The sequence below is a fragment of the Gemmata palustris genome (genome assembly GCF_017939745.1).
GTDB classification, from domain to species: domain Bacteria; phylum Planctomycetota; class Planctomycetia; order Gemmatales; family Gemmataceae; genus Gemmata; species Gemmata palustris.
Genome location: NZ_JAGKQQ010000001.1, coordinates 6,321,005 through 6,782,377, shown reverse-complemented (window position 1 = coordinate 6,782,377; position 461,373 = coordinate 6,321,005). Strand labels below are relative to the sequence as shown.

Annotated in this window: 385 protein-coding genes, 5 tRNA genes, 1 other RNA gene and 2 pseudogenes (2 of these 393 only partly in view); 192 read left to right on the top strand and 201 right to left on the bottom strand. The window is 64.2% G+C overall.

What is annotated here, in order from left to right; genetic code table 11:
• Positions 1–60: the 3' portion of a TIGR03000 domain-containing protein gene (locus J8F10_RS28220; RefSeq protein ID WP_210659696.1), read on the top strand. 582 nt of this gene lie to the left of the window's left edge; the window shows 60 of its 642 coding nt (coding positions 583–642); the start codon falls outside the window, past its left edge; the stop codon is at positions 58–60.
• 114 nt (positions 61–174) lie between these two features.
• Here the strand turns inward: J8F10_RS28220 and J8F10_RS28215 are convergent, their stop codons facing one another.
• The 3 genes from J8F10_RS28215 to J8F10_RS28205 are packed head-to-tail and all read right to left on the bottom strand — an operon-like array spanning position 175 to position 4,412.
• Entirely contained in the window at positions 175–465 is a 291-nt protein-coding gene (locus tag J8F10_RS28215; RefSeq protein WP_210659695.1) for a hypothetical protein, read from the bottom strand.
• A gap of 3 nt (positions 466–468) precedes the next feature.
• Entirely contained in the window at positions 469–810 is a 342-nt protein-coding gene (locus J8F10_RS28210) for a hypothetical protein (protein WP_210659694.1), read from the bottom strand.
• A gap of 38 nt (positions 811–848) precedes the next feature.
• A complete protein-coding gene (locus J8F10_RS28205; protein WP_210659693.1) occupies positions 849–4,412 on the bottom strand; it encodes an isoleucine--tRNA ligase in 3,564 nt (1,187 codons plus the stop codon).
• A 356-nt stretch (positions 4,413–4,768) separates the two neighbouring features.
• Here J8F10_RS28205 and J8F10_RS28200 point away from each other — a divergent pair, with 356 nt between their 5' ends.
• The gene (locus J8F10_RS28200) at positions 4,769–7,381 is read left to right on the top strand and encodes a vWA domain-containing protein (protein ID WP_210659692.1); all 2,613 of its coding nucleotides are present in this window, start codon (positions 4,769–4,771) and stop codon (positions 7,379–7,381) included.
• A gap of 217 nt (positions 7,382–7,598) precedes the next feature.
• On the opposite strand, the gene J8F10_RS28195 is transcribed toward J8F10_RS28200, so the two are convergent.
• The 12 genes from J8F10_RS28195 to J8F10_RS28140 all read right to left on the bottom strand — a co-directional run bounded on the left by J8F10_RS28195 (position 7,599) and on the right by J8F10_RS28140 (position 23,763).
• Entirely contained in the window at positions 7,599–8,129 is a 531-nt protein-coding gene (locus tag J8F10_RS28195) for an ankyrin repeat domain-containing protein (RefSeq protein WP_210659691.1), read from the bottom strand.
• Positions 8,130–8,206: 77 nt separating this feature from the next.
• Positions 8,207–9,421: an NADP-dependent isocitrate dehydrogenase gene (locus tag J8F10_RS28190; RefSeq protein WP_210659689.1), complete on the bottom strand. Its 1,215-nt coding sequence runs from the start codon at positions 9,419–9,421 to the stop codon at positions 8,207–8,209.
• A gap of 408 nt (positions 9,422–9,829) precedes the next feature.
• Complete coding sequence (locus J8F10_RS28185; RefSeq protein WP_210659687.1) at positions 9,830–10,597, bottom strand: hypothetical protein; 768 nt, start codon at positions 10,595–10,597, stop codon at positions 9,830–9,832.
• Positions 10,598–10,642: 45 nt separating this feature from the next.
• Positions 10,643–11,347 (bottom strand): YdjY domain-containing protein, encoded by a 705-nt coding sequence (locus J8F10_RS28180; RefSeq protein ID WP_210659685.1) that lies wholly within the window; start codon positions 11,345–11,347, stop codon positions 10,643–10,645.
• Between the two features lie 110 nt (positions 11,348–11,457).
• A complete protein-coding gene (locus tag J8F10_RS28175; protein WP_210659683.1) occupies positions 11,458–12,879 on the bottom strand; it encodes an outer membrane protein assembly factor BamB family protein in 1,422 nt (473 codons plus the stop codon).
• Between the two features lie 53 nt (positions 12,880–12,932).
• Positions 12,933–15,401, bottom strand: a complete 2,469-nt coding sequence (locus J8F10_RS28170) for an FG-GAP repeat domain-containing protein (RefSeq protein ID WP_210659681.1) — start codon at positions 15,399–15,401, stop codon at positions 12,933–12,935.
• Between the two features lie 143 nt (positions 15,402–15,544).
• Positions 15,545–15,817: a hypothetical protein gene (locus J8F10_RS28165; protein ID WP_210659679.1), complete on the bottom strand. Its 273-nt coding sequence runs from the start codon at positions 15,815–15,817 to the stop codon at positions 15,545–15,547.
• Positions 15,818–15,847: 30 nt separating this feature from the next.
• Positions 15,848–16,252 carry a hypothetical protein gene (locus tag J8F10_RS28160; RefSeq protein WP_210659678.1) on the bottom strand — a complete coding sequence of 135 codons (405 nt, stop codon included), beginning with the start codon at positions 16,250–16,252 and terminating at the stop codon, positions 15,848–15,850.
• Between the two features lie 8 nt (positions 16,253–16,260).
• Positions 16,261–19,893, bottom strand: coding sequence for a tetratricopeptide repeat protein (locus J8F10_RS28155; RefSeq protein WP_210659676.1), 3,633 nt, complete (start codon positions 19,891–19,893; stop codon positions 16,261–16,263).
• Positions 19,894–20,127: 234 nt separating this feature from the next.
• Positions 20,128–20,910, bottom strand: coding sequence for a tyrosine-protein phosphatase (locus J8F10_RS28150; RefSeq protein ID WP_210659675.1), 783 nt, complete (start codon positions 20,908–20,910; stop codon positions 20,128–20,130).
• A gap of 425 nt (positions 20,911–21,335) precedes the next feature.
• Positions 21,336–22,874 (bottom strand): Gfo/Idh/MocA family protein, encoded by a 1,539-nt coding sequence (locus J8F10_RS28145; RefSeq protein WP_210659674.1) that lies wholly within the window; start codon positions 22,872–22,874, stop codon positions 21,336–21,338.
• Positions 22,875–23,019: 145 nt separating this feature from the next.
• Positions 23,020–23,763, bottom strand: coding sequence for a carboxylesterase family protein (locus tag J8F10_RS28140; RefSeq protein ID WP_210659673.1), 744 nt, complete (start codon positions 23,761–23,763; stop codon positions 23,020–23,022).
• Positions 23,764–24,452: 689 nt separating this feature from the next.
• Between J8F10_RS28140 and J8F10_RS28135 the strand changes: the two genes are divergently transcribed.
• Entirely contained in the window at positions 24,453–25,697 is a 1,245-nt protein-coding gene (locus J8F10_RS28135) for a patatin-like phospholipase family protein (RefSeq protein ID WP_210659672.1), read from the top strand.
• 129 nt (positions 25,698–25,826) lie between these two features.
• Positions 25,827–26,033 carry a hypothetical protein gene (locus J8F10_RS28130; protein ID WP_210659671.1) on the top strand — a complete coding sequence of 69 codons (207 nt, stop codon included), beginning with the start codon at positions 25,827–25,829 and terminating at the stop codon, positions 26,031–26,033.
• Positions 26,034–26,068: 35 nt separating this feature from the next.
• Here J8F10_RS28130 and J8F10_RS28125 read toward each other — a convergent pair whose 3' ends face one another.
• From J8F10_RS28125 to J8F10_RS28115, 3 genes are read right to left on the bottom strand one after another with little or no spacing between them, the layout of a single operon-like run.
• Positions 26,069–26,728 (bottom strand): DNA-3-methyladenine glycosylase family protein, encoded by a 660-nt coding sequence (locus J8F10_RS28125; RefSeq protein ID WP_210659670.1) that lies wholly within the window; start codon positions 26,726–26,728, stop codon positions 26,069–26,071.
• Between the two features lie 41 nt (positions 26,729–26,769).
• On the bottom strand, positions 26,770–27,384 hold the full coding sequence (locus J8F10_RS28120; RefSeq protein ID WP_210659669.1) for a macro domain-containing protein: 615 nt from the start codon (positions 27,382–27,384) through the stop codon (positions 26,770–26,772).
• Positions 27,385–27,408: 24 nt separating this feature from the next.
• Entirely contained in the window at positions 27,409–28,494 is a 1,086-nt protein-coding gene (locus J8F10_RS28115) for a tetratricopeptide repeat protein (RefSeq protein WP_210659667.1), read from the bottom strand.
• A 599-nt stretch (positions 28,495–29,093) separates the two neighbouring features.
• Between J8F10_RS28115 and J8F10_RS28110 the strand changes: the two genes are divergently transcribed.
• On the top strand, positions 29,094–29,300 hold the full coding sequence (locus tag J8F10_RS28110) for a hypothetical protein (protein WP_210659665.1): 207 nt from the start codon (positions 29,094–29,096) through the stop codon (positions 29,298–29,300).
• Positions 29,301–29,357: 57 nt separating this feature from the next.
• Here J8F10_RS28110 and queF read toward each other — a convergent pair whose 3' ends face one another.
• A complete protein-coding gene (gene queF / locus J8F10_RS28105) occupies positions 29,358–29,735 on the bottom strand; it encodes a preQ(1) synthase (RefSeq protein ID WP_210659664.1) in 378 nt (125 codons plus the stop codon).
• Positions 29,736–29,865: 130 nt separating this feature from the next.
• On the opposite strand from queF, the gene queC reads away from it, so the two are divergent.
• Complete coding sequence (gene queC / locus J8F10_RS28100) at positions 29,866–30,555, top strand: 7-cyano-7-deazaguanine synthase QueC (protein WP_390891120.1); 690 nt, start codon at positions 29,866–29,868, stop codon at positions 30,553–30,555.
• A 235-nt stretch (positions 30,556–30,790) separates the two neighbouring features.
• Here queC and J8F10_RS28095 read toward each other — a convergent pair whose 3' ends face one another.
• On the bottom strand, positions 30,791–31,156 hold the full coding sequence (locus tag J8F10_RS28095) for a hypothetical protein (RefSeq protein ID WP_210659662.1): 366 nt from the start codon (positions 31,154–31,156) through the stop codon (positions 30,791–30,793).
• 134 nt (positions 31,157–31,290) lie between these two features.
• Between J8F10_RS28095 and J8F10_RS28090 the strand changes: the two genes are divergently transcribed.
• Entirely contained in the window at positions 31,291–32,205 is a 915-nt protein-coding gene (locus tag J8F10_RS28090; protein WP_210659661.1) for a dihydroorotate dehydrogenase, read from the top strand.
• 159 nt (positions 32,206–32,364) lie between these two features.
• On the opposite strand, the gene J8F10_RS28085 is transcribed toward J8F10_RS28090, so the two are convergent.
• Positions 32,365–33,687: a hypothetical protein gene (locus J8F10_RS28085; protein WP_210659660.1), complete on the bottom strand. Its 1,323-nt coding sequence runs from the start codon at positions 33,685–33,687 to the stop codon at positions 32,365–32,367.
• Positions 33,688–33,863: 176 nt separating this feature from the next.
• Positions 33,864–34,193 carry a thioredoxin family protein gene (locus J8F10_RS28080; protein ID WP_052550918.1) on the bottom strand — a complete coding sequence of 110 codons (330 nt, stop codon included), beginning with the start codon at positions 34,191–34,193 and terminating at the stop codon, positions 33,864–33,866.
• A 273-nt stretch (positions 34,194–34,466) separates the two neighbouring features.
• Here J8F10_RS28080 and J8F10_RS28075 point away from each other — a divergent pair.
• The 3 genes from J8F10_RS28075 to J8F10_RS28065 all read left to right on the top strand — a co-directional run bounded on the left by J8F10_RS28075 (position 34,467) and on the right by J8F10_RS28065 (position 35,730).
• A tRNA-Glu gene (locus J8F10_RS28075) sits at positions 34,467–34,539 on the top strand.
• A gap of 103 nt (positions 34,540–34,642) precedes the next feature.
• The gene (locus J8F10_RS28070; protein WP_210659659.1) at positions 34,643–35,284 is read left to right on the top strand and encodes a hypothetical protein; all 642 of its coding nucleotides are present in this window, start codon (positions 34,643–34,645) and stop codon (positions 35,282–35,284) included.
• A complete protein-coding gene (locus tag J8F10_RS28065; RefSeq protein ID WP_210659657.1) occupies positions 35,281–35,730 on the top strand; it encodes a hypothetical protein in 450 nt (149 codons plus the stop codon). Before J8F10_RS28070 ends, J8F10_RS28065 begins: the two co-directional genes overlap by 4 nt.
• Before the next feature lie 224 nt (positions 35,731–35,954).
• On the opposite strand, the gene J8F10_RS28060 is transcribed toward J8F10_RS28065, so the two are convergent.
• From J8F10_RS28060 to J8F10_RS28040, 5 genes are all read right to left on the bottom strand, one after another.
• Positions 35,955–36,938, bottom strand: a complete 984-nt coding sequence (locus J8F10_RS28060; RefSeq protein WP_210659655.1) for a hypothetical protein — start codon at positions 36,936–36,938, stop codon at positions 35,955–35,957.
• Between the two features lie 178 nt (positions 36,939–37,116).
• Positions 37,117–40,407: a bifunctional [glutamate--ammonia ligase]-adenylyl-L-tyrosine phosphorylase/[glutamate--ammonia-ligase] adenylyltransferase gene (gene glnE, locus J8F10_RS28055; protein WP_210659653.1), complete on the bottom strand. Its 3,291-nt coding sequence runs from the start codon at positions 40,405–40,407 to the stop codon at positions 37,117–37,119.
• A gap of 221 nt (positions 40,408–40,628) precedes the next feature.
• The gene (miaB, locus tag J8F10_RS28050) at positions 40,629–42,140 is read right to left on the bottom strand and encodes a tRNA (N6-isopentenyl adenosine(37)-C2)-methylthiotransferase MiaB (RefSeq protein WP_210659651.1); all 1,512 of its coding nucleotides are present in this window, start codon (positions 42,138–42,140) and stop codon (positions 40,629–40,631) included.
• A 268-nt stretch (positions 42,141–42,408) separates the two neighbouring features.
• Positions 42,409–44,679, bottom strand: a complete 2,271-nt coding sequence (locus J8F10_RS28045) for a DUF4139 domain-containing protein (protein ID WP_210659649.1) — start codon at positions 44,677–44,679, stop codon at positions 42,409–42,411.
• Positions 44,680–44,946: 267 nt separating this feature from the next.
• Positions 44,947–46,005, bottom strand: coding sequence for a hypothetical protein (locus J8F10_RS28040; protein WP_210659647.1), 1,059 nt, complete (start codon positions 46,003–46,005; stop codon positions 44,947–44,949).
• 371 nt (positions 46,006–46,376) lie between these two features.
• Here J8F10_RS28040 and J8F10_RS28035 point away from each other — a divergent pair, with 371 nt between their 5' ends.
• Both J8F10_RS28035 and J8F10_RS28030 read left to right on the top strand, forming a co-directional pair.
• Positions 46,377–47,912, top strand: coding sequence for a DUF2271 domain-containing protein (locus J8F10_RS28035; protein ID WP_210659645.1), 1,536 nt, complete (start codon positions 46,377–46,379; stop codon positions 47,910–47,912).
• Positions 47,912–48,595 carry a PepSY-associated TM helix domain-containing protein gene (locus tag J8F10_RS28030; protein ID WP_210659644.1) on the top strand — a complete coding sequence of 228 codons (684 nt, stop codon included), beginning with the start codon at positions 47,912–47,914 and terminating at the stop codon, positions 48,593–48,595. Before J8F10_RS28035 ends, J8F10_RS28030 begins: the two co-directional genes overlap by 1 nt.
• Positions 48,596–48,599: 4 nt before the next feature.
• Here the strand turns inward: J8F10_RS28030 and J8F10_RS28025 are convergent, their stop codons facing one another.
• The 5 genes from J8F10_RS28025 to J8F10_RS28005 form a co-directional block, all read right to left on the bottom strand.
• Positions 48,600–49,226, bottom strand: coding sequence for a hypothetical protein (locus J8F10_RS28025; protein WP_210659643.1), 627 nt, complete (start codon positions 49,224–49,226; stop codon positions 48,600–48,602).
• A gap of 23 nt (positions 49,227–49,249) precedes the next feature.
• The gene (locus J8F10_RS28020; protein ID WP_210659641.1) at positions 49,250–49,909 is read right to left on the bottom strand and encodes a DUF4291 domain-containing protein; all 660 of its coding nucleotides are present in this window, start codon (positions 49,907–49,909) and stop codon (positions 49,250–49,252) included.
• 32 nt (positions 49,910–49,941) lie between these two features.
• Positions 49,942–50,220 (bottom strand): hypothetical protein, encoded by a 279-nt coding sequence (locus tag J8F10_RS28015; RefSeq protein WP_210659640.1) that lies wholly within the window; start codon positions 50,218–50,220, stop codon positions 49,942–49,944.
• The gene (locus tag J8F10_RS28010; RefSeq protein ID WP_210659639.1) at positions 50,217–50,468 is read right to left on the bottom strand and encodes a hypothetical protein; all 252 of its coding nucleotides are present in this window, start codon (positions 50,466–50,468) and stop codon (positions 50,217–50,219) included. The genes J8F10_RS28015 and J8F10_RS28010 overlap by 4 nt, the downstream gene beginning before the upstream one ends.
• 61 nt (positions 50,469–50,529) lie before the next feature.
• The gene (locus J8F10_RS28005) at positions 50,530–51,666 is read right to left on the bottom strand and encodes a pyridoxal-phosphate-dependent aminotransferase family protein (RefSeq protein ID WP_210659638.1); all 1,137 of its coding nucleotides are present in this window, start codon (positions 51,664–51,666) and stop codon (positions 50,530–50,532) included.
• Between the two features lie 436 nt (positions 51,667–52,102).
• Here J8F10_RS28005 and J8F10_RS28000 point away from each other — a divergent pair, with 436 nt between their 5' ends.
• Complete coding sequence (locus J8F10_RS28000; protein ID WP_210659637.1) at positions 52,103–53,032, top strand: hypothetical protein; 930 nt, start codon at positions 52,103–52,105, stop codon at positions 53,030–53,032.
• Between the two features lie 314 nt (positions 53,033–53,346).
• The gene (locus J8F10_RS27995; protein ID WP_210659636.1) at positions 53,347–53,748 is read left to right on the top strand and encodes a ribosome-binding factor A; all 402 of its coding nucleotides are present in this window, start codon (positions 53,347–53,349) and stop codon (positions 53,746–53,748) included.
• A gap of 48 nt (positions 53,749–53,796) precedes the next feature.
• On the opposite strand, the gene J8F10_RS27990 is transcribed toward J8F10_RS27995, so the two are convergent.
• Complete coding sequence (locus tag J8F10_RS27990; protein WP_210659635.1) at positions 53,797–55,065, bottom strand: FG-GAP repeat domain-containing protein; 1,269 nt, start codon at positions 55,063–55,065, stop codon at positions 53,797–53,799.
• Positions 55,066–55,378: 313 nt separating this feature from the next.
• Between J8F10_RS27990 and J8F10_RS27985 the strand changes: the two genes are divergently transcribed.
• From J8F10_RS27985 to J8F10_RS27950, 8 genes are all read left to right on the top strand, one after another.
• Complete coding sequence (locus J8F10_RS27985; protein WP_210659633.1) at positions 55,379–56,176, top strand: MotA/TolQ/ExbB proton channel family protein; 798 nt, start codon at positions 55,379–55,381, stop codon at positions 56,174–56,176.
• A gap of 59 nt (positions 56,177–56,235) precedes the next feature.
• Entirely contained in the window at positions 56,236–57,474 is a 1,239-nt protein-coding gene (locus J8F10_RS27980; RefSeq protein ID WP_210659631.1) for a hypothetical protein, read from the top strand.
• Between the two features lie 21 nt (positions 57,475–57,495).
• Positions 57,496–59,052: a VWA domain-containing protein gene (locus J8F10_RS27975; RefSeq protein WP_210659629.1), complete on the top strand. Its 1,557-nt coding sequence runs from the start codon at positions 57,496–57,498 to the stop codon at positions 59,050–59,052.
• 519 nt (positions 59,053–59,571) lie between these two features.
• The gene (locus J8F10_RS27970; protein WP_210659627.1) at positions 59,572–60,573 is read left to right on the top strand and encodes a hypothetical protein; all 1,002 of its coding nucleotides are present in this window, start codon (positions 59,572–59,574) and stop codon (positions 60,571–60,573) included.
• A gap of 540 nt (positions 60,574–61,113) precedes the next feature.
• The gene (locus J8F10_RS27965; protein WP_210659626.1) at positions 61,114–62,130 is read left to right on the top strand and encodes a DUF1559 family PulG-like putative transporter; all 1,017 of its coding nucleotides are present in this window, start codon (positions 61,114–61,116) and stop codon (positions 62,128–62,130) included.
• A 408-nt stretch (positions 62,131–62,538) separates the two neighbouring features.
• Positions 62,539–63,123, top strand: coding sequence for a CDP-alcohol phosphatidyltransferase family protein (locus J8F10_RS27960; protein WP_210659625.1), 585 nt, complete (start codon positions 62,539–62,541; stop codon positions 63,121–63,123).
• A 139-nt stretch (positions 63,124–63,262) separates the two neighbouring features.
• Positions 63,263–64,153: a hypothetical protein gene (locus J8F10_RS27955; protein WP_210659624.1), complete on the top strand. Its 891-nt coding sequence runs from the start codon at positions 63,263–63,265 to the stop codon at positions 64,151–64,153.
• A 238-nt stretch (positions 64,154–64,391) separates the two neighbouring features.
• A complete protein-coding gene (locus J8F10_RS27950; RefSeq protein ID WP_210659623.1) occupies positions 64,392–65,078 on the top strand; it encodes an FHA domain-containing protein in 687 nt (228 codons plus the stop codon).
• A gap of 11 nt (positions 65,079–65,089) precedes the next feature.
• Here J8F10_RS27950 and J8F10_RS27945 read toward each other — a convergent pair whose 3' ends face one another.
• The 9 genes from J8F10_RS27945 to J8F10_RS27905 all read right to left on the bottom strand — a co-directional run bounded on the left by J8F10_RS27945 (position 65,090) and on the right by J8F10_RS27905 (position 74,920).
• Positions 65,090–65,740, bottom strand: a complete 651-nt coding sequence (locus tag J8F10_RS27945) for a hypothetical protein (protein ID WP_210659622.1) — start codon at positions 65,738–65,740, stop codon at positions 65,090–65,092.
• A gap of 9 nt (positions 65,741–65,749) precedes the next feature.
• Positions 65,750–69,268 carry a DNA polymerase III subunit alpha gene (gene dnaE / locus J8F10_RS27940; RefSeq protein WP_210659621.1) on the bottom strand — a complete coding sequence of 1,173 codons (3,519 nt, stop codon included), beginning with the start codon at positions 69,266–69,268 and terminating at the stop codon, positions 65,750–65,752.
• 329 nt (positions 69,269–69,597) lie between these two features.
• On the bottom strand, positions 69,598–70,173 hold the full coding sequence (gene thpR, locus J8F10_RS27935; RefSeq protein WP_210659619.1) for an RNA 2',3'-cyclic phosphodiesterase: 576 nt from the start codon (positions 70,171–70,173) through the stop codon (positions 69,598–69,600).
• A gap of 86 nt (positions 70,174–70,259) precedes the next feature.
• Positions 70,260–71,246 carry an adenosine kinase gene (locus J8F10_RS27930; protein WP_210659617.1) on the bottom strand — a complete coding sequence of 329 codons (987 nt, stop codon included), beginning with the start codon at positions 71,244–71,246 and terminating at the stop codon, positions 70,260–70,262.
• A complete protein-coding gene (locus J8F10_RS27925; RefSeq protein WP_210659615.1) occupies positions 71,243–71,647 on the bottom strand; it encodes a type II toxin-antitoxin system PemK/MazF family toxin in 405 nt (134 codons plus the stop codon). The genes J8F10_RS27930 and J8F10_RS27925 overlap by 4 nt, the downstream gene beginning before the upstream one ends.
• 6 nt (positions 71,648–71,653) lie before the next feature.
• The gene (locus J8F10_RS27920) at positions 71,654–72,130 is read right to left on the bottom strand and encodes a hypothetical protein (protein WP_210659612.1); all 477 of its coding nucleotides are present in this window, start codon (positions 72,128–72,130) and stop codon (positions 71,654–71,656) included.
• A 21-nt stretch (positions 72,131–72,151) separates the two neighbouring features.
• Entirely contained in the window at positions 72,152–73,777 is a 1,626-nt protein-coding gene (locus J8F10_RS27915) for a glutamate--tRNA ligase (protein ID WP_210659610.1), read from the bottom strand.
• A gap of 118 nt (positions 73,778–73,895) precedes the next feature.
• Complete coding sequence (locus J8F10_RS27910; RefSeq protein ID WP_210659609.1) at positions 73,896–74,402, bottom strand: MaoC/PaaZ C-terminal domain-containing protein; 507 nt, start codon at positions 74,400–74,402, stop codon at positions 73,896–73,898.
• 110 nt (positions 74,403–74,512) lie between these two features.
• A complete protein-coding gene (locus J8F10_RS27905) occupies positions 74,513–74,920 on the bottom strand; it encodes an acyl-CoA thioesterase (RefSeq protein WP_210659607.1) in 408 nt (135 codons plus the stop codon).
• Between the two features lie 71 nt (positions 74,921–74,991).
• Here J8F10_RS27905 and J8F10_RS39325 point away from each other — a divergent pair, with 71 nt between their 5' ends.
• The gene (locus J8F10_RS39325; RefSeq protein ID WP_246523617.1) at positions 74,992–75,558 is read left to right on the top strand and encodes a hypothetical protein; all 567 of its coding nucleotides are present in this window, start codon (positions 74,992–74,994) and stop codon (positions 75,556–75,558) included.
• A gap of 8 nt (positions 75,559–75,566) precedes the next feature.
• Here the strand turns inward: J8F10_RS39325 and J8F10_RS27895 are convergent, their stop codons facing one another.
• From J8F10_RS27895 to J8F10_RS27865, 7 genes are all read right to left on the bottom strand, one after another.
• Entirely contained in the window at positions 75,567–77,951 is a 2,385-nt protein-coding gene (locus tag J8F10_RS27895; RefSeq protein ID WP_210659605.1) for an ATP-binding protein, read from the bottom strand.
• Between the two features lie 197 nt (positions 77,952–78,148).
• Complete coding sequence (locus J8F10_RS27890) at positions 78,149–78,865, bottom strand: 3-keto-disaccharide hydrolase (protein WP_210659603.1); 717 nt, start codon at positions 78,863–78,865, stop codon at positions 78,149–78,151.
• Positions 78,866–78,980: 115 nt separating this feature from the next.
• Positions 78,981–79,235 carry a hypothetical protein gene (locus J8F10_RS27885; RefSeq protein WP_210659602.1) on the bottom strand — a complete coding sequence of 85 codons (255 nt, stop codon included), beginning with the start codon at positions 79,233–79,235 and terminating at the stop codon, positions 78,981–78,983.
• A gap of 25 nt (positions 79,236–79,260) precedes the next feature.
• Positions 79,261–81,210, bottom strand: coding sequence for a hybrid sensor histidine kinase/response regulator (locus J8F10_RS40420; protein ID WP_210659599.1), 1,950 nt, complete (start codon positions 81,208–81,210; stop codon positions 79,261–79,263).
• 121 nt (positions 81,211–81,331) lie between these two features.
• Positions 81,332–82,810 (bottom strand): alpha/beta hydrolase-fold protein, encoded by a 1,479-nt coding sequence (locus J8F10_RS27875; protein WP_210659598.1) that lies wholly within the window; start codon positions 82,808–82,810, stop codon positions 81,332–81,334.
• A 39-nt stretch (positions 82,811–82,849) separates the two neighbouring features.
• Positions 82,850–83,512 (bottom strand): YegJ family protein, encoded by a 663-nt coding sequence (locus J8F10_RS27870; RefSeq protein ID WP_210659595.1) that lies wholly within the window; start codon positions 83,510–83,512, stop codon positions 82,850–82,852.
• Positions 83,513–83,605: 93 nt separating this feature from the next.
• Positions 83,606–86,134, bottom strand: a complete 2,529-nt coding sequence (locus J8F10_RS27865) for a DUF1549 and DUF1553 domain-containing protein (RefSeq protein ID WP_210659593.1) — start codon at positions 86,132–86,134, stop codon at positions 83,606–83,608.
• A gap of 415 nt (positions 86,135–86,549) precedes the next feature.
• Between J8F10_RS27865 and J8F10_RS27860 the strand changes: the two genes are divergently transcribed.
• Entirely contained in the window at positions 86,550–86,855 is a 306-nt protein-coding gene (locus J8F10_RS27860; protein ID WP_210659592.1) for a DUF167 domain-containing protein, read from the top strand.
• On the opposite strand, the gene J8F10_RS27855 is transcribed toward J8F10_RS27860, so the two are convergent.
• Together J8F10_RS27855 and recA are read right to left on the bottom strand one after the other, a co-directional pair.
• A complete protein-coding gene (locus tag J8F10_RS27855) occupies positions 86,803–88,287 on the bottom strand; it encodes a lipid II flippase MurJ (RefSeq protein WP_210659590.1) in 1,485 nt (494 codons plus the stop codon). The two genes, J8F10_RS27860 and J8F10_RS27855, sit on opposite strands and share 53 nt — an antisense overlap.
• A gap of 247 nt (positions 88,288–88,534) precedes the next feature.
• Positions 88,535–89,695, bottom strand: a complete 1,161-nt coding sequence (recA, locus tag J8F10_RS27850) for a recombinase RecA (RefSeq protein WP_246523613.1) — start codon at positions 89,693–89,695, stop codon at positions 88,535–88,537.
• A gap of 292 nt (positions 89,696–89,987) precedes the next feature.
• Here recA and J8F10_RS27845 point away from each other — a divergent pair, with 292 nt between their 5' ends.
• Positions 89,988–90,809: a hypothetical protein gene (locus tag J8F10_RS27845; RefSeq protein WP_210659587.1), complete on the top strand. Its 822-nt coding sequence runs from the start codon at positions 89,988–89,990 to the stop codon at positions 90,807–90,809.
• Between the two features lie 55 nt (positions 90,810–90,864).
• On the opposite strand, the gene J8F10_RS27840 is transcribed toward J8F10_RS27845, so the two are convergent.
• Together J8F10_RS27840 and J8F10_RS27835 are read right to left on the bottom strand one after the other, a co-directional pair.
• The gene (locus J8F10_RS27840) at positions 90,865–92,517 is read right to left on the bottom strand and encodes a hypothetical protein (RefSeq protein WP_210659585.1); all 1,653 of its coding nucleotides are present in this window, start codon (positions 92,515–92,517) and stop codon (positions 90,865–90,867) included.
• Positions 92,517–93,254, bottom strand: a complete 738-nt coding sequence (locus tag J8F10_RS27835; protein ID WP_210659583.1) for a glycosyltransferase family 2 protein — start codon at positions 93,252–93,254, stop codon at positions 92,517–92,519. The genes J8F10_RS27840 and J8F10_RS27835 overlap by 1 nt, the downstream gene beginning before the upstream one ends.
• 267 nt (positions 93,255–93,521) lie before the next feature.
• Here J8F10_RS27835 and J8F10_RS27830 point away from each other — a divergent pair, with 267 nt between their 5' ends.
• Entirely contained in the window at positions 93,522–94,403 is an 882-nt protein-coding gene (locus J8F10_RS27830; RefSeq protein ID WP_210659581.1) for a UbiA-like polyprenyltransferase, read from the top strand.
• A 104-nt stretch (positions 94,404–94,507) separates the two neighbouring features.
• On the opposite strand, the gene J8F10_RS27825 is transcribed toward J8F10_RS27830, so the two are convergent.
• The gene (locus tag J8F10_RS27825; protein WP_210659579.1) at positions 94,508–95,971 is read right to left on the bottom strand and encodes a serine/threonine-protein kinase; all 1,464 of its coding nucleotides are present in this window, start codon (positions 95,969–95,971) and stop codon (positions 94,508–94,510) included.
• A gap of 88 nt (positions 95,972–96,059) precedes the next feature.
• The gene (locus J8F10_RS27820) at positions 96,060–97,583 is read right to left on the bottom strand and encodes a serine/threonine-protein kinase (protein WP_210659578.1); all 1,524 of its coding nucleotides are present in this window, start codon (positions 97,581–97,583) and stop codon (positions 96,060–96,062) included.
• 215 nt (positions 97,584–97,798) lie between these two features.
• Between J8F10_RS27820 and J8F10_RS27815 the strand changes: the two genes are divergently transcribed.
• Both J8F10_RS27815 and J8F10_RS27810 read left to right on the top strand, forming a co-directional pair.
• Positions 97,799–98,377, top strand: a complete 579-nt coding sequence (locus J8F10_RS27815) for a TadE/TadG family type IV pilus assembly protein (RefSeq protein WP_210659577.1) — start codon at positions 97,799–97,801, stop codon at positions 98,375–98,377.
• A 43-nt stretch (positions 98,378–98,420) separates the two neighbouring features.
• A complete protein-coding gene (locus tag J8F10_RS27810) occupies positions 98,421–98,993 on the top strand; it encodes a TadE/TadG family type IV pilus assembly protein (protein ID WP_210659576.1) in 573 nt (190 codons plus the stop codon).
• A gap of 107 nt (positions 98,994–99,100) precedes the next feature.
• On the opposite strand, the gene J8F10_RS27805 is transcribed toward J8F10_RS27810, so the two are convergent.
• Positions 99,101–99,562, bottom strand: coding sequence for a hypothetical protein (locus J8F10_RS27805; protein ID WP_210659575.1), 462 nt, complete (start codon positions 99,560–99,562; stop codon positions 99,101–99,103).
• 71 nt (positions 99,563–99,633) lie between these two features.
• Here J8F10_RS27805 and J8F10_RS27800 point away from each other — a divergent pair, with 71 nt between their 5' ends.
• Both J8F10_RS27800 and J8F10_RS27795 read left to right on the top strand, forming a co-directional pair.
• A complete protein-coding gene (locus J8F10_RS27800; RefSeq protein ID WP_210659574.1) occupies positions 99,634–100,281 on the top strand; it encodes a hypothetical protein in 648 nt (215 codons plus the stop codon).
• Positions 100,282–100,340: 59 nt separating this feature from the next.
• Positions 100,341–101,456: a methyltransferase gene (locus J8F10_RS27795; RefSeq protein ID WP_210659573.1), complete on the top strand. Its 1,116-nt coding sequence runs from the start codon at positions 100,341–100,343 to the stop codon at positions 101,454–101,456.
• A gap of 76 nt (positions 101,457–101,532) precedes the next feature.
• On the opposite strand, the gene J8F10_RS39320 is transcribed toward J8F10_RS27795, so the two are convergent.
• The 3 genes from J8F10_RS39320 to J8F10_RS27780 form a co-directional block, all read right to left on the bottom strand.
• A complete protein-coding gene (locus tag J8F10_RS39320; protein ID WP_246523611.1) occupies positions 101,533–102,174 on the bottom strand; it encodes a hypothetical protein in 642 nt (213 codons plus the stop codon).
• A 12-nt stretch (positions 102,175–102,186) separates the two neighbouring features.
• Complete coding sequence (locus J8F10_RS27785) at positions 102,187–102,957, bottom strand: carboxylesterase family protein (RefSeq protein ID WP_210659572.1); 771 nt, start codon at positions 102,955–102,957, stop codon at positions 102,187–102,189.
• A gap of 244 nt (positions 102,958–103,201) precedes the next feature.
• A complete protein-coding gene (locus J8F10_RS27780) occupies positions 103,202–104,590 on the bottom strand; it encodes a hypothetical protein (protein ID WP_210659571.1) in 1,389 nt (462 codons plus the stop codon).
• Between the two features lie 480 nt (positions 104,591–105,070).
• On the opposite strand from J8F10_RS27780, the gene J8F10_RS27775 reads away from it, so the two are divergent.
• Both J8F10_RS27775 and J8F10_RS27770 read left to right on the top strand, forming a co-directional pair.
• Positions 105,071–105,793, top strand: a complete 723-nt coding sequence (locus J8F10_RS27775) for an RNA polymerase sigma factor (RefSeq protein ID WP_210659569.1) — start codon at positions 105,071–105,073, stop codon at positions 105,791–105,793.
• Between the two features lie 84 nt (positions 105,794–105,877).
• Positions 105,878–107,011 (top strand): NADH:flavin oxidoreductase/NADH oxidase, encoded by a 1,134-nt coding sequence (locus J8F10_RS27770; protein WP_210659567.1) that lies wholly within the window; start codon positions 105,878–105,880, stop codon positions 107,009–107,011.
• Positions 107,012–107,031: 20 nt separating this feature from the next.
• On the opposite strand, the gene J8F10_RS27765 is transcribed toward J8F10_RS27770, so the two are convergent.
• The 5 genes from J8F10_RS27765 to J8F10_RS27745 all read right to left on the bottom strand — a co-directional run bounded on the left by J8F10_RS27765 (position 107,032) and on the right by J8F10_RS27745 (position 111,375).
• Entirely contained in the window at positions 107,032–107,523 is a 492-nt protein-coding gene (locus J8F10_RS27765; protein WP_210659566.1) for a hypothetical protein, read from the bottom strand.
• A gap of 23 nt (positions 107,524–107,546) precedes the next feature.
• Entirely contained in the window at positions 107,547–108,587 is a 1,041-nt protein-coding gene (locus J8F10_RS27760) for a phenylalanine--tRNA ligase subunit alpha (protein WP_210659563.1), read from the bottom strand.
• A gap of 67 nt (positions 108,588–108,654) precedes the next feature.
• Positions 108,655–109,131: a 6-pyruvoyl trahydropterin synthase family protein gene (locus J8F10_RS27755; RefSeq protein WP_210659561.1), complete on the bottom strand. Its 477-nt coding sequence runs from the start codon at positions 109,129–109,131 to the stop codon at positions 108,655–108,657.
• Positions 109,132–109,177: 46 nt separating this feature from the next.
• Entirely contained in the window at positions 109,178–109,897 is a 720-nt protein-coding gene (locus J8F10_RS27750) for a 7-cyano-7-deazaguanine synthase (protein WP_315854173.1), read from the bottom strand.
• Complete coding sequence (locus tag J8F10_RS27745) at positions 109,882–111,375, bottom strand: hypothetical protein (RefSeq protein WP_210659559.1); 1,494 nt, start codon at positions 111,373–111,375, stop codon at positions 109,882–109,884. Before J8F10_RS27745 ends, J8F10_RS27750 begins: the two co-directional genes overlap by 16 nt.
• A 150-nt stretch (positions 111,376–111,525) precedes the next feature.
• Here J8F10_RS27745 and J8F10_RS27740 point away from each other — a divergent pair, with 150 nt between their 5' ends.
• From J8F10_RS27740 to J8F10_RS27730, 3 genes are read left to right on the top strand one after another with little or no spacing between them, the layout of a single operon-like run.
• Positions 111,526–112,089, top strand: a complete 564-nt coding sequence (locus tag J8F10_RS27740) for an HD domain-containing protein (protein WP_246523609.1) — start codon at positions 111,526–111,528, stop codon at positions 112,087–112,089.
• Positions 112,076–112,885, top strand: a complete 810-nt coding sequence (gene phnX / locus J8F10_RS27735) for a phosphonoacetaldehyde hydrolase (protein WP_315854172.1) — start codon at positions 112,076–112,078, stop codon at positions 112,883–112,885. The genes J8F10_RS27740 and phnX overlap by 14 nt, the downstream gene beginning before the upstream one ends.
• 60 nt (positions 112,886–112,945) lie before the next feature.
• Complete coding sequence (locus J8F10_RS27730; protein ID WP_210659558.1) at positions 112,946–113,737, top strand: sulfite exporter TauE/SafE family protein; 792 nt, start codon at positions 112,946–112,948, stop codon at positions 113,735–113,737.
• Here J8F10_RS27730 and J8F10_RS27725 read toward each other — a convergent pair.
• The 4 genes from J8F10_RS27725 to J8F10_RS27710 all read right to left on the bottom strand — a co-directional run bounded on the left by J8F10_RS27725 (position 113,721) and on the right by J8F10_RS27710 (position 122,510).
• Positions 113,721–116,702 carry a heavy metal translocating P-type ATPase gene (locus J8F10_RS27725; protein WP_210659556.1) on the bottom strand — a complete coding sequence of 994 codons (2,982 nt, stop codon included), beginning with the start codon at positions 116,700–116,702 and terminating at the stop codon, positions 113,721–113,723. The two genes, J8F10_RS27730 and J8F10_RS27725, sit on opposite strands and share 17 nt — an antisense overlap.
• Before the next feature lie 82 nt (positions 116,703–116,784).
• Complete coding sequence (locus J8F10_RS27720) at positions 116,785–118,086, bottom strand: lactate racemase domain-containing protein (protein ID WP_210659554.1); 1,302 nt, start codon at positions 118,084–118,086, stop codon at positions 116,785–116,787.
• Between the two features lie 244 nt (positions 118,087–118,330).
• A complete protein-coding gene (locus J8F10_RS27715) occupies positions 118,331–120,229 on the bottom strand; it encodes a M28 family peptidase (protein WP_210659552.1) in 1,899 nt (632 codons plus the stop codon).
• 160 nt (positions 120,230–120,389) lie between these two features.
• Positions 120,390–122,510 carry a dipeptidyl-peptidase 5 gene (locus J8F10_RS27710; RefSeq protein WP_210659549.1) on the bottom strand — a complete coding sequence of 707 codons (2,121 nt, stop codon included), beginning with the start codon at positions 122,508–122,510 and terminating at the stop codon, positions 120,390–120,392.
• A 214-nt stretch (positions 122,511–122,724) separates the two neighbouring features.
• Between J8F10_RS27710 and J8F10_RS27705 the strand changes: the two genes are divergently transcribed.
• Positions 122,725–124,089, top strand: a complete 1,365-nt coding sequence (locus tag J8F10_RS27705; RefSeq protein WP_210659547.1) for an ABC transporter permease subunit — start codon at positions 122,725–122,727, stop codon at positions 124,087–124,089.
• Positions 124,090–124,388: 299 nt separating this feature from the next.
• Here J8F10_RS27705 and J8F10_RS27700 read toward each other — a convergent pair whose 3' ends face one another.
• Together J8F10_RS27700 and J8F10_RS27695 are read right to left on the bottom strand one after the other, a co-directional pair.
• Complete coding sequence (locus tag J8F10_RS27700; RefSeq protein WP_210659545.1) at positions 124,389–129,659, bottom strand: tetratricopeptide repeat protein; 5,271 nt, start codon at positions 129,657–129,659, stop codon at positions 124,389–124,391.
• Positions 129,660–129,995: 336 nt separating this feature from the next.
• A complete protein-coding gene (locus J8F10_RS27695) occupies positions 129,996–130,940 on the bottom strand; it encodes a HEAT repeat domain-containing protein (protein ID WP_210659543.1) in 945 nt (314 codons plus the stop codon).
• A 347-nt stretch (positions 130,941–131,287) separates the two neighbouring features.
• Here J8F10_RS27695 and J8F10_RS27690 point away from each other — a divergent pair, with 347 nt between their 5' ends.
• Positions 131,288–132,787, top strand: coding sequence for a serine/threonine-protein kinase (locus tag J8F10_RS27690; protein WP_210659541.1), 1,500 nt, complete (start codon positions 131,288–131,290; stop codon positions 132,785–132,787).
• A gap of 97 nt (positions 132,788–132,884) precedes the next feature.
• Complete coding sequence (locus J8F10_RS27685) at positions 132,885–134,183, top strand: hypothetical protein (protein ID WP_210659539.1); 1,299 nt, start codon at positions 132,885–132,887, stop codon at positions 134,181–134,183.
• A 29-nt stretch (positions 134,184–134,212) separates the two neighbouring features.
• Here the strand turns inward: J8F10_RS27685 and J8F10_RS27680 are convergent, their stop codons facing one another.
• From J8F10_RS27680 to cobA, 7 genes are all read right to left on the bottom strand, one after another.
• Entirely contained in the window at positions 134,213–135,298 is a 1,086-nt protein-coding gene (locus J8F10_RS27680; RefSeq protein ID WP_210659537.1) for a tetratricopeptide repeat protein, read from the bottom strand.
• A gap of 184 nt (positions 135,299–135,482) precedes the next feature.
• A complete protein-coding gene (locus J8F10_RS27675) occupies positions 135,483–136,877 on the bottom strand; it encodes an MFS transporter (RefSeq protein WP_210659535.1) in 1,395 nt (464 codons plus the stop codon).
• Between the two features lie 295 nt (positions 136,878–137,172).
• Complete coding sequence (locus J8F10_RS27670; RefSeq protein ID WP_210659534.1) at positions 137,173–138,591, bottom strand: FAD-dependent oxidoreductase; 1,419 nt, start codon at positions 138,589–138,591, stop codon at positions 137,173–137,175.
• A complete protein-coding gene (locus tag J8F10_RS27665) occupies positions 138,588–140,711 on the bottom strand; it encodes a molybdopterin oxidoreductase family protein (protein WP_210659533.1) in 2,124 nt (707 codons plus the stop codon). The genes J8F10_RS27670 and J8F10_RS27665 overlap by 4 nt, the downstream gene beginning before the upstream one ends.
• Positions 140,708–141,034 (bottom strand): Rieske (2Fe-2S) protein, encoded by a 327-nt coding sequence (locus J8F10_RS27660; RefSeq protein WP_210659532.1) that lies wholly within the window; start codon positions 141,032–141,034, stop codon positions 140,708–140,710. The genes J8F10_RS27665 and J8F10_RS27660 overlap by 4 nt, the downstream gene beginning before the upstream one ends.
• A gap of 148 nt (positions 141,035–141,182) precedes the next feature.
• On the bottom strand, positions 141,183–143,618 hold the full coding sequence (gene nirB / locus J8F10_RS27655; protein ID WP_210659531.1) for a nitrite reductase large subunit NirB: 2,436 nt from the start codon (positions 143,616–143,618) through the stop codon (positions 141,183–141,185).
• A 76-nt stretch (positions 143,619–143,694) separates the two neighbouring features.
• Positions 143,695–144,510, bottom strand: coding sequence for a uroporphyrinogen-III C-methyltransferase (cobA, locus tag J8F10_RS27650; protein ID WP_210659530.1), 816 nt, complete (start codon positions 144,508–144,510; stop codon positions 143,695–143,697).
• Positions 144,511–144,821: 311 nt separating this feature from the next.
• On the opposite strand from cobA, the gene J8F10_RS27645 reads away from it, so the two are divergent.
• From J8F10_RS27645 to J8F10_RS27635, 3 genes are all read left to right on the top strand, one after another.
• Positions 144,822–145,868, top strand: a complete 1,047-nt coding sequence (locus tag J8F10_RS27645; RefSeq protein WP_210659529.1) for a sensor histidine kinase — start codon at positions 144,822–144,824, stop codon at positions 145,866–145,868.
• Entirely contained in the window at positions 145,865–146,473 is a 609-nt protein-coding gene (locus J8F10_RS27640; RefSeq protein WP_210659527.1) for a response regulator transcription factor, read from the top strand. The genes J8F10_RS27645 and J8F10_RS27640 overlap by 4 nt, the downstream gene beginning before the upstream one ends.
• A gap of 129 nt (positions 146,474–146,602) precedes the next feature.
• Complete coding sequence (locus J8F10_RS27635; protein ID WP_246524496.1) at positions 146,603–147,202, top strand: 2OG-Fe(II) oxygenase; 600 nt, start codon at positions 146,603–146,605, stop codon at positions 147,200–147,202.
• A 241-nt stretch (positions 147,203–147,443) separates the two neighbouring features.
• Here the strand turns inward: J8F10_RS27635 and J8F10_RS27630 are convergent, their stop codons facing one another.
• The 4 genes from J8F10_RS27630 to J8F10_RS27615 all read right to left on the bottom strand — a co-directional run bounded on the left by J8F10_RS27630 (position 147,444) and on the right by J8F10_RS27615 (position 152,040).
• Positions 147,444–148,295, bottom strand: a complete 852-nt coding sequence (locus tag J8F10_RS27630) for a hypothetical protein (protein WP_210659523.1) — start codon at positions 148,293–148,295, stop codon at positions 147,444–147,446.
• A 192-nt stretch (positions 148,296–148,487) separates the two neighbouring features.
• On the bottom strand, positions 148,488–149,321 hold the full coding sequence (locus J8F10_RS27625) for an ROK family protein (RefSeq protein ID WP_210659520.1): 834 nt from the start codon (positions 149,319–149,321) through the stop codon (positions 148,488–148,490).
• 7 nt (positions 149,322–149,328) lie between these two features.
• Complete coding sequence (locus tag J8F10_RS27620) at positions 149,329–151,068, bottom strand: HAD family hydrolase (protein WP_210659519.1); 1,740 nt, start codon at positions 151,066–151,068, stop codon at positions 149,329–149,331.
• Between the two features lie 57 nt (positions 151,069–151,125).
• Positions 151,126–152,040: an alpha/beta hydrolase gene (locus J8F10_RS27615; RefSeq protein WP_210659518.1), complete on the bottom strand. Its 915-nt coding sequence runs from the start codon at positions 152,038–152,040 to the stop codon at positions 151,126–151,128.
• 146 nt (positions 152,041–152,186) lie between these two features.
• Here J8F10_RS27615 and J8F10_RS27610 point away from each other — a divergent pair, with 146 nt between their 5' ends.
• The 3 genes from J8F10_RS27610 to J8F10_RS27600 all read left to right on the top strand — a co-directional run bounded on the left by J8F10_RS27610 (position 152,187) and on the right by J8F10_RS27600 (position 157,632).
• Positions 152,187–155,045: a DUF1549 and DUF1553 domain-containing protein gene (locus J8F10_RS27610; RefSeq protein WP_210659517.1), complete on the top strand. Its 2,859-nt coding sequence runs from the start codon at positions 152,187–152,189 to the stop codon at positions 155,043–155,045.
• 62 nt (positions 155,046–155,107) lie between these two features.
• Complete coding sequence (locus J8F10_RS27605) at positions 155,108–156,220, top strand: family 16 glycoside hydrolase (RefSeq protein WP_210659516.1); 1,113 nt, start codon at positions 155,108–155,110, stop codon at positions 156,218–156,220.
• Positions 156,220–157,632, top strand: a complete 1,413-nt coding sequence (locus J8F10_RS27600; RefSeq protein ID WP_210659515.1) for a DUF1501 domain-containing protein — start codon at positions 156,220–156,222, stop codon at positions 157,630–157,632. The genes J8F10_RS27605 and J8F10_RS27600 overlap by 1 nt, the downstream gene beginning before the upstream one ends.
• 210 nt (positions 157,633–157,842) lie before the next feature.
• Here J8F10_RS27600 and J8F10_RS27595 read toward each other — a convergent pair whose 3' ends face one another.
• Positions 157,843–158,625 (bottom strand): RNA ligase family protein, encoded by a 783-nt coding sequence (locus J8F10_RS27595; protein ID WP_210659514.1) that lies wholly within the window; start codon positions 158,623–158,625, stop codon positions 157,843–157,845.
• A 264-nt stretch (positions 158,626–158,889) separates the two neighbouring features.
• On the opposite strand from J8F10_RS27595, the gene J8F10_RS27590 reads away from it, so the two are divergent.
• Complete coding sequence (locus J8F10_RS27590) at positions 158,890–159,354, top strand: VOC family protein (protein WP_210659513.1); 465 nt, start codon at positions 158,890–158,892, stop codon at positions 159,352–159,354.
• 340 nt (positions 159,355–159,694) lie between these two features.
• Here the strand turns inward: J8F10_RS27590 and J8F10_RS27585 are convergent, their stop codons facing one another.
• Positions 159,695–160,852 (bottom strand): calcium-binding protein, encoded by a 1,158-nt coding sequence (locus J8F10_RS27585; RefSeq protein ID WP_210659511.1) that lies wholly within the window; start codon positions 160,850–160,852, stop codon positions 159,695–159,697.
• A 420-nt stretch (positions 160,853–161,272) separates the two neighbouring features.
• The gene (locus J8F10_RS27580) at positions 161,273–162,721 is read right to left on the bottom strand and encodes a DNA ligase (protein WP_210659509.1); all 1,449 of its coding nucleotides are present in this window, start codon (positions 162,719–162,721) and stop codon (positions 161,273–161,275) included.
• 229 nt (positions 162,722–162,950) lie between these two features.
• Between J8F10_RS27580 and J8F10_RS27575 the strand changes: the two genes are divergently transcribed.
• The 5 genes from J8F10_RS27575 to J8F10_RS27555 all read left to right on the top strand — a co-directional run bounded on the left by J8F10_RS27575 (position 162,951) and on the right by J8F10_RS27555 (position 167,655).
• Positions 162,951–163,709: a glucose 1-dehydrogenase gene (locus J8F10_RS27575; protein WP_210659507.1), complete on the top strand. Its 759-nt coding sequence runs from the start codon at positions 162,951–162,953 to the stop codon at positions 163,707–163,709.
• 44 nt (positions 163,710–163,753) lie between these two features.
• Positions 163,754–164,332: a flavodoxin family protein gene (locus tag J8F10_RS27570; protein ID WP_210659505.1), complete on the top strand. Its 579-nt coding sequence runs from the start codon at positions 163,754–163,756 to the stop codon at positions 164,330–164,332.
• A gap of 27 nt (positions 164,333–164,359) precedes the next feature.
• Positions 164,360–165,376 (top strand): NADPH-dependent aldehyde reductase Ahr, encoded by a 1,017-nt coding sequence (gene ahr / locus J8F10_RS27565; RefSeq protein ID WP_210659503.1) that lies wholly within the window; start codon positions 164,360–164,362, stop codon positions 165,374–165,376.
• A 159-nt stretch (positions 165,377–165,535) separates the two neighbouring features.
• Positions 165,536–166,180: an NAD(P)H-dependent oxidoreductase gene (locus tag J8F10_RS27560; protein ID WP_210659501.1), complete on the top strand. Its 645-nt coding sequence runs from the start codon at positions 165,536–165,538 to the stop codon at positions 166,178–166,180.
• A 71-nt stretch (positions 166,181–166,251) separates the two neighbouring features.
• Positions 166,252–167,655, top strand: a complete 1,404-nt coding sequence (locus tag J8F10_RS27555) for an outer membrane protein assembly factor BamB family protein (protein ID WP_210659499.1) — start codon at positions 166,252–166,254, stop codon at positions 167,653–167,655.
• A 79-nt stretch (positions 167,656–167,734) separates the two neighbouring features.
• Here J8F10_RS27555 and J8F10_RS27550 read toward each other — a convergent pair whose 3' ends face one another.
• Complete coding sequence (locus J8F10_RS27550; RefSeq protein WP_246523607.1) at positions 167,735–169,102, bottom strand: PQQ-binding-like beta-propeller repeat protein; 1,368 nt, start codon at positions 169,100–169,102, stop codon at positions 167,735–167,737.
• Between the two features lie 113 nt (positions 169,103–169,215).
• Between J8F10_RS27550 and J8F10_RS27545 the strand changes: the two genes are divergently transcribed.
• Together J8F10_RS27545 and J8F10_RS27540 are read left to right on the top strand one after the other, a co-directional pair.
• The gene (locus J8F10_RS27545; protein WP_210659497.1) at positions 169,216–172,146 is read left to right on the top strand and encodes a sulfatase-like hydrolase/transferase; all 2,931 of its coding nucleotides are present in this window, start codon (positions 169,216–169,218) and stop codon (positions 172,144–172,146) included.
• Positions 172,143–173,705: a glycerophosphodiester phosphodiesterase gene (locus tag J8F10_RS27540; protein ID WP_210659495.1), complete on the top strand. Its 1,563-nt coding sequence runs from the start codon at positions 172,143–172,145 to the stop codon at positions 173,703–173,705. Before J8F10_RS27545 ends, J8F10_RS27540 begins: the two co-directional genes overlap by 4 nt.
• A gap of 12 nt (positions 173,706–173,717) precedes the next feature.
• Here J8F10_RS27540 and J8F10_RS27535 read toward each other — a convergent pair whose 3' ends face one another.
• Positions 173,718–174,623, bottom strand: coding sequence for a hypothetical protein (locus J8F10_RS27535; protein ID WP_210659494.1), 906 nt, complete (start codon positions 174,621–174,623; stop codon positions 173,718–173,720).
• 3 nt (positions 174,624–174,626) lie between these two features.
• Entirely contained in the window at positions 174,627–176,765 is a 2,139-nt protein-coding gene (locus J8F10_RS27530) for a glycoside hydrolase family 32 protein (protein ID WP_210659493.1), read from the bottom strand.
• A gap of 247 nt (positions 176,766–177,012) precedes the next feature.
• On the opposite strand from J8F10_RS27530, the gene J8F10_RS27525 reads away from it, so the two are divergent.
• Positions 177,013–178,272 carry a Gfo/Idh/MocA family protein gene (locus J8F10_RS27525; RefSeq protein WP_210659492.1) on the top strand — a complete coding sequence of 420 codons (1,260 nt, stop codon included), beginning with the start codon at positions 177,013–177,015 and terminating at the stop codon, positions 178,270–178,272.
• A 57-nt stretch (positions 178,273–178,329) separates the two neighbouring features.
• Here the strand turns inward: J8F10_RS27525 and J8F10_RS27520 are convergent, their stop codons facing one another.
• Positions 178,330–180,147, bottom strand: a complete 1,818-nt coding sequence (locus J8F10_RS27520) for a hypothetical protein (RefSeq protein WP_210659491.1) — start codon at positions 180,145–180,147, stop codon at positions 178,330–178,332.
• Positions 180,148–180,371: 224 nt separating this feature from the next.
• Here J8F10_RS27520 and J8F10_RS27515 point away from each other — a divergent pair, with 224 nt between their 5' ends.
• Entirely contained in the window at positions 180,372–180,743 is a 372-nt protein-coding gene (locus J8F10_RS27515; protein WP_210659490.1) for a hypothetical protein, read from the top strand.
• A gap of 61 nt (positions 180,744–180,804) precedes the next feature.
• On the opposite strand, the gene J8F10_RS27510 is transcribed toward J8F10_RS27515, so the two are convergent.
• The 8 genes from J8F10_RS27510 to J8F10_RS27475 form a co-directional block, all read right to left on the bottom strand.
• The gene (locus tag J8F10_RS27510) at positions 180,805–181,701 is read right to left on the bottom strand and encodes a vWA domain-containing protein (protein WP_210659489.1); all 897 of its coding nucleotides are present in this window, start codon (positions 181,699–181,701) and stop codon (positions 180,805–180,807) included.
• A gap of 138 nt (positions 181,702–181,839) precedes the next feature.
• Positions 181,840–183,927, bottom strand: coding sequence for a hypothetical protein (locus J8F10_RS27505; protein ID WP_210659488.1), 2,088 nt, complete (start codon positions 183,925–183,927; stop codon positions 181,840–181,842).
• A 359-nt stretch (positions 183,928–184,286) separates the two neighbouring features.
• Positions 184,287–184,886 carry a precorrin-2 dehydrogenase/sirohydrochlorin ferrochelatase family protein gene (locus J8F10_RS27500; RefSeq protein ID WP_210659487.1) on the bottom strand — a complete coding sequence of 200 codons (600 nt, stop codon included), beginning with the start codon at positions 184,884–184,886 and terminating at the stop codon, positions 184,287–184,289.
• Positions 184,887–184,889: 3 nt separating this feature from the next.
• Positions 184,890–185,993, bottom strand: coding sequence for a sigma-54 interaction domain-containing protein (locus J8F10_RS27495; protein ID WP_210659486.1), 1,104 nt, complete (start codon positions 185,991–185,993; stop codon positions 184,890–184,892).
• Between the two features lie 269 nt (positions 185,994–186,262).
• Positions 186,263–187,165, bottom strand: coding sequence for a NotI family restriction endonuclease (locus J8F10_RS27490; RefSeq protein ID WP_210659485.1), 903 nt, complete (start codon positions 187,163–187,165; stop codon positions 186,263–186,265).
• The gene (locus J8F10_RS27485; RefSeq protein WP_210659484.1) at positions 187,162–188,253 is read right to left on the bottom strand and encodes a DNA-methyltransferase; all 1,092 of its coding nucleotides are present in this window, start codon (positions 188,251–188,253) and stop codon (positions 187,162–187,164) included. Before J8F10_RS27485 ends, J8F10_RS27490 begins: the two co-directional genes overlap by 4 nt.
• Before the next feature lie 302 nt (positions 188,254–188,555).
• On the bottom strand, positions 188,556–189,077 hold the full coding sequence (locus J8F10_RS27480; protein ID WP_210659483.1) for a DUF1579 domain-containing protein: 522 nt from the start codon (positions 189,075–189,077) through the stop codon (positions 188,556–188,558).
• A 132-nt stretch (positions 189,078–189,209) separates the two neighbouring features.
• Positions 189,210–190,253, bottom strand: coding sequence for a BBP7 family outer membrane beta-barrel protein (locus J8F10_RS27475; protein WP_210659482.1), 1,044 nt, complete (start codon positions 190,251–190,253; stop codon positions 189,210–189,212).
• 740 nt (positions 190,254–190,993) lie between these two features.
• Here J8F10_RS27475 and J8F10_RS27470 point away from each other — a divergent pair.
• On the top strand, positions 190,994–191,425 hold the full coding sequence (locus tag J8F10_RS27470) for a universal stress protein (protein WP_210659481.1): 432 nt from the start codon (positions 190,994–190,996) through the stop codon (positions 191,423–191,425).
• Between the two features lie 17 nt (positions 191,426–191,442).
• Positions 191,443–192,321, top strand: a complete 879-nt coding sequence (locus J8F10_RS27465; RefSeq protein ID WP_210659480.1) for a hypothetical protein — start codon at positions 191,443–191,445, stop codon at positions 192,319–192,321.
• A 159-nt stretch (positions 192,322–192,480) separates the two neighbouring features.
• Here J8F10_RS27465 and J8F10_RS27460 read toward each other — a convergent pair whose 3' ends face one another.
• Together J8F10_RS27460 and J8F10_RS27455 are read right to left on the bottom strand one after the other, a co-directional pair.
• Positions 192,481–193,710, bottom strand: coding sequence for a hypothetical protein (locus J8F10_RS27460; RefSeq protein WP_210659478.1), 1,230 nt, complete (start codon positions 193,708–193,710; stop codon positions 192,481–192,483).
• A 34-nt stretch (positions 193,711–193,744) separates the two neighbouring features.
• Entirely contained in the window at positions 193,745–194,686 is a 942-nt protein-coding gene (locus tag J8F10_RS27455) for a PLP-dependent cysteine synthase family protein (protein WP_210659476.1), read from the bottom strand.
• 88 nt (positions 194,687–194,774) lie between these two features.
• Between J8F10_RS27455 and mnmA the strand changes: the two genes are divergently transcribed.
• Positions 194,775–195,848: a tRNA 2-thiouridine(34) synthase MnmA gene (gene mnmA / locus J8F10_RS27450; protein ID WP_210659474.1), complete on the top strand. Its 1,074-nt coding sequence runs from the start codon at positions 194,775–194,777 to the stop codon at positions 195,846–195,848.
• A 20-nt stretch (positions 195,849–195,868) separates the two neighbouring features.
• Here mnmA and J8F10_RS27445 read toward each other — a convergent pair whose 3' ends face one another.
• Together J8F10_RS27445 and J8F10_RS27440 are read right to left on the bottom strand one after the other, a co-directional pair.
• Positions 195,869–196,852: a lysophospholipid acyltransferase family protein gene (locus tag J8F10_RS27445; protein WP_210659471.1), complete on the bottom strand. Its 984-nt coding sequence runs from the start codon at positions 196,850–196,852 to the stop codon at positions 195,869–195,871.
• A 289-nt stretch (positions 196,853–197,141) separates the two neighbouring features.
• The gene (locus J8F10_RS27440; RefSeq protein WP_210659469.1) at positions 197,142–197,990 is read right to left on the bottom strand and encodes a class I SAM-dependent methyltransferase; all 849 of its coding nucleotides are present in this window, start codon (positions 197,988–197,990) and stop codon (positions 197,142–197,144) included.
• Positions 197,991–198,138: 148 nt separating this feature from the next.
• On the opposite strand from J8F10_RS27440, the gene J8F10_RS27435 reads away from it, so the two are divergent.
• Together J8F10_RS27435 and J8F10_RS27430 are read left to right on the top strand one after the other, a co-directional pair.
• The gene (locus tag J8F10_RS27435; protein WP_210652645.1) at positions 198,139–198,408 is read left to right on the top strand and encodes a hypothetical protein; all 270 of its coding nucleotides are present in this window, start codon (positions 198,139–198,141) and stop codon (positions 198,406–198,408) included.
• Positions 198,357–199,442, top strand: a pseudogene (locus J8F10_RS27430) (hypothetical protein); the annotation flags it as partial. The gene J8F10_RS27435 and the pseudogene J8F10_RS27430, both read left to right, overlap by 52 nt.
• A gap of 34 nt (positions 199,443–199,476) precedes the next feature.
• Here the strand turns inward: J8F10_RS27430 and J8F10_RS27425 are convergent.
• The 4 genes from J8F10_RS27425 to ettA form a co-directional block, all read right to left on the bottom strand.
• On the bottom strand, positions 199,477–200,532 hold the full coding sequence (locus tag J8F10_RS27425) for a Gfo/Idh/MocA family protein (RefSeq protein WP_210659468.1): 1,056 nt from the start codon (positions 200,530–200,532) through the stop codon (positions 199,477–199,479).
• 76 nt (positions 200,533–200,608) lie between these two features.
• On the bottom strand, positions 200,609–203,332 hold the full coding sequence (locus J8F10_RS27420; protein WP_210659465.1) for an FtsX-like permease family protein: 2,724 nt from the start codon (positions 203,330–203,332) through the stop codon (positions 200,609–200,611).
• Positions 203,333–203,419: 87 nt separating this feature from the next.
• Positions 203,420–204,106, bottom strand: a complete 687-nt coding sequence (locus J8F10_RS27415; RefSeq protein ID WP_210659463.1) for an ABC transporter ATP-binding protein — start codon at positions 204,104–204,106, stop codon at positions 203,420–203,422.
• A 113-nt stretch (positions 204,107–204,219) separates the two neighbouring features.
• Positions 204,220–205,887: an energy-dependent translational throttle protein EttA gene (gene ettA / locus J8F10_RS27410; protein ID WP_210659461.1), complete on the bottom strand. Its 1,668-nt coding sequence runs from the start codon at positions 205,885–205,887 to the stop codon at positions 204,220–204,222.
• Positions 205,888–206,151: 264 nt separating this feature from the next.
• Between ettA and J8F10_RS27405 the strand changes: the two genes are divergently transcribed.
• Positions 206,152–207,159 carry a DUF1559 domain-containing protein gene (locus J8F10_RS27405; protein WP_210659459.1) on the top strand — a complete coding sequence of 336 codons (1,008 nt, stop codon included), beginning with the start codon at positions 206,152–206,154 and terminating at the stop codon, positions 207,157–207,159.
• A 537-nt stretch (positions 207,160–207,696) separates the two neighbouring features.
• Here J8F10_RS27405 and J8F10_RS27400 read toward each other — a convergent pair.
• Positions 207,697–208,566 carry an isochorismatase family protein gene (locus J8F10_RS27400; RefSeq protein WP_315854171.1) on the bottom strand — a complete coding sequence of 290 codons (870 nt, stop codon included), beginning with the start codon at positions 208,564–208,566 and terminating at the stop codon, positions 207,697–207,699.
• Between the two features lie 113 nt (positions 208,567–208,679).
• The gene (locus J8F10_RS27395; RefSeq protein WP_210659456.1) at positions 208,680–209,780 is read right to left on the bottom strand and encodes a hypothetical protein; all 1,101 of its coding nucleotides are present in this window, start codon (positions 209,778–209,780) and stop codon (positions 208,680–208,682) included.
• A 326-nt stretch (positions 209,781–210,106) separates the two neighbouring features.
• Here J8F10_RS27395 and J8F10_RS27390 point away from each other — a divergent pair, with 326 nt between their 5' ends.
• Positions 210,107–210,865: a 3-keto-disaccharide hydrolase gene (locus J8F10_RS27390; RefSeq protein ID WP_210659454.1), complete on the top strand. Its 759-nt coding sequence runs from the start codon at positions 210,107–210,109 to the stop codon at positions 210,863–210,865.
• Positions 210,866–211,099: 234 nt separating this feature from the next.
• On the opposite strand, the gene J8F10_RS27385 is transcribed toward J8F10_RS27390, so the two are convergent.
• Positions 211,100–212,095 carry a prenyltransferase/squalene oxidase repeat-containing protein gene (locus J8F10_RS27385; RefSeq protein WP_210659452.1) on the bottom strand — a complete coding sequence of 332 codons (996 nt, stop codon included), beginning with the start codon at positions 212,093–212,095 and terminating at the stop codon, positions 211,100–211,102.
• A 107-nt stretch (positions 212,096–212,202) separates the two neighbouring features.
• Here J8F10_RS27385 and J8F10_RS27380 point away from each other — a divergent pair, with 107 nt between their 5' ends.
• On the top strand, positions 212,203–212,562 hold the full coding sequence (locus J8F10_RS27380) for an STAS domain-containing protein (RefSeq protein ID WP_210659449.1): 360 nt from the start codon (positions 212,203–212,205) through the stop codon (positions 212,560–212,562).
• Positions 212,563–212,615: 53 nt separating this feature from the next.
• Here the strand turns inward: J8F10_RS27380 and J8F10_RS27375 are convergent, their stop codons facing one another.
• Positions 212,616–214,097 carry a serine hydrolase gene (locus J8F10_RS27375; RefSeq protein WP_210659447.1) on the bottom strand — a complete coding sequence of 494 codons (1,482 nt, stop codon included), beginning with the start codon at positions 214,095–214,097 and terminating at the stop codon, positions 212,616–212,618.
• Between the two features lie 85 nt (positions 214,098–214,182).
• Here J8F10_RS27375 and J8F10_RS27370 point away from each other — a divergent pair, with 85 nt between their 5' ends.
• Both J8F10_RS27370 and rsmH read left to right on the top strand, forming a co-directional pair.
• Complete coding sequence (locus J8F10_RS27370) at positions 214,183–215,010, top strand: DUF1559 family PulG-like putative transporter (RefSeq protein WP_210659446.1); 828 nt, start codon at positions 214,183–214,185, stop codon at positions 215,008–215,010.
• A 49-nt stretch (positions 215,011–215,059) separates the two neighbouring features.
• Positions 215,060–216,049, top strand: coding sequence for a 16S rRNA (cytosine(1402)-N(4))-methyltransferase RsmH (gene rsmH / locus J8F10_RS27365; protein ID WP_210659444.1), 990 nt, complete (start codon positions 215,060–215,062; stop codon positions 216,047–216,049).
• A gap of 340 nt (positions 216,050–216,389) precedes the next feature.
• Here the strand turns inward: rsmH and J8F10_RS27360 are convergent, their stop codons facing one another.
• The 5 genes from J8F10_RS27360 to J8F10_RS40415 form a co-directional block, all read right to left on the bottom strand.
• Positions 216,390–216,587: a hypothetical protein gene (locus J8F10_RS27360; protein ID WP_210659442.1), complete on the bottom strand. Its 198-nt coding sequence runs from the start codon at positions 216,585–216,587 to the stop codon at positions 216,390–216,392.
• On the bottom strand, positions 216,587–217,306 hold the full coding sequence (locus J8F10_RS27355) for a DUF6677 family protein (RefSeq protein ID WP_210659440.1): 720 nt from the start codon (positions 217,304–217,306) through the stop codon (positions 216,587–216,589). The genes J8F10_RS27360 and J8F10_RS27355 overlap by 1 nt, the downstream gene beginning before the upstream one ends.
• 140 nt (positions 217,307–217,446) lie before the next feature.
• A complete protein-coding gene (locus J8F10_RS27350) occupies positions 217,447–218,127 on the bottom strand; it encodes a hypothetical protein (protein ID WP_210659439.1) in 681 nt (226 codons plus the stop codon).
• A gap of 114 nt (positions 218,128–218,241) precedes the next feature.
• Positions 218,242–218,664: a 2Fe-2S iron-sulfur cluster-binding protein gene (locus tag J8F10_RS27345; RefSeq protein ID WP_210659437.1), complete on the bottom strand. Its 423-nt coding sequence runs from the start codon at positions 218,662–218,664 to the stop codon at positions 218,242–218,244.
• 115 nt (positions 218,665–218,779) lie between these two features.
• The gene (locus J8F10_RS40415) at positions 218,780–219,508 is read right to left on the bottom strand and encodes a BON domain-containing protein (RefSeq protein WP_210659435.1); all 729 of its coding nucleotides are present in this window, start codon (positions 219,506–219,508) and stop codon (positions 218,780–218,782) included.
• 202 nt (positions 219,509–219,710) lie between these two features.
• Between J8F10_RS40415 and J8F10_RS27335 the strand changes: the two genes are divergently transcribed.
• Both J8F10_RS27335 and J8F10_RS27330 read left to right on the top strand, forming a co-directional pair.
• Positions 219,711–220,619 carry a sugar phosphate isomerase/epimerase family protein gene (locus J8F10_RS27335; RefSeq protein WP_210659433.1) on the top strand — a complete coding sequence of 303 codons (909 nt, stop codon included), beginning with the start codon at positions 219,711–219,713 and terminating at the stop codon, positions 220,617–220,619.
• A gap of 151 nt (positions 220,620–220,770) precedes the next feature.
• Positions 220,771–221,934, top strand: coding sequence for an alpha/beta hydrolase (locus J8F10_RS27330; protein WP_210659431.1), 1,164 nt, complete (start codon positions 220,771–220,773; stop codon positions 221,932–221,934).
• Between the two features lie 471 nt (positions 221,935–222,405).
• Here the strand turns inward: J8F10_RS27330 and J8F10_RS27325 are convergent, their stop codons facing one another.
• Positions 222,406–224,397 carry a tetratricopeptide repeat protein gene (locus J8F10_RS27325; protein WP_210659428.1) on the bottom strand — a complete coding sequence of 664 codons (1,992 nt, stop codon included), beginning with the start codon at positions 224,395–224,397 and terminating at the stop codon, positions 222,406–222,408.
• A gap of 167 nt (positions 224,398–224,564) precedes the next feature.
• On the opposite strand from J8F10_RS27325, the gene J8F10_RS27320 reads away from it, so the two are divergent.
• Positions 224,565–226,352, top strand: a complete 1,788-nt coding sequence (locus tag J8F10_RS27320) for a hypothetical protein (protein WP_210659426.1) — start codon at positions 224,565–224,567, stop codon at positions 226,350–226,352.
• A gap of 231 nt (positions 226,353–226,583) precedes the next feature.
• On the opposite strand, the gene J8F10_RS27315 is transcribed toward J8F10_RS27320, so the two are convergent.
• Positions 226,584–227,777, bottom strand: coding sequence for a hypothetical protein (locus tag J8F10_RS27315; RefSeq protein WP_210659424.1), 1,194 nt, complete (start codon positions 227,775–227,777; stop codon positions 226,584–226,586).
• Between the two features lie 477 nt (positions 227,778–228,254).
• On the opposite strand from J8F10_RS27315, the gene J8F10_RS27310 reads away from it, so the two are divergent.
• On the top strand, positions 228,255–230,126 hold the full coding sequence (locus J8F10_RS27310; protein ID WP_210659422.1) for an L-lactate permease: 1,872 nt from the start codon (positions 228,255–228,257) through the stop codon (positions 230,124–230,126).
• 303 nt (positions 230,127–230,429) lie between these two features.
• Here the strand turns inward: J8F10_RS27310 and J8F10_RS27305 are convergent, their stop codons facing one another.
• The gene (locus tag J8F10_RS27305) at positions 230,430–231,452 is read right to left on the bottom strand and encodes a DUF6807 domain-containing protein (protein ID WP_210659420.1); all 1,023 of its coding nucleotides are present in this window, start codon (positions 231,450–231,452) and stop codon (positions 230,430–230,432) included.
• 110 nt (positions 231,453–231,562) lie between these two features.
• On the opposite strand from J8F10_RS27305, the gene rsgA reads away from it, so the two are divergent.
• The 4 genes from rsgA (at position 231,563) to J8F10_RS27285 (ending at position 234,706) form a co-directional block, all read left to right on the top strand.
• Positions 231,563–232,798 carry a ribosome small subunit-dependent GTPase A gene (gene rsgA / locus J8F10_RS27300; protein WP_210659418.1) on the top strand — a complete coding sequence of 412 codons (1,236 nt, stop codon included), beginning with the start codon at positions 231,563–231,565 and terminating at the stop codon, positions 232,796–232,798.
• Between the two features lie 205 nt (positions 232,799–233,003).
• The gene (locus tag J8F10_RS27295; protein WP_210659416.1) at positions 233,004–233,444 is read left to right on the top strand and encodes a hypothetical protein; all 441 of its coding nucleotides are present in this window, start codon (positions 233,004–233,006) and stop codon (positions 233,442–233,444) included.
• Positions 233,445–233,634: 190 nt separating this feature from the next.
• Positions 233,635–234,162 (top strand): helix-turn-helix domain-containing protein, encoded by a 528-nt coding sequence (locus tag J8F10_RS27290; RefSeq protein ID WP_210652504.1) that lies wholly within the window; start codon positions 233,635–233,637, stop codon positions 234,160–234,162.
• Between the two features lie 7 nt (positions 234,163–234,169).
• Positions 234,170–234,706 carry an IS630 family transposase gene (locus J8F10_RS27285; protein ID WP_210652505.1) on the top strand — a complete coding sequence of 179 codons (537 nt, stop codon included), beginning with the start codon at positions 234,170–234,172 and terminating at the stop codon, positions 234,704–234,706.
• A 15-nt stretch (positions 234,707–234,721) separates the two neighbouring features.
• On the opposite strand, the gene J8F10_RS27280 is transcribed toward J8F10_RS27285, so the two are convergent.
• Entirely contained in the window at positions 234,722–236,257 is a 1,536-nt protein-coding gene (locus tag J8F10_RS27280) for a Gfo/Idh/MocA family protein (protein WP_210659414.1), read from the bottom strand.
• 174 nt (positions 236,258–236,431) lie between these two features.
• Here J8F10_RS27280 and carA point away from each other — a divergent pair, with 174 nt between their 5' ends.
• Positions 236,432–237,538, top strand: a complete 1,107-nt coding sequence (gene carA / locus J8F10_RS27275; RefSeq protein ID WP_210659412.1) for a glutamine-hydrolyzing carbamoyl-phosphate synthase small subunit — start codon at positions 236,432–236,434, stop codon at positions 237,536–237,538.
• A gap of 160 nt (positions 237,539–237,698) precedes the next feature.
• On the opposite strand, the gene J8F10_RS27270 is transcribed toward carA, so the two are convergent.
• On the bottom strand, positions 237,699–239,015 hold the full coding sequence (locus J8F10_RS27270) for an acyltransferase family protein (RefSeq protein WP_210659409.1): 1,317 nt from the start codon (positions 239,013–239,015) through the stop codon (positions 237,699–237,701).
• Between the two features lie 168 nt (positions 239,016–239,183).
• Between J8F10_RS27270 and J8F10_RS27265 the strand changes: the two genes are divergently transcribed.
• From J8F10_RS27265 to J8F10_RS27255, 3 genes are all read left to right on the top strand, one after another.
• Positions 239,184–240,830 (top strand): TIGR02996 domain-containing protein, encoded by a 1,647-nt coding sequence (locus J8F10_RS27265; RefSeq protein WP_210659408.1) that lies wholly within the window; start codon positions 239,184–239,186, stop codon positions 240,828–240,830.
• 106 nt (positions 240,831–240,936) lie between these two features.
• A complete protein-coding gene (locus tag J8F10_RS27260) occupies positions 240,937–242,589 on the top strand; it encodes a TIGR02996 domain-containing protein (protein WP_210659406.1) in 1,653 nt (550 codons plus the stop codon).
• Positions 242,590–242,605: 16 nt separating this feature from the next.
• Positions 242,606–244,177 carry a cyanophycinase gene (locus J8F10_RS27255; protein WP_210659404.1) on the top strand — a complete coding sequence of 524 codons (1,572 nt, stop codon included), beginning with the start codon at positions 242,606–242,608 and terminating at the stop codon, positions 244,175–244,177.
• A gap of 81 nt (positions 244,178–244,258) precedes the next feature.
• On the opposite strand, the gene J8F10_RS27250 is transcribed toward J8F10_RS27255, so the two are convergent.
• The 3 genes from J8F10_RS27250 to J8F10_RS27240 all read right to left on the bottom strand — a co-directional run bounded on the left by J8F10_RS27250 (position 244,259) and on the right by J8F10_RS27240 (position 248,101).
• The gene (locus J8F10_RS27250) at positions 244,259–245,479 is read right to left on the bottom strand and encodes a peptidylprolyl isomerase (protein ID WP_210659401.1); all 1,221 of its coding nucleotides are present in this window, start codon (positions 245,477–245,479) and stop codon (positions 244,259–244,261) included.
• 208 nt (positions 245,480–245,687) lie between these two features.
• On the bottom strand, positions 245,688–247,679 hold the full coding sequence (locus J8F10_RS27245; protein WP_210659399.1) for an alpha/beta hydrolase family protein: 1,992 nt from the start codon (positions 247,677–247,679) through the stop codon (positions 245,688–245,690).
• Positions 247,680–247,723: 44 nt separating this feature from the next.
• Positions 247,724–248,101: a hypothetical protein gene (locus J8F10_RS27240; RefSeq protein ID WP_210659397.1), complete on the bottom strand. Its 378-nt coding sequence runs from the start codon at positions 248,099–248,101 to the stop codon at positions 247,724–247,726.
• 212 nt (positions 248,102–248,313) lie between these two features.
• Between J8F10_RS27240 and J8F10_RS27235 the strand changes: the two genes are divergently transcribed.
• The 4 genes from J8F10_RS27235 (at position 248,314) to J8F10_RS27220 (ending at position 255,274) form a co-directional block, all read left to right on the top strand.
• Positions 248,314–250,956 carry an AMP-binding protein gene (locus J8F10_RS27235; protein ID WP_210659395.1) on the top strand — a complete coding sequence of 881 codons (2,643 nt, stop codon included), beginning with the start codon at positions 248,314–248,316 and terminating at the stop codon, positions 250,954–250,956.
• 97 nt (positions 250,957–251,053) lie between these two features.
• Positions 251,054–251,818, top strand: a complete 765-nt coding sequence (locus J8F10_RS27230; RefSeq protein WP_210659393.1) for an OmpH family outer membrane protein — start codon at positions 251,054–251,056, stop codon at positions 251,816–251,818.
• A gap of 302 nt (positions 251,819–252,120) precedes the next feature.
• Positions 252,121–254,484 carry a DUF4139 domain-containing protein gene (locus tag J8F10_RS27225; RefSeq protein ID WP_210659391.1) on the top strand — a complete coding sequence of 788 codons (2,364 nt, stop codon included), beginning with the start codon at positions 252,121–252,123 and terminating at the stop codon, positions 254,482–254,484.
• A gap of 148 nt (positions 254,485–254,632) precedes the next feature.
• On the top strand, positions 254,633–255,274 hold the full coding sequence (locus tag J8F10_RS27220; protein WP_210659389.1) for an OmpH family outer membrane protein: 642 nt from the start codon (positions 254,633–254,635) through the stop codon (positions 255,272–255,274).
• A gap of 95 nt (positions 255,275–255,369) precedes the next feature.
• On the opposite strand, the gene J8F10_RS27215 is transcribed toward J8F10_RS27220, so the two are convergent.
• The 4 genes from J8F10_RS27215 to gnd all read right to left on the bottom strand — a co-directional run bounded on the left by J8F10_RS27215 (position 255,370) and on the right by gnd (position 258,131).
• Positions 255,370–255,726 carry a YidH family protein gene (locus J8F10_RS27215; protein ID WP_210659387.1) on the bottom strand — a complete coding sequence of 119 codons (357 nt, stop codon included), beginning with the start codon at positions 255,724–255,726 and terminating at the stop codon, positions 255,370–255,372.
• Positions 255,727–255,810: 84 nt separating this feature from the next.
• A complete protein-coding gene (locus J8F10_RS27210; protein ID WP_210659385.1) occupies positions 255,811–256,002 on the bottom strand; it encodes a hypothetical protein in 192 nt (63 codons plus the stop codon).
• Between the two features lie 17 nt (positions 256,003–256,019).
• Positions 256,020–256,655, bottom strand: a complete 636-nt coding sequence (locus tag J8F10_RS27205) for a DUF7002 family protein (protein WP_210659383.1) — start codon at positions 256,653–256,655, stop codon at positions 256,020–256,022.
• Positions 256,656–256,658: 3 nt separating this feature from the next.
• Positions 256,659–258,131: a decarboxylating NADP(+)-dependent phosphogluconate dehydrogenase gene (gene gnd / locus J8F10_RS27200; protein ID WP_210659381.1), complete on the bottom strand. Its 1,473-nt coding sequence runs from the start codon at positions 258,129–258,131 to the stop codon at positions 256,659–256,661.
• 433 nt (positions 258,132–258,564) lie between these two features.
• Between gnd and rnpB the strand changes: the two genes are divergently transcribed.
• Both rnpB and J8F10_RS27190 read left to right on the top strand, forming a co-directional pair.
• Positions 258,565–259,154, top strand: an RNA gene (gene rnpB, locus J8F10_RS27195) — RNase P RNA component class A.
• Between the two features lie 213 nt (positions 259,155–259,367).
• The gene (locus J8F10_RS27190; protein ID WP_210659379.1) at positions 259,368–259,667 is read left to right on the top strand and encodes an ATP-dependent Clp protease adaptor ClpS; all 300 of its coding nucleotides are present in this window, start codon (positions 259,368–259,370) and stop codon (positions 259,665–259,667) included.
• 80 nt (positions 259,668–259,747) lie between these two features.
• Here J8F10_RS27190 and J8F10_RS27185 read toward each other — a convergent pair whose 3' ends face one another.
• Positions 259,748–260,275, bottom strand: a complete 528-nt coding sequence (locus tag J8F10_RS27185) for a type 1 glutamine amidotransferase domain-containing protein (RefSeq protein WP_210659377.1) — start codon at positions 260,273–260,275, stop codon at positions 259,748–259,750.
• Between the two features lie 225 nt (positions 260,276–260,500).
• Between J8F10_RS27185 and J8F10_RS27180 the strand changes: the two genes are divergently transcribed.
• Both J8F10_RS27180 and J8F10_RS27175 read left to right on the top strand, forming a co-directional pair.
• Entirely contained in the window at positions 260,501–260,854 is a 354-nt protein-coding gene (locus J8F10_RS27180; RefSeq protein ID WP_210659374.1) for a hypothetical protein, read from the top strand.
• Between the two features lie 133 nt (positions 260,855–260,987).
• Positions 260,988–261,668 carry a hypothetical protein gene (locus tag J8F10_RS27175; RefSeq protein ID WP_210659372.1) on the top strand — a complete coding sequence of 227 codons (681 nt, stop codon included), beginning with the start codon at positions 260,988–260,990 and terminating at the stop codon, positions 261,666–261,668.
• 42 nt (positions 261,669–261,710) lie between these two features.
• Here the strand turns inward: J8F10_RS27175 and pyrF are convergent, their stop codons facing one another.
• The 5 genes from pyrF to J8F10_RS27150 form a co-directional block, all read right to left on the bottom strand.
• On the bottom strand, positions 261,711–262,607 hold the full coding sequence (gene pyrF, locus J8F10_RS27170; RefSeq protein ID WP_210659370.1) for an orotidine-5'-phosphate decarboxylase: 897 nt from the start codon (positions 262,605–262,607) through the stop codon (positions 261,711–261,713).
• A 65-nt stretch (positions 262,608–262,672) separates the two neighbouring features.
• A complete protein-coding gene (locus tag J8F10_RS27165; RefSeq protein WP_210659369.1) occupies positions 262,673–263,467 on the bottom strand; it encodes an alpha/beta fold hydrolase in 795 nt (264 codons plus the stop codon).
• A gap of 20 nt (positions 263,468–263,487) precedes the next feature.
• Positions 263,488–265,764, bottom strand: coding sequence for a ribonuclease R family protein (locus J8F10_RS27160; RefSeq protein ID WP_210659367.1), 2,277 nt, complete (start codon positions 265,762–265,764; stop codon positions 263,488–263,490).
• Between the two features lie 97 nt (positions 265,765–265,861).
• On the bottom strand, positions 265,862–266,866 hold the full coding sequence (locus tag J8F10_RS27155; protein ID WP_210659365.1) for a 3'-5' exoribonuclease YhaM family protein: 1,005 nt from the start codon (positions 266,864–266,866) through the stop codon (positions 265,862–265,864).
• Positions 266,867–266,946: 80 nt separating this feature from the next.
• Positions 266,947–267,429: a thiol-disulfide oxidoreductase DCC family protein gene (locus J8F10_RS27150; RefSeq protein ID WP_210659364.1), complete on the bottom strand. Its 483-nt coding sequence runs from the start codon at positions 267,427–267,429 to the stop codon at positions 266,947–266,949.
• A 211-nt stretch (positions 267,430–267,640) separates the two neighbouring features.
• On the opposite strand from J8F10_RS27150, the gene panB reads away from it, so the two are divergent.
• The 6 genes and pseudogenes from panB (at position 267,641) to J8F10_RS27125 (ending at position 272,796) form a co-directional block, all read left to right on the top strand.
• Positions 267,641–268,447 carry a 3-methyl-2-oxobutanoate hydroxymethyltransferase gene (panB, locus tag J8F10_RS27145; protein ID WP_210659362.1) on the top strand — a complete coding sequence of 269 codons (807 nt, stop codon included), beginning with the start codon at positions 267,641–267,643 and terminating at the stop codon, positions 268,445–268,447.
• A 7-nt stretch (positions 268,448–268,454) separates the two neighbouring features.
• Positions 268,455–268,559, top strand: a pseudogene (locus J8F10_RS40955) (hypothetical protein); the annotation flags it as partial.
• A gap of 459 nt (positions 268,560–269,018) precedes the next feature.
• Positions 269,019–269,399, top strand: coding sequence for a WD40 repeat domain-containing protein (locus tag J8F10_RS39310; protein WP_246523604.1), 381 nt, complete (start codon positions 269,019–269,021; stop codon positions 269,397–269,399).
• Positions 269,400–269,964: 565 nt separating this feature from the next.
• Positions 269,965–270,915 (top strand): WD40 repeat domain-containing protein, encoded by a 951-nt coding sequence (locus J8F10_RS27135; protein WP_210659358.1) that lies wholly within the window; start codon positions 269,965–269,967, stop codon positions 270,913–270,915.
• 475 nt (positions 270,916–271,390) lie between these two features.
• Complete coding sequence (locus J8F10_RS27130; protein WP_210659356.1) at positions 271,391–271,873, top strand: WD40 repeat domain-containing protein; 483 nt, start codon at positions 271,391–271,393, stop codon at positions 271,871–271,873.
• Between the two features lie 56 nt (positions 271,874–271,929).
• Positions 271,930–272,796, top strand: coding sequence for a WD40 repeat domain-containing protein (locus J8F10_RS27125; protein WP_210659354.1), 867 nt, complete (start codon positions 271,930–271,932; stop codon positions 272,794–272,796).
• Between the two features lie 34 nt (positions 272,797–272,830).
• On the opposite strand, the gene J8F10_RS27120 is transcribed toward J8F10_RS27125, so the two are convergent.
• From J8F10_RS27120 to J8F10_RS40410, 3 genes are all read right to left on the bottom strand, one after another.
• Complete coding sequence (locus tag J8F10_RS27120) at positions 272,831–273,565, bottom strand: hypothetical protein (protein ID WP_210659352.1); 735 nt, start codon at positions 273,563–273,565, stop codon at positions 272,831–272,833.
• 27 nt (positions 273,566–273,592) lie between these two features.
• Complete coding sequence (locus J8F10_RS27115; RefSeq protein ID WP_210659350.1) at positions 273,593–274,918, bottom strand: DUF1501 domain-containing protein; 1,326 nt, start codon at positions 274,916–274,918, stop codon at positions 273,593–273,595.
• 331 nt (positions 274,919–275,249) lie between these two features.
• Complete coding sequence (locus tag J8F10_RS40410) at positions 275,250–276,779, bottom strand: transporter (RefSeq protein WP_210659348.1); 1,530 nt, start codon at positions 276,777–276,779, stop codon at positions 275,250–275,252.
• Positions 276,780–277,161: 382 nt separating this feature from the next.
• On the opposite strand from J8F10_RS40410, the gene J8F10_RS27105 reads away from it, so the two are divergent.
• The 7 genes from J8F10_RS27105 to J8F10_RS27075 all read left to right on the top strand — a co-directional run bounded on the left by J8F10_RS27105 (position 277,162) and on the right by J8F10_RS27075 (position 284,842).
• A complete protein-coding gene (locus J8F10_RS27105; protein ID WP_210659347.1) occupies positions 277,162–278,421 on the top strand; it encodes a hypothetical protein in 1,260 nt (419 codons plus the stop codon).
• A 44-nt stretch (positions 278,422–278,465) separates the two neighbouring features.
• A complete protein-coding gene (locus J8F10_RS27100; RefSeq protein ID WP_210659346.1) occupies positions 278,466–279,686 on the top strand; it encodes a CaiB/BaiF CoA transferase family protein in 1,221 nt (406 codons plus the stop codon).
• A gap of 158 nt (positions 279,687–279,844) precedes the next feature.
• Positions 279,845–280,585: a Uma2 family endonuclease gene (locus tag J8F10_RS27095; RefSeq protein WP_210659345.1), complete on the top strand. Its 741-nt coding sequence runs from the start codon at positions 279,845–279,847 to the stop codon at positions 280,583–280,585.
• A gap of 10 nt (positions 280,586–280,595) precedes the next feature.
• Positions 280,596–280,925 carry a hypothetical protein gene (locus J8F10_RS27090; RefSeq protein WP_210659344.1) on the top strand — a complete coding sequence of 110 codons (330 nt, stop codon included), beginning with the start codon at positions 280,596–280,598 and terminating at the stop codon, positions 280,923–280,925.
• A 104-nt stretch (positions 280,926–281,029) separates the two neighbouring features.
• Positions 281,030–282,181: a Gfo/Idh/MocA family protein gene (locus J8F10_RS27085; protein WP_246524490.1), complete on the top strand. Its 1,152-nt coding sequence runs from the start codon at positions 281,030–281,032 to the stop codon at positions 282,179–282,181.
• A gap of 26 nt (positions 282,182–282,207) precedes the next feature.
• Positions 282,208–283,062 carry a DUF1559 family PulG-like putative transporter gene (locus J8F10_RS27080; protein ID WP_210659342.1) on the top strand — a complete coding sequence of 285 codons (855 nt, stop codon included), beginning with the start codon at positions 282,208–282,210 and terminating at the stop codon, positions 283,060–283,062.
• A 70-nt stretch (positions 283,063–283,132) separates the two neighbouring features.
• Complete coding sequence (locus J8F10_RS27075) at positions 283,133–284,842, top strand: sigma-70 family RNA polymerase sigma factor (protein WP_210659341.1); 1,710 nt, start codon at positions 283,133–283,135, stop codon at positions 284,840–284,842.
• Positions 284,843–285,001: 159 nt separating this feature from the next.
• Here J8F10_RS27075 and J8F10_RS27070 read toward each other — a convergent pair whose 3' ends face one another.
• From J8F10_RS27070 to J8F10_RS27040, 7 genes are all read right to left on the bottom strand, one after another.
• Positions 285,002–286,063 carry a hypothetical protein gene (locus J8F10_RS27070; protein ID WP_210659340.1) on the bottom strand — a complete coding sequence of 354 codons (1,062 nt, stop codon included), beginning with the start codon at positions 286,061–286,063 and terminating at the stop codon, positions 285,002–285,004.
• Positions 286,060–286,416, bottom strand: a complete 357-nt coding sequence (locus J8F10_RS27065; RefSeq protein ID WP_210659338.1) for a PadR family transcriptional regulator — start codon at positions 286,414–286,416, stop codon at positions 286,060–286,062. Before J8F10_RS27065 ends, J8F10_RS27070 begins: the two co-directional genes overlap by 4 nt.
• Before the next feature lie 377 nt (positions 286,417–286,793).
• Complete coding sequence (locus J8F10_RS27060) at positions 286,794–287,729, bottom strand: hypothetical protein (RefSeq protein WP_210659336.1); 936 nt, start codon at positions 287,727–287,729, stop codon at positions 286,794–286,796.
• 161 nt (positions 287,730–287,890) lie between these two features.
• A complete protein-coding gene (locus J8F10_RS27055) occupies positions 287,891–288,652 on the bottom strand; it encodes a DUF4058 family protein (protein ID WP_210659334.1) in 762 nt (253 codons plus the stop codon).
• Between the two features lie 64 nt (positions 288,653–288,716).
• On the bottom strand, positions 288,717–291,965 hold the full coding sequence (locus J8F10_RS27050) for an efflux RND transporter permease subunit (protein WP_210659332.1): 3,249 nt from the start codon (positions 291,963–291,965) through the stop codon (positions 288,717–288,719).
• 148 nt (positions 291,966–292,113) lie between these two features.
• Positions 292,114–293,349 (bottom strand): efflux RND transporter periplasmic adaptor subunit, encoded by a 1,236-nt coding sequence (locus J8F10_RS27045; protein WP_210659330.1) that lies wholly within the window; start codon positions 293,347–293,349, stop codon positions 292,114–292,116.
• 143 nt (positions 293,350–293,492) lie between these two features.
• Positions 293,493–294,146, bottom strand: coding sequence for a TetR/AcrR family transcriptional regulator (locus tag J8F10_RS27040; protein ID WP_210659328.1), 654 nt, complete (start codon positions 294,144–294,146; stop codon positions 293,493–293,495).
• Between the two features lie 341 nt (positions 294,147–294,487).
• Here J8F10_RS27040 and J8F10_RS27035 point away from each other — a divergent pair, with 341 nt between their 5' ends.
• From J8F10_RS27035 to J8F10_RS27020, 4 genes are all read left to right on the top strand, one after another.
• A complete protein-coding gene (locus tag J8F10_RS27035) occupies positions 294,488–295,462 on the top strand; it encodes a DHH family phosphoesterase (RefSeq protein WP_210659326.1) in 975 nt (324 codons plus the stop codon).
• A gap of 140 nt (positions 295,463–295,602) precedes the next feature.
• Positions 295,603–297,381 (top strand): hypothetical protein, encoded by a 1,779-nt coding sequence (locus J8F10_RS27030; protein WP_210659324.1) that lies wholly within the window; start codon positions 295,603–295,605, stop codon positions 297,379–297,381.
• A 99-nt stretch (positions 297,382–297,480) separates the two neighbouring features.
• Positions 297,481–297,564 (top strand) — tRNA-Ser (locus J8F10_RS27025).
• Between the two features lie 5 nt (positions 297,565–297,569).
• Positions 297,570–297,642 (top strand) — tRNA-Val (locus J8F10_RS27020).
• A 179-nt stretch (positions 297,643–297,821) separates the two neighbouring features.
• Here J8F10_RS27020 and J8F10_RS27015 read toward each other — a convergent pair.
• Positions 297,822–298,967: a hypothetical protein gene (locus J8F10_RS27015; RefSeq protein ID WP_210659322.1), complete on the bottom strand. Its 1,146-nt coding sequence runs from the start codon at positions 298,965–298,967 to the stop codon at positions 297,822–297,824.
• Positions 298,968–299,530: 563 nt separating this feature from the next.
• Here J8F10_RS27015 and J8F10_RS27010 point away from each other — a divergent pair.
• Entirely contained in the window at positions 299,531–301,654 is a 2,124-nt protein-coding gene (locus J8F10_RS27010; protein ID WP_210659320.1) for a S8 family serine peptidase, read from the top strand.
• Between the two features lie 591 nt (positions 301,655–302,245).
• On the opposite strand, the gene J8F10_RS27005 is transcribed toward J8F10_RS27010, so the two are convergent.
• The 3 genes from J8F10_RS27005 to J8F10_RS26995 all read right to left on the bottom strand — a co-directional run bounded on the left by J8F10_RS27005 (position 302,246) and on the right by J8F10_RS26995 (position 305,230).
• Positions 302,246–302,914, bottom strand: coding sequence for a DUF4198 domain-containing protein (locus J8F10_RS27005; RefSeq protein WP_210659318.1), 669 nt, complete (start codon positions 302,912–302,914; stop codon positions 302,246–302,248).
• A 106-nt stretch (positions 302,915–303,020) separates the two neighbouring features.
• Positions 303,021–304,175 carry a M24 family metallopeptidase gene (locus tag J8F10_RS27000; RefSeq protein ID WP_210659316.1) on the bottom strand — a complete coding sequence of 385 codons (1,155 nt, stop codon included), beginning with the start codon at positions 304,173–304,175 and terminating at the stop codon, positions 303,021–303,023.
• The gene (locus J8F10_RS26995; protein ID WP_210659314.1) at positions 304,172–305,230 is read right to left on the bottom strand and encodes a M28 family peptidase; all 1,059 of its coding nucleotides are present in this window, start codon (positions 305,228–305,230) and stop codon (positions 304,172–304,174) included. Before J8F10_RS26995 ends, J8F10_RS27000 begins: the two co-directional genes overlap by 4 nt.
• A 713-nt stretch (positions 305,231–305,943) precedes the next feature.
• Here J8F10_RS26995 and J8F10_RS26990 point away from each other — a divergent pair.
• The gene (locus tag J8F10_RS26990; RefSeq protein ID WP_210659313.1) at positions 305,944–306,726 is read left to right on the top strand and encodes a FliA/WhiG family RNA polymerase sigma factor; all 783 of its coding nucleotides are present in this window, start codon (positions 305,944–305,946) and stop codon (positions 306,724–306,726) included.
• A 62-nt stretch (positions 306,727–306,788) separates the two neighbouring features.
• Here J8F10_RS26990 and J8F10_RS26985 read toward each other — a convergent pair whose 3' ends face one another.
• Entirely contained in the window at positions 306,789–308,240 is a 1,452-nt protein-coding gene (locus J8F10_RS26985; protein ID WP_210659311.1) for a hypothetical protein, read from the bottom strand.
• An 86-nt stretch (positions 308,241–308,326) separates the two neighbouring features.
• Entirely contained in the window at positions 308,327–309,235 is a 909-nt protein-coding gene (locus tag J8F10_RS26980) for a WD40 repeat domain-containing protein (RefSeq protein ID WP_210659309.1), read from the bottom strand.
• A 597-nt stretch (positions 309,236–309,832) separates the two neighbouring features.
• Between J8F10_RS26980 and J8F10_RS26975 the strand changes: the two genes are divergently transcribed.
• The 5 genes from J8F10_RS26975 to J8F10_RS26955 all read left to right on the top strand — a co-directional run bounded on the left by J8F10_RS26975 (position 309,833) and on the right by J8F10_RS26955 (position 320,695).
• Complete coding sequence (locus tag J8F10_RS26975; protein WP_210659307.1) at positions 309,833–313,252, top strand: hypothetical protein; 3,420 nt, start codon at positions 309,833–309,835, stop codon at positions 313,250–313,252.
• Between the two features lie 175 nt (positions 313,253–313,427).
• Positions 313,428–315,734 carry a GMC family oxidoreductase gene (locus tag J8F10_RS26970; protein WP_210659305.1) on the top strand — a complete coding sequence of 769 codons (2,307 nt, stop codon included), beginning with the start codon at positions 313,428–313,430 and terminating at the stop codon, positions 315,732–315,734.
• On the top strand, positions 315,735–318,347 hold the full coding sequence (locus J8F10_RS26965) for a hypothetical protein (protein ID WP_210659303.1): 2,613 nt from the start codon (positions 315,735–315,737) through the stop codon (positions 318,345–318,347). It begins immediately after the preceding gene.
• A complete protein-coding gene (locus J8F10_RS26960; RefSeq protein ID WP_210659301.1) occupies positions 318,344–319,660 on the top strand; it encodes a DUF4331 family protein in 1,317 nt (438 codons plus the stop codon). Before J8F10_RS26965 ends, J8F10_RS26960 begins: the two co-directional genes overlap by 4 nt.
• Positions 319,661–319,780: 120 nt before the next feature.
• On the top strand, positions 319,781–320,695 hold the full coding sequence (locus J8F10_RS26955) for a glycerophosphodiester phosphodiesterase family protein (protein WP_210659300.1): 915 nt from the start codon (positions 319,781–319,783) through the stop codon (positions 320,693–320,695).
• A gap of 113 nt (positions 320,696–320,808) precedes the next feature.
• On the opposite strand, the gene J8F10_RS26950 is transcribed toward J8F10_RS26955, so the two are convergent.
• Entirely contained in the window at positions 320,809–323,115 is a 2,307-nt protein-coding gene (locus J8F10_RS26950; RefSeq protein WP_210659298.1) for a methyl-accepting chemotaxis protein, read from the bottom strand.
• Positions 323,116–323,501: 386 nt separating this feature from the next.
• Positions 323,502–323,690 (bottom strand): hypothetical protein, encoded by a 189-nt coding sequence (locus tag J8F10_RS26945; protein WP_210659296.1) that lies wholly within the window; start codon positions 323,688–323,690, stop codon positions 323,502–323,504.
• Positions 323,691–323,883: 193 nt separating this feature from the next.
• Here J8F10_RS26945 and J8F10_RS26940 point away from each other — a divergent pair, with 193 nt between their 5' ends.
• The 4 genes from J8F10_RS26940 (at position 323,884) to J8F10_RS26925 (ending at position 329,493) form a co-directional block, all read left to right on the top strand.
• Entirely contained in the window at positions 323,884–324,369 is a 486-nt protein-coding gene (locus J8F10_RS26940) for a chemotaxis protein CheW (RefSeq protein ID WP_210659294.1), read from the top strand.
• A 43-nt stretch (positions 324,370–324,412) separates the two neighbouring features.
• Positions 324,413–326,404 (top strand): methyl-accepting chemotaxis protein, encoded by a 1,992-nt coding sequence (locus J8F10_RS26935; RefSeq protein ID WP_210659292.1) that lies wholly within the window; start codon positions 324,413–324,415, stop codon positions 326,402–326,404.
• Positions 326,405–326,909: 505 nt separating this feature from the next.
• Positions 326,910–327,398, top strand: coding sequence for a chemotaxis protein CheW (locus J8F10_RS26930; RefSeq protein WP_210659290.1), 489 nt, complete (start codon positions 326,910–326,912; stop codon positions 327,396–327,398).
• Positions 327,399–327,477: 79 nt separating this feature from the next.
• Complete coding sequence (locus tag J8F10_RS26925) at positions 327,478–329,493, top strand: methyl-accepting chemotaxis protein (RefSeq protein ID WP_210659289.1); 2,016 nt, start codon at positions 327,478–327,480, stop codon at positions 329,491–329,493.
• Between the two features lie 730 nt (positions 329,494–330,223).
• Here the strand turns inward: J8F10_RS26925 and J8F10_RS26920 are convergent.
• The 4 genes from J8F10_RS26920 to J8F10_RS26905 form a co-directional block, all read right to left on the bottom strand.
• The gene (locus tag J8F10_RS26920) at positions 330,224–331,213 is read right to left on the bottom strand and encodes a DUF1559 domain-containing protein (protein ID WP_261363092.1); all 990 of its coding nucleotides are present in this window, start codon (positions 331,211–331,213) and stop codon (positions 330,224–330,226) included.
• 50 nt (positions 331,214–331,263) lie between these two features.
• Positions 331,264–331,932, bottom strand: a complete 669-nt coding sequence (locus J8F10_RS26915) for a hypothetical protein (protein ID WP_210659287.1) — start codon at positions 331,930–331,932, stop codon at positions 331,264–331,266.
• Positions 331,933–331,950: 18 nt separating this feature from the next.
• A complete protein-coding gene (locus tag J8F10_RS26910; RefSeq protein WP_210659285.1) occupies positions 331,951–332,982 on the bottom strand; it encodes a DUF1559 family PulG-like putative transporter in 1,032 nt (343 codons plus the stop codon).
• Between the two features lie 790 nt (positions 332,983–333,772).
• Positions 333,773–333,845, bottom strand: a tRNA-Ala gene (locus J8F10_RS26905).
• 121 nt (positions 333,846–333,966) lie between these two features.
• Here J8F10_RS26905 and J8F10_RS26900 point away from each other — a divergent pair.
• The 4 genes from J8F10_RS26900 to J8F10_RS26885 all read left to right on the top strand — a co-directional run bounded on the left by J8F10_RS26900 (position 333,967) and on the right by J8F10_RS26885 (position 337,663).
• The gene (locus J8F10_RS26900; protein WP_210659283.1) at positions 333,967–335,061 is read left to right on the top strand and encodes a lysylphosphatidylglycerol synthase transmembrane domain-containing protein; all 1,095 of its coding nucleotides are present in this window, start codon (positions 333,967–333,969) and stop codon (positions 335,059–335,061) included.
• 555 nt (positions 335,062–335,616) lie between these two features.
• The gene (gene epsC / locus J8F10_RS26895; RefSeq protein ID WP_210659281.1) at positions 335,617–336,621 is read left to right on the top strand and encodes a serine O-acetyltransferase EpsC; all 1,005 of its coding nucleotides are present in this window, start codon (positions 335,617–335,619) and stop codon (positions 336,619–336,621) included.
• Positions 336,622–336,701: 80 nt separating this feature from the next.
• Complete coding sequence (locus J8F10_RS26890) at positions 336,702–336,953, top strand: hypothetical protein (RefSeq protein WP_210659279.1); 252 nt, start codon at positions 336,702–336,704, stop codon at positions 336,951–336,953.
• A 29-nt stretch (positions 336,954–336,982) separates the two neighbouring features.
• Positions 336,983–337,663 (top strand): TIGR02996 domain-containing protein, encoded by a 681-nt coding sequence (locus J8F10_RS26885; protein ID WP_210659277.1) that lies wholly within the window; start codon positions 336,983–336,985, stop codon positions 337,661–337,663.
• A gap of 2 nt (positions 337,664–337,665) precedes the next feature.
• Here J8F10_RS26885 and J8F10_RS26880 read toward each other — a convergent pair whose 3' ends face one another.
• Complete coding sequence (locus J8F10_RS26880; protein ID WP_210659274.1) at positions 337,666–338,436, bottom strand: CoA-transferase subunit beta; 771 nt, start codon at positions 338,434–338,436, stop codon at positions 337,666–337,668.
• Between the two features lie 145 nt (positions 338,437–338,581).
• Here J8F10_RS26880 and J8F10_RS26875 point away from each other — a divergent pair, with 145 nt between their 5' ends.
• The 3 genes from J8F10_RS26875 (at position 338,582) to J8F10_RS26865 (ending at position 341,497) form a co-directional block, all read left to right on the top strand.
• Entirely contained in the window at positions 338,582–339,628 is a 1,047-nt protein-coding gene (locus tag J8F10_RS26875; protein ID WP_315854169.1) for an acyl-CoA desaturase, read from the top strand.
• 3 nt (positions 339,629–339,631) lie between these two features.
• Positions 339,632–340,099, top strand: a complete 468-nt coding sequence (locus J8F10_RS26870; RefSeq protein WP_210659272.1) for a nucleoside 2-deoxyribosyltransferase domain-containing protein — start codon at positions 339,632–339,634, stop codon at positions 340,097–340,099.
• Positions 340,100–340,402: 303 nt separating this feature from the next.
• Positions 340,403–341,497: a TIGR02996 domain-containing protein gene (locus J8F10_RS26865; protein WP_210659269.1), complete on the top strand. Its 1,095-nt coding sequence runs from the start codon at positions 340,403–340,405 to the stop codon at positions 341,495–341,497.
• A gap of 249 nt (positions 341,498–341,746) precedes the next feature.
• Here the strand turns inward: J8F10_RS26865 and J8F10_RS39295 are convergent, their stop codons facing one another.
• The 3 genes from J8F10_RS39295 to J8F10_RS26845 form a co-directional block, all read right to left on the bottom strand.
• Positions 341,747–342,916, bottom strand: a complete 1,170-nt coding sequence (locus J8F10_RS39295; RefSeq protein ID WP_246522717.1) for a transposase — start codon at positions 342,914–342,916, stop codon at positions 341,747–341,749.
• Between the two features lie 452 nt (positions 342,917–343,368).
• Complete coding sequence (locus tag J8F10_RS26850) at positions 343,369–346,770, bottom strand: serine/threonine-protein kinase (RefSeq protein ID WP_210659267.1); 3,402 nt, start codon at positions 346,768–346,770, stop codon at positions 343,369–343,371.
• 30 nt (positions 346,771–346,800) lie between these two features.
• The gene (locus J8F10_RS26845) at positions 346,801–347,253 is read right to left on the bottom strand and encodes a carboxypeptidase-like regulatory domain-containing protein (RefSeq protein WP_210659265.1); all 453 of its coding nucleotides are present in this window, start codon (positions 347,251–347,253) and stop codon (positions 346,801–346,803) included.
• A 49-nt stretch (positions 347,254–347,302) separates the two neighbouring features.
• On the opposite strand from J8F10_RS26845, the gene uppP reads away from it, so the two are divergent.
• The 7 genes from uppP to J8F10_RS26810 all read left to right on the top strand — a co-directional run bounded on the left by uppP (position 347,303) and on the right by J8F10_RS26810 (position 352,533).
• On the top strand, positions 347,303–348,145 hold the full coding sequence (gene uppP, locus J8F10_RS26840; protein WP_210659262.1) for an undecaprenyl-diphosphatase UppP: 843 nt from the start codon (positions 347,303–347,305) through the stop codon (positions 348,143–348,145).
• A 13-nt stretch (positions 348,146–348,158) separates the two neighbouring features.
• A complete protein-coding gene (locus J8F10_RS26835) occupies positions 348,159–348,854 on the top strand; it encodes a 5-oxoprolinase subunit PxpA (protein ID WP_210659260.1) in 696 nt (231 codons plus the stop codon).
• A gap of 79 nt (positions 348,855–348,933) precedes the next feature.
• The gene (locus tag J8F10_RS26830; protein ID WP_210659258.1) at positions 348,934–349,968 is read left to right on the top strand and encodes a 5-oxoprolinase subunit C family protein; all 1,035 of its coding nucleotides are present in this window, start codon (positions 348,934–348,936) and stop codon (positions 349,966–349,968) included.
• A 70-nt stretch (positions 349,969–350,038) separates the two neighbouring features.
• Positions 350,039–350,413 carry a hypothetical protein gene (locus J8F10_RS26825; protein WP_210659256.1) on the top strand — a complete coding sequence of 125 codons (375 nt, stop codon included), beginning with the start codon at positions 350,039–350,041 and terminating at the stop codon, positions 350,411–350,413.
• Between the two features lie 149 nt (positions 350,414–350,562).
• The gene (locus tag J8F10_RS26820; RefSeq protein WP_246523603.1) at positions 350,563–351,096 is read left to right on the top strand and encodes a hypothetical protein; all 534 of its coding nucleotides are present in this window, start codon (positions 350,563–350,565) and stop codon (positions 351,094–351,096) included.
• Positions 351,097–351,163: 67 nt separating this feature from the next.
• The gene (queA, locus tag J8F10_RS26815) at positions 351,164–352,192 is read left to right on the top strand and encodes a tRNA preQ1(34) S-adenosylmethionine ribosyltransferase-isomerase QueA (RefSeq protein WP_210659254.1); all 1,029 of its coding nucleotides are present in this window, start codon (positions 351,164–351,166) and stop codon (positions 352,190–352,192) included.
• Positions 352,192–352,533 (top strand): hypothetical protein, encoded by a 342-nt coding sequence (locus J8F10_RS26810; RefSeq protein WP_210659252.1) that lies wholly within the window; start codon positions 352,192–352,194, stop codon positions 352,531–352,533. The genes queA and J8F10_RS26810 overlap by 1 nt, the downstream gene beginning before the upstream one ends.
• Positions 352,534–352,596: 63 nt before the next feature.
• Here the strand turns inward: J8F10_RS26810 and J8F10_RS26805 are convergent, their stop codons facing one another.
• The 6 genes from J8F10_RS26805 to J8F10_RS26780 all read right to left on the bottom strand — a co-directional run bounded on the left by J8F10_RS26805 (position 352,597) and on the right by J8F10_RS26780 (position 358,137).
• Complete coding sequence (locus J8F10_RS26805; RefSeq protein WP_210659250.1) at positions 352,597–353,886, bottom strand: DUF1501 domain-containing protein; 1,290 nt, start codon at positions 353,884–353,886, stop codon at positions 352,597–352,599.
• A 196-nt stretch (positions 353,887–354,082) separates the two neighbouring features.
• Positions 354,083–354,604: a carboxypeptidase-like regulatory domain-containing protein gene (locus tag J8F10_RS26800; RefSeq protein WP_210659248.1), complete on the bottom strand. Its 522-nt coding sequence runs from the start codon at positions 354,602–354,604 to the stop codon at positions 354,083–354,085.
• Between the two features lie 8 nt (positions 354,605–354,612).
• Positions 354,613–355,032: a hypothetical protein gene (locus tag J8F10_RS26795; RefSeq protein ID WP_315854168.1), complete on the bottom strand. Its 420-nt coding sequence runs from the start codon at positions 355,030–355,032 to the stop codon at positions 354,613–354,615.
• Positions 355,022–356,131, bottom strand: a complete 1,110-nt coding sequence (locus J8F10_RS26790) for a DUF1559 domain-containing protein (protein WP_210659246.1) — start codon at positions 356,129–356,131, stop codon at positions 355,022–355,024. Before J8F10_RS26790 ends, J8F10_RS26795 begins: the two co-directional genes overlap by 11 nt.
• Positions 356,132–356,295: 164 nt before the next feature.
• Positions 356,296–357,456: a prenyltransferase/squalene oxidase repeat-containing protein gene (locus J8F10_RS26785; protein WP_210659244.1), complete on the bottom strand. Its 1,161-nt coding sequence runs from the start codon at positions 357,454–357,456 to the stop codon at positions 356,296–356,298.
• A 207-nt stretch (positions 357,457–357,663) separates the two neighbouring features.
• Complete coding sequence (locus J8F10_RS26780; RefSeq protein WP_210659242.1) at positions 357,664–358,137, bottom strand: hypothetical protein; 474 nt, start codon at positions 358,135–358,137, stop codon at positions 357,664–357,666.
• Between the two features lie 1,089 nt (positions 358,138–359,226).
• Between J8F10_RS26780 and J8F10_RS40015 the strand changes: the two genes are divergently transcribed.
• The 4 genes from J8F10_RS40015 to J8F10_RS26760 all read left to right on the top strand — a co-directional run bounded on the left by J8F10_RS40015 (position 359,227) and on the right by J8F10_RS26760 (position 363,191).
• Positions 359,227–359,355: a hypothetical protein gene (locus J8F10_RS40015; protein ID WP_261363090.1), complete on the top strand. Its 129-nt coding sequence runs from the start codon at positions 359,227–359,229 to the stop codon at positions 359,353–359,355.
• A gap of 198 nt (positions 359,356–359,553) precedes the next feature.
• Positions 359,554–360,489, top strand: a complete 936-nt coding sequence (locus J8F10_RS26770) for an MBL fold metallo-hydrolase (protein WP_210659240.1) — start codon at positions 359,554–359,556, stop codon at positions 360,487–360,489.
• Positions 360,490–360,682: 193 nt separating this feature from the next.
• A complete protein-coding gene (locus tag J8F10_RS26765) occupies positions 360,683–361,471 on the top strand; it encodes a hypothetical protein (RefSeq protein WP_210659238.1) in 789 nt (262 codons plus the stop codon).
• A gap of 136 nt (positions 361,472–361,607) precedes the next feature.
• Complete coding sequence (locus J8F10_RS26760; protein ID WP_210659236.1) at positions 361,608–363,191, top strand: spinster family MFS transporter; 1,584 nt, start codon at positions 361,608–361,610, stop codon at positions 363,189–363,191.
• On the opposite strand, the gene J8F10_RS26755 is transcribed toward J8F10_RS26760, so the two are convergent.
• Positions 363,178–364,122: a sodium:calcium antiporter gene (locus J8F10_RS26755; protein ID WP_210659234.1), complete on the bottom strand. Its 945-nt coding sequence runs from the start codon at positions 364,120–364,122 to the stop codon at positions 363,178–363,180. The two genes, J8F10_RS26760 and J8F10_RS26755, sit on opposite strands and share 14 nt — an antisense overlap.
• Positions 364,123–364,332: 210 nt before the next feature.
• Between J8F10_RS26755 and J8F10_RS26750 the strand changes: the two genes are divergently transcribed.
• Positions 364,333–365,790: a WD40 repeat domain-containing protein gene (locus tag J8F10_RS26750; RefSeq protein ID WP_210659232.1), complete on the top strand. Its 1,458-nt coding sequence runs from the start codon at positions 364,333–364,335 to the stop codon at positions 365,788–365,790.
• A gap of 94 nt (positions 365,791–365,884) precedes the next feature.
• On the opposite strand, the gene infC is transcribed toward J8F10_RS26750, so the two are convergent.
• Positions 365,885–366,535 (bottom strand): translation initiation factor IF-3, encoded by a 651-nt coding sequence (gene infC / locus J8F10_RS26745; protein ID WP_210659231.1) that lies wholly within the window; start codon positions 366,533–366,535, stop codon positions 365,885–365,887.
• A gap of 350 nt (positions 366,536–366,885) precedes the next feature.
• Between infC and J8F10_RS26740 the strand changes: the two genes are divergently transcribed.
• Positions 366,886–367,446 (top strand): peroxiredoxin, encoded by a 561-nt coding sequence (locus J8F10_RS26740; protein WP_210659230.1) that lies wholly within the window; start codon positions 366,886–366,888, stop codon positions 367,444–367,446.
• Positions 367,447–367,513: 67 nt separating this feature from the next.
• Here J8F10_RS26740 and J8F10_RS26735 read toward each other — a convergent pair whose 3' ends face one another.
• A complete protein-coding gene (locus tag J8F10_RS26735; protein ID WP_210659229.1) occupies positions 367,514–368,485 on the bottom strand; it encodes a hypothetical protein in 972 nt (323 codons plus the stop codon).
• 164 nt (positions 368,486–368,649) lie between these two features.
• Between J8F10_RS26735 and J8F10_RS26730 the strand changes: the two genes are divergently transcribed.
• From J8F10_RS26730 to J8F10_RS26710, 5 genes are all read left to right on the top strand, one after another.
• Positions 368,650–369,321, top strand: coding sequence for a tetratricopeptide repeat protein (locus tag J8F10_RS26730; protein ID WP_210659228.1), 672 nt, complete (start codon positions 368,650–368,652; stop codon positions 369,319–369,321).
• A gap of 231 nt (positions 369,322–369,552) precedes the next feature.
• Positions 369,553–369,969 carry a helix-turn-helix domain-containing protein gene (locus J8F10_RS26725; RefSeq protein WP_210659227.1) on the top strand — a complete coding sequence of 139 codons (417 nt, stop codon included), beginning with the start codon at positions 369,553–369,555 and terminating at the stop codon, positions 369,967–369,969.
• A gap of 170 nt (positions 369,970–370,139) precedes the next feature.
• Positions 370,140–370,568: a hypothetical protein gene (locus tag J8F10_RS26720; RefSeq protein ID WP_210659226.1), complete on the top strand. Its 429-nt coding sequence runs from the start codon at positions 370,140–370,142 to the stop codon at positions 370,566–370,568.
• A 185-nt stretch (positions 370,569–370,753) separates the two neighbouring features.
• Positions 370,754–370,996, top strand: coding sequence for a 30S ribosomal protein S18 (rpsR, locus tag J8F10_RS26715; protein ID WP_210659223.1), 243 nt, complete (start codon positions 370,754–370,756; stop codon positions 370,994–370,996).
• A 110-nt stretch (positions 370,997–371,106) separates the two neighbouring features.
• A complete protein-coding gene (locus J8F10_RS26710) occupies positions 371,107–373,140 on the top strand; it encodes an O-linked N-acetylglucosamine transferase, SPINDLY family protein (protein WP_210659221.1) in 2,034 nt (677 codons plus the stop codon).
• Between the two features lie 26 nt (positions 373,141–373,166).
• Here J8F10_RS26710 and J8F10_RS26705 read toward each other — a convergent pair whose 3' ends face one another.
• From J8F10_RS26705 to J8F10_RS26695, 3 genes are all read right to left on the bottom strand, one after another.
• Positions 373,167–374,318 (bottom strand): TIGR02996 domain-containing protein, encoded by a 1,152-nt coding sequence (locus J8F10_RS26705; RefSeq protein ID WP_210659219.1) that lies wholly within the window; start codon positions 374,316–374,318, stop codon positions 373,167–373,169.
• Positions 374,319–374,365: 47 nt separating this feature from the next.
• Positions 374,366–375,325 carry an alpha/beta hydrolase family protein gene (locus J8F10_RS26700; RefSeq protein ID WP_246523602.1) on the bottom strand — a complete coding sequence of 320 codons (960 nt, stop codon included), beginning with the start codon at positions 375,323–375,325 and terminating at the stop codon, positions 374,366–374,368.
• Positions 375,326–375,519: 194 nt separating this feature from the next.
• The gene (locus J8F10_RS26695; RefSeq protein ID WP_210659217.1) at positions 375,520–377,229 is read right to left on the bottom strand and encodes an SMP-30/gluconolactonase/LRE family protein; all 1,710 of its coding nucleotides are present in this window, start codon (positions 377,227–377,229) and stop codon (positions 375,520–375,522) included.
• A 270-nt stretch (positions 377,230–377,499) separates the two neighbouring features.
• Here J8F10_RS26695 and J8F10_RS26690 point away from each other — a divergent pair, with 270 nt between their 5' ends.
• The 3 genes from J8F10_RS26690 to J8F10_RS26680 all read left to right on the top strand — a co-directional run bounded on the left by J8F10_RS26690 (position 377,500) and on the right by J8F10_RS26680 (position 379,071).
• Positions 377,500–378,099, top strand: a complete 600-nt coding sequence (locus J8F10_RS26690) for a sigma-70 family RNA polymerase sigma factor (RefSeq protein WP_210659215.1) — start codon at positions 377,500–377,502, stop codon at positions 378,097–378,099.
• Between the two features lie 210 nt (positions 378,100–378,309).
• Positions 378,310–378,615 (top strand): hypothetical protein, encoded by a 306-nt coding sequence (locus J8F10_RS26685; protein ID WP_210659213.1) that lies wholly within the window; start codon positions 378,310–378,312, stop codon positions 378,613–378,615.
• A gap of 120 nt (positions 378,616–378,735) precedes the next feature.
• On the top strand, positions 378,736–379,071 hold the full coding sequence (locus J8F10_RS26680; RefSeq protein WP_210659211.1) for a hypothetical protein: 336 nt from the start codon (positions 378,736–378,738) through the stop codon (positions 379,069–379,071).
• A gap of 289 nt (positions 379,072–379,360) precedes the next feature.
• On the opposite strand, the gene J8F10_RS26675 is transcribed toward J8F10_RS26680, so the two are convergent.
• From J8F10_RS26675 to J8F10_RS26650, 6 genes are all read right to left on the bottom strand, one after another.
• Positions 379,361–380,257, bottom strand: a complete 897-nt coding sequence (locus J8F10_RS26675) for an EF-hand domain-containing protein (RefSeq protein ID WP_210662170.1) — start codon at positions 380,255–380,257, stop codon at positions 379,361–379,363.
• 260 nt (positions 380,258–380,517) lie between these two features.
• Entirely contained in the window at positions 380,518–382,953 is a 2,436-nt protein-coding gene (locus tag J8F10_RS26670) for an ABC transporter permease (protein WP_210659209.1), read from the bottom strand.
• Between the two features lie 39 nt (positions 382,954–382,992).
• The gene (locus J8F10_RS26665; RefSeq protein WP_210659207.1) at positions 382,993–384,492 is read right to left on the bottom strand and encodes an ABC transporter permease; all 1,500 of its coding nucleotides are present in this window, start codon (positions 384,490–384,492) and stop codon (positions 382,993–382,995) included.
• Positions 384,493–384,560: 68 nt separating this feature from the next.
• On the bottom strand, positions 384,561–385,253 hold the full coding sequence (locus J8F10_RS26660; protein ID WP_210659205.1) for an ABC transporter ATP-binding protein: 693 nt from the start codon (positions 385,251–385,253) through the stop codon (positions 384,561–384,563).
• A 136-nt stretch (positions 385,254–385,389) separates the two neighbouring features.
• On the bottom strand, positions 385,390–386,712 hold the full coding sequence (locus tag J8F10_RS26655; protein ID WP_210659203.1) for an HlyD family secretion protein: 1,323 nt from the start codon (positions 386,710–386,712) through the stop codon (positions 385,390–385,392).
• Between the two features lie 2 nt (positions 386,713–386,714).
• Positions 386,715–387,440 (bottom strand): TetR/AcrR family transcriptional regulator, encoded by a 726-nt coding sequence (locus J8F10_RS26650; protein WP_210659201.1) that lies wholly within the window; start codon positions 387,438–387,440, stop codon positions 386,715–386,717.
• A 294-nt stretch (positions 387,441–387,734) separates the two neighbouring features.
• Between J8F10_RS26650 and J8F10_RS26645 the strand changes: the two genes are divergently transcribed.
• Positions 387,735–388,982: a hypothetical protein gene (locus J8F10_RS26645; protein WP_210659199.1), complete on the top strand. Its 1,248-nt coding sequence runs from the start codon at positions 387,735–387,737 to the stop codon at positions 388,980–388,982.
• A 20-nt stretch (positions 388,983–389,002) separates the two neighbouring features.
• Here J8F10_RS26645 and J8F10_RS26640 read toward each other — a convergent pair whose 3' ends face one another.
• From J8F10_RS26640 to J8F10_RS26630, 3 genes are all read right to left on the bottom strand, one after another.
• A complete protein-coding gene (locus J8F10_RS26640; protein WP_210659197.1) occupies positions 389,003–389,683 on the bottom strand; it encodes a hypothetical protein in 681 nt (226 codons plus the stop codon).
• A 198-nt stretch (positions 389,684–389,881) separates the two neighbouring features.
• A complete protein-coding gene (locus J8F10_RS26635; protein WP_210659195.1) occupies positions 389,882–390,691 on the bottom strand; it encodes an RNA methyltransferase in 810 nt (269 codons plus the stop codon).
• A 17-nt stretch (positions 390,692–390,708) separates the two neighbouring features.
• A complete protein-coding gene (locus J8F10_RS26630; protein WP_210659192.1) occupies positions 390,709–391,551 on the bottom strand; it encodes a hypothetical protein in 843 nt (280 codons plus the stop codon).
• 202 nt (positions 391,552–391,753) lie between these two features.
• On the opposite strand from J8F10_RS26630, the gene J8F10_RS26625 reads away from it, so the two are divergent.
• The 3 genes from J8F10_RS26625 (at position 391,754) to J8F10_RS26615 (ending at position 394,815) form a co-directional block, all read left to right on the top strand.
• A complete protein-coding gene (locus J8F10_RS26625; RefSeq protein ID WP_210659190.1) occupies positions 391,754–393,313 on the top strand; it encodes a TlpA family protein disulfide reductase in 1,560 nt (519 codons plus the stop codon).
• A 54-nt stretch (positions 393,314–393,367) separates the two neighbouring features.
• Positions 393,368–393,859, top strand: coding sequence for a hypothetical protein (locus tag J8F10_RS26620; RefSeq protein WP_210659188.1), 492 nt, complete (start codon positions 393,368–393,370; stop codon positions 393,857–393,859).
• 170 nt (positions 393,860–394,029) lie between these two features.
• Positions 394,030–394,815, top strand: coding sequence for a hypothetical protein (locus tag J8F10_RS26615; RefSeq protein WP_210659186.1), 786 nt, complete (start codon positions 394,030–394,032; stop codon positions 394,813–394,815).
• Positions 394,816–394,880: 65 nt separating this feature from the next.
• On the opposite strand, the gene J8F10_RS26610 is transcribed toward J8F10_RS26615, so the two are convergent.
• The gene (locus tag J8F10_RS26610; RefSeq protein WP_210659184.1) at positions 394,881–395,450 is read right to left on the bottom strand and encodes a 3-isopropylmalate dehydratase; all 570 of its coding nucleotides are present in this window, start codon (positions 395,448–395,450) and stop codon (positions 394,881–394,883) included.
• 359 nt (positions 395,451–395,809) lie between these two features.
• Here J8F10_RS26610 and J8F10_RS26605 point away from each other — a divergent pair, with 359 nt between their 5' ends.
• A complete protein-coding gene (locus tag J8F10_RS26605; protein WP_210659182.1) occupies positions 395,810–397,774 on the top strand; it encodes a sigma 54-interacting transcriptional regulator in 1,965 nt (654 codons plus the stop codon).
• An 82-nt stretch (positions 397,775–397,856) separates the two neighbouring features.
• On the opposite strand, the gene J8F10_RS26600 is transcribed toward J8F10_RS26605, so the two are convergent.
• Together J8F10_RS26600 and J8F10_RS26595 are read right to left on the bottom strand one after the other, a co-directional pair.
• On the bottom strand, positions 397,857–399,422 hold the full coding sequence (locus tag J8F10_RS26600; protein WP_210659180.1) for a type II secretion system protein: 1,566 nt from the start codon (positions 399,420–399,422) through the stop codon (positions 397,857–397,859).
• Between the two features lie 44 nt (positions 399,423–399,466).
• A complete protein-coding gene (locus J8F10_RS26595) occupies positions 399,467–400,174 on the bottom strand; it encodes a hypothetical protein (protein WP_210659178.1) in 708 nt (235 codons plus the stop codon).
• Positions 400,175–400,617: 443 nt separating this feature from the next.
• On the opposite strand from J8F10_RS26595, the gene J8F10_RS26590 reads away from it, so the two are divergent.
• The gene (locus tag J8F10_RS26590) at positions 400,618–400,917 is read left to right on the top strand and encodes a hypothetical protein (protein ID WP_210659176.1); all 300 of its coding nucleotides are present in this window, start codon (positions 400,618–400,620) and stop codon (positions 400,915–400,917) included.
• Between the two features lie 38 nt (positions 400,918–400,955).
• Here the strand turns inward: J8F10_RS26590 and J8F10_RS26585 are convergent, their stop codons facing one another.
• Both J8F10_RS26585 and J8F10_RS26580 read right to left on the bottom strand, forming a co-directional pair.
• Positions 400,956–403,424: a PEP/pyruvate-binding domain-containing protein gene (locus J8F10_RS26585; protein ID WP_210659174.1), complete on the bottom strand. Its 2,469-nt coding sequence runs from the start codon at positions 403,422–403,424 to the stop codon at positions 400,956–400,958.
• 1 nt (position 403,425) lies between these two features.
• Positions 403,426–404,151 (bottom strand): ribonuclease HI family protein, encoded by a 726-nt coding sequence (locus J8F10_RS26580; RefSeq protein WP_210659172.1) that lies wholly within the window; start codon positions 404,149–404,151, stop codon positions 403,426–403,428.
• Between the two features lie 99 nt (positions 404,152–404,250).
• On the opposite strand from J8F10_RS26580, the gene tsaB reads away from it, so the two are divergent.
• Entirely contained in the window at positions 404,251–404,934 is a 684-nt protein-coding gene (tsaB, locus tag J8F10_RS26575) for a tRNA (adenosine(37)-N6)-threonylcarbamoyltransferase complex dimerization subunit type 1 TsaB (protein WP_210659170.1), read from the top strand.
• A gap of 39 nt (positions 404,935–404,973) precedes the next feature.
• On the opposite strand, the gene J8F10_RS26570 is transcribed toward tsaB, so the two are convergent.
• Entirely contained in the window at positions 404,974–405,375 is a 402-nt protein-coding gene (locus J8F10_RS26570; RefSeq protein WP_210659168.1) for a hypothetical protein, read from the bottom strand.
• A 262-nt stretch (positions 405,376–405,637) separates the two neighbouring features.
• Positions 405,638–405,808, bottom strand: coding sequence for a hypothetical protein (locus J8F10_RS26565; RefSeq protein ID WP_210659166.1), 171 nt, complete (start codon positions 405,806–405,808; stop codon positions 405,638–405,640).
• 272 nt (positions 405,809–406,080) lie between these two features.
• Here J8F10_RS26565 and J8F10_RS26560 point away from each other — a divergent pair, with 272 nt between their 5' ends.
• Positions 406,081–407,382, top strand: coding sequence for a molybdopterin molybdotransferase MoeA (locus J8F10_RS26560; RefSeq protein ID WP_210659164.1), 1,302 nt, complete (start codon positions 406,081–406,083; stop codon positions 407,380–407,382).
• A gap of 628 nt (positions 407,383–408,010) precedes the next feature.
• Positions 408,011–410,074, top strand: a complete 2,064-nt coding sequence (locus tag J8F10_RS26555) for an FG-GAP-like repeat-containing protein (protein ID WP_210659162.1) — start codon at positions 408,011–408,013, stop codon at positions 410,072–410,074.
• Positions 410,075–410,183: 109 nt separating this feature from the next.
• Here the strand turns inward: J8F10_RS26555 and J8F10_RS26550 are convergent, their stop codons facing one another.
• Both J8F10_RS26550 and J8F10_RS26545 read right to left on the bottom strand, forming a co-directional pair.
• Positions 410,184–410,348: a hypothetical protein gene (locus tag J8F10_RS26550; protein WP_210659160.1), complete on the bottom strand. Its 165-nt coding sequence runs from the start codon at positions 410,346–410,348 to the stop codon at positions 410,184–410,186.
• Positions 410,345–411,244 carry a hypothetical protein gene (locus J8F10_RS26545; RefSeq protein ID WP_210659158.1) on the bottom strand — a complete coding sequence of 300 codons (900 nt, stop codon included), beginning with the start codon at positions 411,242–411,244 and terminating at the stop codon, positions 410,345–410,347. Before J8F10_RS26545 ends, J8F10_RS26550 begins: the two co-directional genes overlap by 4 nt.
• Before the next feature lie 60 nt (positions 411,245–411,304).
• Here J8F10_RS26545 and J8F10_RS26540 point away from each other — a divergent pair, with 60 nt between their 5' ends.
• Positions 411,305–411,640: an IS1/IS1595 family N-terminal zinc-binding domain-containing protein gene (locus tag J8F10_RS26540; protein ID WP_246522721.1), complete on the top strand. Its 336-nt coding sequence runs from the start codon at positions 411,305–411,307 to the stop codon at positions 411,638–411,640.
• A gap of 14 nt (positions 411,641–411,654) precedes the next feature.
• Positions 411,655–412,044: an IS1 family transposase gene (locus tag J8F10_RS26535; protein ID WP_210651479.1), complete on the top strand. Its 390-nt coding sequence runs from the start codon at positions 411,655–411,657 to the stop codon at positions 412,042–412,044.
• On the opposite strand, the gene J8F10_RS26530 is transcribed toward J8F10_RS26535, so the two are convergent.
• The 3 genes from J8F10_RS26530 to J8F10_RS26520 form a co-directional block, all read right to left on the bottom strand.
• Positions 412,013–412,372 (bottom strand): hypothetical protein, encoded by a 360-nt coding sequence (locus tag J8F10_RS26530; protein WP_210659156.1) that lies wholly within the window; start codon positions 412,370–412,372, stop codon positions 412,013–412,015. The two genes, J8F10_RS26535 and J8F10_RS26530, sit on opposite strands and share 32 nt — an antisense overlap.
• Positions 412,373–412,692: 320 nt before the next feature.
• On the bottom strand, positions 412,693–413,037 hold the full coding sequence (locus J8F10_RS26525; protein WP_210659153.1) for a hypothetical protein: 345 nt from the start codon (positions 413,035–413,037) through the stop codon (positions 412,693–412,695).
• Positions 413,034–413,513: a GNAT family N-acetyltransferase gene (locus tag J8F10_RS26520; RefSeq protein ID WP_210659151.1), complete on the bottom strand. Its 480-nt coding sequence runs from the start codon at positions 413,511–413,513 to the stop codon at positions 413,034–413,036. Before J8F10_RS26520 ends, J8F10_RS26525 begins: the two co-directional genes overlap by 4 nt.
• A gap of 56 nt (positions 413,514–413,569) precedes the next feature.
• Between J8F10_RS26520 and J8F10_RS26515 the strand changes: the two genes are divergently transcribed.
• The 5 genes from J8F10_RS26515 to J8F10_RS26495 all read left to right on the top strand — a co-directional run bounded on the left by J8F10_RS26515 (position 413,570) and on the right by J8F10_RS26495 (position 417,259).
• Positions 413,570–414,118, top strand: a complete 549-nt coding sequence (locus tag J8F10_RS26515; RefSeq protein WP_246523601.1) for an adenine phosphoribosyltransferase — start codon at positions 413,570–413,572, stop codon at positions 414,116–414,118.
• A 23-nt stretch (positions 414,119–414,141) separates the two neighbouring features.
• On the top strand, positions 414,142–414,723 hold the full coding sequence (locus J8F10_RS26510) for a hypothetical protein (protein ID WP_210659148.1): 582 nt from the start codon (positions 414,142–414,144) through the stop codon (positions 414,721–414,723).
• A gap of 19 nt (positions 414,724–414,742) precedes the next feature.
• A complete protein-coding gene (locus J8F10_RS26505; protein WP_210659146.1) occupies positions 414,743–415,393 on the top strand; it encodes a hypothetical protein in 651 nt (216 codons plus the stop codon).
• A 123-nt stretch (positions 415,394–415,516) separates the two neighbouring features.
• The gene (gene hisI / locus J8F10_RS26500) at positions 415,517–415,897 is read left to right on the top strand and encodes a phosphoribosyl-AMP cyclohydrolase (RefSeq protein WP_210659144.1); all 381 of its coding nucleotides are present in this window, start codon (positions 415,517–415,519) and stop codon (positions 415,895–415,897) included.
• A gap of 252 nt (positions 415,898–416,149) precedes the next feature.
• Positions 416,150–417,259 (top strand): DUF1571 domain-containing protein, encoded by a 1,110-nt coding sequence (locus J8F10_RS26495; RefSeq protein ID WP_210659142.1) that lies wholly within the window; start codon positions 416,150–416,152, stop codon positions 417,257–417,259.
• Here J8F10_RS26495 and J8F10_RS26490 read toward each other — a convergent pair.
• Positions 417,231–417,815 (bottom strand): hypothetical protein, encoded by a 585-nt coding sequence (locus J8F10_RS26490; RefSeq protein WP_210659140.1) that lies wholly within the window; start codon positions 417,813–417,815, stop codon positions 417,231–417,233. The two genes, J8F10_RS26495 and J8F10_RS26490, sit on opposite strands and share 29 nt — an antisense overlap.
• 346 nt (positions 417,816–418,161) lie before the next feature.
• Between J8F10_RS26490 and J8F10_RS26485 the strand changes: the two genes are divergently transcribed.
• The 8 genes from J8F10_RS26485 (at position 418,162) to J8F10_RS26450 (ending at position 423,307) form a co-directional block, all read left to right on the top strand.
• Complete coding sequence (locus tag J8F10_RS26485; RefSeq protein ID WP_210659138.1) at positions 418,162–418,653, top strand: response regulator; 492 nt, start codon at positions 418,162–418,164, stop codon at positions 418,651–418,653.
• Positions 418,654–418,687: 34 nt separating this feature from the next.
• Entirely contained in the window at positions 418,688–418,984 is a 297-nt protein-coding gene (groES, locus tag J8F10_RS26480; RefSeq protein WP_210659136.1) for a co-chaperone GroES, read from the top strand.
• A 259-nt stretch (positions 418,985–419,243) separates the two neighbouring features.
• Positions 419,244–419,657 (top strand): RNA recognition motif domain-containing protein, encoded by a 414-nt coding sequence (locus J8F10_RS40010; RefSeq protein ID WP_210659134.1) that lies wholly within the window; start codon positions 419,244–419,246, stop codon positions 419,655–419,657.
• 167 nt (positions 419,658–419,824) lie between these two features.
• Entirely contained in the window at positions 419,825–420,046 is a 222-nt protein-coding gene (infA, locus tag J8F10_RS26470) for a translation initiation factor IF-1 (RefSeq protein ID WP_210659131.1), read from the top strand.
• 179 nt (positions 420,047–420,225) lie between these two features.
• On the top strand, positions 420,226–420,504 hold the full coding sequence (locus J8F10_RS26465; protein WP_210659129.1) for a hypothetical protein: 279 nt from the start codon (positions 420,226–420,228) through the stop codon (positions 420,502–420,504).
• A 510-nt stretch (positions 420,505–421,014) separates the two neighbouring features.
• Positions 421,015–421,761 carry a hypothetical protein gene (locus J8F10_RS26460; RefSeq protein WP_210659127.1) on the top strand — a complete coding sequence of 249 codons (747 nt, stop codon included), beginning with the start codon at positions 421,015–421,017 and terminating at the stop codon, positions 421,759–421,761.
• Positions 421,762–422,062: 301 nt separating this feature from the next.
• Positions 422,063–422,803, top strand: a complete 741-nt coding sequence (locus J8F10_RS26455; RefSeq protein ID WP_210659125.1) for a TIGR02996 domain-containing protein — start codon at positions 422,063–422,065, stop codon at positions 422,801–422,803.
• Between the two features lie 99 nt (positions 422,804–422,902).
• The gene (locus J8F10_RS26450) at positions 422,903–423,307 is read left to right on the top strand and encodes a Dabb family protein (RefSeq protein ID WP_210659123.1); all 405 of its coding nucleotides are present in this window, start codon (positions 422,903–422,905) and stop codon (positions 423,305–423,307) included.
• A 96-nt stretch (positions 423,308–423,403) separates the two neighbouring features.
• Here the strand turns inward: J8F10_RS26450 and J8F10_RS26445 are convergent, their stop codons facing one another.
• On the bottom strand, positions 423,404–423,841 hold the full coding sequence (locus J8F10_RS26445; protein WP_210659121.1) for a hypothetical protein: 438 nt from the start codon (positions 423,839–423,841) through the stop codon (positions 423,404–423,406).
• A gap of 227 nt (positions 423,842–424,068) precedes the next feature.
• On the opposite strand from J8F10_RS26445, the gene J8F10_RS26440 reads away from it, so the two are divergent.
• Positions 424,069–425,325 (top strand): pyridoxal phosphate-dependent aminotransferase, encoded by a 1,257-nt coding sequence (locus J8F10_RS26440; protein ID WP_210659119.1) that lies wholly within the window; start codon positions 424,069–424,071, stop codon positions 425,323–425,325.
• A gap of 2 nt (positions 425,326–425,327) precedes the next feature.
• On the opposite strand, the gene J8F10_RS26435 is transcribed toward J8F10_RS26440, so the two are convergent.
• A complete protein-coding gene (locus J8F10_RS26435; RefSeq protein WP_210659117.1) occupies positions 425,328–426,032 on the bottom strand; it encodes a DedA family protein in 705 nt (234 codons plus the stop codon).
• Positions 426,033–426,169: 137 nt separating this feature from the next.
• On the opposite strand from J8F10_RS26435, the gene J8F10_RS26430 reads away from it, so the two are divergent.
• Complete coding sequence (locus J8F10_RS26430) at positions 426,170–426,673, top strand: hypothetical protein (RefSeq protein ID WP_210659115.1); 504 nt, start codon at positions 426,170–426,172, stop codon at positions 426,671–426,673.
• 42 nt (positions 426,674–426,715) lie between these two features.
• Here J8F10_RS26430 and polX read toward each other — a convergent pair whose 3' ends face one another.
• The 3 genes from polX to J8F10_RS26415 all read right to left on the bottom strand — a co-directional run bounded on the left by polX (position 426,716) and on the right by J8F10_RS26415 (position 430,460).
• Positions 426,716–428,467 (bottom strand): DNA polymerase/3'-5' exonuclease PolX, encoded by a 1,752-nt coding sequence (polX, locus tag J8F10_RS26425; RefSeq protein ID WP_210659113.1) that lies wholly within the window; start codon positions 428,465–428,467, stop codon positions 426,716–426,718.
• Positions 428,468–428,686: 219 nt separating this feature from the next.
• Positions 428,687–429,226 carry a hypothetical protein gene (locus J8F10_RS26420; RefSeq protein ID WP_210659111.1) on the bottom strand — a complete coding sequence of 180 codons (540 nt, stop codon included), beginning with the start codon at positions 429,224–429,226 and terminating at the stop codon, positions 428,687–428,689.
• 130 nt (positions 429,227–429,356) lie between these two features.
• On the bottom strand, positions 429,357–430,460 hold the full coding sequence (locus J8F10_RS26415; protein WP_210659109.1) for a PseG/SpsG family protein: 1,104 nt from the start codon (positions 430,458–430,460) through the stop codon (positions 429,357–429,359).
• Between the two features lie 628 nt (positions 430,461–431,088).
• Between J8F10_RS26415 and J8F10_RS26410 the strand changes: the two genes are divergently transcribed.
• The 10 genes from J8F10_RS26410 to J8F10_RS26365 all read left to right on the top strand — a co-directional run bounded on the left by J8F10_RS26410 (position 431,089) and on the right by J8F10_RS26365 (position 438,325).
• Complete coding sequence (locus J8F10_RS26410; RefSeq protein ID WP_210659107.1) at positions 431,089–431,979, top strand: ParB/RepB/Spo0J family partition protein; 891 nt, start codon at positions 431,089–431,091, stop codon at positions 431,977–431,979.
• Positions 431,980–432,190: 211 nt separating this feature from the next.
• Positions 432,191–433,294 (top strand): WD40 repeat domain-containing protein, encoded by a 1,104-nt coding sequence (locus J8F10_RS26405; RefSeq protein WP_210659105.1) that lies wholly within the window; start codon positions 432,191–432,193, stop codon positions 433,292–433,294.
• A gap of 152 nt (positions 433,295–433,446) precedes the next feature.
• Positions 433,447–433,968, top strand: coding sequence for a hypothetical protein (locus J8F10_RS26400; RefSeq protein ID WP_210659103.1), 522 nt, complete (start codon positions 433,447–433,449; stop codon positions 433,966–433,968).
• 11 nt (positions 433,969–433,979) lie between these two features.
• Positions 433,980–434,504 (top strand): hypothetical protein, encoded by a 525-nt coding sequence (locus tag J8F10_RS26395; RefSeq protein ID WP_210659101.1) that lies wholly within the window; start codon positions 433,980–433,982, stop codon positions 434,502–434,504.
• A gap of 16 nt (positions 434,505–434,520) precedes the next feature.
• Positions 434,521–435,030 (top strand): hypothetical protein, encoded by a 510-nt coding sequence (locus J8F10_RS26390; RefSeq protein ID WP_210659099.1) that lies wholly within the window; start codon positions 434,521–434,523, stop codon positions 435,028–435,030.
• 67 nt (positions 435,031–435,097) lie between these two features.
• Positions 435,098–435,172 (top strand) — tRNA-Pro (locus J8F10_RS26385).
• Positions 435,173–435,466: 294 nt separating this feature from the next.
• Positions 435,467–436,396, top strand: coding sequence for a hypothetical protein (locus J8F10_RS26380; protein ID WP_210659098.1), 930 nt, complete (start codon positions 435,467–435,469; stop codon positions 436,394–436,396).
• Between the two features lie 168 nt (positions 436,397–436,564).
• A complete protein-coding gene (locus J8F10_RS26375) occupies positions 436,565–437,392 on the top strand; it encodes a metallophosphoesterase (protein ID WP_210659097.1) in 828 nt (275 codons plus the stop codon).
• An 11-nt stretch (positions 437,393–437,403) separates the two neighbouring features.
• Complete coding sequence (locus tag J8F10_RS26370) at positions 437,404–437,799, top strand: DUF6404 family protein (protein ID WP_210659096.1); 396 nt, start codon at positions 437,404–437,406, stop codon at positions 437,797–437,799.
• A gap of 94 nt (positions 437,800–437,893) precedes the next feature.
• Positions 437,894–438,325, top strand: a complete 432-nt coding sequence (locus tag J8F10_RS26365) for a TIGR03067 domain-containing protein (protein ID WP_210659095.1) — start codon at positions 437,894–437,896, stop codon at positions 438,323–438,325.
• 138 nt (positions 438,326–438,463) lie between these two features.
• On the opposite strand, the gene J8F10_RS26360 is transcribed toward J8F10_RS26365, so the two are convergent.
• The 4 genes from J8F10_RS26360 to J8F10_RS26345 form a co-directional block, all read right to left on the bottom strand.
• A complete protein-coding gene (locus J8F10_RS26360) occupies positions 438,464–441,985 on the bottom strand; it encodes a PVC-type heme-binding CxxCH protein (protein ID WP_210659094.1) in 3,522 nt (1,173 codons plus the stop codon).
• A 193-nt stretch (positions 441,986–442,178) separates the two neighbouring features.
• Positions 442,179–442,373: a hypothetical protein gene (locus tag J8F10_RS26355; RefSeq protein WP_210659093.1), complete on the bottom strand. Its 195-nt coding sequence runs from the start codon at positions 442,371–442,373 to the stop codon at positions 442,179–442,181.
• Positions 442,374–442,550: 177 nt separating this feature from the next.
• A complete protein-coding gene (locus tag J8F10_RS26350; RefSeq protein ID WP_210659091.1) occupies positions 442,551–443,537 on the bottom strand; it encodes a DUF1559 domain-containing protein in 987 nt (328 codons plus the stop codon).
• A gap of 284 nt (positions 443,538–443,821) precedes the next feature.
• The gene (locus J8F10_RS26345) at positions 443,822–445,621 is read right to left on the bottom strand and encodes an acyl-CoA dehydrogenase family protein (RefSeq protein WP_210659088.1); all 1,800 of its coding nucleotides are present in this window, start codon (positions 445,619–445,621) and stop codon (positions 443,822–443,824) included.
• A 237-nt stretch (positions 445,622–445,858) separates the two neighbouring features.
• On the opposite strand from J8F10_RS26345, the gene folE reads away from it, so the two are divergent.
• From folE to ruvB, 14 genes are all read left to right on the top strand, one after another.
• Positions 445,859–446,431 (top strand): GTP cyclohydrolase I FolE, encoded by a 573-nt coding sequence (gene folE, locus J8F10_RS26340; protein WP_390891154.1) that lies wholly within the window; start codon positions 445,859–445,861, stop codon positions 446,429–446,431.
• A 97-nt stretch (positions 446,432–446,528) separates the two neighbouring features.
• Positions 446,529–449,639, top strand: coding sequence for an FAD-binding and (Fe-S)-binding domain-containing protein (locus J8F10_RS26335; RefSeq protein ID WP_210659086.1), 3,111 nt, complete (start codon positions 446,529–446,531; stop codon positions 449,637–449,639).
• Position 449,640: 1 nt separating this feature from the next.
• Positions 449,641–449,886 carry a molybdopterin converting factor subunit 1 gene (gene moaD / locus J8F10_RS26330; protein WP_210659084.1) on the top strand — a complete coding sequence of 82 codons (246 nt, stop codon included), beginning with the start codon at positions 449,641–449,643 and terminating at the stop codon, positions 449,884–449,886.
• Between the two features lie 16 nt (positions 449,887–449,902).
• The gene (locus J8F10_RS26325) at positions 449,903–450,331 is read left to right on the top strand and encodes a molybdenum cofactor biosynthesis protein MoaE (protein ID WP_210659082.1); all 429 of its coding nucleotides are present in this window, start codon (positions 449,903–449,905) and stop codon (positions 450,329–450,331) included.
• Complete coding sequence (locus J8F10_RS26320; protein WP_210659080.1) at positions 450,328–450,900, top strand: histidine phosphatase family protein; 573 nt, start codon at positions 450,328–450,330, stop codon at positions 450,898–450,900. The genes J8F10_RS26325 and J8F10_RS26320 overlap by 4 nt, the downstream gene beginning before the upstream one ends.
• Before the next feature lie 78 nt (positions 450,901–450,978).
• Positions 450,979–451,977: a GTP 3',8-cyclase MoaA gene (gene moaA, locus J8F10_RS26315; protein ID WP_210662163.1), complete on the top strand. Its 999-nt coding sequence runs from the start codon at positions 450,979–450,981 to the stop codon at positions 451,975–451,977.
• 18 nt (positions 451,978–451,995) lie between these two features.
• Positions 451,996–452,304, top strand: a complete 309-nt coding sequence (locus J8F10_RS26310) for a hypothetical protein (protein ID WP_210659078.1) — start codon at positions 451,996–451,998, stop codon at positions 452,302–452,304.
• An 85-nt stretch (positions 452,305–452,389) separates the two neighbouring features.
• A complete protein-coding gene (gene ispF / locus J8F10_RS26305) occupies positions 452,390–452,884 on the top strand; it encodes a 2-C-methyl-D-erythritol 2,4-cyclodiphosphate synthase (RefSeq protein WP_210659076.1) in 495 nt (164 codons plus the stop codon).
• Between the two features lie 177 nt (positions 452,885–453,061).
• Positions 453,062–454,642, top strand: a complete 1,581-nt coding sequence (gene cysS, locus J8F10_RS26300; protein WP_210659074.1) for a cysteine--tRNA ligase — start codon at positions 453,062–453,064, stop codon at positions 454,640–454,642.
• 90 nt (positions 454,643–454,732) lie between these two features.
• Positions 454,733–455,392 carry a crossover junction endodeoxyribonuclease RuvC gene (ruvC, locus tag J8F10_RS26295; protein ID WP_210659071.1) on the top strand — a complete coding sequence of 220 codons (660 nt, stop codon included), beginning with the start codon at positions 454,733–454,735 and terminating at the stop codon, positions 455,390–455,392.
• Complete coding sequence (gene ruvA, locus J8F10_RS26290) at positions 455,389–456,102, top strand: Holliday junction branch migration protein RuvA (protein WP_210659069.1); 714 nt, start codon at positions 455,389–455,391, stop codon at positions 456,100–456,102. Before ruvC ends, ruvA begins: the two co-directional genes overlap by 4 nt.
• A gap of 1 nt (position 456,103) precedes the next feature.
• Positions 456,104–456,541: a hypothetical protein gene (locus J8F10_RS26285; RefSeq protein ID WP_210659067.1), complete on the top strand. Its 438-nt coding sequence runs from the start codon at positions 456,104–456,106 to the stop codon at positions 456,539–456,541.
• Between the two features lie 3 nt (positions 456,542–456,544).
• Positions 456,545–456,976 carry a TIGR03067 domain-containing protein gene (locus J8F10_RS26280; protein WP_210659064.1) on the top strand — a complete coding sequence of 144 codons (432 nt, stop codon included), beginning with the start codon at positions 456,545–456,547 and terminating at the stop codon, positions 456,974–456,976.
• 101 nt (positions 456,977–457,077) lie between these two features.
• Positions 457,078–458,118 carry a Holliday junction branch migration DNA helicase RuvB gene (gene ruvB / locus J8F10_RS26275; RefSeq protein ID WP_210659062.1) on the top strand — a complete coding sequence of 347 codons (1,041 nt, stop codon included), beginning with the start codon at positions 457,078–457,080 and terminating at the stop codon, positions 458,116–458,118.
• A 62-nt stretch (positions 458,119–458,180) separates the two neighbouring features.
• Here the strand turns inward: ruvB and J8F10_RS26270 are convergent, their stop codons facing one another.
• A complete protein-coding gene (locus J8F10_RS26270; RefSeq protein WP_210659060.1) occupies positions 458,181–458,690 on the bottom strand; it encodes a low affinity iron permease family protein in 510 nt (169 codons plus the stop codon).
• A 379-nt stretch (positions 458,691–459,069) separates the two neighbouring features.
• On the opposite strand from J8F10_RS26270, the gene J8F10_RS26265 reads away from it, so the two are divergent.
• Positions 459,070–460,101, top strand: a complete 1,032-nt coding sequence (locus J8F10_RS26265; protein ID WP_210662161.1) for a DUF1559 family PulG-like putative transporter — start codon at positions 459,070–459,072, stop codon at positions 460,099–460,101.
• Positions 460,102–460,395: 294 nt separating this feature from the next.
• A protein-coding gene (locus J8F10_RS26260) for an RNA polymerase sigma factor (RefSeq protein ID WP_210659057.1) crosses the window boundary here: on the top strand, positions 460,396–461,373 show its 5' portion. 888 nt of this gene lie beyond the right edge of the window; only the first 978 of its 1,866 coding nucleotides appear in the window; the start codon lies at positions 460,396–460,398; the stop codon falls past the right edge of the window.

Here is a 461,373-nt window from a genome sequence, read left to right as displayed (position 1 = left end):
GGCGAAACCGCAACGGTGACGCTCACCCCGACGGGCGTGGCGACGGCCGGGGCGAAGTAGCTAAATAGTCGAAAGTCGTAAAGTCGAAGGTCATAAAGTCGAAGACACCCATTTGGGAAGTCTTCGACTTTATGACCTTCGACTTTTTCGTGGCGCAGGTCGGGGTTCGCGGCTTCAGTCAGCGTCTTCGGCAACCTCTTCTTGGCGCTTCCGTGCCACTTCAGCCGCACCGGGTTGGTTCATCCACGCGAACACAGCATCGAAAACATCTTGGACCTCCGCGACCGCACCGAACGACCGGAGCTTGAGGCGCGTCCGGCAGACCGGGCACGTCGCGTAGATATCAAACGGCGAGGCCGTAAACGTAGTCCCACAATGCATCACATCGCGCGCAACGGGAAGGGAAGCGATCGCTTCAAGTAGCGCCTGGGGAACCTCTACCTCGGCCGCGAGTTGAATCGACATGGCTTACTCCAGGTTTCGTAACGCGACCTTGAACGCGGGGCGATCCATCCCGACTCCCGGTCCGATTTCGCGGTGGGCGGTTCGTAGCCGTTCCGGGAGCGATTCCGCGCCGGGCGTGTGCTCCAGTTGCAACCCGTGCTCCTCAATGACGGCCACGCTTCGATAAATCACGATGCTTCCGGGACGAAATGCAGCGAGAATCTCGTCTTCGGAAAGCAACGGATCGACCGCGGCCGGGTCGAAAACCGAGATCCCTTGTTCGCCTTTACGCAACTGGAACGCGGGCGACCCGGGGGACGCGACGCGGACGACCATTGCGACCATTCGTTCGGGCGAATCGCTCATGGCACTCCATTATCCGCGTCGCAGTGTAGTAAGGGAAGTCACACTTTCCGCAACGCGATCACGAGCGGTTGGCCGTCGATCTTCACGGTCGCGGTGTGGACATCCGCGCCGCTGAGCGGGGCGTCGCTCCACTGCGTCGCCTGTACCGCGGTCGCGATGGTTTGCCGGTGTTCGGCCAGCGCCTTCGCGAGATCCGGAGCGTCCGCCGACAGGTGAAGCGCAATCTTGTCGAGCAGGTCGAGCTTCGCGTCTTTGCGGGCGTTCTGGATCTGACGCACCACGTCGCGTGCTAGCCCTTCGAGCTTCAGTTCTTCCGTGATCGTCGTGCTGATCGCGACCTGCGTACCGCGGTCCGCAACGCCGGCCCAACCTGCCTCAGCCGCGAACGTGATGTTGAAGTCGGCCTTGTCCAGCGACACGCCAACCAACTCCACCGGACCGCGATCGAGGCGCGACGCGAATTCTGTCGGGTCTTGCTTCGCGAGCGTCTCTTCGGCCTCCTTGAGCTTGGGACCGAACTTACTCCCGGCCACCTTCTTGTTGAGTTGCACGCTCGCAGTGAGCAGCGAACCGGTAGCCGGGTCGTGCAGGCGGACGACCTTCACGTTCAGTTCGTCGAGGATCAGATCCCGGAAGCGCTCGACTGCCCGCCTGTCCGCGTCGCCCAACAGAGCACCGGTTTTGTCCTTCACCAGCGACGGCGCCACCACCAGTTTTGCGAGCGGTTGACGCACGTTAAGTTTGGCTTGCTGGCGCGCGGCGAGGCCGAGCGAGATCACCCGCTGAACGGCCCGCATGTCTTCCGAGAGGGCCACGTCACCGAGTGCGTCTTCCGCAACCGGGAAGTCGCTCAGGTGAACGCTCTCCGGATCAGTGGGCAAGCGCAGGTTCTTCCACATCACTTCTGTGATGAACGGCACGCACGGCGCCATCAGCTTGCACAGCGTTTTGAGCGTCGCGTAGAGCGTCTGGTACGCGGCGCTCTTGTCCTTGAGGCCGGCGGTATCGAGGTCGGCGTTCTTACTGTGCAGCCGGTCCTTATTGCGCCGAACGTACCAGTTCGAGAGATCGCCCTCAATGAACTCCTCGGCCTTCAGCGCGAACGTCATCACGTCATACGCGGAGTACGCGGCCCGCGCGTCCTTGACGAGCAACTGAAGGTTCGAGAGCAGCCAGCGGTCGATGTCCTGGCGCTCCGCGACCGGTACTTGCGGCGCGGCCGGGTCGAAGCCGTCGCCGATCGCGTAGTTGCAGAACATCGCGTAGGTGTTCCACAACTTGAAGAACACGCGCGAGCGCACGTCGTTCGCCGGTTCCGGGCCGAAGTTGAGGTTCGCGGCCGGGCTCTGCCGGGCGTACAGCCAGCGCATCACGTCCGCGCCGATCGCGTTAAAGGGCAATTTGTTACCCTTGGGGTCCGTGATATCTCCACCCCGATCGGCCGCCGCGATGAACTCAATGGAGTTCCCCGCGGTCTTGTGCATCTCGTGCCCGTACTGGTCGCGCACGTTGCCGTGCCCGAGCAGCGTTTTGAACGGCGGCTTGCCGTCGCTCATCATCGTGGACAGTGCCAGTAGCGCGTAGAACCAGTTCCGGAACTGGCCGGGGAAACTCTCCGTGATGAAGTCCGCGGGGTACCATTTGTCCCAGTACGCGCGGTCGGTGTTGTACTTCAGCGTGGAGAACCCCACGATGCCCGCGTCCAGCCACGGGTTCCCCACGTCCGGCACGCGGGACATCAAGCTCCCGGACTTGCTTCGGATCTTCACGCGGTCGATCCAGGGGCGGTGTGGGGTGTGCCCCTCGAACTCCGCCCAGCCCTCGACCGCGCGCTCTTTCAATTCCTGGTAACTGCCGATCACCTCGTACTGCGTCGGGTCGTTCTCGTCCACCCAGATCGGGAGCGCGAGCCCCCAATAGCGCTTCTTGGAGATCATCCAGTCGCCCATGTTCCCGAGCCAGTCGAGTTCGCGCTTCTGCCCGCTGATGGATTCGGGCAGGAACGTGACCTTGCGAACGACTTCGGCGATGTCGCCGCGAAACGATCCCTTGTCGTCGCGCGGGTAGGTCCACTCGTCGTTGACGCGCTCACCCTTCGGCCCCATGTGGATGAACCACTCATCGACGAGCCGGTAGAGCAACTCCGTCTTGCACCGCCAACAGTGCGGGTAGCGGTGGACGTAGCGCTCCGTCGCGAACAAGCGGTCGTTCGCCTTGAGTTGCTCGAATACAGCGTCGGCGGTACTGGGTTCGACCGCGTTCTTGCCAGTAAGAGAACCAAAGCCCGGAACGAACACACCGTCGTCCCCGATCGGTGCGACCGGCGGAAGGCCGTTTTCCTTGCCCCACTGGTAGTCGATCGCACCACACCCCGGCGCGGTGTGGACGATGCCGGTGCCCTCGGTTTCGGTCACGTCCTTACCGCCGTCGATGACGCGGTGCGCCTGCACTGCGGTCACTGGCTTCCACTCGCCGCTTTGCTTCGTGATCTTCGCGACTTCTTCCGGGTACCCGTACTCGTGGTTCTGTGCGGGAAGATCGTCGAACGGGCCGACGTACTCCCAACCGAGCAGGTCGCTCCCCTTCACTTCGCCGACGATCTCGTAGCTGTCGCCCTTACCGGCTTTCACCTTGAAGTGCTGCTCGATGGTGACGAGGTTCGGCACCTCCTTCAACCACGGGCGCGTCTTCTTGGAACCGCCTTCTTCCTCATCGTCCCCGCCCTCACCGCCGCTCCCCTCCATGCGGTTCAGCTTGAACGCACCTTTGGCGACGTAGTAGATCTCGCCCTTCAGTTTGACCTTGAGGTACGTGAGTTCGGGGTTGATCGCGGCGCCCACGTTGCTCGTGAGCGTCCACGGCGTGGTGGTCCATACGAGGAGGTTTTCCTTCTCGCGCCCCTTAAGCGGGAACTTCACGAAGCAGGCGCGGTGCTCGACGAGCTTGTACCCCTCTTTCATCTCCTGTTCGGAGATCCCGACGCCGCAGCGCCCGCACCACGGCATCACGTCGTACCCGCGGCCGATCAGCCCCTTGCAGAAGCACTTCTTGAGGAACGACCAGATCGTGTAGTTGTTCTCCTCGCTCATCGTGAAGTACGACTTGCGCTCGTCCGGGGTCTTGGCCCAGTCCGCGTCGGTGCGGTCCCAGTTCATCCAGTTGCCGAGCCGGATGGTCTGTTCCGTTTGCACGCGCGCGAACTGATTAACGCGGTCCTTGCACGCCTGCACGAACTTGTCAATGCTCGCTTCCGGGTCACCGGGGACGAGGTTCTCGATGTCGCGCTTGCTCTTCAGCCCGAGCGACTTTTCGACCTCGACCTCGACCCACAACCCCTGACAGTCGAACCCGTTCTGGTACCGGAGTTCGTGCCCGGCCATCGCGAAGTAGCGGTTGTACAAGTCCTTGTAGGTGCGCCCCCAAGCGTGGTGAACGCCCATCGGGTTGTTGGCCGTAATCGGGCCGTCGAGAAAGCTCCATGTCGGCTTGCCGGCGTTGAGGGCCTTCCGCTTCTCGAAGATCGCGTTGTCGTCCCAAAACTGCAGGATCATGCGCTCCAGGGATGGGAAATCGACCGATGATTCGACCTTCTCGAACGGCATGACAAACGCCCCTTTTGCTGTAATTCACGTGGGTTACTTTACCAGTTGACCCATCACAGGACAGCCGGGTTCACGGCGCGGCCGAGGCGCTCGCGTGCCACAGGAACGGGAAGGGGCCGCAACCGATTCAGAACCGGCGCGAGTGGGCGAGGTGCGCGTGCGTTCGTTATGTGGTATTCGGAACGTTCAAATGTGTGCCGCTGCCCCACGCGCCGGAAGCCAAAACTACCCACCTGTATACCCCGCGTTACACTCGGTACACTCCACCCCAACTTCACAAATAAACGCTCCCGATTCGGCTCCCAACAAGCTAAATTGGCGGCGTCGAACCTCTCACCTGCTTCAGCGAGGAACCAATGGCCAAAACCGCGGCCACCAAAAGCACCACCCCCAAAGCCGCTGCACCCAAAAAGCCGGCGGCCAAGCCGAAGACGACCAAAGCGAAAGTGACTCCCGGCACACCAGCACTGGCCCCGGCCACCGAACTCGCGCGCATCAACACGCGGAGCAAGTTCACGCTGTTCAACTTGCTCGGCCAACCGCGCGGCTACTACCTCGTGGAACCGGTCGAACTCGAACGCGACGAATCCGCGGGGAGCGCGAAATCGGTCGCGCACAGCGTCATCGTCGTGGACCGGTCCGGGTCGATGTACTCCGACCTCGCGGCGACCAAAGAGACGCTGCTGAAGATTCTGACGCTTGATGAGTACGCCCAGTACAACCTGCTCGTCACGCTCATTTCGTACTCCAGCGCGGGCGACGTGACATGCCACTTCGAGCGCGTGCCGATCCGCGAGATCATGAAGAAGGACTCGAAGTACCAGAAGGACATCAAGTCGATCCGCACCTCGTGCGCGACCTGCATTTCGCAGGGGCTGCGCATGGCGTCCGAGAAGGTGAAGGCCGGCGAGTTAACTGCGATCACGATCCACACCGACGGCTACGCCAACGACCCCTCGTCCAACTCCGAGGCGACCGCGCTCATCAAGTTGTGCGACGACATGAGCGGCAAGGACGTGTTCGTGAACACGCTCGCTTACGGCAATTACACCGACTTCCGGTTGCTCTCGCGGGTGGCGAACGCAGGGAGCGGGGCCTGCATCAAAGCGGGTGACATCGGCGCGGTGTACTCGTCGCTCTACAACTCCACGAAGACGCTCGGTAGCTCCGTGACGCCGCCCATCGAGGTGCCGCTCGGCGACTACGATTATCAGGTGTTTGTGTCGCGCGGCGCGGGCCGCGTGAACGGCACCACGAGCACGCTCTCCATTCGCGGGCTGAAGTCCGAAGACGACGCGATCGTTTACAAATACCGGAAACTCACGAAAGCCGAGTACGACAAGCTCGACGTGCCCGTGGAGCAGACGAGCGAGGCGGTGTTCGCGTTCGCGAAGGGCAATTTGGGCGAAGGCAACCTGAACACCGCGAAGTACGCGCTCGGCAGCACGTTCGACGCCACACTCGTCGGCGCGCACGCCCGGGCACTCACGAACAATCAAGTCGCGGCGATGGCGCAGGATCTCGATGCGCTCATGCTCTCCGATCCGGGCCAACTGAGCACGCACACCGTTCTCGATCAGGTTCCAGTCAACAAGAAGATCCCGTTCCTGGTGCTCATCAACCTGCTCGATGCGAACCGCGGGAACTTCGTCATCAACCGGCAGGCGCTGCAAGAGGTTTATGTCCGGCGCGGGCTGAAGCGCATCCCGGGCGTGCGCAACGACGACGGCACCGTGACCGAGCCGACGCTCAAGACCGAGTTCGTGAACGAGGACACGTATCTGCCGATCTCGTCGTTCGACGTGAACCGGAACACCGCGACGATGAACATGATGCTCACGCGCAAGGTGCGGCTCGTGCCCGCCGCGGGCGGCGCGCCGATCACCGAGGTCGCGGGGATCAAGCTCGACACTCTCAGCACGTTCAACAACTACACGCTCGTGGGTGACGGCGAACTCACGGTGCCGTTCCTCAAGGTCAAGATTTCGGACAAGTCACTGTTCGACAAACTGATGAACGAGGGCGTGATCGAACTCGACGGGACCCCTGCGACGAAGTACGACAAGGACCAGGAATACACGCTGCGGCTCGACCAGCTCCCGATCGTGCCGCCGTTCGAGGGCACGGTGGAACTCGGCGGCGTGTTCGACGAACTCGCCCGGCTCAAGGTGCTCTCCAGCCTGTGCGGGGCGCACCTCAAGGAAGAAGCGGCCGACCTCGCGCCGGAGCAGGTCGAGGAATTGAAGAAACACTATCTCTCGAAAAGCCTGTTCCTCAATTTCCCGACGACCAACCCCTATGCGAAGCTCGAAGACGCGCTCTCCGATGGCAGCGTGGACACCCGCACGAGCTACAAGATCGACGTCGGCAGCAAGCACATCCTGAACCTCTCGAAGCTGCACAGCGCGAACAAGTTCCTGGACCGCATGTACGAAGTGGTCGGCGCGGACGGCAAACCGATGGAGAAGCCGGCGTTCGAGGACGTGCTTGATGGGAACCTGACCTACAAGCACAAGACGCTCTCGGCGAAGACGAAGGTGACGAAGGTCGATGACTTCATGAAGGCGCTCTTCGATGATTTTCTCGGGCTGCGCCCGAACGGGGCTGTGGTGAAGATCCTCGAAGGCGCGGGGGCGGACAAGCTCGCCGCGATCGTGAAGGACCGCGCGAAGGGCAAACAGCCCGGGCGCAAGGAGTTCGTGGAGGCGCTCGCCGACGCCCGCAAGAAGCTCGACGCCCGGTCCGACGCGCTGTTCGCGGAGAAGCTCAGCGCGCTCGTCTTCTACGTGGGCGCAACCGGTCTGTTGCCCGACGAAGTGGAAGCGAAGGCACAATCGGCGGACGTGCTGGCCGGCAAGTACCCGGACCTCGCGTTCTCGAAGGACGAGAAGGAGGGCACCTTCTTCGAGGTCGGCGACACAATCCTCAGCGTGTACGCCAAAACCGAATACTTCTCGCGCGATAAGTGAGTGCTTTGACAAACGGCCGGCGTGAGCAAAAGAGCTTTTGACAGGATTTACAGGATCAACCGGATCAAGAGTTGACGTGCGCGGCTTTCCTCAATCCTGTCGAACGCTTCGCCATTGACAGGCGAACGGCCGGTGTGAGCCGGCCGGTGAGTGGCGAGCACAATGATGGCCCACTGCTTTCACCGGCCGGCTCACACCGGCCGTTCGCCTGTCGCTCTTAACCGCAAGCCGCTTCGAGCGCGGACACGATTTGTTCCACTTGGTCCGGGTCGTTGAACACGCGGTGGGCGGCGCGGAGCCGCTCTTGCCACCAGATGCGGAAGAACTCGGGGTCCGCGTCGGGCAGTTCTTGGCGCATTCGGTCCAGTTCGGCTTGCTCCCCAGTGCTCAGTTGAAGTTGGTTGTTTTCGTCGAGTGAGGGCGACTTGCGCGGTTTCCGCCGTTTGGCTCGCAGACGTATCAGCTTGCGCCGGGCGTAATCGAGTGCGGTCAGACCGGCGCCGTCGGTCGCGTTGGGATCAGCGCCGTGGGTTAGAAGTGCCCGTACCGTTGCGATACTGGGGCACGAACTGCGAATGTTGGCGATGAGCGGGGTGATGCCTTTGGCGGAGCGGCAGTTGGGGTCGATGCCCCACGACAGCCGCTCCGCGACGAGATCGGCGTCGCCGCGCAGGGCCGCGAGGTACAGTAGTTTCTCGAACTTGCGGCGGAACTCGGGGTTGCGGGCCATCGTGCGGAAATCGTCCACGCCGTTCCCCACATAAGGCCGTGCTGAAGTGGTTCCCGCGCCCGGCCCCTCGTGAGGACCGGGCGCGCCCGCTTCCGTTACCCCATCCGCTTCTTCAGCTCCGCGTCCACCGCGTCGAGGTACTGCTCGGTGGTCAGGTACGGCGTCTTGTCGCTGATGAGGATCGCGAGATCCTTCGTCATCTTGCCGCTCTCGACCATGTCGACGCAGACCTTCTCCACCGTCTCCGCGAACTTCACCACGTCCGGCGTGTCGTCCATCTTGCCGCGATAGATCAGCCCGCGGGTCCAGGCGTAGATCGACGCGATCGGGTTCGTGCTCGTCGGCTTGCCCTTCTGGTGCTCGCGGTAGTGCCGCGTCACGGTGCCGTGGGCGGCTTCCGCTTCGACCGTCTTGCCGTCCGGCGTCGTCAACACGCTGGTCATCAAGCCGAGCGAGCCGTACCCCTGGGCCACGGTGTCGCTCTGCACGTCGCCATCGTAGTTCTTGCACGCCCACAAGTAGCCGCCGTTCCACTTCATATTGGCGGCCACCATGTCGTCGATCAGCCGGTGCTCGTAGGTGAGCTTCTTGGCGTCGAACTGCGCCTTGAACTCGGTATCGAACACCTCCTGGAACAGGTTCTTGAACCGGCCGTCGTACACCTTCAGGATGGTGTTCTTGGTCGAGAGGTACACGGGATAGTCGCGGCCGAGCCCGTAGTTGAAGCACGCCCGCGCGAACCCGCGGATGCTGTCGTCGAGGTTGTACATCGCGAGCGTCACGCCACCGCCGGGCGCCTTGAACACTTCCTTCTCGATCGCCGGTCCGCCGTCGGCCGGGGTGTAGGTGAGCTTCACCGTGCCCGCGCCGGGGAACAGGATCTCGCTCGCCTTGTACTGGTCGCCGAACCCGTGGCGCGCGACCACGACGGGCTTGTCCCAGTGCTTCACGAGCCGCGGCACGTTCGCGCAGATGATCGGCTCGCGGAAGATGGTGCCGTTGAGGATGTTGCGGATGGTGCCGTTGGGCGACGGGTACATCCGCTTCAGGTTGAACTCCTTGACGCGGGCCTCGTCCGGGGTGATGGTCGCGCACTTCACCGCGACGCCGTACTTCTTCGTGGCCTCGGCGGAGTCGAACGTCACCTTGTCGTCGGTCGCGTCGCGGTGCTCCATCCCGAGGTCGTAGTATTTGAGGTCGATGTCGAGGTACGGCAGGATGAGTTTTTCGCGGATCTTCTGCCAGATGATGCGGGTCATCTCGTCGCCGTCCATCTCGACGACGGGGTTCTTCACCTTGATCTTGGCCATTGACAGAATCTCCGGGAGGGTACGTGTGCGGCGAGAAGCCGTTAGCTTATTTGCGGCGCGGAAGTGCGAACAGAAGGGAACCGGCGCGCGTGGCGCCGTAACACGCCAGAGGCGCTCGCATTCGCACGCGCGGGCCAGCGCCTGACAACGCAACCGGCCCGTTCAATCAACGAATTGCAAACGCAGGCGCCAGCGTTTTTGGTTGTGCCCTCTCCCCTTGCGGGAGAGGGTGGTGAGGCTTTGCGAACCGGGTGAGGGGTGGTTCCAGGGTGTGGGAGCAACCCCTCACCCCGCCGCGAAGCGCGGCGACCCTCTCCCGCAAGGGGAGAGGGCACAACCCAAAGCAGAATCGTTGCCCACGTTTGCAATCTGTTGAATGAGGCGGGCCGGTCGAACTTCGGCGGAATCTCACTTCACCCGCTGCGGGTTGATCGTGACGGGCGCGGCGCTCGGTTCGGCCGCGGGCGGGACGTTCGGCTTCACCTGGGCACCCAGCTCGAACGGGTCCGGCAGCGTGATTCTCAGGAACCCGCTGACCCCCAGCGGAACCTTTTCCCCGCCCGCAACGATGGTCGCGTTCCCGAGTTCGCTCGTGGGGTCGTCGAACGGAACGCGGTCACCGGGCGGGCGCCCGAGGAGCGGGGCCGGCGGGGGAACGTTCACGTCGCGTGCGCGTTCGGTGACCACGGCCGTCACCGGCAGCACCGGCTTCGGGGGCACGCTGGCACCCGCACCGAAGTTGACCGGCACCTTGTCCGGCGGCGCAGCGGGCTTCATCGCGGTGGACTTCGCGGGCAAAATCGGTGGGAGCGCGTACCGCAGACTCGAACGGATTTCGGGGTCGAGGATCTTGGCCGGGACCGGGCGCGGCTTCGGCTCGGTACCGAAGCTCGCTCCGGGTAGCTTCACCGGAATTTGCGGCGCAACGACTCGCGGGAGCGCTTGCCCCGTCAGGTCCGAGGGGAACACGAACGCCGGGATCGGCGCGGGGGGCTGCGCCGGCGTCGGCATCGATTCGGGGGCACTTGCGACGGCGCCAGGTGTTGGTGCGAGCACCACCGCCGGCGGGTCCGCGGGCACATCAACCGCTTGCGGGCGCGAGCAACTGGCGAGCAGCGGGAGTAGTGGCGCGTGGAAAGCGAGTAGCCGAATCGTGCGGCGGTTCCAGATTGTCACGGCAAACGCTCCGGGTAAGGGACCACGACCTCGCAACACCGCGCTCTACTTCCCGGGCACTTCGATCACGAGCTTCACCGCGGTGCCTTCTTTGGGCAGCACGTCCGGGCGCACGTCGAGTTTGAGGAACTTCTCTTCCTTCATCGTCCACCCGGTTTGCAGCACGGTCTCGTCGCTCACCGGGAACAGCACGATGAGCGAGCCGGTGAGGTCGGCGCCGTACTTCTTGTCGTCCGGTTTGTTCGGGTCGGGGGCGGTCAGCACCGACCCAGTGAACGCGAACGACATCTTGGGCGGCGCCTTTTTCGTCTTCGGGTCCATGAGCACCTTGTCGAGCGTGAGCCGCTTGGTGCCCCCAGCGCCGTCCGGTACCTCGATGAACACGTTCACGGCCGGCCCCTCGCCCTTCGGGTCCGGGTCGCCCTCCTTCATCGCGGCGCCCTTCGCCGGCTTGCCGGGCTTCAGTCCGAGCTTCTCCAAGCCCTTGTGAACCTCGGACGGATCGACCTCGATGGTCAGGATCGTTTCGTGCGCCTTCTTGCCCCTCGGGTGCGCCCACGACGCGATCAGTTCGATCGGGTACACCTCGCCCTTGAGGTGCTCGAGTTTCCGCGGCGCGACCTTCGCGTCCACGGTGACGAGCCGCCGGGCCATGTCGACGGTGACGCCGGCCTTTTTCTCCTCGGCCGACGACCGACCGACGAGCGCGAGAAGTGCGAGACACCCGAGCGCGATCGCGAGACGTTTCATGGTGAGTTCCTTAGACGCGCATAGGGCACAAGCGCGCAGACGTATTTGCCTTCGCCCCGGAGGGGCCGTCGTATTTAGCACAGGGCGGAAGCCCTGTGCTCTCGGCCCCGTTATTTCGTCCCGATACACACCAGCACGGTTTCCTTGTTCGCGAACGGGCCGTCGAGGTTGCACGTCGCGACGACGAGTTTGCCGCCGTGAACGGTCACGCCGCCGTACACCATCCCCGGCGCGCCCGTCTCTTTCGCGAGGGAGAGCGTCCACTTCGCGTTGCCGGTCTTCAGATCGATGGCGTGAACCGTTCCGCCCAAGTCGGCCGCGTACACCACGCCGCCGGCCACCGCGGGCGGTGCGAAGAACGGCATTTTTGCGTCGTAGAGCCAGGCGCGCTCGCCGTCGGCCACCTTGTACGCGCGAACCTTACCGTCGGTCGCGGTGCAGACCGCGAGGCCGTCGCTGACCGACGCGCACCCCAACACGCCGCCGGTCGGGATCTCCTTCCGCCACTTCTGGTCGCCCGTCTTCAGGTCGAGCGCGGTGAGCGCGCCCTTCGCGCCTTTTAGCTCCTTGTAGTAGTAGCCGACGGAGCTTTCCGGCACGATCACCAAGTCGCCCGCGACGGTCGCGCCGCCCCACGGGTTGTACTTCAGTTCCGTCCTCCACACGGTGTCACCGGTGGTCGCGTTGAGCGCGTATAGGGCGCGCTCGCCGACCTTCTCTTTGTCGAGGTACGCAGTGGGCACGAGTAACTTGTCGGATGCGAAGTTCACCGGGGCATCGACGTGCCACTTCTTCTCACCCTTCTGCCACACCTTTTTCGGCGCGAACTTGAGCAACTGACTGTCGTCCGGCGGGATCGCGAAGTCGTCCTTCTTTGCCTTCGCCTCTTCGTACTTCGCGGTGAGTTCCTTCCACTTCGCGTCCTGCATTTTCGCAACGGTCGCGAGGTCGTATTCCTTGCCGTCGAGCGTCGCCTTGTCCATCTCGACGCAGAGCGCGCCGGCAGCCCCGCCCCCGATGAACACCTTGCCCCCCGCCACGACCGGCGCGCCTTCCAGGTGAATCAGGTCGCCGGGGAGAACGAGTTGCCACAGCGGTTGGCTCGTGGTCGCGTTGACGCAGTGGAGCACGCCGCCCGAATCCTGGTGGATGCCGTCGCCGAAAAGGAGGTAATCCCCCGCGACCGCCGGTGAACTAACGGAGGCGAGCTTCAGGTACGGCGCGCTCTTGACCCACGTCGCGGCCGGTGGGTTCTTCCCGGCGAACGGAAACAGTGAGGCGGAGGGCCGGTTGAACGCGCCGATCCCCGCAATGTACACGGCGTCCTTCACCGGAACCGGCGACGCAATGAAGTGGTCCGTCGATTTCACGGACCAAAGAATCGCGGGCTTTTCCGGGCCGGCAGCGCCATCCGTGTTGCCCGTGCGCTGCGGGTTCCCGCGGTACGTCGCCCACGGACCGGGGTCGGCGGAAAACGATTCACCGCAGAGGGCACAGAGGGCACAGAGAGAGACAACCAAGCGGAGAGTCATGCGCGGCATCCCGGTATTCGGTGAACCCCGCCCACAAGGGCGGCGGGTGATTGCTAATTCGCCTTCACCTGCATGGGCGTGGCGGTCACGGTCACGTCCTTGGCGGTGGTCTTCCCGTCGCTGCCGGTCATCTCGAACTTGTACGCGCCGGGTGCGAGCGCGAAGCGCGGCGCGAGTCCGCACTGTCCGCCGCGCCCGTCGCCGCCGGACACCGCACAGCACGCGACGCGCTGGCCCGCCGCGTCCTTCACCACGACCTTCCCGCCGTTGAGCGCGGAGCAGCCGTTCAGGGCGACGACGACCGGTGTCTTGGCACCACCCGGCGTGAACGCGCCGAACAGGACATTCGACTCCTGGCCCTCGTTGTTCAGCACGAGGTCGAGTTGCCCGTCGCCGTTCAGATCGACGAAGGCGGCGGCCTGCGAGTTGAATACCTTCTGCGTCAACCCGATGTCCGCGGTCTTCTCGGTGAACTTACCCCCACCGTCGTTCTTGAAGTACCGGTTCGACCCGCGGAGGCAGCACACGAGGAGATCCGGCTTGCCGTCGTTGTCGAAGTCACCCCACGCCGCGGACACCGCGTTGGGGACGCCGCTCGCGAGCGCGCCCGTGTTCGCGGTCGCGTCGGTGAACTTGCCGGTACCGTCGTTGCGGAAGAGCTTGCACTTCCCGTCGAGTTGCGGAATGAACAGGTCGAGATAGCCGTCGCCATCGAAGTCGCAGATCGCGGGGCCAATTTTACCGGGTTTGTAGCTGATACCGCTGTCGGTCTTCGGCACGAACTTACCGTTCGTGTTTATGAAGAGAATGCCGGCGCCGGCGCCATACAGGATGTCAGGTTTCCCATCACCGTTGAAGTCCGCGACCGCGAGCGTATCGCCCTTTTCGTTGGCGGCGAGTCCGTCTGGGCCGAAGCCCCACGCGGCGGAAACGTCCTCGAACCACGGCCCCGGCGGGCCGCTGTCGCCGAGCCCGACCGCGATCGAGAACGCCTGCGGTTGGTCCACGTTGCACATCTTCACGACGAGTGTGTTTTTGCCCTGTTTGAGCTTGAGCGAAAGCGCGGTCGGTTCGGGCTTCGCTTTGTCGTCGCTGTGAACCTTCTCCCCGTTCACCCACACGGTGATCGTGTTCCCACCGGTTCCGATCGTGACCGGCACTTCGGCCGCGGCACTCATTTCGAGTTCGCCGTGAACGTAGGTCGCGCAGTTCGCGCCCATTTCGGGGAGCGGGGTCGGCTCGGCCTTGAACTCCTTTTTCGCCCACTTGGTCGGCATGTCGCGCTTGCCTTTGTACTCCTTTTCGGGCGTGAACTTCTCGGTCTCGACCGGGAACGCGGTCTTGAAGTTGTCGGCCGGGTTCGCCGCGCGGAAGATGCCGATCGCGTGCCAGGCGCCGAACTTCGGGAGCACGACTTTCGGCGCTACCGGCTTGGCGTTCGCGTACACTCGCAGGCCGTGGAAGCCATTAGCGAGCACGATGTCGGGCTTCCCGTCGCCGTTGAAATCGCCCCACGCGGCCGCGGTCAGGTTGTACGCGACCTCTTTCGGTAGGCGCTTCGTTTCGTCGCGAAACAGGCCTTTGCCGAGGTTGACGAAGAGGCGCGGACCGGTCGGGGTCGCGAGCAGCAAATCGGGCAGCCCGTCGCCGGTGCAGTCGGCCCACACCGCGGAGCGTGCCCCGCCCGTCAGACCCGGTAGCGCGACCTCGACGAAACTGTCGCCGCCGTTCTGGAGCAGCACGACCTTGTTCGCCCCGCACAGGCAGATGTCGGGCTTGCCGTCGTTGTCAAAATCCACCGCCGTGACGGACTGGGCTTCCGCGTCGAGTTTCGCGAGCGCCGCGTACCTGTCGAAACCGGGCATGCCCTGGAGCCGGCGAATGTCCTCGCCGCCCCATCCCACGAAGTCGCGCTTCGGGTTGTAGTCCATCAACTTGAGGCTGGCCTTCATGCGCTGCACGCGGGCGGTCTTCTTGTGAATGGCCTCTTTGTCGCCGTCCACCATACACGGGACGACGACCTCTTTGTTGTCGATGATCTCTGCCACGAAGCCGCCGAGCTTATCGACCTTCCCGGAGTAACTGCGGAGCAGGAACGGTTCGCCGTGCGACATGCCCCACCACTCGCCCTGCGGGTACGCCTGGTACCACGAGGTGCCGAAGTACGTTTCGCTGGCGCCGCCGTTGTGGAAAAAGACGGCCGTTTTGCCGACCTCCGCCCACTTCATGATCTCTTCCCACTCGCCCGGCCGGAGCCCGCCGCGCCCGATGTTGTGCTTGATCTCGGTCTGCGGGTGCTTCCCTTTGATGTCCTGCACTTTCGTGTAGATGATGAGATTCTTTTCGCGGTCCACCTTGCTGACCTGCATGGTGCAGACGTTGGTGGACTGGCGGATGATGTCGCCGAGCGTGATGGGCACCTCGACATAAGCCTGCGCGGGCTCGGGCACGGCCCACACCAGGGCGATCGCGCCGAACGCGACCGCGAGCCACGCGCGGCGAATCAGCGAATGGTCGGACATGGGAGGAGCCCTCTGGGGAACGCGGCGCGTCTTTGTCTTCACCCCCGGAGGGGCGGATGTTAGCTCCGGGTGGAGCGACTCTTCGAGCGCGACCCGGGGAACACGTCAGGAGATAAACCGGAAACCCCGGAAGCGATAGAGTGTCAGATCAGCCCGAACAAGATCGCACAGGCAAACACGATCACGATGCCGATGCACCCGTGACCCAGGAATAGCACACCCACGATGCCATCCGGATTATGCAGGTCTTTCATTTCGTCCGGCGGTTCAGGCTTCTTCGGAAACAGCCAACTCGTGAATGCCATGAGTACCAGAGTTACGGCAAGCACCGCGACCAACAGGATGACGGTTTTCATGTGTTCCGCGTTGCCCGCCCAGGGTTTGTTCGCTTCGCTCGCCGCACCCTGGGCTAACATCTGCCGCCCTCTCCGAGGGCTAAAACCACGTCACCCAGTCCCGCTGGTTAATTGTTCTTCCAATTGCCGCTCCAGTTCATCGAAACATCGCGCTTCACGGCGCTTCGCGGCCAATAATCGCTTTCGTGCCGCTTCGCCCCAACGTTCGGGTCGAAGCCCCGGCCAGTTCGAGGCTTCTCGGAGCACTTGCTCCCACACCGGCCAAACACCCGTCTCTTTGCCCAGCGTGATGGCCGCGCGGCTCGCAATCAAACAGCGATAAGCGGTGATCGTAGATGTAAACTCTCGCCCCGGCTCGTGCGCCTCAGGGCGCTCGTCCGGCCACATCAAACCGCCGGACAGATACTCATACGCTCCTTTCGCTCCCGGGTCGTATTGCTGAGCGTTGAGTACCGCCAACGTAGCAGTCGAGAACAAGAACTCGTTGGCATCCATTGCACGCCTCACTTCTTCTTGAGCTTGCCCAGCCGCTCTTGTGCGGCCTTTGCCCATTCGCTGTCCTTTGGGGCGTCCTTGATGACGCGCTCCAGAAGCTTCACCGCCTCGTCGGGCTTCTTCTCTTCCCCGAGCGTGCGGGCGTGTTCGAGCATCGCCGGGAACTTGAGGTCGGGCAAGTCGTACCCGAAGTAGACCGTGCTGAACGCTTTCCCCGCATCGGCCCACTTGCTCGCGGCCGCACGGCACAAGCCGATCTGCAAGTGCGAGCGGGCGGCGCGGTCGTCTTGCGTGGCCTGCGTCACGAGCGCGTAAGCGTTCACAGCGTCGTCGAAGCGGTTCTGGTTCTGGAACGCCCAGCCGATGCCGTAGCGTGCGTCCACCGCCCACGTGCCGTTGTTGCCGTACCGGGCGAGTACCGTCTCGAACGCTTGTCGTGCGGCGTCCCACTGCTTGAGTTGCGTGAGGGCGTGCCCCAAGCGGAGCAGCGCGCGGTCACTCACGCCTGCGATGTTGTGGAACGCGGCGTTGTCGCGGAAGATGACGAGCTTCTTTTGTGCTTCGTCGGGCTTGCCGAGGGCGAGGAAGCACTCCGCGGAGCGATACAGCCCGTGCGCCCGATGGGGGGATTTGTCATTGTTGCCCACCGCATCGAACTGCCCCTGCGCTGCGGGGTAATCTTTCTTCTCGAACAGCGCGGCCCCGAGTCGAATGCGGATGCGGTCGATCGTCTCGGGTGAAGTCGGCTTGTCGGTCGGTTCCTTGTCGATGGCTTCCTTCAGGAGCTTGATCGCGTCGTCGGGCTTCTTCTCGGAGACGAGTTCGGCCAGTTCGAGGCGTGCTTCTACCGCGAGCGAGAGGTCGCCGAACTGTTCGAGCAGCTTTGTGTAAGCCTGGGCCGGATCGGTGCCGGCGCCGCGATAGGCCCACGCCGCGTCGTAGAGCAAGCGGGCGCGAGCTTCGCTCTGCGGGTGCGCCTGACGGTACTGCTCGGCCCGCTGCTCGAAGAGTTTACCCACGTTCGCGAGGTCCGCTTTCACTCCCTTAATCTGATTGTCGATAGCGGCGATCTGATCGGGCTTCAGATTCGGGACTTTCTGTTTCTCAAGGGTGGCGATCTTGGCTTTCACTTCTTCCAGATGACGCTGCGTTGCCTTGAGGGTTGCTTCTACGGCGATGGGCAACGCGGGGGCGGCTTGGGCCGCTTGCTCGAACGCAGCGCGGGCTTCCCCGGGCTTGTTGCTCTCGGAGAGGGCAACGCCGTGGTGGAAGCGCAACAGCGCGACCCACTCGGCTTTTGCCCCGCCCGCTGCGTTTAGCCCGCCCTCGAACTTTTGGCGCGCCTCGGCGAGCGATTTCGCGGCTTCGGCCGCCTGGTTCTGTTCGCGCAGAAGTGTCCCGAGGTAGATCATCGCGAGCGGCGCGACCGGGGACTTTTGGAGCGGGTCCGCGTTGAACCCGCGGAGCGAGTTAATCGCGTTGCCCTTATCACCCTGGAGGGCGAGCACCTTCGCGCGCTCGAGGGTGGCCGTGCCGACGAGCGGCGACTGTTTGAACTCGTTCCCGAGCTTTTCAAACGCGACGCGGGCCTTCTGAAGCGCTTCGTTGCGCTCGTTGCCGGGTTGAAGCTGGATCGCCAGACGCTTGTTGCAGTAACCGAGTTTCAGGATCGCGTCGGGGGTCTGCTCGGCTTTCGGGTTCGCGGCGACGAACGCATCGAGTAGCCCGACCGCGGCGCCGAGCTTCTCGCGGAGCATGTTGTCCTGGAGCGCGTCTTCGGCCTTCGCGGGGGCGGTGCGAATCAGGCAGTCCGCGAGCACATACGCCGCCGGTGAAAGCTCGCCGGTCCGCTCCGCGGCGGGGATCGCTTCGAGTGCTTTCGCGGCCTTCTCCCAGTCCTCCACCGCGGTGAAGCAGAGCGCGAGGCCGTACTTCGCGCGATTTACACGCTCGAACTCCGGGAACTTCGCCACTACGTCGGAATACTTCGTCGCGGCGGCGGCGAACGCGGCCTTCGCTTCGGCGGGCTTGTTCTGTTTGACGAGGGCTTCGGCCTTCGTGTAAGCGTTCTCGGCCGCGCGGAACAGCACCAGCGACGTGAGTGGGCTGTTCGGGAACTGCTGCTTGAAGACCGCGATGCGCTCTTCCGACTTCGGGATGTCGCCCGCGAGGTGGTACGCGGTGATGAGCCGCTGGAGGATTTCTTCGGCGCGTGACGGCAGGAGCTTTTCGTTCCAGACCGTTTCGTAGGTGTTGGCGGCGTCCTTCGCGAGTTGAGCGGTGAGCTGCGTGTCCGCGAGTTCAAGCAGGTATTCCGCGCGCCGCGCTTTTGCCTCCGCGTTGCCCTGGTTCGCCTTGTCGCTCGCGGTACGCAGTGTGTTGATAGCGGTGTTGAAGGTTTGCGTTTTCAGGTTCGGGTTCGCCGGGTCGACGGCCGCCGCGAGCCCGGCTTGCGCCTTGCCCGTCCAGAAGAGCGCCTGGTCCGCGAGTCGGGCGTGGTTCGCGAGCGGTTGAAGCGACTTGACGGCCTCGTCGAACTGCTTGAGTTGCGCCTGGCAGAACCCGGTTCGGAGTTGCGCATCATCTTTGAGCGGCGAGGTCGCGTAGTCCTTGGTGAACGCCTGGAACTTCCCGAGCGCGTCGCCGAACTTCCCGCTCTCGTAGTTGAGGCACGCGCCAAAGAACGCGCTCCCCGCGACGTAATCGGGAGCCGGGTTCTTCACGAGCGTTTCCAGGCGCGTTTTCTCGAACGGGTCGTTCTTGAACCGGTCCGGCTGTTTGAGTGCTTCGACCGCTGCGGCCTTCTGCTTGGCGTATTCGGCGAGGACCGCGTCGAACTCGACGGCGGCCTCCGCGTTCTCGCCCTGTGATGAATGCACGCGCCCCATGAGGTACCGCGCGTGCGGGCCGTAGGGCTGGTCGAACGGCGCGAGTTGGTTCAGCGATTTAGCGGCACTCGGGACGTCGTTGAGCAGGAAACTTGCGGTGCCGTGGTAGTAGAGCGCGAGCGGCTGGAGCTTGCTTTTTGCAAACTTCGCGTCCTTCAAGAACGGCTCGACAGTGGCTCGGGCCTCTTTAACCTTGCCGACGCGCAGTTCCATCTCGGCCGTGTCGCACCGGGCTCGGCCGGCCCAATCCGCATCAGCCGGAGCCTTCTTCTCGAGCACCTCGCGGGCCTGAACGAAGAGCTTCGCGGCGGCATCGAACTTCGCGTTCGCGTTCTGCGTGCGCTGCGGCAGTTCGTTGGGCTTCGCCGCAGCTTCAGCGAGTTCCTTCTGCCCCAACCCGCGCTGGCACGCGCCCGCGTGGTACAGCGCGAGCCCCTGGTCGGGGAACTGCCCGTCGCCGGCGGGCGGGAGGAACGCATCGAGCGCCTTCTGGTAGTTGCGGTCGGGGAGATCGAGGAGCGCGAGACCCAGGCCGTAGCGGGCGGCGTTCGCGTTCTTGTAACCGCCGAACTTGGTGAGCAGTTCCGTGAAGCGCTCCGCGGCGAACTGCGGATTGCCCTCGTTGTACGCCTTCCGCCCCGCGTTCAGGAGCGCGTCCGCCTGCTGGTCGGCCGTGGGCTGCGCGCTCGCACCGGGGCACGCGAGGGCAACGAACAAGAGCGCGGCGGTACCGCGGGCGCGGGTGGTGGGCATCGTGGTGCGTCTCCCCAAATTGGAAGAGGACTGGGGTACGGCAGGTGAGACGGTGGCGGGCGGCCGAACTCTGGCGGTTTCACGCGGGTCGGTCCCAGGGCCGTGGCAGCGGCAGCGATGGGGTGGGACCGAATCGCGTGGGGTTATTGTTGACCGAAGGGACGGGGTGCGTCAACCGTGTGCGCGGAAAATCCGCTACCCGTTACACACTCGCAATATGAAGATGAGGTGTCGTCACGCCCCGAACAGGCGCGAGAACCAACTGCGCCCGAGCGGACACGGCGCGGGCACCTGAACCGGCTCGCCCCGCAGTATTGCGGTCCCCCATTCGCTTGCGATTCGTGCCGCGTGCGCGCGCCCGACCCACTTCACCAGCCGCGCAAAGCCGGGCGCTAACTTCGGGCGCCGGCGCTCGATGCCGTGCCCGTCGGACCCGAGCAGGTGAATGAAGCCGCCCTTCGCCCACCGTTTGAGGGCCGCCTCGAACTCGGGCGCGCCCGGCTCCGCCAGCGCGCGGGCCGTGACCTGAATCAGACACCCCGCTTCGATCCACGTTTGTGTCAGCGCGACGTCATCGAGCAGTTCTGCGTAGCGCTCCGCGTGCGCGATAATGAGCCGCACGCCCTCGGGCTTCAGGGCCTCTGCGAGTGGGAGCACGTCGACGAATTCACCGTGCGGCATTTCCACGAGGAGCCACTGCTTGTGGTCGCCCACGGACATCAGGTGGCCCGCGCGCCACTCTTCGAGCGTGGTGGGCGCGAGCATGACCTCACCGGTCGGGTAAACCGAGAGCGGGATGTTCTGCTCCGCGAGCGCGGACGCGAGCGCGGACGCGGACGCGCGCAATCGGTCGGCAGTGTTGTCGGGGTAGCACGGGTTCTGGTGCGCGAGCGCGGTCGCGTGGCGCGCGCCCTCGGTGACGAGCATCCGGCACATCGCGAGTGCAACGTCCGCGGTGGGTGGGCCGTCGTCGAGTCCGGCGAGCAAATGGACGTGGGTGTCCGCGAGGGGAGTCATGTGTTCTGGGAAATGGGCGAGCGTGAAAAAAGAAAGAAGGGAGCTTATGCCCCCTTGCGCCGGAACAGCGAAACCAACCGTGTCGGGCGGTCTACTTCTTTTCCTGGGGCGCGGAACGCTCACGGCACCGCCGGGCGGGGCGCCCCTGCGCATGCAGGAGAACCACGACCGGCGGGGTTGTTCCGGGCTCCTGCATGCGCAGGGCCCCCGCCCGAAAGCGGTGCTGGAACAGCGGTCCCCGCGGCGCACAGCAAGGCAACAGCTCGGCTGACGCAACATCAGCCTGTCGCAGAGCGACGAGCTAAACCGCCCGACACGGAAGATCAGAGGCGAACGGCCGGTATGAGCCGGCCGGTGAACGTTTCGCGCTTCGTGGGCGATTCGCTTTCACCGACTGACTCACGCCGGCCGATCGCCGGAACGACTTAGGCCCCGGCCGGGTCCTTGCCGTCGGTCCACGGGCCTTCGAGCTTCTGGTAGTCCGGCGGGGTCAGGGTGCTGCCCTTGTCGCCGGCTTTCCAGCCCTGGATCTGGTTCGGCTTGCCGCGCTCGTGGCTGCGGGCCTCCCACCGGCTCGCCCAGCTCGCGTCCGCTTCCTTCGGGACGCGCTTCTCCTTGTCCCAGAACAGCACCTTGCCGTACCGGTAGCTCTGCACGCCCATGTTGACCGTGGCGAACGCCGCGGCGCCGAGTTCCGGGGTGCTGAGCGTCTCGCGCTTGCGCTCGCGGACGCACTGGAGGAAGTTCTCCCACAGGTGGTAGGTGGCGTCGCCCTTCTTCGGGTTCTCGAACACGTGGACCGGCTTCTCCTCGCCCCCGTTGCTCTTCGGCTTGACCGGGCCGCCGGCGATGTTCTGCCCGTACACCGAGAAGCCCTTGATGAAGTCGCCGCCGCCGTCGAACTTGATGGTCGCGAGGTGGCCGCGAATCATCTCGCCGAACTGCACGTCGTTGCACATCGTCGCGCCGACGATGAACTGGCACCCCTCGTCGTAGTCGGCGATCACGGTGGCCACGTCCGGCACGTCGCGGCCGTCGTACTCGAGGTACAGGCCGCCGGCGCCCACGACGCGGGCCGGGAACCGCAGCCCCATCGCCGCGAGCATGTGCGTCGTCTGGTGGACGAAGAGGTCGGTGTACATGCCGCCGCCGAACGGCCAGTAGCACCGCCACTGCGCCCACACGGCGCGGTCGAACGGCTTGTCCTTCGGGGTCGGTCCGAGCGGCTCGCCGTCCACGCCCTTGAACGCGTGCCCGAGCCACATGTCCCAGTCGATCGTCTTCGGGGACATGTCCTTGGTGAGCGGGTAGTAGCGCCACTGGCCGACCGAGCTGTTGCGGAAGTAGCTGGTCTGCCCCTGCATCACCTTGCCGATGTTGCCGGCGGCGACGTACTCGTGCGCGGCCAGCCAGGTCGGGTCGGCCATGCTCTGCACGCCGACGGTGACCACCTTGTTCGTCTTCTGCGCGGTGTCGACGACCGCGATCGCTTCGGCGATCGTCTTGGTCATCGGCTTCTCCATGTACACGTCCTTGCCCGCGTTCATGGCGTCGATCGCCATGCGCGCGTGCCAGTGGTCCGGGGTGGCGATGCACACCAGGTCCACGTCCTTCTGCTCGAGGATCGTGCGGTAGTCCTTGCTGACGTGGTTCTTGTCGGTCTTGTCGAGCCCGCACTTCTCGGCCGACGGGTACAGCCCGCGCCCCTGGATCACGCCCTTGACCGACTGCCCGTCCCACACGTCACACACCGCGGCCGGCGCGACCGCCTTGCCCTCCTTCTGCATCTGGAGGATGACGCCGATGTGTTGCTGGCACCGGCCGCCGACGCCGAGGAAGCCGACCCGCAGCTTCTCGTTGGCCGCTTTAATGCGCGCGTAGCTGGCGGCGGGCAGGCTCATCGCGGCCCCGGCCGCGGCGCTACCGGCGATGAACGCCCGGCGGTTCACTGAGTTCTCGGACACGGTTAGGTACTCCAGTAGTGGGACGGACGTTTTCCGCGCGGCAGTTCGTGACCGAAGGATCAAAGGCAGCGCCCTTGAATCACCCGTGACCGCGCCGAAAACAGGGGTTTGAAAACGGAGAATCGCGGAACTCAAATCGGCGGTCCTACTTCTTCTTTTGCTCGAGCAACCACGTGTACAGTTCGTCGGTGCCGTAGGCCGCGTCCCACGAGTTGTGGCCGACCTTCGGGTACTCGGTGTATTTGGGGCTCCCGCCGGCCTTTTTAATCGCCGCGATCATGTCGCGCGAGCCCTCGACCTTCACGGCCGTGTCCGCGTCCCCGTGGAAGCACCAGCACGGGAGGTCTTTGATCTTCTCGGCGGTCTTCGTGTCGCCGCGCCCGCAAATCGGCGCGATGGCCGCGAACCGATCGGGGTGCGCCATCGCGATGCTCCACGTTCCCATCCCGCCCATCGACAGCCCGCTGAGGTACTGCCGCTTCGGGTCGGTCTTGTACGCCTTCTGCACCTCGTCGAGCATCGCCAGGGCGCGCTTCGCGTTCTTGCCGTCCGCGCCCCACCCGAACCCTTCGGCTTGCGGGATCACGACAATGAACGGGAAATCTTTTTCGCGCTTTTTGATCGCCGGCCCGATGCCGACTTCGACCGGCATCTTCGTGCCCGTTTTTTCGGTCTTGGTCTCACCGGCGCCGTGCAGGAACAGGATCGTGGGGTACTCCTTCGCGCCGTCGTAGCTCTTGGGGACGAACACGACGTAGGGCGAGGTGGTGCCGTCCGCGTTCTTGAACGTTTTGTCCACGAAGCCGGTTTTCGGCTTCTCATCAGCTCGAACCGGCTGCGACGCGCCGAGCGCGCACAGCACGACCGCGGAGAGGAACAGGGAGCGCATGAAGGGACTCCGGAGAGGGGCGGTGCGGTAAAGCCTATCAAACCGCGAATGGGCCTGCCAGCACGCACCTGAAAATGCCGGCGCGCGGTCGCAACCAGAATCGCGCTCCGCGCGAACCGATCGTCTCCCCATCGCCTGACTATTTTCAACCAACCTCTTCCCCCATTGTCGATTGCGTGTACTCTCCAGCACATCACATTCTATTGATTAAACATTTTTCACATGGATTGTTCCGTTGGCCGAGTGGTGGCAGTGGGTGCTCGGGTGGCCGCCGGAAGTCGTGATTTACCGGGAGGAGTAGGGGCGCCGACCGTGACGATGCCGCGATTGGGGCATCGGAGGCAAAGATTCAAACAACGAGCGTGGTTCTACCCGGCGCCCCTCATTCCACACGCACCCCAATTACCCGGGCTCTCATCCCTCGCGCACCTGTGCCACTTGTCCTACTTGCAGGGATTGCGCCTATTTCCTGATGCGCCCCGACTAAACACCCGATTAGGAGTGTGAATATCCGTTTTCTGGGAAATCGAGCCAATGCATACTTTTGACTGGAGAAATATCCCATGAGCTCATTCCAGCAGCGAGTTGGCTCGGTGATATTCTTGGCGGCGCTGGTCAGCGTCGTGGCAACTGGCTGCAAAAGCTCACGTCAAGCCAGACGGGAATGCCCGACTCCTACCGCCCTCGGCATGCACACACGCGACATGGTCGATGCGGCCGCGCAAGCCGAGTTCAGCGCCCAAGCCGATTCCAAACAGCTCGCCGCCCGCTCGGAGACGGTGCGTAAAGCGGCTTTGGAAAAGGCCTTAAAGGAGCGCAACCCGAACACCCCGTTCCGGGAGAAGAACGTCCTCAGTTTGTCCGGGGGCGGATCGTTCGGAGCGTTCTCGGCGGGGGTTCTGTGCGGCTGGACCGCGCGCGGCGATCGGCCCGAGTTCGATGTCGTGACCGGCATCAGCACCGGCGCGCTGGCGGCGCCCTTCGCGTTCCTCGGGCCGGCCTACGACCAACAGTTGAAGGCGTTCTACACGACCCTGGAAGCAAAAGATCTCTACAAGATGAAGCCCGTGCGCGGGCTGTTCCGCGAGTCGCTCGCGGACAACACCCCGCTCGCCGAGAAGGTGGCGGAGGTGCTGTCCCCGCAGGTGATATGCGAACTGGCCCGGGAGCACCAAAAGGGTCGGCGCCTCTACATCGGCACGACCGCGGCGGAAAGCAAACAGTTCGTCGTCTGGGACATCGGGGCGATCGCCTGTCGCGGGCGCCCGCAGGACGTGAAGCTCATTCAGCAAATTCTCCTCGGATCGTCCGCCATTCCGGGCGCCTTCCCGCCGCAGCACATCGCCGTCGATGTGGACGGCCGGTGCGTGACGGAGCGGCACATCGACGGGGGCGTCTCGAAGGCCCTCTTCGTCATGCCGCCCTACGTGCCGCCGGAGGACCGCTCGAAAGACCCGAACGCGGACCTCGCGGGGACGAACGTGTATTTCGTCGTCGCCGGGAAGTTGTACGCCGACCAGGAGAAAATCAAGCCGCTGGCGCTCGCGCTGGCCAGCAAGGAAATCTCCGCGATGATCTACGCGCAAACGCGGGGCGACCTGCAGCGCTATTTCACGACCGGGATGCTGACGGGGATGAACTACTTTCTGACCTCCATCCCGCCCGAGTACCCGGCCCCGACGTCGAGCATGGCGTTCAAGATCCCGCAGCTCACGGGCATGTTCAACGAGGGGTACCGGATCACGTGTCAGGGGACCGCGTGGCGGCGCACACCGCCGGGCGTCGGCCCCGGCGAAGAGGACAACGTCCGGGCCGGGACGCGCCTGACGTATGAGGTCCGCGGCCCGGTTTCGCGGAGCGAGAAGGGGCCGACTCCCTTCGCGCCATTTCCCACTTTAAACGAAGGAATCCCCCCGGTCCCACTCGTCAAGTAGTCGCCCACGATCGGTGATGAGCCTCCTCGGGTCACGGTCACGCGAGGAGGTGCTCGGGTCGACCGGCGCCGTAGGTATCACACTAACGGTGGCGGGCTCGTTCCGGGTCCGTCTGATTGGGATGTCCGCGTGCTGGCTCGCGTGCCGCCGAGAGAGTTCGACGGTTGGGTTCCGGCCGGGATCGCGCCGGTCAACGCGGCGGACACGACCTGGCTGGAAAGCGTGCCGGTCACGATAGATTCGGCCGGAATTACGGAATGGTATCTGGAGCCCGACCGGGTGATCGGAATCGATCGCAAGCGTGTGGTCGTGGCTTACCGCAGTTGGGCGCACTGATCTTCGCTGTGGGACAGCTCCGAATCGCGCGCCCCTCACGTGCCCTCTTTTTCAGTCTTCACCGCGTCCAAGCTGCGCCATAAGTACCACGACGCGACGCTGCGGTACGGTGCCCACGGCTTCGCGAGTTTGGTCATTTTGGCCGCGTCCGGCATCTTCCGCAGGTTGAACTGGTTCTTCACCGCGACCTTGATCGCGTAGTCACCGACCGCCAGCACGTCCGCGCGCCCCAAACCGAAGAGCAGGTACATATCGACGGTCCAGGGGCCGATGCCCTTGATGACCGTCAGTTGTTCACGAACCGCGTCGTCGTCGAGGTCGGGAATGCTCGGCAGCAGGTCGGGGTGGGCCTTCACGTGGTCGATGACCGCGCGCATGGTCCGTTGTTTCGGTCCCGAGATCCCGCACGCCTTGTACTCCGCCTCGGTGAGCTTCGCCAGCTCCGCAATCGGAATCGTTGGTGCACCGCTCTCCCCTTCGGGCGTGCCGTTCAGCGCGGCGACGAGCCGGCCGTAAATTGACTTGGCCGCTTTGGTCGAGATTTGTTGTGAGATCACGCACCGCACGAGCAACGTGAACGGGTCGTCGCCGTTGGGGGTGAGCGTACACGGCCCGACGCGGTCAATGATCCGCTTCATGACCGGGCAATTGCCGGAAAGGTGCTTGCGCACCTTTTTGTAATATGTTGTGGACATGCGGATAGTGTAACGCCGAATTCGCAAGAAGCGAGAGCGATTCAGCGGGCGACCTGGCGCGGGCCGTCGTAGCAAATGGCGCGGTGGCGCTCGACCACGAAATCCCAGTCGAGTCGGTGCGGCGGTTCGAGGTAGTTGCGCCACGCGACCGCCATTTGGCGCGCGGCCTCGTCGAACGGTACCCCGCCGAATCCGGTGCCCATCGCGGGGAACGCGACCGTTTCGATTCGGTGCGCGTTCGTTGTGTTGTGGGCCTGAACCGCGAGCAGCGCGGCCCAGGTCGCGCAGTACACTTTGTCCGTCCCGTCAATGTTGCCGGGGACGCGCATCGTCGGCGCGTGAACCAGAAACGGGATCGCGGAGCTGCCGGTTCCCAACACGAACGCGGTGCCGATCGGTTGCTCGCCGAAGTAGTCGTTCATGATGCGGTGCTGGACGCGCGCCATCAGTTCTTCGCCGAAGGCCCCGACCACGGCCGCATCAATGCCCGCGGTCATGATGCCGAACGCATTTCCCGCGGTGACGAAGCAGTCGTGTGGTTCCAGGTCTTCAAAACGGCCCCGAACGACGCGAACGCCGCGCAGCCCGGCGAACCGGCGCCGGAACGCCGCACACATCGCCTCATCGGGGTGAACGAGCCACACGTTTTCGATCATCGCGAAGGGCTCCTCCCGTTGCCATCAATTGAGTTTACTTTTGAGTTTCATTAGCGCGCGAACGGCCGCGAACAGCGCGATCACCCCGACCACGCCGAAGTAGATCCACACCGCGCCCATTGAGAACGGCAGCGCCGGGGCCGGCGGAGGAGGAGCACTATCGGGCTGTGCGAAGAGCGGATCTTCGGGCGCGGCCCCCTTCGCGTCCGCGGCCTTCGTCACCGCTTCGCGGTGCTGCATCAGCACCTTGCGGTTACTGTAAGTGAACGTCCCCACGCACTCGTCCATGATCTTCCGCGCGGCGGCGAATTCCCCCTTCGCCGCGTACAGTTCACCGAGCAGCCAGTAGAGGCGCGGGTCGTGCGGGAACCACAGCACGAGCTGTTGCACGGTCGCGAGCGCATCGGGCGGGAGTTTCGCCCGCTCCCCCGGCACCAGCGCGCCGTCGACCGTGTCCGCGAAGTTCACGGGGAAGATCGCGTCCGGCAGTTCGTTTTCCGGCGCGGGTTTGGCGCCCCTCGCTTCGTTCATTCGGAGCCGCACCAACTTCAGTAACGGTCCGGTGTTCAGCTTGAGTTGCCACGCGAGCTCTTGGGGCTTGAGGCCGGGAACCTCCTTCGGTGGGCGCTCCTCGTTCGCGATATCGAGGAACTGAAACGCGCGGTCCCAGTTCCCCTGCGCGGCCTCGATGTGTGCGTGCGTGATGTTCGGCAGAAATCCTCTGCGCTGGTCCCTTAGCGCGCCGGTGGCCTCGGCCGGTTGACCGAACCGGAGCAGGTCAACCGCCAGTGCGACGCTATCCAGTTCCGACCGGCCGCGGAGCGCCGACCGTTTGTCGATGCGATCCTTGACCGTACCGCGGTCGGTCCTGATTTTCTTCGCCGGGTCTCTTGGATCGGAATTGTCGAGCGGCCACTTCGGGTTGCTCGCGTTCAGTAACACGAGGCGCCGGCGCCCGAATTCTTCAAAGGAAAGCGCTTCGGGTGCGCCCTTTTCGCTCACCGGGATCGCCATCGGGTCGTCCGGGTGGTGCAGCGACGCCCGCCCCTCGGATAAAGCCAGAAGGCCCACGACGAGGGCAGCGAGAGCGACCGTACCGTGACGAACCACAAGCGTCCCTCCTCGTCATCGCGGCGCAGAGCGGAACCGTGTACCAGAGCTAATTGTAATCCGGCGCTAACGGGTTAACTTCCCCATGCTGGGAATCGATTTGCGCATTCGCGCATTCTGTACTAAGTGATTCCACCGCAGTGAGAACGCTCGCGGTACAGTCCGCTCCGCCGGTCGTGTTCACCCAAACGGCCCAGAGTGTCCAAAATAGTCCCCACGGAACGCCCCACGGCCCGAGCAAAAGCGCGAGAGTGCTGTACCACAACCCCCATAAGTAACGCTGTTGCCAGGATTTAGTGAGATAGACTTCGGATTGCCGACGCACGGTCACGAACAAAAGTGAGAAGCAATACTCGAAGCGCACGCACCGGGCACCATTGGCCACGCGGGTGCGCAGTTCTTCAGCAAATAAAGGCCGGGAACCACGCAGGTTCAGGAGTTGCGATTTGGAAACATATTTCTGGACTGCGGTTTGCATCTAAATTCCGTAACCTAAAAGATACGCCTCTAGCGCGGCCTGTTAAGAATACGAATCAAGCACTCTTGCTTGACCTTTAGGCAACGCGAGGAAGTAATCAGGGCAGATGAGCACAAACCCTATGTCGTTACTTGAGCTTGTTACACAGCGGGTGGCCGATCGGACGAGCCGCCGGGTGCAGAACCTCGAAGTCGAAATCGCTACGGGCGGTGAGCGCGTGGTGCTTCGCGGTCGGGCCAATTCGTACCACGTGAAGCAACTCGCTCAACAGGGCGCACGCGAAGCCCTCCCGAACGCCCGCCTCGAAAACGCCATCATCGTTGATTAATGCTTTTGGCACCCGGCCGGCGTAAGCCGGCCGGTGGGACACGCAGTCAGAGGCCGATCACACCGGCTGCTCGTTCGCTTCATGCACGCACGTCACGGTCGTGCTGATGCCGCCACGCGGCGTCCACACCGACACCACTTTGCACCGCACCGGCTTACACGCGGCCACGAAATCATCGAGCAGCCGGTTCGTCACCTGTTCGTAGAAGATCCCCTGATTGCGGAACCGCTGCAGGTAAAGCTTCAGCGACTTCAACTCGACGCACGTTTCACCCGGCGTGTACGTGAACGTGATCGTGCCGAAGTCCGGCTGGCCGGTCTTCGGGCACACGCTCGTGAACTCCGGGCATACGATCTCGATCGCAAACTCCCGCCCCGGGCGCGGGTTCGGGAACGTTTCCAACTGCTCGATGGCCGGGGTTTCGGTCAGTTCCATTGTGGTGCGTCTCGTAGGGTACCTATCTTGATAGATGAAGCGCGCGGGCGGTTCCACCTCGTTTCGTCGCAACGTCAGCGCCCGCGCTTCCAGAAGAACCGCGGGCGGGCGATTACCAACTCGATCGGGAGTGCGTGTTGTGAAAGCGGTCGTGCTTCTCAGCGGCGGATTGGACAGCACCACGGCGCTCGCGGTCGCGCGGAACCAGGGCTTTGAGTGTTACACGCTGGCCGTCGATTACGGGCAGCGGCACCGCGTCGAACTCGTGCGCGCCGCGACCGTGGCTACCGCGCTCGGTGCGGTCGATCACCGCGTCGTGAAGCTCGACCTCCGGCAAATCGGCGGGTCCGCGCTCACGGCGGACATCGCGGTGCCGAAGGACCGCTCCGCGGACGATATGACCCACGGCGTTCCGGTGACGTATGTCCCGGCGCGCAACACGATCTTACTCGGTTTGGCGCTCGGGTTGGCGGAAGTGGTCGGCGCGTTCGACATCTTCATCGGCGCTAACGTCCTGGATTACAGTGGTTACCCCGACTGCCGGCCCGAGTTCCTGAGCGCGTTCGAGGGCCTCGCGAACCTCGCGACGAAAGCCGGTACCGAGGGCACGGGGAAGTTCCGCGTTCACTCGCCGCTGCTCAAGATGACGAAAGCGGAGATCATTCGCGAAGGGACCAAACTTGGTGTGGATTACGCGCAGACGTTGAGTTGCTACGATCCCGACGCGACGGGCCGGGCGTGCGGCCGGTGCGACTCGTGCTCGCTGCGCAAGAAGGGCTTCGCCGAAGCCGGTCAACCGGACCCGACGCAGTACCAGTGAGGAGCTTCCGGCGAACGGCCGGCGTGAGCCGGCTGGTGAAAGCTCCCAAGTGTAGCCCGAGCCAGTTCCACCCTGAAAGGCGCTCCCGCCCGAACTCGACCCGTTCGCTGGTGAAAGCTCCCAAGTGTAGCCCGAGCCAGTTCCACCAGCCGGCTCACGCCGGCCGTTCGCCCCTTGTTGCAACCGCACACCAAAGCAATTGAAATGTGTGCGCCAAGACTGTGCCCGGCGCCTCTCACTCTTCGCCGCTCTCTTTGTCCTTGTCTTTCTTGCCCTTCCCGAAGCCGCCCTTCCCATTTTTGCCGAACTTGTCCTTGAATTCCTTGAGTTTCTCCGGGTCGATCTTGCTCTTGTCGAACCCGCCTTTGCCGAACTTCTCCTTGAGGGCCTTCAGCTTTTCGGGGTCGATCTTGCTCTTATCGAAGCCGCCCTTACCGAACTTTCCACCGGGGCCGCCCTTGCCTTCGCCCTTCTTATCGCCCTCCCCCTCGCCGGCGGCGCGCGGGGCCGGGGCCTCTTCACCCGCGGTAACGGTGTGAGCGTACAGCGTAATTGTGCAGGCCAGTGCGAACAGCCCGGCTGCGAGCAGCTTGCGAGACATGGGCACCTCTTGGGATTGGAACCGAAAATGTGATCCGTAGTCTCGTAAACACTGCCGTGCGGACAGAGTTACGCGCAACAAACTAATAAAATGCCGGAAGTCGTTTGTGGGGCCGAACCGGGAGACCGTCGTTAATGATTGACCTGTCCTGCACGCTCGGGCGGCTCCAGCTCCGCAACCCGGTCCTCGTGGCGAGCGGCACGTTCGGCTACGCGAAGGAAATGGCGCCGTTCGTCGATTTCGCGAAGCTCGGCGGGGTCGTTCCCAAAACCGTGACGCACGCGCCCCGCGCCGGTAATCGCCCGCCGCGCACGGTGGAGACCGCGTCCGGCATGCTGAACGCGATCGGTTTGGATAACGACGGCCTCGAACACTTCCTCACGCACCACCTCCCTTACCTCCGCACGCTCCCGACGGCGATCGTCGGCAACATCGCGGGGAAGAGCGAGGAAGAGTTCGTCGCGATGGCGGCGCGCGTGCATCAGTCGCGCGAAGGATTGAGCGCGCTGGAACTGAACCTGTCGTGTCCCAACGTGAGCGGCGGGACGGATTTCGCCATCGATCCCAAGCTGACGAAAGATATCGTCCGCCGGTGCCGGGACGTGTGCCCGGACCTGCCACTCATCGCGAAGCTCACGCCGAACGTGACCGACATCACCGTCATCGCAAAGGCCGCAGCCGACGGCGGCGCGGACGCGGTGAGCGCGGTCAACACCTTTGTGGGCATGGCAGTCGATTGGCGGAAACGGGCGCCGATCCTCGGTAACATCACGGGCGGACTGAGCGGCCCCGCGATCAAACCGTTAGCCCTGCGCGCGGTGTGGCGAATCGCACAATTGAAGGCGATTCCGGTGATCGCAGTGGGCGGGATCGCGACCCTTAACGATGTGATGGACTTTCTCGTGGTCGGGGCGACCGCGGTCCAGATCGGCACCGCGAACTTCTACGACCCGACCGCGAGTGTCAAGATCGTGGACGCCCTCCCGAGTGCGATCGAATCACTCGGGGCGAGCCGCGTGCGCGAAATCACCGGCACGCTGAAGACGTAGACGCCACTTGTGCCCCGCAACCATTTAAGTGCGAGCGGCGCTCGATTCGTCGCGTTTCCTTGTAGCGAGCCGCGACTGCAAGGGAGTGGGCGGCGCTCCCGTTTGTCGTCACGGTTCAACGCACGGGAAGCCCCGCCCCTTTGCTCGTTCGGTTGCTGACTAGGCCGCGCGGGAGCGGTCATACGGGAACACTTCGGCGTTGTTCTCGTCGGGGGCGGCCCACGGTAACTCGCTCTCGTGCGGTTCGGGCGGTTCCGGCAGGTCCGCTTCGAGGAGCAGGCTGGCCATGCGCTCGACCTCGTCGCGGAGCGCGGTCAGTTCCTCCGGCACCGCTCGGGTCGGCGGGCCGTCGTAAATCGCGAGCGCGAACGGGATTACCGGGGGAATCGTGTCCGAATCACCGCCGGCGCCCGCCTCCCGTGCGATCAGGGTCTCTTCGCGCCGGACGAGATCCGCTTCGAGCTGCTCGCGCTCCGTGTGCCAGCGCATCTCGAACGCGACGAGCTTCGACTGCCACGCTTCGAGCCGCAACCGGAACTGCCACAAATCGTAGGCGTCCTCGCGCCGCCGACCGTCCGCGCGGCTGATGCGCTGGTCGCGGGCGTTGAGTTCGGCCTCGCGCTGCCGGAGCGTGTGCGCGAGTTGCTCCATTTCCAGAACGGTCTCGCGCTCGGCGGCCTGCCACCCGGCGCGGGCCGCGGCGAGTTGCGCGAACTGCTCCGCGAGCACCCGGCGCTGGTCCCCCATCCCGGCCTTGTCGCGCGCCAGGCTCGCGAACAGCCCCGTGACCGTGGCCCGCTCCACGTTCAACCGCTCTTCCTTCTTCGCGAGCTCGTTGGCCCACTGCGTCAGGTCGCGGTCGGTGGAGCGGTCGAGTGCGACTTGGAGTTCGGCCGGCGGTTCCGCTTCCGCCGCGACCAGCGCGAGGGTGTCGGCCCGCAGTTGTTCGCGCTGGTGCTCGAGTTCGTCCACCGCCTGGCGCGCGTTGCGCACGCGCATTTCGAGCGCGGCGGCTTCCTCGCGCAGCACCGTAACTTCGCACTGGAGCTTGATTTTCGCTTCGGTTTCGCCCCGCTCGCGGGCATCGAGCGCTGCGGCCCGGGCGTCGAGCGCTGTGGCCTGTTCCGCCTGGAACCGGCTCGCTTCGTCCCATTCTTCTATGGAGCGCTTCTGGCGGGCGGCGAGATCGGCCCAGGCGTCGCGCACCCGGTCGCGGTCGGCCGCGATCGTGCCGTTGAACACCGATTGTGTTTCGTTGAAGCGCGCGACCCGGGCCTCGAGCGCCTGGCGATCGGTTTCCAGTTGCGCGCGGGCGGTATCGAGTGTGTGCTGGACGCGCCGGGCCAGGCGCGCGGCAAGCTTGCGGGCGCGGCTCCGTTCGCGGTTCGCGGTGCGTTGCGCGGCACGGGCTTCCGCCAACAAGCGGTCCGCCTCCGCCCGGTCCAACGCAAGTCGAACCCGCTCGTCGTTAATGTTTGCCATTGTTCGCGCCCCGCTCCGACGGAAGAACCCGCAAACTTTATCGGCGCGCGGGGGGGGCGATCTTCATGAAGAGATGGGCTGAAGGGCGAAGCGAGCAAAGCGGTGGCCGAGTCGCTCCGTGCGCTCGATCACCGCTTCGCCCTTCAACCCGTTCCCGTCGGACGCGGCTCGAAAAATTAGGCGTACTGGTTAATCAGCTTCGACAGCTCGTCGGGGGACAGGACGCCGCTCTCCGTGTGAACGGGGGTGTCGCTACCCTTGAAGAACAGGATGCGGGGGATCGTCATCACGTCGTACTTGACGGCGAGATTGGGGTTCTCGTCCACGTTCAGTTTGCCCACCTTCACCTTGCCGGCGAACTGGTCGGCAACGGCGTCGATGGTGGAAGCGAGTCGGCGGCACGGGCCGCACCACGGCGCCCAGAAGTCGGCAACGATCAGCGTGCCGCTGGTGACGTACTCGCTCCAGTTTCCTTCGGTCAGTTCAACAACGTTAGGGCTGGCCATTTTGAGAGTCCTCGGGAGATATGGGTTAGATGGTCCGATACCTGCGAGCGGTTCGTGAACCATTCTACTCGTCCACACGGGAGATTGTACCACAGCAAAGTCGTGCCCTTACGCCCCGAGCGAACGCGCCGGGCGTCGGAAAACCGGAACGGGGGCAGTTGGTTCTTGTCTTTTTCGGCCCCCGATCGCCCCGATACCGGCGCACGCACGTTGCCGCTCGCCCGTGCCGCTCCTAAAAATGGTGTGTCCTCGGCGGCGCCGACTTCCAGACGTGGCCCTATCGTCTAGTGGCCTAGGACACTGCCCTTTCAAGGCAGGAACTGGGGTTCGAATCCCCATAGGGTCACTCTTTCCAGCGCGGGGCGCGGAGTTCGGATCGCGGAACGGAGACTCGGTCTTCGTTCCGAACTCCGCATTCCGCGCCCCGCGTTCCATTTCCTGGAATATCGATGAACAGCATCCCGTGGTGGGGCTACGTCATTCTCGCTGGGTTGGCGTGGGGCACCTACGTGCCCATCATCTTCTTCGGTGGGCAGATGCTCAGCCCGCTCAACGCGCAGGGGAACGCGATCGGCGTCGGCGGGCGGCTGGCGTCCATTCTGTCGGTCGGCGTGGCGTACATGGTGATGGCCGTGGTCATCCCGGTCGTACTCATGGCGACCCGCGACGACGCCCAAGCGAGCTGGCGCGCGGTGGGGCTCGTGTTCAGCGGGCTCGCGGGCGTGGCCGGTGCGGTCGGCGCGATCTGCGTGATTTTCGCCAGCAAAGCGGCGGTCGATCAGGCGAAGATCGAGGGCGTGAACCCCGCGACGTACCGCATGTACATCGCACCACTCATCTTCTGCCTCGCCCCGCTCATCAACACGGTGCTCAGCTCCGTGTGGCACCCGAACGCGAAGACCGGCGAGTGGAGCAACTTCCACTTCGATATGCCGGGCTGGAAACTGTGGGCCGGGATCGTGCTCGTCGCGGTCGGTACGTTCTTGGTACTGATGTCGAAGGAAGAAGCCGAAGCCTCGAAAGGGAAGCCGACGACCCCGGCGCCCGCGGTCCCGACCGATGGCCCCAACCCCGCGCCGGCGCAACCATGAGTCCCGAAGAAGCCGTCGCCCGGCTGAACACGGTCCTCGCGCACGCCTGGATGATCCGCACGTTCCTCAAGCACGCGGACGAGATCCAGGACAACGAGGACATGCTCGACGTCCCGCGAACTCTCTACGACAGCATTCGAGCCGTCGAGCCGGCGCTCCAGCGGGGCGATTTCGGCGACTTCCTTCGTCGGTTAAAGGGGAAGTTGCCCAAACTCCGCCGCGTCGCGGAGCACTTCCGCGATCACTTCAAAGAATTCTCCCCGCACACCAACTTCGAGATGGCCTCCGCGAGCTTACTGGGCGTGGTGAAGCACCTGGACGAGATTTTCGCCGCGGTGAACTGGGACGAAGTCTCCGCGCTCATCAAGTCGAATCAAAGCAAACGAGCCGCCGACAGCCCGGAAAAGAACGATCCGCTCGACGACATCGAAATTCCCGAAGTGTGAACCCCGACAGCGACCGGTGGTGTCTTGAGTGTGGTCCGCTCGCTCCGCGAGCGGGGCTTCGCCCCACCCGAGTTAGTGCGTACTCGATTGCGCTCGTGGGTCCAACCGCTCGCGGAGCGAGCGGACCACACTCAAGACACCACCGGTCGCGGCTCACTCGACGCGAAAAACAAACACGGGCGGCCAAAGGCCGCCCGTGTCGCTGTGTTTGCAGTTCGATCGACTTAGCCTTCCGGCGTAATCAGCTTACCGATGATGTCACCGACCACTTTCCCGGAGAGGGTAACGCTGGTCTTCTTCACATCGGACTTGACCGTTTTGAGGATCTCGCCGAGCGGCTTGGCCTTCGGCTCGAACGCGACCAGCGCCGGGACGAACCCGCCGATGTCCTTGACGAGCTTCGCGACCGCGTCACCCATGTCGGCGGCCGAATCCTCGTCCTTCATCCCGAAGGTGACTTCCAGGTTGATGTCCGCGGTGACCCGGATGACGAGGCTGAGTGTGTTGGTCTTCGGGAGCGACTTCTCGATCCCGGACAGGTCGATCGGCGACTGCGGTGGGAACTTCACGGCGTCGAACTTACCCTTCACCAGCGACGTGGCGAACAGCGACGCCTTCTCATCCAGTTGCTTGATGAGGTCCGTGAGTTCGGCCTTGATCGGGGCCTTCTTCTTGTCCTCGGACTGCTTCAGCGCGGTGGCGATGAGCTTCTTGTCCGTGCCGGCGATGACGGTGGTGTCGTTCACCACGGTACCGTAGACCGGGTTGCCCTGGTCCGGTTGGTACTTGAACATCGTGGCGGTGCCGTCCTTCACCATGCTGAACTTGTCGCCGTCCTTCTTGGTGACGGCTTCGGCGGCCTTGAACAGCTTGTCGGGATCGAAGGTGCCGTGAACGATCACGAGCGCCTTGGTGTCGTCCGGGGTCGAACCGGACATCCCGAGCCACACCTTGTCGACGTCCTTCATCGGGTCCAGGCCCATGTCTTCCAGGAACTTCTTGGCGTCCTGGCCGGCAAGGGCCTGCTTGATCTGGTCGAGAGCGTATTTCTTAACGATATCGGATTCGAGGATCTGCTTGAAATTGATGTAGGCGACGGTGTCCGCTTCGGCCGGGAGGAGCTTGTCCGGTTCGGCGGCGCGGGCAACCGGGGCGGCCAGAGTCGCGGCGAAAACGGCCGCCAAACCCAGGCGAGAGAAACGCATCATGAGTTTTGATCCTTTCCGAGATGAATCGGCCTGGCGGTTTTGCTAGAGGGCCGATTCGGACGTCGGTCACGCGTATTCTACCCACCCAGACGCCGACCGGTTTCGCGGATTTCAGAATCGCCCGCTGCCCCGAGAATTTGGGCGAGATGGGGGAAGAAGTACGGCCCGCGTGATCTACTTATGATCGCTCGCGCGCGGTGGCGGCGAGATACGCCGTTCGGATGCCCGCGGTAGCCTCACGAAACGCTCCGAGGAAGTCCGAAGAGGCCACGAACCCGAGTCGGTACGCGAGTTTCGCCTGATCGTCGGCCGCTTCGGGGATCTCCGTCAGTGGCCGGTCGGTCACGATCCGCAAGCGCGCTTCGACGAGGCGCAGAAACGAGTAGCCGTCGCGCAGCGCGGTCGCATCGTTCGCGGGGAGTAGGCCGGCCGCGGCCAGTGCGTCGAGCGCGTCCCACACGTTCGGCTTCAGGACGTCCGGGTGCTTGCGCCCGTACTTCAATTGGAGCAACTGCACCGCGAACTCCACGTCCGTTAACCCGCCCGGTCCGCGCTTCAGGCTCCACTGGCTGGCGGTCGCTTCGAGCTTCTGGCGCATCGCCCGCACCTCGTCCACCACCTCCGGGTGCCACGCGGGACCGAGCATCGCGGTACGGACCGCGGCCGTCACTTCGTCCGCGAACCGGGCCTCTCCGCGAACGACCCGCGCGCGGGCGAGCGCTTGCCGCTCCCAGAGCTGACACGTCGAACTCGCGAAGTACCGGCGGAACTCCGAGAGCGGCAGCACGAGGCTCCCGGACTTGCCCGTCGGCCGCAGCCGCATGTCCACCTCGTAAAGCCGGCCCATCGGCCCCATCCGGCTCGCGGTCTTGATGACGCGCTGCGCCAGTTCGGTGAAATACAACCGATTCGCCTCACCGCGCGACGTCGTGCCGTCGGCTTCGTACACGAGCAGCAGGTCGAGGTCGCTGTGGTAACTGATCTCGCGGCCGCCGAGTTTGCCGAGGCCGAGAAGGACGTAGGGACATTCTGGGCGAACGGCCGGTGTCAGCCGGCCGGTGAAAACGTCCTCCAACGGTTGAGGGCCGTCGCGCGCTTCAATGATCGGATCGCCGAACTTCGCACGAACGGAAGGCTCGACCAGTTCCACGACCTGGTTCAGAATCGTGTCGGCCACGTCGGAAAGGGCCGCGGTGGTGACGCGCACGTCCGCCTTGCCGAGCAGGTCGCCCACACCGATGCGCAGGAACTCTTTGTCCTGAAAGCTGTGCAGAATCGGGTCCGGATCGGTTGCCCCTCGGAGGAGTTCCGTTAACTCGGCGTGAAGCTCGTCGGCCGTGCGCGGTTGATTGAGTACGAGCGAATCGAGCAGTTCGTCCACCATACCCGGGTTGTTGATGAGCAACCCCGACAGGTACGGGCTCCCGGCACACAGTTCGACGTACAACTTCAGGCTGGGCGGGCTGATGCTGAACAGCTCCCACAGCACGGCCTTCGCGCCGAGTGACGCGCTGACGCGCTCCAGGTCGGTGAGGGCCGCGTCCGGATCGGGACTGGCGGCCACGGCGCGCAAGAGCGGCGGGGCGATACTCGCGAGGAAGTGCCGGCACCGGCGCGCGGACAGGAACGGCACGCTCTCCCGTGCCAGCGCGGACAGGTTGGCGAACGCCTTCGGCACGTCGCGGAACGGGTAGCGCCCGAGCACCGCGCGCACGGTCTCTGCGTCCGGGTCCGGGTCGAGAATCAGGTCGGCTTCCGGCTCCGAGTGCCCGTCTTCTCCCTGAAACGACTGGTGCAGCAAGTGGTTCAGGATGGTGCGATCGATCGACGTCTTGTCCTGCAGGTCTTTCAGGAACCGGTCGAGTGGATCGACCAACAGGTCGCGCGTGTCGAGCGGCGGCGGGTCGGACTCGTCGAGCGGCGAGCGGCGCTGCGCGGAGAGCGCGGAACTCGGAGCGCGGAGCGCGGAACTGGAAGCGCCGCCCTCGGGACCGAGTTCCCCGCCCTCGGGAGGGGCGTGCGGTGGCTCGTCTTCGTTCCGCGCTCCGCGCTCCGCGTTCCGTGCTATCGCGTACCCCATGCGCCGCGCGAGTTTCCGCAGCTCGTCCCCTTCGGCGGGCAGTTTGTGCGTCTGGAGGTCAAACAGCAGTTGCAGCCGGTGCTCGGTCTTGCGCAGGAACCGGTAGGCGTCCGCGAGGATGTACGTCTCCTGCGAACTCAGGCACCCGGCGATTTCCAGCGCTTCGAGCGCGAGGAGCGTGTTCCGCTGGCGCACGGCCGGGAGGTCGCCGCCGTTGAGCAACTGAAGGAACTGGACCGTGTACTCGATGTCGCGGATGCCGCCGCGCCCGGTCTTCACGTCGCGCGGGAGGTCCGTGTTGTCCGATTGCGCGCGCTGGGCCTTCGCTTCCATCTGGCGCTTGAGCGCCTTCACCTCGTTGATCTCGGAAAAGCTGAAATACTTGCGGTACACGAACGGCTCGACGGCCGAGAGGAAGTCGCGCGCGAGCGCCGGGTCGCCGCCCACGTGCCGCAGCTTGATGAGCGCCTGGCGCTCCCACGTGCGGCCCATCGTGTCGTAGTAGCTGAGCGTGCTCGCCAGGCTCCGGGCGAGTGACCCGCGGTTCCCCTCCGGCCGGAGGCGCAGGTCCACCCGGTACGCGAACCCGCGGTCCGTGTGGCTCGAAAGCAACCGCACGACTTCGCTGACCACGCGGCCGAAGAACTCGGCGTTGCTCACTCCCGACCTTCGATTAGTCTCGCCGTCGAAGTCGTACACGAACATCAGGTCAATGTCGCTCGAATAGTTCAGCTCGTCACCGCCGAGTTTGCCGAACGCGAGCGTCGTAATTTTCGCGGGCTGACCGGTCGGCGCGGTCGGGCTACCGAACCGTGTCGTAACGGTTCGCAGCGCGTGCTGGAGTGCGACTTCGATCGATGCGTCGGCGAGGCGAGAGAGTTCGCGCGTGATCTCTTCGAGCGGCCGGTCGCGGATCACGTCGCCGATGCCGATGCGGAGCGTGTGCCGGTCGCGGAACCGGCGGAACGCGCGCAGCACGCCCGCGTCGTCGCCGGCCGCGTCCACCTCGCCTTTGAGTTGGGCAATGAGTTCGGGGGTGAAGGGGTTCCGCTTGGGCACGTGGAACACGGTCGCGAGGAACTCGGGGTAGGCCGCGAGCGTGTCCGCGAAGAACTGCGAGGTGGCGAGCAGTTGGAGCGTGGCGTCGAGTTCGCGGGCGCGCGTTTCGAGCAGCGCGGGGAGGTGCGCGCGGGCGTCCGGGCGCGCGAACAGGCGCTCCAGATTGTTGAGCGCCATGTCCGGGTCCGCGGTCCGCGGCAGGAGCCGACCGAGCGGCGCGAACAGTTCGGGCGCGGACGCCCCGAGGTGCGCGGCGAGCGCGGCGAGGTTCCGGCGCCCGCGGTCCGCGTCGCGCACGGCTTTCAGGATGGTGTCTTCGAGAGAGGCCATGCAGAGATGATACCGCGGCAATGTGAGACCGACACAGCCCGCCTTATTTCAGCTTCCACACCAGGGCCGTTGCGCCGAGCACGATCCCCGGGCCGGCGGTGTGAAACTTGGTCGTGCTGAACCCCGCGATCGCCCCTCGGGTCGCAGGCACTCGCTGGCAAGCGCCGGTGAGTATCTACGACCCGGCGCTTGCTACGAGGTAGGGACGCCGCGCCGGACCCTCAAATTAGAGGAAGCGAAAAGCGCTCCGGGCGCGTCCCGATCTCGAGGTTGGAGGGGGGACTATTCGGCACCCGGTTGGGTTGGCGGTCGGTGGTATCCACGCCCACGCTTTCGTCGGTCAGTACGTTGCCGTACAGCGTGAACGGGCTGGCGTCGGTGATCGCGATGCGGATCGTGTGGCCGACGAGCCGTTCGGTGCCGTCGAACACCACGATGTGGTCGGCCATGCTGCGGCCGGTGAGTTGTGTGATGTGACCGGGCTCTTCGCGGCCGCGGCTCGCGCGCTGTTCACGCCGGCTCGGGCCTTCGACCAAGACTTCCACCACCTTGCCGACTTGCGCGCGGTGGTCGATGCGGCTGTTCTCGTTCTGCACCGCGAGCAGGTCGTTGTTTCGGCGCTTCTTCACGTCATCGGGCACGTCGTCCGGGTACCGGTCCGCGGCCTTCGTGCCCGCGCGCTCGCTGTACTTGAAGATGAACGAGTTCTTGAACTGCGCGACGCGGACCAACTCCATCGACTTCTGGAAGCTCTCTTCCGTTTCGCCGCAGAAGCCGACGATGAAGTCCGAACTCACCGACACGCCGGGCACCAGTTCCCGGCAGCGCGCGAGCATCTCCATGTAATAATCAGCAGTGTAGTTCCGCTTCATGCGCTTCAACACCTCGTCGCACCCCGATTGAACCGGGACGTGCAGGTACTTCACGACCTTCGGCAACTCGCGCACCGCGTCGAGCAGGTCGTCCGTCATGTCCTTCGGGTAGTTCGTCACGAACTTGATGCGCTCCAGGCCGTTCACCTCGTGCATGCCCGCGATGAGGTCGCTCAGGCGCGTGCGCGTGTCGCCCGACTCGTAGACGTAGCTGTTTACCGTCTGGCCGAGGAGCGTGACTTCCTTGCAGCCCTGATCGACGAGCTGGCGCACCTCGTTCCAGATGTGTTCCGGCGGGCGGCTCTGCTCCGGGCCGCGCGTGCTCGGCACCACGCAGTACGTGCAGAACTTGTCGCAGCCGATCTGAATGCGGACATACGCCTGGAACGGCGTCGGGCGCATCGAGGGGTCGCGGGCCGGGTCGTAGCTGATGAAACTCGCTTCGACTTCATTCCGCCCGCCGTCCGCGCGCCCCAAACTGACCGCGAGTTGCGGCGTGCGCGTGGCCCGCACCTTATCGACCAGTTCCGGCACCGCCCCCAACTGCCCCGTACCGACGATCATGTCCACGAACGGGGCGCGCTTGCGGATCGCGTCCTGGTCCTTCTGCGCCATGCAGCCCAGCACGCCGATGACGGTGTCCGGTTTGTCGCGCTTGATGGGGCGCACGCGGCCGAGCGCCGAGTACGTTTTGTCTTCCGCGTGCTCGCGCACGGAGCACGTGTTGAACAACAGCACGTCCGCGTCGGCGGGAGAATCGGTGAGGTCGTAGCCGTGCTTGCGGAGGGCACCGATGACCAGCTCGCTGTCGAGCACGTTCATCTGGCAGCCGACGGTTTCGATGTAGACTTTCTGCGGCATGGTCGGGATACCGTTATGAGACGGGGCCGGCCTCTTAAAATTAAAGAGTATCAGGTTGAGGATACAGAGCGGCACGAGGTTCACAAAGGCCGCGCGGCCTCATGTCAGGCCGTTTATTGCGTGGAAATGGCCGGTGCGGGACGCACCGCCCGCTCGTTGCACTCGCGGTTCGCTCGGAGTCTTTTGGCGAACCGCGAGTGCCAACGAGCGGGCGGTGTTTGCCGTCTACACGATTGGCGCCCCACAGGGGCAGAGTGCTGCACCTGAATCAGTCGTTGATGTTGGCGAGGAAGTGCTCGTACTTCTTGCGAGCCTGGAACTCGTCGCCCACGAGCCCCTTCTGCTTGGCCGTGAGTGCGTCGATCTCCTTCTCCTGGTCCGACAGCTTCTTCAGGTACGTCGCGTACACCTCGGACTCCTTCGGCGTCTCGCGCAGGTTCTTACGAATCCGGTCCTGGTCGATCGTGAACCGCTGCAGGTCAGCGGTCACCTGGGCCAGCTCGCGCGCGGTCGCGTCCCAGCCCCCCTTGATCGTGAGCGCCTCGGCGAGCCGCTGCTTGAGCGCGGGACTGGCCTCACTCAGCGACACGAAGTACCGGATCTGGTCTTCCGCCCCGTTGGTCAGCGCGATCGTGCTCACGTCATCGCGCTCCTCCTTGACCGTGAACGATTTGGTCTCACCGGCCTTGAGCCCGAGCGCGAACCGGAACACCTCGGGCGTATCCTCCGTGGGCTTGTCCGTGTCCACCAACTTGAACTGCTGACTCGTCCGGTTCGGGTGCTCGATCAACAGCGCGCGGTCCGCCTGCGACCGGTTGATGGCCTTGTACGTCGTCTCCTCGGTCACCTTCGTGGTCGTGGTCACGATCCCCTTCACGGCCTTGATGCTCGTGATCTTCTGCTTACCCGCACCCGCCTTGGGATCGACTTCGGTACCCAGGTCGATGGCGTAGCTCAGGAGCCGTTCCTCGTTCGGCTGGACGTCCAGCACGCGCGTGTCCCCGGCGTAAGTGCTGCCCTCGAACACCGTGATCGGACCCTGGTTCAAGTGCGCGCCGCTCGTGTTCTTGAGACGCAGCCCGAGCAGCGGGTGCTTGGCTTGCACGCCCGCGTTGTAGATCGAGACCCGCGTCCCTTCGATGTCCTTCCCGACGATGGGAAGGAGGGCCGATTTCTGGCGCGGGAGCGTGACCGGGTGGTCGATCGTGTACTGGAAGAAGTCCCCCAGCGCACCCGCCGTCGCCGCGTTCCCAACACTGCCAGCGCCCAGCCGCTGGGCCAGTTCCGCCGCAGTACCCGCTGCGTGCTTCCGCCGCAGTGCTTCCCCGGCCGGGTCGTTTACTCCCGCGAGCTTCATTTTTTCAAACGCGGGCACACCGTCAGTGGGGACGCCACCGGCGAGCCCGCCGAGTTTCCCGCCCGCAGGGGGCATTGGGGCATCGAATGCGAGTGGCAGAGGCCCGAGCGCGGGAACAGGCAGACGAGGAGCAGCTTGATTCCCGAACAGGCCGGTACTGAAGTTAAAGACTTGCTGGTTATCTCCAGTACCTCGCTCGCCACGCCCGTTGAAATTGCCCTGGTACGTGACAGGTCGGAGCGACGCGAACAACTCGGGCTCGACGGTGGGGCGCTCCACGTACAGCGGGTTGTACAGGTCCATTTTGAACGAGATCGGGCGCCCCGACACGAGTGCCATCTTGACCCCGGTCCAGTCCTCGTCGGTCGGGTTCTCCACCATCGCCCAGCCCTGCAAGTACGGCTTCTCCTTCTCGTTCATCAGCAGCCGGTAACTGGTCTTCCAGATCGGCGCGTCGATGACGTACCCGACCTGGACCTTGCGCTTGCCCTCGCCCGCGAAGTGCAACTGAACCGCCTTCTTCTGAGAATCGTGGCTCAGCGCCAGGACCTCCAGGGCGCGCCGGAACTCGCTCTCGATCACCGGGTTGCTGAACCGCAGCGATTGGATGTCGGTCATCCTGATGGCGCGCATCCCCTCCGCGCACCACATGTTCAGCACATCCGCGTCGAGGGTCTGGGTGCCCGCGGGCACTTTCTGCTTCTCGACACCGACGATCGTGCCCGTGAGCTTGCCCGGTTGGTTGACCGCGGCCGCACTAACGGCGACCTCGATGCGTTCCCCGCGCAACTGGCCGATGATCCCCGCGAACGTCGGATTGTTGTTCAGGTTGATCGCGAACGAACCGAGCGTGCGCGCGATGGGCTCGCGGGAGTCGTAACTCACGGCCGAAATGCGCCCGCGCCCGAAGTCCTCGAGGACCATGCTCTTGAGCAGGTCGTTGACATCACTTTCGGGAAACGTGAGGTCCACACGCGCCTCGCCCTCGACTTCGCCGCTTCGGGAGAAGTACCCGACCCCGCTGTTGAACAGCACCACCCGCGTCAGTGGAAGTGTGGTCGCGGGTTTGAGGTCTTGTTTCGCGTCCCCCGCGGCGCTGAGGAACTTGTCCGCCCCCACGCCGGCCCCGAGCCCCAGTGCGCCCGCGACCGGGGCCACCAGCAGCCACTTCTTGCTCGCCATGATTCGTTCCTCGTGTCGCGCCTACCCCGAAATGGGGTGGAAAGGTCGAAGCGCCCGCAACCCGGCGCGATCATACCCGCACGCGACCATGCACGGGAACAGCGCCCCGGCCAGTTGTTACACACAGTCTCGTCTGAAGTTGATGGGATCGAAGATGTGCTGCGTTGGCCGTTAGCCTCTTCGGTTCGGCGACTCGAAGCGGCTCACAAAAACAAACGCTCGGAGTGGTTCCGAGCGTTTGTTTGTTTCTTGCTTGGCTGTCGGCTCCTACCGGTTCACCGGTCGCGGAAGCTCCGGCGGGAGCAATAAGGCCGGCGGCGGAAGTTCCGGCGCGGCCGGCCGAACAACCGGGCTGCTCCCGAACGTGGTCGGATCGGCGGGCGGGAGGTGCGTCGGGCGGGTCGGCTCGCGGTCCGGCGCGGTCCCGCGAACGGCTCGCACCGGCGGGTCGAGCAGCGGCATCGTGGGGGCCGCCGACGTGCGGAGTTCCGTCCGCGGCGCGCCTCCGCTACTGGCTAGGCCGCCCGCCGGGTTGGTGCCGCGTGCGACCACGCGGGCCGGCGGGTTCTTCAGTGCGGTCAACCAGGACTCTTCCAGTGCGTCGATCGTGTCGAAGCCGTACACCTTGCTCGCGGCCGCGTTCCAGCTCTCGGCACTGTTGCCCTGCATCCCGAGTCCGAGGAACTGGAGCAACTTCCCGCGCCCCTCGCGCCCGTCGCCGCCCTTGCGGACGAGGTAGTGCGACACCGAGTAGCCCTGTGCGTACAGCACGAGCATGTCGCGCGGGTACTCGGTCATGCGGAACAGCACGCGGAGCCGGATGCCGCGCCCGGCGTTCAGCAGTTCGCGGCACCGCACGTCGTGACTGAAGCACTCGTCCTCGTTTTCGCTCAGTACGCTGCCGCCCTCGTCCGCCCAGCGCGGGACCGGGCGCCCGAAGTAGTGCGCGAACACGGTGTGCGTGACTTCGTGGGGCAGAACACTGTGGAGGAGCTGCTTCGCGTCGCCGCGGATCTCCATGCGCAAACTCGTGACGACGGGCTTGCCGCCCTCCTGACCGAACGTGAACGTCGTGGCGCCGCCCGCGGAGCCCTGCGTGATCTGGACCTGGAGCGGGCACCGGCGCGGCCACTGGGGCATTTCTCTACCGGTCCATTCGAGTGCCTTTTCTTTGCGGTAGAACTCGGCCATTTCACCGAACTCTTGAGCGAGTTTGGCGGTCGGCGCTTCGGTGGTGAAGTTTGCAGTGTCGTAGCTCGCGGCGGACGCGAACGCGGGCGCAATAAGCACCGCGACGATCGCGCTGAAGTGCCGACGAAGAGTCATTCCCTTGACCTCCGTGGTTGGAGACGCCTGACCGCACAAAGCGGCCGTGGTGCTGTGAAGCAAGGGGCGTCGGAAGTCTAACCGCAACCGCTGTGCCGGGAATGTTCGTGGAGCACGGTAGACGGAAATGTACCCGCGCAAGGTGCGATGAGGGCAGTAGTTCGGGATCGAACCAAGTGTGACGAAGAAATCGACTCACCGAATGAATGGTGTAAAGAGTACAGCCGGTCCCGGCCGACGTGCGAAGCGTGTAAGAATTACAAGCGTTTCGTGCGTTCACCTCATCGCGATCTCACCGTTTTTGGCTTGCCGATCGATTCGACTCGGCTAATCTTGTTGAGACTTAATCTCAACACAACCTCCGGTGCCCGATGCGTCGATTCCTGCTTCCGCTGACCGTTCTCGCGCTCGGGTGCATTGTGAGTGCGGGCGGTGCGGGTCCGGCCGATGTGCCCTCCCCAACGGCGAGCGAGTTCCCGTTTCACCACGATCACGTCATTGGCACGTCGCTCGACTTGTGCGTCGTGGCGCCTAACGAGTCCACCGCCGAAGAAGCAGAACTGACCGTGCTCAACGAAATTGAGCGCCTGCGCGCGATCTTCAGCACCTACGACGCCGCGAGCGAAATCAGCAAGCTGAACCGCTCGCGCGAGCCGGTGAAAGTGTCTGCGGAAATGGCCGACGTGCTCAGGGCTTACGAATCGTGGCAGCGGAAGAGCGGTGGTGCGTTCAACGGGCAAGTCGGCGAGTTGGTCCGCGTGTGGAAGGACGGCGAACGAACCGGGCGGGTGCCGGACGCCCTCACTCTCGGGCGCATTACAGGCGATCTCAAAAAGCCGGGCTGGGAGTTCGATGCGACCGGCACCACGGTGAAGCGCCTCACCGATCAACCGCTGAACCTGAACGCCATCGGGAAGGGTTACATCATTCAGCAGGCGTCCGACGCGGTCCGTAAAGCACACCCGACTGTCAGTGCGCTGCTCATCAACTTGGGCGGCGACATCCTCGGCTGGGGCACGCCGCCGGGCGGCACCGGTTGGGCGGTCGGCATTCAAGACCCGTTCCGGCACTTCGACAACGCGGCCCCGCTCGCAGCGCTTCGTCTCAAGAACCAGGCGGTCGCGACGAGCGGCGATTATCAGCGCTTCTACACGATTAACGGGAAGCGCTACGGGCACATCTTCGACCCGCGAACTGGTCATCCGGCCGAGAGAGCGACGAGCGCCACCGTGGTTGCGAACGACAACGTCACTGCGAACGCGCTCGCCACGACGCTCTGCGTGCTGAAGCCCGAAGATGGCTTGAAGCTGATCGCGAGCGTTCCCGGAGCGGAGTGCCTGATTATCACTCCGGTCGGCAAGCAGCACCAGAGCGCGGGGCTCAAACTGTCTGAGGTCGCGCCGACGTACATCTTCACGCCGCAAGAGAAGAAGGACGAGCCAAAGGGCGCGGCGTGGCCGGAAGGGTATCAGGTCACGGTCGCAGTGGAACTGCCGAAGATCGACGCGAAGCGCTACCGCAAGCCGTATACCGCGATCTGGATCGAGGACGAAAAGGGCAAGGCCGTTCGCACGCTGGCGGTGTGGGGCAACGCCCCCAAATACCTAAAAGACCTCAAGGACTGGTGGAAGATCGGGAAGGGCGACGCGGACCTCGTGAAAGCCGTGACGCGGGCGACCCGCGGACCGGGGAAGTACGATCTCGCGTGGGACGGCAAAGACGATAAGGGGAACGCGCTCGCGCAAGGTACGTACACGGTTCGCGTTGAAGTTCACCGCGAGTTCGGCGAACACTTGCGGCAGAGTGGCAAGATCGAGTGCAAGGACAAGCCGGCGAGTGTGAAATTCGAGAAGAACGCGGAGACGGCCGAGACGGTGGTGGAATTCAAGGAGGCGAAGAAGAAGTAATGTCGCCCCTTCACCGCTGGCTACTCAAAACGTCCCGAACGGTTCACGTGTACCTCACGCTGTTCGGGCTGACGCTGATCCTGTTCTTCGCGATCACCGGCTTCATGCTGAACCACACCGAGTGGTTCCTGCCGGATGACGCCAAACTCGAAGCTCAAACGCGGCGAGAGTCGCGCCCGCTCCCGCGGGACAAAATGCCCGGCGGGAAGCTCCCGATCCCGTCCGAGTCCTCTGGTGAGGCAACGGGCGAGGAGAAACTCGCGGTGGTGGAGGCGCTGCGCAAGGAGTTCGACGTGCGCGGCGAGCTGAGTTCCTTCGTGTTCGTGAAGGACGACAATGACCGCCCGCAGATCAAGGTGGAGTTCAAGCGCGCCGGCGGTGAAACGGTCGCGACGATTGATGTGGAGAGCGCGACAACAGAGGTCGCGTCCACCTACCAGGGGTGGGCGATCGTGATGACCGACCTGCACCGCGGGAACCGCGGGAACATGAGCAACGAGGTGAAGCGCACCGGGCGCGTGTGGAGCTTCGTGATCGATGGGACGTGCGTTCTGCTGCTCATCATCTCCGCGACGGGGTTGGTCATGTGGTGGTCGCTCAAGAGCCGCGGGAAGTGGGGCGCGATCCTGTTCGTGGTCGGCACCGCGGTCACGGGCGCGGTGTATTACTGGTTCGTGCCGTGAGCGTTTAGCAGAACTTCACCGCTGCGCCGTACTCGATGCTCAACCGAAACGCTTCGTAGAGCTGCAACCACACCTGCCGCTCGATGTAAAGCGCTCCGGCGTCTTCATTCGCGATTCTTTCAGCAATTGCATTAGATAAGTGGGCGTTATGAAGATGAATTTCGATCAACGGCGCCACGAATATGAGTTCCCGCATGGCCCCTTGACTAGATCCCAGCACCTCACCGACGAGGTGCTCGTCGTGAAGTGGTTCAAAAAAGTCGACGGGCACGTAATACCCGTCGCAATCTGAATGGCAGATCAGGTGAGAATCGAACTTCGACATCTCACGGTCGAGGCACTCGTCGCTGGTCGCATCTGAGTCGTAGGGGAGCGGGACGAACGCATGCGGGGCTTGACGCGCGTAAGCATAAGCTCGGCGCAAATAGTGAATCCACGAGTACGGCATCCCGTGAAGCCGACAGCGGTCGCGTAACGGCGGCAAGCTGTGTGGTTCAGCGTGTACAGTCAACCCTCGTGTGGCGAGCACACGGTTGATCTCGCGCATGTCGCGTGCTGCCCACTCTGCACCGTCTAACTCTCCATTTTCCACGCACCACGCCAACGTGCCTACCGAGATATCGAGGCTCATGGACCTCCACCGTTTGCTGGAGTTCAATCTCTCTCGGGTTGTGACCAGTTCGCCAATCGCAACCGGGTTGCAATCGCGGGATCATCTGGAACGTACACCCGCTCGCGCGGGGCGAGAATACCAGCCGTTCCGCGCGATGATAACACCTCGCGCTGTTCCGCGACAAACTCGGTCAGGTCGATTACTTCCAGTAATTCCGTTGTGGCGAACGCTCGGAGGACCGGGCCGCGCAAGCCGAGTTGAATCGCGCGCCGATCGAGTTTCGCGCCAGAAGGGTGGTGATCCGGATCCCATTGCAGTCGCACGGACGACCGCCCCACCGCGTGCGACCAGTCTTCGGATGTGGCGAATTGCTCGCGGTCCCAAGTGGAGGGAACCGCACTTTCGAGGAGTGAGTCGAAGAACGCCCGCCGCAGTCGGAGCGCGAGGGTGACTTCCTGGTTCTCCTTCGTGCCCCACCCGCAGCGGTACATCATCCACAGGAAGTTCGGCTTCACCCAACTCATCCGCGAAAAGCTGAAACCGTCGCCGAAGTGCCCGCAGGCGCTCGCGTACCGCCCGATGGTCGGGTTATACGCCTGATAAACGATGATGCTCTCGTCGTCGTACTGCGCGAGGATGTGCCGCCCGTCTTTGGGCCAAACCTTCACCTGTTCGGCATAAGGCTCATAGACGAGCGGCATGAGCGATTCCGGCTATCGCTTGAACAGTGGGTTTAAGGTGTGTTTTCGTGGGGTCGATCAATTCCGATGCGCCCGACTTGCAGAACGTGAACCATCAGATCGTCGGAAATTACGTGATACAGCGCCCAAATTACGGAATTAAGAATGTAACGATCGCCGAAATAATCTTCGCCCTTTTGATCCGGGTCGTCGAGCAGTTCCGCGTCCACGTTATCGACTGCACGATTCACTGCTTCGCGGTCCGTGGCTCCCATCCAGATCTCGGCAAGTTGCTGGAGGGCCGTTTCCCGCCAAACGACGGTGTACCTCATCCCCGGCTCTCCAGAGAACCGAGGTACGCTTTGACATCAGCGGTTGTGTACGTCTTCTCGGGTTTCTCTCGTTGCGCGCGCACGATTTCTGGGTCGGGAAGTCCCAGGTGCCGACGCGCCATTTCTTCGCGCGAAAGGGCCGGAGCGAAGTACCCGACGATCTGCCCCTCGACGTCGGTCACAGCCACAAGGCGATTCTGGGCGATGAGGGCGGCGAGCGTTTTGTTGTCCAGCGGAACGTCGGACATCGCGACCTCCTGAAAGCAAAAATGGTTCGGGATGCCTCCCGAACCATCTTACCACACCTCTTTACTTCCCGGTCGCGTAGGCCTTCTGGAACGCGGCGACCCCGGCACCGGCTTCGAGTTTGAAGCCGCTTTCGAGGAGCACCAGTTCCAGCGCGCTCAGCGCACCGAGCACGTCGAACGAGTCGGTGTAGCCCATGTGCGAGAGGCGCCAGATGTGACCCTTGAGCGTGTCCTGGCCGTCGGCGAGCTTGTAGCCGTACTTCTTTTCGAGCGCCTTCAGCGTGGCGGTACCGTCCACGCCCTGCGGGACCGCGATCACGGTCAGCGCGCTGTTGGGGCGCTCGGCGTACACCTTGAGCCCCAGTGCCTCGACCCCCGCGCGGCACGCCGCGGCGATCCGGTTGTGGCGCGCCCAGAGGTTCTCGATGCCCTCGGCGCGGATGCGCTTCAGGCTCACGCGCTGCGCCTTGATGAGCGTGTTCCCCGGGGTGAACGGCGTGTCGCTTTCCGCCAGCGACTTTTTGTAGCGCCGGATGTCGAGGTAGAAGCTGCGGACGGGCGTCGCGTCAATCTTCTTCCACGCCTTTTCGCTCGCGCTCACGAACGCCAGACCCGGCGGCATCATGAGGGCTTTCTGCGAGCCGGTCACGACCACGTCCAGGCCCCAGGCGTCCATCCGGCACTCCATCGCGCCGACGCCACTGATTCCGTCCACGGCGAGGAGCGCGTCGGTCTTGGCCACGACCTTGCCGAACGCTTCCAGGTCGTGCCCGACGCCGGTGCTCGTTTCGCTGAGCGTGGTGAACACCACCTTCGTGTCGGGGTTGTCGGCGAGCGCCTTTGCCAGCATCTCGGGCGTGACCGCCTTGCCGTAAGGAACCTCGACCGGCACGATGTTGGCCGCGAACGCCTTCAGGATGCCGCGCCAGCGCTCGCCCCAGCGCCCCGCGGTGCAGAGGATCGCTTTCTCACCGGCCGCGAGCGTGTTACTGACGGCCGCTTCCATGCCGCCGGTACCGGAACACGTGAGCGTGAACACCGGTTGCGCGGTCTGGAACACGTACTTCAGGTCTTCGCTGACTTCCGCGAGGATCGCTTTTGCTTCCGCCGCTCGGTGGTAGGTCACCGGGCGCGCGAGTTCGAGGAGCGTCTCTTCGGGAACGGTCGTGGGTCCGGGGGTGAACAGGCGCGGCTTCATCGCACTTCCTTTCGTGGAGAGCAGAACGCACGTTGTTGTATACACGGCGCGCGTTCCCGTCGCGCGCGTGAACCTGTTGGCCCGGGTTGTGTCCCCGCGCGCGTCCGAATCTCGTCCCGCCGGGGCCGCGCCGCGTCATTGCGATTAGTGCCCGCACGGTACGACCTTAATCCGCGGCGCTTTCGATTGAGCCGAGAGGCAAAGGCGGACAAGTTCCAGAACCTCGCGGGTGACGTCAGCCCCGAGGGTCGCAAAGGGCGCTAGCGACGCTGCCCTGAATCACTGCTGCTGCGGATGGTGGGCAAAGTGTAACAGACATACCGAAAAGTGGTGATTTTTCCTCACGAGGGCATTTCCGCGAGGACAACCGACCTTGCAGCGGGATACGGATCGGCGATGCTTAAACAAAACGCAACAATTCTTGGAGTCATTTGCGATGGGTGAGATGTGGAAGATCGTTCCCAACATCGACACTCCCTACGCAGTTTTCGCGTGTCTCGTCGCTGGATTTGTAACGTGCTATGGGCTGTGGAGAAGACATCGATACGTAGCCTTAAAAGACGTGACTGATGCTAATAAACGCCTGGAAATGCTTCGCGAATTGCTAGGGCAATACACACCAGACATGTCAAGCCTAACGCGGGAACAAAAGGCCGAACTGGTTAACAATCAAATTAAAACCGGCCTGACGCGATTCAAGTGGCTTGTGGTCGCCGGCGGCATCCTCTTCGTTGTGGTAGTAGCTGCTACCGTTCTTGTGGCATTCCGCCCCATCTCAGCCACCGAAACGCCGAAGAACGCAGACGAAAAAAAAGGTGTGCCCGTTACGGATGACAGTGATCTCCCACTAGCTCGGCTCGATAACTTTTCCGGCAACTCTCTGAAACACCAAGGTGGAACCCGCTACATGAGCGGCTCCACTTTTAGAGTGCTGAACGCGAAACCGAATGAGCCTAATATAGCGTATCCAGTCGCCACTTTCGATTTGGGCAAGGTTTCCAAGAGCGATATTGCGAAAGTGAATTCAGTGATTGTAAATTGGCAAACCATTAAACGCGATTTGGCTTTATTAACCGAATCGGCATTCGATAATTTTAAACCACCGATTACTTACCTGGCTAAGCTGGCCACGAAAAAGAACTCCACCGAAGCGAGATTGACCATCAACGGGGAACTTACTGATGGGCTGATCCATTTCACAGAATCCAATCCCATCGCGAAGTGCCGGCTTGAGTTCGAGGGCGAGCCCGGCTTATACCTTGTGAGTGTCGAAATTGAAGTGCAAGAAGCACGGGGAGGGAGAAAAACCAATCTTAAATCGCCAAATCCCGTTTTGGTGGTCATTCCGGTTGATTACACCCCTTAAATTTTCAACCGCAAACGTGACAACTTGACCTATTAATCGACGAATCTACCCTTGAGGACGCAAGACTACACTCAACGTGCTTGAAGAGAGTTTCCCCAAATCAAAGCGGTCCCTCTCTGAACACAGTGAAAGCGAGTCGCTTCCCAGTGCCCCGGAACGCACCCGCCGGCGAACCTCGGCGGCCCGTTGTGTGTCCGAACCACTGCCCCAATGATCCTGTCCGCCCGGAAGGAGGTGTCCCATGCGTCCTATTGCGATCACCGTTCACGTGGCGTCGCGTGTTACGACTTTCCCTTCAATCCGAGGCGACTCCGATGAGCCGGAGGCGACAGAAAGCAGACGAATTTCAGAACCTCGCGGGTGACATCAGCCCCGAGGACGGCAGCGACCCCAAAGAGTTCCACGCGAAGCCGTGGAACGCCCCGAAACAGGCGGGCCGCAAGTCACAGCAACTGTGCCGACAGGCCCGGGACGCGCTCCACGGCGCGTTCGCGTCCTGCGGCGACCCGGCGATACAGGCCGCGGGCGTCGTCGCGGTGGAGCCGGCCCCGCACTCGGGCCGGTTGCGGGTACTGGTGGGCGTGCCGCCCGACTTCGACCGCGAAGCCGTGGTGGGCGCACTAGAGCGAGCGGCCGGGTTCCTGCGCAGCGAAGTGGCGTCGGCTATTAGCCGGCGGTACGCGCCGGAGTTAGTGTTCGAGGTGATTCCGAACTGATACGCACCGCGGGCCGCCGGATGATTCCGGCGGCCCGTCCCATTGAAGTCACTTCCCCTGGTTCCAGTAGATGCGGCAATTCCCGGTCGCGCGGCCCACGGCGATGATGTCAACCTTGCCGTCGCCGTCGAGGTCGGCCGCGGTCAGGTCTTCGACTGCCACTCCGCCGTCGTCCAGAATCGTCCGCTCCCACCGCGCGCCTTTGCCGTCGGTGCATTTGTAGACGCGCACCCCGCGGCGCTCCTTGAAGGTGTCGCCCATCTTCGGGTTCGGGTCGTCGCGCACGCCGATGATGAGTTCATCGACCTTGTCGCCGTCGAGGTCCGCGAACCAGACCGCGTGCCCCCAGCGGAGTTGCTCGTCGATAACGTGCCGCTCCCACAATTTCTCGCCCGCTCGCGCCGGCGGAGTGTACGTGACAACTTGGTTCCCGTGCCACGGCTCGATTGTCGCAATTGTGCCGATGCCTGCCCCGACGCGGCCGACCTTGATCTCGCTCGCCCCGCGATTACTCTTCGGGTTAGCCTGGTTGCCGGCCCCAATCTTGGTCGTTGTCCACGTGTCCTTCGCCCGCGTGAGTCGATGAACGCCCTCATAACTCGTCACGAGGATTTGGGCCAGAAAATGCGGTCCACGCCCTTCGGTTGAGAACACCTCGTTGTCCAAACAGAAGTTGTGGCACACGTTCAGTTCTTCCGAGAGCACTTCCGTCTTCCAGTTCCCCTTCTTCTCCGGTTCTTTCGCGGGAACTTTGAGCGCAATAATGCGCGCGGGTTTGCCGTCGGTCCAATTACCCTTCGCGCTCGACCCGCGCCCCATCAGCGGGACGTGAACGATCTCCGGTTTGCCGTCGCCATCAATATCGAACACCCGGACGCGGTGAACCGTCGGTTCGTCGCACGGCAGCTCGTGCATCGTCCACTCGTCGGTGACGCTCTTCCCGCGCTTCAGCCACACGAGTTGCGCCGCGTTCGCGGTGTCGAACGGCTTCCACGCGGCGCCGACCACGAGTTCCGGTAACCCGTCGCCGTCAATGTCGATGGCCGCGATGCACACGTTGTCCGGGCGCGTCTTGCCGTCGAGTATGACGTGCTTCTTCCACTGCGCGTCCGGTTTACCGGGGTTCTGGTACCACACGATCTTGTGCTGATCGACGACCGCGATGTCGAGTTTCTTGTCGCCATCAATGTCCGCGGTGATGACGGCGTAACCGATCTTCAGGCCGGTATCGATTTCCTGGGTTTTGAATTTCGGGGTGTCGGCCGCGAATAGGGGAGGTGCGGCGAGTGCGAAGAGCGCGGAGAGTAAATGGCGCACGGTGAGTGTTTCTCCGTAAAGTTGGATAGAAGAACCTCTCCCCAACCCCTCCCCTAAAAAGGGAGGGGCTTAAAGCCGGTGCCTTCTGACTCGGTTCCCCTTCCTTCGTAGCCGGTCCACGTGGAAATTCCGCTGACAGGGCCGGCGCGGGTAGAGGCTGGGGAGGTTGGGGGCCAGGTTCTCGGCCGCTCAGCTTAACATGTCGGCACGTTCGGTACACAGGTGCTTGCGGCCCGACAGTTGGGGACCGACAATATCGCTCTGTGGTTGCGCGGTCCGGTGGTCGCGCGGTTCCGAGTTTGGGGGACGGTTGATGTCGATACCCGCGTCCCACCGCCCCGCGCGCGAGTGGCTCCTGCTCGTGATCGCGCTGCTCATTGTCGGCGCGGTGATCGCCCCGTTGTGGCAAATCATGGGCAGCCCCGAATCGCGCGAGGAACTCGCGGCCCGGTGGACGCCGGAGCGCCTGGGCCGGTTGCTCCTCGGGTTCGAGCAGGTACTCTGTTACGTTTGCGCGGTGTGGGCAACCCTCATTCTGCAGAGCCGGTACCGCGAAGTGTTGCGCCAGCGCCGGGCGTTCGGGTTGGAACTGCTGCCCACCGAAGAGGGGGCGCGGATTTTGCCGGAAGACGCCCGCCCGCTCGCGCGAAAAGTGGAACAAGTCACCGCGGGTCGGCCGTTCGTATTGGCCAACATGATCCGGCTCGGCCTGGGCAAGTTCGCGATCAGCAAGTCCGCGACCGACGTGGGGGAAGTGGTCCGCAACCAGGCCGATGTCGAGTTGTCGCGGTTGGTCACGGGGATGTCCACGGTCCACTACCTCGCGTGGGCGATCCCGGCGATCGGGTTCGTCGGCACGGTCCGCGGGCTCGGCGGCGCGTTCGGCGCGAACGATCCCGACATCGCGGAGTTCACCCGCCAGGCGAAGGACCAACTGAAGATCGCGTTCGACTGCACACTCGTGGCGCTCGTCCTGAGTCTGGCCCTGATGTACTTCGTACACATGGTGCAGCGGGCCGAAGAGACGCTCGTCACGGACGCGCAGCAGTACTGCCAGGAGCACCTGCTCCTGCGGCTCTACGATCCGGCAACGGAACACGCGGGCGTGTGAGTGGCGCGGGTGCCCACGGACGGGTCGCGACCGGCAACGATTCCAACAACGGTGTCCGAATGCTGTGGTCCCGTAAGCAAACTCCCGTTCACGACCGCGCGCGGTCGGTTGGTATCGACCTCACCGCGAGCCGCGCGCTGGCGGAAGCGGTCGGCGGCAAGCCGCGCACGCTCGTCCTCGACGAACCGGACGCGGAACTCGCGCTCTTCATCGCCGGCGACCGGCGCACCCCGGAAGTCGGGCGCGCGGGCGTCGCGTTGTGCCGAAAGGCGCCGCACAGCGTCTGCTCCAGCTTTCTCCCGGCTCTCGGACAAGCGCGCGAGTGGAAACTCGGCCGGCACACGCTGAACGCGGAATCCGCACTCGGCATCGTCTTCGAGCGGATGCGCGGACCCGTCGCGAACGAATCGGATTCTGTGGTGCTCTCGCTGCCGGTGTATCTCGGCCCCGCCCAGGTCGCGCGCGTGGGGGCGGCCGCCGTGCGTGCCAAGTTCCCGCTAAAAGGCACCGCAGTCGGCGCGCTGGCGCTCGCCGCGGACCGCGCCGGAGCGCTGCTGACCGGGAAGCCCGCAGCGCCCGAATCCGCCGGGGCGGACTGGGTGGTCCCGCTCCGGCCCGCGTCCGGCGGTCCCGGTGCGGTCATCGTGGTTGACGCGGACGAGTTCGCCTGCTCCGCCGCGCTCGTTTCCGTGGAACGCGACCTCGTCCGCATGGTCGGTTCGGCCGTGTGGCCGCGGTTGTCGGTCAAGGCGTGGAAGGACCGGCTCCTCGACGGGATCTCGGACCGGTGCGTCCGGTTGTGCCGGCGCGACCCGCGCGACTCCGCCGACGCGGAACAGGCGCTCTTCGAGCAACTCGACGAGGCCCTCGACCGCGCCCGCGCCGGGCAGCGCATGAGCCTCACCGTGCGCACCGCCCACTGGTTCCAGGACGTGCTGCAACAGCCGGAGGAGATCGAAGCCCATTGCAGCGCGCTCGCGCGCCTGACCGGGGATTCGGTGCGCGACTTCGTCTCCGGCATCGGGCTGGCCGAGCCGCCGCGCGCGGTGTGGCTGACGGACGCGGCCGCCCGGCTCCCGGGGTTCGTGCGCGCGGTCCACGCGAACACGCCCGAGGGCACCGCGGTCGAGATCCTGCCCCCGAACGCGGTGGCCACCGCGACCGCGGCGCTCGTCCCGCGCTGGCTCGCCGAGAACCTGCCCCGCGCGCACCTGGATAGTGTGATTCCGCTGCCGAAGGATTCGACCGCGTTCACCGAAGCCGCGAAGAAGCCCGTCGCCCCGCGGGCCGGCGGTTGACCCACTCGCCGAGGAGGAGCTATGCGCGTTCGCCACAAGCAGCCGACCCTGGTCAGCATGTGGATGCTGGACGTGTTCTGCTGCGCGCTCGGCTGCGTCACGCTCCTGTTCCTCCTCAACAGCCGCATGGCCACCGAGAGCGCGAAGGCGAACCGCACCGCGCTCCTGGACCTGGAAAACACCGATAAAAAACTCGCCGCGGCGCTGGGCGCCCTCGACGCGACCAAGCTGAAACTCACGTCCGAACAGGCCGAGCGCGGAAAATTGGCCGCGGCCCTCACCGAGCTCGAGGGCGTGCGCCTCAAGTTAATGGACGAAGCGCGTCAACTCGCGGACCAACTCAAACTGGCGCGCACCGAGAAGGACGAAACCGGGCGCAAGCTCGCGGTAGCACGCGACGAGGCGAAAGCGGCCCAAGAGCGCCTCGACGCAACCCAACTCGACCTCGCCGCGATCGAGAAGAAGGCCGGCGCGACTGCCAAAGAACTCGCCACCGCCCGCGCGGAGATGACCGACGCGGACCTGCTGCTCAAGAAGCGGCAAAAGGACATCGAATCGCTGACGAAGAAGGACGCCGCCACCGCGACCCAGGTGGACGGGCTCCAGCGGCTCGTGCGGACCAAGGACGACGAGCGCGTCGCGATGGAAACCCGCATGAGCTCCGCGCAAAAGGAGCTCACGGACCTCGAGGCCCGGCTCCGCGCGACACAAAAGGAACTGGACGCGCAACTCGCCGCGGCTCAAACAGCGGCGAAGGCACTGGCCGAGGAACTGGCCGCGGCAAAGGCCGGCGCTGCCAAAGCCGGCGAAGAACTCGGTACTGCCCGCGCGCAGATCAAAGACCTCACCAGGAAGGTCGACGACGCGAACGTCACCATCATCGACCTCCAGGGCGATAAAGCGAAACTGGCCGACAAGTACAACAAGTTCCAGAAGGACTCCGAGTCGCGGTTCGCCGGAGTCGCGATGACCGGTAAGAGGGCCGTGTTCCTCGTGGACATGTCCGGGAGCATGGGCAAGCGCGACCTGCAAACCCTCGACAGCACCAAGTGGCCCCTGGTGATCGAGACGGTGTGCAAGGTGATGCGGAGCATCCCCACGCTGGAGCGGTACCAGGTGATCGTGTTTTCGAGTTCGGCGAAGTGGCTGTTCGACGACGGCGAGTGGCAGTCCTACGACGGTGAGAAATCGGTCGAGGGCGTGCGGACCGCGCTACTCAAAGTGAAGCCGGTGGACGACACGAACGTGTTCGCGGCGTTCGAGAAGGCGTTCGCGCTGCGCACCACCGGGCTCGATACGATCTACCTGTTTTCCGACGGGCTCCCGACGAGCGGCCCGGGGCTCACTCCAGCCCAGGAGCGCGCGAACCCGCCGCTCTCGGAAACGGAGCAGGGCACGATCCTGGGCCGGCACGTGCGCGACACACTCGACCGCACCTGGAACCGCCCGGTCGCGGGCCAGTCGAAGGTCCGCATCAACGCGGTCGGGTTCTACTTCGACAGCGTCGAGGTCGGCGCGTTTCTCTGGGCACTGGCCCGCGACAATGACGGCAGTTTCGTGGGGATGAGCCGTCCGTAGGGCCGATTTCACACTCGGCTCAGTCCGCGTGCCAAACGCGCGGGGCCACTTTGTCTCCTTACTCGCAGCGAAGTCGGCTCAGCTCGCGACACCGCTCGTCGAGCCACTGTTCCGATTCGCGACACCGGAATCGTGTCGCGCCGCCCTCGCGGTCGGTCTCGGCTTCGTCCGTTCCCGGTACCAGTGACCACACCCTTCTTTCAGCGCGGGTACTTTCTCGTGCCGGCTCCGCCTTCAACCCCTCGAAGTAGGTGAACCGTTTACGGGTCCGCCACGGCGATAAGGCAAGCGGTCAATTCCATAAGACGTGCGTCTTGCCGAATAGAGAGTCCGGTTGCCGGGGTGAGAGCGGCGGCGGTGCCGAGATGCGTGGTAACGATTTTTAGGAGTGGGCGGGTGGGGGCCTCTGGTTCGGAGTTTACCGAGCGGTGACGGCGGTTTACCGCGGGGGGTGTAAGTGCAATGCTGAGAGGTGACTCGAAGCCGGAGCAGTTCGACGGAACGTTTAGGAGTAGGTCGATGGTCCCGACGCTCGTTCTCACTCTGGCTCTCGCTCCGGGCGTCGATGTTTTCGGCGGGGCCAGAGCCGACCCGCTCGGGCCGAAGGCCTACCCGCCCATTTACGTCCCGGCGGAAGCCCCGTCCGGGTACCTCTACTGCCCCGCGGTCGATCTCAACACGGTGCCGCGGGGGGCCGCGGTCAAGTACGCCCCGAAAGCGGGCGACGTTCTGCTCCTCAGCGACCCCGACCCGGTGTTCAACGTCCTGTACGTGTTCGCCCGGAGCGGGAAGCCGGGCCACTGCGCGCTGGTCGTCACGATGCCGGACGGCCGGCCCGGGGTGCTCGAGTCGGGGTTCAGCTTCACCCCCTTTACGCGGGTCACGCCGCTGGACTACTGCATGAACTTGTACGCGGGCCACATCTGGGTGCGGCAGCGCGAGACGCCGCTGACGCCGGAGCAGGACCGCCGGCTGACCGAGTTCGCGGCGATGGCCGAGGGCGGGAAGTACAACCTGCCGAGCTTCGCCGCGCAACTCACCCTGTTCCGCGCGCGGAACCCGATCGTGACGCGGTTCGTGGGCAAGCCGGTCGGCCCCGGTCACGAGTACGTCTGCGTGCAGATCGTGGTGGAGGCACTGGTCCACGCGGGGTTGGTCGACGCGAAGACCGCGCGGCCCCGAGCGACCTACGCGCAGGACCTCTTCTACGACCGGTCACGGAACCCCTACATCGACCGGCACCCGCCGCTGGCCGGGCGGGGGTGGGGCGAGCCGCAGTTGTGGACCCCGATCCCGGGCACGGCCCTCCGCGGGAGCGACCGCCCGCGGCCGCCGGCACCCTGGATCGGTACCGACGGCGCTCACGTGGTTCACCCGCTTCCGAGCGACGGTCAGCGGCCCCCGACCCCTACCGTCGTCGGGTACGCCCCCGGTGCCCCTTCCGTCCCCGCGGCCCAATCCCCACCGCAGCGCATCGGGTACTTCGATCGACCGTACCGCCTGTTCTCGCGCCGCCGCTAACGGCTTCGTAGCCGGTTGCATGACGGAAATGAAGTTAGGACAGGCCCGTCTCCACGGTAATCGGTGCGTGACGGGCCGATAGCTCGTGTGAGTCGAGCCGTGACTGTATCCGCCTTCCTCAACGGACCGCGCGGCCGGTCGCCCGTGGGCCACCAGCACCGGCGACCGTTGGAAGCGGGTACTCGAAGCCGACAAAACGAGGTCATAATCGGGCGAGTGGCCAAACCGTGATCGGCTGTCGATTCATTGTGAAACACAGCCTTTCAAAAATCATCAGCGCACTCGTAGGAATTTCACTTGCTTGTGCTCCACCCCTCGGTTACAACTAATTCCACTCGCGGCTCACTCGTTCTCCGAACCGATTCCTCACGGTTTTTTGCTCACTCTTTCCTAACCCGGTTTAGTTCCGTTGAGGCCGCGATACCTCTCATTCGTTCGTTAAACGGTATTAGGTCGCAGTTACTCGCAGTTGCGCCAAAGTTCGCAAAACCGTTGACGAGTATTTTCCATTTTTTGTTCCTCTTTCTCGAGGAGTGCCCCATGAGGCGCACGCAGAAACGTTCCCGACAGGCATTCACGCTGATCGAGTTATTGGTGGTGATCGCGATTATCGCGATCCTCATTGGACTGCTGCTCCCCGCCGTCCAGAAGGTCCGCGAGGCCGCGGCCCGGATGAAGTGCAGCAACAATCTCAAGCAGATTGGTCTCGCTGCGATGAACTACGAATCGGGGAACGGGATTCTCCCGACGGGTGGCATCGTGGGCGGCACCAACTTCGGGACGTATTCCTCGTACCCCGGATCGCAGGCCAGCACAATGGCCTTCATCCTGCCCTACATGGAGCAGGACAACGTATTCAAGCAGTTCCCGCAGGCGTACTTTACGACGCCCTCGACTGTCGCTCCGTGGGCGTACAGCACGGCTCCGTACAGCTCGGACGGCAACCAGACCGGCCCGCTCCCGGGAACCCAGGTCCAGATCAAGACCTACGAGTGCCCGTCGGACAACCCGAACCAGAACGCGTCGTCCGGAATGATCGACTTCTACGCCGCAGGCGATAACTGCACAAACACGTTCAACACAGGTAGTGTGTGCATCGACTACATCTACGATCTGACCGGTACGATGGCCGCCCGGCAGCCGGGGGCCGGTAACTACATCGGTTGTGCGGGTGGGCTCGGGGGCTACATGGGGCTCGCCAACGACAGTTACCGCCTCTACCCCGGCATCTACTACGTAAACTCGAAGACGAAGCTGACCGACATCTCCGACGGCACATCGAACACCCTGGCCTTCGGCGAGACACTGGGCGGGAACGGCATCACCCGCGACTTCCACATGGCCTGGTTCGGGGCCAGCGGGATGCCGGTCGCGTGGGGCCTCCAGGACGCCAGTTCGTCCCAATGGTACACGTTCTCGAGCCGCCACACTGGAGGGATCGTACTGTTCTCGTTCGGCGACGGCTCCGTCAGAGGGCTCCGTAAAGGCATCAGCACCGCCGCCTACCGCGCTATCGCTGGTCGCGCCGACGGCTACGTGCTGACCGAGAACAACTGATCCGCCAACGATCAATCACAACCCGGAGGACAGGGCTCTTTTGCCCCGTCCTCCTTAAACCGTTCTTATTCCGCACCTGAGGTGGTTACCCGTGTTTATCCGTCGACTTCTGGCCGCCGCAATGTTCGTCCTACCGGTCCTCGTGCTTGCGGGTTGCGGGGATTCACCCAAAACGTCTCCTCAACCGGCCTCAGCTCCAGTCGGTGAACTAAAGACTGGAAAAGACAAGGGGCGCGGCGCACCGGCCCCCCCTCCGATCGAACCGATCAAGTGAGCCGTTACTGGACTGAGTTGTAAGAGCCGCCCACGCACTCCGGCCGCAGACGCGCTCTGCGGCCGGTGTCGTTTCTCCTCTCATTCGCGACAATGATCCCGCGCCCGTCGCTTCGGCCGTTGATAGGGTATCCCATGTCCGCGCCTCCCGTGCCCGAATCACTTCTGAACGCCCCTAACCTGCTTTCGTTCGCCCGCGTCCCGCTCGCGGTGGTGCTGTTCGCGTGCATTGTTCACGGCGCGTGGCTCGCGGGCCTCGTCGTCTTCCTCGTCGCGACCGCGACCGACTGGTTGGACGGGTGGTGGGCACGAAAGTACGGTCCGCTCACGCTCGTGGGGCGCAACCTCGATCCGCTGACCGATAAGGTCCTCGTGTGCGGGACGTTCATTTATCTGATCCCCGTGGAGCCCGCCGGCATCGATCCGTGGATGGTGACGGTGGTGGTGTGCCGCGAGTTGCTGGTGACGGGCATCCGCGGAATGGTAGAAGCCACGGGCAAGAAATTCGGCGCGGACTGGTTCGGCAAATTGAAGATGGCGCTCCAGTGCGCCGTGCTGATCGGCGTGCTACTCATCCGCTGGCTCGACACGCTTCCGGGCACGGCGGACGTGCTCGCGGTGCTGACCCCGGTGCAACGGGTGCTGCTCTGGGCGATGCTCGCGGCGACCGTCGGGAGCGGCGCCCAGTACGTCGTGAAAGCTGCTAAGCTCTTGCGCTAACGCACCACCGGAACTCGATCCGTTGACCGAGCGGGAGCGGTTCCGGCGAATTTCCCGTGTAACCATCACCCATCATGTCGGCGTTCTCGTCGTATTAGCGGGCACCGCGCCCGCGCTCCACCGAGTAACAGGGCGACGCATGTTCGTTCCGGTCCACTGCACCAGTTGCGATAAGCCGTTCCAGGTGCCCGACGAAGCGCTCGGCAGGCCGACCCTGTGCCCGTGGTGCCAGGCCGTGGTGACCGCACTTCCCGTGACACCTACGGTCGTTGAACCGGCCCTCGCACCTCCCGGTCCGCCCCACACACCGGAACCGCCGGCGCCCGTCATCCCGGTCGCGAAGTTGGTCGAGCCGCGGCCGCTCTCGCTCGACGAAGACGTGCCCCCGAAGCCGAGGGCGCGCCGCGCCGCGCCGCACACAAGCGCGAAACCGCGCGCCGTCCTGGTCACGATCGTGATCGTTGCGGCGCTGGCGATCACGGTCGTGGTAATGGGGTTGACGGTCGCCGCTCTCGGGTACGGGTCCGGGCGCGTGTCGGAGCGCGGGTGGACAGAGTACACTCCGCCCGACGGTTCGTGTTCCGTTCTGCTCCCCGGGCGCCCCACAGAAGAGGACACGGGCGCGAGCACGGCCGAGTCGATCACCGGCGGAAAGCGATTCACCTCCGAAGGGTGGTACACGCGCTCGACCGCGTGGCTGGCGTGGGGCGACCTGGACCCGGGGTTCGCCGCGTCGATCGCGGCCGATAAGGACAAAGTTTTCACCGCCTCCGCGATTCGGACCGAACTGGATCGCGAAAAGGCGCGACTCGAGGGCACCGTCACCAAGGAAGCCGAGATCCGGTTCAAAAATGCGTGGGGGATCGAGGTCCACATGGATTCGCCGCGCGGGAAGGTTGTCGAGTGGCTGATCCTCGTGACCGAGGGCGGGCGCCCGCGGCTCTACGTGTACGGCGTCCGGGCGAAAAACATCGCGCACGACAGTGCGGTCGTCCGCCGGATGTTCACGTCGTTTAAAGTGAATGATTAGGTCGCGTGCGGCACGTCGTAATTCCGGCGCGTGAAGCCTTGTTTTCTGAAGGCCCGTGGGTTGAAATGGCTGTGCCCACGGTGAAATTGACACGCCCGCCTGAAACGCGGACAATAACCCGTAGGGACGAACATCCCATCCGTGGTTTTTACGCCCGGCCCGAATTGGTTGTGCTATACCACATCCATCGGGCCTCCCGCTTCTAATCGGGTCTGGGCGCTGGCACAGGATCCTTTCAATGCGCACCGTTACCTTCCTGGTTCTCGAAGGGGTCGATAAGGGCCGGGTCTACAAAGACCTGCCCATCCCCGTCACGATCGGCCGGGAAGAGGGCAACGGCCTTCGACTCAACGACGAGCGCGTCAGCCGGTTCCACGCCAAGGTGCAGGTCGAAGACAACGACATCATCCTGACGGACCTCGACAGTACGAACGGCACGCGGGTGAACGGCACCGCGGTCCAGATCCGGCGCCTGCGCCCCGGCGATCAAGTTTCGATCGGCCGGAGCATGTTGCTCTTCGGGACGATGGAAGAGATCGCGGCACGCAAGGCCGCCGTGCCCGCCAACAACGCGGGCGGGCAGGTGCAAACGATCCGGGCCGACGAGCTCCAGGCCGCGTCCGGGCGCGTCTCGGTGGCCGACAGCCAGCGCACGGTCGCTCCGTCCCCGCCCCCGGCGGGCGGGTGGACTGCGTTCGACGACGACGTCCCGCCGCTCCCGCAGAAACTCACACCGTCGCAAGCCGCTCGCCTCGCCGAAATCCTGGACTATCTGCACAAGGGGCTGACCACGGCCGTCGAGAACATTGACGCGAACGAGGACGGCACCGAGGTGCGGATCGGGTTCGCCGAGTGGCAAACGATTCAGGCCGTGCAGATGCTCCTCGCGCGCTACGCTCGCACCATCTCCGAACCGACCGCGTAAGGCTCATCGACTCAGACGATGCGGAACCCCATCGCCGCGAGTTCCGTAACAACCGCGTCCGAATCGCGATCCGGTCCCAATAGCCGGACGCACTCGCGCGTGATTTCGTCACCCGAAAGCAACTCCGCAACGGCTCCCGTATCTAAGACCCATTTGTACGTTTCCCGAAACTCACCAACAAAGTCGCGGAAATAGTTACACAGCCAGCCCAGGATGTACCCTTCGCCATCCGCGTCCCCGTAATCTCGTTCCGGGTACTCGATGTGTCCTTTCTGCCAACACTTGGTAACGGTCTGATTCCACAAACAGAACGTGACCTCTCGGAGATCGAACTCGGGCTCGAAGGGGTTCGCACGGATCGCGGCCATCAACGACTCGGGGAGCGATTCGTACACACCGGGCCACGCGCGGAAATCGTTCCGCCCGGTGTTCGCGTGGGGGCTCATCGGTGACTCGTGGTCAAAGCCGAGGATCACGCTCCCGGTCGGGTGGAACAGGAAGTGGCCACTGTTCCCGGCAAAATCCCCCCATCGAGCCACCGCGGTGCTACCCACCACACGGAACGTGTGGTCGCATTCCCCGTGCAAAACGGACACCGCAGCCATTCCGCGCAGGACGTCGCGCAAGTCGGCGGGCGTCAAGAATTCGACCGTAACCGGCATACCGGTGCCCTACCGCGAGAAAATGATCGCGCCCGGCCCCAACAGCATCTCCAGTTCTTCGAGCTTCAGTGCGGCCGGGTTAACACGAAACTCGTCACTGAGCTTCAACTGCACCTGTTTGCCGTTCGGGTCGCGGACGTTCATGTACACCGGGCACGGCCCCTTATGGCGCTTCAAAATGAGGCTCACCGCGTCCAGTTTTCGCAGCGTCTCTTCGTCCTCGGTGTAGGCGAGTTTCAGCACCATGCTCTTGGTGAACTCGGCCCGGGCCTCGTCGAGCGTGATGATCTTCTTGATGGCGAAGTCCGGCTCGGCACGGTCCGCGGCCCAGTTCAGCACGCCCTCGAACACCGCGACCGTGTCCGAGTCCACTTGGTCCTTGAACCGCGAATACTCGTCGGACCACATGATGCAGCGCACGGACCCGGTGAAGTCCTCGATGCGGAACATCGCGTACTTGCGGCCGATGTTGCGGCCCTTGTTCGCGGTGCGCACGTCGAGGTTCGTAATCATCCCGCCGATGCGGGCCTCGGTGCCGTTCTTGCCGCCCTTCGCGAGGTCGCCCGCATCGTGCGTGCGGAACCGGCGCAACTGCTCGTCGTGCTGCGCGAGCGGGTGGCTCGAAATGTAGAAGTCGAGCGCCTCTTTCTCGAACTTGAGGCGCTCCGTCTCCGGCCACTCGGGAACGTCGGGTAGCCCGTGGTGCTTCGCGCCTCCATCGTCCGCGCCGTCGTCGCCCTCGAACAGATCGAGGAAGCTCTTCTGCCCGCGGCGCTTCTCGGACGCCCGCTCGTCGGCCGCCTGGTACGCCTTCGCGACCGCCGCGAAGTGCGCCGCGCGCCTGCCGAACACGTCGAACGCCCCGGCCTGGATCATCTTCTCGACGGCGCCCTTCTGCACGATGCGCCGGTCGATCCGCTCGCAGAAGTCGAACAAGTCCTTGAACTTCCCGCCCTCGTTCCGGGCGCGAACGATTTCCTGCGCGGCCCCGCGCCCCAAACCCTTGATGGCCGTGAGGCCGAAGATGATGCGGTTGTGCTGCACGTCGAAGTCGGCCAGCCCGCGGTTCACGTCCGGCGGGAGCACATCGATACCGAGCTTCCGTGCGTCGGAGATGTGGTCGATGAACACGTCGCGCTTGTTCCCGTCATCGATTTCCGACGAGAGCAGCGCGGCCATGTATTCCGCGGTGAAGTGGGCCTTCAGGTACGCCGTCTGGTACCCGATCTGTGCGTAGGCCGCGGTGTGTGATTTGTTGAAGCCGTAGCCGCCGAACTTCACGATCAGGTCGAAGATTTCTTCGGCCTTTTCCGCGCTCATGTCCCGCTGCGTCGAGCCCGCAATGAAGTCGGCCTTGCGCGTGTTGATGATCTCGAAGTTCTTCTTGCTGATGGCCTTGATGCACGCATAGGCTTTGGCGAGTTCAATGCCCCCCATGCGGTTCAACATCCGCATGATCTGCTCCTGGTACACCATGACGCCGTAAGTCTCGCTCAGCACCTCTTCCATGATCGGGTGCGCGTACTCGGGCTTCTTGCGGCCGTTCTTGCACTCGACGTACTCGTCCACCATGCCGCCCTCGAGCGGGCCGGGGCGGTACAGCGCGAGCACCGCGATCAGGTCGCGGATGTTGTCCGGCTTCATCCGCTTCAGGAGCTCGCGGATGCCCTCGCTTTCGAGCTGGAACACGCCCTTGGCGTCGCCGCGCTGGAGCAGCCGGTACGTCTCCGGGTCGTCGAGCGGGAACGTCATCGGGTCCACGACCTGACCGCGGGTCTTCTTGATGAGCTTCACGCAGTTGTCGAGGACCGTGAGGTTGCGCAACCCCAGGAAGTCCATCTTCAGCAGCCCGACCTTCTCGAGGATGCCCATTTCCCACTGGGTCGTCATCGTGGTCGCGTCGCTGGAATTGTCGTCGCCCTTCTTGGGCGGGCGCTGGACCGGCACGTAGTTCGTGACCGGGCCGTTCGCGATCACCACGCCGGCCGCGTGCGTGCCCACGTTGCGGTTCGCCCCTTCGAGTTTCAGGGCGATGTCGACCACTTCGCGGATCGAGGGGTCCTGGTCGTACTCGCGCTTGAAGTCCGGCGACTCGTCGAGCGCCTCCTGGAGGCTCTTCGAGATCGCCCCCTTCATCGGGACGAGCTTGCACAGCGCGTTCATGCGCTCCGGGGTCTGCCCCAGCACGCGCCCCACGTCCTTGAGCGCGGCCTTCGCCGCGAGCGTACCGAACGTGCCGATCTGGGCGACCGACTCGACGCCGTACTTCCGCTTCACGTAGTCGATGACCAGCTCGCGCCGCTCCTGGCAGAAGTCGATATCGATGTCGGGCGCCTCGGACCGGTTCGGGTCGAGGAACCGCTCGAACAGCAAGTCGTACTCGAGCGGGCAGACGTGGCTCATGTACAACAGGTAGCAAACGATCGCCCCACAGCCCGATCCGCGGGCCGTACACGGGATGCCCTCCTCGCGCGCGAACCGGACGAAGTCCCACACCACGAGGAAGTAAGTGGGGAACCCCATCTTGTTGATGATGCCGAGCTCGTGGTCCAGGCGCTTGCGCACCGCCTCGCTCGGCTCGGCCCCGTACCGTTCGTACATGCCCCGTTCGCACAGCTCGCGCAGGTACGCGTCGGGCGTCTTCTCGTCGGGCGTGACGAACACCGGGAAGTAGCGCTTCTTGAAGTCGATGTCGATGTCGACTTTGTCCGCGATCTCCTGGCTGCGCGCGACGGCGTCCGGGTGGTTGGGGAAGAGCCGGTACATGTCCTCCGGGCTGCGGACGAAGTACGGGTTCGCCATCCGCTCTTCGGGGTACTTCTTCTTCCGCGGGTCGTGCATCTGGCGCGTGTTGATGCAGAACAGCACGTCGTGCGCCTGGGCGTCCTCGGAGCACAGGTAGTGCGCGTCCGCGGTGGCCACGAGCGGCACGCCGAGCTTGTTCGCGATGTCCGCGGCCACCGGGGTACATTGGTCCTGGAGCCCGATGCCGTTGTTCTGGATCTCGATGTAGAAGTCTTCACCAAACACCTTACGGAACCATTTGGCGGTCTTCTCGGCCTCGTGGGGCTTGTCCTTGATGATGTACTGGTTGAACTCGCCCGCCAGGCACCCGCTCAGGCACATGATGCCTTCGTGGTACTGCTCGAGGATCTCTTTGTCGATGCGCGGGTTGCGGTAGAACCCTTCCAGGTACGCGATGCTCGACAGCTTGATGAGGTTCTTGAGCCCGGCTTCGTTTTTGGCGAGCAGGGTGAGGTGCGTGGAGAAGCCGAGTTCGCCTTTGCTGTCGCGCTCCAGGCGCGAACCCGGCGCCAGGTACGCCTCGTACCCGATGATGGGCTTGATGCCGCCCTTCTTGCACTCCATGTAGAACTCGATGGCGCCGTACAGGTTCCCGTGGTCGGTGATGGCGACCGCGTTCATGCCCAGTTCTTTTGTCTGCTTCACCAGCGGCGGGATGCGGTTGAACCCGTCCAACATGCTGTAGTGCGTGTGCAGGTGCAAGTGGCAGAAGCAGCGGGCCATTCGTGGCGTCCTGGTGAGTCGGAACAGTGAACGGGCGGACAAGCGAGTTCACTTGTTATACCTCGCCCGCGCCGGGAGCGGAAGGTGAACAGCCCACTCCCGGCGCGGGTGTGCGCGGGTGGTAGCGGACTTGATGTATGTGCAGATTGCGTATAGCCGTTGGCACGAGCGCGGCCAAAAGGTCAGCGCGCGGTGGCTTCCGAGGGAGGAGCCGCACCGAAAATGTGTGCGGAACTTGAGGGATTAATTATCGGGTGAAAGGAACCGAGGTGCTCGTTCTCGAGCACGGAGTTGAAGACGGGCGGGCCGCGTAACCCGCGACCCCGGTTCTACTTTCCCGTCAGCGGCGCGCGGCCCATAACCGTGTACACCGGGCCGTCGCGGTCCATCTCGCTGCTGTACACTATCACCTCACCGACCGCGACCCGCCCGCCCTGCCACGCCATCCGCTTGGGCAGTTCGGCCACGAGCGCGACGCCATCTTCCGGGCTGTTGATGCGCCCGAGCGTGAGGTGCGGCGTGTACCCGCGCTCCTCCGTGCGGTAGCAGCCCAGTTCCAGCATCTCTTCTTCGAGCGCCGTGTACAGCCGTTGGAGCGGTTCCGCGCCGTCGGTGACGCCGCCCCACAGCACCTTCGGGCGCCGGGGGTTCGGGAACGCCCCCACACCGGATACCCGGAGTGAGAACGGCGCTTCGCCCGCGGCGACCGCTTTCACGGCCTTGCACACCGGGTGCAGTTCGCGGTCGTCCACTTCGCCCAGGAACAGCAGTGTGATGTGCATGCTCTCCGGCGCCGTCCACTTGACCCCGGCGCTGATTTTCGTCAGTTCCTTCTGGAGCGCAACGGCGCTCCCGCGAATCGCGTCGCCAATGTCGATGCCGATAAACGTTCTCGTTCGTCCCATGTGCGTGATGCTTCGTGTTTCGTATTCGGGGTAAGTCGGGCCGGGCGTTCGTGTTGGGTACCAAACACGGAACACAAACCGCGCGGCTAAATACACGCCTCGCGCCAGTAATCGCGAGCCCCGTGGTGGAGCCGGGCGCCGATCTGGGTAATCACCTTCATCGCGAGGAAGTTCGCGGCGCGGGCCGCCTTCTCCGCGGCGATCCCGTGCGTGATCCCGTAGAGGAACGATCCCGCGAACATGTCGCCCGCGCCGGTCACGTCGATCGGCTTGCACGCGAACGCCGGAACGTGGTGCTCCGCCCCGTGGTACCGGAGGAACGCGCCGTTCGGCCCGTCGGTGACGACCGCGTTCGGAACGACGCCCTTCAAGTTCGCGAACGCGACCTCGGCCGTGCTCCCGCCCGCAATAGCCATTGCTTCGGTCGCGTTGCAGAAGAGCAGGTCGCTTTGCTTGAGCGCTCCGTGGAACGCTTCGCCGAACACTTGCGGAACGAAGGCGTCGGAACACGTCAGCGCGACCTTCGTTCCGCTCGCCTTCGCCGCCTGGAGCGATTCGCGGATCGCGAGTTGACCGGTCGCGGGGTTCGCGAAAATGTAACCCTCCACGAAGAGCCACTCGCTCGCGGCGATCTTCTCCACGGGGACGTGGCGCGCGGCGAGGTGGCTCGAGACCGCGAGGCACGTCCGCATCGTGCGCTCGGCGTCGGGCGTGATAATGCTCACGCAGGTGCCGGTCGTTTCGCCCACCAGCGGCGGGTTCGCGAAATCGATGTCCAGTTCGCGGAACTCTTCGCTGTAGTGGAGGCCGTAGCGGTCGTCGCCGACGCACCCGATGAACGCCCCCTTGCCGCCGAGTTGCGAGCACGCGATGACCGAGTTCGCCACGCTCCCGCCGCTCACGAGGCGCGGCTCGCGCCCGTGGAACGCGGTGAGCAACTTTTGCTGCTCCTCGTACTCGGTGAGGCGCATGGTGCCCTTCTCGAACGCGAGCGGCCCGAACTCCGCGTCACTGAGCTCGAGAAGGATATCGACCAGCGAGTTGCCGAGGCCGATCAGGTGGAACTCTTTCATGAATTCGGTTCTGTCTCTGGGGGTGTTTGGTTCGCCGGGCCACCTTGTATCGCGCGGACAATCTCCAAGATACGAGCCATCTCCGCGAACGGCACAATCCCGCCCAGATCGCCGGCCCCGAGCGCGGCGACCGGCACCACCACGAGCCACGAACACACGACCACGTTCCGCCGGTTCAGTTTTGTCCGCGGGTGGCCGTCACGGTGCCACGGAACCTCGACCGACACGTTCGGTGGCGACTGATCCGTCTGTGAACTCAGCGCTGCGACAACAACTTCCCCCTCGGGGTGAATTTCGGCAGTGGGCGTCAGAACGACGGTCGGGCGCCGCTTCGGGTTCCGTCCTTGCGGATCGAGTAATTCCACCCACACGATCCGACCTTGCTGGAGGGGCGAACTCACGGCGGTTTACTCCGGCGTCGCGAGTTTGTCGGTGACCTCGTCGTACCACGCTGGCGGCGGCGGGTTCTTCGCGGCCAGTGTCTTGAGTTGGTCGTTCGGGAGCGAAACCCGCTCGAGCAGGATCGCTTCGAGGTCTTCGAGCGTTTGCCAGCGCGGGAAGAGAAAGTCGTAGTGTTCTTGGAGTCGGTCGCGGAGCCGCGGTAGGCGGTCCGCGAGTTCCGCGTGCGGGTACTCGCCCGGGAATCGGCTCAGCAGCACCGAGTAACCGTCGAGAACTTTGAGGTGCCCCGTGAGTACCGCTTGGTAGTCGTCGCGCGCGGCCTGCAGATCCTCGGCCGAAGCGCGCTGAAGCGCCTGACGGCAAACCTGGTCCCAGGCATCGATTAAATGCCGAACGCCGCGCTCGAAGAGGAACCCCGGCTCCTCGAACCAAAAGAAGGGGGGAAACGGTCCCGCGAGTTCGCGTAACATCGGTGTGACCATTCCCGCCCTCCTCTACTCATTTTACGTCATCTTGATGGCGCTCTCAATCCGCGCCAGCACCTTATCGCGCCCGAGGAGCGCGAGCGTTTCCGGCAAGCTGAAGCCGGTCGTCTCGCCCGTCACCGCGACCCGAACCGGGCCGTCGAGATCCTTGGGCTTCACACCGAGTTTGGTCGCGAAGCCCATGAACGACGCCAGGATCGTCGGCGCATCGAACGGCTCCAGGGCACGGAGTTCGTCCGCGAACCCGCGGAGCCGGTCCGCGACGCCGGGCTTCGCGAGCTTGTCGGCGACCGCCTTCGGGTTGTATTCCGGCACGTCCTTCAGGAGCGGGGCCGCGTAAAACACGAAGTCGGACAACAGCTTGATGCGATCCGCCGCGGTTTCCGCGATCTTCAGGAGAAGAGCACGCGCTGCGGGATCGACCGAATCGCTCACGAGTCGCGCGCGGCGCAGGTGCGGCAGTGCTCGCTCCAGTTTCTCCACCGGCGAGAGCAACTTCATGTACTCGCCCTGGAGCCACATGAGCTTCTTCGCGTCGAAGTTGCCGGGCGCTTTCGTCACGCGGTCGAGACTGAAGTTCTTCAGCACTACATCGAGCGGGATGAACTCACTCTCAGCGTCCAGCGACCAACCGAGGCGCACGAGGTAGTTCATGACTGCGGCCGGCAAGTAGCCGAGGGCGCGGTAATATGCCAGCGTACTGAGGTTCAGGTCGTCTCGGCCCTTGATCTCGTCATCGGACCATCCACACGCTTTCAACGCGGCGATCTCGTACTCGGAAAGCGGTGGTTGGTTCCGCTTACTCATCTTCTCGCTCTTCTTCGTCACCGGGTTGATGCTGTTGACAAGCGGGAGGTGCGCGAACTCCGGCACGTTTGCACCCATCGCCTTGTAAATCAGAATCTGCGGCGGCGTATTCGTGAGGTGTTCCTCGGCACGAATGACGTGCGTGATGCCGAAATCGATCTCGTCCACGACCGTGGCGAATGGGTAGACGGCGCGCGGCACACCGCTCGCGTCAGGCTCGCGGAGCAAAGTCACGTCGCGAAGTGTGTCGGTACTGAACTCCAGTGGCACAAGAAGCGCGTTCTTCTTCTCGCCGTCGTCCTTCCTGTCGCTGCGAACGTGATCGTCGAAGACCACCTTCTCGCCGGTCGGCACCTTCAGTAGGATCGCGGCCGGCTTCTCCTTGTACTGGCGCAGGTTCTCCTCCGGCGGCACGTCGCGGTTGCTGCCGCGATGCACATACGCCTGTTTCAACCGCTTCGCGAGGTCGCGCCGGCTGTCCTGCTCCGCCTGCGTGGTGTAGTCCGGGTACGCCTTGCCCTCGGCCATCAGTTTCATCGCGGCCGCGACGTACCTGTCGTTGCGCTGGCTCTGGAAGTACGGTTTGTGCGGACCGAAGCTGTCGCCGCTCGCATCCTTCGTCGGCCCTTCGTCCCAGTCCATGCCGAGCCAGTCGAACCCATCGAGGATGGGCTTCACGGCTTCGGCGCGGTTGCGGGCCGCGTCGGTGTCATCGATGCGGAGGACGAACTGGCCCCCGTGGCGCCGGGCGTACAGCCAGTTGAAGAGGGCGGTGCGAACGCCCCCGATGTGCAGGTAGCCCGTCGGGCTGGGCGCGAAGCGTGTGCGAACTGTCATGGCGGTGCGGAGCCGTCGAAACTCGGAACGGAAGACCAAATGCAAGGATACGAGAAGCGCGTAGAAGGTTCGAGTTCGTGTGCCCGCTTCCCCATTCCCGGCCCCGAGCTCCGCTCGGTCAGTTGTTCGATGCGGGGGTCGGTTCCGATTCGCGGGCGGCGGCTTCGCGGGCCGGGGTGCGGCACTCGACGAGCGTAATCACCTCGCCGTCCTGCACCACTTTGCCGTCCTGGTTGATGATGGACCGGTGCCAGAGCACTTCCCCGCGGCGGCCCCGCCCGCGCACCGTCTTTTCCTTGACGCGGCTCACGTTGTGGATGGTATCGCCGATGAACACCGGCAGGCTGAAGTTCCACCCGCTGACCCGGAGCATCGCGATCGTGCGGACCGGCGGCGCGATGATGCCCAGGCCGCTGGCGATGCAGAAGACCGCGAACCCGTGCGCGATGGGCCGGCGGAACGGCGTGCCCTTGGCGAACTCGTGGTCGATGTGGATCGGGTTGAAGTCGCCGCTGAACCCGGCAAAGTTCACGATGTCCGCGTCCGTGACCGTGCGCCCACCGGACGTCCACTCCTGGCCCACTTCCAGGTCGTCGAAGTAGAGGTGGAACGAGGAAAAACTCATTGTGCGGCCCCGTATTTCGGCAGTGCGCGAACAACAGTTTGTATACGTGTCTCAGCGCGACGGAACAAGGTGAACGACGAACCTACTCACAAGAGCGGCGGGTTCGCCGTTCACGCTTGCGGGAACAGTTCCACCGGCTTGCGCTCGGGGGTAGACAGGTCCACGCCGACGAACACCCCTTCCGCGGAGGTCACGTGAATCGTGTCCGCGCCACGCTCGGCGTAAACCTCGATGTGAACGGTCATTGACGTGCGCCCGACCCGCACCACGGACGTCTCGAACCGCACCACGTCCCCGACGAGTACCGGCTTCTTGAACTCGACGCGGTTGATCGCGACTGTAACGAACGACGCCTTCGGGTTCCCACCTCGGAGCTGCAATTCGCGCTGGGCGGTGATCGCTCCGGCCAAGTCGATGTACGACAGCAGCACGCCGCCGAAGATGGTCCCGTGCCGGTTCGTGTCGCGGGGCATCATCGGGACTTGTACGGCGATATAGGGCGTCGTCGGCTCGGACATGCGGACTCCTGGTTCGTGCGCGGTGATGGTAAACTGCGGAACCGACCGCGCTAGGACCAGAGGGAACGCCTGTGACCGAACAAGAGTGGCTGACCAGCACCGATCCGACGCAGATACTGGAGTTCCTGAAAGGGAATGCGAGCGATAGAAAGCTAATTCTCTTTGCAGTCCACCACTGGTCTGACGAAATGGCTGCAGACGACGAGTGGTATCAGGAGATCGACACCATTACGGAGGAGGTCATCGGCGGGAGGGAGGATTTGTCTCAGTTGATTCGCATGTTCGGTGCCTTCGACTTTGAAGTTTTCAACCCGGCACCACACTGGTGGGCAACCGTCGTTATCAGAAGGACTCAGGCTCACCCGTCACAGGCACGGGCCTTAGAATCACAGAGCCTCCGGTGCATCTTCGGCAACCCATTCCGCCCTGCGGTCGCCAATCCCGCTTGGTTCACATCCACCGTCCTGGCCCTCGCCACCGGCATCTACGAAGACCGTGCCTTCGACCGCCTGCCGATTCTGGCGGACGCACTTCAGGACGCCGGGTGCGAGAACGCCGACATCTTGAACCACTGCCGTTCGGACGGGCCACACGTCCGAGGTTGTTGGGTGATCGATCTGCTGCTTGGTAAGTCCTGATCGCACCCTCAGCCGCTCCCGTCGAGGACGGTCCGCACCTTGCGTGCCAGGGACTGCGGGGTAAAAGGCTTCTGTAAGAAGGCGTCGGTCGCTGCGACGATCCCGTGCCGGACCACCGCGTCGTCCGTGTACCCGCTCACGTAGAGCACCTTCAGGTCCGGGCGCTGCGCGCGGATCGCCTCGGCCGCGGTGCGCCCGTTGGCCCCCCCGGGCATCACCACGTCGGTCACCAGAATGTGGATCGCCCCCGGGTACGCGGCCGCCACCGCGATCGCCTCCGCCCCGTTCGTCGCTTCCAGAACCTTGTACCCCTGGCGCTCGAGGCTCAGCCGGGCGAGCCGCCGGACCCCGTCCTCGTCCTCCGCCACCAGCACCGTCTCCGTGCCCCGCGCGACCGGCGCCTGCTCGTCCGGTCGGTTCCCGGGCCGGGCCTCCGTCGTCGCCGGGAGCAGGATTTTGAACGTCGTACCCACGCCCACTTCACTGTACACGCCGACGTGCCCGCCGTGGGTCTGAACCACCCCGTACACCATCGCCAGCCCCAACCCCGTCCCCCGGCCCGTGGCCTTCGTGGTGAAGAACGGCTCGAACACCCGCGCCTTCACCTCGTCCGTCATCCCCTCGCCGGTGTCGGAAACCGCCAACTGAACGTACCGCCCGGGCACGAGGTCCGGGTACGCGGGCACGTCCGCCTCGCCCAGGCGCACGTTCCGCGTTTCGATCGTCAACCGCCCCCCGTGCGGCATCGCGTCCCGCGCGTTCACCGCCAGGTTCATGACGACCTGCTCGAGCTGGTTCAGGTCCGCCCGCACGGGCGCGAGGTCGGGGGACGGGGCGGTGGCCAGGGTCACGTCCGCGCCGATCAGCCGGCCGAGCAGTTTCGCCGACCGGGTGACCACCTCGTTGAGGTCCAGGACCTGCGGTTCGACGATCGCCTTGCGGCTGAACGTCAGCAGTTGCCGCGTCAGGCCCGCCGCCCGGTCCCCGGCGTCCCGGATCGCCTCCGCCGCTACACGGTCCGAGTTCGTGTGGGGCCGCGCCGTGAGGAGCACTTCGCAGTACCCGTTAATGATCGTGAGTAGGTTATTGAAGTCGTGCGCGACCCCGCCCGCCAACCGCCCCACGGCTTCCATTTTCTGGGCCTGCCGGAACTGCTCTTCGAGCTTCTTGCGCGCGGTCGCGTCGCGCACCACGACTGTGGAGTGCGCAGCGCCCCCCAACTGGAACGCGGCCACCGACAGTTCGGCGGGGAACGTCGACCCGTTGCGCCGCCGGCCCTCGACCTCGCGCCCGATCGCGTTCTCGGCCGGCGCCCCCGTGCCGTTCGCGCAGAGCGGGGCCGCCACCAGTTCCTTCATCGGGCGCCCGACGAGTTCGCCCTCCGTGTACCCGAACGTCCGGTCCGCCGCCGGGTTCGCGGACCGGATGACGCCGTGCCGGTCCACCGTGATGACCGCGTCGGGCGCGCTCCCCATCACCGCCCGGAGCACCTCGGCGCGCTCGCGGGCCTCCTCCTCGGCGCCCCGCAGCCGCCAGTCGAGGGCGTGAACGGTCAGCCCGGTCCAGACCACGAGGGCCGTGAACAGGGCACCGGCCGACACCACCATGAGTGCCAAACCGAACGCGGTGTCGTAGTACCCGGCCCGCTCGCCCGCCAACCGCACCCAGCCGAGCGCGAACAGGCCCACCGCGGCCAGGGGCAGTTGTCGGCGGATGACGAGCCCGCCCGCGGTCCCGCTCGCGACCACCGCCACGACCCCCCGGCGCGGGCGCGCGGCGAGAACGCCGAGGGCCAGCAACAAGAACGTACCGGCGGCGTGCGCGGACACGGCGGAGAACGGCCGGACGCGGTACAGGGCCGTCACCCCGTAGGCGTAGCCAGCGAGGACAATCAGCGCGAGGGCGGCGACCAACAGGGCCGGCAGGTGCGCGGGCGTCAGCCCCCGAACGGGAGGCGCGTCGAGGAGCAGGAGGGCCAACCCGAGCAGGACGAAACTCGTGGCGGTGGCCGGCGCCATTCGGCCCGGGTGGGGAGACGGGGGGTAGGCGGGGCCGACTGGGGCGAGCAACTGGTCGATTCCGAGTTCGGTATCGGCCAAGTACTGCGAGAGGGTCAGGAGCCCGAGGGCCACAACGAGCACGGCCGCCAACCGCCCCGTCCACTGATACGTTCCGCCAGAAACGGAAAGAAACAAGGCAATTCCGGTTGCCAGGAACCCACTGGCGGTGTTGGCTTTCATGACGCCGAGGCCGGGCAAGAACGTCGTAAGGGTGTGAACGTCGAATGCCCACCCGGTTAAAACGATCGCACTGATCGCGACGGCGGCGACGGCAGCGGCCCGACTGAAATAGTGGAACCGGTCGTCGGGCACGGCGAGCGGGGGAGCGGTCATAGTGGGCGGCCGTGGCGCGATCCCGATCGTCGGGCGTGGGACGGAGGATGACATGAAATGTGACGGCCGGGTCTCGCGCGGTTAAGGGTACCACAGAGATCGGCCGGTGCAAAACGTGAACCCGAATGAACATCGGGTTCTGTGGACGTTTTTGAGATCGATTCGGCGATCCCGCCGACGGTACCGGTTGGTTCGCGTCACTTCACGGTGATCAGTTTGTCTTCCTTCGGGAAGGTTTCCAGCACAAGTCCCTTGAACTGGACCTCTTGCGGCACCGTGTTCGAGTGCAACTGGAGGCCGATCGGGGCTTCCTTGATACGGTCCGGGAGCGGGTCGCGCCAGTCCACGACCGCGGTACCGTTGACCGCGACGCGGACGCGGTTCCCCTGGGCCAGAATCTCGATGTCGTTCCAGTCGTGCTGCTTGCCAACCTTCTTCGCCGGTCCGCCGTCCACCGGGAGGCTGTTGCGCCCGAACAGGTCGTACATCCCGTACCCGGACGGGAACATGACCAGGTGCCCCGCGTAGGTGTGCTTCGTGCGGTCCTTCTCCGGGTCTTTGCTCACGTCCGGCTTCACTACGCCCCAGAAGCACACGCCGGAGTGCATTTCGGACGTGACCAGCTTCGACGCGAACGTGAGCCGGAAGTCGGTGTACTTGTTCTTCGTCAGCAGGTACGTGCTGAACTTCAGCGGGTCCGTGTTCTTCGCGACGATGATACCGTCCTTGACCGACCACAGATCGGAATAGCCCTCCCAGCCGTCGAGGGTTTTGCCGTCGAAGAGTTTGATCGTCTCGCTCTTCCCCTCGTGGGGCTTCACGACCGGGGCCTCTTTCGGGGCAGCGGGTTTCTTTTCTTGACCGATCGCGACATTGGAAGCGAGCACGAGCAGTAGCGGAACGAAGCAGCGCATGTTGAAGGGTTCCTGGCAGGGGGAGAGAATCGGGCACCGGCCGGATGATACCACCCGCGGCGCGGCCCGGGGCGCGCGAATTACGAAATGTGTGACGGTGGTCGTTCCGGCCCGGTTACTCACCGGTGAAGCCGTACTCGGTCCTCATACGTGCGCGCACGGCGGCGGGCGGGCCGGCACCGTAACCGGACGCGATGATGCGCCCGTAGGCGTTCAGTTCGAGTTCGCCCGCGGACGCCCGCTGGAACGCGGTCCGCTTCGCCGGATCGACCAACAGGAAGTACCACGCCGCGCGCCCGGTCGAATCGTTCCCGCGCACGAGGAACACGTTGCCCGCCCGCTCGCGCCGGACCCGGTCGGCGAAACTCATAACGACCTCCTCCGGGCGTTCCGAACTACGACCCGACGGCATCGAGTACGATCTTTAACAGCTCGTCGGCCCGGAACGGCTTGCGCAGGAACCCGGCCAACCCCTTCCCCTCGAACCCGGACGTCGCCTCTTGCGCGGCGAACCCGCTGGTGAGGACCACGCGGGCGTCCGCCCGCAGGCGCCGCATCTCGCGGTACGCTTCCGCGCCGCCGAGCCGCGGCATGGTCAGGTCGAGCAGCACGAGAACGAACTCGTGCGGCTCGGCGGCGAACGCCTCGACCCCGGCGCGCCCGTCGCGGGCGACCGTCACCGCGAACCCGACGAGCTCGAGTATCTTGCGGGCGAACACTTGTACGTCTTCTTCGTCGTCCACCACGAGCACCCGGCGCCCGCGCCCGGCCAGCGCCGGGAGCACCGGGGCGGGCGCGGGCGCCGCGCCGGGGTGATCGAGGGCCGGGAAGAGCACCTTGAACGTGGTCCCCTTACCCAACTGTGAGTACACTTTGATCGCGCCCTTGTGGGCACGAGCGATGCCCTGCACGGCGGCCAACCCCAACCCGCGCCCGGTGAATTTGGTCGTGAAGAACGGGTCGAAGATTTTCGCCCGCACGTCGTCGGTCATCCCGCACCCGGTATCGGACACTTCGAGGTACACGTACCGGCCCGGTACGAGTTCCTCCACGGCCTGGATCTCGGCCAGGTACCGCGCGTCCGCGTCGATCAGCCCGGTGGTCAGCGTGATGACCCCGCTCCGTGGTTCGATCGCGTCCGACGCATTGGTGATGAGGTTCATCACGATTTGCCGGAGTTGGGTCGGGTCGGCCTGAACCGATGGGAGCCCGATCGTTAGATTGTACTTGAGAACGGCCCGCTTCGAGAGCGCCGTCGCCAGGAGCTGGCTCATCTCCTGGGTGAGGGCGTTCAGATCGACCGGGTGAACGACGAACTGCCCGCGCCCCGCGTAGGCGAGCATCTGCTGGCACAGTTCGGCCGCGCGCTGGGCCGCGGACTCGATCCGCTTCAGGTCCTCGCCGATCGGGTCGTTCGGGGGGAGCCGCATCCGGCTCAGCGAGGCGTACCCGAGCATCGCGGTGAGCAGGTTGTTGAAGTCGTGCGCGATCCCCCCGGCCAGCACCCCGAGGCTCTCGAGCTTCTGCGACTGGAGCAACTGCCGCTCGTACTTTTGCTGCTGCTCCTTCGCCCGCAGGTCGGCCTCCAGTTCGCGCCGCGCGTCCTCCGCGGCCCGGCGATCGGTCACGTCCCGGCCGACCGCCTGCACCTCGACCAGTTCGCCGCCCGGCGCGTAGAACCCGCGGTTCACGAACTCCATCCAGCGCATCCGCCCGGCCCCGTCCCTCAAACGGTTCTCGATCCGGACCACCGGATTGGTCGGCGCCATCGTCGCGAGTTCGGCCTCGATGTGCGCGCGGTCGTCCGGGTGGGCGATCGGCTGCCAGTGGTGCCCGAGCAGCTCATCGGCGCGCATCCCGAACACGTGGCAGTACACGTCGTTGACGAACGTGATGGTCCCGTCCGGGCGGAACCGGCACACGACCTCCGTCTGATCCTCGACGACATTGCGGTACCGTTCCTCGCTCTCGCGCAGGGCGCACTCGGCGCGGGACTGGGCGGTGATGTCGGTCGCGGTCGCGAGCACCCCCGCACCGCCGGGCAGCGCGGTGAGGTTCACGAACAGGGCCACGGGGCCGGCCGGGGACGGGAACTGCAGCGAGTGCGAGTACGGCTCGCCCGATGTACAGACGCGCTCCAGGTTCGCATCGATTTCGGCCGCGAGTTCCGGCGGCAGCCCGACCTCCGTGACCTTCAGGCCGAGTAACCGGTCCGGGGGGCGGCCGATCATGCGGCACCCGGCGGGGTTCACGAACGTGTGGCGCCCGTCGCGGTCGAAGCCGACCACGGGCGTGGGGAGCAGATCGAAGATCGCTCGGAAGGTATCGTTCGTCGAGTCGGGCACGTTTGGGGTCCGGCGGGCACGTAACGGCCGGGTCACGTACCCTCGGATTCTAGTTCACCCCGACCCAACGGCAAAACTCAAATTGGAACGAACGTGCCCGGGGCGATTCGGCGCGCCCGCCCTACCGTCCGGCCCGTTCGCCCTTGCGGTACGCGGCCGCCATCTCCTCGTTCATCCGCTTCCGGAGCGCGGCGTCGACGAGGTTCCCGTGGTTCCGCTTGGGGAACAGTTCCACCACCGCGTCGCTCTTAAGTGCCGCGAGTGACTGCTTGAGCAGGCGCGTGGCGCCGTCGAGGTAGAACGTGTCCTCGTCGCCCATGTAGACGTGAATTTTGCCGCCGAGCTTCGGGCCGAGTGTTTTCCAGTTGCGCTCCAGAACGAGTCGGACGTCGTAGTTCTCCCATGCCCTCGCGACCTTCGGGTCAACGGCGCCCGTCGTGCGGTCCCACAAGTGTAGGGGACGGCCGTCGGCCCCGCCCGGGCTGAAGACCGCTTCAAACGAGCCGAGTTGCCCGCCGCGGGTCATGTACTCTTCCATGTCCGAGAACGGCTTGAAGAACAGCATCGGCTTACCGTTCGTGTGGGCGAGCGGGCGCGGCTTCCCGTCCGCGTCGGTGAAGACGTTCACGCCCTTCGCGTAGACGTCCACGAGCTGGAAGTCGCGGAAATCGACCGGGTCCGGCGCGGTGGACCAGCACCCGGCGAACGTGTCCGGGTACGCGACTTGGAGCCACAAGCTGCTCCACCCGCCCGACGAGTGCCCGGTCGCGAACCGCGTTCCGACCCCGCGATACGTCTTTTCGAGGTGAGGAATCAGTTCCTCCACGAGTGCTCGGCCGACCGGTCCGTTGTTCGCCGAGTCCGCAAACACGTGATGCCCGAGTCGGCAGTTCGGATCGAGGACCACCCAGATCATCTCGGTGCCGTTCACGTCCCACGCCTTGCGCGCCGCCGCACCGAGCGCCCCGAAGTGGTTCCCGCCGAATCCGGGCACTTCGTACACAACCGGGTACTTGCGGTTCGGCTCCTTCGCGAACGACGGCGGGAGCACCACGCCCCCGCGCAGGCTCATCGGCTTGCCGTGAAACTTGCTCAGCAGCTTGCTCTCGATCTCAACGAGCTTGACCGTGTCCGTTTCCTTGAACTCGCGCCCCTTGACCACCTGATCGAGTTTTAGCTCGACGGTGCCGGACGCTTTCGGGTCGAGGTCGAGTTGCACCGTCTTTGCGTACACGTTGCCGGGCGAACCGAGGAAGTCGATCCCGCCCAGATCGCGGTCCATCACGGCACTGACGTAATACTTCCCGGGTTTGAGGTCCGCGAGCGGCGCGGGATAAGCAACGACCTTCGCATCGAGCACGAGCGGTTCGCCGGGCTTCCAGCCCTTCACGTCCTTCGCGAGTCCCGGCTCGGGCTTGAACCAGTTCATGCCCACCGGAGGAGAGGCGGGGTTCGCGCGGAGCGTCACGTACACGCGCCCGGTGAACGGCCCGTCGCACGCGGACTTGTCGAACGTGAGTTTGAATTCCAGCGGTTTCGGATCGGCCCCGGGCGCGTGGTGAGCGAAGGCGAGAAGGGCAACGAACGACAGGGAGCGCATGTCAAGTCTCGGCGCGGGAAGGAACGGTACTCATCTCATCTACTTGCGACTTGTGACCAAGCAGTGGTGGCACTCGCGGGGTGCGTCCGGGTAGCGGAACAGGGGCGCGCCGCAACCAGAGCAATCACAGCGAACGCCACCGCCGGCGCACAACTCGCACGCGCCGGTGCGGTGCGCACGCGCAACCAGATCGGGCATGCCGCACGCGGTACAGACAGGTGCGGCGGCGAGTTCCGCACTCGCACCGTCCTCACCGCGGTGCTGATACCATACGAGCGGCTCCTGGCTCTCAAACCCGGCGCGCTCTGCCGCCGTCACGTGTTTCTTGAGAACGTCTGTGGTGAAGCCGCCGATTCCCCGTCTGCCGAGAACGAGGAACCAGTCGCTCACGTTCGCGATCGGAAAGGTGACTTCTTGGCCCGCGGCCAAGCCGGGCAGGTCGCTCGGGTCACTGGCGAGCGTACCCGTAACGGATCGGCCGTTCGTGAAGATGTCCGTCACGAACATGTGTTCCCCGCGCGTCAGTCGCGCCGGATCGGGAAAAAATGCCTTGATCGCGACTAGCCCGAACGCGGGCACGATTCGGAAGTGTTCGAGTTCCGCATGCCGCGCGAATTCTGGAAATGTGGACTGAGCCGCCATGATCGCGCGGGCCATGTCCGACGACTCCGCTTCGATCCAGACAACCGGCTCATCGGCCATCGGCGGCTTTCACATCAGGTGGCGCGCCATCGGGGCGCGAAACCGATGGCACCGGTTCCGCACTCCGACGGCGCTGGCTACTCGATCCGGCTGTTAATGCCGGAAGAGGAACTCGCGGGTGTTTACGAGCGCCCAGACCAGGTCTTCCCACGCCTTGCGCTTGTCGTCGCGCTTGGCAACGTGGTCCAGCGCGATCTGCTTCTCGTCGGCGAACGGGGCGCGCCCGAGGGCGGCGAAGTACAGTTCGCTCAGGATCTCATCGTCCTTCGTCTTCGCGGCGAGCAACTTACCGAGCCGGTTGTTCGCCCCGCGCACCTTTTCGTTCACGGTCGGGCCGTTAATCAGTTGCAGCGCCTGGGCGAGGTTCCCGTCGCTCTCGCGCTCGCACTCACACGCCAGTTCGCGGGCCGGTTGGCCGAACGCCTTCAAGAACGGGTGGTTCACTTCGCCATCGGGGAGCTGAATCGCCCGCGTGCCGGCGGGCAGGCCCGCGAACTTCTCCGGCATCGCGGTGAAGTCGCAGATCGCGTCCAGCAGTTGTTCGGCCGTGAGCAACTTCGTGACTGCGTGCGAGAAATACTTGCCGTCGTCGCGGTTCGAGTCGTTCGGCTGCGCGGAGAGCTGGTATGTCCGCGACTTCATGATGGTCTTGACTAGCACTTTCATATCGAACTTGTTCTTGGCGAAGTCCTTCGCCAGTGCATCGAGTAATTCGTCGTTGCACGACGGGTTGGAGTCGCGGAAGTCGTCCACCGGGTCCACGATCCCTTTACCCATCAAGTGGAACCACACGCGGTTCGCCACCGACTTGCCGAAGAACGCGTTCTCCGAAGAAGTGAGCCACACGGCCAGCACCGCGCGCCGGTCCTCGCCCGGCTTCACGTCCGCGTCGCCCGTGCCGATGTAGCGCGGCTTCATCTGCTTGCCGGTGCGCGGTTGATTCACCTCGCCGTCGCGCGCGGTGAAGATCACTTCCGCGGTTACTGCACCACCCGGCGGCTTGGCACCGATGGTCGGTTCCGGCTTGGTCCGCACGCGGGCGAACCACGCGGCCATGCCGTAGTAGTCGTCCTGGCTCCAGCGCTCGAACGGGTGGTTGTGGCACTTGGCGCACTGCATCCGCACGCCGAGGAACAGTTGCGCGGTGGTCTCCGCGAGCGCGGTCGGGTCTTTCGCAATGCGGTAGTAGTTCGCGGGCGGGTTCGAGTACGAGTTCCCGTTGGCGGTGATGACCTCCTGCACGATCTTGTCCATCGGCGTGTTCTTCAGGAAGTGCCCGCGGAGCCACGCCTGCATCCCGTAGCTGCCCTTCACCTGAATCGTCTTGCGGCTGCTGCGGAGCACGTCGGCCCACTTGAGTGCCCAGAAATCCGCGAACTCCGGCGTGTCAACGAGCGCATCAATGAGCTTGTCGCGCTTCTTCGCGTCCTTGTCGGCGAGGAAGGCTTTCGCCTCGTCGGTGGTGGGCATCCGACCGATGCAGTCGAGGTACGCCCGGCGCACGAACTCGTGCTCCTCGCTCAACTCGGAGGGCGCGATGCTCATCTGCTTGAGCTTGGCGAACGTGTGCGTATCGACGAAGTTCGTTTCGGGCGGGTTGGGCCACACGAACCCGTCGCGGGGTTCGAGATAGGTGATGCGCACCGCGACCAGTTCTTCGAGGTACCGGCACAGGATCGCGACCTCGCCCGAGCGCTTGAACTCGACCATCCCGGTCGGCGTGACGTCCGCAATGGACGGGTCGCTGCTGCTGAAGTTCGTGAGCCGGGTCACGTCGCGCTTGGAATCATCGGCGAACGTGACAACGACGCCCAGTTGCTGCCACTTGCTCGGCGCTTTCAGCAGGCGCGCCGGCGGGGTGACTTCGATCTTCTTCACGGCCGGCAATGTCGGCGCGTCGTCCTTCAACCCTTCCGCGAGCCACGCCGTTACCACTTCGCCCGGCACGCTCGTGGCGCCGAACCGTTGACCGCCCTCGTGCGGAACGCGGCCCACGCCCTTGAGCAACAGGAGGCTCTGTTCCGGGTCGTGCTTCCCGGTGCGGCGCCCGAACTGTTCGCGCGTGAGTTGCAGGAAGTCCGCGGCCGGGTCGAACCCGCGGAGCGAGAGCTTGAAGCCGTTCTTGCCGCTCGGCGTGCCGTGACACGCGCCCATGTTGCACCCGCCCACGTTCATCGCGGCGATCACGTCGCGGCGGAAGCTGACCGGGACGGCCTTCTCCATTCCCGTAACGGTCACCGCCACGCGGACCTCTTTGCCGCTCGCGTTGACGGTAACGGTCGCCGAACCGTTCTTCTTCGGGCGCAGGTACCCGCCCTCTTGTAGTTCGACCACATCGGCCGGCTCGACCTTCAGTTCAACGACACCGGTCAAGTCGCGCACCGACCCGTCACCGTACTTGCCGCTGACGACGAGCTGGCGGGCGTCGCGCACGCCGTTGAGCGCCACAGTCTGCGGGAACGCCTCGACGGTCGCGGGTTGCCCGATGACGGCCTTTCGCTCCTCGGCTTCAACTGGCGGGGCCGCGAACACGGGCGCGGCGGTCGCGAGCGCGAATGCCAATCCGAACCCCCGCGCGCAAGCGGAGAGCGTAAATCGCGTTCGAGCGAGATCGAGTTGCATGGCGTAGTCCTCGCGAGTGCGGCGAGCCGGACCATCAGCGCCCGGTGGGGTGGGTGAGGTAGAACGCGGACTGCGGTAGGCTGGTGCAGGTGTGAACAGCCATTAGCATAAACCGGCCGGCGCCGCCGGGCGAGAGGAAAACAGAGAACCTCTTTCCGCCCTCGCGCCCGTGCTTTGCTCCGGCCCAGCGGCCGCAGGGTCGATCAGCGCGTTCTCAAATATTGAGGGCACGAATCGGTTCCGCGCATGCTCCCCGCGAAACACCGCGGGGCGGGCCGAAGCTTGGTTCGCTCGGAATAGAACTCGTATTGTGCCCATGAGATAGGGTGAGCCGCGCGAACCGACTATCGGCTTCGCGCCAATACACCGGCCGGGCACCCACTCGATTCCGTTTTCATCCGTGGAGACGTGCGAAATGTCACCGGCAGTTTCGCCACACGCGGAAGGTGCGGCACTCGCGGTTCGCGTGCAGCCAAAAGCGAAGCGGAACGCGGTGCTCGGCGAGCGCGCCGGCGCGCTGAGGGTATCGGTGACCGCGCCGCCCGAAGACGGGCGCGCGAACGATGCGGTACTCGCACTGCTCCGCGAGCACTTCAAACTTCAGCGGTCGCAACTTGCCCTGTTGAGCGGTCAGACGAACCGAAACAAAGTGATTCTCGTTCGCGGGGTCACGCCTCAGCAGTTATCCGCCCTGATTGAGTCACAGGCGTCGCCCGAGTGATTCCGGTACGAATGAGCATGATCCGCGGGGCGAGTTCGATTGCTGCAACACCAAGTACGAACGGCACCAACCCGATTCCTACACCGAATGCGATCGCGAACCATTCCGCTTCGACCGGCGCGACGAAACTCCACACCATTGCGGGAATAGCTGTCACGCACACGGGCTTCAGCCAACCCACGCGCAGGTAGTGCCACACTCCCACCTCCAGCATGCGGCAGGCGTAAGCAATCACGAACAGACAGAACAGCACGTTCGGCACGGCCACGGCGATGGCAACACCCACCGGACCCAACGGCCCTACGAGCGCGAGGCTGAGCGCGAGGTTCACCACCGCTTCGACGAGCGCGAGCCGGGCGAAGAGTTTCAGCTTTCCCATCCCGTACAGGATGCGCGACGCGACCGATTGCGCGACACCGATGGTGAGCGTCGCGGAGAGAATAGCCATCGCGGGATAGCACCACTCGGCGTACTGCGAGTTGCCCATCCAGCGCGCGAGAAACGGCGCACCGAAGAACAGTAAACCGAGGTGAATCGGGAGCACGAGGTACAATACCCAGCGCGTACCTTCGAGCAGCACCCGGCGCACGCCGTCGAAATCACCGACGGCCTCGCGCTCGCTCACCGCGGGGGTCAGAGTCGTGGTCGCAGCGCGGAGCAGGTTCTTCGCCATATCCACAAGCCGCATCGCGATCGCATAATGCCCGGCGGCAGCGGCCGTAACGAATCCGCCCACAACAATCGTTCCCGTTTGCCCCGTGATGCGCCCCGCGATCATCGCGAGGAACGCATCAATGCTGTAGCCCCGCACTTCCTTCAGCGTGGGCCGATCGATGAGTTTGTGCGAAAGCCTCAGACCCGGCAGGAAACGAAAGCACGCCAGCGCCATAAGTGCGTGTTCGAGCAAGTTTGCCGCGGTGAACACGAGCGCCAAGGAGAGCAACCCCGGCCGTGTTTCCATCACCCAAACAATGCCAGCAACACGAAGTGCAAGACACACGAGCCGACCCGCGCTCTTCGTACCGAACCGCTGAAGGCCATCAAGAATCGTGGGGAACACGCTCAACGGAAGGGTAAAAGCGAGGTTCGCGAGCATGAGCAGCATAAAGGGCAGTACGTCCCCGGCTTCGTTGAGCTCTCGTTCCAGGCCGGGAGCAACGAACGGTACGAGCGCGCCACCCAACAGCATCACACCCGCGCCGGCGAGCACGAACAGCCCGAAGCACGCGGACACGAGCTTACTGAGTTCGTTGCGATCACCGGTCGGGTGTAATTTCGCCACGAATCGCACGAGGCACGCCGCGATGCCGAGATCAAAGAGCGTGAAATACGCGAGAACGGATTCGACGACGCACCACACGCCGTAACGCGCCCCCCCAAGTGATTGCACGAGATACGGCGCGAGAAAGAAACTGACCACGAGCGCCGCCACGAATGCCGCCCAGTTGGTTGCGGCGCCAATGAGAAGGGAACGGTTCGCAGATCGTGATTCAGACAACGCAGCGGCCTCCGTGCCGGTTGAGCGGAACCCGGAGGCTAACACAGCGAAGGGAAGTGAGTCGAGGGCAACCCGAATGGTGAACCCCGCCCGCAAGGGCGGTGGGTAGCACTCAGGCGCGGCTTATTTTCGCCACACTGACTCGCCACCCACCGCCCTTGCGGGCGGGGTTCACCGGGCATCACTCCGCGGACTTACCGCGCTTCTTCTTGACCGGCATTTCGACCTCTTCGCCCAGCGCCGCGAGCGCGGCGGCGGCCTCGGCCTCTTCCTGAGCGGCGGTCGCCTCAAGTGCTGCCGCGTCCACAACTTTCGGCGTCCGCTTCACCTTGACCGCGGCCACGATTTCGTCGCGCACCGCGTGGTTCTCGCGCAGGAACTCGACCGCGTTCTTCATCCCCTGGCCGAGCCGCTGTTCCTTGTACGAGAAGTGCGCGCCGCTCTTCTCGATGACCTCGTCCTCGAGCGCGAGCTTGATGACGTCGCCCTCGAAGTCGATGCCGCGGTCGTGGAGCAACTCGAACTCCGCGTTGCGGAACGGCGGGGCGATCTTGTTCTTCACCACGCGCACGCGGGTCTCCGCACCGATCGTGTCTTCGCCGTCCTTCACGTGCGTGACGCGCTTCACTTCCATCCGCACGCTCGCGTAGAACTTGAGCGCCAGCCCGCCGGTCGTGGTGTTCGGGTCGCCGTACATCACGCCGATCTTCTGCCGGATCTGGTTGATGAACACCAGGCAGGTGCGGCTCTTGTTGATCTGCGGCGTGAGGATACGCATCGCCTGGCTCATGAGCCGGGCCTGGAGCCCGACCTTCGTGTCGCCGATCTCACTGTCCTGGATTTCGTTCTTGGGAACGAGAGCGGCGACCGAGTCCACGACGATGATGTCCACCGCGTTCGACTTGATGAGCATCTCGGCGATCCGCAGACCTTCTTCGCCGTACCCGGGCTGCGAGACGAGCAGGTTGTCCAAATCCACGCCCAGGCGCTTCGCCCAGCTCGGGTCGAGGGCGTGTTCCGCGTCGATGAACGCGGCCACCCCGCCGGCCTTCTGCGCCTGCGCGATCGTGTGGAGCGCGATGGTCGTTTTGCCGCTGGCTTCCGCCCCGTAGATCTCCACCACGCGCCCGCGCGGAAGGCCCTTGCCGCCGAGGGCCAAGTCCAGGCTCAGCGCGCCCGTCGAGATGCAGTCGATGTCCATCCCGTTCATGTCGCCGAGCGACATGATGGACCCTTTTCCGAACTCTTTCTCGATCGCCGCGAGTGCGGTTTTTAGCTCCTTGCTGTCCCGGCCCTCGTGCTTGTCCTTCGGCCTCTCCAGTTTGTCGCCCTTTTCAGCCATGACTTGTTCCCAGTGTGTTGTGTTGGTGTGGGTTAGTCGTTACGGGGTGGAGTCTACCCGCGCGCGGGCGGTTAATGAAGGTCAGCAGCACGAACGCTCCTCCCAAATCGCGCGACCCGCACCCCGGACGGGCGGCCGGCGCGCCACTGGACACGTGGTACGCACCACAAACTCGCACCTCCAAATGAAACTTACTCTAACTCCGGGCGCCCGAGAGCCTTGACGACGGCGACGCGGGCTGTCACGCTGAAATGTAGTTGGGCACGAAGTACCGGTTTCGGAGGGAGCGGCGATGATTGTCCGGCGCGCGATCGCGGTGGCGGGGTTGCTTACGGTAGCAGGGGCCGCGGTGCGGGCACAGGAGCCGCAATCGGCACTCGTGCCGGCGCTCAGTTCGGCGGCGCAGCCGGCGGGTCGTGCCCCGACGAACTCGAACGTGGTTCCGTCCACGTTCCGCGCGCAACTCGTTGTGGACAACCGGTTCTCGCCGAAAATCGCGGCGCCGAAAGGCGAAGCCGTCAAGGACGAGGACCGCGACCCGCGGGACCGCACCGGCAAGATGCACTGCCTCGTGTGCGAACACGGGCTCTCCCCGGTGGTCGCGATCTTCGTGCGGGCCGACACCGCGGGTCTCAAGGACACCGACGGGTTGAGCAAACTCTTCCGCAAACTCGACGCGGACACCAAAGATCCCAACAAACCGCGCGAGGGCCTGATCTCGAAATACCAGGCCGACAAGTTGGCCGCGTTCGGGATGTTCTTGAAACTCGAGGGTGGCACGAAGGCCGTGACCGTGAAAGGTGCGGACGGGTCGGACGAGAAGGTTGCAGTCGACTTGGAGTACCCGCACGACGAGAAGCGCGACGAGAAGCGCGAGGAAGTGGAGCGGTACGCCGGCATCGTAAAAGCCGACAAGGTGCCCTTCGGCCTGGCCGCGGACAAGTCTGCGGCACTCACCGCGTTCGCGGTCGGTGACGCCCCCGTTACCATTATCATCTACAATCGCATGCGCATCGCGCAGCGATGGGAACTGAAATTGGACGAACTGACCGACGAGAAAGTTACCGCGATCGCGGCTGCGATCGAAGACATGGTTCGCAATAAGAAACAATAGCGAACCGCACGGGCATCAAACACGGCCCGGCACCCCTGCGCCGGGCCGTGTTGTTTTACTCGCTCGCTCGCACGCGCATATCTTCGAGAAACGGCCGCAGAGTTTCTTCGGGGTACAGCACCCACGGGTAATCGCGGCGCTGAAGGATCGCGTTCGCGTCCACTTCGCTCTGCACCCGAGCCAGTTCCGCTTCAGCCCGCGGTACCTGTTCGGCAACAAACGGACGCAACTGCTCTTTAACGCGCTGGATCGCGCGGAACCACTCCCGGCGCGCGGCGTGGGCACCTTGGGGTGGCTCGTGCGCGGCGAGGTGCTCTTGCTCGGCGATTAGCGCCCGCACAACGGGATTCGCGCGCGGCTCCGCTCCCAGATGCCGGTGCGGGCTCCATTGCAGCTCGCGGACACGGCTCTGCGCGCCTCGCAGATCGCCCGCGGTCGAAGTGAACGCGGGCAGCGGAAGGTGCAACGTCGCGGAGAGCACTTGGTACGCGGGCGGTTCGATCCCGAAGTAGTCACGGATAATGGCATCGGTCACTTCGTCGTACTTTCCGCCGCCGATCCCGTGGATGAAGAAGTCACCGAGGCACACCCGAGCGAACAGCGTGAGCGTGAGTGCCCGCGGACGGATTTCACGGTACACGGACACGTACCGAGCGAACGCATCGAGTTCACCCGGAAGGGGCCATCTCTCGAAGGGATCCTCCTCTAGCCGCCAAATGAACTCTCGGCCGGTGGCGCGGATCATCGGTTTCCTGCGCCGCTTATGAAAGCAATCGATGTAGCTCCAAAAGGGAACCTCACCCCACCCCTCGCGCTCCACCAAGTCGGGAACGGGGTGATTCGCGCTTCGGATTCCGTTCGCCTTCCGATACTCTGCGACCGCGGCGTTGTACACTTCGCGAAAGCGCGGCAAATCGTTCCAGATGTGCCAAACGAAACGCGCGAACGCTTCCGTTTGCGATAACTGACTCACGGGCAGTTCGAGGTTATTACAGCCCCACGCGCGCTCGCGGTCCCGGCGCAGCGCAGTAAAGATGTCGCGCACCTTTCTGGTGCACGGGGCCGCTTCACTCCTCGTTCCGGTTAACGCACTCGGCCAATGTTTCGCCAGTAGGGGGGTGTATCCCCAATTCGCGTAGAGAGGGGCGGCACGATCCGGAAGGGAATCGAACAGTTGAGGATCAGAAACCTGGCGCCCCTCGTAAGCGAGTTCCCTGCCGTTGGGGTTGGTGTCGAACGCGAGCGTTTCGAGTCGCACCGAGTCCGGGTCACGGCCATTGAAGACCGGAAGGCGGAAGGCGGGGGTTTTGAGTGTGTCGTTATCGACGATGAGGTTGAGTGGTGTACCGCCCAACTTTTGCGCAAGCCCGTTCAGTGCGAAGTTCTTCACCCACACGCCGGGGTGGGTCAATTCCGGCTGGTGCCCCGCGAGAAGGAGCGGCGCTTCAGGCGACGCGCCAGCGTGATTCGGTAGAGATTCCCAAAATCTTTCCTTCTCACCGAGCAGCTCACGCCGACCGTTCGCCAAGTCCAGTGCTTCGCGCCGAACCATCGCGCGAAAGTCGCGGAGCGGAAGCCCTCCGACAAATACGTCTGCGCGGTCGAGTCGCTTACGGTTCGCTTCGACCAGTCCCGGGATCACGTCAAACGTGGGTTCGGCCAGCACCGCGCCGTTTGCCGCCGGTGCGCGATACTGGTGCGGGGGCATTAGCACGACCCCGGACACGGACAGTAGGACGCAGCGCGGACCGCGGGCAGCACGTCGCTCTCGGCCGCGGCGAGAACGCCGCGATAGTACGCGAGCCGCTGCTCGGGGTCGTTCATCACGCCGCCGAACGCACGGTTGGGGTCCAAATACAGGCGCGGGACGCCGATCTCTTTCACCCGAAGCTGCTGTCGCGCGGCCTGTACCCACAGTTGCAGAGGCATCCCCCATCCGCGTTCGGTGATCTGAATTTTCTGAAGCGCTTCGCGCCGGTACGCCTTGAACCCGCAGAACGCATCCGTGAGATCCAGACCGTACCGCTGGTTGATCTCCCGCGTGATGGTCGCGTTGATGAACCGGCGGTCGGACGGCGCGGGGGTATCCTGGCGGAAGTCGCGGAAGTACCGCGAGCCGGACACGATGTCGCAATCGTGAATGGCTTCGAGCAGCACCGGGATGCGTTCCGGTTGGTGCTGACCGTCACAGTCCATCGTCACGAGCACATCGAAGTTGTGTTCGAGCGCGAACGCGAACGCCGAAATGAGCGCGGCCCCGTACCCGCGATTGATCGGGTGATCGATCCGCCGAAGTCCGGGCTCGGTGTCGAGCAGGGCGCCGGTGCCGTCAGTAGAACCGTCGTTCACAACGAGGATATTCGGGCTGTACCGCCGCACTTCGGACAGTACGCCGCGCACGTGGCGCGCCTCATTGTAAACGGGAATCGCGGTGAGAACACGCATGACGAGTCTTTCGTGTCGCAGTGCGGAACGGGCTGCCGCATTGTACTCGCACACCACATACCAAAACAAACCGCCAGAAGTGACCGATCTTTCAGAACTACGGGTGCGCAAGGTGGTTAATGTCACAGCCGGAATTCAGCACGAATACGGTCGCGCGGCCCCAGTGTACCGCGTGCGCGGGTTGTGTGAAACGGGTCGCGGCGGTTAACTCCACAGAGGTTCGTAAACTACAACGAACCCGATCCGCCGCGACCACGGTTCCTTCCCATGCCCACGGTTGTCCACAAGCTGCTGGAGCTGATCCGCTTCAGCCACACGATATTCGCGCTGCCGTTCGCCATCCTCGCGGCGGCTCTCGCGTGGAAGGACGAGCCGTTCCGCTGGCAAGACCTCCTCGGCATCCTGCTCTGCATGGTGTTCGCACGCAGCGCGGCGATGGCGTTCAACCGGATCGTTGATCGCCGCATTGATGCCGCCAACCCGCGCACCGCGGGGAGACACTTACCGGCCGGAACGCTCCGGGTCGGTACGGTGTGGGCGTTCACGCTGGTGTGCTGCCTGGGGTTCGTGGCGTCCACGCTGCTCTTTTACGCGCGCGAGCCCGAAAACCCGTGGCCGCTGTACTGCAGCACTCCGGTACTGCTGTTCGTACTGGGATACTCGCTCGCGAAGCGGTTCACGAGCCTCGCGCACTTCTGGCTCGGTGGCGCGCTCATGCTCGCTCCCGTCGCGGCGTGGGTCGCGGTGAAGGGGCTGACCGAAATGACGGTCCCACTCCTACTCGGCAGCGCGGTCGCGTTTTGGGTGGCCGGGTTCGATATCCTCTACGCCTGCCAGGACGCGAAGTTCGACGCGGACGCGGGCCTGCACAGCGTGCCCGCACGGTTCGGCGTGCCCAAAAGTCTGCGCATCGCGGCTCTGTGTCACGCGGTAATGTTCGGGCTGCTCGTGGGGTTGTACTTCGCCTCGCCGCACCTGGACTGGGTGTTCCTCGCGGGCCTAATCGCGGTCGGCGTGCTGCTCGTATACGAACACAGCCTAGTGCGCGCGGACGATCTCACGCGCGTGAACCGCGCGTTCTTTCACGTCAACGGCGTGATTAGTTTGGGGCTACTCGCGGTGGTGCTGGTGCAGTTAGCGGTCAAGTAGTTTCGGAGTTCCAACAGTTCCACGTTCCAGAGTTCCAAGTTAAAAACTGCTCGACCCTTCTCGTCGCCGTAGGAACTCCGAAACGTGGAACTCTGGAACTGGCGCTACTTGCCCAGCAAGAGAATCACGATCCCCAGGAGCGCGAGAACGAGAGCGATCGAGAGCACGATGAGCAGCGTCGTTGTGCGTGCGGGTTGAGGGGCGGCTGGCACCGGGTCGAGGTCCGGCCGGTACTGGGGATCCGTGTCGTCGCCGTTCGCAGACGCGGTCGGCTCATTAAAAGGTGAGTTCCGGATCGCCGAGCCCGGCGCGGGGACCGCGACCTTCCCCGCATCGGACCCGCTACCGTCGCCGCGCTCTTTGCGCATCGCGGCCGACGACCCGCCGGTCCCCGTGCGCATCGCGGCGACAACGATCTGAGATCTGGACCCGTGACCCGAAGACGCGCGCGGGGACGAGCCGGGCGCCCCGCGGGCCATTGCGACCCGCGCCGGGGCTTCGGGCATCCACTCCGGGTTCGGCGGCGGGATGTCCTCGGTATCGAACGGGGCCAGCGCTTCAAACACTTCCGCAACCGATGAGAACCGGTCCGCCGGGCGCTTTTGCAGCATCCGGTGAATCACCGCGGCCAGTTCCGGCGGCACGTCCGGCCGCAGGCGCGCGATCGGGACCGGCTCTTTAATCTGCTGCCACACGAGCTTCTGCGCGGTCCGCCCTTCCGGGAACAGCGGGCGCCCGGCGAGCAGGAAGTATAGCGTCGCGCCGAGCGAATAAATGTCCGCCCGCACGTCCACCTTCGAGCTGTCTACCGCCTGCTCGGGCGCGACGTAATCGGCGGTCCCCAGGATGTTCTTGTTGTCGAGCTGCTGGGTGAGCATCGTGCCCGCGTCGGCCTCGGACCGCACCAGCCCCAGGTCGAGAATTTTCACGACCCCGGTCCGGTCGAGCAACAGGTTCGCCGGCTTGATGTCGCGGTGAACGAATCCCATTTCGTGCGCGTTCTGGAGTCCGAACGCGACCTGCCGGGCGTAGTGACACGCGGTGGCCACGTCGAGCGGCGCCACCTGCGTTACGAGCGCCTGAAGGCTCAGCCCCTCCACGTACTCCATCACCAGATAAAGGATCTTCCCTTCCTGGCACAGATCGAAGACGCGGACGATATTCGGGTGGTCGAGGGTGCCGGCGGCGCGGGCCTCGCGGAAGAACCGCTCGCGGGCCACCGGGTCGTTCTCGAACGCGCGCGGGTCGAGCACCTTCAGCGCGACGAGACGCCGCATGTGGGCGTGCTCGGCGAGGTACACCTGCCCCATCCCGCCGGCCCCGAGCTGATCCAGGATGAGGTAGCTGCCGAGCAGGAACCCCTTGTACTTCCCGGCGGCCAGCTTGTCGGCGTGGAAGCGGGTAATCATCCCCGCGTTCACGAGCCGATCGAGTACCGCGGTTGTTGTGAGGGGGGTGCTACTGGACGTTTGCAGTCCCGCGAGGAACCCTTCCAGACGATCCGCCGGGACCAGCCCGCTCTTGCGGAGCCGGTCGAGCAGTTCGTTAACGGTGGCGGGCGCGGGCATACTGACCCGAGAGAGTGGGGCGGTTTAAATAATTATAGGGAATAGTGTAGCACACCACAGGGCCGGGAAGCTACGCCCGTTATGAGGCTCACTGCCCCGCGAGCGCAATCAGCGCCGCGGCACCGGCGATCACGGCCGCGAGGGCCACAACCAATCCGACCACCCCGACCACGCGGGACAGTGGGTGCGGAGGTGCGGAACGCGGAGATTCGGGTAAGCGGACGGGGAGAGTCAGAGGCGGCTCGACCGGTTCCGGCGCGCCAATCGGCGCCGCGCGGGCGGGAGCGAGCGGCGAGGTGAACCCGGGCGTCGTCCCCTGTTCGTCGGGCAAGGGCAAGAGTGAAGGTACAAGCGGTGGTGGTGTCGGTTCGACAGGTCCGACGGGTGACACGCTTGCCGTGTCACCAGCCTGCGTATCGGCACCGGGCGCGCTGATCCCGTCCCCGGCCGGGGCCAGAGTGATTCCGGCCGGCGTACCGCGTGCGTTCGTCTTGATGATTCGCAGCGTGTCGGGGAGCGCGGGCTCCGGGTCGGTCGGTGAGCGATCGTGGGCCGTACTGTCTCGCGTGAGGCGGAACAGTCGACCGGGGAATTCTGGTCCCGGCACTGCCCACGGGTGGAGCGCGGCGATCACCGCAGCCGGCGTCGGGCACCGGTCGGCGCGGTCGCGGGCCATGAGGTGGTGAATCGTCAGGGCGAACTCGACTGGTAGATCGGGGCGCAACTGCTGGAGCGGGTGCGGGTCGCTGGTCTGCTTGGCCCGCAGCTTCCACGCCAGGTCTTTGCCGGGGTAAGGCGGGTGCCCGGTCAGCAGGAAGTACAACGTACAGCCCAGCGCGTAGATATCAGCACGGATGTCCACTTCCGAACTGTCCACCGCCTGTTCTGGGGCGAGGTAGTCGAGCGTCCCGAGAATCACCTCGTTGCCGTTCACCCGCGAGTTCGTGTCGTCCTGGGTGAACCGGGCGATTCCCAGGTCCAATATCTTTACCGCCCCGCGCCGGTCCACCAACAGGTTGGCGGGCTTGATGTCCCGGTGGACCAGCCCCACGGACGCGGCCCGGGCCAGCCCGTCGGCCACCTGCACGGCGACGGCCGCGACCTCGCCCGCGGCGAACGTGCCGCCCCGGGCGACGGCCTCCTGCAAACTCACCCCGTCCACGTGCTCCATGACGAGGAACGGCGGGTCGTGTGCCATGTCCACGTCGAACACGGCCACGATGTTCGGGTGGTCGAGGGTCGCGGCCGCGCGCGCCTCGCGGAAGAACCGCTTCCGGGCACCGGGATCGGCACGCAGCGCGGCCGAGAGCACCTTTACCGCGACCCGCTTGCCGAGAACCGCGTGCTCGGCCAGGAACACGGCCCCCATGCCCCCGCGCCCGAGCCGGTCCAGCGCGCGGTAGTTGCCCAACCACAGCGCCGCACTGTTCCCGAGCGCGACCTCGCCGGCCTGGAACTCCGTGAGCAGCCCCCCGGCCACCAGGCGCGCGAGCACCGCCGGCACGTCGGGCGCCGAACAGCGATCCTCAAACGCCGACAGCCGGGCCGACTCAACGAGCCGGTCGCGGCGGAGGGCGTCGAACACATCCTGTACTGTCTGCGGCCGGGTCATGGGTGCTCGGCTCGTCGGGAATTACTGCAGGATAGAACAAGATCCCGGACCCGACTTTTCCGACCGGATCGGTTGCCCGGCCGGGGGCGTGTTCTATGGTTGCGCGGTCCCTACGCTCGGCGGGGCCAGAAGCCGTAATTTCGAGCGTGAGTGTTCCAGCGGCCGGCTCGCGGGCCGCACCCGGTGCCGGCTGTTCCTATCCAACGGGGTGATTGATGCGCCGATCGCATGGGCCGGCCCGCCGCGGCGTCGCCGCCGTCGAACTCGCCTTCGTGTTCCTGCTGTTCGTGATCCCGCTGATGATCGGCATCTGGGAAGTCGGGCGCATGGTGCAGGTGCAGCAGATCGTGAGCAACGCGACCCGCGAGGGCGCGCGCCTGTCCGCCCAGGCGTACACGATCAACAGTTCCGGCAGCCCGACCCAAATCAAGGTGACCAGCGGCACGGTGAACGTTAAGGATGCGGTGTACGACTACATGTACGCCGCCGGGCTGACGAACCTCCAGCCGACCGACGTGACCGTGACGTTCGGGTTCACGACGCCCCGCACCACCGACTACGTCCCGCTCTCGACCGACCCGGTCGGCACCAGTTACCCGGCCGGCAGTTACCCGACGGACCCGTGCTACGGGGAAAAGGGGATGATGTTCACCGTCACGGTCAGCATCCCCTGGAGCCGGGTGCGGTGGATCAACATGGGCCTGATTAACCCGACGACCGTGACGTTCACGGTCACCTGGCAAATGCTGACCGACGACCGGTTCCAGGTGAACACCGCCCTGCCCACTTGGTAGCGCCCGAAAACCCTGTATCGCCGCACCGAACACGGACGCACACATGCTCGTAACCCGACTCCGCCGAAAGCACCGTCGCGGGATGACCGTCGTCGAGTCGGCGCTGGTCCTGTCGGTCTTCATGCTGCTCTTGTTCGGCATGTTTGAGTATTGCCGGTTCCTCATGGTGCTGCACATCAGCAACAACGCGGCGCGCGACGGCGCGCGGTACGCCGTGGTGAACCTGGACAAACCCTCGACGTTCGACGACACCGACTACACGGATGCGTCGGGCACGATCTACCTGTCCATTCAGAACTACACCACGGCCCGAATGGGCGGCATGCAGAAGAACATTGAGGGGTTCCAGGTCGCCGCCTACGCGGTCGATCAGTCGGGGCTGGCACTCAGTCCACCGGTCGTGCGCCCGAAGGCCAAGTCCACCGCGCCCGCCGGGACGTACCCGAACCCGTTTAACGCCTCCGACCCTTATGCGGTACCGTGGAACACCGCGGTCTTTACCGAGAAAATCGCCGTGACGATCGACGGCAATTATCGCCCGCTCTTACCCACGCTCATGCTCATGCCCACGCTGATATCCGTGAAAACGACGGCGATCATGGGAAGCGAAGGCTAGTCAAAGGCAAAAGTGAAAAGGAAAAAGGTAAAACGAAAGCGGTAAGACCAAAGTAAGTGAGGCAGAACGAAAAGCGGATTTGGTTCCGTGCTTCTCGTTTTGCCTTTTTACTTTTGCCTTTTTCCTTCCAAGTCGAGGCTTTCCGTCACGAATGGCGGTTTTCCAGACCGCGCCCGCAGTCGGTTCACACCGCCCAAGATCACACGGCGCGTCACGAGCCACTTCTGGAAGTGGTGCTTCCCCGGGAAGTCGATCAGCATCACGCCCATCAGAATCGTGAGCAGCCCCTGACCGGGAACGCCGGGCAGCGAGAGCACCGCGCCCAAAGCGATCAAGAAGTACCCGATCGCGTTCCGCATCAAAACGAAGAGCCACTTCAGGATCGGGTGCCGGTCGATCGGGCGCCGGGCGTCCGGGTTCACGAAGTAGTCGGCCGGTAAGCGCGCGAGGATGTACCCGACGGCGAACAGGCTGACCGTCGCCATCCCCACCGCCAACCCGACGCTCAGCGCGATCAGGTGCCACGCGGCCCAGCCGTCGGGCAATCGGCTCGATAACCATTCTGGCATGGAAGTGTCTCCGTTCGCCGCCCGTTCGTATTCTACCCGCGTGCGATCCGAACCGCGGGGACTATCCGAAGATGACGCCCGAAACGGAAATTATCGCGTGCCCGGCGTGCAAGCACTTGGTGCGGGTGCCGCTGGACTGGCTCGGCACACAGGTCCAGTGCCCGGAGTGCAAGGCCATGTTCCGCGCACCGGTGCGCGCGGACGGCAAGCTCACGGGCGCCGAACTGCTCTCGCGCCCGGCCACCACCGCGGATGCACCGAAAGCCCGTCCGCGCGCGGACGTCATGCTCATGCTCCCGGCGTTCGGGCTGCTCCTGTGCGGCGTGATGGGCGTGCTCGTGAACGCCTGGCTGCTCGTTCTGGTGGCGGACCCGGTTAAAGGGAAAGAGTGGGCGGGCAAGCAGGTCGACACGCTGCGCAAGATGGGCATCGGTGCGGGCGAACCGCCCGAGAAACAAGCCGACAACGACGCACAAGAAACCGAGCGCCTGCTCCGTCAGTTTCAGTGGATCTTGCCCGCATCGCTCGTGGCGAGCGGCGTGGTGTTCCTGGGCGGGTTGTCGATCGTGCTGCGGCGCAACTACCGGCTCGCACAGGTGGCGTGCGTACTCGCTGCGCTCAATTTCGCCCACTTGTGTTGTGTGCCCGGGGCGATCGCGGGATTGTGGGGCTTACTGATGCTCGGGTCGGCCGAGGGGCGCGAACACTTCCAGAAGTAACACGGCGGCCGCGGATCTGATATCATGTCTGTTTGTTTCCGCCCGCGCACGAGTTACCGATGTCCCGCTCCGGACGACCGACCGACGACAAGCCGCTACCGGCGCTCTACGCCATGACGCACGGGGGGATCGAATCCACCGCGGCCGACGAGATCACCCGCGACATCGGCGGCGAGGTGAAGAAGACCGCGCGCGGACTGGTCGTGTTCCGCATGGACACGCTGAGCGACAAAGTGCTGTCGCTCCGGACCACGGAAGACGTGTTCCTGATGGCGTGGGGGTCGGATTCGCTCACGTACAAATCCGAAGACCTCGAGACGCTCCGCACCTGGACCGCGCGCAAACCGGACTGGGAGCACCTGTTCAAGCTCCACCACAAGATCCGGCCCAAGACGAAGGGGCGCCCGACGTACCACATCGTGTGCCAGATGCAGGGCGAACACGGGTTCCGCCGGGCCGACGCGCGTGGGGCGTTCATTGAGGGGTTGGCCGGCAAAATCCCGCACGGATGGCACTACAGCAACGAGAACGCCTGGCTCGAAATCTGGCTGACGATCTACAGCAAGACGGCCGTGTGCGGCGTGCGCCTCTCGGACCGCACGATGCGGCACCGGACGTACAAGCTGGAACACGTCGCCGCGTCGCTGCGCCCCACCGTGGCGGCGGCGATGGTCCGGCTGGCGGGGATCGGGCCGGATATGACCGTGCTCGACCCGTTCTGCGGGGCCGGCACGATTCTGGCCGAATCGCTGAACGTGGCCGAAAAGCGGAACCGCGGGGGGCTGGAGCAGGTCCGCGTAATCGGCGGCGACATCGACCCGAACGCGGTGTTCGTCACGTCACAGAACCTGGAGAACGTCGGCCGCGCCGCTCTCGCGCGCTGGGACGCCACGGCATTGCCGCTGGAAACCGCGAGCGTGGACCGGATCATATCGAACCCGCCGTTCGGTAAGCAGCTCTCGTCCATCGAGCAGATCGGGCCGCTTTACGAAGCCGCAGCAGAAGAGTGGAACCGCGTGCTGAAGCCGGGCGGCCGGGCGGTGCTGCTCGCGATGGAGCACGAGGGACTGAAGCGCGTGCTGCAATCGCACCGCTGGTCGCAGGCGCGTCAGACCCGCGTGCGACTGCTCGGTCAACCGGCAGTTCTGAGCGTGTGGAACAAGCCGCTGGTGTGATCTCGTACCGCGGGTGCGAGTTACGATCTTTGTCTTGGTGGCGCGGGCATTCTTGTCAGCGCCACCAAGTAGCGATTCACTCATTGCCCAACGCCAAATCGAGCGCCCAACACCCGCGGACGTGCGTCGCGCTCGGATCGCGGAGGTGATTGAGGACGTCCGCGCTGTCGCAGCCCGCGTCTTGGAGCGCATCCGCGAGGATCGGCATTCTGTCAAAGGCGCGATCGGTGTAAATATCGTCCGCGAGGAGCATCACGTCCGACGTGCGCCACCGCTTGTCAAACTTCGTTTCGCGGAACGGGTTCCCAAAGATTTCGCGGAAGAGATCGGCTTGAACTTCTCTACTTACAGTTCTCGAAACATCCGCTGTTGCTCGCAAGATGTCCGAAATGTGCCACCCTTCGATATTCTCAGCCGCAGTGAAATAGGCCGCGTACAACGCAACAATCTCGGTACCGGGGCGCGTAGAATTGAAAGCCTCCCCGTATGCCTCGTCTGCTGCTGCCGACAGTTCGGCGAATACCACTTGTGAAATGAGCCCGTCGGCAAACTGCTCGGCGCCCTGTACCGCAGCGCGACACCGTTCGTCGCGGATAGCACTCCAAATTCGATGGCAACAAGCGCACGCGAACAGACGCAACTTGCGGTTCGATTCGGACTCGACGCGCATCAGCATCGCGTGCGGGTCTTCCGATTCCTCCCACTCCCTTTCCGTCATCGTCCGCTCCACTTACTTCTTCGGCTTGCGCTTTTGCGAGAAGATCCAGTTCCAGAACTCTTTCTCCTCGAACGCCGGCGACCAACTGTTGTGCCCCACTTTCGGGTATTCGGTGTACTTCGGCTCCGCGCCGGCTTTCTTCAGAGCGTCGATGATCTCGCGCGAGCCGCTCACCGGCACCGCGGTGTCGGCGTCGCCGTGGAACGCCCACACCGGAACGTGGGCGATATCTTTCGCTTTGCTCACGTCCCCAGCGCCGCAAATCGGTACACACGCGGCGAATAGTTCGGGGCGTCGTTGCGCTGCGTCGAGCGCCCCGTAGCCACCCATCGACATCCCGACGATGTACACGCGGTCCGGGTCGATGGGCAAATCCTTGAGAAGCGAATCCGTCAGCGCGAGTGTGAGCTTCAGCGGTTCGCTGATCTCCGGCGACTTGTAACTCCCCTTCTCCCAGGCTACTTCGACCCATCGCTTGCCTTCTGGACATTGCGGTACGATTACGAACGCCTTCGCCGCGGTAACTTCCGGCCGCGTCAGCACGCTCGGTTGCTTGTCCTTCCAGAACCACACGAGCTGCTTCTTGTTATCGACGCCGCGCTCGCCCGCCCCGTGCAAGATGACCACGAGCGGATATTTCTTTCCGGCTTCGGGGTCGGCCGGTTTCATCAGTCGGTACGGAAGCGTCTTGCCATCGGCCTTGAACTCTTTAGCCTCCGGTTCTGCAGCACTCGCAACCGTGGAGGAAACGGCGAGAGCGAACATGGCGACTACCTGGCGCATGGGAACTCCAATTTTGTACGCGGAGGGCAGACGCCCCCGCGCGCATTGAGGCGCGGCCGGTCCGATCCGGCACAGGCCCTGTATTCGATTGTGCGAACGAGTTTGAAGCGCGTCGGCTGCAGTAGAGTGTCGTGCGTTTGCCACGTCACCGTCGCAGATTGGAAGGAAGCGGGGACTCGAAATCGAACGCGAGTAAGCGTATCGCGCCCGCTTGCGGTCGGAGTTCGAGCACAGTCACATTGCGTTACGGGAGCGGGATGTCTTTGAACGAGAACGTCACTTCGTGGGTGACGGCGTGCCATTCGGTGAGCACGAGTCGGGTGGGCGGGCCGATCTTCACTGGGTTGGGGCGCCCGGTCCGGCGGTCTTCCGGGCCGAACATCAGGGTCATCTGATACCCGCCCGGGGTGTAGTTGCTCGACTGCATCCCGTAGCTGAAATACTTGTTGCCGCTCTCGTCCGACAACTCGATGCGCTGCTGGATGTTGTTGGCCCACATGTAGTCGTCGCCGCGGCGCGGGTCCACGGGGGTCCGGTTCTTCGCGGTCACGTTGACTGTGAACACGCCCTTGTTGTTCGCGTCCGGGTCGACGGAGGTCACTTCGAGGTCCGCGGTGCGGCCGGTGAACGTTTTCTTCTTCACCTTCAGCGGGTCCGGGACGGTCACCTCCGGCGACGTGCCCGAGAGCAGTTCGACGCGCACGCGCCCCTTGAGTTCCTTGATGCTCGTCGCGCTGCGATCGATGCGGGACAGGTTCACGCTCATCGACTGGTTGTGCGAGCGGCTGCCGCGGTTGTAGTAGCCCGACCGGTACGCGTAGTTGTTGTTCTCGCGCGGGGGCAGGAGCGACCCGCCCAGGTTGTCGGTCGCGGTGACCAGTTCCGGCTGCGAAACGCTGAGCATCGGGTTCTTCGGTTCGGACTGCACCTGGAAACTCAGGCTCAGGTACTCGTTCACCCGCTCGCCGCCCCCGCGCCGGCTGAGGTTAGAGAGCTGCACGGTGCGGTTGCACTGGATGTTGGTCGCGGTGAACCGGAACGGCCCCGCGTAGGCGACGTGGGGGCTGACGGAGTCCTGGTTGTAGATGCGAATGGTGTCGTCTTCGTACTCCGTGTACACCGTGGCCCCGCACGCATTCGCCACGGTGTCGATGACCTGCCAGAACGGGGTGTCGTTGAACTCGAAGGAGTGTTTCGTGTTCGCCTGCTCGTTGAACTCGATCTTGTAACCGGTCTGTTTGGCGATGTCCGCCATGATGTCCTTGGCGCTCAGGTCCTTGGCGCTCAGGGTGACGCGCTTGGGGGCCACGAGGCGGTCGAAGTCCACTTTCTTCACGAGCACCGAGAGCCGGCGCTGGACTTCGGGGTTTTCGGTCGCGAGAAGCGCGCGGCGCATGTACGGGAGTGCCTTTTCGCCTTTCGTGGTCAGTTCGCGCCCGGCCAGTTCGCGGGTGCGCCAGTCCTCGGCCCCGAGGTCTTTAATCAACTGCTCGACGGCCGTGTCACCCGGTCCTTCGGCCACCAGCGGCATCGGGGTTGGCGAGCCGCCCCCGTAATAGATTTCTTTCCCCCCGGCTGCGAACGTCGCGACGAGCAGCAACCCGAATACCGCCGTGATGGGCGTCGTGCGCATTGAGGTTCCTCTGGGGCCGGCCAAAGGGGTTAATCAGAGCGGAACACAAACACGGATTTTAGCCTACCAGCCGACAGAAACGCTCTCAAGGGTCTAGCACCCGACCCGTTACGCGATTTTGCAAAGATGCGCTCAAGTCTGCCGGGGTCGGGGGTTTGTACTTTTAAGACGATTATCCTGTTGATACAGAATGGCGCGAATGCACGAGGTGTAGTTAATGGCACCCAGCGTGTGTGGAAGGTAATTCCGACCCGTTGAGGCTTACTTTTGGCTCGCGGCTTCGGTCCCGACAAGCTCCGTTGTGCCCGGTCCCGCACCGAATCCCAAGACGAATGAAATCCGGTTGTGCCGGTCGCACTGGCAGTGGGTAAAATGGGGGTGTGGACGGATTCGCACCCGGCCGTTGTGAAAGGTTCCAACACCGGCTAGGCTTTATACTGTTGGACGTGCCCCTCTGACGAACAACCGAGGCGCTAGGCCGTGGATGCCGATACTCCGTTCACCGCGGTGGACCGCGACCTGCTCAAACGGTGTTTGAACCGCGACCCGGGGTCGTGGAACGACTTCGTGGACCGGTTCCTCAGCCTCATCTACCACACGATCGGGTACACCGCGCACTTGCGCAGTAGCCGCGTCGGCCCCGAGGACGTCGAGGACATCGCCGCCGAAGTGTTGCTCCAGATCGTCGCCAACAACTTCAAAGTGCTCCGCGAGTTCCGCAAGCAGTCCAGCCTCGCGACGTACCTCACCGTCGTGGCCCGGCGCATCTGCGTTCACGAACTGGCCCGGCGCCAGAAGGTGAAGGACGCGATCAAGCGGGGCGAGTCGCGGTTGACGGAGGCGGAACCCGATGACGCGCCGGCCGCGCAAAAGGGAATGGAGAGCCTGGAAGAGGTCGAGAAGCTACTCAAGCGGCTCTCCGGTCAGGAGAAAGAAATCGTCCGGCTCTATTACCTGGAAGGCCGCACCTACGAAGAGATCAGCACGGAAACCGATGTGCCGGTCAACACCATCGGTGCGGTCCTGTCGCGTGCGCGCAAAAAGCTCCGCGAAACTGTGACGGCGAGCCCGGCGATGCCCGACCCGCGCGCGGTGAAGGTGGTGAAGGCCGCCTCGGTCGCGGTGGCCAAGCCGCCCAAACAGACCAAGTCCAAGCCGAAGATGGAGCCGATCCCGGAACAAAAGACCGAAACGTCGGATTGAGCGCCCGGTCCGTTCGGGTGCCTCGGCCGTTCGTCTGGTTCCCGTCGTTCCTTTTTCTCGCCCGACCCATCACACGATTTCACTATGAGCGAAGCTTCGCACGCGGGGTGCCCGTCGGGCGTCAGCCACGATCGTAACGTGCCGGACACCGATCTCCTGTCCCCGCTCACGATCCGCGGGGTCACGTTCCGCAACCGCATCGTCGTTTCGCCGATGTGCCAATACTGCGCGGCCGACGGCATGGCGGACGACTGGCACCTCGTTCACCTCGGGAGCCGGGCGGCCGGCGGAACGGGCCTCGTGTTCGTGGAAGCGACCGCGGTCGCCCCCGAGGGGCGCATCACGCCGGGCGACCTCGGCATCTGGAGCGACGCCCACGCGGACGCACTCGCGCGCGTGGCCGCGTTCATCGCGCGAATGGGCGCGATGCCCGGTATCCAGATCGCGCACGCGGGGCGAAAGGCGAGTTGTGGCGTGCCGTGGGAGGGCGGGGAGCAACTGTCGCTCGAGGCCGGCGGGTGGCAGCACGTTGCGCCGAGTGCGATCCCGTTCACCGAAGGGAGCCGCGCGCCGACCGCGCTGGACGAAGCGGGTATTCGCGCCATTACCGAGCAATTTCGAGTCGCGGCTCAGCGCGCAATAAAGGCCGGCTTCCGCGTGATCGAGATCCACTCGGCTCACGGCTACCTGATGCACGAGTTCCTCTCGCCGTTATCGAACCACCGCACGGACCGGTACGGAGGTAGCCTCGAGAACCGGATGCGGTTCGTACTCGAAACGACCACCGCGGTTCGTGCGGTGCTCCCACAAGATGTCCCGCTGTTCGTGCGCATCTCCGCGACCGATTGGGTCGAGGGCGGATGGGATTTGCCGCAATCGGTGGAACTCGCGAAGGCGCTCAAGCCACTCGGCGTCGATCTGATCGACTGCTCGAGTGGCGCGCTCGTGCCGCACGCGAAGATCCCGGTCGGGAAGGGCTACCAAGTACCGTTCGCGGACACGGTTCGTGCCCAAACCGGTCTGCTGACGGGTGCCGTGGGGCTGATTACGGACGCGCACCAGGCGAACGAGATCGTCACGTCTGGCGCGGCCGATCTGGTGTTCCTCGCGCGCGAACTGCTGCGCGAACCGTACTGGGCGCTGAAAGCCCAGCAAGCGCTGAGCCAGGAACCGAGTTGGCCCATTCAGTACGGTTATGCGGTGAAGCGGAAGACGTGAAGTGCGAACGGGTTCGGGCATCAGTCCTCGTCGCGCCGCGAGCGTTTGGAATAAGTGTTCGTGTTGCCTTCGATGAGCTTGCCGATCCCGAACCCGATCCCGGCACTGATGCCGCCCACGACGGCGGAGATGAGCACTTCCTTGATATCGAAGCCCTGACCCGGGCGCCGATTCGCTTGGTTGTAAACCATTACGAGCGCGCTCCCGATCACCGCAGCAATTGTGGCCGTGATGTTCGGGAGCGGCGTTCCCTTCTTTTGCGCACGGTAACGCGACGCGCTTCCGTTGCGCCCCCGGCGCGGGGAATCCAGTTGATCGAACCCGTTCCCGGTATCGGCCGGTTCGTCGTCGAGCGAGAGCGGTTGTTGTGCGGACGGGACCGGTGTCGGTGCTTGCGCCGGAAACGTCTGGAACGCGCCGCGGCAGTGTGGGCACCCAATCGCCTGCCCGAGCACGGCGTCGGGCACGGTGACCGGCTGGCGACAGTGCGGGCAGTGATAAACGATCGGCATCGACCACCCGCGAATTCGGCCGCTCAAAACTGCTTCAGGAACCGCAGATCGTTTTGCCAAAAGAGGCGAATATCGTCAATGGCGTGCTTGAGCATCAGCATCCGCTGCGGCCCCATGCCGAACGCGAATCCCGTCACCTTCTCCGGGTCGTACCCGCCGGCGCGCAGCACGTTCGGGTGAACCATACCCGCGCCCAGGATTTCGAGCCACCCGGTGCCCTTCGTGAGCCGGTCGCGGTTCGGGTCGTCCTGCGGCCAGTCGATGTCCACTTCGATGCTCGGTTCCGTGAACGGGAAGTAACTGGAGCGAATGCGGACTTGCCGCTCCGGGCCGAACATCCGACGCGCGAACGCGGTGATCGTGCCCTTCAGGTCGGCCATCGTCACGCCCTCGCCGACCACCAAGCCTTCCACTTGGTAGAACTGGATCTCGCTCCGGGTGCTGATCGCCTCGTTGCGGTAACACATCCCGGGCAGGATCACGCGGATGGGCTTGCCCGCGGCCTCGCGCATCACGTGGATCTGCCCCGGGGACGTGTGCGTGCGGAGCACGACACCCGGTGTGGTGGTGAAGAACGTGTCCCACATGTCGCGCGCCGGGTGGTGCGCGGGCATGTTCAGGAACTCGAAGTTCAGCTCGTCCGTTTCGACCTCACGAGTCCGGTACACCTGGAACCCGAGGTCCGCGAAGATGGAGTAAATTTGCTGGAGGATTTGCGTCGCGGGGTGCAACCGCCCCCGGGTCTGTGCGCGCCCGGGGAGCGTCACGTCGAGCGGGTTCGTCGTCAAACTGACTTGAAGGGCCTTCTCCTTCGCGTCCGCAAGTGCCGCCTCGTAAGCCGCGGTAATTGCGGCCTTGATTCGGTTCAGTTCAGCTCCGTAAGCCGGCTTCTGGTCCTTCGGAATCTTGCCAAGGTTGGACATGGCGGCCTTCACCACGCCCTTGTCGCCAAAATACTGCGTGTTCCAGGCGCGAAGTGCGGACTCGTCCCCGCACTGTTGAAGGTGTGTGAGGGCTTGCCCTTCAAGCTGCTTCAAATCGTCGAGAGGCGTCGCATCGGCCATATCTACCGCTCCCAGCGTCACTGTGATCGTTGAGACAGGATATAGCGGCGACGGGTTCGCGTCCGGCCTACGCGCGCGTGGGGACCGGCACCGGGTTCCCGGCCACTTCGCGCATCGTAACCGGTTTGGTGGGCACACCGGGCGTGGGCCGGTACGTCGCGAACGAGTTCTCGGTCTCCCACAGTGTCACTTCCGTGACGGGCAGCCCGTGCTCGACGGCGCGGTCGAAGATGAGGCGCGCGATGGTCTCCGCGGTCGGGTTCGCGTCCAACTCCACGAACGGCTCGCCCTGCCGGAGCAGTTCCGCGATGATCGGATCGTCCCGGTGCAGGAGCATCCGGTGGTCGAGGGTGTCGTCGATCCACTTCCCGATGACGCGCTTGATCTCGGAGAAGTCCACCACCATGCCGAGCGCATCGAGCGCCTCGGTTTCCACCGTGACGACGGCCTTACCGTTGTGCCCGTGCAGGTTCCGGCACTTGCCGGCGTAGTTCAGCAGCCGGTGCCCGTAACAGAAGTGGATCTCTTTGGTCACCCTGAACATCCATCGTCTCCTGGCGCCCGGCTCGTAAGAGCGGAACCGCGGGGCTTCAGCTCGCGTATCGCGTGGGGTCGGGCATCTCGGCGTCGCGGAACCCGTGCTTGCGTTCCGCGCACTTGTTGCACGCCCCGCAGTGCAACTCGCCAACGGGCCGGAGGCACGAGAACGTGTGTTCTAGTGGCAGCCCGCGCCCGCGGCGCAGCACATCGACTTTGTGTAACGCGGAGTACGGGCGGAGCACGCGGACGCTCCCGTTCACGGCCGAACTCACGATCGCCGCGAAGTCATCGTAGAACCGAGGGGTCGCGTCGGGGAACGGGTTCGCACCGAGCGGTGCGGTGGCGATCTCCGGTACGCCGTTCAGGTGGCACCAGAGGAGCGGCTTGGCGAGTAGGAGCACGTTGCGCCCGGGGAGGAACACGGCTTCGTCCGGCGAATCGGCGCCGGGCGTGCCCGCGCCCGACACGCTCCAGTGGGCGCCGTACACATCGCGAATCGGTTCATCCAGGGCGCGGAGCGGGCGAAGTGTCGGTGCGCGAATGGCTTCCAGGAAGCGATCGAGGTGCGCTCTCTCAACTTCTTCCCAGTGCAACCCGGTGCGAACGTAGAGCGGGAACACCGCTGGGTACGCACGAACGGCTTCGGCCAGCAGGATCGCGCTGTCGGACCCGCCGCTCACGAGAACGGCGAGCGCCCCGCGCGGGTTGCTCGGCGGCCACGGCACACCCGCGGAGTGTTGATCGGGCACCACCGTCACCGGCGTACCCACGCGCGTCGCCTCGTCTTGGGCGGGCGCCCCGGGGCCCCCGGTCCGCCGGGAGGCCCAACCGGGGGGCCACCGGGAGGACCGCCCGGACCACCAGGAGGGCCACCGGGTCCGCCGGGAGGTCCGCCCATTCCACCCGATTTCCCCGTGACTTTGCCCGCCACGCTACTGACCGCGTCCTTCAGGTCGACAGTGTCGACAGCGGACTTGGCGAAGAAGAGGTCGCCCGACGAACCGCACCCGACGTTCGAGAGCATCTGCGCCCCGATCTTCTTGCCCAAACTATCGATCTTTTCTTTCCACCACTTCGGCGGGGTGCCCTCATCGCCCTTGCCGAGATCGCTTTCTTTGAATTTTTTCGACGTATTTGAAGCCTTGTCCCCTTCGTTGTACCACACCGTGATCTCGAACCGGATTTCGCGACTCCCAATACTAGCTTTCCACCCCCAACCCTTTGAACCGGCCAGCGTATCGGCCACCAAGCGGGCGAATTGGGCGTTACCATCGTCGTTGTTTCCGCCCTGAGCACCGCCCGCACTCGCGGCCGGCGGTTTGTTCTCGCCCTGATAAAGCGTCATACTCCAGAACGTCCCTTTCGTGACCCGCTTACCCAATTCACCGGCCCGCACCCCGACCGTTTTCTCTTTGCTGTCGGCGTGACCGCCGAGCATCTTCTGAAACACCCCTTCTGGCACATCTGTCGAACAGTACGCGATCAACCGACTGGTCGGGGAAAAGACGCGCACCTTGGCCCCCCCCTTGAAACCGTCGACGAGGTAGTAAGTGCCACTACCGAGGGTCTTCTGTTGAGCGCCGGGCAGTTTCCCGAGCGCGGTACCGTCGATGTCCATCCTGGTGCGGACGACCGTAGCACTGCCGCTCTTATTGGAGGAACCGAACACGACGTACTCCACGAGCGCGTCCCCGTCACTCGTGCCTAATACCCGTGCGAAGGCGTCGATTGCGGCCTTGAACTCGGTGTTCTGGAACGTGCCCGAGATGCTCTTGTAGAGTTCTGGGTACTTTTGGGCGTGCCCCAGGTTCAGTCCCTCCGCCGTGTCGCAGTCTTCCGGCAGGTAGTACATCATCTCGACGGATTTGGGCGTGCGCGCCACGAACCAAACCAACATCCCGCCGACACCACCCAGGAGTAGGAGGCCGAGACCAACCACCCCGAAGAGCAGGGCCTTGCTGGTCTCGCGCTTCTTGGCCTTGCGCTTCCGCGGGACGTTCGGGTCGATTTTGGTCTTCGTTTTCGTCTTCTTTTTTTCCTTCTTTTCGCCCCGGTCGCTGTCATCGCCCTCGTCGTCGCGCGCGGGTTTCTTCTTTTTCTTGATAACTTCTTCTTCGCCCGTATCCTCCGGTTCCGGCGCAGCGAACACGGTGGCACACTTGGGGCACTCGACCTCGGTGCCGGCGTCGGGCGCCTCTGGCAGACGGAGTTTAGCCCGGCAATCCGGGCAGCGGAGTTCAACGGCCATTGGGAGGCACCAGCGCGGACGATGATATCGGACGACAGGTTCCAACTTTCCGATACTATCGGGAACCACCACACGAGAGCAAGGGTGTACGCTCCAGTTCGTAAGAAGACTCGGCGCGAACCCGACGCTCACCCAGACGAGGCGACACCGATGACGCCCGCGGACGTAATGACCCGTATCGACCGCTTGTTCGCCGAGCGCGGCGGCGCCGAGTACCACGGCGAAGCGGTCACGCAGCTCGAACACGCGCTGCAAGCGGCCCACTTCGCGGAACAGGACGGGCGCCCACCCGAGTGGATCGCCGCGGCCCTCCTCCACGACATCGGCCACTTCTTGCACGGCTACGGCGAGGACTATTTGGATCAGGGCGTCAACGACCGGCACGAGGATCTCGGGGCGCGGTTCCTGGCGCACGCCTTCGGCCCGGCGGTGACGGAGCCGATCCGCTTGCACGTCCCCGCGAAGCGCTACCTCGCGAGCGGCAAGCACCCGGACTACCCGGGGCTCCTCTCGCCCGCGTCCGTCCGCAGTTTGGAGCTCCAAGGCGGGCCGATGACCGCCGAAGAAATCGGCGCGTTCGAGGCGCACCCGTACTTCACCGCCGCCGCGAAGGTCCGCGAGTACGACGACCGCGCGAAGATCGTGGGGTTCGTGACGCCCCCGTACTCGCACTTCCGCACCTACCTGGAGGCCACGCTCCGTGCCACCGATTGAAATCAAACTCGTCGTACTCGACTGGGCCGGGACCACCATCGATTACGGGTGCCTGGCCCCCACGGGCGCGTTCGTCGAATCGTTCGCGGCGAAGGGCGTGAACGTCACACTCGCCGAGGCCCGCGGGCCGATGGGGTTGCACAAGAAGGACCACATTCGCGCGATGCTGCGCACCGAGATCGTGGGTGACAAGTGGCGCGCGGCGGTGGGGCGCGACTGGGCCGAATCGGACGTGGAGGAGCTCTACCGCTCCGTAACGCCACTCCAGGTTGCGGCCGCCGAGAAATATCGCGCGTTGATCGCGGACGTACCCGCGGTGGCGAGCGAACTTCGCGCGAAAGGGCTCAAGGTCGCTGCGAGTACGGGGTACTTTCACGAAGCCGCCGCGGTCGTGCTCGCGGCCGCGAAGCACCAGGGGTTCGAGCCGGACTTCAACATCTGTGCCGATGACGTACCGGCCGGGCGCCCGGCGCCGTGGATGATCTTCCGCTGCATGGAATCGCTGAACGTGTACCCGCCCGCTGCGGTGGTCAAGGTCGGCGACACAGTAATCGACATCGAAGACGGCCGAAACGCCGGGTGCTGGAGCGTTGGGGTGATCGATTCGAGCAACGAAATGGGGCTGAGTGAAGCGGAACTGAAGGCACTAACCGCCGCGGAACTGGAGGCGCGCCGAAGGGACATCATTGCACGCTACCAAAAGGCCGGCGCGCACGCTGTGATTCACGCGATCGCCGACCTACCGGCCCTGATCGGTGCCATCAACACCCGTCTTTCCCGCGGCGAGCGCCCGTAGACGTAGACGGCCCGCGCGAATGCAGCACCGATTGCGCGGGCCAGTTTCTATCATCTCTGAATGCCAGCCGACTTCTGGACGTATGCGTTTTTGTGCGTGTCCGCGTTCTTCGCGGGGGTGATGAACTCCGTCGCGGGCGGCGGCACACTCCTCACGTTCCCCGCGCTCACCGCGCTCCTCACGCCCGCGATGGCGAATGCCACGAGTACCGTTGCGTTATTACCCGGGTCGTTCGCAGGGGCGCTCGGGTACCGCAAGGAGTTGTGGGAGTGCCGACGGTTCGTGGCACGCATGATCGGGCCGAGTATCGTTGGCGGGTTCCTCGGTGCGTGGCTCGTCGGCAAGAACCAGGACACGTTCGCGACGCTGGTGCCGTGGCTCATTCTCACCGCTGCGGTGCTGTTCGTGGTGCAGGCCCCGCTCTCGAAGTGGGTAAAAAAACGAGCGGCCGTCGAAGGCGCACAACCCGAGCACCACGAGCCGAACGGGGTGACGCAGACTCTTGTAATCAGCTTTCAGTTTCTCGTCGCGGTGTACGGCGGGTACTTCGGTGCGGGGATCGGCATTCTGATGCTGAGCGCGCTCGGGTTCATGGGGGTGGGCGACATCCACCGCATGAACGCGGTGAAAACGTTCCTGGCGGCCTCGATCAACGCCGCGAGCGTAGTGGTGTTTGTTCGCGACGGGCTGGTGAATTGGGAGTGCGCGGGCGTGATGGCCGTCGCCGCGATCCTCGGTGGCTACATAGGGGCACGGGTCGCGCGCCGGTTGCCCGCGCGCTACGTCCGCTACTCCGTCATCGTGATCGGCTTCGGGCTGTCCGCGTACTACTTCGTCAAGAAGTTCGCGTAGCTTTGAGTTTCGCCCATTTGGGCCAGAACCCGACCGCGCGAACTCCCGTTAAAAGGCTCTCCGTCACCCACGTGCCCGCTAGCATCCCCGCGAGCATTCCGAGCGTCATTCCCACGAAACTAGTCGCGACCGCGGTGACCATGTTCTCCGTCTGAAACTGCGTCGCGCACCAGCCGCCCGCGACCATGCCGACCACCATGCCGATGTTCCCGCCCGTGTACATCGCGATCGCGTGATCCGCGTTCGGTACAGGTCCGCGCCCCAACCAGCGCATCGCGACGTTCGCGAACACCAGCATCCCGACCCACATCCACGGCTTCATCACGCCCTCGCGCATCGCCTCCACGCACGCACAGCACCCGTGGTCGTGGAGTGCGGCGAAGTCATTATCGGCCCACCAGCCGAGCAGCATTCCCAGGTTGCCGAACGTGAGCATTCCGAAGCACATATCGACCCAGTGCGGAACATTGAACCGACGCCACGCGATCGCGAGCCAGCCTCCCGCTAGCGCGAACGCGATGAGCGTGAACACGGCCGCGTCGCGCTCGCGCAACGACGACAGGAGCAGCAAGAAGACGCCCCCCTGCAACGCGAACGCGACGGCGTGGGCGAACGGGAGAAAGAACCCCTCCCCAACCCCTCCCCTAAGCGGAGAGGGGCTTAAAACGACCGATGATTGCTTTGTGTCTGCCGCATTTGGTTCTGTTCCCCCTTCCTTCTTAGGGAAGGGGGTTAGGGGGTTAGGTTGCCTCTCCTCCCCCTTCCCTTCAGGGGGGGTAAGTCGCGCCAAGTGCCCGCACCCCACGCGCGTGGACGAGAAGATCAGCGTGAGACTCGACACCACCATTAGCACGGCCGCGACGACGGGGTGAAGCACACCGCACGCGGCGAGCGTCATGCCGACGAGGTTGTAGACCAGCGCGCGGGTCAGGTTCAGGCGCACGGCGCGGACCGCGTCGCGGCTGACCTCGACGGCCCACGGGAGCACACGAAGGTCCGCGTGGTAAAGCGTGATTGGGGCCGCGCTAACGGCGAGATCGGTTCCGCTCGAAAGGGCTACGCCGACGTGCGCCACGGCGAGCGCTGAAGCATCGTTGATTCCGTCACCAACAAACAGCGGCTTCCCGCCTTCGTTCTTCGCGGCTTCGACGGCTGCGCGTTTGTCATCCGGGAGCAATCCGCCGCGCGCGGAAGGGAGCCCGAGTGCCTCCGCGCGGCCGGTTGCGTCGCCCGTCAGGACTTCGACCGGCAGGCCGAGTTGTTGGAACTGTTCGAGCGCTTGAGGCGTGGAATCGCGCAACCGCTCGGCGACGACCGCGGTCGCAGCAAGTTCGCCATCAACTGCGACGAAAACGGTTTTGTTACCCACTTCCTTGGAAGAGGTTAAATGCGGTGGATGGCTCTGCTCCCCCTTCCTTTTTAGGGAAGGGGGTTGGGGGGTTAGGTTCTGCCTTAAACCCCTCCCCAACCCCTCCCCCAAGGGGAGAGGGGATTTAGCAATTCCTTTTGGCACCCACTCCTCCGTCCCGATCTTGATTTCGTGGCGCGCGCCGTTCGCTTCGACGAGTTCCGCGATCACCCCACACCCCGGAACCGCCACGAGTGACGCTACACGCGGTTCCGCACCCGGTGCGAAATTCCGTGGTAAATCGGCGAACGGTTTCGCGACGGGGTGATTACTCTGCGCCTGTGCGAGCGACAGCCAACCGAGGAGCTTCGTGCGCGCGGGGCCAGTCGCAGTCGTTTCGATGTCAACGAGTGCGAAGCGGTCTTCCGTTAGAGTGCCGGTCTTATCGAACATCACGCGGTCCACGGTCGCGAGGCGCTCGATGGCGTCGCCCCCGCGAACGATCACCCCGCGCTCCGCGAGCCGATTGAGTGCGGACCAGATCACCACCGGAGTCGCCAAACCAATCACGCACGGGCACGCGACCAGCAGCACGGACATCGCGTTGAACAGGCCCGCTTCCCACCCGGCCGACGTGAAAAACGTCCAGTACACGAACGTGCCGAGCGCCGTGAGTGCCACCAATGGCAAAAACCACTGCCCGAGCCGGTCCGCGTGCCCCTGCAACGACAGCGGCTTGTCGCGTGCGGACTCTACAGCCGCAAGCAGTCGGTCGATTTCGCGCTCGGTGCCGCTCGCGGTCGCGGTGACGCGAAAGGTCGCATCGAAGGACGCGGACCCGGCCACCACGCGGTCCCCGGGGCGCCGAACCACCGCGAACGGCTCGCCGCTCACGACGGTTTCTGACACGAAGCCCGCGCCCTCGTGAACGATCCCGTCCACCGCGATCAGCTCGCCCGGGTGGACTTCCACCACGTCCCCGGGGCACACGTCCACAACGGGCGCGGTGCGCGTGTCGCCGGCGTCATCGACCAAACGGCACGTCGCGAGTTGCTCGCCCCACGCGCGCGAACTCGCGAGCGCTGCGACCCGTGACCGCGCGCCGATCATCTTGCCGAGCGTGTACACGACGAGCAGGACCGACACGACCTCGAAATAGATCTTCCCGCGCCCGGTGATTTGCGCCTGGAGCGATGCACCGAGTGCGCCGAACATCGTGAGCAGGAACAGTGCCTCGATCGTGAGGCGCCCGCGGCGCAATTCCCGCGCCGCTGTGGTGATGAGCGGGCCGCCGAGGAGGGCCACGACCAGCATGGTGATTGTGAAGATGAACCACTGCGTGAAGTCGCGAATCACCGGCGGAACGTCGTCGTGTACGTTCAGCGCGAGGCCGAAAATCATCGACTGCCCGACGACGAGCAAACCGATTCCGAGCCGCAGCCCGTCGAACCTACCGCTCGTGGCAGAAGTCGCGTAGCACCCGGCGTCCGTACACGCCCGTTCGCCGAGGCTCAAACAGCCGAAACAACAGTACGCCCGCGCGCCGCCGTCGGGTTGCGGGCGCCCCGCGTACCCGCTTCCGGTGATCGGCCCGTTACAGTTCGCACAAACTGGCATGCGGCAAAGTGGAGTAAGAACAGGAGGCGATCGGAATTGCCGCGGCCCGTATGGACAAGCAGGGCCGCGACGCGAAGTGTTATTAGTGCGCGGCCCGCCGGCACCCGCGCACACTGTGCGGGAACAGCTTCTCTTGCACCAGATTGCCGTTAGCATCGAAGGGGAGCGGAACCGGTTCGCCGACGAATTCCAGGTGCGGGTGCCCCTTCAGATCGGCCGCGAGCGGCTCGGACACCCACATCTCCACCACCTCGAGCGTGTTCGGGATCACGCAGAACTTCACCTTCTCGGACTCGGGCTGCCAGCACGTTTCCACGCAGTTCGCGATCACCTCGCGGTCCGTCTCGAACCCGAACGGCAACTTGCTCCGCCACAGCGACCGGGCCGTGAGGTTGTTCATGCGGAACGGCCCCTGCACGATCCCGGCCAGCGCGCGGTTCGTGGTGAGGTCCGCCAGCCCGATGCCGGTCGCGTTGCCGTGGCTCTCGGGCGACACCTCCAGCACGCCGATGCGGACGATGCGCGGGTCGTTCGTCTCGGCCTCCGGGGTCGCCTCGATCAGCATCCGGCCGATCACGTTCGGGTCCATCCCGGCGCCGGAGTAGTTCTTGCCGCACTCACCGATGATGAGCACGTCCGCCCCTTTGAACGGCAACCGGCCCATCAGCGCCCGCGCCTCTTCGAGCAGCACCGGCTCGCGGTCCCAGAGGTCGTCGCGGTCGAGCACTTCGAGCTTCGCGGTTTCTTCCTTCGCGTTCTCGAGGATCGCCAATCCGCCGATGAACGGCGTCTTGTTCAGAATGACCTGCCCCGATTCCGGGATCATGTCGCGTAGCCCGCGCGTCCCGAAACTGTGAACCTGATCGGCCCCGTGGCGCTTACCCAACCCAATCACGAGCATTTTCAGGATGCCGCTCTCGAACTTTCCACGGAAGTCCGTGTGCGGCTTCACGCGCGACACCGTCACCACGGCGTCGGCCTTGAGTGCGTTCTTGTCCCACCAGACCGGTTGGCCCCACGAGTTCGTGCCGATGTTCTCGGCGTCCATATCCGTGACGACCGGAACGCCGAGGTGCGCTTCGTCGAGATTGTAGCTCGCGAGCAACTCGCGCTGGCCCTCGGGAGTGGCACCGCCGTGCGACCCCATCGCGGCCACCACGAACGGCTGGGCGCCAAGCTCTTTGATGGCATCAACGGTGGCGCGCGCGAGCGTGAGGTAGTTGTTGATCCCGCGGCTGCCGCACGCCACGGCGACCTTCATCCCGGGCTTGATGCGCTTCGCGGTCTTGGACCCGAGCCACAGCTCGCGCACGGTAGCGGCGATGTTGGCGACAGACGGTTGCGGGGCGGTTTGGCGGACGAGCTGAACGCGGGGAATGTCCACAGCGGTCTCGGTATTGGAAGGAGAGTAAAGCAGAGGAAGAGCCACGGATGAACACAGCTAACGCGGATCAAGACAGAGGACAGAGATTCAAAAGCCAGAGGACAGGAAGCAATGGGCAAAATGCAATAGCCCGTTCGGGTCCCTTTTGTGTTCGCCCTCTGTCCTCTGTTCTCTGCCTTCTGTTCTCTATTTTCTGTCTTGATCCGTGTTGCCTGTGTTCATCCGTGGCGGATTTCTCCGCATTTTATTCCAGTTTGGCCTTCAGGGTGAGTTTCTTGCCCTTGCGCTCGACGACGATATCCACAGCGTTGCCGGCTTTCTGTGCGCCCATCGCGGTCATGTACGCGCCGACGTTGGGGGTCGACTTTCCGCCGACTTCCACAATGATGTCGCCCTCCTTAATGCCCGCTTTTTCGGCCGCACCACCGGGCGACACGCCTTCAAGCAGAACGCCCTCGCCCTCGAAGGTGTAGCTCGGGAGGATGCCCAGGCGCGGACCCATCATGCGCGCCGGGCGCGATTCGGTGGGATCGCTCCACGGGTCTTTCACCGCGACGTACTTCGGCGGGCTTTCGCGCGTGCTCAGGTCCGTCAGGAGGTACTCGGCGAAGTCGGTTGTTTTCTTCATCCCGGGAACATCGATCTTCTCGGGAACGTCGGTCGGCTTGTGGTACTCACCGTGGGTGCCGGTGTAGAGGAACAGCACCGGGATCTTCTTGCGGTAGAACGAATCGTGGTCGCTGGGGCCGGTACCGGCCGGGAGGACGCTGAGCTTGAAGTCGGGTTTCTTGTTGGCGTCCTGAACCAGTTCCGTGAACCCGTCGCTGGTGCCGGTGCCGTACACCACGAGCCGGTCCTTCTTGCCGAACAGCCCGAGCCAGTCCGTCGGTACCGGCTTCGTGCGGCCGATCATGTCCATGTTGACCATCGCGACGGTCTTGTCGAGCGGGAACAGCGGTTCCTTGCAGTAGAACTGCGACCCGACCAGCCCGATCTCTTCCGCGGAGAACGCGATGAACACGATGCGCCGGCCCTGACGGTTCTTGATCCCCCCGAACCGGCGAGCGAGTTCCATCAGTCCGGTGGTGCCGCTCGCGTTGTCATCGGCGCCGTAGTGAATCTTGCCCGACGCCGTTGGGCCACCCGCGCTCCCGAAAGTACCGTAGCCGACGTGGTCGTAGTGCGCGCCAATGACGACCGTCTCGTCCTTCAGAGGCCCCGCGCCCTCCAGCACACCGACCACGTTCTTCGTCTTCACCTCTTTGCGGTCCACGGTTACTTGAGCATCGGCCTTCCAGTCCTTGAGTGCGAACGATTGTGACTTCAAGTTCTCGTTGATCGCGGTTTCGATCTCGGTCAGCGACTTCTGTTTCGCTGCGGCGAGAATCTCGTCGAGCACGGCTCGCTTGAGGAAGAGCACCGGGAACTTGGCCGGCGTAGTGCCGCTCGCGTGCTGAGCGTACTGGGCGATCGGGTCGTTTTTCCCCGCGGCGCTCGTGTCGTTCACGATGATGAGCCCGGCGGCCTTGTGCTTTTGCGCCACTTCGATCTTGGTAGCGAACGCCGCATGAGTGCTGTCGTCGCTCGCGTTCACAGTGGTGTCAAACCGCTTGTCACCCTTCTCGTTGTAGCGCGGGGTGCGGCGCAGGATCACGACGATCTTGCCCTCCACGTCGAGCCCCGCGTAGTCGTCGTATTTGAGGCCCGGAGCCGTGATGCCGTAACCCGCGAACACGAGATCGCCCGACGCCTTGCTCGTGGGGCTGAACCCCATCGGGCTGTAATCGGTGTTGAGCTTCGGTTCCTTCTTCGCATCGTCGGGACCGGTGAGCGTGAGCTCGGTCGGCTTACCGAGTTTCGACGACATTGTGACGCTGAACGGCTGGAAGTAGCTGCCGCCCTTCATCGCGGGCTTCAACCCGGATTCCTGGAACACTTCCGCGACGCGGTCGGCCGCCTTTTCGATGCCCTTCGTGTCGATCCCGCGCCCCTCGCACTCCGGACTGGCGAGAAAGAAGATGTCCTTCCGCATGCGCTCGAGAACGGGATCGTCGAACGGCTTTTGGGCCGGCGCGGGGGCGGTGATCGCGAGCAGCGCGACGACCGCAAGTGTGCCCACGAGTGGGCGGAACGGGTCTGGCATGCGCGTGTCCTTAAAGGAGCGAAGAGAGGGACGCGAGAGGATTCGGGTGCCGTTATTATGCGGTTCCGGCGCAACTTCGGGCAAGGGGGCGTTTCGGCACGAAGGAGCGGGGGCGCGCTCGTAGCGCCCCGCTCGCGAACGGTGAGACAAGTACGTTTCTCTATTTCGGTCCGGGCGGGACGTACTTTTTCAGCCACCCAAACACTTCCTTGTGCCAGTACGCGCTGTTCTGGGGCTTGAGCACCCAGTGCCCCTCGTCGGGGAAGTTCACGAACCGGCTCGGCACGCCCTGGCGCTGGAGCGCGGTGAACAGCTCGTGCCCCTGACCGATCGGGCACCGGAAGTCCAAATCGTTGTGGATCACGAGCATCGGGGTCTTGTACTTGCCCAGGTTCCCGGCCTTCTTGTGGGGTGAGAACTCGGCGTACTTCTGGGGCTTTTCCCACGGCAACCCGCCGTGCTCCCATTCGTCGAACCACAACTCGTCCGTCGTGCCCCACATGCTCTCGAAGTTCCACACCGAGCAGTGCGTGATGAGGCACTTGAACCGTTTCGCGATGTCGTTCACCGCGAACCAATCCATCATGTACCCGCCGAAACTAGCCCCCGCCGATCCAATGCGATCCTTATCCACGTAAGGCAGTTTCTCGACGAAGTCCAGCCCCGCGATAAGGTCGCGATAACACTTCCCACCCCAATCTCCGGTAATCTCGTCCACGAACTTCTGACCGAACCCGGTGCTCCCGCGAGGGTTCGGGAGCACCACCACGTAGCCCTGCGCGGCCCACGCCTGCGGGTTCCAGCGGAAGCTCCAACTGTTCTCCCACGCTCCCTGTGGTCCACCGTGAACGAGGAACGCGACCGGCCATTTCTTCTGCGCATCGAACCCGGGCGGTTTCAGGATCCACATCTGCATGTTGACCTTGCCCTCGACCGGCACTTCCACCGATTCGGGTTTGGGCAGATCGAGTGCGCCGAGCAGTTTCTCGTTCACCTTACTCACGTCCACCGGCTTCGCTTGCTCTCCCGGCCACCAGTACGTTTTCACCTCGGCCGGGTGGTACATGGTGGTTTCGGTGAACGCCAACATGTTCCGCTTGCGCGAGGTCGAGAGCGACCCGCACGCACCGGCCGCGTACTCGGTCTTGAAGCCCGCGCCGTCCGCTTGAACCATGAAGAGCGGCGCGAGGCCGTCGGCGTCCGCGGTGAAGAGGAACGCGCGATCGTACTCGCCGTTCCAGACGAACTCACCGACCGACACGTCGTACTTCCCGGTCACGTTGAACGGCTTGCCCGCGAGCGTCCCGTCCGGCTTGCAGTCCGCAACGAGGATGTCCCACTTGTCCGCCTCGTAACCCGCCTGCTTCTGGGCGCGCCACGCGAGCTTCTTCCCGTTGGCGGAGAACTTCGGCCCGCTGTCCGCGGCCTTGTTGTCGGTGGTCAGCGTTTCCCACTTGGTCGACGTGTTCGTGACGCTCACGCGGCACAGATCGTAGTTGGTGCTCCACGACTCGCCTTTTTCCGGCACCGCGGAGAACACGAGGTACTTGCCGTCCGGCGAGAACGCGAAGTCGTCGCCGCTGCTGAACGTTGTGCTCGTGGGGTTGGCGTCGCGGTCGCCGGGGGTGACGTCGCGGCACTCCGTGCCGTCGACCTTGCACACGAACAGGTGCTGGCGCTTGTCGCCGACGTACTCGTCCCAGTGCCGGTAGAACAGCCGCGAGAACGCCTTCGCCTTCACCGGGCTCTTCTCGATCTCGTCGTCCTTCTCCTTGTTGAGTTTGTTACTTTCGGTGAACGGCTTCTCGCTGAACTCCGGATACACGCTCGAAGCGAACGCCACGGATTTGCCGTCCGGCGCCCAGGCGCCGCTCCCGGCGCCGGTGCTAATGTCGGTGATCTGCGTCACCGCGCCGTCGGCCGTCAGCACCCACAATTGGACCGAACCCGAGCGCGTGGACTCGAACAGGACGCGCTCGCCGTCGGGCGCCCAGCGCGGGTTCATGTCCTTCTTGCCCTTCGGGTCGGTGAGCGGTTTCGGTTCCGCTTTCCCGTCCGCCGGGGCGAGCCACAAGGCCGTGCTACTCTTGTTCGCGGCGAGATCGACCGTCGTGACCTGATAGACGACGGCCTTTCCGTCCGGGCTGATTTGCGGCGCCGCGGCGCGCTTGAACGCGAACAGGTCGTCCACCTTCATCGGCCGCTTGTCGGCGGCGCGGGCCGGCAGAACGAGCGCGAGGAGCGCCACGGACGCGACCGCGGCGCGGGTGAGTGCGATCATTCGGAACCCTCTGTTCTGAGCCGGGGCGTCGGCCCCGGCGCGATGGACACGTTGTACCCGAATCGCGGGGCGCGAAACAGAACCGGGGAGCAAATGGCGCCGGATCTCGGGGAATTGAGCGCGCGCCGGGCGCGGCACTTCGGTCGGTTCTACTCGGCGCGCCAACTTTCACCCTATAACACCCCGAGCACCGTTCCCCGAACCGGGTCGATTCATGCGCTGGTCCGTTGTCCGTTTGATCGCCGCCCGCGAGGTCCGCGACCAGTTGCGCGACCGCCGCACGCTGTTCCTCATCCTCGGGCTGCCCGTCCTCATGTACCCGCTGTTCGTGGGCGTGGGGGTTCTGTTCGTCACGGCGCTGAAGGAAAAGAAACTCGTGGTGGGTCTGGTGGGGACCGAGCACCTCCCGCGAGCGGAGCCGGACGTTTCGCCGCTCCTCGGCGGGGCGGGCGGCGCCGCGCACCGGATGCGGACGTACCCCCCGCTCCTCGGCCCCCACGGGCAGGTCGCGCCCGCGGACGCGACGACCGCGCTCGACTCGGCCCCGCTGACCGCCCGGCCGCTCGACGCCGCGACCGACGAGGAACTCGCGGCCCACCTCGCCTCGCGCCGGGCGGACGCGGTCGTGGTGATCGACCCCGACGCCGCGGCGAAACTGGACCGCGGCGAGCGCCCCACGGTGCGCGTGCTCGGGCGCGACGGCGAGGAGAACTCGAAGCTCGCCGTGCAGCGCGTGACGGCCGTGCTGCACAAGTGGGCCGACGACGTGAAGGGCGCCCGGTTCGCGCGCCGCGGGCTGCCCCCGGACTTCGACAAGCCCATCGAGATCCGCGACCCGCAATCGGAGAAGACGAGCGAAAAGAAGATCGCCGACGACCTGCGCGACATGCTGGTGAAGGTGATCCCGTTCCTCCTGGTGATGTGGATGCTCACCGGGGCGATCTACCCGGCCATCGACATGACCGCGGGCGAGAAGGAGCGCGGGACGATGGAGACGCTGCTCATCAGCCCGGCGGAGCGCACCGAGATCGTGGCCGGGAAGTTCCTCGCCACGACCTGCTTCTCGTTCGGCACCGCGATGTGGAACGTGGCGCTCATGCTCGTCGCGGTGGCGGTGGCCCCGTTGGTGGCCCCCGGGCTGTTCGGGCACGGGCTGATTTCGCTGTCGGGATTGGCCGCGTGCATTTTGGCCGCGATCCCGCTGGCGATGCTGTTCGCGGCGCTCGCGCTCGCGCTGGGGATCTTCGCCCGCAGCACGAAGGAGGGGAACTACTACATGGTTCCGCTGTTCTTCGCGGTGCTCCCGCTCGCGTACTGGAGCATGACGCCGGGCATCGAACTGGACGGGTTCACGCGCTGGGTGCCGATGGCGAACGCGCTACTGTTCCAGCAGCGGCTCATGTCCGTGCGCCCGGATGCGTTCCCGTGGCTGCACGCCCCGGCGGTGTTCGGCTCTCTGAGCCTGTGTGTGGCGCTGGCGCTTTACGCGGCGGTGCGCCAGTTCCACCGCGAGGGCGTGCTCTTCCGCGAGAGCGAAGCCGGCAGCAAGGGCGGATGGTCGCTCTTCGGGAAGAAGTGAGAGCGTTAGTCCCGTTTCGGGCCTGTCGTAGCGGTGCAACGAGCCGGGACCGCGAAGGAGCGGGTGTAGTGGCACTCTTTATGTGAGAAAAAGGAAGAACCGCGGATAACGCCGATAACACGGATCAGACAAGAGAATGCTTCGTAGCCCCGCGAGGGTGATAGAAGTAAGTGGAGTGCCCAACAACACCGCCCTTGTGGGCGCGGTTCGCCGGTGACTTGGGGAGAATAACGGCGCAAGCCACGGGGCCGGAACCCTTGCGAGTTCCGGCCCCGTGGCTTGCGCCGTTATTCTTCGGTTTACGGCCGCGCGCGGTCGACCGCGTCGCGGCCCGGCCCCTGGATCGGCGCGAGGGCCGCACTCAGCGTGCGGTTCGGCAACAGTGACGCCCGTTCGCGTTCGGCGCCTTGAGCGAAGTCTTTCTTCGCTTGCTCGTCCTCACCCAGTGCCCAGCGGGTCGCACCCAGGAAGTACCACGCGACCGGATCGGTGGGGTCGTTCTTCGTGGCATCGAGCAGCGCCTTCACCGCCACATCGAAGCGCCCGGCTTTGTAGGCCGCGATGCCCGCGTCCAGTGACACCGCGGCGGCCTTCGGGTCGGTGACCCGGGACACAACCGGCTGGCGGTACTGCGCGACCGGATCGGTCACCGCTTCCAACCCCTGATCCGCGGCCCGTGCCCAGGGTTTGCCCGCTGCGGTCTTGTAAGCCGGACTGCGACGAGCCGCCTGGAACATTTCTTTGGCGTTCGCCAGATCGCCGTTAATCAGGTACGCCGTGCCAGCCACCGTGCGGGCCTTCGCCGCGTCCTCGGAGTCGGGGACCGATCCCGTAATCGCTTTTTCGGCCGCGGCCAGTGCGGGCGCGCTGTCGGCCGGGCGCCGCAGTTCGGTCAGAACGGGCAGCCAAATGTCCATCACCTGCCCGGGCGTGACCGCGTTGACCAACTGCTTCTGGAACTCGATCTCGCGCAGCGCGAACTTTTTCTTCTCCGCTTCGGTCCGGGCCTGTTCTTCCTTCAACGCGACCGCGTGCGTTTCGTTCAACTTGATGACGGCCGCGGTGTGCTCGTCGGTCAACTTCTTCGCATCGATCGCGTACTTGTCGGCGAGCTTCTTGAGTTCCTCTGCGCTGCCGTCCTTGAGTTTCTTCGCCTCGGCCGCGTAGTCGTCGGTCAGCTTCTTCAGCGCGACACCGTGGTCGTCCTTGAGCTTCTTGGTGTCGGTGTCGTACTTCTCGGTGAGGCGCTTCGTTTCCGTTTCGAGTTTGGCGGTCACGGCCTTCGTCGCGGCTTCGGCCTTGTTGAGCCGGTCGGCGATGTCGAGCAACTGGCCGGTGGCCAACCCGCCCCCGCCGATGGCGACCATCGAATTGGGTACAAGTGCCTTCAGGTCCGGCCCGGTTACGCGCGACGCCACGGACTTCGTCGCCGCGAGCACGTCCGCCGGTCCCCACTTGTCCGGGATCGGCGTCACGGGTTTCAGCGCCTCCACCAGCGAGGCGAGCACGTCCTTCTGGTCCTTGACGTCCTTCTCGGCGGTCTTCAGCTCCGCCATCGCGGTGTCAAGCTTCTTCTCGGCGGCCTTCAGGTCAACCGCGGCGGTCTTCAGTTTCTCCTCGGCCTCGGTCTTCCCCTTCTCGGCGGTCTTCGCTTCCTTGTCGAGCTTCGCGACCTCGCCCGTGAGCTTTGTGACCATGTCGCGTGCGGCGGTCACGTCCTTCTCGGCGCCCAGAAGCTTCTCGAGCGCCTTCGCGAGCCCGTCTTTTTTGATCGTCGCGGCCAGTGCGGGGTTACCGTAAATGGACCCGCGCAGCTCCCAGTACGCTTTGAGTTCGTCGCAGGAGCGCGTGAAGATCTGTTCGAGCGGGTCGGAGAGCGGGTTCAGCCCGCGCCCGGCGCTCGCCTTCGCCCGGGCCGCGTGTGCGGCCTTCGCCTTCGCGATCTGATCGACGGCTTCAGTGTACTTTCCACCGGCCGCGAGGTTCACGGCCTTCCAGTAGAACACGCCCGGTTCGGGCTCCTCGTTCTTCGGGGCGTCCTGGAGCAGCAGCGTGGACGCGAAGAGGATGCGTTCCGCGTCGGCCGGTTCGAGGCGCCGGGAGGCACCCGAGGGGCTCGGTGCTTCGAGCGCGTTGAGTTTGTCGAGGAGTGCCTCGAAGGTGGACTTGTACGCGGGGTACTTGCCCATCGCGTCGGTGTACACCTTGCGTGCGGTTTTGGTGTCGCCCGCGATCTCGTGTGAAACGCCCAGCGCGACCGCGGCCTTCACCGCCCGCTTCACGCCGCCCGGCTCCGCGAGCGCCGGCACGTCGGCGAGCACGGCATCGAGCTCCTCACGCGCGGTCTTCAGGTCCGCGTCGTCGGCCGGGACGGTGGACCCATCTTTGAGCGCCTGCACCCGTGCGAACACCCGAATGGGACCGGAACTCGCCTTCTCGACCGTACTGGCAGGTGGGCTGCTCTTGAAGTGTTCGAGGGCCGTCGCGGTGTCCCCGGCCGCGAACGCGGCTTGCGGGTCCACGGTCGCTTGAACGGGTGGGAACCCTCCGGGCGGGCCGCCCGGTCCACCGGGTCCGAACGGCCCACCAGGACCGCTCGGTCCCACCGGGCCGCCGGGAGGTCCGCCGGGAACGAACTGCGCCTTTTTCTCGTTCGGAATCACGCCGCCGAAGTAGACCCCGGCCCAAGCACCACCGGCCGCCAGTGCGCCGATGAGCAGCCCCGCGGCCATGCCGCTTCCGGCCTTTTTCGCGGGCTTGGCCTTCTTTTCGGGCACAACGGGACTGGTACCCGAACCCGTCCCCGCGTCGCTGCCTTTACTGGGTTTGGTCTTGCTCGGCGGGGGCGGTGGGGCGGCCACAGCCTTTCGCTCTTTGTCCTTCGCTTTCTCCTTGTCTTTCCCCTTCTCCTTGGTTCCCGGTTTGCTTTTCACCGGTTCCGAAACCGCGGACCCCTCGGCGGACCCGGACAGCCAGTCCACACTGACGACCGGCTCGCGAGTAGGGTCGGTCGAGGACGGCGCGAGCGAACCCGTGTTCCGCGTGGGCATCTCGGCCGAATCGTCCGGCAGTTCGCCCCGCAGGATCGCGGACAGGGATACCCCGTCGGGCGTAGCGCGCGTCGCGTTCTCGTCCGCGGCCAGCGCCGCGTCGCTCCAATCGACGGAACCGTCCGCTTCTCCCGTGTCCGGCAGTTCGGGCAACTCAAAGTTCGCCGAGCTCAGATCCTGGGCCAGATCGTCGGCCGGGGGGCGCACGACCGTTGCGTTCAACTCGGGGAAGTCCGTGAACTCCACCGCGTCCGCCGGATCTTCGGTCACCTCGACGGGCGGCGGGGCAACTGGATCGCTCGAACCAGTGATCGGGGATTTCAGCCCGGAGAAGATGCTCGACGGGGCCGACGAGAGCGACGGCGGCCCCCCGTTCTTCGACTTACCCTGTTCGGCCAAATCCTCCAGGTCGAAGTCCACCGCGGTGTGGTCCTGGTCGAGCAGGTTCGACCCGCTCTGATCTCGCCAATCGTTGGAATCTTCGGCCTCGTCGAACAGCCCGGCCGGGACCGGTTCGTCGGACACGGTCAGGTCGAATGCACCGTCGACCGGCCCGGTGGTGAGCGTCCGCTCTACGCCGGGGGCCTCCACGCGCACCGAGGACTCGTCCTGCGGTCCGTGCGGCCCCTCGGTGAAATCGCCGAGGATGCTGGACGCATCGGCGTCGTAGGTCGGCGGCGCGCCGTAGTCGGTGGCGTCCGCACCCGGATCTCCGGGCAGGTCGGGCGCGTGCGCGAGGGTAGCGGAATCGAACAGCGGGTTGTCCGGAATCGGCGAAGGCATGTCGTGGATCGACTCGGCGTCCGACCGCTCTGGGTTGAGGAGCCCGGTCCCGCTGTCCGCGTCCGCGAACTCGGCGGCCACGGGCAGGTCGCTGATTCCACCGTCCCGCATGGTGCTGTCGTCCGTCGGCGGGTCGAACGTGAGCGCGACATCGGAGGCCGCCCCCGACTCGGCAGGGGGCGGAGCTTCGATCTCCAGTTCGGCGTCGAAGAATTCGTTCGCGAGCTCCACCGGCTCGGCCGGCGGAACGGGTGCTCCGGCGAAGACGTTCGACCCGTCGACGGCTTCGGCCGCCGGAACGTCTTCCGCGGGGGGCGTACCCGAATCGAGCCACCCGGACGCGGGTTTGACCGGATGCACCGGGTCCGAGGCGCCTAACGGCACCTTCGAGTCGGCCACGGGCGCGGCGGGGGCCGGTGAGACGCCCTCGGCGGGCGCGATCACCTTGCCTTCAAAGTCGATGCTGGCGAACGAGCGCGAGGCACTTGAAATGTTGATGAAGTCGAACGAAGTATCAACCGGGCGCGCGATCGGCTTGGGCGGTAGGGCCGAGTGCGTGTTGGAATCGTTGGCGTCCGGTCCCGGGATCGGCGGCAAATCACTGACCGAGTCCACCCCCTCCGGGAGTTGGAACTCGAACGACGACCCGCCGCGCTGGTGGGTCGGGGCCGCGGGTACAACGGACGGGAGCGCCGGCGTCGAACCCGAAGAACCGGCCCCGGTCGGGAACAGGCTCTTCACGTCCGGGACGCTACCCGACGAACCGCCCGGTCCGGACCCGATCTCGTCGGGCACCAGTTCCGCGACCGGCAGTTCGACCGAACCGAGGGAGAACGACGAGGGGTCCGTGGTCGGTGCGAGGGCGCCGAGCGCGACTGCCGAGTCGCCCTCTTTCGACGCCCCGGGTGCGGGCCGCACGCGGTCCAGTTCGGATATGCTGTCCGGGTCGAAATCGGCCAGGGGCAGTTCGTCCAACCCGAAAATGTCGGGGTCCGAGCCGGCGGGCGGTTTCCCGCTCTCGGGCGCGACGGATGACAGGCCCGCGACCGGAATTTCGATCGACTCGCTCCCGGGGGGAATCGGGAGCGGCCCCCCGAAGCCCGCGGACGAGTCGCCCGTCATAGGCGCGGCCTGAATACCTCCGAGGTTCACCCCGGACGCACCGAGGTTGATCTCGGCGCTGCTCGGGGGCCGGGCCGGGATGTCCGGGAGGGCGCTGAGCACGGGACCGGACGGCGGGTACAAACTCGAAACGTCCGGCAGGCTGGTCGGTTCGATCGGCTCCATCCCGAACGCGGCCGAGGTCGCCTCCGCGAGCGGTGCCGCGGGGTCGAACAGAATGGCCGAATCGCCACTATTAGGCGCGGCCGGCAGGTCCGGGAGCAGGAACGTGCCGTCGGCCGAACCCGGACCGCTCGGGCTGTCGGCCGGCGGCGGCTCGAGCCCGAAATCGCCGAACGAGCCGCGACTGCCGGGCACGTTAATGAAATCGAACGAGCCCTTGGACCCCGGCGCAGCGCCCGGGAGCGGCGGCAGCGCGAAGTCCGTTCCGCTTGTGCCGGCATCCGGTTCCGGGATCGGCAGCAACTCGCCGCCCTCGTCCGGCAACTGAAACTCGAACGACGACCCGCCGCTCCGGTACCCGCCCTCCGGGGGCGCCTCGGATTGAGGGTTTTGCGCGTTCGGGTCGGGTTGGTGGGGGGGCGTCGGCTGCTTCGGATCGTTGGGATTCGACATGGAGGCTGCTCCGTGCGTGCGAGTGGCCGCGGGCCGCGAGCGCGTATCGTGAGATGTTAACCGTTGTTGGGGCGAGCCGCGCCGGGGCGGAACGATTTTTCGACGCTTTTCCGGCGCAGTCGGCCGAATCGTCGGAACCCGTGGCACTTGCCCGCGCCCCCGGCCCTACCATCGTACCCGACGCTTGCCCAAACCGGTAATTCGATTCATTCGGCAAAATCGTTTCAGATGCGTCAAAAGTCGTAAGGTCGAGGGTCGTAAAGTCGGAGACCCGCCCATTGGGGTTCGACTTTACGACCTTCGACCTTACGACTTTTGACAGCGCAGCGAAGTGAACTACTTCTTCCAGAAGACCGCGTTCTGAATGGCGCTCTCGATTCGGGTCGGTTCGGGGGCGATGACGACCCCGGCTTGAACGACCCCGTCCCACTTCTCCGGGTCCGGAGGGAGTTGCTTACCGGTCAGTTTCACGAGCCCCGCGTGAGACTGCCGAGCCAGAATCACATCCTTGCCGGCTTCCTGTTTGAGCACTTGTGCGAGCGCGACGACCGCGTCCGGTTGGCGGCAGTTGCTCAACCCGCGGACCGCGGCTTGACGGATCTCCGGGTCGTCGCTCCCGGGCACCACGGTGTCCGGGCCGGCTGCGCCCGTGACGGTGGCGAGGAACCGAGCCGCTTCCGGTTTGTGCGTGCCGCCGAGCGACTCCAGGCACCGACACCGCAGTGCCGAGACCGTGTCCGGGGCGTAGCCCGCCGGCCCCTTGAGCGGCATCCCCGGGTCCACACCGGTGCGCGTCGGCGCGCGGTTCGCGCTCGCGCCGCCACCGACCGGAATGACCGTCAACGGGTCCGGCCCGCTCGGGCGCGTGCGTTCGGCTTCCGATAAGCCGTCGGCCGTCTGGTACGCCGTCATCAGGGCCGCGGTCACGCGCGCGTCCTCGAACCGGCCGAGCGCTTCAATGGCCGCGAACCGCAGCACGGGGCTGGGGTCGGTCGTCGCGGACCGCGTGAGGATCTCGAGGATCTGGTCCTGGTCCTCCTGCGTGCCCTTATTAACTGCCGGCTCCTTGAGCCGGTGCATGGCCTTTGCCCGCTCGTCGCCGGAGCGCGGCGGGTCGGCCCGCAGCACCACGACCGGGTCTTCGGGCGAAATCACCTTGCCCACGGTCTTGAACGGTGCGTCGCGGAACTTTCGGCTGGTAACCGCGTCCCACATATTGGCACACCCGGTCGGCAGCAGGGCCGCGGAGGCCGCGACGGCGATCGTCAGTGCCCGGTACACGTTTCCCCCGGCCCGCAACGGGCGGCGATTTAGTCACGGAATGAATCCGGGCAATAGCGACGGTCGGGGGGCGGGTCAACCGCAAGCGGAGCGCGGAATTCGGACCCGGGGCGGAAGTTAAATGGGAGACGACAAAAATCAGATAACGGGAATTAGAGTGAAACCGCCCAGCGGGTGCCGAATCGCGGCCCGCGCCGGGCGCCTTCCGTGTGTTGCGAGCCCGTTTTGGCCCGCCTCTTGCTTCCGACTGCTGACCCTCATGGTTGCGTGCCCGGCGCGCGGGTGGTAAGGTATTCACATCCGGCGATCGCGCCCCCGATCCCTTCATCTAATTGTCGCTGGCGGGTATGGCTGTTAACCTCGATGCCTCTGGAATCGGCCAACTGGCCCTCCGTCTCGGCCTGGTTGCCCCCGATCAAATACGAGACGGGCTCGACGAACTGGGCGACAAGAAGGCCCCGGCCACCGACATGGTGCGGTTGCTGGAGCGCAAGCGCCACCTCACGCCCTGGCAGGGGAACAAGCTGCTCAAGGGCGACCTCGACGGCTACTTCCTGGGCGGGTACCGGCTCCTGTACAAGATCGCGTCGGGCAGTTTCGGGCGCGTTTACCGCGGGGACGACCCGCGCACCGGGCAGGTCGTCGCAGTGAAGGTGCTCCGCAACAAGTGGACGATCGACAAGCAAAAGGTCGAACTGTTCCAGCGGGAAGGGAAGCTCGGGCTGACCATCCGGCACCCGAACATCGTGTCCGTCCTCGCGGTGAACCAGGACTCGAAGACCGGCCAGCACTTCATCGTGATGGAGTTCGTCGAGGGCGGGAACCTGCGCGACCTGCTCCAGGCGCGGAAGAAGCTCACCGCCGACGAAACGCTCCGCATCATGGACGAGTGCGCGCAGGGGCTCGCGTACTCTCAGGCGCGCGGGCTGACCCACCGCGACATCAAACCGACGAACATCCTGATCGCGGTCTCGACCGGGCAGGCGAAGCTCGTGGACTACGGGCTCGCCGAGATCAGTCAGGGGTCGTCCGTTCACCTCCAGCGCCAGGACGACCGCGACGACGACGTGGCCGTGGACCGCACGGTCGATTACGCCGGTCTCGAAAAGGCGACCGGTCAAAAGGCCGGGGACGTGCGGAGCGACATTTATTTCCTCGGCTCGGTTCTTTACGAGTGCCTCACCGGGCAGCCGATCATGCCGGTGACGAAGGACCGGCAGGCGCGCATGCAGGCCCGCCGGTACATGGACGTGGAGGACACGCTGCGCCAGAACGGTCCCGGGCTCGGGATCACGCCCCCGCTCATGCGCCTGCTCGCCAAAATGCTCGCGTTCGAGCCGGCCCAGCGGTTCCAGACCCCGACGCAACTGGTCGAGGCGCTGCAGGCGTGCCGCGCGGACCTCACGACCGGACCCGGCCAGGCGCGGGGGCCGGTCGGCCCGAAGACGCTGTTCGTGGTCGAGCAGAACCAGAAGCTCCAGGACGCATTCCGCGACCGGTTCAAGGCCGAGGGGTACCGGGTGGTGCTCACGATCGACCCCGGACAGGCCGTGAAGCGGTACCAGCAGCAGGGGTACCACGCGCTCATCATCGACGCGCGAACGGTGGGCCGCGAGGGGGTGACCGCGTTCAACGACGTGCTCCGCGCCGCCGACAACGCGGGCATGGAGGTCGGCGCGATCCTGATCCTCGGGCCGGACCAGGCGAACTGGAAGGCCCAGGCCCGCGCGCACGCGCACGGGGCGGTCCTGGTCGACCCCGGCGTGACGATGAAGCAGTTATTGCGCACCCTGAACGAGCTCTCCCAAAACGGTGCCGCGGACGATCCGGCGCCGGACGCCGACTGATCTGCCCCGTAACGTCCCTTCCCCCCTCCCGCGCACCTTCGTACACTGACCGAGCGAAGGATTCCTCTCGTTCCCATGACGGAGCGGGTCTGCCCGCATGTCGATCGTTCTGTCTCTTACCGGCCAACTCGACCTTGCGGAGCGCTTATCGCGCACCGAAGCCCGTGACTGGTTGGCGCGCGCCGCCGTCTGGTTCGAGGGCATCGGTGACGCGGTGCTGGACGCGCACGTCGTGCGCGACGGCGACGAGCGGCCGGTGCTGCTGGTCGCACTGCACCCGGCCGCCCCCGCCGCCGAGGTCCGGCTCGGCGCGAGCGGCCGGCTCCGCGTGAGCGCCCCCACCGGGGTGCCCGGCCCCGGTTACCACATTCACTTGTGCGACCTGTTCCGCCAGATGGCCGACGAGTTCGAGTTCGAGTGGGTCGCGGACGACTGCGCCGACCCCACGAACTATTTTCACTCGCGGGACCGGGGTGCGTGCGAGCGGGCCTTTCTCCGCTGGCTCGCCGAAGTGTGTGCGACCCGTCCCAAGAGCATCGGGTTGCCAACGAACCACGGGTTCACCTACTACGCAGAAGTGCTCACGCCACTCGGCCCGCGGACTCACACGTGGGCGACCGAGGTGGCCGCGAACCCCGAAAAGGGGCGCGACTTCTTCGCGTGGTGGAGCCCGGACCTGGACCCGATGTTCTACCGCGGGCGCGCGTTGGTCCGAATGTGGCTGGACTTCTTTTGGCGCCCGCCGCTCTCGGAAGCGGAGGGCGAACTCGCGGACCAGATCGCCAACGACCTCGCCAGCTCGTTCAAACTGGACCCGGCCGCCGAACTGCCGTGGGCCGAGTGGCTCGAACTGCTGACGGCCATCGCGGGCGACGAGGACGGGTACTGCGTCACGCCGAACGACGAGGGGCTGAGTATCGAGCTGTGGAAGCACATGGGGCCGCTCCCCGCGCCCGGAGCGAAAGACCGGATCGGGTACCGCCGGTTCGCGGTGCGTGTGCCGCTTGACGGCGGGTGGTCCGTAGAAGTGCCCGGCGAACTGGCCCGCGAGCGGAACGACGATCGCACCTGGACCGCGTGGGACCGGACGCGGACCGTTTGGTTCCACCCGCTCCGGTTCACCAAACCCGGCGGCGAACCGCCCACCGCAGCGGAAACGGCGGAAGTGGGCCGCAAGAGCCTCCCCGAGGGCGAACCGCTCCCGGGGTTCGACCGCGACGGGTTGCGCGGGGAGGCCGTGTTCGGCCCGGTCGAGGAAGACGGGCGCACGCTCTGGCGGCTCAGCGGCGTCACCGGCGCGCCGGGGCAACTGGCCGTGTGCAACGTGTACATCGAGAACGAAGCCGACCGCGACTGGGCCGTGCGCACGTGGCACTCGCTCCGCCCCGGCCCGTAGGGGCAAAGCACGTGCCGGCCTTCTGCGGCCTACTTCTGTTCGCTACGCGGTTTGGACGTGGGGGTTTCGGGCGCTGGTGGTTTAATTGCGACGCCCTTCGGCGGGATCGTTCGGAACGCCTTCTCGCTCTCGTACAACTTGAGCTTCTCGCGGGTACCGGCCCCGAACCGCTTCTCGTACTCTTTATCGGTCAGCACTTTCTTCTGGTACTCGGTCGCTTTCGCGAAGTCGCCGGTTTCGGCGCAAGCGGCGGCGAGCGTTTCCAGCAGCAGCGGTTCGTTGAACCCGGTTAGTTCGCACGCCCGCTTCGCGAGTTCGAGCGCCCGCTTGCCGTTTCGCACGGTCCCGTCCGGGCACGTGGCCAGGAGCCACGCGAGGTCGTCCATCAGGAGCGTGCTCGTCGGATCGAGTCGGCCGGCTTCGGCGAAGTCCCGCGCGGCCTGTTCGTAATCCCCCTTCCGCTGATAAACCAGTCCCCGGTTGCGCCACGGCGTGGAATACTTCGGGTCCGACTTGATCGCAGCAGTGTAGTCCTCGATGGCCGCGTCGAGCCGCCCCTTGGCCTCCCACAGCACGCCGCGGTTGTTGAGCGCGACCGAGTACCCGGGTTCGAGGCGGAGCGCTTCGTCGTAGTCCTTGACCGCGCCGTCCGGGTCGCCCTTCGCGCGCCGCGCACGGCCGCGCTCGACGTAGAGCGAGAAGTGCGGGTCGAGGTCGATCGCGGCCGTCAGGTCGTCGATCGCGCCGTCGTGGTCCTTGTTGAGGACGCGCACGGTCGCGCGGTTGCGGTACGCCCACGTGTTCTTGCTGTCGGCCTTGATCTTCTCGCTGAAGAACTTCTCGGCGCCGGCCGCCCGCACCACCTCGGCCTTTTTCACCCGCCCGACGTAAGGGCCGGGGTGAATCACGTGCCGGATTTCGAGCCACTCTCCGAGCTCGCGCGCGACCGTGCCGGAATAGGAGAACTCGCCGATGGCCTTGCCGCTCGCGTCGCACAGAGGGAGCCGGTCCTTGATCGGGAATACCGTCTGTCCGACCCACTCGTCAGCGGCACCGGCGCGCGCGGGTACTGGCGCCAGGCCGAGCAACACAAGAACCAGGGGGAACCGTCGCATGGTGTGTCTCCACGGTGGCGGATGCACAAATTGTCGATCGGTGGGCCACAGAACGCAAGTGGGCGGGCGCACCAAAACACTTCAACCCGTACCAATTTAGTACGGGTTGAAGAAGTATTATTCACGATCGGGGCGCGGTGAATGCGCCGCGCCCCGATCGTGGGTTGTGTTATGACGGCGCGCGCTACCGGGCCGAAGAGACGACTTCGGAAACCGGTTCGGCCTTCGGCGCGAATTTTCTCGCCCCGACCGCACCGGCAGCGAACCAGACCGCGCTCACAACAGTGAGGGCGAGCAGCGCGGCGAACGTGCTGCCCGGTACCGCGGCCCAGGCCAACGGGAACAGCACCCCTCCCAGTGCCCCCAGCAGACCGACCAGCCCGCCCACCGCGCCGACTTCGCGCGGGAAGTGGTCCGGGATCAGCTTGTAAACGCTCGCCTTACCGACGCCCATTCCCACACCGAGCACAAACAGCACGCCGGTAAACGCCCATACGCCCAACCCGAGTGGCAGCGACAGCACTGCACCCGATACGAGCATCGCCCAGAACACCGCGACCATGACCCCGCGCGCGCCGAACCGGTCCGAGAGCCACCCGCCGAGCGGCCGGAGCAAACTCGCGGGGAATACGAAGCAGACCGCCGCGAGGAACCCGATCCACTTCGAGAGGTAATCGAGATCCGCCTTCACCGCCGGGTTCGCGGCCATGTACGCGGCATAGCCCTCGCCCTTCAAGCCTTTAATGCTGTCGAATTCCGAAACGAGTTGGGCGTTCAACCCCAGGCCCGCAGCAAGTTCCTTACCATAGTTCGCGAAGTAGAACTGGGGCAGCACGCCGGAGAGTGCGACATACGCGCCGAACACGACGGTGTACTGAAGGCCGTACTCCCACACCCGCGCGTGTTTCATCGGGGCGACGAGTTCCGACAGTGCCCGCCCGCGTGCCGGGGTGCGGTCCTCGCGCGGCGACAAGAACCAAACGGCCGCGGCCATGAGTACGAGCAGCCCCGCGTACACGACGGGGATGAACCGCCACCCGCCGGGAACCACGCCATCCAGGAAGCCCGTGGCCGGCACGAGTGCGATCAGCATCGGGCCGAACAGCTTCGTGACCGAAGCCCCGACGTTACCCGCACCGAAGACGCCGAGTGCGGTTCCCTGCCGGTCCTTGGGGAACCACGCCGCGTTCCACGCGATCCCCACCGAGAACGAGTTCCCCGCGACACCGTACAGGACCGCACAGATCAGTAACTCGTAATAGCTCGTCACGCGGCTCACGAAGAACGTCGGCAGAACGGTGAGAAGGATGAGTGCGGTCAGTACCCGGCGCCCGCCGTAGCGGTCGGTCCAGATGCCGAAGTGGAACCGGCCGAGCGAGCCGGACAGAATGGCGGCGATGGTCAGATTGTAGAGCTGCCCGTCGGTGAGTCCGAGTTCGGGCTTGATCTTGATGCTCAGCATTCCGAGCATCAGCCAGACGGCGAACAGCAGCGTGAACGCGACGGTGGACAGCACGAGCACGCGCGCACGCAGCCCGGCCGCGGACGCATCCGCGGTGGATCGGGAGTCGGAGTTCATGGAGCGACTGCCTCTCGGGTTCAGAGGGACGGAATAACCGGGAGAGAGATTGGTTCGTCGGGTGTTCCTGTGAGCGGCGGGAAGAGTCGCCGCGTTCGCCTGCGCTTCTTTCTTTCGGTGCTCGGTTCGGGATCATCACAACGGGCGAACGAGCCGCGACCGCAAGGGAGCGGGGTGCGCTACAGATCCTTCGTCGTCCCGACTCAACACCAGAGTGTCGCAGCACCGCTCCCTTGCGGTCGCGGCTCGTTATTCGGGCAATCGCACCTCACAGCTCAACGGAACTCGAAACCAATCAGCCGACCGCAGCGGTGGCGTGGGTCGTCAGTAGGCTGGTGAGTTGCCCGCGACACGACCCGCAGCCGGTCCCGGCACGGGTCGCGTTGCAGAGCGCGGGGAGCGTGTCGCAGCCGTCCCGGATCGCTTCGATGACGGCCGATTCGGTCACATGGTTGCAGTTGCACACTTCGCGCTCGGCGGGCGTCGATACCGCGTTGCCGGTCGCGAGCACGTCGAGGCGGTTGGGCGGAAGCGGTTCGTCGCGGTCGTACATCTGCACCAGCCCGGGCGCGGCTTCCGTGCAGCCGACGAGCATCGCCCCCGCGAGCTTGCCGTCGCGCACCACGAGTTTGCGGTAAACGCCGCGCCGCTCCTCGAATACCTGCACCACTTCGTCCGTCGGGAATTGCGCGTCCGGCGTGCCGAAACTGGCCACCTCGACGCCCGCGACCTTCAACCGGGTGTACACCTTCGACCCGCGGTACCGGGCACGCGGGTTCGCGCCGGTGAGCACATCGGCCAGTACCGCGCACTGTTCCCAGATGGGTTGCACGAGCCCGTACACCTGACCGTCGTGTTCCGCGCACTCGCCGACCGCGTACACGCCGGGCACCTGCGTCGCGAGCAGATCGTTCACGAGAATCGCGCGATTTACTGGAACCCCGGACGCTTTGGCGACTTCGGTGCGCGGAACGATCCCGCACGCGAACACGACGAGATCGGCCGGGACCACGTCGCCGGCGCGCATCTTCACGGCTTCGACGTGCCCGTTCCCGATGATTTCGTCCGCCGTGGTGCCGGTGCGGACGAAGATGCCCATTTTCTCGATCGCGCGCCGGAGCAGTTCCCCGCCGGACTTGTCGAGTTGGGCGTTCATTAGCACCGGGTTGAGGTGCAGAACGGTCACGTGCAGCCCGAGATCGCACAACGATTTGGCCGCTTCGAGCCCGAGCAACCCGCCGCCCACAACAACCGCGCTGCTCCCCGGGCGGGCGCGGTCGCGAATCGCCATGCAATCTTCGATCGTGCGGAACACGTGAACGCCGGCCCGCGGCGAGCCGTCGTCGCTCCTCAGACCCTCGATTTGGGGCACGAGGGGTGAACTACCCGTCGCAAACACGCACACGTCGTAGGGGTGAACGTCGCCCGTGCTCGTGGTGAGGCGCCGGGTGACGGGGTCGACCTTCGTGACCCGCACGCCCGAGTGGAACGCCACCCCGCGGGCGGCGAACCACTCGTTGGACTTCAGTTCGATCTCGTCCGGGGTGCCCCCGGTGAGCACGCGCCCGAGCAGGATACGGTTGTACGACCCGCGCGCTTCTTCACCGTACACCGTGATCTCGAAGACCCCGGTGGCGTTCCGGCGAACGAGTTCGTCGAGGAGCCGGCTGGCCGCCATGCCGTTGCCGATAATCGCGAGGCGCTTCTGCGTCATGTCTTCACTCCCGCGATGCGAACGGCCGCGAGCTTGAATTCGGGCATCCTGCTGACCGGGTCGAGGGCCGCACTCGTGAGCAGATTCGCTGCGGACCGACCGCCCCAGTGGAACGGCGCGAACAGTGTGTCCGGGCGGATGTCCGGAGTCACTTCGGCCACAAACTCTACCTTCGCGCGCCGGCTCTCGACCGTGACGCGGCTCCCGGTGACCACGCGGTGGCGCCGGGCGAGGCGCGGGTGGATCTCCAAGCGCGGGACCGGTTGTGCGTTCACGAGCCGGCCCACGGTGCGGGTCTGGGCGCCGGAGTTGTAGTGCTCCTTGTAGCGCCCCGTGGTGAAGATCAGCGGGAACTCTGCGTCCGGCTCCTCGCCCGCGGCGCGGTGCTCGACGGCGAAGAACTTCGCGCGCCCGTCCGCGTGGGCGAACCGGTCCGTGAACATCCGCGGTGTGCCGGTGTGCTCCTCCGACGGGCACGGCCAGAACACGCCGTCCTGGTGCTCGATCTTCGCGTAAGTGATGCCCGAGTAGTCGGCCGGGGCGCCGGCGGTGGCGCGGCGCAATTCGTTGAAGGCGCTCTCCGCGGTTCGGAAGGCAAACTTCTCTCCGCACCCGAGGCGCGTGGCGAGTTCGTGGAGCACGTCGAGGTCGCTGCGCGGGCCGGTCGGCGGGCGCGCCACGATGCGCCGGCGGATCACGCGGCCCTCCAGGTTGGTCATCGTGCCGTCTTCCTCCGCCCACTGGAATACGGGAAGGAAGACGTGTGCGTGTGCGGAGGTCTCGTTGTGGAACGCATCGCACACAACGAGTAATTCGAGCGCCTGGAGTTTCGGAATGAGGCGCGACAAGTGCGGCGCAGCGACCGCGACGTTCGACCCCATGACGAACAGGCTGCGCACGCCACCGGAGCCGAGCGAATCGAGCAGCTCACAGGCGCTCTTTCCCTTTCGCGGGAGCGCGGACGGTTCGACGCCCCACACTTTGGCGATGGCCGCCCGGTGTGCGTCCACTTCGATCAGGCGGTAACCGGGGAGCTGGTCCGCCTTCTGACCGTGCTCGCGGCCCCCCTGACCGTTGCCCTGCCCGGTGAGCGTGCCGTAACCGCTGTGCGGCTTGCCCACCTTGCCCAGCGCGAGCATCAGATTGATCCAGGCGTGAACGCTGTCCACGCCCTTGCTGTGCTGCTCCGTTCCGCGGCCTGTTAAGAGCATCGAACTGCGAGCGGTCGCCAGCCACCGCACCGCTTGCCGTAATTGTGCTTCTGGGATTCCCGTGAGGCGCTCGACGCGGGCCGGGTGGTACTGGAGCGCGACCGCGCGGGCCGCGTCGAACCCGGTCGTGCGGTCCGAGATGTAGCGCTCGTCGGTGAGGCGCTCTTCGATGGCGACGTAGAGCAGGCCGTTCGCCAGCGCGAGATCCGTTCCCGGTGTGACTTGAAGGAACAGGTTCGCGACGCGGGCGGTCTGAGAGCGGCGCGGGTCCGCCACGATGAGGCGCCCGCCCGCGGACTTTTGCCGGTCGAACCACTGCATCATCGGCGGGAGCGTGTCGGCCGTGTTCGCGCCGACGAGCATCACCACTTCCGCGTGCTCCACGTCCGCGACCGGGAACGGCAGCCCGCGATCGAGCCCGAACGCGCGGTTCTGGGCCGCGGCCGCACTCGACATGCAGAACCGGCCGTTGTAGTCGATATTCGCCGTACCGAGCGCGACGCGGGCGAACTTCCCCAACAGGTACGCCTTCTCGTTCGTCAGCGCACCGGACCCGAACACGCCGTTGGCATCCGCGCCGTGCTGTTCGCGGATCGCGATCAGCTTCGCGGCGACGAAATCGAGCGCCTCGCCCCACGTCGCCTCGCGCCACGCGCCGAGTGCGTCGCGGAGCTGCGGGGTTGTGATGCGCTGCGGGTGCCGGAGCAGCGTCGCCGAGGTCCAGCCCTTGATGCAGAGCTGCCCGTTGTTCACCGGGAAGTGCGGATCGCCAGTCACCCGCGGCAAATCACCGCCAAGGTCCTCGCCCATCAGGATGCCGCACTGGAACGCGCAGTACGGACAGTGCGTGCGCACGCCGAGCGCCTGTGCGGGGAGCGTGCTCAAGGGGATCGGCGGGATCGCGCTCACGACAGCGGCACCGTTACGAACACCGTGCCGTCGCGCACTTCGGTCGCATAGGCCTGGATCCCGCACACGCTCTCCTGGTCGCACGCGCCCGAGTTTCCGTCGAAGCGGAAGGCGTGCAACGGACACACCACCTGCTCGCCGATCAGCATCCCGTCCGCGAGCGGGCCGCTCTTGTGCGGGCACTTGCCGTCGACCGCGAACACCTGGCCCTCGCGCCCGAGGAACACTGCGATCGGGCGCCCGCCGACCTCGAACCCGCGCCCGAGTCCGGTCGGGAGGTCGGCGAGCGTGCAGAGTTGGACTCGCGTAACAGTGGCTGTCATGAAACGGCTCTCCGCGTCGGTGGTTCACTCGCTCCGCGAGCGGGTTTCGGGGCGTTCTTGGCGGGTCGCGTGACCCTCGGGCCGTACCGGGTCCGGGCACCGCTCGACGTGCGAGCGGGCCACACTACAGGCGAGATCAATCAGAGAGTCACAGCACCGGGAGCGGTACCCGCTTCGTGTCCTCGAACTGGCCGGCGTACACGGGCTGGTCGCGCTCCAGCCACGGGTCGACGTAGGCCGCGACTGTCTTCTCCACTTCCACATCGAGCGCGGCACAGATCCCGAGCGCGTCGTTCACAATGATTTCGCGCACCTTCTCGATGCCGAGCCGCGGGACGAAGTCGTAGGTGCGCTCGAGCCACTTCGCGTTGTCGCGGTAGTAGATAAGGAACCGGCCGATCACGCGGAGCGCGTCTTCCTTCGTGGTCACGCGGCACAGTACCTCGGTCTTGCGGACGTGCGCGCCGGCCGCACCGCCGACGCTCACTTCCCATTCGCCGCCCTCTGTGGCGATCACGCCGACGTCCTTGACGGTCGATTCGGCACAGTTCCGCGGGCACCCGCTCACCGCGAGTTTCACCTTCGCCGGGAACTCGAACCCCTGGAACCGCTTCTCCAGATCGATCCCGAGGCCGGTGCTGTCGTTCGTTCCGTACCGGCAGAACTCGCTGCCGACGCAGGTCTTCACGGTGCGAAGCGCCTTCGTGTAGGCGTGTCCGCTGGGCATCCCGAGATCGGCCCACACGCCGGGCAGGTCTTCCTTCCTGATGCCGAGCAAGTCGATGCGCTGACCGCCCGTGAATTTCACCATCGGCACCGCGTACTTCTTCGCGACGTGCCCGATCTTGATGAGGTCTTCGGCCGTGGTGATGCCGCCGTAGATGCGCGGGATCACCGAGAACGTGCCGTCCTTCTGGATGTTCGCGTGAACGCGGTCGTTGATGAACCGGCTGTCGCGCTCGTCGATGTACTCCGTGCCCCAAATGCTCTTGAGCATCGACGCCAGCCCGTTTCGACTCTTCTCGTCGTCGCCCGCGCCGAGTTCGCGGAGCACCGCGGACACGCTCTTCAGCCCGCGGGCCTTTACTTCCGCGACGAGTGACGGTTTGTCGAGCGGGACGGCCGCGACGAACCACGACTCGCTCGGGTCGGCCTTCACGCCGCCCGCGACCGCTTCGATCAGCCCCTTTACGAGCGTCTTGCACGAACCGCAGCCGGTGCCGGCGCGCGTCGCCTTACCGACCGCGGGGACGGTACACTTGCCCCCCTTGATCGCCGTAACGATGGTGCCCTTGCACACGCCGTTGCAGTCGCAGATTTGGTGCGAGTCGGGCAGGTCCGCGAGCGAGACTTCCTTTTTCGCCGATCCCGCGGTGAAGAAGAGTTCGAGCCGGCGGTCGGGCACGGGTGCCCCCGCGTGGAACAGACGCATGAGGTCGTCCGCGGGTGCGAGGTCACCGAGGAGACACGCGGCGCTCACCTTTCCGTCGCGAATGATGGCCTTCCAGTAAACCTGGCGCGCCGGCTCGCTGAACTGCACCACTTCGTCGGTCGGCTGGAGGTCGTTGATGCGCCCCATGCTCGCGAGTTCGACGCCCATCACCTTGAGCTTGGTCGCAATCTTCGAGCCGGTGTAGGTCGCGGTCGCGTCCGCACCGGTGAGCACCTTCGCGAGCACCTTCGTCTGCTCCCACAGCGGGGCCACGAGACCGTAGATCATCCCGTTGTGTTGAACGCACTCGCCCACTCCGAACACCGCCGGGTCGTTCGTGCGGAGCTGGTCGTCCACGACGATCGCTTTGTCGCAGGTGATGCCACACTCTTTCGCGAGTTCCGAGTTCGGCCGGATGCCGGCGGAGATCACCACCATGTCGGCGGGGATCTCGGAGCCGTCCGCGAACTTCACGCCGGTCACGTTCATGTGGCCAAGCAGTTCCTTCGTGACCGTGCCGGCGCGCGCCTTGATGCCGAGGTTCGCGATGGTCTGGCCGAGTACTTTTCCGCCGGCCTCGTCGAGTTGCACGCTCATCAGCCACGGGCTCATTTCGACGACCGTGACCTCGACGTTGTGCGTCATCAGCCCCTTGGCGGCTTCCAACCCGAGTAGCCCACCACCGATCACGACCGCGGTCTTGCGCCCCTTCGCGTACTCGGCGATGTTGCGGCAGTCGTCCAGCGTGCGGAACGCGAACACCCCGTGGAGCGGCGTACCCGGGATCGGTGGGATGAACGGCTTGCTGCCCGTTGCGAACACGAGGTAGTCGTACTCGACCGAGAAGTCTTCCGCGTAGACGAGTTTCGCCTCACGGTCGATCTTCGTCACGCGCTTCCCGGCGTGTAGGGTGATGCCGTTCTCCTCGTACCACGCGAGCGGGTTGAGGAAGATTTCCTTCGCGTCCTGGGTGCCGTTGAGCACATTCGACAGGAGGATGCGGTTATAATTGCCGTAGGGTTCATCGCCGAACACGGTGATGTCGAACCGGGACGGGTCGCACGCGAGCACGTCTTCGAGTAGCCGTGCCCCGGCCATCCCGTTCCCGATCACGACCAGCTTCGGCTTCTGCGGGTGGAGTGCGCGAATCATCCCGGAGCTCCTTCTTGGCGAACGACTGGTGCGAGCCAGCCGGTGAGAGCGATCGGTTCCTAGTGAACGACTCGTGTCAGTCGGTTGAGCGGACAAATTCTGTTGAGGTCGGTCCCGGCGCAGCGGTCGCGTTGGCCGCGAGCCCGAGTAGCTTTTCGCGGAAGCGGACGACCTCGCCGATGACGAAGATCGCCGGACCGCGAATCGTGGCGGCTTCGACCCGGCCACCGATGTCGTTCAGGTCGCCCACGAGAACGCGCTGGGCGGGGAGCGTGCCGGACTCGATCACCGCGGCCGGCGTGCTCGAGGAGAGCCCGCTGTCGTTCAACTTCGCCGCGATCTTCGCGACGTGGCGCACGCCCATGTAAAACACCACGCCCGGCATCCGTGCGAGGGCGCTCCAGTCGAGGGTGCAGTCCGGTGAATCGGGGTCGTGGTGCCCGGTTACGAGTGCGATCGCCTGCCCCGCGGCGCGGTGCGTGATCGGGATGCCCGCCGCGGCACACGCGCCCGCGGCCGACGTCACGCCCGGGACGATCTCGAACGGCACGCCGGCTTCCGCGAGCACCTCGGCTTCTTCGCCGCCGCGCCCGAAGACGCACGGGTCGCCGCACTTTAATCGGCACACCGATTTGCCCGCGCGGGCGAACCGCACGAGCGCGTCGTTGATCGTTTCTTGCTTGGCGGAGCCGACGCAGTACCCGCGCTTCCCGACCGAAACGAGTTCCGCGTGCGGGCCGACTTCTTCGAGCAGCTCGGGGGAGACGAGCGCGTCGTGAAGTACGACATCAGCGGACCGCAGGACGCGGAGCCCGCGTACAGTGATGAGGTCCGGGGCGCCGGGACCGGCCCCGACCAGATACACCACCCCTGCTGACGCGAACCGGCCCACGGCGTCCTCCGGGCAATACGGTCCCCGGCGCGGACCGGGAAGAGTCGGTCCACGCGCCGGGGATAAGTTTGAGTGATCCGTTCGTTGTTATGCGGTTCGGGGATTGCATTTGGTGTGCCAGACTAGTGGAACGCCACAAGCGCCGGAGCCAAATACGTGGAAAACCACGCCGATTTCTCGTGCGAAATTCAGTGGATTCACTACTTGAACGCTATTTTCCCGGGGTGCGCCGGACGCCCGCAGTTCGTGCAATTGCGGCGCGCGAGTGCCTCTCTCCAGCGCACGATGCGGGCAGAACAAGCGAGTGACGCATGATGCGCCGAGTTCGAGCAACGCGCCCTGCGGTACTCGCGCTCGTGTTGGTCGCGACCGTATTCGCAGTGGACTTGTGCCTCCCGCTCGGCGTAGCGAGCGCGGTGCCGTACACGTTCGCGGTGCTCATCGCGCTGGGCGCGAAACCCGCGTGGGTCGGGCCGACGGTGGCCGTGCTCTGTGCGGTGCTGACCTTCGCGAAGATGGAAATCGTGCCCGAACGCGGCAACACGGAGATGTGGAAGGTGATCGTGAACCGGTGCCTCGCGCTGTTCGCGATCGGGATGACGACCCTCCTCGGGGTGCTCCGGCGCCGGGCCGAAGCGAAGGTCCGGCAGCACGAAGCGGACCTCGCCCGGATGAGCCGGTTGGCCGTCGCGGGCGAACTGGCCACGGTTCTCGCGCACGAACTGAACCAGCCGCTCGCCGCGGTGTGCCTCCAGGCGGACATGGCCGCGCTCCTGGCGACCGAGTCAACGTCCGGCGAACTGAGGGCCGCGCTGGACGAAGTCGCGGAGCAGTCGCACCGGGCGGCCGAGATCGTGCGCTCGATCCGCCACACGGTTCGGCGCACCAGCGCCGAGCGCGGGTCAGTAGACTTAAACGAGGTCGTGCGCGTCGTGGCGCGACTCCTCGACTGGCGCGCGCGGCGGACCGGGGTGAGTGTGGAACTGCATTTGGCCGCCGACCCGCTCCCCCCAACGTATGGCGACCGCGTGCAACTCGAGCAGGTACTCTTTAACCTGCTTCAGAACGCGATCGAAGCCGTTGAAGCCGGTAGCGGCCCGAGGACCGTTGTCATGGAAACGTTACCGGAAGGCGACTGGCTCACCGTTCGCGTGCGCGACACCGGTCCGGGGTTGGCCGATCCGAAGCGCGCGTTCGAGCAGTTCTACACCACAAAGCCCGACGGCATGGGGCTCGGGCTCGCGATCAGTCGGTCCATTGTGGTTACCCACGGCGGCGCCCTGACGGCCGCGACGCGGCCCGAAGGTGGGGCGGAGCTCACCTGCGTGCTGCCGATCTACCGGGAGGAAAAGGCGTGAGCACGGAACCGACGATTTTTGTGGTCGATGACGACGAGGCCGTCGGCCGCGCGCTGGCGAGCGCGGGAAGGTTACTCGGGCACCCGGTCCGCACGTTCACATCGGCCGCCGCGTTCCTCGCCGAGCACGATCACGACCAGCCCGGGTGCCTCGTCCTCGATATGCGGATGCCGGGGATGACGGGATTGGAGCTCCAGCGCGCGCTCGCCGACTCCGGTGCAACAATTCCCGTGGTCATGATTAGCGGGCACGCGGACGTGCGGATCGCGGTGGAAGCGATGACGCTCGGCGCGCTCACGCTGTTGGAAAAGCCGTTCCGGTTAGACGAATTGCTCACGCACATCCGGCGCGCGCTGGAGAAAGACCGGACCGATCGTGCTGCAAAACAGCAGACCGCGGACGCGGACGCCCGGCTCGCGGCTCTCACCGCGAAGGAGCGCGAAGTGCTGGAAATGATCGCGGCCGGGAAATCGAACCGGGAAATGGCCGACGCACTCGGACTCAGCGTCCGGGCCGTGGAGGACCGGCGCGCCCGGCTCATGAAGAAGGTGAGCGCCGGGTCCGTCGCGGAACTGGTGAAATTGCTCGCGGGGCGCGTTTCGTAAGGCTCGTGTGGGCGGCCCGGGTCGGCGGACTTCGTTACGAACCGAAAACTTGTCGCGAGCCTTTTCGCGGGTCGCGTGTCCGTGTTTTCGTGGTCGGCGGCGACAACGCGGAGGTGTACCGTGGCCGAGATGCGCAAAGAGTTCCTATCGGAACGCGACGACCTGTTCGTCGTTCACGACTTCCTCTCCCCGGACGAGTGCGATTACTACATCGCGATGACCGAATCCGCGGGCTACGGCGACGCGCCGATCACAACGATGAGCGGCCCCGTTATGCGGAAGGACATTCGCAACAACGACCGCGTGATGATCGACGATTCCCGGATCGCCGAAACGATCTGGGATCGGCTGAAGATATTCGTGCCGGAGCGCGTACAGTTCTGGCTCCCGGTCGGGCTCAACGAGCGGTTCCGGTTCTATCGCTACGATCCGGGGCAGCAGTTCGACTGGCACTTCGACGGCGCTTACGAGCGATCACCGTTGGAGCGGAGCGCGTTCACGTTCATGATCTACCTGAGCGGTGGGGTGGCCGGCGGCGCGACCGAGTTCAATCTGCGCTCCCACGGCGGGACGCGGAGTGACGACCCGATCGTGCGCGTGCAACCGGAGGCGGGCAAGGCGCTGGTGTTCCCGCACCGCATTTACCACCGCGGCGCGCCGGTCGCGGACGGGCGCAAGTACGTGATGCGCACCGACATCATGTGCCGCTGGACCGAACGGGTGGGGTGAAGATGTTTAACTGACCGGGGTGCAAACAGCGGAACGAGTTGCGTTCGGAGCTGATTCAGGAAGTGAGCGAGGCCGCTGTTCGCGCCTCGCTCTTTCAACTTCGCGAGCGGGAGGGCGGCGGTTGGGCGCCATCGCTCGCGATCGTCACCACAGAGTTCGACAGCCCCGTTCGCGCTCCGTTTGTCCGTGGTCGTGGAGTGCTTCGCGGTCAATTTCTCCGACGCTTCGAGAACCTATCTGGTTAGCGCCCCATTCGCCCACCACCGCCCCCGCGCCCGCCTCCTCCACCCCCACCCCCGCGGCGCCCGCCGCCCTGTCCGCCCGAGCTCGCACGCTGGCTGTGATCCGAATCAGCGCCACCCAACGTGCGGCGAATCGCGTCCGCGTCTGCGTTCGTGCCGACCACAAAGGTCACATCCGTCCCCTCGCGCCGGACCCACCGCAGAGCCACTTCTTCGTTCTTTGCTTCCTTCGGCAACGGCGTTCCGTCCGCGAATTTGGCAACGATATCAGGACCACTACCCTGCCCGAACACCGCCGGACCTTCGACCCGAACAACGCCGTTCTCGGGAACGGTGTAAGAGAACGAGCGCTGACCCGCGGTCCACGGTCCGTCCTTGCGCACGCGGACTTCCGCCTTAATCGTTCCGCGGAACCCGACCGGGAGGACGAGTTCGGCCGTCGGGCGCGGACCCGCGAACACGTCCACGGTTACTTCGAGTGGCGGACCCGTGTACGGGTGGAACCGCTTGGCGGACGCCAGCGCGTCCACAACGTCTCGCGGCAACGTGGTTTGCGTGGGGAGGTGATTGGGGGCCGTCACTTCGACCATGACGCCGCCCTCGTCGGGCGGGGCGAGGCGCGTGTGGGCGCTCCCGTCCGCGCCGGTCGAGACGGTCTGGTCCCGCTCCTCGCTGTGCGAGCCGAAGCGCCAAACGCGAACGGTCGCTGTGGGAACGGGCGCTTGAGTTTCGGCGTCGCGAACGTGAACGGTGAGTGGCGTGGACGGATGAAACGTCTGGCACCCGGTCGCGGAAGCGGCCAGGACCAGACCCAGGTGCGCCAGTTGCCTGGCGCGTGAACGGGTCCGCACGGGTGTTCCCCTTAACTGTTGACGCCGAGCTCGCCCCACATGGCATGGCGGGGCGGTAGCGGACCCGGGCGTCAACTGCTCGAATTGAATGCGGATATGCCGTGGACCGTGCGGTGTGTCAACAGGGCGGCGCAGTTCTCATGAACGGGCGCGGTTGTACTCGCTCGTTGCATCGCGGTGAGCCGACTACTTTCAGATCAGGCGCCAGTCGGCCGTCTTGGGTGGCTCGGGCGGTTGTTCGTCACCGTCGCGCAGCGTGTGAACGTCTTCCAGGTGCCACAGCCGGAAGCCGCCGCGGAACGCGGTCAGATTATTGCTCAAGCGCGAACCGGGCGGCTGAACCTTGATTTGCTTCGCGTTCCCGCCCCCAATCACCACATAGTCCGCGAGCATCGCCGCCATCAGTGCCGGTACCGCCCAGGCCACGGCCCTGCGCCACCGCTTCTTACCGATCTGTTTCAGCCCACGGCGCCCGAGTATCTCGCCGAGCGTGCGGCCCCCCGGTTCCGGGATGTTGCCCAGTTCCAGCGGTACGATCACGTTTTCGGCAATGAGCGTCGAGCCGAGACCCGTACCCAAACCCAAGAACAGCATCCGCCCGCCGTCGTAGCTGCCGAGCGCCTGCATCGCGGCGTCGTTGATGATCCGCACCGGGCACTCGAACGCGGCCGCGTAGTTGAACCCGACCCAGCCGGCACCGAGATTGCCCGGCTCCTGGCGCGGGCCGTGGTCGCCGACTTGACCGGGGTAGCCGATCGAGACCGCGTCGAACTTCCAGTCGGTCGTGAGTTCGCGAACGATCTCGACCATCTGCTGCGGGGTGAAACCCGGGCCGGACGGGTGCCGCCGCGGTTCCGTTTCCCCGGACGCGAGCACCTTCAGGTTCGTTCCGCCGATGTCCACCACGAGAATGGATCGTGGTCGCGGCGGCTTCTTCGGTTTCGGTTCGGGCTCCGGGGGCGCACCGGTTTTCAGCGCCGTCGTTTCCTTGGGCGCGCGTTTGGCGGGTCGCTTGGGCGTAACCATTAGTTCCTCAATCAATCTTGCCACTCGGGGCGTCGCTCGGCAGTGTGTAACGCGCTTCGATCGCGGCGCGGACCGCGGCGCGGGTGTCCTTCGGCGCGGCCGCGGAATCCGCTTCGATCTCGGCTAGTTCGTCGGCGAGTTGGTTGTCCTTGATCTGGTCTCGGATCCACTTCGAGTAGTCGCCGCTCTTGCGGTGGAAGTCCCAGGTCTCGTCGTCCACCCCGTCGGCCAGTTGCACGAACAGGAACAGGTTCGACGCTTTCAGGTTCAACTTCCCTTCCGCGCCGCGGAAGTAGAAGCTCCGCTCCGGGCCGACGTTGCCCTCGGCGTACTTGCGCGAGTGCCGCTTGCGCTCGGTGCGGGGCGGTTTCGTGTGAACGATGACCGCGTTCTTCTCCCCGCGGCGCCACATCATCGTGTCGCCGGTCGGCAGCTTGTCCCCCTCAACCGCCGGGCACTTCGGCTTACTTTCGCCGGTCGCCTTGCAGAACGTCTCGATCGTCTTGACCGGGTGCCCGCCGATCACGAGCAGCGTGCCAACGTGTTGGAGCGCGGTCGGTTCCATTGCACTCGCGTGAACGGTGATGTACAGCGTGCCGCGATCGGGTAGCTGCGTGGCGAGGTTCGCCGCGTTCGGCCCCGCCGGGAGCATGTGGTGCGCCTCGTCCACAACGAGCCAGTGCGGGCGCCCCGTGCGGGCCTTCTCTTCGAGCACACGCGGCAAGAGCTGTGCGAAGAACGCGGGGCGGTCGGCGAGCGGAACGCCGAGCAGGTTCACCACGATCGAGCGCTTCGTGTCTTTCAGGGCGTCGGCTATGTCTTCGGGCCGCGGGGCGTGCTGGTGGCTGCCGAGCACAGTGGCGAATTCGAGGTTGGTGTAGTCGCCCTCGGGGTCCACCACGAGGATCTGGTACCCGGCGTCCGCGATGCGCTCCATGAGCGCGGTCGTGAGCGTCGATTTGCCGCTCCCGGAGGTACCGCACACCAGTACGCCGGCCCCCGCCGGGTCGATCGTTTCTTCCTGTTTATCTTCGGTTTCGCCCACAGGAATACGGTGTCGGGCAAGCGTTTTCAGGTCAGAAAGGTCGTCGGCAACCATTTTGTCGATGAGTTGCGCGACCCCGGCGCCCCGCTTCCCCGCCGTCACGATATCGGCCGTGTCCTTCACCGCGGGGAGCGCGTTCGCGACCGCGGCCGAGCACTCGCACACTTTGAGGAATGCGTGATCGTTCTCCGCGTCCCCGACTCCGACCGCGTTGTGCGGTGACAGCCCCAGTTCCGTGAGCGCCGCGGCGAGGCCCGTGGCCTTGTTCACCCCCGAGGGCAACACCATCACGGCGCCCTTGTTGAAGATCACCTGCAACTCGAGGCCCATGTCGCGAATGGTGTCAAGAACGGTGTTTTCGTGCGGCTCGAACGTGGCAACGATGACGTGTCCGGTGGAGACCGGCGTAACCCCGCGCGTGCGGAGAGTTTCCGCGAACGCGGGCGGAGGGGGTTCGACGAGAACGCGGACTTCTTTGGTGGCTGGGATGTAAATGACCGCGCCGTTCTCGACGACGGCGCTGTCGAACAGGTCGATGCGCGGGAAGATCGCGAGCAAATCGGGTAGTTCGCGGCCGGTCACCATCACGAGTTTGCGCCCGGACTTCTTCAGGCGCTCAAGGGCCGCGAGCGTATCGTCGTCCACGACACCGTCGTGAGCAATGGTGCCGTCGTAATCGGTAGCGAGGGCGTGGAACCGCATGAAGCACTCCGCGAGAAGTGGGCGGGGAAATTCTACGCCCCGCACCCCCGTGTCGCGCTACTTCTTGTCGCCGGTCCCGATCGACGGCTTCGGCGCTTCGAGTAACCCGCGTGTTTTCAGCCAATCGCCGGCCCGGTCGGGCCAGGCCGCACACGGGTGCGAAGTTTTCTTCATGCCGTACCCGTGCCCGCCGCTCGCGTAGAGGTGTAGTTCCGCGGGCACCTTGTTCTTCGTCAGCGCCATGTAAAGCGCGGTGCTCCCCTCACTTGTGACCGGGTCGTCGGACGAGTGCGCGAAGAACATCGGTGGCGAATCGACCTTTACCTCGAATTCCGGCTTCAGTTTGCCCTCTTTGTCGGTGAGGTACGCGGGGTACACGAGGATCGCGAAATTCGGTTCGTGACTGAAGACCTCGTCCGCCTTATCGATCTTCTCGTACATCCGCTTCTTGGTGAGCGCGGTGCAAACCGTCAGGTGCCCGCCCGCAGAGAACCCGAGCATCCCGACGCGCGTGGGATCGATACCCAGTTCTTTTTGTCTGCTGCGAACGAGGCTAATTGCTCGTTGCGCGTCCTGCACCATCGCGAGGTTCTCGGGCGCTTGCGCGTCGCGCTTCGGCACGCGGTATTTCAGCAGCACAGCGGTGACGCCGAGCTTGTTCAACCAAGCGCACACGTCCGAACCCTCGTGCTCGATCGCCAGAATGCTGTAACCCCCACCGGGCGCCACAACGACCGCGGTGCCGGTGTTCTTGTCCTTCGGTGGCGAATAGATGGTGATGGTCGGCTCGCTCACATTGCCGAGCCGCTTCACATCGTTCGGTCCCTTTTGCTCCAGAAACTTCTCCGCGCCGATGTCTTTGGTTTCCCCTGGCGCTTTTCCGGGCCAGAGCTTTACCACGGGCGGTTCCTCCCCCCGCGCAAGCGGTGCGAGGGCAAGCGTGAATGCGAGTGCGAACCAGACACGCGACATGGATGCCTCCTTTGGTAAACCCGCTCGTAATGCGGCAATTTCCGAGGTGAATCGGAGCGCGGGTGTGCGGTACAATTTGCCTCGAGCGCCCCAGGCGCTGCGCCGCCATTGTGCTCTCCCGCGCTCGCCACGACAATGAGCATTCCATGCCACGAATCGCGATTCCGGTTTTGCTCGCGCTGTTTGCCAGTTTGATCGCCACACCCTCTCGCGGGATCGATACGCCTGCGGCGAAGACGCACTGGGCGTTCAAAGCGCCCGCGCGCCCGGTGGTGCCGGAAACTCAACACCCGCGATCCGCGATCCGCAATGAAATCGATCGCTTCATTCTGTCGCGACTCGACAAAGAGAAGTTGAAGGCGTCGCCGGAAGCGGACCGCGTCACCCTTTGCCGGCGCCTGTATCTCGACCTCATCGGCCTGCCGCCCACGCCGAAGGAGGTGGATGAGTTCGTTGCGGACACGCGAGAGGACGCATACGAGCGCCTCGTTGAGAAGTTGCTCGCGTCGCCGCACTACGGCGAGCGCTGGGCGCGGTGGTGGCTCGATGCGGCCCGCTTCGCCGACAGCGACGGTTACGAAAAAGACATGTCGCGCCGGGTTTGGGCGTACCGCGACTACGTCATTAACGCGCTCAATCGCGATCTGCCGTTCGACCAGTTCGCCATCGAACAAATTGCGGGCGACCTGCTCCCGAACCCGACACAAGATCAGATCGTCGCGACGGGCTTCCTCCGGATGTCGATGCTGAACGAAGAGGGCGGAGTCGATCCCGAACAGTTCCGCATGGACGCGATGTTCGACCGGATGGACGCGGTCGGCAAAGCATTCCTCGGCCTGAGTGTCGCGTGCGCCCAGTGCCACGACCACAAATTCGACCCGATCTCGCAGGAAGAATACTACCGGCTGTTCGCGTACCTCAACAACGATCACGAAGCGCAACGAGTCGTCTACACCGCGCCCGAGCGCGTGGCAATCAATCGCATCCGGTCACAGATCACCGAGATCGAGACGAAACTCAAGGAAGTGAACGCGGACTGGGCGAAGCAGCTCGCGAAGTGGGAGGAAGGAGCCAAGAAGGAGCCGTCGTGGAAGACCGTCACCGTCGAGAACGCCGGGGACAATTCGCAGCGGTACATCCCGCAAAAGGACGGGTCGGTACTCGCGCAGGGGTACGCGCCCACGAAATTCAGCACGCTGATGCGCGGGCCGAGTCCCGTGAAGACGATCGCCGCGTTCCGGATCGAGCAACTCAACGACCCGAACTTGCCGTGCGGCGGACCCGGGCGGTCGTTTATGGGCACGAGTGCTCTGAGTGAGTTCATTGTGGAAGTGGAGTCCGCGAAAGAACCCGGCAAGCGCACGAAGGTGAAGTTCGTGAAGGCCGCTGCGGACTACGCGAACCCCGAGCGCTCACTGGAGGCCAACTTCGACGACAAAACTGATCGCCGCCGCGTAACCGGGCCGGTCGAGTTCGCCATTGATGGCAAGGACGATACCGCGTGGGGTATCGATGCCGGTCCCGGTCGGCGGAACGTTCCCCGCGTCGCGGTGTTCGTGCCCGAAAAGCCGATCGAACTTCCGGATGGTGGCACGTTGCACTTCAACTTGAAGCAGATGCACGGCGGATGGAACAGCGACGATCACATGAACAACAACCTCGGCCGCTTCCGGCTGAGTGTGACGGATGAACCGAAGCCGGAAGCTCAACCGCTCCCGCCACTCGTGCATGCAGCACTCGCCGTTCCGACCGCAAAGCGCAATGCGGGCCAGGCGCAAACCACGTTCGCGCACTGGCGCACGACGGTAGCAGACTTCAAGGACGCGAACGAGAAAATCGAAGCACTTTGGAAGGAGTGGCCGGAAGGCTCCACGAGCTTGGTCGCGGAGCGCCGCGACGACTCGCGCCCGACGAGCATCCTGAAGCGCGGCGACTTCCTGCGCCCCGGCGCGAAGGTGAGTGCGGGCGTCCCCGCGTTCTTGCACGCGCTACCAAAAGACGCCGAGTCGAGTCGGCTCACGCTCGCGAAGTGGCTCGTGGACAAGAAGTCGCCGACCACGTCGCGCGCGATCGTGAACCGCGTGTGGCAGGTGTACTTCGGTGCGGGTCTGATGACTTCGCCCGAAGAATTCGGCCTCCAGGGGAACAAACCCACGCACCCGGAATTGCTCGATTGGTTGGCCAGCGAGTTCATGTACCCGGTGAGCCCCGACCGCAAGGTCGGGGGCGATACACGTCCCGGCGAGTCGTGGTCCCTCAAGCACCTCCATCGCCTCATCGTGTCGAGCGCGACGTACCGGCAATCGTCGCGCGTTACGCCCGAACTGCTCGCCAAAGACCCGGAGAACAAGCTGCTCGCGCGGGGCGCGCGGTTCCGGGCCGATGGCGAGATCGTGCGCGACATCGCGCTTTCCGCCAGCGGGCTACTGAGCCCGAAGGTCGGTGGGCCGAGCGTGTTCACGCCCGCGCCCGACTTCCTCTTCAAGCCACCCGCGAGCTACGGCCCGTTCGAGTGGGTGGAGGCGCGAGGCGAAGATCGTTACCGGCGCGCCCTGTACACGTTCCGCCGGCGCTCGACACCGTACCCGGCGCTCACGGTGTTTGATGTACCGGTGGGCGAAGCATCTTGCGTGAAGCGCACGCGCACGAACACGCCGCTCCAGGCGCTCACGGGACTGAACGAAACCATCTTCGTGGAATCGGCCCGCGCGCTCGGCAAGCGCGCCGTTCTCGAAGGCGGCAAAACGGACCCCGAGCGCCTCACGTTCGCGTTCCGCTCGTGCGTCTCGCGCAAGCCCACCGCGGACGAACTCGCGATCCTCTCCACCGTGTTGGAGAAGACCCGTAAGCGGTTCGAGGAGGGCGAAGCGAACGCGGCCGAAATCGCTACCGGCACCAAAGACCCCGACACGAAGCCCGAGGGCTTCACCTTCGCGGATTGGGGCGCGTTCACGATGGTAGCGCGCGTGCTTCTCAACCTGGACGAAACAGTTACGAAGGAATGACCGCGAGAATCGCGGAGCGCGGAATTCGGAACCGGGAACGAAACACCAAAGCAAGGAACGATATGACCTCTCTCCACCGAACACTCACGATCGCCACTCTCGCCGCGTGCGTATCGTTACTTCCGGCCGAAGATAAATCGAAGCCGGCCGCGGGCGCGCCCAATGAGGGTGAGGCGAAGGCACTGTTCAACGGCAAGAACTTCGACGGTTGGGTGAACGTGAATTGTCACCCCGACACGTTCTTCGTGAAGGGCGACGAGATCATCACGACGGGTACTCCGACGGGCTTCCTCCGTACCGAGAAGCAGTACGAGAACTTCGAGCTCGACTTCGACTGGATGCACGTTGAGAAGGAAAAGATGGCGAACAGCGGACTGTTCGTGTGGGGCGATCCGCTCCCGGCCGTCGGCACGCAGTACACGCGCGGGATTGAGGTGCAGGTGCTCATCAACTACGCTCCGAAGGACGGCTGGGCGACGAGCCACGGCGACATCTTCAGCATCCACGGCGCGCGCTGCGCGCCCGATCGACCGCACCCGACCCGCAAGGGCATGGAGCGCTGCCTGCCGAGCGAGAACCGTGTGAAGGGGGGCGGCGAATGGAACCACTACAAGGTCATCGCCAACGACGGCGCCATCAAGTTGCACGTGAACGGCAAGGAAGTTTCGGGCGTGAGCAAGAGCAACCCGCGCAAGGGCTACCTCGCGCTGGAGAGCGAAGGCGCGGAGTGCCACTTCAAGAACATCAAAATCAAGGAACTGCCGAGCACGAACCCGAAGCCGGAAGAGATCGCGAAGGTCGCGGAGGGACACGTCTCGCTGTTCAACGGCACCGACCTGAAGGGTTGGACCACAGAGAAGGGCGCGTGGAAGGTGGAGGGGGCCGTGCTGAAAGCAGCGGGCAAGGCGGATCTGGTGAGCGAGAAGAAGTACGGCGCGGCCGAACTGGTCTTCGACTGGAAGGTTCCGCAGAAGACGGAGAAGGCGCAGTGCGTTGTGTCCGTCGGCGGAGCGCCTCTCACGGTATCGCTCCCGAACGGGGCTAAACCGGGAACGTGGCAGCGTCAGACGTTTCGAGTCGAAAAGGCCCCGGGGGCCGCTCCCATCTCGTTCAAGGCTGCCGAGGGGCTTGAGCTCATGAACGTGTTCGTCCGCGAATCGCAGGAGAACAAGTGATGTCCACCTTCTCCTCGCAGACGAACGTGTTCGCCGCCCGACAGCAGTTGCTCAACCGCCGGTGGTTCCTCCGGGATTGTGGCGTCGGCCTCGGTTCGATCGCGCTGGCGGACATGGCCCGCGCGAACGATGCCCCGAAGCCCAAGGCGCACCACGAGCCGAAAGCCAAGCGCGTCATCTACCTGTTCATGGGTGGTGCGCCGAGCCACCTGGAACTGTTCGACAACAAACCGCAACTCGCGAAGTTCGACGGCACGCTCCCGCCGCCGGACCTGCTCCGGAACTACCGGGCCGCGTTCATCAACCCGAACTCGAAGCTGCTCGGGCCGAAATTCAAGTTCAAAAAGTTCGGCAAGAACGGCACCGAACTCGGTGAACTGCTCCCGCACCTCGGCGAAGTGGTCGATGACATCGCCATCGTGAAGTCGATGAACACGGATGCGTTCAACCACGCGCCGGCGCAAATCATGGCGCTCACCGGGCACCAGCAGTTCGGCCGGCCGAGTGCGGGTGCGTGGGTCACCTACGGTTTGGGTAGCGAGTCGAAAGACCTGCCCGGATTTGTGGTGTTCAGCAGCGGGAGCAAGGGACCGAGCGGCGGGAACTCGTGCTGGGGGAGCGGCTTCTTGCCATCGAGTCACGCCGGCACGCTGTTCCGTTCCGCGGGCGACCCGGTGCTGTTCCTGAGCAACCCCGCCGGGGTCGATTCTGCGATGCAGAAGGAATCGCTCGACGCGATCAACGCGCTGAACAAGAAGCGCCTCGATGTGGTCGGCGATCCGGAAATTGCCGCGCGCATCTCGGCCTACGAGATGGCCGGGCGGATGCAGAGCAGCGCGCCGGAACTCATGGACCTGAGCAAGGAGACGAAGGAAACGCTCGCGATGTACGGCGCGGAGCCGGGCAAACCGAGTTTCGCGAACAACTGCCTACTCGCCCGGCGCCTGATCGAGCGCGGCGTGCGGTTCGTGCAACTGTTCCACGAAGCTTGGGACCACCACGGCGGGCTGACGAACGGACTGAAATCCGAGTGCGGCAAGACCGACAAGGCGAGCGCCGCGCTCGTGAAGGACTTGAAGCAGCGCGGGCTCTTGAAGGACACGCTCGTGGTTTGGGGCGGCGAGTTCGGACGCACCCCGATGGTTCAGGGCGGTAACGACGGGCGCGACCACCACCCGAATTGTTATTCCGTGTGGATGGCGGGCGGCGGGGTGAAGCCGGGGCTGGTGCTCGGCAAGTCCGACGACCTCGGCTTCAATGTGGTGGAGGACCACGTTCACGTTCACGACCTGAACGCGACCATCCTCCACTTACTCGGGCTGAACCACGAGAAGCTGACCTACCGGCTCCAGGGGCGCGACTTCCGGCTCACCGACGTTCACGGTGAGGTGGTGGAGAAGTTGATCGCTTGATTCGTTTTGTCTTGGCGCTTGCGAGCGGCTCGGGCGAACGGCCGGTGTAAGCCGGCCGGTGAGAGGTTCCGGAGCACGTTGTCGCTCGCATCCGGGATTGGCTCGCGCTCCCGGACATTGCCGTCGCTCTCACCGGCCGGCTTACACCGGCCGTTCGCCCGAACCGTCCCGGGTGAATACGGCCGTGACCGACGATTCAATGAACGAATCTCACTCAAACAACTCCGCCCCTTCCGCGAGTCGGTTGGGGACGAGCGGGCGGTCCTGCCAGTGACCGTCCGCGGTTACCGTTTGTAGGAACTCGGCGCGCACGAATTTGTATCGCTCGGTGACGGCGCCGTTCTCTTCCACCTTGACGTACAGGCCCTCCATCACGCCCGAAAGATCAGTCTGGCGCGCGGCGCGTTCCACGTCCCAACCGAGGCGCGCCACGTCCTCGCGCATCTGCACCGGGGCATTCGGGGTGATGAAGTGTGATGGGCCGACGAGCGCCCGCAAATACTCCTCGCCCGGGAATTCTCCCGCGAACAGCACTTTTACAGGCTTCACGGGCAAATCCGTCAGCAGTTCCGCGCGGCGCGGGGTGTCGAGGAATTCACCCGTCTCGGTATCGAGAACATCAAACTCCATGAAGAAGTGCGGGAGCGCATCGTAGTAAACGGTGTGCTTCGCGTACATCCACTCGCCGTACATCACGAAGCGGTCCATCAACCGGTCGAGGAGCCGGTCCGATATCGCGCCGGCCCACTGCTTCAGCAGGTCGAACTGGCGCTCGCGCGGCCCGCCGGTCAGGTAGTGCCCGCGGCTCTGCAAGCGGAGCGCGTAGTCCGGGCCGAAGCTGATCCCGCAATTGGCGCCGTCCATCTTTTCTTCGATGACGACGTGCCGGCCCTTTAACTCGGTCATCGGCACCGCGTCGAGGTCTTCGTCGCCCGGTTGCAGGCGCGAGCCGATCAGGTGCCGTGTGCGAGGGTATTTGCGGATCGCGTTCATGATGAGATACCTACCCCCATCCTCCCTCCCTGACCTGAAGGGAAGGGGAGAAAAGTCGGAGTCGATGATCGATAGTCTCACTCCCTTGCTTTCAGGAAGGGGTAGGTCTTCTGACACCAATTTTGCAAGAAAGGTTCATTTGCGGGCGGCCGGTGTCCGATTGTTTACGTGAACGTGCGATCAAAATCTGCACGCAACTGACATTGCGCCGCCACGGTGTGAGCGGCAAGATTCTCGCAGTTCCTTTCCTCAAGGGGGTTCGCGATGTCCGAAAAGAACGGCCTGATTCCGCACCTGGTGGTGAAGAACGGTGCGAAAGCGATCGAGTTCTACGTGGCCGCTCTCGGCGCCGTGGAACTGGCCCGCATGCCCACTGAGGACGGGCGCCTGATGCACGCGGCGCTCAAGATCGGCGACGCGACACTATTCCTGTGCGACGACTTCCCCGAATACTGCGGGGGCGTGTCGCGTGCGCCGGCCGGTCCGTCGCCGGTCACGTTGCACTGGTGCGTGCCGAACTGCGATGCGGCCATTGAGAAGGCGCAACAGGCCGGTGCCACGGTCACGATGCCGGCCGCGGATATGTTCTGGGGCGACCGGTACGGCCAAATCGTGGACCCGTTCGGGCACGCATGGTCGTTCAGCCACCCCCTCACGGCCGAACAGAAAGCGGCGGCCGAGAAGGTGTGGGCCGAGCAGAACCCGTTCGGCAAAAAGGAAGTGGCCTGAGAGGGATCAGAGGTCAGAAGCCAGAGATCAGAAACTAGAGATCAGAGATCCAGAAGGCAGAGGACAGAGAACGAGAAGGCCGGTGCGCGTTGTTTTTGTAGCCCCGGATGGGGCGTGAGCGAGTAGCCGGGGTAAAGCGGAGCGCAACCCCGGCGGGCTTCCGCGAACGCAACGCGCTCCCAACGCGCCTGCCGCAAACACACGCGGTCTTTTTGTCGCGATGCGGCCTCGCCAGGGGTTGCGCTGCGCTTCACCCCTGGCTACACTCGGTCGCCCCATCCGGGGCTACAAAACCGACACGCTCTCTGTTCTCTGTCTTCCGATCTCTGCTCTCTGTCTTTTACACGAACATGATCTTCGTCACGTCGCCGTCCGTAGCGCTGAAGTCGAGCAGCACGTCATCGAACTGCGGGGACGGGGAGGTGGACTTGTTCACCTGCCGACGGATGAACGTGTCGGCACCGCTCCCACCGATGAGTACGTCCTGCTTGCAGTCTTTTGTGCCAACATCAAGAGTGTCGTTTCCCGCACCGCCGTCGAGCACGTCAGTACCTTTCCCACCAACCAGCGAATCGTTCCCGTCACCACCCACCAAGATGTCGTCCTTCAAACCGCCGATGAGCGTGTCGTCACCGGCCCCGCCGACGAGTTGAAGTTTCACGTCGGCGGCCGAGCCGTCGAGCACGTCGTTTCCGTCACCCCCATCCATTGTCACCGTCTTCACGCCGGTGCCGGCCAGTGCGGTCACGGTGATCGTGTCGTCACCGCTCTGCGTTTGCATCACCACGTTTTCGGTGGTCGTGATGCCGATCTTGAACGGCACGAGGTTGGTGCGCTGGAAGAGCGCGCCGCCCGTGGTCGGGTCCGCGTCGAGCCGGAACGCATCGCCCTGGTTGTTACCGTTGCCGACGATGACCGCGGTGTCGTTTCCGCTGCCGCCGTCGAAGGTGTCTACGAGCGTGCCGGGCAGCCAGCGGAGCGTGTCGTTCCCGCTCCCACCGAGCATCACGTCGTTGCCGAACCCGCTGTCGAGGAAGTCGTCGCCGGACCCGCCGTCCATCACGAGGTTACCGACGATCGCGTTGCCAACCACTCCGCCAACGAAGCCCCCGATCCCGGAGCTGATGCGGTCGTTTCCGCTGCCGCCCGAGAGCGTGCCGTTGGGGGCCGCGGCGAGCTTGCCGTTGGCATCGAGTACGTTCAGGGAGCGGTCCAAGTTGATCGTGTCGTCGCCTCCCTTTGCATCGACGTTGACCGTTTGCAGGTTGGCTTTGTTCGCGGACCCGAATGTGGTGTTGATGGTAACGGCCGCGCCGTTGTTGGTTACCTGCAGTTTGCCCGTAGCGTCGGCGGAAACGACGATGTTGTTTGCGTTTCCGTCCCCAATGACGCTGAGGGTCGAGGTGTTGAAAATAGCGAGTACCGCAGGGACTTCGCGCTGTTCGAGGGCGTCGAGCTTCGGCAGGAACTGGGAGAGCGTGCGAGCGGTCGCGGACATTAAAGGCGTTCCTTTCAGTGCGCGCCGGGGCCACTGCGCGTTGGGCCGCGCGGCGCGCAAGGGAGGCGGTCGCGGTGCGAGACGCGACCGCCGGACAAAGAAAATAAGGCAACACGGCCGGAATCAGCCGGCCCGCTGAAGGGGGTACGAGTGCGAACAATCGGCGCGGGATGGGGACCGCGCGGGGGACGGCGAACAACGATCGCGAGTAACGAACGGTGACGGGACGAGACTATTCTTAGTGCCAGCGCGCGCGGTTGGTCAACGCGCAGGATTTCTTTTGCGCGCCTTCGTGCCTGTACTTCCGACAGTCGTGAATACGCGGAATTCCCAAAATTTGAATCGCGCCGAATTGAGCCGCGAAAGGAAACGGTCACCGGCTCGCGAGCCGGTGACCGCGGGACCGTGCCGTGTTCTTTGTTACGCCGGGCGCGGCTTCTCCGAGTAGCCCTTGCCAGTCTTCTCGGTGACGAGTTTGTCGTACTCCTTCTGCGTCTTCGCAGCGTCCGTGAACTCCTTGCGCGTCTCGCGACCGGGGGTGCCGATCTTGCCCCACTGCGTGACAACATCGGTTCCTTCAGTCCAAACTTCCCAGAATTTGCTAGACGAACCGTCCACGAACTCGAAATACCGTTTAGTCGTCGTATCCATCGTCGATCCTCCGAATGAAATTGGGGGAGAAGCAGGAACGGGTTTGGGTTCGGACTTGGGTTTCGGGGCTTCCGCCGATTTCGGCGGCGTTACGGGGACGGCCACAGGCGCTGGAGGCGCCACCGCGACGGTGACTTTCTCGATCTTCGCCGGCTCCGGAACGGGAACGAACGTTTCCTTTTTGCGCGTGGGCGGTGCGGCGTTCGGGTGCCCATCTGGGCGCGGACCGACGTACACGGGGAACCGCAGCGCGCCGTCGTCGGTCAACTCTTGGTACTTCACGGTGATGATGCTTCCCTTCGCAGGCGGATTGTCGCGGTCCTTGTCTTTCAGGCCCGTACCGACTTTGCATTTAACGCCGGTGCTCAGGCGCACCCACAGCGCCCCCACGCGCCCTGCGTGTCGGCCCTCGCCCGGCTCGTAGTCCGTTACGACCACTTCCATGTCGAGGAACTTCTTGACCTTCAGGATCGTTGAGGAGCGCACGCGCTCGTAGTGGGAGCCGGGTTTACGCAGCATGAGGCCCTCACCTCCGAGTCCGGTCACTCTCTCAAGTTCGGCGCGAACGTGGTCGTTCCCGGTGCAAGCGATGTGTTCGACCAAAGAGGTATATGTGGTCTTCCAGGTTGGTGCCGCGGAAGCCAGGAACTTCACCCGGTCCTCGAACGGGCCGGGGACATCAGGGGCATCAAAAACGAGGAATTTGAGGTCTTTCCAGCGATCCGGGGCTCCCTGGCTTTTTGCAATATCGGTGGCAGACTGGAACTTCTTGCGCGCGATCCACAGTTCGCCGTCGAGCGGGTGATCGGGCAGTCCCGCAGTAAACCAGTCCGGGGCGTAGTAAATGTTGTACCCCCGCGAGAGGAACTGTTTGCCGTCCCAGTAGGCCCGCACGCCGTCGAGCTTTTCGCTCATCCACCAGCCGGTGAGGTCTTGTTTCTCGTCCCAGGGTTCGCCCTGGAGCAGCGGCAGTTCTTTCTTATCTTCCGCGCCTTTGGGTTTTGGGGGTAGCAGCTCCCCCGCGCTCGCGAGGCGCTGTTCTTCGACCGCATCGCCGCGGAGCTTGCGGATGTGTTTGCACGTCCGTGCGTTACTCGGCGCGTTCTGATTGAGCCACGCGGGGCAGGAGCAGGAGTACACTCCACCAACGTTCTTGATCTTGTATGGGTTCTTACCGGAACCCTGCATTTCGTAAATTTGGCCGTCATTGAGGTCCATAAAACACCTGCGTTGGTTTGGTGTGGTGGAAGAGAAACTAACGCCAGAGGTGGAGCGTTGCAATCGTCGTAGTCGCGTGCCCGGGAGAAGTTTTTCGTCGCTGTAAGCCCGGTGTTAACTTCCGGTAGTTCCCCGCATCAAGTTCGTAAGGTCGGCTTCACATCACCTTCACGCCGCGGCACCGGCCCGGGCTTTGGGCGCGATCGCGACGAAATTCGAGGAACATGTCATGGCGCGGTTCAGCGGTAAGGTCGTACTCGTGACCGGTGGAACGAGCGGAATCGGTCGGGCAACGGCTGTCGCGTTCGCCAAAGAGGGCGCGAAAGTCGTTCTCTCCGGTCGGCGCGAAACAGAGGGTCTGGCGGTCGTCGAGGAGATCAAGAAAGCCGGCGGCACAGCGGCATTCGTGCAAGCCGATGTCGCGAAAGAAGCAGACGTGAAGCGGCTCGTCGAGGAAACGGTCGCGAAGTTCGGCCGGCTCGACGTCGCGTTCAACAACGCCGGGGTCGAATCAATGGGGCCGGTCACGGAGGTCACGGAAGCAGAATACCGGCGCGTGTTCGACATCAACGTGTGGGGCGTCCTCGCGAGCATGAAATACGAAGTCCCGGCGATACTGAAGACCGGCGGTGGGGCGATCATCAACACATCGAGCGTCGGGGGGCACATCGGTATGAGCGGCGTGTCCGTGTACATCGCGACCAAGCACGCGGTCGAAGGGATCACGAAGTCGACGGCGCTGGAGTACGCAAAACAAGGTGTCCGCGTCAATGCTGTGGCCCCGGCCGCAATCGTGACAGAGATGATCGATCGGTTCGTCGGCGGAGAGCACAGCGAACAGGGGAAGGCACTCGCTTCGATGCACCCGGTCGGGCGGATGGGGCGCGGGGAAGAAGTGGCCGCGGCCGTCCTCTATCTCGCGAGCGACGAGGCGAAGTTCACCACCGGGATTTCGCTGCCCGTGGACGGCGGGTTCCTGGCGCAGTAACCCAATCGCACCTCTCCGCTCTCACGTCATTCAGGAGCAGTGTCATGGCAACGGTCGCGATCGTCTATTTCTCCGGGCAGGGGCACACGCATCAGCTCGCCGAGGCCGTTGCGGAGGGCGCGAAGGGCGTGAGCGGCACGACCGTTGAACTGGTGCGGCTCGTTGGCGCGGATATTGTCGAGGGCCGGTGGAAGAACCCCTCGGTGATGGCGAAACTCGCAGCGGCCGACGCGATCGTGTTCGGCACCCCGACATACATGGGCGGGTACGCCGCGCAGTTCAAAGCGTTCATCGACACGTCCAGCGAGGTGTGGATGGCCCAGGGGTGGAAGGACAAGATCGCGGCCGCATTCACGCACTCGCAGAACCTGAGCGGGGACAAGCAGAGCACGCTCATCGGACTGTGGGTGAACGCGATGCAGCACAGCATGGTTTGGGTCAGCCCCGGTATCAAAGTCGAGGGGTACGAAGCGGACAAGTTGAACCGGCTGGCCGGGTACGGGGGCGTGATGGCGCAAACGGCGTGGGGGCAGGAGAAAGTGAACGAGGGCGACCGCAAGACGGCCGTGCTTTTGGGACAGCGCGTCGCCGAAACCGCTGTTCGTTGGGTGAAGGGCAAGTAACCACAACCACTTTCACGGAGCAAGCCAATGTCGATTCGCGCGTTCGCAGCACAGCAGCCCAAGGGCGAGTTGAAAGCGTTCGAGTACGATCCCGGCGCGCTCGGCGACGAGCAGGTGGAGATCGCCGTTTCGCACTGCGGGATTTGCCACTCGGACCTGTCGATGCTCGACAACGATTGGGGCATGAGCGCGTACCCACTGGTCGCGGGGCACGAGGTGGTCGGCACCGTGACCGCGGTCGGTTCGCGCGTCGCGACCGTGAAGCCGGGCACGCGCGTCGGCCTGGGCTGGTACTCGCAGAGTTGCATGCGCTGCCGGCAGTGCATGAGCGGCGACCACAATCTCTGCCCGACCGCGGAGCAAACGATCGTCGGGCGCCACGGCGGGTTCGCGAACAAGGTCCGTGCGCACTGGGCCTGGGCAACTCCTCTACCCGAAGGGATCGACCCGGTGAAGGCCGGTCCGTTGTTTTGCGGCGGGCTAACGGTGTTCAACCCGCTCGTACAGTTCGACGTGCGCCCCACGCACCGCGTCGGAATCGTCGGGATCGGCGGGTTGGGGCACATGGCGGTGCAGTTCGCGAACAAGTGGGGCTGTGAGGTGGTCGCGTTCTCGTCCTCGGCCGGAAAGACCGATGAGGCGAAACGGCTCGGCGCGCACCACGTCGTCAACTCCAAGGACGATGCGGCCATGCAGAAGATCGCGGGGACGCTCGACCTGATCCTCGTGACCGTGAACGTGCCGCTAAACTGGCCGGCGTACATCACGGCGCTCGCGCCGAAGGGCCGGCTGCACTTCGTGGGGGCGGTGCTCGAACCGATCGCGGTTCCGGCGATGGCGATGATTATGCCGCAAAAATCGCTTTCCGGGTCGCCGCTCGGCAGCCCGGTCACAACGGCAGACATGCTCGCGTTCTGCGCCCGGCACAAGATCGAGCCGGTCACGGAAACGTTCCCGCTCACGAAGGTGAACGAAGCGCTCGATCACGTCCGTGCGGGCAAGGCGCGGTATCGCGTCGTGCTGGAAAACGACCTGAAGGCGTAGCGACTGAAGGCCCTTCCTCGTCTTCCCAAAAGGCAGAGCGGAAGCCGTGAAAGAAGTCCACACGACGCCTGTTGTACTTTGTGCTGCTCCCTTCCCTGTCTAATAGGGAGGGGCCGGGGCGACGCTCTGTCCCGGTTGTTCACTTTATCCGGAGATTTCATGCCCGTTCCGCCCGAAACCGTCTTGACGCAACTCGGCTGGCGCTACGCCACCAAGAAGTTCGACCCCACGAAGAAGATCGCCCCCGAGTTGTGGGCGCAGCTCGAACAGGCGCCCGTGCTGGCGCCGTCGTCCTACGGGCTGCAACCGTGGAAGTTCGTTGTGGTCACGGACCCGGGCGTGCGGGCGCAACTGCACGCGGTGTCGTACAACCAGGCGCAAATCCTGGACGCCTCGCACCTCGTGGTGTTCGCCGCGAAGAACCCGCCCACCGCGGCAGACATTGAGGCTTACGTTGCCCGAACCGCGCACGTGCGCGGAGTCACGGTCGAAAGTCTCGATGCGTTCAAGCAGATGATGCTCGGTTCGCTCTCGCGGATGGATGCGGGGCAAGCGCACCGCTGGGCCGCGCGCCAGGCGTACATCGCCCTGGGTGTGTTCATCTCCGCGGCAGCGCTGGTCGGTGTAGATGCGTGCCCAATGGAGGGGTTCCAGGGCGACAAGTACGACGAGATTCTCGGGCTGAAGGAGAAGGGGCTGGCGTCGGTGGTGATCGCGACCGCGGGCTACCGGTCGCCGGAAGACAAACACGCGAGCAACGCCAAGGTGCGGTTCTCGGTGGACGACGCGATCATTCGCATCTGACCTGGGACTCCGCCGAAGCTGCTGATACGCTCCCCAATTCGCCTCTGCCAGTTCGTTACTCGGAGTCATGAATGACCAAATTGATTGCTAGTTTAACACTCTCGCTCGCCCTCGCGCCCTTACTCACTGCCGCGGACTGGGCACAGTTCCGCGGGCCGGCAGGGGCGGGTGTGGCGGACGACCAAAAGCCGCCGGTAAAGTTCGGATTGAAAGAGAATCTCGCGTGGAAGGTCGCGGTTCCACCGGGCGCGTCGTCACCGATCGTGATCGGCGACAAGATCGTGCTGACCGCGTTCGAGGACAACAAACTCTTCACCATCTGCTATTCCCGCACCGACGGTAAGGAATTGTGGCGCAAGGAGGCGAAGGCCAAGAAGATCGAACCGTTCCACCCGACCGAGGGCAGCCCGGCCGCGTCCACTCCCGCGAGCGACGGGAAGACGGTCGTGAGCTACTTCGGCTCGTGCGGCCTGGTGTGCTACGACCTCGACGGGAACGAGCAGTGGAAGTTCGAGCTGCCGACGGCGGTGACGAACAACGAGTTCGGTACCGGTACGTCGCCGGTCATTGCGGACGGGCTCGTGTTGCTCGCGCGCGACCTGTCGAAAGATTCGGCCGTGTACGCGATCGATCTCGCGACCGGCTCGCAGGCGTGGAAGACCGAGCGCAAGCAGAAGACCGCGTTCAGCTCACCGGTAGTGTGGGACGACGGCGGTAAGAAGGTGCTGATTGTCCCCGGCATGGCGTCACTCACCGGGTACGATCTACAATCGGGTAAGGAGCTGTGGGCCGTCAACAAGATGGCGGCGGTCGCCTGCACCACACCGGTGGTGTTCAAAGACACGCTGGTGTACTCGGGGTGGTCGCCCGGCGGCTCGGACTTCAAACTCCCCACGTTCGACGAGATCCTGAAGCAGGCCGGGGAAGACAAACTCGGCCACCTCACAAAGGCCGGAGCCGCGAAGACGCCGTTCGGGAACTTCTTCGACAACAACGACCCGAACAAGGACGGAAAGATCACCCGCGAGGAGTGGGCTGAAAACATGAAAGTGCTCGCGGGTGGTGAGAACCGTGCGGTTGCTCTGAAACCGGGCGGGAAGGGCGAGATCGCGTGGTCGTACACCAAGAACCTGCCCTACGTGCCCAGTCCCGTCGTGTACCGCGAACGGATGTACCTGCTCAAGGACGGTCCGCTGATGACGTGCCTCGACGCGAAGACTGGTAAGCCCGTGTACGAGGCCGAGCGCGTAAAGGCCGGCGCCCGGTACTATGCGTCGCCGGTCGCGGCGAACGGGCACATCTACATCGCATCCCTGGAGGGCACTGTGGCCGTGATCGTTGCGGGCGAGGACGCGCCGGACGTGGCGTACTCCGTGAAGCTGCCGGAGCCGGTTCGCGCGACGCCGGCCATCGCCCACAACACGCTTTACATTCGTAGCGACAAGTTCCTCTACGCCTTTACCGAGAAGAAGTAAGTTGCAGACTGTTCGGTAAACGGAAGCGGCCCGCGGAGACTTGAACTCCGCGGGCCGCTTCCATTTACCGTTGCCCGGATTACTTCTCCGCGAGCGAGAAGCACGCGAGCTCCTTGTCGTTGCGGACGAACACGCACTTGTTCGCGAACGCGGGGTGTGTCCACAGTACCTTGCGGCCGAACGCGGCCCCGGTCGGTTCGAGTAGCTTGGTCCGGCTCAGCTCCTCGTAACCCTTCGGGGTGAGTTTCGCGATGATAAGATCGCCCGTTTCGGCGAATAGGAAGTAGCGCTCCCCGTTCTTCACCACGAACGCGGTGCCCGAACCGGCCCCCTTGAAGTCTTCCGCTTCCTCTTTGCCGATCACCGGCTTGTACGTGAACCACAGCTTCTTGCCGGTCTCCAGTTCGACCGCACGGAACATCCCGGGTTGATCGGCGCCGTAGATCGTGCCCGCGTCCACGAACGGGGTCATGTTCACCGGGTACAGCCCGCGCTCCTTCGGCAGCTTCCCGCCGCCCTTGTCGGCCGCTTCCTTCCACAGCACCGTTACGCCCGGCTTGTCTTTGTCCAGTTTCAGCACCGCGCTCACGCCGATGCCGCCCGCGAACAACCGATCACCGTGTTGCCGCGGACCCATGATGGACATGCCGTACATCGGCTCCAGTTCGGTGGTCCAGTACACTTTGCCGGTGAGCGGATCGAGGCCGTTGAGAGCGGCGGCGTGCCAGATCACGACCTGATCGACCCCACCCGCTTTGATGAGCGTGGGCGGACAGTAGCCCGGTTCGCGGGCCTCGAGCGACGTCCACTTCTCAGCGCCCGTGTCCTTGTCGAACGCGACTGCGGTCGCCTTTTCGCCGCCCACCAAACAGATGAGCAGGTTCTTGTAGACGAGCGGGTGCCCGCAGAAGCCCCACGTCGGCGCCTTCGCCTTGTAGTCCTTGATAAAGTTCTTCGACCAGATCACCTTACCGTCCGCGGCATTGAGGCAGAACAGGTGCCCCATCGCACCGAGCGTGTAGACCTTCCCCTCGTCGACGGTAGGGGTGCAGCGCGGACCGGCCGGGTAGCTGATCTGGTACGGGCAGTCGTACTCGTGCTTCCAGATCTCTTTGCCGGTCTTCGCATCGAAGCACTGCACGCGCTCGATGCTCTTCACTTCTTGTTTCGTGTCGAACGGGTCGTCCGGGTTCTTCGCGCCCTTCGCCAGCTCGCGGCTGGGAACGTACACGCGCCCGTTGGCCACCGCCGGCCCCGCGTACCCGGCGCTGATGGGGACACTCCAGAGCGGTTTGAGTCCGCTCTCCGGGAACGATTTCACGATACCGGTTTCGGCCCATACGTCGTCGCGATTCGGTCCCATCCACTGTGGCCAGTCATCGGCTCGCGCGGTGGCGGTTGACGCAAGAGCGCCGGCGACAGCGGCGAGAAGTGTGAAGCGGAACATGAGTCCTCCGGGATGAGACGTGCGAGCGTCTTCGGGGATCATACCAGAAACCCGTCTCCTGCTTACAACCCGCCCACTGGCGGAGCGCGGGCGGGCGGGGTATCGTGTGCCCCATGAAACACACACTCCCCACACTCGCGGCGTTGTTCCTTTTCACGGCCCCTCTCCACGCGGCGGATGCGCCCAACGTCGTGCTGATCTTCACCGACGATCAGGGCTACGGAGATTTGGGGTGCTTCGGCGCGAAGGATTTTGCGACGCCGAGCATCGACAAGATCGCGAAACAGGGTGTGAAGTTCACCGACTTCCACGTGTCGCAGCCGGTGTGCTCCGCGAGCCGTGCGTCGATCCTGACGGGCTGCTACGCGAACCGCATCGGAATTCACGGCGCGCTCGGGCCGAACGCGCGCCACGGCATTCACGCGAACGAAACGACGCTCGCGGAAGTGTGCAAGAGTAAAGGGTACGCGACCGGAATAGTCGGGAAGTGGCACCTCGGCCACCACCCGCAATTCCTCCCCACCAAAAACGGTTTCGACAGCTACTTCGGGCTGCCGTACTCCAACGACATGTGGCCCGAGCACCCGGAAGCGAAGAAGGGCACTTACCCGCCGCTCCCGCTCATTGAGAACGAGAAAATCGTCGACCCGAACGTGACCGCGGCAATCCAATCGCAGCTCACCCAGCGCTACACCAAGCACGCGCTGGACTTCATCGCCGCACACAAGGCAGAGCCGTTTTTCTTGTACGTCGCGCACTCGATGCCGCACGTCCCGCTGTTCGCGAGTGAAGCGTTTCGGGGTAAGTCGAAACAGGGGCTGTACGGCGACGTGATTCAGGAGATCGACTGGTCGGTGGGCCAGATTCTCAGCGCGCTCGACGAGCACAAGCTCGCGGACAACACGCTCGTGATCTTCACATGCGACAACGGCCCCTGGCTCAGTTACGGCAACCACGCCGGCGCTGCGGGGCAACTACGCGAGGGCAAGGGGACCGTCTGGGAGGGCGGGGTGCGGGTGCCGTTCGTCGCGCGCTGGCCGGCAAAGATCCTCGCCGGCTCCGTGTGCCGCGAACCGGCCATGACGATCGACGTGCTCCCCACCGTTGCCAAGATCATCGGCGCCGATCTTCCCAAAACCAAGATCGACGGCAAGGACATCGGCGCGCTCCTTCGTGGCGAGCCGAACGCGAAGTCTCCGCAAGAAGTCTACTTTCACTACTACAACGCGAACGAGCTCCAGGCCGTCCGCAGCGGCAAATGGAAGCTGATCCTCCCACACACGTACCGCACGATGGCCGGCCAACCGCAGGGCAAAGACGGGACACCGGGCAAGTACAAGCAAGTGAAGATCGAGGTGCCCGAGCTATACGACCTCGACGCGGACGTGGGTGAATCGAAGAACGTCGCGGACGCGAACCCGGACGTCGTGAAGCGCCTACTGGCGTTCGCTGAATCCGCACGCGAGGACTTGGGCGATTCGCTCACCAAGCGCGTTGGGAAAAACACTCGCGAACCCGGGCGGGTGCCGGAGGAGAAGAAGCCGAACCCTCAAAGGCAACCTAACCCCCCAACCCCCTTCGCCTCTGTTCTCGCCGGTCCTGTCAGCGGAGCTTCTCGCGGACCGGCGGCGAAGGAAGGGGGAACAGAACCAAATACAGCAGACGTGAAGCAATCTGTGGCGGTTTTAAGCCCCTCTCCGCTTAGAGGAGGGGTTGGGGAGGGGTTACAGGCACAACCTACCCCCCCATCCCCCCTCCCTAAAGGGAAGGGGGAGCCGGCGCGCGACGTCGCTGTGCTTAAGGCTGCACCTGTGTTCGATGGTTCTTTCTCCCCCTTCCCTAGCAGGAGGGGGTTGCAGGGGGAACCCGGAGGGGGTTCCCCCTCACAAGAGGCGAGGGGGGACGGGGGGATAGGTTCTTCAGACAAGCCCGAATTCACGTCCGAACTCGTGTTCCCGTTGCACAAGCAACACAACCACGCACCGGGGATCGTTGAGTGCCCTAACGGGGATTTGCTCGTGTCGTGGTACCGCGGGAGCGGCGAGCGCTCCGCCGACGACGTTGCCGTGTACGGTGCTCGGAAGAAAACGAAGGCGACCGAGTGGGGCGCCGCGTTCCTGATGGTCGACACGCCCGGGTTCCCGGACTGCAACACGACCATGTGGGTCGACAAGGACGACAAGCTCTGGTTGTTCTGGCCAGTGATTATTGCAAACTCGTGGGAGTCGTGCATCACGCAGTACCGCGTGTCGTCGGACTTCCAAAAGGACGGTACGCCGAAGTGGACGTGGCAGGACACGATCCTGCTCAAGCCGAAGAACTTCGAGGAGGTGATGCTCCGCGAGTTCGGCACCTGGAAGAAGCAGATCAGCGACGCGACCAAGCTCCCGGTTTCGCTCGGCGACGACGTCGTGAAGAAGCGCGTCGGCGACAAGTTACTCTCGCGCCTGGGCTGGCAACCGCGCTGCAAGCCGATCCAACTCGCCTCCGGGCGCATCCTGCTCCCGCTGTACTCGGACACGTACTCCGCGGGCCTCATGGCGATCAGCGACGACGGCGGGAAGACGTGGACCGCGTCGCAACCGATCGCGGGGTTCGGCAACATTCAACCCGCAGTTCTGGAGCGCAAGGACGGCACGCTGATCGCGTACATGCGCGAGAACGGCGTGTTCAAGAAGATCCGCGTCGCGGAGTCGAAGGATAAGGGCGAATCGTGGGGCACGGTCACTTCGAGCGAGTTGCCTAACCCGGGCAGCGGACTGGACGCCGTGCGCCTCGCGAGCGGCAACTGGGCTCTCATTTACAACGACACCACGCGGGGTCGCAGCAGCCTCGCAGTGTCGCTCTCGGACGACGAGGGCAAAACCTGGAAGTGGACGCGGCACCTGGAAAAGCACGACACCGGGTCGTACCACTACCCGGCCATCATTCAGGCCAAGGACGGCGGTATCCACGCGGTGTACAGCTACTTCGTGGCCGACGGCAAGAGCATGAAACACGCCCGCTTTACTGAAGCCTGGGTGAAGGAAGGCGACGCCAAATGACGGTTCCCCTCTCGCGCCGATCGTTCCTCGCGTCGTCGGCCGCACTCGCGGTCGGCGCGCTCCCTGTTCGTGCGGAACAACTAAAGCGGTTCCCGTTCTTCGAGCCGGTGGACCCGCCGCGCCCAGTGCAGGTGATAGCGCACCGCGGGGTTGCGGCTCTCGTACCGGAAAACACTCAGTTCGCGCTCGAAGCGTGCGCGTCCGATTACATCGAGTGGGCTGAGATCGATGTGCGGCTCACGAAAGACGGGAAACACGTCATTTGCCACGACGAGCGCCTGGACCGCACCACAACCGGGCGCGGCCCCGTCGCGAACCTTTCGCTGGAGGAAATTCAGAAACTCGACGCCGGGTCGTGGATCGCACCGCGCTTCAAAGACGCGCGCGTGCTCTCGCTCGCAGAAGCTCTCGGCATCGCGAAGGGGAAGGTGAACCTCTATCTGGACTGCAAGAAGATCGATCCCGAACTGCTGGTGAAGGAGATCCGCGCGGCGAAAATGGAAAAACAGGTCGTCGTCTACGACACCCCCGCGACGATTGCCGCGGTCCGCAAGGCGAGCAACGCCACCGTCCCCACGATGACCAAGTACCGCCCGAAGGACGACTTCGATACGTTCGTGAAAGACATCGCCCCGACCGCGGTCGAGATCGACGCCGACGAAGTGACTGCGGAGCTGTGCAAGAAGTTCCACGCGGCCGGAATTATCGTTCAGGCCAAGGTGCTTGGCTCGGAATGGGACAATCGCGAGACGTGGATCAACATGATCGCGACGGGCGCGGACTGGCTCCAGACCGATAACCCGGCCGGCGTGCTCACCGCGGCAGCCCGGAAGCGAATCACGAAGTGGCCGGTGATGGTCGCGTGTCACCGCGGAGCGAACCGGTATGCACCCGAAAATACGCTCCCCGCTATCAAGACTGCCGTTGCGCTCGGTGCGGATTTCGTGGAGATCGACATCCGCACGACGAAGGACGGCAAGTTCGTACTGGTGCATGATTCGACCGTGAACCGCACGACGAACGGCACGGGAAAGGTCAGCGATCTCACGCTGGAAGAAGTTCAGAAGCTCGACGCCGGAGAATGGTTCGGCAAACCGTTCGCAGGCACGCGCGTACCGACTCTGGCCGAAGGACTCGCGGCCCTCGGCAACAAAACGGGTGTCTATCTCGACGCCAAGGACATCAGCCCGGAAGCGTTACTCGCCGCGATCAAGGAGTACGATCTGTTCGAGCGCCACGTCGTTTATCAATCGGTCGCGTACTGCGCGAGGTTGATGAAGCTCGACGCCCGCGTGCGCGCGATTCCGCCCCTAAAGGCAGTTGCGGATTTGGAACACGTCGCGGAAATCAAGCCCTACGGCGTGGACGCGAACTGGCGGATTCTCTCAAAGGAAATGATCGCCGCGTGCCACGAGAAGGGCATCAAGGTGTTCTCTGATGCACTCGGGCTCAACGAATCGGTGAAGCAGTACCGCACGGCCATGAGTTGGGGCATCGACACTATTCAAACCGACCACCCGCTGCGCGTTCTGCGGGCGGTCGAGCTCGCGAGCGCGTAGCGGGACCAGCGGTCACTTCGTTACCTCGAAGTTGTCGAAGAAGGCGGCCTCTTCCTCCGGCTTCGCCCGCGCGCCGTTCGGCCCGGTGATCTGGACCATGATTACCGCTTTGTCGAGGTACACGACTCGCGTCAGCGTCCCGCCCAACTCCATTTCGGCGGCGTCGCCCCCCAACCACCGCACCCGCTGAACCGACCCGCCCGCGAACCGGCCGTCGATATTTCCCATCGCGTCGCGTGCCGCCCGCGGGAGCGATGAGCGGAACCGCATCACCTGCACCGTAATGCTCACGCGGTCTTTGCCGCCGAACCCGTCGGTCGTGTACGTGCGCATCGATTCCATTTGGGGGATTTCGCCCCCACCCGGACCGAACTGCATGTTCATCCCCGTCGTCGGTTCGCTCGGGAAGTACGCCTTGAACCCGTCCTGCGGATAGCTGTACTCCTTCCACCCGGCCGGCACCGGCGTTTTCTTTGCGAAGAGCGAGTTCTTACCGGTGAGCGCATAAATACCGAAACCGATCCCACACACAAGCAACAAACCACCGACCACGGCGAGGACGATGATCCCCGCGGACACGCCGCCACTCTTTCGCCGCCGTTTACGCGGCGGGTCGTCGTCATCGGCGGCCCGTCGGCGCTTTTTCTTGCGCGGGCGCTCGTCTTCCTCGTCGTCTTCTTCCGCGCGCGGCGCCCGCGCACGCTCGTAATTCTCGTCGTCATCGACCGCGACCGGTTTCGGCCGAGACTTTGGTGGTGCCGGCGTCCCCTCAACTACCGGCACTTCTTCGGCCTGAACGAGCGCGGGCACGGTCGCGACCGCGCCGCACTTCGGGCACCGGATCTGTTTCCCCGCGGCCGTCTCCGGCGCACTGAGCTTCGCCGGGCAGCCGGGGCAGTCGACGACGATGACGGACACGGGTTACTTCCCCCACGCGGACTTCATGCGGTACACCTGGGCCGAGCGGATGATCGTACCGTCCTTCACCGGAATGAATTGCAACTTTGTGTTCTTCTCATCGGGAATCGCGGCGATCGACATTGCGGTTGCACCGCCGTTGGTGAACACCTCGATCGAGCCGCGGTCCACGAACACTCTGAGAAAGAGGGAGCCGGCCCGGGGACTGACGGGCGCGGTCACGCCGTTACAGGTCAGTGTCCCCTTGTCCGCGTCGTAGACGAGCTTCGTCCCGCGGATGTCGAGGGTATACCCGTGGCTGGAAATGCTCGTCAGGAGCAGCTCGAATGCGTCCAGATCTTCGGCCAGGGTCGTTGCCCCGTTCCTGGTCGCGTCTTTTATCGGTGCGATCGGCTTGTCCGTGTCCCGCAGCGATTCCAGTTCCCGCACCGGTCGCGCCCGCAGGGACGGCCCGTTCCGGGTGGAGATTAACTGGAGTTCGACCGGCACCGTCATCTGTTGATTGAACGCCGTTCCGGGGAACGTGACGCCCTGTGCCCACCCGATTTGCACCCGCCGCGGTGGGCGCCCGCCCGTTGCCGGACCGTTATCGAACGTTTGCGCCGCATAGAATCGGCCGTACCAGAGCTGCTTCTTCTCCTTGAAGTGGGGCTTGAACTCCTTGCCGTCGAAATCGCCGAGCAGGTATTTGCCGTCGGCCGCATACAGTACCCAAGGGTTCATCGCCCCGCCGGGCTCCTGCCCCTCAACCGGCAGCTCGAACAGGTCCGGGCACTCGAAGAAGCCCTCAATGCGGCTCGTAAACGTCCACGCTTTCAGGTCCGGTGACGTGTAGAACGCGATCCACTGTTTCTTGTCGGTCTCGTCGTAAACCGCCATCACCCAGTGCTTCGCCTTTTCGAGCCAGATCAGCTTCGGGTCGCGCCCGGCGTGCTTCACCACGGGGTTCTTGTCGTGCTCCTTCCAGGTGCGCCCCCGGTCCGTGCTGTACGCGATGCACTCGCCGCGCCCGGTACTCGTGTACGCCAACACGAGCGGCGGTTTCTCTTTTGTGCCCCAACCAGAGGTATTGTTCTTGTCGAGCACGGCCGACCCGGAGAACGCGAAATCGTCGTACTTCTTCGGGTAGAGCGCGATCCCCTCTTCCTTCCAGCGGACGAGGTCTTTGCTGGTCGCATGGCCCCAGTGCATGTTGCCCCATTCGCGCCCGAACGGGTTGTGCTGGTAGAACAGGTGCCATTCCCCGTCCGCGAACACCAAGCCATTGGGGTCGTTCAGCCACCCGACGCGACTGGTGAAGTGGAACAGTGGCCGGTGCTTCTCCTGGTACACTTTGTCCGCCGCTGGCCACTTGTCGGACGCCACGATGAGGTCCGCGAGCTTCGCGTCGGCCGGAAGCATAACTTCGACGGTCAGCTTCTTTCCCTTAAACGTGGTCACGTCGGAAGCCGCCCAGAAGCTCGCCTGACCGTGCGCGGCCAGCTCGATGTCAAACTCGCGCACCACGTCCTGACCGACGAGGAACTTCACGCGGCGCATCGGGGCGCCGGTCTTCACCGGGAAGTGCAGATACGATTCCCCAATTTCGAGCACTTGCGACTTCAGTTCGGCCTGCTTCTTCGCGTCGCTCTGAACGATGTGGTCGATGTTGATGTGCCCCCACCCGCCCTTCTGCTCGTCCACGATCTCGATAACCGCCTTCTTGCCCGCGAGGTCGCTCACGTCCCACGTGTGCCAGTCGAGGTGTTCGGACCCACCGGCTTGGCCGTTCGGTCCGGTCGCAGTGCGAACCGCCTTGCCATCAACGAGCAAGTTGATGCACGTCTTCCCCGGATGCTTCCCACCCCCAATGAGGAAGTTGATGTACTTGCGGTCGATGGTGATTTCCGGTGACGTGAGTGTGCCGGTGCTGTCGTCCCCGCCCGCGAAGCTGTTCACCAACCCCTTCCCGAGAAAGCCGGTTACGTTCATCTGGTTCGGGAGCGTTCCGCGCGCCGGTCCCTTGCCGAACGCGGTGCCCGTGGTCTTCCAGCCATTGGCGTAAGTCTCGCCCTCGAAGTCCGCAACGAGGATATCGGCGCGGTCGGCGGCCACAAGGGGAGGCGTTGCGAGGAGTAACAGGAGAGTCGCAAGGCGTGTCATGGAGAGCCTCAAAGGTCGAGGGATAAGCCACGGTCGAAGCCGGAGAGGTCAGAAGGCAGAGGACAGAGATCAGAGAGCACTTCGTACAAAGAATAATAGCGAAATCGCCAAGATTTCCGCCTTCTGTGCCCTCTTCTGTTCTCCGTCTTCTGACCTCTGTCTTCTGACCTCTGTTCTCTGTCTTTTGCTGGTCTGCTGCACAGGTTACCATGCCTCGTGTCACAAATCTTCTCCCCGGAGCGCTGCCGTGTCCGCAACTCGTCGTCAGTTCCTCGCCACGTCCGCTCTCACGCTGTCCGCGGCTTCCTACAACCGCGCCGCGAACGGTCCGAACGCGAAAGTCAAACTCGCGGTGATGGGCCTGCGCACGCGCGGCAAGCAGCTCGTTCCCGGCTTCGCGTCCGTGCCCGGCGTCGAGATTTCGCACGTCGTTGATCCCGATCCGGCGATGGTGAAGCCCGTACTTGACGCGCTCAAGAACCCCGAGTCGCCGCCGAAGGTCGAAACCGACATCCGCAAGGTACTGGAAGACAAATCGGTGACAGCGGTGGTCGTGTCGGCCCCGGACCACTGGCACGCGCTCGCGACGATCTGGGCCGCGGAGCGCGGGAAGCACGTATACGTCGAGAAGCCCGTTTCGCACGACCTGCTCGAAGGGCGGCGCATGGTGCAGGCCGCGCGCAAGTACAAGGTGGTGATCCAGGTCGGCACCCAGCGCCGGAGTTCCACCAACGTGGCCGCCGCGCGCGAGTTCATCAAAGCCGGCAAGCTCGGGAAGGTGCCGTTCGCGCGCACGTGGATCGCGGGGAGCCGCAAACCGATCGGGAAGAAGGCGGACGAGGCCGCGCCGCCGAAGGGCGTCGATTACGACCTCTTTTTGGGGCCGGCGCCAGCACGCCCGTTCAACGCGAACCGCTTCCATTACAACTGGCACTGGTTCTGGGAACTCGGCACCGGTGAACTCGGTAACAACGGCATCCACGGGCTGGACCAGATCCGTAACGTCCTCGGCCTCGACGCGCCCACGCGGATCTCTTCAATGGGCGGCAAATACGTCTTCGACGACGATCAGGAAACGCCCGACACACAGACCGCGACGTTCGAGTTCCCGGGCTGCACGGTGGTGTGGGAGCACCGCGTGTGGGAGAAGAACGGCCCGGAGAAAATGTCGTATGGCGTCATCCTCCACGGCGAGAAGGGGACGCTCCTCTTCGACAACAACGGCTGGCACGTCCGCGACGGCGAAGAGGTGAAGGAGCCGAGCGGCCCCGACATGCTGAAGGCCCATCAGAAGAACTTTATCGACGCGGTCCGCGGAGACGCACAACCGAACGCGGATATCGAGGAGGGGCACAAGAGCACGCGGTTGTGTCACCTGGGCAACATCGCGTTCCGCACCGGTAACGTGCTGAATTTTGATGCAAAGACCGAGACAACCGACTCGCCCGAAGCGAACAAGCTCTTGGGCCGCGAGTACCGCAAGGGCTTCGAGCTGCCCGCGGTGTGAGGAGACAGTGGCAGCCAGATACGCACCCGAAGGCCCAGGCGCCGGGCGGTAAACTCTTCACGGCCCGACGCCCGGGTCCGTCGGTTTCGGGAGATCGTCCCTGGCTACTTGGGAATTGTCGTGCGGGGGCAGTTCTTCCGGCCCGGGTTCGAGCAGATCGGACGGTTCCTCGACCACCCAATCGTCGGCATCGGCGATATCGGCCGCAAGAAGTTCCCCCTCGGGCAAGAACGGGGCACCGGTTCGCGGCCTCGCGCCCACGCGCCCTGTCGGCTCCGAAGCTTGAACGTCTTCGACGAGGGGCTCGCCGTCCGCAAAGGGGAGTTCTTCTGGCTCTTCGCCCGCACCAGAGTTCAGAGCTGCGACACCACCCGCGGGCGCGCTAACGCGGAGGACGACGAGCGTGCAGTCGTCGTTCACCATGTCATTCGCTTTGCGAAGCGCGTCCATCTCCGCGCACCACTCGGCCTCGTCGAGCGCCTCGAACCGGCCCCAATCCAGATCGTAACCGGTCACCAGGCTCCGGAACAGGCGGGCGGCAACGGCATCGGTCGCGAGTACGAACCGGTCGCCGGGCTCGCACGTTCCGGCGGCGGCGAGGGACAGTGTTCGGAAGCCCGGGTTCGACCGGATCAGGAGCGGCGCGGACCCGAACTGATCGGCCGCGACCACCGGGAACGTGGCGCGCAACCGGTTGGCGCGGACCCAGAAGAGGCTCGCGTCGCCGACCGCACAGGCGCGCCACGGGCGCCGGCCGCGCGCGTCGGCGGGGCCGAGTTCCAGCCCCAAGAGCGTCGCCGCAGCGCCCACCTGATCGACCTTCGCCTGTTTCGACCAATTCAGGTTGCTGTAGTTGATCGCGGTGCGCCACTCGGCACGTAGGCCGTTCACCCACCGGTCCAGCGCCGCCGGGTCGCGCGCGTCGGGCCGATCGGTGAGGAACCGCTGACTCAACTGCTGCGCCCAAATGCTGCAGTAAATACCGGCACTCGCTCCGTCGGCCACGGCCGCCACACTGGTGGCCTCGTCCAGGGCGAAGGCGTCCTCCCACTGGTCCGGCGCGTTCCCCATCTTTTGGGTCCACATCGTCGCGGCCGCACTGAGCCCCGCGCCGGCCCAGGCCCACGCGACGGTGTCTTCTTGGGGAGAATAAGCGAAGAGCGCACCCAGCGGGTCACGGACGTCCCAGTCGTTGACGAACACCGCGCGCCGGGTGATTTTCACGGCCCTTTCTTTACGCGGCAGTTCGACAGAAACTTCCGCGAGCCGCTCCACCACCTCGCTCTCGGGCTCGGGATCGAACACGTAGTGCAGTACGCGCGGCTGGCCGTGAGCCGTTGCGAGGAGTTGGAGCGAGCGCGCGACGCGGATGTACACGTCGTCGAGCGCCCCCGCGGTGGTGCAGTGGACCACGACCGGCGCGCGCGCGGTGAAGCGCCCGGTGAGCCACACCGACACCAACTGGTACACGCGCGCGAGCGCGGCGGGCGCGCACGATTCGCCCTCGCACGCGGGGAGCCCGACCCACTCCCGCGGTTGGTTCTCGGGTCCGCGCTCGAGCGCGGCCTGTTCCGCGATCCGCGCCAGCGGTGTGAATTGCGGTTTCGGGTCGCCGCCCGGCAACAACGAGATCAGTTGAAGCATCCCGTCTTTGGGCGTGCGGTAGCCCAGGACGGCCACGTCGATCGGCCCGACCGCGTGCCCGGCCGCGACCGCGCGCACCAGCCCTTCGAGCACCTCCGCGGCCAGTTGGCGCCCGACCGCGGACGCCGCCGCCGTGCCGCGCCCGGTGACCACGCTCGCGGTCATCTCGGCCGACAGGCTGAGCAGCAGTACGAGGCAGCCGGGGGGCGGCTCGGCGGGGGTCGGGTCCATCGGTTTCCTACACAAACACCGAGCGGTCGTTACTGGCACACAACGAGCGCCGTCCTGGTTTTTGGGAGCAATCTTGACCCGTGTCAATAACCCCGACACCTGTACGACGGCCAGCCCTTTTGAACGCGCAAGTGGGGCCGGGTGCGTCGTTCGCCTCACGGAACGGGGAGGTGACACGGGGTTACTTCCCGGGCATCCGAGAACTTGCAACACGGGAAATACAAATGTTCCGCCACTATATTTTCGCTACCCTTACTGCCGCGCTCACCGCGGCCGGCTTGTGCGGGTCGGTACCCGCGGTCAGTGCCGGCGAGCCGGTCAAAGCCCGTCCCCTCGCGAACCGCGCCCCCGAGAGCGTGCGCGCCTTCGAGCGCGAGTTGACCGACAACCCGAAGTTCGCCAAACAGGTCGCGCGGGCCGCGAAGAGCGGGGACAAGAAGGCCCTGCTCAAACTCATCGACCCGTATGTGCCGACGGCCGACGTGGAATCGCTGGCCATCGACTCGCCCACCTCGAAGCACGTCCGCGTAATCAAGATCAAGATCGTCATCAAGGGCGGGAACGGCGGTGAGGTTAACGTTCCCATCAACCCATAGTAGCCGTCGGAGCCCGTTCGCCCGCGCGAATGCGGGCGAACGGGCTCTTGCTCGGTCCTCATTACCGTAAGTGCGGAGGGAGCGTAGCGGCGGCCACCACCTGCGTGCCGACGTTCAGCAACTTGAGCAGGCTGACCGCGTCCGCGTTGAACGCCATCGCCTTGCACCCCAGCGGCGCGGAAATGCCCTTCACCTCGGCCATGTGCCGCAACTTGTCCGGGAGCGGGCTGGACATGCCGAACAGGTCCCGCGCGTACTCGTCGGGCAACAGCGATTCGGTCGGCGGGAGGAACACCGGTTGCGCGTCGCGGCCGGACAGGTGACAATTGAACAGTAACACGTTCCCGTCCGCGGTCGCGAGCGCCTTGAGTTCTTCGGCGAACGGCACCGGCATCCCGTCGGTGGACTCGCCGTCGGTCAGGTTGATGACCATCGGCGGGAAGCTGTTCGGGTGGGCGTCGATCCACGCCTGGAGCACCTGCTTGCCGTACCCGAGCGCGGTACACATTGGCGTGCCGAACATCTCGGTCGGGGCCGGCGAGCGGAACCACACCGGGAACGCGATCTGGCGCTCCACTTCCGTGAGTCCGCCGGCGCCGTCGTCGACGAACTCCTTCTTCCGTCGTTGTTCGATTTCAAGCGGGTTGTCGTACAAATCGCTGATGGAAACGAGGTCGCGCCCGGTCAGGGCCGTTTGGAACAGCGAGCGGACGGTGGCGACCCCGTTGGCGTCGGTCGTGTACCCGATCAGACCCACGTCGAAGTAGTTGCGCGGCTTCTCTTCGCCCTTTTCGCAGCTCGTGATGAGTTCCTGGAAGAACCGGTTGATGGCGGTGGAAACCGTGTCCATCTTCGCCCGCTGCGTGCCCGCGATCCCGTCCAACATCGAGTTGGAGAGGTCCACCAGGAACACAATGCACCCGGGGTTCGAGCGGTCGATCTGCATATCGTAGGGCATAACGGGAGTTCCTCGTCTTCGAGCAGAAAAGGCTGTGTTCTCTCGGGTCCGTTCGTGGTGTTCGTAGCCCGGCCGGCATCATTTCAACAAATCGCCGACCCCGCAAGCAGTTGGTTCACGGTTCGCCCGGAAGGATACTCAAAATGCCCGGTCACACACCATACAGTATCGGGCGCCAGTGCGCCCGGGCACTTTCCGCCCGCAGGTGGGGCACGCATCCGGGTCGCTGACCTTCGGCGGGCTCACCGGTGCCGGGCGCTGCGACGTCGCGGGGACGGGAGCCGCTGTGATATTCGGTGCAGCGGTTGGAGTCGAAGTAGATTTCGTAGTTGGCGCGGGGAACCCGTCGTCCGTATCGAGAATCGACGTTACCGCGGGTCGCACGGGTGGAGGTGGCGACATCGGCATCGGCAACCCGTCATCGTAATCGGAGCGCGCGGTTTGCGCGGGAACCGGCGGCACCGCGCCCACAGGTTCCGGGTGCGGTGCGGTGATGGGAACCGCGGGCGCGGTCGGGCGCGCCACGGTCGGCCGCACGTCCCCCCCCGCGGGCGCGACAGCGCTACTCGTGCGCACGACCACGGTGACGCTGCCGACCGCGCGCGTGTCGCCGTCTGCTGCGATTGTTTCCTGCTTCGCGGGCACGTCCGCGCACTGCACCCGACCGTCGCGAATCCAATATTCCAATGCGACCGGGGCCGCGCCGCGCGCCCAAACGGTACAGGCCCGGGCGTCACTACCGACCTTCACCGGTTCGGTGCCGAGGTTCACGGTAATCACTTCGCGCTCGCCGAAGCGCACTTCGAGCCACGCGCGCCGGAACGCGGCTTCGACGACCGCGACCATCAGCCCGATACAGAAACCGAGTAGAGCGGCGCCACCGAAGCGCCCGGTCCACTGCGCGAGTTCGGACAGGAGCAGGAACGCGCCCGCACCGAGCAACCCGCCACCCAATCCCGCGAGCGCAGCCTTCACACCGTCCAGGTTCGGAACGAAGCGGCTCACGCCCCACCCGAGCAGCGCGCCAAGCAGCACCCAGCCGATCAGGAAGCCGAAGTTCGCGACACCCGCCGCGAGCAGCACGAAGAAGAGTGATTGCCCAATGCTGCCCGATACGAAACCGGCGGCCATCGCCCCGAAAATCACAAGCAATAGCGACACGCGGCTCGATGCGAACAGCGGCTTGCCGAGGTACTTGTTCTGCCCGGCCAGAAGTGCGAGGCACAGCCCGACCGCGAGCAGCGCCGTCCACGCGCCGGTAGAAAGCACGCCCAACAGGGAGAACGCCGCGACCGGTTTGGGGGGCGTGAGTTGTACATCGACTGACGAATCGAGATTGCCCCCGGTGGCGACGAGCTTGAGTGCGGTTTTCTTGATCGCTTTCGCACCTTTAACCGCTCTCAGTTCGATTTCACCTTCGTTCTCGCCTTCGGGAATGGTGAGCTTGCCCGCGACAACACCCTCGGGGAGGTTCTCGACCCGTACTTCGACCGGCCCCTTGTAGTGTATCCGTCGGACCGCAACCGGGAGTTTGATCGCGGGCGCGGTTGGGTGCAAGCTCACTTCATCGGGGGCAAGTACTTCGAGAGGTTTCAGATCGAACTCGTCGATCAGGCGCTCGTTTCTCTGCGTGCCGCCGTACTCGATGGTCCCCTTGAACTCGTAGCGCTGTCCGTCGCGAAGGATGTTTACCTTGTATGGAGTTTCATTCGGCGCGCCGGTCGCCGGGCGGTGGGCGAAGTAGTTGATGAACACCTGATAGTGGCCGGCCGGCGCGGCGCCCTTCGGCCAGTAGATGTTCTCAACCGGCTCATTGGTGAGCACCGTGGGGAGACCGTTGCGCCGATTGCCGGCGTTCGCATCCACGTCCAGTTCGCCGCCGCTGGGCACGCGCGGGTTCTTGTAGAAGACGATGTCGCCGTTCGGGTCTTTGCAATACAAGTCGAGATCGTTCGCGTTGTGCCAGATGAGCGAGAGTTGCACGTCGCCGGACTTCCCGCCGGCCCTCTCGACGCGCTCGCGGATGTCGTTGGGCAGCGGGGGCGGTTCGGCGACTTGCGGCGCCGGCCGGGAGATGAGCGACGGCGCGTCCTTTGCCCCGGCCGCTTCCGCGACGGACCGAGAGGCCCACACGAGCGGCTCGCCGGCGAGCCCACCGGCCAGACAGCCGACCGCGCCGAAGGCACCGAACAGCAGCACCTTTTTCCACGCCACGAGCAGGTTCATGTCCGCCCTTGCCGAGAAATCAAAACCGACCCATTGACCCCGTGTTCCCAGGCGCCGGGGCTCCAGTCATTTGAAACCAGGGGTTAAAACCCCTGGAACCCTGCGCGGTCCATTATTCTCAATTGGTCTACCAAGTCCTTTTGCGCCTCGCACTTGTTTTTTCACTCGCCCGCAGATTTTGCCGCTCTGTATAGCGAGCCGGTCTCTTCGGACAGTTTCGCCCTCGGAATTTGAGCACGACCGCGAGTTTCCTCAGTTCGGTCGGGGCGGGTCGTTCGCCTCATGCTCGCCGACCGCGAACTTAACGAGCTGATTATACCCAGGTCGGTTCCGCGCGAATTTGAAGAGCGGCTTGTATCTCACCAACCCGCGCGCATCGCGTTGCGCACGACGTCTGCGCCTTCTGCGCGCAGTCGGGCGAGCCAGGACCAATCGGCGAAGGAATCGAGCAACGCGCGCCGACGCGATTCGTCCGCCACCGTCGCGAGCACCTCGGCCCGCACGTCGGCGAGTATCCGCACCCATTCCGCAAACACTTCGTCGTATTCGGCTTCGAGCTTTTCGCGGATGCGGCGCGCGAGGGCCGGCGACGCCCCTTCTGTACTAACGGCAAGTGTCAAGGCACCGCGACGCACAACGGCCGGCAGGGTGAAATCGCCCGCATCCGGCGACGTGGCCGCGTTCACCCAGACTCCGCGTAAATGGGCGTCGACAACGACCTGAGCGTTGACTTCGGAAGTTGCGCACGCGAATACGAGAGCGGCGCCTTCGAGGTGTTCTGTGCGATACAGTTCCAGGATGTGAATAACTTGGTTCGGAAGTGAAAGATCGGGTCGCGGATCGACAACACGAACGCCCGCGCCCGCGTCAACGGCCGCCCGCGCCTTGCGCGAGCCGACCGCCCCTCCCCCAATCACGCAAACAAGCTTCCCGCGTAAATCGAGGAGGATGGGAAACACGAATCACCCCGCCGCGGCGGGTGGTTCGGATGACGAATCGCTCGGAGGAAGGTCGCCCCCGCCCGCGTCCGCCTTGCGGTACTCTTCCCGCTTCTTGTGCAACGTGTTGCGGTTAATGCCCAGACGGTCGGCCGCCTTCACCTGGTTGTCGCCGCACTCCCGCAGAACCTCTTCGATCAACTCGCGTTCGACACCATCAACGAGGAACTTATGGAGCTTGATGTGCCCCGGACGCGGAGCGTGCATCCCGGCGCGGACCAGGGCGTGAATCAGCGACGGCACATCGGTCGGCGCGCCGCCACCGCGCGGGGCACGAATTACCGGGCGCGGGCGCCCGAATCGGAGCAGTTCCGGGGTGAGCGGCCCGCCATCGGCGAACACCGTCAGGCGTTCCAGCGTGTTCTCCAGTTCACGCACGTTCCCGGGCCAGTCATGTGCTTTGAGTGCTTCGAGCGCGACCGGAGTCAGTTCCGGCACGGGGCACTTGTGCAAGTCGCCGTAGCGCTTGAGGAAGAACTGGGCCAGTAATGGGATGTCGTCGCGGCGCTCGCGCAGTGGTGGCAACCCGATGGGAATGACGTTCAGCCGGTAGTAGAGGTCTTCGCGGAACTCGCCGTCTTCAACGGCCTGTTCCAACGACGTGTTCGTCGCCGCGACCACCCGCACATCCACGCGGATCGTCCGGCTCTCACCGACGCGCTCGAACTCGCGCTCCTGAAGCACGCGGAGCAACTTCACCTGCAGCTTCTGCGAAGTGCTGTTGATTTCATCCAGGAAAATGGTGCCGCCGTGCGCGGCTTCAAATCGGCCGGTCTTGTTCTCGACGGCCCCTGTAAACGAGCCTTTGATGTGCCCGAAGAGTTCGCTTTCGAGCAGGTTCTCGTGCAGCGCGCCGCAATTCACGCGGATGAACGGCCCGTCCGCCCGACGACTGAGTTTGTGAACGGCTTTTGCGATAACTTCTTTGCCGGTCCCGGTTTCGCCTATGAGCAGAACGTTTGCGGATCGGGGCGCAGCGAGGCGAACAAGACGGAAAACGTCTTGCATGGCCGGTGCGGTGCCCACGATCTCGGGTAGCGGCGGTAAAAACTGCTCGCTTTTCGGCATCGAAAAAACGCTTCCGGGAGAGGAAGCCGCGGGCGTCTGTAGAATGTCGCTCCGCATGGGGATAGATTAGCAGATGATGCCCGCACCCGCAACAGCCCTAGCTCAAAAAGTAAGCACGAGGCGAGATTGATACCGAGCAACCGACCTAACGAAGCATGCGCACTGAAAGGTCGCTGAAAAACGAAACACCCGGGCACCATTCGGTAGGCCCGGGGCAGAGTTTGTCGTGCTGTTGGTGACGATCGGTCAACGTTGTGTGCGGTCAGTGTTTAACTATCCTCTTCGGTAGCCTCGTCTGCGAGCGTGCTGGCTGGTGGTGGTGTCTCGATACTCATCAAGGTTTTGTGCGATATCTTCACTTCAATCAGGGCAATGATGGCTTCCAATTCTACCTTCGCCTCTGACTGTAATCCCAAGCACTTCGCGATACCTGCGGTGTCGGTACTGTGTTGCCCTTCCAGTTCCAGTTTCAGCGCCCCGTCTTCTTCGCCCAGCGAGTACGAATGGAAGTGCATCGGGTCGCCCAAGCGGGCGGGAACCAAGTGGTCGAACGTGAACTCCTGCCGCATGTAGGCCAGAAGGTGATCTTGAAGGACCAGAACCAACTTCTTCGACAGGTGCTCGAAAGTCTGGATTTTATGGTGCATCTGCACCAGCGCCGTCTTCGCCGTCATCTTCCAGTTCATGCCGAACGGCTTTGTTGACTTCCTGTCCTCTTCCTTCACCTGGATGTCTTTGGAGTGAAGGAACCGCTGTCGCTCCGGCCAAACGGTCCCCGTCGAGTCCAGCGTTTGAAGTTCGATGCCGATGAAGTCCATCACCTTCTTCTTCCGGACGGACACAAGGCAGTAATCAACGCTGCCACCCGGCACGTCCAGTTCCGAGACAATGTGCCACTCGTTGCCCGGTTGATGCAGCGTGACGAGAGGTTTGCAGTCCTCGAATATTTGCCGCCGCTCCAGCAGCCGGAACGGGCAAATCATCAGGTGGTTGGCGTCTTTGCCGAACGCCATCGTGCATGAGCCGATGGTCTGATTCGGTTCGCTCTTGCGGTTCTTCAAGCACTTTCGGTCCAAGAATGGGCAATGCTGTATCGCAACCACATCGGCCCACGTCCTGCCCGGAGGTTCGTAGGCGGTGGGCAGTCCGTAGAGTTCGGCAACCTTGCTCATAGCAACAACCTGCACCGTTCACGGGCGTGCTTGATGTGTTCGGGAGATATCTCGATGCCGACGGACTTCATACCCGAGCGGAAAGCGACGTAGTTCGTCGTTCCGGTACCCGCGAACGGGTCGAGAACGATACCACCTTCGGGGCAGGTGGTCAGTATCGGGAGCTTGCAGAGGTCTTCCGGGTACGGGGCAAAGTGGGCCTTCCGCTTCTGCGTGTCTTCGGGCATGATCTCCCACACGTCGCTCAGCTTGGCTCCGTTCGGGTGGTACTTCAGAAAGTAGAATCCCTTTTCTTTTAGTTCTCGTGCCCGGCCTGATACCTTCTCCGAGTCCGAGTGCGTGGCCCGCTGGACGCCCCGGATGATCATCCTGAAATCCGAGAGGTTGCCGTCCCGGACGTGGGTAAGGATGCCTTCCAGGGCCGCCAGTGCGTTCTTCTTCTCCTCATCGTTCATCGCCGTAGTGAGTTCGATCTGCCGTCGATACCGCACCCCACTCACACCGGTGGCAGACACAACACGTTCACCCACAACCTTCGACTGACGGGGCTGGTGGCGTGCGGCGCCCACGTTGTAGAAGTATCCCTTCGCCTTCTTGACAAAATGGAAAACGAACTCGTGATTGTTCCGCAGCTTGTCGGTGGCGTTGTCCATCCCGCCCTTCACCTTATTCCACACCACGTCGTTCCGCAGAACCCACCCCTGCTGATCCGTCAGAGTTAAGGCGACTCGCCACGGCAGCCCCAGCAGATTCTTGTTTTGGTAGGCATCCCCGATGTTCAACCAGAACGAACCCGTCGGCTTCAGCACTCGCTTCAACTGCTCGCAGATGGCGGACAGGTTGGCGACGTACTCTTGCCACGTCGCTTCCAGACCGATGCCGCCACCGCCGTAGTCCCGCTGGCCCCAGTACGGGGGCGAGGTCATAACACAGTCGATGGAGTCGGCCGGAAGGTCGGTCAGCACCTTCAGGGCATCCCCGCACAAGAAGAGTGGGTCGTACCCTGTGCCGGCTCGGAACTCTTCAAAATACGTCCGGTACGACTGCCCGTTCTGCTCGGCAGTCGGCGGCGTTGTTTGTGTGCGCATGACTCGTTCTTCGACGTTTCCGGCCGCACGACTCCAATCAACCAATTCGGGAAATGTAGCTCCAGTCAGAGCTTGAAGGAAGGTTAACGGGGGACAAAAAGCCGACCAAGTTGTGCCCATCTGACGAGTGCCGCCGGCAGACTGTCGCCCACGCTGTCACGCCTGTCAGCGTCTGCGGCAAGGTGGAGTGGATACCGCAGTATAAGACGAGCGAGGTGGAGGGCGAAGCGAGTACCAAAACAAAAACCCAGGCCATTGGGCCTGGGCCGCACGGTCGTTGCGCCGAAGTTCGGCGCGACGAGTTACTTCTTCCGCTTGTAGACGATCGTGAACATCGGTTCTTTGTCGTCTCCCACAAACATGCTGAAGTTAATCGTGTTGTCGTCCGCCAGCGTAGACACTGACTTCCACTTCGCCAGCTTCCCGTCCTGCCCGGGGTGCTCGCCGGTCAGCGTTAGCGTCTTCTTGTCCTTGTCGTAGCCGCCTTCCAGGATCATCGGCTGGGTGCCCATGCTGTCCACCCACACGCTGATGTACTTCTTCTTGGCGGCGTCGTAGGTTTCCAAACTCTTGCCCTGGAACTTCGCGCCGAAGAGTTCGCTCTCCAGCGCCCCGGAGAGCCACAGTCCGCCGAGGTCCATCTTGTACGTGACGGTCCCCTTGGACTCGCCCCCGCCGAACTTCATCACGAGATCCCAGTTGCCTTCCAACTTCTTGAGAACCTCGTGCTCCGGGCCGGGTTTGGGCGCTTCCTGCCCCTGCGCTGCGGGAGATACCAGTGCGGCAACCACGGCGACCGCACAGAAACAACGCACCGTCTTCATCGGCACTCTCCACGAGATTAATGGGCGATGAGAAGGGTTGTAATTGGGCCGTGATGAGAGCGGTAGCTCAGTAGCGGCGCTGTTACAAAACTTTCTCGCAGCGGGAGGAAACACGAGCCAACACGGACGGCGCTAAAACCGCAGGTCAAAACCCACACTAAACAGGTGAGTGGTGAAGTCGATCGCTTGCGGCCGCAGCACCGGCCCGAGGACAAACATTTCTTGTGCCCGGCGCACGTTGTTCCAGTACAGGAAGCTGTACCCGGCCGTGAAGCGGACGTGATCGGTCGCGCGCCAGTTCAACCGCACGCCGCCCTCGCCCACCGCGCCGAAGTACGACAGCCGGTTCGCCACGTTCGACTGCATCATCGCGGTCTGGTTCGTCGCGGCCATAGTATTTGCGGCAGAGGGTGGGGCACCGAGCGCGGCGAGCACCGCGACCGGGTTCGGCGCGATGCCCCCCATTCGCGAGCGCGCGAAATCCAGCGAACTCTCTGTCACGCCCAACGCGGTCGCGGCGTGCCCTTCGATCCAGAGCCGCCCCCCACCGGTCGAAGCACACAAACCGAGTTGTGGGCCGTAGAAATTGTTCCGCGTGCGCACGCTGTCGGCGCCTGTGAACTGCGGGGCAACGAGCATCGATTCGCTCGCGGTGGCGGTGGGTACAACGTTGAAGTTCGCGCCGATTTCGTCCGTGAGGTGTAATTGTCGGTAGCCCGCGAGCGTGTCGACGCGGAACCAGTCGGTCCGGTCGATCAAGTACCGCCAGTTTACGTCACCGCCCATGAACATCGTTTCGGCACTGGCCGAGACGCGCCCCGTGGAGGCACCGGGAAAACTCACGAACGCGGGTATTTGAATCGCGAGCGGTCCGGCATTCACGGACTGCGGAACGTTGACCACGGCACGGCCGTTCGGCCCCGAGCGGAACTGCTCGTTCGTGGTGAACAGCGAGTAGAAGCGAATGCCGATGCCGCTGTGCTGGTTGCCGTCTAACCACGCGCCGAGTTCCACGCGCAACCCGCTGCGCCAGTCATCCAGGGCGCGTTTCCCACCGAACAACGGGAGCGTGGTGGGTTGACCAACTGCCCCGGCGAACGCCCCGGCAGATGCGGGGCCGGTCGTGACGATGGGCGCCACGCTCGGCCCGCGCGTCCGCCCGATCAGCAGTTCCACTGTGGCCCATGTCGTGAAGCCGCAAGTACAAGCGCGTGCCCCAACCGCCTCGGAGGGGAATACCACCGCACGCGGATCGTGAGTGGTGACCGCGTCAACGAGTGCCGAGTTCGGCGTGCCGGAAGCGTGTTCTGAGGTATTCGACGGTTGAAAAAACGGCGCGCTGAAAGGGTCGGTATTGGGGGGCGGTAACTCACGCACCGGCAGTGCGGGCTCCTGGGCGCGTGCGCCGGCTACAAGCAACACAAGCGTCGCTGTAGCCGCACACAACCGGTACCGCATGTCCGCGCCTCAACTCGGGTACGCACACACATACGCTGTTACAATCGGCAGAACTAGACCGACCGGATTAAGCGGACTTGCGCGCCCTTTATATGTTTTGGAGAGCGCGGAGATTTGGGGGCTTCGCGAGCGACTCGTGAGCCCGTAATCAGTCAACCTCACTTCGCCAGATCCCGCAAAGCGCGAACACCAATACCACTTCACGCTCACCCAAGAGCGATGTAGCTTCCCGAACGGCGCACATGACTTCGGCGAACCCGCGGTGGCAGGTCGCACAGTCGTGAGCCCCACCCACCCGCGCGGGCGGGGTTCACCAAGGCCAGCTCGCCTCTCGCGGAGCAGTTGCACCGACGCGACCCAAACCCACTGCACTTCCCGCCTTCCTTCGCCCGGTTCCGTTGGTACGATAGGAGCGGTGGTCAATGACCGGACCACCCCGACTTCGCGGGGCCTTCTCAATGATCCGCGTCACTCGCATTCTGTACCCGACCGACTTCTCGAGCTACTCGAACCAGGCGTACTTTCACGCGGTCGGGTTGGCCGAGGCGTCTGGCGCGAGCCTGACTGTGGTGTACGTTCACGCGCCCGGCGCCCCCGAATCCCCGAGCCACTGGCAGAGCCAATTGGAACAGGTGCGCCCCGCGAACCCGAAGATCGCGGTGAGTCACGTATTATTAGAGGGTGACCCGGCGACCGAAATCGCCCGGTACGCGGCCGACGCCGGGATCGACGTGGTCGTGATCGGCACGCACGGGCGCGCCGGGGCCGACCGGCTCGCGATGGGCAGCGTGGCCGAGCGCGTGGTGCGCGAGGCCGCGTGTTCCGTGATGGTGGTGAAACTGCCGAAGGGTGTGGCGGGTGCGGAGCGGCCGATTGCCGCTCGCATCTGATCGCAGGAGGCGTTTACGTGTCCGCTGCTGACGAACCCGTTTCTCACTTCCCCGCCGACTTCCAGGCGGCCGTCACCGCGCAACTCCGCGCTGACGGGTACACCATCGTCGGCTGGGAACAGAACGGCGTGAACGTCCGCCCGCCGGACGGGGGCGACGAACAGTACATCGGCCTGGAGAACTTGCACCGGCGCGTGCGCGCGGCGGCCCCGGCCGAGTGGCCGGAAATGATTCACTCGTTCCTCGAACGGCTCGCGCGCGCCGCCACCGCACCGGACATCCCGCACGACCTCACCACGATCACCGACCGCCTCCGCCCGCGCCTGGGCCGCCCGTTCGACCGCAGCGCCGCACACCCGTGGGGCATCCCGCTCCCCGGCACCGGGCTCGAAATCACGCTCGTCGTCGATTTCCCGCACACGATGGCGTTCGTCACCGACGAGATGCTGAAGCGGAGCCGCACGCGCGGCGAAGACCTCCTCGACGTTGCGCTGGAGAACCTGCGAACCGCCACTCCAGCCGAATTCTTCGAGCGGGCGTCCCCCGAGCACGACATCTACATCGGGCACACCGGCGACAGTTACGACGCGACTCGCGCTCTGTTGCTGGAAGAACTGATGCCGGATTCGCCCGCGGGGTTTTGGGTCGCGATCCCGAGCCGCGAGGAACTGGCCGTGTGGCCGGTGTCGTTCCCCGCGATCAAGAACGTTCACGGGCTGCACCTGTTCGCGACGGAGAACTTCCGCGAGCACGCCTACCCGATCACCGACGACGTGTTCTGGGTGTGGCAGGGGATGTGGCACCCGTTCATCACGCTGCGGAACGGCGATTCCGTGATCGACCCGCCGGACCTGTTCATCGAAGCACTTCAGGAACTCGAAGGCCCGCGCCAGTAGCTTCGTAGTAGGGTGGGTCGAGCCGGCTCTGCGGCGAAGGCCCACCACGACCCGCGACAATCGCCACAATGATCGGCCCGAAAGAGTCGGTGTACTTTCACGCCGCGGGTCGTGGTGGGCCTTCGCCGCAGAGCCGGCTCGACCCACCCTACTACGGTCTCATTGCCCCGCGTCACTCAAGAACCGTTGGAGCAACTTCCCGCCGTTGGTCACATCGAATGACGCATCGAACTGAGCTGCGGTACCACTTCCGCCGGACGTAGCCGACTCGGTTTCGGCCGCACGCGCTGCAAAATATGCGCGCACGCGATCGCCGGTCGCGTCGTTGGCCGCGCGCACGCGGACCCGCAGGTGCGGGCGCTCGCCGAAGCTCACCGCGACCAACCCGCCGCGCCCGCCTTTCATCGCCGGTAGCCAATTCTTCGCTTCCGGTGACTGCTCCATCAGCCTCACAATCGGCTTCTGCGTCCAGTCGCGTTCGTCGTCGGCCGTAACCCACACGGCCGCTTCCGGCGGAACGGACGCAATCATCGTCCGCACACCGGGTTGCCCCTCGACCCCGCCACGAAACTGCGACCCACCGGGACCATAACTCTTATCCACTGCGTCGAAGTCCTTTTCGTCGAGGCCGAACACCCAGAGCGTTGGCGAAACGCGCGCGAGTAGCAGAGGGAACCGACCCACCACCACATCGTGGCGCGACTTTTTCCCCGCGACCGGCTTGGCTTTGAGTGCCTTCAGGAACGTGGCTTCGTCCACGAGCGGTTGTTTCAGCACGAGAACCAGCGCGAGTCGTAGCGCGTCCTCTCCTTCGCCGAGATACAGCCCGCCGGCGATGTGATCGATTTGCGGGAGCGTGATGCCGAGTTGCTCGATCATGTTTCGCGCGGCTTCCGGCAAACCAGCCTGAGCAAGTACCTCGCGCGGTTCTTGTTTGGTGCGCGCTGCGAAGTCAAGAAGCGGACCGGGTTGAACTGTGAACACGATGTTGCAATCGGCACGCAGGTAACCGAGCGCGGCGAGTTCCGTGGGCGGTTTGGCAGCCACTACAGGGGCCGGGGCGTTCTCGATCGGTTTCTCGTTGTGCCTAGCGCCAAAGGCAAACCAGATCGCGCCGCCGAGTACGCCCAAGCCCAACAAGATCCCTAATCCGATCGCGAGCGACGGTGTCGTTTTGGGTCGTTCGGGAGCGGGTGTCAGAGATTCTACTCGGGCGCGCTCGGCTCGGGGTTGGTTCGCTCCTGCGGAGGCGCCGGTCGTCTGTTCGACTAATTCTCCGCGGACCGGGAACACGTCCCCGCAACGCGGACACGTCGCGCGCCGGTGTTCCGGCAGAACGGGCAGCGCGAACGCGGTGTTGCACGACGGGCACGACAACCTGATGCTCATGCGCGGTCTCGCGGCGGAAGCGGACGACACCCCATCATACGAACGGTTTGAACAGTTCGGTGGTGAAGTAGCGCTCCATTCGGTCCGGAAACACGGTCACGACCTGGGCGGCCGGGTCGTTTAGTTGGCGGAGCACGGCGAGCGCGGCTTGATAGTTTAGCCCCGAGCTGGGGCCGACCGGGAACCCGAGGCGGATCAACTCGCGCGTGGTTGCGAGGGCGTCTTCGTCCCGCACTTCGATCGTGAGTAGCCCGGGTAGGCGCTCGGCACTGAAGATTTCGGAAATCGAGTCCGCGACGCCGGGGATGCGCGACGAGAAGCTGCAGCATTCGACTTCCGGGGCGCGCGTGAAGTTCACCGGACGCGCGAGCACCGGAATAACGCGGCAGCCGTTCTCACGCAGCCCCTCGAACAGCCCGACGAGCGTACCGCCCGTACCGACGCCGCTCGCGACCGCGTCCACTTTTCCGCCGGGGATCTGGTCGAGCACCTCGCGCGCGGTACCGAGGCGGTGCGCTTCCGCGTTGTCCAGGTTCGCGAACTGCTTTGGCAGGAACACGCCCGGCTCGGCTCCCAGGCGCTCGACTTCGGTAATCGCGCCGCGAATCCCGAGCGCTGCGGGCGTGAATTTCACATCACCGCCGTATGCCCGAATAATGAACACGCGCTCGTTGCTCACGCCCTCCGGCATCACCGCGAGAAATTTTAGCCCCATCTGCGCGCACGCCAGCGCCAGTGCGATACTCGTGCTCCCGCTCGACGCCTCCACAACGCGGTCGCCGCACTTGACGCGGCCCATGCGCCAGGCTTTTTCCAGAATGAACCGCGCGATACGGTCCTTCGTGCTGCCGCTCGGGTTCAGAAATTCCAGCTTGCACCACACCGCGGGCAAACTGGCATCAAGGCGCACCGGGACCAGCGGCGGCGGGGCGATGCGGTTCAAGTAACGGTGACAGCCCGGCAACTCGGCGGACATAGCGGCTTCTCAAGAATGGGGGTGCCGAACATTTCTCTCGCGCCCGCCTCTATACTGGAAAGGTGAGTTCGCGAACAGAGGGTGAGGTATGCCGCGGGTCGTGCTGGCGATGAGTGGGGGAGTGGACAGTTCGGCGTCGGCCGTGCTGCTGAAGCGGCAGGGGTACGACGTCATCGGCCTTTTCATGCGCACCGGGACGCACGGGCACGACCAGGGAAACGCGCGCGCCGACCACAAAAAGGGCTGCTGCTCCGCGATCGACGCCGGGGACGCGCGCCGCGTGGCTGACAAGCTCGACATCCCGTTCTACGCACTCGATTTCGAGGCGGAATTCAACCGCATCATCGACTACTTCGCGGACGAGTACGCCCGCGGGCGCACGCCGAACCCGTGCGTGGTGTGCAACAACTGGCTGAAGTTCGGTCAACTCTGGGCCTTCGGTCAGAAGCTCGGTGCGGACTACATCGCCACCGGGCACTACGCACAAATTATTGGGGGCGAGCTCCACAAGGGCATTGATGGCGACAAGGACCAGAGTTACGTACTGCACGGCATTAAGCGCGACGTGCTACCGCACCTGCTGTTCCCGGTCGGTGGATACACGAAGCCGCAAATCCGTGCGTTCGCACGCGAAGCGGGGTTACTGAGCGTCGCGGAGAAGCCGGACAGCGTGGAAATCTGCTTCGTGCCGAGTGGCGACCACACCGATGTGGTGCGCTCGCGCCGGCCGGAAGTCGCGACGGCGGGGCTTATCACCGAACGAAACGGCACCGTGCTCGGCCCGCATGACGGCCTCGATCGCTTCACGATCGGTCAGCGGAAGGGCTTGAACATCGGCGGAGGAAAGAAGCGATTCGTGTTGGAATTGCTACCGGAGACGAACACGGTCGTTGTCGGCGACGAAAACGACCTCCTGGCTTCAGGACTGATCGCGAGCGAAGTGAACTGGCTCATTGATGCGCCGATGGAGCCGATCGCCTGCACCGCGAAGATCCGTTACCGTCACGCGGGGGTGCCCGCGACCCTGATCGCGCTGCCGACCGGGGGTGCGGAAGTAACCTTCGATGCCTCGCAACCGGCCGTGACACCGGGGCAGGCGGTCGCGTTCTACGACGGCACCCGCGTCCTCGGGGGCGGCTGGATCGAAAGTGCCTCTCGTTGAGGTCGCGTGAAAAATCAACGTCACGCGGCCGACTTCGCGGCCCGCGCCTTCGGCTGGTGCTTCCAGCGTCGGTGCAGCCAAAAGTATTGTTCCGGGTGCTCGCGGATCAGCTTCTCCAGCGCCGCGGTGTAACGCGCGGTAATCGCTTTCACCGCGTTGGGGTCGTTGGCGTAATCGCGCGGGTCGATTGCGTCCGCACACTTCACCGCGTAGTACATCGGTGCCAGCGCGCTACTCGGATCGAAGTCCGGGTGCTGGGGATAATCGGCGCGACTCACGCGCGGCACGCCCATCACCACCATCACCGCATCGAACTCCATCGCCATCAGCGCGATCGCCTTGTGCGTGCTCGCGGGGCGCCCGAAAAAATCCACGAACACCCCGCGCGGCCCCGCGTCCTGGTCCGCGAGCGTTGCCACTTTTCCGTGGCGGCTCATAGTGTCAGTGAGCCGAGCGAAGTCGTCGTTCTTGGCGATGATGGTCTGCCCGGTGCGCTGGCGGAAGTGGAGCGCGAACCGCTCCAGGTACGGGTTGTCCAGCACGCGCGCGATGGCGTGCGTGTGGAACCCAAACAACCCCATCGCGAACCCGGCCATCTCCCAGTTCCCGAAGTGGGCCGTCACCAAGAGCGCAGCCCGATCCGCCACGAGCGGCGGGAGCATTTCCGCACCGTGAGGCAGAACGAGGAACTTCCGCAGCGTGGTGTGGTGCAACTTACGCGGCAAGAGCATCAGTTCGACGATGGCCCGGATGAAGTGGCGGTACATGCCGCGCACGAGTTGGTCGGCGCCGGCGGGGTTCATAGCGAGTTCGGGGAACGCAGCACAGACGTTTTCTAGCGCCACGCGGCGCCGGCTTTTCACCAGCGTGTACACGAGCCACGCGAGGAAATCAGCCACCGCGTAGGCGATTCGCGGAGACACCATCTGCACCACTGCGACGAGTGTCCGCACCACTAGGTAGACCGCGAAATCGACCGTGCGGTTCCGAGCTTTCTTGGCCATCCGTGGCTCTCCTGCTGTGCCGATTCACGAGCCGCGACCGCAAGGAGCGGGAACAGCGATTCCCCGTGCGGTACTTTGAGTGTGGTCCGCTCGCTCCGTGAGCGGTGCTTGGATTCCCCATGCGTTGGGTCCAGCGCTTCGACTCGTGGGGCCAACCGCTCGCGGAGCGAGCGGACCACACTCAAAGCCACTACCCGTTCACAGACCAGAGGCCAAGCACTGCGCCGCTCAACTGGGACGTTCGTCCCGCTCCCTTGCGGTCGCGGCTCGCTCCAAGCAACTCGCAACCCTAACTCCGCGTGGCATTGAAAATCATGTACCGCAACCAACCCACCCGACTGCTCACTTCCAGGCGCCGGGTCGTGCGCACGTAGGCGTCCGCGCCGGTCGCCTGCCAGCGGGCGGCCATGTTTCGGATGAACTTGTACGTCGGGAGCGTGTGCGGAGTGATGTCTTCAATTGCCGGCACGATGAACCCCACCGACTGCGCCAGTGCTCGGTACTCGGGCTCCCCGCAAAGTATGTTCACCGCACCATAACTGTCGCGCGTTTCGGAGCCGCCAATGTCGTGCTTGCGGAGCGCGTCCAATCCTTCAGCGCTGGGCACGAAGTCCGAGAGCGCGAGCCGACCGCCGGGTTTGAGTACGCGACTCGCTTCAGCGAGAAACGTCGCGCGGCTCGGAAAGTGGAACACGCATTCTACGGCGAGCACCACATCGAACTGATCGTCCGCGAACGGCAGCGCACACGCATCGGCTTCCACCCACGCCGTTCGGTTCCCGTTGATCGGCGCCACCATCTCGGCGGCGCGGGCGAGTTGGCGTGGGTCGATGTTCACGCCAGTCATATCGAGGTTCTGGAACCGCTCGTTGAGGCTGGCGATGGTCCCGCCGAAGCCGCACCCGACATCGAGAACGCGCATCCCGTCGCGTACCGGAGCGGCATCGCACACGCGGCGGCACAACTCTTCGGCCGCGACCGCGTAGTCCGCGCCGGTGCAGGGAATCGCGTCGGGATCACTCCAGTAGCCCCAGTGAACGTGCCGGCCGAGCGCCGCAGTCGCCTCCGGATCACCTTCCGCGAGTCGCTCCAGAAGGGCATCAAAATACGGCGGTGGTTCAATCGGCGCGTGCGCCACAGTGGTTCTCCAGGAATCGAGGAGGATTCTACCCCACCCGCGTTCCGCCCCACAACCCCGCCTGATTTCTCGGGTGTCCCTGTAGATTTTGGCAGGCGGTAGTGGTTAGGCTGTTGGTCCTTGCACTTTTTGACTCTGGGAGGCACGGATGCCGACGCTAACCATCGAGTACCAGACCGACGCGGAACGACTGATTTTGGAGCAGGCGCTGGCGTTTTTCGCTCAGATGCGACACGTCGGTGCCACCGCTCCCGATGGTACGGTACTGGCCGCTTGTGAACGAGTCGCCCTCGACTCCGGACGCGAACTCGTCCGCGACACGTTGGCTTCCGCCGTCCAGAGTCGCGCCGACACCACCGATGCTTCCCAAAAAAGTCGGGCAGCAGGCTCAAAGGACGACGCCCCCGCTGGCTCTTGACGGCACTCGGGCGCATCCGCCTCCGCCGTCAGTACGCCATCCGCGCCGATGGCGGAGCGTTCCCGGCCGATGCCGTTCTGGGAGCCGAGGGGTATGTAACGACCGCCGCACAGCGGATGGCGGTTCTGGCCGGTGCGAGGGATTCCTTTGCGCGTGCGGAAGTAACGCTGCGTGAGTTGGCCGGTTGGGAGTTAGACGACGAGGTGATTCGCCAACTCACACACGCCGCCGCGAAGAGTCTGAGGGCCTCCCGCGAGCATCGCGCCGACGCCGAACGATTCGCAACGGCCGGGGGAGTCGTCGAGGTGCAAATCGACGCCGGGAAGGTGAACACCACGACCGGATGGCGGGACATCAAGTTGGGCGTGGTTTGCAAGCGAGAGCGGGGGAAGTCCGCGACGCCCGAAAAGTGGAGCGACCGCGTGTTGCCGCCCCCAACGATTCGGACCGTGGTGGCCAACGTCGAGGGCGCGAGCATTTTCGCGGAGCGCGTGCGAGCGGAGGCGGATCGCCTGAAGGTGACCACCGCCAGCGACGTGACGGTATTGGGTGACGGCGCGGAGTGGATCTGGAATCTGGCGGCCGATGTGTTGCCCCAGGCCGCCGGTGTATTGGACGTGTATCACGCGATCGAGCACATCGGGACTGCGGTGAAGGCGATCTGGGGTGAGACGGCGGAGGCGACCGCTCGTCGGCAGAGCGCCTTGTTGGCCGTGGTGACGGATGGGAAAGCCGGGATCGAGCGGTGGATCGCCGATACGTTCGGCGCGTTGCCGTCGGAATCCAACGGAGACGTGTTGCGGGCGTTGGCGCGTTACCTCGGCTCGCACCCGACGCGGTTGGGCTACGCGCAACGGCTGGCAAATGGTCGGAGTATCGGCAGCGGGTTAATCGAGGGTTCGGTGAAGCAGTTGGTGAATCGCCGGATGAAACTAACCGGCGCGCGGTGGCGCGTGGAACACGTCGGGCCGCTGGTGGAACTGGCGGCCGTCATCGAGACCCCAGACTGGCACGACTTCTGGACCGCCGCTTGAGCGTTGCCAAAATCTACAGGGACACCCTGATTTCTCACAGCGCTACGGTCCTTCCCGTGCGGGCGCTCTCGTAAATTGCGCAAATCAAATCGACCGCCTTCTTGCCCTCGCGCCCGTCCACCTTCGGCACGCGGTTCTGTTGCACCGCGTCCACGAAATCGGCGAGCTGCCGCCGGTGCCCCTCGTGGCTGATCGCTTTCGGGTCCGCCGATCCGCCACTCGCGCCGACCTTCTGCGCGAATCGCTCCTTCACGTTCGCGTCGTCGGCAGTGGGCGGCGCGAAATCCCAGCGCAACACGTCGTCTTGCTCGATGACCGCGGACCCCCGATCGCCGTGAACCGCGATCGTCTTCGGGTAGCCGGGGTGAACGCTCGTCGTCGCTTGAATCACGCCGAGCGCCCCGCTCGCGAAGCGGATCACTGCGACTGCTGTATCTTCGACCTCAATGCGCTCGTGGGCGAGCGTAGCCGTGAACCCGCTCACGTGCGTGGCGTCGCCCATCATCCACAGCAGTAAATCGACGTTGTGAATGGCCTGATTCATCATCGCGCCGCCGCCATCAAGTGCCTGCGTGCCCTTCCAACCGCCCTCGTCGTAATACGCTTGGGTGCGCCACCACTTGCAGGTGGTTTCACCGAGCGTCAGGCGCCCGAAGCGCCCCGCATCTACCGCGGCTTTGAGGGTTGTGTTCGCGTCACCGAAGCGCGACGGAAAGATGGTGCAGAGCTTCACCTTCGCCGCGTCGCACGCATCGATAATGGCCTGGCACCGTGGCCCCGTAATTTCGAGCGGCTTCTCGACCACGACGTGCTTGCCCGCGCGGGCTGCGACGAGGGCCGGTTCGCGGTGCGCGCCGCTGGGCGTGGTGATGATGACTGCATCGACGCCGCGCGCGTTCACCGCGTCTTCGACCGATGCGAACACCGGACACGGCGGCAGTCCCGTATCCGCGAGCAGTTTCTCCGCGCTCTCTTTGGTGCGGCTGACCAGCGCCGTGACGCGGGCGGTGGGAATCTCTTGAATGGCCTTCGCGTGGAATCGGGCAATCATCCCGCAGCCGATGATCGCGAAGCCGAGCGGTTCGGGCATGACATCTCCCGTGAATGGACGTGCGGGAGATTGTAGCCACGATTCGTGCCGGCGCACCGTGCGCCGGGAACGCAATTTATTCGTACTGGAGCGCGTCGGGGATGCGCGTCTGGATCGCGCGCCAGGCCGGGACGAGGCCCGCGAGCGTCGCGAGCGCGACCGAAACGACCGCGATCCCGAGCGTCGCCTTCCACGGGATGAGCACGTCGAGGTCGAAGCCGGACTCGTCCACGAACATCACCTTCAGGACGTACCACTCCATCGGCAGCCCGATGAGGATGCCGAGTGCGGTGCCGAGCACCCCCATCAGGAACGCTTCGGCCAGAACCGAGCGCATCACCTGTCCGGGCGTGGCCCCGACTGCGAGCAACAACCCGAGCTCGCGCTTGCGCTGGAGCACCGAGATGAGCAGCGCCGTCACCACGCCGAGGGCGGCGACCACGCCCACCAGTAGTTGCTGCATGTACGCGAGCAAGTAAACGCGGCTGAGGAGCCCGGAAATGAACTTGCGGAGCGAATCGCGATCGGTGAGCAACAGCCCCTTACCCGTGGTGTACTTTTCGAGTTCCGTGTCCGCTGCCGCGCTCCGTTCGGTCCGCACGAACACGTGGCAGATGTCGATGAGGTCGTCGCCGAACAACTTCGCGTAGCGGGCGCGGTCCATGAAGATCGTTCCGCGGCTCCACGAGTAGTCCCGCACGGCGCCGATAATCAGCAGATCCACCGGACCGCGTGGCCCCGGAACTCTGATCGTGTCACCGACTTTCACCCGGTGCCGTGCGGTGAAGTTCTCGCTCACCAACACCTTGTTCACGCCCGCGTGGGTCGGGTGCTTGTCGTCGAGTTCGGGGAACCGGGTCAGGTTGACCGCGAGCTCGGGCACACGGGCGCTCGTCGCTTCCGCGTAGGTGTTCACGTCGAGCGCGACGAGGTACACGATGGTGCCGTTGTACTCGGGTCGGGAGTACCGGATGCTCATCACGCTCTCGACGCTCGGCAGCGCCTTAATTTCACGCGCCACCGCGGACACCATCGGGCTGTTCGAGCTGTTCGCGGAGGTCATATTTCCGCTAAACACAAAGTGATCGGCCTGCACCACTTGCGTGATCCACGACAGCACGGGCTCCTCGTTACTGCGCCCCACGCCGGCCGTTTGGAACATGAGCGCGACACCCGCCCCCAGCGCGCCAATGACAACACCGGTGCGCCCCGGTGCGCGAGAGAGGTTGTCGAACGCGAGCCGGAGCGTGAACGGGCACGTCGCCCGCACCAGGGGGCGGAGCACGGTGACCAGCACCGCGACCAGGATCGGCGACGCGAGTAACAGCCCCACGAGAACGAGCGTCATTCCGCCCACGGAGCCGACGCGCGCGGGTAGTTGAAACCGCAAGAGAACCAGGGCGACCCCGGCAACGACCATGCCCGCACACGCGAGTCGGTGGGCGATCTTCCACAATCCCTTTGCACCCCCCGCGGAGCGGCGCACGACGTGTGCCGGGTCGTCGTTCGCGGCCTGAATCGCGGGTACGAGTGCCGCGAATACGGCCGTCATCACGCCGACCAGAACCGCGAGGGTCGAGTTCGTCCACGAGAGCCGTCTGGGGTTCACTTCCGGGTTCAGGAAGATCGATTCCAGTTCGGCCCGAAATTGACTGAGTGTGATTTCGGCCAGGAGAATACCGAGCGGCACGCCGAGAACCGCACCGATGAGGCCCAGGAACGCGGCGGCGATCGAAAACAGCGCGATGATTTGAGCGCGCGTGCCGCCGATCGAGCGCAAAATGCCAATGTCCGCCCGGCGCTCGGCCACGGTCACGGCCATCGAGTTGTACACGAGAAACAGGCCGATCACCATCGCACCAACGGAACACATCAGCACGCCGATTTGCAGCCCGGAAACGACTTCCTGGGTACTCCGGCGCTGCATGTCGGGCGTGCGCACTTCGGCCCGCCGCCCGATCACGTCCGCCGCCGCGGATGCCGCCGCGTCCTTGTCGGTTCCCGGGGCGAGGAACAGGTCGATGCGGTTCACCCGCGGCGGGTTCAGTGTCCCGGCCGCGACTTCACCCAGTCCGCCCCCTACCACCGCGAGCGGCAGCACCGGCCGGACCACCTGCATCGCCTGACCGACACTCATCCCGATGAAATTCTTCCCCAGCGGCGCGAGCGGCGAATCCTTCTCGAACTCGACGACACCGACGGGCAAGCACTCGACGTTCCGGGTCGCGTACCGGATCACGAACGGCCGGTCCCCACCGGTGCGGGCGAGCCAGTCGTCGTAGACCGACTTCGACACCACAACCAGTTTCGCCGGGATGCGGTCCCACAATTCGCCGGCCTTTGTGAAATCGCCGTCTTTGATCGCCGCGAGCACGGGAAGCAATTGCCAGCCGATGATGCGCTCGATTTCGAGGCGCTGAACCTTCACCTTCAGCGCGTTGTCATCCGTGAGTAGTTGCGAAGAGACTTCCGCACCGACCAGCACCGCGATGCGGTCCCCCAGGTCCGGGACCGTGACGCGGTCGAAGATGAGCGGCTGAACCGACGTGACACCAGGCACCTTTGCGGAACGCAAGTCATCAACCACCGAGCGCAGCACGCCGGCTTCGCCGTTAGTAACGTACAGCTCCGCGTTCCCGGCGGGCGTGGTGGTGTCCTGCGCCGCGGCCTCGATGCACTGGTTCAGGATGCGCGCGGACACGAGCGTCGCGACGCCCAGCGCGATACTGGCAACAATGAGCGCGGCCCGGTCCCACCGTTGGAGCAGGTAGCGCAGAGCGAGCAGGCGGTACACCGACATTCACGCCCTCCGGGCGCCATTGGCCCGCGGTTCTCGGCGGGCGCGAATGTGCGGCGCCCGCTCCCGGCCCGTCCCAAAGACCAATGATTAATGACGCACGACCGGCTCGTCGGACTCGATCACTCCGTCGCGAATCCTCACGAGGCGGGTGCCGTAGGACGCGCCGTTGGGGTCGTGGGTCACCATGATGACCGCGCGCTTGCCCGGTTCGGGGAGCTTGGAGAGCAGCGTGAGGATTTCGCGGCTCGTGGCGGTGTCGAGGTTCCCGGTCGGCTCGTCACACAGCACCGCTTCCGGGTCCGCGACCAGCGCCCGCGCCACGGCCACGCGCTGCATCTCTCCACCAGACATCTCGTCCGGGAAGTGGTCCGCACGGTGTGCGAGGTTGACCCGCTCCAAACACTCTGCAGCGCGAGTGAGGGCGACACCCCGATTGGTACCAGCGAGCAACAGCGGCAGCGCGACGTTCTCCGCACCGGTGAGTGTGGGGAGCAGGTTGAACGCCTGGAACACGAACCCGATCCGGTCGCGTCGGAGCAGCGACCGCTGCCGGTCTGACATCGTTTGCAGGTCTTGCCCGTGGAACACGGCCCGGCCGCCGCTGGGCGTGTCGAGGGCGCCCATCAGGTGCATCAAGGTGGACTTGCCCGACCCCGACGGTCCCATGATGGTGACGAACTCACCGGTTTTGACGCGGAGCGTGACGCCGCGGACGGCGTTCACGGTCCGCCGCCCCTGGGTGTAAGTCTTTACGGCGTCGAGAAGTTCGATCATGGAGAATCGCTGTGCCTGTCGGGTGTCGGGTCCATCAAATCTGTCGTGAAAACGATGCACGGGTGCCGGTATTTCGCCGGCACCCGAACCGCGACACCCGGTGTACCCGGACTTTACGTCGTGAGTTTCCGGTACTTGATCCGGGTCGGCAGATCGGCGGCCGCGCCCAACCGCGCGCGGCGCTGCTCTTCATACACTTCAAAGTTCCCTTCGCACCAGACCACCTTGCTGTCGCCCTCGAATGCCAGGATGTGCGTCGCGATGCGGTCCAGGAACCAGCGGTCGTGCGAGATCACCACCGCACAGCCGGAGAAGTTGATGAGCGCTTCCTCCAGCGCACGGAGCGTGTCCACGTCGAGGTCGTTGGTCGGCTCGTCTAGTAACAGCAAATTGCCGCCGCTGCGCAACAGCTTCGCGAGGTGAATTCGGTTCCGCTCGCCGCCGGAGCAGCTCCCGACCACCTTCTGCTGGTCCGGCCCCTTGAAGTTGAACTTCGCGCAGTACGCGCGGCTCGCGATCCGCTGTTTGCCCAGGATGATGTAGTCCGACCCGCCCGTGATCTCCTCGAACACGGTATTGTTCGGGTTCAGCGCGTCGCGATTTTGGTCCACGTGCGCGACTTTCACCGTTGTCCCGACAGTGAGCTTCCCGTCGTCGGGCTGCTCCTGGCCGACGATCATCTTGAACAGCGTCGTCTTACCCGCGCCGTTCGGCCCGATGATGCCGACGATACCGCCCTTGGGCAAGTTGAACGTGAGGTCGTCGTACAGGAGCACGTCGTCGTACCCCTTTTTCACGCCCTCGGCCCGCACCACCAAGTCGCCGAGCGGCGGACCGGACGGGATCTGGATCGTCAGTTCCTTTTCGTCCTCGTCGATCACCTGTTCCTGCAACTTGTCGATCGCCGCGAGCCGGGCCTTGCTCTTCGCCATGCGCGCCCGCGGGGAACTCTTGGCCCACTCCAACTCGCGCTCGAGTTGCTTCTGCCGGGCGCTTTCTTGCTTCTCCGAGACCGCGAGTCGGCGCCGCTTCTGGTCCAGCCACCCGGAGTAGTTGCCCTCGTAGGGGTACCCGCGCCCGTAGTCGAGTTCGAGAATCCATTTCGCGACGTTGTCGAGGAAGTACCGGTCGTGGGTGACCGCGACCACCGCCCCGGGGTACGCCGCGAGGTGGTGTTCGAGCCACTCCACGCTCTCCGCGTCGAGGTGGTTCGTCGGTTCGTCGAGCAAAAGCAGGTCGTGGCGCTGGAGGAGCGTCTTGCACAGCGCGACGCGGCGCCGTTCGCCGCCGGAGAGCCGTTCGACGGGAGCGTCCGAGGGCGGGAGCCGCATTGCGTCCATTGCCATTTCGAGCGTGCGGTCGAGTTCGTAGGCGTTGGTCGCGTCGATCTGGGTTTGCACCTTCTCCATCTGGTCGGACAGCTTCTCGAAGTCCGCGTCCGGGTCGCCCATCGCCTCGCCGATCTCCTCCTGGCGCCTCAGCAACGCGCGGATCGGTGCAACGGCCTCTTCGACGTTCTCCAGCACGGACTTACCGGCCGTGAGGTGCGGCTCCTGGGGGACGTAGCCGATGGTGGCCCCCGCGTGCGGCCGCGCCTCACCCATGAACTCCTTGTCCACGCCCGCCATGATCTTCAGGAGCGTGGACTTCCCGGCCCCGTTGGAGCCGATCACGCCGATCTTGGCCCCGGGATAGAAGTTCAGGTTGATATTCTTCAGGATCTCCTTCTTGCCGTAGTGCTTGGTCAGTTCGCGAATGTTGAAGATGTAGTGATCGCTCATGAATCCCTCGCGCGGTTCCCGGTTCCGATCCGGGAATCTTATCGGGAAGTGCGCGCAGGGGTAACGCGAGTTGTTTGGCGCGAGGGCAGTCACCGGCCCGCCACGGTGCATGAATTCGCTCGCGACGCGCCAAATCCCACGCCCGAGACCTTAAGACGAATTTCACACTTCGGTCGTATTGATTTTCGGACGTAGAATGTTATCATTCGGGTCGTCAAATCTTCGTGTTCGGTCTCCTCGTCCCAAGTCATGTCGGAGGCCCCTATGTTTCGCGCGAGTGTACGTGTGCGCGGTCGCGTGGCGTTCACGCTGATCGAGCTGTTGGTGGTGATCGCGATTATCGCCATCCTCATCGGGCTCCTTCTCCCGGCTGTTCAGAAGGTGCGCGAAGCTGCCGCGCGCATGACCTGTAGCAACAACCTCAAACAACTGGCCATCGCCTGCCACAGTTACCAAAGTGCGTATGACAAGTTGCCGTATGGCATCCTGCGCCATCAACCGAACAGCAACCCGCTTTCCAACTGGCCGTCTCCGGAGCAGCCGAACGGGCAGGGGCTGTATCGGCGGTTCGCGCTGATGCACCAACTCCTGCCGTACATCGAGCAAGACGCCCTCTTCCGTCGGTGGAACGAGTACGATTTCAATGCCAACCGCCGCGACGAGAACGGGGTCGACTTCGGGCCAGGTTGGTACTTTCAGAAGCAGAAGGTTAAGACTTTGGTCTGCCCATCTAATCCAAATTCCAGCAATTCACTAAATCCAGACGGCCAGTATTTCATTACGCACTATCTTGGGTCAGCAGGTACACGGGGGTACAATCGCGGTGGGTACACCGGTGGGATCGCAGTTCGGCCGAGTCACTTCGACTACCAGGATGGTGTGTTCGTCCAAAACAAGCAATTCAGCCTTCTGGCAATCACTGACGGGACGAGTAATACTTTGCTGATCGGTGAGCGGCACTATTTCGATCCCGAGTTTGATAAATACGATCCGATTACGGACTGGGGATGGTGCTGGTTCGGTGGGACGGCCGACGTATTTTTGGGCACCTCGGTGCGAATCAATTACCGCTGGGCTCCGGGGAAACTGGCTTCCGCAACGGACGTCGATGTCGAGGACCGGATGAACGCCTACGGGAGTGGGCACACGGGGGGCGCGAACTTCGCTTTGTCCGATGGTTCAGTTCGGTTCATCCGTGACTCGATCGACCTGCCCACGCTCCAGAAATTGGGTACCCGGGCCGGTGGAGAAGTTATCTCTGGTGATTACTAACCGAGGAGCCGGCACAAATGAAGCACAACTCCACGCGATATTGGGCTACTAGTGCATTTGCTTGCTGCTTGGCCGGATTAGCCGGTTGCGGTGACGGGATTCAGTTCGCTGAAGTCGAGGGAACAATAACGCAAAATGGGAAACCGCTCGACAAAATACGAGTCGAATTCCACCCGGACGGTCCCGGCCCGCGATCCGCGGCCCAGACAGACGAGAATGGTAAATACGTACTCAAAACAGACGATGGTGCTCGCCCAGGGGCAGCGGTTGGAACTTATCGGATTGTTCTACGAGACCGAGCCGCGTTCCCAGATAGGTTGCCTCCTCGTGCGGAACTTGAACAGGATTTCGCCAAGGGCAAGAAAAGTCGCCTTCGGGCAGAGTTAGGTGACCCTGCGAAAACGCCATTGAAGAAAGATGTAACTGCCGGCCAAAAGAATGTCATTGATTTGGAAGTGAAGTAACCCGCTTGGTGTGCCGGGGTGAAGCAGCCTACCTCACCCCGGCACCTTAACTACCAATTCGTCCCCCTTGCGGTTATTTCGTGCCGAGGAGTGATTTGCGCTCGATCGTCGGGCACCAGTGCTTTTCGATGTGCTCGATGATGAGCTGCGTGCCCTTATCGTGGGTCACGAACGGCTTCATCTTCGGGTTGTACATCGCGTCCGTCAGGTCGCGGACCAGGAGCGTCCGCACGTCCCACTTCACCATTTGCTTGATCGCGAACGTCCGGTTCAGCACGCACATGTTGGTGTGAACGCCCAGCACCAAGAGCGTGTCGATCCCCTTCTCCTTCATGATGCTGTACACTTCGGTCCCGTTGTCAGTGATGTAGTCCTTCTTTTCGTCGATGGTGATGGCCGCGTGCTGGCGGCTCCACGCCTTGAACTGTTTGGCCGGCTTTTCGTCATCACACCCGCCGTCCGTGTCGTCCACCGGGAGCGGCGGGTCGGACCGGTCTTTAGACTTCGGCGGCGCAACCTTCTTCACGTCCGCGACCCGCTTGCGCGCCGGGTGGTCCTTGTAGAACGGCATCGTGTCCGAGGGGCAGTGAACGATGGTCATTCCCCGTTCGCGGCACGCCTTCAGTACCGGCTCGGCCTGTTTCGCGAGTTCCGCGCACCGCTTGGACGCGCTCGGGCACCAGTGGTCGTCCCACATGTCGCACACCACGACGGCGGTCTTCGTCGGGTCGATCTCAACTGTAACGCTCGTCGGAACGCCCCGTTTCGCGGTCACCGTTTTAGTGACGTTGGTAGTGGGGTCGGTCACCGTGCTCGTCTCTTCGACTTCGGTGACCTTGCGCGCGGTCACTTTGAATTTTTCCGGCTCGGCGGCCGAACTGGGAATCGCAACAAGGGAACTGAAGAGTGCGGTGAGCGTGAGAGACGCAAGTGTGCGAAACACGTGGAACCTCCGGGTTTGATTCGCCCGATGATACTCCCGAATCCACGCTCCTGGAAAACGAAAAGACCCCCGGCACGGACCGGGGGTCGGGTCAGCTCAAGTTCGCAGACGATTTACTTGCAGCAGTGACCGCGGAACAGGCCGCCGCGGGCCGGCTTGCTGCTCCCGGTGGTGCTGCAGGGGCTGGCGCACGGGGTTTCGCACGGGACCGGCGCGGGCGCCGGGACCACCACCGGGGTGTACACGGCGACCTTCACGGTCGTCTCGTAAGCCACTTGCTTGGCGAACTGCTGCTTGACGGTCTTCTCGACCGCGACGCACTTCCGCACGTCGCGGGTGCCGGTCTTCTCGACCTTCTTCCACGTCGTCACGTCGACGTCTTTCTCGACGTCCACCCACACGCAGACCTTGCGGGTACCGGTCTTTTCGACCGCGACGCACTTCTTCACGTCGATTTCCTTCTCGACCCAAACGATTTCGTTGGTGGTGACCTTCTGGATGCTCTTCTTCGGGATCTTCTCGTAGGTGGTCACATCAACTTCGATTTCCTTGGTGACCAGTTGGCGCTGCATGACGGTCTTGGTGACGACCGGGGCGCACGGGGCGTCGCACGGGGTCCCACAGGGGGCGGCGCAGTCGTCGTGCTTCTTCTTCTTGCAGAGCCGGCTGAACAGCCCGCCGCGCCCGCTGTCGCAGCTCGGGGCCGGGGCCGCGCAGGTCACGGTGACCGGCACGCACACGCACTCACTGATCGTCCGCTTCTGCTTCGTCACGGTCGGCTTCAGGTCGTAGGTCGTGACTTCCACGTCCTTCGTGACGGCCTTGCACTCGGCGACCTTGATCTTCTCTTTCGAGGTCACCCACTCGTTGACCCAGTACTTGAACGCTTCGTCCTTGGTCGCCTGTTCCTTGACCTTGACCTTCTGCTTCTTCGTTTCCGGCTCGTTCACCCAGTACTTGTAGTCTTCTTTGGAGGTGACCCACTCGTTCACCGTCACCTTGACGTCCTTCGCCTCCCACTCGGTCTTGTACGCGGTCACCTTCTTATCGACGTAGGACACTGAGTAGCTGCTGCACGGGGTGCCGCACCCGGCGGTCGTGCCGCACGGGGAACTGCAGTCGGCCTTCTTACGCCCACCGAAGCCCGACGCGGCCCCGGTCGTCATCCACACCGCGGCCCCAAGGAGGGCCATACCCAACAAACGCCGTTTCATTGCGAAGCCTCCACTTAACGGGATTAGGAGTGGGGCGCTCGCGACTTCCCTGCTGCGAACCGGCCCGGCCCTGATTAGTCGGCTTGAACCGGGAGGGCAATAAAGATTACCCAAACTGCCCAGGCAGGCTCGACGACAAACAACGTACTGGCGTTTCAAATGTTAGGCAACGGAAACTGCACGTTCTGGGTAATTTTTTCGGTTCGTGCGGTTGCATCGTATCAGTTGATCTTGCTGAGTGGTGGCGGGGCGCAACTTGTGCGAATAGGATCATCTCCGGGAACCGCGGGGGCCGCGATTCTGCCGATTTTCACTGGAGCCGACGTATGCAATCCCGATGCCTCTCCCGCTCGCTGATGACGGTCGCGCTGTGCGCGGCCGGCGCCGTTGCGGTTCTCGCTGATCCCGCCGCCCGCGCCGCGGACGACGAATGGGTGCAACTGTTCAACGGTAAAGACTTTACCGGCTGGAAGATCCCCAACCCCCCGGGCGGCCAGTTCAAGGGTGTGAAGGAGACGAAGAACGAGGCCGGGAAGGTGATCGCCTTCGCCGGTGTCGAGAAGGACAAGAAGGACGGCACCCCGGGTAAGGAAGTGACTCTCTGGCAAATTAAGGACGGGCTGATCGTGGGTGGCGGGCCGGCCAGCCACATCTTCACCGAAATCGAGGCCGACAACTTCCACTACCGCGTCGAGGCGAAGATCAACGATAAGGGTAACAGCGGTCAATACTTCCGCACGAAGTTCGAGCCGGGCTTCCCGGCCGGCTACGAGGCCCAAATCAACGCGACGCACGGCGACCAGATCCGCACCGGCAGCCTGTACCCGGACGGCCGCACGAAGCTCGGCGAGTTCCGAAAGGAAATTTGCGTGATGAAGGACGCCCCGCACAAGGCCGACGAGTTCTTCACGCAAGAAGTGATCGCCGACGGCAACCACATCACGATCATCGTGAACGGCAAGAAGACGGTGGACTTCAAAGACCCAAACAACACCTACACGAAGGGTCACTTCGCGCTCCAGGGCCACGACCCGGGTAGCGTGATGACGTTCAAGAAGGTCGAGTACAAGCCGATCAAGAAGTGAACCTGGGTGCTGAGAACCAAGAAGAGAGCCCGGGGGTTCAACCCCGGGTTTTGTGGGTGCCAGGGACCAAAAGAGAGCACGGGGTTGCCATTTCGCTCCCGGGGTTGAAACCCCGGGCTATTACCGGTGGCCCCGTTGGGGCCGCCAAAACAATCAACGGGTTCGTTGCCTTTTGGACCCCGAATGGGGTCACCGGGAATAGCCCGGGGTTTCAACCCCGGGTTCTCTTTTGATTCACTTCTTCTCCAACGCCAGCACAAGCGCAGTCGTTGCCCATCCGCTCGCGGTAATTGCGATAAACTGGTCCTTTTCGTAGGGGAAGCCGCTCTCGTAGTACGGCTGAAACGGCTTGCTGCGCGACTTCACGAACCACGTCCCATCCGCGCGCTGCACTTTCAGCAAGTGAGCCAACCCCGCTCGGTACGCGGGCGAATCGGTCTTCAATCCACCGGCCCAGTGAAGCGCGACCAGTGCCGAACCCGTCGCGTAGGCGTCGCTGCGCCCGCCGTCGAGCTGCGCCCAACCACCGTCCGCGCGCTGCGTGCCCTGCAATTCCCACGCGGCGGCGGCTACCTCTTTCGCGTCTGCGCCGGATTCCTGGAGGGCGAGCAAGCGGAACACGCGATCTTCCGTGTCTTTCGCGGGTGTTTTCACGAGCCACGCGCGGGCCGCGTCGGTGCGCTTCGCGACCTTTTGCTTGTCCGCGTTCGCCGGCGGTCCCCAGAACTTCAGTCCTCGTATCGCAAGGTAGGTCGTGCTGAAGTCACTTGCTTCGCTCGGAGGGCGGTTGCCGCTCGCGTGCCAGTGGTCGCGATCGGACTGCGTTTTGAGGAGGAACTCGACCACCGCTGCGGTGTTCTCGTCCGGCTTGTGCCCCGCGAGTTCGAGCGTGAAGAGCGCGGCCGCGGCCGTGTCCACCTGCCCGCCGGTCCCGCGCCCGTCCTTGAACCGCTCGCGGTTCGTTTCGAGGAAACTCGAAATGTGCTCCGCTTGTGCCTTCACCAGTGCGGGCGGAACGGTGAACCCGCGCCCGGTCGCGGTGGAGAACGCCAGCATTGGCGGTGTCTGATTGTGGCACGCGAAGCACGTCTTTTGCTCGATGTGCCCGGTCGCGCCTTTTTTCAGTTGGGGCAGCGCGGCTTCGACCGCAGCGCGCACGTCTTTTGGGCTGGGCGCTCGTGGGGTAAGATCGGGGAGCGGGATCGTAACGAGGAGCAGTACGGAGAGCATTGACGTACTCCGGGAGCGGTGCCATCGTTATACTTCGCCCGGCGCAAGACCCACGCCGGAGATCGTATCATGGTTGGGGTCCGTTCCTCTCCCGAGACGAGTGCGCCATGTCGAAGAAGCCGGCGTTTACCAGCCAGTTCGAGTTCACTCCCGACAACCGCGCGGTGGTGATCGCGCTCATCGGCAAGCTGGACCCGGTCGCGGTGGATGAACTGCACCCGCAGATTCAAGAAGTGTACCGCGCGGGGCTGCGCCGGTTCGTGTTCGATTTGACCAATTTGGAATTCGCCGGGAGCCTCGGCCTCCGACTATTGGTCGGGTTGCAGAACCAAGTGCGCGGTGAGGGCGCGGTCACGGTGTGCAACCCGACCGACGAGGTGCTCTCGATGTTGACGCTGACCAAGCTGACGCAGGTGCTCCCGAACTACCCCAACCGCGACGAGGCACTCGCGGGCACGGGCGGGTGATTCGCTTTTCCCGGGAACGCGGGCGAGGCGTTCCCGGGGAAAGCCGGCGCCCGTCATTTCTTGAACTTGAACTCGATCCCCGACAGCGCCAATCCTTTCGTCTTCCCATCTGTCACGGTAAACGTGGCGAGTTCGTTCTCGAAGCGCCCGGCGGTGATTCGGAACGTGTCGCGTTCGTAGTGCTCCAGCGGGTACGTGAAGTTACTGAAGGTCGCAGTGAGTTTGTCGTCGGCGTGCGTGACGGTCGCAGTACCGTAGGCCGGGTGCGTGTACTTGCCCGCGAAGTCGGTCAGCGGGAGCGACGGCTTCGCGGTCGGATCGCGAGTTTTGTCACGGGCCGCAAGTGCGGCCTTCTTCGCTTCCGCCTCATCATCGAGCGCTTTACGGAAATAAGCGTTCCAATCTTTCGGCTTCAGCTCGCAGTACAAATCAACAAGCGCGTTCGTCGCGGCCATCGGCATTCGCGTGTCGTGCAAGTTGGTCAGCACCGCGAAGCCCAAATCCTTGTCCGGAACGAGCGTGATTTGAATGCGGAACCCGTCAATCAAGCCGCCGTGAGCAACGACTTTCAGCCCGCGATAGTCGTTCACCACCCAGCCCATCGCGTAGCTCAGTTGTACCGTCTCCGGGAACTGCGACTTTGCCGCACCTTCCAGGCGCATCACGTTTTGTGGCGAACGGGTTTCGAGTAACGGCTTTGAGGAAACGAGCCGCTTTCCGTTGGGAGCGACCCCGTCGGAGACGTGAAATTGCAGCCATGCGGCGAGGTCACGTGCGGTCGCGTTCATCGAACCGGACGGGTTCGGCTCCTTCATCTCGTAAGTCGGCATCCGCTCGACCTTCCCGGCCTTGTTGAGCTGGTGGCCGAGCGCGCGGTCGGCGTCCTTCGCGATCGCCGTTGTCGTGAACGTGACGCCCTTCATTTCAAGTGGATCAACGATCCGCTCGCGAACGAGTTTCTCCCACTTGTCCTTTCCGCACTGCTCGGCAATGCGCCCGGCTGCCATGAACGTGATGCTGTTGTACCGGTAGCCGCTCCGAAACGGATAATCCAGCGGCAGTAGCGGCACTTGCTTCAGCGTGTGTTCGATGCTCCACGGCGCGTGGTACCACAGCAGATCGTGACTCGCGAGCCCGGTGCGGTGCGTCACGAGATCGCGGACAGTGAGCAGCGCGTTCGCGTTCGGATCGGAGAGCTTAAAACTCGGCAGGTGCTTCTTCACCGGGTCGTCCCAATTCAGGCTCCCCTCATCGACGAGCATCGCCAGGAGCGCCGTAGTGAATTGCTTCGTGCAGGACGCGAGCGGGAATGAGGTGTCCGGCGTGACCGGCGCCTTCGTGTCGAGTGATCGGTGCCCGTACCCCTTCAGTACAATCGTCTGGTCGCCGCGCACGACCACGAGTGCCGCGCCGGGCACCTGAAACGCCTTGAGCGCATCAGCTATCACCGCGTCGGCGGCTTCCGGTTTCGGCTCGTCCGCGCGCACGTGAGCGAAAGGCACGATTAGAACCGCGGTCGCGAAGGTCCAGCGCATAACGAGGTCCGTTTCGAGTGCCGCGCCGCACCGTTCGCCCGCGAAATGCGTAAACCAGATGGGTTCCTATTTCGCGAGGGTCGCGATGAATCGTCGGGTCACTATCATCGGCGCCGTGCTGCTCGTACTCGTTGTAGCGGCCCTGGCGGTCCCGTTCATCATGAAGGCGCGGCTCCAGGCGAACGTGGTGGGGTCGCAGAACAATTTGCGGGAACTCGCCCTCTTCGCCGCGCACCACACCGAACCGAACCCGAAGAACGACGCGCGCAAGCTCCTCACGGAAATCCCCGCCGGCACTATTGCGCTGTACGGCACGCCACCGGAAGACCGGCTCAGTTGGGTAGTGGGCGTGCTCCCGAGCATGGACCAGCGGAGGGTGAACTCGGAGCAACTCCTGAGTGCCATCGACCGCACGAAGCCGTGGAGCGCGGACGCGAACCAACGCGCCGGGCGCACGCGACTCGTGGTCCTGCTGTGCCCCGAGAACACGCCCGAAGTACCGCCCGATGCGGCTGCGATCACCTGTTACGTGGGGATTAGTGGCCGCGGAGCGAATTCCGCGACTCTTCCCGTGGATTCGCCGCACGCCGGTGCGATGCGGTACGACACCCCTACCCCCTTTGATCGCACTGTTGACGGGCTCAGCCAAACCCTACTGTTCGCCGAAACGCGAAACGAGGTCGGCCCGTGGCTCCGCGGCGGCCCCTCGACACTGCGCGGACTGGATGATGCGCCCGGCGCGCGGCCGCTCATTGGTGCTGACGGGCAGTTCGGGGGTTATTTCCCGGGCACCGCCGCCTTCGCCATGTGCGACGGGAGCGTGCGAACGTTCACCACGGGCGTTGACCCGCGCGTGCTGTACGGCCTGAGCACCGTCGCCGGCAAAGGTACCGACCCCGTGCCGGGAGAGTGAGTTCGCGGCTCACAGGGCGTGCGGACCGCGATCCCGATACAATCCCCTCATGTCCGACGAGCAACCCAAGAAAAAGAAGAAGCGCCCGTTCTGGCGGAAGCGCGTCCGGCGCTCCACCTCGGAGGGCGAGCACAAACCGGTCATGCTCGCGGAAGTGCTCGCTGCGCTGAACCCGCAACCGGGGCAAACGATAGTCGATTGCACGCTCGGGTTCGCGGGCCACTCGCTCGAACTGCTCCAGCGCGTCTCCCCCGACGGGTTACTCATCGCCACCGACCTTGATGCGGGGAACATCGAACCGGCCCGCGCGAAGCTCGAAGCCGCCGGCGGACTGTTCGCGCTGCACCACTCCAATTTCGCGGGCTTACCTACGGTTCTCGCGATTGAGGGCGTGTCGCAAGTCGACGGCGTGCTCGCGGACCTCGGCATGTCGAGCATGCAGGTGGACGACCGCACCCGCGGGTTCTCGTTCATGCGCGACGGCCCGCTCGACATGCGGATGGACCGCACCCGCGGGCGCACCGCGGCCGATTTGCTCGCGACGCTCTCGAAAGACGAACTCGCCGCGTGCTTCAGTGAATTCGGCGACGAACCACAAGCGGAAGCCATTGCCGACGCGATCGTGGCGCAGCGTGAAGTGAAGCCGATCGAGCGAACGAAGGAGCTGCGAGAACTGATTGAAAGCGCTGCGCCCGTGCGTGTGGACCGCAGCCCGGGCGCGCCGCCCGAGCGGAAACAGCTACTCGGCCCGGCGACGCGGGTCTTCCAATCGCTCCGCATCCTCGCGAACCGCGAACTCGCGAACCTTCAACAACTGCTGCGCGTGCTGCCGACCATCCTGAAGCCGGGCGGGGTGGCGGCGATCATCAGCTTCCACAGTGGCGAAGACCGGCTCGTGAAAGCGGCGTTCCGTGACGGGCTGCGGGCGGGCGTGTACGAAGCCGTCAGCCCGGACGCGATCCGCTCGACGTTCGAGGAGCGCCGGGCGAACCCGCGCTCGCGGTCGGCGAAGTTGCGTGTGGCGAAGATGAAGGCGTGAGACGAAGAGGCGCCGCGGATCAACGCAGATAAAAGGCACGATCAGACAAGTTGCAGGTCTCCGGGCGAACGACCGGTAGACGTTTCGGAATTGGTGTAGCGGGTGAACGAGCCGCGACCGCAAGGGAGCGGGCGCGACATCCTGGATACACTGAGAGCAATAAGGAATTGGGAGCGTGCCCGTTGCTCGTGGCACAAGCACCTCAACGCGCCAGAGACCGGCGCCACGAACAGAAAGATCAGACGGGTTTGTTCGGCGAAACTTCGGAGCCGGCCGGGACAGACCTGTGCTTCCCGCTCCCTTGCGGTCGCGGCTCGTTCTAAGCACCCGATTTGCGCGGCTAAATGTACGTCGAGAGCAGGTACAGCACGACGCCAATGCCCGCGAGGAACAGCGTGATGCGCAGCCCCCACCCGGTCGCCTCGTGAACGATCTTGTCCCAGCGATCGTGGCGCGTGGCCGCGTAAATCAGGCTCACCACCACCAGCAGCACCGGCAAATCCCAGTAGATGCTCACGGCGAACAGTGAAAGGTTCATTACGCGCCTCCTTGTGCGGTGGGCGGAGCGGGAGGCGCGGAGTGGACGGGAGCCTCGACCGGGGGCGCGGGCGGCTTGAACGAGTGCGCGGGCGCTGGAGGTGGAGGGGGCGGAACGACGGGTACTGTGGGCCGAGGGGCCGCAGTGTAGGCGTCCTCGCTTTCGTCCCCGACCCATTCCGGGGAGGCCTCGCGGAACATCGGCCCGGCGAAGGCGTCGTAGATCACGAGCAAGTTCAGAACGCCCGCGATCACCGTGTACACCCAGCCCAAGTCCCACCGCTTGTTACCGTTGCGCTGAAGGTCGTTCAGTTCCTTTTCGTCGGGCATCCGCTGGAACTTCCCGAAGATCGGCCCTTCGTCCTTCGCCTTGTCGAACGCGATGTGCTGGTACACTCCGGGCCACGCGGCGGCGCCGATCCAGAACTGGCCGAGGAACTGCGGACGGTAAGAAACGGCTTTGGCCACACCGGGGAGGTCGGTCCCCGCGAACGCGACCGCGGGCAGGTCATCGGTTTCGGGCAGCCACACGTTCCGCCACTGGCCCATCCACATGCCGTAGAAGAAGAGCAGGTACAGCCCGCCGAAGAACAGGAGCCCCTTTCCCACGCGCCCCTGGTAGATCTGGCCGAGTCCGGGGATGAAGTAGCTGAGCAGACCGGCGAGCGGGTCGAGTTTGACCGGCGGGAGCGGTGGATCGTTCGTCGGCGAAGACGCCATCGGCGGGCCTCGGCGGAGTGGCTCCGGGCAAACGACACGGCCCGGTAGGAGAAACTAATGGTCTCCCATCGGGTGTTCGCCACCGGCCGGGCGACATTGTCGGTTCTCAAGATTATATGACCCACCGCACGTGGGCCAAGTCACTTGGGCCAGGGAAGCACGACGGGAAGTGACAGCCACCCTTGCACCTGGGCCACGCGAAGAATGGTGTACGCGATCAGCCCCAGCCCGGCGAAACCCAACAGGTTCTTGACGAACCCGGAGCGGATCAGGCGCCCCGGCGGGCCGAACATCCCGCAAATGTTATCGAACAGGCCGTTCAGCGCGACGAGCGGAAGAAACACGAACGGCACCGGGGGCATCGGCGGGGCCGGCGTCAGGGCCACGGGCGCGGGTACCGGGAAAAGCGGGTGTACTTTCGGTTGCAGAGGTACTGGAGCCGACTTCGTCACGGGAACCGGCGGGGGCGTGACTTTGACCACGGGCGCCGGCACGGGAACCGACTTCGGCGCCGGCACGGGAGTTGATATGGGGGGCGCGGGCTTCGGAGTTTTCGCGACCGGAGCGAGCAAAACGGGCGCGGGCGGCTCGAACTTCAGTGACGCCGGTGGTTCATCAATTGCTAGGTGCGCGAGCGACGGGGCCGGCGCGGGCGCGTCGATGCGCCAGCTCGGTGGCAGCGGCGGTTGCGCCATTGGGGGCGGAGGTGGGGCCGGCGCGTCCGTGGGCGCGAGCGGCACCATCAGCATCTTCTGGAGTAACGCATCCAGCTCATCAAGCTGCTGTCTGGTCAAGTCGTTCGGGCTGGGGGCGGTGGCCATGATCGTCCTTCCGCGGCCAAATCCGTGTCGTGCCGCGAGCGGCAACCGGAGCGCGGGAGGAAGTCTAGCCCCCCTCGGGCGGGGAAAAAAGGGCAAGTCCCCGCACGAAACCGGTCAGTGGGCGGCTTCCTTGACTTCGTTCCGGTTCCACTTGGGGATGAGCACGATCAGGTCCTGGGTGCCGTTGGGCACGCACTGGCACGCGAGCCGCGACTCCGGCGACAGGTCCGGGGCCTTGTCCAGTTCGTCTTCCTCGTTTTCCGTCGCGCGCGAGCAACTCGCGCCGCCCTTCTCGATGCGCACGTGGCACGTCGAGCACGCACACACGCCGCCGCACGAGTGATTGATCTCAAGGCCCGCGCCGTCGGCGATGTCCAAAACGCTGCCTTCCAGACCGATGTGTCCGAGTGGGAACGTGGCCGGATCGACCGCAACCTCGGTCGATTGACCCGTCGATTCGTCCACGAATGTGACCTTGAACGGCTGAGTCGCCTTCGGCGCCGGCCCCTTCTGGATATACGGGTTAACGCCCGCCATGCTGGTTTCCTGCATCAGAGAAATCGGATCGTGTGGTCTATTATATCCGCGACCGGAAACGAAGAAGCCCGCGAACTCGGTTCGCGGGCTTCAAGGCTCTCAAATCTGCCGTGCGTTACTTGCTCGCGACCGGGAACGTGAGCTCGTTCGTGATGTTACCGACCCCGGGCGTGAGGCGCACGAGCCCTTCAGCGAGTCGGGCCTCTTCGTCATCTTTTACGGTCCCGCGGAGGATCACGTTGTTCCCGTCGGCGATGATTTGCACGCTCTTCGAGTTCGCAAATCCGCCCGCGTCAATGATGCCCCGGAGGTCCGTCTGCAACTTGATGGCAGGAACGGGGGGCGTGGGGAACCGCATCTGAGCGGCGTAGTGGATCTGGACCGGGAGCGGAATCAGAATGCCACTCTGGTTAGCAGTGCTCTGCGTGCCGCGGGCGCCCGTGGCCCCCGTCCGGCCGGTCGTGCCTGTTGCGCCCGTAGTGCCGTAAAGCGCCGCACCGAAGCCCCCTGGGGTGGAGCTCGCTTTGTTGTTAATCCCCTGGTAATACGGGTTCGCGAAATAGCCCGAGAGGAAGTTCGATTTCGCGGACGAGCTGGTCGCGGTTCCGGTCGGGGCGCTGGGCGGGTCCGGGGCCGTAACCGTTTGAATCGCCGACGACGACCCGGTCAGGGTGCTGCTCCCCAGGCTGCTGCCGATACTGCTCCCTAAAGTGCTCCCGGTGCTGGTTCCGCTGGTTCCACTCGTCCCGGTATTCCCAGTGTTTCCGGTGTTCTGCGCGAACGCGGGGTGCGCTGTTGCGCCCGCAATCGCGACTACCCATACCCAAGTTTTGAATCTATGCACGGAACACCCTCTTTCTTTCGTGGCACACAGTGGTATGCTGCGGCGGGGCACATCTTCCGCATAAGTATCGACGATCTGAATCGGCCAGTCCAGTCATCCGTTGATGAGAAAGCGAGTAGTATTCCGTTTCCGGTGTTTAGTTTACCGCGAGCGCGGCGCCGGCCCGCGGGCCGGCCGTGAGCACCCATAACTCGGAGATCTCATGCAACTCGGATTCGTGTCGGCCATCCTGGGCGATCAACCGCTCGAGCAGGTGTTAGCGTTCGCGGCGGACGAAGGGTTCTCGTGCGTCGAACTGATGTGCTGGCCGCCGGGCCGCGCCGACCGGCGGTACGCGGGCGTCACGCACCTCGACGTGACGAACTTCACCGACGAGGCCGCCGCGAGCGTTCAGGATCTGCTCCGTATCCACCGCGTGAACATCTCCGGCCTGGGTTATTACCCGAACCCACTCGACCCGGACCCCGCGCACCGGGCTCTGGTGTGCGACCATTTAATCAAAGTGATCGAGGCGGCCGCGAAGCTCAACGTAGGCCTAGTGAACACGTTCATCGGGCGCGACCCGGCCGGCACGGTGAACGCGAACTTCGACCTCGTCAAACAGGTGTGGCCGCGCGTGCTGGACGCCGCGAACGAGGCCGGTGTGCGGATCGGCATCGAGCACTGCCCGATGCTGTTCAGTGAGAACGAGTGGCCCGGCGGTAAAAACGTCGCGTTCAGCCCGGCCCTCTGGCGGCGCCTGTTCGACACGTTCCCGGACGCGCCCCTCGGACTAAACTTCGACCCGTCGCACCTGGTCTGGCAGTTCATCGATTGCGGGCGCGCCGTGCGCGAGTTCGGGTCGCGCATCGTCCACGTTCACGCGAAGGACGAGCGCGTCGATTCGGCCCGGCTCTACGACGTGGGCGTTCTCGGGCTGGGCTGGCACGTGCCGAAGCTGCCGGGGCTGGGCGACGTCAAATGGGGCGAGTTCTTCGCCGCACTGACGGATGTGGGATACACCGGCCCGGTGTGCATTGAAGTGGAGGACCGGGCGTTCGAGGGCTCGCTCGCCGAGCGCCAGCGCGCGCTCCGCCAGAGCCGCAAGTTTCTCGAACAGTTCATCGGGTAAAGGGGAACCGCGGCGAGCGCAGCGTGTTCAATTTTTGCACTCGCGCCTTACATTTGGCCACCGCTCGTCGCTGGCGTCTCGCGCGCCAACGACGTATGATCCAAATACGTTCCTCAATGTACCGCTCCCATCTCGCTCACGAGGACAGATCATGCGACGCTGGTTAGCTGCCCCGGTTGCGTTCGCTGCGGCGATCGGGCTCTCGACCCTGCACACCGCACCGGTCGCGGCGCAGCCGAAGGGCGAGGCACCGGCCGAGGAATCGTTTTTGACGGCGGACGGCGTGCAACTGAAGGGCCTGTTCCACGCCACCACCAAGGACGCGGCGACCGCGCCGGTGGTGATCCTCCTGTACCCGCCCGGGCCGGACCGGGACATGACGAAGGGGGACTGGGCCGGTCTCGCCGGGCGCCTCAACGAGTCGGGGTACCACGTGTTCCGGTTCGACTGGCGCGGGCACGGCAAGAGCACGGACATCAAGGACCCGAAGAAGTTCTGGACCAACCCGTTCTTGAACGGGGGCGCCGTTAATTTCAACGGGTACATCAAGGGCGGCCCCCCGAAGAAGCCGCTCAAGAACGAACTGTTTTTCAAAGATCTGAGCCCGACTCGGGCCGACCGGTACCTCCCGGCATACCTCAACGACCTGGCCGCGGTCCGCGTCCACCTCGACTCGAAGAACGACAACAAGACTCTGAATTGTAGTTCGATTTACTTGATCGGGGCCGGTGACGCGGCCACCCTGGGCGTCGCGTGGCTCGCGGCCGAGTGGCAGCGCCCGGCGGTGTTCCCGAAAGAGGGCCAGTTGGGGGTGGGCGTGCCCGGCTACGACTACGTGCCGCAACCCCTCGTCGGGCAACTCCAGACGGAGGGCGGGCAGGACATCTCGGGTGCCGTGTGGCTCAGCCCCAGCCGCCCGCCCTCCATCTCCGAAGCGAACGCGAAAAAATGGATCAGCACTTACGCGCCCAAGATCCGCGAGAACAACCCGATGCTGTTCCTCTACGCGGACAAAGACGCGGTCGGGAAAAAACAGAGCGAGTTCTTCTACAACGAAGTGCTGGTCGGCGACCCGCGGCGGGCCAAGGCGTTCAACCTCAACCCCATCGATCAGACGTTCATTAAGGAAGTAAAGGGCGGGAACACCCTGAGCGGCGCGAAATTGCTCGACAACAACTCCGAACTGAAGGTCCAGGATACCATCATCCAGTTCATAGCGGCGATCCAAAAGCAGCGCGCCAAAGTGCCGTCGAAGAACCGCAACTTCAGCACACCGTACTTCATCAACGCTCGGGATTTCGGCTTGACCCCGTAACGCGAAGTGCCGATCAGCATCAGAGATCAGAGAACAGAGAACAGAGAACAGAGAACAGACGGCCGAGGTGTGTGTTGTTTTTGTCGCCCCGGATGGGGCGACCGACGGTAGCCAGGGGCGGAGCGCAGCCGAAGGCACAGCGCCCCCTGCGGGTTCCCACGAACCCCGGGACTCATAAACGAAATGAGACCGAGCCCCGTGAGGGGCGACAGAGCCTTCAGTTGGGCCTGTCGCCCCTCACGGGGCTCGGTCATTTGTGTGCCGATTATCAGGGATTGTGTGTGATGTCTACCGGGGGTTGCGCTAGCGCTCCACCCCTGGCTACCATCGGACGCCCATCCGGGGCGACAAAAACAACACCTCGGCCGTCTGTTCTCTGTTCTCTGTTCTCTGTTCTCTGTTCTCTGATCTCTGATCCGCGTTATCTGCGTTGATCCGCGGCTCTGCCTTCTTCTGCCATCTGCCTTCCGCTCAGCCCTCAACAAACTTGCGAAGTTCCTGTTCGAGCGCCCCCATCACCTTACCGACGCCCTCCGCGGTCTTGGCCAGTTTGCGGTCGGCCTCGCTCGCCGGGTCGAGCGGGGCGACCAGCTCGTTGAGTTTCACCGCGGCCGTGGGGAACACCGTGAGCAGCTTGCGGACCGTCAACTTGTCGCCGTGCTTCTTGCACACGTCCACCGCAGTGCGAATGTGCTTGAGGCTCTCGTCGAAATCCGGGATCGTCGCGATCGCGGGCCACGTTTTGAGTATGTAGTCGCGGGCCTTCTGGTGCGCATCGTCCTTGATCTTCCACTGGGCCGCGAGCTCGTCCTTCCGCTTCTTCACCTCCGCGTCCCCGGGCAGCAGCGCGAACAGTTGGTCGTAGGCCGCGAGCGCCTCGTCGACGTCGCCGCTGGCCAGGAGGATGGCGATCCGGGCGTTGATCGCTTGCGCCTGGACCTCGCGCGCCGCGATGGTCGGGTCGCTCTCGCGCTTCACGATCTCCTCGAGCAACTTGATGTGCTTGGCGAGTTGCTCGTTGTACGCCTTCAGCGCGGCAACGTTCTGCCCCATCTTGGCCAAGATCGCGTCCACGCTCTCGGCCTTCTGGACCGTCTTCGACTGCTCTTTGAGCCGGGCCAGTTCGTCTGTCAGGCTCTTGTCGGCAGCGTCCGCGCTGTCGAACCCGCCCTTCACGCGGGCCAGTGCCTCGGCGTTCTTCTGTTTCTTAATGAGGTCCGCGACCGCATCGAAGCACACCGACTGCGCGAGCCGGGCGTCGGCCGCGGCACTCGCCGCGGCGAGCACCGAGCGCTCGAACGCGGCCCGCTCCTCCTTCGCCGGGTCGATGTCGAACGGAATCGTGATCGGCTCGTCGTTGAGGATCGGTACCGGGAACTGCTTCGCCTGCGACGGCCCGAGTGCGACCGTCACGCACGCGACGCCCGATAGCGCGCGGTCCGAACGGAACTGGGCCGTCGGTGAGTGGAACTTGCACACGTCCTTCTGGTCGCCCGCGCCGGCGACCACGAAACCGCTGTCGCTCGCTCGCACGTTCACCGCCGACGCGGTCTTGTATACCGTGCCCTCGCTGCTCACCAGGCGCACCGCAACAGGGGCCTTCACCGTACCCAGTTTCATGGCACGGTAGCCGATGACACCGCCCGTGCTGGGCATCGCGGTCTGGTAGCGCGTGAGCACCGCACACCGGCACGTGCCGTCGGCACCCACATCGGTCACCTTCAGCAGCGTGAAGTCGCGCGGGGTCGAAGTGAGGCCGGGCGGCGGGACCGAACCCGGCGGCGGGTTGATGATTTTGCCCGTCGCGGTGCGAACCGGCGGCGGGGCCGGGCGGTTCGTCTTGCGGACCGCGGCCACGGCGAACACGTCCCCGTTTTGCACGAGATCCTTTACCGGACCGAGCCCCGAGCCGCGAATCAGTACCTTCGCCTCGTCCGGTTTCCCGGCGACGGCTTCCACAGTACCCACGAGCCCGAAATCGCGGTCGAGTATCAGCCCCGCGGTGCGGCCCGCGAACTCCAGCGCCCGCGTCGATTGCGCGCGCACGACCGGGGACGAAAGCCCCGTAAACCCGTCGTACTGCCGCGACTCCATGTGAACTTTGCCGTCGCGGTACTCGACTTTGAGGAAGTGTGTCTTCGCGCCGCTGAGGTCGCGCGGGGCGTCCAAGGCCGCGAATCCCTTCTCGCCGAATTGCAGCCACAGCGGTTCCTTTCCGTCGCGCACGAGGTCGGCGAGGTCCGACACTTCGACCGTACCGAGGCCCCCCAACCCGGGTTGCAGCGCGGCGAGTATGTCGCGCTTCAGCCGGTCGCAGAAATCCTGCGTCAACAGCGGGTGCGGCTTGACCGAGATCACGACCCGCCACAAACACGGTTGCTTGGGTTCGGGGTCGAGTTGAGCGAACGCGGGCGAACCGGCGAGGAGCACAACGATAACGGCGACGGCCAGACGGTGGATCATGCGAAACCTCCAGCGAACGGTGCTGTGAGTGTACCAGATTTCGTGTACCCGTGCGCGCCCGCTCCCGCGCCTTCCGGGCGCCCCCAGCGGCGCCGTTTGCTCCCTCATTTTCGCGCGTACACTAATCGAACGAAACCGAACCGAAATAGCCCCCGGGAGTTCTTGGTATGCGCTTCGTGCCCGCCCTACTCGCTCTGGCGAGTTGCGTTTGGCTCACCGCCGGCGCCCAGGAACCAAAACCACAGCCCAAACCGGGCGACAAAGCGGCGAAGGCCGACAAGAACGAACCGGTCGCCGGGCGCAAGACGAAGAAGATCGAGGGGTTCACCTTCCTCATGAGCGAGGAGGCACTGAACGCGGACGCCTCGAAGTACGAGCGCCCGCCGCTCGAGGTTCTGGAATACGAGTGCAAACTGCTCATCAAGATGCTCTCGCCGAAGGCGGTCGATCTGCTCCGCCGGCTGACGGTCTTCGTGGACTGGGACGAAAAGGTCACACTGTCCAACGGCCGGTCCGGGACCGCGCTCGCGTCGTATTACGGCGGCGGTCCGCAACAGATGGTGAAGGAAGGCCGGCACCCGCTCCAGGCCAAGGCGGTCACCGTCCACACACTCAAATCACTGACCGAACAGCGCCAGCCGAAGTACGACGCCCGCACCTCGTGCCTGTTGCTCCACGAATTCGCCCACGCGGTCCACGACCAATTGTTCGGGTACGACCACGCCGGGATCAAGTCCGCCTACGAACAGGCGATGGAGCGGAAGCTCTACGAGAAGGACTTCTACGCCGCGACCAACCCGCGCGAGTTCTTCGCCGAACTGAGCTGCACCTACCTCGACCGGTTGCACTACTACCCCCACAACCGCGACGAGTTGAAGAAGCACGACCCGGTGACGTTCAAGACGATGGAGGCGCTCTGGTCCGGCGCCACCGCGAGCAAGGTGGCGAAAGCCCCCCCACCGCACGCGGAAAAGGGCAACCTGGACCTGTCCCTCCCCACGGATGTGAAGTTCGGCCCGGTGATCTCTGGCCCCGATGTGGCGGCCGACAAGCTCGCCGGGAAGGTCGTTCTGATCGGGTATTGGGGCGGGTTGCACGCGAACGTCCTGGACCGCCTCGACCGGCTCCAGGGCGACCTGGGCCCCTACGGATTGGTGGTCGTGTGCCCGAACACCATTGTTCGCGAAGACGACCAAATCAAAGCGGACGCGGAGAAGCGCAGCGCGCGGGCCACGGTCGTCAAAAACGCCTTCGTGAAAGAGGGGAGCGGCACCGAGTTCAAGTCCCAGCTCGGCGGTCACGCCCTGGTGTTCGATTCGACCGGAAAGTGCGTCCACCGCGGGTCGGCCTACGACATCGAAGAGCCGGTCCGCGCCGCAATCGGGAAACTGCTCCTGACGACGGCGTGCGGCGCAGACGAGGTGCCGAAAGCGTTCAAGCCGGTCGCGGATGCGTTCGCGGCCGGAGCGAGCCCGGTTTCTGTCATCTCCAAGTTGGCTCCGCTGACAACGTCTTCCGACGAAGACATCAAGGCGAAGGCGAAGAAGCTCCAGGAACTCATCCTCGCGCCGGGCCAGAAGGCCCTCACGGAAGCCCAGGCGAGCGCGAAAACCGACCCGGTGAGTGCGTTCATGGGTGCCGAGAAACTCGTGGTGAGCTTCAAGAACACCCCAGTCGGTACCAAAGCAACCACCCTGGTGTCGAACCTGCGCATCGACAAGGCTGTTGCCGCGGAGTTGAAGGCCCGGACCCAGGCGGCCGAAATCGAGAAGCTCGCCGGCAGGCTCCGGGGACAAGAGGGGAGCATTAACCCCGCGGAACCGGCCTTCCAGTCCAAGCATCAGCAAGCACTGGCGCAGATGAAGGCCATGCTCGACCAGTTGCGGAAACAGCACCCCAACGCACGAGCGACCGCAGAAGCCGAGAAAGCCGCGCGCGAGTTTTCGGTACCGTAACGCGGTCATCAGTCGAGTCGAAAGTCAGTCGCAAATCAGTCGAAGGTCGTAAGGTCGAAAGTCATAAAGTCGAAGACTTCCGGAATGGGTGTCTTCGACTTTATGACTTTCGACCTTACGACCTTCGACTGACAACAAAGAAAAAAGCCCCGCCCAGGTGAGGGAGCCTGGGCGGGGAGACTCAACCGGGCGAACGGGTGGCCCGGTCAGTCGTGCTCGTTGCTAGTCGGCTTAGTGGCAGCAGCCGGCGGCCGCACCGTGGGCCACGGGAGCGCACCCGCAGTCGCTGTGCTTCTTGCCGAACTTGCCCTTCAGACCACCGAGGCCGGCCTTGAGGCGGTCCAGCAGACCGGCGCGGGCCGGGGTGCAGGCGGTGTCGCAGCCGGTGCTGCAGGCGTTGGACACGACCACGTCCTTCTCAACTTCCTTGGCCACCATCTTCGTGACCTTGACCTTCTCCTGCACGGGTTCGCACACGGTCACCTGGCGGGTCGCCTGGTAAGCCACGCACTTGCGGACGTTGACGGTCTTGGTGACGGTCTCGACGGTCGGCACGCACTTGGTCTTGCACACGGTCGTCGGGACCACCTTGGTCACGCACTCGTAGGTGCAGACGGTCTTCTGGACCGGGCGGCACTCATAGGTGCAGATCGTCTTCGTCACCGGCACGCACTCGGCGACCTTCTTGCACACGGTGACCGGTTCGCACACGGTCTCGCGGTGCTTTTCGGTCTTGCACCCGCTCACGGTGCGGGGGCACGGCGTGTAGCACGGGTCGCAGATCTTGTGCAGGCGGTCGGACAGCGACGGGGGCAGTTCCTTGCAGTACGGCACCGAGACCTTGTGGGTCACGGTCTTGCTCTTCATCTCCGTCACCATCACCGACTTCCAGTGCGTTTCGTTCACGGTGACGGTCTTCTGCACCGGGACGCGCTCGTTCACGGTGATCGTCTTCTGCACCGGGACGCGCTCGGTCACCGTCCGGTTCTCGACCACGTTCTCGGTGACCAGCTTGTTCACCGTCACCTGGCAGGTGACGGTCTCGGGGACGCACTCCCACTTGTGCGCCGTGTACGTTTCCGTCTTGGTGACCGGCTTCAGCACCGTCACGGTCTCTTCGACGACCGTGGGCACCCACTCGGTGACCTTGACCTTTTGCGTGACCGGCGCGGGCGCCGGGGCCGGCGTCACGGGGCCGGTCGGGCCGCACGGGTTGCAATCGCCGACGGTGGTCGCACCGCGCCCGGCGAACAGCCCGCGGAGGCCACCCTTCCCGCTGTCACACGGGTTCGCACAGGGGTCGGCACAGGGATCCTTCTTGCTGAACAACTTGCCGCAGAACGCGTGTGCGTCCCCGGCCGCCAAACCGATCAAGCCCGCACATGCGGCGGTCATGATCCACGCCTTGATACGCAGAACGCTCATGGTGACCCTCTTTACAGCTCCGGGTTTCGGCACTCCCACGTCCGTCGCGACCATCCATTCGCCGCTGATTACGTCCGTGGGTCTCAATGTGCCTGCGATAGATATGACAGCGCCGAGTAGTTTGGGAAAGCAAACCAAGGTCGGTAAGGGGCGGAAAATCGAGAATCTGCGTGGCAATCTAACGTCTAACGAGAAGCGAACAGTTGTACCAGTTCTACCTATCAGCGAATCTCACACGGTCATATGGAATTGGAGCCGCATTTGATGCCACTTGGCCCGCAACCGGTTCCCCCAATTGATACAATCGGAACCGGTCCGAACGCGCCCGTCCCCTGCGCCTCGGACCCGCGGTACGGGACAAATTCCCGCCCCCGGCTCGCAGCACCTAATCCGGCTCGCCGCAACTTGAAACTTGGCACGTTGCACAAACGACGGTAGCATCGCGGGCTGGTTTTCACGCTGCCCAAGGTCTCTCCCATGCTGTTTGCTTACGTCCAAGATTTAAACCCTTTGCCGGTCGGGGAGTACGCACTCCTCTCGACCGTCGTCGCCGCGCTGCCGGTACTGGTGCTCTTTTACCTCCTCGTCGGGCGGCGCTGGCTCGCGAGCTGGGCCGGCGCCGCGGGCGCGGTCCTGGCGATCGTCCTCGCGTGGCTCGTGTACGGGATGCCGCTGGACATGGCCGGTGCGTCGTTCGGGTACGGGGCCGCGTTCGGGCTGATGCCGATCGGCTGGACCGTGTTCGCGGCGATGCTGCTCTACAACGTGACGGTGGAAACGGGCCAGTTTACGGTCATCCGGCGCTCGATCGGCAGCCTCAGCCGAGACGCCCGCGTGCAGGCGGTGCTAATCGGGTTCGCGTTCGGAGCGTTCATGGAGGGCGCGGCCGGGGCCGGTTCGCCGGTCGCGATTTGTGGCGCGATGTTGGTAGGTTTGGGTGTTCCGCCGTTCCGCGCCGCGGTGATATGCTTGATCGCGAACACGTCGCCGGTTTGTTATGGCGGGCTGGGTGTGCCGATTATCACACTCGAAACATCAAGCGGAGTGTCCGCCGATAAAATTAGTATCATGTGCGGGCATCAACTCCCGTTTCTATCATGTTTGATCCCGTTCTACATGGTCAAGTGCATGTGTTCGTGGCGCCAGACGCTGGCTATTTGGCCGGCGCTGGCCGTGGGCGGCGGGTCGTTCGCGCTGTTCCAGTTCTTCTTCGCGACCGCACACGCCTACGGGCTCCCACCGATCTGGCAGCTCACCGACATCGGCGGCGGGCTGTTCTCACTCGTCACACTCGCACTGTTCCTCAAATTCGTGTGGAAGCCGCGCGAAGAGTGGCGATTCCCGGAAGAAGCGCAGAGTTCGGGGTTCGGAGCGCGGAGCGCCGACAAACCACACGATCCGCAATCCGAGCACGCGCGGGAAGAGGTCGAACAGCTCCTCCGCTCCGCACTCCCCGCTCTGAATTCCGCGAACGCGGAGCCGCCGCTCACGGTCGGCTCGGTCGCGCTCGCGTGGATGCCGTGGATCTTGATGGCGCTCTGTTTGGTCGGTAGCGGGTACGTTAAATACCTGGAAACGGACCCCGTAACGAAGAAATCCCACGCGCTCGATCTGTCCGGCCTGAAGACGTACTACGACATCGAAATTCCCGGGCTGCACAAGCAGGTCGTGCGCGCCGAGAGGCTGATCCCGCCGGGTACCCCCGACGAGAAAAAGCTCGAATCGGCCGTCTTCCGGTTCAACTGGCTGACCGCCCCGGGCACGCCGGTGTTGCTCGCGGCCTTACTCTCGATGGTGCTGCTGAATATGACGTGGGCGCAGATGAAAGCGTTCGCGCGGAAAACTGCGTACCAAATGCGAATACCGATTCCGACGATCGCGTTCATGCTCGGATTGAGTTACGTCACCAAGTACGCGGGCATGGACGCGACCCTCGGCGTGGCGTTCGCCGCGACCGGCGTGTTGTACCCTTTCTTCGCCGCGATGCTGGGCTGGCTCGGCGTGTTCCTGACCGGCACCGACGCGGGAAGCAACGCCCTATTCGGCGGGCTCCAGAAGATCACCGCGACCGAGGTGTGGAACGCGCACCACGCCGACGCGATGAGACACCTCACGCTCGATCAGGCGCAAACGCTGATTTGCACTGCGAATAGCACTGGTGGGGTGATGGGCAAAATGATCGACGCGCAGAGCATCTGCGTCGCGACCGCGGGCACGAATCAAGTGGGCAAGGAAGCCGACATCTTCAAAGCCGTCATCGGGCACAGCATCCTACTTGCGGGCATCGTTGGGCTCCTCACCGCGCTGCAAGCGTTCGTACCCCCATTCACGCTGATGGTCCCGAAGTGATGTGAATCCGAAACGCCTTTGTAGCCCCGGATGGGGCGACCGATGGTAGCCAGGGGTGCAGCGTAGCCGAAGGCGAAGCGCAACCCCTGGCGGGCTCCCACGAACCACGGTGATCGGTCATTTGCGTGCCGGCTGTCAGGGGTTGTGCGTGTTGTCTACCAGGGGTTGCGCGTTGCTCCACCCCTGGCTACACTCGGTCGCCCCCATCCGGGGCTACAAAAACAACACGCTTCTGTCTTCTGATCTCTGCCTTCTTTTGTGCCCTTTGTGGCCATGCTTGCTGAAGTTCGCGCTCACCACGGCTCACTTCTTGAACTCGGAGTACGCTTCCGCGACCTTGCCCGTCTTGGCGTCGCCGATGTGCGCGTACACGGCGTACTTCAGCTTCATTTCGCCACCCTTCGCGATCTTCAGCAGTTCCGTGTTGTCCTTCTGGGACGGGAAGCCACTCCCCTTTCGGGCAAACGGGTTCGCGGCGTTGAGGCCGTAAGCGCGAACGTGCCAGTTCGACTTCGGGTTAGCCGGGTGATCGAACACCGCGATGCCGACTTCCTTACCATCGAGCGTGCCCGAGTAGTCGATCCACTCGGTGGGGTGCCCCCAAATCGGCAGGTTGTCCTTGGCCGGCGGGTTCACCGTTGTGCCCTCGGCGGTGGTCACGGTCGCACCGGTTTTCTCGCTCGGCCGCAGCCCGTCGTGAACCCGGATGCCGAACGAACCCTCCTTGGTGTCGCCGAACGTGATCGGGCACACACTCGCTTTCAGCGTGATCTCGAACGCGAACGTGCGCCCCTCCTTACCGTCGACCAAGTGAATCACGCGGACCTCGTCCATGATCTTCACGCCGTCCGGGGTGCGCCATTCGTTGTGCGTTTCGACGCTCGCGTGGTTCTTCGCGTGCTGTTTCGGCGCGCCCACTTTCACGCACGCGATCTTCCCGTGCCGCGGGCCGCTGTTGTCCTTCGCCTCGCTCCAGAAATCCACGCCTTTACCCCCCTTCTCGGTCGTTTTAATCTTCAATTCGATGCCTTCGGGGATCACGTCGCCGTGACAGAACCACACGGACTTCTGGTGAACGTGGTCTTTGGTCGCCTCACCCGGCGTGTCCTTTTCAACGGGCCAGGGGCGTGTGACGCCGACCCCGTTCGGCGCGAGTACCGGGTACAGGTAGGGCTTGGCGACCGAATCCGCGGTGGCGTACTTCGCGACCACGGTCGACCCCACCTTGAACTCGATCGCGTCCTTGCCAACGGCGACGGACACGTCGTCGCCCCGGGCGAACGCGGGCACCGCAGAAAAAGCACCGAGCAGCAGCAGGCAGCGCATGAGATTGGCTCCGAACGGCGGGAGAGAACGCGGGGTGTAGTGTCCGCAGGCGGGAGGCGCGTGTCAAGGATCGCGCCGCAGAGCGAGGCCCGAACGGGTAGAATCACCACATGAGCAAGAAGAAGAAAGTCCGCGTCGAGTTGCGGAAGAACCGCGAGAAGCCGCCGCGCGAGAACGACATCACCCGCGACTACCAGGAGGGCGACGGGCGCGCGGATGACGCGCGGTCCAGCGAGCGCGTGCGCGCGAAGGGGAACCTGTCCCGCTACCGAACCGTCGTGCAGGACGAGGCCGCCGACGGCTCGACCATGCCGTCGGTGAACGCGGACGAGTGCCTCCGCGGGCGCGTGCTGCGCGTTCACGGGCTCGCGTCGGTCGTGGAAACGGACGACGGCCGCGTCTTTCGCTGTGCGGTGCGCCGGCTGCTCAAGAGCCTCGCGACCGACGAGCGCAGCGTGGTCACGACCGGGGACGTGGTGTGGATTCGCCTGACGGGAACGGGGAGCCGGGATCAGGCGACCGGGGCCGGAGAAGAACAGATTCCGGCGGAACCCGCGACTGAGCCGGCCGAAGTTCCGGCCCCGAAAACCGAATCTCGAACACCGACCATCGCTCAAGAGGGCGTCATCGAGCGCGTCGAACCGCGTCACGGCGTTCTGACCCGTGCGAGTCGGCGCCGAGAGCACGTGCTGGTCGCGAACATCGATCAGCTCGTTATTGTTATGTCGCTGGTCGAACCTAACCTGAAACCGCACCTCATCGACCGCTACCTCGCCGCAGCACAACAGGGCGATTTGAAACCCGTCCTGTGCCTGAACAAGTCCGACCTCGCGGACGCGATCGAGCTCCAATCTTTGATCGGGCTGTACGCGCAACTCGGGGTGCCGGTGTTCCTGTGCAGCGCCCGCACGGGCGCCGGCGTGGACCGGCTCCGTGAACAGCTCCGCGGGCGCTCGACCGTGTTTTCGGGGCAGTCCGGTGTGGGTAAGTCGTCGCTCCTCAACGCGATTCAGCCAGAACTCGCCCTCGCAGTGAAATCCGTGAGCGAGGTGAACCAAAAGGGCCGCCACACGACCACCTATTCGCAGCTCATCAGGCTGGATTTCGGCGGTTGGGTGGTGGACACCCCTGGCGTAAGGCAGCTCTCCCTCTGGCAAGCGCGCCCGGAGGAAATGGAGGGCTACTTCCCCGAATTCCGGCCGTTCGTGCCGCTGTGCGGCTTCCCGGACTGCACCCACACGCACGAAACGAGCTGCGCCGTCAAGGACGCGGTCGCCCGCCGGTTCATCACAAGCCGCCGTTACCACAGCTATTTAGGGCTCTTCAACGGCACCACGGAGGAGTAATTTTGGAGCAATTCGCACAACCCGCGCCTTCGTCAACTCCGCACCCTGGGGTGACTTTACCGGTCTGGAAACGGGGTGAGTTTGCGTGAAGAGGGTAGTCAGTGGGTGCCGAAACAAAATGAGTCGCTGACACAAGTCAGTTAAGCTTTCCCAATTATTCCGGGCACCTGCCTCGGGCAGAGTCCGGCTTCAGGAGAACTCACTCATGGCGCGTTCGCACAAAGTTCTCGGTTTCCTGCTCGTAACGATCCTCGGCGTCTACGGCTGTGCGAAGGGACCGGGCGCGACCCCGACCGAAAATGGCGCCGCCGCAACCGCTAAGGTCCAGAAGCTCGAAGACGACTATCGCGGCGCGATTACGGCCCGCGACCAGCTCCGCCAAAAGCTCGCCGCGAGTGAGGAACTGGCCGCGAAGACCAAGAAAGAACTGGAGCAAACTCAAGCCGCCGCAGCAACCGAGCGCGACGCACTGAAGACCGAAGTGAAGACCCGCACGGGGGAGCGCGACGCGCTGCAAGCGCAGTTCGAGTCGTTCCGCAAGACCCTGCGTGACATGCTCGGTAGCGCGGACACCGCCGTGAGCAAACTGAACCTGCCTGCCACGCAATCGCAGCCGATCATGACCTCGCTCGGCGCTCGGAACTGATAACAAACTGATCGGACGAAACTTCAACGGGGTAGTGAAGCACATTGGCTTCACCACCCCGTTGAAGTTTCTGCTACTGCCCAACCAGAACTATTCTCGGCGTCCCCTGAAGTGACACAAGTCGTCCTTGCGGGTCAGCGCTCGTCAGCAGAGGATAGGCCTGTCGCCGTAATCCGTATTCGGGAGGCCGATGATGCGCCCCACATATTCGTTTCCCGAGGCCGTGGTCGAAGCGATCGCGCGTGATCGGTATGGGCACCCGGACCCGCGCGTTCAGGAGCGCATGGAGATCCTTTGGCTCAAGAGCAAGAACCAGACCCACGGGTGCATCGCCGAGCTGGCCAATGTGTCGCGGTCCACGGTCCAGCGGGTGCTGCGGATCTTCGCGGTCAAAGGTCTGGACGGCGTCCGGTCGTTCGGTTGGAAAGGCCAGCCCAGCGCCCTGACGCCGCACCGGGCCACGATCGAAGAGGAGTTCCGCGCGCGTCCGCCGCACACGGCTCACGACGCGGCGCGGCGGATCGAGGAGCGGACCGGCGTCCGACGGAAGCCATCACGGGTCCGTAAGTTCCTGAAGGACGACCTGGGGATGAAGTGCCTGAAGGTGGCCCCAATCCCGGTCCCACCGAAGAAGACCGTCGTGGAACACGCCCGAACGCAGGCGGACTTTTTAAAAGGCGGAACTGGAACCGAAGCTGGCGCAGGCTCGGGGCGGTAACCGGACCGTGTATTTCGTAGACGCGTCGCACTTCGTGTTGGCGTCGTTCCTGGGGTGGGTGTGGTGCTTCGTGCGGCTGTATGTGCGGGCGGCGAGTGGCCGGCAGCGGTACAACGTGCTGGGCGCGCTCAACGCGGTCACGCACGAACTGGTGACGGAGATCAACACGACCTACATCACGGCGACCTCGGTGTGTGCGTTGCTCCGCACGATCGCGAACCGAGGGATGCCGATACCGGTCACGTTGGTGATGGACAACGCCCGGTACCAGCGGTGCGCGTTGGTGCAGGGCGCGGCCAAGGAGTTGGGTATCGAGTTGCTGTTCCTGCCGAGTTACTCGCCCAACCTGAACCTGATCGAGCGACTGTGGAAGTTCGTCAAGATGGAAGTTCTGAACAGCCGCCACCATCAGGATTTCAAAAAGTTTCAGGACGCCATCGACGGGTGCCTGGCTGATCTGACGACCAAACACCGCCAGAAGCTGGCCACTCTGTTGACGCACAACTTCCAGACCTGGGGCAATGTGTCACTCCTGAATGCGTAAAGCATAAGACCGTTCTCACACGGCCGGGTCTTTACCGTTCGTCCAGGGGCCGGCGAGCGATTGGTGCGGCGGCGGTTGCACGGTGCCGCCGTCACCGCCGCTCCACCCGAAGACCTGATTTGGGCGTCCGCCCTGTTTGCTGCGTTTCTCCCACCGTTCGGCCCACGTCGAATCCGCGGTCGTAATCGCTCGCTTCTCGCGATCCCAGAAGAGCGCCCGACCCGTGCGGTAGCTCTGCACGGCCATTGCCGCAGTCGTAACGGCCACTGCCCCCAGGTCCGGCGGGCTGAACGTACTCTGGCGCTTGGCTCGAACGCAGTCGAGGAAGTTCTCCCACAACGCTTCGGTATCGTTTCGCGGCGGTTCCACGCTCTCGAACGAGGCCGCTTCGGGCGCTTGCTCCATCCGCGCCGGGAAACTCGCGCCGCGCGTCGGATCGTCGCGGAACACCTGGAACCCGCCCTTCACGAACTTGATCGCACCTAACCGCCCACGAATGACTTCTTCGATCGGGTAGCCACTCAGGGTCGTTGCAGTGACGACGAGCTGGCAGCCTTCTTCGTAATCCGCGACCACAGTGCCCACATCGGGAACATCACGCCCGTCGTATTCGAGGTACAGTCCGCCGCCGGCGGTCACGCGGGCCGGGAACCGCACCCCCATCGCGGCGCTCATGCGTGTGACGTGGTGCGTGAGCATGTCGGTGAACGGCCCGCCGCTAAACGGCCACAGGCACCGCCATTGCGCGAACGCGGCGCGGTCGAACGGCTGCTCGCGCGGGGTGGGACCGACGCGGCTTCCCGCACACTCGAACTGGTGGCCGAGGAACAGATCCCAGTCGACGGTCTTGGGCGTCATCTGCTTCGCGAGCCGGTAGAACCGCCACTGGCCACGAACGTCGTTGCGGAAGAAGCCCGTCTGTGCGTGAGCGACGTGCCCGATGGTGCCAGTGCGGATCGCGTCGAAGGCCCGCATCCAGACCGCGTCGGCCATCGCCTGCACGCCCACTGTTACCACCCGGCCGGTGTGCTTCCAGGCGTCCACCACCGCCACGGCCTCTTCCGCCGTGCGCGTCATCGGCTTCTCGATGAACACGTCTTTGCCGGCCGCGAGTGCATCGATCGTCATGCGCCCGTGCCAGTGGTCCGGCGTGGTGATGCACACCGCGTCCACGTCCGCCCGGTCGAGTACGACGCGGTAATCCTTCGTGACGTGCGTCTTGTCGGCGCGGTCAAGCCGGCACTTTCGCGCCGAGGGGTAAAGCCCCTGCGCGTACCGGCGCCGCGTGACCTTCCCGCCGAAGTGAACATCGTACTCGTCTTCGAGCCCGTCCCACACGTCACACACCGCGACCGGCGTAACCGGCTTGCCCTCGGCCGCGAACTTATTCACAAGGTCGATATGGGCTTGCGCCCGGCCACCGCACCCCAAGAACGCGATCCGCACGCGCTCGTTGCTGCCCACGACGTTGCCGTAGGCGGCCGCCGACAGCGACAGCGCCGCGGCCGAGCCAAAAAACTTGCGGCGATCGAGTGGCGGAGGTGTTGGCATAAGTCCGGCTTCCCGCCCCAAGCGAGAGGAAGTTTGGGGCCAGTCTTCACTTTTTGGACGTCCCGACGGCGCGAATCGTTCCCGACATCATATTCGATCGGCCACAGCATTCGTAAGATACATCGAGTTTGCGCCGGGATTACACACCGTAACGACGAGGACGAAACTCACCACATGCAAGCGAAATTAGCTCTGGCGGACGGCACCGTGTTTACCGGCCGCGGGTTCGGTGCGACCGGCGAAACGACCGGCGAAGTCGTGTTTAACACGTCCATGACCGGCTACCAAGAGGTGCTCACGGACCCGTCGTACACCGGGCAAATCGTGACGATGACGTACCCGCTCATCGGCAACTACGGCACCACCCCGGACGACCAAGAATCCACCCGCGTGCAGGTCGCCGGGTTCATCGTGCGTGAACTCACCCGGGTACCGAGCAACTTCCGCTCGAACAACTCCCTCGACGGCTTCCTCAAAGCGAGCAACGTCGTTGGTATCGAGGGTATTGATACGCGCGCCCTCGTGCGCCGGCTCCGCGTGCGCGGGTCGATGAACGGCATCCTCTCGACGGCCGACCTCGACGACGCCTCACTCGTGAAAAAGGCCCGCGAGTTCCCCGGCATGGAGGGGCGCGACCTCGTTTCCGAAGTTGTTCCGAAGCAAGCGTTTAAGTGGCAGAACGGGTTCGGGGAATTTGCCGATCACGTGATCCCGTCCCGGCCGGCGACCAAGCGCGTCGTCGCGATCGACTACGGCATGAAGTGGAACATCTTGCGCTGTCTCACGCAGGTCGGTTGCGAAGTCACCGTTGTTCCCGGCACCGCGACCGCGGACGAAGTGCTCTCCCACAACCCGGACGGAATCTTCCTGTCGAACGGCCCCGGCGACCCGGCCGCGGTGGGGTACGCGATCGACACCGTGAAGAACCTGATCGGCAAGAAACCGATCTTCGGCATCTGCTTGGGGCACCAGTTGCTCGGTTTGGCGTTCGGCGCGAAGACCTTCAAACTGAAGTTCGGGCACCGCGGAGCGAACCAACCGGTGCGGAACGAACTCACGAAGCAGATCGAGATCACCACGCAGAACCACGGCTTCTCGGTCGATCCGAGCACGCTCCCATCGAACGTGGTCCCGACGCACATCAACCTGAACGACAACACGCTGGAAGGACTGAAGCACACGTCACTTCCGGTGTTCAGCGTGCAATACCACCCGGAAGCCGCCGCCGGCCCGCACGACTCCAGCTACCTGTTCGAGGACTTCCGCAAGATGATGGGGTGAAAGTCATTAATCGCCCCACAGTGTGGCGCGAGATAACTTGACAGGACCGTTAGTGCGGGACGAAGTCAAAGAATTATGTGACCGGCTTCATGGTTGATACATGATAGCCGGCCAAATCACATCCAACTCAGCACAAACGCAGCTCCAACAACCCAACGTTTCACACGCCGTCAGCCGTAACGGACAACACGTAGCGCCGGTCCATACGCTGTGGCGTGGGGCGGCTTATCGTTTCCCTGCACATGGGCACCTCCGGTACGCGCACGCGGGTCGCAATGACGACCGGTTCCCCGCGCACTTCGGCGTTCCGCTCCGGGCGCTTCCCGTTCAGCACGAGGCCGATCCACGTGTGCCGCACGCACAGCTCGTAACTCGTGAGGAGCACCGCAAACGTGAGCACGTTCACGAGCAGGAACTCTGTAATCATTGGTATCGTGGTCGGGGCGAACAGCACCTGAAACGCTGCCTGCACCGGGAAGCCCGCGAGGTAGCACCAGTACGAGGCCCCCGAGAGGTACTTCCACCGCGGGCCGGCGCTGGAGAAGTGCTTCTGAAACAAGCCAATCAACCCGCCGATCATCAGCCAGGTGTACAACCCGCCCAGGAAGATTGCGGCCGCCTTCCACACGGCCAACCACGCGGGCGGAGCGCCCCGTACCGCGTCTTCCACCCAGTTCCCGGACACGGTCAGTTTCAGCATCGCGGGGAGCACCACGAGGTTCGCGACCGCGAGGCGCAGCGCCCACCGGCGGCCGACCCCCGCGAGCGCGTCCCGCTGTCGGTACAACGTCGCGCCCACGAGGAAGAACCCGAGGTAGTACGCGAGCACTGCAACTTCGGGCGCCCACCCCTTCGGCGTATCGATCCACCACGTGGTCATGTCCCACAAGAGCGGCACGGTGAGCGCTGCGGCGCAGGGAATTTTCCACCGCGAGTGGAGCACCCGCTGCGTGAGTGCGTCGAAGGCGCGCACGCTCCGAACCGGAATGCGCGCGCTCAGTGCGGAGAGCACGAGGAGCGGCACGCAACACATCAGGAGGTAGTAGAGGAACCACAGGTGAAAGTTTGGCCCGATCCACCCGCCGACATCGGCCGCGTCCCATTTGGCGCCGCGAGCGCCCGCGTGGTGCGCGAAAACGAGGTGCAGCGCCGGGCACAGAACCAGTACCGCGAGTGCGAGCGGGAGCGCGACCCGCGCGAGCCGGTTGCGGACCAGTTCGCGCGACCCGCGCCGCGCAGCAAGTGCGCTCGCGCCGAACCCGGCGAGCACAAAGAACAGTTGCATGCGAAAGTCGTGGACCGCGAAGTAGCACACGTCGGCGGCGAGGTGGCGCGTCTGATCGCGCACCGGGAACCCGACCAGCCCGGAGGCGGTATAGGGCAGCACGCCGTGCGTGACTAACCCGAGGAACATCGCGACCACGCGCAGGTTATCGAGAGCGGCGTTGCGGGTCGAAGGTGGGATTTGTGCGGCCATTATCCGTGCCGTTTCCGGGCGAATTCCTTTCTACCGGAGGTGAGCAATAGGCGCGGGCAACGCAGAATGGTACGCACGGAGTGGGTCCGGTGCAACCCCGATTCAAAGGTGCGAAAATCCGCCGAAGGTGTACGCGGCGGGCGCACTTCGGCTATGATTTTTTCCACCATGAACGACGAAGCCGCCCTACTCGCCGCGATCATCGCGCACGCGGACGAAGACACCCCGCGCCTCGCCTACGCGGACTGGCTCGACGAGCACCGGCCGGACGCGGGACCGTCGCCCGCGAGCGGCCCGTCGGCCCGGGCCGATTACATCCGCGTGCAGTGCCGGCTCGCGCAGCGCCCCTACGACGACCCGGAGTACCCGGCGCTCCTGGAGCGCGAGGGGGAGCTCGCGCACTGGCTCGAATCTCACACAGGCGCGGCCGGTGCGCCCGAACTCCCCACCGACCTGGAATGGTTCGGCAATTTCACCTCCGGGGACGACGGCTCGTGCCGGCGCGGGTTCCCGGAAGAGGTCGCGTACACCGATTACGATGAAGAGCCGGAGGAGAACGTCGAGCGCATGGTCGCCGCGCTGCCCGTCGCGTTCGCCACCACTACCGTGCGCGCGCTGCGGCTCGAGGACGTGTACGGCGCGGAGATCGCGGGCCTCGTGAGCGACCCGGTCGCGGCCGGGCTGCGCGGGCTGGCGCTGAACTACGTTGACGACGGCGACGAGACGACCGCGGTCCGCGCGATCGCCAAATCGAAGCACCTGACCGGGCTGCGCCGACTGGATCTCGAGTTCTCGATCACCGACCCCGACCTGAAGCGCCTGGCCAAAGCGCCCCTGGACGCCCTCGAAGAACTGGCGCTCGACCAGTTCACGCCCGCGGGGGCAAAGGCGCTCGGCGCGGCCCGCTGGTTCCGCGCCCTCCGCGCGCTCCGGCTCGAAATGGACCACCGGGACGCGCTCAAGGCCGTCGGCGAACTGCCCGCGATGCCGAACCTCGGCGCGCTCACGTTCCAGGGTTCCACCACACCCACGACGACCGCGGCCCGCAAGTTCATCACGTCCGGTTCGTTCCCGCGCCTCGGGTATTTGGAGTTCTCGCACGCGCAACTGACGCCCGACTTGATCGCCATGCTGTGCCGCGGATCGTGGGCACTGCGCCACCTCAAGTTGCACAACGTCGAGGTCCGCAAGGCCGGCGCGGAAGCGTTGGCGAACGCGACCTTCGCCGGTTCGCTCCGCGTGCTGGATCTCTCCGACTGCCAGATCACGTCCGGGGGCGTACAGGCCCTGGCCGGGTCCGCGAAGCTCGCGGGGCTCCGGCACCTCGACCTGTCCGATAACCCGATCGGCCCCGGCGGGTTGGCCGCCCTCGCGCGCAGCCCGCACCTGCGCGGGCTGCGCAAACTGAGTGTTCGCGGGTGCAACAGTACGAAGGCGCCCATCGATTCCGCCGCACTGATAAACTTCCTCACCGCGCTGCAGGCGCCGGACCTGCGCCACCTGAACCTGAGCGACCTCCCGGTCGGCGTCCGCGGCGCGAATGTGATCGCGGCCGGCGGCCCGTTCGCGAACCTGACCCGACTCGAGCTGGCGGACTGTGCCCTGCGCGAGAAGGGGGCGAAGGTACTCGTCGGCTCAACCGCGCTCGGTAACCTGACGGTCCTCGACCTGAGCAACAACAACGCGGGCCGCGGGGCGATCAAGCTCGCGAACCCCAAAACGTTCCCGCGCCTCGGCCACTGCGACCTCAACCGCAACCGACTGCCCAAGGGCTGGCTCGCCCGACTCCGGGCGCGCCCCGGGGTGAGCGTTTAGCGCCGCGGATTTCGTGCCCGAAAGAACGCGCGCCCGCGCGCTTTATGCGCCCGACCCAATACGAAATACGAATCGCCAAATTACGGAACACCAAGTACCGCGCCGCATGACCGATCCCGATGCCGATGCCCTGTTCCGCGCGATCGTTCGCCACCCGGACGACGACACCGCGCGCCTCGTGTTCGCCGACTGGCTGCAGGAAAACGGGCGCACGGAGGAGGGCGAGTTCGTGCGGACGCAGTGCCGGCTCGCGGCGGCGGAACCGGACGACCCAGAATACCCGGCGCTCGTCGACCGCGACGAAGAGCTGCGCCTGTGGTTGAGCGCGCACGCGCCCGGCCCGCGCCCCACGTTTCCCGGCGGCCTATCGGTGGACGGCGGGAAGTTGTGGTGGTGGCAGTCGCACCGCGGGTTCCCGCGGTTCCTGGAATTCGACGGGTACGAGCGCTACGGGGCCAAGGCCATGCGCGGGCTGTCATCGGCCCTGGCACGCGCGTTCGAGGCGCTCCCGACGCGCTGGCTCGTCGTGCGCTTCATCTCGCTCGCGCAACTGGCCGCGCTGCTCAAGCAACCGGTGTTGAGCGGACTAACACAGTTCACGCTCGTGTCCGGCTACGGCGGCGACGAAGCGAACGAGGTGGCCCGGCTCGTCGCGAACTGTCGCCACTTGCGGAACCTGCGCGGGCTGGCCCTCGCCGTCGAATTCGGCGACGCCGGAGCCGAGGCGCTGGCGGGCGCGCACTGGGGCAACCTGGAATGGTTCTCGCCCGCGTGCCACGAAATGACCCCGGCCGGGTTGCGCGCCCTCGCGGACGCGGACTGGTTTCGCCGGTTACGCGAACTCACGCTCGATGACGGGCTGCCCGGCGCAACGTTCGAGGCGCTCGTTCGGTCACCCGCGTTCCCGCGCCTGCACACGCTCGACGTGTCGCGCAACGGGGCGCTCACCGCGACCGGTTGGGAACTGTTCGCGCGCACGCGGACGTTCCCGGCCCTCGCGCGCCTGCGGTGCGGGGAAGGGGACATGAGCGGCGACCGGTTCCCGCTGCTCGCGGGCGCGGCCGGGTTCGACCTGCACGCTCTGGACGTGCGCACCTGCGGCCTCGGTCCGGGTAGCGGCGCGGCCCTCGGATCGGCGCCGTGGGCCGGCTCGCTGCGCGCCTTGAACCTCGCGCTCAACGCCCTCGAACCGGCCGACGCGAAGGCCCTCGCCGCGTGCAAGCGGTTCGGCAACCTGCAACACCTCGACCTCTCCGGCAACGCGCTCGGCCCGACGTGCCTTTCGGCCCTCGCGAGCAACCCCGCACTGCACGGGCTGCGTTCACTGCGCCTCGACGGGCGGCCGTTCGACAACCGCGGGCTGGCGCCGACGCACTTCAACCGGTTCCTCACGAAGCTCAACATGCCGGACCTGCGCCACCTCGACCTGTCGGGGCGCCCGGTCGGTGCGACCGCTGCAAAGAAGCTCGCGGACCCCAAGTTCTCCGGGCTGCGCCGGCTCGCGCTGAAGGGCTGTAAGCTCTCCGATACTGCCGTGGCCAAGCTCGTCGCAGCGCCCGCGCTGTGCAACCTGATCCAACTGGAACTCAACGACAACGCGCTGAAGACCGGACCGAAGGAACTGGGCGACCCGGCCGTGATGCCGAACCTCGCCTCGTGCTCGCTCACCGGCAACCCGATCAGCGCACCGGTAGCACGCAAGCTCCGGCTGCGCCCCGTTGTGTCCGGCCTGCCGAAAACCGCCAAGCGCCGATCCTGACCCCGGAGAGCCTTTAATGCCACTTCACTCGCTCCGTGTCGCCGGCGCGCTCGTCGCGCTGCTCACCTTTAGCGCACTGGGGTCGCGCGCCGCGGACCCGCTCCCGGCGCCGATCGACCCGCGCGGCCTCCCGGGGCCGCTCGTGCTCGGAGGTGGAGGCAAGTTGCCCCCCGACGCGCGCAAAGCGTTCTTCGACCTCGCCGGGAAGGATAAAGCGAAGATCGTGGTCCTCACGACCCCGGACGCGCAGGAGAGGGCCAACGATCTCGTCAAAGCGTGGGAGGAACTGAAGCCCACATCGGTAGTGATTCTGCACACACGCAACCCAAAGAAGGCCGACGACGCGGACTTCGTCAAGCCGCTCGCAGATGCGACCGGCGTGTGGTTGCACAACACCGACGCCCGAAATTTAATTACGGCGTACCGCGGAACGCTCGTCGAAAAGGAGCTGAAGAAGCTGCACGCTCGCGGCGGGGTCATCGGCGGCACGGGCGGCGGTGAAAGTGCGATGGGTGCCCTGCTCGTCGGAGTAGGAGAAGAGCCGGTCGCGGGTCTCGGCCTGCTGCCGGGCTTCATCATCGACGAGAAGTTAACCAAAGTGATCGCGGCGCGCCCCACTCACATCGGTTTGGAAATTCCCGACGAGGCCGCCGTGGTGATTCGCGGGCGCGTGGCGCGCGTGATCGGGGACTTCCCGATTACCGTTCACATCGCGAAGGGCGCGGGCAAACCGGCCGCGAACGAAGAGTACAAGCCCGGGTCACTACTCGATCTGGTCCAGCTCCAGCGGGCCGCGTTCAACCGCGCCGCGAAGGATTCGTTCCCGCCCGCGAAGCCGGCCGCCCCGGTGGTGGCGAAGGGTTCGCTCGTGATCGTCGGTGGGGGAGGTGCGGCCGCAGAGATTTGGAAGCGCTTCATCGAACTCGCGGGCGGACCGGATTCCACAATCGTGGTCGTGACGTCGGCAATGGAAGACCCGCTCGCACCGGAATCAAGCGAAGAAAAGGCGCTCAAGCGGTACGGGGCGAAGAACGTGGTCGCCCTTCACACCCGCGACCGAAAAGAAGCCGATGGCCTGAAGTTTTCCGACGTGCTGCTGAAGGCGAAGGGGGTGTGGTTCAGTGGCGGGCGGCAATGGCGGTTCGTCGATTCTTACGAAGGTACGCTCACCGAGAAGCGATTCCGCGACGTGCTGGTTCGCGGTGGCGTGATCGGCGGAAGTTCGGCCGGCGCGAGCATCCAGAGCGAGTTCATGCCGCGCGGTCACCCGCTCGGCAACACCGTGATGGCCGCCGAGGGCTACGAACGCGGTTTCGGCTACCTGCCGGGGTGCGCGGTCGATCAGCACTTCTTCGCCCGCAAGCGCACCGCCGACATGACGGAGCTGATGAAAGAGTACCCGCAGTACCTCGGCATCGGGCTCGACGAAGGCACCGCGATCGTCGTCACCGCCAGCACCGCGGAAGTCATCGGAAAAACGAAAGTGGCGTTCTACGACACGAAGAAAAAGCCCGACGGCGATAAGGATTACGAAGAAGTGTTCGCGGGTGAGAAGTACGATCTGAAGGAACGGAAAAAGATCAAATAAACACCCAAAAGCACGTGGTTCGGGGAACAGAAACGAATCCTCTTCGCTCCTGCTCTCCGAACCACAGTTACTTCTTCTAACTTACGGCTTCATCGGAATCGGCGCAACCGGAGCGCCCGATACCGGCGGGGCGGACGGCACTCCGCTGGGGACCGGGGGCACATCAGCTTTGGGCAGCGACACGGCCCCGGCCGGGACCACCGGGGTCGGAACCTTCGGTACCCCGCCGGCCTGGTTGACGATGTTCTCGACGCCCTCGCGGAACTCCGCCGGAGTCGGCGCGCCCTTCAGGTACACGACCGGCTTCGCCAGAGCTTTCAGTTCGTTGAAGCACTTCGGGATTTCCAGTTCCACGCGCTTCGCGAACAACTCCTTCCGAATCACGTCTTTCATCTTGTCATCGAGCTTCACCGTTTTGTCAGGATCGATGATCGCCACGAGCTTGACGCACATGATGCCGGACGGTGTGTCGAACAGTTGGCTGATCTCACCAAGTTTGAGGCTGAACAGCGTCTTCTCGATGCTCGTGTCGGTGGCCTCGGAGTACCGGCCGATGGGAGCCACCTTTCCGGCGGCGCCGGCCAGGGTCGGTTCGGCTTGCTTCGTTGCGATGCTGTCGAACTCCGCGTCGCCCTTGCGGGCCTCAGCCCATTGCTTCTGGGCCGTGCGCAGGTCGTCCTTGCTCCAACAGATCACCTTCGCCTGGCGGCGCTCGCCGAAGCGGTTCTCGAACGCCCGGCTCAAGTCTTCTTCCGCGACCTTCACGCGGTCCTGGCACATCTTGGTCAGGAGCAGGCGCGGCTTGATGACGTCCTCGACCCACTCGTACAGCGTCTTGCCGTAGCGCGGCAAAATGTGTTTGACGAAGTCGGCCCGGGTGATGCCCAGGCCGCGCATCTCTTCTTCCAGTGCGGCCTGCACCTCGATCGCGGTGACGCTGAGCCCGCGGCGCCCGGCTTCGGTCTCGATGATCTTTTTGTTCACGAGCAGTTCGAGCTTCTCGTGCCCGCCGCGGGCGATGAGGAACTCGCCCAGTTCTTCGCGAGTGACCGGCACGTCGCCGTAGATGTACGCGGCGATCCGCCGTTCCGGGTCGGGCTGCACGGCGCCCTTCGTCGGCTGTTGCAGCGGGCGAATTCCCGGCAACGCGGCGGGCGCGTTCGGCCGCACGGCTCCCGCGCCCGGCTGCTGGGCTACGGCCCGGTCGCTGGTGATCCCGAAGACGTATCCCGCGGCGGCGACGCCGGCGAAGGCCAGTCCGCGCACCAACTGGCGACGACCCTCGCTCGCTAAGAGCTTCATTCCGGTTCCCTCCGCATGTTTGCGTGATTGCGACGCGGCTTATAACACCGCGCCCCGGGGCCGCAAGGGAACTTGAGCGAAAATTAAAGAAACCTACCCCTGGCCCTGTCAACAAGCTGCCCGCGGGCCGGAGGAAAGGGAAGGGAGGAAGCAAAGGTTCTTTCTCCCCTTCCCTTTAGGGAGGGGGTCGGTGGGTAGGTTCTGCCGCCTACTCTCGCTTGAACTTGTCTTTGACATCGGCGGCCGCGAAGATCGCTGCCGTGCGGTCGAACGCCTTGTCCTTCGCCCTCTCATTTACCAGGGTGAGTTTCACCTCGGGCGCGAGCAGTCCGAGCGCCTCTGGGATGTCGAGCACCCGCATCACGTTCAGGAAGTATGGTCCGTCGCGGTGCGAGATGGGCGGGTCAACGAGAATGAGTTCGCTCACCTTACCGGGTACAAAGAGCGCTGCGTACACCGCGATGACACCGGCTGGCCCGCGCCCCGCGAGCCGAACCTTGCCGTCTTTTTCCTCACACTGCGCAAGATAACCGGCCACGTCGCGGACGCGCCCGCTGTCGGCCGTCTGGCCGAGCAGTGCGAACGATCGCTCGGAGGTGTTCGGCGGGTTCTTCGTGCTCCACGCGGTCACTCCGACCCCACGCGGCGACAGCGCCAGGACGTTTTTCCCGAACCGCTCCACCCACTTCTTCATTTCCACTTCTACATCACCCGCGTTCAGCACCGCGAGCACCGGGGGCGGGCCGGGCACGGGAGGGAACCCGCCGCGCTCGACTTGCGCCTCGTTCGTCTCGAACTCGATGCCGGCCTCGGCCGTGAACCCTGAACGCGACAGCATGGGGCGCGTCAACTTCGCCGCGGGTATTTTCTCCGGCAGCGTGCGAAACACCTTCGCGCGGAGCTGCTTCATCAAGTCCGCCTTCCAATCTTTGAAATTCTTTTCCGTAGGTAACGCTACCTTCGCGGCGGGCACGAACGTCTCATCCGCTGTGGCGTTGATCGCGTCCTTCGGAATGTCCTTGTCTTCCGCGAACGCGCGCAACTCCTTTCCTTCGATCTTCCGGAAGTCGGCATCCTTTACGGGTGTCTTGTCGCCCTTCAGGTGCTTATGGAAGAACTCGAAGATCGCGACGCGCAAATCGGGTCGGTAGTCGTGCCCGCCCTTCGAGACGTGTTCGTCCACGTTGTCCTTCGCGCCGAACAGCGCGTAGCACTTCCGCAGGCGCTCGATGATGCGCTTGTTGCCGGTCATCGGGAAAATCTTGTCGTCGTCACTGTTCGCGAACAGTAGCGGTTTGGGTGCGAAGAGCGCGAGCGCGGTGGTCCATTCCCACTGGTAGAGGTTGTGGAAGAACATACAGTCGCAGTGCCCGTTAATGACCTGATCGGTGACATAGCACTCCAGATCACTGACGCCAGAAACCGGTACCGCGACCTTGACGCGATCGTCCGCCGCAGCGACCCAATTCGTCGTCGCTCCACCCCCACTGATACCGGTCACGCCGATCTTTTCCGCATCAACAAAGGGCAGCGAGCAAAGGTAATCGATGCCACGAATGCCGTTCCAGCACTCGACGCCGGCCGGTGTGTAGCCCCGGGAGTGCCACCAGAAGCGGTTCAGGTTGTACGTGCCGTGGTGCTTGCCCGCGATCTCGCCGAGTTGGAGCGTATCAACGACGAGGCACACATACCCATTTGAGGCGAACCACATTCCGTGATCCTGGAACGCGGTCTTGTTGCCGTCGCGCCCCCGCCCACTGTGCCCGCACACGTAAAGGATTGCGGGGAACTTCGTGCCACCCCCGTCCTTGCGGTCGGGGTTCGCGGACTTCGGGCGGTACAGGTTCGCGGTGACGTACAGCCCCGGCTTGCTCTGGTAGTGCAATTTCTCGATCGCAACGTCGCCGCGCTCGAGCGTCCCGGTAACGGTCGCCTTGAGCGGCGTCTTCTCGGGCAGCGGATCAAGCCCCAGCATGTCGAGAAACTCGCGCTTCAGGCGCGGGCGAATTTTCTCCCATTCTGACTTGGTGGTCGCCCCGTCCATGAACTTCGCCGAGATGCGTTTCGTCTCGGTCGTGAGGTATTTGCGAATCATCTCGTCCGCGCCGGGAGGTGGATCGGCACTCCGGGCGAGCGCGGGATGGAATTCTCCGGCCAGAGCGCTGAGAGCGGACACGCGGAAGAGGTCGCGACGGTTCATGGTTGAGATGTGGGTAAGAGAGTGGGGAGGGGCAGGCTCTTTCGCTATTTTCCCTTCACGCGCTTCAGGACCATCACTTTATCCTCGGCCTCGTCGTTGATGACGAACGACGTCTTGTTGAGCAGGCAGATGCGGCCCTTGTCGTTCTTCTTGCCGTCGGAGCCGGTGAGGGTGATGACGTCCTTCTCCACGGTGTACCCCCCGCCGTCCACGGCCACCTCCTTACCATCCGCTTTCACGATCAGCTTCATCTTGCCGTCCTTCGTGAACTCCAACTTCGTGCCGACGGGCACGTCCTTCGCGTCGCTGTACGCGATCTCCCAGACCCCGATGGTGAGTTCCTTGTTGTCGTCGCCGGCGCGCGCGGCACCCGTCGGGCCGAGCAAGCCGAACGCCGCCAATGTCATTGCGATAACCCGCATGGTGCCCGTCCTCATGAAATGAACCGACGACCGCTCACGTTCCCACCCACGGAGCGGAGTGTCAATAGCCTATCTGCATTGCGAAGTTCGAGTTCGGCCGTTCCCGGTTCCGAGTTCCGGGCCGAAGCGAGGCGCGTTTCTCAGCGCCCGGCCGTCACCGTGGAACTCAGAACCCGAAACGACCGACCGACCGGACCGCCGGGGAGATGCCGATGTTGTGGGCGATACGGTGGGCGATGTGGGCTGCGATGCGCGCGATGCTCGCGCTGCGTTACAAGGTGAAAGTTGTGGGCACCGAGGCCGTTCTGAAGCGCCCCGGCCCGTACCTCATCATGCCCAACCACCCGGCCTACACGGACCCGCCGAACCTCCTCGTGCGGATGTGGGCGATCTTCAAATCCCGCCCGCTGTTGCTCGAATCGAATTTCAAAAGCCCACTGTTCGCGCCGATCGCGTGGCTGCTCCGCGGCATCAAAATGCCGGACATCGTGAAGGCCAGCGCGGAGGACCGGCAGCGTGCAGAGGCCGCGGTGGGCGAAGTGATCGCGTCGCTGCGTGCGGGCGAGAACGTGATCCTGTGGCCGAGCGGCCGGCTCTCCCGCGACGGCGCCGAGCGCCTGGGCGGGGCGCGCACCGCAGCGGACGTGCTCGCCGCGGTACCGAACGTGACCGTTGTGCTCGCGCGGACGCGCGGGCTCTGGGGCAGCATGTTCAGTTGGGCCGACGGCCCGTTGTCTCTGATGAGTGCATTCGTCCGCGGGCTGGGTTTGTGGGCCGCTAACCTCTTCGTACTCGCGCCGCGTCGTCGCGTGACGGTCACGCTCGAAGCGTTCGGTCCGGACCAGCGCCCCGAGCCGAAGCGCGAACTCATCAACAAGTGGCTCGAAGCGTGGTACAACGCGGACGTGCCGTGCGAGGAGCCGACGTTCGTTCCGCGGCACTTCCTCTTCGGCCCGCGCACGCACGAGTACCCGCCGCCGGTCGCGGCGGCTCCGGAATTCGATCTCTCGAAAGTGAAGCCCGAAACGAAGGCCGCTGTCGCGCAGTTCATCGAAGAGAAAATTAAGCGCCCGCTCGCGCCCGATGAAAATACGGCCGAAGCGACCTTCAACCAGCTCGGGATGGACAGCCTCGACGCGATGGACGTGTCGCTCACGGTGGAACAGCGGTTCGGGTTCGGCAGCGACGCTGTGCCCACCACGGTGGGCGGGCTGTGGGCACTCGCCGAAGGGTTGAACCAGAACGCGCCGCCGAAACCGCCGCCCGCGGGGTGGTTCGATCCGCCCGCGGACTACGCGCCGCTCGCGATTCTCGGTGACACCATTAGCGCCGCGTTCCTAAACCAAGCTGTTGCGCGGCGCAAGCAAGTGATCGCTGCGGACGACCTCGCGGGCGGGGTGACCTACGAGAAATTCATCGTTGGCGCGTGGGCGATGTCGGCCAAGTTCCGCACCATTGATGCGCCCAACGTGGGCCTCATGCTCCCCGCAGCCGTCGCGTGTGATCTCGCGTTTCTGGGGTTGCACCTCGCCGGCAAACTGCCGGTAATGCTGAACTGGACCACCGGTCCCAACAACCTCGCGCACGCCGTGAAGTTGATGGGACTCACCCACGTCGTCACGTCAAAGGCGTTCGTCGATCGCACCCACGTTCAGGTTCCGGGGACGCAGTTCGTCTTTCTGGAAGACGTGCGCGCCGCGCTGGGCAAACTCGGTTTGCTCCGCAGATTGCTTTCGACGCGCTACTTCGGCAACTGGGTGAAGGCTTCGCTTCTCAATCGCATCTCAGACGATCCCGACCGGCCCGCGGTCGTGCTGTTCACGAGCGGCAGCGAGAAGGCTCCCAAAGCCGTGCCGCTCACGCACCGGAACATCATCTCCGACCAGCGCGGCTGCCTCGATGCGCTTCAGGTCGACCGGAAGAACTCGGTGCTCGGGTTCCTGCCGATGTTCCACAGCTTCGGACTGACCATTACCGGCTTGTTACCGCTGTTCGTCGGCGTGCGGGTCGTTCACCACCCGGACCCGACCGACTCGGGCGCACTGGCGCGCAAGGTCGCCGCGTACAAAACGACGCTCGCAGCCGGCACGCCCACGTTCATGAGCTACATCTTCGACCGCGCCAAGCCGGGCGAACTCGATTCGCTCCGGACCATCGTTGTCGGCGCAGAGAAGGCGTCCCCGGCCCTCTTCGAGAAGGCGAAACAAGCCGCCCCGAACGCCGAAGTTCTGGAAGGTTACGGCATCACGGAATGTGCTCCCGTCGTGTCGGTTACGCGCCCCGGCCGACCGCACCGCGGTACCATCGGTCCGCCGATCGCGTGCGTCGAAGTGTGCGTAACCGATCTGGAGACGAAAGCGGTACTCCCGCAGGGGCAAATGGGGATGTTGCACGTCGCGGGGCCGAACGTGTTTGGAGGGTACATCGGACACGACGGCCCGCCGCCGTTCGAGGAGATTAATGGCAAGCGCTGGTACATCACCGGTGACCTCGCAGCGATCGACGAAACCGGCGAGATCGTGTTTCACGGTCGGTTGAAGCGATTCCTGAAAGCGGGCGGCGAGATGATTTCGCTCCCCGCGTTGGAGGAACCGTTCGCGAAGAAGTACCCGTCCACGGACCAGGGACCGCGTGTCGCGGTGGAGGGCGTGGAAACTCCGGACGGGCGCCGAATCGTGCTGTTCACCACGGAGCCGCTTACACTCCGCGACGCGAACTCGCTCCTCCAGAGCGAGGGGCACCGCGGAGTAATGCGCCTCGACGACGTGAAGCAACTGGAGAAGCTCCCGGTACTCGGTACGGGCAAAACGGACTACAAGGTGCTCCGGGCGATGATTACGGAGGAGAAGAAGTAGCGCGGTCGGTCACACAAATTTTAGCTTGTTGCTCCCACCCCCTCGGGTACCATGCGTGGCTGGTCCGGATACCCAATCACGCACGGAAGGGCATCACATGAACCGCGGGTACGCACTGGCGATCGGAACGATCGCGGTGGTAGGGATCGCGTTCGTATCGGGCGCGTCGGTCGCGCGGAACAGCACGAAACCGGCGGACGATAGGATTCCGGCCGAAGGGCGGCCGCCCATTGCGATCGGCCAGAAGACCGCGGTCTTCAACATGGCCGGGGTCATGCGCGACTTCAATTACGCGAAGTATCAGGTGTGGCTGCTGAACAAGAAGAAAGAAGAGATTTACAAGCCGGTCCTGGGCTGGCGCAGCGAACACTCCAAGATCGAGGCCGAGCTGAAGGAGAATCCGGACCAGCCGAAGAAGGGCGAGTTGGAACAGAAGATACGCGACCTGGCCCGCAAGATCGAAGACGTGGAGCGCAAGTTGACCCAGCAGCTCAACGAGGACGCCAGCGCCATCATCAGCGACCTGTACGACATGATTAAAGAGGTCGTGAACCAGACCGCGGAGCAGAACGGGTTCCAGATCGTGTTCGCGTACCCTGATGCCGTTAGCCCGGAAGAACTGAAGAGCGCGTACATCAAGGAACTGAAGCTGAAGCCGCCGGCCGCCCAGCCGTTCTACGTCGCTCCGGGGTTGGACATTTCGGCCCGCATAATTAAGACACTCAACGAAAAGCACCCGCCCATCGATCCGGTAACCAAACAACCGGTGGACGTCTCCGGGCTGCCGGCTCTGACTCCCGGAGCTTCACCCATGCCCAACGTTCGGCCGCAAATCTCGCCTTCATCCAACCCGATCAAATAACACGGCCCGCGAAGTCGGGAGCCGATATCAGTTCCCGATTTCGCACGAACCGAGACCGGTTTTGCGAGTACCCGCCGCCCTTGTGGGCGGGGTTCGCCGGCCGTGGTGAACCGAGAAATATTTCTGCGTTTGTCGCGCAAGTTGCACCTCTCGTCGCGTTCTTTGAAGTCACGTTCCGCGCCCGTGCGCACCAATGGGCGATCGCTCGTACATACTTCCGCCAGCCTGCCAACGCCCATGCCGGTCCGCCGTTACTATCGCGTCGGACTCGTGTTCCTTTCCCACACCCCAGGACTTGCGCGATGCGACCCTCTCACCTCGTACCGATCGTCGGACTGACGTTCGGCCTCATGGTTCTCGCACCACTCGCACGCGGCGGCGGTCAACCCGATACGAAACAGCCGCTCAAACAGCCAACGGACAAAATGGCCACGGGCGCGAACGTCAAGCACCCGCTACCCGTCAACCTCCCCATCACGCGGGTCGTGATGTTTAGCGCGGGCGTCGCGTACTTTCACCGCGAAGGGGACGTGACCGGTGACGGCCGGCTCGATTTGCGGTTCGACGAAGGCGATGTGAATGATCTCCTCAAGAGCCTCGTCCTCACGGATAAGGATGGCGGAAAGGTCCGCGCGGTCACTTACGACAACCGGATGCCGCTCGACTTCACGCTGAAAGGGTTCGCGGTCGACGTGACCGAGAACCCCACGATGGGCCAACTCATGCACCAGGTCCGCGGCGAAAAGGTCGAGGTCGCGGACAAGACCGGTGTGGTCACCGTCGGGCAGATCGTCAGCGTCGAGCGCCCCGCGGTACCCGCGACGGGACCGGACCCGGGCGAGATCCTCAACCTTCTCACCGAAGACGGGCTGCAAACGGTCGAGCTGAAGCAGCTCAAGAAGATCAAGCTCGTCCGCCCCGAACTCCAGGCCGAATTCAAGAAGGCGCTGGAGATGCTCGCGACCGCACGCGGCGACAACAAGAAGGCCGTGTCAGTGGTGTTCAGCGGTAACGGCAAGCGCAAGGTCGCGGTGGGCTACGTCAACGAGGCGCCGTTGTGGAAGCCGAGCTACCGCCTCAGCGTAGACGACAAAGGTGCGACCCGTATCCAGGGGTGGGCAACCATCGAGAACACGACCGACGAGGACTGGACCAACGTGAAAGTGGGGCTGGTCGCGGGGCGCCCGATGTCGTTCCAGATGGACCTGTACGACCCGCTCTTCGTCCCGCGCCCGATGGTCGAACCGGACCTGTTCGCGTCCCTGCGCCCGCCGATGTATCAGGGAGGGTTGAACCCGACCGCGAACATGGGCATGGCGATGGGCAACGCTTCCGGTAACCCCCTGAGCTTCGGCGGTGGCTTCGGGGGCGCTGGTCAGCAACTCGGCGGGTTTGGGGGGAATCAACTCGGGAACCAAGGCAACTTGGGCGCCGGCGGTGGTATCACGGGTATCCAGGGCGGTCAGATCGGGAACCTCGGCGGTCAATTCGGACTCCAGGGCGGTTTCGCGGGCAATTACGGTATGTATCCACCGCGTGTCCCGCGCCCGAACATTCGCACCCTCTACGGCGATCGACTCACCTACACGGAGTACGTCAACCGCCTGCGCGGAAACGCGGCACCCGTCGAATCCGACCGCCCGACGGTGGCCACCGTGAAAGACCCGCTCGACAAACAAGCCGGAGCGCTCGCCGTGGCCGACGGCGCGCTCGGCGACATGTTCGAGTACACCATTGACGAACCGATCACGCTCGCGAAGCAGAAGTCCGCACTCGTGCCGCTCGTGAACGAGGCGGTCGAGGGCTCGCGCGTGAGCATCTTCAACGCGAACACGCTCGCCAAGCACCCGCTGCTCGGGCTGAAGCTCGTCAACAAAACCAAGCTTCACCTCGCCCAAGGGCCGGTCACGGTTTTCGACGGCGGCACGTTCGCGGGCGACGCGCGGTTGCCGGACATCAAGCCGGGCGAAACCCGGCTCGTGAGCTACGCCATCGACCTCGGTACCGAAGTCGTTGCAGAGCCGAGCGAAACCAAGCGCACGCTGCTCTCCGTGACGGTCGCCGATGGCAAACTGGTCATGCGCGCCGGACTGAAGCGGGTCACAACGTATCTGATTCGCAACCGGAACCCGCAGGACCGGACGGTGATCGTCGAGCACCCCAAGAACTCGGCCTGGGAGCTCGTCACCCCGACCAAGGCCGATGACCAAACGCGGAGCTTCTACCGGTTCGATTCGGTCGTGAAAACCGGCGCGCTGGTCACGCTCGAAGTCACGGAAGAATCTCCGGCCGTGGACGTCCACGGGCTGACGGAAACGACCCGCGACGCCCTGCTCCGCTATGCGTCACTGAAGGAGGCGAAACCGGCCGTTCGCGAGGTGTTCAAGAAGCTGATCGAACTCCGCGAGAAGGTGGACGAAGCCCAGAAGGGCATCACTGAGGAGCAAGAGTCGCTGAAAGAGATCGCGGACGATCAGGAGCGCATCCGCAAGAACATCGAGCGGACGCCGAAGGAATCGGAAGCCTTCAAGCGCTACCTGAAGAAATTCGACGATCAAGAAACGGAGATCGAGAAGCGCCGGGCGCGCGTCAAGGAACTGAAGGCCGAACTCACGAAGCACGAGAAAGCCCTCAGAGACTTCGCCAGCGCCGCGAAAGCGGAGTAACGTGCTCGCGAATGCGCCACGAGCGCGTCGGCCCTTGGGAAACAATCCCAGGGGCCGACGCGCTCGTGGCACTTGGCCTTGCCGCGCGCTTCCGATCGCGATTAACCTGCCGTTCCAAGGTGCGTGCCAACTCACGGGGGGTCGTTCTATGGTACGCTGGAGCGTGTTGGCGGGGTGTGCGACGGTCGTCGCGGGCGCCGCATTCGTAACGGGAGCGACCGTTCCCACGGGGCCGCCGGCCGGGGCGAAGCCCGAACACACGAAGCCCGTCGTCGTGATCGGTCAGAAGAACGGCTACTTCAACATGGCCAAGGTGTTGCGCGAGTACAAAAAAGCCAAGGCCCGCGCCGAGCAGCTCCACACGCAGCGCGCAAAACTGTCCGAAGAGCTGAACGAGATGCGGTCGGCGTACCTGCGACTCCAAAGCGAGGCGCAGAAGTCGGCGGACGCGAAAGAGAAGCAGCAACTCGCTCAGAACGCGCTGGTCCTCTCCCGGCGAATCGAGGACACCACCCGCGAGATCGACAAGAAAATGGCGGAACGCGCGGCCACGGTCTGCGCGGAACTGCACGACGAACTGCGCGGGATCGTCGCGGACGTGGCGCGCGAAAACGGCCTCGTCGCGGTCCACGCCTACCCCGACGCGGTCACACAGGAAGAAATGGACAACCCGCTCATCAAAGAATTGAGGCTCAAACCGCCCGCGCTTCAACCGTTCTACCTCGACCCGTCGATCGAGTTCTCGGACGAAATCCTTCGGCGCCTCAACGAGAAATTCGTCGCCGAGTAACGCGAGACGTTTCTACGGGATCACGAGATCGAACGGAATGGAAACGACCGACGGCGCGCTGCACCCGTCGTGTTCACCCCTCCCCGAAACGCATTTCACTCCGCGAGCACCACGGCGAGCGCGGCACCCGCGAGTGCCACACCGAAACCGAGCCAGACGGCCAGATCGGTCCGGTATCGTGGAGGGAGTTCGTTCGGCGCGAGTGTGCGGCAGAAGCGCCGGTGCTGCCACGACGCGACCGCCGTCAGCACGCCCCCCAGCGCCGCCAACACCACCCCAACGGCCGCCGACCACGAATGCGCCGGGTGATGCACGTCGGGCCGGATCAGCTTTACGAACAGCCCGAACCGCGCCACCACGAACCCCAACCCGATCAGCCCCAACGCGGTTCGCACCCACGCGAGCAAAGTTCGCTCGGCCGCAAAGAACACACGCGGATCGTTACCCGACATTTCGCGATTTCCCTTGTGGTGCTGCCGAACCGGATGCGGGCGTGCGCAGGTAGTCCGCCAGGGGTTGCGCTCGCGTGGCTCGCTTCACCCCTGGCTACACGCTTCCGCCCCTATCGGGGCTAACCAACACGTACTCTTTGCTCTGGTCTGATCCGTGTCATCCGCGTCATCCGCGGCTCTTCCCGCTTTCTGCTCGACGAGCGCGGCGAGTCGCAATCCGCGATCGAACGCGGTCGCGACGTGCCGGCGGTACAGGGCGATCAGTTGTTCGTCCATCAGGGCACTCGTGGGGATCACTCGAATAGTGGCGCCCAGCGCTCCTCGCCGCCACCGCGAACCTGCGTGTCATCGGGCAGAGCGACATGACCGAGGAACGTCACTTCTGCGACGCGCGACACGGGCAGATCGAATGCACTCGCCGACAAGAACGTGTACGGGCCGCGCGGGTTCGGGCGCCGGCGCGGACTGGGCGCACCCGAGTTGTACCGACAAAACTCCGGCTCCGCACCCGGATTCGCGACGAGTAATTGTTGCGTGCTAATACGGAGAACGATGGCCCCGTGCCGCTCGTAAGAGGCGGTGTGATTCTGACCGTACTTGTTGGGTCCGTGTTCAGCGCCGGGCCAGAAGAACACCCGGCCGTTCAGATGTGCCACTAACTGCGGTAAATCCCAACCCGCTTCAAAGTCGATCCACTCCGCGCGGAGCGGGCGCTGGTCGTTCACCAGCACCACGCGGTCCCCGACCCGAATCGGAACAGCGTCCGCGCCGCGGGGCTCGCGGATTCGGTGGGGTTCACCGGCTTCCGCGAACAGGCCCGCAGCGCAGATCAACCGCCGGCGCGCCCGGATCGACTCCAGGTTCGCCGGACGGGTGATGTGAAATAGTACGGGCCTCAGCGCGGCGAACCGCGCCAGGGTGAACGGCATCGGTCACACGTTGTAGGTGGTGCTGGCGGTGTCGCCGCCGCGCCCGGTCCAGTTGGTGTGGAAGAACTGCCCGCGGGGTTTGTCGAGCCGCTCGTAGGTGTGCGCGCCGAAGTAGTCGCGCTGGGCTTGGAGCAGGTTCGCCGGGAGCCGGGCGGTGCGGTACCCGTCGTAGTACGACAGCGCGCTGGAGATCGCCGGAACCGGGATGCCGCTCGCCGCGGCCGCGCCGACCACGCGCCGCCAGCCGCTCTGGGCCTTGCCCAGTTCGCCCGCGAAGAACGGGTCCACGAGTAGGTTCACGAGCTTCGGGTTCTGGTCGAACGCTTCCTTGATCTTCCCGAGGAACGCGCTGCGGATGATGCAGCCCCCGCGCCACATGAGCGCGATGCCGCCGTTGTTCAGCTCCCACCCGTTGGCCTTCGCCTGGGCCGCCATCAGCGCGTACCCCTGGGCGTAGCTCACGATCTTCGCGGCGTAGAGCGCCATCTCCACGTCCGCGATGAACTGGTCGCGGTCGCTCACCTTCTGCACCTCCGGCCCGGCCAGCACCTTGCTCGCGGCCACGCGCTCGTCCTTCTGCGCCGAGATGCACCGGCTGAACACGGCTTCGGCGATCAGCGTGAGGGCCACGCCGTTATCGGTGGCCGCGTCGATGGTCCACTTGCCGGTACCCTTCTGCCCGGCCGTGTCCAGGATGAGGTCCACGAGCGGCTTCTTCGTTTCCGGGTCCGTGTACGCGAGGATCTCGGTCGTGATCTCGATGAGGTAGCTGTCGAGCACGCCCTTGTTCCACTTGCCGAACACGCCGCTCAGTTCGGCCGGGGTCAGCCCGCACATGTCCTTGAGCAGGTTGTACGACTCGCAGATGAGCTGCATGTCGCCGTACTCGATCCCGTTGTGAACCATCTTCACGAAGTGCCCGGCCCCCTCCGGCCCGACCCAGTCGCAGCACGGGGCCTCGGTCCCGTTCGCGTCCTTCACCTTCGCCGCGATGGACTGGAAGATCGGCTTGATCGCCGGCCACGCGGCCGCGTTGCCGCCCGGCATGATGCTCGGCCCCTTGAGCGCGCCCTCTTCGCCCCCGCTGACGCCGGAGCCGACGTAGAGGATGCCCTTCGGCTCGAGTTCCTTCGCGCGCCGGGTGGTGTCCGGGAAGTGCGTGTTCCCGCCGTCGATGAGGATGTCGCCGGACTCGAGGAACGGGGCGATCATCGCGATCGTGTCGTCCACGGCTTTCCCGGCCTTCACGAGCATCACGACCTTGCGCGGGCGCTTGATGCTTGCGACGAACTCCTGGGGCGACATGGCCCCGACGAACTTCTTCCCCTTCCCGCGCCCGGTGACGAACTTCTCCACCTTGTCGGTGCTGCGGTTGTACACCGCAACGGTGTACCCGCGGGACTCCATGTTGAGGACGAGGTTCTCGCCCATCACGGCGAGTCCAACGAGTCCGATGTCGGCGGTCGGTGCGGCCATTGTGGTGCCCTTCTGCGTGGGTGATTAAGGAGCTTCGGGAGCGGACATTGTACCAACTGGCGGCGGGGGCAACGGGCGTCGCTCCGCGTCACCGCCGGGACCGGTTCGCGCGTGTTTTGGCTGAATTCCCGGTCGCGCAATTACTCTCCGCTTGATCTATGGAGTCGCCGCGGTCCCGGTACGAGTCAATCGGCCGGAACGGGCGCACGCGCCTCAGCGCCGGGTAAACAACAAGCCGCCCGATCGCGGGCGGCTTCGCGCTCGAGTAACGCGGAATCACTTCGTCCGGCGCGGCCTTCCAGTTCTTCGTGGTGCAAGAATGGAGAGCGTATCACGAGCATTGGGCGAGTGCCAGAATAATACACTCGGCACAACGGACACTCGGCGCCCCTTCTTTTATTGGGCGCCATGAGCTACGATGCAATTGGGTCCGTCGGTCGGCCGGACGGTCGCCGGAACAGGATTCAGGGGTCGGGACTCGGTACATCGGGACTGTGCGTTTCACCGTCCCGGGTGCCGGCTCCCAACCTCTGAGTCCCGTTCGGGAGGAAAGTCCGGGCTTCACAGGGCGCGGTGGTGGATAACGTCCACCCTCGGTAACGGCGCGGGCGTCCCGGCTCGCGCCGCCAACGGGCGGGAAAGTGCAACAGAAAGTGTACCGCCTGGGCAGGATTCAGGGGTCAGGATTCAGGACTCGGGGCAGAAGCCGCAGTGAGGGTGTTCCAATCCCGCTTGTGTTTTTCTTCCCGGAATGCTGAATCCTGCCCCCTGAGTCCTGTTCCAGGTAAGGGTGAAAAGGTGCGGGGCGCGAGCCCTTAATGTAAGAGCGCACCAGCGGCGAGGTGACTCGTCGGCTCGGCAAACCCCACCGGAAGCAAGGTCAAGCAGAGGACAGGGTCGGCCCGACCCGTTATGATCCTCGGGTAGACTGCTCGATCCCGTCGGTAACGGCGGGGCTAGATAAATGACCGTCACCGTCCGCAAGGGCGGGGACAAAACCCGGCTTACAGGCCGGCCGGCAGACCCAACCGGGATTGTTTGAAAGGTACAACCGTCACGTTCGCCCCGTACTTTCGCGCCACCTTCACGTCCGCCCACTTCCCGGTTTGACCCCGATGGGACCGGTGCAGTACGGTGGAGGTAGTTCGGGACCACAGGCTGCCTGGGTGCCTCCTCTTTCCGCCCAGGCCGCGTCGCCCGGTGCCGCAAGGCCAGCCGGTGCAACACGAGGCCGCCATGTCCATCCGCCCCCCATCCCGGCGGAACGACCGCCTGAGCTTCCTCGCTCTCGGCGGCTATTTCCCCCCCCGCCGGTTCAAAGTTGTCCTGCACCGGACCGAGAATAAAGACCTGATGTTCGTCACGCGCGCCGTGATGGACATTACGCGGTTCGGCACCGCAGAAGCCGAGTACCGGATGTGGGAAGCGCACCACCACGGGCGCTCCCTGGTACTCGTGACGCACTTGGAGCGCGCGGAACTGTTCGTCGAGCAGTTCGCGGACCGCGGTCTCCCCGCGAGCATCGAGCCGGCATAGGAAGCGATACACAGAGGGCCGAACCTCTCCCGTCGCGGAGGCCCGGCCCCCGATTCAATCTTCGTGTTTCTCGCGAAGCCTTACCCTTCGACTTTCATCCGCTGCGGGGCGCTCAGCAGTTTCATCATCGCACGTGCGAAGGCCGGCAGGTCGTCCGCGCCGCGGCACGTGAGCAAGTTGCCGTCGGCAATGACGGCTTCGTCGCGGTAGACCGCGCCGGCGGCCCGCACGTCGTCGCGGATGCCGGGGGAGCAGGTCACGCGCCGGCCGTCGAGCGTGCCCGCGCTGATGAGCAGTTGCGCGCCGTGGCCGATCGCGGCCACCAGTTTGCCGTCCTCGATGAACGTCCGGGTCACGTCCACGGCCTCTTCGCGCTGCCGCAACCGTTCGATCGCCGGGCCGTCGGGGATCAGGAGCAGGTCGTACTCGGCCGGGTTCGCTTCGTGGATCGCGACGTCCGGCTCCACCGCGTACCCGCGAACCCCCGTGACCGCGTGCATCATCGGGCACGCGAGCCGCACGTCCGCCCCCTCCTCGCGGAGCCGGTACCACGGCAGGAACAGTGTCAAGTCTTCAAAGCCGTCGGCTACCAGGATGAGCGTTTTCATGATTCGCGCGTGTGAGTTGGGTAAGCGGGGTGTTTTGGATCTTAGTTCGCAATCCGCATTCGCGAAAGATCGACTGGATCACGGAGCGCGAACCAGGAAAACACTTGCGCGAAAACAGAATTCCGTTGACAGCACGAAAGTGGACGTTATTGCTCCTCTCCGTTCGCTTGGGGAAATTAGCGGTGGGGAGAGCCGACCGCCGCGCGAAACTGAGGGGGGTTCGCGATGAAATGGGCTGTTTGCGGCTTGGTGACGGCGGCGCTCGTTGTGGGCGCCCCCGCGACCGCCGGGGACATTGATTTCCGCCCGGTCGACACGAAGAAACTCGTGGTCCAACCGAGCAAAACTGCGGCGAACCTGGCCGCGGGCACGATCAACCTGGTCGGCCAAACGACCGCGAGTTCGCTGGAAGGCAACGGCTACATCAAGACGCTGAACAACCTGTTCGGCATCAAAAGGTCGGACCCGAAGTTCCAGTCCGGGCCGAGCTCGCTGCCGTCGCCGAACATGTACAAATCGACGCAGTACAAGAACTACAACACCCCGGTCATGCCGACAATGCAGACGATCCGGCGCTAACGCACTGGACTCAAAAAATGAAAACGGCCCGTACTCTGGTACGGGCCGTTTTCATTTTTTGGGAACCTTCCGTTCCCATCGGCGTTTAATGATTGTGCGACGATCCCGCTTCGTCGCACATCAGGAGACGCACATGAGACGGGTCGCACTTCGGGCGGGATTCGTATTCGTGCTCGGTTTGGGTGCGACGGCGTTCCCCATCTCGGCTGAAGACACCAAGCCGACCAAAGACCCGCCCACAACCGCACCAGACTGGACCGGGTACGTTTTCGTGGCCGATGTGGTCGGCGAAGTCGTAAAGGCCGACGACAAGAGCGTAACGCTGCGAATCACTTGGCTCGAACCGCAGCAAAAGAACGGTAACAAGAACAACAACCGCCCCAAACTCTCACAAAACAACCGTAACTTCCGTAACCCACTCCAAGGCAACACGAACCGGCAGAACCAGGTTCAACTCAAGGAACAGCACCACGACTACGAGCTGGAATACCTTCCGCAATCGCTCGTGCGCAGCAAGACGATCCCACCAAAACTGGACGACAAGGGAAAGAAGGTTCCCCACACCCAGAAGGAATTCGACGAACTGCGTGCCCCGTCCGGCGTAACCGGGTACGCGGCAAACAAGTTGGATCTGGTTCCGGGAACGATCCTCGAAGTGTACCTGATCCGCGACAAGTCCGTTTCGGCCGCCAAAGCCACCGAAGACGACCTCCGAATCAAGTACGCGGTCATCCTCGGCAAAGCCCCGAACCCGCCGAAAGACGCCGCGAACACCGGTGGCGCCAAACCGGACGACAAAAAGAAAAAGAACTGAGCACGAACGAACCGAGCCGGGCTGTTGCCCGGCTCGGTTCGGTTACGGCTTCAACTCGGACTGCGCTTTCTGCGCTGCGGCGACGATCTTCGCTTCCCAGTCCGGGTCGTCGGGGTGGAACGGAAACGTGACCCCGCGCGAGCTGTTCACGATCGCGCCCAGCCCGTCCGGGCGGTAAGCGGCTTTCACGTCGGCTGCTGTTCCACCTTGCGCGCCGTAACCGGGAACGAGGAACCACACGTCCGGCATCACCCCGCGAAGTTCGACCAATTCCTTTGGGTGCGTGGCACCCACAACCGCGCCCACATCACCCAGGCCACATGAACCGATGGTGGTGGCGTTCCACTTCGCCACTTCTTCGGCCACGTGCCGGTACACCGGTTTCCCGTCGCACACCAAGTCCTGAAACAGTCCCGCGCCGGGGTTGCTCGTGCGAACCAGCACGAACGTGCCGCGCCCATTTGCCTTGGCCGCAGTGAGGAACGGCTCCACCGCGTCGCGCCCGAGGTAGGGGTTAATCGTCAGCGAGTCCGCGTTCCACACCGGGAACGTCTCGCCATCAATGATGCAGCCACCGAACGCGGCGTCGGCGTAAGCGGTCGCGGTGGACGCGATGTCACCGCGCTTGGCGTCGAGGATGGTGACGAAGCCCTGGAGCTTGGCCTCTTGGAGAAGCTGCTGGAGCATCTCCATTCCGTTCGGGCCGATGAGTTCAAAGAACGCCGCTTGCGGCTTCACGACGCCGGCGAACGGGCGGACCAGTTCCAACACCTTGCGCCCGAACTCAAAGAAGCCGACGGCAGCACGCTCGTTGACTTGCTCGTTCTGCACGCTCTCGCGGATCGCCTTCGGGAGCGATTCCCAGCGCGGGTCGATGCCGACACAGAGCGGCCCTTTTTGGCGAACGGCTTCGGCGAGGCGGTCGGAGAACGAAGGCATGGAGTGACCCGGCGAACGGCCGGCGCGAACCGGCTGGTGAAGGGACAAGTGAACTGTGAAGCGGCTCACACCGGCCGTTCGCCCAGGAACGCGCGCACGGCGGCGTTGAACACGTCGGGGTTTTCGAGGTTCGACAGGTGGCCCGCGTTCGGAACGTGAACGAGCTTGCTCCCGCGGATCTGTGCGGCGAGGTTCGCGGAGGCGAGCGGCGGGGTAACGGCATCGTACTCGCCGACGAGAACGAGCGTCGGCACCGCGATGGCCTTCAATCCGGGGTTCGCGTCGGGCCGGTCGCGGAGCGCGGCGAGCGCGGACGCAACACTCGCCGCCGGTTGCTGTGCGGCAATCGACTTCACGCGCTCGACCACTTCGGGCTTCGCGTCCCGCGTCGAATCGCTCAACACCTTCGGCACCATCGACTCGAACAGGGCCGCGCTCCCCTTCTCGTTCACGAGCGCGATGGACTTCGTGCGGTTCGCCTTCGCGTTCGTGTCGTCCACGCCGGCCCGTGTGTCGGCGAGAATCAGCCCGCTGAGCTGGTCCGCGTGGTTGCGGGCGAACGCGAGCGCGACGTAGCCGCCCATCGACAACCCACCGACGACCGCCTTCAGAATATTGAGGGCGACGAGGAAGTCGCTCACGACCTTCGCAGCACTATTGATGGTGAATTCCGCCGCGGGCGATTCGCCGAAGCCCGGGAAGTCGAGCGCGAGGACGCGGGCGTCGGAGGCGAGGCCCGCGGATTGCGGCCCCCACATGGTCCGATCGAGCGGGAAGGCGTGCAGCAGTACGAGCGGCGGACCGCTCCCCGCGTCGTCGTAACCGATCGTTTGGCCGCTCGGCAACGTGCAAACAGGCATTGAACTCGCTCCGCGGGCGACTACTTCCGGCGCTTCCCGGATTTCGGGGAACGGCCGTAGTTGGGGAGGGCGCCGCCCCGGTCATCTTCCGCCTTCGGGTGCGCGTCGGCCAGCCTCAGATCGAGCATTCGCCGCTGCAGATCGACGCGCGCGACGACCAACCGCACGCGATCACCCAGGCGAAACCGGCGTTTCGTGCGCCGACCCTCGAGAGTGTGTGAACTCTCATCGAACCAGTAATAATCGTCCACCAGCGACGAAATGTGGACCAACCCTTCCGCGGGGAACCGTTCGGCCTGGGCGAAGAACCCGTAGTCCGCGACGCCGGTAATCACCGCGTCGAGCTGTTCGCCGATTCGCGAACTCAGGTACGTCAAGAGCCGCAGCTTCACCAGCTCGCGCTCGGCGGTTTCGGCCCGGCGCTCCATCTTCGAGCAGTGCTCGCCGAGCGCGACCAGTTCCTCGACGTTCGCGCTCGCGGAGCCGGTTTTGATCCACTTGTCCAGGAGCCGGTGAACCTGCAGGTCCGGGTACCGGCGAATGGGCGAGGTGAAGTGGCAGTAGTGCTGGCTGGCGAGCGCGTAGTGCTCGTCCTGAATGGGCGAGTACGCGGCCTGCTTCAAGCTCCGCAAGAGCGCGAAGTGGACCGCGGCGCGCTCCGGTTTATCAGCGGTCGCGGTCAACACGCGCTGGAGCTCGAACCGGTCCTGTACTCGTTTAATCGGGTGGCCGAGCAGGTCCGCGAACTGGGCGAAGGCTTCGAGCTTCTCCTCGTTGGGCGCCGGGTGAACGCGGCGTAAGAACGGCACCTCGTAGGTCGTGAAGTGTTCCGCAACCGCTTCGTTCGCGGCGAGCATGAACTCTTCGACGATCTGGTGACTGAGATTATTTTCGGCGAAGTGTGCCCCACTGACGCGCCCGTCGGCATCGTATTCGAGCACCGCTTCGGGCATCGTCAGTTCCAGCGCCCCGCGCCGGAACCGCTTCTTGCGGAGGAGCAGAGCCAAATCGCGCATCCGGCGGAGCATTGCCAGGAGATCGGGGGCAAGTGTTTGGTGAACCCCGACCGCAAGGTCGGGGGTGTTGCTCACGGCTTCCTTCGCACCCCCGCTCTCCTTCGTACCCCCGACCTTGCGGTCGGGGTTCACCATCGCGTCCAACTGTTCCTGCACCTGGTCGTAGGTGAACCGCTTGCGGTTGCGGATCGCACCGTTGGCGAAGCTGACGTGCCCCTTCTGCACGTTGGGTGTGAACTCCATTCGCACCGTCTTCACGTAGCGAACTTTGTTCTCTTGCAGCGACGCGAGGCCGTTGGAGATCACTTCCGGGAACATCGGAATGACCTTCTGCGGTAAGTACGCGCTCGTCGCGCGCTTGCGCGCCTCGACATCGAGTGCGCCGCCCGGCTTCACGAACGCGCCCACGTCCGCAATGTGAACCGTCAGTACCCAGTGCTTCGTCTTCGGGTCGATGGTGACGCTCACCGCGTCGTCGTAATCCTTCGCGTCGGGGGGGTCGATGGTGATGACCAGTTCGTCCGTGAAATCATCGCGCCCGTGGAGGTCGGTTTCGGAAAACTGGCTCGCGACCTGTCGGGCCTCGGCCAGTGCAGACTCCGGGAACGCTTCCGGTAACCCGAACGCGCGGATCACCGAGAGCGTGTCCACACCGGGCTGGCCGTGCGCGCCGAGCACTTCCGTCACGACGCCCTCACCGCGGTCGTCCGGCGTGGGGAACCGCAACATCTCGATGACGACTTTGTCCTGCGGCTTCGCGCCCTTTGCTCCGGGATCGCCGACCGCGATACTGTGCGTGAATGCGTTGCCGTCCACGCGGACGAGGGCCTCGCGGTCGCGCTCGAAATAAGTACCCACGAACGTGCGCGTGGCGCGTTCCAGGACGCGCACGATTTCGCCGGCCGCGTCCTTGATGTTCGTGGCCTCGCGCGTGACGCGGGCCATCACCTCGTCGCCGGTCGCGGCGTCGAGCGCCTTGTCTTCGCGAATGAAGATTTCCGGCTTGAAGGTGCCGTCGACCGTGTGCGGGCGGACGAACCCGTGCCCGGACGCGGAGCGCCGGTACACGCCGGTGACCGTGCCGTGAACGTCCGCGGCGCGGAGCGTGTTGTTCCGTGCGAGTGCGAGGCGCCCGGTGCGCACGAGCTCGCGCACGGTCTTGCGGAAGGCGGGGTACTCATCGTCGGGCAAGTTCAGGCGCTTGAACAACGGCTTCGCTTTGAGCGGGACGTAGCTCTTTGCGGTGACCGCGTGCAGGACTTTCGCGAGAAGTTCAGACATAGATTTGGCGAACGGCCGGCGTGAGCCGGCTGGTGAGACGAACGACCCTGGTGGCGCAAAAGTCGCACCAGCCGGCTCACGCCGGCCGTTCGCCGGATTAGTCGTACCCCCCGCCGCCCTCGCCGTAGAGGTCGCCGAGGGCGCCGCCCTTGTAGATTCGGCGCCCGAGGTTGTGGTTGTACGGGGTCCACGCGGTCGGGTTGTTGCGGTCGTCCTTCAGGTCGCGCAGCACCATGTGCATCCGCGTGTCCATCAGGTCGATCAGGTGCAACAGCATCGCCTCGGGGGTCATCGGCACCTTCGGGCTGCCGTATGCAAGTTCCCCGTGGTGACTCAGGATCATGTGCTGAATGCGGAGCATCAGTTCCCGCGGGAACGGTTCCCCGGTCAAGTCCGGCACCTTCGTCGCAGTCTCCGCCAGCATCGCCACCGCGATGGGGATGTGCCCGACCAGTTGGCCCTCGTCGGAGTACCCGAACGCGCGGGAGAACGTCAGCTCCCGGGTCTTACCCGCGTCGTGCAGGAAGATCCCCATCAGCACGAGGTCGCGGTCCACGACCGGGTAGAGCGGCAACACCTTGTCGGCCGCGTCCATCATCGAGATCGTGTGTTCGAGCAACCCGCCGACGTAAGCGTGGTGCAACTTCACCCCGGCCGGGCAGGTGGTGAACGCGCGCATGAATGCGTCGTCCATCAGGAAGCACTCGGCGAGCGCCCGCAGGTGCGGGTTGCTGAGCCGCAGGAGGTAGTTGCGGAGCCGCTCCGTCAGCTTCGGGATGCTCTGTTCGGTTTGCGGCAAGAAGTCCGCGAACTCGACCTTCTGCGCTTCCACCCGCTCCACGGAGGTGAGAATCACCTGGAGAGCGCCCTGGAACAGTTGCACCTTGCCCACGGCGTACAGGAAATCGCCCGGATCGAACCCGCGGGCCACGTGGTCGCCCGCGTTCCACATCCGGCCCTGAATGCCTCCGGTACGGTCCCGCAGTTCCAAAAGGAGGTAGGGATTGCCGTTCCGGTTCGCGCGGAGTTGCTTGTCCGTGACCAAATAAACGTCTTCGAGGTTATCTCCGTCGCGGAGCTGATCGACGAAACGGCGGGACATTTGAAGAAGCCTTGTCAGAAGTCGGAAAACAGAAGCCAGACGTCAGCATACGAGCGGACTAACGGATCTTCCCCCGCCGGTTACTTTCCGTCTCCCGTTCTCGGCCCCTTTTCGGCTGCCATTTTCTTCAAATCGAGCTGGCACCCGCCGTCGTGACACGGCACCAGATCGTACCGGTTTTTGGCGACCCACAAGTAAATTTTGTTGCCGATCCACGTCACGCCGGGAACATACATGAGCGGCGCGAGCGGAAGGGTCAGCGGTAATCGCCACGCCATCCACTGGAACGCGCGGTACCCGGCCGGGGCGCGCTGGCGATCGGGCGTCACGACGTGCATTTCTTCGAGCAGTCGCTTCATCTCGAGCGGGACCGCGGACGGCGGCCAGTGTGCCCGATCGCGGCAATCCTGGAAGTGGAGCCGGTTGAACCAGTCGAGCCGCTTCAGGACGCGCACCCCGCGCTGGCACAGCGCGCACATCCCGTCGTAGAGCACAACGCCCTTGCCCGGCACGGGATCGACTTCGAGGGTCTTCGGAGCGGCGGGGGCTTCGGCGATGCTCATGGACGTTCTCCCGGTGAACAAGAGCATTCTACCCCAGATACCGCCGGGGCGGGGGAAATCCAACACAGTACAATGGGGCAAGAAAGCGAAGACCTAACCCCCCACCCCCCTTCCCTAAGAAGGAAGGGGGAGCAGAACTGGCTCTTTTCTCCCCCTTCCTTCTTAGGGAAGGGGGGTGGGGGGTTAGGTTCCCTTCAGAGCGGAGCTCCTCATGAGTGCAGTTACTTCATCCAAGCAGATTACAGTTCCCGAGTTCCGCTCGGCGAAGTCGCGGGGAGCAAAACTCGCTGTTGTCACGGCTTACGACTACACCTCTGCGCGCCTCTGCGACGAAGCCGGGGTCGATTGCATCCTCGTCGGCGACTCGGTCGGGATGGTGGTGCAGGGGCACCCGACATCGCTCCCGGTCACGCTCGACGAGATGATCTACCACACCAAATGCGTGATGCGCGGCGCCCGGCGGGCGCTCGTGGTGGTGGACCTGCCGTTCATGACGTACCAGGTGAGTCCGCGCCAGGCCGTCCGTAGCGCGGGCCGACTCATGAAGGAAGCCGGTGCGCACGCGGTGAAACTCGAAGGCGGCGTGCGGATGCGCCCCGCGATCCGGGCGTGCGTGAACGCGGGCATCCCGGTGATGGGGCACATCGGGTTAACGCCACAATCCGTCCACCAAATGGGCGGCTTCAAGGTGCAGCGCGACGAGGAACAGCTCCTGGCTGATACCACGGCGGTAGAGGAAGCGGGCGGGTTCGCGGTGGTGGTGGAGAGCGTGCCCGCGGATCTGGGCGCGAAGCTGACGACCGCGGTAACGATCCCGACGATCGGCATCGGCGCGGGGGCGAACTGCGACGGTCAGGTGCTCGTGTTCCACGACATGCTCGGGCTGTACCCGGACTTCAAGCCGAAGTTCGCGAAGCGCTACGCCGACCTCGGCGCCGCGGTGAAAACGGCCGTCGAATCGTACTGCCGCGAAGTGCGCGACGGGAGTTTCCCGGCGGCGGAGCACACGTTTCGGTGAGGGCGCGATGCTGATCTTCGATTGTGGCAAGAAGAAGCGCGCGTTCCACGCCGTCGCGTTCGACCCAACCGGACAGATTCTGGCGTCGGGCGGCGACTATCAGGCGGTCATCGTTTGGGACGTCGCGACGGGCACCGAGCGGGTCCGGTTTGCGGGCTTTACTCACTCGGCCCACGCATTACAATTCCACCCGTTTAGTGGGCAGCTCCTTTTGCTATCAAGTCACGGGCTGCAGGTGTGCGATGTGCATTCCGGCGCCACCGTCACCGCAAATATGGGGAAGCGGTACGTTGGAATGCCGGCCTTCACTCAGGATCAAAATTGGGCGGTGTATTCCCACACACCCGAAGATCGTCGCTCGGTTCTGTCAGCCATTGTTCGCTTTGGTGAAGCGGACCATGCGCCCATCTGGAGCGTGCCGATCGGTGATACGGCCGACGAATCCGGGTACGCAACCGATTTGGCGTGCCTTCCCGGGGGAGAACATTTTGTGTCCGCCGAATACGTTTCTGGGCACCACTACCGAAACAGTCGACGGCGGATCGCCATCCGGTCACGGGCTGATGGGAGTTTGCTCCGATCATCACCGAACAACGTCCTCGGCTACGGGCACCGCGTGTACGGATCGCACGTGAGCGATGCGCTCGTCGTTCAAGACGGAATCTGGCTCCGAATCCATTCAATCGACGATTTAACCGCTCCACAATTCGTCGTTCGGAACGACGGTCGAAAGCACTTCACGGGTGTCGCGTTCCACCCGTCGGGGCGCTTCCTGGCGGCAACCAGCAACGACGAGACCGTGAAGCTCTACGACACCACCACCTGGGAAGTCGCGCGCACGTTCACCTGGAACATCGGCCGCATGAGGAGCATCGCGTTCTCGCCTGACGGCACTCTCGCGGCCGCCGGAGGCGATAAGGGGCAAGTCGTCGTCTGGGACGTGGATCTCTGACCCTCCGGCGGAACCGCACGGGTCCGTGCGACTCGATTCCGCAGTGATGTCTCGATTGATGGAAATGCTGCGTGCCCGCTTCCCAAAATTAAGCTGGCACCTGAACCAATCACGCGCGTTGCGGGAACCAGCGCGGAACGCACGTCCTGTTTACCGTGCCAGCACCGCATTATCATTGTGGCTCTTGTGCGGCGCAGCACATTGGTGTTCGCCCAATTCATGCCGGCCCTGAATTTCGATGAAAGTCGTTACCGATGCCCGCATGTGCGGCGCACGGTTCGCTGCAGACCGACACACGAGCGCCATGTCATCAAGCCGCGCCCGTTCACTCGGGGCGCGGGGACTTTATTCCGCGAGAGCGAAACGGCGAGCGTTTTCGCCGAGCCGTGCGCACCTTCTGACCGCGAGTTGCGACCCCGTATCTTGGGAGGCTGTGATGCTAGGTATGTGGGGAGTCGAGACGCAGCGGGGTGCTGGCGCACCTCCCAACAAGCGCTTGCTGCGACCAGCGGCGCGCCGGGCCGAATTGTCGTTCAAGACGTGAATTTGTGATCGAGGTCCGCCCATGCTCGTATTAACCGGAGCACCCGGAAACGTAACCGAACTCGCGTTCTCTTCGGATGGAAAGCTCCTCGCCGTCGGCGGCGGGCAGCGCGGGCTGGAGATGTGGGAAGTTCATACGGGCCGCAAGTGGGGGCGCTACACGGGCCAGATCCACTTCCTCGACGCCCCGACCGCCTTCCACCCCACCGAGCCGCTGTGCTTCGCCTGTGCCAACAACGCGCTCGCGGTGATCGACACGCGCTCGGAAACGGTTCAACTGTTCCCCGCTCCGACCTATCACGAGTGGCTGGAACTGCTGGCCATGACGCCCGACTGCGGGTCGTGCATCGGTCACGCACGAACGGGCCGCGGGTACGAGATGCGGCGCTACCGCTGGCGCACGAAGAAGCCGCTGGACCCGATGTGGGGTGCCCCGCTCGAGCAGCTCTCGTCCCGGTCCCGCGAGTCGCTCGACACGGCCGCGATCCGGACCAGCCCCGATGGGAAAACGTTCGCGACCCTGACCGGGGTCCGCGACCGCCGGACGTGGACGATTCAACCGCTCCGCGTGAGCTTGCGGTCCGTGAAAACCGGCGAGGTGCTCCGGCTCGCGAAGCTCCAGGCCGGAACGATTCCCGTGCTCGCGTTCGCGCCGGACGCGCGCACGTTCGTGACCTGTCGCTCGCACATCATTAACATCTGGTCGACCGAGACACTAAGCACTCCGCGCGAGGTGCGGAGCGACACCCGGCGCCACTTCACGGGGGCCGCGTTCCACCCATCCGGGAAATACCTGGCCGCCACGAGCAACGACACCACAGTGAAACTGTACGACACCACCGCCTGGAAAGTCGCGCACGCATTCACCTGGGACATCGGGCGCGTGCGGTCCGTCACTTTCTCGCCGGACGGCACACTCGCGGCCGCGGGCAGCGATACGGGCAAGGTGGTCGTGTGGGACGTGGACATCTGAAGCGCGAAACGAACGGGCGAACGGCGAGCGTGCCATGCGAATCATTCAGAGCGAACACCCGCGGCCGCTGAACCTGCTCGCGATTAGTTCCGGCGGGTTGGTCGCCGCCGCCACACTCGCGTTCGACGCTCCTGGCGATGTGGAAGTGTGGGACGCTGGGAGCGGGACGCGCCGGTGCATTCACTACGTTCCAGATCGCGAAACCGAGTGCATCGCGTTCACATCAGATGGGCAGTTCCTATTTGTTGGTGCAACGGCAGGAATAACAGTAATCGATCTACACAGTGGAGACAAAACCACGGTATCAAAATTCGCTCGCAGTTCACCCGAGTTCTCTCTCTCTGCGGATGGAACCCGGCTTGTGGTTGTGAGCCAGAGCAACAACGCTGTAGAATGTTTCGCTATTGGCGCTGGAGCACACTTTTCACTCATCTGGTCGGGCCAGTCCGACTGGCGTGAACATTATGCTCCGGCGTTGAACCGTGATGGAACGCGAGCGGCGCTGATCGCAGATACCGTTTTCGGCGGACCGGGCGGGCGCCCGAACCAACACATCCAGTTTTATGACGCACAAGGGAAATTCTCCGGTGTCATTCCACTCGACCCCACAGACCCTAAAGATGGGTTCACGTTTACTGCCGACGGTACGAAGCTACTTGTTCCCACCGGTAACCGCACGGTGCAAATGTTCGACGCGACCACCGGCGCGGCCGCGGGCGAGTTGGTTCACCCCGGTCGGCCGTATGTGACCGGAATTGCGGTCCACCCGCGCGGGATCGTGGCGTGCGCGCGCACCAATGGCACCGTCACGTTCTGGGACGCGGAGAAGCGCGAGCAACTCCGCACGTTCGACTGGAAGGCCGGGAAGCTCGTGTCCGTTGCATTCGCCCCGGACGGCGCGCTTGCCGCGGCCGGAACGGAAGACGGCAAAGTTGTTGTGTGGGACATGGACGGCTGACCGGCCCGCGGTGCATATCATGAGCGGATTGGGGCCGAATCTCATGGTGCGCACGAATGCTGATCTGGGAGGCGTACTCGCGGAAGAAGATTGACGCGCTGGCGTTCGCGCCGGACGGAGGCGCGCTGGCCCTGAGCGGGTACCACCTCGGGTGCCGGGTCATCCGATCGGACACCGGGCACCGGCTCTGGACCGTGGGCGCCAAGTGCAGGTTCGGGCTCTCGCTCGCGTTCGGGTCGGGCGGGTCGGTGCTGTGCCGGCAGAGCGGCATTTCGGTGCGCGCCGGGAGCACGGGAATCGAGTTACGGCGCTGCGGTGCGTGGTGCCAATCGTTCGCGCTGGCGCCCGACGGGCGCACCGCGTTCGTGGCCGACGGCGGGTACCAGGATCTCGTTCGGCGGTACGATCTGGAAACGGGTTCGGCACAAGGTGAGGTCGAACTCGAGTCCGGCGCGATCACCCGCAGCGTGGTGTCGCCGGACGGGAAGCTCCTGGCGGTCCTCGGCTCCAAGCGGCTCCACCTGCTCGCGGCCCACAGTTTCGAGGTGCTGGTCACGGACGCTCAGCGGGCGTTTTCCAGCGGCACGTTCGCGCTCGCATTCGCCCCGGACGGGCGCACGCTCGTGTACTCGGCCGGGCGCACGCTGTTCGTGTGGGACGTGGCGTCCGCGCGGGAAACGGCTCAGTTACAACTCGAAACGAAGTGCTTCATGGACGCAGCGTTCACTCCGGACGGGCGCCGACTGGTTACGGTGGGGAAAGAGGGCACGGCGCACATTTGGGACACCGCGACGTGGGCGTGCGAGCGGTCGTTCGCGTGGAACGTCGGTCCGCTATACGCGGTGGCCGTTGCGCCTGACGGCGCCCGCGCCGCGGTCGCCGGGGACAGCGGGCGCGTGGTGTTGTGGGATTTGGACTCGTGAGGCGATTGAGAACGGCTCGTTCTGGCACCCGGCATCACTTCGGCAGGGCCTTCGGCTCCGCTTTCGGCAGCTCTTTTGGCTTCGTGATGGTCAGTTCGTCGAACGTAGCCGCGGCGATTTGGTAGGTGGAGTGGGCGTAAAACACCCCCACCGCGACCTCGTCCGGGAAGGCCAAGTCCTGGCGCGGGGTGTGCGGCGCCGACCACTCCTTGCCGTCGAAGCTGTGCGACACGGAAACGGTCTTGTCCTTGCGCGTGATCCGAAGGTGTGTGGACTTGCCCACGGGGACTTGCACCAGTGAGCTGCCCGCGCCGCCACCGGGAAACCATGTATCCACCCACACGACCCGGTCCAAAGTGTCGAGCACATCGCCGTTGCGCTTCTGGTGGTACTGGTACAGGTGGAACTCGATGCCGTACCCGCCACCGGAAACAAGCAAGCCGGCCCGCGACCCGGGCCAGGAGTCCTCGTGCCGGTTCTTCGGGTTCGGCGGGGCCGCGTCGCCGAGTTTGACCGTCACTTCAAAGTCGCCGGTTACGGGGCGCGTCGCCCGGGGCATGTTCGAGCCCTTGCCGTAAAGCAACCCGCGGGCGGGCACGCCGCCCGTGCGCATCGTGAGTTGCTTGCCCGCGAGTTCAAACTCGCCCTGGCCCTCGGTCTTGCCCCAATATTTCGCGAGCAGTTCCTTCTCGGAGGGCGGCGGTACCGGTGCGGCGCTGACTCCGGCGACGGTGGCAGCGAACGCGACGATGGCAGCGGCGCGAATCATGGGCACGGACCTCGGTGGGAAGGCGGCTCAGTACAGCTTGTCGATCGGGAGCACGCCACCGGGAAGGATCGGGTTGGGGCGGTTCGATACGTCGTAGACCATCGCGTGCGGGTCGAGGCCCAGGTTCTTGTACACCGAGGCGAGCACGCTCGGGTACGGGATCGGGTCGTCCTTCGCTTCGCCCGCCGCGCTGTCGGTGCTGCCGATCACTTGGCCGGTCTTCATGCCGCCACCGGAGAGCAGCGCGAAGTTGACCCGGGACCAGTGATCGCGGCCCGCGTCCTTGTTGATCTTCGGGGTGCGCCCGAACTCGCCCCACACGCACACCGTGACGTCGTTCTCCAGCCCGCGCGCGTAAATGTCTTCCACCAGCGCCGAGATCCCCGTGTCGAACAACGGGAGCTGGTCCTTCAGATATTTGAAGTTGTTGCCGTGGGTGTCCCAGAATCCGTAAGCGACCGTGACGACGCGGCACCCCGCTTCGACCAACCGGCGGGCCATCAAAAGCTGGTCGTTCCACTGCGGCGCGCCGTCCCCGAGGTGCTTGGGCGACCCCTTCCCGTACCGCTGGCGCGTGCGCTCGGGTTCTTTCGTCACGTCGAGCGCTTCCACCAACTTGCTCGACGTCAGCACGTCGAACGCGCGGTCGTGGAACGTATCGGCGCTGATGCTATTGGTCTGCCCCGCGGACTTGCGGAACGCATCCATTCGCTCGAGCAGCGCCTTGCGGTCCTGGAGTTCGCCGGGCGTCACGGCGAGGTTCTTCATCACCGCGAGTTCGTCGCCGTCGACCTTTGCGGGTGCGGCCGAGCGCCCGAGATTCGCGGGGCCGGGCGTGTTGTAGGGCTTGTGCTGCATCGTGGGCGCGAGGTCGACGAAGCTCGGCACGGTCGGGTCCGTCTGGCCCTGCATCCGCGCCACGACACTCCCGAAGTGCGGCTTGTTGTCGCGCTTGGCGACGTCCATCACGGTGCCGGTGTAGCTCTGCCACGAGCTGTGCTCGTCGCGCTGCCCGACCAGCGAGCGAATGACGGCGAGCTTGTCCGCGCACTTCGCGAGTTTGGGCAGGTGTTCGCCGAACTGGATGCCGGTCACGTTCGTGGGGATCGGCTTGAACTCGCCCTTCAGTTCGGCGGGGCCGTTCGGCTTCAGGTCGAACGTGTCCTGGTGCGCCATCCCACCGGTCAGATACACCATGATGACCGACTTGTGGCTCTTCTTCCCGACCGCGGCTTCCGCGCGCATGAGGTACGGGAGCGTGAGTCCGCCGACACCGAGCGCCCCGACTTTGAGGAACGACCGGCGCGAGAGTCCGTCACAGTAGCGAGCCGGATTACCGAGAACGGTGAGCATCGACGAAACTCCGTTGCGGAGCAGAGGCGTGCGGGCGTGGGAGGGTAGTGAAGAGTGTAGCGTGGGGCGGGACGCCGTGCAACGCGCGACAGATTAGAAGGATGCACAGGGCATTATGGGAGGGCGTTACGGGCGCACAGGGCTTCCGCCCTGTGCTACGTCAGCCGGCCCCTCCGGGGCGGAAAGGCATTGGAAGCCCTGGTCTTTGCCTCAGAAGGGCTGCCTGATGTGGCGCTATTCCACAGCGGTTGATGGTTTTGTCTTCGCCCCGGAGGGGCCGACGTTTGTAGCACAGGGCGGAAGCCCTGTGTGCCTGTCATGTATCCGTGACTCAATACCGGTACCGAGCCTCGAACCGCAGTTCGTCGCGGACCAAGTACTTGCCGGTGATCCCGTGCTGCCAGCCCACGCCGAAGTCGAACGTGTCGCAGAAGAACAACCGCAGTCCCGGCCCGATCGCGGCCGAGGTGCGCTTCGCCAAGCGCTGGGAACCGAGTACAGGGTCCGTGAACAGGCCGTCCTGGAACGAGATCCCGGTCGATTCCAGCGTGCCCACCAACTGCACGTCGCGGATCGGGCGCCACAGCACGTGGTTCAAGCTCGTTGCCCAGCGCAAGTGCGCGCCCTGGTAATCCGTGTTACCGCCGATCGGAATCCACTCGACCACTTGCGCCTGCAGGTAGGTTTCTGGGGCGAGTCGAAGCCCGAAGTTCAGCCCCGGTTCCAGTGACACGTGCCCCGTTCCCAATCCCTTCCCGGTCTGCCCGATCGGGATGTACGTCCGCATCTGGAAGCCGAACAGCGCGAGTTCGCTATCGAGTAGAAGCGTTTTCGCGGTGATGCTCATGTCCGCGAATCCGGCTCCGTCCTGACCGAACGGGGAGCTGTTCACCGACCGGTACGGCACCGCGATCTGCACGCCCGCGTTGCCCATCGCGATTTCGGTAATCATGTTCAGTTCGTGGTAATCGACGTAGGGAATCGCCTTCACCAACGAGTTCGCCTTCGGCCCTCTCCCGTTCCCGTCCGCCCGCGCGAAGAAATACTCCCCGCGGTCCGGGTACGCGAAGTGGCTGCCGTAGTCCCAGCGGAACCGCGTGCTGGTCTTCGGGCGCACCGCGTCGGTGAAGAACGCGGCGTCGGCGAGCGGTTCCCACTTCGGCTGATAGCACGGATCGGGGCAGCACACGCTCGAATAAATCATCCCGATCACGCGCCCCGCCGCGGTGTGAGCGGGGAACGGTTCGCACCGCTTCCCCCCCGACCGACAGGGCACATCGCCACACGCGCCGCACGTCGAGCACCCGCCAACGGCTCCGCCACCGCCGCAAGACGAGCAGGCGTTTCCGTCCACCAACTTTGACAGCGCATCGAACGCGAGCGGCTGGCCGTTCAGCTCGATCGGACCCGCAACCACCCCCACCGGAACAGCCGACGGCGTGGTCTTCAGCGGTGGCAGCGGCGCGGGCGGGATGCTTGGGGTGGCCTTCGCGGGAACAGGCGCATCAGGCAGCGCGGGAATCGGCGGAAGGAACTCGCTCGGCGGCACAGTGGCCGGCGCCGCAGTGGGCACCACGGGTTCTGGCGTGGGCTTGGGCAGCGGCCCCGGCGAATCGGTTACCGGCGGCAATTCGATGCGTTGGGCGAGTGGCGGTTCTTCGCTCGTCCGACTCGACCCCGGCGACGCGGTCTTTTCAGAGGCCGCCGGTGAACTCGCTGTCGTTGCGCCGCCGAGTGCGGTTAGAAGCAGCGCGTCGAGCGCTTCGGTTCGCGGGGGTGGAGGGAGAACTGCGGGCGCAACTCGCTCGGACGGCACCGCGGGCGCGGACCCACGAGTGACGACCTTCGGAGCGGGTGACACACCAGATTCGGGCTCTTGTTCCGTTGCGCTGGACGACTGGCAACCAGCCGCGAGCAGCAACAGCAAGAAACGGGAGCAATACATCACCGGGCGTTTGCCCATCGCTCCCTCAAAACTCACGAATGGCCACTCACCCGGGTCACACGACCGAGCGCCTTGAGCGGCGTTCATTCTTTGTCGGTATTCCACCGCGCCGAGTTTAACGATTGTAGCGGCTCAAGAGCCGCGATTAGCTGCGGCGCCCCTTACCCACCTTCGCGCGGCATCGCATATTGCCGGCTCGATTTACTCGAAGCATTCGCGCAAAACGGCAAATGTGGCTCAAGCCGCAACTTCCTCACTGTCGATGACGGATATGGGACATTGGGTGAGGGAACCGGGCATGAGAACGCGATTCGGTGGGGCGTTCGCGGTGCTGGTGTTCGTTGCACTGGGACGCGCGCAGCAGCCGACGATCCCGGGCGCGCCGGCACTTCCCGGTGGGCCGGTTCCGGCCGTGACCGGAGCCGGTGCAGCCGCTGCTCCAGCCGCGGCTGCACCGGCCGCGCCCAAGAACATCTGGAGCTTCTTCATGAAGACTCCGGAGCAAAAGGCGCAGTGTAAAGCGCACTTCTGCAACTCGCGCATCGGCTCGTTCATTAACAACTTGCTCGTCCCGGCGGGCGTCGCGACGGGCGGACTGCTCGGGCCGATCTGTCCGCCACCGGGTCTCGGTGGACCGGGTAGCGGGGCACCGAACCCCGACGACCTGAAGAAATCACCCACCAGTCCGGAAGGGGCCGCGGCCAAGATCAAGCAGGAAGAAGCGCAAGCGAAGGCGAAGGTCGCCGCGCTGGAGTATCTGGGGACCGTCGATTGCCGCTATTACCCCGAAGCGGAAGCCGGGCTGATTACCGGGTTGCGTGCGGAGAAGAACGAGTGCGTGCGCATCGCCGCGGCGAAGGCGCTCGCGAGCGGGTGCTGTTGCTCACCGAAAATCGTGAAAGCGCTGCTCATCAGCGTGAACTGCTCGAACAAGGACGGGTTCCCGGCGGAAGCGTCCGAACTGGTCCGCACTTACGCCTTTGTCGCACTGGAACGCTGTTTACGTAAGTGCGTGGAGGAAGAGCCGGAAACACCACCCGAACCGCCGCCCGCCGCGAAAAAGGCGATGTACGAACTGCTCACACCGATGGGCGCGACCGTCGATTACTCCGCGCACATTCTGCTTGCGGCGTATTACCCGATGGAGTCACGCGAAACCGCGGCCCAAGTGTACGCAGACGCCCGGCAAGCACTCGCGCGCGGGCTGAAACTGTCACCGCAAACGATGTCGCGTCTCTCCGGGCCGAAGAACCTGCGCGACGGCGTGTTCCCGCCCGATGCGCAGCGCACCCCGACATCGGTGGCGTCAATCAGTTCGCTCGCGCTACCGTCAATGCCGTCGTTCGCGTCGATTCGCAGATCCGCGGCGGCGCCGCGCGAAATGCCGTCGGAACCGCCGTTATTTGCCCCGATGCCGGCCCCGACCGAACCACCCGTGATCCCGACGCGACAGGACACGTTCGCGGCTCCTGTCACGATGTCGCCTGCACCCACAGCTTCTGTGCGGAGCGGGCGCGGGAATCTCTCCTCCATCTTCCAGGATGCGTGGAAGCGGTGACGGCCGCTGCGAACCGGCCGTACAATTCGGCAAGGAGGTTCGCCATGCTGCCCTTCGCACCCGATACGGTCCCGACGCTCCACGGCGTTCGTGTACTCGACGCGGCCCGCGTACTTGCGGGGCCGTTTTGCGGTCAGTTGCTCGCGGACCTTGGCGCGGACGTCATCAAGCTCGAACGCCCCGGCGCGGGCGACGACACCCGCGGATGGGGGCCGCCCTACGTACCGGGGTTCAACGACCTCTCGGCGTACTTCCTCTCGTGCAATCGCGGCAAACTTTCGCTGACCCTCGACATCGCTAGCCCCGACGGGAGTGACATCTTCCATCGGTTACTGGCGAAATGTGACGTGCTGATCGAGAACTTTCGCACGGACAGCGCGGAGAAACTCGGACTCACGCCCGATGCGCTCCTCGCGCGCCACCCGAAACTGATCGCGTGCTCGATCTCCGGGTTCGGTCGCACGGGACCGATGAAGGATGCGCCCGGCTACGACTTCGCCATTCAAGCACTCAGCGGGCTGATGAACATCACCGGGCCGGCCGAAGGACCGCCCTACAAGGTCGGCGTCGCGCTCGCGGATATTCTCACCGGCCTCTACGCCTCGAACGCGATCCTCGCCGCGCTCCATGCACGCGCCCGAACGGGGCACGGCTACGCGATCGACATCGCTCTCGCGGATTGCGCTCTCGCGGCTCAAGTGAACGTCGCCCAAGCGTTCCTCACGAGCGTCAAGCTTCCGCAGCGACAAGGGAACGCGCACCTGCAAATCGTGCCGTACCAGCTCTTCGCCACCGCCGACGGCTGGCTCGTTCTCAACGTTGGCAACGACGGCCAATGGAGAGCGTTCTGCGCCGCGGCGAGGGAAGCCGAACTCGGTGCGGACCCGCGGTTCGCGACGAACCGGCAGCGCGTCGAGCTTCGCGCGGAAGTGGTGCCGAAAGTCGAAGCGATCATGAAGCGGTTCCCTACGAACGAATGGGAGACGCGCTTGAGTGAAGCGAATGTGCCGCACGCGGTCGTGCGCACCTATGCGGACGTGTTCGCCGACGAACAGACGCTCGCGCGCGGAATGAAGCTCACGGTCCGCGATCCGGCCGGCAACCCGGTCGACCTGATCGGCTCACCCGTACAACTCCACGGCGCGCCAAACGCGCCCCCCACCATGCCCCCGTGCCTCGGCGAGCAAACGGAAAAGGTACTGGGGGAACTGTTGGGCTTGGGCGCGGAGGAGGTGAAAGCACTGAAGGAGAAGGGCGTGGTGTGAAAGCTCCACCCGCTCGTTGACACTCGCGGCTCGCCATACGACTCAGGCGAACCGCGAGTGTCAACGAGCGGGTGGGTGCCACAGTGTGAGCGTTCGACCTTCCGCTTTCGTGCCCCCGAAGATAAACTCCGATCGCGTTTGATGTAGGAGGGTTTCGCATGACGCCGGCCGGTCCGCCCAACCTCGATTTGGGCCGAATCAAGGTGCTGTACGAGCGCGCGGAGCAACGGTACCTCCGGGCCTTGCCGCTGGAGCACTTCATGGAATCCACGACGCAGGCCACGCAGCGCAAGATCACCGTCGAGAGCTTCGACCTGATCCACGTGAGCCGGCCCGACGTCCAGTGCTTCAACGAGCTTCTTGTACAGTACCCGCCGCCGGGCGGCGACCCCGACAAGCCCGGTCAGGTGGTGCCCGACAACATGGTCATCATCCACCCGCGGCCCATTGTCGCCGATGGCAGTTACATGACTCCGCTGCAACCAGTGGGGCCGTTCCTCGTCATCGAGTACGTCTCGAAAGCGAGCGTGCGGAAGGACGCAGAAGTGAGCTACGAGAAGTACGAGAGGGAGCTGAAGGTTCCGTACTACCTGCTCTTTTACCCGGACGCGGACGAACTCACGCTGTTCCGCCTCGGTGAGGATGGGTACGTCACCACACGACCCAACGCAAACGGGCGCTACCCAATTCCCGAACTCGAAGTCGAGGTCGCCCTTCTGGGCGGTTGGGTGCGGTACTGGTTCCGCGGAGAACTACTCCCACTACCGGGCGACTTGCTGAAAGAGCGCGACGCCGAGCGCAAGGCCAGACTCGCCGCCGAGAAACGGGCATCCGAGGCCGATGCCGAACTCGCGAAACTCCGCGCGGAGTTGGCGAAGGCAAAGGGACAACAACCATAGGGGTTCACTCATGCGCCCCTGCCGCCAGTGCCGCGCGCCGATCGAGAACCACGTCGGGGCATGTCCGCAGTGCGGAACCGCCCAAGACGACGGACCAAAGGTCAATTCCGGCTCACCGCCACCCGCTTCGCACCGCGGGTTCGTGCGGCAACTTCTTAACGCTCTCGCCGACATTACCGGGTTGGTTCCGGCGCTCGCCCCAGCTATCTTCGCCCTACCTCTCGTCGCCGGTGGGTTAATCGGCTACCTCGTCGCGGAGTCAAATGGCGCAGTGATCGGCGCCACCGCCGCACTCGCACTCCTTATCGGCATCGCGATCTGGGCCGAATCTGGGGGCTGACACCCCGCACGGCGTCCTTACAATCTCAGGCACGTTCCCGTTCTCCAACCTCTTCCGGGGAGTTCTTCGTGCCGACCAACGCGCCACTGAACCGCAAACTTCGCATGGGCCTCATTGGGGGCGGACAAGGCGCCTTCATCGGCCGCGTCCACGCTACCGCCGCGGTGCTCGATAACCGCGCCGCGATCGTCGCCGGGGCGCTGTCCAGCGATCCCGCCCGCTCGAAGGCGTCCGCGGCCGACTACGACATCCCGACCGAGCGCGCCTACGGCTCCTACAAGGAGATGGCCGAGACCGAGGCCAAGCGCGCCGATAAGGTGGATTTCGTCAGCATCGCGACGCCCAACCACACACACTTCGAGATCGCGAAGACGTTCGTCGAGGCCGGGTACAACGTGATCTGCGACAAGCCGCTCACGTTCGACCTCGAACAGGCCGAGGAGCTGCTGAAGGTGGTCGAGAAGTCGGGCGTGGTGTTCGCGGTCACGCACAACTACACCGGCTACCCGCTCGTGCGCCAGGCGCGCGAGATGGTCCTCAACGGCGACCTCGGCGAGATCAACGCAGTCCGCTCCAACTACATCCAGGGCTGGCTCCGCACGCGGCTCGAATCGAGCGACCAGAAGCAGGCCAAGTGGCGCACCGACCCGAAGCAGAGCGGCATCGCCGGGTGCTTCGGCGACATCGGCACGCACGCCTACAACCTGGGCCGCTTCATCACTGGGCTGCTGCCGAATGAGATTTCGTGCAGCCTGAAGGTCTTCGAGGAAGGCCGGGCGCTCGACGATTACGGCGTGGCGCTGGTGCGGTTCGAGAACGGCGCGCTCGCGACCGTGACCGCGTCGCAGATCTCGCACGGGCGCGAGAACGACCTGTTCATCGAAGTGGACGGCACGAAGGGCGCGATCGAGTGGCACCAGGAGGAGCCGAACAAGCTCCTCGTGCGGAAGAACGGCGAGCCGCACAAGCTCTACACGCGCAACGGCGGACCATATCTGGGCGCGGCGCACGGGGCCAGCGTCCGGCTGCCGAGCGGCCACCCGGAAGCGTTCTTCGAGGCGTTCGCCAACGTTTACAACACCGCTTACGACGCAATGGTGAAGCGCGCCAACGGCGAGAAATTCGAGACCACGAACACGGTCTACCCGAACATTTATGACGGCGTTGAGGGTATGCTGTTCATCACGAAGTGCGTCGAGAGCAGCAAGGCGAACGGCGGGTGGATTCCGTTCCGCCACCCCAAGAGCCGCAAATAACCGTTTTGCGCACGAGGAGCCGCGACATGCCGCGCCGGTACATCGTCGTGATGATCGTGCTCCTCGTTGTCGCGGGCGCCGGTGGCCTGTTGGTCACCGGCGTTTGCCGCGTGCGCGAAGCGGCCGCGCGGATGATGTGTACGAGTCACTTCAAACAGTGGGCGCTCGCCCTCCACAACGCTGCTGACACATTTCCAGTTGAGCGGAACGAGAAACAGGTCAGCGCATTTCTGTCCGGTACCATTCCCCATGCCGATCTTCCTCCCGAACAGCGACTGAGTTGGTTCATCTCGGTTCTGCCGTACATGGAGCAAGATGAAGTCTTGCGTCAAATTAATGTGAGACACGGAGCAAATGATCCGAGCAACGGGTTCTTGACTACTTACCGGTTCCCTCAACTCGTTTGCCCGGCCTCGGGAGAATACGACCGTAGTTCACGCGAGTGGAAGTCGACCGGGCCGCTTGCGCACTACATCGGTGTTGCGGGCGTCGGGGTGGATGCCGCAACTTTGCCCCTCGGTCACCCCAAAACGGGTGTGTTCGGCTACGATCGCCGCACCGCGTTACCGAACGACATTCCCGATGGCACGTCCAACACCCTGTTGCTCATCGAGACCTCCCAAAACCCCAAGCACTGGGCCTTCGGTGGTCCCGCAACCGTCCGCGGGTTCGTGCCAGAATCAGCGCCCTACCTCGGTGACGGTCGGCCGTTCGGGGGCTGGCACGGCAACCATGCGGTGTGGTCCAGTAAGAAATCGCATTACTGTATCGTCGCATTTGCGGACGGCGCAGTACATTCGCTCACCAACGCGACCGCACCCGAGGTACTGGAAGCGCTCGCCACGGTCGCCGGAAAAGAAGAGCTGCCCGCGAACTGGTAATCATTTCGCAGATGTGAACCGCGACCCCGCGCCTCTTTAACTTGTGGCCGTGGCAATCGCGGGGTCTCTAATGTCGCAAAAACCGCTCCTTCACACGCTTTCCACCACTCTCGGGTTGACCGATACCGCCCCGGACGGGGAGCTGCTCCAGCGTTTCGCAGAGGTCGGCGACCAGACGGCCTTTGAGCTGGTCGTGCGTCGGCACGCCGATCTGGTGTGGGGCGTGTGCCGGGCCGTGCTGCCCGGTGACACGCACACCGCGGAAGATGCGTTCCAGGCGACGTTCCTCGCCCTCGCGCGGAGAGCTGATTCGATCCGCGACGGTTCGGCCGCCGGGTGGCTGTTCCGCGTCGCCCGGAACGCGGCCGTTCGTGCCCGCACGCGGGCGACCCGACGCAGAGTCAGCGCGCTTCCCGACGCACTTGCGTGTACGGGCGCGCCCGTTGAAGAGGAAGCCGCACGGCAAGAAGTCGCGCCGGTCGTCGCGGAAGAAGTGGACCGGCTCGGAGCGACCCTCCGTGACCCAATCGTGCTGTGCTTCTTCGAGGGGCACACGCACGCGGAAGCCGCGAACCGGCTCGGGTGGCCGATCGGTACGGTCGCGAGCCGGCTCGCGCGTGCGAAGGACGTGCTCCGCGACCGGCTCACGCGCCGCGGGGTCGCGCTTCCCGCCGCGGGACTGACCGCGGTCTTCGCTTCCACCTCGGCGCCAGCTTCACCCCTCGTTCGTTCGACACTCGCGATTGCCACCGGTCCGGCGAACCAGATTTCACCGGCCGTTCTTTCCCTCACACACGGAGTGCTCTCCGCCATGCGATTTACGCAACTCAAGGCAACCGCCGCACTTGTCTTCGTCGCCCTCGGGCTATCGGTCACACTCGCCGCGGTCTCTCGTAACACAACCGAGCCGGCAATGGGTGGTTCCGCACCGCTCGCCGCGCGGAGCGCGGCACCGGTGCCAAAGGACAAACCGACTGCGAAGGAATTGGAAGCCAGGGAACTGAAGGCACTCAAAGGTGAATGGCGGGTGGTGAAGTTGGAAACGGACCGAAAAAATGAGCGCGAGTTGGCCGGACTGCGATTCGCGTTCACCGACAACCACCTCGCGATCCGTTCGGCTAACGAAGATGAAAACGAGAATTTCACGGTAGGACTCGTCCCGACCGAATCGCCACGGCACGTCGATCTGACGATCGAGAACCCGGAGAAGGGGGAACGGGATGCGGGCAAGGTCGCGCGCGGCATTTACGAATTAAAAGGCGACACTCTCACACTGTGCGTGCGCCACTTCGCGGCCGACGACGCGAACCGGCCGACCGCGTTCAAGTCGGGCGAGGGATTGGTTCTCACCGTACTCGAACGGGTGAAGGACGAGAAGGAAGAACTGAAAGCGCTCGCGGGCGAGTGGAGGGCAGTGAAAGTGATCGCCTTGGGCCAGGAGGTAGGGGCCGACGAACTGGCGAAGAGGAAGATGATGTGGTTCTTCGACGGAGCGGAAATGTTAATGACCGGCGAAGGCGAGAAAGGCGATAAGGCCACGATCAAGCTCGACCCGTCCGCCGCGCCGGCAACGATCGACCTGAGCGGCAAGGACGATAAGGGGACGGAGAGCAAGCTTCCCGGCATTTACTTCCGACAAGGCGACAGGCTCACGGTCTGCTACGCCCACCAGGCGCTCCCACCCCCGCAGAATATGGGCAAAGATCCGGTCCGCCCGACGGAGCTAAAGGCGGGCGACGGGGTCGTGTTCATCGTCTTTGAACGCGCCCCCAAGAAGTGAGATCGAATCGTGCTGATTGGCAATCTTCTGTAGCCGGCCTCTGTGAGGCCGGGCATCCTGTGATCGTGGCTGCCCGGCCTCGCAGAGGTCGGCTACAGAAGGCAGTTAAAACGCAGTTGTATGAGCGAAGCGCTCCGCACGCCGCCCACCTCGGGGCAGTCACATCGACGCTGTGACAACGTCGTAAACCGCCGCACCCCACGGAATTAGCACCACGAAGCACACGACCGCAACCCACATCCCGTGCCGGGACTCGAAACTGTTACACAGCGGGCAGAACGCGGCACGGGTCGCTTGTGGGAATTTCGCAGTCACGGCGCCCAGAATGCCCCACCACAGGGCCACCGCACCGAACCCAACGAACAGCGCGGCCGCGAGTGGCGCCCAACGCGGGCTGACGGGAATCGTCGCGAGTAGCTTCCGGTCCTCCTCCACTTGCGACGCGATTCGCTCCTTCCATTCCCGGCGTGCCCGGGCGTCCCGTTCCTCTTGCAACGCGATTCGCTCCTTCCATTCTTGACGCATTTGGGCGTCCCGGATCTCGCCGGCGCTGCGCGGAACCGGGTCCGGTCGGTCGAAGTGCTCGACGCGCTGGGCACTTGCGGCAACCTCGCTCCCCGTAATCCCGCCCACGACAACGGGCCACACAACGAGCGCGATCAGGAGCACGAGACTCACGAGCACCACCGGCGGGTAGAGCAGCCACTTCCGCCCCGCGCCCAGCACGATACCCTTCTCTTGCGCCACCGCCAGCCCCGCCCGCGCCAGGATGTAACTCACCACGAGCGCGATCGGGAACACGATCATCGTGAGGGCGCCGAGCGCGAACACCCCGAACGACAGGTACGGCAGGCGCCAGTCTTCCGGCCCGTTCCAAAGGGTGAACCGGACCCGCTTCGCGCGCTCCATCGCGCCGGCCCGGGCGTCGCGCAGGCGCTCCCGGAGTAAGTGCCGGGCGCGATTGAACAGGGTGGGGTCGTTTGTCGTGCCCCACTGCGACGGCGGGCCGAGCTTCGTCAGCACGGCGTCCAGGGCCGGGAGCGATACCGGGCGCGGGGCCGCGTGCAGTTCGTTCTCGACGTGCTCGCGGATGTCCGCCTCGATCTCGTCCGGGCTCACGTCGCCCGTACCGGCCAGGGCCGCGCGCACGTGGCTCAGGTAGCCGTCGAACCGCGCCGCGGCTTCCGGTGACAGGCCCAAATCCGCAGGTGTGTACGTCATGAAAGTGACTCCGCGACAGTGACTGCCTCGATGCCGTCCCGCACTTCCGCCCACGCGGTCAGCATCTGCCCCAGCAGTTGCCGGCCCCGGTCCGTGAGCTGGTAATACTTGCGCGCCGGTCCCTCGGGCGACTCGGCCAGTGTCGTCTCCACGAGCCCTTCCTTCTTGAACCGGCTCAGAATCGGGTAGATCGTTCCTTCGCCCATCACGAGCCCGTCAATGGCCGAGAGCCGCTTCACGATGTCGTAGCCGTACATTCGCCGATCCTTGCCCTTCAACGAAGCCAAGACACACAGCTCCAGCAGCCCCTTCCGCATCTGCGTGGTCCAATTTGCGAGAAAATCGGCACTCATGTATCACACTATACTCTCATGCAAGGTAGCTGTCAATGGACTGAAGTGCGAAATGCGGACGGAAGCGAATTTGCACAAAATCAGAGGGGATGTGAGTGAGGCTTATCTATCCGGGAGTCGAGGCGCAACGGACCGAATATTTACTTCTGTACACTTAGTTGGGGTAAAATGGCTGTGCGTAGCCGGACGGGTTACGAAGCCTCGTGCAACCCGTCCGGGCGCAGCAGTTAAAGTGCTTGGGGGCGTTTCGATTGGGTAACAATCGAGTGTTCTGTAACAGACTGCTACTCATTCAGTTGCGGCAATTCGCTAACAATTCGAGGCCCCCAAAAATGTTAGCAAATGTTAGCCGATGCCAGGATCCCGAGGCGAATGCGTCAGTGATCAGAGATGTTGGCGACTTCGCGTGCGAACCGAGTGGTGAATTTGTCCGCGCCGCGTTTCAGGACGTGGTGCGAATCGTAGAAGTCGTCTTCGTCGAGCCACAACCGGGCGTCAATGATTGATGCGCCGTACTCACGCGCAACGCGAGTGATGTACTCGTCGAACCGCGCCAGGCCGTCGGGGTTGTACCAACTTCGGAACGTCGGTCCCTCGGGCGAGCGCAACAGGACCACGCGGATTCCGTGATCGGTGATTTCGCGCAGCGTGTCCCGGAACGCCAGATCCGCCCCCGGGCGCACGACCATGCTCTGCGTAAGAGGGCCGTTCCGCTCCAGTGCGAGTGCGGTGCGCTTCGCGCGTTCGGCCGGGCTGACGTCCGTTTCGATGATCTGGTGCCCGCCGCGCGGGTTGTGGATCTCGTACCCCGCGAACGGGTCGGCGACCCGCGCGAGGTCGGGCGCGCGGGTGAGTCGGTGGCGCAGGAAGTAGTAGTCGTAGTCGAACGGCCTGTCCGCGTACCGGCGCACCAGCGGCATGTCCGTTACCGCGAAGTGGCCGGACACGAACCGGCTGTTCTCTTTGACGAAGTACGGCGGTGTGATCTCGAGTGCGACCACCGAGGGCCTCACCCCGTCGCGCAGAAGCCGGTGTACGATCACGCGATTCAGCGTCGGCCCCGCACCGACGTGTGAGCCGTTCACCCAGTAGGTACCAGTCGTTTCCGGCAACTGTTCCGGGCGGAACGCCCACACTGTGCGCGAACTCCCAAGGAGCACTCCAAGTGGGCGCTCCGGGTATTCGGCCGCCGCACTACGGATGAAGCGCAGGCGCGCGTGGTAATCGGTGTCCGTAATTTCAGGAACGACGGTTTCGGCAATCGCCCAGATTCCCAGGAACACCATCACGAACGCTGCAGGAAATAATGTCACTGCGTGCCGGGACAGAGCGCGGGCACGGGGCCGGTTCGGGGCGGCAAGAACATCGGGCGATCGGCGCCAAATCCGGGCGGCTGGTTCGCGCGACAAAGAGAGGGACATATTCGGTACACCGGACCGCTGTTTCGTTAAACGCCGCCGACGCGATCTTGCCATCAAACGGGCGCCGGATCGAGCAGCGCGCGGTCTTGAGGGAGAACGTCCGCGAACGCTATCTGATACGCCCGTTCGAGGGGCACGTTTACATACTCTTCCGGTTCGAGGAACAGTGGCATGTCCGGCAACGCATCGCCAACCGCCAGCGGTTGAACGTAACACCGATGCGGGCTACCCGCTGCGTCACCGGCCTCGTAAGCGACAACCGTGAGCGGCTTGTCTGCGGGTTGCGTGTAATCGTCGCCACCAAGTCGCGGCCAAATTACACCATGAATCCCGTTCGGGTCGCGTTTACTCGGCGGGAACGGGTCGATTATTAGCGCGTGAATCCCGGCCTCGACTGCTTGTACCGCTTTCTTGACGAACGTGCGCAGCGGGTGGGCCGAAGATTTGTTCCCGGGCGACACCAGCTCGACAATCGCAATGAGTCGATCGTTACTGGAATGCCGAATCGCGAGCCGCTTCTGTTTGAATCCGGGCACGCGCGGTGCCGACGACGCGGCGATCGCTACGCGCGGGGGCGCGGACGGGACCATCAGCCGCGTGGCCCCGGGTACGTCGGGCGGGCTCTCGGAGGGCGGGTTCCGCGTCTGGAGTGTGAGTACGTCCGGCCCCATCGTTCGCATCGTCTGTTCCGCGCGTGCGTAGTAGCCGGGAGGAAGCACCCCGTCGTTCAAGACACGGCGAATCGCGACCAACAACCCGGTATGGAAATCGTGGTAGACGTAAGCTCCGACGCGGGTCCAGTCGTGCAGCGGCATGGCGCCTCCCGGTGCAACACACTCGATGAGTGTATCACCGAGCAGTTCCGGGCATCAACAGCGGTTACGAGCCGGTCGGGGTCGCATCGGGTTCCTTGTCCCGGAGGACCGGCAGCTCGTGTACCGTTTCCCGCGCCTCGTCGGATTCGGGTTCCGGTTCGAGTGGGAGCGCGGGAACGGCCCGGCGCCTCTGGGCCCATGCCACGATTCGCTTTCCGCGGACGAGCATGTCGTCCCAGATCGAGTACGCGACCGGTGTGACCAGGAGCGAGAGCAACAGGGAGAGCAATTGACCGCCCAAAATGACCTTCGCCATGCTCGCTCGCGCGCCCGCACCGGGGCCGCGCCCGGTCGCGATCGGGATCATCGCGGCCACGAGCATCACTGTCGTCATCAGGATCGGCCGGAACCGCGCCTCGTTCGCCTTGAGAATGGCCTCGTTGCGCGGCAAACCCTTCGCGATCAGCACGTTGGTGTAGTCCACCTGCAAGATGCCGTTCTTCTTCACGATGCCGAACAGCATGAACAGCCCGATCATCGCGTACACGTCGAGCGGGGTGCGCAAGAGCATGAGCGAGATCAGTGCGAAGGGCAGCGTGAGCGGCACCGCCATGAGGATCGTGATGGGGTGAATGATGCTCTCGAACTGCGCCGCGAGAATCATGTACATGAAGATGAAGGCCAGCACGAACGCGAGCAGGAAGTTCGAGTTCGAGTCGGCCATGAGTTTGGCTTCGCCGAGGAACTCGTACCGGTACTCCGGCGGCAAATCGAGTTCCTTCACGTAAGCCTGCACTTCCGGGAGCGCGTCACCGAGCGCCACGCCCGGCGCAAAGTTGCACTGGACCCCGATCTGCCGCTGCCGGTTGTAGCGCTCGATGGTCGCCGGGCCTTTTTCATCCGTCAGTTTCGCGAACGTGCGCAGCTCGATCAACTGGCCCTTCACATCGGGCACCATGAGGGCGTCAATCGCCGAGGACCGGTCGCGGCTCGGCAGCGCGGCGCGGAGCCACACGTCGTACTGGTCCGCGCCCTCCTTGTACTTCGTCACCGGCTCGCCACCGACCAACAACCCCAACGCGGTCGCGACGCCCTGCACGTTCACGCGCTGGTCGGCCGCGCGTTGGCGGTCGATCCGCACCTGGAGTTCCGGGTTGCGGCCCGCGGCGTTCGTGTCCACGTCCGTGAACTTCGGGTTCGTCTTCATCTTCTTCATGATCTGGGCCGCGTACTCGTCGAGCTTCGCGCCGTCCGGCCCGCGGATGCTCAAGTCGAGTTGGGCGTTCTTGAACGCGCTGGAACTGATGAGCTTCACGTCCTGCACCGAGGTCCGCAGGTCCGGGTAGTCGATCATCAGCACGCGGGCGTCGGCCATTGCGTCGCGCTGACCGAACTCGCGCTCGGTCAGATCGGTCATTCGACAATAGATGTTCACCTGGGTCACGTCGCCCTGTCCCTTCGGCGCGCGACCATCGGTCGGGCCGATCACGGTGAACACGTTTGTCACGCCGCGCACGGTTTTCAGCCGGGACTCGATCTCGGCCACCTGCGATTCGGCCGATTTGAGGGTCGTTCCTTCCTTTAGGATGATGGAGACCTCGAACTCGCTCTGGTCGTCCTTCGGAACGAAGTCGGTACCGACGATCATGAACAGCACCGGCGTGCTGAGGAACGTAACAATCGTGGCGAGTACGACAACCCAGCGGTGCCGCAGCGACCACGCGAGGATGCCGACATAGGCCCGCGTGAGCCACCCGGACGAGTTGTGGGACTGCCCCCCGCCGCGCTGCGTGTCGTGGGCGCTCTTACTGGGGTGCAGTGGCTTCAGCACCCACGCACAGAGCATCGGCGTGAGGGTGAAACTGACGGCCATGCTCATCAGGATCGCGAACGCGACCACGAACCCGAAGCTGTTGAAGAACCGCCCGACCTGCCCGGACATGAACGCGATCGGCGCGAAGATCACCACCAGCGAGAGCGTCGTCGCGACCACCGCGAGCGAGATCTCTTTTGTCGCCAGGCTCGCGGCATCCCAACCGCTCGAGCCCTCTTCCTCCATGTGCCGGAACACGTTCTCCAGAACTACCACCGCGTCGTCGATCACCACGCCGACCGCGAGGATGAGGCCCAGGAGGGTCATGTTGTTGAGGCTGAACCCCATCACGTCCATGAACGCAAACGTGCCGACGATGCTGGTCGGTACCGCGGTCGCGGCGATGAGCGTCGCGCGCCAGTCGCGCAGGAAGATAAAAATGGTGCCGACGACGAGGAACGCCGCGAGCACGAGGTGGAACTTCACCTCGTCGATCGACCCCTTGATGAACTTCGACTGGTCGCGGATGATCTCGGTCTTGATGTCGGCCGGGAGCGTCGGCTGGATCTTCGCGAGCCGAGCCTTCACCGCTTCGGCCACGGCCACCGTGTTCCCGCCCGACTGCTTCTGAATGATGAGGCTGACCGCCACGTTGCCGTCCAACCGCGACTTGCCCCGCGGTTCTTCCACGCTGTCAGTAACGGTCGCCACGTCCTTCACCCGAACCGAATACTTGAGCCCGGCGATGACGGTGCGCGTATCGACGATGACGTCCTCGAAATCGGACGGCTTCTGGATGCGCCCCACGGTGCGCAGCCCAAACTCGGTCGAACCGCTATCGACCTTACCGCCGGGCAGTTCGAGGTTCTGGGCCGCGAGCGCTTTCCGCACGTCCTCTGCCGAGAGCCGGTACGCCCGGAGCCGGTCCGGTTTGAGTACGACGTTCACCGCGCGCTGCTCGCCGCCGACGAGCACTACCGCCCCGACCCCAGTCACCGCTTCCAGGTCTTCTTTGATCTGCTTCTTCGCGATCTCCGTGACTTCGCGCAACTTGCGCCCGGACCCGCCGGACACGACCACCGTGACCACGGGAGCGGCGTCGAGGTTGAACTTCTCGACCACGGGCGGATCGGTACCGAATGGGAGTCTGGGCAGAAGCGTCGAGACGCGGTCGCGCACGTCCTGCGCCGCGATGTCGCCGTTCCGCTCCAGCTTGAACCCGATCACGACACTGGAAACGCCCTCGCGCGTGGTGCTGCGCAGCTCGTCGATACCGGAAACGGTGTTCACCGCTTCTTCGACCGGGCGCGTGACGCTCGATTCCATTTCCTCAACGCCCGCGCCCCGAAGTGTGGTCGTCACCACGACCACAGGCACGTCCACGTTCGGGAACAGCTCGACACCGAGCCGAGTGTACGACGCCAGACCGAGCACCACCGGCCCCAAAACGAGCATGGTGGTGAACACCGGCCGACGGATGCAGATATCCCAGATGGCCATACGGCACGTCGTGAAGTCGTAAGGTCGAAAGTCGTAACGTCCCGGAGGGACACGGTGATTGTTAGGTGCCGAAGGTCACGGTCGCGTCGCGATGTCGGTGAATCCGAACAGGATCGGGTGGTTCCACTCTCGACGTTCGACCTGCGACTCAGCGGATCCGAATGAGCGCCCCGTCCACCAACTGCGATTGTCCGCTCGTGATGACCTTCGCCCCAACCGGCAGGCCGGTCACTTCGAGCCACTCCTTGTCGCGCGCACCGATCCCGACCTCGACGACCTTCGCCTTATTGCCGTCCGCGACGAAGACCTTGTTCACCCCGGCGAACTGCACGAGCGCTTCCGGCGGAACGGTCACAACAGTGTCGGACCGGACCACGATTTCGGCCGTCGCAAACCCGCCGGCCTTCAACCGACCGTCGCCGTTGCGCACGCCGATCACCACGGCGAACGTGCGATTGTCCGTGTCCGTCGTCGGGCTGATCCGCGCAACGCCGCCGGTAAAGAGCTGGTTCGGGTACGCTTCGACCCGCAGTTCCACGGATTGCCCGAGAGCCACTTCGGGCGCGTGCTTTTCGGGGATGGTAGCGCCGAACTTCAGCGCATGGTCGATCACGAGCCGGTAGCAACTCGTTGCGGGCGTCGATTCGACCGGCGAGCCAATCGACACCATCTTTTGTGCGACCGCGTACTTGAGCGGCGTGGTGGTCGGGCCGAGTTCCTTCAGCCACTCGCTCCACTCAGCCGGGTTCGGGGCGTTCAGTTTCGTGTCGCCGAGTTTGCGCTCCGCGTCGTCGAGTGCGGCCTTGAGGCGCCGGGCGTTTGCGAGCGTGACTCGCGCATCCGTCTCGGCGACTTGAACGCGGGTCTTCGCGACCGTGAGCCGATTGGTGGCCGAGTCGAGGATCTGCCTCGATCCAACACCGCTCGCCATCTCCCGCTCGGCGCGCTTCAGTTCGGAATCGGCGAGTTCCGCGTTGGCCTTCGCTTCGGCCACCGCGTCCACGCGCGGGATCCACTGCTCGAACGCGGCATCGGTCGCGGGGAGCGTAATGAGTTTCAGCTTGCGGAGTTCGGCCTCGAACGCGGGCCGGGCCTGATCGACCGCGAGCCGGTACTCGGTGGCGTCGAGTTCGAGCAACGGTTCGCCCGGTGCCACGCGATCGCCCACGTCCTTGAACGCGCGGAGCACGCGCCCGCCCACCTTCGGCGAAAGCGTCACGTCTTCGTAGGGGTACAGCGTGCCGACAACCGGCACCGTTCGGCGCAGCGCCATCGGCTTCGCATCGGCCACCGTAACGGGCACCGGCTTCGCCTCCGCGTCGGCCGCGGACGCGCCGGGCTTAGGTGCGCAAGCGGGGAGGGCGAAGAGTAAGAGAAGGGGCAAGAACCTACCCCGTCCCCCCTCCCTAAAGGGAAGGGGGTGAGAGAACCACGGTCGTTGACTTCCACGAGCTATCAGTTCGCGCCACGCCCCATTCTCCCCCTTCCCTTTAGGGAGGGGGGACGGGGTAGGTTCTTCTGGGCGCCTCATCGTTTCTCCTCTTTCGTAGTCTTCTCCGCCACAAGCAGACCGTTCAGCACCACATCGAGCACGTCCTCGGCCTGCGCGTCCGGGTCGTTGGGTCGACTGGTCAACAGGTTCGTGAGGATGGTGCCGTAGAGCAAGTCGCCAATCACCGCGAAGAACCGCTCGCGCGGTACGGGGCGGATCACGCCGGAATCAACCAAGCGATTGAAGAACAGCTCGTGCTTGCACTCGATTTCATCGTCCTTGGTGACGAAGTAGAGCGGACGGTGGTGGTGCGGGAACGCGGCCCGCTCTTGGATAAAGAGCTCCACCATCTCCGGCCTGCGATGGAAGAACCCCAAGTACGTCCGAACCGCAGCGCGAATCAGGTCCGCACCAGTGTGCGGCTGAGCCATCGTCGCGTCCATTTCCGCTTCGAGTTCCTTCAGCCCGCGCTCCACGGCACTCAGGAACAGTTGCTCCTTCGTCGGGAAGTAGCGATAGACGGTGCCGTTGCCGACACCGACGTGGTTCGCGATAGTCTGCACCTGCGTGTTCGCGAACCCGTAGGTTGCGAACACGCGCGCGGCCGTATCGAGGATTTGCGCTTTTCGGCGCGTCTCGAGATCGGGGTCTTTTGGGCGCCCCGGTTTACGGTTCTCGGTGGCACTCATTTGTGCCCCGTGGGTTGATGGGAATAGTTAACGGACTGGTCCGTCCGTAAAAAAGTATAACCTTTGTGACAAAGGCGACAATCCCAATCTCCTCGGAATTAAGCCGCTTCGTCGCGTCCCGTTGAAGTGATGAGAGTTACACCCTGTCGCAGCGCCTTTGGTGCCCCAAAGCGGTGTTTCTGATGCCCCAAACGACTGCCCCGCACCCATACGCTGACATTTTTGGCGGGTTCAGTCCCGTGTTCTCGCTGATCTTTTGGGGCGCGCAATCCGCGAATTTCCGTTTCCTTGATGAACGATCGGGTTACAATTCCCTACCCCGCCGATTGGAACCTGATCTCATGCCGCTTGATTGGTCCCCGCTGGTAGACCTCCTCCGCCGTCACGAACGCCCGCTGTTGATGACCCACATTCGCCCCGACGCGGACGGGATGGGGGCACAGCTCGCCCTGTACGACGCGCTGGTGGCGCTCGGGCGTAAGCCGCGCGTGGCGATCGCGAGCAAGCTGCTCCCACGCTACGAGTTTCTCGACCCGCAGCGGCGCGTGATCGAAGACTTCAAACCCGCCACGTTCACGGACCGCGATTGCGTGGTGGTGCTCGACACGGGGACGTGGAACCAACTGGGCGACTTCGGCGACTGGCTGAAGAAATCTCCGCTCCCGCGTGCCGTGGTGGATCACCACCGAACGCAGGACGATCTGGGCGGTTTACAACTGGTGGACATCACCGCCGAGGCGACCGGCCGACTGGCCTACGAGATCATTCGGGCGCTGGGCGCGCCGATCTCGCCACAGGCCGCACACCACTTGTTCATGGCGATCGCGACGGACACGGGGTGGTTCCGGCACCCGAACGCGACCCCGGCGACTTTCACCCTTTGTGGCGAGTTGGTCGCGGCTGGGGCGAACCCGACGGTTCTGTACGAGCAGTTGTACGAGGCCGCGACGCTCGCCCGGTTCAAGCTCACGGCGGTCGCACTGGAGCGACTCGCGGTGCGCGCGAACGGTAAGATCGCCTTCACCGAGATCGCGTTGGGCGACTACGAAAAGACCGGGGCCGTACCGGGCGATACCGAAGACCTGATTAACTACCCGCGCGGCGTGGAGGGCGTGGACCTCGCCCTCGTGTTCATCGAGCAGCCGGGCGGCGGAACGAAGGTGAGTTTCCGGTCGCGCGCCGCAGACGTGTCGAAGCTGGCCGAGCAGTTCGGCGGCGGGGGCCACAAACTCGCGAGCGGCGCCCGCGTGAATCGGCCGCTGGCGGAAGCCCGCGAAACCGTACTGGCCGCAGCAATAGCCCTGTTGGAACAGTAGACTTCGACCCACCCAAAACACGAACCCGAACGGAGACGCACCATCCCGACGAAGTGACCGGCAATTGCTGCCGCGAAGCGGGGTGGCTCTGTTGGGGTTTGCTCGTTGCCATTTGAACTTCACTCCGCTGAGGAGTTCCCATGCAGTATACCCTTCGCGATTTGCCACTACCGGTAAAAGTGGTGGCGTCCGTGTTCCTGATGGCGGTCGGCGCCGGGTACACCTCGGCGATGCTGCAGCTTCACATTCAGGACTCGAAGTCCGGTAAGCCGATGCCCACGTTCGAGGACGTGGTGCTGAAGTTTACAGGGAAGAAGCGGGTCGATCCGAACGCCCCGGCGCCGCGCCCGGTGTCGCGCCTGGAGGCGCTCGTCACCGCGGAAACAGTTGCGATTACAGGCGCGTCCATGACGGCCGCGTTCACCACCGAAGACCGCGCAAAGGGTGACCTGAAGTACAACAACGCGATCAAGGGAAAGGCACCGGACGTCGTCGAGGCCATCAAAGCGCAGCGGAAGGGCGAGCAAGCCGTTTTCGCTCTGTGGATCAATACCCCGGACGAACAGCGCAAGGCGGCTTACGCAGCAGACAAGTTCGTGCCCCCTGCGGGCAAGGCGCCGGCCGCGTTCACGCCCGGGCTCAAAGACGGCGACGCGATCAAAATCAAGACGCTCATCGACGCACGCTGCGTGACGTGTCACTCGAAGGGCGGCGAGAAAGAAGACGTCCGGCTCGACACCTACGAGTGCCTGAAGCCGTTCATGACGGTCGCAGAGGCCGCGCCCGCGATCAACGGGTGGATCAAGGTCGAAGAGCCGATCAGCATCAGCAAACTCACGCAATCGACGCACGCTCACCTACTCAGCTTCGCAATGTTGTTCTCGCTGACGGGAGTCATCTTCGCCTTCAGTAGCTGGCCCGCGTGGATGCGCGTGATCATCGGCCCGTCGGTGGTCATCGCGGTGTTCGCGGACGTGTCGCTGTGGTGGCTCGCGCGCCTGTGCGACGAGTGGGGACCGTATTTCGCGATGGGTGTCATCGGCACCGGGTTCATCGCCGGGTGCGGCCTGTGCGCGCAAATCAGTCTGAGTCTGTTCAACATGTACGGGTGGAAGGGCAAGGCGGTGATCGCGCTCATGTTTGTGCTCGGCGCGCTCGCCGGGGGTGGATTCGTCATGAAGTTGCTCGTACCCGTACTGCCGAAGCCAAAGGTCGAAGAGAAGAAGCCGGAAGATAAGAAACCAGAAGACAAGATCCCACCGGTGAACGGCGGTACCAAGAGCGTGAGTGACGGCGTCGCGGCGGCGGGCGGCGCAATCACGGAAGCGATGTCGAAGATGCAGGCGACTGGGCCTCGCAAGCCGATTCACGCGCTGGACAAATTGCTCATCTGGCCGCCGATCGATCTCGACGGGAGCGCGCTTCCCCTGCCCGCCGACCCGAAACAGTTTCCGTTTAACGGCGAGGGCACGATGGCCCACGCCTTCTTTGAGAAGGATAAGGCGTTCAAGAAAGTCATAGACGGCTCGGCGCCACAAATCGAAAAGGACAAGCTCCGGGCACAGCGCCAGGGCGATCTCGACGCGCTGCTCGCGTGGGTGCGCTCGCCCGAGAACATTCGCAAGGCCACCTACGAAGCCGACAAGTTCGAGTTCCCCGGTTTGAGCGACAGGCTCATCTCGCCGGAACTGCTGAAAGACAAAAAGGTGCGAATCAAAGCTCTCATCGACGCCCGGTGCGTGACGTGCCACAGCCCGGAAGGGAAACAATCCGACTACTTACTCGACAGTTACGAAGGTCTGTCGAAGTACCTGAAGCCGTTCGAGGCGCCGAAAGGTGAAGGCAACACAGGTGCTGCGCCGCTGGCGACTTCGCCCGCGAAAGCCACCGAACCAATTCCCGACGCAAAAGACGATTGACACTTCAAAATAGAAACGTGAGCGGCGAGGCAGATGCCTCGCCATCGTGTTCCACGATACCCGCGTGAACCTCTTGTCAATGGTGCTGTCCCTTCAAGCGGAGGGACCAGCCGATTGGCGACGGCACCCGTCTCGAAAACGGGCGAGCGATGAGCCTTGGGGGTTCAACTCCCCCTCCTTCCGCTCGCGACCCCGTGGTCCAACGGCTCACGGCACCTGGGTCACAACCAGGAAATGGGGGTTCGATTCTCTCCGGGGTCACTGTTTCTTGCGAATGCCCTTTCGCATTGGCGCGTGCTACCGGAACCGCTCGGTCACCGTTGGGCCGAACAAAAGCCTAGCGAACTTCTGACAGTCGAATCGGACGCAACAAATAAACACCATCGGCCGCCAATTTTTGGCGGCCGATGGTGTTCTTGAAACCAATCCGGGAACCACAATCAAGGCCCGTTGAAGCCGGCAGCGGAGTTCACGCCGGCGAAGAAGAGGCGGGGTTGCTGATTGAACGCGCCGTCCCCGGTTACAGCTACGAGATCTTGTAACTGGAAGAAGGGATTGCCATTGATAAATGTATCGTCGTCTGACGGATTATAGGCGCCGCTTAACCGCCCGACCGTCATATTCACGACTCGTGTGTAGCCCGTCGGGAAGGCTAAAAATTCACCCAGTGCCGAACCCGTTTCTCCGTTGAACACGCGAACCTGGGAGCCATTGTTCAGCGAGACATAGACTTCCGCCCCGCGGTTATTATCCGTGGAGCCGGCCGCAACGGTGACCCCGACCCGGTTGGCCGGGATCGAAGGATCGAACGCGAAGAACGACTGGAGCTCGGTCTGCCCGCCCTGCCACACGCTGAACACTTTCACGTGCGGGACGTTCGTCGCGGCCCCGACGATGATCTCGTCGTAGGCGTTCGTATCGACCCCCGTGCCGGCGTAAGCGTTGGACCGCTGCGTGTCGACGCTGCCGGCGGCCACGGTCACCCCACCCCGGTACCCCAGATCGAACGCGAGGAAGCTGCGCAACACGGTACCGGAGCCGTCGGTCGCGAGCACGTGCGGGGAGCCGCCCGCCGCGGCGCCGATGATGATCTCTTGCTTGAAATTACCGCTGGTCGTGCCGCCGCTGAACCCGCCGCCCCCGATCCCACCGAGCACGTTGCCGACCGCGATGTTGAGCCCACCGAGGAAGCCCGTGTCGAACGCGAAGAACGTGCTGAGCAACTGGCCGCTGGCGTTGAACACTTTTACTTGGGGCGGGCCATTGGCCGCCACCGCGACGATGATCTCGTTGGCGCCGTCCCCGGTCACGTCGCCGACCGCGACGTTGATTCCGCCCTTGAACCCGGGGAACGGGTTGAAACTCTCTCGCAAGACACCAGTATCGGACCAAACACGAACGAGCGATTCCGTACCGGGACCGGTTCCGGTGACGTACTCGTTCCGCACGAGACCGACAATGTTTTCTGGGTCCGGGAGCAGGTCACCGACCGCGAGGCTCAACCCGCCGGTCGCCCTGTTCGTGTTATTAACGTTGATGGCACTGGCAGCGGGAGCGAGAAACGTTGGCGTGGTGCGGTCTTCCAAGCATTCCACCGCGAGCCGCGCTGGACGCCCCCGAGTTGGAGTGGGCGAGTTCAACATACATCCCTCCAAAATATAGCGGCGGAGCGAGCTTGGGTGCCGATCGCAACAAGATTCAAAGTCAGGATATCCACTATTCCCGAGATGTTAATGGAGAAATAGTGACAATTGGGGGCACGGGCCGACCCCGCGCCCGCCCAAACAGCAGCGCCGGTGCCGCACACATTTGCGAGCACAATCGCGCAAACGAATAGGACCGAATCCCCCGGACCACTTCCGATAGGCGACCGCGACCCACTATACGGCGCATGCGTCACAACTCGAGGCGCATTCACGCGGGCACTTAGACGGGCGCCCAATTGCGGCCCGTTATGAAGAATCGCAGCCACCTGACGCCCCGAGCGGTTCTTCCGAACGCACCCATTGCAGCACACGATTGTTATCTGTTTTTCGCGAAGCGCTCTGGTACTCGCTCTTGAGCGACTGTACACTTCTGTTCGATTTGGGTATTATCTACCCAAACTAATCTGCTTAACACAACACCGTCGTTTCGACAAAGGTTTAGCATGGGTGCTTCGCGTGGCCCGCGCTCCAGTCGCCCGTTCCTCCAGGTGGAGCACCTCGAGGATCGGACCACTCCCTCTTACGACCCCACGCTCTCATTGTCCCAGCATATCGCTGCCGGCGATGTCGCGAGCGACCGCATCATCGTCGTCGCGAACGCGGGCACGAGCGCCGCAACGCTTTCGGCCGCACCGTTCGTCAGCAACGTTGTGGCGCTGGGGAACAACATGTACAGTGTGCGGCTGACCGCCGGCACAGACGTGGGCGGGGCGCTCGCATACTACGGGACCGTGCCCGGGGTCGCGTGGGCCGAGCCGGACCAGATCCTCCACGCCGCGGTGGTCCCCAACGACTCGTCCTATGGGTCGCTCTACGGACCGGCCAAGATCGGCGCCGAAGCCGCGTGGAACATAACCACCGGCAACCCCAATTTCGTGGTCGGGGTGATCGACACGGGAGTGGACTACACGCACCCGGACCTCGCCGCCAACATGTGGAGGAACCCCGGGGAGATCCCGGGCAACAACACCGACGACGACGGCAACGGGTACGTCGATGACGTTTACGGGTGGGACTTCTACGACAACGACAACGACCCGATGGACGAAGAAGAGCACGGCACGCACGTGTCCGGCACCATCGGCGCGGTGGGCAACAACGACATCGGGGTCGCGGGCATCAACTGGAACGTCAAGATCATGGCCCTCCGGTTCCTCGGGCCCGGCGGCGGGTCCACGAGCGGCGCGATCGGCGCGATCAACTACTCGGTCGCGATGGGCGTGAAGGTCACGAACAACAGTTGGGGCGGCGGGGGCTACAGCCAGGCCCTGGCCCGCACGATCGGCCGCGCCCAGAGCGCCGGCCAGATCTTCGTTGTAGCCGCCGGCAACGACGGCGTGGACAACGATGTTACGACCGCGGTACCGGCCAACTACTCCACGTCGTTCGACAACGTCATCACCGTCGCCGCAACCGACAGCGAAGATAAGCTGGCCGACTTCTCGCAGTACGGCGCCCGCACGGTCACCATCGCCGCTCCGGGCGTGGCCATCTTTAGCACCTTCCCGAACAACTCATACGGGCTCCTCGACGGCACCTCGATGGCGACCCCGCACGTGGCCGGGGCCATCGCACTGTATTGGGGCGCGAACCCGACCCTCAGCTACACACAGGTCATCAACAAGCTCAAGACCTCAGTAGACAAGATCAGCGGGCTGGCCGGGAAAGTGTCCACCGGCGGGCGATTGAACGTGGCGAAGATGTTCAACCTGACCGACATCCCTCCCATTGTGGTGGACGCGCCGGCCGGAACCGAGGTCGTCCGGGTGCTCGGCACGGGCGGAGAGACGAAGCTCGCACTGGACCCGTACCGCGGGTTCCTCGGCGGTGTCGTGGCTGCTGCGGGCGATCTGAACGGGGACGGCGTGGCCGACGTGGTCACTGCCGCAACGCTCGGTGGGCACGTCAAAGTGTTCGACGGTGCGACCGGGCAAGAAATCCGGAGCTTCTTCGCGTTCGAGGGGTACAAAGGCCCCATCAACTTGGCCATTGGCGACCTGACCGGGGACGGGATCGGCGACATTATTGTCGCGGCCAACCTGAACGGGCACGTCAAGGTGTTCGACGGCGCCACCGGGGATCTGACGTTCAGCTCGCTCGTGTACCAGGGGTACCGCGGAGCGATCGCCGTGTCCGCGGCCGACACGGACGGGGACGGCAACAACGACCTCGTTACCGCGGCCGACGGCGGGGCCGGGGTTCACGTCAAGGCGTTCGCTGCGGGTACGCTGCGTCTCCACGACTCGTTCCTCGCCACTGGCGCGGGCCCCTGGTCCAATTTCAGCATCTCGGCCGCCGACCTGGACCTCGACGGGGTCGCGGAACTGCTCGTCTCGCAAGGACCGCGGGTGCGAGTCATCGACTCGCGGACGAGGGCCGTGCGGGCCGACTTCCTGGCGTTCGACCCGCTTTCCAAGGACCGCGTGACGGTCCAAGCCGCCCGCTACACCGGCGACCCGAGCGCCGAACTGGTGGTGATCCGCGAAACGCAGGGCCGCTCACAGGTCAAGGTGTTCGACGGGCCAAACTTCGAGCTCGAAGATTCGTTCTTCGCCGACGTCCGCTAAATTGTCTGTAACCACCGGCGCTCAAAAAATGAGCGCCGGTGATCTCACGCACGTCACACAGCGAGCTACGCACAAAAGCACCTCAACTCTGGCGATCTCATTTTGAGATAACGGGTTGCGACTCGCGCCACGTGTCCCACGCTAACAATTGCTAACATTTTTGGGCTCTAGGGCATTTGCAGAGGCTCGTATCGCGCCAACTCCTGACGCTACAAGTCTTTTGATCCCGCACACTTCCTTGCCACCTTGCGGGAAACGCTAACAATTGTTGACACCACGGCAATTTCGGACGCACATTGGGTGAATTAGCCCACAACTATTTGCGCCTCGACGCGCCGCCTTCGGCTGACGCCGCTCCACCAGCCGACACAACACCTCAAATTACACACTACTGAACAGAAGAATACAAGCAGTTTCAGGCCGTGGAGCACCACAGAAGCCGCGCAAGGGCCGTCGAGTGGTCGAGGGACTTTGGTGGTTTTCTGCGAAACGGATTGGAAAGGGTCCGATGGGGCCGCGATTCTTTTCGCGGCCCCTCTTTCTGACTACCGTGCGGCGAGTCGATATCTCACGCCCGCCGTGTATCGTTCGCTACTTCGCCGCGTCGCACACGAGCGTCGCGTAACTGCGGATCTCGTCGTACTTCTTGCCCGCGTGCTCGCCCGCCTTCGCCTCGACGTGCTTCGCGTACACGCCGTAGCGCCCGGCCGCGTCGTAGACCGGGGTGTAGCCGTCCTTGTCGGTCGTCACGGCCTTCTTCCCGCCGGCCGGGAGCATCACGGTCACTTCCGAGTTCGCCAGCGGCTTGCCCGCGGCCAGCACCTGGAACCGCAGCGCGCCGGGCTTACCGTCGGCGACCACTTCCAGCGCGACCTTGTCCCCGACCGGTTTCGTGACCGCGGTGCCGATGACCGCCTTCGGGTAGTACGCGAGCTTGAACGGCTTCGCGTCGCCCTTTTGGAGCACGCCGTAGTCGGTCACGCCGAACAGCACGCGGTCGCCGCTCCCGGGCACGTTCACCGCGTAAAACCCGTCCTCCTTCTTCCACTCCACAGGCGCGTCCTTCCCGGTCGCGTCGCGCAGCGTGAGTTTGGTTTCCGCGATCTTCTCGATGTTCACGGCCGTGTCCGGCTCCAGGTTGTCGCTGAATACGACCTTAGCCGTTTCGCCCTTCGCGTCCGGCACGATGAACGGAAAGTGCGCGTGCGCCCCCGCCACCGCGAACAGCCCGACGACCACCGCTCCGATCATGCGAGACATGTGCTTCTCCTTGAAGATCCGCGCCGGCAGAAAGCGCGCCGGCTGGAGTGGTTATACGAGAAGAAGGGGCACGAACGCGCCGGTTGGTAGGGGTACCGGTGCGGGCTCACGCCTCGCCGCTCGTGGGGCGCACGAGCATGTCCGGGATGTCGTGCGCTGCGCCGCGCACGGTGACGCGCTTGAAGGGCCAGTCGGTCGGGGGCGTGACCGGCTCGTGACCGGTCGCGGTGACCAGAACGGTATCGACGCTCGCGGCCGGCCCGACGCGCGGCTGCCACACGACCGCCTGCCCCGCCGAGAGCGGCTCGTCGTGCCCGGCGCGGCGCAGCTCCTCGGCCGCGAACCGCCCCGCCCCGTACCCCGGTTGGCTCAGCCGCACGTCGAACTCGAAGGGCGTGTCCGCGAGGACGATGCCGGTCGCGTCGGCCACGGGCGCGACCGTGGCGCCGGGCGCCGTGTAGGAGCGGTAGACCGCGGCCAGTTTCACCGCGAGGCCGAACGCGGAGCGGAACTCGTCTGGAGGGGGGCCGAAGCTCACGGTGCGCGCGGCGGTGGCGAACAGCCCGTCGCGCTGGCCGGTCGCCTGAATGGTACAGGTGCGGGCCACCGGTGCGGACGTGAACCCGGCCCGGCGGAACTTCTCCCCGCGCGCGTCAGCGATCACGCTGAGCGCGGCCGGCTCGGTCCCGCGGTGGAGCAGCCGGTGCCCGAGCTGGCCCGCGATCTCCTCCTCGGTGTCGCCGAGCTGGACGGTGCGCGCGGTCGCTTCGACCGCGTGCGCGACCGCGTGCCCCAGTTCGCGGTACTGCTCCTGTTCGTAGGCCGAGAGGACGCGCAACAGCGGGCGCAACCGGTCGTTCGCCATCGGCACGCTGGGGAACGGTCGGTCCGCCGCGATCGTGTGACCCACCGTGATGTTGTAAAGCAGTTCGGAGCGCCCGCCGGACCAGGTCCACTCCTTGAGTTGGAACCCGAGTTGGTCCAGCTCCTCGTCGAAGAGGCGCTGCGTGTCCACGTTCGAGCACAGCAGCCACCGCTGCCGGCCGTTGGTGAAGATGCCGGGGCGCTCGGAGTCCGCGATCAGGCCCCGCGCGCTCAGGCCCGCCGTGAACCAGGAGACGTGCGCCGGCATCAGCAGGATCACCGCCTCGCACTCCATCTCGGCGAGCACGCCGGCGACGAGGTCCTGCTTCGCTTCGATATCGGCGCGGCGCGCCGCGAGCCGCTCGGCCCCCGGCGCGCCCGGCGACGGAACGCTCATTTGATCTTCTGGAGCCATGTCGTGATGACCTTCGACACCTCGGCCAGTTGGGTACCAGAGACCTTGTCGGCGGTGTCGGTCAGTTTGTGCCAGTGCGGGTAATCGAAATCGATCACGTCTACGGTCGGGATGCCGACGCGGTTGAGGGCGAGGTGGTCGTCCTGCACCTCGTACCCCTTTTCGTACTTAAACGACTTCGCGCCGACCGCCTTCGCCACGCCCCAAATCTGGTCCACGAGCGGGCGCGCGGCGTCCCACGAGTACAGTTCCACCTTCAGGGCCGCGTCCTTCCCGGCGAACAGGTCGAACAGCACCCCGGCCTCGTACTTGTACTTCCGCTTGTCCTTCGCCTTCAGGTACTCGTCGGCGAAGTGCTCGGACCCGATGAAGTAGCGGTCCCCGCCCCCGAACCGGTTCGTCTCGAACACGAACTCTTCGCCGTCGAAGAGGACGAAGTCCACCCCGTACTCGCTCTTCAGATCCTTCATGTGGTGCCCCAGTTCCATCAGGAACGCGACGCCGCTGGTGCCGTCGTTCGCGCTCGCGAACGGCTTGGTCCAGTTCTTGGGGTTGGCCTCCTGGTCGGCGATCGGGCGGGTGTCGTAGTGCGTGGTGAGGAGCACGCGCTTGGCCTTGTCCGGGTGCCACGAGATGATGAGGTTCACGAAGTCGTTCTGGTTCTTTTGGCTCTGCTGCTTCGCCTTGAACTCCTGCCGCGTGACGGTGGCCCCGAGCTTCTTGAAGTGCGCCTCAATCAGCTCCTGCTGTTTCTTCATGCCCTCGGTGTCGCTGATGCGGGGGCCGATGTCGCAGAGCTGCTTGAGGTACTTGAGCGCCCGTTCGGAATCGAACTTGACCTCGATGCCCTTATCGTCGGTGCCCGTGCCGAACTCGGTCTTCTTCGGCGGGTCGTTGGGGTCGGGGGCGTCGTCCATCGTGGGGAGTTGTCCCTTCTCCGGTTCGGGCGCACTGGAGCGCGTCACCCACCAGAGTGGACCGCCCACGCCGACCGCGACCAGAGTCGCCCCGAGCGCCCATCCGAACACCTGGTTCATGACGTCCTCCGTGTGGAACGCGGCCCGGGGTTGAAACCCCGGACTATTCCCGGCCCCGCTGGGGTCGCAAAAACAACCCGGGTAAAACCCCGGGTGCCCGGTGGCTCCCTACCCGTCTTGCACATCTTACCGACACCGGGCGTTTGCCGCGAGTCAGTGTGTAAGGAGTGCCGCGAATTGTAAATCTTCCCCTTCACATCGATCACTTCACCGGGCATAGGTTCCTTCAGCTTAACCCGGCCCAGCACCGCGACCGCTAGCCCGTTGGGGAACGGGTTGCGAGTTGTGTTCCCGAGGCGCCAGTACTCCGGCTCGTTCCGGACGTTCCGGCGCCGGCGGTTCCATCGGGTGGGCGGAGCGCGGGGTTCGGGTCGGTCAAGGGATTCTGCGGTTTCGTTACACCGCCGACCGGACCGTGGCCGATAGTGCATTTAAGCGCCGGAGTGTACCCGCTCTGGTGCTTCGGGGGATGGGCAAGCCGTTGACGATCGCGACGATCTCACGGCCGCGTTCCGAACATCTTCGGCACAACAGGTACCCGGCGCGCAGGGGAAGCCGCCGGGCACCTGAACCGAACGAACCGGAAGACCGATCGCGGCCGTCTGATCGCGTAGCCCGTGCGGGGGACACCGGGACCACTTCACGCCCCTCACCGGGCGGTGGGGCCGGTGTGCGGGACGCGCGACCAACGACTTGCCGTTCATCAGGGAGGATTGATCGTGACCCAAACCGAGACGGACATCCAGACCGTTTGGCTGGAGTACCGCGAGCGCCCGACCGTCGAGCTGCGCAACCGGCTCGTCGAGCGGTACCTGTCGCTCGTCAAGTACAACGCCGAGCGCATCTGGTCCCGTTTGCCGGACGGCGTCGAACTCGACGACCTCATCAGCGCCGGCGTTTTCGGGTTGTTGGACGCGATCGACGCGTTCGACCTCTCCCGCGGAGTCAAGTTCGAGACGTACTGCGTGCCCCGCATCCGCGGCGCCATGCTCGACGAACTGCGCACGATGGACTGGGTGCCGCGTTTGGTCCGCAGCAAGGCGAGCAAGATGGAGGCGTGCCGCAAGCAGCTCGAAGCCGCCCTGGGCCGCCCGCCCAAGCCGGAAGAGCTCTCCGAGAAGCTCGGCATCCCGCTCGAACAGCTCGATTCGCACCTGGGCGAAGCGACCGCGGTCAACCTCGTGAGCCTCAACAAGAAGTGGTACGAGACGGACAGTTACAAGGACGTGCGCGAAATCGACATCCTTGAGGACAAGAAGGCCGAGGACCCGACCGGGCGCCTTCAGAACCGCGACCTGATGAAGCTCGTGACCCGCGGCCTCAACCGCAACGAGCGCCTCATCGTCATCCTCTACTACTACGAGGAGATGACGATGAAGGAGATCGGGGCGACGCTCAACCTGAGCGAGTCGCGCGTGAGCCAGATGCACTCGAGCATCGTCGCCCGGCTGCAAGCTCACCTCGCGAAGCGCAAGGGCGAGTTCAACCAGAACTGAGCCCGCACCCCCGCAAGACCTAACGACACGCCCGGCTCATGGCCGGGCGTGTCGCGTTTCCGTCACCCCGCATCAATCTTCACGCCGGGCCGGGCGAACTTACTGGCCTCGATCGCGCCCCGCTTCGTCACCTTCGTGTCGCGCGCGTACAGGAACTTCAGCGCGGCCCCACGCGCCGCGTCCTTCAATCCCGCGTCGGTGAGCAGCGTTCCGTCGAAGGACGCGATCTCCAATTCTGGGAGTGTGCCCACGAGTTTCGCGGCGCCGTCGCCGGCTCTCGTCTTGGAGAGGTTGAGGTTAGTGAGCTTCTTCAATGTGCCGAGCGCGGTCAGACCGGTATCCGTCACCGGACACGTGGTGAGAGATAAGTTCGTGAGCGCGGTGAACCGTGCGAGGTGCGGGCCGTTCGCGTCACTGAACTGGGTGTCGTTGAGATTCAACTTCCGCAGGGACGATGGTTGTGCGAACTTCGCGAAGGCGGCGCCAGTAACGGCAGTCTTCTCCAGGTTCAGCACCCGAAGGGTATTCACTGCGCCGAGCGCAGCAACGCCGGTATCGGTCACCTTCGTCTCTTCGAGGTGCAGTTTCTTGAGCGCGGGCAACTTTCCGATGGCGCCCAATCCCGCGTCGCCGACGGCAGTGTTATTGAGGTTCAGGTCGGTCAATTTCTTCGCGCGCTCGAGGTACTTTGCACCGGCATCGGTCACCCTCGTTGCGCGAATGTCCAGACTCTCCAGGGCGGGCAACCCGGACACGGCTTCGAGGCCCGCGTCGTCGAATTGCCCGTTCGGCGCTTCAATGAACTTGAGTTTCGCCCACCCCGGAGTTGCGAACGCAGAGCCGGTAACCGGGGTCGCGTACAGGCTGATGCCGACCAGCGCCGGTAGCCCGCTCAGTTCGTGCAAGCCGGCATCGGTGATCCGCGAAGAGTTGAACGCGACCTCTTCGAGCTTCTTGCACAGGCCGATCGGTTCGCACGCCACGTCCGTGAGCGGGCACTCCACGAACGCGAGCACTTTGAGGCGCGGGAGCTTTGCGAGCACTCCGAAGTTGACCCCGCTCACCTTGGAACACCGGAGCAGGCTCAGGCGCTCCAGGTATTCGAGCCCCTCAAGGTGCTGAACGTGTTCATCGGTCAGCGCCTCGTTCTCGATGCTCAGTTCGATGACGCCCTTCAGCCCTTTCAGTAGCGGCAGCAACACAGAGGCGTTTGCGTCCCGGTCGATCCCGATGATGTACCCGCCGGTCGCCTGTGGGCCGAATACGCTCGCGCCTTTCTTTTGGAGTTCCTCCAGCTTGGCTTTGTCTGCGTCGGTGACGGGCACTTGCTCGGGTTGGGGGATAACCGCTGGCGTGACGGGCGTTTTATCTTTGGGAACAACGACAACCGGCGGATCACTTTTCAGTTCGATCTCGGGCCGGTCCCGCGGGGAGGGACGGTTCTCTTTTGCGCCGCATCCGACGAGTGTGAAGCAAACTAGCGCCACAAAGGGGAACTGTCGGTTGGCGCGCATGTGAAACGCTCTCGCGACGGCGAACGGGACCAAGCAGCCATTGAACCACACCCGCGCCGGTCGCGGAAGGCTCTGGTTCTCGCGCTTTATGCGTCCACGTCCCAGACAACGACCTTCCCGTCGTTGCCCGCGGCCGCGCCCAACAGCCCGTCCGCGCTGAACGCGGCCGTGCGGATCTCGCCGATTCCCCACTCGAACGTTTTCAGCTCCGTGCCAGAAGATGGCTCCCACAACCGTGCGGTGCCGTCCTTGGACGCGGTGAGAAGGGCACGCCCATCAGCCGACCAGCACGCGGACCACACCAGTTGTGTGTGCCCGGTGCAAGTAACCGGTTCCCCATCGGGTTCCGTAATCGGGTAGATCGAAACGAGTTTCCGGTACCCGACGACGAGGTGCGTGCCGTCCGGGGAGAACTTGATCGGGCCGGGGTGCGAGGAATGCGTGTGCGGGATCTCGCGGACCTTCTTCCCCGTTGTCGACTCCCACAACTTGGCTTTCGCGAGGCCGTTCGTCGCCAGGAGCGAACTGTCCGGGGAAAAATCCAAACAGGGCACGTTGCCGATCGCGAATTCCGTGTCCGGGTACCGCGTGCCTGTCGCTTGCACCCGCCCCGCGTCGTCCCAAACGCACACGCGGTTCTTGGCACCGGCCGCGAGTAGCGGATTCGAGCCGCGGCCGAACGCCACTTCAAAGAACCCGTCGCTCCCCCCTTTCTCCCGGGGGGTGAGAATGGCGATCTCGTTCCAGTTCACCGTGTCCCACACGCGGACCGAACCGGACATGCCCACCGCGAGCAACGGGGCATCGGGCGCGAACGCGACCGACTGCGCGACGCTGTCCCGGATTCCCAGGTCGAGCTTGCGAGCCAACTCGCCGGTGATCGGGTTCCACAACGAGACCGACCGGGAACTTCCGGTCGCGGTGACGAGCCGGGTTCCATCCGGGCTGAACGCGACCGCCCGGACGGAGCCTTTGTGAGCTTGCCACACGAACATCGCTCACCCTCCACCAGTCCGCAGGGCCGCGTAAGGGAAATTCATAAGGAAGAGCCGCATACTCAATTATCGTTGCAAATCCTCTGCGAAAGTGGTCATTTCCCGCGCGAAATATGAGGCCTCGCGCGAGCGACGCACGATTGCCTCGCAGCAGCGCAGTCGAGGGCACGTTAACCGGTCTGGAACATGCCCTCAAGGGGCGAAGCCGAAATGAGCGGCCCGTCGCAACGAGTTTATCAAAGCACAACTTAAGGCCACTTCTGAACGGGTACCGAACTTTGGTGTCCGGAGCCGAGCACCGCTCTCGTTAGAAAGAGTAGCCATTAAGCCGATCAGGTCAGGACGTTGACAGAACGACGCGGCGCAAGGCTAACATGCGCGACCACATCAACATACGATGGGTTCGAGTCGGTCACCGAGCGGGTGTCGCCCGGCGCGTTCTTCAAGAACTGTCAACTTTTCTTGGTCCAAACGAGCGCGGATATCGCTTGTACCAGTGGGCGCCCGCCGGCCCACCCGAGAAGCTTCTGTCCCCGAAGGCGTGACCGCGCGAATCGAAACGCCCAACAGAACCACTCAACCGACGAGTCGAATTTCATGCGCAAGACGACCACCCTGGGGTTGTTAGTGGCACTGTCTGCAGCCCTGTTCCTCGGGTGCGCGGGGGACAGCGGGAGCAACATCCCCCCCGACGAGGCCCTGGCGCGCGTGCGGAAGTACGGCGGCGAGTACGGCTCGCTCGGTAAGGGGACCGACGCGAAAACCTGGGAGAAGGCCGCTTACGAATACTATCGCCCCGCGTCCCTGAACTACTTCGAGGACATGGACGCGATGGGGACAACGGATGTCGTGGGCGCGAAAAAACTTGCGCTCTCGCCAGAGGCCATCAAGGGGCGGAATGCGTGGGTGATCTGGACCGCCGGGAACGAGGCGTGGTGGAACTGGCTCGCCCAGTACGGTTACGGCACGATCGATCTACTCAAGCTCGTGGACTACACGAACCGGAACGTCCGCTTCAACCGCACGGGGCTCATGAACGAGCCCGCCACGCGCGCGCCCAGTGACGAAGAAACCGCGAAAACATACGGGGTCCGCTTCGCGCGCCCCGGAACCACGGACAGCCCCGCGCCCGGGGGTAAAATTCACGTCGAGTACCGCAAGGACCGCGACGGCTGGCACCCGTCGAGCAGCTTCGATCCCGAGAAGTCCTATTCCGACGGCGGGTACAACAAGTCTGAGCCCGAACACCGCTACCCGGTTTACGGTTACCCCTCGGGCGTGGTCGGGCTGCGATTGTTCCCGAACCCCGACTTCACCAAGGACGCCGCGGCACGGTGGAACCCGAAGCTCTACTACGAGGACAGTGACGAGGGGCGCAAGTACGCCAAACAGCCCGACACGATCCGCCCGTACCGCGTGGGGATGAGCTGCGGGTTCTGCCACATTGCGCCGCACCCGCTCAACCCGCCCGCGGACGCGAACGCCCCGGAGTGGGCGAACCTGTCCAACAACATCGGCAACCAGTTCATGCGCATCCGCGCGGTGTTCGGGAACACCCTCAAGCCGGACAACTACCTGTACCACGTGTTCGATTCGCAGCTCCCGGGCGCGGTCGATACGTCGGGCTACCCGTCGGACAACAATAACAACCCGAACACCATCAACTCGTTCTTCGGGCTCCCGGGGCGCCTCAACCGCGCCCAACACATCCCGAAAGAAACGATCAGCGCGGACACCCTCACGTACCTCCGCACCTACGTCGATCCGAAGTTCGAGAGCCCCCGCAACGTCCCCCGCGTGCTCCTCGACGGCTCCGACAGCGTCGGCGTCCACATCGCCCTGTCGCGCGTGTATCTGAACATCGGCACGCACCACCAGCAGTGGATTCGCACGCAGAACCCGCTCATCGGGTTCCGCAAGCAGGAGCCGTTCAAGCTCCACGACATCGCCGAGAACTCGCTCTACTGGCACGCGACCCTGCTCCGCATCGACCCGATGGCCGCGTTCTTCACGGCCTCGACCGACCCGATGCGCCTGAAGGATGTCGTCCGACCCACCGCGCCGAACGAGGCCCAGGCGCTCGACAAACTGCTGAAAGAGAACCTGCGCGGAACGGGGCTCCCGTGGTACACCGCGGCCAAAACCGAACCCGAACCGAAGAAGGATGACGCCAAGAAAGACCCGCCCAAGAAGGAAGAACCGGCCAAGCCCCTCCCGATTGTCGGCGGTGCGGGCGATTACACGAAGGGGCGCCAGGTGTTCGCCAAGGGGTGCATCGCGTGCCACTCCAGCGTTCAGCCGGGCGACCTGATCTACCTGGAACAGAAACTGGTTGCCGGCCCGGGCCGGGAGCGGCTCCCGGCGTTGGGTGAATTACCTCCGGATTGGGAAATGCGCCCGCCCGCGGAACGGGAGCAATTACTGGCCAAGGCGCTCGCCCCGCGCCAAACCCTCCGTCTCACCGAGGCCGATCGCGCTCGACTGACGCGGGGCGACGGCGAACTTCCTCCGGCGTACAAGCAATGGGCCGACGCCGCCGTGCATTACCCCGAGTTCTGGGAGTACACGGCGAAGGTCCGGGACAAGAACGGGCAAGTGGTCAAGGACGGCGCGGGGAAGGAGCAGGCCACGACGGTCCACAATTTCCTGTCCATTGACGAGCGCGTCTCGATCACGCTCCCACACACGAACTCCGGGCGCGCGGTCGCGACCAACGCCCTCCACGGGAACGTGTGGGAAGACTTCGCATCCGAAACGTACAAGGAACTCGCACCCGTCGGGGCGATCCGTTACCACGACCCGTTCTCCGGCGCAGAGAAGACGTACACGCCCCCCGGTGGGGGGCCGGGCTACTACCGCGTGCCCACACTCATCAGTATTTGGGCCACCGCACCGTTCTTGCACAACAATTCGCGGGGGATGTTCAACAACGACCCCTCCGCCGAGGGGCGCCTGAAAGCGTTCAACGACGCCATCGCCCGGCACCTGTCGCCCGAACTGAGCCGGGTGCCCAGTAAGCAAGTCTACTGGAGCGGCGAGGGGAACGAGCGGACGATCGACGACGGGTGGTACTCGGGGAAATCCGGGGATCAAGTAACAGACACCGCCAAGTCCGCGGCGCAGCGTGCAACTGACAACGGGTGGATCTGGCGAACGACGGACGAGAGCTGGCTGCAGTTTGAAGGGCCGCACGTTCCCGTTCTCGTTGGCGGAGTGCTCGGGCTGTCGCCGTTCTGGATGAGCGTTCTCCCCTGGGTGCCCGCGCTCGCCTTCTTACTACTCGGGATCTTGCTCCTGTTGAGCGAACGCCTAATCACGATCCGCGAACGGTACTTCGCGTGGCTGTGGTGGATTCTCGCGCCCATCTGGTGGATCATCGGATTCGTCGGGATCGTCCTGGCCATCGGCGGCACCGTGTTCGTGCTCCACCGGTTCTGGCCGTTCGTCATGCTCCTCGACGCGGCGACTCAGGAATCGATTTGGGGCCTGCGCGTCTTGGTTGTTGTGCTCCCGTTCGTGCTGTTCGGGTCGGTCGCTCTCCTGTTCACCATTCACCGCATCCCGGCCGGGAGCCCGCGCCGCCGAACCGGACAGTTCGTGGGTGCCGTGTGCCTCGTGCTGGCACTCGTCTCCGCGCTCAGTTTCGGCCGGTTCCTTTCGGGGCGCGGGGAAGGGGTCCGCCTCGGGCCGATCCCGGAAGGGGTGCCGATCAACATCATCGCCAACACGAACCCGAACGCGACGCGCGAAGAAAAGATCCAAGCCCTCACCGCGCTCACGGACTTCTTCTTGAAGCACCGGAACGTGAAGCCCGGCGCACCGGCGGGCAACCGGGAGATGGGACAAGCGGAGCGCGAGGCCCGGCGGATCGAATTCGAGCAAACGGTCGGCCCGGCGCTGCTGCGTGCGAGTAAGTGCCCCGACTACATCACCGATCGCGGACACGACTACGAGTTCATCCGCCACCTGACGGCCGAAGAGAAGGCCGAACTGATCGCGCTGCTCAAGACGTTCTGATCGTTTCACGCCGAATCGTGCCGATTATTTATCTTCTGTAGCCGGCCTCTGCGAGGCCGGGAGCCACCAACCGTGGAAGTCCCGGCCTCGCAGAGGCCGGCTACAGAAAGCCATCAAAACGAGATCGTTTCACGGGGTCCGGTCCGCGACAGGCTTCAACCGAGAAAGACGACACATGGCCGATATCCGACCCGAGTGGACCGACCCCGCACGCACCCCGATCGACTTCATCATCGTCGGCGCGGGGGCTGGCGGTGCGCCGCTCGCAGCGCGCCTCGCCGAGCGCGGGTACACGGTCCTCGTCACCGAAATGGGACCGAAACAGCCCCCCAAACCCACGGACGCGGTCGTCGAGAACACCGAGGTACCGCTCCTGCACCCCGAAGTCACCGAAGACCCGCGGCACGCGCTGCGGTTCTTCGTGAAGCACTTCGACACCGACCCGACCGGCAGCCACGACCCGAAGCAGTACGTACCGCCGCAGAATTCGACAGCGATTCACCCGGAGGACGAACACGGCATCTTCTACCCCCGCGCGCAGGGCGTGGGCGGTTGCACGGTTCACAACGCGATGATTACGGTTTCGGGACCGTCGGAGGACTGGGACCAGATCACCGAAGCGACCGGTGACGAGAGCTGGCGCGGCGAGCGCATGCGGTCGTACTTCGAGCGCGTCGAGCACTGCCACTACAACAAGCCGTCGCGCATCCGGCGCTTCCTCAAGAAATACCTCCGCGTGCCGACCGGCTGGGAAGACGACCGGCACGGCAAACGCGGGTGGCTGAACACCACCGTGGCCGACCTGGGGTTGCTGTTCCGCGACTGGCGGCTCCTGAAAGTGGTCGCGGGGGCCGCGTTCGGCGCGCTCCGGGCGGGCGTTGAAACCCTGCGCAACCTCCTGCGGTGGGCGTGGCTCACGGACAAATCGTTCCCGAACCTCGACCCGAACCACTGGCGGCGAATGCGCACGGGCGGGGAAGGGCTCCTCCGCATCCCGTGCGCGATCTCGCCGGACGGCACGCGGTCCGATCCGCGTGCGCGACTCTTCGCGATACTCGCGGACCAGCACCACGGCCCGCGCATTCAACTACTGACGGGCGTGTGCGTCACCGGCATCGAGTTCAAAACGGATGTCCCCGCGGCAACTGTGGGTGGGGTCCAAACAACTCTCCAGGCGATCGGCGTCCGGTGCGTTCCGCAGGAACACGTTTACGAGGCGGACCCGGCCGCGCGCACCGTTGCCGGATGGGAAGCGAAACAGGTCCGGCTGTACTGCCGGCGCGAAGTGCTCCTGTGCGGCGGGGCGTTCAACACGCCGCAGCTCCTGATGCTCTCCGGGATCGGTTGCCAGAAGCACCTTACCGAGCAGGGCATCGAAACCCGCGTGAATGTGCCCGGGGTGGGGCAGAACCTTCAGGACCGGTACGAGGTGCCGGTAGTCGCGACCGTTCGTGGAGAGTTCGAGAGCCTCGCCGGACTGGGGACGACCTCCCACGGCAAGGTCGGGGAGGACGATCCGCACCTGAAGCGCTGGCGCGAACAACCCCGGCACTCGGCCGCGGAACGCGGGGTTTATTCGACCAACGGCGGGCTGATCGGCATCCTGAAGCGATCGAATCAGGAAGACTCGGTCCCGGACTTATTCATCTTCGCGCTGGCCGGGTACTTCCCCGGCTATCACGTCGGTTACTCGAAGCCCGCCGCGTTCGTGCGGCAACTTACGCCGGCCGAAGCCGCCAAGACGCTCCCCCCCGAAGAACAAGCCGCGCAAGACGCGAAGGCCGCGGCGACGCCAAAGAGAACCGTCACGTGGCTGATCCTTAAATCGCGCACGCGGCACCACGGCGGCGAGGTGCGGCTCCGTTCGACCAGCCCGTTCCGCAGGCCCGACATCAACTTCCGCTCGTTTCCGCTCGGTACGAGCGACAAGGACGCACTCGCACTGGCCGACGGCATCACGTTCATTGAGGAGTTCCTCGAAAGCGGTAAGCGGAAGGGGATCATCGAGAGCTACGGCTGCCCCGGCCTCAGCGACCCGCCGTTCTCCGGGGACCGGAGTAAGTGGGTGCGGAGCATCGCCTGGGGGCACCACGCTTGCGGCACATGTCGCATCGGCAGCGACGCGGACGACGACGCCGTACTCGACAGCCGGTTCCGCGTGCGCGGGGTTCAGGGGCTGCGGGTGGTGGATGCGTGCGTGTTCCCGCGCATTCCGGGCATCTTCATCGTCACCAACGTGTACATGGTGGCCGAGAAAGCCGCCGACGTGCTCACTGAAGATCACCCGTTGACCAACTTGCCCCCCGAGTGCCGGGCGGCACTGGCCGACGAGCCGGTGATGCGGTCGCGCCCCGAGTACGAGGAGCGGCGCGTGTACCCGAAGGAACTGGAAGCGGCCGAGGCCGCACTGGTCTGGCAGCGGCGCGAGGCCGCGTATCGAGCGCCGGCCGGGGCGAAGAAACAACCGGCGGAGGCCCCCTAAATGAGCGCCGACCAGAACGCGAAACCGTGGCTGTTGGAACTCGGCCCCCCGGAACCCCCGTCGGGCGTTCCGGCCGCCGGTTCGTCCGCGAACCGCTCACCGACCGAGCACGGGAAGGCCGCGAGCGCGCTGCCCCACGACGCACTCGGGCTGGCGCTCTCCGGGGGCGGAATACGAAGCGCTTCATTTTGTTTGGGGCTGGTACAGGCGCTCGCACGTTCCAAGTGGCTCCCCAAGGTGGACTTCCTCTCCACCGTGTCGGGCGGCGGCTACACCGGTGCGTTCCTCGGGCGGTTCTTCGACCAGTGCGGCAAGCCGGACGGCCTGACCGGGGCCGTACCCGATACGGCCGACGGCGCGGGGCAGGACCGCGTCGCACGGGATCTGGTCGATTCGCGGTCCGCGTCGATCAGTTGGCTCCGGAGGCACGCGAACTACCTGTCCCCGAGCGGCCACGGCGAAATGGCCACCAACATCGCCGGGTTCTGGCGCAACCTGATTTCCGTGTACTTCGTCCTCGCGTTCTTCCTGGTCTCCGTGTTCGGGCTGTTGAACGCGATCGAGTACAGCTCTCTGCTGGGCTCCTACGACCGCGGTCCGTTGGCCGGCGTGCTGAACGACGTGCTCGACGCCCTGACCCCCATAACCGGCGCGCTCATGGTCCACGCCGGGCCGTGGGCGGTCATCGCGGAACTGGTACTGTGGCTGGGCGTTCTCCCACTGATGCTCGCGTACTGGCTCGTCTCACAGGATCTACCGGAAACGTTCATCGCCCCCGTGCTGGCGAGCGCCGCGATCCTGGCCGGCGCGATCCTGCTGGCGACACAAAACCCGCTCGGGTTGGTGGTGCTCGCGAGCGCGGTGATCTGGGCGCTCATCGTTTGGGCCATCGTGCGCCGGGACGAGGGGCACTTCGACCAATTTAACCCGTCGCGCCTCGCACTGGCTCGCAACCACCTGACCCAGTGGCTCGCGTTCTGGCTCACGGTATCGGTCGGCTTGATTGCATTCGCGGTGATCGACGGATTGGGGCGCTGGCTGGCGTGGCGCATGCTTCAGGGCGGGTTGACCGTTCCGAACATCGTCGGGTGGCTGGTTTCAGCAGGCGCGAGCATATTCGGGCTGGCGACCGGCCTCCGGGTCGCGATTCGGTTCTTGGTGGGTGAGTCACCGAAGGGCTCCTCGGTGCTGACGTTTTCGCGCCCGTTCCTGGTCGCGGCCCTGATCGTTCTCATTGGTGTCGTCCCTCCGCTCGTGGTGTTGGCGTTCATTAGTCAGACCGCATACGAACTCGGATACACGTACAACCGCGGGCTCGCCTTCACCGGCGTCACGCTGATCGTGAGCCTGCTTCTCGGTTTGCGTGCGTGCGTGGAGTTCATCAACCGGTCTGGGCCGCTCAATATTTACGCCAGCCGTCTGGCCCGAGCGTTTCTCGGTGCGGTCAACCCCGCGCGCCGGACGCACCCCGAGGGCCGCAACGTAACGCACGTTGTGCCGGGCGACGACGTGCCCCTGACCGAGTACGCGCCGCACGCGGCCGGCGGACCGCTCCACCTCATCAACTGTGCGGTGAACGAAACGATCGACGTGGCCTCGCAGCGCGGGCTGCGCGACCGGCAGGCGGAAAATATGGCCGTCGGGCCGGCGGGGGTGAGCGTCGCCCAAAACTGGCACGCACTCTGGCTACCGAACGGGACCGATCCGCAACTCGTCCCGCTCGCAGAACCCGGTGAAGTTCGGCCGCACCCGTTTCTCGCAAAGGGCAACGGTCCGGTTCGGGTTGAGGGACTTTCACTGCGCGAGTGGATGGCGATCTCGGGCGCGGCGTTGGGGCCGGGGATGGGCCGCCGGACCGGGCTGGCCCACGCACTCCTTCTGACACTCGCGAACCTGCGGCTCGGGTACTGGTGGAACTCCGGCCTGAACACGAGCCGGCGCGCCAACATTCCCGGAACACGCGGGATCGGGCGCCGACTCACGGCACTGTTCTCGACGCTGTTTCAGGCGCAAGCGCTCTTATTGTCCGAACTGACGGGGCGGTTCGCCGGTCCGTGGGAGCGGTACTGGAACCTGTCCGACGGCGGGAACTTCGAGAACACCGGCGCTTACGAGTTGCTGCGCCGGCGGGTGCCCTTTGTGATCGCGTGCGACGCCGGGGAAGACCCGCAACACCACGGTTCGGACCTCGCGCGGCTCGTGCGCCTCGCGCGGGTGGATTTGGGCGCGGAAATCACCGAAGTGGCCCCGACGCCCGCTGCGTTCCCCGCGGGTGTCGCGCCGCACATCGGCACCCTCGCCGACCTCCTCGTGCCGGCCGGCCAACCGTCACGCGCGCACGCGGCCCTGTTCCTCGTTCGCTACCCGCAACCGGCGGACAGCGCGAGCACCGACCCGTGGGCGCGCCGAACGCACACCTGGTTGCTGTACATCAAGGCCACGGTCACAGGGGACGAACCGCCGGACGTTCTCAACTACGAGGCCACGCACCCCGACTTCCCGAACGAAACGACCCTCGACCAAGTGTTCGACGAGCCGCAGTGGGAGAGCTACCGCGCGCTGGGCGACCACATCGGCACCAGTCTCTTCGTCCCCGCGAGGGAATCAGCATGATTGCGTTGCACCATCGGCCCCTCGGTTGGATCGCCGCCGCGCTCCTCGTCGCGCTGGTCGCTACCCCGGTGGCCGCCTCCGACCACGCGGACCCGATCACTCTCGATCGCCAGGAGGGGGGAATCACGGACCTATTTGTGTTCCCCGCTTCGGACATGGTTCGGCGCGTGAAGGAGCCAGCGGGAAAGGATCAGCCGGAACGAACCCGCGCGGTCACCAGCAAAGAAGCGAACCGGCTGGTCATCGTGTTCTGCGTTCGGCGCTCGCTCACCGCGTCGCCTCCCTTCGAGGGGCTCGACCAGTTCACGTACAAGATCCACGCGGACCTGCACTCGGCGAACGAGGCTAGTTTCCAAAAGGACGACCCGAACCTCGCGCGCTACGGCGGCACCATCAAAGCGCCGGAGAATATCGACCCCGATTTCACCATCACCATCCGGCTCGATAACAACACGAAATTCGTGGAGAAGGACGTTTCCATCAAGGAAGGTACCGAGTGGAAGCGGCCGAAGATGGCCGACAACATCCAGTGGTACTCCGGGGTGCGCGACGACCCGTTCATCTTCCCGATGTTCTTCGGGACCAACGTCATCGCAATGGCGATCAGCATCCCGTTCGATTGCTTCCCGGGCGGGCAGCAGGACTTCCTCTTTTGGGCCACCTCGCACAACCGCAGCACACAGATCGACCACGTCGGGCGCAGCCAGCGCACGCAGCTCCCGCGCTTTGATGTGCTGAACACCTTGCCCCCGAAGGAGCACGTTTCCGCGCTCCACAAACAGGACCAAGACCCGGGGCTGAAAACCGATTTTCTCCGCACGCGGATCCGCCCGGTGTTCAACCTGCGCCCCTACGACTTCCAACCGGACGTGATGGTGTACACGCGCCGGTTCGATGCGCGGTTCCCGAACGGGCGGCAACTCGAAGACGACGTCGCGGACCTGACGTGCAAACAGGGGGACTGTCAGCTCTTCGAGTTGTCCTTCGCGCTCAAAGATCCGAAACCCTACGCCGCCACCGGCGGCCGACCGAACAAGAACGACAAGGAGTTCTCGGACACGTTCCCCTATCTGGCCGATCCGTGGCCGGACAAAGACCCGGTTCCCGTTCCGCAACTGACCTCGAAGAACCAGTTTTATGTGATCGCGGCAATCGTGCTGATCGTGCTCGTCTTCTTGTTTCCGTGGGCGTTGTACTTCTGGTCGAAGAAGCAGCTCCGGCGCCTGCGCGCAACGCTCCTGACCCGTATCCCCCAACCACCCGCGGCACCCGGCTTGACGCCCAGTGCTCGACCCGCGGGAGGAGCGCAATGAGTACCGCCGAAACGGTTTAATCGCCGCGTTCGTCGCTCACGCGACCTTCACTCGAACTTCGCCGTCCCCGAATTGGTCCCCCCGTACTTTAACGGCACTTCGCCCACAACGGGGATCACCATGCGCTGGATCTGTGCCCTATTCGTGGGTTCGTGGGCTGCTTTCGCGGGTGCGACTGATGAGCCGAAGGTTTTTCTGCCGTATACGAAGCCAACACTGATCGCCCACCGCGGCGCGTCCGCGGACGCCCCCGAGCACACGATCGCGGCCTACGAACTGGCTCTCAAGCACGGGGCCGATTTCGTCGAGCCGGACCTGCAGATGACAAAGGACGGGGTGCTCGTGTGCCTGCACGACACGACCCTGGAGCGGACCACGGACGTCGCCAAGGTGTACCCGGATCGCGTGAAAGAGATCAGGGGTAAGAAGACGTGGCCGGTAGCCGAGTTCACGCTGGCCGAAATTCAGAAACTCGACGCCGGATCGTGGAAGGACGCCAAGTTCGCCGGAGCGCGCGTGGTCACGTTCCAACAGATGATTGACACAGTGAAAGGAAAGGCCGGCATCATTCCAGAAACGAAAGCCCCAGAGGTGTACGGGAAGCTCGGGCTGAACATGGAGAAGGCGCTCATGGAAGCGCTGAAGGCGAACAAGCTCGATACCCCCGGCGCGGACCCGAAGACCCCGATCATCATTCAATCGTTCAGCGCGGCGAGTCTGAAGGCGCTGCGGAAGGATCACGGGTGCAAACTGCCGCTGGTGTATCTCCTGGGAGCTGGGGAAGCGTCCAAAGACGAACTGAAGCGCACCAAAGAATTCGCCGACGGGATCGCGCCGAACAAGGCGCTGGTGTTGGCCCGCCCGGGTTTGGTGGCGGACGCGCACGAACTGGGCCTGAGCGTGACCGTCTGGACGTTCCGGTCCGGCCAGACCGGGAAGTTCAAGTCCGTGCGCGAGGAAATGGCTCACTTCTTGAAGGAACTGAAGGTCGATGCCGTGTTCACCGACAACACCGATCAGTTCCCACGAAAGTGAAGCCGACTCGCCCTCACGTCGAGCTTTGCTTCTGTGGAAGGGACGGCACAAACAAAAACGAGCGGTCGGGCGCTGCCCGGCCGCTCGTGGTGTTAATATCGCCGAGGCAAGTGCTAGAACTCGGTGAACCCGTCGTTGCCGGCACTGCCGAGGCGGTCGAGTTCGTGGGCGCGGCCGTTCCCGGTACTCATCGCACGGGCGACCGCGGGTCGGGGCTTGGTGGCCGGGGGCTTCGCGCGCCCGACTTTGGGCGTGACGCGCGGGACCGCGCGCCCCTCGTCACCGAGTTTGAACCGGGCGACGAGGTCGCGGAGCTGCTCAGCGTGGTCCGTGAGGGCCTGGGCCGTGGCGGACACCTCCTCGGTCTGCGAGGCGTTCCGTTGAGTGATGGAGTCCATCTGGGACACGGCCTTGTTGACCTGATCGATGCCCGTGGACTGCTCCTTGCTCGCGGCCGCGATCTCGGTGATGATGTCGGTCACGCGCTTCACCGACGTTACGATGTCCCCGAGCGTGGCCCCCGAGCGGTTCACGAGTTCGGTTCCCGCGTCGACCTTCTTGACCGAATCCTCGATCAGCGATTTGATCTCCTTCGCGGACGTGGCCGAGCGTTGCGCCAGGTTGCGGACTTCGGAGGCGACGACGGCGAACCCGCGCCCCTGCTCCCCGGCCCGGGCCGCTTCCACGGCCGCGTTCAGGGCCAGCAGGTTCGTCTGGAACGCGATCTCGTCGATCGTCGTGATGATGTCCGCGATCTTCTTGGACGACTGGTTGATTTCGCTCATGGCCTCGACCGCGCTGCCGACCACTTGCCCGCCCTTCTCGGCCACGTCCTTGGAGCTGCTGGCCAGTTGCCGGGCCTGCTGCGCGCTGTCCGAGTTCTGCTTGACGGTCGCCGTAATCTCTTCCATCGTACTGGCGGTTTCTTCGAGGCTGCTCGCTTGCTCCTGAGCACCGGTCGAGAGCTCGCCACTCGACGAGGAGAGCTGGCTCGAGGCGTCGGCGAGGTGCTCGGACACCTCGCGCACGCCCTCGAGCGCGGTGCGCATGGCATCGACGGCCCGGTTCAGCGCCGCGGCCATCTGGCCCACCTCGTCGGTCCCCAGGTCCGGGACGGGCCTCGTGAAGTCCCCCGCCGCCAGCGAGCTCACCGTGGTTGTAATTGTCGCCACCTTGTGCTGCAGTTCCGCGGCCCGCTCCCGGTCCCGTTCGCCGCTCTCTTTGATCTTCTGTTCCATGTTCTTGGCGACGGTGATGTCGGTGGCGTACTTGACCACCTTGTAGGGCTTACCGTTGAGATCGAAGATCGGGTTGTACGAGGCCTGAATCCAGACCTCCTTGCCGCCCTTACCGATCCGCTTGAACTCGCTCGCGACGTACTCGCCGCGGTTCAGACGTGCCCAGAACTCGCGGTACTCGGGACTGGACGCGAACGCGGGTTCGGCGAACATACTGTGGTGCCGGCCCTGGATCTCCGACAGGCTGTACCCCATCGTCTGGAGGAAGTTCTCGTTGGCGCTCACGATGGTCCCGTCGAGCTTGAACTCGATCACCGCCTGGGCCTTGCTCACGGCCGCGATCTGGCCCGCGAAGTCCGCGTCGCGCCCGCGGGCCGCCCGGAGCGTATCAATGGCCGTGTTCAGGGCCGCCGCCAGGCGCCCCACCTCGTCTTGGGAGTCGATCTCCGCGTGCTTGGTGAGATCGCCCCTGGTCACGCTCTCGAGAACCGCCACCGTCTGTCCGAGTGGACCGGTGACCGATAGGGAGAGCACCAACCCGAGCCCGATGGCCGCGAGGACACACCCGGCGATCGTCGCCCGAAGCGAGGTGCGCGCGGCCGTGTACGTGCGGTTGGCCTGCGCCTCTTCGTCCTTGGCGATTTCTTCTTGAAGGGCGATGACCTGTTGCAGGAGCTCGTTCATCCGGTTGGCCGTCTTCAGTTCGCGCGCGGCCGCCTCGTCCGCCTTCTCGAACTCGCGCCGCGCGGCGAGCCCCATGATCTCGTCGTGGTCGCGCTTCCATTCGCCCAGCGCCGCCTGTACTTGTTTCCAAAGCACAGTTTCCTTCTCGTCCAGCGGGAGCGCGTCGTACCCCTTGAGCCCCTCGTTCATCGAGTTCCATCCGATTTCAACGCTCTCGCGGGCGCTCCGAATTCCCGGTTCGTCGCCCCGCTGTCCGCACGCGATCAGCGTGCGCTCGGCCCGCTGGGCGCGCAGGGCGCCGGCCCGGGCCTTATCGAGGTTGATGAGGCCCGGAACGAGGTTGGTGGCGGCGTTTACCTGGAACGCCCGAATCTCTCCGAGCGCGCCCAGGGCCGTGTACCCGAGGAACGCGCACCCGGACGCGATCAAAAGGAACCCGCCGATCAGCCGCGGGCCGATCCGGACTTTCATGAGCGCGGCGAGCATGGGCGTGAGCATAGACAGCCGTCCTGGGTTCGGAGGAATTTGTGCCGGGCCGCGGGAGATCGGCTCCAAAACTTAGAACCCCCTGCGCAGTGGCGGCACATCTTTTCTGAGATCCGCCCCGAATAGTCAACGGGTAGAGTTACTACCCGCCTCTGTAAGGGTTCTCCCTGCTCTTATCGTGGCACTTGGAGAAAATTTGCATACAGTATCAAACTAACGAATAACAACACATATCACGCTAAAGATATAACTTCCGATCGGCAATGATGCGCGCCGCCAAGGAGACGTGTATCGGCCACGGGAAGCTCAATGGATTTGAGCGTGCGATTGCCGCGCTGTGAGACCTTGCGGACGGTGCGGCGTAAGTTCGCCGGTAGTAACTCAAACCACCGACGGATTTACACCGCGCCGGTCGGTCGCACCACGATTTCAACACGACAACGTGCGATCACGTCAGGCGCCTCTCCAAAAGTCACCGGATTGTTTGCGGCCGGAGCGCGCGTCACGTCTCCGTTTGCGAAGAGCTTCTTGCCCTTGCGAATGAGCAAGCCGTGGCCGACCACGCCATTTTCCCAAACAATCGCCACAAAACACGTGGTTAACCACGCAACTGTGCTAGTAAAGAATCGACATTAGATAAACGGCCGTTGTCTCAAGGCCACAGTCAAGCAGGAAGCCGCGGTGGGTTCTTCCCACCCCAGATCGATACCGGATCGATACCGGCGTGGGCCCCCGGCGCCCCGGAACACACGGCACCCTTAACTCCCGAAAAGAGAACCTGTGAGTTCACCCGACAAACCCAATTCGCCCGAACTCGTGGCCCACGGGGGTCAGTTCCTGGCGTTCCAGCTTTGCGGGGAGGAGTACGGGGTCGAGATCCTGCGGGTGCAGGAGATCAAGGGGTACTCGAAGATCACCCCGCTCCCCAACACGCCGCGCGAGATCAAGGGCGTCATGAACCTGCGCGGGACCGTGGTCCCCATCATCGACCTGCGCACCCGGCTCGGGCTGCACGAGGCCGAGTACACCGTGTTCACCGTCATCATCGTCGTCACCGTCGGAACCAAAATCGTCGGCCTCGTCGTCGACGCCGTCTCCGACGTGCTCAACGTCGAGGCCCGGGAAATGGTCCCGACACCCGACCTCGGCGCGGGCGTGGACACCTCGTTCCTCACCGGCATCGCCCGCACCAACGACCGCCTCGTGTCGCTGCTCAACGTGGACCGGCTCGTCGGTAACACCACCGACGCGGCGCTCACTGCGTAATCCGAATTAAACGTTTTTTCGTGTCAAATTGAGAGTCAAGCCCATGAACTGGTTCCGCAACCGTCAGACGATGACCAAGCTGCTCCTCGGGTTCTCAGCCCTCTCGGTGCTGATGGCCGTAATGGGCTACGTTGCGATCTCCGGTATGGGGACGCTGCAAGACAACTCGGAGACGCTCTACGAGAAGCACCTGAAGGGGATGCACGCGATCGACGAGACCAACACCTCGATCGCGCTGGCCGGGCGCAACGTGCGGATGACGATCCTGGCCAAGACCCCCGACGAGCGCAGAAAGAGCGCGGACCAAACGCGCCATTACCTCAAAGAGGTCCGAACCAACATGGACCTCGCGGAGAAAACGCTGATCTCCCCCGAAGCAAAACAAAAGTTCGGCGAGGTCAAGCCCCTGGTCGCACCGTGGATCGAGCGCCTCGACAACGCGAACACCCTGGCCGAAGCCGGGCGCGACAAAGAAGCGCTCGAGGCGCTCCAGACATCGATCATCGGCGCCAACCAACTGGTCGCGTGTATGGGGGGACTCAGGGACGCCAAGTTTAAGGTTAGTCAACAAGCATTCGAGAGCGGGACGGAAACGTACCGCTCGGCGCGTCAAACGATGATCGGTGTGGTCATCGGAGGGATGTTGGGTGGCATGGTGCTGGGGTACCTGATCGCCCAACTCATTACCACGCCACTGACCCGGTGCGTGACCGTGCTCGAGGGGGTGGCCAAGGGGGATCTGAGCCAGCGCGCGGAAATCGATACGCAGGACGAACTCGGTCGCATGGCGACGGCCCTGAACACGGCCATCGGTTCACTCGTGGCCGCCAAAGAAGCGGAGCGGGTCCAGATCCAAAAGGATCGCGAGCGGGCCGAGAAGGAAACCGCGGCCGAGCGCGAGCGCACCGAGCGCGAGACCGCGGCCACGCGCGCCCAGGCCGAACAAGAGCGGGCGCAAGCGGCCGAGCTCCAGGAGAAGGTGACGTCCATCGTCTCCACGGTGACCGCGATGGCCGCGGGCGACTTCACGCAACACGTGCCCGACATGGGCACCGACGCGATCGGTCAGATGGCCTCGGCCATGAACAAGGCGATCGTCTCGGTGCGCACCGCACTCGAGGGCGTGCGCGAAGTGTCCGAGCAGCTCGCCGACGCATCCAGCCAACTCTCCGCCGCCAGCGACGAGATCTCCACCGGCGCGCAGGAGCAGGCCAGCAGCCTCGAAGAAACCGCCAGCACGCTCGAGGAGATCACGGCCACGGTCAAGCAGAACGCGGACAGCGCGCAACAAGCCCGGCAACTGGCCAGCAGCTCCAAGGACGTGGCCGAGAAGGGCGGGCAAGTGGTCGGCAACGCGGTCGAGGCGATGAGCGAGATCAACGATTCGTCCAAGAAGATTTCGGACATCATCACGACGATCGACGAGATCGCGTTCCAGACGAACCTGTTGGCCCTCAACGCGGCCGTCGAAGCCGCTCGCGCCGGGGAACAGGGGCGCGGGTTCGCCGTCGTCGCGTCCGAAGTCCGCAACCTGGCGCAACGCAGTGCGACCGCCGCCAAGGAGATCAAGTCCCTGATCGAGGACTCGGTCAAGAAGGTCGACGCCGGAACCGACTTGGTGAACCGGTCCGGGTCCACGCTCGGGGACATCGTGACGAGTGTGAAGCGTGTGACGGACCTCATCACCGAGATTGCGGCCGCGGGCAAGGAGCAGTCCACGGGCATCGAGCAGGTCAACAAGGCCGTGTCCCAGATGGACACCGTCACCCAGCGCAACGCCTCGCAGACCGAGGAGATGTCGGCGACCGCGCAGACCCTGACGGATCAGGCCGGTCAGCTCCGCGACCTCGTCGCACGGTTCAAGCTCAGTGAGACCGGGCGCGCGGCCCCGCGCCCCGCGCACCGGGCCAAGGCCCCGGCCACCAAGCCCCGCCCCGCGGTCGCCAAGGCCCTCAAGAGCGCCCACTCCAACGGGAACGGGCGCACGCACGAGCTCGATCAGCTCGGCAGCGACGGCGGGTTCACCGAGTTCTAAACGGCGAAGGCGCGAGTGCCCGGCGATTCCATCGCCCACCGATAATCCGCTTCTGTTTGAACTTCGGCCCACGGGACACCCCGTGGGCCGTGTTCGTTCACCCCCCAGTTTCCCCCCTCACACACCCGACCCCTTAGCGCGGGCCGAATCGCGGCCCCGGTGGTCGCGCCGGCCGCGGAGGCGCTCCGCGTGCGCGCCAATTTTCCGCGCCCAATACTGAAGGAAAGTGCTCGTCCGGCGCGGGTCAAAAATCTGGGGTTCGCCTTGGGTATGAAGCGATTTGCGGTTTCGCCCCTCACCGCCCGACCCGAATCATTGTGTCCCAGCTTCGCGTTCCGCTCTGAGTGCGTGCTAGGGTAGTCACGCAATTTCCTACCCGAAGTCACGATGATAACTGAGCGCGTATTCGCGCACCTTACAGTTAAGCTCAAGCCAGGAACCGGGGCGGGAGTACCCCACCCGCGCGGCCGGAATCGTCCCGCTTACCTTAACCCAGAGAGATATTGTGAGCTCACCCGATAAGCATGAGGCGGCCGAACTCGTGGCCGATGGGGGTCAGTTCCTGGCGTTCCGGCTCGGGGACGAGGAGTACGGGCTCGAGATCCTGCGCGTGCAGGAGATCAAGGGGTACTCGAAGATCACCCCGCTCCCCAACACGCCGCGCGAGATCAAGGGCGTCATGAACCTGCGCGGGGCCGTGGTCCCGATCATCGACCTGCGCACCCGGCTCGGGCTCCGCGAGGCCGAGTACACCGTGTTCACCGTCATCATCGTCGTCACCGTCGGAACCAAGGTCGTCGGACTCGTCGTCGACGCCGTCTCCGACGTGCTCAACGTGGACCCCAAGGTGGTGACCCCGGCGCCGGACCTGGGCGCGGGCGTGGACGTCTCGTTCCTCACCGGCATCGCCCGCACCGGCGAAAGACTCGTGTCACTCCTCAACGTGGACCGGCTCGTCGGCAACACGACCGAACCGTTGCCGCTGACCGCTTAATCGGAACTCATCCGAGGTGCTACAGTTGCGCCTCTTGGCCTCACACGAACCGATAACCCACGCACCGGAAGATCTTAACATGCCCCAGTCCCTCCTCGCCTTCCTCATGAAGTTCCGCATCGGCCCCCGGCTGATCGGCGGGTTCCTCCTCGTCGCTTGCGGGTGCGCGTTCCTCGGCTACACGGCCCTCGACGCCCTTGGCGAGCTCCGAGTGTTCCAGGTGAATGCCGGCACCAATCTCGTGCCTTCGGCTCTCGCCCTCGACAAGTTACGGGCCGGAGCGCTCCGGGTGCAACGTGGAGAGCGGACGCTGATCGTCGCCGTGAAGCGGAACGATGAGAAACTCGTCCAAGCCACCAGGGACAATATGGAGAACGGGTGGAAGATGATCGCCGAAGGCATCAAGGGGTACGAATCAACCCCCTTGGTCGGGAAAGAAGCGGCACTCTGGAAAGAAACCACTAGTGCCCTCGCCGATTGGAAGCGCGATCACGAAGAGATTATCGGCCACATGGACCGGCGCGACCTCGAAAAGGCCGAGGACGCGACCATTCGGGAACTGAAAACAGCCAACCGCTTGAACGATATCCTTCAAGACGTCTTTGCTAATCAGGCGGAGATCGCCAAAGACGAGGATAAGCAGGCCAATAGCACTTATGCGTCGGCGCGGTTCACCCTCTTTGCGACGATCGCCGGGTGTGTCGTCGCGGCCATCGGGCTCGGGCTGGCCATTTCAATGTCGGTGACCGGTCCGCTCGGGCAAACGGTGACCGTCCTTGAGGGCGTGGCCAAGGGGGATCTGACCAAGCGGGCCGAGGTCAACTCTCAGGACGAGGTCGGGCGTATGGCCGTCGCCCTGAACACGGCCATCGGCTCACTCGTGGCCGCCAAAGAAGCTGAGCGCGTTCAGGTCGAGAAAGATCGCGAGCGAGCCGAGCGGGAGGCCGCGGCCAAGCACGAGCAGGCCGAGCGGGAGGCCAAAGTCAAGCAGGAACAGGCCGACCGGGATGCGGCTCAAGCGGCGGACCTGCGGCAAAAGGTCGATACGATCGTGACGACGGTCGACGCGATGGCGGCGGGCGACTTCACCCAACAGGTGCCGGACCTGGGAACGGACGCCGTCGGCCAGATGGCGGTCACACTGAACAAGGCGATCGTTTCGGTGCGTGCCGCCCTCGAGGGCGTGCGCGAAGTGTCCGAGCAACTCGCCGACGCCTCGGGGCAACTCTCCGCCGCCAGCGACGAGATCTCGACGGGCGCTCAGGAGCAAGCGAGTAGCCTCGAAGAAACCGCCAGTACGCTCGAGGAAATCACGGCCACGGTGCGTCAGAACTCGGACAGCGCGCAACAAGCCCGACAACTAGCCAGCACCTCCCGGGACATCGCCGAGAAGGGCGGGCGCGTGGTCGGCAACGCGGTCGAGGCGATGAGCGAGATCAACGATTCGTCCAAGAAGATTTCGGACATCATCACGACGATCGACGAGATCGCGTTCCAGACGAACCTGTTGGCCCTCAACGCGGCCGTCGAAGCCGCTCGCGCCGGGGAACAGGGGCGCGGGTTCGCCGTCGTCGCGTCCGAAGTCCGCAACCTGGCGCAACGCAGTGCGACCGCGGCCAAGGAGATCAAGTCCCTGATCGAGGACTCGGTCAAGAAGGTCGACGCCGGAACTGAGCTCGTAAACCAGTCGGGCTCGACGCTGGGCGAGATCGTGACGAGCGTGAAGCGGGTGACGGACCTGATTACGGAGATCGCGGCCGCGGGCAAGGAGCAGTCCACGGGCATCGAGCAGGTGAACAAGGCCGTGACCCAGATGGACACGGTCACCCAAAAGAACGCCTCGCAGACCGAGGAGATGTCGGCGACCGCGCAGACCCTGACGGACCAAGCCGGTCAGCTCCGCGACCTCGTCGCACGGTTCAAGCTCAGTGAGAGCGGGCGCACGGCCCCGCGCCCCGCGCACCGGACCAAGGCCCCGGCCACCAAGCCCCGCCCCGCGGTCGCCAAGGCCCTCAAGAGCGCCCACTCCAACGGGAACGGGCGCACGCACGAGCTCGATCAGCTCGGCGGCGACGGCGGGTTCACCGAGTTCTAAACGGCGACACGGCTCCGAATGATGGCACCACGCTCGTTCAACTTCGGCCCACGGGACTGTCCCCGTGGGCCGTGTTCGTTCGCCCCAATTTCTGCGCACGCCCCGCCACGCTGAGAATGCTTTTCGGGCCGAAGTACGCTCGGCCAACGCACCGGCAACCGGTCGATGAGAGATCGCAACCCGTCGATCAACAGCGAAGGGAGGAAGTTTGTTCGTCGCGCGTCAATAATCTCGGTTCTGCGTTGGGCACAAAACGATTTGCGGCTTCGCCCTTAACTCGCATAAATTGGTGGCCCCTGACGAATCGGGGCTTGAACCTGCGACCTCTTGGTACCGAAGCCCGCGAGTCGATTTGTCGCATCGACGCAACTATTTATCAAATATTGACTTGAGTTTTTCGGAGGTTTTCATACGGCGCATGCGCCAACTACCATTATCACCGGAAACGGCGCACGAGCGAGGTGGGGTGCGCGCACCCCACCCCGAAAACTCCCTTATTTCTTCGCCGTTCTGCTGGGCCACCGAGAGCCGCGGTTTCGAGGAGTCCAACCTTTTTTGCCGCGACGCGGTCCTGCTTAATTGCAAGATTTTAACAATTTCGCACCCTGCTTACCCGTTGAAGAGAGCGACTCTCGGCCCCGGGACTATTAAGAAATCTTCAGTTAATTAAATTCCCATTGCAATTGCTGTTTTAATCAATGGATTACTCAGCAACGCACTTACGGGGCGGTTAGTCGAGGTTGGTACCCCCACCGTAGTCCCAGTCGTAAACGGCCCCGTACCACGCGTACTGGCCGACCGACTGGCGGACCGTCCGCACGCTCCCGTCGGCCATGACGACCTGGAGCCCGCCCAGACTAAAACTCTGCGCCAAATCGTACCGGCACTCGGCGGCGCTGGGGCGGCTCTGGAACGGGCCGATCGGGGGCTTCGTCCAGTACTGGTCCTGCGAGTAGTCGTAGGTGTACGCGTTGATATAGAGCGTGATCGTGTAGTACGGATCGGGTGAGTACGGCTCGCCCTTGGAGTAATAGTCCCCGAAGTTCCACGCCTGCTGGCGGACGAAATTGTAGTTCGTGCTCGGGTCCCAGTAGTACGTGACTTTGGTCTGGCAACTCGAGTACCCCTCGGAGAACATCACCACGTTCGAGGTCCCGTTGTTGAACTTCGCCAGCGACTTCGACGAGTACAGGGCCGAACCGTTGGCCAGGTAGCTGACCGGGCTGTTGTTCTTGGGGTCCTTATCGATGGTCGGATCGTTCGGGGCGATGTACGTCTTGATCTTGCCCCCGGGCGCCTTCCACGACACGTTGGCCGTGAACGACCCGAGGGTGTACTTCCCCTGTCGGTAGATGTTCCCGGTTCCGGTGTACGCGCCGGACTTGAAATGCGCGTCCTGCTCGACGTAGGGTAGCAGCCCGTAGAACACGTTCCCCACGTACCCGGCCCCGTAAGTGTAATAGTACGTTTGGGACGGATCTTTGCCGGTATACAAGTAGTCCCCATAGGCGTCGGGCATCTTCCTGTTGGCGCTCTCGTAGTTGTGGGCCGCGAGGGCCAGTTGCTTCAGATTGTTCTGGCCCTGGGTGCGGGCCGCGGCCTCGCGCACCTTCTGGACCGCGGGCAACAACAGGCCGATCAGGATCGCGATGATCGCGATCACCACCAGCAACTCGATGAGCGTAAAACCGGCACGGGCGCGAATCAATATCCGACTCATGACGCCTCCCGAAGGGGCCGCACGCGCGGCCGCGATAAATAAAACCGCACTCAGCTCGTGAGAACCAAATCGAACGTCGTGTTCCCGGCGACGGTCAGCTTGAGAGGATGGGCCGGCCCGCCCCGACCGTACCGGATGTGAGCGGCCCGGTACCGGGCCTGCTCGTGAGCCGGGACGGTGAACCGCAACTGTTCCAGGAACGGTCCGGGCAGGCGCGGAGCCACCGTGCCCCGCTGCGGATCACCGCCCTCCCACACCTCTTTCGGAGCGAACGGGAGCACCACGCGCCCGTTGGGGTCCAACAGAACGAGGACCGAAGCCGGGCCGTCCGGGACGCCGGTCAACTTGTAGCTTCCGGCTCCGTCGATGGCACCGGGTGACAGGACCAGTCCGTTGGTCGTAAACAGCAGCACCCGGCCCGCGACGAGGGGCTCGCCGTTCAGCGTCGCCTTGCCCGACACGGTCGATTCCCCGCCCCGATCAATAGCGAACAAGCCCGGCCCGGCGGACATGATCAGGGGGCCGCGTGGCCCGGCACGTGGGGCCATTTGACCGGAAGCGGTTGATTCCCTTCCGCGACCCCTTGGGGCCGTGAAGGACAACGATTCGTCGTCGGTCGGCGCCGACTGGGCCTCGGGCACCGGTTCCGTACCGCACCCCCCGAGGAGGGTCACGCAGAAGACGAGCGCCACGAGCGCCGAGGCGAGACACGTCCGCATGGCAGTGCCTCCTCGGGTTCACAGGTCATTGGAAATGTCACCGGCAGCGGGTGTCAGGGCCGCTTCCCAGCTCGGAGTGCTGACCCCGGCCCGGACCCCGCGGACGCTCCCGTCCATGAACCCGACCTGGATCGAGCCACTCGAGTGGGATTGGGGGAGCGCGGAGTCACAAGAATAGGCTTGGGGTTTGTTCTCGAAGGTCTTCCCGGCCACCCGCGCGAACACCGGGGCACCGGCCGTGAACGTGTAGTTGTAGTTGTACGTGTTGCCCCCATCGGACCACGAGTAACTCGAGGTCTGCAGCCCGGCGTCCTCGGCGTTCATGGCCCAGTACCCGAGCCGGTACCCGTAGGAGTATGTGTACGTGTACACGTTACCGTTCCACGACCCGCTGCCCTCGCCGTAGGAGTAGCAGTACCCGTACCCCTCGGCGATCCCGATCGTGTTGCTGCTCCCGTCGGTGATCCCGAGGATCGTGCGCTTCCCGTCGAACACGTCACTGTTGGCGATGTAGCTCAGGGACGGAGACTGGTCGTAAGCAGTTAGGTCGTTGGGTGCGATCAGCACCTTGACCGCCGGCGCGCTCCAGTCGTAACTGCCCCCGCCGGATGCGTTCCTGTTGGCGTAGGTCGCGGAGGCGAAGTTGGTGGTGGTGTTGGAGTTATAGTTAAACTGACTGAACGCGCCGGTGTTGGCGGTGAAGATGTTGCCCTGCTCGAGGTACGGGAACAGGTGGAAGAACGCGGGTCCGTTCACCCCGCCGGGAGTCCCGTAGGGAGTCGCGCCGCCCGGGGTTCCGGTCGGCTTAGTGGGGGTCCACCCGCACGCGGGCGGGAACTTGTTGTTGGCGTCGTGATAGCTCTGGGCCGCGAGTCCGATCTGCTTCAGATTGTTCTGGCCCTGTGCCCGCGCCGCCGCGTCGCGCACCTTCTGGACCGCGGGCAGGAGCAGTCCGACCAGGACCGCGATGATCGCAATGACGACGAGGAGCTCGATGAGCGTGAACCCACGCCGAGCCGTTGGGACGTGTACGTGCCGCACCCGTGACATCGGGTGTCCTCCGGACGAGCGCGCGGGAGGGCCGTTAGGCCTTCGGCCACGGATCGTCACATACGTGAAGGGATAACAACCAGGAGCGAGCAGCGGGAGAGGTGACGGACGGGTGAGAACCTTGCGAGTCCCGTCCTCGTTGAGCGCGAACCGTTTGTCCCGTCACGGGTCCGTCGTTCCAGCGACGGACCCGTTCCATTAGGACATGGCCCGGGCGTTCCAGCGCTCGGGCCAATCAGTTTCTACTCACGTTTTAACAATTTCTCCTGAAACAATCGTCTTGTCAAGCGAATTAGTGAAATTCCTCCCATAAATTGGTTGCCCAACGGTGAAGCCCGTCAACGGGTTAACCATTTCCTTACCACGTCACGTTTAAAGCCGTTCCTAACTCAATAAATATATCCAACGGATATATTTATCAATTGACAAATTGATACTAAATTGTTAATATAATAAAATCAATCTATTATTATGTAACCGCAGGCCCCGCGCCGAACGTCTTCTCAACAGGGGTCGCGAGGGCTCGCGCGACATCCCAGCCCTAGTGATCGATCCGACTGCGGATCGTCTCCAGGCCGATGCCAGTTTTTTTCGACCATGCTTTTATTGTGAGCGATTGGCTGTTGTGGGTGAGTTTACGTGGTGGGTTGGGCATGCCCCAATTATCGTGCCTTGAACGACCGGCGCGAAGCTCAGATGGGTCAGGGGAGTCAATGACTCCCCTGACCCATCTGAGAACTCTACCCCATAAAACGAAGCAAGCCCTGGATCTTCCAGGGCTTGCGTGAGGTGGAGGTGAGGAGAGTTGAACTCCTGACCTCTTGAATGCCATTCAAGCGCTCTACCAACTGAGCTACACCCCCCTCGGTGAAAATTAAAATAGTGGCGCACGGGCGCGGTGTCAACCCTCCGCCCGTTGAGCTAGACGCAAACGCACCACAACCGCACAATCACCCCATTACGGACGCAGCCCGGAGGCAAGTGGTGAAGAAGCACGCGGTGCAGTGGTTGGTTCCGTTCCTCAAGTACGGCGTCGGGTTCGGCCTGCTCGCCTATGTGATCTACAAATATTGGGGGCCACAGAACGGCGGGCCGGGCATCGGGCAGTTGCTCCAGGGGCCGATTGCCTACGAGTGGCTGATCGCCGCCGCGCTGCTCCTGGCGACCACGACGGGCATTCAACTGTACCGCTGGTACCTCCTCGTTCGTGCGCTCGATCTGCCCACCAGCGTCCGTAATGCGTACCGGCTCGGCCTCGTTGGGGTCTATTACAACACGTTTTTCCCCGGGTCCGTCGGCGGCGACCTGCTCAAAGCGTACTTCATCGCTAAGGCTCACCCGGAGCGCAAAACGCGGGCCGTTGCCAGCGTGATTGCGGACCGCGCGATGGGGCTGTTTGGCCTGATTCTGTTCGTCGCGGTGTCGGGATCGATCGCGTGGGCGCTGGGCGACGCGCGCATCACCAACAACGCGGACCTGCAGCGAATCGTGACCATCACGGCCGGGATCGCGAGCGGCTCCATTGTCGGCTTTTTGGCACTGGGCCTGTTGCCCACGCGCCGCGTGGACCGATTCGCGGCGCGGTTGAAGTGGGTGCCAAAAATCGGCACCTCGCTCGCCGAAATGTGGTACGCGGTGTGGATGTACCGCCAGCGGTTGAAAGTTGTTGTGCTGGGCGTGTGCATTTCGGCCGTCGCGCACTGCGCGCTGGTTCTCTCGTTCCACTGTGCGTCCCGCGTGTTTCCACCGAATGACCCGGCGGCCGAACCCGCGTCGCTCTCCGAGCACTTCGTCATCGCGCCGATCGGGTTCATCGTGCAGGCGATCCCGATCTCGCCCGGTGGCGTGGGCGTCGGCGAGGCCGCGTTCGCATGGTTGTACAAGATTTCTGATCGCCCCGAAATGCTCGGGGTCGTCGCCCGGCTTTCGCTCCGCCTTGTGGAGTGGCTCCTCGGCATCATCGGGTACATCGTCTTCTTGCGCATGCGGGCCGAAGTGGTCGAAGTGCAGCACGAAATGGAAGAAGAGCAAGATCAAGAAACAGCGAGCAAGGAACAAGGCAAAGCGGAAGTGAAATAAAAATCGCTCCCGGGTGCGCTCTTCAACTTTGAAGAGCGCACCCGGGAGGGATTCGCTTGCAAACTGACAGCGCAAAAAAACAAACCGCCCGGACCTTTGGTAGCCTCTCCCCTCTACCAAGTGCCCGAGCGGTTGTATTAAGCGAGTACCTCGCTGAGTCAGTTGGCCGAGCGGCCTCTCCCCTCCGCTCGATTTCCTGTTTCAGTTTTAGGTTCGCCAACTGAATTAATGCACGATGTGTGCCAATCGATGACTCCCAGTAGGTCCGGCCACTGGATTTCGCAGCAATCGCTTATGAAATCGGAATTTACACCTCGTGAAAACTCGCTCACCCCATCGCCACAGTTCTCACATTGCGCTGAAACTGCTGACTGCACAGGCAACAGCCAGGGAGCGGTGCTGCACCTTGTGACATTTCCGACAAGCAGATTGTGTGAACCGACCCGGTTCGCCACCCGACCATACACTTGGCGTTGTTGACGCATCGCGTCCCCGACCCGTACCATCGGGATAGTCACCTTTCAATGAGTTCGCGCTCACGCTTCGGGAGCAGACATGGCCACGGACGTTCGGCTCAAAGAAGAACTGCCCGCGATCACGGACCAGCTCGTCGAAACGTACACGGAATGCAGCCGGCTGAACCACCTCGCGCACGAGCCGCTCCCCAACCGCGACGCGGTCGCGGACATCGTGGCGGACCTCTTTGAGGTGCTCTACCCCGGCTACGGGAAGCGCCAGAACCTTCACATTGGCAACATCGGCTACTACGTCGGCAGCCTCGTGGACTCGCTCCACGACAAGTTGACGACACAAATTGCCCGCGCGCTGCGCCACGAACTCTGCCACGAACGCGACTCGGCCGTCAGCGCCCCCGTGCCGGAGCCGTGGGAGAGCCCGAGCGAGGACAAGCCGCACACGGACTGCGAGAAGATTGCCCAGCCGAAAGCGGTGGAACTGCTGCGCCGGCTCGCGGACGTGCGCAAGACGCTCGAACTGGACGTGGAGGCCGCGTTCCGCGGCGACCCGGCCGCGCGCAGCCACCACGAAATCATCTTCTGCTACCCCGGCCTCGAAGCGATCACGATCTACCGCGTCGCGCACGAACTGTACGGCCTGGGCGTGCCGTTCATCCCGCGCATGATGACCGAGTTCGCACACGCGAAGACGGGCATCGACATTCACCCCGGCGCGACGATCGGACCGGGCTTCTTCATCGACCACGGCACCGGCGTGGTGATCGGCGAGACGTGCCACATCGGGCGGGGCGTAAAACTCTACCAGGGCGTGACGCTCGGCGCGCTGAGTTTCACGAAGGACGACGACGGCGGGTTGCTCCACGGGAACTACAAGCGGCACCCGACGCTCGAAGACGGCGTGATCGTGTACGCGAACGCGACCATCCTGGGCGGCCAGACCGTGGTCGGTACGCGAGCCGTGGTCGGCTCGAACGTGTGGCTGACCGAGAGCGTCCCACCGGACACGACCGTCGTGTTAGAGAAGCCCAAGTTGCGCCTGAAGGGCGCGAAGCCGAACACCGAACCGCTGACATATGAGATCTGAATCGAGCACGGTTCGAGGCACGTTGGTCACGAGGCGGACCGGTTCCGCCTCACCGGTAACCCACGACAATCGATACTCTCATGACCGACGCCAACGCTTCGCGCCTCGATGATTACCGGTTCCAAATGGGCCACGACGCCGGGAACCTGGCGATGGCGCTCGATCAACTCACCGACGCACTAACCGCGCTCAATCAGCACACGGTCTACTACAGACTGGAACAAGGCCAGCGAAAGGCCCCTCCACCGGACCTCGTTCCGCTGCTCGGGGTTCTGGCCGATGCGAAACTATTGGTACAGGAATCGCTCTTGCGACTGAAAGGCAAGGAGTAGGAAACCAATTCACCCGCTACGATTGTGTCATGAGTGACGAATCGGCCCTCCTCACTGCGATCCTCGCGCACCCCGATGAGGACACGCCGCGCCTCGTGTTCGCGGACTGGCTCGACGAGAACGGCCAGCCCGAACGGGCCGAGTTTATTCGATTGCAGATCAAGTACGTCCGTGGCGGCGACACGAACCCGCAAGCCCACTCCCGATTACTGCACCTGCTCTCGGTTCACGAACGCACGTGGTTGGGGTTCGTGGCGGAAGGTGACGAGGAGTGGCACTTCCGCCGCGGGTTCCCCGAGCAACTGACGATCAACGTCCGCGACCTGCTCGCGCGCTGGGAGGTGTTCGCGTCCGTGGGGTCGCTCCGCGACCTGTGTGTCATCGGCGGCCGAAAACGAACCGTCGAGGAACTGGTTCGGGCGCGGTGGGCGCCCTCTTGGAAGCGCTTCAGCCTGCATGCGGACTTCGCATACGATGGCGGGTTGGTCGGGTGTGAACCAATGATCGTGAACCTCGCATCGTGCCCGCAGGTGTCACGACTCGAAGAGCTCAACTTGACCGGGTTCGAGGTTTCTCCCCGCGCGGCCCACGCGCTTACAACGAGTGAACATCTCGTGCCCCTCGCGCGGTTGTGTTTCCGATCAGTCGTCTGGAGTTCCGAAACCCGTGCCGTCCTGAGCAACCGGTTCGGGGACCGCCTCCACGCATGATCTCACCCCGCGCGTCCCAGGATGTACCGCCCCGGATCGACTTCCGTGCGCAGGATGTGGAGCTGCTCCGCGTTCGGCTCGACGGTGGTGCCGAGCGGGTCGCACGCTTCCAGCGCGAAACCGGTCGCGGCCCGCACTTGATCCAGAGTTTTGCCGGGGTGAAGGCTCCTCACGCGCATGCGCTTCGTGTCCGGGACGAAGTCCAGCACACACAGATCCGTGATGACGCGGTGGGGGCCGGTGTTTGCCGGCAAGCCCGCAGCCTCTCGCGCGCCGGGACCGGTCAGGTAGCCGGGCGTCGTGAGGAAGTCGAGCTTCTCGACAAACTTCTTCGCATCGTGCTTCATCACAATCAGCGTGCGCCAGCAGAATGATGCGAGATCGTTCGCGCCGCCACTTCCGGGCAAGCGCACCTTCGGCTTGTCGTGCGGGCCGATCACGGTGGAGTTCAGGTTGCCGAAGGGGTCGATCTGGGCGCCCGAGAGGAACGTGTAATCGACCATCCCGCGCTGGCAGAACTGCATCACGTCCACCATCGAGGTCGCGAGCACGGCGCGGTGGAACGTGGTACTGTCGCCGACACTCACGGGCATCGTCGGGAGCAGCGGCGCGACACCGCCCGCCTCGAACATGATGACCAGATTCGGGGCGTGCGTCCGCTGCGCGAGCATGGCCGCGGCGCACGGCAACCCGGTCCCGACCGCCACGGTTTTGCCGTCGTCGAGTTCGCGCGCGGCGCAACAGATCATCAGTTCCATCGGGCTGAACGACATGACCGGTCCCCGAGTTCCCGTAAGGCGCTCCACTTCGCTCCGGTCCACAATTGAATTACCGCAGACGGATCAGCGCGTGGGTATTATTCTTTACTGAATACACCGACCCCGCAACCACTGGCTCCTACCCCCCGAGGAATACTCCGTGAGTACGGTCCCCGTTCCGTCCGCACCCGCTCCCATCCCCACTACACCGGAACAGTCGACCGCGCTCCCCGCACCAGCATCAGCTCCCGCCGCACGCGCCCGTAAACGGCGCGTGTTCTGGTTCCTGGCGGCGATCGTGTCGGTCCACCTGCTCGTCCCGCTCGCCTTCCTGCCCTACACGTTCGTGTGGTGGGGCCTTCCCGTGTTGGTCATCGGGAACTTCATCTTCGGTTCGCTCGGGATCAACCTGGGCTACCACCGGATGCTGACGCACTCGGCCGCGAAGTTCCCCAAGCCCCTGGAGCGGCTCTGGGTGCTGTTCGGCGTGTGCTGCATGGAGGGCTCCCCGCTGTGGTGGGTGTGTACGCACCGCATCCACCACCAGCACAGCGACGAAGAGGGCGACCCGCACAGCCCCAAGGATCACTTCTACTGGGGGCACATGGAGTGGATCTACACCGCCGACGATCGGCGCCAGAAGCTCGACACCTACGCGCGGTACGTCCCCGACCTGATGGGCGACAAGTTCCTCCGCTGGCTGCACCGCGGCGAGAAGTGGCTGCTCGTGTGGCTGGCCCACGCGGTCGCGCTCACCGGGCTCGGATTCGGGGCCGGCTTCCTGTTCTGCGATACCGCGGACGCGGCGGTGCAATTCGGGGTGCAGTGGTTCCTGTGGGCGGTGATCGTTCGCACGGTGTACGTGTGGCACATTACCTGGCTGGTGAATTCCGCGTCCCACCGCTGGGGGTACCGCAACTACGGCACGAACGACGGCAGCCGGAACAACTGGTTCGTGGCGCTCCTCACCAACGGCGAGGGCTGGCACAACAACCACCACGCGGCCCCGCGCGCGTGCTCGCAGGGGCACCGGTGGTGGGAGGTGGACCTCACGTTCACGTTCGTCCGCGCCCTGCAACTCGTCGGTCTCGCGTGGAACGTGGCGGCGGTGAAGGTTCCCAAACACATCGCCGAAGGCGCGAAGGAATCGGTGCCGAGTTCCGAAGGAGCGACCAGCGAAGGCCAGGGGCGCCAACCCCCGGAGTAAGTAATGACCTACATTGAGGCCCTCACGGAGTTCGACGGCCCCGGCCCGAGTGTGTTCCTTGCCGGAGGCATTAGCGGCACGTTCGACTGGCAGGCGGACATCGTCGCGCGGCTCGCGGACCTGCCGCTCGTGCTCCTCAACCCGCGCCGGCGCAACTTCCCGATGGACTATCCGTCCGCCGCGCACGCGCAAATCGAGTGGGAGTTCCGGCACCTCCAGCGAGCCACCGCGGTGCTGTTCTGGTTCCCGCCCGAAACACTCTGTCCGATCGCGCTCTACGAACTCGGTGGGCGCGCCCAGATCCGCGAGCAGCCCCTCTTCGTCGGCACCCACCCCGACTATCAGCGCCGGATCGATGTCGAAGTTCAGTTGAAGCTCGCTCGACCCGAAGTTGCGGTCGTTGGCACAATCGAGGCGCTGGCCGCGCAAGTTCGCACGTGGTTCGAGAGCCGCACGCAGCACCCAGAATGACCCGCTCCCAAAGTTTGGCACGCCTCGTGCTTTATCTAATTTCGGCATGGCAACCCCGACAGTGTCAGCGGGACATTGTCGGAGGCTTGGGCGGAACGAGCCGTTGGGGGTGGTCCCCAGCGGCTCGTTTCTTTTCATTGGTATTTTGCACTCGTCCTGCCCTCCGTACCCATCAAATTCGTGCTCTTCCGCCGAACAACGCCACTGACCGAGAGACGCTCATCCTGGTTGCCCGTCACTCACGATCTCGTGCCCGAAACAGCTCTGCGGTAAGCTAACGGAAAATTATTTTGGGGCGCGGCCATGTGGGTTCCGTTCGACACGTTCGGCGAGGTCCGGGGGCGCGTTCGCGGAGTGTCGCTGCCGTACCCGAACGGGCAGGTACTCGTGTGGACCGACCAGGGGCTGTTCTCGCTCTGGTACTTCCGCTCCGCGTTCATCAACAAGCTCACACCGACCACCGACGCGAAAGAACACTTCGACCCCACCACCGGCGCGGTCACCTGGAACGGCTCCGCGTACCCGATGCTCGGCGCGTGCGCGCCGCAGAACGATTCGCGTGCCCACACGCGGCACCCCGGCGGCGAGCGCGTGGTGCTCGATCCGACCACCGGTGCGGTTCATCTCCTCGATGCGGCCGGAGCCGTTCAGCAGGTCATTGAAGTCGCGGGCGCCGGGGAATGGGCCGTGGCCGCGTTCAGCGTGGACGGCAAGGCACTCGTCGTCGCCGATTCGACCGGCGTGCGCGCCTTCCGGTACGAAGCGACCACCGGCGGCGAGCGCCCGCGTTGGGCCGCCCTCGCCAGTGAAAGCGATCAGAACCGGCTGCTCCGAGCGGTTCTCGCGAACCCGGACGAAGACACCCCGCGCCTCATGTACGCGGACTGGCTCGACGAACACGACGACCCGGCTCGGGCCGAATTCATCCGGGTGCAGTGCCGGCTCGCGGAGCGTTCGGCACACGAGGCGGTCCCCGCGTCCGACCCCGACCAGCAGCGGGAATTTCAGCTCGCGCTCCAACTGGGCGAGCGCTGGCGGGCCGAACTCCCCGCGGTGCGTGGGGTCCGCTGGACCGGATTCTGGCGCGGGTTCCCCGGTGTGGCGGTGGTCAGCCCCACCACGCTCGTGCGTGCTGCGCCGAAGCTTTGGGCCGTAGCCCCGGTCGAATGGGTGACGATCACCGGGTTGAACCAGAACGGCGCCCGCCTCCTGGCCGATTCCGAGGTCTTCGACCGACTCCGCGTGCTGACACTCGACGGTTACCACATTCAGCGCGAAGGAGAAAAACCCTTCGCACGCTGTTCCACGCGCCGCGCGCCGCTTCGCTCAAGCGACTCCACTTGCCGCAAGGGATCGGCGAATCGGGCATCAGCGCCGTTGTCGGAAGCCCGCACCTGACCGGCCTGGAGTGGCTCACGATCGGGTCCGGCGGTTTGACCGATGCAGCGGCTGCAGCGCTCATGAACGCACCCGCGTTGCGGAACCTGCGCGGGGGATCGTTCGTGTCGTACCGACTCAGCAACCCGGCGCGAAAGCGGCTGAAGGGCCGCTTCCCAAACGCCACAGTGTGAATCGTCGTTCATGGCCATCGTAACGAGCCGCGACCGCAAGGGAGCGGGAAGCGCCACCGCTCCCTTGCCAGTAGTTTCAAGGCGTTGCGTTGGTTGTAAGTGTATTGTGTGGCAGGGTAATACATCGTGTGCGTGGGTATCGTGAGCGGATCCGTTGCGTGAGCCAGTCGAGCATCTCGGCCAACGGGAACTGGGCGACCCAGGCGGTCGGCGCGAGCCCGCGTGCCCGAGCGATCCGGAGCGTCAGGTACACCCACACCTGGCGCAACAGCAGGGCCACGCCCTCGAGCAGCAACCGGTACTCGGGGTTGGTGCTGGTGGTCCACCCGCGGGCCTGGTTCTTCTGCCGATAGCTGGTCTCGATCCCGAACCGCTCTCGGTACCGCCGGCGCCCCAACCGAGCCCGGTTCGCCTCCGACACGGCGGTCGCATCGCCCCACCCGCGGAACGCGTACACCCGGGCGTGCGATTCGCCCTTCCGTTGCCACACGAGCACCCGAGTCGATACCGCCTTGCGGCTCTTCTCGGTGACCCACTCCATGGTGGTGATGGTGCCGTGGGGTTGGGTGTAGCTGGCGTTGCGGCGGTTGGTACCGGTGCCCTTCTTGCGCATCGGGACCGTGTAGCTCAGGTTCCGTTCCTGCAACAGCAACAGGGTCTCCCCGCTGTCGAACCCGGCGTCCAGAACCACCCCGCGGACCGTGAGCCCGCGGGCCGCCACCTGGTCCAGAAGGGTCTGCACCTGCTGGTGCGGCTTGGTTCCTTTCGTCACGCTCATCAGCCCCACGGTGTACCGCCGGTGCTTGTGAATCAGTACCCCGGTGGCGTACGCGTGAAAGAACGAGGTCCCGGCCTTCTTGGGTCCGCCGATGATCCCCGGGGTGCTGCGATCCCCATAAAAGGGGACGTAATGCACATCGATGGCACACGTCCACCGGCGCCTCCGGTCCCGGCGCGTGAACCCCGCCACCTGGTGAAGGGCATCCACCAACCGGGCCGTGAGTTGGTCCCGGGAACCCCGGTTGGCGTGCATCGCCTGTCGCGCGGTCTCGTGGGAGAACCCGAAGTACCGGGTCACTACCGCGAACAACGTGCGGGTGGTGCCCGCGATCAACAGCACCAGGTCGAGCAACTGGGTGCGCGTGACCGACCGCTTGTAGTCGGTCCAACCCAGGGCCCGTTCCAACGTTCGGCGCGTCAGTGCGTGGACCACCGCCGGGGTGATCGTAGAGTAACCACGTCGCATGGGAGGCTCCCGTTCAAGTGCCTGAGAACCTTGAACTTAGGAACTCCCATGCGGCACTGCCAAATCACTTGAAACTACTGTTGCGGTCGCGGCTCGTGTGGTCGTTACACGGATCTCGAAACGAGGCTAACATTTGCTAACAATTCTGACCCCTGCGGGTGAGCCATAGGAGCGAGATGCACCAACTGCTAAATTTCAAGCTCATTGACGCTGTCGCCTTCTCACCGATCCGCGCCGACAGCTAACATTTGCTAACAATCGCCCACATCACTCGCGAATCCGCGATTTCTGCACCCCAAATGCGTTTCTCTCCGTGTTGGCGATCGGCCACTTGGTCTACAATTATTTTAGTGAACATATTTATAAAAATCAACACCCCTGGTGCCATAAAATGAATGCGCCGAAGCGCGGCTTCACCGGACATTCCGGCCGGTGGCCGAAGTGCTCGCGGTTCACCACGCGAGTTTGAGTTGCCCGAGTTGCGTCTTCAAGCCGTCTACGTCCCACACACGCACAGCGCGCTCTTGAGCCACGAGCACCAGGAGCCGGTTGTCGGTGGGATGGAACTGGAGCTCGCGCACCGGTCCGCTGAGGTCGGATACCGCGAACAGCGGCTCGAAGCGGTCGCCGACCCGCTTCCACAACCGCACGACGCGGTCGCGCCCGCCGGTAGCGAGTAGCGTCCCGTCGCAACTAATCGAGACCGCCGTCACACCACCCGGGTGCGCGGCAACCGCGGACTGTTCTTTTTGGTCGGCCGTGCGAATGATCCGCAGTTTTCCGTTCTGCGTGCCCGCGACGATGAGTGATTCGTCCGGCGCGAGCCCGATGGATTGCACCGGGTCGCGGGGGACCGGAAACGCGGTAACGAGTTCGCACGTTTCCGGTTTCAGCGAGTAGACCGAACCGTTGCGCCCGCCCACGGCGATCACGGTTCGCCCGACCGCGAGCGCGTCCAGGCTCGCCACGCCGCTGGTAACGCCACTCAGCGCGTTGCTCCATTTGGCGCGCACTTCTTTCGTAACCGGGTCGAACGCCATGACCTCGGACGCGGACACGATCGCCCAGAGCGTGTTACCACTCGGATCGAAGTGCGGGCACCACGTGATCTCTTTCGTGAACGCCGGCGGGGGAACCGGGACACCCGGTCCCCAGGCCACGAGCCCGCACATGGCCGGGCTGATGCAGAACGTGCCGTTCGGTGCGGCCGTAACCCCCGCCCGTCCGTTCCCCCCGCGCTCCGGGATTTGGACAGATGTTTTCGTGGTGCCGGTCGGTCCGACGAGGAATTCCCGGTTCGGCCCGTTGGGTTCGGTGAGTGCCGCGATTCGATCACTTGAAACGAAAGCCGCCGCTGCCACCGCCGAACCGCTGAAGCAGGCAAACCGTTGGGCGTCCGTGGCCCGGAACGTCCACCGCTCGAGTTGATCGTGGGCCGTCGCGAACAGCGTCTTCCCGTCACCGGACCACGCCAGCGCGATCGGCCCCGTACCCGTGACCGAGACCGTACCCACGGGCCTACCGGACGCGAGCTCCCACACCCGCACGGTGCGGTCCGTGTCCCCGGACGAGGTCGCCACGAACGCGCCCGACGGGTGCTCCGCGATCGTTCGCACGTACTCTTCGTGAATCCCGCGCCGCAACTCGGGGGTCACGAACCGTTCGAGCGGTGCGAGCGCGTCGCGGTCGTATACGACGAGGTCGCGCCCGTCCCCGACGAGCAGCGAGCCGGTCGAGGTCGCGGCGAGGCGCCAGGCGCCCGTGCTCGTGACCGTCTGTGTGGGGCGCCGGTTCGGTGCCCAGCGCCGAATCTGGTGAGCGTCGCACGTGACAACATCGCCGGTCGAGAGGACCGCGAACGAGGTGATCGGGGCGTCCGCCGGCTCGAGTTTTCCGAGCAACTTTCCGGTCTCGGTCGCCCACGCGAGTACCGGCTTCTCGGGGCGACACAGACCGTAGAGCGTCTTCCCGTCCGGGCTGAGGGCAATTTGCTCGAGCGACGTGATGGAGGCTTTCCACGTCTTGGCCGGCTCGTTTCCCGGCTTGTCCAGATCGAACCGGACCACCTGGGAGCTCCGCGTCCCGGCGTAGAGGCGTTTTCCATCGCGGCTGAAAACGAGTGAAGAGACGTAGTCCGGGGCTCTCTTGATGTACCCCATCGGGTCGCGAACCAAGCCCGCGGGGAAGGCCAATTCGCGAACGACGGCCCCGGTCGATGGGTCGATTAATCGCACCCCCACCGAGAGAGGGGTCCAGACCAAGTATTCGCCGATGGCGATCATCCCGGTTTTCGGATCGGTTGCCGCGGCCGACGCGCTGAAGCCTTTCACAATTGGAGGGCGCTCCTGTAAGTCCGCCCCGAGAATTGCAACGGCCGCGGCCGATCGCAGATCGCTCATCGCGGTCGGTTCGCCCACTGCGAGGGCCGCGGCCTTTTGCAAGTCCGTGTGGCTCTCAAACGTCCAGGACAGCGGTCGGTCGACGGCGCGGCTCCGGAGCTTGTTTTGAATAGCGAACAGTTCGCGCGCGTCAGCGAGTTTCAGGGCCGCTCGTGCCGCTTTAGCAGTTGCGGCGTGAGCGTCTTTTTCTCGGTCTTCGGCGACTTTGGCTAATCGCGCCGCTTCCTCCGCGGCGGCAGTGTCGGCCGCACGCTGATCGAGCCGGCCCTGCTCCCACACGACCAGTGGCGGAACTGCGAACAGTAGCCCCGCGGTGAGTGTCACCAGTGCCGCGGCCGTCGGGCGCCGATGCGCCCAGCGCGCGGTGCGTTTGATGAGACCAATGGGGCGCACGCTCACCGGGAGCCCGGCGAGGAACCGTCGCAGGTCGTCGGCCAGCGCCGCAGCGCTGGGGTAGCGGTGGTGCGGTTCTTTTTCCAAACACTTGAGGCAGATCAGTTCCAGATCGCGCGGAACGGTCGGAAGGACGGCCCGCGGTGAGACGGGAGCCGCGTCCAGAACTTGCTGGGCAATGGCCCACTGGTCGGGTCCGTCGAACGGCGGCTTCCCGGTGAGGCACTCGTAGAGGACCGCGCCGAGCGCGTACACGTCCGCGGCGGGTCCGACGAACTTGGCCTTTCCGCCGGCCTGTTCCGGGGCCATGTACGCCGGGGTACCCGCCGGCCCTTGTGTCCGCGTCACGTCCGACGCGAGGCGCTTGGCGAGACCGAAATCGGACACCTGTGGGAAGAGCGAGGAGTGAGGAGTGAGGAGTGAGGAACTGGGCACCGAAGACGAACCGGTTTCGCGCTCCGCATTTCGCGCGCCACGTGCCGCGCTCAACAGAATGTTGGCCGGCTTGATGTCGCGGTGAACGATGTCCGCGTCGTGAGCGGCCTGAAGCCCGTCGGCCACGTTCGCGATGAGGTCGGCGGTGGAGCGCGGGTCGAGTCGGCCGTGTGCTTTGAGGAACTTGGCCAGGCTCCCGCCTTCGACGAATTCCATCGTGAAGTACGGCCGTTCGGACTCGAACGGGCTGAGTTCGTACACCCGCACCACGTTCGGGTGCTTCACCGCGGCAACGGATTCGGCTTCGGCCCGGAACCGCGCGACCTCGCTCACCGAGAGGTGCTCGGACGTGAGAACCATCTTGAGCGCGACAATACGGTTCAACGGGAGGTGCCGGGCCTTATAAACAACGCCCATTCCCCCGCGCCCGAGTTCTTCGAGGATCTCGTAATCGGGGATGTTGGGGGCGCTCGCTACGGGCCGCGGGGCGAGGTTCGCCGCGTGTTTGAGGTGGTTCAGCAGCGATTCGGCTTCAGACGTGGCGCCGTCCGCCAGTGGAACATCGGCGGTGTGACCGACGGAGAGTTCGTTGGGGGTATCTGTGGAAATTTGATTTTCAGGCGCCACGGAAATACTCCGGAGATAGGCCAGGGCATTTTACTCGCGGTACCGCCGGCGCAACAGCCAAAACACCGCGGAAACACCGAGTAATCCGCCCGCACCGACCGTCAGACCAACAGTTTTGTTCAGTCGCGCGCCGGTGTAAGAGACGGGCGCCGCCTCGGGCTCCCCGGCGACCGAGAAGGGCACCGTCGCGGTGTGACCGATGCACTTCGCCGCGAGTACGTATTCACCGGGCGCAAGCGCCGGGAACGTCCACACGCCGCGGTCGTCGGTCGTGCCCGTCGCGACCTCGGCGCCCGCCGAATTGGTCACGCTCACTTTCGCGAATTCAGCGGGCAAATCGTCTTCAAAGTAGACCTCCACGCGAACCGATTCCGGACCGACTTTGACCGTCGCGTTCATGTCGTGTGCGCGGACCGCTCCCGGTGCGAACAGTGCGCCGGCAGTTACCGAGATCGCTAGAACGGTAGAACGCAAAACGCGCATGGAATGCTCCGAATAACAGTCGAGTCATCATACCGATTGGGGAGGGCGAATGCCCATCTGGGAAGCCGCGTTACTCGGCCTGATTCAAGGACTGACCGAATTTCTCCCGATCAGCAGCACGGCACACTTGCTCGTCGCACGACAACTGCTCGGGCATGAGAAGCCGGAAGACGCCTTCACCGTCGTGATTCAGCTCGGCACGCTCGCCGCCGTCTTCGTATACTTCCGCGCGGACATCGCTCGGATGCTGAACGGGCTTTGGGCGGACATCCGCGCCCGGCGGTTCGCGAGCACGCCCGATTCGCGCATCGGCTGGCTCATCGTACTCGGGACCGTGCCCGCAGTGGTCATCGGGTTTCTACTCAAGACGTGGCTGAAGAAGACCTTCTTTCACCCCACGCCAATTGCGGTCGTGGCGATCGTGTTCGCGCTGTTGATGGCGGCTTCCGAGTGGTGGGTCGCGCGCCGAGCGAAGCGCGGGCTGCCGCCGCGCGAGGAAGCGAACATCAACTGGCTCGATGCGCTCTGGATCGGGCTGTTCCAGGCACTCGCACTGATGCCGGGCGGCTCACGGTCCGGGACGACGATCACCGCGGGGCTGTTCGCGGGCCTCGCGCGCTCCGCCGCGGCGCGGTTCTCGTTCTTGCTCTCGCTCCCCGCCATTCTGGGCGCGGGAATGAAAGAGATGTACGACGAGCGCGCCACCCTGTTCGCGAGCGATCAGATCGCGGCACTCGGTGTCGGGCTCCTCGTATCGGCGGTGGTGGGGTACCTCGCGATCGCGTTCCTAATCAGTTTTCTCAAGCGGTACAGCACGACCGTGTTCGTTGTGTACCGCTTGCTTCTCGCTGCGGTGATCTTCGGGCTGATCGCGCGCGGGCAGCTCAAATAAACAGGGCGATCTCATGGAAATCGACCTGAACGCGGATCTCGGCGAGGGCGCCGGCTTTGACGCCGAGCTGATGCCGCTCATCACGTCCGCGAACGTGTGCTGCGGTGCGCACGCCGGCGGACCGAACGAGATCGCGTCCACACTGGCGCTCGCGAAACAGTTCGGAGTCACGATCGGCGCGCACCCCGGGTACGCGGACCGCGAACACTTCGGCCGGCGCGAACTCGATCTAACTTCGGGCGAGATCGCGCACGGGTGCCTGTACCAGCTCGGCGCACTGATGGGGTTGGCAAAAGCGTGTGACGCAGAGGTGCGCTACGTCAAGCCGCACGGTGCCCTCTACAATCAAGCGTGCCGCGACGAGAACGTGGCCGTTGGTGTGATCGATGCCGCCAAAGTGTTCGAGCTTCCGGTCATTGGGCTCCCTCAATCCTGGCTCGAAGCCGAGGCCACAGACCGCGTTCCGTTCTTCGCGGAAGGCTTCGCGGACCGCCGTTACCGCCCGGACGGATCGCTCGTACCGCGAACAGAGCCGAACGCATTCGTTCACGATCCCGATGAAGCCGTGAAGCAAATCGAGTGGCTGGTGCGCGAAAAGGGCGTGCGGACGATCTGCGTTCACGGCGACAACCCGGACGCGGTCGCGTTCACGAAAGCGGTTCGCGCGGCCCTTCTGAAGCGCGGGTTCACGCTCAAAGCGTTCGCGTGAGTTTTCCCTGGGACCGCGGGCATCTTGCCCGCTTCCCCCTCATCCAAAAAGCGGGCGAGACGCCCGCGATCCCAGGATTATGAGCCTGATCGTTCGCGAAGCCGGGTTGCAATCGCTGCTCGTCGATTTCGGCCGTGAACGCAGCCGGGCACTCGGCGTACCCGTGGGCGGTGCGGCGGACCGCGCGGCACTCGCCTTGGGCAACGCACTTATAGGCAACGCCCCTCACGCGGTCGCGCTCGAAGTCGCGTTTGCGGGGCCAGTAGTTGAGGCACTTCACTCGATTGCGTGCGTGATCTTCGGCGCGCCGTTTCAGAGCACCTTGAACGGAAACCCGCTGGTGCCCGGCACGACGTTCACGCTCGAACCGGGCGACGTGCTCCGCGTGGGCGGAACGCTCACCGGCGCGCGAGCGTACTTGTGTGTCGCCGGGGGCTTCGAGGCGCCAGAAGTTCTCGGCAGCCGATCAGCGCTCGAACCGATTCGAGTGGACGACGTGCTTCGATGCGCGGTGAGCCGCACGGAGTCGCGCAGTTTGCCGTTCTGTGAAGCGATACCTACCCCCCCGTCCCCCCTCCCTGAAGGGAAGGGGGAGCAGGTGTCGGACATCTCTGGGCGAACCGCGAGTGTTAACGAGCGGGTAGTTTTCTCCCCCTTCCCTTCAGGGAGGGGGGACGGGGGGGTAGGTCTGCCAATCCGCGTCCTTGATGGCCCGCAACGCGGCTGGTTCACCGACGATACCTTCTTCGCACAAGACTACGCAGTATCGGCGGCGAGCAACCGCATGGGCCTTCGCCTGAAAGGAGCGCCCCTCGCGCGCGTGCCGGGCGAACTCGTTTCGGAGGCGGTCGCCCCGGGAGCCGTGCAAGTCACCAACGACGGGTTGCCCATCGTTCTCGGCGTGGACGGTCAGACCATTGGCGGGTACCCGAAGATCGCACACGTAATTCGCGCCGATCTCGACCTACTCGCCCAACTCCGCCCAAACGACCGCATTCGGTTCGTGCGTGTGTCATCCGACGAAGCAGAAGGCGCGGCCCGGACGCGCGCTGCGTTCCTGCAAGAGTGGCTCACGCGGCTGCTCATCGCCGAGCGACAACCCGTGATCGGTTGAGCTTGCCCCAATTCCCACCCACCGCTATTGCTCCGCGCTTGTTGTCCCGCGGCAGTAACGAGGAGTCGCCATGCGAATGGTCGTGGCAATTAGCGCGGTGAGCGCCGTTTTGGGGTACGCGATCGTTCACTTTGCGTTCTTCGCGAACCCCGCACCTCACGCGAACCCCGCGGAGTCGGCGGCCCAAGCACCTGCGGAACCGGTGGTGCTGGCGAACGTCGTTGAAGTGACCGACACCGATGCTCTACTCGATCCGGCGCCGAGCAGCGTGACCGGCGTTCCGTTCGATACGACCGAACCGAACGAGTTCACCGTTCCCACTTCGGCGAAACCTATCCCGCCGGCCGCGAACGAAGACGGGGACGAGCCGGATACCGCGGAAATTGCCCCGATGCCGCGAGCGGTGGGGGCACGCCCCGCACTCGGCGCGCACCGGTCCGCGTAGTTCGGAACTCAGCCCATTCACCGCCAGCTTACCGAAGCTCTCGCGGAGCAGTACCAACGGATGCGAGCGATGGGGTTCTACTTCTGAGCGGCGGGTGTAGAATGTCCCCGGTGTCGGAACTAGTCTGTTCCTTCCGAAGGGTCATCTCCATGCGTATGCTGTTCGCTTCCGTATTGACTGCGGTCTTCGCCGGCGCTGCGGGCGCTGAAGACAAGGGCGTCGCGGTCGAGTGGGGCGGGCTCAAATCCACCACGCCGGCCGGGTGGAAGGAAGAAACCCCGTCGAACAAAATGCGACTGGCACAGTTCAAACTGGCCAAGGAAAAGGGCGACCCCGAGGACGCGGAACTGGCACTCTTCGCCTCGCCCGGTGGCGGCACCGTGGACGCGAACCTCGACCGCCAGGTCAAAAAGTTCGAGCTGGCCGCGGACAAGAAGCCGGCCGTTGCCAAGATCAAGATCGGCAAGCAAGAGGCCACGTACCAGGACATCACCGGCACCCTCCTCAAGAAGTTCCCGCCGTTCGACCCGAACGCGAAGATCACGAAGGTCGAAAACTACCGCCAGATTTACGTCATTTTCGAGGGCAAGGACGCGGTGTACTCGCTCACCCTCCTCGGGCCGGCGAAGACCGTCGAGAAGCACAAGAAAGAATTCGACGAGTGGCTGAAGAACTTCAAATAAGCCTTTAATTCCGAGTTTCGAGTTCCAATCGGAAACGGGGACTCGAAACTCGGAACCGGAACCTTCCGTGCCCTTCTTCGATTACCACCTGCCCGAACACTTGATCGCGCAGCACCCGGCGGCCGAGCGCGACTCGGCCCGGCTGCTCGTTGCCCACCGCGCAACAAACTCACTCGCGCACCACACGTTCCGCGAACTACCCGACTTACTCGGCCCCGGCGACCTCGTCGTGCTCAACGACACGCGCGTACTTCCCGCGCGCGTCATCGGTCGGCGCGAATCGACCGGCGGGAAGTGGGAGGGCTTGTTCCTTCGCACGGTCGAAGACGGTTCGTGGGAGATGCTCGCGCAGACCCGCGGCTATCCCGAAATCGGCACCGCGTTCGTGACGGACACGAACTTGCGCCTCGTGCTCTGCGGGCGAACGGCCGAGCGCCACTGGCTCATGCGGCCCGACCAGGAGGGCACGCCCCCGGAACTGCTCGGGCGCTACGGGCACATCCCGCTGCCGCCGTACATTCGCAAGGGCCGCGAAGAAGCCGCCGACCGCGAGCGCTACCAGACCGTCTACGCCAATGCAAATGCCATCGGCTCGGTCGCAGCACCAACGGCAGGATTGCATTTCACACCCGCGCTTTTCGACCGACTTACGGCGAAGGACATCGGCACGGCGCGTGTAACTTTGCACGTCGGCCTGGGTACGTTCGCACCGGTAAAAGAAGACGACCCGACGAAGCACGTGATTCACAGCGAGTGGTGCGCGGTGACGCAGGACGTCGTTGATGCCGTCCGCGTGACGAAGGAGAAGGGCGGGCGCGTGGTCGCAGTCGGCACCACCACGACCCGCACGCTGGAGACCGCCGCCCGGTCGGGAGTACTTCGCCCATTTAGTGGCGAAACGAACCTGTTTATTCACGAACCGTTCGAGTTCCGCGCGGTGGACGCGATCGTGACCAACTTCCACCTGCCGCGAACCACGCTCCTGCTGCTCGTTGGCGCGCTCGCGGGCGGCGACCTGTTGCAACGGGCCTATTCCGAAGCCGTCGCGAACGAGTACCGATTCTTCAGTTACGGCGACGCGATGCTGGTGCTGTGATGAAGATCGTTTCGATTCGCACGCAACCGGTTCGCTGCACCCAGGCCGCGGCGGAGATCCTCTTTCACGTCGAACTGAGCGGACCCGCATCGAAGTGCGAAGTGAGCGGGCGCGCGATCGGCCCGCGGTGCGAAACCATCTCGACCATCGAAGTCGCCTACCTCTTTACGATCACAGATACACGCGACAACGTGGTATCACTGCGGTGCGTGATCCCGGAGCCGAATTTGTGGTCGCGTGAAGCGCCGTTTAGTTACGCGACGACGTTTGAAGTGCGCGTAGCAACGGCCCTGACCGACTCGCGTGGAGAGAGCATCGCGCTCGGCCCCACGAAGGGATGACGTCCGAAACGCGAACCGGGAGCCACGTGGCTCCCGGTTCCGTTGTTGGCAATGGTTGCTTGCTCAGATCAGTTCTTCGACCTTGTTGCGGTCATCGAGAATGTACATCGGCCGACCGGCGCCGTTCGGGAAGGTGTAGCCCGCATCGATGCCCATCGCACCGTAAATCGTGCTGAGCAGGTGCGGCACCTTGTACGGCCGCTCTTTCGGGTACTCACCCTTCGCGGAACTGCTGCCGATCGCCTGGCCCATCTTGAGGCCGCCGCCCGCAATCATCGCGCTCATCACGGGCGCCCAGTGGTCGCGGCCCGCGTCCGAGTTGTTGATCTTCGGGGTGCGGCCGAACTCGCCCCACACCACGGTCACCACGTCGTCCTGCATCCCGCGGTCGTGCAGGTCGTTGATGAGGTTCGCGATCCCGCGGTCGAGTTCCGGGAGCATCCGCTTCAGTTCTTTGAAGTTACTCGTGTGCGTGTCCCACCCGCCGTAACTCAGCGTGACGCACCCGACGCCCGCTTCGACGAGCCGGCGCGCGGTCAGGAACTGTTCGACCCCCTTGTACCGGTCGCGGGTCTTCGGGTCTTCGTTTTTGAGATCGAGAGCCTTGCGGACGATCCCGGACGAGATCATGTCGAACGCGCGACCGGCGAACGAGTCCATGCCCTTCATGGTGCCGGTCGCGTCGATCTCGCGCCGCGCGGTGTCGAACTTGCCGAGCAGGTCTTTGCGGTCGTCCATGCGGTTCACGTTCACGCCGTTGGCGAGCCGGAGGTTTTCCATCCCGGCGCCGCTCGGGGTGAACGGCCGGTGCCCGACGCCGAGGTACCCCGGTTCGGTGCCCGGGCTGCCGCCCCCGCGGAGGCTGACGAACGGGGGAACGTCGTTGTTGCCGTCGCTGCGCAACTTCGAGATCACGGAGCCGAACGCCGGGTGCGACGCGATACGGTTGGTGCTCTCGCTGTAGCCGGTGCTCACGAGCGAGTCGCTGTGTTCCTCGGTGGAAATCAGGGAGCGAACGCAGGCGAGCTTGTCCCACATGCGGGCTTGCAGCGGCATGTGTTCGCAGATCTGCACACCGGGCACGTTGGTCCGAATGGGCTTGAACTCGCCGCGGAACTCCATCGGGGCTTCGGGCTTGAGGTCGTACATATCCATGTGCGACGGGCCGCCCGGCAGGTAGATCATGATCGCCGCTTTTTGCGGCGTGGACTTTGTGGCACTGGGGTCTTGCGCGGCCTTGAGTCGGAGCACGTCGGCGAGCGTCAGCCCGGCCCCGAACGCTCCGAGTTGGAGGAAGTTCCGACGGTTGATGTTGTCACAGTACCGCTGACGTTCGCCCCAGAAGGTCAACATGAGAGGCTCCGATAGGAGAGCAGACAGGTGGGAAGGGAGGCAGGTGTGAGAAAGCAGGCAGCACGGCTTGTAGCTAACCTAGGATATTAGCTTGTGCGATCGAAGATCGCAATCGGAATGTGCGGAATGTTCCGACCGCGTGCGACTGCGTGAATCTCAATGAAATGATCGAGCGAAAGTGCTCCCGGCGCGCGTGTTACGGCCGTCCGCGATCACGTTCGGTCGGCGCGGGTCGGTCGCTTTTCTTACCGGCGTCCTGCAACCGGGGTAAGTTCCACCCGCGCCCGCCCGCCCCCACCGTCGCCTCGAGCGCGATCTCGTTGTGCTGAGCTCGAATCGTCGCGCGGAGTCGCGACGTTGCGGGATCGGCGTAAGCCCCGCAGAGGCGGTCGTGCTGTGTCGGGTCGGCACCGCACGGGCAGTCGCCGCCGAACAACTCGTGGTTGGTCCAGATGACCGTGACGACGTACTCCCCGGCCGGCGCGCCGTCCCCGGTCGTGCGCGTCGTGAGGCGGAACCGCCCGTCCGCCCCGGTCGTGCCAACCGGGTGATAGCTTGATGTCGGTTCACCGATCGGGTGGAGCGCGACCTGCGCGTTCACCGCCGGAATGCCGCTGACGACCAACTGGCCTTCTACCGGGTACAGGGCGATCGCGGGCGCGGTCGGTTGACCGCACCCGGCGAGAGCTGCGAGGACAAACAACAGGAAGGGGCGCATGGCGGGCGTCAGTCGAGTTTAAAGGTTTCGAGGGCGTTATCGCCCTTCTGGACGGTCACCTTGAAGGTACTCTTCTCCGGGTCGGAATACTTCCCCTTCCACACGTCCACCTCGGTGTCCAACCCGCGCTGGTCCGCGGTCACGCGGGGCAACTCGAACGTCACCGCGTACTCGCCCGGCGGTGCGCCGTCGCCCGGCGCCGCGGTGTTCAGGGTGAACCGGCCGTCCTTGTCGGTCAGCCCGTTCGGTGTGAACTTGACGGACCCCATGTCGAACTTGGGGTGGAACGTCACCTTCACCCCGACGGCCGGCTTGCCCCTAAACTGCACCGTACCGGACACCGGGGCGGTGGTCGGGGCCGACAGCCCCCCGCCGCACCCGGCCACCGCCGCGCAGACCAGGGCGACCAGTGCGCGACTAGTAGTCACCGATCACCTCGCCCCCGTTGCGGCTGCCGAGCGCCATGTAGGTGGTCATGTTGATGGACTGGGTGATGAACTTCACCGATCCATCGCACAACAGGAAGTTGCACCCACCGGTGTGCGTGCTCCGGAACGAGTAAATCGGGCTCTTGAAGAGGATGTCGTGCAGCGCGGCCGGGTCCGTGATGCTCCGGCTGTAGTACGGTCCGGTGAGCGTGTTCATCGGCACCGTGGTGCGCCCCTCGCTGTAGTAGTCGCCGCCGCTGGCTCCCCAGGCGATCGGGCCTCCCGACTCCACCGCCGTGGTGCCGATGGACACACTGTTCACGGTCGTCGTGGTGTAACCCTTGAGGATGTTGTGCATGTCGCCCGCGGCAATCGTGTTGGACAGCCCGTCGGTGATGCTTTGGAGCTTGATCTTGTACGTGTTGGGGGGTTGCCACCAGGTCGGGTCGGCGGTGTGCTTGGCTGCCAGCGCCACGCCGCCGTCGTAACTCAGGCCGGCGTCCATCGCCGAGATGAACACCCCGTCGGAGGGTGTGAACCCGTATGCCTGCCCCGGTTTGAAGATGTCGCCGGACTGGGCGGGGGAGCGGACGTCGCTGTTGCCGCGGTTCCACCCGTAGCTCGCGTAGCCGGCGAATACGGGGTTGACCGGGGCCGGCATGGACGGGCAAAGGAAGACGCTCAAGGGTTGAGAAGACAATTGGAGGTTGGTCTGACCGCCAGCGATCCCGGGGGTCGTGTTGTCGGTCCCGGACTTGTTGAGGTTGAACTGCTTGTAGAGATTGTCCTGCTCGACGTAGGGCAGCAGCTCGAAGGCCACCGGGTAGTGGCGAAAGCGGAAAAAGATGTTCTGCATGCCCGGGTTAGTGTCCTCGCAGCCGCCGCCGCAAAAGCTCATGTTCGGCAGCACCCCCTGGGTCTGGTCGTACATGTGAACGCCGAGGCCGATCTGCTTGAGGTTGTTTTGGCACTTCATGCGCGCGGCGGCTTCGCGCACCTTCTGAACCGCGGGCAACAACAGGCCGATGAGAATAGCGATGATGGCGATAACAACTAGCAATTCGATCAGCGTGAAGCCGATCCTTTTCTTCGTGGGCACGGGGCGTCTCCAAAGGTGATTATCAGCAGCGCATTGCGAGCAGTTTGGCAGATGAACGGTTCGCGCTTTGTGGGGTGTGAGAGATTCTAGGTAATGCGATCGCCACGCCAACCGTCTGTTCCGGATGACAAGACGACCGCATTACAGATTGATAACCGGGGCGATTATTTTTTGGGCTTCGTGTAACTCAGCGCTATCAGCGCGAAGGCCGTATCGAGGTTCGGATCGCCTTCCATCCAGGTGGTGAAGTCGTTGCCCCAACTGCCGTCCTTGCGCTGCCGGAACGTGAGCGCGCGGGTGATCTCGGCGCGCCAGTCGTGCTTCTTCCCGGCCGCGTCCACCACCTCATCGACGCCGAGCGTGTGGAAGCACCGGGCCATCGCGACGAGGTAGTAGTAGTAACCCTGTCCGCCGGCCCCTTCCGCGCGACCCGGGTTGAGGTCCACGGAGTAGTTCTTGGCCACCCACTCCAGCGCCTTCTTGTGGCGTGGGTCGTCCTTGCTCACGCCGCAGATCGCGAGGCTCTTGAGCCCGGCATACGTCATACTGCCGTAGCCCGGGCGCGCGGCGTCCGCGGCGGCGGTCCCGCCGGGTGCGGAGCCGTTGACGTAGATGAAGCTGCCGTCGTTGATCTTCCCGGCCCACGGCAACTTGTTGGCTTCGCTCTCCAGGTTCTGGGACCGGCTCACGAACACGAGCGTCTTCTTGTAGACCTCGTCGTCCTTCGGAACATTGGCCGCGACGAGCGAATCGAGAACGAAGTGCGTGTTCGACATGTCGCCGCGCGTGCCCGGGCCGTACCCGAAGCCGCCGTAGTTCGAGTCATCCTCCTTCTTGCCGTCGGCCGAACCGACCTGGCCCTTCTTGAAGTACGTGACCGCGTCCGCGATCACCTTGTCGTACTTCTTGGAGCCGGACGCCTTGAGCGCCTGGAGGTTCACGCTCGTCGTGTAGAACTTGTGGCGCAGGTTCTCGCCGGCCGCGATGTGGCCCTCTTTCTCGTCCACGAGCGTCTCGACGAACTTCAGCCCCTTCGCCGCGAACGCATCGTCCGCGGTCGCCTTGCCGCTCTTGAACAGGCCCGTCAGCACGACGGCGGTGATGCCCGGGTGACTCGTCTTGCTCCACGTGCCGTCTTCGGCCTGTGTGGTCTTGAGGTACGCGACCCCCGCGTCCGCGACTTCGTCCCAGGTCTTCTGCTTGGCGCCGCCCTTCTGTTTCTCTTTGGGCTGCTCCTTCTTCTCCTGCGCGCCGCCGACCGTAACGGCGGACATGCCGAGAACCATCATCATGGTCGCGAGCGCGACCTGTCGCCCGAACTTCATCGGGGGTCACTCCTGGAGGAACGGATGCACACGTTGGGTAGCGGTGGGCAGCCAGCAAGAGCCGTGCCGGGTTCTTGCTTAGCCTGAATGCGCCGAATGGTGGGCAGGAACTGACCAGGCGAGGGCGCAGCGTGACCGCGCTACGAGAAACGAAACACCCCAACCGGAATCAACCGATTGGGGTGCCGAGTAGAAGCAATGAGCTACTTACTTGGCCGGGAGTTCGCGCAGGGCGGTCTCGCCACCGCAGCACTTGCACGGCCCCGGCTCGGTCGCATCGAGCTGGCACTGTTCGCACCAGTAATCCACGTTGAAGGCCTTCCCGCTCTTGATCGTTTGCACGCGCTCGACGTGCAGAACGCGCGTGCCGGGGAGCACCTTTGCAGTGAGTCGCACGTCACGGTTGTGGAGCTGCGGATCGAGGAAAAGCAGGCGTGTTTTCTCGTCTTTCACGAGTGTGTAAGTGGTGCCATCGGCGGTGACGAGAGCGACCCCGGCGGTGTCCGCATCGGGCTTCACACCGAGCTTCTTCAGCGCGTCCGCGAGCGGAACAATCTTCCCGTCAAACGCCAGAGCCTTGTCAGCGGTGGTGGCGGATTCGGTCGGGTTCGCGACGGGAGGAGCCGCGCTGGTGTGGAGGCACACCAGAAAGGCCGCGACAGCGCCAAACACGCGGAGCATAGCCAATCCTCGATTCTTCGATGGCCACATTGTTACCAGAAAGAATATTGAGAGCAAGCGGTACGCCAAAAGGGACGCTCTTGTTAGTTTTTTAACTTTGTGGGGGCATGTGAGCAAAACGTATCCTGCGGTGGCTATCGAATGGCGCTTGCCTTGAATCACCTGGTCCAACAGTTTGCTTCTTCACGTCGGAACCGCCCTGTCATCCTGACTCGACATGAACGCGGCTTTATTGCGGTTGAAGCGATCGATCCGCGGCGCCATGTAATGAGAATGCGTTGTCGTGGCGCTTGACTATTTCGTCGGAGAGCCGGAGTTCCGCCCGCGAGTCGTTTCGTGTGGCCGCCTTCATCCTCGCGCGACATGAACGCCCGCTGCCAGCCGTTCACAAGTTGGAAACTCTCTCTGGACGATCGAATTCACCGCAGCCGACACCGAGGACTAGCACCGTAGCCGCGGATCGGTCATGCTAAAAGCGATTCCAGGGAGCGACCGATGACCGAGGCGGAATGGCTCAGTTCCACTGTCGCGAAGCCAATGCTGGCAACGGATTGGGTTCGCCGATCGAAACGGAAAACGCTTATATTCCTTTGCGAGTGTCGCCGACGTTACTGGCACTCTTTCTCCGACCATCGCTCGCGTAATCTCGTCAAAGTCGTCGAAGAGTATGCGGATGGACTTGCCGGATGGGATCGGTGTGAGGAGGCCAGAGCGAAAGCGCGAGAGCCCGTCTACGAGGACATGTCGCAACCCGCGGCATTGCGAGACTGGGCTTTTAGTGCGTATCGCCTCCTCTCTTTCTGGGATAACGATTCACCTGATTGGGACAGGGACGGAGTGTGGAGTAATGCCGCGACAGTTGCGGACCAGGCAGCCGCATCAATCGAAAGTGCTGTAGAGAACGAGACTGAAATCAAATGGGCTTGGCGAATCCACTCGCGAAGGCTGGAGGAATACGCCGCACAGTGCGTGTTGCTCCGCGACATCTTCGGGAACCCGTTTCGCCCTGTTACCTTCTCCCCCTCCTGGCGCACCTCCACGGTTCTTACGCTTGCATCGCAGATGTACGAGTCCCGCGACTTCAGCGCGATGTCGATCCTAGCCGACGCGCTCCAGGACGCCGGGTGCGACAGCCCCGACGTGCTCGATCACTGTCGTGGACCGAGGCCACACGTGCGCGGGTGCTGGGTCGTGGATCTGGTGCTGGGGAAGGAGTAGGGCGAGGCACTGGTTCGCCTGAGCCTCTTGGCGAACCGCGCGTGTCAACGAGCGGGTAGCGTTTCCCCGGCCGGAACGACGCCTAAACCTACCGCCCTTTTAATGCGGTTCGCGCGCGGGTAAAACTTACCTTCATATTTACTTCGACTTATGTCCCGCCCGGCGCGGTGGTTGAAGTTACCGGGGGAAGATCATCCGATGACGGCCCGGTTCACAGTTCTGGCGAGCGGCAGCGGCGGGAACGCCAGTTTGCTCGAACTCGACGGGTTCGGCCTGCTCATCGATTGCGGGTTGCACCCGCGGCTCCTCACCGCGCGCCTCCAGTCGATCGGTGCGTCGTGGGAGCGCGTGTCGGCCGTTGTGCTCACGCACACGCACACGGACCACTGGAAGGACGCCGTCCTCGCCGACCTGCGGAGCCGGCGCATTCCGATGTACGGCCACGCCAAGCACTTCGCTCACATGGAGCGGGTCGCGTCGTCGTTCGCCACCTTCAACGCGGCGGGGCTCGCGCGCGAGTACGCCGACGGGCGCCCCATCGAACTCACGAAGAACCTCACCTGTTTGCCGATCCGCGTGTCACACGATTCCGTGCCCACTTACGCCTTCCGCGTGGACGGCCTCGACGAGCACCAGCCCGCGCCCGCGTGGTCGATTGGCTACGCGGCCGACCTCGGCTGTAGCTCGCCGGAGTTGATTTCCGCGTTCGCGGGCGTGGACGTGCTCGCGCTGGAGTACAACCACGACGAACTGATGGAGCGGGCCAGTCCGCGACCCAAGTTCCTCGTTGATCGCGTCCTCGGCGATATGGGGCACCTCTCGAACAAGCAGGCCGCGGAACTGACCGCGACCATCGCGGGGCGGTCGGGGGAGGGGTTCCCCTCACACCTCGTTCAACTACACTTGAGCAAAGATTGTAATAAGCCGGAACTCGCAGCAGTGGCGGGACGCGAAGCCCTCGTTGCGCTGAATCCGACAACGGAAGTCATTACGGCGCGGCAAGATGTGGCGGCGAAGACGATCACCCTCGTGCGGCGCCCCAACTCCGCGAACCGTGCCGCCGCGCGCGTGAACCGCCCCGCACCGAAGCGCCGAACGGTTCAGCCCTCTCTCTTCGACGACTCGGAGTGGTGATACCGGCTAACCGCACGCCTTTCTCCCCTCGCCAGTCACTCGCCTGAAACGGGCCGCTTGGTAATCTGTGCCGGTTGTGCCGATCGTGCGCAAGCTCTTCACCTTCGCTACAACCTCTAACCCTGCACTTTCCGGCCCCGGCGGTCGAAACTTTGAGGTGTTGGATCACCTCAATCCGCACGGAGGCGGAACTATGAAACGATTTTACATCGCGGCTATGGCGGGGGTGTGCTGTGTGGCCCCGGTGGGCGCACAAGACGGCTGGCTCGCACCGACCGCGCCCGTCGTTCCGCCTCCGGTGCTGCACAACGGGAGCTTGGTCGCGCCGGCCGGCGGAGCGTGGGGCGGGAGCGGTTCGCGCATGTTCGCGCGGACCACGTGGTCCCCGGTCCGCAGCCCGGTCGTCGCGGGGTACACGGAAGCGCCCGCCGCTCCCGCACCGGGGTACACGGTGCCGCCGCTCCCGCCGGGCATCGGTGGGGGCTACGGCGCGTGCGGCCCCACGAGCTGCGGGCCGGTCGGGTGCGAGTCGGGCCGGGAGCGGACGTGCTGGGACCGGATGAAGGCGTGGTTGTGCTTCCAGCCCTCGAAGACCGAGCTCCCGAAGATGCGGCCCACCCCGTATGTCACGCCGATTCAGGGCCTGTTCGGTTGCACATCGGCCACGGGCTGTGCGTCCGCGTGCGGGGGCGCCTACGCGGGCGGGTACTCGTCCCCGGGGCAGCCGGGGTACAGCCAACCCGCTCCCCCGATGCAGCCGCAACCGATGCCCCCGGGAATGGGCGCCGGCGCGGTGATGATGCCGGCGCGCGGTACGCAGGGTCCCGCCGTTCAACCGACGTGGCAGGGCCGTGTGGTTTCCACGCCGAGCGAACAACCGGCCCCCGCGGGTTACAAGTACGCTCAACCGGATTACCGGGCCGCCCAGCAGCCCGCGCAGGGGCCGATCGTGAACACCGGCTACCGCTCCGGCCAGAAGTAATTGGCACGGAAAGCGGTTAATCGGCGCGGTGTTCGGCCGCCGCGCCAGCTACTATCTTGAACTCCCCGCGCCTCGAGGCGCGGGGAGTTTGTGTTTTTTTAGCGACCGTTTTCGTTCACACTCGGAGAGCCCACCGATGCACACCGGAACCGCAACCGATTCGGCCGGGCCGAGCAAAGCGATACCGGGTGCCGGGTGGGCGCTGGCGCTGCTCATCGGTATCAACCTGTTCAACTACATCGATCGCCAAATCCTTTCGGCCACGCTGCCCAAGATCAAGCGGGACGCGACCATCTTCCCGTCCGACGCGCAGTGGGTGAACACCAAGCTCGGTGCGCTGACGACCGCGTTCATGGTCGCGTACATGTGCCTGTCCCCGGTGTTCGGGCGGCTCGGCGACAGATTGTCGCGGTGGCTCCTGGTCGGCGTCGCGGTGATCGGTTGGAGCCTCGCGACGGGGGGGACCGGGCTGGCGACGGGCTACCTGATTCTGTTCCTCACGCGCTGTCTGGTCGGGATCGGTGAAGCGGCTTACGGCCCCGTCGCGCCCGCGATGCTCTCCGACATGTACCCGGTGGACCACCGCGGGCGGGTGATGGCGTGGTTCTACGTGGCCATCCCGGTCGGTAGCGCGCTGGGCTTCGTGATCGGTTCGCAGGTGGCGGAAACCTCGCTCGGGTGGCGCGGGGCGTTCTACCTCGCTGTGATTCCCGGGCTCGTATTGGGTGTGCTGTGCTTCTTCATGAAGGAAACTCCGCGGCACAGGGCACAGGAAGAACTCGCTCGCGTTAACGGGAACGCCGGAGCGGGTGTTCACGGCCCGAGTTACTGGGCGGTGTTAAAGGAGCTGAAACTGAACCGCTCCTTCGTGCTGTGCTGCGCGGGAATGACGGCGTCCACGTTCGTGTTGGGCGGCGTGGCGACCGTCATGCAGCTCTACGTGTTCGAGCGCGAGGCCCGGTTCACACTCGACACGAAAGCGATCGATCGGCTCCGAACCGAAGAACGGTTTCGGCGCTCCGACGGCAGCCTGATGGTGCCGGAAGCAGTCACGAACAAGCTCGAAGCGGGGGCCGGCCCGGACGTGCTGACGCTCACCCAAGCCGAAGCCCGATTGAAGGGGACGCCGAGCACACCCGGACTGTTGACCGAAGCGGAAGTCACCAGCTACCAAGCCGATATCCTGGACGCGAGTCCGGCCGAAGGGTATTTGACCAACGGGGCTATTGGCACTTATATCGGCGGCATCGTGGTGATCGGAGGGTTGATCGCGACACTTTTGGGCGGGACTTTTGGCGACTATTTGCGGAAGCGCGGGGTGAAGGGGGCGTACTTCCAGGTCGCCGGGTGGGGGATGGTGATCGCGTTCCCGTTCTTCCTGGGGATGCTGTTCGTCTCGTTCCCGCTGGCGTGGGCGTTCTTGTTCGTGGCCGTGTTCTTCTTGTTCTTCAACACCGGCCCCGCGAACACCATTTTGGCGAACGTCACCCGTTCGGAGATCCGCGCCACCGCGTTCGCGATCAACATCCTGGTGATTCACGCTCTCGGCGACGCGATTTCGCCGCTCATCATCGGCTTCGTGTCCGACCTGTCGAGCCTGCACACGGCGTTCGTCGGCGTGTCGATGCTGATCCCAATCAGTGGCGTGCTGTGGATTTGGGGCGCGAAGTACCTCGACGAAGACACCGCGAAGGCCGAGGCCCAAGTTACTTCTTCGTGACCTGCCACGCGACGAATCCGGCGCACGCGACGAGGAGGATCGCCCCCTCCCCGCGCGACACCCGGAGCCCGTTCGCCAGCGGAGTAACGAGCAGCAGTGTGAAGAGTGCCATAGCGGGCACTTCGTTCAGGATCGCGCCCTCGATCACGAGGAGCGGGCGCACCATCGCAACGGTGCCGACGACCAACAGCAGATTGAACAGGGCCGGACCGACGGCGAGGCCCAGAACAAGGTTCGAGCGCCCGCGTCGCGCGGCACAGACGGCGGCAACCAGGGCCGGCAGCGCCATCACGCCGGCCGAAACCAGTCCGAGTCGGTGCGAATCGAGCGATAATCGGCGCACCGTTTCGTTCGCGTTGGTGGTAACGAGAACGGCGCCACCAATTAACGCGCCCAATCCCGCAAGTACCAGCCCCCCCGCGGTCCACATCGACAGGCGGTTCGGCACCCACGCCGCAAATTCCGCTTTCACTGGCTCAGATTCTTGGCGCGCTTTGTGAATCAGGAGGGCCAGTGCTCCCAGGCCCGCGACCAACAGCACGCCGGCTTCGATGCGTTCGACTTTGTTGTCGCGTGCCAAGAACCAAAACAAGAGTGCCGCCACGATCACGAGTGGGATCGCGGTGGCGAATAGTTTCGCCGTTCCCGTAATCGGGCGCACGAGCACTGCGGCGCCGAGTACGAGCCCGATACTCGCGATGTTGCCGCCGATGACGTTACCCATCGCGAGGCGCGGGAGTTTGTGGAGTACCGCGGCGAGATCGAACGCGAGGCCCGCGACACACGGCCCGAAGCCGACCGCGACCAACCCGACCGCGAACGCGCTGCGCCCGGTGGCCCGGTCGAGGCGGGCCGCGCCGAGCACGAGGGCCGTTGAACCGACCGCGAGTAGCAGCAGCCCGACCGCGAATAGCACCACGAACTCCGACATTCGTCACTCCGGCCGGAATGGAAGCGCCCGACGAGTTTGAAACTATGGGGTGAGAGTCCGCGCGGGGATCTTTCGTTCCACGCGCCTCGCACACGAGGTCCAAAAAGCGCCGTTGACGCGCTGCGCGTACCGAATCAACCGGCGCGGTGGTGTACCCCGCCATCGGTTATCATTGGGCACAATTGAAATTCGGGCGGACGGGGGAGCTCGATGGCGACCTTTGATAAGCGGTTCATCGACCCCGACGAGGGCGCGCTGACCGGCGTGCTCGGCAAGGCGATGAAGGCCGCGAACCGCGAGAACCAGACCCTGACCAACCTGATGGCGCGCGACGCGGCGTTCTGGGGGCGCTTCGCACACGACGTGCTCCGCAGCGGACCCGAGGGTCGGCGCCGGTCGTGTCGCGGGGGGCGCGCGGTGCCGGAGGTGATCGCGGCGTGGTGGACCGACCCGGCCGGGCGCAAGCACGTCCGCATTATTGGCCGCACGCGGCACCGGTTCGCGCGCCTGCGCCGCGAAGTCGAACTGCGCGCGCTCCCCCCGTGGTGGCACGTCTACCCGGAAGCGGTGCTGGGCGTGCGCGAGCAGGACACGGAGCGGTACATCGCCGTGTGCCGGTGCGGGGCGCTCGGCACGCCGGAATCGCTCGGCTGGATGGGCGACACCTGTGGGCCGTGCTTCGACCGGCGCGCGGAAGGCGGCGCGCCGGCCGGCGGGTTCGGGCAGTTCGGCGAGTGGTCCCCGCACCTGTCGCGGTTCGGGTTCAGCCCGGACGGGCGCCAGCTCATCGGCCAGCACCTGTCCGGTGCGTTCCGCACCGTGGACCGCGCGGACGGTACATCCGTGGTCGGGAAACGGAAGCTCGGCAACCTGGTCATCGGAATGGCGACAACGAAAACCGGTGCGGTCGTTGCTCTCCACGACGGCACCGTGTACCGGTGGCAGTCCGGTACACGCGACCTCGAACTCGTGCTCCACAGTAGGCGAATTTGGGGCCGCGGAGCGCTCGCGCCCAACGGGTCGCGGCTCACGCTGCTCTCGTACCAGCAGGCGTTCACCGCGGACCTCACCGCCGCCCAGCCGCAGTACATGCGGCGCACGGCGTTCGAGGGGTTCGCAGCGCTCCGGTACTCTCCGGACGGCTCCCGGCTGTTGGGGACGACGTACAGCGGCGAATTGAAAACGCTCAACGTGGATCGCGGAACCTCGGACGCCGTGCGCCGCGATGCGTTCGACGGACTGCCGGGCGGGTTCGCTGCGCCCACGGAGTTCGCCCTGGCGCCCGACGGCTCGGGCGCCCTGGTTCGGCGCCAATCGTTCTACCCGTCCCGCGTACTGGTCCGACACGTTCCGCTGGAGGGGGGGCCGACGGTCGATCTGAAAATCCCGGACTGGCACCAGCCGACGAATTTAGCGTACAGCCCGGACGGAAGTTACGCGATCACGGCCGAGGCCGAGAGCGGGTGGATCGGGTTCTGGGACGTGTCGAACGGAAAATCGCTGGGGTTCGTGCGGGCGGTGCTGGAAGATTTGTCGTGGCGCGGGGGGCAGGTCGAGTTTTCGCCCGGCGGCGAAGCGCTGGCGGTGGCGTACAACACCGGCCACTCGGAACACGGGACGACGATCGCAGTGTGGCCGTGGCCGGAGACGCTGCGGGCCGCAGGGTAGAAGGGGCTTCTTCGGTAATACAGTTCCGGGGGCCGGGACCGCCCGGAACGACAATCGGCGGGGCGACAGGGCGATGAGGTGCGGGCCGCCGAGCTCATGCTTTCGGCGGCGGGGCCGGCGGCTTCGCGGGTGCGGCTCCGGCAGGCGGCGCGCTCGGTGCGGTCGCGGCGGGCGCCGGGGGCGGTGCGGCCCCGGGGGTGACCGGCGGCTTGGGTTTCGGTTTGGGTTTGGCCGCGCTCTGGTTCCCGCCCTTTTCCGGCCCGCTGCTCTTGGGGGCCAGGAGCGCGACCATGCGCTTGCCTTCCATCTTCGCCGGCATTTCGAGCTTGCAGTCGTTGACCAGGGCTTCGAGCACCTGGTTCATCACCCGCTGGCCCTCTTCGATGTGCTGCATCTCGCGCCCGCGGAACAGCACGTTCACCTGCACCTTGTCGTTGTGCTCGAGGAACTGGCGCGCTTGGTTGATCTTTGTTTGAATGTCGTGGTCGCCGGTTTTCGGGCGAACGCGAATCTCTTTGAGCTTTTGCTGGTGCGTCTTCTGGTGGCTCTTCTTGGACTGGGCGTACTTGAACTTGCCGAAGTCCATGATCTTGCACACCGGCGGCCGCTCCTTGTCGGCCACTTCGACGAGGTCCATGCCGGCTTCGCGGGCCATCTCGAGGGCCTGCGCGGTGGGGACGATACCGTGGGCCTCGCCCTCGGCACCGATGAGACGAATGGGGGTAATGCGGATCTGTTCGTTCATGCGCGGGCCGGCCGGGCCGCGGGGGGCATTACTACGATCGAATGGTGGGATTGCCGTAACTCCTGTAACCAGTAACGGGGTTCCGCGAGGGCCGCACCAGCGGCCCGTTCCGCACAACCCTTAACACATAACTCTTAACCCGTGGTCTTAACGTCGTCAACGGGGTTTCTGATTTCGCGATACTCTTTAGTAATAGAGCCGCCCCGGGCGGGTAAGGGTTCGGGCCAATTACCCGGCGCCGGGCCGAAACGCCGGACCGCCCCTTGCCGGGCGCCCGGCGGGTGTCGAGAATGGCGCGGTCCCGCCGAACGCCCGTCCCGTTTCCGCCCCGTCCGAACTCTGGAGGCACCATGTTGCGTTTCGCTGCCAAGACCGTCGCCGCGGCGATCGTCTGTGTAATGGCTGGACCCGCTATGAGCGCTGACGACACCACGCTGAAGGTGAAGGTCGGGGACAAGTTCCCCGACGTGCCGCTGGCCGCGGCGCAGATCGACAAGGTCAAGAAGGACGCGAAGACCGTCTCCATCGCGGACCTGAAGGGCAAAACGGTCGTCGTGTTCTTCTACCCGAAGGCCCTGACCCCCGGGTGTACGGTCGAGTCGTGCGGGTTCCGCGATCTGGTGAAGGAGAACAAGCTCCCGGAGAACGTGGTGCTCCTCGGCGTGAGCGGCGACACCGTCGCGAAGCAGCAGGAGTTCATCGACAAGGAGAAACTGCCGATGCCGCTGCTCGCCGACACCGACCTGAAGCTCATCAAGGAGCTCGGGATTCTCGGTAAGGCCGGCGGAACGACCCCGAAGCGGATCACGTTCGTGGTCGATAAGGACGGGAAGATCGCCAAGATTTACGAGAAGGTGGCCCCGAAGGACCACCCGCAGGAAGTGCTGGAGTTCGTGAAATCGCTGAAATAAGCGTGACGCGAGCGGAATCGCGCGCCGGCGGCCGGGGGAACCTCGGCCGCCGTTGTTTCTACACTGGTTACCGGGGCGAGCGCACGAATGCGGGATCTGAGACCGTGACGCGCCCGGGCACGTCGAGGTTGATTTTTATCATCTCGATTTCGTCTGCGATCTTCTGGCGCAGGCGCTCCGTGACCCGAATCGACTGCTGAATGCGCCCCAATTCAATTCGATATTCATTAGACTTACTGACTTGAGCTTTGTTGGCATCCACTCGTGCCTGTGCCACGTGTTCCCGCGCGCGCACGCTCTTGGCTTCGGGGGAATCGACGGCTTTGGGGTCGGCCTCGAGAACGGCCCTCTGGTCCTGGAGAGTTTGTAAATCGCGCATCGCGGCGCGCAGGTCGTCCTTGATGAACGAATCCACGATGGCCAAAGTAGTCCCGTCCCTCGAACCGAGCGTCGTTGCGATTGTATCGATGCGTTTGTGGTGCTGATCCACCTCGGTGCGGTACCCCCGGTTCACGTCTTCCAGTTTTTTGAGCCGCTCGCGTCGGTACCTGTTGTCGCGCGCCTCCACCTCCATCAGGTAGGCTTTTGTGAGCGCGTTGAGGACCGCCACAAGTTCGTCCGCGGCCTCACCGTCGAGTTCCACGCGCATGTACTCCGAAGACGGGTCGAACGACACGCGGAGGGCGTCTTCGAGCCAAGCAACTGGGTCCGATTCGTTGCTCACAACAGAGAGCTGCGCGATGTCTTTGCTCTTCAGGGCGCTATTCAGGGTCAGGCGCCGGCGGACGGCTATGGCTTGCGCTTGGCGATAGGACTCGAACTCCAACGGGTCGGTCACGGCCTGTCCCGGAAACAACACGGGCGGGGTCCGGTTAATGTGGAACACGACGGTGGCGCCGGGGCCTTCGGACTCGGATTTCGGGGCGCGAGTGAGTGCGAACAGGGCCACGGCCCACCCGCTCAGTACCAGAACCAAGGCAATGATGAGGCGCGTGCGCCTCTTGCGCGGGGGCGCGGGCGAAGGGGGTTCGGGCGTCATGAGCGGGGCGTTTCTTTGAGTTTAAGAGGGATCGTTCGCCTTACCAGTTAACCCCGGCGCTGTTCGCGCGTCAATCGCCCGCTCACAATTCGCGGCGCGGGCTGGTGTGACACCCGCCCCGCGCACTAAAGTGGCGTAGGGTCCGTGTGTGAGAGGGCTGCGCCGTGTCCGTTCCGCTGTTGGTGGAGCTGTTCGACCGATTGCCGGAGTTCCGCCTGGGAGATGATGAGGATTTGTGGACGGCCGGCGCCCAGGGCGCGCTGCGCGCGTTCCGCGACGCCGCCCGCGCGCACTACACCGAGGGCACGCTCCAGCGCATTCTGGCCACCGGTGCCGTGACCGCGCGCCGGGCCGCCGCGCGTGCGATCGGGCTGACCGGCACGGCCGAGTCGGTCCCGGCGACCGCGGTCGCCCTGCGGGACGAGGACCCGCTCGTGCGCCACTTCGCCACCGATTCGCTTTGGGAACTCTGGTTCCGCGCGGGCACCGAGGAACAAACCCAGCGCCTCCAAGAGGCCACCCGGGAGCCCGACGCGGCGAAGGCCCGTGCGGAACTGGAGAGCCTCCTGCGCGAGGCGCCGGGGTTCGCCGAGGTCCACAACCAGCGCGCGATCTGGTTCTTCAAGCGCGGCGAGTTCGCCCGCGCCGCCGAGGACTGTGAGACCGTTCTGCGGCTGAACCCGCACCACTTCGGCGCCGCCGCCGGGATGGGACAGTGCTTTTTAAAGCTGAACCGCCCGCGCGCCGCCCTTCGCGCCTTCCGGCAAGCGCTCGAGATCAACCCCAACCTCGACCTGCACGAAACCGTCCGCGCGCTCGAAGCGCTCGGGGAGTGAGAACACACCGGGCTTCCGCCCGGTGCTATAAACGCCGGCCGCTCCGCGGCGGAAAGGCAATGAAGGCCCTGGTCTTCGCCCCGGAGGGGCCGGCGTTCGTAGCACCGGGTGGAAGCCCGGTGCTACATTTGCGCGCGTCAAATTTTTCTCAGGTGGCACTTGAGTGCCACCTGACTCATTGCTATCATTTCTGTGCCTACACACTTCCCACACAATTCTCAGAGGGGCTTTATGGGGTTGTCGAAGAACATCGCGTACCGGTTGCAGACGTTGCGAGCGGCAGCGGGTTTATCACAACAAGAAGTCGCGGACCGGGCCGATTTGAGTCTCTCTCTCGTGACGAAGATGGAGCAGGGGCGGAAGGCGGACCCGCGGGCGAGTACGATTTTGGCCCTGTCGGGTGCGCTGGGCGTGCGCCCCGGTCAACTCATTGAAGACCTGACCGAGCCGCCGGAAGGCACGTTCCCGCCCAAGAAAGGGAAGAAGGGGAAAAAGAAAAAGAAGCTCCTCGCGTCCCTCGTTGGTGCGGGGGTAGGGGCCAGTGTGCCGCACGATTCCGACGGTGGAGAGGCACACGCGCCCGAAACGGATAGCGCCGGACCCGGGGACGCTGCCAAGCCGGTGGGGAAGAAGAAAAAGAAGAAGTAAAGATGATCCGCGGTGGGTGCGGGTTCGGTGAAATCCGTGATTGCGGGTCGAACGCGGGCGGCTAGAATTCGGGCACTCGCCCGCGCCAAGATCGCGCGCGGCTCAACGAATACCCGATACGCGGGCCGTGCCCGCCCCGAACCCCGTCCGGCCGACGCAGGAGACCCACCATGTCACCCGACGACACCAAGAAGCGGATCGTCAACGAGATCAAGGCCCGCGCCTACGACGACAAGTACATCGACCGGAACGAGGAGCGGGAGATCGTCCGCATCGCCATCGAGCTCGGCGTCACCGTCGAGAGCGCGCTGGCCGCGCTGGGGCAGGTGTGCGACGAGTTCAGCTACGTTCTGGAGTCGCGCATCCTCAAGCAGATCGAGGACCAGCTCGCGACCGCCGCGGCCAACGACGGGAAGATCGACCAACAGGAATTCGACCTCATCTTCGGCAACGTCAAGCGCGCGGCCCAGGGCAAGAAGACCGACCGCGAACTGAAGAAAATGGTAGTGCAGGTCATGGAGTCCACGGGCAACAACAAGGTGCGCACCGGCTGGTTCAGCGACTGGTACTCGTCCCTGAAAAAAGACCTGGGCGTGTAGTTGCTCCACCCGCTCGTTGCCACGCGCGGTTCACCGGGACCATTGGCGAACCGCGCGTGGCAACGAGCGGGTGGTACCTCAATGCCACAGACTCCGTTGACACTTGTGGCCCCGCCACCTACCCTAACTCTTTCCGAAAATACCGGAATTGTCGGTGCAGTTTCACACGGGTCAGGTGGAGTGACATGAATCGGAAGAAGCTGGGTAGGTCGCGCAAGGGGCGGTGCCGGTTCTGCACTAAAGACGGGTGCCCGCGCCCCGCGTTCGTCGATTACAAGGACGTGAGCAACCTCAAGAAGATGTTGACCAGCCAGGGCAAACTGTCCAGCCGGAAACGAACCGGGCTGTGCGCCACGTTCCAGCGCGAGGTCGGCACCGCGGTGAAGCGGGCGCGGTTCATGGGCCTGCTGCCCTACGTCGGGGAATAGTTGGCAATACGGACGAAAAAGGGTAATAAGGAAAAAGCGAGAAGTGGAGCGACCCTTCGCACCCGTTTGCATTCCTCGCTTCGCCCTTTCCCCAGCTCCCGGAGGGAGCCGTGGCCACCCCGGACGAATTGTTCCAGCGCGCCGTCGCCGCACACCAGAGCGGTGCCCTTGACGAAGCCGAGCAGGGGTACCGACAGCTCCTCGAAGCGATCCCGGGGCACCCCGCGTGCCTGACCAACCTCGGCTCGATTCTCGCCCACCGCGGCGAGACCGACGAGGCCGAGCGCTTCTACCTCGAATCGATCGCGTCCGACCCCAATCAGCTCAACACGCTCTTCAACCTCGGGAACCTGTACCGCCGCACGGGGCGCTCCGCGCGGGCGGTGCCGCTGTACGAAGACGCCCTGCGATTATCGCCCAACGCCCCCCTGGTGCTCGTGAACCTGGGGCTCGCGGTGAGCGACGGCGGCGACTGGCCGCGCGCGGTGGAGTGCTTCGCGCGCGCGGTCACCGTGACCCCCGACGTGGCCGACGGGCTGAACCTGCTCGGCGACGCGCTCGCCCGGTGCGGGCGCCGCGACGAGGCCATCGCCGCGTTCCGCGAGGTGGTTTCGCGGTTCTCGGATTCGCCGCGGGGCTACTGCAACTTGGGGCTCCACCTCGCCGCGGCCGGTCAAACAGACGAGGCGATTGAAACACTGGAACGCGCGGTTGCGCTCCGCACGGACTACCCCGAAGCGCACAACGCCCTGGGCGTGGCCTACGAAGCCGCCGGCCGCACGGACGACGCGCAGGTCGCGTACCGGATGGCGGTTCACCTCCGGCCCGACTTCGTTGATGCGTGGGCGAACCTGGGCACGAGCCTCGGCGACCAGGGCCGCACCACGGAAGCGGTCGAGGCGCTGCGCCGGGCGCTCGAGTTAGCTCCGAACCCGATCGCACAAAGCTCGCTCCTCAGTAACCTGCTGTTCTCCTCGACGCTCACACCGGAACAGTTGCGCGACGAGCACGTGACCTGGGCCACCGCGTTCGCGGACCCACTGGCTCCCGCGGAGCGCCCGCGCAAGCGCGACCCGAACGCTCCCGGGCGGGTCCGCGTGGGGTACGTGTTCGGCGAGTTCCGGTCGCGAGCGGCGTTCGCGTTTCTGGAAACGCTGCTCACGCACCACGATCGCAAACAGTTCCACATTACCGCGTACCCGAACTCGGGTCGGCAGGGCGAGGACTACGACCGCCTGCGCCGGCTCGCGGATTCGTGGAAGCCGATCGCCGGCCTCCCGGACGACCGCGCCGCGAACCTCATCCGCTCGGATGAAATCGACATCCTTGTGGATCTGAACGGGCACGCGCCGGGGAACCGGCTGCTCGTGTTCGCGCGCGGCCCCGCGCCGACCCAAATCGGCCTCTTCAGCTACCCCGCGACGACCGGGATGCGGGCGCTGGATTTTCGCGTCACAGACGGGCAGATCGACCCGCCGGGTGCGGAATCGCTGTACACCGAGAAGCTCCTGCGCCTGCCCGACCTCAGTTGGCTGTACGTCCCGCCGGAAAACGCCCCGGCACCGAACCCACTGCCCGCGAGCCGGCGCGCGTTCACGTTCGGGTGCCTGAACCACCCCGGCAAACTGTCCGATGCGTGCGTGGGTGCGTGGGCCGAGATCCTGAAGGCCGTGCCGAAGTCGCGGTTGGTGCTACTCGCGGGGCAGTCGGTGAGTTCGTCGGAAGAGATCGCGGCGCGCTTCACACAACGCGGGATCGTCTCCGATCGGCTGGAACTCGTGTACCGGCTCTCGGGCAGCGACTATTTCGAGGCGTACCAGCCGCTCGACGTGACGCTCGACCCGTTCCCGTATGGCGGTGCAGTGACGACGTGTGATTCGCTGTGGATGGGCGTCCCGGTACTGACGGTAGCGGGCCACGACGCGCGCGGGCGCCAGGGCATGAGTCTGCTGAACGCACTGGGGTTGCCCGAATTTATCGCCGACACCCCCGAACAACTCGTGACGCTGGCCGCAACATGGGCCGACCAGCGCGACGCACTCGCCGACCTGCGTTCCAGCCTCCGCGACATGGTGGCACACTCGCCGCTCACGGACGCCGCGACTTACGTGAAGCACCTCGAAGCCGCGTATCGGAGCGCGTAGAGCCGCAATTGAGGAACGCGGCTTCTTCACCGACGGTTGCGGTCACCGGGCTGGCGGTAGGTGCATACGCCACGCCCGAATCGGTTTTCCAGTGCCTGCTTTGCGGTTGCACTAATCTGGTTTCCCCACAAATCCAATCGCGTCAGTTGCAATTTGCGCGGCGACATGGCGAGCGCAATTGCACCTTCATCGGTAAGCTTGCTTCGGCGAAGTGCCAGTTTCGTGAGCCGTTCGATTCGCGGTGTATCCGCCAGAAGTTTCACGTATTCATTTATTTCGGGAACGGGCCAAAACCAGTATTGAGGGTCGGACAGGTCTAACTCGGTCAGCGCGGGAAGACTGTCCGAACGAAAGAAATTGGGAAGCCCACTTCTGAATTTGCTACCTGAAATGTCCAGATAGTGTAGTCGTTTGAGATGTTGCGTTGTTGTCAGTGACTTCAGACATTCGTCATCGAGGTTGCAGTCGCCGAGGTCTAGATGTTCGAGATTTACAAGATACTTTGAACAGACGATTTGCCGGATCTCAGGCGGGTGGTGGTCAAGGTCGTCGTTATTGTGAAGGTTCAGCCATCGGAGATTCGCGAATGTCGAAGCACCTAACTCTTCAAAAGCATCACTGGCGTCCCCGGTGGCTCGTAACCGGCGCAGAGCGGTTAGATTTCGCGAACTGAACAATGCTATCGCAGTTTCCCCGTGGAGGTAGAATTGTGAGTCCAAGGAAATGCACCGACGAAGTTCGTGTCGCTTCACGATTGGGAGAATGAGGCTTTCGCGACCGTAGTCAGCCACCTCCATCTGTTCATCATCTTCCTCGTCACTTTCGAGAATCAACTCAAATGCTGGCGTATCTTCAGTTCGTAACTCAGGTGCGTATTTGGCAAAGAGTTGCAGCCCGGACGTGATCGAATCCACAAACCCACGGCGGTAGCTAATTTTGGTGAACGGCAACTTGTCGAGGTGTTTGAAGAGCTGCGCACGGAGTTCGGTTTCGCGTGCAATTAGTCGTTTCGCTTCGGCCGTGCGGCGTGATAGGTGCGGAAGCCGGCACTGTAGGCGAATAAACTCGGCGCGGTCTGGCTCGCCATTTTCATCGAGCCAGTCCGCGTAAATCAATCGCGGCGTATCCTCATCGGGTTGAGCCAGAATCGCCGCTAACAGTGCGTCGCGATCGTTCACCTTCGCTCCTCGACACGAGCCTGTTGTGCTCCCCAACTGACCGTGGTTTACCGGCCGAAGAGTTGGTTCAGTTCGGCTTCCGTGAACGTCAGGTTCGGTTCCGCACCGGTGTCCGCGAGGATCTTCTTCGCGACCAATTTGTTGACCGGGGCGAGGACACTGAAGTGCGTCGCTCCCTTAATTGCGAAGAACTTCGCTTTCGGGTTGTTCGACGCTCGTGCCATCGCCTGAAGGGAACTCAGGTTCCCATCGTTGACCCCTTCAAAAACGAACGTCGGTGACTGGATCGAGTGTAACCAGCGGCCGGGTGAGCGGAGTTCGACCTCGCGCGCATCGGACATGTTGACCGCGGACCGGTAATCTGCGGAATAGCCCGAAACGTCTTCGACAGGGCCGAACGAGAAGACCGCACGGAACTTGGGCGACGACTCCGCGACCAGCATCACGAGCGTGCCGCCGGTGCTGTGCCCGCCCAGGTAGATGCGGGTCGGGTCGACGAACTCCTGTTTGGCAAGGTACTCCGCGGCGGCGAGCACGTCGTCCACCTCGCCGAAAAAATTCTCCTGCGAGCCGGGGTTCTTGTTTCCCCCTCGCAGTGACGGGAGCATCATCACAATGCCGGCTTCACGGTACTGGCTGGCGGTCTGATCGTCGCTGGCCGGAGCGGGGTTCCACACCTCGCCGATGGTGTTGCAGTCACCACCAGTGATCCAGATGATCGCGGGGTGCTTTTTGCCGTCTTTGGGGTTGGGCGTCAGGTACGCCGCACACTTGCCAACAGGCGCCTCGTACTGCACCGCGCGGAACAGGTTTGCGGGTGGTTCATCGACGGCTTTGTTCGATTTTTGTTGTCGGGCGAGCTTGGTAACGAACCCTTTGCGGGCGTCCGCGAGTGTTGTTTTGCCGTCCGGGTTGGTAAGCCCGGTTGCGGGGATACCTTTGGGCTGACACCCGGCGAGTAGCGCCATCGGGAGCACGGCGAAGAGGGCGACGCGAAGCTGGGACATAGTGCGGAAGCTCCAGGGTGTTGCGTTCCATCGTGAGGTGGTGGACAGAGTCTCTGATTGCTCCGCCACCACCTCGAGATAGTACCAGAAAGTATCTTGGGACGACCGGTCGGTTGAGCCGCGTCCAACGCAACTTTCACAATGCCAAACACGTTGGGCACCGCCCGACCTACGAACCAGTCATCCTGTGCTCCTTACAACCGTGGGGCGGTCGGTTTGAACGGCTTCTCGAATGCGTTCGCGCCCTTCACCTTCACCTTGCGGCTGTACACTTTCTCGCCGCACGTCGCGTAGATCACGTCCATGTTCTCGCCGCCGAACGTCAGGTTCGAGACCTTGCCGTTCGGCGTGGGGATGATGCCGTTCACGCGGCCCGCCTGATCGCACACCTGTAGGCCCGCCTTGGTCGCGACCCACAACCGGCCGTCGCGGTCCGCGCGCAGCCCGTCCGCACCCGAGTCGTCGTCGCGGTCGTGGACGTAGAGGTGGTAATACTTCTGCTTGTTCGCGAGCGTGCCGTCGGCTTGGATGGAGTAGCTGTAAACCCAGTGCGTCCGGCTGTCCGCGACGTAGAGCAGCGTTTGGTCCGGCGACACCGTGATGCCGTTCGCGAACTTCAGACCGGTATCAACGACCTTCTTTTCGCCCTTCGGCGAGATGTAGTAGACCTTGCTGTTGCCCGGCGTCTCGAACGGGTCAGTGTCGTAGATCGCGCCGCTGTTCAGCACGACGAGATCGTTCCCCTTGAAGCCGGCCGCGAACTCGGTCGCTTTGCCCTCGGCGTCCCACGCGAGGATCTTGTTCACGCCCGCAGCATTCGCGTACAACTTCCCGTCCGGGCCGAAGCGCTGACCGTCACCGCGCTTGCTGTCCGCGAGCCATTCGACCGGTTTGCCGTCCACGACCTTGTACGTCTTCGCCGCGCCCACGTCGTTGTAGAACACTTCACCCTTCGCGTTGGTCGCCGGTCCTTCGGTGAACTTGTAGCCCTCACCCACGAGCTTCCACCCCTCGCTTGGGATCAGAATCTCCTTCAACTGCGACGACCCCTCCCCGGCCTTCGGCGCCTCGGGCCAGTCCTTCCACAGCCACTTCGTCGCTTCGGGGAACGGTTTCGCAGCGAGCCCGCCGTCGTGTCCGCCGTCGTTCCATTCGTGCTTCACTTCGTAGCCGCCGAACACCAGCGCGCGCTGCATCGTCTGGTTCGCCATCCACCAGTCGCCGCCGTAGATGTTGAGGTCTTTGCTGCCGTCCTGGAGGAAGACGCGGATCGGCTTCGGCTCGAATTTGCGGATCAGCGTGGGGTAGATGTCCCCACCGCGGAGCCCGACATAGGTGCCGATGGTGCTGAACACGCGGGTAAACGCATCCGGGCGCTCCCACGCGACCGTGAACGCACAAATCGCCCCGCTACTGGCGCCGCCGATGGCGCGGTCCGCGCCCTTCTTCGAGAGGATAATCTTGCGGTCACCGCTCGCGGTCTTGGTTTCGACTTCCGGGAGCAGTTCGTCGAGCAGCATGCGCGCGTAGGCGTCGCCGAGCCCGTCGTATTCGTAACTGCGGTTGAACCGCGCGAGTGCGTCCTTGTTGGCTGCCGGAACGACACCGGGAGTCACGCCGATCGCGATCGTGACTGGCATCTCCTTCGCCGCAATAAGCTTCTCGAAGGTCGGGCCGACGTAACCGGGCAAGCCGTCCTGGTTTACGTACACGCACGCGGGCGTTTTGCCGTCGTACTGGGCCGGCACGAACACGGTCACGTTTCGTGTGGTGCCCGGGAAGACCTTGCTCTTATTGAAGTTAAAGCTAAACGTGGTGCCCTTCGGCACGGGTTCGGGTTGCTTCGGTTCGTCAGCGAGTGCAAGAGTTGGGGCGAGTAGCAGGAGAGGCAGCAATCGGCGCATGGGTGGAAGTCCCGGGTAAAAAGAACCTGACCCCGCCCCTTCTTCATCAGAGAAAAGGGGAATTCCCAGAAAGAGAACATGCCACGAGGCGAATTCTGTTTACCCGCTCTTTTACAAGGAGCGGATTTGGGTGGGGTGCTTCGGCCACAGCTTACCGCAACGGCCTACTTCCGACGCCGAGAATTTTTCTTTCCCGGTCGACGAGAATGTCCCCACTCACTGTCGCTATAATTGGCAGAACTTCGCTCCTTGATTTTGGGACGCGACCGTATGACCCGATATTTGCCCACAACGCGCTCTTCCCGCAACGTGATGGTGGCGATGGTGCTGGGCACCGCGCTCGCCACGTCGCCGGCCCGGGCCGCCGCATCGACCGCGACCGCAGCGCCCAGCTCGAAAGCCGTCACCGACATCAGCAAGTACTGCCAGACGTGCTGGCGGAACGCCCGCTTACCGGCCGACCGGTGGCAGGACTGCACCCAGGCCGTCTTCGTCCGCTTGCTCGAGCGCGTCGAAGCGGACAAGTGGGGCACGGTGCTGGTGGACAGTGAGACGGACGAGCGCCGCGAGTTCCTCCGCGCCATCGACGCGGTGAAGAAGCGCACACAGCGGGCGCGCAAGTTCGCCGCGCTGTCGCCCGACTTACCCGACCGGCAACCCGTCGCAAACACGACCCGCGATGACCGCGACGCCGTGGCGAAGGCCGCCGCCGAGCAACTCAGCCCGCGCCAGCGCCGGATTCTGGAACTGACCGCGGACGGCTGGCCGGTGCCCGAGATCGCCGCGGAACTGGCGACCACCGTCGAGCGCGTGAGCGACGAGAAGTACAAGGCCATCAGGAAGTTGCAGCACCACTTCGGCAACGTTTAAGATCGACGACACTCGTGCATCTTTTAAAGGGTCGGCTCTGCCGGCCCTTTGCCATTTGTATCTGCCATTTTACCGAACCGGCACAATCGCTATGCCCTGCTCGCCGCACCCGTGCGAGCCGCGCTGACCCCGCGCAAGCGGGCCTCTCGTTTGCGTCTGCTGCACGGAGAACTCAGCTCAAGCCCCTGCCGTTCTGGTGGAGATCAGGTCATGAAGCTCGGTATCCTGTCCCTCGCAGCGGCTCTCGCGTTAGCGGTTTCTGGTTCCTCGGCCTCGGCCCAACCGCCCGTCGAACTCGTCTCGCCGGGCGCTGCGCCCGTGCTCGTTTCCCCGCCGCCGGTGATGGTCGCCGCACCGCCCGTGCTCGTTGCCCGGCCCGTGGTGGTTGTTGCGCCCCCTATTTACCCCGCAGTAACCGTCGTGCGCCCGGGCCTCGGGGTGACGATTGGCGGCGCGTACCCGGCCTACGGCTTCTACGGTCGCCCGTACTACGGCCACTACCACCATCACCGTTGATCGAACCGCGAAAACGTGAAATTTCCGGCCGCCGGGCGCAACCCCGGCGGTCGTTTGCGTTCGTATAATGGAACGCCCTCCGCCACTGCCCACTTCGCCCAACACCATAGGACGCACATCATGAAATTCGCCATTCTATCACTGGTTACGGCCGGCGCGCTGACGATGTCCGCCGGCTCCGCCGACGCCCGACCGCCCCGGTACAACGGTGGCTATTACGGCGGGTACTACAACACGCGCCCGGTCGTCGTGTACCCGAGCATCAACACCGCGCCCTACGTGTACCCGGCCGGTGGGTACTACAACTACGGCTCCGGGTTCAACTTAAACACAGGCGGGTTCGGGCTGAGCATCGGCTCCGGTGCGTACCCGAGCTACGGCTACAACTACGGCAGCTACTACTCGCGCCCGTACTACAACCGCGGTTGGAACGGTTACGGCAACCGACGCTGGTAAGCCGCACGGACCGAGACCGGGTAGTAAAAAACAAAAGCCGACCCTTTGGAGGGCCGGCTTTTGGCGTTGTGTTTCCGACATTGCACGCGACGATCGGCGCTTTACATTGATGGCGTTCACCCGCGGGGGTCAGCGCCACGAGCTGCGGCGATACGCCGCGGAAGGCTGAAGCCCCACGAAGTTGGTCTTCGTCTCAACACCCCGGTTCGCCTCCTCCTTGCGGAGGGACCGGGAGTGTTTGCGCCTCACGGCGGGAAAGTGGCCCCCGCGGGTGGACACTTTGTTTGTCTTACTCTTTCCCTTCGCGACGGTCTTGTTTCAGCTTGTTCTCGGTCATCCGCACGTAACGCAGGTACTCGTCGCGGGTCAGTAGGCCGTCGCCGTTGAGATCCATTTCGCTGAACAGTGCGATGGGGCGCCCGTCCTTGCGCCACTCGAAGAGCGCGATCTGGCCGTCCTTGTCGGTGTCGAGCGTGGCGAACCATTCCGGCACCCCCGCCCCCGGTTTCGGCTTGCCGTCCGGTCCGCGGGCTTGCGGGTTCTCGTTCGTTTTGGCCGCGGCCGAGAGTTGGTCTACTTTGAACGTCACCTTGCGCTGGAAGTAGCCGCGGTACTCGTCCTTTGTGATGCGCCCGTTCCCGTCCGCGTCGGCGTGCTGTTTCTCGTCCTTCAAACCCACGGTCAGTTCTTCGCTCGCCAGTTCCCCGTTGCCGTCGCGGTCGAGCACGCGGAACACCTTGTCCGCGTCCTCTGCCGGGTCGCCCGCGTTCCCTCCCGGCGCGGGGTGGTCCTTCATGAGCTTCTTCGCGTACCTCGTGAACTCGTCGCGCGTGATGGACGGTACCGGGCCGAGTTCCAGCCGCTGGACCACTTTGTCGAACAGTTCCGCGAGGCCCGTAGCGTCGGCGTCCCGGCGCCATTCGTTGTTCTTGCCAGCGAGCAGCGCGAACCACGTCGCGTACTCTTCTTCGGTGCCCGCGTGCATCACTTTGCCCGGGAACGCGGCTTCCAGTTCCTTGATCCAGAGCGTGCGGTCGTTCTTGGCGGTTTTCAGCACCCGCTCGGCACAGCGCGCAATGGTCTTTTCTTCAAACTGCTCCTGGTCCTCCGCAGCGCAGCAATCGGGCGCACAGCACGCGAGGAGGCACACGAGCGGTACGGGGAAAAGGTAGGCAGTGTGGGGCATGGCCCGACCTCGAAACGTGGCGATTTGGTGGGAGAGAAGGCGGCAGGTGGCGGGTGGGCTATTTGGCAGGATGTATGAGAAGTCTACTCTGCCTTCAGGGAGTTGTCACGCGCCGATCATCTCGTGGCGCGATATTGCTCTTTAGTGCTTTCGGCGAAAGGCTTTGCACCTGGTGCGGCTGCACGGACCCCAACCGGAATGTTGCCTCGGTCGGGGTCGTGCGAATCGGGACGCACTCTGCGTCCCGGTCTGACGTGGGATCACCGGAGCGAATCGAGGATTTCCATCCGCATCGCGGAGAGCGCCGGGACGAGCCCCCCGAGCCGACCCATCACGAGCGTGAACAGCATCCCGGCCGCGAGGATCTGGTAGTCCACGACCATCTTAAGGGTGACACTCTTACCGCCCCCCTGACCGCCCGAGAGCGTACTCGCGGCCTCGAAGCCGTTGGCGAAGTAACCGAGCGCGCACCCCACCGCGCCGCCGACGAACGCGATCGCCAGCGACTCGATCATGAACGAAATGAGGATCTGCCAGCGCTTGAACCCGAGGATGCGCAACACCCCGACTTCCTTGATGCGGGCCGCGATCGAAGCGAACATCGTGTTCATCACGCCGAAGATGCCGCCGACCGCCATCACCCCGGCCAGGAACACGATCCACGTCAAGAACGTCTCGTTGGTCTTCGTTAACTCGTTGTAATAGTCCGTTTCGGCGAACGCCTTCAGGCTCGCCTGCGTGTACCCGCGGTTGAGGTAGTCGGAGACGGCGCGGGCCGCGGTCGCGTTGTCGTCGGCCGTGCGTAGCACGAGCGTGGTGTACCGGTTCTTCTTGCCCGCCGCGTGGACCGCGAGGTTGTTGTCGCTCACCCACACCTCGGACCCGAACGTCGTCCCCTCGGACTTCATCACCCCGGTGACAACCCACTGCTGGTCGGCCAACTCGAACGTGTCGCCCGGCCCCAACCGCGGCTTGCCGATGTCGGCGCCGAGGGTACCCGCCGCCCCGCCGCCGAGCACGCACGGCAGGTACTTCCCCCCGGATTCCTGGTGGACGCCGTTGCCCGCGAACCACTTCCCGCCCGGCTCCAGTTCCATGTTGTGAACCGCCGCCGCGATCTGCGGGTCGCGCAGCGCGCGCACCTGGAGGAACCGGCGCCGGGCCGTCTCGCCCGGTTTCGACGGCACCGCCTGGTTCATCACCATGTACGATTCGAGGCTCGCGAGGTAGGCCGCGCCCTTCACCTCGAGTGGGGCGCCGACCGGCAACCGGTCGAGCGCGCCGTCGGGACCGCGGACCGCCCGCGCGATGGCGTACTTCGCCCCGTTCGCGGCCGTCACCTCGACCCGTTCCACGTTGTCCGCGGCGGCCCGTTCCAGGTTGCTGAACAGTTCGTCCGTCGAGCCCTCGGCCAGCACCATCACGTTCCCCGGCACGCCGGTGCTCTCGTTCAACTTGTACATGCCGTTGACGAACGCGAGCAGCACGACGACGAGCGCGACGACCACGGTGAACGCCAGCGCGGTCAGCGCGGTGTCCCGCTTGCGCACCCACAAGTAGCGGAAGTTGTAAGCCAGTGGCACGCGCCCGATGAGCAACAACAGGAACAGGTCGGTGGCGTAGACGAAGAGGAACACGAACGGCCAGTGCTGGATCAGCGCGGGCGGGAGGACGGCCCATATCGGGCGCGCGAGCCAGGGGGCCAGTTTCGGGTCGAGCCGCACCTGCATGTGAACCGACGTCAGCGCCCGCTCGTCGATGTCGCGCTGGGCCGCCGCGACCTCGGCCTCGTCCTCCGGGGTCCAGAGCGCCGTGGTCTGGCTCCGGGCCGCCCGGTCGCGTGCGCGCTCCAGCGCGGCCTTTTTATCGAGCAGTTCTTGCGCGCTGAGCCACGAATCGTCGGGCTGCACGCCGGCCATCGCGCGCTCCGGCAACAGATCGATGGTCGATGTCCCGAGCACTTTCTTCGCCAGCACACCCAGTTGCCCCCCCGCCGGGAGCGGGAGCTGGGTGACGACCTCGACCGCGAACGCGAACAGTGCGATGAGGACCGCGACCCCGGCGCCCGCGGCGAACGCGCGCCGCGCGGTCCGGCGCCACCACGACCGGGCCGGGCGCACGGTGTCGCTGAGGACCGCCTCGCTCGGTGCGACCAGCGGCAGTGCGGCCAACAGCGCGGCGAGCGGGAGCAGGGAAAAGCCCACGACGAACAGCGTGCCGATGAGCGAGTAAATGCCCCGCTCGAACTGGAACCGCAGCTTAACGGCCCGCTCGAACGCGGGCGGGGCGGTTCTCAGATTCGAGAACGACCGGAAGAACAGCCAATCGAACAAAATCGTGGGGGCCAACAGGACCTGTGCCCCCCCGAGTACGGCCCGGAACAGTGCCCCGATCACCGCCCCGAACGTGAGCGGGTCGAACTTCGGCGGCTCCTTGAACGGCGGGAACCCTTTAAACGCGAACGTGGCCGCTTGCCCGGTGAGCACCAGGAGCCAGAACCCGGCGAACCCGAACAGGAGCACGGCGCGCAACAACTCGCTCCCGCCGGAGCGCCGGGGCACCAGCAGGAACCGGAACGGGCGCAGCAGCACGAGCGGGACGAGCAGCCCCGCGACCGTCTGTGCGAGCGCGTAAACCGGGTTCGGCCCGTCCTTCGGGGGCGCGAGCAGTTCGACTTTCGTTGCGGTACCGGGCATCGGTTCGGTTCCTGGCGATCAATTTTTCGGTGCGGCGACTCAAGCCACTCGCGCGAACACTTCGGCCACCTTCACGTTCTTGGCGCCCAGGGCCGGCCCGATGCTGCCCAGCACGGAAACGACTACGCCCAACAGCGGCCCGAGTACCAGCGCCTCCCACGGCACGATGAACGCCCCGAAGAACGCGATCTGGAGCTTCAGGTTCCCGATCCCGAACCAGGACAGGAACGCGGCCATCCCGCCGGCCATCAGGCCCACGAGTACCGCTTCACCCAGAACGAGGGCGAGCACGTGCCGGGGCTGGAACCCCAGCACCTTCAGAACGGCCATCTCGGTGCGGCGCTCGCGCACCCCGATGCTGATCGCGTTGGCGATCACCAGGCACATGATCGCCACCATCGCGGGCGTGAGTATGTACTTCATGCCGAAGAAAATGTCCTTGTAGGCGTCCAGCCACGACCCGATCCCGCTCGACGCGGTTTCCATCTTCAGCGCCGGGCTGTTGAACGGGGACGTCCGCCGCTCCTGGCCGGGCGGCGGGTTGGCCGGCGGGTCCACCATCCGGTTGAGCACGTCGAACGCCTTCCGGTTGGGCAGTTTCACCCAGATCAGGTTCACCGCCTTGTCCTGCATGACGTAGTCCGCCGGCTTGTCCTTGAGGAGCTTCTCCAGGTAGGCCTTGTTCATGAACCCGACGCCCTCGTACTTCCCGTCCGGGATGACGCCGATGATGTCGAACTTGAACTCCATCTTCGGGAAGTTCAGCCCGGTCAACTTGATCTCCTGGCCGACCTCTTTGTTCAGCTTCTTCAGCCGCGACTTGCTCACGATGATCGCCTGTTCGTTGGCCAGCATCGCCTTGACCCCGGCCTCCAACTGCGCCTTCTCGTCCCCCGTCAGGTCGTCCAGGCCGTCCATCATGGTCAGGATCTTTTCCGGCTCCAGGCAGAACATGAACAGCACGTTGTCCGGGCGCATGTTCTTGGGATCGGTGGTCCCGCCGACGAAGGACCAACTGATGACGTCCTGGTCGCGCACCACCAGTGCCGGCTCCCCCGGGTACTCTTTCGCGTACTCCTTGGGCAGCTCCTCGAGCGCGAGCCGCTTGAACTCCGTGTAGTGCTTCGGCGGCATCTGGCTGGGGATCACCGTCTTGTGCGTGAGGATCGCCTTGAAGTTGGCTTCCTTCTCGGTCGTCACGGTGTTGATGAACGTGAGAATCGTGTACAGGAACACGAGCACGGTGGTGAGGACGAACAGCGCGAGGTACGTGAGCGAGGTGCGCAGCGGGCTCCGCCGCAGCCCGCGGAACATGATGAGCACCAGTTTGGGAACGAACGCCCCGGTCGCGCCCGCGACCGCCCACGCGCCCTGCTCGATCGCGAACAACACGACGAAGAATATCGGCAGGGTAACGGCCCCGATGAGCAGCGCCAGCGTGATGAGCCCGGCGAGCAGCGTCAACAGGTAACCGGAGAGCATGACGATCGACGGGTCGAACCCGGCCGGACCCATCATATCCTGGGGCATACCGTACATGGCAACCTCGAGTCCGAATTCCAAGTGAACGCACCGGGCCAATAACTCGTCACCCGCTCGGCCCGGGACTACACGGCGGCCGTATCCAGTACCAGTTGACCCTTCTCCAGGTGGAGCGTGCGCTGGGCGCGGGCCGCGGCCTTCGGGTCGTGGGTCACCATGATGATGGTTTTGCCCAACTGCGCGCGGAGGATCTCCATCAAATGGAGGATCTCGTCCGCGCTCTTGGTGTCGAGATCACCGGTCGGTTCGTCGGCGACGATGAGCGTCGGGTCGGTGACCATCGCCCGCGCGATGCCGACGCGCTGCTGCTGGCCGCCGGAGAGTTGCCCCGGTCGGTGGTCCATGCGGTTCGTCAACCCGACCAGCCCGAGCGCGTTTTCCACCTGCTTCCGGCGCTGCTCCTTGGTGAGTGGCAGGAGCAACAACGGTAGTTCGACGTTCTCGTAAGCCGTGAGCACCGGGAGCAGGTAGTAGAACTGGAACACGAACCCCACGTGCCGGGTGCGCCAGCGCGCGAGTTCGCTCTCGGACATCTCCGAGATCACGTTCTCGCCGACGGTGATGCTCCCGTCGGTCGGCTGGTCGAGCCCGGCGATGAGATTCAGCAGCGTGGTCTTGCCACTCCCGGATGGCCCCATGAGGGCGAGGAACTCGGCCTCGCCCACGTCGAGCGTCAAGTCGCGGAGCACGTGAATCGCTTCGGTACCGCGGGTGAACGACTTGTGCAGGTCGCGAACCTGAACGATGGCACGGGACATCGGCGTTGGTTCCTCGGTTGAGTCTCGGTGAACCCCGCCTGCAAGAGCGGTGGGTTCGGGCAGTGGGTTCAGCGCGGCGAGTAGAACACCCGCCGCCCTTGCGGGCGGGGTTCGCTTTCTGTTACCGCTTGCGGAATCACTTCTTTGTTGCTTCGTCGCCCCACGGCAAATCTTTGTCGCGGTCGAACGCGAACGGGGTGTTGTACACGGTCGCGGTGATGCTCATTTTCGGCTTCAGGAACTCGCCCTGTTGCTCGGCCTTCGGCAAGTACACGCGGATGCGGACCTTGACCACGTTCTTGGTGTCGTCGGCGATCGGCATGACGCGGTCCACCACGCCGCGGTACTCGCGGCTCGGGTCGGCGTCGGCCTGGAGCTTGCACGCCTGCCCCGATTTGAGGCGCATGATCTGGCGCTCGGGCACATCAATTTCCACTTCGAGCTTCGAGAGGTCCGCGATCAGGCAGATGCCGGCCGCGACGTTGAACGACATCGGGCTGACGAGCGCGCCCTTGTCGGCGGACTTCGTGAGGATGGTGCCATCAATGGGCGCGGCGACGGTGCAGTTCTCCACGAGGCGCTGGGCCTCTGCGCACCGCGCTTTCGCGGCGTTCAGATCAGCGCCCGCGGCCTTCGTGTTCGCGGCGGCGGTCTTCACGTCCGCCTCGGCCGCTTCGATCTCGCGCTTCGCGGCCTCAATGTCCGCGTTCGCCGCGATCCGGTCCGCGTCGGCCGCTTGCTTGTCCGCATCGAACCGCTGGTAGTCCAGAAGAGCGATCGAGCCGGTCGACCGCTGCTGGCGGGCCTGATCGAAGTCCTTCGTCGCGCGCTCCTGAATGGCGATCGAGCGCGTGCCCCGGGCTTCGGCGGCGGCGAGTGCGGACTTCGCCTTCGCGACCTTTGCGGCGGACGACGTCTGGCCGGCCTGGGCGCGGGTGACTTGGGCTTCGGCCGCGGCCACCGATGCGATTTCGGTGTTGTGGCGGTTCGCGTACTGGTGGTCGAGCAGTGTGGCGATCTTGTCGCCCTTCTTCACCCGTTTGCCCTCGGCGAAGAAGATCTCGGTGATCTCGGCCGCCACGTCGCGCGGGCTGACGGTGACCTGGAGCGAGGGGATCACGTTCCCTTTGAGTTGTGTCACCAACTCGCCCGCGGCAACGGCCGGCACGCCGTTGGGTTGCGGCGCCTGGGCGTTGCCGGTGCTCGCTGCGGGGGTGCCGGTCGGTGCGCCGCCCGGCGCATCGTCCGTTTTCTGACCGGTGTTCTTGTACGACCTCACGCCGACGCCGGCCCAGGTGATGGCGAGGAGCCCGCACAGCACCCACGGGAGCCACGAACCCCCGCCGCCGCCCGAGCCCTTGCCCGCACCGAGTTGGCCATCGAGCCGGAGTTGTTGCACGCGGTTGATGAGGTCGCCGTTTGTGGACGCGCCCAACCGGGATTCGCTCGGAATCGCCATCGTCAGCTCTCCTTCCCGGCGGCGCCGGGGTCGGGTACACCGGCAGATTGTCCGAACAACGGGACTAGGAGCTTCACGACCGTGGCGAACATCTCGTCGCGGTCGAATGCGTCCGGGTCCATCATGAGCTGCACGTCCAACCCGTGGAACAGTGCTTGAATCAGGGAAGCGATCACGCGGGGCGAGGTCGAGTGCGGTTCCGGGATGCTCCCCGCAACGTCCGCCGCGATGAACGACCGCCATTCCGAGTACCACTGCGAGAGCCGTTTTCGGTAATCCTCGCGGTGCCCCATCTGTGCCAGGAACGTGAACAACAGGCTCAAAAGGTCCCGTCCCGCGGGCGGGGGCCACGTCGGTTCGAGGTGCTTTTTCAGCCCGTATTGCACGCACTCCCACGCGCGCCCGGTCATCGGCTTTGGGCCGTCGGCGAGCTTCGCCTCGCGGATCATCCGGCGCAGCATCCGGTCGTATACGGACAGAAGGATCGATTCCTTCGTCGGGAAGTAATACGTCAATTGCCCGCGACTCATGCCCGCGAGGTCTTCGATCTTCTTGAGCGAGAGTTCCTGAATGCCGTGGCCCGCGATGATGGATTCCGCGGCGTCGAGGACCTGCTCGCGCCGGGTAATCGCGATCTCCGACAGGCCGACCGCCGGATCACTTAAGCCGGGAATCTCTCGCTTGTGTATCTCCTCACAAGGATTCGCTGCTGGCGCCGGTTCATCCATCAGAAAATGCGAATCGCACCCTAAACAATATAAGTGCCTGAACTTCGGTCAAGAACAGGTCTTTGTAGACCGCTCGGTCTAGCGTATGGGTTTGATCGTAGACCGATCGGTCTAGTGCGTCAAGAGCACCTCGAGGCGAATTTTCTCCTCTCGCGTAAATGTCCACCAGCTTACCCACGTTCCCGCCGGCGAGTTTCACCAATGAGGTAAGTGGCGCCTTCGGGGAAATCGGCTCAAACGGTACGATCGCTTCGCCCGATTGAGTTGGAAGGTGGAGTTCGTTTCGGGGGTGGTATGCGAAGCGTGTGGGGAATGTGCGCGGTCGTGCTCGGCTTCGCGGCCGGGTGCCACGCTCGCGCGCCCGCGCCGGTCCGACAGCCGGTTCCGACCGCGGCCCCGGTCGCCGTCGAACTCCCACTCACTCAGCCGACGAACCTCGAACCCGATTTAACGCGGCTCGCGAAAACGCCCATCAAGCCGGTGGGCGCGACGACCGAGGGGGCGTATCGCCGGGTGACGGAACCAGTGTGTCAGGCTCTCGCGGCGCAGAATGCGTCACTCGCGAACGCACTCGATGACGAGGGCCGCGTACCGGCGAGTTGCGCGACCGCGGCCGACAAACTCCAACAATCGATGCGGTATTTCGCGGCGCTGGAGTTGCGGAACCGGGCGGCTGCGGACGGCTTGGAACGCTTCTTCCAACTCGCAGGTGCGGAGACGCAGTCCGAGTTGCTCCGCGAGTCGTTTCCTATCGTGGACGACATGCTCACGAAGGCGAAGGGCGCTCGCGCTGCGAATGTGCGGTTCCCGCTCGATCCCGCGGACCTTGAGCGGCAACGATCGCAGATGCTCACGCAACTGGAGCAAACCGAAGCCGGGAGCGAGCTGCTCAACATCGATCTGAAGCGCCGACTCGGGTTGTCGCCCGCGCACGAGCGCCTGTGGCCGAGTGCCGATCTCGGCATCAGCGCGGACCCCGTTGGTGTCGAACAAGCCGTGAACGCAGCCCTGGCCGACCGCCCGGAACTTCGCGGGCTGCGTGCCCTTCAGACGGGGCTCACGCCCGACACCCTTCCCGTCGCACGTCAGCGGTTGCGCGAGACGAACCCGTTGCTCGGCGCTTCACCGCCGCCCGCGCGCGGACTCGCGCGGTTCGCCTTTCACACGCGCGGCCCCAGCGCCGAGGCACTTGCGGAACTCGCGGTGCGGAAGAGTCAACTGGCGAGCCTGATCGAGACCCGCGAGCGCATGGTCGCGGACGAAGCTCGCGCTGCGGTCGTGAGTTTGAGCGCCCAAACGCACCGGGTGCAGTTGGCCCGCGACCGGCTCGATACGTGGACCGTGTCCCGCGCGGACGCGATCAAGAAGCGCGAAGCGAACCAGCCGGGCGCGGAGTTCCTCGTCCCGCAGGTCACGTTGGAATGGCTGAAGGCGCGAGCAGAAGTGGCCGCCGAAGTGACGGCCTGGCACCAGGCCCGCGTGCGCCTGAAGGCCGCGCAGGGCTGGTTCGCGTGGGAAGGCTTGAGCGGGCCGAAAAAGTAGCGGTACGGCCCCGAGTAGTATCAGCGATTCCGCCAGTAAAACTCCTCGCCCTGTTGAAAGCGACAGGGCGCGCCGGTCGTACAGAGCCGGCCGGAACGGGCCTGGTTGGTCGGCAGGTCGGATTCCTTGATGCCACTCTTATCGAGCACGCTCAGGAACTCCGTCCACTTCATGAAGCGCCCCTGGCCGCGAACGAGTTTTCGGATGTCCGCCGGGGACCAGGCCCACTTGGTGTCCACCGACCACTTGAGGGCGTGGTACCCGGCGGCGTGCAGGACGCGGGAGGCGATCGTCGAGCAGTTCTGCCGCAGCGCGTGATACTTCGTTCCCTTCTCGGAGAACGTGTTCGAGATCTCCTTCCACGACGCCCGCATCTTGTTCTCTTGCTCCGGGCTGGTCTCCAATCGGATGATGTGATCCGGCAAATACTTCTCGCTAACGATGTCCTGGAGGAAGAACTGCTCGGACAGCCCCTCGCCCGAGAGGGCCGTCGGGACGAGCGTCTTGAGAGCGATGCCGAAGCCCGAGAACTTCTGCGCGGACTGCGGCCACCAACTGACGTAACACTTCTCCCCGCCGCGCTTGTTTTGGATCTGGAAGCGCTCCCCGATGTTGATGGCCACGTGGCCGGCCCACGTCTTACCGTTCACGGCCCGGTGACCGATCGTGTTGTTCTCCCACAAAATCACATACGACGGCATGGGCGAGTCTCATTGGGACGGGTTGGCATCAACGACAAATGCTCACCACCGCCGCGGGCGTTTCTTCACAGGGGCTTTGCCCCGCCACAAACGATAGCGAGTATTGGTCGAGCGGCTGGTGAATTTCGAGTTACTAAACACATACGCGCGGCCCCGACAATTTCTTGCAGAGGTGCCGAGGTCCGCCCGCATTTAATATCAGTGATCCGGCCTGTCGAGGCGATCAACGGGCGGCGTGTCGTCTGGTTCGTTCTTCTTGATTTGGCCGGCGGTCCAGAGGAGCTGGCGCGCGAGGCCGTGGAGGATCTTCACTTCTTGCGGCGTGGGGAGCGACCGGCCGATCAGTTGACGCAGCGCGTGCATCAGTGAATCGCCCTTCTCACCAAACAAATAACCCACCCCTGTGAGCGCTTCGCGCAGGTGCTCGAACATCCGGTCCTGGTCCGCGAACGGCGCGACCGCGCGCTCGGGAACCTCGGGCTTTCCGCGCGCTTCGTTGACCGACTTCGACCACGCTTTGCGCAGTTCGTAACAGCAGATCGCGACCGCCTGCGCCAGATTCAGCGACCCGGACGTCGGGTCGGACGGGATGTTCACCATCCCGTGGCAGCGTCCGATTTCCTCGTTGCTCAGCCCGTGCGGTTCCGGACCGAAGACGATCGCGACCGGTCCCGCTTCGGCCGATGTAAGCAACTCGGGCATTTTCTCGGCCGCGGTGCCAATCGTGCCGGAACGAAACACGCCCGCGGTGAGCGACGACGTGGCGAGGCTGAAGACACAGTCCGCGAGCGCCGCACCGATATCGGGCACGACCCGTGCCGCATCAAGCACCTTGAGACCGTGCGTCGCCATTCGGCGCGCGTCGAGGTCGTCGGTGGAAGCGTAAGGGGCGACGAGCACCAGTTCGGAAAGCCCGAAGTTCCGCATCACGCGCGCGGTGGCGCCGAGGTTCCCCGCGTAGTGCGGGCGCACGAGAACGATGCGGCAGCGAGTAAGAAGGTCTGTCATGCAGTGATTTTAGCCAATCACGCGATTCGGCCCGCCGGAATCCCGTTCTCCGGTTCGGTGACCCACGCGACCGGTTCGGGGGCCGGCTTCGGTTCCGGGCGGTTGTATTTGAACAAGATCGGCATGAGAGCAAACATGGTGACGAGCGTGCCGACCACGGTGAACCCGAGCGCGTGGGCAAATGTGTACCGCAAGACCGGCCACGTGACCACGAGCCACATCAGGAGGAGAGAAATGTTTAGCAACAGCGCGACGAAAAGTGTCTTGGTGCTGGGAACGAACAGCGTGCCCATTTGGGTCGCGTTCACGTACCGGTCGCCCTTCTCCTCGACGAATTGACGATCCGCGGTGTAGGTCTCCATCTTGGTGCCGGGGCTCTCCTGGACCTTGGCGCTGTAGCGCACCGGTTCCGGGTCGTTCGCGGCCTTCACGCGGATCGCGCCGGTCATGTACTGCCCGGTGTTCGTTTTGAAGTTCTCGTTGGTCCCCTCCTCCACGAACGTCGCACCCTTTCCGCCCGCCGTGCGCTTGAACTTCACGATTGTCTCTGATTTCTTCCCGTCCGCCTCGGTCTTGAACTTGCCCCCGGCGACCGTCCAGCGCACGGCTTCAAACTCGGTGAACTCGGCCGTCGAATACGCGGAGAAATTGAAGAACGTCTCGTACTGACCGGGGCGGTTCTTATCGATGTACGTCCACAGCGTGAGGAACCCACCGAGGAGCAGCCCGCCGGCCAGCGCGCGGACCGGCAAGCGCGGGGCCGCTTCCTGGTACATGTAGCTCTGCGCCACCACCGTGCCGCCCAAGAACAGCGCGGTCAGCCCCACCGTCAGCAGCGCGAACACGAGCAGCAAAGTCACGAGATCCTCGTCCGCAGTGGGAAGTGTGAAATGGAGCGAAAGCCGCTTATGTCTTATGAGGAGTTACCCCGTTTGCCCCCGTAGCCCCAACGCGGCGCGTCCCCTCTGGACCGACGACGAACACGGTATCTGCGCGGAATAGGCGGGGCAAGGGGGTTGGCGTTGCATCGTACCCGCGCGTCGGTATAAGACCGCCGGCTGAATGGTTCGCGCCTCACTCGAAGCCGAGGTGCCCGTGACCGGTGGAATTCTCGCGCTCGCACTCCTCTGTCCCGCCGCCGAGCCGCCCGGCTTGGCCAAGGGCGACGAGTTGACATTTACTGGCACGGTGGAAGAAGCGGTCGAGCGCCCCGGCGTGCGGTTCCGCCGCGCGCAAAAGCTCGAAATTCGCGTCCTCGTGCTCGAGAAGAAAGAAGCGTGGGCGGACGTCGCCGTCCTCACGCTCCTCCGCCGCAAGGGGGACGCGGTCGCCGGCGCGGTCGGCGCGGTGACGGGCGGCGGAACGGACAAACCCGCCCCACCCGGGGTGCGGCTCGACCTGCTCCGCGTTCACGCCGACGGGAGCGCGCACCACTTGCACCCCACCGGCCCGCCCCCCCTCACGATCGACGCCAAAACGCCCGCGCGCACGCTCCCCCCGATCCCGCTCGACACGTTCGCGCCCTTCGAGTTCGGCCTGTTCCCCCCCCGCGCCCCGCGGTCCGCACCGGACAAATCGTGGACGGTCGCGTCCACCGATCCGAACCGATCCGCAGAAGTGTGGCAGGCGCAGGGCACCGATTTCGTCACCGGGGAGCAATGTGTACTACTCGTAATGAACCAGCAGCACGCGAACTGGGCGAAGCCCGTCGGCGGGCGGTCCGCGTGGCTCCGCGCGGACGCGGTGTGGGTGTCCGCGCTCGACGGCACCGCCCGAAAGGTCCACCGCGTCATCAAGCACCGCGACGGGTCATCGACCGACCTCGCGGCGTGGGTCGAAGTGAAATACGAGCTGAAGGACAAGGTGCCGGTGATCGGGCGCACGTTCGAGCGCTACCGGCGCGACGTGGAGACCGCGTTCGCGGCGAGTGCCGACCTCGCGCCGTTCCTCGCCGACGCGGTGAAGCACGGGCCGAGGTTCTTCGAGAAGCGCGCGGACAAGCTCGAGCTGTATCTCGCCGAATCCGACACCACCAGCCCGTACCGCGAAGCGGTTCTCGCGGTGCTCCGGCAACTCGATGCCGCGCGCCGAGGGGAGTCCGTCACCGCGGCGCCGATCACGAGCGCCCGGAAGCGCCCCGCGTGGCCCGAATTGAACCACCCCGCGCCCGATTTCACCGCGGGGCCGTTTCGCCTTTCGGAGAACCGCGGAAAACCGGTACTGTTGGCGTTCTTCAAACCGGGCAGCGAAACGACCGACCTCGCGCTCGCCATCGCCGACGCGGTTCACGAGAAGCACGGGGGTCGGGTCGCCGTGGTGCCGCTCGCGGTGTGGGGCGATTTGGCCGCGGGACAGAAGGACCGCGACCGCCGAAAGCTCAGCGTTCCCGTTTACGACGGCACGCAGGCCGACACCGCATACGGCGTCGAATCGGTACCGCGGTTCGTGGTGGTCGACGGGTCCGGTACGGTGTCGTGGACCTTCGTGGGCGTGGGCGCCGAAACGGGCTCGTCCATCAAAGACAAGCTGGATCGTCTGCTCGCTCCAGCTTCTCCAAACGGTGCCGCCGGAACAATCCGCGTGCCCGGACCAGTAAGTGGGCCGACTCCCCCGCGACCGTGATTGTCACGCGACGCGGGCGCGGAGTACGATGCGTTGACTGAATGAGTGACTGCAATGACGGATTACGACATTCAGGGTCCGGCGCGGGTGTGTGCCGCAACGGGGCGCGAGTTGAAACCGGGCGACCGGTTCTTCGCGGTGCTGACGGAAAGCGCGGGCAAGCTGGTTCGCACGGACGTCGCGGCGGAGGCGTGGACCGAACCCCCACAAAGTGCGGTGGCGTACTGGGCCGGGAAGGTGCCGGTCGCGGGGCACAAGCCGCGTAAAGCGGTTGTCAACGACGACCTGCTACTGGACTGCTTCGATCGGCTCAAGGATTCCGCCGATCCGGACGGGCTGAATTTCCGCTACGTCGCGACGCTCCTGCTGATGCGCCGGAAGCGGTTCAAGTTCGAGGACGCGGCCCGCGACGCGGACGGGCGCGACGTGCTGATCGTGCGGGACGCGCGCGGCGGTGCGATTCATCATGTGGTCGATCCGCGCCTGAACGACGAACAGATCGTGGCCGTACAGACCGAAGTATTCCGTGTCCTGGGCTGGGAATAGTGGTCACTGCTCACTGGTGTGCCCCCATGAACGACGTCCGCCTGTTCCTCGTCGCCCTCGCGCTCAGCCCAGCCGTTGGGTGCGAATGGATGAAAAACCAGGGCATCGGCCAGAACCGACCCGGACCCAACAAGACCGGCGAGTTGCCGCAAGTCGCGCCCGAACAGCTCGTGAAGTACCTCAACGACGGCGCCGACCGGCTCCAATCCATTACCGACGCCGACGTGCGGGTGACCGCGCGCGACCACTACATTCCGCTGCCGCCGTTATCCGGTGGGGGCTTGACCGCCAGCCAACCGCGCAATTTCCGCATGGTCGCCGGCACGTTGGTAGGTGGAGCTAAGGTCGATCTCGGGTCCAATGATCAGCACTTTTGGGTGTACGGAAAATTTCCCGGGAACGAAATGTTTGTGTCCGCTTCGCACATCGATTTCAACGAAGGTAGGGCGAAGATCCCGGGTGATATTCCGTTCGAGCCCGAATGGGTAATGCAGGCGTTAGGCATGGCCCACTTCCCGCCCGCCGGCACGCCCGCGACCGATTACAAGGTTAAGGTCGATTCGAGCTCCAAAGCGCGCACGTACACGCTTTCTTGGAACGCTGTGACACCTAATAAAGTACCCGTAACTAAGGAAATTGTGTTCGACGGCGACGCGGCCACGGGCAACAGGCCGCAAGTGAAGAAACACGCTGTCTACAACATGAAGAACAAACTCATTTGCTCCGCCGAAATCAAGGAAGCGAAGACGGTGCCGGTTGGTGATGGCGTCGTGCAGTACCCGACCAAGGTGCTGTTGCGGTGGGAGGAGCAGAAGTTCGAGATGGAGCTGGAACTGTCCAACGCGAAGATCAATCAGCCACTTTCTCCAGCAGACGCTCAGAACTATTTCTCGCGCCCGACCAAATACGGTCAACCCATTGACCTGGCGCGACACGAAGCAAAGCCTCTGAAATAAATGAATCGAGCCGGTGGGTGCCAGCCACTACCCACCGGCCTTGCGACCGCGGTTCACCTCACACATCAACTCGCCAGCATTCCCACTTTCTTCGCATACGGGAACAGCCCGCCGGCTTCGAGAATCGGCGCGACTTCACCCAGCGGGAGCAGCGCAAACGTTTCGCCGCTGGTCGTGTTCGTGAGCGTGCCCGCGGTGATATCGATAACGAGGCTGTCGCCCGTGCAGATGCGGTCGACGAGCCGCTCTTTCGTTTCGAGCGGGACCAAATACCCGCCGTTAATGCTGTTCCGGTAGAAGATGCGTGCGTAGAATTCCGCGACCACGGCGAGCACGCCGGCGGCCGCCAGTGCGATCGGGGCGTGCTCCCGGCTGGAGCCGCAGCCGAAGTTCTTCCCGCCGATGATGATCTTGTACGGCGAGACGAACTCGTCCCCGCCGGGCGTGTGGAACGGGACGTGGCCCTTGGGCAACCCCGTGGCGGCTTCGGGAACGCCGCTGAGGGCGTACTTCCCGAACATTTTGTACTCCGCCGGGATCGACGGGTTGTACGTGAGGTACTGCGCGGGGATAATTTGGTCGGTGTCGATGTTGTCGCCCAGAACGTATGCGACGCCTTCGATACGGGTCTGCATTTCGAGCCTCGATGGGTGTGCGCGACAACAAATGTGAATCGCGTTCTTGTTACCGTGCGAAGAACTCCCGGGGCGCGCTCGTTCGGGCGTTCGCGATTCCTGTTCGTTTTGTGCGCGTTCTCCGGTTTCTCGTGTGCATTTTGCCTTCGTTAATTACCTTAGTTCCGCGGGCCGGTTGTGGGAACCCCGCGACCGGGCTTCCGCAAAGCAAAATGCGTGCTAAAGTTTTCCGTAGCGAACGGTTGTTCTGGGGGGCCGTCGCAGCCGTCATATCACCATTCTGGTGTCGTCCGACGGCGGCCCCCGCTGGAGCGTAGCCACAGATGCGCGCGCGACTCACTCTCGAAGGCGGCGAATGCGTGCCACCGACTCTCGACCTGTCCCCCGCGGGGCAGCCGGTCACGCTCGGCCGCAGCCGGGATAATACCGTTGTGTTACGGGACGAGATGGCGAGCCGGACGCACGCGAAGATTTACTTCGAGGACGGGCGCTGGCACGTGCGCGATTTCGGGCTCAACGGCACCCGCGTGGACGGGCACCGGGTCAACGGCGCGGTCGAACTGAGCGACGGGCAGCGGGTCAAGATCGGCGAAGTGGTGCTCAAGTTCGTCCTCGAACCGAAGAGCCCGCCGAAGCCGGTGAAAGAAGCCCCGCCCACGATGCCCAACAAGGCGCTGAACGAGGGGCCGCACAACGCCACGAAGGTCCACGAGATCCCGCTCGACCGGCTCCTGCCGAACGACCTACCGCCGGACCAAACCGCCAAACAGTTGCGGGTGGACGAACTCACCGCGCTGTGCAAGTTCATGACCGGCGCGGTCGAAACCAAGACCCCGCTCGATCTCATCGGCTTCGCCCTGCGCGCGATCCTGAACCAAACGGCCGCCAAACTCGCGGGGTACCTGAGCCTCGACCCGGAAGACCCCGGTCCCAAGATCGTGATGCCCGAATCGGCCGCGATCGACATCCCGCTCAGCCGCCGACTCACCGCACAGGCCCAGAAGAACGGCAAAACGATCTGGCTGTTCCCGGACCTCAGCGCCGCGCACCCGCCGACCGATTCGCTGTCCTCGTTCGCGGACGCGATCTGCATCCCGCTGAAGGCGTCCGGCGAGCCGTTCGCCACGCTCCACGTGTACCGCTCCGGGCGCGCGTTCGTCGAGCGCGACGTGCGGTTCATCGAGGCCGTTGCCGGGTTCCTGGCCCACGGGTTGGAGATCCTGCGCACCCGCCGCACACTCGAAGCCGAAAACTCGCGCTTGCGGACCCACACGCCCGCGGCCGACGACATCATCGGCGGCAGCAACGCCGTTATCCACCTGCGCCAACAGATCTTGCGCGCGTCGCCGCAATCGTTCACGGTGCTCGTGCAGGGCGAGAGCGGGTCCGGGAAGGAACTCGTTGCGCTCGCACTGCACCGCAACAGCCGCCGGTCCGAAGGGCCGCTCGTGGTGGTGAACTGTGCGGCCATCGCGCCGACGCTGCTCGAAGCGGAACTGTTCGGCTACAAGAAGGGCGCGTTCAGCGGCGCCGACCGCGACCACCCCGGTCTGTTCCAGCAAGCGGACGAAGGGACGCTGTTCCTCGACGAAGTGGGCGAGCTCTCGCTCGAGTGTCAGGCGAAATTGCTCCGCGTGATCGAGGGGAAGGCGTTCCGCCCGGTCGGGGCGACGGGCGACATCAAGGCCGACGTGCGGGTCGTGGCCGCGACGCACCGCGACCTCGAAAAAGAAGTGAAGGCCGGGCGGTTCCGCCAGGACCTGATGTTCCGGCTGAAGGTGATCCCGATCCGCGTGCCGTCGTTGCGCGAGCACCCGGAGGACATCCCCGAACTGGCCGCGTTCTTCCTGGCGAAAGTGTCCAGCGAGTGCCGGCGGAAGTTCAAGCTCACGACGGCCGCGATGCGGAAGCTCCAGGCCTACCAGTGGCCCGGGAACGTGCGGCAACTGCGCGCGGCCATCGAGAGCGCCGCGGTGATGAGCGAGAGCGACACGATCGAGGCCGACGCGATCCCGCTCACCGGCACGACCGAACTGGCCGTCCCCGCGGCAGCGCCCGGCGCCGCAGTCGCCGCGCCCGACCTGCCGCCGAGCCTGGACATGGTCGAAATCGAGACGTGGGCCATTTGCAAGGCGATGAAGCAGACGAACGGGAACGTGAGTCACGCGGCCAAGCTGCTGAACATCAGCCGCGACACGCTCCACACCAAGTTGAAGAAACTGGAAGAGAAGGGCATCAACCGCCACTCCCTCCTGTCCGGCAACACCACAATCACCCCGGCGCCGATCACGACGCCCGAGCCGGTCGGCACGACCGAAATGTAAGTGCGTGTGAATGACGCGAAACGGTCCGCGCTTCCGAGTGTCTATCACTCGGAAGCGCGGACCGTTTCGCGTTTGGGGCGCCTTACTTCTTCAGCGCGGGCTGCGGCATTTTTACGCGCAGGTCGTCGCCGCGCGGGTCGTCATCGTATGAGTTACCGCCGTCGTCCTTGCCGTTCACCCCGACGCTGTAGAACAGGTACCCCTTCTCGCTCGGTTTGTAGGTGAGCGGTTTGCCCACGAAAACGTCGTCGGGGATGCTGGCGATGTACTTGGGCGCGAGGTCCGCGAGTTTGGCCGGGTAGCGCCCGTGGTCCTTGTTGTAAGCCGCCAGCGCGAACGCGATCTGGAGGTTGGCCGTCACCTGCTCGGAGCGGTCGTGTGCCGATTGCACCTTCTGGACGGCCGGTGAAAGTAGGCCCATCAGCACATCGCCCAGAGCCTTCCCGACCACCTTTCCCGCGTCCTTCTCGTTCAGGAGTTTCTTCATCTTCTCCGCGTCCTCCATCACCTTCTTGGTCGCCTTATACTCCTCTTCGATTTTCTCGAACTCTTTGGCCCGCGCCGCGCGGTCCTTCATCTTCATCGCAGCGCCGAGGCGGTCGTACCACTTGTTCATCGTTTGCATGACCGTGGTCCAGTCCATCATTTCAAGCGCCTTCTTTTCGTCCGCGATGACGGGCGCCTCGTTCCCCACGAGTCCCGCCAGCCCGCTCATCCCGCCCATCCCGCGGCGAATCAACTGCAGCGCATCGAGCCCCATCATGCGCTCGCAGACACCGATCTTGTCGGCCAGTGGAGCCGAGTGCGGGAGCTCGCGCAAGTCCTTCTGGCACTTCAGGGCTTGCTTGGACGTGAGATCGGCGCGTTCCAGATAGGTCACCGTCGCGGTGCTGGCAATTTGAGTGATAGCGATGCCGACGAGAGCTTCGATCAGCGTGGCGCCGCGCGTGACGAGTCGGCCCAGTCGGTGGCACGTGAGTATGTCTTCCCACGCCTCGTCGAACTTCTTGTCTTGCAACCGGAGCATCGCGCGAGCGGAGAACGCAAAGGCCAGTTCACGGTACCTCTGAACGGAGGGCAACAGCGCGCCGATCAGGTTGCTCGAATCGCCCTCCTTCCGGCGCGACACGAGCGGGTTGAAATACTCGGGCCGCTTCAGGGCTTCGGTGGCGAGCGCCAGGGGCTTCTGGTTGGCCGTCAGCCATTCGGCCAGCGGCGGACAATCCTTGGGTACCCACGGGCGCTGCGAAACCCGGCTTTGCGCCTCGAAAACCGCTTCCAACCGCTCGCCCGAAATACCGAGCTTGTCGTGAACGTAGGCGTACACCCCAACGAAGTAATCGCCCTGCTTCGGCGGGACCGGGATATCGAGCCACTTGTAGTAGTCGAGCGGAATACCGTCGCCGCCCTCGGGCGCCGGGCCGACCACAAGGGCGAGCAGCGCGTTCGCGTTCTTCTCGGGCGAAATTCCCTTGCTCATCTCGGCATTCAGTGCGGCCTCGTAATCGATGTACCCGTGCTTGTCGAGCGGGCCGGTGACGTAGGTCGTCTCTTTGCCCAAGGGCAGTTTCGGCGCGGGTGGTGGGGTATCGTCCGCAGGAACGACGCCAACGAGAAGTACGAGTAACAGAACCGAAATGGCTTTCATGATCGACGCTCGAAGAATGAGGAACGAACGTGTGCGAGCCGAGTTCACGACCGGGGCGCGAGCTTACGCGGACGCAATCGTCGCTCGTCCCACACGACAACAATGACCACGACGACCGCCGCGACCAATCCGAAGCCCCACCACAGCGCCCGTCGCAGGCGCCTCGGTCGCGACGCGGAAATGATCTCCCCGGTTCGCACGTCAAAAACGAGCTGGTTTCCGTCGTTGGTTGCCAGGGTATATTGCGGTTTCGTATCGTGGAACTGGCCACTCGCCCGCCACAGGAGGAAGTTGTTTCCGGGCGCGTCGGCGACTTCACCACAACGACGCGGGTCGTCGATCAATTCACCAATTTCGTAGGTCCGCACCAGTTGGCCGTTGGCGTAAAAGCGAAATGCCTCGTGCGTGAGGCGCTTACCCGGCCACATGAAGCGGATCAGATGCACGCCGTCGGAAGCAATCTCGACCGAGTTAGCGTACCAATCAACGGTCCACAGTGGCGTCTTCGAGCCGTCGTTCGTGTAGAGCCCGCTCTGTGGGTAGTCGCGCCGAAGTTCCCAGCTATTCGCACCATTCACTTTGCTAAACACGTCGTCGGGGTCGTCCGTGCCGAGCATGACAAACACATATTTCTCGTTCGGACTGAGCTGCTTATAGGACGTGGCGCGTGGGGGAGAAAACGCCTGAGCCGGCACATGTAGCGCCAGGGCGCACATTACGGCCAGCCCGACTCGAAACCGTGCCGCGCGCATGGACTTGTCCGGTGTGGCGTTATTCTTGACTCCGCAACCATGATAAGAGACGATTTCGGTTGTTTGCCCGAGTCTTTTTCGCCTCCGACCCGTTCCCGGGTTATTTTCAGTGCCGTTATGGGTGCTATTCGCTGCGTGTGCTCTGGGATTGGCCGCAAGAAAAACACGTGACCAAAAGGTGAGGCATGGAGCGCCTGTGTGTCTGGCTGCTTGCGGCCCCGGCGTGGCTCTGCGCGCTGCTGCCTTTATGGGTGGTATCCGGTGGCGCAATTGACGTGATGGAAGTGCTCGGTTTGATCGCAGTTTGCACTCCGGTTGCCTTTCTGTGGTGTGCCTTTTTCTTCGCGTGTCTCGCTGTGCGGAGCAGGAATGCATGGGGAGCATGGGCCTCCGTTTTGGTTGTGTGGACCGTTGCTCTCGGGCTTACGGTGACCGATGTGCCGATGACAGTGCGAACCTATTTGAGTGCCCCCGATCTTCAGCGGTACGCCGAAAGTGATGATCCCGACCCACCGCATTACACGAACGCGAAGCGCATTGGGTTGTTTCGCGTCGAGAAAGTTTGGCGCCACGGGCGAATGGTCGCCTTTGGCACCGACGGCAAGCTCTTCGATGTGGTCGGCGTGATCTACGCGCCTGACGGCCTTCCGACGGCCCCCCTACCGATGGAAGCTGAGGAGCTTGACCGGGCGTGTTACACGCACCTGTACGGCCCGTGGTACCGGTTCGAGATAGGGGACTAAACAACCGGCTCGTAAATGTGCCTTGCGACGCTACCCACTTACGTTCCCGCTCCGCCTACGATTGTCACTGTTCCCCGTCCGCCGTCGACGCGGAGCATCTGGCCCGTTTTGAGTTGCTGCGTCGCGTTGGGCAAGCCAGCCACCGCAGGCAGGCCGAACTCGCGAGCCACGATCGCGCCGTGTGAGAGCACGCCGCCCGTTTCCATCACGAGCCCCTTCGCGTGAACGAATAGCGGAACCCAGGCCGGGTCCGTGGACGGGCACACGAGGATGTATCCGCCTTCGGGTGGCGCTGCAGTTGGTTCGGTGAGCACGAGCGCCGGGCCTTCCGCTACGCCCGCGGAGAGTGCCACGCCTTCGAGTTTGTCACCGCCGACGGGTTCGGGGAGCGGTCGGCCGATCGCGTCGAGGTCGTCGCTGAACAGTACCTGCGGCACTTCGAGCGAGAGTTCCGTTTGCCGCTTCTTGCGCGCGGCGGTGATCTTCGCGGAGAGATCCTTCTTGGCGAGCAGATCGGGCAAATCGACCGGTGTGAGGAAGAAGATGCCGCCGTTCAGCTCGAATCGGCGATCCAGTTCCACGAGCGCACGACGAATAACGGCGAAGCCTAGCAGTAGGTAGTGTTTGCCGGCTTCGCGCAGTCCGAGGTATGTGCGCAGGCGCTGGACCTTCGCGGCGAGTTGGTCGCGGTACGGTTCACCGAATTTCGCTTCGGCCGCGATCTTGTCCACATCGGCGGCAACGGCCGTGTGCTCGCGCCCCGCAGTTCCGCGCACCAGTTTGTCGAGTTCCTGCGGTGCTTCGCTCCAGCGCGGTTGCGCGAGTTCCATTTCGTTCGTGCTGCGGTGGCCGAACTGTTCCAGGAACGCCGCGCGCGTGATTCGCTCGTTCGCCAGGTCGCGAATCCCGCCCGGCAAATTGGCCTCTCCCGGCGGCGCAGCGCCGAGGCTGAGTTCGCCGACCGTGGCGCGGGCGCGATCGGCACCGAGCTTCGGCTTGAGTTGCTCGAACAATTCGCTCCACGCGAGGTCCGCGAACACTGTGGGTTTCAGGCTGTCGCGGGCGAATTCGACGAGTGTTTTGTTCGTCCACGTCTCGAATTCGCGCACGAGTGCGGGAGGCTCTAGCGCGGACCAATTTTGTGCAAGTGCCTGCTTCGCGGCGGTTGCGAACGCGGGCGCGGTTTCAGTCTCGAACTTTTGCGCGAAGTCGGCCGATTGCTTTTTCGTGGTGTTCATCAACCGCGTGAGTCCCAGGATCGTGCCCGGCAGCGCGAGGAGCCCGAGCACGCAGCCCTGACCCGCGAGCGGGTTCAGCACCGGCTTCGGGTCGAGCGCCTTGTGCGGTTCCTTCTTGTACGTGCCCAGCGGGTACTCGAGCGGCGGGCGGGCGAACTGCATGCGCGGAAGGCGCGACAAGTTCGCCATCGGCCGACCGGCGACGAGATCGAACCCGGACAGGGAGCCGAGGGCGGGATCGGGCTTAGCACCGAGGTCGCGGTTCATCGCGCCGAAGCCGCCATCGGCCGCAAGTAAGCGCTGCACGACGGCCCAGGTCATGGGGGTTGGTTCGGGGAGCACCTCGCTGAGGTTGTATCGCACCCACGCGGTTCCACGCGGATCAGCCTTGGTCTTCAACTCCGCGATAACGGCCTGGCGCACCTGTTCGCGTTCGGCCGCACCCGCCACCGTAATTGGCCGCGCTTGTAGCAGGTGAAACGTGTCATCGACAAAGGCCCACTCGATGTCGCGGGGATCGCCGTAGAACGCTTCGACCTTGCGTCCCAAGTCCACGAGTTGTGCCAGTGCTGCGTCACTCAGGCAGAACTGCCGCTGAAGGTTTGGCGGAACGTGCTCTTCGACACCGGCCGTGACGCGAACCGCCTTTGAGCCGAGCGCGCGGGTAAGAACCGCGCCCGTTGCGTGGTCGAGCGTGAACCGGTCGGGCTGCACGCGACCCGATACGACGACCTCGCCCAACCCCCAAGATGCCTCCGCGAGCATCCGCTGACCATCCGGGTCGAGCGGGTCGCGTGTGAAGAGCACGCCGGCCGATTCCGCCTGCACGAGTTTCTGCACCACGACCGCCATCGCGAGGCCGGCAGCTTCGACGTTCTGCTTAGCGCGGTAAGCGACCGCACGCTCGGTGAACAGTGAGCGCCAGCAGCGCTCGATCGCATTCAGTAGCGACTCATCACCTTTCACACCGAGAATCGTTTCCTGCTGACCGGCGAAACTGGTGTCGGCCGCGTCCTCGGCGATGGCGCTCGAACGCACCGCGACCAATCCACTCCCCAGAGTTTCGTAAGCGCCTGCCACCGCGCGCACGAACCCGGAGTCGGCGCGGATGCCGCGGTCCACGAGCCGCCGGTACGCCTGCGTCGTGACGACGAACCCGGCCGGGACCGGCAAACCCGCCCGTGCCGTTTTGCCGAGACTCAGTCCCTTTCCGCCGACGAGGTTCGCTTCCGCGTCGCTGATCTCGTCGAAGAACAGAATGTCCGGCATGTCACTTCGCCTTTTTCTTTTTCAGCACACCCGCTTCGTCCAACAGAGACCACAACTGTTCCCACACCGCCTCCGGCGGTAGCCCCTTCAGCCCGTTCGCGGCCCAGTGTTGGGCGGCGTCCGCGAGACACTGAATCGCATCCGCGCGAATGGGGGCGTCGGAGGTACTGGAAGAACCTACCCCCCCGGCCCCCCTCCTGTCCGGGAAGGGGGAGGCAGACCCTTCGCGGTCAAATAATGTTGCTTCAGTCGCAAAGAGATCGCGCGCCTGCTCCCCCTTCCCGGACAGGAGGGGGGCCGGAGGGGTAGGCCCCCCCCGCTTCCGCGGTCTGCCATCGAGGGCGTCGTTGCCGATCGCGTCCGCGCGGGTGTTTTGCTCGCGGCGCACGTGCGTAATCGTGATCTGCTCGAATTGCCGCCGGAGCTTGCACGCCTCTTCGTACAGCGGGCGCAGGTCTTCGTTCTTGACCTTGTACGCGCCGCTCATCTGCTTCACCATCAACTCGCTGTCGCTGAAGACGTTCAGCTTCTTCACGCCGAGTTCGACCGCGAGCGATAACCCTTCGACCAACGCGGTGTATTCCGCCACGTTGTTCGACGCGGTGCCGATGGTGTCCGCCTCTTCGACGACGGGCATTCCCGGGCGCGCGAGGACCACGGCGTAGGCCGCTGGCCCCGGGTTGCCGCGCGACGCGCCGTCGATGTGCATGGTGGCCGTATCGGACATCGGACCCTCAATGGTTACTCTCTCGGCTCGCCCGCCTAGAATTCCCCCCATTGTGCGAATGGTATCGCGCACCGGAAAGCACCGTAGCGGCGAACTCGAATGAACGAAAGTTGGCTCGTCCTTGAAACGTCCGGGCGCACCGCCCGCGTGGGCCTGGCGCGCGGGGACTCGCTCGTCGGCTCGGCCGAACTCGATTCGTCGCGCCGGCACGCGCGCGACATGATTTCCACCGTTGATGCGCTCCTGAAGGCCGAATCACTCGGGCCGGGTGACTTGACCGGCGTCATGGTGAGTCGCGGACCGGGCAGCTACACGGGCCTGCGCGTCGGGCTGATGACCGCAAAAGCACTCGCCTACGCGACCGGCTGCGAACTCCGTGCGGTGGACACGTTCGCTGCGATCGCGCACCAGTCGCCGGCGGAAGCTACACACGTTTGGGTGATCGCGGACGCGCTTCAAGGGCTGGTCTACGCGCAACGATTCGTGCGACAGCACGACGGCTGGCTCCCCACGAACCATCTTCAAATTCTTACTGCCGTTGCGTTTGTCGTGGGTGTGGCGGCCGATGATGTGGTGACCGGGCCGGGTGTGGGTGTGTACGATGCGCAAATCCCCACTACTAACGCCCGCGCGCCAGAAACCGACCGCGAGCCGCGCGTGGAGAGTGTGTTCGCGGTCGGGCGAAAGCTGGCGCCGCTTACAAAGGAAGAGTTGTTCGCACTGGAGCCGCTTTACCTGCGCGGCAGTTCGGCGGAGGAGAAAGCAAAAGAGCCGCGCGGGTAAATGAACCCGACGCGGCTCGAATGAAATACGGTTCGCCGACTACGGCTTCGCCGGCATCGGCTGGTGGAGTTGGTTCGACGGAACCACCATCGGGCCGGGGGTGAGCGGTGTCGGGTAGCCGATCGTCGGGTAGCCGGTCGGCGTGACTGGGATGCCATCAACCGGGATACCGGAGAAGCTCGGCGCCGATCCGCACCCGTGACACGGCGGGGACACCGGTCCCCCCACCACGGGGCCGACGATCGGACCGACCGCACCGACCGGTTCGCCAATGAGTGCCCGCCGGGTCTGAATCGGGTGCAACAGTGGGTGAGCGGCCGGCCCGCAGGTCAGGCACGGGTGGTTCGCTCGCCAACGCGCAACGGGGTGGTACAGGCACCCGGTCGCGAAGAGTTGAGAGACCGCGGCCAAGAGACCGAGGTACACAAGGCGCTTTCTCATTGTGGTGACTCCTTTTCGCGGCGAGCCGCGGCGTTCCCCTGCCGTCCGAAGGAATCATGCGCGGGGGCGGAGTCGGTGCAAACACGAGGGGCGCAGATTTAGTCGGAGATTGGGAGAATGTCGGAGTGCTGGCGCGACGAGGAAAAATCACCCGGTTGGTGAAAGGGGTGCGGTCGTGCCGAATGCGCGGTGTACGTGCGCCGGTTGTGCGGACCACGTATGTTCTGATCCGCACGGGCACAGTTTCACTCAAGATCCGCGGTTACGGCCGCGGGTTGGGCAGGAAGTCCGGCGGGGCGTTCTTGTCGCAGCAGCCGGCCGGCGGAGCGTACCGGCGGTCGTCGTTGCAACTGTTCCGACGGCACCCGCACCCGGACAGCGGAAGCATGAGCGCGAAGGCGATCAAGGTCAGTAGGAAACGCTTGGTATTCATAAGGGCCGCTCCGTCGTTAGTCTCGGCTGTCCGTGCGCATTGTTGGGGGGACGCGGGCGTTCGCCCCGCGAGCCGCGCAGTTGCTGCGGCTGACGTACTTGACATCCAAATGTAGGGCCGACTTGCGGGTACACAACTCACAGCTTGAGCGAAAGTTGTGCGAATTGTGCGATGAGCGGACGGTTGTGCGGGTCGCGCGGGCGGCGATGATTTGCGAAGTCTGGCAAAGACTTGCGGTTGTGCGGATTGTGCGGCCACCGGAGCACTGTGGAATGACCGAATCGGGCAAGCCCCCGTTCTTTGACGTGCGGATGCGCGGGTTCCGCGAACGTGCCAGTGTGGACGCGGTTCTCGCACTCCTGGAAGTGCGAACAGCCGTGCTTGGAGGCGAAACCGTTCCGCTACTCGGTGCCGCCGGGCGCGTCCTCGTGGAACCGGTCGTGTCCGGGGTCGATGTGCCGGGCTTTGCCCGCTCCGCGATGGACGGTTTCGCAGCGCGCGCTGCTGACACAGCCGGGACGCCGGTTCCGCTCGCAGTGATAGGTGAGTCACTTCCCGCGCGCCCGTTCGTGGGCGAAGTGGGACCGGGGGAGGCCGTGCGAATCACAACCGGCGCGCCGATCCCCACGGGAGCCGACGCGGTGCTGATGGCGGAGTTCGCGCGGATCGAACCGGACGGTCGCGTGTTACCGAGTGCAGTGCTGGCGGCGGGCAAGCACGTCGTTCGCATCGGCGAAGACGTGGCGCGCGGGAGTGAAGTGTTACCCGCGGGGCGCCGGCTCCGGCCACAGGATGTGGGCGTGCTCGCTTCGATTGGCGCAGCGACCGTACAAGTCGTGCGTCGACCGCGTGTCGCGATTCTGGTAACCGGGAACGAACTGCTCCCGCCCGGTTTCGTGCCCGAAGGCGTCAGGATTGTCGACAGCAACTCACCAATGCTGACCGCACTCGCAATTCGCGACGGCGCGGACGTGCTCCCCGTGCAATACATCAGGGACGACTATCAGGCCGTGCGCGACGCGCTCCGCGCGGCCGCGACCATTGCGGACGTGGTGCTCTGCTCCGGTGGCACTTCGGTCGGGGTGGAGGACCACACCCCACGCGCTGTGGCCGAGTTGGGCGAACTCGTCGTGCACGGTGTGGCACTGCGACCGGCAGCTCCCCTGGGAGTCGGGTTCGTGCCCGCTTCGGGAACGAGTAAAGAGCAAACGGCCCCTTCACCCCTTCACCCCTTCACCCCTTCACCTCCTCTCTTCCTCCTGCCCGGTAACCCCGTCTCGTGTTTGTGTGCCTACGACCTGTTCGCCGGGCGCGTGGTTCGGCGACTCGGCGGCCTGACCTGGGAACTCCCTTATAAGAAGGTCGCGCTCCCACTCACGCAGCCGATCGCGTCCGCGGTGGGGCGCGTCGATTACGTGCGCGTGAAGTGCGAGGCCGGCGGGGTCGCACCGGTCGCGTCGGGCGGCGCATCGAACCTCAGTAGCGCGGTGGTCGCGGACGGCTTCGTGCTCGTACCGCCCGAGCGCGATAATTACGCGCCCGGCGAAACGGTAGACGTGTGGCTGTTTGGATAACGGGAAGCAAATGAATATTCGCCTTCTTGCAATTACATATCGCATCAATCGGTAGCTGCTTGTTTTCGCGCGAATTCACGGGTCAGAGAAGTGAACGGCCCAATTGTACTGTGCCATCAACGCGGGCCGCTGAGTGTTCGCGCATCGACATGTTCCCGTAGCTTTACACCGTCCGTGGCTCCACCTGAAAACTGAGCCCATTTGGGGCAAAGGTTTTGATGCGCCCAGCGTAACGAAAAAAATACGCGAAATCCGGGCAAATCCGTTGGTTGACGCGGTCCGGTTGGGTGTCCTAAAGACTCGTATCTGAAACGCACGCCGCGTTCCGATCGGCCCTCCCCGATCACCCGGCGCGTGGGTGCCAGTGAAGCACTAGTCGGTCGATGCGCCCGGTTCTCCTTAAGAACCGCGCCGCCAACCCTCGGCCCCCTCTCGGATTTTGATTCGGTCCGGCCGGCTCGCACCGGCGGGTCCGCGTGTTCGTCCCAACGGCTACCGTGCCGCCGGGCGCGGTCGTTGACGCCCACTGCCTAACTCCAGACAGACTTTCGCTGCTGCCGTTCGAGCCGGCGCGGGGCGCTATGCCCCTGCGCTCCGGGCCGCGGCACGGACCTTGAGGCGCCTCATTATGTTCAAGTGGCTGACGCGAACCCCGAAGCGCTCCTCGTCGCTGAGAGCTCTGCGTCCCGCTTTTCGGCTCGAACGGCTCGAAGCGCGCGAAGTGCCCGCGGTCCTGATCCAGTTGGACTACTCGCGCGACGTCGGCGGGTTCTTCAACAACGCGGAAGCCCGCGCGGTGATGGAACGGGCCGCGAACGAACTGGGCAACAGCCTGTCGGCCAACCTCTCGGCCATTATTCCGTCCGGAGGCAACACCTGGACCGCCTCCTTCTTCGATCCCGCGACCGGCGGCCAAACCAGTGTGGCGAACCTCGCGGTCGGCGCGAACACGCTCCGCATCTATGTGGGCGCTCGCGCTCTGACGGGCGGGGAAGCGGGGTTCGGCGGGTTCGGCGGGTACGGCATCTCCGGGAGCCAGGCCTGGATCAACACGATCCAAACGCGCGGGCACTCCGGGTTCGCCCCGTGGGGCGGGAGCATCACGTTCGATAGCACCCAGACCTGGCACTACGGCCAAACCACGGACGGGCTCGATCGGAACGAACTGGACTTCTACTCGGTCGCGACTCACGAACTCGGTCACGTCCTCGGGATCGGTACCGCGACCCAATGGACCAATTTGTCGCGCAACGGTTACTTCTACGGAGCGAATGCGAACGCGCTTTACGGCGGGCCGGTGCCGCTGGCCCCGGGCGGCGGGCACTGGGCGGACGGGGCCACTCTCGGCGGGCAAGCGCTAAGTCTCGATCCGACGCTGACCTATGGAACACGGGTGAGCTGGTCGGCCCTGGACGCTGCGGCCCTGCGGGATCTGGGTTGGGGCGCGCCGGTGGCAGCGCCCGCGACGCCGACGTTCACCGCGGTGCCGGTCGCGAGCCAGAACGCGGTTGCGTTCACCGGGAACACGGACGGCACGGTGTCGCTGTTCGTCGTCTCCAACGGTGTTCTGACCGATACCGGTCGGCGCCTGACACCGTTCGCCGGGTACCGCGGTGCTCTCCGGGTCGCGAGCGGCGACTTCAACGGCGACGGCGTGACCGACTACGCCTTCACCACGGGTGCCGGTCCGCAGGCCGTCGTTCAACTGATGGACGGGCGCGACGGCAGCATCATGGTGGGTCAGACGGTCATCTTCCAGGGGTTCACGGGCGGGTTGTTCCTGGCCGCGGCGGACATCGATCACGACGGGAAGTCCGAACTGGTCGTTTCGGCCGATGCGGGCGCCGGTCCGCACATCCAGACGTTCCGCATTGAGGGCGGTGGGCTCCGGGTGCAGTCGAGTTTCTTCGCGTTCGACAACCCGGCGTTCCGTGGAGGTGCTCGCGTTGCAGCGGGGGACATCAACCGCGACGGGTTCGCGGACGTGATTGTAACGACCGGCGGACAGGCCGAGGGGCGCGTCGCGGTTTACAGCGGGGCCGACTTGCGGAACGCTACGGCGACCCGGTTGCTGCCCGACTTCATCGCGTTCGCTGGCTTGTGGTCGGGTTTGAACGCGGCGGTTGGCGACATGGACGGGGACGGGTTCGCGGAACTGGCGATCGCCCCGGACCGCGGACCGGCACACATCAAGGTGTGGTCCGGTGCGACCCTGACCAACAACCCCGGCATCCAGGCGAACGATTTACCGTTAGTGGGAAGCTTCTACGCATTCGCGCCGACCGATCCGAGCGGCGCGCGGTTGGCACTGCGCGATACGAACGGCGACGGCCGCGCCGAACTCGTCGCGGCCAGTGCGAACCGGAGCAGTTCCTACGCTCGCGTGTTCAGCTTCGAGCAAATGCAGGCGGGCGGGGCGAACGCGCCGTTCACCGCACCGTTCGGCACGCCAATTACTTACGACGGGCTCTACGCCGGGTTGCACACTGCTTCGACAACGAACACGACCGACACGAACCAACAGTCGGCACCTGTCCCTGTGGAAGCGCCCAAAGCCAGCGACGCGATCTATACCGCATCGGCCGACCCGATGAAGCACAAGTGCTCGTGCGCCGGCTGCACGTTCCTGGCACAGTTAGCGGGCTCTGCGACCGGGGTGGACGAATTGCTCTCGACGATCCCCGTTGCGTGATCGCGGGTTAATTTCGGCATCCGAGTAGCGCGGGCGACCACTTGGTCGCCCGCGTTTTTTGTTGGGCGCCATTCCGGGACAGATGGCGTTCGAGCCACCCGTCAGCGGATCATTTCTTCGGTGGCGCGGGCGGGGGATTCACGTTCGTTTGACCCCACACGAAGTCGGCCTTCGTGTTCTTGGTAAAGAAGATCGGGTCGCCCGGCTTTATCAGCCCGTTGGAGACGTAGAGTGCCGTGGACCCCGGCCACGCCGCGGCCCGGTGGCAGCTCATGCAGTTCGATTCAATACCGAGTTGGTTCTTGAACGGCGGGTCGAAGACGTTGTTCCCGAAACCCGCTTCCAGATACGGGTTGTAGCACACCACGGGCAGCGAGTTCGGGTTCCCTTCGGTCTTGGCGGTGCCCGCGGCGGGCCGGTCATGAACGAGTACCCGACCTGAGTTTCGTAGTTGTCGAACGGCGGTTGGATGCGCTTTTTCGCGGCGTCCGGGATCACGGGCTTGGTGAGCGACCACCAGAACGTTTGCCACGTCCAGTTGTCGATCTCGCGGGTCGAAACGTGCATCCCGGTCAGGATCGCGTAGTCGCCCGCGCTGATCGGCGGGCTGAACGGGCCGAAATTCTTGTTCAGGTAGTCGACCTCGGCGGCCGTCAACTTCATGTGATAAAACCGGTCGAGAGGGATGGTCGGCATGCCCCGGACGGCGACCTTCGGTTGCCCCGGCGGGAGGATGAGCATTTTCTCGCTCCAGTTGTTCGGTCCCGGTGGCTTGGTCTGGTCGATGCGCTTGTCCGGACCGGCCCAGTACGGGAGGAGCGTCGCTTCGGTCCCGCTGATGAACTGGAAGACCGGCTTGAGCATGACTGAGCGGTCCGGGTAGGGCTTCAGGTTCCGGTCGGCGACCGGTGTCTGGCCCCAACTGTCGTTGATCTTTTGCAGGGTCGCGCCGTCGTAAAACTTGTTCGCTTGTGCGTGGTCCCGCATCTCCCGGTTGTACTTGACCGTGACGGCACGGAAGCTGATGGGGTCTACAGGGTCCGCCGGAGGAGCGGGGGCCTCGGCCCCCAGGAGTCGGAGGTGACCGGGCTGGGTTCGCAACAGTTGCCGCGGGCGCGCGAACGGTCGGCCCGCCGGCTTCTTTTCCACGACCGGCGGGGGACCGAACACCTGGTCCGGGTCGAACCACGGGTAGTGGCTTGAACGGTGTCATGGTCCTACTCTGACCGGATGAGCAAATCGGCTACCGCCCTGGCCCCGATCCCGCCGTGCCCCCGGTGCTCGGGAACTCACGTGGTCCGGAACGGGGCCAACGCTTCTGGCACTCCGGTGTTCCGCTGCCAGGCGTGCCGCCGGCGGTTCGTGGCCGCTCCCAAGAAGGGTCCGGTCGGCGCGTCCGACCAAGCCCTGGTGCTCCGGTTGCTGGGCGAGCGGGTCGGGATCCGAGCCATCGCCCGGATCACCGGCCGGTCCCGGTCTTGGATCCAAGGGTTCGTCAACGCCCTGTACCGGGACGACACCCCGCGCGACCCGGGACCGCCCCCAAAAAGTCCGGTCCGGTCGTGATCGAGGCCGATGAGTTGTGGAGCTTCGTAGGGTCCAAGGATCAGGTGCGGTGGGTTTGGGTGGCCCTGGACGAGGGCACCCGTCGGGTTCTGGCGATGGTCGTCGGGGATCGGTCCGCCGCAACCGCCCAGCGCCTCTGGGGCGCATTGCCCCGTGGGTACCGGACCGGGGTCACCGTGTACACCGACTTCCTCGCCTCGTACCGCCAAGCGATCCCACGCGCCCGGCACCGGGCCGTGGGCAAGGACACGGGCCTCACCGCCCATGTCGAGCGCTTCTGGCTCACCCTCCGCCAGCGATGCGCCCGGTTCGTGCGAAAGACCCTCTCGTTCTCCAAGTGCGAGAGGAATCATCTCGGGGCACTTTGGTACTTTATCCGGCTCTATAACCTGTGCCATCAGTAAAGCCACTACCGAACCACGTCTCGAACAGTGGCACCCGGTACTCTTCCCCGCCGGCCTTCTGCGTCACCAGCTCCGTGAGCCCGCCCCACAACTGCCAGGAGTGCAGGGTCATTGCCTTGGTATCGTTCTCATCGATCCACTTCTGAACGGTGTCCTTCGACTCGAACGGCACCCACTCCGGGAGCGGCTGGTAGGTCAGCCCGAGGAGGTTCGTTGGGGGCAGTTTGGTGGCCTTGTCGTCGGCCGGCGCCCCTCCGGGCACAAGCGCGGTCCAGCAGAGCACGATCGGCACGGTGGCGAGTACACCGTAGGTCCAGAACCTCGTCATACGGGTCTCCTCAAGTCACGATGTGAATACGCGGACCCCTTCGCCGCTTCGTGCCGGGCGCGCTGCCGTGATTCCGTGATGCGGGGGTCAGTTCAGCGGGCTACCGGATATCGCGACCGGCACGGGTGCCCGCGCCGGCCAATAGGCAAACGTGACTTTATTAGACCAACAATGGCTGTTATTGGTCGGGAGACATAGCTATCGAGTTGAAGTCGGGCGCCGCCTAAACAAACACAAGGCGCCCAGCTCGAGACGTGTTACGATTCGTAAGAGTGAAATCTTTCAACAAAAAATTTTCGGTTCCGTTCGCCCCCGACTCGTCACTGCCGAAACGCCCCCGCGGTCTTCCGAACGGCCGTGCGGTCGCTCCGCGTCGCAGCGGCTCGCACGTCGGCCGGGCACGTGCGCTGCAACACCGCGTGACACATCATCGCGGTGCCGAGGTTTTGGTCCGGATCCGCTTCCCCCAATGCGTAAGCCGCCCGGCACTCGTCCGGCGTGAGCCGCTCGCGCTCCTCGGACCAGTCGCGGAACGCGGCCCAGAGCCAGTGGCGCGCGGGGTGGTTCGGCGCGGCCTGTGCGTAGCGCATGAAGTCGCTCGCGCTCTCCGGGGTCACAACTCCGGCCGCGAACCAACTGATCGGGAACAGTGCGGGAGGGTTCATCCGATGTGCGCGTCGCGCCCCGGTAGCGGGTACACTTCCATCATTCCGTAGGTCGTATCACTCATCCCGAGCGCGCGGTACGTGGCCTGCGCGCGGGTGTTTTCCAGATCGAAATAGAGCCGCAGCCCGATCACGGTGGGTTCGGCGGCGGCCCGCTGTTCGATCGCGCGATAGAGCGCGCGAAACACCCCTCCGCGGCGCGCGTCCTCGCGCACGTACACGCTCTGCACCCACCAGAACCAGCCGTTCCGCCAGTCGCTCCACTCGAACGTGACCATCATTTGGCCGACGACCTCTCCGCCGCTCTCCGCTACCGTGTAGAACCCGCGCGCGGGATCGGCGAAGACCGCGCGGATGCCGGCCGCCAGTACCGTCGGGTCGAGGTGCTTGTGCTCGGTCTCCCACGCGATCGCGGTGTTGAACGCCGCGAGCACCGTTTCGTCGGCGGGGGTCGCGGGGCGAATGGTCAGATTCATGTCACGCTCCACTAACAGAGTCCGGTTCTTCCCGTTTCGGCGCAGTACGCTAAGACATGCCCCAGAGTTCCGAGTTCCGCCAGGAGTCCGCTGTGGATCTCAGAGCGTTCATCCGCGACGTGCCGGACTTCCCCAAACCCGGCGTCCTGTTCAAAGACATTATGCCGCTCCTCGGCGACCCGGCGGCGTTCGGGTTCGCGGTGGCCGAACTCGCGGGCCACTACCCGGCGGGCGGGATCGACGTGATCGCGGCGGCCGAGGCCCGCGGGTTCCTGTTCGCCGCACCGATGGCGCTCGCACTCAAGAAGCCGCTCGTGCCGCTCCGCAAGCCGGGGAAATTGCCGGGCGAGACCCACAGTTTCAAATACGACCTCGAATACGGTTCGGCCGAACTCCACGTCCACGCGGACGCGATCCGACCCGGCGCGCGGGTGCTGGTCGTGGACGACGTGTTGGCGACCGGCGGAACGATGGCGGCGGCGTGCAAACTCATCGAACTCGCCGGCGGCAGTGTTGTGGGGTGCGCGTTCCTCATCGAACTCGCGTTCCTGAACGGTCGCGCGCCGCTCGTCGGCTACGACATCTTTAGCCTCCTTACTTACTGAGTCCCTTCACCTCCGAGGCGTTCATGTCCCGTGACCCCCGCGACGATTACTACCGCGACGATCCCGATCGTGATGACCGCGAGAGCGACTTCGGCGAAGACGACCGCGGGGACCGTGACGAGCGCGCGATTCGCCGCGCCAAAAGCAAGGTGATGGCTCCCGCGATCGGGTTGATCGTTGTGGCCGTTTTCGGATTTCTCTCGGTGGCTCTGGGGATCGTTCAGTTCGCCACTCTCGATGCGCAGTTCGACGAAGAGGTCAAGAAGGTCGAACAGAACCCGGGCATCCCGGACGCCCAGAAGAAAGATCAGATCCAGCTTCTGAATCAGTTCCGCGACTGGGCGAAAATCGGGTGGATTCCGTTCTATGCGATGATTGGGGTGTTTTCGGTAATTACGCTCATCGGCGGGGTGAAGCTGATGAGCTTGAGCGGGAAGTTCTGGCCGATCGCGGGGTCCGTTCTCGCGCTCTTGCCATGTACGAGTGGCTGCTGCTTCCTCGGCCTCGTTTTCGGTATCTGGGCGCTCGTGATTATTGGGCAACCGGACGTTAAGGCCGGGTTCGCCGCGCGCCGCCGGGCCGCGTATTCCCCGGACCGGTACTGAACACCGACAGGACACCCGAATGCCCACGGTTAGTTGCCCGTCGTGTGCCCGCGCGCTGGAAGTGGACGACGCCTACCGCGACTGGACGGTGCGGTGCCCGCACTGCGCCACCGAGTTCGTGCCGGCCGAGGTCGCGCCGGCGCCGTTCGAGCGCGACCGGCGCGACGACAGGTATGCGGACGACTACGACCGCCCGCGGCGCCGGCGCCGCGGCCCCGACCCGGAGCGCGACGAGTGGGAGCGCCAGGAGGCGACCCGCTTGGCCCACGGCCCGGGTACGTGGTTGGAGGTGAGTGGGTGGGTCGGCGGGTTGCTCCTGGCCGGCGGCGCGTTGTACTGGTTTTTTGCCGCCGCACTGCAGGCGAACAACCGTAACGGCGACGAGACGGGAGCGGTGCTGTTCGGCGTGTTCTCCGCGCTGTGCGTGCTGCCGTACACGATCGTGATGGTCGTCGGCGGGCGAAAGATGCGGGCGCTGTCCAGTTACGGCTGGGCCATGACCGCGTCCGTTGTGGGTCTCACGTCGTTCCTGTTACTGTGCTCCATGTGCTTCTGTGCGTTCGTTCCCGTTGGGTTCGGCATTTGGGGCATGGTGGTACTTAATAACCCCGTCGTGAGCCGCGCCATCGACAAGAACCGCAATCGAGGCACCCGCGATTGGGACGATTGAGCCGCAGCACGTCGCAAGGGTGGTTCGTGTCGTTCCGCTACTAATGCGGGCGCGCCGGTGATTCGGCCGCCGGCGCGCGTAGAATCGTAGGAACGACACCGCATTCCCAGAATCAACGAACTGATGAACACCACACTCGACTTCGATAAGGCCGGCGGACTGGTTGCCGCAGTTGCTCAGGACGCGGACACGGGCGAAGTGCTCATGCTCGCGTGGATGAACCGCGAGGCGTTCGATGAAACCGTGCGCACCGGCCGCGCGGTTTACTTCAGCCGCAGCCGCAACAAGTTGTGGCGCAAGGGCGAAGAGAGCGGGAACGTCCAAGAAGTGCGTGGCGTCTTCATTGATTGCGACGCCGATACCGTGCTGCTGAAGGTCAAGCAAATCGGCGGGGCGGCGTGTCACGAGGGCTACAAGAGTTGCTTTTTCCGCCAGCTCGACGAGGGCGAACTGAAGGTCATCGCGGAACGCATTTTTGACCCGAAGGCCGTGTACAAGAAGTGAGAGACCCGAACGGGCGGCAATGAACAGAAGGAACAGGTCGCAGCAACTGCGTGCATAGACCCGGTCTTTCCCGACCTCTGTTCTTTGCCTTCTGTTCTCGATCTTCTGCACCCCGTGCCGTTTCTTCGCCCTCCCATCTTCTCTGGTCTTCGCCCCTTCCCCTCACCACTCACATTCTCATCTTGCCTGCGGACACTTGTTGTGGCTATGGTGCCGGGTGGAGATTGCCTCGGCTCCGCACGGACGCACACTATGATCCGCACACTTGCGTTCTGTTCGCTCGTTACTCTTCTCGCGGGTTGCTCGCGGTACCACTCGCGTGCTCAAGGGCCGTTCGCGAAGTCCGACCCACCGGCACCATACGGCGCGAGCACGCCCAAACCTCTCGGTAACCAGTCATCGCTCGGAATGGCATCGAGCACCCCCGTGCGCCCGACTCTGTCGGACGAGCGCCCACTCGTGCCCCCACGAACGGACGATCTCGCACCGGCCGGAGGAACGTTTTCCCCGCCGGATATTGATACGGACGCCAGCATGAGCACCCTGCCACCCTTGCGCAAACGACCGGACCCGAAGTCTGGAACGATGCCTTCGCCGTTTGCGCCGAAGCAGCCCAATACAGAAGCTCCCGCTACCCCCGCACCGACCGCAAAGCCCCTCGCTGAACTGAAGACGGTGATCGCCACCGCAAACACTGCGTGGAGGGCCGTGGACACGTTCGAGGCCACTGTCACGCGCCGGGAGATCAACCCGCAAGGTGCGTCCACCAGCGAGGTCGTGCTGTTCCAGTTCCGCCGGGAACCGATGAGCGTGTTTACGCGGACGATCAGTGAAAGTGGTAAGGGGCGCGAGGTGGTATACTTCCCCAAGAAGCACGAGGACAAGTTGTACCTGATGCTCGGACAGGGCGACCACAAGCTGTTCAAAGCCGGGTTCATTGTGCCGCCCGTTTCGCCCGATGACGCGCGCGTGAAAGAGAAAGCCCGCAACAGCATCCGCGATGCCGGGTTCGAGAAGGCGCTCACCAAACTCGCGGACACCGTTACGAAGATGGAAGCCGGCAAACTCCCGGCCGATACGCTCACGCTTCACGGACCGGTCAAGCGCGACGAGTACCCGTACCCGCTCACGGCCGTGACGCAGAACCTCCGCGCGGGTGGCGATCCGCTGTTCCCGAAGGGCGGGAGCCGAACCTACTTCTTCGACCTGAAGGAGAAGTCGCCGTCTTACGGGTTGCCGGTTCTGATTGTCGCGGCCGACTCGACGGGCAAGGAAGCGGAATACTACTTGCTCGAGAAGGTGAAGCTCCCGGCCAACCTCACGGATGCGGACTTTAACCCGGATCGATTGGGGAAGAAGTAGTCGTGTCTACCGGAGATTCGGCTGACAGTGCTTCCTCTGATGGAAGCGCCCGCGGTGTCGGTGACGGCCGGACGGTTTCGAGTGTGCGGAACGGTTCTTCGATGACGTACCGGCGCGTGAAGACCTTTTCGACCAAGTGCGGCAGTTGCAGCGACGGATCTTGGAACCCGAGCCAGACCGTCGCGGCGTTCTCGTAGAGAAGCGGGATGACCTCCCGCGAAACGGACGTCCACCCGCCTTCTACTGCTGTCATTACGTCCAGGTGCGGTACCGCGAACACGACCCCTTCCGCTTCCGCCGCGCGCACGGCCCACCGCATTTGAGCGACGGCCGCGAGCATCACCCCGCCTTCGTTGTTGGCAGTTGCGTCCTTCACGCGCCCGTCGAGATACCCGCACCTGACGTCCGCCGCGTGGAGGCGTTCCTTCAAGCCGATGTAGAGCGGGAGCGTCCACCCCTTGTCGCAAACCACGAGGCAACACGACCCGCGGCGCAGGTCGGTCGCGAGATCGGCGAGTACCCCGGCGAACGGAGCGATATTCGGAGGGGTCGGCATCGGGCTCTTGGGGTTTGAATCAGCAACGGGCTGTACCGGTTTCGTTTGAGGCGGTGCGAGATTGTCGCTGCATGCTAAGCGAACGAACGAACCCGGTCAAATCCTGCGTTCCTGTCATCGTGTCAGCGGGAAGGATGAACATGACAGTTGGGCGGTTCGGAGAATCGCACAGACCGACTTGACGCGGTGTGCGCATCTAACGTATCTTTCAGGGGTTAGCGCCGTCCCGCATTCCTCCCCGTGCGCTTCGGCACTTCGTTTGCTGCAATCTGTTTCCCAGACTCCTTCCACGCGATGTTGCCCGGTCGGTTCTTCCCGATGGTCGCGCGTCCGGGAGGTTAAAATAATGATTCCCGCACCGCGCCCGTCCGAGGGCGAACCGACAATAACCGTTCCCGCGAGTGACCCGTGGCGGTTCTCGATCCTCATTGCCGACGACGATCGCGGTACGCGCGAGACGCTCGGTGAGATGCTCGCGGCCCGCGGGTTCCGCACCATGTTGGCCGCGGACGGGGGTGAGGCTGTTGAACTGGTCCAGGTGGATATTGTTCACTTGGTGCTGTTCGACATGCACATGCCCCGGCTCACGGGCCTGGAAGCGTTCGCGGTGATCCGGCAGACGCTCGATCGCGCTCTGCCGGCCGTGCTCATGACCGCGGACGCGAACAACGACTTGATCCGCCAAGCGTTCGCGGCGCAGGTGTACAGCGTGATTCCGAAGCCGGTGAACGGGAACGTCGTATTACACACCCTGGAACGGGCGCTCGCACGGGTTTACGGCCCGCGCCCGGAACCACAAGACAAGGTCGAGGCGCCGCGCCCGCCGACCGACGAGTAACCGCAACCGATTGATTCCCCAGGAGAGTTGACTCATGGCAGCGCTGAAGATCGTCCCGCTGAACGACAAGATCGTGGTCGAGCGCCTCGAAGCCGACGACAAGACGGTGGGCGGCATCATTCTCCCCGACAGCGCCAAGGAGAAGCCGAAGCAGGGTAAGGTGCTCGCAGTGGGTGAGGGCAAGCCGCTCGAAGACGGCGGTCGCGCCAAGTTCCAGGTGAAGGTGGGCGACCGCGTGCTCTTCACGAGCTACGCGGGCAGCGAAGTCACCATCGACAGCAAAGAGTACCTCATCGTGACCGAGGACGACCTGCTCGCCATTGTGGACTAACCACAGCGCGAAACGCAGGACACAACGGGGCTGTTGGGCGCCAGATCGTGGATCTGGCGCCCAACAGCCCCGTTCCGTTTTTCCGCGCCGATTGTACAGAAAATTCTTGCGGGGGCGATTGCGATGATTATATTGTGACGATTATTCCGGCATGAGCCGGGTGATTGCGTGTTGGTCTCCCTCGCGGCTTGTACCCGCTCCGTGTGTGGGCGGGGCCAGAGGTGTACCCGGCACGGGCGCACGGTGGCTTCGGTTCCGCATGGCTACGAACATCTACGTCGGCAATTTGCCTTGGTCCACAACGGACGACGAACTGTCCGCAATGTTCCAACAGTTCGGCGCGGTGACCCGCGCACAAGTAGTAATGGATCGCGAAACCGGCCGCTCGCGCGGGTTCGGGTTCGTGGAGATGGCCAACGAGAACGAGGCCCAGGCCGCCATCGCCGCGCTCAACGAGCAGGCGATCAACGGCCGACCGCTTACCGTTAACGTTGCGAAACCGCGTGAGGGCGGTGGTGGCGGGGGCGGCGGGCGCGGGGGTTACGGTGGCGGGGGCGGTGGAGGTCGACGCGGAGGCGGAGGCGGGGGCGGGTACGGCGGTGGTGGAGGAGGAGGATACGGTGGGGGTTACGGTGGCGGAGGCGGTGGTGGGTACGGTGGCGACCGCTACTGAGCCCGGTTCCTACTTCCGCTCAATTGAGTCGCGGATATTTAATCAACGCGCCCGGTTTGTGAGGTCAACGGACCTCCATTGGGTGCGCGTTTGTTATTTCTACTGATCTCGGTCGATCCGTAGGTCTCGGGTAACAGACGGTCGCAGTTCTTTATCCGGGTGGGTGTATGGCGAAAGAAGAAGCGGTTGAAGTCGAGGGCCGTGTCAAAGAGGCTCTGGCGAATACGCAGTTCCGCGTCGAACTGGACATCGGTGGCGAGGTCATCGCACACGTTTCCGGCAAGATGCGCAAGAACTTCATTCGCATCATTCCGGGCGACCGCGTGAAAGTGGAGATTTCCCCCTACGATCTGACGCGCGGGCGAATCACATTCCGCGTCCGGAGTTGAGCGCACTCGGTCACTAACATTTCGTCCGACGCATCTGCAGTACGAGCCACGGACTTGAGGCAAAGTTTACAGATTGAGCACTTTTTTCTTGACCGCGACCCCTCCAATTGTCAAGTTATCTGCACGTCGCTCGATGGATCAGCGACGCCCATCACTCAAAGCCAGGGAGGGTTACACCAATGCTCGTTACCACCGAATCCAAGGCTCAGGGCTGGCGCGCGGTTGCGGTTTTCGATGACCGCGCCGATGCACTCATCTTCGTCGGCCGCTCGTCCACGCAGGTCCGTCAACAGTACGCCGAAGCGTTCGCCGAAGTGCTCGACGACGAAGAGCGCGAGCACGTCACCACGATGCAGCTCCAGCAGTGGAGCGGGGCACCGGATGCGGGCCGGTGGATGCTCAAGGGCACGCTGAAGGTACCGGCGCCGGTCACCGCCAAGCTCCGCCTCGTTGCCTGATCGAAATAACCCCCGCGTTCGACTTCGCGGCCGAGCCGTTCGGCTGTTGGTAGCAAGACGAAGAACGCGAGAAGCACCCGGCCGCCCTCGACTCGTGGTACGAACCGCGACCTGAGAGCGGCCGAGTTCGTCTCTACTGTCCCCTTCCGTACTTTGTGATTCGGTTCATCGACCGCGTTCGTGAAGTCGAGGCGCTCGCTCGGGAAGCACTGCTGAAGGCGCCCGTTTTCCGTGCCACAAGATGCGCTCACTCTGTCACTTCCGTCCGAACGCGCACTAGTGTTCCCCAACGGCCCGATTCGTCGCCCGCGCCCGAACCCCGCCTCCGGTCTCTGCGTCACTTTGAACTGCCCCGTTTGTACGGTCGGCGCGTTTGACACAATCCGGCTCGCTTACCGGGCTTGCAACCGGACATCCCGCGTCGAACAATAGAGCAGTCACCTTGTCGGTCGCGCCCTGATTAACGCAGGAGCCCTCTCCGCGCGCCGGCCCAGACGAGAGGAACCGTAGATGAACTCTTACGCTTCGTTGTGCGACGACTTCGGTGTCTCGACCTACGTCCACGGCAAACTCGAAATGCCGACCGGTCGCGAAACCGTGTTGCACTTCTTTGAGGCCGTCCAAAAGGTGGCCCCGAAGATGACCGAGTTCGAGAAGCGCAGCGATTCCGAATACATGCTCGAAGAGGACCGCGAATCGGGCAGCTACCGCTGGACCTCGTTGGACCACCGCCGACTCAGTGCCGGGTACGTCAACCCGCCGACTCTCGACGACGCGGACGTTCACAACGAGCGCGTCCTTGAAATCGCCCCGTACCACCTCGACCTCAACGGTATGCAGACCGAGTCGATGGACGTGCTGTACTACTTCGACTTCCTCTACCAGGGGAACCACGACGAGGTGGTGGCCGAGGCACTGACCAGCGGTACGCCGCTCGAAGGGTTGGTCCAGGTACCCGCGGCGCGCGTGCTGCACTACCAGCCGACCATGATGCTGGCCCTTGATGATGCGTGCCAACTCCAGGCGCGGCTGAGCATCGAGACGCGCACCAACGCCTACCAGGTGCGAACGAACAGCTTCCCGGAATCGCCCGTGACCGTGTACTTCACGGTTCGGCAGTTTTGGGGAAAGCAGCAGTTTAAGTCGTTTGCGGAGAGCTATCACAACCAGCGTCGGGTGCTCGACGAGTTGGTGAGCACCTATGTCGTGCCGCAAGTCATCAACCCGCTGGCGAAGGCCATTAGCGCAAAGCAGTAATTGAGGTTACAAAATTCGGTGAGGCGACGCCCACACTTCAATCTGACCGCGGGCGCCGCCTCACCGAATTTCGTAGCGAAGTGATCTTCGGTCTCAGCTCAGAAGTCCGAGCGCATTTTCGCGAGCCTGTCAACAACGGCAAACGTGAAAACTCATCCCGCACGATACCCGGATTCGTCAGTTCGACTGTAAAATGTGGCTGTGTCGGAACACCCGTGACGAGGCGATAGACGCCGAGGCCCTGGTCTTCGCCCATCTCCCTTTCTCGCCGACAAGAGTTGCTCGGCGCGGAGGACCACACATGAGCGACGGCGACGCCCTGCTGCGAGCGATCCTGGCCGAGCCCGACGAGGACACGCCCCGACTCATGTACGCGGACTGGCTCCAGGATAACGGGGAACCGGAGCGCGCGGAGTACATCCGGGTGCAGGTACAGTTGGCACGGCAATACCGGGTGTTTTGCCCGGACGGGCACCCGTGGGATAAGGTCGATAAGGGGCCGCACTCTGTCCCCGGTACGCGGTGCCGAAAGTGCCGGATTGAGGGACCGAGTTGGCCGGCCGTCGAAGCGGACGAGGCCCTGCACGCGCGTGCGTGTGTGCTGTGGGCGTCGCACGCCGATCTGTGGGCGCGGCCCCTGGCGGTGCTGTGCGGGTTCCCGGACACTCCGGCCCAGTGGCCGCCGATCGTGTCGGACCCAGCACGGGCGCCGCGGTACCACCATATCTGTCCCACCAGCGCATATGCGGACGGGCGCGGGATGCAGTGGGAGTTTCACCGCGGGTTCATCGAATCCGTCTCGTGCTCGGCCACCGACTGGTTCGCCTACGAAGACGCGATCCGCGCGTCGTTCCCGGTCCAGAAGGTGTTGTTGACGACGCGGCCAGAGCACGTGGCACGAGCCCCGACGAGCGGTCGCGCGGAGACGCCGCGCGTTGGGGACGACACAAACCACTACGTTGACATTCGAGCGGTAACCGGAATGGACCGTGCTCGGCTCGAAGCCCGCTGGCCCGGGGTCACGTTCGAGGTGTCCGCCTGATCGGTCTGCGGCAAGTACCTCTCGGGGGCGCGAACGAGCAGCGTGTGCCGAGCGTTCCTACAATTCCCCTTCGCCCGTTTCACCACCGGAGGGGTTCTCATGTTGCGCCTTTTAGTCGCCGCCGCTCTCGTTGCCTACTGCGGCATGCCGGCCTCGGCCGACGACAAGAAGCCGACGATGATCGGTCACATGGTGTACTTCAAACTCAAGGACAACACGGCAGAGAACCGCAAGAAGCTGGTGACGGCGTGCGAGAAGTACCTGTCCGAGCACCCAGGGACGGTGTTCTTCTCGGCGGGTGAGATCGGCGACGAGTTCAAGCGCGACGTGAACGACCGCGACTGGGACGTGGCGCTGCACTTGGTGTTCGTGGATAAAGCCGCGCACGACAAGTACGCGGTGGACAAGGAGCACCTGAAATTCATTGACGAGAACAAAGCGAACTGGGCGAAGGTGCGGGTGTTCGACTCGGAACTACGCGGCTACAAGGCCAGCAAAAAGTAGGTCCGGTGAGCGCGGCCGGGCGTTCGGTCGTGCTTGTTCAAGAAGGGCGCGATCGCCCGGCGCGCTCGGAGTTCTCGCGCTAAGCCGCCACCGGTCTCATTCGCTGCGGCCGCCTTTAAAGATCGCACCGAGACCGATCACGAATAAGATCGGCGGGTAAAAGAAGAGAGTGTCGTTCATCAGGCCGGCAAAGAACCAGATGACCGCGACAACCATCGCGAGAAGACCGCCCCAGAAACCGCCGTTAAACACCCGTCCTTCAAGACTCTGCCCAGAACTTTCCGATTGCGGTGCCTGCCGCTTTTTCTTCTTCGCAATCGAGTCCGTGTTGTACTCGTCCGGCTTGAGGTACTTCGCGGTTGCGAGCACCATCTGACCGCCCGACGACGATCCGCAAGTTTCTGTTTCCGCTGCGGGCGCGGTCTTCGCGCCGAACCGTCCCTGTAACGCCGGGATCTTTTTGGGAGCTTTGGGTTCGAGTTCGCCCGAGATCGGTTCGCCAATTTCGAGTTCTTCATCTGCCGATTCCGTCACTCCCCCCGACACGACCGCGTGCCCCCACTTATCCTCGGTGGCTCGGTTCGTGTCGTAATTCATGGCTCACCTGATTTCGAGTGTCGAACACAGCTTGGGGCGTTATCTCGAAATCTAGCTCACAAATCGCGCGGTGACCGGGTTGAGTGGACGACGAATGTCGGCATTCGTTTGATGAGTGAATCACCTCTCACCACAATGATTCGACCACAACGAGTAGTACCACAATGAGTACCAGCGTTCCCGCCCTTTCTTCTTTCGCCAGCGGGCTGACGACCGAGACCGCGTTCGATGTGCTCGCGGTCGCGCGAAAACTGATGGCCGGCGGGAAAGATGTGATCGCGCTTCAGATCGGTGATTCGCCGTTCCCCACCACGGCCAGCGCGATCAAAGCGGCACACGCGGCCATCGACGCGGGCCTGACGCGATACTGCCCGTCCGCCGGTCTGCCCGAATTTCGGGAGACCATCGCTCGAACGGTGAAGACCGAGTTCAACATCCCGGCGACTGCGGACAACGTGGTAGTCGGCCCCGGCGCGAAAGTATTCGAGACGTACTTCTGCGAAGCGTTCCTCGAACCGGGCGACGCGGTGCTGGTGTTCCAGCCGGCGTTCCCGACCTTCGAGCCGAACATCCTCCGGCGCGGCGCGAGGCCGGTGTACGTTCCCCTCAAGCAAGAGAACCAGTTCCGGCCCGATGTCGCAGCGATCGAAAAGTTCGTGAAGACCGAACCGCGTGCCCGCGCGCTGTTCCTCAACTTCCCCCACAACCCGACCGGCGGTGTCGCGACTCCCGAAGACCTGAAAGCGATCGCGAACATTGTCCGCGGAACGAACATCGCGGTGTTCAGCGACGAGCCGTATTGCCACATGGTTTGGGGGGGCAAACACAGTAGCATCCTGGCCGAGCCCGGGATGATCGATCAGTGCGTGGGCGCGTACACGTTCTCGAAAAGCTACAGCATGAGCGGGTGGCGCTGCGGGTACATGATCGCGGCGCCGGCGGTCGCGCAGATCGTGAGCAAGATGATTAACACGTCGCTCTCGTGCGTGCCGCCGATCGTACAGATGGCGGGCAAGGCCGCGCTCGAGCACGATGCGGTCGAACGCGACGAGGTGATGAAGAAGTTCCACGCGAAGGTCGAGTTGCTCGTGAGCGAGTTGCGAAAGGTGCCCGACGTAACTGTGTTGATGCCGGAAGGCACGTTCTACGTGTTTCCGCAAGTCGCCCCAATCTGCGAGCGACTTGGCATCACGTCACACGGGCTGGCGATGTACCTCTTAGAAGGGGCGGACGACAAGCGCGGCGTGGCGTGCCTCGGCGGAGAGTGCTTCGGCGCGGCCGGGCAGGGGTTTTTGCGCTTCAGTTGCGCAGAACCGGACGACCGGCTCGTGCAGGCGGTCGCGTTCTTCGCCGATGCCGTGAACCGTACCGGCCGCGTGAAGGCGTACCTGGATGCGCACCCGAAGTACCGACTGAAGTAGTGTCACTTGCTTTCGAATACTGTTAGTGCTTCCTTTTGTGCAGCAACCGCGGCGGCCGGGTTCTTAACCGGCTCGCCCGCGGGCGCCGATCCTCCCGGCCCTTGAAGAATGGAGGTCGGCGCCTCGGACGCACCATTTGGTTCCCGGCGCCGCAGGAGCCGGTAATACATGTACAAGCCGTAGCCCATCACCAGCAGCGCTCCGACAACCAGCGCGGTACTCTCGAACCGGTGAATGAGACCAAGAATCCACGTCCCGCAGAAGAAGAACAGCCCGACCCCAACGACCGCATAAATCAAATCCGCGACGAGAAACTTCAGGAACGAGTAGCGCGTCGCGCCCGCGATGAGGAACACGCCGGTTCGTACCGGCGGAAGGAAGCGCGAGAGGATGAGCAGCTTCATCCCGTGTTGTGTGAAGTGCCCTTCGAGCCGCTGGCGCCGTTCCGCGCTCAGTACCTTCTGCACCCAACGGTACTCGAACAGTTTCGGTCCCCACCTCCACCCAACGCCGTACAGCACGCAATCGGCCGCGATGATTCCGAGACCGCACGCGGCCCAAGCCAGCGACCACCACACTTCCGAGTGGAGTGCGTTCACGCTCGCCGCGTACAGGATACCGGCCTCCTCGGGCACGGGAGGAAGCCCAATGCCCGTGAGGAACAGCCAAAAGAAAATGGAAGCGTACCAGTAGATCGCGTCGGTCATGTACCGGCTCCGGTGTGAGCGCTGAACCGTTCTGCCCAAACGATGCACTTCCCGTTCCAATCGATTGTCAGCCGGGCTGGAAGCGAACACTGGAGCGCGGGTAAACTGCCACAACCAAACGGTCCCGAGGCGCCACGATGAGTACGGACGTAACCGCCACCAACGCGGCCTACCCTGATAGCGACGGCAAACCGATGGCCGACAACACGCTTCAATGGGACTGGATGGTCAAGATTGTCGGCGAGCTGCGCGAGTTGTTCGCCGGTCAGCAGGTGTTCGTTGCCGGTGACTTGTTGTGGTACCCAGTGCAGGGTGATCCCAAGACGCGCCAGGAATGGGAGAGCGATGGCTTCGCGCCACAGGTAGTATTCTGGGTGCGTTCAACTCTGCGAACAGTAAGTGTGTTGCGCGAAGAAACCACCGAGATGTTGAGATTCTGCGAACAGCAGAAAGTTGAAGAGCTTTACTGTATCGAAGCGCATCGAAACCGCGTGGTCGCTCTCGTTCGTAATGACGGCCGAATGAAAGTGGTCTACCCGCTTGAGGGCTACATCAGCCCACGACTCGGTGTCCGCTTCGGAGAGGACTTCTCTCAGGGGTTGTTTGATTGGGAGCCGGACCTTGTGGTTACGACCACGTGACGTGTCGCATCAGCCTCAAAGATCCGGTTCCGGGTAGCTGCCTCAAACGGTCGGGCTCTGTTTCCGGCGCGCGAGTTCCTTCATCACGTCGGCCAGCCCGCGCGTATTGAACACGTCATCTTTCGTGAGCCACCCGCGGCGAGCGACCTGAACTCCGAACGTGTAGAGCGCGAGTTCACCGGTACTGTGTGCGTCCGGGTTGATGACGATCGGAATGCCCATCGCCTTCGCTTGCTTCACGTACTTCCAGTCGAGGTCGAGGCGCGACGGCTGCGCGTTGATCTCGATCATCTTGCCGTGCTTCGCGGCGACCTTCAGCACTTCGTCGAGGTTGATTTTGTACCCCTCGCGCTTGAGCAGCAGGCGCCCGGTCGCGTGACCCAGCATCGTCACCGCGGGGTGCGAGAGCGCCTTGCACACGCGGGCCGTCATCTCGGCTTCCGGCATCCCGAAGTGCGAGTGAACACTCGCGACGACGTACTCGAACCCCGCGAGCAGCTCGTCGGTGTAGTCGAGCGATCCGTCTTCGAGGATGTCCACCTCGCTGCCCTTTAGGATGCGCACGCCCTCGAGTTTCGCGTTCACGCGATCGATCTCGGCCCACTGTTTCCGCACCACATTCGACGGAAGCCCGCGCGCGATCGTGAGCGACTGCGAGTGGTCGCCGACACCGAAATACTCGAAGCCGAGTTGCTTCGCCGCGAGCGCCATCTCTTCGAGGGACGCGGTGCCGTCGCTATAGGTGGTGTGGTTGTGAAACACGCCGCGGATGTCGGAGTCCACAACTAGTGCGGGGAGCTTCTTCAGTTCGCCGGCCTCGATCTCTCCGGTGTCTTCGCGCAGTTCGGGCTGAATGTACGGCAGGTCGAGCGCGGCGAAGATGTCCGTTTCGTCCTTACACGGCACCGAGCGCGTTTCGTTCGCGAGCGCGTATTCGTTGAGCGAGAGACCGCGGTCGATCGCGCGCTGGCGCATCCGAATGTTGTGCTCCTTGCTACCCGTGAAGTAGTGGAGCGCGAACGGGTACTGGGTATCCTCCACCACGCGGAGATCGGCCTGGAGCGTGACCTTCGTTCCGTGAACGTGTAGCCCGGCGACCACGCTCGACTTGGTCGGCCCCTGCCCCAAGACCTGGATCACTTCGGGAATCTTGACGAACGCATCCATGATGGGTTGCGCATCCGCGCTGCTCACCAGGATGTCGAGGTCCGCGACCGTCTCTTTCCGCCGGCGAAGGCTCCCGCACAACTCGGCGCGGATGACTCCGGGAAACGCACGAATCTGTTCGAGGAGCGCCAGGCCCAGCGGCAACGCGAGATCGATCCGCACGCGGTGCCCGACCTGGTCGATGTACGCGATCCCTTCGAGTATCCGGGTCTGAGTCTTCGCACCGAATCCTTTTTGCTTCGCGACCTCACCCGACTCGCACGCGGCCTTCAGTTTCTCGATCGAGTCGATGTGCAGCAGGTCGTGGAGCGCCTTGACCTTCTTCGGCCCGAGTCCGGGAAGCCGGAGCATCTTCACGAGGCCCACCGGAATCGAAGCCCGCAGGTCTTCGAGGTACGGTAAATTCCCGGTCGTTACGAGCGTGGTGATCTTCAGTGCAAGCGCTTCGCCGATGCCGCGCACCTCGGCCAGTTTCCCGTCCGCGACCATCTGCGCCAGGTCACCGGGCAACTGCTGAACGAGCCGCGCCGCGTTGTGGTAGGCGTTCGTGCGGAACGTGTTCTCGCCCTTGAGTTCGAGAAGGGTGCCGATCTCGTCGAGTGCGTCGGCAACGTCGTCTTTGGTCATGGTCCGGCTCCTCACAGGAAGGTGGAGTGAGGATACCAGAAGGGGCGGTCAGAGGGGATGTTGGAGGCGGGCGAGAACCTACCCCCCAACCCCCTCCCTAAAGGGAAGGGGAGGAAAACCACTCACCGAGTGTGTTCCCAATCACAGAGATTTCGCGCGCCTGCTCCCCTTCCCTTTAGGGAGGGGGTTGGGGGGTAGGTCTGCCTTGCTCAGTGCGAATTAGTTGTCGGGATACGAAACCATTCGCGCGAGCCGATCCTTCCGCTCCTTGCCGGCGTAAGCATTCACGTAAATGTAAGGCTCCTCCAATCGGCGCGCGGGGAGCCACTTACATTGGATGTCAACGGATGTGGTGTAGGCGACAAGGCGACCAGTGATCCGCTTCGGAATCTGCAGGGGCCAGCCGTACCCGTACTCCGTTCGCACCACCTGACCGATGATGCGCTCGTCTTCGTCCTCCTCGTCTTCCGTTTCAAACTCGCGGATCGCTTCCGCCAGTTCTTGCAGCACGTCGTCCAGGTCCGGGACATCATCAACGAGAGTGAACACGACCTGAGCCGGCCAGAAGTTGTCCCTCGCGTTTTTCTTGTAGAGGTTGTGGTTGGCGAACACGATCCCCGCCTTCACGATGCGGCCTTTCCGTTCCAGTTTCTCCTCTCGCGCCGCCTCCTGGCGCATGAACCACACGTAATAGCCGATCGCCAGCCCTACGAGGATCAGCGGGATTTCGACACAGAGGATGACGAGGAGCCACCACATCAGTGCGCGCCCGATTAAGGGAAACGAAACGTCCCGGTCCGCTCTCGACAGAGCGTATCGGACCGGGACGAGCGGAACAAGATATTGAACGAACACGCGGCTGCGGTCTACGGGTGGACCGCGTTCGAGATCACGCCGCGATTTTCAGGCCGTGGGTCGGAGCGAACGAGGCGGCCCGCTTGCGCATCGGGTTGTGGAGCATGATCTCCAGCCCGTTCACGATGCGGTCCGGCCCGCGCCCGTCGAACGTGTTCCGCGCACAGCGGGTCATGCTCTTCCGCTCCATCGGGTCGTCGTGGAACAGATCGATCGCTTCGCGGAGCTGGTCGAAGGTCACGTCCGCCGCGTTCCCGAGGTAGGTCGCGACGCCGTCCTCGTCGAGCTTCTTCCCGTTGCCCGCGTGCCGCTTCGTCTGGCTCAGGATCAGTTGCGGGATGCCCACCACGCACAGCTCCGGCGACCATCCGTCGCCGCTCGTCAGCGCGAAGTGAGCGCGGACGAGGCGCGTCATCAGTTCCTTTGTCTCGGTGATGACTTCGACCTTGCCGCCGCTGTCGTCGGCCAGGGCCAGCATCTCATCGTAGCGCGGGTGGTGCGTGCGGGCCGAGATCGTGATCTTCGCGACCTTCGGCATCTCCATGAGCTGCTGCGTGCGCGTCAGCGCTTCGCCCGCGAGGTCGTCATCACCCATCGCAACCAGGGCGCGGAACGGCATCGGCGGCTCGGTCGCGCGGATCGTGCGCTGCCGGCGGAACACCCCGCGACAGAGCGCGAAACGGGTGCCGAGGAGGAGCTGGCAGCCCGGCTCCACGCGGTACGCCTTCCGCAACGGGTACAGCATCGGGTTCACCACGAGGTCGGCCGGGAACCGCATGTCCGCGGTCGAGTCGAACACCATCACCAGCGCGCCGGTCTTCTTCAGCTCGCGGAGGTAGTCGGCCGAGTAGCCCTCGCCCGCGACGACCACGGCGGCGGCGTTCATCTTCCGCACCGCGGCGATGGTGACTTCGAGGTCGCCGTCGTCGCCGACCTTCCGCTCGGCGGGCACCCAGTCGTTGTTCCCGCGGTTCACGACGGTCGCCAGCGAGAGCGGATCGAGGTAGCTGAGGAAGTTCGTTCCCCGGCGGCGGCGCTGGAGGGCCGCCGCGAGCGAGAGGCACTGGTAGAACGGCTCCCAGCCGTGCTCGCCAGTACCGTCGCAGCGAAACAGAATCGGGCCACGAGTCGCATCCATGCGCAACGCTCCTGAGCAACCAGCGATTGAAAAGGTGCGCGAACGGGGCACCGCGTGCGCCCGCGGAGATCCTCCCGCGGGCGTTGGGCCGTAGCGTTCGCGCGTTCCGGTTGGTGTGGAGTGTGCTTCCGCTTCGGACGAATGTCCGTGCGCGAGCGAGACGCGCAGCGGGGGAGCCAATCTCGACACCTCTTCTCCGGGCGGGTCATTGCTGACCCGGACGACGCACCACTGGGTTCCGGTCCGGTGGTGCATCGTGTTCGGCCTTCGGGTTCCGGTCCGTTGGCCGAGCGAGGCGGATGGTAATTCAGTTTTCTCACAACCGACAAGGCCACTTTCTTCGCGCTCGGTCAGAATCAAAATTCCGCGCACTGTGCGCCGATTTTCGAGCACCGAAACTGTGCCGATCGGCGCGGAAATGCGCCCCTAATCGGCTGCACGCAACGTACCGGATGTTCCACGTGGAACAGTACCGGCCGGCCTGATTTCGCTGCAAATTCGATTCGCACTCACGTTTGCGATGTTCCACGTGGAACGCCCCCAGCGGGCCGCACCTTTGATTCCACTTCTCACAACCGCAGAGGTTGCTATGAGTCGGCCCGAATTGATTGACCACGGAGACCCTCGCATGGAAGCGACCGTCAAAGCCCCGCCCCGTTTGGCTCGTGGATTGAACGCCCTCTTGGGCGACATCTCGCTCCCGCAATCCGCGGACGCGCCCGTGTCCCGACTCGCGGTCGGGAAGATCGTGTTCAATCCGTATCAGCCGCGCAAGCAGTTCGATAATGATGAACTCGCCTCACTCACCGCGAGCGTGAAGAACCACGGCATCCTTCAGCCGCTCGTGGTGCGTGCGGTGGGGGACAGCTACCAACTCATCGCGGGCGAGCGCCGGCTCCGCGCGGCCAAGGACGCCGGGTTGGAAGAGGTACCCGTCCACGTCGTCGGGTTCGACGATCAGCAGGTGTTCGAGGCGGCGCTCGTCGAGAACATTCAGCGCACCGACCTGAACCCGATCGAGAAGGCGGCCGGGTTCAAGGAGTACATGGACAAGTTCCGCATGACGCAGGACCAGCTCGGCGGGCGCCTCGGGCTGGACCGCTCGACCGTGAGCAACCTGCTCGGGCTCCTGAACCTGCACGCCGACGTGCAGGCCGCGGTGCGGAACGGTCAGCTCACGATGGGCCACGCCAAGGTGCTGAAGGGCGTGACCGACCTGGAACAGCAGCTCGCGTTCGCGAAGGACGCGATCGTGAAGAACTACTCGGTCCACGCCCTGGAACTGCTCGTCAAGCAGCACAAGCTCGCGGCGGCCGGAGCGGAAGTCGCGGCCGAAGCGGTTGCCCGCAAAGAGCCGGCCGAAAAGACGGCGCACGTGAAGGGCCTGGAAGACGACATCCGCCAGCGGCTCGCAGTGAAGATCGAGATCAAGGTGAAGGCGAAGGACAAAGGCCAGATCGTGATCGGCTTCGACTCCAACGACGACTTCGAGCGGATCATTCAAGCTCTTCAGAAGTGAACGGCTGACTGAACGCGATCGAAACAAACAGGGGGCTGATGCCCCCTGTTTGCGTTTAAATGCCTCTCCCCAAATGCAGAAGTGATTTCATTTCGAGTAACGGCTTACCCTCCGGTTAAGCTAACATCCGCTGAAAGGACCAGGACCGGGTAACGTTTACACCACATTCCCGCCGTCTACGATTCGTGGGGAAGTCCACGCCGAGGGTCTGATGAAAGTTCGTACCCGCTGGATCTTTCTCCTGGTCGCCATCGCTCTCGTAGTGGTGGGTACAGTTGGCGCGACGGCTGTTTTGTGGCACATCGACAGAAACCGGCTTGACCCGCCGAAGACCATTCTCCTGGCCCCCGAAGGCACCGTCAGCACAATTGCGTTCAGCCCCGATGGTCGCCACCTGGCCGCTGGTAGCGGCCATGCAATCGTAGTGTGGGACCGGGCGACGCGACAACTCGTCCGGACCCTCGATCATCCCACGACCGCTGTCGTCGCATCCGTGGCGTACTCCGCGGACGGGAAACGGCTGGCTTCGGGGTGCTTTGACGGGCACTTGGCGGTGTGGGACGCGGAACGAGGCGCGCGACTACTAACGCTTCAGAAAGGCGGATATGGGCCACCCTCCAACAGAGAAACTGAGAGGTGTGTTGCCGCGGTATGCTTCTCACCGGATGGGCGAAGCGTGGCGGCAGCTCACCACCCTTCATCGGGTGACACCGTGCCCAGCGAAGTCCGAGTATGGGACGCTGTGGATGGGAAGGAAAAGCTGGTTCTGAAGGGACACCGTGGCTGGGTGAAGGCGGTCGCGTACTCACCCGACGGGATGTATCTCGTTTCCGGGGACGACAAGGGCGACGTGAAGTTATGGGATTCCGTGGACGGGAGCCTCCGCCGGAATCTCCCTCAACGGCACAATATTTTAGCCCTGTCGTTCGTCCCCAAGAGTGGGATGGTGGCCTACGGCGGCGGGTGGTCACAGGCGACGGACGTCGTCACTGTATGTGACACAGTGACCGGGTCGGAAACCCGATTCTCAGACTTACCCCAGGACAACTACGCCACCTATGTGATGTGCCTCGCGTTCTCTCCGGACAGCCGGACAATGGCGACAGGAGAGGTGCTCAAGGATGGGAAGCATCCACACTGTGTGCGACTGTGGGACGTACCCACCGGCCGACTGATCCGAGTTTTCCGGTGTCCCGGCCCACCGAAGGCCGTAGCCTTTTCCCTCGATGGAACCGAACTGGCAGCCGGGTGCACAGAAGACAAGCCGACAACAGTTGGTGAAGTGCGTATCTGGGACGTTCCCCCGAAGCCCTGAGCAGCAGGTAGGCCAGTCGCTGTTCGCCTTTGGTGAAAGCCACGTAACCGAGAGTGCGGGCGCTCCGCACTCTCGAAGCGATCACTTCTCTTGCCCGATCCGGCGCGCATCGGCTACGCTCTCCGTGTTCGATTCCTCACGGAGACCACCCCATGCGGGCACGGACGTTCGCGCTGGTTGCGCTTTTAGCGGCCTCACCACTCGTTGCTCACGCGCAGGACTTCAAGCAGTTCGCCTCGGCCGACGGCAAGTACAAGGTGTTGTTCCCGGGCGCAGTGAAGACCGAGACGACCGACATCCAGGCCGGCAAGGACACGCTGAAACTCACGCTCGACTCGGTGGAACTGAAGGGCGACACGACGTTCCTCGTGAGCTACATCGATGCCTCCGATGAGGTCGCGAAGAAACCCGCCGGTCCGCGTCTCGAAAAAGTGCGCGACGGAAACAAAGGCGAAAAAGGGAAGGTGCTCGACGACAAGGAAATCACCATCGCGGTGGGAGAAGAGAAGTTCCCGGGACGGGACGTGCTCATCGAAACCCCCACGGGCTTCATTCGCAATAGAATGGTGATCGTCGGAAAGCGGCTCTACCAGGTGGTGGTCCAGGGATCGAAGGAGGTCGTGATTTCGCCCTCCGCGGACAAGTTCATCACCTCGTTTGAAATCACCAAATGACCGGAGGCGGTATGCGCGGGGCCGTTTACTTCGGAGTGGCGTTCCTTGTCTGCTCCGCTTCTCTGGCGGCGCAGCCCCAGAAAGACGCCTACACTTCGACCGAAGGAAAGTACGCGATCAAGTTCCCCAACCGGCCGAAAACTTCGCACCAGATCGCGAAGAGTGCGCTGGGCGACCTGGACGTGAACGTCGCGACCTACGCCACGGGCGACGCGAACGTGTTCATGGTGAGCTACACCGACTACCCGGCAGCAGCGACAAAGCCCGAGAACCGCAAGACGCTGTTCGACGGAATTCAAGACGGTATCAAGGGGAGCAAGGGCGAGATCGTTAGTGAAAAGGCGATCGAGTTCGGGCCGGAAAAGTTGCCCGGTCGAGAACTCGTCGTAGATAGAGACAAGGGGAAGCAGCGGATCAAGTTCCGGGCGGTCCTTCGGGACAACCGGCTTTACCAGATAGCCGTTATTGGGACGGCTGAATTCGTGTCCGGCAAAGACGCGACCGCTTTCTTCGAGTCGCTCGAACTGACCAAGTAACGAGGAGACACTGACCATGCGGACGATGCTCACAGTAGCCGCGCTGGTGCTGTTCGTCGGTGCCCTGAGCGCCGACGACAAGAAGTTCGAGTCGAAGGAAGGCAAGTTCAGCGCGAAGTTCCCCGGCGAAGACAAGCCGAAGGCGGTCTCGCAAAAGGCCGGCGCCCTCGACCTGTACATCACCATCGTGGAGAAGAGCAAAGGCGGCTTCGCGGTGATCTACTCGGACATGCCCGCGGACGTGGTCAAGGCGGCAACACCGGCCAAGTTGCTCGAAGGTGGCGAGAAGGGCCTCGTCGAGAACTTCAAGGCGAAGGTGTCCAAGTCCGGCGAAACGAAGTTCAAGTCCAACGGGAAAGAGTACCCCGCGCGCGAGATCGTCGCCGAGAAGGACGACCTGCACCTCCGCGTGACGATCGTTCTCGTGGAGAACCGGCTGTTCCAGGTGTTCGTGGTCGGGCCGAAAGAAATGGTGACGGGCAAGGAAGCGGACGACTTCTTCAAGTCGTTCGAGCTGGCGAAGTGAACCTGGCCTATCGCGAACGTGTCCAAATCAATAACATGAGTGCGGGTCGATCGCGGCCCACACGAATCGGGGCGTAGCGCAGCCTGGCTAGCGCGCCTGCCTTGGGAGCAGGAGGCCGTGGGTTCAAATCCCGCCGCCCCGACTGGTTTCGGCTGAGAACAACCGCACGAGGCCCACGCGAACGGATTCACCGCTCGCGTGGGCCTCGCGGCATTTCACGGTCCCGGTGATGACCCCGAATCTCACCCCGCGGTTCGTATCGTTGTTTCTGAGCGCCCTCGCGGTCCGCGCCGGGACGGTGGTATTCGGGCTGGCACTCGCAGCAATTCCTCCCGATCCGTACTCACATCCTGAAACACCCACTAACGTCCGTGACCTCTGCAATCTCAGTTCTGCCCGGGTCATTGAGCCCTGGTATCGGTGGGATGCGGTGTGGATGGCCGAAATCGCGGAGAAGGGGTTCTCAAATAGCACCCGCCTGAACGGGCAAAGTGGGGTCGCCTTCCAGCCCGCGATGCCCGCAACTATGGCTCTCGCCGAAGCACTCGGCTGCAACATGTTTTGGGCCGGATTAGTAATCGCAAATCTTCTCGGGGCCGCGGGCGCAGCAATCTTTGGTCGCGTTGCCGCTCGAGTGCTCGATGATCCCGGCGCGGCCTGGCGTGCGATGACGCTACTGCTCGCGTTCCCAACCGCGTTCTTCTTTTCTGTGGCCTACAACGAGTCGTTCGGGCTCCTGTTCACAGCGCTCGCGCTTGCGGCGTGGCAGAAGCACCGAGCCGTGGGCGCCGGTCTCGCCGCGCTCGGCGGATCACTCGCGCGACTAACCGGCGTCGCGCTCGGAGTCGCTGCGGCCTGCGACTGGATCACAAAACGCGACCGAAAGGAACTCCCCCGCACACTCGCGCTCGTGATCGGTAGCGCCGGTGGAATCGTGCTCTTTTGGGGCTTCTTGTGGTGGATCGTGGGCGACCCGTTTGCGAGTTTAAAAGCGCACACGAAATGGGGCCGGGCGGAGTTGTCGTGGAGAAACTCACTTCTCACGATCGAGTCGATCTACAACCCCGACCTACCGCACTGGGGCGAAGCTTTTCTTGTTCTGGGCGTAACGGTCCTCGGGATTCGCGCGTGGCGCAAGCGCGGCGTGTTCTGGGGCGTGCTCACGTTGCTACCGGTCGCGCAGATGTTCGCGTCCGGTACGCTCCTCAGCGGCCACCGCGTCGTGCTCGCGTCCCTGCCCGCGTTCATTGAACTGGCCGACCTGCTCCGCTCCCGGAGATCATTATTCGTTGCGATCCTGGTCGGTTTCGCGTTCGCGCAGTTCGTGTTGCTGAACCGTTTCGTTCACTGGCAGTTCGCCGGATAGCCCGGCGCGGTCGCGCTAATTCTTCTTTGCGCTCCGATTGTTGAGTAGGCGATTCGGACAATTCTGCGTGGCTTTCCTTGCACCCCGCAAAACCCGCACTAGCATTTCGACCCCCTCTTTATCTATTCTGGTCACTGACGTGTTTGGTTCCTTCATCGAGTGCCCGCGATGAATCGTCGGTTCTTCCTGAAAGCAGCTCTTGGTTCGGTCATCCCGGGCCTGGCTGGGGGCGCTGCTTACGGTCTGTTCGAGTCGGGTTGGGTGCAAGTGACACGGCCCACGATCGTTCTCCCGCACCTGCCCAAAGCCTTCGACGGTACAACGGTCGCGCTCCTCACCGACATCCACCACGGCCCGTTCACCTCGCTCGATTACGTCAACGCCATCGTGCGAACCACGCTCACCCTGCGGCCCGATCTCATCGTTCTCGGCGGCGATTACTCTCTCAAAGAGGGGAAGTACATCCGCCCGTGCTTCGACGCGATGGCGGCACTGAACGCGCCGCTCGGCGTGTACGGTGTTCTGGGGAACCACGACTACTGGCACGGTTTGGAAGAGACGCGCGAGGGGTTTCGCACGGCCGGAATCGGCGAGCTGACCAACCGAGGCGTCTGGCTCGAACGCGACGGCAGCCGGTTCCGACTCGCGGGCGTCGACGATTTGTGGATGGGGAAAGTGGACGTGAAAGCTGCCCTCGGTGATGCTACTCCCGAAGACGCTTGCTTGCTCCTGAGCCACAACCCCGACGTGGCCGAGAAAATGCGCGACCCACGCGTCGGCCTGATGTTGAGCGGCCACACCCACGGCGGGCAGGTCGTGTTCCCGACCGGCGACGCGCCGTTCGTGCCGAGTCACTACGGGACGAAATACCTGAAGGGTTTGGTTCAGGCACCGAACACGAAGGTGTACATCTCGCGCGGGCTCGGCACCACGAGCGCACCGTTCCGGGTCGGGAGCCGCCCGGAACTCACACTCATCACGCTCCACAGCGCGTAGTGCCCATCGGCATGACACACCACGATAAGGTAAACGCGGCGGTCGCATATCTCCTGCGGCGCGGTGTTGCGAAAAACCTCGCGGCCCCGTTGCACTACCGCATTCTCTGGACCTTCAACGTTTCCGTCCCTCCTCCGCTCTATCAACGATTTCTCCCGCTCGCACTCTTCACCGGACTATTCTGTGCGATCCCGACGTTCCTGGTTTGTGTCGTCATCGAGACCTTATCCGACGCGGAAACAGAAACGAAATTGATCGCGAGGGTGATCTCGAGTGCTTCTCTGTTGGTCCCCACGTGCCTCGCAGTGACCACATTCTGCTCTGCCTACTTGCGCTGGTACGCCAACGTGCTCGACCTCACTTCCTGGGAAGAGTACGATCCGAACCCCGATGAAGAGGCGTGGTAGCGCCGGCCCTCCACCTCCTGCCCCGTCCGCCGACTCCCGCTATACCATTCCCGGCCCGCGTTTTGTGCGGGTGAACAACATTCAAGGAGTTACCATGCGCACGCTGCTCGCACTGGGATTGGTAGCCACGGTGTTCGGGGCCTCGGTTATTGCCGACGACAAGAAAGACCCGACAACCGGCAAATGGGTGATCGAGTCCGTCACCCGTGACGGCAAGCCGAACGACGCGCTGAAGGGCGCGACCCGCGAACACGCCGAGGGCAAGTACACGCTCACACCGGCCAAAGACTCGAAGGCCGCGCCCACAACTGGTACTTACACGATCGACGCAACGAAATCGCCGATCACCATCGACATCAAACCGAAGGGCGGCACTTACGACGGCAAGACGCTTCTCGGCATCGCGAAGCTCGACGGCGACACGCTGACCGTCGCGTTCGCGGAACCGGGCAAGGACCGGCCGACGAAGTTCGAGAGCGCGGCCGGAAGTGGGATCGTGATCGCGGTTCACAAGAAGGTGAAGTAACCGTGTAAAGGCGAACGGCCGGTGTGAGCCGGCCGGTGAACCTCCCACACAATAGGATGTGGAGGTTCACCGGCCGGCTCACACCGGCCGTTCGCCAACCAGTTCACACCGGCCGTTCGTCAAACGGATGACGCCGATTTACTTCTTCAGTGGTTCCTTCAAGCTCGACAGAAACTCGACCAAGTCTCGCAGTTCGCGACGCGACATTTTCTTGTGTAAGTCGTCCGGCATCGCACTCGGCCCGGTTCGCCGGGCGACAATGTCTTCCGCGGGAATCGTCAATTCCTTCGCTTCCGCGGTGACGAGCTTCACCTGCTTCTTGTCCTCGCTCTTGATGATCCCGGTCACGACGCGGTCATCGGCCAACGTCAGCACCGCGGTTTCGTACCCCTTCGCGATCTTCGCGTTCGGCAACACGATCGCTTCGAGCAGGTAGCGCCGGTCCTTCTCCTTGTCGGCCGCGACCCCGTTCAGTGCGGGGCCGACATCGCCCCCCTGACCATCGAGGCGGTGGCACCGCTGGCAATACACTGCGGAGTTGTTCAGGAAGATGTTACGGCCCTTCTCCAAATCGCCGCCTTCAAGCGATTCGAGGTGAGCGGCGAGCTTATTACCGTTCGGTTCGGTCGCGATCTTGTTTTGGGCCGCGCGGTACTTCTCGACCTTCGGCTTGAGTTGCACGAACAGCTTCAGCTTCGATGTGTTGGCCCGCTGCTCCGCGGCGTCGAGTACATCGAGCACGAGCGCGGCCGGAACCTTGCCGCCGTTCACTTGGTCGAGCCACTCACCCAGCAGCTTGTCCGTTTCCTCAGAAGCCTTCTGAATCGCGAGAATCGCGAAAGCGCCCTGCTTCTCAACAAGCGATGTCTTCTCGTCCTTGAGCAACGCGGGCAGGGCGCTCAGAACGGCGCCCGGATCGAGATGCGCCTGCACGGTTCGGCCAGCGGCACGGAGCCGCGGCTCGTCGCTCGAGAGCGCGAACGCGGCGAGTTCCTTCGTGCCCGCGTCCTTGAGAGCCTCTACCGCGAACAGCGCTTCCACTCGGGTGCCGACCGGGTTCTTCGCATCCTTCACGAGTGCCGCCATCGCGGGGCCGAACTCCTTGAGGTTCAGCTTCGCGGCCACCTGTGCGGCGTCCTTACGAACGGTATCTGAACCGGCGAAGATGCCAATACCCGCCTGCCTGAGCGCAGTCGCAGCAATGTTCACGTCGCGCGGAGCGATGTCGAGTGTCAGCCCGGTGATCGGGTCGCGACGCGGCGGCTTCGTCCAGTCACCGAGGAGTTTGAGCGCGAACGCACGGGTGTAATCGGGTTCGCTCTGACGTGCGGCAAAAGCCGCGACCCGGGCCGCGCCTTCGGGAGTGCCCAGGCAGTAGTTCGCTGCCAGCGCGCGGAAGGCGATCGCGTCCGGCTGGCCGACCTTGTCCGCGAACTTCGCGAGCGCCTCATTGCTCCCAATGCGCTCGTCGTAGATCGCCCGCGCCGCTTCGGTGACGATCCCGACGTCAGCGTCCGCGAGGAACTCAGCGATCTTGTCGCTCTTGTGCTTCCGCAGCGCGAGTACAACACCCAGGCGCACCGCGGGCACGTCGTACTTATCTTTCACTAGCTCCTTCGCAACCTTCAATGCATTCACCAGATCCGCGGGATTAAAAGCAGCGTGAACTAACCCCATTACGGCCGCGTGCCGGAGGTACGGATCTTTGTTGTTGTTGGCCTTGAGCAAATCAAAGAGCGGAGCAAACCGTGCCATCTCCGACGCGGGGTAGACCGGCAAGGCTAATACCGGAGCAGCACTCTTGCCAAACGCGACTGCGGCGGCAGCCTTCACGCGATCATCCGGGTCGGTAAGAGCTTTCAGTATCGCTGATTGAATGCCATCTAAGTGCTTTACAGGCTCTATCAAAACCCCTGATTCGGGCAGTCTCCGAAGCATTTTTGAGGGTTCGTCAGGGCCTATTACTACCCGGCCCAGTTGCTCAATTGCCGCACGCTTCACCTCAGTATTTTCGTCCGTCACAAGAGCGAGCAACGACCTCCAAGCAGACTCGGTCTTCCGAGCCATCATCCCCAGCCCCCACACCGCGTGCAGCCGAGCGAGTTGGTTCTTCGAGTCCTTCAGCACAGCGGCGAACGCTTTCGTCGCATCTTCCGCCTTCCGTGAAGACAACTCAAACTGCGCCTCCTGCCGAACCAGTTGGTGCGGGAACTCCAACAGCTTTGCCAGCTCCGCGATGGTCTTCTTCTCGAAGCCCTCTGCAAGTAGCTTCTGCGCCTCCGCGACCTGCGGGTTCTGCATCGCAACGGGATCGGTAACGCGGAAGATGCGCCCGCGGTTCTGCGGCGCCCACCCGCCGACCCAGTCGGACCAGTAGAACGCGCCGTCCGGCCCGAACTCGCAGTCGGTCGGCACCATTCCGCGCACGAACGGCTCGGGCTTGGTGATCTCGAAGCTCGCGCCCTTCGGCTTCACGGCCAGCGACCAGATCACACTGTTACCGGCACTCGAGGTGAAGTCGCACGCGAAGAAGTGATCCTTGTACTTGTCGTTCAGCCCGATGCCGGGGTAGTGCGTGATCCCCGCGGGGCCGTTGCCAAAGTTCGCGAGGGGCGGAACGATCCACGCCGGTTGACCCTCGTGCTGCGGTTCCCACAACTTCTCGGTGTTCCACGCGCCGCGGTTACCCTGGGGAACTGCCGGTGTGTGGTAGCCCGTGCTGTACTGGAAGCCCCCGCGCCACCCGCTGTCGCCGCCTTCAACGATGTGAACCCACCGCGCGCGGTCGCCGCTGTCGCAGTTGTTGTCAAAGGTGAAGAGGTTGCCCAAATCGTCGAACGCGATCTCCTGCGGGTTCCGCAACCCGGAGTGAACGACTTCGAGGTTCTTCCCGTCCGGATCACATCGCAGCACCGCGCCGGTATTCGGGTACTCGAGCTTCTTTCCTTCCTTGGTGGTCACCATGAACCCGCGGTCGCCGACGCTGAAGTACAGTTTGCCGTCCGGCCCCATACGGAGGCCGTGCAGGTCGTGACCGAGGAACTGCACCGTCGGCCCGAATCCCGTGAACAGTGACTTCTTCTCGTCGGCCTTATTCGTGCCTTTCGTGTCCTTCAGAACGTACAGGTCGGGGATGCAGGTGAAGTACACTTGCCCCTTGCGAGCCAGCACGCCCGCGGCGAGTCCGTCCTGCGGGCGGTTGTAGCCGCCCGAGAACACCTCGCTCTTGTCCGCCTTACCGCTCCCGGTGCTGTCCCACACGACCCGCACCTGGTCCTCGTACTTCTCGTAACCCTTGAAGTTGTGCTTCTGGTACATCGCGAGCAAGTCATTGATACTGCGGTTCGCGAGGTCTTCGTCGAGCCAGTTCATGTGCCCGCGCGTGTCGGGAACACCGTGCTCGAACCGCGTCGTCTCGGCAACGAACACGCGCCCCTTCTCGTCGAAACAGAAGCTCACGGGGTTCATCATCAGCGGGGCCGCGGCCCACACATCGACCTTCAAGCCCTTCTCGACGGTTTGCACCTGAGCGAGCGCGTCCGCGTCCCCGGACTTCTCTTTCGCGGGTTGGGCGCCCACGGTGGGTGCGCCGTTGGGCGAAATTATGAAAAGTAGCGCGACTGCGGCAAGCGGTGGCAGCGCGACCAAATAGCGAAACATGAGGAAATGCTCCGGGGCGGGAATTTAGCAGATGTATTGAGGCTACCGCAGACGGGTAAATGCGGCAACCGCGGGAAGTGGCCCGGCGCGCTCGACTAAAGCACCGACCCGGGTGCTGGTGCCAGAACGTTCTGGCACCAGCACCCGGGTCGGTGCTTCATTTCAATTCTAGTAAACCCAGCAATCCACAGAATCACGGACCTTTTCCACCTTTCGGCATACCTTTGAGACCCGTGGGGTTGTCCGAGCTTTTCTGCAGAGGAGTCATCGTTCCGAACGTCTTATTAGGGTCGGACGTGTCAACGGCGCCGCTTGGGAACTTCTTGTCCTCGCACCCGGCAGCCACCAAGAACGCACCGGCAACAAGGAGAGAAAAGAACTTCTTCATCGGAGTTTGGCCTCGATTCGATGGAACGGGTCCGCTCCGAAAAATTGGCAGCGGACCCGAAAGAGAGTTCAACATGTGTCGATGGAATGGGCCGCAGGTCCGCGGGAGGTGAATCCCGGTCCGCGGCCCTGCAAGCCAAGTCACTCACCTCTTCGGGCGAAGAGACTGGCACGAACATCAGTTGGAAACGACAGAGCCGTCACCGACACCGTTCACCGCGACCCAAATCGGCCACGACATGCTCGTGCTGATATTGCCGACCGAACCGTCCGCACGAGCCACATTGACCGAACTCCCGTGCATCGAACTCGCGCCCGGCCACTCACAGTTAATGCCCCACGCGGTCAGATAAGTCGGTGTGAAGCTGTGCGGACCGGCACGGAACCACTGGCCGCCCGACTGCTCGGGCACCATCGGCCCAGAACCGTCCGGCTTCATGTACGGGGCCTGAGTCGATTGCCCGTAGATGCTGGTCCAGACAAACGCCGAGCGGAACACCGCTTCGCCACCGCGAGCGCGAATCAGGCCGCCGCCCTGAGCGTTGAACGGACCGTTCTTGAAGCCGTAGCTCGTGGTTTCCGCGATGGCCACGACGTTCGATGTACCGTCGGTGACGTCAGCAAACTTGAACGTCCGGGTGATCGCGAACAGCCCCGAGTAGTCGCCCGTCGTACCCGTGCCCGGGTTGAAAACCGCGGTCGGCCACCAGTGATACCCTTCGCTACCCGAGTAGTTAGTAACGGCGATGCCCCACGTTTCGTCAGCTTTGCCATAACCAGCGTCCGACGGACAACGCAAGAGCGACACATCGCTTCCGACGATCCCTTGCCCCCAGGCGGCGGCGTTGATGTTCGTTTGCTTGAACAGGTTGTCCTGTTCCACGAACGGCAGCAAGTACGTCAGCCACGTGTGGTGGTTGGCCGGAGCATTCGAGGACGGCACCGGTTTGGCCACCGTAAGTACGGCGGCCGACGGGAACTTCCCGTTGGAGTCGTGGAAGTTGTGCAGCGCCAGACCGAGCTGCTTGAGGTTGTTCTGGCACTTCATCCGGGACGCGGCCTCGCGTACCTTCTGGACCGCGGGGAGGAGCAGACCGATCAGGATGGCAATGATGGCAATTACGACCAGCAACTCGATTAACGTAAATCCCCTACGCGAACGCATAAAACACCATTGGGAGATGGGAGAGAAGAAAAATAGCCGCGGGAACACCTCGCGGGAACAGCCGGGTCAGAAACGAAACGACTAAAGAAAAGAGGATTTGGTGTAGAAACCACCTCGGCTTCTACTTGCTACTTACACGATCCTAAACTGACCTGATGATTATCGCCAGCAAAAAATTTCTAAGAGCGGGCGGTACCCTGTCATGATTCAGTACAATGCCACACCGCGGCTCTGCCGCTCGCCAACAAGACGAACGCACCTTTCCTTCATAACGTGCCCCGGTCTCAGAACTTCGCGATCGTACTCTTCGCACTTTCGAGCAGCGAAGCATCGTCGTTGTCATCGAGAGCTGCGAAGCGCTCACGGATGCGGCGGAACGCGAGCTTCAGGAAGTATTTGCCCGCCACGGTATCTGCGTAGGGGTCAGCGCCAGTAGATTTGCCGTTCCCGCCCTTGCCCGCGAGCAAGTGGTCGAGCCGTGCTATTACACACGAACTCACGTACAGATCAATGGCAATGTCCGCGATGCGCTCGTGAACGAGTTCCGCCTGTGCAAAGGTGGCTTCGTCTTTCAATGACATGAACACGTGCGGGAGCTTCAGCCCGAACTCGCGAACAAAGCGCGCGAGCGTGTACGCATCTTCGCTCAACTCGCTCGACTGAACGGGCACCGTCGGCGCGCTGGTCGTCAGCCACGGAGCGGCGAGTTTCCCGACCACGCCCAGCGATTGACCGAGCTTGCGCAGGCTCCACCGCCCGCCGAGCATGTCGTCTTGCAGGCTCTTCAGATACATCCCCGGGCCACGGCACCCAACGACCGCAATGAACGCCTTCAAAACGTCGTTCGCACCCTCACCGATGGTGTTGATGCGGGCGTCACGCATCCAGCGTTCGATCGGCTGGTCGCAGAAGTACCCCTTCCCACCGTACACCTGAAGCGTGTCGTTCACAATCGTCCACAGGTGCTCCGTCGCGAACACCTTCAGGATGGCCGTTTCGAGCATGTAGTCCGGCGCGCCGCGATCGATGAACGCGGCACACTCTGCGGTCGCGGCCTCCATCGCGAAACAGTGCGCTGCGGCGAATGCGATCTTCTTCTGAACGAGGTGGAACTCACTGAGCGGCTGCTGGAACTGCACGCGCTTCTTGGCGTGCTCGGTCATCGCCTTGATGCACGCCTTCGCGTGACCGGTACACGTCGCGCCGAACGTCACCCGACCGTAGTTGAGCACCGTGAGCGCGGCCTGGAGCCCGCGCCCGATCTGTCCGAGGATGTTCTCCTTGGGTACGCGCATATTGGTGAACTGCATCTTGCCCGTCGCGGTTCCCCGAATCCCGCACTTCTCCGCACGCGCCTCGATTACCTCGAACCCCGGCATGTCGGGAGTCACGAGGAACGCCGTCACTTTCCCCTTCGGGTTCGACGGGTCCGGGGTGCGCGCCATCACCGTGAGGATGTGCGCGATGCCGCCGTTCGTGATGTAGTGCTTCGTCCCGTTGAGGATGTAGCCCGAACCATCTTCAGTAGGCGTAGCAACCGTCTGAACGTTCCCCGCGTCCGACCCGGCTTCCGGTTCCGTGAGCGCGAAGGCGCAGAGTTTCGAGCCGTCGTACAGCCCTGGCAGCCACCTCGCTTGCTGTTCCTTGCTCCCGAACAGACACAGCGCCCGAACACCGATGCTGTGGTGCGCGTTCACGAACACCGCGACGCTCGCATCGTGCCCGCCGAGGATCTCCATCGTCTTGAGGTACTGCTGCTGACCGAAGCCGAGTCCGCCGTACTCGGGCGGGATCGTGAGCTTGTACATGCCGATGTCGGCCAGCCCCTGAACCACGCTGTCCGGGATGCGGGCCTCGCGGTCGATCTTCATGTGGTCGATGTGCGCGTCCGCGTACCTTCTCACCTTCGCGGCCATCTCATCCGCAGCGGCCTGTTTGTCGGCGGGGAGCGTGGGGTACGGGTAAAGGAGTTCGCCCTTGAACTTGCCGAAGAACAGAGCCTTCGCGAAGCCGACGTCCGGCCCCGCGATGAGTTCCTCGACCTCTTTGCGTTGCTCGTCGATTTGTTGCGCGGTCAGAGCCATTGGCGAACCCCTTGTGCCGGCATTGAGAGAGGAAAAACGGCCGAGCTGTGATGCGGTATTATATCGCACTCGGTAACGGGAAATCGTGTCCGGCCGCGCAACCCCAGATTTCCGAACCTGCGTACAATACCCCAAAAGAACGCTCAGGATTCGCTCTCCCCGGAGCCACAGTTGAGTAAGACCACCCACAGCGCCGTTCCCTGCGAAGCCGACGAAGCGCCGCGCCCGCCGAACCACATTCCCCCACTGACCATCGATCACGACCGGCTGCGGCGCGCGGTGCGCGAGATCCTCGTCGCGGTGGGCGAAGACCCGGACCGCGAGGGGCTGCTCGAGACGCCCGACCGCGTCGCCCGGATGTACGCGGAAATCTTCGCGGGACTGCGCACTGATCCAGCGATCTACCTTCAGAAGACGTTCACACAGAAGCACGACGAAATGGTGCTGGTGAAGGACATCGAGTTCTCCTCGTGCTGCGAGCACCACCTGCTCCCGTTCCTCGGGAAGGCCCACATCGCGTACCTGCCGAACGGCCAAATCGTCGGCCTCTCGAAGCTCGCTCGCGTTGTCGATGCCGTCGCCAAGCGCCCACAAGTGCAGGAGCGCATGACGGAGGAAATCGCCGACCTCATCGTGACGCACCTGAAGGCCCGCGGGGTAGGCGTGGTGATCGAAGCGAGCCACTCGTGCATGACCATTCGCGGCGTGCGCAAACCGGGGGCGATGACCATCACCAGTTCCATGCGCGGCGGCTTCCTCGACAACCCGGCCACGCGCGCGGAGATGATGGCGCTGGTTTTCGGGCGGTAACAGGATTCGGGAGTCAGCATTCGAGATTCAGGAAGAATCAGCGCGCACCTGCTTGTATTCTGAACGCCTGAATCCCGAATACCGGATCTCGAACACTGTGCTCGACGAAAAGCAAATCACCGACGACCTCCGCGGACTGTTCCGCGGGCGGTTACACTTCGACCGGCTCACACGCGGACTGTTCGCCACCGACGCCAGCCCGTTCCAGATCGAACCCCACGCGGTCGCCGTACCCGAGGACGCCGAAAGCGTCGCGGTCCTCGTGCGATACTGCCACGAGCACGCGATCCCCATCACCGCACGCGGCGCGGGTACCGGGCTCGCCGGGGAATCACTCAATCCCGGTATTGTGCTCGACCTGAGCGTTCACTTCCGGCGCGTGCTCGCGGTCGGTTCCGACACGGTCACGGTGCAACCCGGTGTCGTGCTGAACGAACTCAACGCGGAACTTGCGAAGATCGGGCGCCGATTCGCCCCGAACCCGGCTAGCGCTGCGACTTGCACCATCGGCGGGATGATCGCCACAAACGCTTCCGGCGGGAACTCCTTCCACCACGGCTACACGCGCGATTACGTCGCGGGGTTGGAGGTGGTGTGGGACAACGGAGAGATGAATTGGGTTGGGGAGCAACCTACCCCCCCGCCCCCGGGGGAGCAGGCGCACACGGGGTTTCCTCCCCCTTCCTTTTTAGGGAAGGGGGTTGAGGGGTTAGGTTCTTCAGACAACCCCTCCCCAACCCCTCCCCTAAACGGAGAGGGGCCAAGAACAGTTCGCCACAACGCGATCACCCGAGAAGTCACCAAACTGCTTACCCTCAACGCCGAGCGCATCGCGATCACGCGCACGCGGACGCCCTTCGACCGGTGCGCGTACCAGCTTCACGGCGTGTTGAATGCAAACAGCGTTGATCTCGCGAAGTTGCTGGTCGGGTCCGAAGGCACGCTCGCGGTCACAACTAAAGCTACGCTGCGAACGATTCCGCTCGCCGGGGGAACGTGTCTCGCACTCATCGGCTTCCCCACACTCGATGCGGCCGTTCGCGCCGGACTAGCACTGCGGCGATACGGGCCGGTCGCGTGCGATTTGCTCGACCGGCGACTGCTCTCACTGACGCGCAGCGCGGGCATTCCCGCTGTGGGCGCAGCACTCATGGTGGCGTTCGAGGCCGACACCGAACGCGAAGCGACCGAACGGGCCTGGGGGTCGATCGAATCGCTCCAGAGAGAGCACATTCTGCGTGTGCTCGCCGAACCAACCTGCGACCCGGAGGGAATCGCACACGTTCGCGGTATTCGCAGTGCAGCGGTATCGGGCTTGTACGCACAAAACGGCCAGTGCCCGGTCGCGTTCGTCGAAGACGTTGGGGTACCGGCCGACTCGCTCCCCGAATTCCTCACCAAAGTGCAGGACATCCTCAAACAGTTCGAGACCAGCGGTACGTTTCTGGTTCACGCGCTTACGGGCCAGGTTCACACGCGCCCGCTCCTCGATCTCAACGAACCCACCGACCGCGCGAAACTGTGGCCGCTGGCCGAAGCGATTCACGGCCTGGCGCTCGCACTGCACGGGACCGTCAGCACCCAACACGGCACCGGCATCGCCCGCACGCCGTGGGTCGAACGACAGTACGGGCCAATCGTTCCGGTGTTCCGAGAGTTGAAGCGCATCTTCGACCCGAAGGGGATTTTGAACCCGGGCAAGATCATCGGCCCCGATCCGAGCCGCGAAGCGTGGCCCCTGCGCCCCGTCGTCAAAAGCGAGGAACCCAAGACCAACGGGCACGAAAAAGAGGGAAAGAACCACGACACAGAGCCCAAAGCCTCTCTCCCCAAGCAGGCCACCGAACCTTTGTCACCCACACCTCTACTCGTGTGGTCGTCATCCTCCCCGGAAGCAGAAGTGAAGCGGTGCAACGGGTGCGGCGACTGTCGCACGCGCACGGCACCAGAACGGATGTGCCCGTCATTCCGTGCCACCGGAAATGAAGCCGCCACCCCGCGGGCAATGGCGAACATGCTCCGCGTTTTGGCCGATCCGACAATCGCAACCCCGGAAGAGATGCGAGCGGTTGCTGAGCTGTGCGTGAACTGCAAGATGTGCCGCGATGATTGCAACGCGAAAGTGAACGTTCCCAAACTCATGCTCGAAGCGAAGGCCCAACGGTTCGCGGAACACGGTTTAGAGCGCGGCGACTGGATTCTGGCCCGCGCCGAAGGGCTAGCGTCTGTCGGGAGCAACTTCGCACCCATTGTGAACGCGATGCTCGGTCGGCGCTCCGTGCGCTGGCTCATGGAGAAGTTCGTCGGCATCTCGCGCCAGCGCAGGCTGCCCGCGTTCTCGATCCGCACGTTCTTCCGGCGCGCACGCGGACTGGGCCTGACGCGCAGAAAACCACGAACCGAGAGCCGCGACCTCCCCTTACTGCCGCACCCCTCGGCCCGCGTCGCGCTCTTCGTGGACGTGTTCGCAGCGTACAACGACCCGCTCATCGGAATGGCCGCGGTCGCGGTGTTGCAGCACCACGGGATCGAAGTGTTCGTTCCGCCGCGACAAGTCGGCAGCGGGATCGCGCCGTTCGCAAAGGGCGATCTCGACGCCGCTCGCGAGTCCGCGCTCCGCAACGTGCGGGTGTTCGCGGACCTCACGCGCGAGGGCTATCGCATCGTGTGTCTGGAGCCGACTTCCGCCCTCATGCTGACACAGGACTACCTCGACATCCTCCCGGACCCCGACACCGCAGCCGTGGCCGCGAACACGGTCGAACTCACCGCGTACCTCAATGAGCTGCACACCGCGGGGCGACTCCGCACCGATTTCCACAAGCTCGAAGTGACGCTCGGGCACCACATCCCCTGCCACATGAAGGCACTGCGAGGTCTCGCACCCGCGCCCACGTTGCTCCAACTCATACCCGGTTTGCGCGTGCATACAATTGACGCCGGCTGTTCCGGGATGGCGGGGACGTGGGGCCTGAAGTCGGACAACTACGCAACGTCGCTCGCCGCCGGTGCCGGAATGCTCGCAGAACTCAATCGCCCACGAGTGCTGTTCGGTTCGACCGAGTGCAGCGCGTGCCGAATGCAGATGGAACAGGGCAGCGGGAAGCGCACGCTCCACCCGGTGCAGTACCTCGCGTATGCCTACGGCCTGCTCCCGGAACTCGAACCGCGATTCCACAATCCACTCGGCGACCTCGTGAGCGACTGACATGAACTTCACCGTGAAACTCTTCGCCGCGATGCGCGACCTGAGCGGTTCCGATACGGCCGAAGTCGAACTCCCCGACGGCGCAACCGTGGGCGATTTGCGACGCGAGATCGCCAAACAGTTCCCGCTCGCGCGCACATTGCTGTTGCGTTCCACGATCGCGGTAAACCACGATTCCGCGGAGAACGACCGACCCCTTCAGTCCACCGACGAAGTCGCTGTGATTCCACCCGTTAGCGGCGGTTAAGCGGTATACTGACGGAATGTTCCGGCTCACGCACGACGCCATCGACCACGCGAACCTCCTCGAAATGGCCCGGTCACCGCATTGTGGGGCGGTCGTGCTGTTCCTCGGCACCGTGCGCGACTTGACCGGCCAACAGGTTACGGTGTTCCTCGAGTACGAAGCCTACGCGCCGATGGCGGAAAAGAAGCTTGCGGAAATCGAGGCCGAAACCCGCCGGCGCTGGTCGGTCGGCGAGATCGCGATCGCCCACCGGCTCGGTCGGCTCGAGGTCGGTGAAGTGAGTGTCGCGGTCGCGGTCAGTTGTCCGCACCGCGCCGAAGCGTTCGAGGCGTGCCGCTACGTCATCGATACGCTGAAAGAACTCGTGCCAATTTGGAAGAAGGAGAACGCGCCGGACGGAACCGGAGAGTGGGTCCACCAATCCGCGAAACCCGGAGCAACATGAGCGCCCTACCGACTGTGTACCTCGCGCGCCACGGCGAAACCGAGTGGTCGAAGTCCGGGCAACACACCGGACGCACGGACCTCCCGCTCACCGTGGTGGGCGAAGACTCGGCCCGAAAACTCGGCGAACGGCTCACTGGGCTGCAGTTCGAGTACCTGTTCACGAGTCCGCTGTCGCGTGCGCGTCGAACTGCGGAACTCGCGGGGTTTTCGCCCGTCGTGGACCCGGATTTGCTCGAATGGCATTACGGCGACTTCGAGGGCCTCAAAAGCGCGGAGATTGCCACCAGTAAACCGGGCTGGAACCTGTTTCGTGACGGTGCCCCGGGCGGCGAGTCGCCCGAGGAAGTGATCGCCCGCGTGGACCGCTTAGTGACCAAGTTGAAGGGGCTGACCGGCAACGTGATCTGTTTCGCACACGGTCACATTCTCCGCGTCATTGCGGCCCGGTGGATCGGGCAACCGGTCACACTCGCGACGTCAATGTTGCTCAGCACCGCAACGCTGAGCGTCCTGAGTTTCAACCACCACAACCTCGCCGAACCCGCCATCAAAGTGTGGAACAGCTAAAGAACACGGAACGAAGGCGTGAGCGCGCGACACCCATTACGACTGGCTTCTGATCGGGCCTCGGTTCTTCCCTCTGAGATCCGCGTTCCGGGTTCTGCGCTCATAGATTCCTTTGGCCGCGTTCACAACAACCTGCGCATTTCCGTCACGGACCGCTGTAATCTGCGCTGCACCTACTGCATGCCCGAGGACGTGACGTTCCTCGATCGCGGTGAGCTGCTCACGTTCGAGGAAATCACAGCATTCGTTCGCGTGGCCGCGGGCCTCGGCGTGGACAAAGTGCGGCTCACCGGCGGCGAACCGCTGATGCGAAGGGATCTGTATAAGCTCGTGCGAATGATCGCGGACGTACCGGGCATCGCGGACATTGGCGTCACCACGAACGGCATTCTTCTTGCAGAACAAGCCTCCCTACTGTTCGACGCCGGTCTCCGGCGCCTGAACGTGTCCCTCGATACTCTCGACCCCGACCGCTTCCGTGTACTCACCCGGCGCGCCGGCGTCGAAAAGGTGCTCGCGGGTTTGGGTGCTGCCAAACGTGTGGGTTTCGCTCCAATTAAAGTAAATGCAGTTGCAATACGCGGGTTCGCGGAACACGATGTGGTGCCGCTCGCACGGTATTGCAAAGAGAACGGATTTGAACTGCGCTTCATCGAATACATGCCGATCGGGGCCGATTCGTGGGAGCGCGAGAAGGTCTTCTTCGCGTCCGAAATCCTGGAACTGATCGGTAACGAAGTCGGCGAACTGGTTCCCGCGAACACCGACCCGTCCGCGCCCGCACTCGATTACGCGTACCGCGACGGGAGCGGGACCGTGGGGGTGATCGCGTCCATATCGCGGCCGTTCTGCCGGTCGTGTAACCGCATCCGCCTCACGGCCGACGGGAAGCTCCGAAACTGCCTGTTCGCACTCGACGAAACCGATGTGAAAGGATTGCTCCGCTCGCCATCTATTAACGAACAGGCGATCAGAGACGCGCTCAAGCAGAGCGTGTGGGCCAAATGGGAAGGCCACGAGATCAATGCTGCGACCTTCGTGAAACCCGATCGCACCATGCACGCCATCGGCGGCTAGCGCCCCGGAGCCTACCCCATGAGCCGGTTCAACGACGAATACGAGAACGACCGCGACGACTTCGACAGCTCCGAAAAAACGGACTCCGTCATTCGCCAACTCCGGGCCGAAATCATTCGGCTCGAAGCGCAGCTCGACCAGCTCACCGCCAGCGTCCGCGAACAGTCCGAAGAATCGGCCATCATCGTGGCCCGGCTCGCGGAACTGGAACGGGCCGTCGATCGCCTCCGGGCGCGCCAGCGCCGCGACACCAAACTCCTCGTGCTCGCGTGGATGATGGTCGTCGCGTCCCTGATGATGTCGCTTTTCACGTATTTCACGTCGTAACCGCGTCATTTCTATTGGCGTTGTCGCACCGGGTGGCACGTAGGTACAATTCCCGCAACTCACTAGCCTGCGGGAGTTTCACAAGGTGACTGTTCGCGTCGGCAGCGGCCACGACACCCACCGGTTGGCGGAAGGCCACACGCTCATTCTCGGCGGGGTTCTCATCCCACACACAAAAGGTCTCGTCGGCCACTCCGACGCGGACGCGGTGCTGCACGCGGTCACCGACGCCCTCCTCGGAGCCGCGGCCCTCGGCGACATCGGCGACGCCTACCCCGACACCGATCCGAAGTGGAAGGGGGCGGACTCGCGCCTCTTCCTCACCGAAACACTGTCGCGCCTGAACCAAATGGGCTGGAAACCGGTCAATTTGGACGTGACCGTCTTCGCGCAGGAACCGAAACTCGGCCCCGTGAAGGCCGCAATCAAGAACAACCTCGCGCACCTGCTCGGCATCGGCGCGGACTGCGTGAACGTGAAAGCCAAGACCGGCGAAAAGGTCGGACACATTGGCCGCGGTGAAGCCATCGGCTGCCATGCGGTCGTTTTAATTGAGCGTCTTGGCGAACGGCCGGTGTAAGCCGGCTGGTGAGAGACTCGTGGCCGAAACGGGACGCAAACCCTACAGCCACAGCGATCAACACGTCCGCGCGGATTAAATCGCGGTCGCGTTGCAACACGAACGACGAGCGGATTGTGTGCGCCGGCCCACCAGTCGGCTTACACCGGCCGTTCGCCCAACAAGGGATTTCCGGTTATGGCGCTCCAGGTGTACTCGACGCTCACTCGCAAGAAGGAGCCGTTCCACAAGAAACCGGGCGACACGGTCACGATGTACGTCTGCGGGCCGACGGTCTACAAGCCGAGCCACATCGGTCACATGGTCGGCCCGGTCATCTTCGACACCGTGAAGCGCTACCTCACCTACCTCGACTACAAGGTGAAGTGGATCGTCAACATCACGGACGTGGACGACAAGCTCATCAACCGCGCGAAGGAACTGAACACCACGGTACCGGAACTGTCCGCGAAGATGACGGAAGACTACTTCGCCTGCCTCAAATCGCTGAACGTCACTGGCATCGATCACTTCCCGAAAGCGACCGACCACATCGGCGGGATGATCGAGGTCATTCAGGCTCTCATCAAAAAGGACTACGCCTACGAGGTGGACGACGGCGTTTACTTCGACGTGTCGAAGGACACCGACTACGGCAAGCTCTCGAACCGCGACCCGGAGCAGATGGAAGCGGGCGCGCGCCTCGAGCCGAACCCCAAGAAGCGCAACCCCGGCGACTTCGCGCTCTGGAAATCAAAGCCCGGCGAGCCGAAGGAAGTGCAGTTCGAGAGCCCGTTCACGTGCGGGCGCGGGCGCCCCGGGTGGCACATCGAATGCACCTGCATGGCGATCAAAGAACTCGGCGAAACGCTCGACATCCACGGCGGCGGGTTGGACCTCCAGTTCCCGCACCACGAGAACGAACTGGCCCAGAGCGAAAGCTGGACCGACAAGCCCTTCGCGCACTTCTGGATGCACAACGGACTGCTGCAATTACGAGATAAGGACGGCAAGCCAACCAAGATGGCCGGATCGCTCGGTAACGTGTTGAACGTGGCCGACGCACTCAAGCACGTCGCTGGCGATGTACTGCGGTTCTTCATGCTGAAGACGCATTACCGCACACCAATTGATTTGGGCATTTGGGACTGGAAGAATCCCAACACGCCGATACCGAACGGGTTAGTGGAAACTGCTGAGTCGCTCCAAACTTTCTACCGATTCTTTGAGCGATTCGAGCGAATCACAGGTCACAGTTTCTATTCCCTTCCGGTAAAGCACTTCGATGAAACGGAGCTCCATCAGGAAACCAATTTCGGCGGAACCGTTGGTCCACTGTATGCTCGTTTTTTGGAACACCTCAATGATGACTTCAACACGGGCGGAGCGGTCGGCGTCTTGTTTGAGTTAGTCAGCGCACTGAACAAGTTCACCGACGAACACAAACTGGATGGCGGTCAGTCTCTCCCGGGTGGTCACCTGAAGGACTCACTCCGCGCTGGTGCCACTCTATTGCGTTCTTTGGGTGACATCCTGGGACTCTTCGAGACCGTACCCACGAAGAAAACAATTGGCGGAGACGATGCCCTCGTCTCTGGCCTCATGCAACTGCTCCTCGATCTGCGGAACAACCTGCGTGCGTCCGCGAAGGAAGCTGCTAAGGACAACCCGCTGAAGAAGCCGCTGTTCGACCAGACGGACCTGATCCGCAAGCGGCTCGGCGAACTCGGCATCACCCTCGAAGACCGCCCCGGCGGTACGACGTGGCGCGTCGGATAACGCGAGCGCGCGGAAAGGATCGCTCTGACATTCCGAGAAACCACGTTCTCGGCTATCTGCGGGGCATCCTTCCGCGTTAAGGCCGTTCCCATGACCACGCCGATCACCTCCGCCCCGGTCCGCCCTCGGCGCATCCTCGGTCTCGACCCGGGCTTGCAAACGACCGGCTATGGCGTCCTCGAAGCGACCGATCGCGGTCCGCGTGTCGTGGATGCCGGTGTTATCCGTTCTGCCGCGGGGCGCGATACTTCCGACATGGCACAGCGGGTCAAGGCCCTTTACGATGGTTTGTGTGAGGTGCTCGAAGAGTGGAAGCCGTCCGCGATGGCCGTCGAACAACTTTACGCCCACTACGACCACCCGCGCACCGCGATCCTCATGGCACACGCCCGAGGGGTTTACTTCCTCGCGGGCGCCCAACGGAACATTCCCGTAACGAGCTACGCATCCACCAAAGTGAAGAAGCTCGTGACCGGCAGCGGGCGCGCGAGCAAAGAGCAAATGCAGTACGCAGTTGCGCGCGAACTCGGACTCGCCGGCCCGCCCGAACCGCACGACGTGGCCGACGCACTCGGCATCGCCCTCTGTCACTACTTCGCGACCGGCAGCGGCGTGATGGGCGGCGCACGCGGCGCGACCTTCACCGGCGTGAACATGCAGGCGCTGCTCGGCAATCGTGAAGACGATGACGAAACCGAATGCCTGGAGCCGAGTGACGACGGGCCACTGACCAAGGACGACCCGCAATGATTACCAAAATGACGGGCCTGCTGACGCGCGTGCTCGACGACGAAGTGCGGCTGCAAATCGGCGCGTTCGAGTACCAGGTAATGGTGTCCGAAGCGGTGCGCCGGCAGATCCAGCTCCGCGTCGGTCAGGAAGTCGCGTTCCACATCATGGAATACCTGGAAGGTAACTCCGTCGGGAGCCGGTTCGTTCCGCGGCGCATCGGCTTCATCACCGAAGCGGAACTGGAGTTCTTCGAGCTGTTCTGCACGGTCGAGAAGATCGGCGTGAAGAAAGCGCTCAAGGCGATGGCGTTCCCCATCAAAACCATCGCCGACGCGATCAGCCGCCAGGACTCGAAGTGGCTCTCCTCGCTCCCCGGCGTCGGCCCAACGACCGCGGAACAGATCGTCACCACGCTGAAGCGAAAGGTGACCAAGTTCGCGATGATAAACTCGCCGACTCCTGCCGCGGAAACCGCTGCGCCGGATGCGGTGGTCGAGAAGAAGGGTAAGGGGTCCAAAAAAGCCAGTGAAGCAGAACCACCCGCAACGGAACCGCTCGTCACCGCGGCCGACGGCCAACTCATTGAAGACATCTACCTCGCGCTGATGGGTTTGGGGCTGAACCCCATCGAAGCGCGTGCGAAGCTCGACGACCTCCTGATGTCCGGCAAGCCGTTCCGCTCGCTGCAAGACGCATTCGCGATCATTTTCACGCCGCAGAAGGGGTGAAATGATGCGCGACCCGAACCGCATCGACAGAATTATTGAGCGACTTCGCGAGGTCTGGCACGCATCGCCGGACATGCGCTTGGGTCAACTGCTGGTGAACGTAATCAAACCGAGTCAACCGTGCCCGCAAGTCTTCTTTGTCGAAGACACAATCACGGAAGCCAAACTCACAAAGTATCCCGATCCGAACGACAGCCGTTACGCTGAAAATGAAGTCACGCTCAACCTGACCAAAGCCGAAGCACTCGTCCTGTTCGCATTCGTGATGCGGTTTCGCGACAAGGAAAAACTCAATATCGAACACGAGGCCGAAGCACAAATCCTCTGGGATGTGTGCGCATCACTCCAGCAATACTTCGGTGCAGAACTCCAAGATCGGCTGTGGTTGAAACTACTCAATGACGCCCGCGTGCGGGTTTCAGGTGATAAGAGCGAGTGACCCATGCTACGAACTGCTTCAATCCTACTTGTGCTGCTGGCACCCAGCGCGTCTGCCGCGGAGCCGGAAGGCGATCTGAAGGCACTCCAAGGAACGTGGCTCATTGAGGACGCGAAGCTCGGCGGGCGCGACCACAAGGACGACTTCAAAGGGATGAAGCTGACGATCACTGATGACAAGTACGTCATCGACTTCGGCGAAAACTCGGACAAAGGCACAATCAAGGTCGATGGGGCCAAGAAGCCAAAACAGATCGACCTCAGCACGCGCGATAAAGGGCCGTTCAAGGGGCGCGCGTTACCGGGCATTTACGAACTGAAAGACGACACAGTCGTGCTGTGCTTGAACTCGGAGAAACCCGACCGGCCCACCGCGTTCGAGGCGAAGGCGAAGACGCCGCTAATGCTCCTTACCTTCAAGCGCGAAAAGAAATAGCAGAGCGGCCTGCCGCTCCCTTGCGGTCGCGGCTCGTTGAAAAGAACGGAACGAGCCGCGACCGCAAGGGAGCGGTCGACCAAACGACAGGAACCCGACCAATGGCGCGCGAGAAAGTAATCACTACAGTTCCGGCAGACGAAGCACAAAAGCACGACGCGGCACTGCGGCCGAAGTTGCTGAAGGAAGTGATCGGCCAGCGGAAGGTCGCGGAGCGCCTGGAGATCGCGGTCCGCGCGTCCAAGAAGCTCAACGAACCGCTCGGGCACATCCTGTTCGATGGCCCGCCCGGTCTCGGCAAAACCACGTTCGCCACAGTGCTGCCGAACGAACTCGGCACATCGATTCAGTTGACCAGCGGCCCGGCGCTCTCGAAGCCCGCGGACCTGCTCCCGTTCCTCACCAACCTTGATGAAGGGTCGGTGCTGTTCATCGACGAAATCCACCGGATGCCGCGCATCGTGGAAGAGTTCATCTACCCCGCGATGGAAGACTTTCGCATCGACATCGTGCTCGGCGAGGGCATGAGCGCGCGAACCATCTCGATGAACCTGAAGCGCTTCACCCTGATCGGCGCCACCACCCGGAGCGGGATGCTCTCCGGCCCGATGCGCGACCGGTTCAAGATGCACGAGCACCTGGAGTTCTACAGCGTCGAGGAACTGGCCACGATCGTCCGCGTGAACGCCGTGAAGCTGAACACGCCCATTACGCCAGAAGCCGCACACGAACTCGCGCGCCGCAGTCGCGGGACGCCGCGCGTTGCGAACTCGCGGTTACACTGGACGCGCAGTTATTCTGCGGCAATGCACGACGGCCCCATCACCGAACCGATCGCAAGGGCCGCACTCGACATGGCCGAAGTGGACCGAGACGGGTTGGACAAGAACGACCGTAAATATCTGGAAACGCTCATCGACCTCTACGCCGGCGGACCGACCGGGGTCGAGGCCCTCGCAGCAACAATCAACCTCGCGTCCGATACGCTCGCGGACGAAATCGAGCCGTATTTGCTCCGCGAGCAGTACATCACGCGATCACCACGCGGTCGCGTCGCCATGCCGCGTGCCTACATCGCGCTGGGCAAACTGGCGCCCAAGCCAAAGACCGAAGACAAGCCGGGAGGGTCGCTGTTCGATTGACGCGGTTCATGCGGACTTCGTCGCCGGTTGACCATTCAAATGAGCCGGCCCTTGCGGGCGGTTTAACTTCCGGTCTTGCTTCCTTTTGCACCGGCGCCTTTGCCCGAATCACAGGCGGTTCCTTCATTCGGTCGGCCCCCCTGCTTCCGCGCGTGGTCCGCTTCCGCGTCCTCAATTGAGTGCGATTGCTTCAGGTCGGTGTCCCGCTTCGCGAGTTCCACCAGTTTGTGGAAGTGCTCGCTCAGGATCTTCACCTCGTCTTCGGACAGCTCCTCGGCGCTAATCAACCGGTTACTCGTACAAGGCAGCGCGGCGACGATTTCGTTCAATTTCAGGTGGATCGCGTGCGAGTCCTTGTTCTGCGCGCGCTGAATCAGAAACACCATCAGAAAGGTGACGATGGTGGTGCCAGTATTAATGACTAATTGCCACGTGTCCGAGAAATGAAAGATCGGACCGGTGGCTGCCCACACGAGAATCGTGCCCGCAGCGAGGCCGAAAGCGACTGAACTCCCTGTCCATTTCGTCGCGTACCCGGACCCCCGCTCGAGCCATCCGCCCTTTCCAGCCATCTTTGCACCTCACGACCGGAACCAACTCCGAAGTGTGAAGCAAACGGCGTACCGTCGCGCCGGCGCGCCAGGGTGCCCAAAGCAATCGGTCGATGATTCCGGCGGTCAAGTGAACCGGTCAACACCGGTCCAATTTGTGATTGACTGTTATTTTAACAATAGCAATATTAATTAAATGCCTCATTTTTACTCATCTATTCCTCACCTTTCACGGCATGCCCATTGAATCACAAACGATACGCCAGAACATTTTCAAATTTGCCTGCATCTCAGTTGACATCCGAGATAGATATCTGTTTACTTCGAGTTAGTTAGCCCAAGTCATATCGCCCGTGCTACGTTTCTCAGTTTTCATTCATCTTCCGTCAGGAGTGTCGAGATGTTCTCCTCCTCTCGCCTGCGGGCTCGGCCCCGCGGGTTCACGTTAATTGAGCTGCTGGTGGTGATCGCCATTATTGCGATCCTCATCGGGCTGTTGCTCCCGGCCGTGCAGAAGGTGCGCGAGGCCGCCGCGCGCATGTCGTGCAGCAACAACCTCAAGCAGGCGTCGCTGGCCCTGCACAACGCCCACGACTCGAACGGGCGTCTGCCACCGATGGCCGCGTTCCAGTACGGGGGCGCGTACTACGCGCCGTTCTATTTCCATTTGCTCCCGTTCATCGAGCAGGACAACGTGTACAAGTCGGCCACGCCGGTGAGTAGCGGCGGGGTCATCCCGTTGTGGAACACCCCGGGCCAGGGCGGTACCCAGTACCTGCGCCAGACCCGCATCAAAACGTACCAGTGCCCGTCCGATGCCACGCTCGGCACCAACGCCGCCACCGACTGGACCCCGGGCGACGCGAGCTACGCGCCCAACTTCCAGGTGTTCGGGAACCCCAACTTCAACCCGAACAGCGTGAACCCGGCCGACTGGGACGGGAAAACGACCCTCGTTGGGATCAGCGACGGGACGTCGAACACCATCGCGTTCGCGGAGAAACTCTCGTACTGCCCGGGCGTGACACCCGCGACCCTCGTCGGCCCGAAGAACGGCAACAACTCGGCCGGCGGGTCGTGGTGGCTCCGGGGCATCTACAACTCCGGTGCGTTTACCGGGAGTGGTAGCCCGCCCAACACGGACAGTTACCCCGGCGACCGCGTGTCCCCCGTCTTCGGCGGCGGGGTGAGTGGTGACGGCACCCGGTGGTACGTCGGCCTGGACGCCAAGCCGACCATCTTCGGCGTCCCCTCGAACAACACCACCAGCGGCATTTGCGACCGCGGGCAGGCGTCGTCACCCCACTCCGGGCTGATCCAGGTCGGTCTGGCCGACGGGAGCGTGCGCAGTGTTACGAGCGGCGTGAGTGCGGCCACTTGGTGGTCCGCGTGTACCCGCAACGGCGGTGAGACACTGGGCAGCGACTGGTAACGAACTCGAACGTTAAGTTGTTTGGTGGGCGCACGAGCGTGGCTCGTGCGCTCTTGAAGATCGCCCCTGCCTTGCGATACCGATCCTCGAAGCGCAAATTCCCTAGACATCTTTCCGCTGCTCCTCGACCACTTCACGCCACCCAAACTCTTCCTTTCCAGCGCCTTCGCGCATTGAACGGTGACAGCGAACCGCGAACCGGGAATAATTCCTGGGAATGTACCGACGCGCCGGCCCCGGCGTGTGGATTACAGAGGCAAGACCGTTACTTCCCGCGTTCCAAGGGTGTTCGGGATGCCGACCGCGAAGCTCTCCGGTTTCGCCCAGCAGATCAGCCACTTCGTGCCCGAAGCGCGCGTAGCGGCCGACGGCGATCTGCTCGCCGAGTTCGTTGCCACGCGCGACGAGCGGGCGTTCGCCGAACTCGTTCGGCGGTACGGCCCGCTGGTGTTCGCGGTGTGCCGGAGAGTGACCGGGAGCCACCACCTCGCCGAAGATGCGTTCCAAGCGGTCTTCGTCGTGCTGGCCGCGAAAGCCGGGTGCGTCCGCCCGGCTTCAGCGCTGGCGGCTTGGCTCCACGGCGTCGCGACTCGAACCGCACTGAGGGCTCGCACCGTGGCCGATCGTCGACGCCGACGCGAAGCGCCCGTCGAAGTGCTACCCGACCTGGCGGCTCGCGCAGCCGTGCCCACTGAGGCTGCCGACCTCGCAGACATCGTGGACGAGGAAATCGCCCGGCTCCCGGACGCGCTCCGCGCGACCGTGGTGCTGTGCGAGCTGGAAGGGTGTTCGCGCAAGGACGCATCCGAGCGCCTCGGCGTGCCGGAGGGAACGGTCTCCAGTCGGTTGGCCGCTGCTCGCAAGGCACTGGCCGCCCGACTGCGCGGTCGGGGCATCGCACTGAGCGCGGGGGGATTATCCCTCGCCCTCGGGTCTCACACGAGAGCCAGCGTACCGGCGGACCTTACGGCCCGGGCGCTGGCGTGCGCGATGTCCCACCGTGTCCTTCCCGCGGCCGTCGCCGCTCTCTCGTCCGGGGTGCTACGCATCATGTTCGTACAGAAACTAAAAACCGTTCTTCCGCTCAGCGTGATCGCTCTCACAGCGCTGGCGTGCGTCGCGTTCGCCGCGAGTCACGACCCGCCCACGGTTCCTCAACCACCTGCCGCGAAGCCGACGATCGGCGCTGCGCTACGATCCGCGGAGCCCGTGCCGCCAAAGGTCGCGCCCAAACAGCTCCCGAAGGGACCGAACAAACTACTTTTCGCCCGC

Coding starts and splice junctions, on each gene's coding strand:
- J8F10_RS28215 (WP_210659695.1), bottom strand. CDS start 465: ATGTCGATTCAACTCGCGGCCGAGGTAGAGGTTCCCCAGGCGCTACTT.
- J8F10_RS28210 (WP_210659694.1), bottom strand. CDS start 810: ATGAGCGATTCGCCCGAACGAATGGTCGCAATGGTCGTCCGCGTCGCG.
- J8F10_RS28205 (WP_210659693.1), bottom strand. CDS start 4,412: ATGCCGTTCGAGAAGGTCGAATCATCGGTCGATTTCCCATCCCTGGAG.
- J8F10_RS28200 (WP_210659692.1), top strand. CDS start 4,769: ATGGCCAAAACCGCGGCCACCAAAAGCACCACCCCCAAAGCCGCTGCA.
- J8F10_RS28190 (WP_210659689.1), bottom strand. CDS start 9,421: ATGGCCAAGATCAAGGTGAAGAACCCCGTCGTCGAGATGGACGGCGAC.
- J8F10_RS28180 (WP_210659685.1), bottom strand. CDS start 11,347: ATGAAACGTCTCGCGATCGCGCTCGGGTGTCTCGCACTTCTCGCGCTC.
- J8F10_RS28175 (WP_210659683.1), bottom strand. CDS start 12,879: ATGACTCTCCGCTTGGTTGTCTCTCTCTGTGCCCTCTGTGCCCTCTGC.
- J8F10_RS28170 (WP_210659681.1), bottom strand. CDS start 15,401: ATGTCCGACCATTCGCTGATTCGCCGCGCGTGGCTCGCGGTCGCGTTC.
- J8F10_RS28165 (WP_210659679.1), bottom strand. CDS start 15,817: ATGTTAGCCCAGGGTGCGGCGAGCGAAGCGAACAAACCCTGGGCGGGC.
- J8F10_RS28160 (WP_210659678.1), bottom strand. CDS start 16,252: ATGGATGCCAACGAGTTCTTGTTCTCGACTGCTACGTTGGCGGTACTC.
- J8F10_RS28155 (WP_210659676.1), bottom strand. CDS start 19,893: ATGCCCACCACCCGCGCCCGCGGTACCGCCGCGCTCTTGTTCGTTGCC.
- J8F10_RS28150 (WP_210659675.1), bottom strand. CDS start 20,910: ATGACTCCCCTCGCGGACACCCACGTCCATTTGCTCGCCGGACTCGAC.
- J8F10_RS28140 (WP_210659673.1), bottom strand. CDS start 23,763: ATGCGCTCCCTGTTCCTCTCCGCGGTCGTGCTGTGCGCGCTCGGCGCG.
- J8F10_RS28135 (WP_210659672.1), top strand. CDS start 24,453: ATGCACACACGCGACATGGTCGATGCGGCCGCGCAAGCCGAGTTCAGC.
- J8F10_RS28125 (WP_210659670.1), bottom strand. CDS start 26,728: ATGTCCACAACATATTACAAAAAGGTGCGCAAGCACCTTTCCGGCAAT.
- J8F10_RS28120 (WP_210659669.1), bottom strand. CDS start 27,384: ATGATCGAAAACGTGTGGCTCGTTCACCCCGATGAGGCGATGTGTGCG.
- J8F10_RS28110 (WP_210659665.1), top strand. CDS start 29,094: ATGTCGTTACTTGAGCTTGTTACACAGCGGGTGGCCGATCGGACGAGC.
- queF (WP_210659664.1), bottom strand. CDS start 29,735: ATGGAACTGACCGAAACCCCGGCCATCGAGCAGTTGGAAACGTTCCCG.
- J8F10_RS28095 (WP_210659662.1), bottom strand. CDS start 31,156: ATGTCTCGCAAGCTGCTCGCAGCCGGGCTGTTCGCACTGGCCTGCACA.
- J8F10_RS28090 (WP_210659661.1), top strand. CDS start 31,291: ATGATTGACCTGTCCTGCACGCTCGGGCGGCTCCAGCTCCGCAACCCG.
- J8F10_RS28085 (WP_210659660.1), bottom strand. CDS start 33,687: ATGGCAAACATTAACGACGAGCGGGTTCGACTTGCGTTGGACCGGGCG.
- J8F10_RS28080 (WP_052550918.1), bottom strand. CDS start 34,193: ATGGCCAGCCCTAACGTTGTTGAACTGACCGAAGGAAACTGGAGCGAG.
- J8F10_RS28070 (WP_210659659.1), top strand. CDS start 34,643: ATGAACAGCATCCCGTGGTGGGGCTACGTCATTCTCGCTGGGTTGGCG.
- J8F10_RS28065 (WP_210659657.1), top strand. CDS start 35,281: ATGAGTCCCGAAGAAGCCGTCGCCCGGCTGAACACGGTCCTCGCGCAC.
- J8F10_RS28060 (WP_210659655.1), bottom strand. CDS start 36,938: ATGATGCGTTTCTCTCGCCTGGGTTTGGCGGCCGTTTTCGCCGCGACT.
- glnE (WP_210659653.1), bottom strand. CDS start 40,407: ATGGCCTCTCTCGAAGACACCATCCTGAAAGCCGTGCGCGACGCGGAC.
- miaB (WP_210659651.1), bottom strand. CDS start 42,140: ATGCCGCAGAAAGTCTACATCGAAACCGTCGGCTGCCAGATGAACGTG.
- J8F10_RS28045 (WP_210659649.1), bottom strand. CDS start 44,679: ATGGCGAGCAAGAAGTGGCTGCTGGTGGCCCCGGTCGCGGGCGCACTG.
- J8F10_RS28040 (WP_210659647.1), bottom strand. CDS start 46,005: ATGACTCTTCGTCGGCACTTCAGCGCGATCGTCGCGGTGCTTATTGCG.
- J8F10_RS28035 (WP_210659645.1), top strand. CDS start 46,377: ATGCGTCGATTCCTGCTTCCGCTGACCGTTCTCGCGCTCGGGTGCATT.
- J8F10_RS28030 (WP_210659644.1), top strand. CDS start 47,912: ATGTCGCCCCTTCACCGCTGGCTACTCAAAACGTCCCGAACGGTTCAC.
- J8F10_RS28025 (WP_210659643.1), bottom strand. CDS start 49,226: ATGAGCCTCGATATCTCGGTAGGCACGTTGGCGTGGTGCGTGGAAAAT.
- J8F10_RS28020 (WP_210659641.1), bottom strand. CDS start 49,909: ATGCCGCTCGTCTATGAGCCTTATGCCGAACAGGTGAAGGTTTGGCCC.
- J8F10_RS28015 (WP_210659640.1), bottom strand. CDS start 50,220: ATGAGGTACACCGTCGTTTGGCGGGAAACGGCCCTCCAGCAACTTGCC.
- J8F10_RS28010 (WP_210659639.1), bottom strand. CDS start 50,468: ATGTCCGACGTTCCGCTGGACAACAAAACGCTCGCCGCCCTCATCGCC.
- J8F10_RS28005 (WP_210659638.1), bottom strand. CDS start 51,666: ATGAAGCCGCGCCTGTTCACCCCCGGACCCACGACCGTTCCCGAAGAG.
- J8F10_RS28000 (WP_210659637.1), top strand. CDS start 52,103: ATGGGTGAGATGTGGAAGATCGTTCCCAACATCGACACTCCCTACGCA.
- J8F10_RS27995 (WP_210659636.1), top strand. CDS start 53,347: ATGAGCCGGAGGCGACAGAAAGCAGACGAATTTCAGAACCTCGCGGGT.
- J8F10_RS27985 (WP_210659633.1), top strand. CDS start 55,379: ATGTCGATACCCGCGTCCCACCGCCCCGCGCGCGAGTGGCTCCTGCTC.
- J8F10_RS27980 (WP_210659631.1), top strand. CDS start 56,236: ATGCTGTGGTCCCGTAAGCAAACTCCCGTTCACGACCGCGCGCGGTCG.
- J8F10_RS27975 (WP_210659629.1), top strand. CDS start 57,496: ATGCGCGTTCGCCACAAGCAGCCGACCCTGGTCAGCATGTGGATGCTG.
- J8F10_RS27970 (WP_210659627.1), top strand. CDS start 59,572: ATGGTCCCGACGCTCGTTCTCACTCTGGCTCTCGCTCCGGGCGTCGAT.
- J8F10_RS27965 (WP_210659626.1), top strand. CDS start 61,114: ATGAGGCGCACGCAGAAACGTTCCCGACAGGCATTCACGCTGATCGAG.
- J8F10_RS27960 (WP_210659625.1), top strand. CDS start 62,539: ATGTCCGCGCCTCCCGTGCCCGAATCACTTCTGAACGCCCCTAACCTG.
- J8F10_RS27955 (WP_210659624.1), top strand. CDS start 63,263: ATGTTCGTTCCGGTCCACTGCACCAGTTGCGATAAGCCGTTCCAGGTG.
- J8F10_RS27950 (WP_210659623.1), top strand. CDS start 64,392: ATGCGCACCGTTACCTTCCTGGTTCTCGAAGGGGTCGATAAGGGCCGG.
- J8F10_RS27945 (WP_210659622.1), bottom strand. CDS start 65,740: ATGCCGGTTACGGTCGAATTCTTGACGCCCGCCGACTTGCGCGACGTC.
- dnaE (WP_210659621.1), bottom strand. CDS start 69,268: ATGGCCCGCTGCTTCTGCCACTTGCACCTGCACACGCACTACAGCATG.
- thpR (WP_210659619.1), bottom strand. CDS start 70,173: ATGGGACGAACGAGAACGTTTATCGGCATCGACATTGGCGACGCGATT.
- J8F10_RS27930 (WP_210659617.1), bottom strand. CDS start 71,246: ATGAAAGAGTTCCACCTGATCGGCCTCGGCAACTCGCTGGTCGATATC.
- J8F10_RS27920 (WP_210659612.1), bottom strand. CDS start 72,130: ATGGTCACACCGATGTTACGCGAACTCGCGGGACCGTTTCCCCCCTTC.
- J8F10_RS27915 (WP_210659610.1), bottom strand. CDS start 73,777: ATGACAGTTCGCACACGCTTCGCGCCCAGCCCGACGGGCTACCTGCAC.
- J8F10_RS27910 (WP_210659609.1), bottom strand. CDS start 74,402: ATGAGTTTTTCCTCGTTCCACCTCTACTTCGACGACCTGGAAGTGGGC.
- J8F10_RS27905 (WP_210659607.1), bottom strand. CDS start 74,920: ATGTCCGAGCCGACGACGCCCTATATCGCCGTACAAGTCCCGATGATG.
- J8F10_RS27895 (WP_210659605.1), bottom strand. CDS start 77,951: ATGACCGCTCCCCCGCTCGCCGTGCCCGACGACCGGTTCCACTATTTC.
- J8F10_RS27890 (WP_210659603.1), bottom strand. CDS start 78,865: ATGCGCTGCTTCGTTCCGCTACTGCTCGTGCTCGCTTCCAATGTCGCG.
- J8F10_RS27885 (WP_210659602.1), bottom strand. CDS start 79,235: ATGAGTTTCGCCGACCGGGTCCGGCGCGAGCGGGCGGGCAACGTGTTC.
- J8F10_RS27875 (WP_210659598.1), bottom strand. CDS start 82,810: ATGCGCTCCCTGTCGTTCGTTGCCCTTCTCGCCTTCGCTCACCACGCG.
- J8F10_RS27870 (WP_210659595.1), bottom strand. CDS start 83,512: ATGGCCGATGAGCCGGTTGTCTGGATCGAAGCGGAGTCGTCGGACATG.
- J8F10_RS27865 (WP_210659593.1), bottom strand. CDS start 86,134: ATGCAACTCGATCTCGCTCGAACGCGATTTACGCTCTCCGCTTGCGCG.
- J8F10_RS27860 (WP_210659592.1), top strand. CDS start 86,550: ATGTCACCGGCAGTTTCGCCACACGCGGAAGGTGCGGCACTCGCGGTT.
- recA (WP_246523613.1), bottom strand. CDS start 89,695: ATGGCTGAAAAGGGCGACAAACTGGAGAGGCCGAAGGACAAGCACGAG.
- J8F10_RS27845 (WP_210659587.1), top strand. CDS start 89,988: ATGATTGTCCGGCGCGCGATCGCGGTGGCGGGGTTGCTTACGGTAGCA.
- J8F10_RS27840 (WP_210659585.1), bottom strand. CDS start 92,517: ATGCCCCCGCACCAGTATCGCGCACCGGCGGCAAACGGCGCGGTGCTG.
- J8F10_RS27835 (WP_210659583.1), bottom strand. CDS start 93,254: ATGCGTGTTCTCACCGCGATTCCCGTTTACAATGAGGCGCGCCACGTG.
- J8F10_RS27830 (WP_210659581.1), top strand. CDS start 93,522: ATGCCCACGGTTGTCCACAAGCTGCTGGAGCTGATCCGCTTCAGCCAC.
- J8F10_RS27825 (WP_210659579.1), bottom strand. CDS start 95,971: ATGCCCGCGCCCGCCACCGTTAACGAACTGCTCGACCGGCTCCGCAAG.
- J8F10_RS27820 (WP_210659578.1), bottom strand. CDS start 97,583: ATGACCCGGCCGCAGACAGTACAGGATGTGTTCGACGCCCTCCGCCGC.
- J8F10_RS27815 (WP_210659577.1), top strand. CDS start 97,799: ATGCGCCGATCGCATGGGCCGGCCCGCCGCGGCGTCGCCGCCGTCGAA.
- J8F10_RS27810 (WP_210659576.1), top strand. CDS start 98,421: ATGCTCGTAACCCGACTCCGCCGAAAGCACCGTCGCGGGATGACCGTC.
- J8F10_RS27805 (WP_210659575.1), bottom strand. CDS start 99,562: ATGCCAGAATGGTTATCGAGCCGATTGCCCGACGGCTGGGCCGCGTGG.
- J8F10_RS27800 (WP_210659574.1), top strand. CDS start 99,634: ATGACGCCCGAAACGGAAATTATCGCGTGCCCGGCGTGCAAGCACTTG.
- J8F10_RS27795 (WP_210659573.1), top strand. CDS start 100,341: ATGTCCCGCTCCGGACGACCGACCGACGACAAGCCGCTACCGGCGCTC.
- J8F10_RS39320 (WP_246523611.1), bottom strand. CDS start 102,174: ATGACGGAAAGGGAGTGGGAGGAATCGGAAGACCCGCACGCGATGCTG.
- J8F10_RS27785 (WP_210659572.1), bottom strand. CDS start 102,957: ATGCGCCAGGTAGTCGCCATGTTCGCTCTCGCCGTTTCCTCCACGGTT.
- J8F10_RS27780 (WP_210659571.1), bottom strand. CDS start 104,590: ATGCGCACGACGCCCATCACGGCGGTATTCGGGTTGCTGCTCGTCGCG.
- J8F10_RS27770 (WP_210659567.1), top strand. CDS start 105,878: ATGAGCGAAGCTTCGCACGCGGGGTGCCCGTCGGGCGTCAGCCACGAT.
- J8F10_RS27765 (WP_210659566.1), bottom strand. CDS start 107,523: ATGCCGATCGTTTATCACTGCCCGCACTGTCGCCAGCCGGTCACCGTG.
- J8F10_RS27760 (WP_210659563.1), bottom strand. CDS start 108,587: ATGGCCGATGCGACGCCTCTCGACGATTTGAAGCAGCTTGAAGGGCAA.
- J8F10_RS27755 (WP_210659561.1), bottom strand. CDS start 109,131: ATGTTCAGGGTGACCAAAGAGATCCACTTCTGTTACGGGCACCGGCTG.
- J8F10_RS27745 (WP_210659559.1), bottom strand. CDS start 111,375: ATGGCCGTTGAACTCCGCTGCCCGGATTGCCGGGCTAAACTCCGTCTG.
- J8F10_RS27740 (WP_246523609.1), top strand. CDS start 111,526: ATGACGCCCGCGGACGTAATGACCCGTATCGACCGCTTGTTCGCCGAG.
- J8F10_RS27730 (WP_210659558.1), top strand. CDS start 112,946: ATGCCAGCCGACTTCTGGACGTATGCGTTTTTGTGCGTGTCCGCGTTC.
- J8F10_RS27725 (WP_210659556.1), bottom strand. CDS start 116,702: ATGCCAGTTTGTGCGAACTGTAACGGGCCGATCACCGGAAGCGGGTAC.
- J8F10_RS27715 (WP_210659552.1), bottom strand. CDS start 120,229: ATGCCAGACCCGTTCCGCCCACTCGTGGGCACACTTGCGGTCGTCGCG.
- J8F10_RS27710 (WP_210659549.1), bottom strand. CDS start 122,510: ATGATCGCACTCACCCGCGCCGCGGTCGCGTCCGTGGCGCTCCTCGCG.
- J8F10_RS27705 (WP_210659547.1), top strand. CDS start 122,725: ATGCGCTGGTCCGTTGTCCGTTTGATCGCCGCCCGCGAGGTCCGCGAC.
- J8F10_RS27700 (WP_210659545.1), bottom strand. CDS start 129,659: ATGTCGAATCCCAACGATCCGAAGCAGCCGACGCCCCCCCACCAACCC.
- J8F10_RS27690 (WP_210659541.1), top strand. CDS start 131,288: ATGGCTGTTAACCTCGATGCCTCTGGAATCGGCCAACTGGCCCTCCGT.
- J8F10_RS27685 (WP_210659539.1), top strand. CDS start 132,885: ATGTCGATCGTTCTGTCTCTTACCGGCCAACTCGACCTTGCGGAGCGC.
- J8F10_RS27680 (WP_210659537.1), bottom strand. CDS start 135,298: ATGCGACGGTTCCCCCTGGTTCTTGTGTTGCTCGGCCTGGCGCCAGTA.
- J8F10_RS27675 (WP_210659535.1), bottom strand. CDS start 136,877: ATGAACTCCGACTCCCGATCCACCGCGGATGCGTCCGCGGCCGGGCTG.
- J8F10_RS27670 (WP_210659534.1), bottom strand. CDS start 138,591: ATGACGCAGAAGCGCCTCGCGATTATCGGCAACGGCATGGCGGCCAGC.
- J8F10_RS27660 (WP_210659532.1), bottom strand. CDS start 141,034: ATGACAGCCACTGTTACGCGAGTCCAACTCTGCACGCTCGCCGACCTC.
- nirB (WP_210659531.1), bottom strand. CDS start 143,618: ATGATTCGCGCACTCCACCCGCAGAAGCCGAAGCTGGTCGTGATCGGG.
- J8F10_RS27645 (WP_210659529.1), top strand. CDS start 144,822: ATGATGCGCCGAGTTCGAGCAACGCGCCCTGCGGTACTCGCGCTCGTG.
- J8F10_RS27635 (WP_246524496.1), top strand. CDS start 146,603: ATGCGCAAAGAGTTCCTATCGGAACGCGACGACCTGTTCGTCGTTCAC.
- J8F10_RS27625 (WP_210659520.1), bottom strand. CDS start 149,321: ATGGTTACGCCCAAGCGACCCGCCAAACGCGCGCCCAAGGAAACGACG.
- J8F10_RS27620 (WP_210659519.1), bottom strand. CDS start 151,068: ATGCGGTTCCACGCCCTCGCTACCGATTACGACGGCACCATTGCTCAC.
- J8F10_RS27615 (WP_210659518.1), bottom strand. CDS start 152,040: ATGTCGCGTGTCTGGTTCGCACTCGCATTCACGCTTGCCCTCGCACCG.
- J8F10_RS27610 (WP_210659517.1), top strand. CDS start 152,187: ATGCCACGAATCGCGATTCCGGTTTTGCTCGCGCTGTTTGCCAGTTTG.
- J8F10_RS27605 (WP_210659516.1), top strand. CDS start 155,108: ATGACCTCTCTCCACCGAACACTCACGATCGCCACTCTCGCCGCGTGC.
- J8F10_RS27600 (WP_210659515.1), top strand. CDS start 156,220: ATGTCCACCTTCTCCTCGCAGACGAACGTGTTCGCCGCCCGACAGCAG.
- J8F10_RS27595 (WP_210659514.1), bottom strand. CDS start 158,625: ATGAACGCGATCCGCAAATACCCTCGCACACGGCACCTGATCGGCTCG.
- J8F10_RS27590 (WP_210659513.1), top strand. CDS start 158,890: ATGTCCGAAAAGAACGGCCTGATTCCGCACCTGGTGGTGAAGAACGGT.
- J8F10_RS27585 (WP_210659511.1), bottom strand. CDS start 160,852: ATGTCCGCGACCGCTCGCACGCTCTCCCAGTTCCTGCCGAAGCTCGAC.
- J8F10_RS27580 (WP_210659509.1), bottom strand. CDS start 162,721: ATGGACCTCAATGACGGCCAAATTTACGAAATGCAGGGTTCCGGTAAG.
- J8F10_RS27575 (WP_210659507.1), top strand. CDS start 162,951: ATGGCGCGGTTCAGCGGTAAGGTCGTACTCGTGACCGGTGGAACGAGC.
- J8F10_RS27570 (WP_210659505.1), top strand. CDS start 163,754: ATGGCAACGGTCGCGATCGTCTATTTCTCCGGGCAGGGGCACACGCAT.
- ahr (WP_210659503.1), top strand. CDS start 164,360: ATGTCGATTCGCGCGTTCGCAGCACAGCAGCCCAAGGGCGAGTTGAAA.
- J8F10_RS27560 (WP_210659501.1), top strand. CDS start 165,536: ATGCCCGTTCCGCCCGAAACCGTCTTGACGCAACTCGGCTGGCGCTAC.
- J8F10_RS27555 (WP_210659499.1), top strand. CDS start 166,252: ATGACCAAATTGATTGCTAGTTTAACACTCTCGCTCGCCCTCGCGCCC.
- J8F10_RS27550 (WP_246523607.1), bottom strand. CDS start 169,102: ATGTTCCGCTTCACACTTCTCGCCGCTGTCGCCGGCGCTCTTGCGTCA.
- J8F10_RS27545 (WP_210659497.1), top strand. CDS start 169,216: ATGAAACACACACTCCCCACACTCGCGGCGTTGTTCCTTTTCACGGCC.
- J8F10_RS27540 (WP_210659495.1), top strand. CDS start 172,143: ATGACGGTTCCCCTCTCGCGCCGATCGTTCCTCGCGTCGTCGGCCGCA.
- J8F10_RS27530 (WP_210659493.1), bottom strand. CDS start 176,765: ATGACACGCCTTGCGACTCTCCTGTTACTCCTCGCAACGCCTCCCCTT.
- J8F10_RS27520 (WP_210659491.1), bottom strand. CDS start 180,147: ATGGACCCGACCCCCGCCGAGCCGCCCCCCGGCTGCCTCGTACTGCTG.
- J8F10_RS27515 (WP_210659490.1), top strand. CDS start 180,372: ATGTTCCGCCACTATATTTTCGCTACCCTTACTGCCGCGCTCACCGCG.
- J8F10_RS27510 (WP_210659489.1), bottom strand. CDS start 181,701: ATGCCCTACGATATGCAGATCGACCGCTCGAACCCCGGGTGCATTGTG.
- J8F10_RS27505 (WP_210659488.1), bottom strand. CDS start 183,927: ATGAACCTGCTCGTGGCGTGGAAAAAGGTGCTGCTGTTCGGTGCCTTC.
- J8F10_RS27495 (WP_210659486.1), bottom strand. CDS start 185,993: ATGCCGAAAAGCGAGCAGTTTTTACCGCCGCTACCCGAGATCGTGGGC.
- J8F10_RS27490 (WP_210659485.1), bottom strand. CDS start 187,165: ATGAGCAAGGTTGCCGAACTCTACGGACTGCCCACCGCCTACGAACCT.
- J8F10_RS27485 (WP_210659484.1), bottom strand. CDS start 188,253: ATGCGCACACAAACAACGCCGCCGACTGCCGAGCAGAACGGGCAGTCG.
- J8F10_RS27480 (WP_210659483.1), bottom strand. CDS start 189,077: ATGAAGACGGTGCGTTGTTTCTGTGCGGTCGCCGTGGTTGCCGCACTG.
- J8F10_RS27470 (WP_210659481.1), top strand. CDS start 190,994: ATGATCCGCGTCACTCGCATTCTGTACCCGACCGACTTCTCGAGCTAC.
- J8F10_RS27460 (WP_210659478.1), bottom strand. CDS start 193,710: ATGAGCATCAGGTTGTCGTGCCCGTCGTGCAACACCGCGTTCGCGCTG.
- J8F10_RS27455 (WP_210659476.1), bottom strand. CDS start 194,686: ATGTCCGCCGAGTTGCCGGGCTGTCACCGTTACTTGAACCGCATCGCC.
- mnmA (WP_210659474.1), top strand. CDS start 194,775: ATGCCGCGGGTCGTGCTGGCGATGAGTGGGGGAGTGGACAGTTCGGCG.
- J8F10_RS27445 (WP_210659471.1), bottom strand. CDS start 196,852: ATGGCCAAGAAAGCTCGGAACCGCACGGTCGATTTCGCGGTCTACCTA.
- J8F10_RS27435 (WP_210652645.1), top strand. CDS start 198,139: ATGCCGACGCTAACCATCGAGTACCAGACCGACGCGGAACGACTGATT.
- J8F10_RS27425 (WP_210659468.1), bottom strand. CDS start 200,532: ATGCCCGAACCGCTCGGCTTCGCGATCATCGGCTGCGGGATGATTGCC.
- J8F10_RS27420 (WP_210659465.1), bottom strand. CDS start 203,332: ATGTCGGTGTACCGCCTGCTCGCTCTGCGCTACCTGCTCCAACGGTGG.
- J8F10_RS27415 (WP_210659463.1), bottom strand. CDS start 204,106: ATGATCGAACTTCTCGACGCCGTAAAGACTTACACCCAGGGGCGGCGG.
- ettA (WP_210659461.1), bottom strand. CDS start 205,887: ATGAGCGATCACTACATCTTCAACATTCGCGAACTGACCAAGCACTAC.
- J8F10_RS27405 (WP_210659459.1), top strand. CDS start 206,152: ATGTTTCGCGCGAGTGTACGTGTGCGCGGTCGCGTGGCGTTCACGCTG.
- J8F10_RS27395 (WP_210659456.1), bottom strand. CDS start 209,780: ATGAAACGGCGTTTGTTGGGTATGGCCCTCCTTGGGGCCGCGGTGTGG.
- J8F10_RS27390 (WP_210659454.1), top strand. CDS start 210,107: ATGCAATCCCGATGCCTCTCCCGCTCGCTGATGACGGTCGCGCTGTGC.
- J8F10_RS27385 (WP_210659452.1), bottom strand. CDS start 212,095: ATGCTCTCCGTACTGCTCCTCGTTACGATCCCGCTCCCCGATCTTACC.
- J8F10_RS27380 (WP_210659449.1), top strand. CDS start 212,203: ATGTCGAAGAAGCCGGCGTTTACCAGCCAGTTCGAGTTCACTCCCGAC.
- J8F10_RS27375 (WP_210659447.1), bottom strand. CDS start 214,097: ATGCGCTGGACCTTCGCGACCGCGGTTCTAATCGTGCCTTTCGCTCAC.
- J8F10_RS27370 (WP_210659446.1), top strand. CDS start 214,183: ATGAATCGTCGGGTCACTATCATCGGCGCCGTGCTGCTCGTACTCGTT.
- rsmH (WP_210659444.1), top strand. CDS start 215,060: ATGTCCGACGAGCAACCCAAGAAAAAGAAGAAGCGCCCGTTCTGGCGG.
- J8F10_RS27360 (WP_210659442.1), bottom strand. CDS start 216,587: ATGAACCTTTCACTGTTCGCCGTGAGCATCTACTGGGATTTGCCGGTG.
- J8F10_RS27355 (WP_210659440.1), bottom strand. CDS start 217,306: ATGGCGTCTTCGCCGACGAACGATCCACCGCTCCCGCCGGTCAAACTC.
- J8F10_RS27350 (WP_210659439.1), bottom strand. CDS start 218,127: ATGGCCACCGCCCCCAGCCCGAACGACTTGACCAGACAGCAGCTTGAT.
- J8F10_RS27345 (WP_210659437.1), bottom strand. CDS start 218,664: ATGGCGGGCGTTAACCCGTATATCCAGAAGGGGCCGGCGCCGAAGGCG.
- J8F10_RS27335 (WP_210659433.1), top strand. CDS start 219,711: ATGCAACTCGGATTCGTGTCGGCCATCCTGGGCGATCAACCGCTCGAG.
- J8F10_RS27330 (WP_210659431.1), top strand. CDS start 220,771: ATGCGACGCTGGTTAGCTGCCCCGGTTGCGTTCGCTGCGGCGATCGGG.
- J8F10_RS27325 (WP_210659428.1), bottom strand. CDS start 224,397: ATGATCCACCGTCTGGCCGTCGCCGTTATCGTTGTGCTCCTCGCCGGT.
- J8F10_RS27320 (WP_210659426.1), top strand. CDS start 224,565: ATGCGCTTCGTGCCCGCCCTACTCGCTCTGGCGAGTTGCGTTTGGCTC.
- J8F10_RS27315 (WP_210659424.1), bottom strand. CDS start 227,777: ATGAGCGTTCTGCGTATCAAGGCGTGGATCATGACCGCCGCATGTGCG.
- J8F10_RS27310 (WP_210659422.1), top strand. CDS start 228,255: ATGCTGTTTGCTTACGTCCAAGATTTAAACCCTTTGCCGGTCGGGGAG.
- J8F10_RS27305 (WP_210659420.1), bottom strand. CDS start 231,452: ATGCGCTGCCTGCTGCTGCTCGGTGCTTTTTCTGCGGTGCCCGCGTTC.
- rsgA (WP_210659418.1), top strand. CDS start 231,563: ATGAGCAAGAAGAAGAAAGTCCGCGTCGAGTTGCGGAAGAACCGCGAG.
- J8F10_RS27295 (WP_210659416.1), top strand. CDS start 233,004: ATGGCGCGTTCGCACAAAGTTCTCGGTTTCCTGCTCGTAACGATCCTC.
- J8F10_RS27290 (WP_210652504.1), top strand. CDS start 233,635: ATGATGCGCCCCACATATTCGTTTCCCGAGGCCGTGGTCGAAGCGATC.
- J8F10_RS27280 (WP_210659414.1), bottom strand. CDS start 236,257: ATGCCAACACCTCCGCCACTCGATCGCCGCAAGTTTTTTGGCTCGGCC.
- carA (WP_210659412.1), top strand. CDS start 236,432: ATGCAAGCGAAATTAGCTCTGGCGGACGGCACCGTGTTTACCGGCCGC.
- J8F10_RS27270 (WP_210659409.1), bottom strand. CDS start 239,015: ATGGCCGCACAAATCCCACCTTCGACCCGCAACGCCGCTCTCGATAAC.
- J8F10_RS27265 (WP_210659408.1), top strand. CDS start 239,184: ATGAACGACGAAGCCGCCCTACTCGCCGCGATCATCGCGCACGCGGAC.
- J8F10_RS27260 (WP_210659406.1), top strand. CDS start 240,937: ATGACCGATCCCGATGCCGATGCCCTGTTCCGCGCGATCGTTCGCCAC.
- J8F10_RS27255 (WP_210659404.1), top strand. CDS start 242,606: ATGCCACTTCACTCGCTCCGTGTCGCCGGCGCGCTCGTCGCGCTGCTC.
- J8F10_RS27250 (WP_210659401.1), bottom strand. CDS start 245,479: ATGAAGCTCTTAGCGAGCGAGGGTCGTCGCCAGTTGGTGCGCGGACTG.
- J8F10_RS27245 (WP_210659399.1), bottom strand. CDS start 247,679: ATGAACCGTCGCGACCTCTTCCGCGTGTCCGCTCTCAGCGCTCTGGCC.
- J8F10_RS27240 (WP_210659397.1), bottom strand. CDS start 248,101: ATGCGGGTTATCGCAATGACATTGGCGGCGTTCGGCTTGCTCGGCCCG.
- J8F10_RS27235 (WP_210659395.1), top strand. CDS start 248,314: ATGTTGTGGGCGATACGGTGGGCGATGTGGGCTGCGATGCGCGCGATG.
- J8F10_RS27230 (WP_210659393.1), top strand. CDS start 251,054: ATGAACCGCGGGTACGCACTGGCGATCGGAACGATCGCGGTGGTAGGG.
- J8F10_RS27225 (WP_210659391.1), top strand. CDS start 252,121: ATGCGACCCTCTCACCTCGTACCGATCGTCGGACTGACGTTCGGCCTC.
- J8F10_RS27220 (WP_210659389.1), top strand. CDS start 254,633: ATGGTACGCTGGAGCGTGTTGGCGGGGTGTGCGACGGTCGTCGCGGGC.
- J8F10_RS27215 (WP_210659387.1), bottom strand. CDS start 255,726: ATGTCGGGTAACGATCCGCGTGTGTTCTTTGCGGCCGAGCGAACTTTG.
- J8F10_RS27210 (WP_210659385.1), bottom strand. CDS start 256,002: ATGGACGAACAACTGATCGCCCTGTACCGCCGGCACGTCGCGACCGCG.
- J8F10_RS27205 (WP_210659383.1), bottom strand. CDS start 256,655: ATGCCGTTCACCCTGGCGCGGTTCGCCGCGCTGAGGCCCGTACTATTT.
- gnd (WP_210659381.1), bottom strand. CDS start 258,131: ATGGCCGCACCGACCGCCGACATCGGACTCGTTGGACTCGCCGTGATG.
- J8F10_RS27190 (WP_210659379.1), top strand. CDS start 259,368: ATGTCCATCCGCCCCCCATCCCGGCGGAACGACCGCCTGAGCTTCCTC.
- J8F10_RS27185 (WP_210659377.1), bottom strand. CDS start 260,275: ATGAAAACGCTCATCCTGGTAGCCGACGGCTTTGAAGACTTGACACTG.
- J8F10_RS27180 (WP_210659374.1), top strand. CDS start 260,501: ATGAAATGGGCTGTTTGCGGCTTGGTGACGGCGGCGCTCGTTGTGGGC.
- J8F10_RS27175 (WP_210659372.1), top strand. CDS start 260,988: ATGAGACGGGTCGCACTTCGGGCGGGATTCGTATTCGTGCTCGGTTTG.
- pyrF (WP_210659370.1), bottom strand. CDS start 262,607: ATGCCTTCGTTCTCCGACCGCCTCGCCGAAGCCGTTCGCCAAAAAGGG.
- J8F10_RS27165 (WP_210659369.1), bottom strand. CDS start 263,467: ATGCCTGTTTGCACGTTGCCGAGCGGCCAAACGATCGGTTACGACGAC.
- J8F10_RS27160 (WP_210659367.1), bottom strand. CDS start 265,764: ATGTCTGAACTTCTCGCGAAAGTCCTGCACGCGGTCACCGCAAAGAGC.
- J8F10_RS27155 (WP_210659365.1), bottom strand. CDS start 266,866: ATGTCCCGCCGTTTCGTCGATCAGCTCCGCGACGGAGATAACCTCGAA.
- J8F10_RS27150 (WP_210659364.1), bottom strand. CDS start 267,429: ATGAGCATCGCCGAAGCCCCCGCCGCTCCGAAGACCCTCGAAGTCGAT.
- panB (WP_210659362.1), top strand. CDS start 267,641: ATGAGTGCAGTTACTTCATCCAAGCAGATTACAGTTCCCGAGTTCCGC.
- J8F10_RS27135 (WP_210659358.1), top strand. CDS start 269,965: ATGCTCGTATTAACCGGAGCACCCGGAAACGTAACCGAACTCGCGTTC.
- J8F10_RS27125 (WP_210659354.1), top strand. CDS start 271,930: ATGCTGATCTGGGAGGCGTACTCGCGGAAGAAGATTGACGCGCTGGCG.
- J8F10_RS27120 (WP_210659352.1), bottom strand. CDS start 273,565: ATGATTCGCGCCGCTGCCATCGTCGCGTTCGCTGCCACCGTCGCCGGA.
- J8F10_RS27115 (WP_210659350.1), bottom strand. CDS start 274,918: ATGCTCACCGTTCTCGGTAATCCGGCTCGCTACTGTGACGGACTCTCG.
- J8F10_RS27105 (WP_210659347.1), top strand. CDS start 277,162: ATGAGAACGCGATTCGGTGGGGCGTTCGCGGTGCTGGTGTTCGTTGCA.
- J8F10_RS27100 (WP_210659346.1), top strand. CDS start 278,466: ATGCTGCCCTTCGCACCCGATACGGTCCCGACGCTCCACGGCGTTCGT.
- J8F10_RS27095 (WP_210659345.1), top strand. CDS start 279,845: ATGACGCCGGCCGGTCCGCCCAACCTCGATTTGGGCCGAATCAAGGTG.
- J8F10_RS27090 (WP_210659344.1), top strand. CDS start 280,596: ATGCGCCCCTGCCGCCAGTGCCGCGCGCCGATCGAGAACCACGTCGGG.
- J8F10_RS27085 (WP_246524490.1), top strand. CDS start 281,030: ATGGGCCTCATTGGGGGCGGACAAGGCGCCTTCATCGGCCGCGTCCAC.
- J8F10_RS27080 (WP_210659342.1), top strand. CDS start 282,208: ATGCCGCGCCGGTACATCGTCGTGATGATCGTGCTCCTCGTTGTCGCG.
- J8F10_RS27075 (WP_210659341.1), top strand. CDS start 283,133: ATGTCGCAAAAACCGCTCCTTCACACGCTTTCCACCACTCTCGGGTTG.
- J8F10_RS27070 (WP_210659340.1), bottom strand. CDS start 286,063: ATGACGTACACACCTGCGGATTTGGGCCTGTCACCGGAAGCCGCGGCG.
- J8F10_RS27065 (WP_210659338.1), bottom strand. CDS start 286,416: ATGAGTGCCGATTTTCTCGCAAATTGGACCACGCAGATGCGGAAGGGG.
- J8F10_RS27055 (WP_210659334.1), bottom strand. CDS start 288,652: ATGCCGCTGCACGACTGGACCCGCGTCGGAGCTTACGTCTACCACGAT.
- J8F10_RS27050 (WP_210659332.1), bottom strand. CDS start 291,965: ATGGCCATCTGGGATATCTGCATCCGTCGGCCGGTGTTCACCACCATG.
- J8F10_RS27040 (WP_210659328.1), bottom strand. CDS start 294,146: ATGAGTGCCACCGAGAACCGTAAACCGGGGCGCCCAAAAGACCCCGAT.
- J8F10_RS27035 (WP_210659326.1), top strand. CDS start 294,488: ATGCCGCTTGATTGGTCCCCGCTGGTAGACCTCCTCCGCCGTCACGAA.
- J8F10_RS27030 (WP_210659324.1), top strand. CDS start 295,603: ATGCAGTATACCCTTCGCGATTTGCCACTACCGGTAAAAGTGGTGGCG.
- J8F10_RS27010 (WP_210659320.1), top strand. CDS start 299,531: ATGGGTGCTTCGCGTGGCCCGCGCTCCAGTCGCCCGTTCCTCCAGGTG.
- J8F10_RS27005 (WP_210659318.1), bottom strand. CDS start 302,914: ATGTCTCGCATGATCGGAGCGGTGGTCGTCGGGCTGTTCGCGGTGGCG.
- J8F10_RS27000 (WP_210659316.1), bottom strand. CDS start 304,175: ATGAGCGTTCCGTCGCCGGGCGCGCCGGGGGCCGAGCGGCTCGCGGCG.
- J8F10_RS26995 (WP_210659314.1), bottom strand. CDS start 305,230: ATGAACCAGGTGTTCGGATGGGCGCTCGGGGCGACTCTGGTCGCGGTC.
- J8F10_RS26985 (WP_210659311.1), bottom strand. CDS start 308,240: ATGCGCGCCAACCGACAGTTCCCCTTTGTGGCGCTAGTTTGCTTCACA.
- J8F10_RS26980 (WP_210659309.1), bottom strand. CDS start 309,235: ATGTTCGTGTGGCAAGCTCACAAAGGCTCCGTCCGGGCGGTCGCGTTC.
- J8F10_RS26975 (WP_210659307.1), top strand. CDS start 309,833: ATGCGCAAGACGACCACCCTGGGGTTGTTAGTGGCACTGTCTGCAGCC.
- J8F10_RS26970 (WP_210659305.1), top strand. CDS start 313,428: ATGGCCGATATCCGACCCGAGTGGACCGACCCCGCACGCACCCCGATC.
- J8F10_RS26965 (WP_210659303.1), top strand. CDS start 315,735: ATGAGCGCCGACCAGAACGCGAAACCGTGGCTGTTGGAACTCGGCCCC.
- J8F10_RS26960 (WP_210659301.1), top strand. CDS start 318,344: ATGATTGCGTTGCACCATCGGCCCCTCGGTTGGATCGCCGCCGCGCTC.
- J8F10_RS26955 (WP_210659300.1), top strand. CDS start 319,781: ATGCGCTGGATCTGTGCCCTATTCGTGGGTTCGTGGGCTGCTTTCGCG.
- J8F10_RS26950 (WP_210659298.1), bottom strand. CDS start 323,115: ATGCTCACGCCCATGCTCGCCGCGCTCATGAAAGTCCGGATCGGCCCG.
- J8F10_RS26935 (WP_210659292.1), top strand. CDS start 324,413: ATGAACTGGTTCCGCAACCGTCAGACGATGACCAAGCTGCTCCTCGGG.
- J8F10_RS26925 (WP_210659289.1), top strand. CDS start 327,478: ATGCCCCAGTCCCTCCTCGCCTTCCTCATGAAGTTCCGCATCGGCCCC.
- J8F10_RS26920 (WP_261363092.1), bottom strand. CDS start 331,213: ATGAGTCGGATATTGATTCGCGCCCGTGCCGGTTTTACGCTCATCGAG.
- J8F10_RS26915 (WP_210659287.1), bottom strand. CDS start 331,932: ATGCGGACGTGTCTCGCCTCGGCGCTCGTGGCGCTCGTCTTCTGCGTG.
- J8F10_RS26910 (WP_210659285.1), bottom strand. CDS start 332,982: ATGTCACGGGTGCGGCACGTACACGTCCCAACGGCTCGGCGTGGGTTC.
- epsC (WP_210659281.1), top strand. CDS start 335,617: ATGGCCACGGACGTTCGGCTCAAAGAAGAACTGCCCGCGATCACGGAC.
- J8F10_RS26890 (WP_210659279.1), top strand. CDS start 336,702: ATGACCGACGCCAACGCTTCGCGCCTCGATGATTACCGGTTCCAAATG.
- J8F10_RS26885 (WP_210659277.1), top strand. CDS start 336,983: ATGAGTGACGAATCGGCCCTCCTCACTGCGATCCTCGCGCACCCCGAT.
- J8F10_RS26880 (WP_210659274.1), bottom strand. CDS start 338,436: ATGTCGTTCAGCCCGATGGAACTGATGATCTGTTGCGCCGCGCGCGAA.
- J8F10_RS26870 (WP_210659272.1), top strand. CDS start 339,632: ATGACCTACATTGAGGCCCTCACGGAGTTCGACGGCCCCGGCCCGAGT.
- J8F10_RS26865 (WP_210659269.1), top strand. CDS start 340,403: ATGTGGGTTCCGTTCGACACGTTCGGCGAGGTCCGGGGGCGCGTTCGC.
- J8F10_RS39295 (WP_246522717.1), bottom strand. CDS start 342,916: ATGCGACGTGGTTACTCTACGATCACCCCGGCGGTGGTCCACGCACTG.
- J8F10_RS26845 (WP_210659265.1), bottom strand. CDS start 347,253: ATGCGCGTTTTGCGTTCTACCGTTCTAGCGATCTCGGTAACTGCCGGC.
- uppP (WP_210659262.1), top strand. CDS start 347,303: ATGCCCATCTGGGAAGCCGCGTTACTCGGCCTGATTCAAGGACTGACC.
- J8F10_RS26835 (WP_210659260.1), top strand. CDS start 348,159: ATGGAAATCGACCTGAACGCGGATCTCGGCGAGGGCGCCGGCTTTGAC.
- J8F10_RS26830 (WP_210659258.1), top strand. CDS start 348,934: ATGAGCCTGATCGTTCGCGAAGCCGGGTTGCAATCGCTGCTCGTCGAT.
- J8F10_RS26825 (WP_210659256.1), top strand. CDS start 350,039: ATGCGAATGGTCGTGGCAATTAGCGCGGTGAGCGCCGTTTTGGGGTAC.
- J8F10_RS26820 (WP_246523603.1), top strand. CDS start 350,563: ATGCGTATGCTGTTCGCTTCCGTATTGACTGCGGTCTTCGCCGGCGCT.
- J8F10_RS26810 (WP_210659252.1), top strand. CDS start 352,192: ATGAAGATCGTTTCGATTCGCACGCAACCGGTTCGCTGCACCCAGGCC.
- J8F10_RS26805 (WP_210659250.1), bottom strand. CDS start 353,886: ATGTTGACCTTCTGGGGCGAACGTCAGCGGTACTGTGACAACATCAAC.
- J8F10_RS26800 (WP_210659248.1), bottom strand. CDS start 354,604: ATGCGCCCCTTCCTGTTGTTTGTCCTCGCAGCTCTCGCCGGGTGCGGT.
- J8F10_RS26785 (WP_210659244.1), bottom strand. CDS start 357,456: ATGAAGTTCGGGCGACAGGTCGCGCTCGCGACCATGATGATGGTTCTC.
- J8F10_RS26780 (WP_210659242.1), bottom strand. CDS start 358,137: ATGCTCCGCGTGTTTGGCGCTGTCGCGGCCTTTCTGGTGTGCCTCCAC.
- J8F10_RS40015 (WP_261363090.1), top strand. CDS start 359,227: ATGTCGATCCTAGCCGACGCGCTCCAGGACGCCGGGTGCGACAGCCCC.
- J8F10_RS26770 (WP_210659240.1), top strand. CDS start 359,554: ATGACGGCCCGGTTCACAGTTCTGGCGAGCGGCAGCGGCGGGAACGCC.
- J8F10_RS26765 (WP_210659238.1), top strand. CDS start 360,683: ATGAAACGATTTTACATCGCGGCTATGGCGGGGGTGTGCTGTGTGGCC.
- J8F10_RS26760 (WP_210659236.1), top strand. CDS start 361,608: ATGCACACCGGAACCGCAACCGATTCGGCCGGGCCGAGCAAAGCGATA.
- J8F10_RS26755 (WP_210659234.1), bottom strand. CDS start 364,122: ATGTCGGAGTTCGTGGTGCTATTCGCGGTCGGGCTGCTGCTACTCGCG.
- J8F10_RS26750 (WP_210659232.1), top strand. CDS start 364,333: ATGGCGACCTTTGATAAGCGGTTCATCGACCCCGACGAGGGCGCGCTG.
- infC (WP_210659231.1), bottom strand. CDS start 366,535: ATGAACGAACAGATCCGCATTACCCCCATTCGTCTCATCGGTGCCGAG.
- J8F10_RS26740 (WP_210659230.1), top strand. CDS start 366,886: ATGTTGCGTTTCGCTGCCAAGACCGTCGCCGCGGCGATCGTCTGTGTA.
- J8F10_RS26735 (WP_210659229.1), bottom strand. CDS start 368,485: ATGACGCCCGAACCCCCTTCGCCCGCGCCCCCGCGCAAGAGGCGCACG.
- J8F10_RS26725 (WP_210659227.1), top strand. CDS start 369,553: ATGGGGTTGTCGAAGAACATCGCGTACCGGTTGCAGACGTTGCGAGCG.
- J8F10_RS26720 (WP_210659226.1), top strand. CDS start 370,140: ATGTCACCCGACGACACCAAGAAGCGGATCGTCAACGAGATCAAGGCC.
- rpsR (WP_210659223.1), top strand. CDS start 370,754: ATGAATCGGAAGAAGCTGGGTAGGTCGCGCAAGGGGCGGTGCCGGTTC.
- J8F10_RS26700 (WP_246523602.1), bottom strand. CDS start 375,325: ATGTCCCAGCTTCGCGTCGCCCTCTTCGCCGTGCTCCCGATGGCGCTA.
- J8F10_RS26695 (WP_210659217.1), bottom strand. CDS start 377,229: ATGCGCCGATTGCTGCCTCTCCTGCTACTCGCCCCAACTCTTGCACTC.
- J8F10_RS26690 (WP_210659215.1), top strand. CDS start 377,500: ATGACCCGATATTTGCCCACAACGCGCTCTTCCCGCAACGTGATGGTG.
- J8F10_RS26685 (WP_210659213.1), top strand. CDS start 378,310: ATGAAGCTCGGTATCCTGTCCCTCGCAGCGGCTCTCGCGTTAGCGGTT.
- J8F10_RS26680 (WP_210659211.1), top strand. CDS start 378,736: ATGAAATTCGCCATTCTATCACTGGTTACGGCCGGCGCGCTGACGATG.
- J8F10_RS26675 (WP_210662170.1), bottom strand. CDS start 380,257: ATGCCCCACACTGCCTACCTTTTCCCCGTACCGCTCGTGTGCCTCCTC.
- J8F10_RS26670 (WP_210659209.1), bottom strand. CDS start 382,953: ATGCCCGGTACCGCAACGAAAGTCGAACTGCTCGCGCCCCCGAAGGAC.
- J8F10_RS26665 (WP_210659207.1), bottom strand. CDS start 384,492: ATGTACGGTATGCCCCAGGATATGATGGGTCCGGCCGGGTTCGACCCG.
- J8F10_RS26660 (WP_210659205.1), bottom strand. CDS start 385,253: ATGTCCCGTGCCATCGTTCAGGTTCGCGACCTGCACAAGTCGTTCACC.
- J8F10_RS26655 (WP_210659203.1), bottom strand. CDS start 386,712: ATGGCGATTCCGAGCGAATCCCGGTTGGGCGCGTCCACAAACGGCGAC.
- J8F10_RS26650 (WP_210659201.1), bottom strand. CDS start 387,440: ATGGATGAACCGGCGCCAGCAGCGAATCCTTGTGAGGAGATACACAAG.
- J8F10_RS26645 (WP_210659199.1), top strand. CDS start 387,735: ATGCGAAGCGTGTGGGGAATGTGCGCGGTCGTGCTCGGCTTCGCGGCC.
- J8F10_RS26640 (WP_210659197.1), bottom strand. CDS start 389,683: ATGCCGTCGTATGTGATTTTGTGGGAGAACAACACGATCGGTCACCGG.
- J8F10_RS26635 (WP_210659195.1), bottom strand. CDS start 390,691: ATGACAGACCTTCTTACTCGCTGCCGCATCGTTCTCGTGCGCCCGCAC.
- J8F10_RS26625 (WP_210659190.1), top strand. CDS start 391,754: ATGGTTCGCGCCTCACTCGAAGCCGAGGTGCCCGTGACCGGTGGAATT.
- J8F10_RS26620 (WP_210659188.1), top strand. CDS start 393,368: ATGACGGATTACGACATTCAGGGTCCGGCGCGGGTGTGTGCCGCAACG.
- J8F10_RS26610 (WP_210659184.1), bottom strand. CDS start 395,450: ATGCAGACCCGTATCGAAGGCGTCGCATACGTTCTGGGCGACAACATC.
- J8F10_RS26600 (WP_210659180.1), bottom strand. CDS start 399,422: ATGAAAGCCATTTCGGTTCTGTTACTCGTACTTCTCGTTGGCGTCGTT.
- J8F10_RS26595 (WP_210659178.1), bottom strand. CDS start 400,174: ATGCGCGCGGCACGGTTTCGAGTCGGGCTGGCCGTAATGTGCGCCCTG.
- J8F10_RS26590 (WP_210659176.1), top strand. CDS start 400,618: ATGACAGTGCGAACCTATTTGAGTGCCCCCGATCTTCAGCGGTACGCC.
- J8F10_RS26585 (WP_210659174.1), bottom strand. CDS start 403,424: ATGCCGGACATTCTGTTCTTCGACGAGATCAGCGACGCGGAAGCGAAC.
- J8F10_RS26580 (WP_210659172.1), bottom strand. CDS start 404,151: ATGTCCGATACGGCCACCATGCACATCGACGGCGCGTCGCGCGGCAAC.
- tsaB (WP_210659170.1), top strand. CDS start 404,251: ATGAACGAAAGTTGGCTCGTCCTTGAAACGTCCGGGCGCACCGCCCGC.
- J8F10_RS26570 (WP_210659168.1), bottom strand. CDS start 405,375: ATGAGAAAGCGCCTTGTGTACCTCGGTCTCTTGGCCGCGGTCTCTCAA.
- J8F10_RS26565 (WP_210659166.1), bottom strand. CDS start 405,808: ATGAATACCAAGCGTTTCCTACTGACCTTGATCGCCTTCGCGCTCATG.
- J8F10_RS26560 (WP_210659164.1), top strand. CDS start 406,081: ATGACCGAATCGGGCAAGCCCCCGTTCTTTGACGTGCGGATGCGCGGG.
- J8F10_RS26555 (WP_210659162.1), top strand. CDS start 408,011: ATGTTCAAGTGGCTGACGCGAACCCCGAAGCGCTCCTCGTCGCTGAGA.
- J8F10_RS26550 (WP_210659160.1), bottom strand. CDS start 410,348: ATGAGCTGCCACCGGGCCGCGGCGTGGCCGGGGTCCACGGCACTCTAC.
- J8F10_RS26540 (WP_246522721.1), top strand. CDS start 411,305: ATGAGCAAATCGGCTACCGCCCTGGCCCCGATCCCGCCGTGCCCCCGG.
- J8F10_RS26530 (WP_210659156.1), bottom strand. CDS start 412,372: ATGACGAGGTTCTGGACCTACGGTGTACTCGCCACCGTGCCGATCGTG.
- J8F10_RS26525 (WP_210659153.1), bottom strand. CDS start 413,037: ATGAACCCTCCCGCACTGTTCCCGATCAGTTGGTTCGCGGCCGGAGTT.
- J8F10_RS26520 (WP_210659151.1), bottom strand. CDS start 413,513: ATGAATCTGACCATTCGCCCCGCGACCCCCGCCGACGAAACGGTGCTC.
- J8F10_RS26515 (WP_246523601.1), top strand. CDS start 413,570: ATGCCCCAGAGTTCCGAGTTCCGCCAGGAGTCCGCTGTGGATCTCAGA.
- J8F10_RS26510 (WP_210659148.1), top strand. CDS start 414,142: ATGTCCCGTGACCCCCGCGACGATTACTACCGCGACGATCCCGATCGT.
- J8F10_RS26505 (WP_210659146.1), top strand. CDS start 414,743: ATGCCCACGGTTAGTTGCCCGTCGTGTGCCCGCGCGCTGGAAGTGGAC.
- hisI (WP_210659144.1), top strand. CDS start 415,517: ATGAACACCACACTCGACTTCGATAAGGCCGGCGGACTGGTTGCCGCA.
- J8F10_RS26495 (WP_210659142.1), top strand. CDS start 416,150: ATGATCCGCACACTTGCGTTCTGTTCGCTCGTTACTCTTCTCGCGGGT.
- J8F10_RS26490 (WP_210659140.1), bottom strand. CDS start 417,815: ATGCCGACCCCTCCGAATATCGCTCCGTTCGCCGGGGTACTCGCCGAT.
- J8F10_RS26485 (WP_210659138.1), top strand. CDS start 418,162: ATGATTCCCGCACCGCGCCCGTCCGAGGGCGAACCGACAATAACCGTT.
- groES (WP_210659136.1), top strand. CDS start 418,688: ATGGCAGCGCTGAAGATCGTCCCGCTGAACGACAAGATCGTGGTCGAG.
- J8F10_RS40010 (WP_210659134.1), top strand. CDS start 419,244: ATGGCTACGAACATCTACGTCGGCAATTTGCCTTGGTCCACAACGGAC.
- infA (WP_210659131.1), top strand. CDS start 419,825: ATGGCGAAAGAAGAAGCGGTTGAAGTCGAGGGCCGTGTCAAAGAGGCT.
- J8F10_RS26465 (WP_210659129.1), top strand. CDS start 420,226: ATGCTCGTTACCACCGAATCCAAGGCTCAGGGCTGGCGCGCGGTTGCG.
- J8F10_RS26460 (WP_210659127.1), top strand. CDS start 421,015: ATGAACTCTTACGCTTCGTTGTGCGACGACTTCGGTGTCTCGACCTAC.
- J8F10_RS26455 (WP_210659125.1), top strand. CDS start 422,063: ATGAGCGACGGCGACGCCCTGCTGCGAGCGATCCTGGCCGAGCCCGAC.
- J8F10_RS26450 (WP_210659123.1), top strand. CDS start 422,903: ATGTTGCGCCTTTTAGTCGCCGCCGCTCTCGTTGCCTACTGCGGCATG.
- J8F10_RS26440 (WP_210659119.1), top strand. CDS start 424,069: ATGAGTACCAGCGTTCCCGCCCTTTCTTCTTTCGCCAGCGGGCTGACG.
- J8F10_RS26435 (WP_210659117.1), bottom strand. CDS start 426,032: ATGACCGACGCGATCTACTGGTACGCTTCCATTTTCTTTTGGCTGTTC.
- J8F10_RS26430 (WP_210659115.1), top strand. CDS start 426,170: ATGAGTACGGACGTAACCGCCACCAACGCGGCCTACCCTGATAGCGAC.
- polX (WP_210659113.1), bottom strand. CDS start 428,467: ATGACCAAAGACGACGTTGCCGACGCACTCGACGAGATCGGCACCCTT.
- J8F10_RS26420 (WP_210659111.1), bottom strand. CDS start 429,226: ATGTGGTGGCTCCTCGTCATCCTCTGTGTCGAAATCCCGCTGATCCTC.
- J8F10_RS26415 (WP_210659109.1), bottom strand. CDS start 430,460: ATGGATGCGACTCGTGGCCCGATTCTGTTTCGCTGCGACGGTACTGGC.
- J8F10_RS26410 (WP_210659107.1), top strand. CDS start 431,089: ATGGAAGCGACCGTCAAAGCCCCGCCCCGTTTGGCTCGTGGATTGAAC.
- J8F10_RS26405 (WP_210659105.1), top strand. CDS start 432,191: ATGAAAGTTCGTACCCGCTGGATCTTTCTCCTGGTCGCCATCGCTCTC.
- J8F10_RS26400 (WP_210659103.1), top strand. CDS start 433,447: ATGCGGGCACGGACGTTCGCGCTGGTTGCGCTTTTAGCGGCCTCACCA.
- J8F10_RS26395 (WP_210659101.1), top strand. CDS start 433,980: ATGCGCGGGGCCGTTTACTTCGGAGTGGCGTTCCTTGTCTGCTCCGCT.
- J8F10_RS26390 (WP_210659099.1), top strand. CDS start 434,521: ATGCGGACGATGCTCACAGTAGCCGCGCTGGTGCTGTTCGTCGGTGCC.
- J8F10_RS26380 (WP_210659098.1), top strand. CDS start 435,467: ATGGCCGAAATCGCGGAGAAGGGGTTCTCAAATAGCACCCGCCTGAAC.
- J8F10_RS26375 (WP_210659097.1), top strand. CDS start 436,565: ATGAATCGTCGGTTCTTCCTGAAAGCAGCTCTTGGTTCGGTCATCCCG.
- J8F10_RS26370 (WP_210659096.1), top strand. CDS start 437,404: ATGACACACCACGATAAGGTAAACGCGGCGGTCGCATATCTCCTGCGG.
- J8F10_RS26365 (WP_210659095.1), top strand. CDS start 437,894: ATGCGCACGCTGCTCGCACTGGGATTGGTAGCCACGGTGTTCGGGGCC.
- J8F10_RS26360 (WP_210659094.1), bottom strand. CDS start 441,985: ATGTTTCGCTATTTGGTCGCGCTGCCACCGCTTGCCGCAGTCGCGCTA.
- J8F10_RS26355 (WP_210659093.1), bottom strand. CDS start 442,373: ATGAAGAAGTTCTTTTCTCTCCTTGTTGCCGGTGCGTTCTTGGTGGCT.
- J8F10_RS26350 (WP_210659091.1), bottom strand. CDS start 443,537: ATGCGTTCGCGTAGGGGATTTACGTTAATCGAGTTGCTGGTCGTAATT.
- J8F10_RS26345 (WP_210659088.1), bottom strand. CDS start 445,621: ATGGCTCTGACCGCGCAACAAATCGACGAGCAACGCAAAGAGGTCGAG.
- moaD (WP_210659084.1), top strand. CDS start 449,641: ATGAACTTCACCGTGAAACTCTTCGCCGCGATGCGCGACCTGAGCGGT.
- J8F10_RS26325 (WP_210659082.1), top strand. CDS start 449,903: ATGTTCCGGCTCACGCACGACGCCATCGACCACGCGAACCTCCTCGAA.
- J8F10_RS26320 (WP_210659080.1), top strand. CDS start 450,328: ATGAGCGCCCTACCGACTGTGTACCTCGCGCGCCACGGCGAAACCGAG.
- J8F10_RS26310 (WP_210659078.1), top strand. CDS start 451,996: ATGAGCCGGTTCAACGACGAATACGAGAACGACCGCGACGACTTCGAC.
- cysS (WP_210659074.1), top strand. CDS start 453,062: ATGGCGCTCCAGGTGTACTCGACGCTCACTCGCAAGAAGGAGCCGTTC.
- ruvC (WP_210659071.1), top strand. CDS start 454,733: ATGACCACGCCGATCACCTCCGCCCCGGTCCGCCCTCGGCGCATCCTC.
- ruvA (WP_210659069.1), top strand. CDS start 455,389: ATGATTACCAAAATGACGGGCCTGCTGACGCGCGTGCTCGACGACGAA.
- J8F10_RS26285 (WP_210659067.1), top strand. CDS start 456,104: ATGATGCGCGACCCGAACCGCATCGACAGAATTATTGAGCGACTTCGC.
- J8F10_RS26280 (WP_210659064.1), top strand. CDS start 456,545: ATGCTACGAACTGCTTCAATCCTACTTGTGCTGCTGGCACCCAGCGCG.
- ruvB (WP_210659062.1), top strand. CDS start 457,078: ATGGCGCGCGAGAAAGTAATCACTACAGTTCCGGCAGACGAAGCACAA.
- J8F10_RS26270 (WP_210659060.1), bottom strand. CDS start 458,690: ATGGCTGGAAAGGGCGGATGGCTCGAGCGGGGGTCCGGGTACGCGACG.
- J8F10_RS26265 (WP_210662161.1), top strand. CDS start 459,070: ATGTTCTCCTCCTCTCGCCTGCGGGCTCGGCCCCGCGGGTTCACGTTA.